Genomic DNA, 461,373 nt, shown 5'->3' with positions numbered 1-461,373 from the left:
ATTTGCGTGACATCAAGCGCGAAGTTGAACACTGGAACTTGCCTGGGTTACCAGTTAACTATAAAAAACAATATCAAAACGTGACCCGTGAAATTGATAAATTATATAACGACATGCAAGCCATTCGGATCAATATGACTGATGTCGCTAATCAATTGAACGTGATTAAGAGTGATTTGGATTCCTTGCATGAAGCAACGGCAAGTTTGAAGTTGAATGCTAATTTGACTGAACAATTAATGCAATATGCGAACCGCTACCGACTCCAAAATGACAAAGTCGCGACCGCATATGACCAAGCGATGGATGAATATCAACACACGTTTGATTATGATAAAGCCCAACAAATTCTCGGTGCCGCCGTGGATAGTGCAGAAGCAGGGGCCTACGAAAAAATTAAAGCGCAAATGTAGTTTAAGGTCTAATCACACAAGTTGTGGTTGGGCTTTTTTGTTGTCGTGCGATATACTTAGTTCATTAACTCAAAAGGGAGCACAAATATGGAATTTCATGGAAAAGTCCGCGAAATCAAACCGTACGACCATCGGCGACATACTGGTGGCTATGGCTTCATTCAAGCCGAAAATGATCAATCAATTTTTTTCCTGTTAGCATGGGCCAAATATGAGCCAGTAAAAGTTGGTGATAACGTTGAATTTGAAACTGAGCTTGATGAGGCAGGGCGCATACATGCCAACCCAGTCCAACGTGATGAAACACGTATGGCTGCAAATATAAAACAACTATTCCAAAAATATAACTATAAGTCATCACGAAAATTACTCCCAATCCCAGGTGTGACTGCCCAAAGCACTAACATGTCAGCAGCTTATGAATCTTTGAACACTATCCAGCAACAATTTGGTGAAGACAACGATGCGTTACCAGCCACAATGCTCTCAACAATCAACGAATGGATTTCTAATGTGCTCGAACTTGATACTTACTTTGATGAACACCCACAATTAAAAGAACTCCTAATCAAACGTAATGTCCTTCCTAAGCAAAAACAAATCGAGCCTTTAACCGAGTTACAAAAAGTCATCCGTAAAATGAATTATGAACAGCGCGGGCGTTATTTTGGGGTCAAAGGTGAGCAGACCGTTCAAAGTAAACTCGACCAGCACCACCTCCAGTATGTCCAAAATCCGACATTACCGGAATTTGATACGGACGGGAATGTTGTTGGGGCCACAGAAATCGATTTTATTGTCGTTTCGATGTTTGGAATTCACGTCATTGAAGTCAAAAATTACGGTGCCGGTAAAGGGCAGGAACAACGAATTACGATTTCGCGGGATGGCCAGTGGAGTCGGATTGGTTCGACCCAAGAAAATGTGACCGGCCAAAATGATTTGCACATTTCCGCAGTTGAAGGGGTCCTTTTTGATAGTGACGCCCTGCAAGATATTGAGCGCGTGAAATTATTAGCGGCGCCAGTTTTCGTGATTCCAAATGAAAATGTGACAATTAACAATCAATCATCAGAACAAGTCATCCGGACCGGTTTCTTATACGATACCTTGGTTAGAAACGTGCGTGAGAGCCGGCAAGCGGTCCTCAGCGAATCAGAAGTCACCCGCGTCCTAGAAGTGCTTAAACAAGCGCTGGAAGCCAATCGTGAATTCCAATACTTCTTACCAGATGAAAATTTCTTGGAAGATGCCTACCAACTACGTGAGCGCTACGAAATCGCCCAAAAAGTCTTTGATCATTTGACGGATATTTATGGGTAATTGGAGTCATTTTCACAGAGCGGATCTTACCGGATGTTAGTTATTTTACGATTTGTAAACTTTTCGCTATAAATTTCGCAGGGTTAGTAGTATATTAGCTATTGACGTAAATGTTTGGAAAGTGAGATAGGATTATGTTCGGGAAGAAACAGGCAAAAGAAGCGCAAGAAGTTGTTGGTAATAACGATGAATTACGTGATTTATATTTAGTTGAAGTACAACAAATAGTGACGGAAGCAATTGAAGATCGTTTTGGTAGTTCAGTTGTCGTATTTCCAGCATTTTCATGGGAATCAGGTACCTTATCAGCTGATTTTATCGCATATCGTAGTTTTGCTGCCCGAGTCCAAGTTTCATTTAAGACGAAGCAACACACTGAAAAAGGTATGTTGAACATCATGATTGGTGTTGGGCCTTTGTGGGAAGACGTACAAGGGTTGTTGGAATCTGATTTACGTAAAGAGTTGGAACCAGAATACACCAAAGAAAATTTGGTGAAAGCCCTTGAGTTGACGGACCATTATTTACAATGGCGGTTAACAGACACACAAAAAATTAAATTTGGTATTGAATAATAAATTCACTGTGCTATAATTAATAGCATAGTGATATGGAAGATTAGCTCAGTTGGGAGAGCGTCTGCCTTACAAGCAGAGGGTCACAGGTTCGAGCCCTGTATCTTCCATCATATCAAAAGGTCTGGCAGAGATGTCGGGCTTTTTTTGTGCAGTAGTGAGTTGAAAATAGTGGCCATTTATCGGCTCTATTTCGTCTGACGTGGAATTTATAAAAAGTGATGAGATTTATGATGTCACTGCGTGGAATTATTAATTACCGCTAAACTTGCAGCGACAAGGATTACGGCATATTACTAGTCTGAATGCCTACGCAAACTAACGAAGAGGCTGGAAACAGGCTGGACTTTAGCTCGCACCGTGATGGCATAATCAGTAACGGGTTTCGTTACTGATTATGGATTTGTGAAGATGGTTACCGCGTTAGCGAACCAAGCTTCGCAAACATTTGAAGACCGCACTGTGGCTTCAAATGCTTGTCTTCCATCACGGTGTCCAGACTGGTTCCAGCCTCGTAGTGGTCAAGTTTATTCAATTCCACGTCAGACGAAGTAGAACCGAAAATTAGCTTTGGCAGCTACTATTTAGCACTTCGACGCATGCACTACCGGAAAATCTGGTAAAATGTAGGCAGATGATTTATGAAAGTAGGTGGATGTGATGGAAAAGCAAACAATTGGGGTCGTGGGCTTAGGCGGAATCGCCCAAAAAGCGTATTTACCAGTCTATGCGACGCTGCAAGACCAATATTATTTTGTGCTAACAACCCGCGATCACAATAAGTTGACCGCCTTACAAGCTAAGTATAATTTTAAGGCGACAGTACCGGATTTGGCGGCATTGATTGCGCAACAGCCGGTTGCAGTCATGGTGCATACCGCTACGGCTAGTCACGCGATGATTGTGCGAACCTTGTTATTGCATGATATTAATGTGTTCGTTGATAAACCACTTTCAGAAAATTTAGCTGAAGTTGAAGCATTATACGCCTTAGCAGAGGAACGCCACTTGATGTTAACGGTTGGATTCAATCGACGGTTTGCACCGATGAATGCAAACTTACACGAACTTGGCGTGCCCAATCAACTAATTGTTGAAAAAAATCGCATCGGCACTTATCAACCATGGAAATTTGTCGTGTATGATTTGATGCTCCACATGTTTGATACCGCATTATTTTTAGCGCCAACGGCAGCGTACGCGTATGGCAATGTGCAAGTCGATGCTGATGGTAATTTATTGCGGGCGACGGCGACGTTAGCTTTACCACAAGGCTCGGCGTTTGTTACGATGAACATGGTGACTGGATATAATGATGAGCATGTGCGCTTTAATTACGATGCTGGCCTAGTCGATATTAATAATTTGACGAGTTCAACGTGGCAAGCAGGAACTAGTGTGCAAGTTGAACATTTTCCAGATTGGACACCAACTTTGGAAGTGCGGGGATTTGCACCAATGGTTAAAGCATTTTTAGTAGCGGTAACCGAGCATGGTAAAAATCCAGTGGACCCTACATCTGCGATTGCGACGCACCGGTTAGCTGACCAATTTATTACCGATATCCAAAATAAAGAATAGGAAGGCCAATAAAAATGGCAATTGATTTAATCCAAGCCTTTCCGGCAATTAAAGTATTAAAAGATGAACCTTTAAAAAATTATACACACACAAAAATTGGGGGACCTGCTGACTGGTTGGTCTTTCCTCATTCAATAGAAGAAACAAAACAAATCGTTGATTTTGCGCGCGAAAATGGGCTGGCACTAACTGTTTTAGGTAATTCATCAAACTTGCTGATTAAAGATGGTGGCTTACGTGGCATCGTCGTGATGATGACCGAATTGACCGGACTTAGTGTGGACGGTGAAACAGTGACTGCTTTGGCCGGTAGTTTAACGATTGATACGGCGGAATTTGCCTTCGTGCATGGCTTGACGGGTCTCGAATGGGCCGCGGGGATTCCGGGCTCAATCGGTGGGGCAGTATACATGAATGCTGGTGCCTATGGTGGTGAAACAAGTGACGTGTTAGCAACTGTCGACGTGTTATCGCGCGATGGGGAATTCAAGACCTACACATTAGCTGAAGCACAATTGGCGTACCGTGACAGCATTATGCAACACACGCATGATGTTATTCTCGCGGCGACATTCCAATTGCAAGTCGGCGATAAAGTCGTTATCCGGGAACAAATGGATGACTTTAATGCCCGCCGTGCTGCTAAACAGCCACTCGAATTGCCTTCTGCTGGCTCGACATTTAAACGACCAGAAGGGCACTTTGCTGGTAAGTTGATTATGGACGCTGGTTTACAAGGTTTTCGCGCTGGTGGTGCTGAAGTTTCACGGAAGCATGCTGGTTTCGTGGTCAACATTGATCACGCCACGGCCCAAGATTTCTTAGACGTCATCAAACACGTGCAGGAAGTTGTTGCGCAAAAAGATCACGTCTTGTTAGAACCAGAAGTACGCATTATGGGCGAAGATTAATTAGCTTAAGTTTGTGGAAAATCCGCTTGCTACTTGAACAAGGTAGTCGGCGGATTTTTGTGATTTGTAAATTTAGTGGCCAGTTTTAGTTAAAGCGCCAGTAATTAAATTTGTTTTTTGGTGACGGCTCCATTACACTTATAGTATATACGCGTAAAATAGCAAGCTGAATTACTAAGGCCATTCTACATGTTATTTGATAGCCATTTCGTTATGTTGATAGGATAAATGCAACGGAATGGCATTTATTATTTACAGTTAATGAAAATTAAAGGAGATGAAGACTTGCCAATACTTGAGTTAATTATTTTATTAATTACATTAGTGATTCTCGGAAATGTAATTTCGCATTTTATTCCGAAACTGCCGGTCAGTATTATCCAAATTGTATTAGGGTTTATCGCAGCCCTGTTTATGCATACGACGATTCACCTCGATACTGATTGGTTCTTACTATTATTTATTGCACCGTTATTGTTTAATGATGCCTATCGGTTTCCGAAACGTGAATTATGGGAACTGCGCGGCCCAATTTTTGGGAATGCAATTTTCTTAGTATTTATTACGACGTTTGTTGGTGGTTTGATGATTCACTGGATGATTCCGCCAATGCCGATGTCAGTCGCATTTGCATTAGCGGCGATTTTATCACCAACCGATCCAGTGGCGGTGCAAGCAATTGCCAAATCAGCGAATTTACCGGATAACATTATGCACTTAGTTGCCGGTGAAAGTCTGATTAATGATGCCAGTGGTTTGGTGGCGTTCAAATTTGCGTTAGCGGCGACGTTGACAGGAACGTTCCACATAATGACGGCGACGGGAACATTCTTCTATATGGCAGTTTTTGGGGTCGTCATCGGATTAGTCATGATGATGGCCATCAATTGGGTACGTGATTTATTACGGCGTAAAGGGATTGATGATGTCGTCTTCCACGTGGTGTTACAGTTACTAAGCCCATTTATTATTTTCTTTGTTGCTGAAGAATTACTCCACGCTTCAGGTGTAATTGCCGTGGTGGCTGCTGGGATTTTAGCAAATGTCCATACGGATAAAAACGTGGAAGATTCACCAGAACTAACGCTCGTCGGTTTTAGTACTTGGAGCATTGTTGCCTACATTTTGAATGGGATTTTGTTTGTGATTTTAGGGATTGAACTCCCGGTAGCAACACATATTGGTCACGGTAGTTCCGAAGTTAATATTTTGTCAGCAGTTGGTTATGCGGCAGCCGTGTGGTTGGTAATCTTTATCATTCGGGTGCTCTGGGCCTACTTAAGTCAAGTAACACACCGGATATTTACTAAGGACGAAAATAGCGAAAAGCCAACGTGGCGGGTCGCAATTTTATCAGGATTAACTGGGGTTCGTGGAGCTATTACGATGGCGGGGGTGCTTTCAGTACCAGCGTTCATGGATGATGGGACGCGCTTTCCAACGCACGATTTAATGTTGTCCATTGCCGCGATGACGATTTTAATTAGTTTAGTGGTGGCCGCGATTGCATTGCCAATCATGACTCGAGCCGATAAAGTGGTTAACCCCGATATCGCTAATTTGAAAAAATTATTTGCTGAAGGATTAGCACCAGCACCGCAATTCATGACCGAAGCGCGGGCCCGGATTTTTATTTTACAATTAGCCGTCCGAACGTTGGAAAACTTGCGGCGCGAGACTAATCAATCAGCAGCCTATGATTTAATCTTGGAGTATCAATTCTTGATTCGCCGTATTCAGCTAAAATATCAGTCAAACACAGCACTAACGCCCATTATTCGGGATGAAGTTGAGTTGCGGACGATTGGTTTGGAAATCGAACGGAATCGGTTGATGAAGTTGCTGGCGGATGAGGAAATCTCAATGCTTGTCTATCACTCTGAAACGCGTCGGATTGATCGGGCTGAGGCTGATCTTGAAAATTATATTCACCAACATCCAACATTTTCAAGCAAATGGATTGAATTGGCGATTCGTCGCTTCTTCCGGAATGCTAGAATTTGGCTTAGTGACGATCATACGACGGCGCTCCAAGCACAATACGATTTGGTTCGCCATGAAACGGCGAAGGCTGCCATTAAAGGTTTATCGGCGTATCTCGATAAGAAAGATAGCGATAAAGTTTATGATTATCACGCCGTTTATAATTTGATTATTCAATATCGAAATCGAATTGAAAAAGTTAAAGATAGTAAATTAGATAATCAAACGCAATATGACCATCAACGTGCCGAGCTTGAAGTAGCGGCTTTATCGACGCAGCGTGAAGGGGTACAACAGTTGTACGAACAACATCGGATCTCTCGTCAAACGGCGATTTCATTACGGCAATATATTAATTATGCCGAAAATGCAACTTTGGTTGATCCAACGGAAGAGTAATTAGAGTAAATAGAACCAAAAATTCGGATAACAGCAAAAAGCTCGATTTCTGTAAGAAGAAATCGAGCTTTTTAACGTGGAATTGAATAAAATTGGCCACTGCGTTAGTTAGTAATAATTCGCTAACTAGAAAAAACAATCGTAAGGTGTAGATTCAATCAAATCAGTTATCGCTGATTTTGTGATGTGCAAAAACGAGTGCTTAAGGTATATTCCGTGGGTACATGAATATCCTTAAACCAAAGTACAGAAATGAGAATCCTACGCTAGAATAAAAAATTCGTACAAGAGCAAAAAAGAAAGTGGGACAAAAGGCTGCAAACCGCCTTTTGTCCCACTTTCTTTTTTAGTTCAGATAACTTTGACCAGTTTTTTTAATTGGTCGGGGCCGAAATGTTCATCCTCGTAAATTAGAATATTGGCCGCTGCTAAACTATCGTCTAACGCATTGTGGTGATGTTCAAGATTAATGCCCAACTGTGCGGCAACAGTGTTTAACTTGTGATTGGGAAACTCTGGAAATAGTTTCCGACTTGTCCGCGCCGTGTCTAATGATAAATAATGTGGTGCTGGAATGCCATAGTATTCCAACGTGCTCTTCAACACACCATTGTCAAAGGGCGCATTATGCGCGATAACTAGTTTATCCGGTGTATAGAATTGTTGGATTGTTTGCCAGACTTCAGGAAACTTGGGAGCGTCGGCGACGTCTTTTTCATGAATGCCATGAATTTGAATGTTGCGCCAATGAAATGGGGTTTCGGGCTTAATTAGTGAGTAAAATTCATCGACAACTTGGTTATTGCGCACGACGACGAGGGCGAGCGAAACGGCACTATGACGTTCAGGGCCGGCAGTTTCAAAATCCATTGCAACGAAATTCATATGAGGTATCCTTTCAAATGTTGAGTTTTGGTAGTCTTGTGGGGTGTAGTCGGTTGCTTGCCATGTATGGTAGTTAGCGTTTTAGGTGATTATCAATACTCCCGTAAACTACGCCCCAATTATTAGCCAACCAACGGCGCCAATGTGTATTGCATGTCAAAGGCGGGAATTACTTCGCCATCCATATCCGCCACGCTTTTTGTTGAATCTGGAATAGGCGTGAAACCGAGCTTTTCATAGATGTGAATTGCTGCTGGATTCCGTTCTTGGACGGACAAGAAGAGTTTATCGAGGGTACTAAAAGTTTCAGCCCAATAAATGATTTCATCGACCAACGCTTGGGCAATCCCATTTCCTTGGAATGCACCAAGCACCGCCACCCCAACTTCACTCGTACCATGCTGGTCATGGAGTTCAGTGGCCGTGGCTAAGCCGACTAGTTGGCCAGCAAATTCAGCGACAAAAATAATGTTAGCTGTCGTTTGGTGGAGTGCGTCAATTTGTTGGGCTTCTTGTTCAGCTGTGACATGGCGTGATGCTTCGGAAACCGTAAAAGTATCGGATTCGGTTGCTAAAGTTGCCAGTAATGCTAATAACCCAGACGCATCGGTGCCCACGGCTGGGCGAATGTTGACTTCTGCTGTCATGATAATTGCTCCAAAACTTGGTTAAAGTGGTCGCCCACGGCGGTAATCGTAATGGTCCGCTTAGTTGAATCGAGGTCGGCATCATCGCGTTTAAATGATAGCTTCATGTAGTTTGCTGGCAATTCATCAGCAACAAATTGTGACCATTCGACCACGCTAACACCATCACCATTAAAATATTCTTCTAAACCTAATTCATCACCACTACCATCTTCGAGACGATAAACGTCCATATGGTAAAGCGGCAGGCGACCAGTTTGATATTCACGGATAATCGTGAAGGTGGGGCTTTTAATATTACGTTTGATACCTAAACCAAGGGCGAGGCCTTTAGTGAAGGTTGTTTTGCCGGCACCCAAATCGCCATCTAGTAAGATGACATCGCCGGCTGTGACGAGCGCACCGAGGCGTTCGCCAATTGCTTGTGTAGCTTCAGCTGTGTTGACTTCAAATTTTTTCATACGCCTATTATATATCAAAAACGGTCGTAGTTTGTAGTCGGAATGACTTCTCACGTAATTTAGTTTAAAGCACCTGCAATGTTATTGTTACTTGAGAGTGCTATTATGAAATTATTAGTAAAAATACTGGTTAAACAGTATACATAAATTTTCAAGGAGTGCACGATGAATAAAAAAACTTGTACGATTGCAATTTTAGCAGCGGCATTAATTGTCGGCAGCGTTCCTACTACTGGTACGATTAGCGCCAGCACCCGGGGAACCATTGTCAAAACGACAAACAAGAAAGCCACCAAGTACCGCATTAAAAATACTAAAGTTAAGCAAGTTAAACTTAGTACGACTAAAAAAGGTCGGCGGGTCACCATTAAAAATTTGCAAAGTTTGAAAAAATATAGCAAGCAAACAATCATGGTAAAGAAACAAGTCGTGGTACGACAAGGCAAGAAAAACGTTACGTATTACGCAGCGAAGTTTGGCAAGAAAAATGGTTATGTGAAAACGACTGATTTGAAGAAAGTCGCCGCCAAGAAAAAAGCTGTCCGCACAACTGGCAAGAATCAAGTTACTAAAACGAAAAAAATTAGTTCACGTAAATTAATCACCAAGGTTAAAAAAGGCCAATTATATAAATTTAGCGGTAAGAACGTAAAAAAGACTTTTAAATTTAAGAAATCTGGTAATTTAAAAAGCTATCAACATACCGTTTGGACGGTCAAGCAACTGATAACTGTCCGTAAAAGTAACGGGCAGAAGCAACAATATTACAAGTTGAGTGGCAATCGTTACGTTGCGATTAACCAGATGACTAAAGCCGTCAACAAGGTGACCAAAACCAAAAACATCAGTAACCGGAAAACTTTATTAGTAAGCAATGCGACGGTTAATAAGTTTAGTGGCTCAATTAAGAAGTCATTTACGATGAAAAAAGCTGGGAAAGCCACGCGTGGTGCCAAGCAACGTTTTACAATTCGTAAACAAGTGACGGTCAACCAAACTAACAAGAAAAACGCAACGTATTATGAAGTTAAGCAAGATGGGACGAGTTTAGTCGGATATGTGCCGACCAGTGCGCTTCAAGCACAATACACTAAGTCCGCTACCACGACGACAATGACGACGAACCCGCTCGCTAATTACGCCTTGAGTAAAGTTCCAACTGTGAATAACAGCAATGCGCCCGCTTTTGTGAAGGCACCCAACAACTTTAAAGATTATGCAACATCAGCTAATTATGGTGACAACGCGCACACTGAGTCGGTAGCGAATGTGTATACTTCAAAGAAAAATATTAACGCGAGCCGCATGACGTTAACGACAGAATTTTTCTTACCAATTGCGAGTGCCGAAAATGATAAATACAGCACCGGATCAACTGGTAATGGTGTCGGCAATTATAACGGTTTTGATAATGTCCAATCATTAGCCTATGATCAAAGCCGTTACCTTTACGCAATGGTGAGTTATGACGCTGGTAACAACCAAGGCCGGATTATGCGGTACGATTATTCAGCAATGAAGGCCGCTGGCTTAGATACGACGGCTAACTTTGCGAAGTTACGTCAAATTGCTTATAACTTATACTATATTGCGCGTTACGGCAATGATAAGAACGGAAAGTATGCCGTTTCTGATGCTGACCGCGCAAGCTACAACCAGTGGGTGAAAGTTGGTCCGTTGATTACGATTGGTCACGGTCAAGCGCTGGCTTATAATCCCAAGGACGGCCATTTATGGATGTATCTTGATAAGCAGAACAAGGATAAATCATATACCGAAACCAAATCAGTCCTCCAACGAATCAATATGACATCATTGAAGGCTGACTACACGATTAACTATACAACGAAGAATAGTAGTGGCACGGTCATTCCGCCATTGCACAATTTGGCATTCGATAACAGCGGTAACTTCTATTCATACAGTTATTCTGATTCCTCAATTAAGATTTATCGCGGACAAATCTTGGATGACAATGTTGTTCAATTGAGTTTGGCACAAGTAATTAAGAATAGTATTGGTACTTGCAAGCAAGGTTTGATGCTTGATTTGCAAAACCAAAAAATGTACATTGAATCTGATGACGCGTTGATGAGCATGCCACTGGGTAAAGTTGGTGGCTTAGCTAAGAAGGACTTGTCTTACTGGACGTTCAAGTCTGGGAGCGGGACGTATGGACGTGAATGGGAAGGTGGATTCTTCGCCAAAGGGCAAGGGCACTTCCTAATGAACAAAGGCGTTGAAATCTTACAAGCATCTTTTAATTAAATAATTTTTCGGAGCGAGATAGTTTAGCGGTTAAACTATCTCGCTCTTTTTACTATACTAACAATTAGGGTGATATAATAGTGGTACAAAGAGGGCTTTTCGTATTAGTTGGGAGTTCGATAATGATAAGTAATTATTTTTTGAGCAGTATCTGTGGAAAAAATTGACACAGGAACGTAATTTTTGTATCAAAAAACGGTATGGGAATTAGTTCCACATACCGCTGCTAATGTTAAGTATTGCTAATCGGCCAGGTTGTATTGACCGACTTTGATGTAATAAAAGTTTACGCCTGATTTGATTTCATTGTAAAGTTGCACGTTACCATCGTGTTCAGCCAAGAATACTTGGTAACCAGTTCGTGAGTAGGTGAATCCCTTAGGTAAGGTATCAATCTTAACCATGGCCGCATTTTTGAATACGTTAGAGCCTTGAATTTGATACGTAGGTGTTAATTTTTTCACAGTTTCCAAATGTGGATTGATGGCTTTTGCGTGTAAAACAACGGCTGTTTGTTGGGGGTTAATTCCGCGCTTAACGGCACTAACAGGGACAAACGTTTCGTGGTCAGTACCTTCAGGATCATTTTCAAGTAATAGGTTACGAACTTGGTAGAAAGCATGTGACTTGCCGTGATATTTAATCATGACACGCTTGTTCACGACAAAGGTACCAGCAGCGTAATACACTGATTTAATGTAACTTGAGGCTTGATAGAAATGTGTACCACTTTTGATAAGAGTGGCATTTTTGTAGCTTTTAGGAAAAACGTTGGTGGCAGGAATTTTCGTGGTCTTGATAACTTTAGCGGCAACGGCCTTGTGACTGTTTTCGCTGAGGTTAACCGCAGCATGCGAGGTAATTGGTACACATAATAATCCAAATGCAGCAACTAAGCTTAGAATTAATGGTAGTTTTTTGTTCATGAGATGTGTCTTCTTTCAATCAATAATATAATAGCTCCAAACGACTATCCTACTCGTTAGCGGAACGCTTTTCAATGGGAACAGCGGTATTTAAAAAGATTTAAGTTTTAATAGCTTAAATTGCTGCTTATCATTAGGTGTAGCTACTGCTATGACAACGTTGGCTTTTATTTCACAAGCCTTGTAAAGGGCTCATTTGTCAAAATAATGAGATAATTATAATGAGCGAAAAACTAAATGATGCGGGGTAAAAAATATGGTAGCAAAGGAAATAGATCAAGCAAACGTAGATTTTTTTAAGTCTGGAAAAGATCTTGGAAATCAAAATATGACCTACTTAACAATGGGTGGGACCTTGCGTTATTTAGTTGACGACGCGGCGGATTTTTTGGATGTGCCGAAGTTAGACGATGTTGCGCATATCCAAAAAGTCCGCGCATTTATCACGGGCTTATTGAGTCATTTGAATCAAAAAGCAGCCGAACGTAAGTTGAATAGTGACCCAGAAATCGTGGCACTATATCAACACGTGAAACAACAAATAAAGGCGCTCGAGCCTGGGGATGATATTGAAAAAATAAGTACGGATTTACGTACGTATCAAGATCTCATTTCATCGAAGACTCGCGACGTCAAAATTCAATCAATGGATGTTGCACTTGAACTTGCGAAAAATTTATTGGATGACTACGATGTGGCTCAAACCGATGAAACGATTAGCACCCAGTATCAAGCGCTACAATCAGCTTATCAAGTGGCGTTAACGACACCTGATGTCGTGATGGAAAATCACCAGTTATGCCAGGCGTTAGAGGATTTTACTGCGCTCTTACCAACGTTTAAGGAAGAATGCCGAGAATATGTTACTAGCTTGTTGATGCCGATTCATTACGGTGCTTATACTAATTTTGTTTCGACAGATTATAGTGTGGTCCAACAAATCCAAAAAGTTGACTTAATGATTGGCCAAGCGATTGTGCCCCGTGATTTTGTCGGTGTTGTTGAGGCAATCAATGACTTAAGCGAAGCGGTCATGCTTAGTACAGCACGGAAAATGACGGTTGATGACGCGAGGGCGCATTGTGAATCATTAATTGAGTTTATCCGAAACTATTATGCCAATCATAATCGGGTTATGCCGCATGACTTAGCGAATGCTCTAGATGAAGTAGAAACTAAGTTACAAAATGTGACTACCAAGCCCGAAATAGGGACATTATTCAAGCAAATCGACCAACTCCAACCAATATCGGGTTGAAGCTGAGCAAATAAAGGGTTTATTTCGTCTGAGACCGTAGTAGCACGAAAAAAACAACACCGACAATAGAAACTCGGTAATTCGATACTTGAAAAGTACGGAAACGACAATCCCACGCTAGAATAAATAGCAATTAAACAGATAATGAAATGCTGAGGAGCCATCTGGTCTACGAAATCGACTACGTGTCGATTTAAAGAATCAGTTCTGAGTTTATTGAAATTATGAGGAGCCATCTGGGCTATCCGAATACAATGAAATTATGAGGAGCCGTCCGGGCTATCCGAATTTAATGAAATTATGAGGAGAAAATACGAAAATGACAGTGAATGAAAAAGATTTGAAAATGCAAACAACTGAAGACACAGAAATAAAAAATGCTAAGAACTCAAAAAACACAAAAATTTGGTTAGGTGCTGGGGTTGCGGCTGCCTCAATGTTTATGATGAGTAATTCAAATATTGCTGGCGTTTCGGCTGATTCAACTAGCGGTAGTAACGATGGTAACACGCAAGATGATTCAGATGCCCAAGCTGCCGTAACTGCCCAAGGGGTTGATGAAGGTCAGACTGCCAACTACGAGAATGCAACTTCAACCCAAACCGGATATAAGACGGAACACAATACAGTTAACGTCAACTATTCAAATGCTGTATCAAAAGAAGATGCGGTTAAGCACTTTGATGGAGTTACCAAAGCAGCTGCCAAATATGGTGCCGGCACACGGGTCGGTAAGCAAACGATTGGTAAAGCCGCAGGGGTGAAGTTGAACGCTTCAACTGTCTATGATGAAGATGAACCAACATCAGTTGAAAAAACTGATGACCAAAATGCAACGGTTAGTCTCCCAGTTAAAGCTACAACTGGAGCTAAGAAAGATAAAATTAACATTAAGTTGCACGCAAACATTGCAGCTGATAAAGACGCCGATGACACTACGGCGACTGAAAAAATAGCAGATACAACTGCAGTTGCAACGACACAAGCCGCTACTCCAGCCGTTCAAGCTGAAGCAAGTACACCGGCAGTTCAGGCTGATACTGCAGCCACACCAGTAGTTCAAGCAGCAGTCGCAACACCGGTAGTTACTACTGCTAGCGTAACCGCATTGAAGACGGCAGCGCCGGCTGTAGCTGCAACAGATTCATTGGCTGATTTACAAGCTAAGACTGAGGCTAAGGCGATTGCTGATTACACCAATGCGAACCCTGATCAAGAAGACATTCAACTTGATGGCGCAACGACGATGGGAAATTCGACTAGTCTAGCTGATGTTCCTGCAGACTTACAAGCGGCCGGTCTGTTCAACGACCAAACAACCACAAGTGATCCTAAAACAAGTTACGTGGATCCAACTAAGGATGTGGCGGCCGATACCGATGTGACGGTAACTGGGCAACAAACATTTACCAATGTTGATATGGTGCCAGGATTACCAGCTGGTAGTTACACATCAACTACTTCAACGGTACCAGTTGATACCACGCCAGTCTTTAAAGATCAATTGACACCTGGCTCAAATGCGGTTGCAACTGGTAGTACTGCGGTTGTTAGTGGCGGATCTGGCTTGACGCAAGCTGCTGCTGATGCATTGAAGGGGACTTTTAATGATGCAAAAGTCGTGGCTTCATCAAGTACAACAACGGCGCCAATTAGTGTGCTTAATTCTGATTCACAACAATCTGTTAATACGGGTGATGGCACAACTAAGGGTACCTTCAACTCCAATATTACGGTGCAAATTACGCAAGATGCAGTTAACAGCGGTGCGTTTGATCAAGCGATTAATCCAGCGTCATCATCATATAACCCACAACTTGTGGCGCAAATCTTTAATGCGCTGAATATTCAATTTAACGGAATTCCAGCTCAAGGGACGTATAATGCCGGATCAATTAACATAAATGGTAAGGTATATACCGGCTACTACGATATTCCAGCAGTTGCTGGCGGTCGGCACGCAATTGTCGTGATTGATTGGAACAATTATAACGGTTCGTTCTACACTCACCACGCTAGCATGTTTGAACTTGCAGCTGGCTCTGATGATCAAGATTTTGCTACTGGCGCATCAAATTACGGGATGGATTTCCGCATGAGCGTGCAAGCACCAGCACAATTATTTGATGTTGTCCGGCCAACGTATACTTCAACCAAACAAGAAACAAAGGTAACGTATACGCAATACACTTACACGACAACTACTCACGATTACACTTGGTTTAACGCCAAGGCAACGGGTAAGGATAAGGTTCCTGATACACCAATAACACCGGAAGTACCGGCGGAACCTGACACACCAACGAATCCGGAAGTACCAGCAAAACCTGATACGCCAACGAATCCGGAAGTACCAGCGGAACCAGATACGCCAACAAATCCGGAGATACCAGGTGAACCTGTTACACCGGAAGCACCATTGACACCATTCCCTAATGAAGATATTACGCGGACACCGGGCGAAGATGTTCCTGTGCCACCAACAAGTAATATCCCTGAGGACATTAAAAAAGTTGCCCCAAGCACACCAAAAAAAGCACCATTAATTTCTGAAGTTGCGACAACACCGACTGCTACGGTAGGTGGGGGAACAACCATCACGACGGCAATGCCCACGAATTTGGCGACGAATGTTGAAACTAAGACAGCAACTACACCACTTTCATCAGCTACTGGAAGCAACCAAAATCGCTTGCCACAAACTGGTGAATCAAAGAGCGATAACTGGTTGGCTGCATTAGGTGTCACATTATTGGGATTCTTAGGCCTTGGTGCGGCAAAACGTCGTAAGAAGGGTGACAAATAGTCAGTTAATGTATTTGTATTGATTATGTGAAATAAAGTAGTTTGAAAATGAAAAATCGTCATGCCAACGCTGATTAAAGCGCAGGCATGACGATTTTTTGATGTTGTAGCAAGCTTAGCCATTCAGTCACTATCTCTGAAATCGGCGAAGTTCTAGTAAGGAGAATGAGGGATTCGAACCCTCGCGCCACTTTCATGACCTGATGGTTTTCTAGACCATTCCCTTCAGCCGGACTTGGGTAATTCTCCGTTAACAAAGGATATTTTAGCATTTTATTGGATTACTGCAAAGGGGAAATTTAAAAAATGGGTAATACAAACGGGGGACGACTCGGATATGAAAAATTGTTGCTTGAACTTCGAATTATGTGTATAATTAATATTGTTGTTAAAACGAATGCGCGTGTAGTGTAATGGATATCACACTGGATTCCGGTTCCAGAGATGAGAGTTCGATTCTCCCCATGCGCACTATTAGTATTTATAATACATCATTAGACGTCGTTAAACGCTGGTATATCAGTGTTTGCGGCGTTTTTTGTTTTATACTATTTTCTGCTTATCGGAACTAGTAAAACTTAAAATTTAGACTGGCAGTAGTCGAGATGCGGCATTCTTCCGGGGATGTCTTTTTTGTCGGAACGTATTCAAAATTAGGATATTATGTTGCTGAATTACATATCTAACTCGTATTTTTACTCCGCAATCGGTAGTTTGATAATAACTATACTCATAAGATGCTTTAGCTTGCTGTGTGGGTATTTTTTATGTACAAATAAGCTTAAATCGTCAATAATATAGCTACGTGCTACAATCACGTTAAAAGGCATTAGGAGATTCTTTAGGGATGAAGAAAACAACGGCTTTGCTAGTCACTTCCGCGTTAGCTTTAGGGATGTTTATTAACGTAGTTTCACCAACGACTACTCATGCAGCTGCGCGTAACGCAACTGTTATCGTGAAATACGTTGATGGTAAACGAGTTTTAAAAACAGCTAAAACTAAGGTTCAGTTGAAAAAGAAGTTTGTCGCAAAAAAGCTTAATATCAAGGGCTATCTTGCACCTAAGAAAATTAAAGCGGTTAAAATCACGAAGAACCAAACAATTAAAGTTGCGTACAAGATACGAACGTATACCGTTACAGTCAAATATATAACAAATTCAAAAGTACTAAAGCAAGTACCAACAAAAGTTGCCTTTAATACACAATTTTCACCAGTGAAATTATCATTCACTGGCTATATGGCCCCTAAAAACATTAGAACGATTACGATTAGACACGATCGAAACTTTATTGTAAAGTATCAACAAGATCATAGTAAATTGTTTACTGATGCAAAAAACGCAATTACGCAGGCGAAATATATCACTGACAGATATCCGAGTTCGGTCATCGGGGAAAATACTACTGATTCTTTAATAACCTTATCAGGATTTTTGCTTGATGATATTAATTCTGAAAGGCCGAATTCGCCAGAAAATCTAAAAGTCATCGGAATTATAACCCAATCACTACTCGATGACATCAGCAAAGCAAATAAGATGATTTCCGGTAATAATGATAGTTTATTCAAAAAAGAGTTTACAATATGTGACACCATAATATATAAAGACGTAGAATGTTTACGACCAGTTACTATCAAGACTGGCGCAACTGTTCTAACGTTCGATAATTTTGTCATCTATAATGGGCAAAAATTCTATTCAGAATCACTATTCAATGGCCGTAGCTTTGACCTATTTAATACTGACACATATCAAGAATATGGTCTCAGCGAGTATTATTCAAAAAAAGCACCTACCGAATTTTTGAATCAAATTCCACCATATCTAGGGCGAACGTGGATTCAGTATACGCCTTCAAACGGAAAAGATAACATAACTATTTGGAAAACGGGCTATAATTCCGAAACCGAGTCATATGCTTGGAAAGTCAATAATGCAAATAATTAACATCAACTAAACCACCCCTGTTGGTGGTTTTTTTATTGCACATAAATGAATGACCGTTCTGTTTTTTGGACTCAAAAGCGAAATCTATGCAAGAAAGTGGCAAGGATGTTCAGCGTGAAAGATTAGCAGTTTCGCTTCAATGGTAGGGAGAGCATAATTCGTGTGAATATTTAACGATGGGCATAATAAAAAAAAACACCGTTTATATTCGATGGTCTTAGACGTGCTTAGATTAGCTCTGGTAGAAGTTAGGATATTTCTTGATGGCCTTAAACCATTTAGTATCAGTATAAGGTTTATCAATCGCATAAGTATACTTAGTTGGCTTAACGACTCGGACCCAGTTATAACTTGCTGGTTGAGTTATCTTAATCTTAGTACCTTTTTTTAAGTAAAAAGTTTTAACAGCATATGAGTTTGCTAGTGGGTAAGTGTTGCGTATCTTGACCACCTTTACACGCTTAGTAAGCTTCACATAGTACACACCTTGTATCGGCATGTATTCCTTGGCTGATACGGCTGTACTCCCTAATGTAGTGAACGCTAGAACAGTTAACAATGTGACAATAATTTTCTTCATCCTTAATGCTCCAGTTCAATTAATAACCCACGTAGAATACCATGTTCCCCGTAAATAAAAAGAATGGCCATGTCTATTATGCTGATAACGTTTCGATTTCATGTTTCTTACTGGGGCGGTTCCAATAGAATTTATCACAAACAGATAAAATAAGATTGATTATTCAATTGCTATTTCAATAATTCTAAAGGTACTTGTCGTTCAAGAATAATTAGAGTTACGTCAACTGTTGCGTTTACGCCTGCTTGAATTCCGATACTGCCAAGGTTTAGAGGCACACTTCCGGAATTTTTACCCAATTCATTTGTTGAAACAGCAGACACACGCCACCCAAATGCTGCTTCAATATTTAATGCTTCATCAATTTGACTTGTATCAAGTGCGCCCCACCGAGAATCTTTAAACTTTAAAGTCTTATATTGAGTTTTTGTTGTTGCTTGTGACAAGAAGTATTGATTGATTTCATTCTCATTTTCAACCAATATGTCTTGATGTGCACGATATGCTTTGATGCGCTCAGCTGAATAAGCCGATTGACCTGCTTCCACGGTTTCCATGTTTGAAGTGTGTCGAGTGATAGCTTCAAGCATCGCTTCACGTTCTGCCGGATTATTAATAAGGAGCAAAATTTCTTCAGCACTCGCTTGGTTAACGATGTCCGAAGATAAATTAAATTCCTCCATACAAGGGCCACAAAGATAAATTTTATCCAAAGTTTTCGTTGCGTTAAGGTCTTTAAATTCGTTGATAGGTTTCTTACAATTCATACATAATGCTTTTGCCATGACAAAGTCCTTCTTTCTATATGAGTTGATTATACTTTAAAGTATATAATTGATATATGCCTATGAATTATATATAGCAATGTTGTAGACTATTAAAACTTGCCAGCTGAGTTACATTTAAAGGTGACAAGCTGACAATCAAGATTGGTAATGATTCTGAAACGGCAACTTTGTCTAAGGACAAGCAATCATTCACCGAATCTGGCATGAAGTTCACGAAACAGTAATGTGATAATTAATGGAGCGGTTCTAATACTTCAAATTCAAAGACAAGTGCTAGTTCAAATGAATTAGCACTTTTTAGCATGACCGTTCAAAAATTAATACGATTTTACAAAAAATAAAAAACACCCGCATAATTGCGAGCGCCTCGATTAATATTCGGAATGATAATGTTTCGTACCACAGTTAATCAAGCGGTTCAGTAAGTAAATCATAGGTTTCTGGGCGGCGGAAGGTTAAGAAGTGGAAGCTCTTGCGATAATCGTCGAGCATATCAAGGTCGATGTCTGCGATGAGGGGGGCTTCAGCCACTTCACCCATTGCAGCGGTATCGGTATCATTTTTGCCGGCGTAACGTGATACCAACTCACCTGATGGGTCAGCGACAAAACCATTCCCGAAAAATGGAATGAATTCACGGCCGTTTGCTGGGCCAGTTAAGTTAGTTGGCAAATCGGTAATATATTCGGTTCCCACGCGATTACTTGCACAGGTATAAATATTATTTTGCACGGCGTGTGAACGAATTGCGTTTTGCCACATGTGGGCTTTGCTCAAGTTGTCATTTTCAAAAGCGGCATCGGTGCCAATTGCTGATGGATAGAAAATGTAATCGGCACCCTTCATGGCGAGAATGCGGGAAGGTTCACTGAACCATTCATCCCAACAAATTAACAGGCCAATATTACCGTATTTGGTTGGCACGACAACATAGCCATCGTCTTGGGCATCGCCAGACGCTTCAAAATAATAATCTTCGAAATAGTTAGGGCCACGGGGGATGTGATGTTTTCGATAAGTCCCGATTTCGGCGCCTGTGTCATCAAATAATGACAAGGTGTTGTAGAAGTGTTCCGTACCAGCGCTGTCGATGTTTAATTCGTACCAAGATGAAACAATGAAGACTTCAAGCTTGGCAGCTAATTGAGCCATCTGCGCATTGGTGTGTCCTGCCGGATAAACTTTTTTACCACCAACATTGGCAGGTGATGGTTCCGCGTAAAGACGCAAGAACTCGGGATCTTCGACTTGGCAAAAGTATGGGCCATTAAAAAGCTCGGTGGTACAAATTACTTTAGCACCAGCTTGGGCAAGGGTTTCAATTTGCTTAGTGGCGGTTGCGATGTTTGCAGCCACGGTCTTTTCAATTGAATCAGGAAATGATTGCATGCTATGTTGTAGCATACCGATTTTGAATTTAGTAGCAGATTCAGGTAAACGTGAAACGCGGGCTTCTGCAATCGAGTTGCTCATAAAATACTCCTCAAGATATTTATTTGTTAATATAATGTTAGCTTAATTAAAAAGATTCACATACCAATAACCCTTGTGTTCACAGAAGTTTCAGCTTTTGTGGGACAAATATTCATTAACTAAGATTAATAGCATGCAATTTGTCGAAAAAAAGTCCATAATAGAGTAAGCAAATTGTGTGCACTATTAGAAACGGGGTAACAGCAAAATGGCAAGTAACAAAGACCAAGCAAAAATGGATGATCTTCCAGACTACTACGTGGACGATTTGATTAGTTTTAGTAAGAGCCTTCCTTATGAAGGTATTACGAAACCATTCACTGGGGTCATCACAAAAGTGAACAATTTTACTTTCCAAATTGATGTTAATGATTTTGATCCAATTGACGCCAAGGAAATGGAAAACTTGTTGTACCGGATGATTGTTAAGAAGGCTGATACTGAATTGCTCGAACGACGTGGGCACCCAGATATTGACCCCGAAGACGAAGAAGCAGAAGACGCTGAAAAGTAAGCATAAAAAAGACGTTGGCACATTAAGTGTCAGCGTCTTTTGCGTTCTGAATCAAAATATTTACTTAGGTACTAGTCATTGCATAAAGTTGTAACCCGTCGCTTTAGCTTTGGTGGCAGTGGTAAAGAATAAGATTGTCAGTGATTCGTCATCGACAGCTAACACCTTGTACTTTTTTCCTTTAAATTTTTTGGTCACTAATTTAAAGGTTAGGTTGCCATCTTTTTTGGAAACGATTGTGTACTTATTGTTAGAATGTTTCAAGATTTTTGCAATTTTGAAAGTCGTAGTTTCTTTGTTAGCGCCAACTTTGATGGAAAGCTTGAATGTTTTCTTGCTGAAACTAGTTGTCGCAGTGACTGGAATCCCACGGCTTTCACCAGACGTATACCAAGTTTTGGCAATTGATTTTGGTAATTTTTTGACGACTTTTAAACTAGCGTCGGCTGAAGTTGTCGGAATAACCGCACTACCGATACCTAAAACCAACGTGATTGTCAAAATGTATAAAATTAATTTTCTACATGTTTTCATGATGATTTCCTCCTTCATGGCTTTGTTGCATTCAGGAATGATTCGTTGTTTTTATAACCTAATTATACCAGAACAAGAATTGGGCATAAACAAATTAGCTTTGCCATGCGGACTAGGCCATGCAAAACAAAAAACTCACCACGAATGATGAGCTTATTTCTGTTTTAATTCGTTAAATTACACTACGTTCAACGGCTTTGTATTCGAGTGTGTTGAAATCGTAGTATTTGAGGTGGTCGACTTCCTCTTTCCAGAAGAATGCGGTGTACGCTTCGGCAGCCATCAAGTTGACGGGCGCTTCATTTGCATCGAATTGCACAATAATAATTGGCGTATTATGAGCAAATGCATACCCAAGTTCCATCATGGTGCCACTGTCAGGTTCCAAATTACCTTCTTCGAGCTTGTAATCAAGAATCAAGACCATCACGTCAGAATTATCAATTTGGCGAATGTCGTGTTGGAACGTGGCGCGTTTCCATTCAACAGAACCAAAAGCGTATTGTGAAGTAGGGTGATCCATTGGCACAAAAATGTTATCAACGTCGATTGTATCATTTGCTTTGAGGAGTGCTTCGACTTTCCGTACGCGATCAATTTGGGCATCGGAGAAAAATGGACCAGCTAAGTAGACTGTTTGTTTATGCATGAGGTAGATTCCTTCTGTTTTTGAATTAATACCTTAATAATAACAGATTTAAAAGCCAAAATGTATGCATAATACGAATTAAATGTAACGAAATTTGTATAAACGTACGTATGTAGTGGACAAGAAAAGCAAAATGTTAATTTAACCTGATAAATCACCGTTATGAATCAGTTTTCATGCGGCGATAACATGCGCATATGGTAGGAATGTTGGGAAAATTCGTGTACGCTGCACCTTAACCTTGAAGCTTTCATGAATGCATAGCATGAGGTTAGTAGCTTTTGTGAAGCTGGGGGTTATTGGTGGTAATGGGGACGACTATTCGGTTAAGATGGAAACAACATAACTTGACAATTCGTCACCACTACAGAGGAGATCTTAATGCAACACGTAAAATTATTCCGTTCAGAACGCCAAAACCCAAATGTTGATTCACGAATCAATGATTACCTTTCACAAAATTCAGAATATGAAATTGAAAAAGTAACATTCAACATTACTGAAAATAGCTACGATGCTTTAGCCGTTTTCCGTATTAAGCAAGTTTAAGCATGTAAGAAATATTTTTGAAACGCATCAAGTTTGACTGAGGTTGAAGTTGATGCGTTTCTGTCGTTTAGTATGGAAATTTTGATATGAGCGCCGCTTGCTTAATTCAAAGCCATACTAAATCCCATGAAAATCTTGAGGAGTATTAATACAGACATGTTGAAAGACTATGATCAAATCGAAGATATTTACTACATTTTGACACAAGCTGATGGTGAGCATGCAATGGAATTAATTGCGCAACCAGCTAAGTAATTTGCTGTCAGAACGGCTGCTGCTTAAATTTAGAATAGTTAATTTGGGGCTGGAAAACGGCTCCTTTTTGTTTGGCATTGTGGTATGGTTAATGCATATAAATTAACCGATGAAGCCATTTGTTAAGGCCGGAGCACGGAGGTTTCGGGTTGCTGCAAGATCTTGGGGAACTAAAGGATACTAGAATGTTCCATAGCAAATGATATTGAAGGGGGCAACAATGAACGAAAAAGAATTTATCGCCTACATCGAAGCCAATGCTAAGAGCGGGGTAGAGTCATGGTTTGAAAACGCTTATGCCGACGAAGAACGTAAGAATGCTGGTCGTGGAATGGCGAAAAAATGGAATGATGCGAAAATGACGCGGGCAGTTGAAAAGCTGTGGCAGCAAGTCGCTGGTGGCATGTTCACGACCATTGGGAATGCCCTTGGTGATAAGAACAAGGATAACGTGGACGCATGGATGGGGATGCTAAATGATGAGACCATTGAAAGCTTGAGCGAAAGTTTGGCTGAAGCCCAGTTTGGTCCCGACGCAGAATAACATGTTATTACAAGAAAAAAGCTTAACCGCAAGTTTGGTTAAGCTTTTTTCTCTATGTTAAATACCGTTAGAACTAGAAGTTTAGGCAAGACCGGGTTTTTCATTTTGCGTAATAATCAGCTGTGCCATTTTGATAGTATCGGCAAGCGTTTGCGCACCACCGATGAAGCCGGCTGTGTGCACAAATGAAGCCGTAGCAACACCAGTGACAGCTTGCAATTCAGCATCTTTGAGGCCACGCCAATTTTCGGGGGCGAGAATTTTTGCTTCAAATGAGTGGGGTTCCACGTTGGTGACTTTCCAGTTATAACCACCACGATTACTTGGGTAGACAACTACCAAAATAGTGTCATCCGCTAAATCAAAGAGGACACCTTGGTATGGTAAATAACGATTCAGTACGAGCAAACCATCCGTTGCGGTCGCCAAACTAGCTTTGACGATTACTTCAGCTTTCAGTGAGCCAAGGGCACGGTTAATTGTGTTCTCAAGAATCATTGCGGCAACGTGGACGGCTTCGTCAAAACGAGTATTAGCATCATCATTGCTATCCCAACCTGGGTTGAAGTTAGCAATGGCTGTACCAACAGTCATTGCAACCCCCGCATCTTGTAATTCGCCGGTATCTTGGAGGTCAAGTCCTTGAATTAAGCGTTTATCAACATTATCCACTACGCGTTGCAAATCAGTATCAGCGCTAGTTTGTGCAGTTGCGATAATCTCAGCGCCAAAATGTTGCCAAATCAAACCAGCCGATGCATACGAGACTTCATTTTCTCGCGCACCATTACCGCCCCGTTGGTGATGATCAAAGCGCCCACCGCCAATATCGTAGACAATCGCACCGTTGTCAGCAGCGGTGTCAATGTCTGCAGGCACCGCATTAACACGGTGCACAGCAGCGTTAGGTTGGAGGGTTAAAAGCATGGCCGTGGCAAACACTTCATCAGCGTGAAAGGTACCGGCGTGTGTCCATAAATCAGTGAATTGAGTTGACATTAGATATACCATCCTTGAGTTATTTAATAAAAGCATACCATTAACGCAATGGAACCGGATAGTCGATTTAGTTATTTGGGGGATATATTCAAAAATGTCCCTAAAATTGTTCACATTTAATTGGGATAATAAGGATAAGACAACTACGAAGGGAGCACAGCAAGTGATGGAAAAATTGACCAAATGGCAGAAAATTTACGATATCCTCAGTGCAGTGCTCGCTTCAGTTTCGGTGATAATTGTCTTGCTGGATTTGGCAGCGGTGATTACTATCAATGCCGAGCCGTACTATTTATTAGATAAAATTATTTTAGCAATATTTACCCTTGATTACGTCGTGCGTTTTGCAATCGCGAAGGACAAATGGAGATTTTTTAAAGGCAATATTTTTGATTTATTATCAATCATGCCATTTGATGTCATGTTTAGCGTCTTTCGAATTTCAAGATTGGCACGCTTATTCAAGCTTTTCCGGCTGTTTAGCTTCACTGGCCGGTTCATGACGCGTTGGAAAGCATTCTTATATAAAACAGGTTTCATTTATGTCGTATATGTCACGTCAACACTGATTGTGGTCAGTGGAATTGGTTTTGCCGCGATTGAGCACGATACACTAATCAATGCGTTTTGGTGGGCGATTTCAACGGTAACCACCGTGGGCTATGGCGACGTGGTGCCACATACGCCGGTTGGTAAGATGATTGGCGTCGTATTGATGTTCATGGGGATTGGCTTAATTAGTTCGTTAACAAGTGCGGTGACTAATTTTTTCGTTTCTGAGGAAGAAGATGACCGCTTCGATCAAATCCAAAACCAGCTGGATGAAATTCAAGCACTGCTGATTGCCCAACAATCAAAAGCTGATGATTAGCTACATTGGCAGGTCCGTAGATAAATTACATGACTACGCGCGTAAGACCGTGTATCATTAATAGGGTAGTTCACGTAAGTATCGTTTAGATTAACCGAGTCAAATGCATTGTGAAGGGAATCAATAATTATGAAAATGACAATCAATAACAAACCAGGTAAGGGCGATGTTAATGCCAAACCAGCTGACCGCTTGAAGCAAAAGCAAGCCGCCAAAGCCGAATTGCTGGCCAAGTTCCAGACAAAAAAGGCAGATAAAAAATAAATGTATTTGTGTGGCTCGTTTTTCTTTTGTTAAGGGGAAAGCGAGTTTTTTGTTGCAAAGGGATATTAAATGCTAGCACAAAGCGGAAGTGAGCGTCTCAACGAAATTTGGCGATTGGCTGAAACATGGCATGTGCCAACGCGCAGAGATGGTAATGGAACTTCATGCGGAGCGAAAGATTCAAAAAATGACACCTTTAAGGATGCCATTATGTAGTTAGATTGAAGTGACTCATTGGGGAATGGAGAACTGTGCTTTTTGATGCGAGGGTAAGGCAAACCTGAATAGGAATTAACGAAATGGCTCCATTTGTACAAAGCCAACCGTGTTAATCAAAACATGTGCAATTAATTAAGTTGTGATTACAATCTAGCAGATTTTTGGTCTTGATTTTAATCTATGCTAAAATAAGCATGGATGAATTTGCTGATGGTACGTAAATGCCTAGTCAACAGCAATACAATGGGAGAAAAACAGATGAAATTATCAATTATTGTGCCTTCTCATAATGAAGAAGAAACGGTAAGTATTTTTTATAATGCGATGGAAGATGTACATAAGACATTAACCGATATTGAATATGAATATTGGTTTGTTGATGATGGATCAAAAGACAACACGCTGGCCGAAATCAAGAAATTAAGTGCAATTGACGACAATGTGCACTATGTAACTTTTTCCCGGAATTTTGGTAAAGAAGCCGCCTTATACGCTGGCTTAGAACATGCAACGGGTGAGTTAGTGACAGTGATGGATATTGATTTGCAAGATCCACCAACATTATTGCCGGAAATGATTGCCGGTGTACGTTCTGGTGAATGGGATGCAGTCGGGACCCGGCGTGTAACACGTGACGGTGAGTCAAAAATCCGCTCATTCTTTGCCAAGATGTTCTATAAGTTCATCAACCGCATTTCATCAACTGAAATGGTCGATGGTGCCCGCGATTTTCGGGTCATGTCCCGCCAAATGGTTGACGCAGTTTTAGAAATGCCCGAATATAATCGTTTCTCAAAGGGGATTTTCAGTTGGGTAGGCTTCAAAACCAAATACCTCGAATATAAAAATATCGAACGAGTCGCCGGTACTACTTCATGGTCATTCTGGAGCTTGTTGAAGTACGCCATTGAAGGTATCGTAACCTTTTCAGAGGCACCTTTGTTAATCGCCTCAGGCCTCGGAGCAGTCATGGCTGCCATCTCAGGTGTTTCACTGATAGTTGTCGTCGTACGGGCGCTAGTCAACAATACCAGTGTCGGTGGCTGGCCATCAATGGTTTCAATCTTCTTATTTATTGGTGGCATCCAATTGCTTGTTTTAGGCATTATCGGACGTTACATCGGGAATATTTATCTTGAAGTTAAGCACCGCCCGATTTATTTGGCGCGGGAAGTGAAATGATTGGATATTGTGTGAGCATTTGAATAAACAAAATCAGCACAACATCTCAAGTTTGAGTTGTTGTGCTGATTTTATTTTAAGAATGCTTCACTACCAAAGTAATCGACCTTGAGCTTGCCATCTATGTAAGTGAGTTTGGTGACACTGTTATTTGGCAACATACGTACGGTATCAATTCTGATGTGTTGCGATTCGAGCCATTCCATGGTAACCATGCCAGAAGACACAACGAGTACGTTACCATGGGTGTGCTTGGCCGTAATTTTTTTTAATGCAGTGTTGAATCGTGAAACGGCTTTGCTAGATGCTTCAGCTTCATGTGATGTATCCAATTTAGCGTATGCATTTTGAATGTGTTGCCAGTAAGTAGATGAATATTTTTGTCGCAATTGTGTGTCAGAATTTAAATCATATACTTTTGGCAATTTGTTGGTATAGGTAGTTGTTTTATCACCTTCGAAGCTACCGTAATATCCTTCACGGAGATATTTTAACTTTTGAATTTTAACTGAATCATTAGCATTTTTGAGAATCAAGCGTGCTGTGTCATTAGTACGTTGATTGTCAGCAGAATACGCCGCAATAAAATTGAGTTTGTGCATATTTTTACCAACTGTTGATGCCTGAGCGATACCTGTAGCGGTTAAAGGTGAATCGCTCCAACCCTGAATTCGGCTATGCGTATTTAAAATGGTTTGCCCATGACGTACTAGATAGATGTTGAGTGGCTGATTAGAAACATGTGAGGCCGTTTGATGAACAATACATGTAGCTATCATTAAGGCAATGAGTGGAGATATAAATAATAAAAATATTTTTTTCATGAGTTCCCCCTAGTTGTGGTGATTCTATATTTACTCATTTTATATAAAATTTGGATATGCAGTATTAAAATGTTGTAACAACATGAGCTATTTACTTAAGTTGGAAGTGTATCTATGCTAAAATCAAAAAGGTTGTGCCATGCTTACATATAAAGTGCTAGTAGTTAGAAAATTAATTCATTAATTATCATATTGGTATACAAATACGAAGAAGTTGAGTAAGTTTATGGAAATTTAATGGTATTGGATGTAAGAAATGATTCGTTGATAATGGTTAAAATAATAACATAGTTAACGAAATGAAAACCTATGTGAACAAAATATAGTGCAATATATATTACACGTGAAATGAAAGAAGAGGAAAGAGCAGTGGTCGTAAAAAAATTAGTGATTGTCATTCCCGCATATAACGAAGAAGAAGTTTTTCCGGAAACAGTGAAAGAAATAACCGAAATACTTGAAGGAATGATTAGCAGTAATAAGGTGAGCGCGGATAGTAAAATATTATTTGTTAATGACGGTTCAAAGGATAACACTTGGAATTTAATAATTAATGAACAAAAAAATAATGAATTAGTAACCGGAATTAATTTCAGTCGTAATTTTGGGCACCAAAATGCTTTAGTAGCTGGATTAGTTACTGCGTCTAAAGATGCGGATATGATGATTACTATTGATGCAGATTTACAAGATGATGTTAATGCAATTGAAAAAATGGTTGATCAATATTACGCAGGCTTCGATGTGGTTTATGGAGTTCGTGATAATCGTGATACTGATACTGCATTCAAGCGGTCGACAGCGCTCACATTTTACGGCATCATGAAGAAATTAGGCGTTGATATGGTTCCTAATCATGCGGATTATCGTTTAATGAGCCAACGCGCAGTACTCGAGTTTTTGAAATTCAAAGAAGAAAATTTATTTATCCGAGGTATTGTTCCGTTAGTTGGTTTTCCAAGTACAAAGGTTTATTATGCCCGTAAAGAACGATTTGCTGGTGAATCAAAGTATCCATTAAAAAAGATGCTTAAATTTGCTTGGGATGGTATTTCATCATTTTCGGTTGTGCCAATTCGAGCAATTATGACGCTTGGAGTTGCGGTTGTTATCGTTGCAGTAGGTATTTTAGTCTATGCGGTCCTTGAACATGCACGTGGGAATACAGCTCAAGGATGGTCATCATTGATGATTTCTCTTTGGTTTCTTGGCGGTGTGCAGTTGATTGGTATATCAGTGATTGGAGAATATATTGGTAAAATATTTAATGAAGTTAAACACCGTCCACGATTCACGATTCAAGATGATACATACACCAAGGTAGATAAATAATGATGAAATTATTTTTGAAGTTTTTTGATTGGCTTACTGCGATATCTTTGGTAATTATTTTGTTCGGTGCTATTATATTTCCGCATGTCTTACAAAGTACGATTGTATTTCCACAAGGTTTACAAGTTAATTTACAGTCTAACTACCAATTATTATTCTATCCGTTAATATTAGCAGTTTTTATTTTCTTATTTGTTGTTTGGAAAACTAAAGGGAATGAGCTTATGCAACGAATATTGATGTGGGTGAAATTTCGTATTCGTCCAATCGTGTTGATTGCAGTAGCCGCAATGATAGTCTATCAGCTAATCATGCTGACTAATGGTGTATCCGTTTTAAAGGCTGATGTTGGCGGTGTTCATGATGCGGCGTTGATGTTACCGCATGGTGATTATTCGTATTATTTATCGAAATTTCCAAACAATTTGCCGCTTTTTTATTGGTTCTATTTTTTAAGCCATTGGTTAGTAGTGTTACCTACGTCAATTGCGAATGAGGGACAGTGGTACGTTGAAGTCGCATTTAATATACTATTTATTGATGGGACGCTCATGTTCTCGTCATTAGCCGCTCATAAGTTAATAGGTAAAAATGTTGGATATGTCGTGATGATAGTGGGTGTTTTATTTTATGGTATGTCTCCATTTGTCATTATTCCGTACACTGATACAATGGTTACTTTTTTCGTATCATTAGCATTCTTTATGTTGGTTTTAGTGATGAAAAAGTTTGAGATGTCATTAAAAAATATTGTGTTACTGTTAGTTTTTGCAGTAAGTGTGGGATTAGCCTTTATTATTAAACCATCAAGTGTAATTCCTTTTATGGCACTTGTTATTATTGGGGTTGCCTATCTAGTAATGTACTTTAGTAAAAGAAATCTAGTAAAATTATTGGTTGTGCTTTTTGTTATGGTTATGGGAATTGCTGGGCTACAAAAAGGGTTATCTGAATTTAATCAACACCAACAAATTGTCAGATTAGAAGTAAAAGATAAAATGCCATTTAATTTTTGGATTTACATTGGATTATATGATGAACCACTAAAAAAAGGAAATATAACTGATTTTCTTGGTGGTCATAATTCGCCAGACGATCGGGCGATGGTTGAAGTCCCGGAAAAAGATCGGGCACAGTTTGGATGGACAGAAATAAGGAATAGACTTCGCAAATTTGGTGTAGTTGGCTTTGTCAAATTTCTTGTTAAAAAGAATTTTGTGAACACTGCTGATGGAAGCTTTGCTTGGGGAATTTCAGGAACTGCAATTCCAAAGCAAGATAATTTAAATAAATTGACAAAGTATATTCAGATGTTTGTTTGGCCATATGGTGCGCAACAAAAGTATCGTCAGACGTATTTCCAAGTTATATGGGTGTTTGTATTACTAATGATGATTATGAGTTTTGCCGATGGGAGTTTTGCGATACGTGTTTTACGGTTAAGCTTTTTAGGTGGAATGATGTTCTTACTTATGTTTGAAGGTGGACGTTCTCGCTACTTAATTCAATTTATGCCATTGTATTTACCTCTTGTTGCGATCGGAATAAAAAATTTTTTGGCTCAGCAAAACAATAAAGTAATATATCACGGTAAAAGTGAGAGTAATAGGCATAACTAGTTAAAAAGGGGCCACAACCCCTAAAATATCAAAGATCCCGCCATTTACGTTTGTTAAAACGTAAATGGCGGGATCTTATTTTTATTTAACCGTTAATATGGGTCTACAATTAGACAATTGTACCAGTTCTTTTTAGCATAATTTTTGAACGAATTAATCCGAATCTGGTATTCCATTATCTGGATTAATTGACTTCATAATTTCCGCACCGTAGTTAAATAATTGATAGGCGTAACCATCGTCATCAAAAGACATGCCTTCTGATTCACGAACACCGCCAGTCATTGTTCCATACACCGCAGTTGTTATGTCATCTGTGGTCAAGGTATCATTCACAATTGCAGTAGCTGGAAGAGCAATATATGCCCCATCAGTTTGAACATACAAATTACCATTATGTTTATTAAAGGCAATTGCTTGAATATTGTTACCAGGAACTGAGTTAATAACTTGTGTATCTTGTTCCATCACCATCGTTGAAGTTTCATTATTGAAAGTTCCTTTGTAGAAGAAAAGATCGCCATTTTTACGATCATTACCATCTGCACCAGTATGCTTAAATGCAATGAAAAAATTGCCTTGATCATCAAATGCAAAATTTTTGGGGCCGTTTAGTTCAGTTCCCCAAGGGTTTGTTATGGTAAAACTATATTCTTTTTCTGGAGTTAACGAGTTTGCGTTAATTTTGTAAAGTCTGTTTTTGGTTACACCATCTGGATTGGCTAAGAACCACAGAGAATTATCTTGATAGTTTACTGCGAAACCTTGTCCATGACCTAGATTAAATTCGTTACCAATCAAAACATGCTGTTGCATCAAATCGTATTGTTTGTTTGTTACAAAGCGATTGTAACGGACGCTCGTTGCTATTTTTCGCAATACATCTGCATTATTGCCATTTGCGTCTAAACCGGCATTTTTCATTGTTTCCATGTCATAACGAACGATTCGTCCTTTGTTACCACTCGCAATCACTTCATATAGATAATTGCCAACAATCATCATATTTTGTGGTGCAGAAAATGGAAATCCCGGTATTGTTTCGTCAGGTAGGAAAAATGCCGTGCTAAAACTTCTTGCTAAATTGGTACTTGGAGAAATTGGTGTTAGTGTGTTCGCTGTAGTCTCATAAAAGTTGTTTGCGCTTGTATGATTTGTTGAATGGATGATATTTGGAGTATCTGTAAAACTTAGCCCAGTTGAAATAGTATTAATAGTGGTAGCGAGGGTTTTGACATTGTTCATAATGTCTGACAAATTCGTAACCGACCCTAATGTGGATGCGGCGGGCATATTCCAAGATGGCGTAGTGAATGTTTCAGAATTAACAACTGCTTCACTATCACGATCAATCGTTCGAATCAAAAAAGTGCTCCCTTTACTGATTGGCTGATTCAAACTCACATTATATGTTCCGTTGCTACCAACGTTAGCTGTTCCAATAATTTTGTTGTTCAAGAGAACTTCAACACGACCCTTACCTTGGTTTGCACTAATAATGCGGGTTCCTGTAATTGTATTCCCTGTCAGTTGCTTTGTGCCAAACTCTAACCTAGTTGGATTTACACTAATGGGTTCATATGTTACACCACCTATGTTTTTATATTGGTGAGTAATAGTTGTATCACGCTCAATTGTAGTAGTTATTTTTCCGTTTGTTGCTTCATATCCAGGAGCTTCTAGCGGAGTTCTGTCAATGGAATCTAGGTAATTTACATTGAATTCGTTTTTATACAGTTGTTTTCCATCTACTTTCCCAATTTCAGTTACCTTGTAGCGATTACGTGAATATTGAAAACGAATAACGTGATTTCCAGTAACCGTTTTTGATTTTGTGTTTTCCTGCGTAGTTCGGTTATAACCATAAAAATCTTTTTTATTTGTATAATTATATTTTGAACCATATTTTGCATTTGCATTAGTATAAATATCCCCTAATTTTTTGCCATTACTCCAGGCTTCATACTTAATTGAATAGGTCTTTGGGGTATATTTGATGGTGATTGTTTTTGCTTTTTTAACCTTTTTTATAGTATATATTTTTTTTGTAGTAATTAATTGATAGCCCTTAACACTTCGTGAGGGGACTTTTAGTTTATACGTTTTGCCATATTTTACCTTAACTGAATAATTTTGTGATAACTGCTCACCCTTATCGCTAATATATTTCACTGTGATAGTAACTTGTTTTGGTTTTATTTTTTTCTTTGCGTCTGCACCAATTGGTACGGCAACTAATGCTAAGAGAGCAAAACTTGTAACCATCACATTTCGGATTTTTTTTCTGTTCTTTATCATAATAATTCTCCTTCTATAAATATTTTTCTACTATACTAAGTATTTCAAATTTAAATGAAGAAAATATGAATTGCGCACAGATTCAATAAAAAAACATATTATCTAAACTTTATGAAGTATTTACATTTATGGACAAGATACCATGGCGTGACGTAGATTTAATGTGAACATAGTAGTATCAACGATATAGCACCGAAATTGAATTATCAGAATATCATCAGGATGAAAATCAGGATAAGAACTAACGAAGTAAAAATCACCGATATAAGTTTAAATATTTTTAAGGTTATATCAATATTGTAGTAAGATTAAAAAAGTTGAAATGAAATCGTAAATTGAATAATGACATGCGTAATGTCATAATTGATAAGGATAGGGTTAATAAAAGATTATCCTTATTCGTGTCAGTATTAAATGAGTTTATAAAACATCTTGTGCTACGTTACTTGATGGCCATATATCATTGCAGTACATAATGATTTATAGCAGTATTTGAGCTTTATTTGTAGTTAATTACGTTAAGGAGATTTAGGAATGAAGAATACGTGGATATTCGGTGCAAGTGATTTTATTGGTAATCCCAAGTGGCTATACCAATACATTAATCAATTCCGAAATGATATTGAAATATGGTGGATTGCTGATAATAAAAATCGCCTACAAGAAATTAAAAAAGCAAACCCAGAAATTAATATCGTATTACGTGATAGTACACAAGCTAGTCGTCTGTACAAAACTGCTTCAGTATACGTGGAGGATCAATTCCGCGAATATTACCCTGAAGAACTTAATGAAAACATAGTGTTTTTGAATTTATGGCATGGCGTTGGATTAAAGAAAATTGAAATGAACTCGCCATTTAACGGTACATTATCTACACGAATTATGAAGAAGTATATTAAGTATACTGACATTTTTTCACGGCGAACGTTATTCCTTAGTACATCGGAAGAAATGGACAAACATTTTGCGGACAATGTGATGGTGCCCGAGGAACGATTTATAAAAGGTGGATATCCTCGCGTTGAATTGAATAAAATTGTCAATTCAAATGCTGTTGATTTACGTCAAGCAGCTGGGGTGAGTTCAGATACTAAAGTTGTAATGTTTGCACCGACATATCGGGATGCTGGTATTACAGGTTCTTTTGATATGCTCATTCCAGATATGAACGCGGTTTACGATGCGTTAGAAGCAAGTAATTCAATGTTGATTATCAATTTGCATCCAAAGATGCGAACTGACGGAACCTATCAACAAATTTTAAAGGAGTTTGTTGATAAGCCACGAACTGTCTTTATTGAAAACGGACAAGATATTTATGAATTGTTTAATCAGATTGACTACACAATCATTGATTATTCATCAATTTTTTATGATTTAATGGCTAGTGGGCAAGATCATTTTGTTCGATACACACCTGATTTTGAAGAATATTTATCATATCAACCACTTATGGAACGTTATTACGATGAAACTTATGGTGAAGTGGTAAATGATTTTGAGACGCTATTACAAATACTTCGTAGTCCTAATATGGATGCCATGCTTGACACAGCGGCCCGTAATCGTATTCAAGAATATTTTTTCAGTCATGCCAATGGGCGTGATGGAATCGATGCGATGATTGATTTTGTTTTGCAATACAAATTGCCAGCGAACGAAGGACTACCAACTTTACATTCATACGATATTTTTGACACGTTAATTAAACGAACTGTTGGAGTTCCAGAGGGAATATTTTTTTACGTTCAAGAACAACTGCGAGAAAGTGGTCTGAATTTCCCAAGATATGTGATTGATAATTACCCTGAAGTTCGACATCAAGCGGAATTTGATGCGCGTGATTACAAACGTAAAACGCAATTTGAACGTGAATCAGATGTTATTGAAATTGAATTTATGGATATCTTTAATCGGATGGCTGAAATTCATTCTCTCAATCAAGAACAAGTGAATTTTCTAGCTGAAAAAGAAAAAGAAATTGAAATTAAGAACGCGGATCCTATTGATTGGCGAATTGAACAAATTGAAGAACAATTAGCAAATGGTGATGAGGTTGTACTAATCAGTGATATGTATTTGCCATATGAAACAGTCAAGGCAATGTTACATCATGCTGATGCACGACTCGATAAGCTTCCATTATATTTATCAACGGATGTTGGGTATCAAAAAACTACACTATTGCTGTTTAAGTACGTGTTTTTCAATATGCGTTATCACTTTGAGCATTGGGTTCATTACGGAGATAATCCAAGAGCGGATAAACGTGCACCTAAACGGTTGGGAATCGAAACAGTTAACCATAAATTAATGGGATTTAATGATTATGAACAATCTTTAGTAGAGAAAGTTCGTAGCTATGAGAGCTATTTGGTTGCCAATATTTTCCGTAAGGATCGTCGTAGTAAAACATATGTAGATGCTAACACACAAGTTCGAGCTGAACGCTATTTTGCTAAAGGCTACACTGGGTTGTATTTAGTTCCTTACGTTGATTGGGCAATTCGTCGAGCAATTAACGATAATGTTGATACGATGTACTTTATCTCTCGAGATGGGGTGTTTTTGAAAGAACTTGCAGATGCAATTATTGATGAGCAGGGATTATCAATGAAAACAAAGTTGATTTACGGTTCTCGTAAGGCATGGCGAATTCCAGGTTATGTCCACGAAGTTGATGACGCTGCATTTAGTGTCTTTGGATTGTTTCAGAGTAGTGTTAAAAAATACGAGGATATTCTTCGAACTGGGATTCTTACAGATGATGAATTTGATGAATTTTTCCCTATGCTTGGTGATTTGAAAGTTAAGCAAACACCATATACGGGACGTGATCGTGATCGTATTCGTAGCGCAGCCAAAAATTCAAAAGGGTATCGTGAACACTTAGTAAAAATCGGTGCAGAACGACGTGAATTAGTTCGAGACTATTTGAAAAGTGAAATTAACTTTGATGAAAAATTTGTCTTTGTAGAATTTTGGGGACGTGGATACACACAAGATAGTTTAACCAACTTACTTGAAGATGCAGCAGGGCGGGAAATTCCAACAGAATTTTATTATGCTCGAAGCATTTATGGTACAACGGGCCATTCCATAAGGACTCGATTTACGTCGGATGCTGCTAGTTTGACGTTTATTGAATCAATTTTTGCACGAGTGCCAATGAATTCTTTGACTGAATACGAACGAACTGCAGATGGTAAAGTCGTACCAGTTATTGAGGATCGGCCAAATAAATTTGCTCGTAAATTTTCTAAACATACGGTATCGTTTGCAAAACGGTATGCCCGGTTAGAGGTTAAAAATCGCATTTTATTGGATCGTGAATTATTTGATTTCGCAATTAATTATTTCCATGAAAATCCCGACGATGAAAATATTATTCGTGTATTTGCACCACTTGAAGACAACATTGCACTAGATGGTACACCGGAACAGTATGCACCATTAATCCGCGCCAAAAGTGCACTCTTTAAGCCAATTAAAGAATTGAAACGTGGAACTCGTTCATTTGATATGTCAGTGGCTCGTTCAAGTAAAAAAGTTCAATTTATTATTGAGCGAAAAATAGAATTTGCAGCATGGCAACGAAAACGTAAGCGTCTTAAGGATAAAAAGAATTAAACCTAATAATTAAGAAAAAACATGGCGGAAAACTTAATAATCCGCTGAGTCATCTTAATTTTAATAAATTAAAAACAGGTAATCCATATTCTTGCGGGATTATCTGTTTTTTTATAAAGAAGTTGGCTCAACTTGAGACTTAATTGAACGTATGCAAATCAATCGATTGTGAGCAATATAGATTTTGACTGAATTGAAATGCGCAATCTGATGAAATTGGCAAAAAGTAAGAGGTAATAATATAATTGTAGGAGTTCACTTGTTATTTGTACTCGTCTTTGCAAGCAGGCATTTATTTTCAAAGAGCAGAAGTAAACTTTGATATAATAGAGTTATTAAAATAATTAATCATAGAGGAGAATATAAAAATGATTTATGCAGAAATTTTAGCTGGTGGTAAAGGTACCCGAATGGGCAATGTTCCGATGCCAAAACAATTTTTAACATTAGGTACTAAGCCAATTGTGATTCACACATTGGAAAAATTTCTTTTAAATTCACGTTTTAATGTAATTGTAGTAGTAGTACCTATGGCATGGGTTAGCTATATGAAAAATCTCGTAAAAGAATTTTTAGATTCTGACGAACGGATTCGAGTGGTAGAGGGTGGTGCAGACCGTAATGCTACTTTAATGAATGGTATCAAGGCAATTGATAATGAATTTGGCTTGAACGATGATGACGTAATTATCACGCATGATTCAGTACGTCCATTTATCACACATCGAATCATTGAAGATAATATTGACGGTGTATTGGAATATGGTGCTGTGGATACCGTAATTCCAGCTATTGATACAATTGTGGAGGCACACGATAATATTTTAACTGATATTCCACAGCGGTCAGCCATGTATCAAGGTCAAACGCCACAATCATTTAACATCAAAAAACTAGTTACAGCATTTGCTTCACTAACTGATGATGAAAAAGAAACATTAACTGATGCGGCCAAAATTATGGTGCTTAAGGGAGATGGTGTTCATATCGTTACGGGGGATCAGTCAAACTTTAAGGTAACAACAAGTTTTGATTTAAACATGGCACAAGCCTTAGTTGGCAAACGGGAGGACTAGTAAATGTTAAACCACGTTTACCGATTGGTTTCAGCTAAACAATTTGAGGTTGCTCTGATTGAGGAGAATTTAAAAGAAGGACAGGTTGTTGTACGTCCAAAACTTTTGTCACTTTGCCATGCGGATCAACGGTACTATGCATTTCAACGTAGCCCAGAAGTTCTTGCAAAAAAAATACCAATGGCACTGATTCATGAAGGTATGGGGACTGTTGTTGAATCAAAAAGCCCTGAATTTAATCCAGGGGATGAAGTAATTATTGTACCAACAACCCCAGTTGAACATAGTGATACTATTGCCGAAAATTACTTACCTAGTTCAAAATTTCGTTCTTCAGGTTTTGATGGATTGATGCAAGAATATGTTATTTCAGATGCAGAACGAGTTGTTAAATTACCTACTGATTTTGATAGTGAAGTTGCAGCATTTACTGAAATGATTTCGGTTGGTTATCAAGCAGCTACTCGCTTGTTACGTGTGGCTGGTCCAGATCGAGAGAGTGTTGGAATCTGGGGTGATGGGAACGTTAGCTACATGACTGCAGCAATATTACATGTATTGCTTCCTGAAATGAAAATTTACGTATTTGGTCATCATGACTATAAATTGAGCTACTATTCATTTGCTACGAAAACTTATGTGACTGATGCAATCCCAGATGACTTAGAATTAAGCATGGCCGTTGAGGCGACTGGTGGAAATGGTTCACACGATGCAATTTCTCAAATTATTGACCACATTAAACCTGAAGGATCGGTAGTATTGATGGGGGTTTCTGAGAACGAAATCCCAGTTAATACCCGAATGATCTTAGAAAAAGGATTAACGCTCATTGGAAGCAGCCGTTCGACGAAACAAGATTTTGAAGATGTTGTTAAGTTGCTATCAGGAAAAGATGAATTACTGGAAGAAATGCGTTTGTTAGTTTCTCTTAAAGTTCCGGTAACTTCTGTTGAGGATGCTATTGCTGCATTCGAGGCGGATAATAGCAATGGATGGGGTAAAACAATTATGGAATGGAAGGTCTAGTTAGCATGGCTAAATTAGCGACCGTTATTATTGATAATCAAAATGATGGTGACGTTGCAAAGACACTGGCATCATTGAAGAAGCAAGGATTGTTTTTTAGCTACGATTATGTTCTGACGAATGGTTCATTGGAAGAACGAAATAATGCAATTACGAGCGCTACAACCAAGTATTTATTATTTTTACAAGCGGGGGATGAAGTGTTAGCAAAGACTTTGAAGACTTTGTTAAATGATTCCACTTGGGATAAAACGAAGGTTATGCAGTTAAGTGCATTTACTATCGATGATAATGGAACCAATGTCCTAACTGAGCAACGCGAGAAATTATATAAGCGTATTGCAAATAATGACGAGAAATTCACTCAGGAAACTGATGTATATGTGTTCACGAGTGAGTTACGAACATTTTATGTACCTGAACTACGCAGTGTTATTGTAGAAAATGATGGTTATTTGTTCGATGGGAGCATTAAGTATCAAGCTGTAGATGACTACTTTGCCCACTATATTGCAAAGTCTAAGTCAATTGGTTTGGCGTTTAAGGCCGGCGTTATGGAAAACGGACCAGCTATTGCCAGCAGTTACTTAAGCGAGCTTGGTGGTATTGATGGATTAGTGCCATATTTTGATAAATTAAAAGCTAACTATACTCGTAAGAATGGGTCATTAATGCGTTATGCCCAACAACTCTTGGTAAAGCAGGTTGCTGATCGTTTCGTGAATAGTTACTTAATTGATCAATCTTTAACCGGTGTTATGTTGGAAGAGTCAAAGAATAAGCTAGCGAATTACCTTGATTTAGTCGATGAAAAATCAATTATGCGTTTTCCAGGCGTTGATCGGTTACACAAATATGAACTAATTGGAATGCAAAGTACTCCAGTAACATATTTGTATGAAGAAGACGGAATTGTCTTTGAACATGATTTGACAAGAATTGGTAAAGAAAAGGGATTTGAGACAACAATAACTGACATTGTATTGCGTGATGGACTATTGAGCTTCTCTGGGTATGCTCGATTACCATATCAAGAGCGTTTTGATTTGAAGGTACAATTATTATTGAATGATGAAGTAATTGATTTACGATTGTACCATTCAGGTTTTGGAAATTTCCACTCACGAAATGAGACAAACTACTTTAACGGTTTTGATTATTCACTGAAGTTAGCGAATCTTAACGATACGGAATTGAAAATTCGTTATCTGATTAACGGACATGAGTATCTATCAACAGAGTTTATTTATGTTAACAACCGTGTGTGGTCTGACCCGCTGAATGTTCAAACAGTAGCATACGAAGGGTTATCATTTACGAAGACTAAGAATGCAATTAAAGTTGAGCAGGTTTCAGATGAGGAAGCCGCTAAACTTGATGATGCAAAAATGAAGGCGCTTGAGACGACCCATCCAGATTTAATTGAGGCGGTTGTTAACGCTAGTCAAATGAACACTGAAGTTTGGCTATATTCAGATGATTTAAATGTTACGGATAACGGGTTTATTCAATTTCAACATGATATTAATGTGGATGATGGTGTGAGTCGTTACTATGTATATACACCAGATACTGTTCAAGCAGAGCAAGTGGCAAATATTGATGAGGATAAATTAGTCGTTCGTGGGTCGGCGGCGCACAAAGCGTTATACGTGCATGCAAAATATGAATTTACTTCATTTACTGATTATAATCGCTTCTCACCATTTGATCGTTTAGAATACGGTATGCTGGGCTCAATGATTCAAACAAAAATTATCTACTTCGGTCACGGTGTGTTACATGCACATTTTACCCGTCTTTATTCGCGTGAGAAAACTATTTTTGATTACGTTGTTGCGTCTTCAGAATTTGAAAAACAAAATTTGATTGATAATTATCATTATGATGAAACACAAGTTGTGCTACTTGGTGCACCACGGTTTGATTCTCAATTAGCTGAAAATGTTACAAAATCTAATCACATATTGTATGGTCCCACATGGCGAGCCAAGCTTTCATCGGGTTATGTAGACGGAAAGTGGCAATTAAACGATGCATACTTACGAGAATCGGAATTTTATGCAGGCGTAATGGCATTGTTGAATAGTGCTAAGTTAGCTATTTTCCTTGAGTCAAATGATATGTACCTAGATGTGAAATTGCACCCCAATTTCCGTGATTATGAAAAGAATTTTAAGCTGTCTTCAGATCGGATTAAATTTGTGAGAGTTAATGGTCAACCGGCCAGTTATGCGGCTTATATTACAGATTATTCGTCATTTGTTTTTGATTTTGTGTATGGTCAAGTACCGATATTTTATTACTTGATGGATGAAAATGAATTTGCAAATGGAAATCACACATATAACCGCTTAGATTTACCGCTTGAGGATGGTTTTGGACCAATTAGTCATTCGGCTGATGAATTGATTGATACTCTTGAACAATTTCAACAGCATGGAGTTAGCGAGTTGTATCAACAACGTGAGGCAACATTTTTTAATGTGCCAACGAATAACCGAGAAGCACTACGTAAATATTTTATTAATTAAACATCTAAAAGAGACTATTGCACACATATCCCGCAATAGTCTCTTTCTCATATTATAATTCAATAAAAATACCTTAATAATTGAATTATCCCCCACTAAACAGTGTATACTGTGAACAGCAATTTCTTAAACAAACAAGGTACTGCTCTGTGTTAAGTAAGAATTCAATGCCTGAAGATAAGCACTTCTCCAAAGCCAAAGAGATTTTTAGCTGGATTAGTAGAATTCAGTTATTACTCACTACAGTGGCAATGGTTATCTTGAAGTTAAACAACAATCAATTTTTATTGCATGCGAAGCACAGTAACAGCGACCTTGTTATGGCAAATATATAAATAATATTAAAGGGTGAGGCACTCATGATTTCGTTTTCAAAGAAACAGTTTACGTGGAAACATTTACTGTTTTACAGCATTATGTTCATCGTACTAGTTGGTGGAATGGTTTTTGGTCAAATGAAACTCGGCTACACAATCGTTGGGATGGGAGATTCTGTTTGGCAGCATTTACCAATCATGGGATATTTGCAGCAGCGCCTACACAGTATTGGCTCAGCTGGCGCGCTGGCAACCTGGGATTGGCATTTAGGCCTAGGAACGGATGTCTTTCAGAATTTTTCATACTATGTTTTGGGTGATCCATTAGCATATCTGATTGGCTTCTTTTCAACCAACCATTTACTGATTGGTTATGAATTCATTCAAATTCTGCGTTTCTTTTTGGCTGGATTGTCCTTCATGTTCTTGGTGAGTCATTATCGTTTCTCACCGGTAAAAGCCGTGCTATCGACAATGGTTTACCTATTTGCGTCCTTTGGGATTTGGGCGTTTGAATTTCAGCCGTTCTTTTTAAATGCATTGATTTTACTGCCGTTGTTGATTTGGTCAGTTGAACGGGCATTGCAACTTAAGCGATTCGGCTGGTTTAGCATTATTATTGCCCTAACGCTAATTAATAATTTTTATTTGGCGCTAATAATGGGCTTGGGCACGGCGGTCTATACAGTAGTTGTGTATATTTTTAACTATCGTGTGGCTGGTAAAGAAGGCCTTAAACTGTGGTTGAAACTTATTGGTGCGGCCGTCGTCGGCTTGCTGATGTCAGCAGTGATGATGTTGCCAGTGGTCACATTCATGTTTGGCTCTGGTCGTGTTGGCTCTGGTATAACAGCGGCAGGTTTGTTATTTCCGCTTAAATACTATTTAAACTTAACCATGAATATGACAGGGTTAGCGAGTGAAGGAACATTGTTCTGGATGCCATACTATTGGATTCCAGTGGTTGGAATTGTCATTGCGTGGGTGTTTACGAATCCGAAAAAATATAAAGTCGCGTTTACTTTGTATTTAATTGCGTTTATTTCAGCATTATCACCAATTACGACGTCGATTTGGAACGGTACGGCCAATCCATCTGACCGTTGGATGTTTATGGTGAACGCATTGTCAGCGATCATGTTTATCTTCGTGATTGATGCGGTGCGCGATGCAACGAAACGACAACTTAAAAATTTCGTGCGCGTATATGTGATTCTATATGCTGTGGGTATTACGGCAGCGATGATTACCAGTCAAACACGCGCTACGACGTTAGTTCTCGTTAGTTTTGCCGCAATTATCCTCCTCATGATAATCGGTCAACGCTTCTTCGAAAAGCCACAAAATGTGGGGCGGTATCTTGGGATTGCGTTAGTCGGGCTTGTGATTCTGCAATTAGGCTTACACGTGTTTATTCCAGGGCAACGGATGTGGAACAATCGAATGACGGTTGCTACCAGTTTGAAAGCCCGGTTGAAGGACCCCACGGGATTTAACAAATTCTTCGCTAAGAATTTGACTGATGGCAAGCATGTGGCCTTTGCGAAAGGGTTTAAGTATGGCGGTGGCTCTAATACCGCACGGAATGATTTAATTGCCCGAAACAATACTGTAAATACGTACTTTTCGACCCAATTACCTGGCTTGACCGCAATTGGGCGCGACATGGGGATAACTGACTTTACGTATACTCGGCCACTCGGGAGTCTCGGTAACCGCCAAGTGTTATTTGATACATTAGGTGTTAAATACGTGGTAACTAATATTGGGCGACGTTCAGGATTGGCTGGTGATCATGATGTTGTCCGTAAGAATGCGCACAACCGAATTATCTTGAATCAAAATGCGATGCCAATGGCGTATGTCCAAAGCAACGTTGTTACTGAAAATGAGTTTAATCAACTAGATTCTTCTGGTAAAGAATTAGCATATTCACAAGCCGCAGCAATTAGTAATACTGATGGAACGACGACGCTTGATGCAGCGATGCAAGTTAAACCAATTGTGATTCCATTTAAGTTGACTAGTAAGGTCGCTAGCCAAGTTGGTGATGAAATTAATATTGATACGCTGGCTGGCAACGGTGGAATTGCTCTGAATTTGGACACGCACGGATTGGATAAAAAACAAAAATATGAATACCATATTGAGGTTACTAACCCGAAGTATGTGCCAGCAACGATTATGGAGAAACATAATTTACTAGTTAAAGGCATACCAGATGATTCTAAAAGTTTCAAACGGGGCATGGTGACTAATGTAGTTGGCCGCCAAAACTTAATGTTAAAATTGATGCTCGCAACAGATACTTCGTACTCGTTGTTTGCGAAGGGAGCACAGCTAAAACCAGTAAAAATGCGACAACCGGGTTTTGAGTCGCTGTCTGGTTATAGTAAGTTTGAATCATTTACTGGGAATTTTGGTTCGCCTAAAAACATGCCAAAAGTTATCAAACTCGGCTTAAAACAAATCGGTAAGTTTAGCGGTAATGTTCAAGTTGTGGCAGTGCCAGTTGGCAAACCGCTGACAAATATTGCCCACAAAAATGATGCCAATGCAATTCGCAATTTGAAATTAACGTCCAACCGCTTAGCCGGTACCATTTCGGCGCAAAAGGGCACAATTATGGTAACCACGATTCCGTATTCGGATGGTTGGACTGCCAAGATTAATGGGGCAAATGCCAAGGTTGTGAAGGTTAACAATGCGTTTATCGGTGTGAAGCTAAACACGACAGGTGATGCTGCAGTCACGATGCGTTATGCAAGCCCACGAGTTTTGTTAGGAGCGAAAATCTCACTTATCACAGCTGGCTTGTTTTTCATTTGGCAGATTGTGGTATTGGTTTTGAAACGCCGTCGCAAAACAACAAAATAATGTATACTAGATGATGTTAATAGCATCATCTTTTTTATTACATATGATGCAGATTGAATAAGGGGAAAATAAATAATGTTAAATACAAAAAATTACGACTACTTAATCGTTGGAGCTGGTCCATTTGGTTCAATCTTCGCGCACGAAGCAGCTAAGCTTGGCAAGCGGTCATTGATTATCGAAAAGCGCGACCACATCGGTGGGAACATGTACACGCACACTGAAGAGGGTATTCAAGTCCACGATTTCGGTGCGCACATCTTCCATACTGACAATAAAGAAGTCTGGAATTACATCAACAAGTTCGCCGAATTCAACGGCTTCACGAATCAAGTGATTGCCAACTACAAGGGTGACTTGTATAACTTGCCATTCAACATGAATACCTTCTATGAAATGTGGGGCACAAAGACGCCAGCAGAAGCTAAGGCCAAGATTGAAGAACAAAAGGCCGCTGCTGGTATCTCAGGGTCACCTAAGAACCTGGAAGAACAAGCAATCTCATTGATTGGGACAGACATCTACGAAAAGCTCATCAAAGGTTATACGGAAAAGCAATGGGGACGTAAGGCAACTGAATTGCCAGCGTTTATCATTAAGCGTTTGCCCGTCCGTTTCATTTACGACAACAACTACTTTAACCACCGTTACCAAGGAATTCCAACTGGTGGATATACTCAAATTTTCGACAAGTTATTGGATAATGACTTAATTGATGTGCAAACTGGTGTCGACTTCTTCGATAACAAGGACGCGTATTTGGCTGAATTCCCACGTGTGTTGTACACCGGGATGATTGATAAGTTCTACGACTACAAGTTTGGTGAGCTTGAATACCGGTCATTACGTTTTGAAACGGAAACAATTGATACCGATAATTATCAAGGTAATTCAGTAGTTAACTACACCGATGCTGAAACACCATACACACGTGTGATGGAATGGAAGCACTTTGATTACAAAGGTGCCAGTGAAGATAAGACGATTATCACCCGTGAATATCCACAGGATTGGGATCGTACGAAGGAAGCTTATTACCCAGTTAACGATGAAAAGAACACGGCGCTTTACAAGCAGTACGCTAAAGAAGCCCGGACTAACAAGCAAGTTTTATTCGGCGGTCGTTTAGGTGGTTACCGCTACTTCGACATGGATCAAGTCATTAATGCGACGTTCAATGCAATCCGCGAAGAATTTGATTTAGCAGATGATTATCGTTTTGATCAAAACTAATTTTTTTTTCAAACTAACGGAGTGGCTGGAAATTACGTGGTGTGCAAAGTGATTTGCAGGAAGGCAGTGACATTGGCGAGCACGGATGACTAATCAAACTTGCATTGACTTTTTGTAAGCAAACAAATACCATTCAGTAACTACTACTGATATAATGGAATGAGTATACTGATGAAAATAAGCTGTTTAGTGTGGAATGGTAATTGCGCGGGCAGCCTATGAATCCAGTGAAATAAAGGACAATAAAAATGAAGACAATTAATGAAATCCGCCTTGGCTTGACTGAATTTCGCGATGATGTACACCGCGGTCAATTGTACCAACGGTTAGGAATTGAACTTGGGCAGTTTGTGGCTGACATCAAATTAACACCAGCAACCGCAGTCGAATTACCCGATGATACAGATGGTATCAGTGACTTGCTAGCGGAACTTAACGAAGGGATGCAAGCAGGCGAGTTAGAAGATATCGCTGATGAGCAATTAGTTACGTTGCTGGAACATTTAGGTTCACCAGATTTACAAGTTCGCGACCGGGGAATTTTCTTTTTCTTCAACGATGCACTGCAACGGAAGATTTTCACGTCAGAACAATTACGTTTGGCCTTCAATTACTTAATTCAAGACCGTATCTTGTTTAACCACATCTTGGAAAATGAAAATGATGCGGTGTATGGGCGATCATTTGCGGTGATGATTCTGTCATTGCTCTTATATGCTGACCGGATTGGTTACAAATTCTTGGAACCAGAGATGGTTGAACGCTTGATTAGTCAAATGACGGTATACGTCGCGGCTGAACAAGATACCCGTGGTTGGATTGGGACAAATGGTTGGGCACACGCATTTACCCACATTGGTAATATTTTAGACGAATTGAATGAAAATGATTTATTGCCTCGGAGTGATAAAATTTTCTTCATGAGCTTACTATTTGCGCGGTACAAGCACCTCCAAACACCACTAGTTGCAGGTGAAACTGAACGGGTGGCTAGTTATTTCGTTGACATTATGGATAAAAATCCTTTGTATAGCGACTATTTCTTGATGGAATTGAAAGAATTACGTCGTGAAACGGTGATGGCACCAGCGCCAATTGATGAAGGTGCATGGAATAAAATTTTCAATCGTAATCGTTTAACGCAAGCATTTTTACTTCGAGATGATTTACCTGAAGAAATTGAAGAATTTTTGCGCTCAACACGTGATTACATGGGCTAAATTATGATATAATATTTCACATTGTGAATTAATTTAGATATAAAGGACGGACGATAATAAAATGGCAGCAAAGAAGACTCACGTTGCGTTACTTTTTGGTGGTAACTCATCTGAACACGACGTATCAAAGCGCTCTGCGCACAACGTATTTGACGCATTGAAGAAGGATTTATATGATGTTGACATCTTCATGTTCTCAAAAGCCGGAATTTTGATGGGCAAGGAAGCTTCATTACGCATCTGGAATGGTGAAAATGAAGATGCTGTTGTGGCTGAAGAAATGGCCAAGATGGACATGTCAAACGTATTGGCACCAATTGCCGCTTTGAGTGATATCAAGGATATTGATATTTTCTGGCCAGTTATCCACGGTAACTTGGGTGAAGATGGTACTATTCAAGGCCTCTTCAAGTTGTTGAACAAGCCATTTATCGGTGCACCACAAACGGCTTCAGGGATGGCTTTTGACAAGGAATTGACCAAGCGTATCATGAACCAAGCTGGTGTGCGCAACACTAACTATGTTTTGGTTACTCCTGAAAACAAGAGTGAAAACGACTACGCAACGGTTGCGGCAAAGTTGGGTGAAACTTTATTTGTTAAGCCAGCTAAGCAAGGTTCATCTGTAGGGATGGCAATGGTTAAGAACGCCGAAGAATATGACCGCGCGCTTGCCGATGCTTTGCAATATGACTTCAAAGTTATTATCGAAGAAACTATCTTGCACCCCCGTGAATTAGAAATCTCAATTCTTGGTAACGAAGCACCTAAGGCATCTAAGCTTGGTGAAGTTATTGTGCCAGAATCAGATGCTTTCTATGACTACAACAACAAGTTCGTCGATGCTTCTGGGGTGGTCTTTGACTTACCAGCCGTCGTTGAACCTGAATTGGAAGCTGAAATCACTGACATGGCGCTCCGTGCATACCAAGCCCTCGAACTTAAAGGCTTAACGCGGATTGACTTCTTGGTTGATGCTAACGGTGTCCCTTACTTGGGTGAACCCAACACATTGCCAGGGATGACTAACATCTCACTTTACCCACAAATGTGGGAAGTATCTGGGATTTCATATTCAGACTTGTTAGACAAGATTATCGAATATGGTTTTGCTGAATTTGAACGTAACACTAAAATTTCATACGACTTCGTATCACTTGGTGACGAACATGTTGGTGAAAAGCGTTACAACGCAGATAAAGCCTAACAATTTTACAATTAACAGAACCGCTATTTAATAAAGTGAGGGGCTGGCACAACTTATGTGTCAGTCCCTTTGCTTATGTAAGCAATAACTTGTAGAATATTAATAAACGTTTCATCTACTGCGCACGTTTAAATGGCTCTATTTCGTTTGACATGAAATTTATTAAATGTGATGAGATGTATGATGCCACTGCGTGCCAGAAAATCACATTGTGCACCGAGATGGAAGCACATGCCCAAGCCGCTTGCTTATGCCTGAGGTACGGCAACGCAAAACATTCCAGCAGTTTGTTTGCAACAAACAACTGAATCTAATCAAAACCCGATTAGATTAGCCTTCCAGGCTGAATGTCTGTCTTGGGCAATTCGGGATAGCTGGCAGTCTAATGGCTAAAGCCAAAAGACTGCTCACATTTGTAGCTACGCTGGACAAATAAGGCCGGTCGGCTCGCGACACGTGTCAAGTGTAAAGCCTGCCGGCCACAAAGTGATTTTCAGTCACTCCGCTAGATATGCGTGGAATTATTGATTACCGCTAAACTTGCAACGACAAGGATTACGGCATATTACTAGTCAGACAGCCTGCTCAAACTAACGAAGAGGCTGGAAACAGGCTGGACTTTAGCTCGCACCGTGATGGCATAATCAGTAACAGGTTTCGTTACTGATTATGGATTTGTGAAGATGGTTACCGCGTTAGCGAACCAAGCTTCGCAAACATTTGAAGACCGCACTGTGGCTTCAAATGCTTGTCTTCCATCACGGTGTCCAGACTGGTTCCAGCCTCGTAGTGGGAATCAATTTGAGACACATATCCAAATTCCACGCTAGAAAAATTTTAGCGTTTAAATAGAAAGGGAAATCGTATGTTGACAGCACAAATTATTATTGAAATTTTAGTTGGGGTTGTGATCTTAAATACCATCGGTGCTGTCGCAACCATTTTTCGGGAAAAACGTGACATTTCGGCGATTTGGGCCTGGTTATTGGTGCTACTCGTTTTCCCAGTTATCGGCTTTTTGTTCTATGCCATCTTTGGCCGCCGCTTAACTGATAAAAAGATTTTTAATATGCAAGGTCAAGCACGTATGGGGCTTGATCAAATGGTCAGAAACCAAAAGAAACGTCTAAAAAATGGTGAATTAGTTAAAACCCTTGATATTACTGCAGGGGCAAAAGAAATGATTAACATGTTTTTACGGACTGATAAAGCCGTGTTAACACACAAGAACAAAGTTGAAATTTTTACAGATGGTCGTAAAAAATTCGACCAATTATTTGCAGATATGCGTGAAGCCAAGCACCACATTAACATTGAATACTTCACAATTTATGATGATGGGATTGGCAATGAATTAGTCCGTGTACTTGAAGAACGGGCGGCGGCGGGGATTGAAGTTCGGGTGATTTATGATCAATTTGGTTCACATGGTCGTAAAACAAAACTATTTAAACACCTAGTTGAACTTGGCGGTGAAGTTGAACCATTCTTGACAGGACGTTTTCAGGCGCTAACATTTCGGGTGAACTTCCGAGATCACCGGAAACTTGTGATTATTGATGGGAAAGTCGGTTACATTGGGGGCTACAACGTCGGTGATCAATATCTTGGATTATCGAAGAAGTTTGGTCCCTGGCGCGATACACATCTCCGGATTCAAGGCGATGGTGTGCTAGCCCTGCAATCACGGTTCTTCATGGATTGGAACGCTACCCACAAAAACGCCAGTGTGAAGTTCAATGATAAATACTTTCCCGAAATTGGTACCGGCATCTCAGATGGTGATACCTCAATGCAAATTGTTTCTTCTGGACCAGACGGGGAGTTACAACAAGTTAAACGTGGCTACATGCAAATGTTCACCGCGGCGCGCAAGTCAATCGTAATTCAGACACCATACTTTATTCCAGATGAAGGCATGTTGGAAGTTTTGCAAAACGCCGCGTTGGCCGGAATTAAAGTTCACTTGATGATTCCACACATGCCCGATCACCCATTTGTCTACCAAGCAACGAAGTATTACGCACACGAAATTCTTGAAAATGGCGCCAAAGTATCAATCTATGATGGTGGCTTTTTACACACCAAGGTCGTCGTTGTCGATGATAAGATTGCATCAGTCGGCTCAGCTAACATGGATATTCGTTCGTTCCGCTTGAATTTTGAAGCCAATGCATTTATGTATGACCGTGACATTGCCGGTCGTTTGATTGGAAATTTCCATGACGACTTAGCAAAATCACATCCGTTGACGCTACAAGATTTCAAGAAACAATCAAAGTGGCAATCATTCAAGCAAAAATTCAGCCGCTTGCTCAGTCCAATTCTGTGAGCCTGCACGATTGGCTACACGGTATTGCGTTCTTGCAAAGCGTTTTATGCAAATCACAAAAACAACTAACTTAAGAGAAGAGGAATCCATACTTGGATTATCAATTACGCGAAGGGGTGGCACTCCATGTCATTCCGACTAAACAATTTAAAACTACGCAGGTGGTCATTAACCTCACTGCACCTCACGAACGAGCAACAGTCACCCAACGTTCATTACTAGCAAATTTAGTGGAACTGGGTTCAATGCGTTACCCTGATCAAAATATTGTCGCCCGTAAATTAGCCGAAATGTACGGCGCTAGTTTTGGGACTGATTTACACAAATACGGCACAGTTCACAGTTTCCGCTTCATCATTAGTATTCCGAACGAAAAATTCTTAACGAGTACGGATGATTTGATGGACACGGCACTGGATTTTGTTAAAACGATGATTTTTGAACCACTGGTCACTGATACTGGCTTTGACCAAGCTATTTTTGATCGGCAAAAAGCCAATATGGCGGCTGATTTTGCTAGTATCATTGATGATAAACAAAGCTATGCCGCCCAAAAGCTTGCGGATTTGTACTTTGGTGATGACCAAGCAATTCCGAGTTACGGGCAAGCGGCTGATTTAGATGAAATTACCCCAGCTTCATTGTTGGCGTATTATCAGGAAATGTTAGCCCAAGATCAAGTTGATATGTTTGTGCTGGGGGATGTTGAACCAGATGCAGTCGTGACTAAATTGAGTGCGCTCCCATTTGAAGCACGCCCAAAGTTGACGACTAACGTGAACTATCAACAAGCAAGTAAGCCAACAGTTCTGCGCGAAACGGATCATTTTGATGTTAGCCAAGCCAAATTGAACTTGGCATATCAATTTCCAGTTGATATAAAAACAGATGAACGCTTTGCGGCAACTGTATTTAATGCGTTGTTTGGCGCCTCACCATTGTCGAAGTTGTTTGTTAACGTCCGTGAAAAGGCGAGTCTGGCGTATTATGCGTCAAGTCAATTAAGCACAACTACTCAGTCATTAACAGTTCAGACGGGGATTGAAGGACAGAATCTAGAGCTTGTCTTGGCTATTATTGATGAACAAATCAAAGCAATTCAAACAGGTGATTTCACCGATGAAGATTTAAAAAATGTGATTGCCAACTTGGTTAATTCATATGAGTCATCACTGGATTCACCACGGATGATGATTGAACGGGCAGCGGTCCAATCAATCACTGGCCGCCAAACATCGGTTAACTCATGGCTGGATAAAATCGAAGCAGTGACGAAAGCCGAAGTGATGGCAGTTGCCCAACACCTTAACTTACAAGCAATCTATTTTTTGACGGGGGATGACAATGGAAAAGATTAAGTATACGAATCTCGATGAAACCCTCTACAAAACCACGTTACCTAATGGTCTCCAAATCAACCTGTTACCCAAACCGGGATTTCATAAAACTTATGCGGTGTTAACCACTGATTTTGGTGCCTTGGATTTGGCATTTGTGCCGCGTGGACAAAAAGAATTAGTGACGATGCCAGCTGGGATTGCCCACTTTTTAGAGCACAAAATGTTTGAAAAAGCCGACCATGATGCCTTTGAGCTATTTGGTGAATATGGTGCGAGCGCAAATGCTTATACGAGTTTTACCCGCACGAGTTATTTGTTTTCCACGACTCGCTATTTGAAGGAAAACTTGGATATCTTGCTTGATTTTGTGCAAGACCCTTATTTTAGTGCGAGCTCGGTTGCTAAAGAACAAGGTATTATTGGCCAAGAAATTCAAATGTACGCCGACGAGCCCAATTGGCGGGTCTACACCGCATTATTACAAGCGATGTACCCAAACCAAGCTTTGAGCAATGATATTGCGGGTACGATTGAATCAATCAGTGAAATTACCGCCGACATGTTGTATCAAAACTACGAAACATTTTACCACCCTAGCAATATGAACTTATTCGTAGTTGGGAACATTGAACCAGAGAATGTCTTGACGTGGATTGAAGAAAATCAAAATGCCAAGGAATTTTCTGCACCTGCTGCAATTGAACGCGGTGCGGTGACGCTAAATGAACCAGTGGTTGCACATACTGATTTAGCATTAACCGTACAACGACCAAAAGTTGCAATTGGTGTACGTGGATTTGATGCTGTGCCAGCAGGACAGGCTGGTTTGAAGTATAGTTTAGTCGCAAGTATGCTCTTGGATTTACTTTTAGGTGATACTGCCAAGCGTTACTTAGACTTATATAATGATGGAATTATCGACGATAGTTTTAGTTATGATTTTGAATTACAGCGCGGGTTCCATTTTGCTACCATTAGTGGTGAAACAAATGAAACTGAAGCGTTTGTGACGGCCGTGCATGATATTTTGAACAATGCTAAAGCCAATTTGCAAGAAAGTATGTCAGAATTTGAGTTAGTGAAAAAAGAAGCAATTGGCTCAACGTTATCAATGTTAAATTCGCTCGAAGCAACGGCCAACCAGTACGATGGGGAGCTGTTTGATGGGGCTAATTTACTCGATGAAGTCGCCTTGTTGGAAAGCGTAACCTTTGCAGATATTTTGGCAGTGGCAGATGAATTTATCGGCCAAGGTCAAATTGCAACGGTTGTTGTGAACCCACAAACAGTTTAATTGTTAAAGACTTATTAAAACTGTCGGCCTAACGTTCTTTTCGTTTGCTCGCTTATGGTATACTAGCTTAGATATAAAATGCCGAAGTTATGGAGATATGAAGATAAAATGAGCGAACAACAATATACTGAAATTGGGGAAAAGTTACGCGCTGCCCGCCAAGCGAAAGGTTTAACGCTTGATGACCTACAACAACAAACAAAAATTCAAAAACGTTATTTAAATGCCATTGAAAATGGTGAATTTGATCAACTACCTGGTGATTTCTACGTGAGAGCCTTTACGAAGCAATTTGCTACAGCAGTGGATATTAACGCAGATGAATTATTAGCAACTGCCCCACAAGAAGTTGCTGCGCCCCAAACAGACTTGAGCGAATCACGGACTGATTTAGATAACGTGACGCGAACAGGGATGAATAACCAAGTTACCAAGGCCGAAAAAGTTCAATCAATTGTGCCCAAGGTGATTATTGCTGTTCTAGTAGTTTTGGTCTTAGGTGGGATTTGGGCGGTGAGCCAACTTGGTTCATCATCACACACCGCACGTAAGGCAGATTCATCTAATGTTTCTGTTTCAAGTTCTAAGGTTGTTGACAAGCAAAAGGTTGAAGCCGATAAGAAGGCTGCCGAAGCTGATGCCGCTTCATCAAAGGCCGACGTCAAAGCATCTTCTAAAAAAGCCGCTGCTAAAAAGTTGACGATTGCTAAGCCAACAGTTGATGGTGCTTCAACAAGTTACAAGGTGAAAGCTGCCAAAGCAACTAAGCACACGCTGACAGTTGGTACAAAGTACAAGACATGGTTGACAATTAGCACTGATGATGGCAAGACCTTGGCAAGTGAAATGTTAGCACCTAACACATCTAAGAAGGTAACTTTGCCAGCGACAGTTGGGACAGTTACAATCCGTTCAGGTTATGCTTTGGGTACGACTTTGAAACTTGATAAAAAGAACGTCAAAGTGCCTGATAGCACTTTAACTACGCGTAACTTTGAATTTACTTTTAACGACACTAATGCATCGAAGAGTGGTAACTAATTATGAATTTACCTAATAAATTAACTGTATTCCGGATGATTTTAATTCCTGTATTCATCGTTTTGTTGGAGATTCCAAGTTTAGGAACCGTCAACGCCCTTGGAGCAGCGGGAACTTCATTGAACATGGTCTTGGCCGCAATTGTCTTTATTATTGCGTCATTGACAGATTTGCTTGATGGTAAGATTGCGCGGGCTAAACATTTGGTCACCAATTTCGGGAAATTTGCGGATCCACTAGCGGACAAGTTACTGGTGATGACAGCCTTGATTTTCTTGGTACAGTTTGGCAAGGCATCAGCGTGGGTTATCTCAATTATTGTCATTCGCGAATTAGCGGTGACTGGTTTGCGCTTGTTGATTGTTGAAAATGACGGTAAAGTTATGGCCGCAGCAATGCCTGGTAAGATTAAGACAACGTCACAAATGGTGGCAATCATCTTCTTCTACTTAAATAATGCCTTCTTTGCGCCAATCAACGTTCCATTTGCCCAAATTATGTTATGGGTAGCTTTATTCTTCACTATTTATAGTGGGATTGACTACTTCATCCAGAACCGTTCTGTTTTCGCAGATGGTTTTAAATAAACATTCATAGTAAAAATGATAAAGCGCCGAGAATCGCACGACATGTGTGGATTCTCGGCGCTTTTTTCGGCTGTATTCCGTCTGGCGTGGGATTGTGACCACTACGTGTCAGTAAATTACTTGGCGCACCGCGCTGGAAGCACATGTTCAAGCCAGTCTGTGCTTATGCCTGCGAACCGGCAACGCAAAACATCCCAGCATTTTGTTGCACAAAATACTGAATCTAATCCTAACGTGATTAGATTAGCCTTGCAGGCTGAATGTCTGTCTTGGGAGGTTCGGACAAGCTGGGACTCTAAGGAATAAATTCCTAAGATTCCTCATCTTATCCTCAGCGGAAATATGTGCTGCACACATAGTCCCCCAGTCGCGGTGTAAAGGCTACGCCCGCCAAGCAATTTCCAGCCACTCCGTTAGTTAGGAATAATGTTCAAACTAGCAAAAAAAGTCGCTGGGGCAGGTTCAATCAAATCAGTTAGGGCTGATTATGTGATGTGCTTAAACTAGTACAAGAGATATTCCGTGGTACGTGAGTATTCTTAAACAAACATACAGAAACAACAATCCTATGCTAGAATCTGTTATTCATAGGATTAATGCAGATAGCATATGCTAACTTTCAAACTACCAGAAAAAGATTTCACGTTGTTAATTGCGACTAGTGGATATGTTATAATTGTGTTATCTATTAATTCAGAATAAAAGGGGCAATGACATGACACTCACGGTTGGAATTATCGGAACAAGTTGGATTACGCAACAATTTATTGATGCCGTTCATGAAACAGGTAAGTACGAGCTAGCTGCAATTTATTCACGACACCAAGAGCGCGCTGACGAATTCAATGCGCAAAACAATAATCAGGCAACGACCTACACTGATTTGGCGACCTTTATGGCGGCCGACTTTGATGTTGTCTACATTGCCTCACCAAATGGTTTACACTTCGAACAAATCATGCTGGCGATTGAAAATGAAAAGCATGTAATCGTGGAAAAGCCTGCCGTTGCAAACCCTAAAGAATTTGAAAAAGTTTACTCAACGTTGCGCCAACATCCAAATGTGCGCTACTTTGAAGCGGCACGCCATATTCACCAAGCCAATTTCAAGGCAATTACCGCACAAATGGCAAAAATGGAACTTATCCAAGGAGCCACGTTAGTTTATAACAAATACTCATCACGCTATGATGCCTATTTACGTGGTGAAAATCCAAATGTGCTGAACCCAGCTTTTGCGGGTGGGGCCTTGGCTGATCTGGGTGTGTATCCTTTGTACGCCGCGATTGCTTGGTTTGGTTTGCCTAAGTCATCAACGTATTTTGCAACACCATTGAACAACGGCGGTGACGCCCGCGGAACCGCAATCTTACGTTATGCTGATTTTGATGTTACTTTGATTTTTGGTAAAAACTCAAACTCATATTTATCATCAGAAATTTACGGCTTGCAAGACACGATTGTGATGGATAACGTTGCCGAATTGAACACGGTGACGTATCACACCGATGGAAAACACGCCGAAAACATCGGTACACCGGCTCCTGCAAATCCAATGACAACTGAAGCTAATGTATTTGCTGATATCATTAATGATTTTGATAATCACCAAACCGAATACAATGACTTGTTGGTTTTGAGCCAACGCGTGAACTTAGTCTTATATGATTTACGGAAGTCAGCCGGTATCGTATTCCCCGCTGATAAGTAAACAAATTCTCGTCCATTTAGCATTGCTGAATGGACATTATTTTTAAAAGAAAAGAGCAAAATATGTTAGCAGTGTTACAAGAGCATTTTGAAAAATTAGGTTATACGGAACAAACCGCGATTCAAAAGGCAGTTTGGGAACCAATGACCCAAGGTGAATCAGTTTTAGGTTTGGCACCAACTGGTTCAGGTAAAACAGTGGCATTCACGTTGCCATTATTGAGCAAGATTGTGCCTGACGATGGCACGCAAGTCTTAGTAATCGCACCATCACAAGAACTCGCGATGCAAACGACGAACGTGATGCGCGAATGGGCAAGTTTAGTAGGTGTTAAGGTTGCTTCAATTACTGGTGGCGCCAATGTTAAACGTCAAATGGAAAAGCTTCGTGAAAATCCAGAAATCATTGTTGGGACACCCGGCCGTATCTTGAACATGGTCAATGACCGGAAACTTAAATTGCACCGTTTGTTAGCGGTCGTAATTGACGAAGCTGATGAACTTTTGGTTGATGAAACTTTAGTTGAAATCAAAGAAATTGTTAGCCAAGCTGATAACGAAGCACAATTTGGCTTCTTTTCAGCCACGACAACACCAGTGCTCGAAGACTTAGAATCAACCTTTGGCTTGCCAGTTGAAACTATTGATGTCCGTGCGATTGACCACTCTCAAGGTGAAGTTCGTCATGGAATGATGACAATTGCCGGTCCACAACGTGTCCAAATGTTGCGTCGTTTTAGCCACATTAAAAAGTTTAAGGCACTTGTGTTCTTCAACAAGCTCCAAGATATGGAACGCGCAGCTAGTTCATTACGCCACGAACACGTCAAAGTTGCGCCACTTGGTGGTAAGCAACGTGGGACTGACCGCGCTGATGCCTTGCGCAAGTTCCGTAAGGGTGAAATTCAATTCCTATTGACGACTGACGTGGCCGCCCGTGGGTTAGATATTGCTGATTTGCCAGCCGTAATTAATTACGACTTGCCACAAGATGGGGTTGTGTATACTCACCGGGTTGGGCGGACTGGTCGGATGGGACGCAAGGGGTTGGTTGTGAACTTCGGTAATGCTCATGATTTGCGGAACTTAAAGAAGGCAGTTCCAGCAACGATTGAATTAAAGCCAATGTACTTTGCGAATAACCAATTAGTTGATGTACGTCCTGAAGGCACGACCCCAGTTGCTGTTGCCGTAAAACAAGCAACTAAGACAGATGTTAAGGCTGCTACACCTGCAAAGGGTAGTGTGAAAGCTGGTACGGCCAAAGCTGCTAAGACCGGCGCTAAAGTTACGGTTGTTCCTGAAAAAGTGTTGTCAAAAAAGGAACAGATTGCTGCTAAGAAGAAAGCCGCTTCAAAAAAGGGTGCCTCTAAGAACAAGGGTATGCGGAAGAAGTGGGCTGACAAAGCCGCGCAAGCAGAAAAGGCAGCCAAGCATGACTGAGTTAATGACTCAGGCGACGGCTACCCAATTGCGGGTAACGACTGATGCCCCAATGTTTGGTCGCGAATACAGTCAACAAGTTGAAACCCAAGTGGCATATTTTGCCAATCAAGTTTCAATGACATTTGTGGCGTTAAATGATTTTGGCGACCACCAAGCTGCTATCCAAGATGTTTTGGCCCATTTCATTACGGACCAATATGCAATTTTTTGGCGCGAACCAAACGACTGGTCAGATACAACTGTCCGGTTTGTGGCGGCGCGTTTAGTCGATAATTCGGCATTTGCAGCGGGTGACGGCAAAGTTCAATTATTAGCATTTGTCCGCTTTTTAGTGGGGGATCACATTCAATTAGGAATAAATCCAGTCGAAATGCAATTAATTGTAAATGAGTTATGATAAAATAAAATAGTTAGTCCAATTGGGCTAGCTAACTGGCCTTATAGTTTAACAGGATAAAACGGGGACCTCCTAAGTCTTTGCTCCCAGTTCGAGTCTGGGTGGGGCCATAATAGTAGTGAGTATCCAGTATTAATAGAACCGAAGATTTGTACAAATTCGATTGTCGTCAGAAATGGCGACTTTTTTATTGTAAGGCATATTACTAGTCAGAATGCCTACGCAAACTAACGAAGAGGCTGGACTGTAGCTTGCACCGTGATGGCATAATCAGTAACGGGTTTCGTTACTGATTATGGATTTGTGAAGATGGTTACCGCGTTAGCGAGCCAAGCTTCGCAAACAATTGAAGACCGCACTTTGGCTTCAAATGCTTGTCTTCCATCACGGTGTCCAGACTGGTTCTAGCCTCGCAGTGGGAATCAATATGGGACACATATCCAAATTACACGCTAGAAAAAATTTAGCCAGATATTTCACATACCGGTGGAATATATTGCCAACGTTGCAGTCTTTATACTAATAATGTGGAAAATAAAAAGACGTGGAATGAAATTCCAACGTCTTAATAAATAGATTCGCTTAAATTGCGTCCATGACATCAATCAGACTAGGAAGTTCTTCATAAAACCCTTTGAGAGTAATATTATTTTCAATGATTTTTTGTAGTAATTCCGTGGCATCCGCGGGTGCATTTTTGACGCTAGTTTTTGAGGTTTGGTCATCAATCACTGTGATATATCCCAATTTGTTGAACAAAGCCACCAATTTCACCTGATCCTCGGGCAACGATACAAAAGTTAGAAGTTTTTTATCGGCTAGAAATTCTGAAATTTCGGCTAACGTGCCTTGGGAGTTAATATGTCCGTTGGCGATTAGAATAATCGAATCGCTTACTTTCTCGATTTCTTGCATATCGTGTGAAGTGATTAATACGGCTTTATCCTTTTCGGCTAACGTGCGGACACGGGCCATCATAACTTTTGCGGCAGCGTAATCCACACCAGAAGTCGGTTCATCGAAAATATAAGTGTCAAATTTACCAATATATGCTTGAATAAAGGCCACTTTCTTTTTCATACCGAACGAATAGTCTTTGATTTTTGTTTCGCGTGAATCCCAGATTCCTAGCTCACGAAGTAGTGCATCAGTTTGTGCCATTGACTTATTTTTCTTAATTGAATTCATCATTTTTAGGAAATGATAGCCTGTCATATCGCGGTACAAATTATCAGCATCTGGCATAACGCTCAATCGTTGTTTACTAATTTTGCCTGAGTAACGTGGTAAATATGATGACAGCACATTGATTACGGTTGATTTACCAGCGCCATTTTTTCCAACCAGTGAAGTGATTGCGCCATTCTTAACTGAAAATGATACGTCGTTAAGGGCAACTTTTGATCCAAAGTGAACGGAAACATTATCGACTGAAATCATAAAAATTATACCTCCTTGTTCTTAAACAGAATAGTTGCAGCTAGGAACACAATAATCGAAATTCCCATTAATATGAAAATTTGCCATGTTGCATCTGTATACCGAAAAGGTAATACCCAGCTAATTACTTTTAAGAAAAGATTGTGCGAAACGAGTCCCCAACTACCGATTACAGGTGCCACAATACCAAGAACGATACCGGTGAATGAGACTAACTTTTCTTTACTTAAAATCACGCTAGTTAGGGTAACAAGTGAACTAACGTATAAAAAGTACACGGTAAGGTTTAGTACATATTGATAAGGGAACACAGTTGAGCTTTGCATAAGCAGCGTCATTAATATCGATACCGCAATTACTAAAAGCCAAAATACAAACATGCTGAGGAATTTGGCAATCAATATTTTGGTTCGGCTAATGTAAGGCAGTAAATATCGAATACTTTGATCTTCGACTTCTTTAACAATCGTTCCCCCAAAAATGATAAACGAAAATAAAATTCCGAAGATTGAGAAAACAGAGAAGATAATTGACAGAATGGAAATACTACCATTACCGCTAATTACTGGCAAATTAGATCCATATTTATTGGTTAAAAACACAGTTCCGATGAACAGAATTAACACGATAATAGTACGAACCGATTTGACGCTTTTAAATAAATCGTCTTTAAATATTGTGATCATTCACTATACGCTTTCTTAATGCTAATTAGTTTTTGAATTTCTGTAAATTCAAATAGAAACAGGCGGCACGGTTTTGTTGGACGTTGCTTAATATTTAGCTTAAGGAACACATAGTTACTATATTTAATTATGATTTTTTGCATTCTCACTATCTTCATGCGCTTCAGAAGCAAGTGCCAACAACACGAGAACCCCACCTAGTGCTAAATATGCTGAAATGAATCCAAAGGCATGATACCTAAATAGTGCAACAAACCACAGAATTACTACTAACCCAGGAATAACGTAGGCGGACAGTGAGCTTGAAAGGCGAGCAAAGACGTATCGCTGTAAGACATACATAATAATAATTGATCCCCAGAGTGCAATAGTAATTTTCATGTTATGAAATCTCCTTATACTATAGAAATAATTTATGTGTTTCAACAGTATCTCTTGTAATTATGTATTGGGATTAACGAAAGAAAATTCCAGTTTATGTTTAAAGTTATTGCATTGGCAGCAAAGCATGGTGCAAAAATAATCAAGTGGATAACGGGACGCCACAGGCAAATCTCAAAGTGGGTAAATACCAGACAAACTGCTGAGTGAGTTATTTTAAAAGTTAAAACACACCCGGAATTAAGTAAACGTAAATACGTAATTCAAGACCGGATTGATTAGTTGAAGTTCACTTTTTTGTTTGGTAATATGCACACTCTACATCGTAGTATGAAGTCTTTGTGGGTAATGGCGCATAATTAATGCCACGAGTACGACATTGTATGGGAAAATAGCGATAATCAAAACTAGTTAAGTTGTTATGCATGTGTTCAATTAGGTTTTGAACACATTTGTCTCAAAAATCAGTTACTTATTCTTCCGAGCTGTTGGGAATAGGGTTGTTCATTTTCTAGCGTTGAAAAATATGATAATTTTTAACGTACTCAATAATGGGTTCGGTACGGTATAATAAAAAGTGATTAATGCTTTTCATTAGGGCATTCAGGGCTTTCAATAGTTAAGGAACATAAAAGTATTTCATATAGTTAGGGTATCCAAAACGTTGGTATCCTGCATGTTTGGCGAAATCCATTTCACGTAAAATAATACAGGTCAGGTGCCTTAATGGTACATTGTTAGTGACAGCGAGTTTTAACAGAATAATAGGGGGAAAACCATGTTAACTAAAATTATCGAAGATGTCGTCAATGGTAAAGGTTTAGAAAAAATTCTAGGGGAATTGTTGGCGGAAAATGGGGTGCCAACAACACCAGAGCAGCAACAAGCTGTGCAACGGAATACGTCCCAGGCCCAACAAACATCACGTAATGTGCGTAACCAAGTGCAACAACATAGTCGGAGCAAGCAAGTAACGGCGCCATCACAACAACGCTCAGTAAGTGGGCAACGTCAGCAGAATCGGCCGGTAAACAAGCGTAAAGCAACATATGGTTCACAACATGCCGAGGTCACGAACGTTGAAGTGCACACGGTGGAACTGAATCGGGAAGCACAGGCAATCATTGCTAACTATGAATACACCGCTGCGCGCAAAGCCAACATTCTGGCTTACCGCGGGATTAACAAGGCGACGGATTTACAAGCGATGATTGGCACGACGGCATTACGGCGTTTTGAAAATGTGCCATACAATAATATGAGCATCAAACTAGTTGAAAATGATAATGGGACAACGTCAATCGGGATGCCAGATGCCAATGGTAAATTTTGGAATATTGGCTGGATTCGCGCTCTTGATTTACCAGAGCAACAACCCCACGCGATTGATATTTCTGGCGGTACGTACTTAAATTACGATTTGACGACGAAGTTTGTGCCATATCAAGTTAAGATAACTTTCTAAAATCGGGATAAGAATCTCGATTTTTTCATTTAATAACGCCAAAATATGCTAGAATAAGCGGAGCAAAAAAGAGCGATAGGTCCCCTGAAAATCAGGGACACCGCGCAAATACTGAAATTACTTAGGAGCAAGTAAAAGCATAATGCAAAAATTGTTAGAGCTGTTCGATAAATATCGGGCACAAATTTTATATTTATTTTTTGGTGGTGTGACAACGATCATTAATATTGGGGTCTTTGCGGCGATTACGAAGGGGATTGGCTGGAATTATCAGTTAGCTAACTTCATTGCCTGGATTGCGGCGGTCTTAGTGGCATACCTAACCAACCGTGTGTGGGTATTTGGCTCACGCGTACATGGGTTTGCGGCGATTACTAAAGAACTAGGTTCGTTCTTCTTTTTCCGGATTTTGACGTACGTGATGGAAGTGGGAATTTTGTTTGTTGGGATTTCAATGCTACACGGTAACGAAATCGTCTGGAAAGTCATTGATAATATTTTTGTGATTTTAATTAACTATGTTTTCAGCAAGTTAATCATCTTCCGGGAAAAAATGTAAACTGAAACTTGCAAGACTCGCATGAGAGTACTAGAATATTTAGTGTAGTATTCTTCCGTGTTCGCCAAGGTGGTAAGGCAGTGGACTCTGAATCCATAATTCGCTGGTTCGAATCCAGCACACGGAATAGCAAATAAAGCCCTCTACACCGCGGTGTTGAGGGCTTTGGTGTCTATCTTCCTACCCTTCTTCCTACCCCGGCGAGACTAATAATCGATTTTGACGTGATTTGCGAACAGATTTGACGTCTCGCTGACCTGTTTTTCGGTGGTGTGTGTATAAATATTCATTGTGGTAGTTGAGGGGGTGCAAGTGGTCATCCTAGAGGATAAGTGATTTCATATTTGGTCTTATGCACTCTGTTTTTCAGCACCAGATATTTATAATAAGTTAAAGGGATGGTTCAAAATCGATTGTAGATTTTGAATCATTTTTTAGTTTCGGCAAGGTGAATATCAGTGTATTAGTGCTATAATCACTATTGATTTGCGTCGCTTTATTCTTATAAGGAAATAATGTACATTTTATTAGTAATCTAAAGAGGTAGTTAGTAATGAAGGAGATATGGATTTGTTGAAGTATGGGGAATTAAATAAATATACGAAACAGCATGGGGTATGGTTAACCATTATGCTAGTTGTAACAATGGGATTGACGTTTGGATTGCTGCTTCTAAGTGGCACGTCACTGGTTGCGCAAGGTGATTCATTCAATCAGCATATTAACGTCTATGCTCAATTCCATCAGTATCTAGTAGAGTTCTTACAGCATCCAAAAGCGTTCGGTACATGGGATTGGCGGATTGCTAATGGGAGTGATTGGTTCAATACGTTTTCATATTATATTGTGGGTGATCCGTTTGGCTATCTCATGTTGTTTTTTAATCGGGCACATACATTATTAGGCTATGAAATTATTGTGCTGTTACGTTTTGTAGCGGCAGCGTTTGCTTTCAATTACCTGGCAGCAAAGTTTAAATTCTCACCAAAGATTGCGGCGCTTGGGAGTACGTTGTATGTCTTTTCAGCGTTTGGTATTTACTCTACTTTAGTCCAACCGTTATTTATGAATGCAATGATTATTTTACCGTTGTTGCTGGTCTTAGTTGAACGTTATTTTACGACTAAGAAAGGACTATGGTTGAGCGTTGTCATTGCACTAGCGTTCACAAGTAATTTTTATTGGGCAATTATTCTAGCAATTATTGTTGGTATTTATGCCTTAACAACGTATCTAATAAATTACTGCAATACTAAATGGCTTTTCGACTGGGCACAATTGATTGGTTACATCGTACTAGGGGTTGGATTATCCGCGGTACTATTATGGCCAACGATGACAATGATGAGTCAATCATCACGTGTGGGAACTGGTTTTGAGAATCTGACAGTATTTTATCCATTACGTTATTATGTGCAACTATTATCAATGCCACTAGGTTTAAAAAATACAATTTCACCAAGTATCTACTGGATTCAAGGTAGTGTCAGTGGGTTATCATTAATCGGAACAATCTGGTTAATTGTCCAACGCAAACAACTGAAAGTTCAAGCCCGGATGATGTTCATCGTGTATGGGTTACTGCTCTTTCCAATAACCAGTGTGCTGATGTCATTGGGTAACTTGGCAACAAACCGCTGGATGTTCTTTGTGAATATGCTAACGTCATTTGGCGCCATGCATCTATTAACTAATCGAAAGTCTGTTACGGCGAGTGAGAAGGGTACCTTTGTCAAAATACTGGCTGGTTATTTGATTGTATTGGCAGTAAGTAATATATTCTTCCCGATTAACAATTATTCGGTATATACCCAACTAATTGGATTAGTGATTTTCACATTGCTGATTTTTAACCCAGGTAAAGGCAAATGGGTTAAGCATGAAACTTTGTTTGCCGGGTTCTTTGTTGGAATGCTGGTGCTAACGGTTGGGTCGCAACTATACGATCCACTGACATATAGTTCCGTGAGTCTATTACGCACACAGACCGTTAAACAACGAACTAGTAATCCGACGGGATATAATAAGTTCTTTGCGAATTTAGCCACACCAGCTCAGCATAAAACTGGAACTAATCAGTTAATCAAAGTTACACAAGCGGTCGGTTATCTCTTGCCACGCTCGCGTAACAGCATGTTGAACATTTTTCCTGGTGATATGTATCTGGTGAATGATTATTATTCAACGTTACCCGCCTCGATGGTTGATTTTGGGAAAAATCAACTACGATTACCGAATTATCGGGAAGTTGCACCAATTGGGAGCGCCGATAATCGGTTTGTAGTCGCAAGTTATTTAGGGGCAGATTATATTCTTGCCAATCGTAAAACTTCATTGAGTAAGATAAAGCAGTATGTTCAGGTTGATAAGAATATTGCAGGTAAGTCTATCTTATTGAAGAATACGATGGCGCAGCCAGTTGCGTACTGGATGGCTGCTAATAAAGCATATGACGCACCGGATGCCCTTAGTAAGTACTCGGATACATTATTACTGACTAACGTTGGTGTAAATGATAAGAGGGTAGCTAAGAACGCTACGCAAATGACTAAAATGGCGAATATAAGTATTGCCAAGCCAGTAGACTACAAAACGCAACGCCTAAATGGTACAAAAGTCATGGTAAAACCAATTAATATCGATACCGCACAAGTCATGATTAAGTATCGTAAGGGGATGAAAGTTCAATTACCGGCAACGCTTACTGCTGGTTTGGGTGAAACACACGTTTACGTTGATGAATTACATTTCAAAGCGCTATCAAATGTTGCGCAAGCTAAGTTAGATGCTAGACGTTTATCTGTCAAACATTGGCAAGGTAAATACATTGCTACCCGTCACGTGCTATTAGACTTTCATAAAACTTTTGGAATGCAAATTGAGGCAAATAACTCTAAGCGAGTTGCACACTTAGAGCAAGCAGAACCCTCCAAAGGAGCCATGTATGAAAAACGTGATAAAGCTACGTTTAACCTAGGTATCACTAATAAACCTTTAGACTATATTCGGTTCCTCTTCAACCGTGATGGGACGTATACGTTTAAATTACGAATTGCACGCTGCGATTTAAATCAGAATGTTCTACAAGGTATTAAGACAAATCAACAAAATGCAATGACAGTTACGCGCGCAGATTATTCGGGCATGACAGGAATGGTGAATAAATCAAAGGCAGGGTACCTAGTGACAAACATTCCATATTCAAATGGTTGGCGGGCAACTGTGAATGATCATGTAATAAAAATTGAACGAGTTAATAATGATTTTATTGGCTTAAAAGTTGCTTCTGGAGCAAATAAAATTAAGCTCAAATATCAAACACCAGGATTGAAACTGGGGATAATAACGAGCCTGCTTTCACTATTAGTAGTGCTTTTAATTGCAATAGTTGGAATTAAACGTCGGAAAAAGTGAAACATGATATTAATTAAGTAGTGTTATATCACTATACAATCTACTCAGGTTGGCACTTTCATAATTTGTTAGGACTGAATCGGATTACAACACTTGTCATTGGAATGGGAGGAAAAACCGGGGTTAATCTTTTTGTTATGATTATTGGGTATTTCATGATTAAGTCGCATGCGAAATGGCAGAGTCTGGTGAAGTTGTGGATTGAAGTAACGATTATGTCGCTAGTGATGTATTTAGGTGTGGTGGTCCATTCCATATTCGCGGTAGTGAATTCGATATTTTGAAATTTATCCTTTGGAAAAGGTGTAACGCATGGTTAGAATGCAAAATTGCGAAAAATTTGATATTCACAAAAACCAACATCGAAATTTATTGAAGTATGAACAGGATTTGTACGGTGTAAGCGCAGAAACACCATACGGATTATAAACATTGGTATCTCCTAGTAAACTGTATTCATACATAACTTAGGAGGTGTCATTTTGTATGTTACAAGATATTGTCGCCGTTAAGCTACGCATTGGCCGCAAAGAACGCACTATTTTCAATGATTCTAATCCCGCAGTCATCAAGCTTTTGATTGAGGTAATTAACGTGGTGCGTGAATATAAAGACGAGCAACACAAGTACTTCTTGAAGGAGTACTGGACGGGGCGGCGAACTTACAATATGAACCAATATATTGTTGAATTTTATTACAAGAAGATAATGGCTGAACAAGTTTTTTTATTGCTCAAGAACACAAAAGGTGCTTACCCAACCAAGGCTAAGCGCCGACAAATTGTTTGTCCGTATGAACATCTACAATGATTTAGTAGGTGTTCTTTTTTGTAACTAACCGCACAAAATATTTACTAGCTAAGATTATTTCTTGTTGAGCCACTCATCAATTTTTGAAGCATTTTTATCGGTGCTCATTTGGACTACTGATCTTTTAGGAAAAATCTTCTTTCTGAGTGACCCGCGCGAATCAGATTTAATGAATGCCGTAAAAGCATGCCCATTAATTACCAGCCCGTAGACGTAAATAATTGAACCTTTTTGTGCAACAACCAATCCTTGAGCATCGGTTGGCTCAATTTTTGTTGGTTTATTATTCATGAGAAAATCTTTTGTTTCTTTATCAAAAGCAATTTTATCAACCGCTGCCGCATTCCCCATGACTCGTCTCATCTGACCGGTAATATCCCGGTCTGGTGGATTAACATTATATAAATCAATGCCAATCCGTGTTCCGCCGATAACGACTAGGGCTACAATCACAGCCCAAATATACTTTTTGTTTCTTTCAAATATTGATTCCATAAATTATCCCCCAAATGCGATTGAAATATATACTTGTTCACAAATTCATGCTATTACGATGTAGTTTGGATAGCAAAGGCTACCTTTAATCGTTAGGGTTTCGTAAGAAGTAGGGTTATTTATTTCGGGAGCAAAATGCAAAATTTCGTAAATTATCTGTTTCGTTCTCGGATTGGTATTTGTGGTTTCATACTCTTGGATTTTTGCTGGTCTTACCGTAAATTGTGATACAACATTAACGGTTGAATCTAAGCTGATTAACGCAGTTAAAAAACATGTTATATAGCAAAACCAATAACCCCGCTCCCACCTTAAAATAAGTGGAATCGGGGCTATTACTTCGTTCATTAAACAAATTTATCAGATTAGTTGCTGGCGTTTCAGCCGTGACAATAACAAGGTAAATGGCTGATACAAAATGCCACAAAAAATACCATTACCAATCGCGTGGTTTAAATCAAATGGTAACCCCGCAAGATAGTAAGTCAGCCAAGCTTGCCATGTTAAGTGGACGAATAGAATTGGGGCTTGAAGGGCCGTGATGACAAAGCCGTATAAGAAGCCCGCAACCACAACCGCTGGTATCAACCAAGGTAAGGTCAGGTGCCAATTTGGTAAAAAGGTAACTAACCAAGCGAGGTAGATAATTACAAGATAACTAATAATCTGAAAGAAGGTTGTTGGTGACAGCCCAAGCAAGAGATTGGAGGTCAGAATTCCTAAGATGCCAACCCAAATGCCGTATTCCAAGCCGAGATACCAAGTACAAAAAAGAATCAAGCACGTAAATGGCTGCACGTTAGGGGCGGGGTGAATGACTAACCGGCCAACTGTTGCTACCGCTACTAACATAGCAATCAGCGCCATTTTTTTGATTGGCATGTTCATTATTTGGCCTTGTAACTGATGAGCTCTAATTTTACTTTATCACGTGAGTGGAGTTCCAGCTTTTGGGCGCTCACGGAAGTTTGTTTGTTGTTAACGGTGTAAACCCAAAATTGGCCCCGTTTCGGATTTTGTTTAATGCCAGCAACAGCAGTAATAAAACCGTCTTTGGTGAATTGGGCGTTAAATGGTTCCCTTTTTAGTAAAGTTAGTAACGTTTTAGAGCCCGTAAAAGTGATATTTTTACTGCGGTTGACTTGTTTAGTTTGATAACTGATGGTGACATGTTGCTTAGCTGTGTGATTTGCTAGCGATGGCGTGGCTGATTGATGGTAAAAATAACCACCAATGCCAAGCAAAAGTAAAACCGCCAGAATACTGAATAACCATTTTTTGTGCATATTTGCTACTCCTTTAAGATGTGTCGTATTTGACATTTACCGAATTGGGCAGGCACCAGATTCACAATCACTAGCGTCGACTAATTCAAGGGCACCGAGTTCGGTGTAATTAGCTAGCTGCTGAACATTACCGGTGATTTCATTTAGCCGATTATGGTAGACCGTCGCGCTGATAGGTTCTTTTGGCGCTTGTTCATACCCGTTGTCGCTATAAGGGAGCATCGAAGTTGATTTGATGCGGTCTTGATATTGATGCAACAAAGGGGCAATTTCAGCTTGCTCAGCATGATTAAAGGTCAATGTGCAACTCACGGAGTTATCTGACCAGTACGTTTGCAAGAAAGCTTGATTGGCCATTTGAACGGCGAGGGGCACATCGTTAGCCGCTAAGAATTGGGCATGATCAGCCATCGGTGCTTTAATTGGAAATTCCACACACATCGTATTAGCCGAGTAGACATCCGGTTCCATCCGGTAGCCACTAGCTGCTAGCGCTGGCAATAATGGATCAGAATCTTGAAAACGAATCCGCTGGATTAAGTAGGCGCTGTAAGGAAAATGCATGCCTTCTGAAGCACCAACTAGTTTAGAAACCGTGCCCGATGGCTTGACGGTAGTTCGTTTGACAGAAGGCGCACAATTCAATTCTTGTGAGTACGCAATATCAGCCGCAACAACTGCTTGGTAAGCTGCGGTTAACGCCTGTGCCATTGCTTGGTTATATATGGGTTCCTGCGTCCCATTTTCTACCTGCGTGAAACCAGTAACGATTGGTTCACTAAAATTACTCAAGGCCCAGTCTTGAATACCCGAAAGTGAAATCCCGATACGGCGATTTTGCGCGATGATGTTACGGGACACTTCCCAATCGTAGGGACTGAACGTGATCCGTTTAGCAAAGCGGACGGCGAGTTCACAAATATCATTGAGAGCAAAACCTTGTTCGATTGCGATGGCAGGAAAAATTTCAAATAAGTTACATGGTTCACCATTAGCAAGGGAAATTTCACCACATGGATTAGTTCCTTCAGCCAGAGCGTCAATCCCCGCTTGGTAACCATCGCTTAACCGACCATAGTTTTTTATCATGTCCAAGTTGATAATTCCCGGTTCACCGTTTTGAGCAATGGCCGCCGCTAATGGCTCAAAATCAGTCGTTGCTTGATCAATGATGACACTATTGTTGGAAGCCCAACGGTGGTGATAAAGTTGGGCTTTATCTTGCTTCATCGTCACAAAGGCCGTATCGTTTGGTGCACCTAAGGCGATTTCTGCGGAACGGCGGACATTCCCAGCAACAACAGTTTTACCAATCAAATTAGCGATATCAGTGCAGTCCACCGCAGAAAGTCGTTCACCAATGTGCTGGTTTAGCAAATCATTGATGGCAATCAATAATTCAACGAGGGGCATTGGTCCGGAAGCTGTCCCACCAAACCCATTAATCCGGGAATCTTTTGGCCGAATAGCTGAGATATCAAAAACTAGGTGATGCTTAATACGCGTCGCTGGTAAAAAATGAGCGTCGATGAGGTACGCGACCGCTTCAACCCAACCTTCGCGGGTATCAGGAATTTGAATTAATTCGGTGGTTGCGGGATCAATTGTGGGGAACGTTTCGCGCGATTTGGCACCCACGTTAAGTGAATCAGTAAATGACGTGGCAGTTGGCGCAATGATGACGTCGCTAGTCACAGCATTATTGACGATTGGCAGTTGCTTGAGATTCTCTGGTACGACTGAAAAACCAACCCCGCCGCCTTTCATCAATTGATCGAATAAAAAGGCGAAGGGCATTGAAACCATTTTTTCTGCTGGTTCTACGTATGGAGGAACGATATGGCTAGCTCCATAAGGTTGTGGCCGGATCCCGATGAACCAGCAATTATTTAAGGCATCTCCGTTCCGCTGTTGATAATCCGTCCCAGAAATCCACAAATTCCGTCCCGATGGCGTGGCTGCTAAACTATAAATAACCTTAAACACTTGTTCAGCTTCGGCTTGGAGTTCTGATTGGAGCGTTACGTCGGGTGTGGTAGCTGTTAATCGTGGGTCGAGATTGATATTGCCCTCAACCACGCGCCGGACGGTTTCGTGCCATTCTTCAGTCCGCTGCAGTTCTGGCAGCCACCGCGCATAAGTCCGCTTGTACGTAACCCAGCCTAACGAGCCCCAATGCGGCGTTAAAGTGGCGATGCAGTTTTCAATAAAAGTGTCTGATAAACGAATTTTCATGATGTATCCCTCCTAATTTACACCGCAATCACAATATGTAGTGGTTGCGATGTGATTAGATTACAACATGTAGTGTTGGATTTAAATTGACAAAAAGTAAGTTCCTGTCGTAAATCTAACAAAATGGTAGTCGCCACAAGCGTTTTCAGTGCAAAAACTTTTTTTATTTAAACAAAAAAATTCCGCCAACCTCTGTAAAAAGGTGTGAGCGGAATTTTTGCTAATTTCTAAAATACAGTACGCTTTGTCGGAACATATTCCAACGTGTTAAAATCATAGGTTGCAAGCTCGGCAACGTCTTCTTTCCAGAAGTAGGCGGTATATGCTTCGGCAACCATCAAGTTAAGTGGGGCATCATTTTCATCAAATTGGGCGATGATGATAGGAGTATTATGGGCGAAGGCATAGCCAAGTTCCATAATTGTACCTGAGTCTGGTTCGTAGCTACCTTCTTCGACTTTGTAATCCATGATCAAAACAACCACATCAGAATTATCAACTTGGCGCAAGTCGGCTTGGAAAGTTGCGCGCTTCCATTCCGTTGAGCCAAATTCAAATTGCTCGTTTTGGTGTTGCATTGGTTGGTAGATGTTGTCACTATCAATTGTTGGGTTGGCTTCTAATAATGCTTTGACTTTTTTGACGCGAGCGATTTGTTCGTCTGAGAAAAAAGGTGACGCTAAATAAACAGATTGTTTTAACATGATATTCTCCTATACGTTCAAATGTGTAGTTAGTTATTTAATATAAGCTAACTTTTAATTGTACACTTTTTTGACTTTTGTGAAATAAGAGAATCATTTCGCAAACCAGTTTCACCCGCAATTCGTGCTATACTATTAGTTGAATATTTAGGAGTGAATAATATGAAACCAGTCACGAAAATTATCAGTTTAATTATTGGCATTGCCGCACTGGGGACGGTGGGCTTTGTTTATGTGAATCAGCATAATGAACCATCATATGAAATTCGTAATCCCCAAACACCAGCGTCCATCGCGCAAGCCAAGCATGACCGAGCACATCCATTTTTTATCGGTAAAACGTGGGTTGGCAACGCTAAACAGGCTTACCGCGTTGATGGCAAAACCGTCATGAACACATGGACGGTTTCACTATCAATCAAGCCAAATGGAACATTCCGGCAGTATGCCGATAATGGCTTTGACACGAGCGAAGTAGTGGTTGGTAAGTGGCAGATTCACAACGATGAATTAGAGTTGCGTTATCATAAAGCCGGTTATGCGGCAGCCTACAATTATGGTGGGAAAGACTTACAACAAGCGAAGCCTTACCAAGGTTACGCAATCAAAATCAACGAGCATACTGGTGCCCGTTTAGATGCGCCTGGAGCCAAGCAAACAAAACTACCAGATTTTGATATTCGTGCTAATGTCTTAGATAAGCAAATGTACTTACAAGGTGCGAATAACGCTAAGCGGGAAGGTATGTCTGAAAGTGACGGACAGGCGGTTGCTTCATTAAGCTACTACAAAAAAGCAATAACCCGACAAATTAATAAGCAAGTAAAACAGACAATTAAAACGATGACCGACACGCAAGCATTGAGTGCGGCGCTGATTGGCTATCGTGATAACACTAAGGCTAACAAACACATCGTTGCCAAGTTAGAATCAGAAATTAATAGCAAACAAAAACTAGTTGTAACCAAAAAAGACGATACGTGGTTGATTGCTTTGGATGACAAAGACAAACACCCATTTTTGGCGGTAAAACGTGATGTTAACAATTTCGCTTATGCACCGGTACATGTCCAAAAGAAAAAGAAAAAAGTAGTGCTTAAAGTTGGTGAATTTAGTAATCAGGTGAAGTTTGACTTGGCTAAATTTATTCCGACGTATATCTTACAAGAATCAGATAATCAAGCGCACTTGGATGATTATCGCCAAGTTCAAAAACTAATCAAACTCAAATAAAGTAAGCTGATACTGTGCCTAATTTTTACCCATGGGCAGCTGACTTCAAAGAGGACTGAATAGTAAGTCTTCTGCTCCCAAACTCGATTTTGCCTTCTAACAAAGGTTGAAATCGAGTTTTTTGTCGTGGACAACTGCAATTTTGGGGACGGTTTGGAATTCTTGATATTAGGGGCTAAATTTTTTTCTAGCGTGGTGCGCCAAGTAATTTACTGGCATGTAGTGGTCAAGTTTATTCACTCCCACGTCAGCTGAAATTAATGGTTAATTTTACATGAAATATCGAACAATCCAGCGAGGTGTGTACTAGTATTTTCTGTTATACTAGATGTAATATTAAATTTAATTATTTGGTGTTTACAACTAAACCAAATTGGAAAAGTAGAAAGGTGATTGCCCAATGCAATGTCCTAATTGTCAGTATAACGATACCCGTGTGGTTGATAGTCGGCCCGCCGATGAAGGACGTTCAATTCGTCGTCGTCGTGAATGCCCAAAGTGTGGTACCCGCTTTACAACGTTTGAACGAACTGAAACAACGCCTTTATTTGTTATCAAAAATGACGGCTCACGCGAAGAATTCAAGGGGGAAAAACTCCTCCGCGGATTAGTGCGCGCCGCTGAAAAACGTCCAATCAAGAGTGATCGCCTGATGCAAGTTGTCGCTCAAGTTGAAAAAGATTTACGTAAACTCGGTGAAAGTGAAGTTACCAGCCAGATTATTGGTGAGTATGCGTTGAAATATTTAAAGGATATTGATGAAATTGCCTATATTCGTTTTTCAAGTGTATACAAGCACTTTGACAGTGTTGAAGTGTTCTTAAATGAGCTTCAAGAAATTGTTGGCAATGATAAAACTAAGAAAGATTGATTAGGTGAAAAATGAGTGGAGAAGCACGGCAATTGAATCCAATGAGTGGCTTTATTTTGTCGGAAGCCGCTTATTTAAGTGACTTTGATCGGCAAGTTTTGACGTATTTATATCAGCCAATTATTGGCCCAAATGCAATGGCGTTATTCAATACTTTTTGGACATTGTTGGATGAACAGCCACGATTAGCTAACCGTCGCCGGCACAGTGATTTAATGAACCTAGTTAGTTTGAGTCCGCAAGCAATCGTCGAAGCGCGAGGACGGTTAGAAGCAGTCGACTTAATTCACACATGGCATAATTCGGATGCGTTGGGTGAATTTTACGTTTACGAAATGCACGCCCCATTACTACCAGATCAGTTTTTCAGTGACGAATTGATGAGTGTGCTCTTGATTGATGCAGTTGGTAGCCAAGCATATAAAACGCTCCAAGCAAAGTTTCGCTTACGCCGACTATTAGATTTTAAGGGTGAGGATATTTCGCAAAGCATGCTCGATGTTTTTCATTTGAGTTCGGCAGCATTTAATCAAGCGGCTGATTTAATGGATGAAAACGTTTCCCGCCAAGTTAGCGCACAAACGAATCAAGCAATTTTTAGTGATACAACGGATAGTCATTTTGATTTTGAATTGCTACTAGATACGCTGCAAAGTACTGGCTTGACGGCCGCACAGCTCGCACCATATCGTAATTTAATTATTTCTGAAAACATGGTGTATGGTGTGAACGAATTAGCACTTGCCAACATTATCCGGCAAACGATGAACTTCGATACGCATGAAATCAATGAATTAGCGCTTAAGCAGGCGGTGTCAGATATGTATAAAACACAACGGCAAACTACCGCCAAAGCCGAAGTTGAACAAGTACCAGCTACACCAAGCGAAAAAACTGAAACGCCAACAACCACGGCATTACCAGCGACGGTGCAAAAAATTGTGCAAGAAGCCAAAGACCTCTCGCCAGTTGAATTTTTAAATAGTATCAAGACAGCCCGCCATGGATTTGTGACCGCTAATGAAGAAAAAACGATTACTGATTTAGTTGAGCATAATGTGTTACCAATGGAAGTGATTAACATTTTGACATATTATGTCTTGGTCGGAATGAAGAACGATAACTTAACGCGGACGTATTACAACTCGATTGCCAATAGTTTGGGACAACATAAAATTATGACTGCGGAAGCTGCGTTGGCCGATATTGCCAAGTTCAATGAAGAACGCGCAGCGAAGAGTAAAAGTCGTGCTAATAATGGTAATTACCGGCGGACACCACGGAAAGTGGAAACCACGCCAACTTATGAAAAAACAGCAGAACAACAAAAAACACCGGCTGAAATTGCCGCCCAAAAGGCTGCAGCTGAGGCGCGCATGGAGCGTTTACGTGCTTCACGGGCACAAAATAATGAAAATTAACGAACGAAATGAGGAAACCCGATGCAAAATTTAGGGGCAAGTATGCAAGCATACTTTAATAAACATGCAAATAATTTTGCTAAAGCCAACGAAGCAATCCAAGCGGCTTTTGCGGATGCCGATGTACAGAGCTTTTTAAATGAGCATCGTGATGAGTTGGCTGAGGATACTTTTGAACGTTCGGCAGCTAAAATTTTTGAGTTCGTTGATCAAAAACGCCGAATTGAAAAAGGCCAACCGACTGTGGCACCTGGTTATTATCCAGAATTAATTATGGAAGGGCACTACGTTGATGTTGCATATCGGCCAAGTGAACAAGCCATTCAAAAACAGAAACGCATTGCTCGACATGCGCGCATTCACGCAGTTGCCGTACCAAAAGCGGTGCGCGAAGCAACTTTTGATACGTTAGATGTTAGTGCAGATCGTGTTGCAATTGTGAATCAAGTCCTTGATTGGGTTGAAACATACTTGGCTAATCCTAAAAAATATCAACAAGGTTTGTATCTCTATGGTTCATACGGTATCGGGAAAACATATCTGATGGGTGCGATGGCTAATGAACTAGCTGACCATGGGGTGCAAGTTACGATGATGCATTTCCCTAGTTTTATCGTGGAAATGCGCAATTCAATCAAAGATAATAACGTTGATACGAAAGTTCAACAGATTGAGCAAGCACCAGTTTTGATTATTGATGATATCGGCGCGGATTCAATGACGCCATGGAGTCGTGATGATATCTTAGGGGTTATCCTCGAATATCGGATGCAAAATGAACTAGCAACATTTTTTACATCGAATTTCGGGATGACTCAGTTGGAACGTGAACATTTAGCAGAAACTAAGGATGGCACGGAACCGGTCAAAGCAGCCCGGTTAATGCAACGCTTCCGTTACTTAACTAAAGAAGTTTTGATGGACGGACAAAACCGGCGCCTTGGTTCTACCGAATAGCTCAATTAACGAAATGGTGGACTCAAGGAGGACACCATTTTTCGGTATATGGACGGTAATGGATTTAACGGCTCTATTCCGTCTGACGTGGAATTTATAAAATGCGATGAGATGTATGATGCCACTGCGTGCCTGAAAATCACATTGTGCACCGAGATGGAAGCACATGCCCAAGCCGCTTGCTTATGCCTGAGGTACGGCAACGCAAAACATTCCAGCAGTTTGTTTGCAACAAACAACTGAATCTAATCAAAACCCGATTAGATTAGCCTTCCAGGCTGAGTGTCTGTCTTGGGCAATTCGGGATAGCTGGCAGTCTAATGGCTAAAGCCAAAAGACTGCTCACATTTGTAGCTACGCTGGACAAATAAGGCCCGGTCGGCTCTACCCTCAGCGTCAGGTTTGTCCCATTTCGGTGTCCAGACTGGTTTCAGCCTCGTAGTGGGAATCAATCTGAGACGCATATCTAAATTCCACGCTAGAAAAAATTTAGCCGATTTAACCAGTTACTGTCCGCTCAATTATTGGAGAGCATACTATGCAAGTAAAATTAGCGCAACAAACGCGCACAATTCAATGGCGCAAACGGCTTATCTGGTTGTTAGTATTTTTAGGTGGTGTGGGTGTCATCTTGACGCACTTTGATGCCCCGTTGTACTCACAAACAGTTGGTCAAGTTAGCAGCGTTAAAACTGGTCAGCCCGTCAAAGAGACTGATCAATTCGCGAACGTTGATAGTAGTACCAAACAAGTTTTAAAAATTAAATTATTAAATGGTGCCAGACGTGGGCAAATTCTCAATGCGACTAACACCTTTACTAAAAGTGGCGCACTAGATCAACCTTATAAAAAAGGGCAGCAAGTCTTTATTCAACATCAGGGTAAACAGGGCGCTACCATAACTGGACAAAAGCGCGATACGCTAATTGCCTTTGTCGCTTGGATTGCAGTCAGCCTCTTAATTGTTTTGATGCAATTACCTGGTTTATTGACTTTATTGAGTGTCCTGATTAATGCAGGGCTATTGATTTTGGCAATTATACTAGATTTGGACATTAAGAATATTAACGTGGTGGTCTTATTTAGCGGACTAGGGATTTTGATGGCAACAATTACGTTAATACTGGCACTGGGGCAGAATCGGCAAATGCTCGTTACGTTGCTGGCATCACTATGTAGTGTGGGGCTGGCGTTGATTATTGCTTTAGTTGTGCTCGCACTTACCCATGAACGTGGTATGCACTATGAATTAATGGAATACATTACGCAATTGCCACAACCGTTATTCTTAGCGGAAGCCTTATTAGCAGCATTGGGCGCCGTGATGGATGAAGCGACGGATATTGTTGCAACCCAGTTTGAAGTTAAGGCGGCCAATCCGCAAATTACCCGTTGGCAACTATTTTTAGTTGGGCGTAATGTTGGGAAAACTATCATGGGCGCATTAACGAGCGTGCTATTCTTGATTTTTATTTCAAGTACTTTGACGATGTCGTTGTTATATCTACGCAACGGCAACAGCTGGGCCTATACCTTCCAAATGAATATGGCACTTGGTCTCGTGCAAACGATTATTGCGGGAATTGGGATTGTCTTAACCGTACCAGTTGCTAGTTGGTTAGCTGCATATCTAGGAACCCGGCAATCGGAGCAAGGAGGAATCAGTAAATGAGTTCATTAACTGGATTATTTCTCGTCTTTGCGGTTCTTATGTTAATTGTGGGTGGGAAACAAGGTGCCCAAGCGTTGTTTGGCCTACTATTCAATTTCTTCCTGCTGTTTCTTGCAATTACGCTGATTGCGTGGGGCTTTTCACCACTAGTTATTGTTGTAGTGGTCGGTATTGTGATGCTGGCAGTGACAATTTTCTTGAGTGATGATAATGACCAAGTTACTCGTGTAGCATTCTTAGCCTCGGTCTTAGTCATGCTTGTCTTAATGGGCTTGATTGTGCCAGTTGAGCATTGGGCACACGTGCAGGGCTTTGCGATGGAAGACTCTGAAGAACTTGAAGGCTTGTCTTTAACAATTGGTCTGAATTTCCTACAAATTGGTATTATGGCGGCCATCTTGAGTACACTTGGAGCCATTGCCGAAGCCGCGATGGCAATTGCTGCGGGGATGCAAGAAGTGCTCCAAGATAATCCTGCTATTAAGACCAAGCAATTATTCGGTCATGGGATGAATATTGGGCGGCAAATTATCGCCACGGCAATCAACACGCTATTCTTTGGTTTTATTGGTAGTTTTTTAGCTTTAAGTATCTGGTTTGTGAAATTAAATTATGGGTGGGGCGCCGTGATTAACTCAAAAATTTTTGGCGCTGAACTCCTGATGTTGCTATTTTCGATGATTGCAGTCATTTTAACAGTACCTGGAACAGCCTGGTTAATGCAACGCGATGTCGGGAAACAACGAGTTAATGAACAGATGAAAAAGCAGAAATTGTAATATTGTCGAAATACTTCGCGATTACTTCACAAAAAGGTCGTATTTGGCTTTAATTTTCAATTAACTTTCAAGTTATAGAATCGTATCAAGGTGTTAGATGTGGTATATTAATAGATGTCGAAATAATTAATTAGAAAAGAAGGATGTATATTTCAAATGAAGATGAAAAAAGCAGTTTTAGGTGTAGCAGCAGTATTTACAGCAATGTTATTGGCCGCATGTGGTGACAAGACCGTCGCTACTTTGAATGGTGGCAAAATTACCCAAGATCAATACTACTCAAGCTTGAAGAACTCAGATTCTGGTAAGCAAGTATTATCAACGATGATTATCAATGACGCTTTGCAAGACCAATATGGTAAGAAGGTTTCTGATAAGTCAGTTAACAAGCAATTCAATGACTTGAAGAAGCAATACGGTGACCAATTTAAAACACAATTGGCTCAATCAGGCCAAACTGAATCTGGCTTGAAGGAAAGCATCAAGACTCAAAAGTTGTTGGAAGTTGCTGTGAAGGATAACACTAAGATTTCACAAAAGCAATTGGACACACAATTTAAGGCTTACCAACCAAAGGTTACTGTTCGTTACATCTTGTTGAAGAATGACGACTCAGGTAAGAAGAATGCTGACACTGTTATCAAGGACTTGGAAAAGTCTAAGGACGTTAAGGCAGACTTCATCAAGTTAGCTAAGAAGTACTCACAAGATGCTTCTACTGCAAACAAGGGTGGTCTCTACACTCCATTTGATAACACTGACACTAACACTGATGCTGCATTTAAGGCAGCTGCATTTAAGTTGAACAACGGTGAATTCACTAAGACTGCCGTTCACTCAGACCAATTCGGTTACTTTGTTCTTTACATGGACAACAAGGGTGAAAAGCCAGCCAAGATTACTCCAGCAATCAAGAAGACTTTGGAAGACCAAATCATGTCAACTAACATGAACGATCAAACTAAGATTTCAGAAGTTATTGCGAAGGTCTTGAAGAAGGCTAAGGTATCAATCAAAGATAAGGACATGTCTAACATTCTTGACACTTACATGAACCCATCTAAGGCTCAAGCAGCTACTGGTGCTGAAGGTGCTACTACCGCTACTACTGGTAACTAATATATTCAATGAAAAGCATTCGCAAATTTTGCGAATGCTTTTTTGCTATCTGTTTGACGTGGGATTGAATAAAGGGCTCTATTCCGTCTGACGTGGAATTTATAAAATGTGATGAGAAGTATGATGCCACTGCGTGCCTGAAAATCACATTGTGCACCGAGATGGAAGCACATGCCCAAGCCGCTTGCTTATGCCTGCGAACCGGCAACGCAAAACATCCCAGCATTTTGTTGCACAAAATACTGAATCTAATCCTAACGCGATTAGATTAGCCTTGCAGGCTGGATGTCTGTCTTGGGCAATTCGGGATAGCTGGCAGTCTAATGGCTAAAGCCAAAAGACTGCTCACATTTGTAGCTATGCTGGACAAATAAGGCCCGGTCGGCTCTACCCTCAGCGACAAACTCGACACGTGGTGTCACGTCCCATTTCGGTGTAAAGCCTGCCGGCCACAAAGTGATTTTCAGTCACTCCGCTAGATAAGCATGGAATTAATGATTACCGCTAAACTTGCAGCGACAAGGATTACGGCATACTACTAGTCAGACTGCCCGCTCAAACTAACGAAGAGGCTGGAAACAGGCTGGACTTTAGCTCGCACCGTGATGGCATAATCAGTAACGGGGCTCGTTACTGATTATGGATTTGTGAAGATGGTTACCGCGTTAGCGAACCAAGCTTCGCAAACATTTGAAGACCGCACTGTGGCTTCAAATGCTTGTCTTCCATTACGGTGTCCAGACTGGTTCCAGCCTCGTAGTGGGAATCAATCTGAGACACATATCCAAATTCCGCGCTAGAAAAAATAGAAAAAAGGTTATCCACTGACGAGTATGTGAACTCATCGGTGGATAACCTTTTTTGAATATTTAAATTTTCTTTGTTACTTCAAATGCTTGAGTATCGTCAGTATCGTGTGGTTCTTTTTTTGCGTCTTTGGCGTAGAAAACAAAGAATTCTTCGTTTTTTGCGTTTTTGGCGATTACGAGTTCATCGTCGGTTTGTTGATGCTTTTCTTTGATAACTTGCGCTTTTGAGACGGCTTCGTTATGATCATGGAATTTACCGATTGAATCAGCTGGGTTGAAAAGAATTGGATCTGCCATGAGGAGGTCCTCCTTTATTATTTTTTAGTAGTCTTGTCTAGCACACTATTAATGTGGTCTAAGCGCTCATTAATACGCGCCAAACGTGGATTGATTTTGAATTCAAAACGGCGAACCGAGACTTGAATATCATCGCTGACTTTTTGCACGTTTTCAGCTTCAACTTGTAGTTGGGTTGCATTAGCTTGCAGTTTCTTGACGCTCGTCGTTAACGCTTGGATTTCAGTACTCAATTGTTTAAAGTAATCAACCATGTGATCAACATATCCAGTGACTGTTTCTTTGACGTTGTTGATGTAGCCTTTGGTTGCTTGCATGCAGTGACCTCCTTTGTAATTAGTTATTGAGCGTAATTAAGCTTTTAAATTGGCTTTAATAGCTTTTTGGACGTCTTCGTATTGAGTTTCACCGTACACGGCTGAGTTGTCGCCAAACTTCATTGAGAAGTCGTCTTCGGAGCTGTAGCGGGGAATTAAATGAATGTGTGAGTGGAAGACTGATTGGTAGGCGACTTGGCCGTTATTGTTGACGATGTTCATACCTTGAATATCACCATTGATGGCTTTGATGGCCTTGGCAATTTTTGGTAACTTGCTAAATACAGCTGCGGCGAGCGTTTCATCATATTCAAAGATATCAGCGACGTGCTTCTTAGGCACAAGTAGAGTGTGTCCAGGAGTTACTTGAGTGATGTCCAAAAATGCTTTAACATCATCATCTTCGTATACTGTGTAGCTAGGGATGTCGCCTTTAATAATTTTGCAGAAAATGCAGTCGTCCATGTCTATTTACCTCGTTTTATTTAATAGTAAATCGCTTACATATATATATTCCATTCTAAACCAATTAACTGCGAATTGTCACCTTTTGGCCATTATTATTGCCGGTGATGAATAATTTGCCGCAGGTAGCGTTATGGCTGATAAATGTTGGGTGCAATGACTCAGTTACAAGCAAGTGCAGCAACGAAGCCCCACGTAGAAATAACGGAGCCAATAACGTTCATTGTAAATAAAAAAAGCCATTTTCATAAAGTCCGCAGGGTGGTCCATATGTTATACTTAATCGGTATAACTTTATTATAAAGCAAATAAGTGAAAATATTATGAAAGGTCCACGATAATAACAATGACATTAACAGTAAATCACTTGGTCGGCGGGTACTCGCAGGTACCAGTTATCAAGGATATTAGTTTTGAAGTAAGCAACAACGAATTAGTCGCACTGATTGGTTTGAACGGGGCCGGAAAATCAACAACCATTAATCATATTATTGGTTTATTGACGCCCCAACACGGTGATATTACGATTGATGGTAATTCATTGATGGCTGATCCAACCGTCTATAAAGAAAAAATTGCATATGTACCAGAACAACCGGTCCTCTATGAGGAATTAACATTAAAAGAACATCTTGATTTAACCATCATGGCGTATCAATTAGATGAAAAAACGGCGTGGGCAAAAGCTGACCGCTTGCTAAAAATATTCCGTTTGGATAATAAATTAGAATGGTTCCCTGCTAACTTCTCAAAAGGGATGAAGCAAAAGGTGATGATTGTGAATGCCTTCATGACCGAAGCCGATGTGTTTATTATCGATGAACCATTTTTAGGACTCGATCCACTAGCAGTTCACGATTTGTTAGATTTAATTGATGAAGTTAAAGCTAATGGAGCCGCTGTGCTGATGTCAACGCACGTCTTAGATACGGCTGAAAAGCATGCAGATAAGTTTGTGTTGTTGCACAACGGGGTTATTCAAGCTCAAGGTACGTTAGCTGATTTACGGGCAGAATTTCCAGAAGCTGGTGAATCGCTAGATGAAATCTACTTAACCTTAGCGAAAGAAGGTTAAGCTATGAACGAATTATTTACGCAACGGCGCAAGGTTCACTTTGCACGTATGATGAAGTATCTACGTCTGGTTTTTAATGATCAATTCACAATCGCGATTATGTTTTTTGTCGGTGGTTTAGGCTTCTGGTATTCAGGCTTCTTGAAGTCATTGGAATTTGCTTGGTGGGAAAAATTCATCGGGATGGCGTTGATGATTGGGTTACTACAACTTGGTCGTCTCGCAACCTTATTGAAGCCCGCCGATAAAGTATTCTTGATGGCGCAAGAAGTGAATATGGAACGGTACTTGAAAAAAGGTTTCTGGCATAGCATGTGGTTAGCACAATTCATGCAAATTATTGGATTAATTATTATGTTGCCATTCTTACAAGTTGCGTTCCAAGCGAGCTTTATTCAAGCATTGTGGTTGTTCCCAACCTTTATTGTCTTTAAGGCCTTAATTTTGTATGACCAAATGCAAAGCTACTACAGTCAACACAATGTATTGTGGCTGAAGATAGTCTTGCCATTGATTACGTTTGCCTTGTTCGGGGTTCGCCTTGATATGGCGTGGGCGTTTATCTTTGTCTTACTAGCTGCGGGTGGTCGCATTATCGTCCGGGATAAATTCTGGAACGGGATGTTTAACTGGAATCAAGCGATTGAAGATGAAGCTAGTCGGCAATTGTCGATTTATCGCTTCTTCAATTTGTTCACGGATGTGCCTTTGATTCAAGGGAAGACTAAGCGTCGGGCTTGGCTTGATGGCTGGTTTAACCGCTTACCCAAAAACCAAGATAATGTCTATACCAATTTATATTGGCGTGGGTTATTACGGGGGGATGAATACTTTGGTTTACTAGTCCGTTTGACTGCTATTGGTGGCGTTGCCGCGTACTTTGTCCATGACAAGTTCGTGACACCACTGATTTTAGTTTTAATTGTCTACCTGATTGGTTTTCAATTATTACCATTATTTGATAATTACGATGAAATCGTCTTTACGCGTTTGTATCCTACCGATGCCAAAACGCGCCAAAAGAATTTCAACGGTGTGCTCGTAAGAATTTTGAGCATTGTCGGCTTTGTGATGATTGTGGCTAATTTAATTGGTCAATTTAACTTAATAACAATATTAATTAGCTTAGCGCTAGTAATTGCCGAAATTATGCTCTTTAGTTTCGTCTATGTACCAAGCCGGATAGCTAAAAAACAACAATAAGAAGATTGAGGATTTTTATATGCGTTTACGTCGGAAACCATGGGCTGTCGCTTGGCTCGCAGACCATGCTGATTTAGTTATTACCCAAGATAAGGCTGTGAGTTTGAAGGGTCAATGGCAAAGTATTTTTGCTAAAGAACAACCAATTCACGTTGAAATTGGTACGGGTAAAGGTCAATTTATTATTGGCATGGCAAAACAATATCCAGAAACTAATTTCATCGGAATGGAAATTCAAGAAGGCGCAGTGGCTGTTGCTGCCCGTAAAGCAGATGAAGATGAAGATGCTTTGCCAAACTTGAAGTTCATCTATGGTGATGGCGCCGGAGTTGATACGTATTTTGCCGCTGAAGAAATTAGCAAAGTATTCTTGAACTTCTCTGATCCATGGCCAAAGACTGGTCATGAAAAGCGTCGTTTAACGTATGCATCATTCTTAAAGAGTTACCAAGCTGTATTGCCAGAAGCCGGTGAACTTGAATTTAAGACTGATAATCGTGGCTTGTTTGAATATTCATTAGGTAGTTTCGCCAACTATGGTGAAGCTGGTGCACGGTTGAAGACTGATAAGTTGTGGTTAGATATGCACAATGAAGATCCGGCTAACCTTGAAACAAATGTTGAAACAGAATATGAACAAAAATTCAAAGTAAAAGGTCCAATCTACAAGTTCCTTGGGCACTTTGAAAATAAATAATATTTTGCAAAGGAGCTGGGACAAAACCTTAGCTCGTTATAAATAAATAGGCCTCAAGATTTCGTTTTTTGAAATCTTGAGGCCTATTTTTTATGTATATATTGTTTACTCACGAAAAGGCATCATTTGGTGGCCAATTTCTTCATGTTCATTGCCATCAAGGCGATTCCGACTTCACGTTTCACTCGCTCGATCCCTCTGACCGAGAAGCGAGTGAACCCAAAATAAGCTTTCAATCTGCCGAAAACCGATTCTACGTCAATCTTTCGTTGGGCGTAGATGGCTTGGTTTTCTTCTTTTGAAAACTCACTTCTAATTTTCGCTTTATGATATTCAAATGCCGGATTCACTGTATTTTTCTCGTATATCCTTTAGGCGTAACGGCAGCCCGGCAATATCTCTAAATTTTCCGTCTGAGCTTCAGCTTCATAAACTTTAAAGTCACGAACGAATCCGTATTTATCAGTTCGTTTACTTAGACGTTTAAAATTAAATCTAACGTTTCGTGGGTCCACATAATAGTCATCTTCCGCACAGTAATTCCAATTCATGACTTTCCGTTCATCGGTCTGCCACTTTTTGCTGGTTTCTTTTAACATCGTGCCGTATGGAATCAGCACTGTAGTAGCTGGGTATTCATCTTCGAGTTGCCGATAATTACTTTCCGAACCATATCCGGCATCTGCGACAATCGTTGAACCCAACGTTTCGTATTGTTTGAGTTGATCAACAAAAGGCATCAACGTACGCGTATCAGTTGGATTTTGGAAAATTCCATAGCCTAAGACAAATTGAGCGTTGGTAGCGATTTGTAAATTATAGGCTGGTTTCAATTGACCATTCTGCATGTAATCTTCTTTAACCCGCATGAAAGTAGCGTCAGTATCAGTCTTGGAATAGCTATTGCGTTCATTATAAAGTTTTCTATTTGGTGTGTTGATACGCTAGCTTTTGTCGAATATGTTCACCTTATTAAGGTGCTTTTTAGTATTCCGGCGCGCTTGTTTGGCGGGGTTAGGCGACACTTTCTGTGTAGCTACGACTTGTTGTTCTTGTTTTGCTAAGTACGATTCTAGGTGCGCAATCACATCGTCTAATTCTTCAACTGACAAATCAGTATATTCTGGTAACTGTAATGATTGTTGTTCTGCCATAATATCTTGAATTAATTGTTGAGCTTTGACGGTATTCATTTTATCGAAACGAATTGTGTTTTCTTCTCCACACAAAACTGAAACTTGTTTGGCATCCGCTAAAATTTTGGTAACCGTCAATATAGATTACATCATCAATATATCCTTTGTCGTGAAGTAATTTGGTGAAACGCGAAAACCGCCGAGCTAATCATGGCTTCTGACAAGTCTGACACTCGGAAACGATTTAATTTGTGCGATATGATGGCTGTGCTTCTTGAGTCAGCCACATCGCAATAATGTTTTCTTGGGCGAACTCGGCAATCCGCCGACCGCTACGCACGCCACGGGTATATGCGAATAAAACTAGTTTCATCATTAATCGTGGATCATACTCAAGTGGTCGACCAGTAGTATAGAAGATAGTTACGTCCATGTCCTCAACTAATTCGTTAATGTAGTGTGCCACATGATTTTTATCAGGTTCATAAGCCGTTGGAATATCCAACATGATTTGGTTCATGTTATAATTTTTCATAGGGAATACCTCACTGTGAATAAGGGACGACCGACTTGATAACGTTGCTGTTACAGCGTTATCTTTACATATAATTATACTAAAAAGAGCTTAACCGCACGCTTTTCAGCACTTGGTTAAGCTCTTTTTGGGTCTGGAGTTATGTCCCAGCCCCTTTTTGTTCTATTCAGTCTGACATGGGATTGAATAAAATTGACCACTACGCGCCGGTAAATTACTTGGCGCACCACGCTGGAAGCAGCCTCCCAAGCCAAAGTGCGGTCTTGGTCGGTTCGGATAAGCTGGGACCCTAAGGAATAAATTCCTAAGACTCCTCATCCCATCCTCAGCGGCGACATGTGTTGCACACATATCACCCCAGTCGCGGTGTAAAGGCTGCGCCCGCCAAGTAATTTACCGCCACTTCGTTAGTTCGGAATAATGCTCAAACTAGCGAAAAACAGTCGTTAGGGGCCGAAGTGTATGAAAAACCAACTGAGCCGTTGAAATAACGCACAAGTTCAATCGATTGGTAATTCGGTGGTTGTTCAGACTTTATTATATGTAAAATAACACTAATCAAAATTGGTTCGTGAAATCGATGTGTTATTGATATAGCATGTCTATTTTTTTGTAATCTGCGTTTTTATTGAGGTAAGGTGTCTGTGATGAAAATATTGCTTTCAGACAATTTTTTTTGGGGTGCAGATTTAATCAAATCAGTTATCGCTAATTTTGCGATGTGTTCAAAACTAGTACCCAAGGTATATTCCGTGATACGTGAGTGCTCTTAAACAAAAGTACAGAAAATAAAATCCAACGTCAGACGGGGCGAGACATGATTCATATAGCGCGAAGCGGCCCATAATGCTGATATAAATAATAGCAAGTAGTTAAGAATTCGTATTAACGTGGGGAGAACGAATTTGTTTCAGCCGAGAACACTGGGAATATGCTAAAATGGAATGGATATGGATTGCTGGGTATATGCTAGCAATATTTATGTGGTGTTGGTTCGTCGGCACAAATAGTTACTTATACGGTGTTGATTATTAGACACAAGTAGGATGGAGCATTTTAATATGACAGTACACGAAGATTATGTAAAATTAGTTAAAAAATTTGATAAATCGTGGAGAGTGGTCCATGAAAACCGCGTTCCATTTTTAAAAGAAGTTATTGGATGGCTCGATAATCCAGATGAACAACTCAAAATTATTCACATTGGTGGAACCAACGGTAAGGGTTCAACTGGTGAAATGATTAATGAAGTTTTATTAGCACAAGGTTATCATGTCGGACACTTTGCCAGTCCAGCGGTATACACCAGTCGTGAACAAATCTCATTTGATGATGAAATGATTACCGAAGCTGAATTTATTAAATATTTCAAGCAAATCTATAAAGTAGTCCAAGCACATGGCAAGGGCATCAAGGATATTTCATCGTTTGAATGGTGGACTTTGGTTGCATTAGTTAGTTTTGCGGAAAAAAACGCAGATTTTGTAGTTTTAGAAGTGGGTTTAGGTGGGGAACAAGATGCCACTAACTTGATTTCTAGTGCGATGCTAGATATTTTTACTAAGATTTCTTACGATCACCAAGCAATTTTAGGTGACAAGCTAGAAGGAATCGCCAAAATCAAGGCGGGGATTATTAAGCCGGGTGCGACTGTGATTTCGTATAATGGCCAAGATGTAGCCGTAAAGCGAATTTTGAAGGAAGCAACTGAAACTGCCGGGGCAAAGTGGTACGACGGTAAATCACCGGTAATCACAACATTTAAAGCTAGTCCAGAAGGTACAGTGCTTAAAGTTGATGGCAATACGGATGTGTTTTTGGGCTTAGCAGGTCAGTATCAAGTATTGAACTTGAACACCGCGATTCAAGCGGTACATGCTTTGCGCGATTTGGGTGTTGAAATCTCAAGTGATGCGGTGCGTAATGGGTTAAAAAATGCGAAACTCCCTGGGCGGATGGAATACAATGCAGCGCAGAATATTTTGCGCGATGCGGCGCATAATCCCGATGGCATTCGTGGGTTAGTTGCGTCACTTGCAGCTTGGAAATTACCATTCAAACCCACGGTAGTGCTTGGAATTTTACGCGATAAAAATTATTTATCAATGCTTGAGGATTTATTGCCACAAGTTTCACGCGTAATTGCTGTGACACCAGCTAATCCAGGTCGTGCGTTAACGGCGGATGAGTTGGCCGCACAAATTTTAGAATTAAATAATACTGTAGAAGTTGCGATTGCCGATGATCCAACTGCTGCCATCACATTAGCACGACAAATTCGGGAAAATAGCCAGACCATGATTGTGGTCACTGGTTCGTTCTATACATTGCGAGCCGTTAAGGGAATTAAGTTTTAATCAAGTTTATAAATTAGGGAAGTGAAATAAATGGCCATTAATTGGCAACAAGCAATTGAAATTTTAACTGCGCACAGTCTTTTACAAGATGTGCGTGGAAATGTTAACGGTGATTTTAGTGCGGTGAGTTACGATTCACGTAAAGTGACTCCTGGTACTTTGTTTTTTGCCAAAGGAAATTTTAAGCCGGCATTTTTGACAAGTGCGCGTGAATTAGGCGCCAGTGCTTACGTCACGGATGTTGAATATACTGAAGGTGAACAATTACCACGTTTATTAGTAACCAATGTGCAAAAAGCGATGGCAGTCTTAGGGGCGGCTTTTTATAATAATCCCGAAAAGGATTTATATATCATCGCGTTTACTGGAACCAAGGGAAAAACCACGGGCGCTTATTTTACCCACGAAATTTTACAAGCAAGTACTGGTGGCAAGACGGCCTTATTTTCGACAATTGATCGGATTTTAGGCCCAGATGATCACTTCAAGTCAGATCTTTCAACACCGGAATCGTTGGATTTATTCCATGATATGCGCAAAGCAGTTGATTACGGTATGACCCATTTAGTGATGGAGGTTTCTTCACAAGCCTACAAAAAAAGTCGAGTCTACGGCCTACAATTCGATGTGGGAATTTTCTTAAATATTTCACCAGATCACATCGGGCCAGCCGAGCACCCAACCTTTGCTGATTATTTAGAACACAAATTAATGCTCTTTGATAACAGCCGTAAAGTTATTATCAATGGCGAAACTGATTATTTAGCTGATGTTTATGCGGCGGCAATGCGTCACCACGACGAAGCCGATGTGTATGTTTACGCACGTGAAGCGGCCCAAGTTAAGGTACCTGTTGATGTTTTATTCACGGGTCAAGCTGATTTACATGATAGTAAAATGCATGTTACAACCAATACCAGCAAGGCTGACGCATTGGCAATTGCTGGTGACTACACGTTAAATGTGCCTGGGGATTACAATGAAAGTAACGCAGCTAGTGTGCTAATTGCGGCAGCATTAGCCGGGGCAACCCAACCGGCCATGATCCAAGGACTGAATGAAGTCACGGTACCTGGGCGGATGGAATCATTTCAAACGATGAGTCATGGTGTAGTTTATGTGGATTATGCCCACAACTATGTCTCGATGAAAGCGTTAATGAAGTTCCTACACACTCAACACCCACAGGGCCGTGTTATCGTCGTCTTAGGGGCACCAGGAAATAAGGCGGAATCTCGACGGGCTGGTTTTGGACAAGCGCTTACCGAGCAAGCTAACGTGGTCTGGTTAACTGCTGATGATCCACAATACGAAGATCCGCGAGCAATTGCCGATGAAATTGCAGCTGCAACGGATACTGAAAAAGTTGAAGTCCACTACGAAATGGATCGCCCAACAGCCATTAAACAAGCTATTTCAATGAGCACGGATAAGGATGTTGTTGCGATTGCCGGTAAAGGTTTAGATCCATACCAAAAAATCAACGGGGTCGACACACCATATATTGGTGATATGCAAGTTGCAAGAGACGTTGTTGCTGAGATTGAAGCTTAAAATAAAAAAACGAGAGCAGGCAGTTTGATGCTTTCTGTTGTATACAAAATGGCTCGGTTTTTCGGCTCTGTGTCAAATTCTGTTGGTAGGACTATTTTGGAACTAGAATCTTAATGGATTCTGGTTCCTTTTTTGTTTATTTTGCGAGGATGGAACGGAGTGACATATGAGCCAAATAAATGGAGATTGGGACATCTTAAAAAATCTGACGGATTCGCCAGAGTAAGTGAGCCATATTTTTGTAACCACACGAGTTACGTTTAAGCTGTTTGATTTTGTGGTTCATACCTTCAACGCGTCCATTTGAATAGTTCGAGGTGATGCTGTTTTGAATTCCCTTATAATTCTTGGCGAAAGTCGAAATTGCGCTGTCCATATCGTTTCCCATAATCGTGTAATGAGTGATGATGTCTTCGAAACCTGATAAATCTTTGTTATGCATTGCTTTCATAATTTCCTGATATGCAGTCCAAACCTGACCAAATTCAGGATATTCGTCGAAGACGATGCCAATCGCTTGTTCTTGTGTTAGATATTCATTAATTCCACGCATTGTAATAAGGTTTCGGTTTTTTTCGAGATCCTCATACATCATGTGGAAGATTTCCATTTGACTCTTCATGATTTTTATTAGGCTCGATTATTTTGTTTATCATCAATGCGTTTTTGAATGTTCTTACGAACACTATCCAAGGCGTTACCGATACGCTGAGCGATATGGAAGCCGTCGATAATGATTTCTGCGTTCGGAAATAAGAACTTAATGAAACTGGCGTATTGAGCGTTCATATCCATGACAACGTGCTTAACACGCTTCCGATTAGCTAGTGAAAATCCAAGAAAATATTGTTTGATTGTTTTGGTTAGTCGATTGGGCAGTACTTCAAATTGCTTGATTGAAGTGGCATCACACCAAATAAAGCTAAACTGATCATTGGCTGAGCGGAACTCATCCCATGGAAAATAGCTTCGGTAATTGTTGTTTTAAAATTGTATTGATACTTGTATTGTCCGCCTTCGTATATTGCGTCATATTCGATTCGTTGTACAGAATTAGGTGAGATATGAAGGTGCTTAGCTACAGTTTTTTCTGTCATCATATCTTCGTTTAGATTCTGTTTTACGATTACTTTCGTGTTTCGTGAAATTTGGCAGTTCTTTTCGAAGTCGGATGACGCTGCTGTAAATGTATTACCACAATTCTTACAGTGAAAACGTTGTTTACGCAGCGCTAAGCGCACATCCCACAAGCTCGTGCCAGTGAGTCGCATCTCGGTTGAAGTCCACCCCCAGTGCTCGACGCAATCACGAAAACCACAGTCACTGCATCGGCTAACGGAATAGGTTAAATTAGCGGTATAAATTAAGCATTTATGTCGCTTGTCTCCGCGACCACGATAATCAAAATAGTTCCATTCTCCTGCTTCATTGTCGGTAAAATGGATGTTTTTATCTTTTAAATTTAACTCACGTAAGATACAATTGTCTTGGGACATAATAAATAACCTCGCATACTTTTTGATTTTTGTCGGTTGGAACGTGGTGATGGACATTTAATATGTCCTTTTTGTTTTGTACATAATTATCTATTCTAGGCTCATCTGTCGCTTTGCTCCACCCTCGCGAAGAACATAAAAAACTGCTGACGGATTTCTCCACCAACAGTAAAAAGTATAGAGCCGGTTTTTCCTTTATATGGAAAAGCTGAGTCATTTTTTATTATGCCTTATAAAATAATAAACAAAAAATGCCACCGCGCATATGGGGGGAGCGTGGTGGCCATGCATTTCAACATGTGGGGGACAATAAAGATTAATTGGAAATCTTTATAGGCACATTATATGCTTGACCAATCAAAGTGTCCAACAATCAGCTTACGAAAAAAGCCGAGTATATTGGTTATCTGTATAGTACAAAGCAAATTTAATTCTGTCGTTGGGCGCATGTGATTTTATTTTGAAGAAGTTGAAAATACTGTGACTTCCCACCTATGGAACGTTAAGTTTGCTATGCTAGATATAATAAAGAAAATTATAAAGGAGCTTTCTGCCATGGCGAAATATCGAAAAATGTTACTCGGAACGATGGCAAGCGTCGTTGCGCTGGGATTACTCGCTAATCCCCAGCCTGTCGAAGCTAGTTCAAAGTTAAATATCAATGCCATCTATGCAGCGGACCGTTATGTACACGGAACCGTTGCTAAGCCAGGTCGATTAACAATTCGTCGTGGTAACGAAACTATCTTATCTAAGAAGGTTAAGCAAGGTAATTTCAAGTACGTGATTAAGACCGGTAAGCAATTGAAACCGGGTCAAAAATTAACAATTAAAGTTAAAGCTGGCCGGAAGGTTCAACAAAAGAAATTAACGGTTAAGCGGGCGCATTTGAAACAAGCAACAAGCTATCAAAAAGCTAAGACCGTGTATGGAACAACTGTTGCGTTTGGAAATCTTGAAGTTCGTTCCGAAAAAGGTAAGGTATTAGCTCGTGGTCGCGCTAATCGGTATGGCGAATACACGGTTAAATTAAAAAAACAATATCGAGTTGGTACCAAATTACGCGTTAAAGTCAGTCGCGGAGCATATACAAAGACTAAGCTAATAAAGATTAAAAAAACACCAAAAATCAAGAAATTAAAAGTTAACAGCATCCAAGGTAACAAAGACGGTATAGCCAAAGTTAGCGGAACTAGTAGTGTTAAAAATGGTAAAATTACCATTAAACGAAATGGAAAAGTTTTAAAAACTACTAAAACTAGCGTTAAGGGTAAGTACAGCGTTAAAGTTACTAAGCTTAAGGATAAGCAAAAATTAAATATCCAAGTTAAAAACATTAAAACTGGAGCCACTAAGCAAGTTAACAAAAAAGTGGTAATGTACCCAATTAATCATGGTGTTAAGGCCAATTATGCCAGTGCAAACACTGTTCAAGCATTGATTGCAACGTTGAAGGCCCAAAATAAAAATACTTGGAATTACTCATATACGCTGTTGAAAAAAGACGCACATATGAATCAAGCGTTTTTACAAGATTTGCAAAAAATTCAGAAAATTGATTTGATTTCAAACGATCAAGTTTACCATCAAAGTGTTTACTTGGGTGAAAATGACAAACTGACAAATATCCAAGATTTGAAATTTGTGCCCAATCTTAAATTCTTGAACCTAGTTAATCAGACTAAGTTGACTAACTTGACCAACGTTGCATTTCCTAAAACAATGACGACAATTGGTTTGAAAAACACCGGAATTACAAGTTTAGCCACCGCAACATTACCAGATACCATTACTAATTTAACGTTGGAAGATAATAAAAAATTAACAACGTTAAATGGTACTAAGTTGCCTCAGACAATTTGGCAAAATTTAACGATTAATAATAGCCCAATTACAACGATGAATAATGTTCGTTGGCCGAAGAAAGTTACCAATGTTTCGGTGATGAACTCACAAATTGACAATGCGAATGTTAAAGTTTTGGCGGCTAATTTAAAGCCAACACGTAGCTTGAACTTGAACCGTAACAATCGAATTACGTCAATTGCCGGAGTTCAGTTTCAAGGCACATTCCTATACTTCACGATGGCTGGTGCAGGGCAACAAGGAAAATTAACAGACATTACAGGATTGAAATTACCAAGTACGGTACGCGATGTTTCATTTTTTAATAATCAAATTCGGCAGTTGCCAAGTGATGATGCGTGGCCAAATGTCAAAATTCTAGAATTGACCCGCAATAAGTTAACGAGTTTACAACCTTTGGTGGGCTTGAAACAGCTTGAAAAGTTATTTGTGAATGAAAATAATTTAGCTAACCTCAATGGTTTGCCTACGACTAATTTGAAGACATTGGAAGCAAAGAACAATAAGCTTACAGGGTTAGCAAGTGGGGTACTTCCTGATACACTGTTTGATCTTAATTTATCAAATGACACCAAAGCAACCCTTGGCTTGAATTCGACTACGACTTTGAATAACAATCGGATTACTACGTTAGCTAATGTGCAGTTACCAGCTAAGTTAAAACACCTCTACCTTAATCGCAACAGCTTACAAAGCATTGCTAGTGTACAATTCCCAGCAAGTTTGCAAACATTGGTGGCAAAAAATAATAACTTAGACAAATTCCCACAATATTTACCTGGTGATTTGAAGCGATTGAACTTAGCCTCTAATCAATTACAAAATTTTGACGGGGTGCATCAATTACCCGCAGGCTTGATTTCGCTTGACTTGAGCCATAATCGCTACGCAAATGGATTCTTACCCAATGCAACGGTTAAAATGTTAGCAGTTAATGTATTGCGCCAACTTGAGTACCTATCATTTAGCAATCAGCTGAATAATCAAACTGGCAAATATAATAGCAAGGTCGTTGTTAATTCAATCAATGAATTCCAATTGATTGGTGGCATTTTCTCAGAACGTGTCGTTTACGGGGTCACATATAAAGGCGCCAAAGATGGAGATGAAAATAAGTCCTTGGAAGAAAATGAAGTAACAACCGCAGCAAAACCAATTAACAAACGTGAAACATTGAAAAAATAGTTAAAGCTAATATTGTTGGCCTCGATTCTATCCGTAACAGGAAATGGAATCGGGGCTATTTTGTCTGACGTGGGATTGAATAAAATTGGCCACTCCGTGCCAGTAAATTACTTGGCGCACCACACTGGAAGTACATTACCAAGCCAGTCTGTGCTTATGCCTGCGAACCGGCAACGCAAAACATCCCAGCATTTTGTTTCACAAAATACTGAATTTAATCCTAACGCGATTAGATTAGCCTTGCAGGCTGGATGTCTGTCTTGGCAAACTCAGGTAAGCTGGGACTTTAAGGAATAAATTCCTAAGAGTCCTCATCTTATCCCCAGCGGAAGTATGTGCTGCACACATATTCCCCCAGTCGCGGTGTACAGGCTACGCCCGCCAAGCAATTTACTGCCACTCCGTTAGTTTGGAATAATTCTCAAACTAGCGAAAACCAGTTACCAACAACAGGCCACGGTAGCATGGAAAAAATAACACTGACAATAGAATCTCAGAAATTCGATGACTGAAAAGTGCAGAAACGACAATTCCACGTTAGAAAAATATGGCCGCTATTTTGTATTAATCAAAATGCCAAATACGCGCAACGATAAAATTTTGGCTGCCAGCAGAAAATTCATTGGGCGATTTTGGATTGGAATGGCGGTTGATTTAATTTTGTAACGGATGCAATTGTTGTGTTTAGTTATCATTTATTCGCTAGATGAAATCAGATGATTGGTGGTTGGCAGCAGTTGGGCAATAAAATATTTTTGCATAATTGTATATTTCTCTTTTGCTGTAGGACAATGCGGTAAAAACATGAGTGTGACTTGTTATGTGCACTAGTTGAATAATGTTACGGAAATTGGTGGTTTTAGCCATCAAGTCACTGTTTTTTGTTATTTTAACCTCTTTATTGGTATATGCAATAAGGAGGTTAAAAAGGAACTTGTTATTACCAACAAGGGATTGCTGCAGTGTGGATATAATTGAACTTATTTGTGCGATGTTTTGGTATTGCAGTAGCTGGAAATGCAGCGTTTTACGACCGATTTTGAAAGGTGAGTATAGAAAATACGTAAAAACAGGTGCCGAATATTTCCCGAGAAGGACTTGCATATGCAATTTCTGATGGTGAATTGTGGGTACACTCTGGGCGTTTTACTAGTGCAATTGGTTAGGAAAATATCGAGGGATTAATGTTTCACGGTTAAAATTACGGCTAGCGGTCTAATTGTGACACCGCCGTCACAACGAGGATTAGTGAATTTCTGCAATGTAACGATTAGTAATATTAAAGCACCAGTATGAGTCGCAGATATCAAAGGTGCCGATTTGAGTGTGGATCCTAATTTGCATACTCCCGCCGAAATCGTATGAAGCGGATTGTGTTATATAGTAGATTGGAATTAGGTGCCATCGTGCTTGTTGTATTCGGTACAGAGGCAATACGTATAAAATGCAACCGAGAATAAACTAAGTGTTACGGCTAGTGACAGGGCAGCAACTGTGGTGTGAAAGGGAAGATAGAAGTTTGTGTTGAGAAAACTGGAACAGATAAGTTTTCAATTACTTCATATAATATTGAAAATAATTAATTTAAAGGGCAAATTGAACGGTTGTTACCAATCAAATTACGCAATACGAGAATAATGCAAGAAAGCAACAGGATGTAATGATAAGGTCGATTTCATACTGGATAATAAATGACTGCAAATAAGCGGTTTATTTTTGTCACGGATTAGTCACGGAAAACTCACAACAACATAACGAAATGATATGTGTATGATAAGTGTTGTGTGAAAGCGATGCCATTTGTAACACTCTTGCAATAATCGACGTGAGATTTCAATATTTGTCTAATAAGCCTGTTATGGAACCACGGTAATATTAAACACATGATAAATTTAAAGAAAAAACTAATGAAGATGATTATGATTACGTTGGCGGTGTTTGTTGTCGGCGGTGCAGTAGCAGTTATTAACGAAGGCCACGCTGAAGCGGCCGTAACAAGTAAGAAAATTAAGAAAGCTAAGAATACAAAGAAAGCTAAAGCGGCGAAGAAGGCCAAAGCAGCTAAAAAGGCCAAGGTGGCGAAAAAAGCTAAAGCGGCTAAGAAAGCCAAGACATCAAAGAAAGCTAAAACATCAAAGAAGGTGAGCAAGACAGCACCAAAGACAACCAAACAAATTGTTAACGACTACGCTCAAAGTCAATATGGTTGGGGTAAAACACAACAAAGTTACTTAAATAAGGTAATTAGTTATGAATCTGGCTGGAACTTAAATGCTGGCAACGGTCCATATCGTGGGCTGTTCCAAACGACTGGTGTTCGTGATATGTCTGCATTAGGCCAAGCGAAACATGGATTGAAATACATTAAATCACGCTACGGTACTCCACAGGGTGCTTGGAAGCATATCCAACGCACGGGCTGGTATTAAAGAGGCGAGTATCAAAAACATAGAACTTAAAAAAACGACTAAATTGGTCGTTTTTTATTTTGCATTTTGGAATGAAGTATGAAAGAGACCCCAAATTTCAGTAAAATTACCCGTTTAAACATGAAAAATGGAAGTTTTTAATATTATTTCAGCGCATAAGTAGCATTAAATCAACGTTTGTGCTAACATTTTATATACTGATAACTCAGTACAAAATATATATAGATTATCGAGGAGTTCACACATGGCTAACAAGCAAGATCTTATCGACCAAGTTGCATCTGCTACTGGTTTAACTAAAAAGGATTCATCAGCTGCTGTTGACGCAGTTTTCAACTCAATCCAAGATTCATTGGCAAAGGGTGAAAAAGTTCAATTGATCGGCTTTGGTAACTTTGAAGTTCGTGAACGCGCTGCTCGTAAGGGTCGCAACCCACAAACTGGTGCCGAAATCGAAATTGCTGCTTCAGTTGTTCCTGCATTCAAGCCTGGTAAGGCATTGAAGGACGCTGTTAAGTAATTTGCGTTTCCGGTTAGTGAAAATTGTCTGACTTCTGGTCGGGCTTTTTTTGTACATAAAATTTGGGCTCTATTCCGTCTGACGTGGAATTTATAAAATGTGATGAGATGTATGATGCCACTGCGTGCCTGAAAATCACATTGTGCACCGAAATGGAAGCACATGCCCAAGCCAAAGGGCGGTCTTGGGCAATTCGGGATAGCTGGCAGTCAAATGGCTAAAGCCAAAAGACTGCTCATCTACCCTCAGCGACAAACCTGACACATGGTGTCACGTCCCATTTCGGTGTCCAGACTGGTTCCAGCCTCGTAGTGGGAATCAACCTGAGACACATATCCAAATTCCACGTTAGAAAAAATTTAGCCAAAATTTGAAGAAAACAAATTGATGAGGAATTCAGATGGAAATTAATTATGATAAAACGCTGCTGGTAGTTATTGATATGCAAACAGTGACCATGAAATTAGCGAAAAAATTTGCAGTACATGACGCGCAAGCTGTTTTGGCTAATAATAATCGATTAATCGAAGCTAGTAATGGGCAGATGTCGGTAGCACTTTTACATGGATTGCCTAAATTTGTACCGGGAAGTTTGGCTAAGCGACTTACTGAATTAGCAACAGACTTGCAACTTCGGCAAGCGGATAATGTTGCAAGTTTTACGAAACATCAGCCATCCGCATATACGTCTGCAGAGTTTCGCGCGTATTTACAAGTACACGAGATTGAAACAATAATATTAACGGGAATTAGTACCGATGATGGCGTGTTGAAGACTGCACGAGAAATGCAATCTGCTGGCTATCACATCATTACGGTAACAGATGCAACAACCACGACTAATCTTAAAAAGTATCAAACTGCCTTAACAGAGCTGATGCAGATTGGCAAGGTTACAACCACTAGTGAGCTGATAAAGGCATTGGTAGTGGCCAAATGAAGTTGCAAAAGGGTGAGCGCTTGTTTGTAGCGATAATGAGTATGTTTGTGGCGGGGATGGCGAGTGTTAATGGCATTTTAACCATTGTTAATCCCACTGGAACTTCAATTGGAATGACGCCAGAAATGCTCCAAATTGGACCGTTCCATAGTTATCTTGTACCAGCGATAATTTTACTGATAATGATTGTGGGCGGGAATCTTGCAATTATTGTCAACCTGTTGCGGAAAACTGAACAATTTAGTTATTTACTAATGATTGTGGGCACGTTTCAGACGGAGTTTATTATTATTCAGTTACTGATGTTTGGCATGATAAATTGGTTGCACGTTATTTATCTGCTGTATGGCATTTACCAAGTTGGTGCGGGAATCCGCTATTTTGGGCTTTATTATGATAATTAAATGATTTGTTAGGTCGCTAAAATTCACACTAAAGTCACAAATTGTGATAAAATGTAGGGATGTAAAATACTTAGAAATAAGGTGGGAATTCATGGAAAACACTGAATTGACTCGCGAAGACGTCCGCCACGTGGCTGGCTTAGCGATGTTAGAGTTTAACGATGAACAATTAGATACATTTACAACACAATTAGATAACATTATGACTTTGATCGATACGCTCGAAGAAGTTGATACAGAAGGTGTACCAGCAACCTTTACTGTTACTGAAAACACGAATGTTTTACGTGAAGACGTAGCGGTGAACGCTAACCAAGCCGAGGCATTATTGGCAAACGCACCTGAAGAAGAAAACGGCTTAATCAAGGTGCCGGCAATTCTTGACGAAAGTGAAGGTGTTAATTAATGAATTACTTTGAAACTGATTTAACTAAGTTACACGAACAATTAGTTAACAAGGAAATTAGCGCGGAAGAATTGACTAAGGCAACTTTGGAAAATATTCATGCGACTGAACCTGATGTTGATGCTTTCATTTCAGTTAATGATGAAGGCGCTTTGGCACAAGCCAAGGCCGTTGATGCCAAGGGAATCGATGCTGATAACTTATTCAGTGGGATGCCAATTGCTATCAAGGACAACATCTTGACTAAGAATATCACCACTACTGCTGCGTCTAAAATGCTTGAAAACTTCAAACCAATCTTTGATGCGACTGTTATGGAAAAATTGAACGCTAAAGACATCGTGATGATTGGTAAGACCAACATGGATGAATTTGCGATGGGTTCTACGACCGAAACTTCATACTTTAAGAGTACGAAGAATGCTTGGGACCACACAAAGGTTCCCGGTGGTTCATCGGGTGGTTCAGCTGCCGCGGTTGCTTCTGGTGAAGTAATTGCTGCTTTGGGTTCTGATACTGGTGGTTCAATTCGCCAACCAGCATCATTTAACGGGATTGTTGGTTTGAAGCCAACATATGGTCGTGTTTCACGTTGGGGATTGATTGCCTTTGGTTCTTCATTGGATCAAATCGGTCAATTTACCCGCACTGTTAAAGACAACGCCGCTGTGTTATCTGCAATTGCAGGGCATGACGACCGCGACCAAACCTCATCAGCACGTGAAGTACCTGATTTCACAGCCGGTTTGACGGGTGATATCAAGGGAATGAAGATTGCCTTGCCTAAGGAATACCTTGAAGAAGGTGTTGACGAAGGCGTTAAAACAACCATTCTTGCTGCTGTTGAACAATTTAAAGCTCTTGGTGCAACTGTTGAAGAAGTAAGTTTGCCACACTCAAAATACGGTGTTGCTGCGTACTACATCATTGGTTCATCGGAAGCTTCATCTAATCTCCAACGATTTGATGGAATCCGTTACGGTTACCGTGCACAAGGTGCCAAAAACCTAGATGACTTGTACATCAAGTCACGTTCTGAAGGCTTTGGTGATGAAGTTAAACGGCGGATTATGCTGGGAACGTTCTCATTGTCAGCTGGTACTTACGATAAGTTCTTCAAAAAAGCGGCCCAAGTCCGGACACTAATCATTCAAGATTTTGAAAATGTCTTTAAGGATTATGATTTAATTATGGGACCTACTGCGCCAACTGTAGCTTTCACGTTGAATGATGAAACTAAAGATCCAAAGGCAATGTACATGAACGATGTCTTGACAATTCCGGTTAACTTCGCCGGCTTACCAGGGATGTCATTGAACGCCGGTTTCTCTGAAGGGATGCCAGTTGGTTTGCAATTGATCGCAAACAAGTTCGATGAAGCAACGATTTACAAGGCTGCTTATGCCTTTGAACAAGCAACCGAATTGTTCAAGCAAGTTCCAGGAGGTCAAAACTAATGAATTTTGAAACAACTATTGGACTTGAAGTCCACGTTGAAATGAAAACAAATTCTAAAGCCATGTCACCTTCACCAGTTGATTACGGTGCAGCAGCTAATGCTAATACCAATGTGATTGACTGGGGTTACCCAGGTGTTTTGCCACAAGCTAACAAAGGGGCCTTGGAATTTGGAATGCGCGCGGCTTTAGCGTTGCACGCTACGGTTGCTAAGGAATCACACTGGGATCGGAAGAACTATTTCTACCCAGATAATCCTAAGGCATACCAAATCACTGAAAAAGAACAACCAATCGGTACCAATGGTTACTTGGATATCGAAGTGGATGGTAAAACTAAGCGTATCGGAATTCGTGAAATGCACGTTGAAGAAGATGCTGGTAAAAATACCCACAATCCCAACGGTTATTCATATGTCGATTTGAACCGTCAAGGAACTCCTTTGATTGAAATCGTTTCAGAAGCTGATATTGCTTCGCCAGATGAAGCGTATGCTTACCTTGAAGCTTTACGCCAAACAATCCAATTTACTGGGATTTCTGACGTTAAGATGGAAGAAGGTTCAATGCGGGTTGATGCGAACTTATCCGTACGTCCAATTGGTCAAACTGAGTACGGTGTTAAAACCGAGTTGAAGAACTTGAACTCATTTAACTACGTGCGTAAGGGACTAGAATACGAAGCTAAGCGTCAAGTCCAAGTATTGATGGCTGGTGGTGAAATTCAACAAGAAACACGCCGTTATGATGAAACAACCGCCACAACATTCTTGATGCGGGTGAAGGAAGAAGCCGAAGATTACCGTTACTTCCCAGAACCAGATTTGGCTCCCGTGGCAATTTCTGATGAATGGGTTGCTAAAGTCCGCGCTGAATTACCTGAAGATGCTCGTGTACGTCGGGCCCGTTATGTCGATGAACTTGGTATCGAACAATATGATGCTGAAGTGATTACCCAAACGCTTGAAATGTCAGACTTCTTCAATGAAACTGTTGCAGAAGGTGCTGATGCTAAGCGTGCCGCTAATTACTTGATGGGTGACGTTAACGCGTACATGAACGACAAGAAAATGGAATTGCTTGATACTAAGTTAACTCCTGCAAACCTTGCCGGCATGATCAAGTTGATTGATGACGGTACAATTTCAACTAAGCAAGCCAAGAAGGTCTTCAAGGCCATCATGGAAGGTGAAGAACCAGTTGCCTACGTTGAAGCAAACGGTTTGAAACAATTGTCTGATCCAGCTATCTTGCAACCAATCATTGATGCTATCTTAGATGATAACCAACAATCAATCGATGACTTCAAGAATGGTAAAGACCGTGCTGTTGGTTTCTTGGTTGGTGCGATTATGAAGCAAACCAAGGGACAAGCTAACCCTAATGTTGTTAACGAACTTTTAATGGCTAGCCTTAACGCGCGTTAATTGGTATGATGTTCTATGCGGTTTGAAATGACTGCAATGATATTCCCGCTTGAAGCGATTACTAAATACAAAAATCACAGTTTAGTCCTGAAATAGGGCTAGCTGTGTATACATAAAATATTTATCCAAGATAGGAGTTTTGAAAGTATGAAACGTGCTCGAATAATTTATAATCCAACATCTGGTCGCGAACTTGTTAAGCGTCAATTGGTTGACATTTTGCAAGTTTATGAAGAAGCAGGCTATGAAACGAGTGCGTATGCTACGACTCCAGAACCCAATTCAGCACGTGATGAAGCACGCCGGGCTGCGCTAGATGGCTTTGATTTAGTCATTGCAGCTGGTGGTGATGGCACGATTAATGAAGTGCTGAATGGGATTGCTCCACTTGATAAGCGCCCTAAACTGGCCATTATTCCTGCGGGAACAACCAATGACTACGCACGGGCTTTAAGAATTCCGCGGGAAGATCCATTGGAAGCTGCTGAAGTTATCTTGAAACACAAGACGCTGCGGATGGATGTTGGTAAGGCTAATGATACTTATTTTGCTAACATTGCCGCCGGTGGTCTGTTAACGGAATTAACTTATTCAGTACCTTCTAAGTTAAAAACTTTGTACGGCTACTTTGCGTACTTGGCAAAGGGTGCTGAATTGATTCCGCGGATTCGCCCCGTTGATATGCGTATCGAATACGATGATGGTTTCTTTGAAGGGAAAGCATCAATGTTCTTCTTGGCATTGACTAACTCGGTTGGTGGCTTTGAACAAATCGTCCCTGATGCACAACTTGATGACGGTAAGTTTACCTTGCTGATTATCAAGGCGGGTGGTGTGGCTGACTTACTCCAAATTGGTGCCGAAATCCTCAATGGTGGTAAGCACGTGGATGATCATCGCGTTATCTACAAGAAAACCAGCAAGGTGAGCGCTATGCCTTTAACAAATGATCAGCTAATGATTAATTTGGATGGGGAATATGGTGGTGATGCACCAATGAGCTTTGAAAATTTGAAGCAACATATTGAAGTTATCGCGAATGTCGATGATATTCCTGATGAAGCCTTATCTTCACGTGACGAGAAAAAATTACGTGAATACGAAGCCAAGTTCATCGAAGAAGCTGATAAGTTGCACGACAAGAAATAATATATTACTATACGACTGGTTCCTTAATTGGGAGCAGTTGTTTTCCAGAAATCATTCCATATTTTATGTGGAATGTGGATTCGCTAAAGTTACATGGTATATCCCGACTGGAAATCACGCATTCGCAGTAAAAACTACGAATCACGCAGATATGCAGAAAGAAGATTTATGAGCAAGAAATACGCACCAGTAAAAAAGAACGACCAGTTTGAAGCCGATATTATCGACTTAACTTACCAAGGTATGGGTGTGGCTAAGATTGAAGACTTCCCAGTTTTCGTAGCCAATGCTATTCCTGGTGAAAAAGTCCGCGTTGGGGTAACTAAGGTTGCTAGTTCATACGCGTTCGGTCGTGTGGTTAAGTTATTGCAAGAATCTCCAGATCGTAACAACGATATTGATAATACGGTTATCACTACTGGGATTGCACCACTTGCTAACTTGAAGTACCCAGCTCAATTGAAGTACAAGCAAACACAAATCGAACAATTATTGAAGAAGCAACACATTGATGCAACAGTTGCTGAAACGCTTGGTATGGAAAACCCAGTTGGTTACCGTAACAAGGCGCAAGTTCCTGTTCGCGAAATCAAGGGTCAACTTGAAACTGGTTTCTACCGTCGTAACTCACACAACTTAGTGCCAATTGAAGATTACTTCATTCAAGATCCAGAAATCGACAAGGCCTTGGTTGTTATTCGTGATATTTTACGTAAGTATCACTTGTCAGCTTATGATGAAAATGAACACCGTGGTGTATTGCGGACAGTCATGGTTCGTCGTGGATACTACTCACACGAAATGATGGTTGTGTTGGTTACACGTTCTAAGAAGTTGCCAATGGATACAGTTGTTGTTGATGAAATCCGTAAGGCGTTGCCAGAAGTTAAGTCAATTGTGCAAAACGTTAACCCAGATAAGACAAATGTCATCATGGGTGAAACTAACAATGTTCTCTGGGGTAACAAAGTTATCTTTGATACATTGCTTGGTTTGAAGTTTGCTATCGGACCTAACTCATTCTATCAAGTTAACCCACAAACAACGGAAAAGCTTTATACTTTGGCCGCTGAAAAGGCTGACTTGAAGGGTGACGAAATCGTTATTGATGCCTACTCTGGTATCGGTACTATTTCATTGACGATTGCTAAGCACGTTAAGCAAGTTTATGGGGTCGAAATTGTCCCTGGTGCCGTTGACGATGCGAAGCGTAATGCCGACATGAATGGTATCAAGAACACTAAATTCGTGCTTGGTAAGGCTGAAGAACAAATGGTTAAGTGGGCTGCAGAAGGCTTGAAACCGGATGTTATCTTCGTTGATCCTCCACGTAAGGGTTTGACACCTGAATTGATTGAAGCAGCTACAACGATGCAACCTAAGAAGATTGTGTACGTAAGTTGTAACCCAGCAACGTTAGCCCGTGACTTGGATGAATTCATCCTTGCCGGCTACCACATTGATGGTCCCGTTCAACCAGTTGACCAATTCCCACAAACAACGCACATTGAATCAATCACTGTGTTGGTTAAAGATTAATCAATAAATATGAGAAGCAAATTGCCGGTTTGGTAGTTTGCTTTTTTTATTCAATTCTGGCTGACGTGGGATTTATAAAATGTGATGAGATGTATGATGCCACTGCGTGCCTGAAAATCACATTGTGCACCGAGATGGAAGCACATGCCCAAGCCACGTGCTTATGCCTGAGATACGGCAACGCAAAACATTCCAGCAGTTTGTTTTCAACAAACAACTGAATCTAGTCAAAACCCGATTAGATTAGCCTTCCAGGCTGAATGTCTGTCTTGGGCAATTCGGGATAGCTGGCAGTCTAATGGCTAAAGCCAAAAGACTGCTCACATTTGTAGCTACGCTGGACAAATAAGGCCCGGTCGGCTCTACCCCTCAGCGACAAACCCGACACGTGGTGTCAAGTTCATCCCATCACGGTGTAAAGCCTGCCGGCCACAAAGTGATTTTCAGTCACTCCGCTAGATAAGCGTGGAATTATTGATTACCACTAAACTTGAAGCCACAAGGATTACGGCATATTACTAGTCAGACTGCTTGCTCAAACTAACGAAGAGACTGGTTCCAGACATGTAGTGGGAATCAATCTGAGACACATATCCAAATTCCATGCCGGAAAAATGTTAGCCATTAAAACCAACTTAGCCACTGAAATAATGCGCAAGTTTGCTTGAAAAGTAATTCAGTGGTTGTTCAGAATTTATAATGTGGAAAATAGAACTAATCAAAATTGGTTGGTGAAATCGATATGTTATTGATATAGCAAGTCGATTTTTCTTGGTCAGCCGTGTTTTCATCACGGTAAATTGTCTGTGATTGAAATATTATTTTTCGGCAATTCGTTGGGGTAATGATTTTGTGACGTGCTCAAACTAGTGCATAAGTTATATTTTGTGATGTGTGAGTACCCTTAAACAAAAGTACAGAAATGAGAATCTCACGTCAGACGGAATAGAGTATAATTAATCAAGATTAATTGATGAAATTGGAGTTAGTTGGATGGACGAGTTTACAGGTGAATTGAAAATTATCGGTGTAAATCCTTATTTGGAAGTGCCCGTCGAAATTTTGGAAAATATCTTTACTGATGCGGGAACTAAGAGTGGACCGATTCCAGTCAAAGGACGATTAGGAGAGCGTGAATATTTACAGACATTAGTGAAGTATGCTGGTGAGTGGCGCTTTTACGTGAATACCACCATGCTGAAAAAATCACCGGAACATGTCGGTGAAATACTCACTGTAACGATTGGTTTTGATGATGTGCCACGGATTGTGGAGATGCGACCAGAATTGCAACGTGCGCTCGCAGAAAATCCAGCGGCTAAGGCAGTTTTGGACAACTTAGCACCATCGAAGCAGAAAGAAATTATTCGGTATATTGCTAATTTGAAAACGAAAGCTAGTGTTGAGCGGAATGTGTCTAAAGCAATTGCATTTTTACTCGGCAACGGGCGGTTTGTTGGGCGTGATAAACCTTAGAGAAATTTGAATATGTAGTAATGACGAGCATTGGCAAAATTATGAATCTTGCTAATGCTCGTTTTCGGTATGTAAATAAGATAAGTTTCAAGTATAATGAGATTACGATTAATAATAAAACATCTTGGGGAAACACGTGTGTGTCCTTGATATGATGAGGGAGCTGACATGGCAGAAGAATTTACACATTTTATTACCACGTTTGTACCAGAACATTATGCAATTGAACTGGATATTAACCGGGCGACGAAGACGTTTGGTGGGCATACCACGATTACCGGTGAAGCATTGCAAACAACTGTGCTGATTCACCAACGGGGTTTGAAAATCGGGAGTGTTTTGGTAAACGGACAGCCGGCAAAATATCACGTGGATAACACAATTGATGGGATAGTGATTGAAGTACCGACGACAGGTATTGTCACGTTCGATATAGATTACACGGCTACGTTGACAGATACGTTGATGGGAATTTATCCTTCATATTACGAGGTCGATGGTATTAAAAAGCAAGTTGTGCTTACGCAATTTGAATCAAGTGCTGCGCGTGAAGCATTCCCAAGTGTCGATGAACCTGAGGCAAAAGCAATTTTTGATATTGCCATCAAATTCGATGAACAACCGGGTGAAACAATTCTCGGCAACATGCCCGAAATAGACGTGATTGATGGTTATCACCGTTTCGCTACAACGGTGCGGATGTCGACTTATTTGATTGCGTTTGGCTTTGGGGAATTGCAAGGTAAGACTATAACAACGACATCTGGTGTGCAAGTCGGCGTATTTGCAACAAAAGCCCATGCACCAGCAGAGTTAGATTTTAGTTTAGACATTGCTAAGCGTTCAATTGAATTTTTTGAAGAATATTACCAAACCCCATATCCATTGCCACATTCATGGCAACTTGCTGTACCAGATTTTTCATTTGGTGCGATGGAAAACTGGGGCTTAGTAATTTATCGGGAATCAGCTTTATTACTAGATCCAGCGAATAGCTCGTTAGATACTAAGCACCGTGTTGCGACGGTGGTTGCGCACGAATTGGCACACCAATGGTTTGGTGATTTAGTGACAATGAAGTGGTGGGATGATTTGTGGTTGAACGAAAGCTTCGCCAACATGATGGAGTATGTCGCAATTGATAGTCTCCAACCAGATTGGAATATTTGGGAATCTTTCCAAATGGGTGAAGTACCAATGTCCCTTGCGCGTGATGCGACTGACGGTGTGCAATCAGTCCACGTGGAAGTTAAGCACCCCGATGAAGTGAACACGTTGTTTGATAGTGCGATTGTTTATGCCAAAGGTGCGCGGATGCTGGTGATGGCACGTGCGATGATTGGCGATGCCGCACTGCGGACTGGATTGAAGGCATATTTTGCCAAGCACAAATACGGTAACACGATTGGTGAGGATTTGTGGACGGAACTATCGGCTGCCTCGGGGCAAGATGTAAACGCTGTGATGCAGACGTACCTTGAGCAACCTGGTTATCCAGTGGTTGATGTTCAAGTTGAAGAGGGGCAATTAGTCCTTACACAACAGCAGTTCTTCATTGGTGCGCACAAGGATAGCAACCGACAATGGCAAATCCCCTTGAATGGTAACTATGTGGACGCTGCGGGTATTATGACGACCCAAAAATTAGTGGTTGGGGACTATGCAAAACTACGCAAAGCGGCCGGTGAACCATTCCGTTTGAATATTGGCAATAATTCACATTTTATCGTTAATTATGCTGACGACTTATTAGCTGATATTATTGAACATGCTGACGACCTTGATGACATTTCTAAATTACAACTTTTGGCCGATATGCGTTTACTTGCGGAAGGTCAACAAAGCTCATATGCCAAAATTGTGCCATTATTAAAGCGCTTTGCTGATAGTGAATCAATCTTAGTTCAGCAAGCAATTACGACAATTATTGGTAACTTAAAGAAGTTCGTGGAACCTGAATCAAGTGCTGAAAAACGATTACAAAAGCTAACTGGTGAACTTAGTGCAGGGCAAGTTACCCGACTTGGTTGGACAGCCAAAGCAGATGATACTAACGATGACACGCGGGTCCGGCCATTAGTATTAGGGGCCGCTTTGTATGCTGAAAATGAAGTTGCCGTGCAAAAATCCCACAACTTATTCGCCGCTAATCGTGAGAATTTGGTCAGCTTGCCAGCACATGCTCGGGCGTTGATTTTACGAAATGAAATTGTAAATTATGGTAGTTTTGAACTATTTGAACAGTTACTTGATATATACAAACATGCAACAGATCCGAGCTTTAAAACTGATTTAAGTATCGCGATTCCGTATATTAGTGATAACCAAGCAATCGAAAAAATTGTCGCGTTATTCCAAGATAATTCGGTCGTGAAACCACAAGATTTACCAACTTGGTATAATGCATTGTTGGGCAATGCCAAAGGCCAACAAGCGGCTTGGGACTGGGCACGTAAAGAGTGGGATTGGATTGATGAAAAACTTGGTGGCAGTATGAACTATACGGCTTTCGTTAAGTTACCAGCCAATGCTTTCCGCACTAAAGCTCGGTTGACAGAATTCAAGGCGTTCTTTGCGCCTAAACTCGCACAACCTAATTTAACGCGTGAAATTACAATGGGAACTGAAGTGATTGCTAGTCGCGTTGAATTGATTGCAAATCAAGCAGTTGAAGTTAACGCGGCGATTGCCAAAGCGATAACTGAGTAATTTAGGCTCTATTCCGTCTGACGTGGGATTTAAAAAATGTGATTAGAAGTATGATGCCACTGCGTGCCTGAAAAACACATTGTGCACCGAAATGGAAGCACATGCCCAAGCCAAAGGGCGGTCTTGGGCAATTCGGGATAGCTGGCAGTCTAATGGCTAAAGCCAAAAGACTGCTCACATTTGTAGCTACGCTGGACAAATAAGGCCCGGTCGGCTCTACCCTCAGCGACAAACCTGACACATGGTGTCACGTCCCATTTCGGTGTAAAGCCTGTCGGCCACAAAGTGATTTTCAGTCACTCCGCTAGATAAGCGTTGAACTATTGATTACCGCTAAATTTGCAGCGACAAGGATTACGGAATATTACTAGTCAGAATGCCTACGAAAACTAACGAAGAGGCTGGAACCAGGCTGGACTTTAGCTCGCACCGTGATGGCATAATCAGTAACGGGTTTGGTTACTGATTATGGATTTGTGAAGATGGTTACCGCGTTAGCGAACCAAGCTTCGCAAACATTTGAAGACCGCACTGTGGCTTCAAATGCTTGTCTTCCATCATGGTGTCCAGACTGGTTCCAGCCTCGCAGTGGGAATCGATCTGAGACACATATCCAAATTCCACGCTAGAAAAATTTTAGCCGTAATTTATATTATTAAAAATGCTTGTAAATACCTTATTGAGAAGGCCGTTTACAAGCATTTTTGTGTTATTTTAACTTTGCAATTAGTTTGTTGAGGGCCACCTGACGTTTCTTATCCGGAGCGTCGCCGTCAACTGCGTGCCACTTCAAACGACCTTTGAAGCCCATTTTTTTGAAGAGTCCCTTTAAAAGGGCGTTTGAGAGGGCATTTTTATAAAGTAACGTGTAGATAATCTTGGGGGTACCTTGCACACTAATTAGGTGCACTGCTTTTAAGTTGGTTAAACGATTACTATGGTTGCGGTTTTGGCTAGCATCGCCGAGCAGGAAGCGTTTTGTGAATACGCGGTCGATAAAGCCCTTCGTCATCGCCGGCATTAGTTCCCACCACATTGGCATAATGAAGAAAATTTCGTCAGCCTGAGTAATGCGTTGTTGATAGTCTTGAATTTGTGGATTGCTTTCCGCACGCGTACGCCAGTTTTGTAATTCTGCTTTCGACACGACGGGATTGAAGTGGTCAGCGTGTAAATCAATCAAGTCAACGTGATTGCCAAGTGACTCTTCGCGGAGGAATAGCTCGTGGTACACCTTGGCACTCCAGCTACGATTGTGGGGAATATCGTCATAGGAATCAGCGGTGTAGGGGTGGTCAAAAATAACTAAGATATTTTTCATGATTAATCGTCCTTTTTAGTTTTTATATAAGTGTTTAGTTCGAGTACCGTTCAATGCATTATATGTGCAACTTGCACTTAATATCATAAAGCGAACATGGTATAATTGCAAGCATGGAGAATGAAATATTTGAATCATTATTTAAAATTGTAAATTTTTTGAATGATCCCCGAAATGATGAGCAATTATTGAGAAAGGCCGGCTTGAAAAATGATCAGAATTTATTACCGATTATTGTTCGAGTGGGGATGCAGCCAAAAATAAATGTTGGGCAATTAGCTGATCAGTTGGGTAAAACGCACTCATCAACTAGTCGCCAAATTGATAAATTTGTAGCGCAAGGCTTAATTAACGCAAAGTATAACGAGACGGATAAAAGAATTCGTGAAGTTGAATTATCAGCTGAAGGCCAGCGGGTGGTTGCGTTGATTAATAATGCGCGTAGCACGATGATGCAACAGGTTTTGAATGAGTTTAGTCCAGCTGAAATGATTGAAATCGACGGTGTTTTAAAGAAAATTGCGCAAATGATGGCGCATGTCCATGACTAACAAGTTACTTACTGATAGGTAAGTGTTTCATTAACATAACAATCGCGGCGAAACACTTCACAAACCAACGTTTTTCGCTTATTATTAGTGAGTATATTGTTTATTTTTATAATCGTACGGAATCTACAAAGGAAAGAGGATGCAGATGATTTATTTTGATAACTCTGCGACGACACAAGCTGATCCAACAGCTGTCGAAACATATTCAAAGGTTTCAGCAAACATCTGGGGTAACCCAAGCTCGCTTCACAATTTTGGTGAACAAGCGTTTAATTTGTTGGAACAATCACGCAAGCAAATTGCTGATTTATTGGGAGTGTCATTGAGTGAAATTCTTTTCACCTCTGGTGGTACTGAAGGTGATAACTGGGTTATCAAGGGAACTGCGATTGAAAAGCGGGCCTTTGGGAAGCACTTGATTACGAGTCAAGTGGAACACCCAGCGGTTCAAAACTCGATGGAACAGCTGGAACAACTTGGCTTTGAGGTGACTTATTTGCCAGTTGATAGCGAAGGCCGTGTTTCAGCGGCTGATGTCAAAGCCGCAATTCGTCCTGATACCATCCTAGTTTCAATTATGGGCGTGAATAATGAAATTGGTGCTATTCAACCAATCGATGAAATCGGTGATGTGTTGATGGATTACCCAAAGATTCATTTTCACGTGGACGCGGTTCAAACCGTTGGGAAAGGATTGCATGATTTGGTATTCCACCCACGAGTTGATTTTGCGACGTTCTCTGGGCACAAATTCCATGCACCTCGCGGAATTGGATTTATGTATATGAAGCGTGGCAAGCGCATCGCTCCATTGATGACCGGTGGTGGCCAAGAACGTAACTTGCGTTCAGGGACAGAAAACTTACCCGCAATTGCTGCGATGGCCAAGGCGTTACGTTTAGTTCTTGATGACGAAGCGGATAAGGTTGAACGTGAACGCTCAATTCGTCAAGCAATCATGGACCACATTAAGGATTTGCCAAACGTGACTTTGTTCTCACAAGCCAATGACCACTTTGCGCCCCACATTTTGACATTCTCATTAGACGGTGTCCGTGGTGAAACAATTGTCCATGCTTTTGAAGAACACGGAATCTACATTTCAACGACTTCAGCCTGTTCAAGTAAAAAAGAACAAGCTTCAAGTACTTTGATGGCCATGCACACGCCTGAACACTTAGCAACTTCTGCCGTGCGAGTATCACTCGACGCCTCAAACACAATGGCGCAAGCTGAAGAATTTATTAAAGTGTTCGACGTTTTGTATGATGGATTTCAAAAAGTTTTCGCTAAGAACTTAGCCGACGCAAGATAAGATGAAATTTTTCGTGAGAAGGCAGGTAGTTTGAGTCGCTCTTACGACGTTAAAAGAAAAAGGAGCTTTCATGCAATACACTGAAATTATGGTGCGTTACGGTGAACTTTCTACAAAGGGTAAGAACATCAAAGACTTTATCAACCGCTTAGGTGGTAACACTGTTAAAGCTTTGCACGATTTCCCAGATGTACAAATTTATGCTAAACGTGACCGGATGCATATCGAATTGAATGGTACGGATCCAGAACCTGTCCTCGCGCGTGTGAAGATGATTTTTGGTATCCAAACATTCTCCCCTGTTGTTCGTGTTGACCAAGATATTGATGCCGTTTATGCAACAGCTATCGAAATGATCAAGGAACAATTTAAGCCTGGGATGACATTCAAGGTACAAACAAAGCGTTCAGATAAAAATTTCCCAATGGACACGAATGCCATTAACCGCGAAGTTGGTGGGATGGTCTTAGATGCCATTCCTGGTTTGGAAGTTGACGTTAAGAATCCTGACATCGAACTCTTAGTTGATGTGCGTTTGAACGGAATTTTCTTGTCATCACTCACAATCAAGGGTGCTGGTGGCTTCCCAGTTGGGACTGCCGGTAAGGGGATGATGATGCTTTCTGGTGGGATTGATTCGCCAGTCGCAGCCTATCTCGGTATGAAGCGCGGAGTTGACATGGAAATGGTGCACTTCTTTAGCCCTCCATATACAACCCAACAAGCACTTGCTAAAGCTAAGCAACTCACTGAAGTGCTCTCACAATCTGTTGGGGCAATTAAGTTTATCTCAATTCCATTCACGGAAATCCAAGAAACTATCAAGGAAACAGTTCCAGAAGGTTACTTGATGACGGTACAACGTCGGATGATGTTACGTTTGACATGTGCAATGGCTTTGAAGCGTGGCGGTATGGCGATTTTCAATGGTGAAGCTTTGGGTCAAGTTGCTTCACAAACAATGGAATCAATGATGGCGATTAATGATGTGACAACCATGCCAATCATCCGCCCAGTTGTTTCGATGGACAAAACTGAAATTATTGAAATCGCTAAGAATATCGATACTTATGCACTTTCAATTTTACCATTTGAAGACTGTTGTACAATTTTTGCGCCACCATCACCAAAGACGCGTCCTGATCTTGAAAAGGCACGCAAGTATGAACAATTACTTGATATTGATGGTTTGATGGAACGTGCCCTTGATGGTGTCGAAATTGATACTGTCCGTCCAGGTACGGATTACATGCACCCACAACAAGCAGTATTTGCTGAATTACTTTAATAAATATTAGCAAGTTACGTACAAAATTAAAGCCCCAGTTACGGATTAAAATCTGTAACTGGGGCTTTTTAAGGTAAGCGATAATTTTATTTTTCGCCCCCGAACACACGTTTGCTTATTGGGCTTGAATTAAGTATAATTGATATACACTCGGAAGGATTTTGGATAGTGGTAAGGCGTAGAGTGGAACGATTAGTACGCAATAAGTGGTAAATAGTTAATTAATTATTGCAATGAGTTGCAAAAAAATGTATTCTGGAGTTGTTTTTGGGAAGCAACTCCAAGATTGAAGTTATCATTATTCAATTTAGAATTGGGGGTGCATGAATGACTTTGTACAGAAAAAATAGCGATGGAAATTCATCATGGGAATTTTTGGAACTGGTTCTCGCCGATGAAAAAAGTGCCAAATATCAACGTCGCTGGCATCGAGGTTATTCTACGCGAGCAAAGGCTGTCACAGCAAGTAAACAGTACAGCGATGATATCAGAATACCACTCGAACAAGTAACCGTATTTTCGGATTTAGTTCAGCTATGGTTCGATAAATACGAAGCGGGAGTGAAAGGTAGTACTGCTCTACGGACACGAACGATTATTGAGAATCATTTGCTGCAATCGGCAATGTTAGGTGATTTATTAGTGACAGAGATAACGGTCGCAACAGTTCAAAATGTCGTGGACGTGCTCGCACAAAAACTACAAAAGCATAATCGTTGCGTATATTATCTTGCTGAAATTTTTAAGTTTGCAGTGCAAAATGGAATCATCGAGAGTAATCCAGTCCTAAACATTTCGATTCCACGTGAACAAAAAGTTCAGGCAAGCAAGGCTCAATATTGGGAACGTGAACAAATTGTCGAATTTTTAGGAATTGTATCACGTGAATATATTGGCAGAAATCATAAAATATATATTTTTTTCAGATTATTAATATTTACTGGAATGCGAAAAGGCGAACTTATGGCATTACGTTGGAGTGATATTGATTTTGATCGTCAAGAGGTAAAAATCAGTAAAACAGTATCACGCGATAGTAGTGGCATCCAGGTAATTACGAGTCCTAAAACGGAAAAAGCGAATCGTATTGTTGTTTTAGATCGTGAAACGTGTAGAATCTTGCGAGAATATCGTAAAGTAATTAAGCCAAGAGTGAATGATTTAATCGTGCCTAATACTGAGGGTAAGCCACTATGTATGACTAAAGGCGATAAGTGGTTGAAACATATTATCGCGAAATATGGCTTAATTCCGATGACAATGCATGGATTTAGACACACATTTGCCAGCTTAGCCAAAGACGCCGGCCTAGATGAATTACAAGTTCAATATCAATTAGGGCACGTCGATGTCAAAACAACGTTACAATACTACGTTCATTTGACTAACCGTTCCAAACGTGAAGGCATAAAAAAATTCAGCCATTATATCAATAGCTGAATTTGTCAGTATTTAATTTTTCAGATGATTTTAATCTTTTAGTTAGCTAAAGGGTTCGGGTTTATATAACCCGAACCCCTAAACATTCAAAATTAATTAATAAAAAAATTAATCTTTTTATAATAAGTAAAGCAGTATATAGCAAATAGTGTTCGGCGTATTTCATAATTTTATTTGTGCGTATTCAATTTATTATTATTTATATTGGTAAAAATGGAGTTGTGTATACAGTTTGCCAACGATTCAATTTCCAATCAATAATAATAGCTTTGATTATGAAAGTACATGACTACGATTTACATTCATTTTATCAACAAAGCTTTCAAAGAGTTCATAAACTGGGACGAATCATCATTCCAAAGTACAATGTAAATATTCCAATCGTCTACGGAATCGATAATTCATCGCTTCTTGTTGGCGCCAACTTTGAAGCTGATGAAAAAATGGGTGCGGAAATTTTGCATTACTGGTCACAATGTTCACGATGGAAAAACACTATTTGCGCGTTAGAAAAAGCAAAAAAAGTGCCAAAGTTTATGTTACTAACAACAAACTTTGTACACCTATCGAATTGATCACATTCAAACTATTAATCCAATGAATACGTCATTACAGATCAATTCACAAAACCAGTATTAATTTTTATGTAAATGACGACAACGAATTTATTACGCGGAACACTTATTTATAAAACATAATAATATCCAAGCGATAATACAAACTATATAAAAACGAATTATAACTTTTGTCTTGTTTTACTTTTTATAATGTTTAATTTTTTGAAATGTGTTTGAAAGGAGTTCGGGTTATATAAACCCGAACTCCTAAAAATACGCGAATTTCAATGAAAATTATGTTCAATGCCTTGAAATAAGGCATTATCACTAAACTGTCTAGAAAACATGGATTATTAGACGGTTTTGGAGTTGTTGGTTTTGGGTCATTTTTTCGCAAATATGGATGAAGGGGGTAATTAATTGAAACTGTTAACAAAGGTGGTTTCGGTAACATTATTGCTAGTTATGATTGGTAGCTTGGGTATTGGAATGACAACACATGCGAGTGCAGCCACAACAAAACTGTATGCAACAAAAGGGGTTATTGAATGGGTGTATGGACCAGATCAAAACGGCCCAGTTGCCTATCCACCAATGCCAGGAAATAATGGCGGTGACATTAGTCACACGGCAGGTACTAATGGGCCGGTGGGTCACAAAATATCATCTGGGTCGAACGGAACATTACCGACTAACGGGATTATTTCCGCAAATCAGCACCAAAATTCAGTGTTGCCACAAACTGGGATGGTAGTAGATTCATTGCAACGTAGCATCCAAGTTTTGGGATTAGGCCTTTTGCTAAGTGCTTTTTTGATAATTTTATATCGGAAAAACATTCACCATCGAGGCGTCGTAGTTCAGTAACACTAGATGTGGTATCGATATCAAGCGATAGCACAGTAGCATTTCAAGTAGTTCAGTAAAAATATTGTATTGGGATATACAAAACATATTTCGGGAGAAAATAAACATGAAAATTACTAAATTAGTAGCATCATCACTTTTAGCAACCGTTATTTTGGGCGCAGTTCCAGTTATTGCAAACGCAGATGACTCTGCCGCATATTCAACAACTGGTCAAGTAGCATTCGTTCCAAGTACTTCTACAACACCAACTACGCCAGTTAATCCAACTGATCCAGACACACCAGTTGTCCCAGTGGATCCAACTAATCCAGATACCCCAGTGACACCAGGTACGTCTGGACCTTTGTCAATTGATTACATTTCAAATTTTGATTTTGGTTCACAACAAATCACCACAGCTACCAAGACGTACGAAGCGACCGCACAATCATTTACTGATGCTAAACAAGCAGCTGCCCCATTGTATGCCCAAGTAACTGATAACCGGGGTTCTGACGCTGGGTGGAATTTGAGTGCCAAGGTATCTAAGTTTACAAGTGGTGCAAACGAATTGACTGGTGCGCAAATCAGTTTAGCTAATTCTGCTGCTGTGAAGGCAACAACAAATAATGCCGTTGCACCAACTGTTTCAAACGTTACCTTGGATCCTGCCAATGCAGCCACAGTTGCCTCAGCAGCTAAAGGTGCCGGTGCCGGTACATGGGTAGATAGTTTTGGTTCTAATAGTGATTTGGGATCTGCTACTGATACAGCCACTGATGGTACTACTAGTTCACGAGATACTGATAAGGCCGTTACGCTTGAAGTGCCTAATGGTGGTAACGCCAAGGCACAAAAGTATACCGCAACAATTGATTGGACTTTAGCAGATACACCAGCTAACTAATTAATTTGTGGGTTAATATTTGTCACTCAATTCATTTTTGAATTGGGTGGAGATGAGCGTTCTAAACAAGATAATTGGAGCGTTGATCTCTGGCCAATTTATTAATGCGAGAATTAAACGTATGGAAAGGGAAAGCAAATGGGTAGATATAAGCATAGTTATTGGAAAAAGCGGGTGGCAATCAGTGGAGCTGCATTACTGATGATTGCTAGTGTAGGCGTGATACCTGAATCGTTAATCAAGATGAATGTATCTCCCACTGTTGTGCACGCCGATACGAATACTGATGTAACTACGGTTTCAGATTTTGATAATACCCACACTTATACAAGTGCGAATTCAAAAGTTGGTGATTTGTTTAAAAGTAGCGGTTCGGCGAAAACACCGACAATTAGTGGTAATGTATTGACCGCCTCATTGACGTCTAGAAGCAGCACAGGTGAAGTTGGTGCGGTAGGATTCACTAATCAAATTAATTTTGGGCAAGATTTTAAAATAACGGGACAAATTGGTTTCTCTGATACAACAGGTGACGGAATTTCAGTCGTCTTTGCGCCAGTAAACCCAAACAAAATCGCATCGGGTGTCGCCGGTGCGGGGCTTGGACTCTGGGGATTACCGAACGCATTCGGACTAGTCTATGACATGTACGCCAATAATGGTGATACCCACTATATTGGTACTAATAACTTCAACATGGGGGATTTTAATAATAAAGATGCTAAAAATGCTGATACCATCACATCGTATATAAGTGCGGGACCGTTCACTGATGGTATGAGTGCAGTTCCTGGTAATAATCAAAGTGTGAAAGCGAATTCTGGTTCACCAGTGGGTGCTACTGAACAGGTTATTAATTGGCGATTCACTGATGGGAGCGGTAAATTAATTGCGGTTGATGGCGCGAATAAGAACGATAAATTGGATAATAATCCAGGTAATCAAGTTGCGTCGATTAACTCTAGCCTAACAAGCGGTTACGAAAACATCACAATTTCGTATTCAGCAAGTACGGGAAAATTAACCATTTCAATTCCTGATAATGCTAAAAAATTACCAGTTATCGGGACATTACTGAACCAAACGTATGGCTCGAACACCGATGCAAAAACGTGGACAATGACAATTCCGGCGTCGATGCAGAATCAAGGTTATGCGATGGGGGTTGTGGCATCAGATTCAAGTAACTCAGATAATAATTTTAACTTCAAACTAAATGATTACAGTATGCCAGTTAAAACCGCTAACGTAACGTTTGATGGTAAAGCAAACGCGTCAGTTGCTAATCCTAGTGATTTTAATTTTACGAAATCAACGGGCGCAATCGCAAATGTAGGGGACGTAATCACGGTAATCCCGGATGCAAGTTATCTGGCCGATGCTCAAAAATTAGCTAATTTCGACCCGGATTATGTCTATATTGCGCCGAAAGTTAAGGGCTATGCAATGACGGCACCACAACAATTTACGGTCGGCCAAAATGATAGCGATAATAATTTCGTCCTCGATTACAGCAAAGCTGGGTCAATGACAGTCCATTATCAGATTAAAGGTCAAGCAGCAGGATCATATATTGACGATGTGGTAGTTAAAAATGGGAGTAACACAACTAGTGGACTATCCAGTAAAAGTTATTCGATTGAGACACCACTATTACCGGGATATACTGCTGACAAAACGGTGGTTACTGGGGCTTTTGATGGTAGCGATGAAACAACAGTAGTCACGTATACACCAGTCACGGTTAGCCCGCTAGACCCAAGCAATCCGAATGTCAGTCAGCCGGTTAAGCCGGTTGATACAGTGACTGGCAACGCCGCCGCTAATCCAACTAGTGGATCATTAACATTAGACTATGCACCATCGTTTAATTTTGGCACGCAAACGATTAGTACTGGTGCACAAAAATACTATGCGACATCACAGAAATACAGTGATGGTACAAAAAATTCGGTACCATATGTTCAAGTGTCAGATCGTCGCCCTGATAAATCAGGTTGGAAGCTGAATGCAATGATTTCTAATTTCAAAGACAGTGATGGGGATGTCCTGCCAATCACGTCATTAGATTATCAAAATGGAGCGCTTAAGGTAGCGACTGATAATTCATTACCAACACCGAATGTCGTTGGTAATGGAATGAGTAGTTCATTTACTACAAATGAACTAGTGCCAAATGTGGCAACTACGATAATTTCGGCACCAGAGAACGAAGGCCATGGCACATTTCTTGGTAATTTTGGTTCAGCTAATGACTTGGCAACTATTACTGGTGAAGCCGGTGCTAAAACTAGTCGTGAAGTAGATAAAGACGTTGCATTGAATGTTGTAAATGGGCAAAATGCAAAATCAACAGCGTATCAAGCATCAATTACGTGGACGCTAAGTGATACACCTAGTAATTAATTTCAGCCACCGCTTGTTGGTGGCGTACATAATAACCAAGAATGGGGAGAATGAATATGTCAAAACTAACAAAAATTTTATTGGCCATTGCAGCAACAATTGCGATGTTTATTGGGGCGACGACGATTGGCCATGCCAGTGCACTTCCATTTTCAGTTAATCCTATCCTACCTAAGAATCAGGTGAATAGTCTGCACACATATTTTGACTTGAAAGTTAAGCCAGGATCGACACAAACATTGAAAGTTGTCCTGGTTAACGAGACCAAAAAAGCTGTTCAGGTCAAACCGATTATTAATGCGGCTAAAACTAACGTGAACGGGGTCGTTGATTACACTGCTCCAAGCTTGAAACTTGACGGTTCGGCGCCAGCTGACATGGCCAATATTTTAAAAACGACTCGGTCTGTAAAAATACCAGCAAAATCCAAGACTACCGTCACGTTTAAACTGCAAGTACCGCAAAAAAAATTTAAGGGCGTGCTTGCTGGTGGAATTACATTCAAACCGGTTGAAGGCAAGCAAACCAATGCTGCCAAAGGAATGTCAATTATTAACCGGTATGCATATGTCGTCGGGATTGTGCTCCGTGAAAGTAATCAACCAGTCAAACCAGTGATGAAGTTAACTAAGGTGCAGCCAGCACAAATTAATTATCGAAATGTAATTAGTAGTGCCTTAGTCAATAAAACAGCAACGTATTTGAATCAAGTCAAAGTCATTACTAAAGTTACAAAGCAAGGTAATCAGAAAGTGCTCTATTCGGCCAAGAAAGCGGGCATGCAGATTGCACCTAATTCTCAATTTAATTTCCCAACGCAATTAAATGGTAAAGATCTGGTCGCCGGTAAATACAGAATGGATTTGAAATTGATATCCGGCCTGAGCACTTGGCATTTTAAACGTGATTTTACTATTAACGGAGCCAAGGCCCGGGCGCTAAATCGAAAAGATGTCACAATCAAGCATAACTACACATGGTGGTTTATTGTAGCGGGAGTTGTATTACTACTACTAGTTATTTTCTTCATTTATTTACGAATGAAGAAAAAAGAAAAAGAATTGCGGGCCATCATTGCAGAACAAGGGGATAAATGATGATCAAAGAACAAATTAATAAGGTAGTGCCCGTACTAATAGTCATTGTCAGCATTGTTAGTGTTACTTGGATAATCGCTCAGAAAATGGCGGATCCAACATTAGTTACAACTAAATACGGTAAAATCTCACAAGCTGATTATTATCAAAAAATCAAAACAATGCCGGAAGCCAAAAACATATTAAGACAGGCCACGCTTGACCAAATTTTAGCGGCAAAATATGGTGATAAAGTTACCAACACAATGGTTAAGGGGAGCTATCAGACTAGTCGCGCAATGTATAGCGTGTCAGATTGGAGCAAAGCACTGAAACAAAGTGGGTATACTCCAGACACATATAAAGCACAAATCAAAAAGAATTTAATTGCCCGTGAAGCAATTAAAGCGAACGTTAAAATTACGAAAGCTGATTTACAGCAACAGTTCAAACAATACTATCCAAACGTGACGGTTGCTGACATTATGGTTGGAAATAAGGTAACTGCGCTCAAAGTTATTCAAGAATTAAAAGCTGGCAAGTCTTTTGAGAAAATACTGGCAACGCAGTCATTAGATACAACGACTAACGGCAATCAAGGTATTATGCCGGCGTTTAATTCAACATCAATTAATGTTGATCCAGCAATTAAAAAGGTGGCCTTTACTTTAGCGAATAATCAGATTAGTCCCGAACCCATTAAGGGGAGTAATGGATATTATGTCATCAAAATGCTCAAGAATCCTGGCAAAGGTTCTGTTGCTAAATATAAGGACATTTTGACCACACAAATTATTAATGATTATATGGCAGGGACTAACGGACGCTCTGCGCTGTCGATTTATCAGCGGTTATACAAGCAAAGTAACGTTGATGTTAGGGATAAAACGTTAGCTGCCGTTGGAAAATTTGCACAGTAACAGCATTAATATACTGATAGTGGGCGTAAACCTGTAGTGAGTTTAAAGGGGGCTTGATAAAATGGATGAGTTTACGAAAACAACAATCATCGGGTGGGTATTGTTGGTCGTAACACTGTGTAGTTGGTATTTAATGCATCGGTATTTGAAACGCCAAGATCAACAAACCAAAAATACCAATACGCACGGGTTATTAAGTGCTGAGAATCGAAAATTAATATTGAAATGGTGCATTGAAAAAGTGAAATTAGGCTAAATAGTTAATATTGACAAGTTAAAAATTTAGAAAGCGTGAAATATGAAAACATCTAAATTATATGTAGCTGTGAAGCAGGAAAAATTGATGGGATTTGACGGCAATGAAGCTGACATTGTCATTTTGGTGGATAATCCCGAAGCAAGTGGGAACTTTATTCGTTGTGGGCAGATGGCACTCTATAAAGATAACAACCATATTAAAAAGGCTGTTATATATGATGGTGTGGATGTGAATTGGGCGCGAAGCGACGACTTTTACCACAGAGATATTTTTGTTTTTACTAATGAAATTGCTAATACGGCAGAGCTGGCAATTTTAGCAGTTCAAGGCGGAAAATTAATGAATTCAGAACGTGTGAACATCAATATAGCAAAGCTAATTGCTGAAATCCGGCAAGATCAAGCAATGATAATGCGTAAACAGGCAGTGATTTATCAGAATATGGCACATTTTTTGAGTAAGTAGCACAGGTGGTGGCGTAGAAAAATTACTTTGGGAAGCGAATATTCAACGAGTGAGAAAAATAAAGGCATCGCTGTGGGATTGGCAGCGGTGTTTTTTAGTGCTTAGATGATGTGCATATTTAAATAAGGTAATGTTTTTAAGCATTCACAGCAAAAAATAAAAAGTTTCATCCATTTCGCTTCCATTTAGTAAGCGAAAGAGTTAAGATGTTCTTTGTAGAAAAATACTTTTAAAAAGTAAGAGGAATATTAAATAATGGCAAAATTAATGGCTGGCCAAGCTTTGGCACAAGTATTAGTAAATTGGGATATCGATCACATCTATGGTATTCCCGCCGATTCAATCAACAATACAGTCGAAGGGTTCTGGCGCGAACGTGAAAACTTGAAGTATATTCAAGTACGGCACGAAGAAGCTGGTGCATTGGCTGCGGCAGCTGATGCTAAGCTAACTGGTAAGATTGGGGCGGTCTTTGGTTCTGCTGGACCTGGTGCAACGCACTTGTTGAACGGTTTGTACGATGCCAAGATGGACCGCGTTCCATTGCTTGCAATTGTTGGTCAAACATCAACTGAATTGATGAACACTAACTATTTCCAAGAATTGAATGAAGACCCTATTTTTGCCGATGTGGCACTTTATCACAAGACAATCACTAACGCTGCTCAAATTCCTTACGTGATTGACCAAGCAATTCGGGCAGCTTACGAAGGTAAAGGGGTAGCCGTTGTTATCGTGCCTGATAATTTGAGCGCCCAAGAAATTGAATATACGCCGGCTAAGACTGCGGCTAAACACATTTACGATGAAAAGCTCACCGTTAATGCTGATAGCGTTGCTGAATTCAACAAGTTGGTAGCTGATGCCAAGCGCCCAGTATTGTGGATTGGTAAGGGCTTGATGAGTGCCCGCAAGGAAGTTATCGAATTTAGTGAAAAGTTCAGTATTCCAGTTGTGAATACTGTGCCTGCCGTGGGTATCATTCCTGATGATCACCCATCTGCAATGGGCGCGCGTGGTCGTTTGGGAACTAAGCCAGCATTTGAAGTTACTCAAGATGCTGACTTGATTATCCTTGCTGGTACTAACTACCCATTTAGCCGTTACTTGCCAGGTGATAAGACGCTTATTCAAATCAACAACAACATGGCTGACTTGGGCAAGCAATCAGATATTGATTACGCTTTCTTAGCCGATGCTCAACTATTTTTGCGTGCAGCTATTGCTGCTGGTGATAAGGTTGAAACGACTAACTGGTTGAAGGCTGCTCAAGCTGATATGGTTAACTGGAACACTTGGATGGATGCAATTGCTGATGACGAATCAAAGGGCTTGTCTGCTGAAGCAGTGCTCCGCGAAATGCGCAACCACGCAGGTGACGATGATGTCTTCACGCTTGATGTTGGTAACAACACTGCTTGGGGTGTCCGTGCTGCTAAGATGAACGCCAACCAAAAGTTGAGCTTGTCTGAATGGTTCGCTACGATGGGTTACAGCTTGCCAGCCGGAATTGCGGCTAAGTTGAGCTTCCCTGATAGCCAAGTTTGGTCAGTTTCCGGTGATGGTGGATTTGCAATGAACATGCAAGACTTGCTCACTGAAGTTAAGTACAGCTTGCCAGTTGTCAATATCGTACTTGAAAACAAGCAACTTGGTTTCATTTTGCACGAAAAGATTGCCTTGGGTCAAGAACCTTACGGAATCGATTTGATTGGTGCTGACTGGGCAAAGTACGCTGAATCAATGGGCGCACTTGGCTTCACGGTCACTTCAATCGCCGAAGCTAAGGATGTCTTCAATAAGGTTGCCGAACTTCAAGCTAACGGTAACACCAAGCCAGTTGTAATCGACGCTAAGATTAAGGATGAAAATCCAATCGACGTCGCATTTGTACCAGTTGATCCAGCGAAGTTTGACGCTGAAACAATTGCTAACTACAAGGCCGAATACAATGTCTTTGGCCAGCCAGCATTGAGCGAAATCCTTGCTGATTTGGAAAAGTAATATCAATTAATGAACGTCTAGCAACTGAAAATGTTGTTAGACGTTTTTTGTCGTTATGTTTAACATCGCGTCAAATTCACCGAAAATCCATAATTGTGAATTTTATCTGAAAATCCTGTGAAAAAACATGCTATTAATAGAATGAATTTACAATTCGTGAGAAAATGAACATATTGGGCACAGTATGTTGAAATTCATGCATCTAATTGCTAGATGTGGGATGCAAAATTTACACAAATAAATTATTGAGGGCGGTAGATAGCGTGAAAACACAGAAAATTATTAGTAAAGTACTATTGAGTGCAATGCTCGCAGGGGCATTTGTTGGTGCGCCATTGCAAAATGGGCGTATTTTGGGACAAGAAACGGCAGCGAGTGCTGCAACGAAAGACATCAAAGTTACCGATGGGGCTAAATTAACAGATGGAACTTACTTTGTATCGTTTTCAAATTACAAAAATGGTACAGATGATCCTTCAGCTTCAATGAACAAATATTTAATTTCACCGGCTAAAATTGAGATTAACGGACAAAGCACAAAAGTTACGATGTTGATGACTGATGATGCTAACAAGCTACTAACGCATTATACAATGGGCGAAACTAAGGAAACGCAAATTGAAGGCGTAAAAACGGCCGTGGGTTTTGAAATTACAATTCCAACTACATTGTTATCAAAGCGAATTGTGACATCAATGACTTACGAAATGAAACCAGGAACCACACATACACCGTTTGCCGATTTACAATTTGATAAATTTGCAACGTACTCAATGGCATTCTTAAAAGGTGTCAGTGGCGACGAACAATCAATGGCCTCATCATTTTTCGATAAAGGTGCTTTAGTGACACCCGCAACTGAAGGGGGCTACAATGTCAGTTTGACTACTGATATTGATAAAGGCTGGTTCGTGGATGATGAACCAATTAAGTTGGATATTCCAGGTGTTCCAGTGACATCAACTTTGAATGCTGATGGTCAACAAGTTTTAACTTGGCATGCTGATTCAATGGCTGATTTGTTAAAACTGCAACAAATGAAGATGACGATTAATATTGATTTTGGATCACCATACCACGAAACATATGATGTGCGGTTGGGTATGGATTACGCAAACGTGAACGTCATGATTAAAGGTACGGATGCCGATAAGACAGACAAATTGGTATACCCAAATGGCAAAATGATTACGGCACCAACCTACGCCCATTACAAGTTACAAGGAAATTCAACTTATACAGTTGCGGGATCTGGTGACGTTACATTCACTTATGTCCCAAACAATTACAAGCTAACCGTGAAGTATGTTGATGAGAAGGGGAAGACAATCAAGTCAGCGACAACTAGTACCCAACAATACAAGACAACGAAGAAGGTTTCTGCCCCAAGTATTAAGGGTTACGCAAAGCCAACTACAAGCAATACGGTAACGTTTGATGGTAATAAGACCGTGACGTTTGCTTACAAAGCCAAGTCATACAAGTTAACGGTTAAGCACGTTGATAAGAAGACGGGCAAAGTAATCAAAACTGAAAAGTTGACGAAAAAATTTGGTACTAAGGTTAACTTGGGCAAGAAGAATTTGAAGGGTTACAAGAAAACCACTAAGTCATACACGGTTACGGGTAAGCAGACGATTACCATCAAGTATGCGGCGAAGAAGTACAAAAAGGTCACCGTCAAATACGTTAATCAAAAGGGCAAGCAAATTGCTAAGAGCAAGAAAGTTACGGTAGCTAAGAACACCAAGGAAACTTTCAAGCCTAAGAAGATTAAAAAGTATAAGACACCTAAGAAAAAGGTTGTGACAATCAAGAATCACAAAACAATCATTTTCACATATAAGCACAAGTGATATTCGTGAAAAGGTGGCTGCACTAGTGGCCCCTTTTTGTGCATAGCAATAATGCAATAAAAATTGTTTTGAGGAGTTAGTTTTTAACGGCAGGCATAATTATGGGGGATTGGGCGTAACGAAATTATGAGGAGGGCGCAACATGCAAAAATGGCATAAATATTTATTAGTTATTTTGACGATTTTGTTTAGTGTGTTACTCGGGGTGTTCAATAGCGTAAAACACGGTGAGGCAGCAACCGATGAAAACCAATTAGTTGTCCTAAAAGAACGGGCAAGTTGTGCGACGGCGAATCCAGATGATGTTAATAATTTGGAAAATGTGTCCTATGCTAATCGGTACTACAAACCTAATGTGCAAATATATGGAACCGAAAAAACTGGCTATGATGTGGTAGTGACAACCGATACGCACGAAATTGTTGATCAACAACCGATTAAACTAGCTAGTGGGAACACCCACGCCGAGCGGATGCTTAGTGTAGAAGATGCTACTATGAGCTACACATTGCATGTTGCTAAGTGGAGTGAACTCAACCAACCAATTGTGGAGATGATTAAGGTTGATATTAGCCAACTTTATGGGAAAAACGGGTCAAAATTGCCGTTTGAATATCACCATGAATATGAAGTTCGCTTAGTAATTAATAATCCCAAAGTCACTGGCAAAGAAGCTCCGTTCACAGATACAACGGCACCCGTAACACCTTCAGTACCAGAATTAGTTGAAACAAAACCAACTGAAAAGGTGCCAACGAAGCCCAATAAAACTAAAACCGCAACGTTACAGGTTTTACATGCAACTAAAAATGAACTTTCGGTCGCCGATGAATACTATCAATCAGCAGTGGCCATTAAGCCGGCTAAAAGGGGTTATGAAGTAACTATCAAGACAAAAACGCCTAAGATGATGGGCAAACAACCAATTCGCTTAACAAAAAATAATAAACATGGTGAACGCATTATTAGTAATCAACAACATGGCAAGTTTAATGTGATGACCTACACGTTGAAAGTAAAGTCGCTAAATGCGTTAAAAAAGCCGCTTACAGAAGAAATTCACGTTAAATTTAATGCACCAATTATCTATAATGAGGTTTACACAATTCGTTTAGCGGTGGATGCCAAGCACTATAAAACAGTAGTATCATCGACTGTTAAGCAGCCCAAAACTGTTAAGTCAACGGCAATCGACAAATCAACTAACTTACCAAAGACAAGTTCGGTGATAGTGTCACAATCATCTTCTGAACAGAACCCTGCGTCAGTGGCAGTTACCGCAAAAAAAGAAAAACAAAGCAAATCGGGGAAATTAGCAAAGAATGTTAAGGCAAAAGCCAACGTTGCTGTCAGCCCGCAGTCACAAACAACGCAGACTGCGACACCAATAGTGGTAAAACCATATCAGATTATTGTGAAAGAACAAGGGAGCCCCATGATTGTTGCGGCCGTGGTGTTGTTAACGACACTCGTAACGTACTTAGTAACGGTATTTGGTATTAACAAATTGATTAAGGAGGGGCGTAATGATGCAACGAATTAAATGGCAATTGGGGCTCGCAATCACGACCTGTATTTTAGCTGCACTAACGGTATTGAGTTGTGTATCAGCAAATACGGCTGTGCAATATCAAGTATTAAAAGACGGTACGCAGGATGCATCATATGCGAGTGCGTATTTTGTCCAACCGGCTCACGTGAACGTCGTTGGGGATAAATACCAAGTCACAATGTTAATTAAAACGGAACCAGACCTTGGCAAGTATCCAGTTAAGATGCAAAGTGTTGGTGGTCAAAAAGTTTCAGCGGTGAAACGGTACCGCCAAAATAAAAGTTATATTTATCAATTTAGTTACCACACTAAAGATGTAAATCAACCGGTTGCGGCTAATATTAGAATTGACGCAAAGCCGATTAACTATCACCACACGTACAAAATCGGGCTAGTGTTGGCTGCTGATAATGTTGCACCGTTTGTGGAGTCAACGAAAGGGCAGACCGATTCAGTGAAAAAATCTAGGACTGCTGCATCACACGTAACACAAAAAGCTACCCCTAGTAAAAAAACGACAAAGAGTAGCAAATCGGCTTCTGTACAAGTCGCTAGAGCAGGTGATAAAGCAAATGATGTTCCAGTCAACGCAACGCAAGTAAGTTCAAGCAGTTCAAGCAGTTCAAGCAGTGTAAGTGGAACCCTAGGTGATTTGTCGAACCAAGATCAACCACAAGTAATTACACAACAGGTCAGCTACTGGCCATATGTCGCCATTGGAGTTGCGGCAGGTGGTGTGTTGGGTGGAGCGACGGTTTGGTTGCTGAATCGACGGAAAAAGGGGTGATGAGATGAAAAAACAAAAACGGATCATCACCATTTTAGTTAGTCTGATTGTAGTGTGCTTTGGTGGAGCCATTGGGACACACATCTATCAGCGTAATATTAAGGCTAATCAACCGCGGGTTATTGTAACAACGGTGGCGCTAGCTGAAGTGTTTGCCAAGTTGAAAATTCCGGTCGTTGGTGTACCGACAACTAACCAAAAACTGCCGAATGTTGATCAAAACCTCCCACGAGTCGGCAATCATATAGCACCCAATATTGAACGGATTGTTAGTTTGAAACCGAAAACGGTATTTGTTGATGACGCCTTAGTTGGTGACTATCAAGGTAAACTAAACGAAGAACACATTGATTTAAAACCGGTCAATTTTACGAAATTGGCGAACTTGCAGCAAGCAATTACACAGTTGGGTACGATGTATCACCGTGAGAAGGCTGCGGAAAAATTAAATGCAACACTGGTTTTACCTGCTGAAAAAGCCACCCGTCAGATAAAGGTTCTGGTGTTAATGGGAATGCCTGGTGGCTCTTATATGGTTGGTACTAACCAATCGTATATTGGTGACCTAGTTGAAAGAGCTGGTGGCAAAGTTGTAGGTGGCAATGGTAACTCGCCATTTGTCAGTCCTAATATGGAAATGATTAATCAGGAAAACCCTGAGATGATTATTGTCTTAGCGCACGCGATGCCACAAAATGTTAAAAAAGCGATGCAAGCACAACTACGTAAAGGTACTTGGAAAAATATCCAAGCGGTTAAGCAACAGCAAATTCATTACGGTGAATTGCCAACGTTTGCACCAACGGCAAATTTACATGCACCAGCAGCGTTTGCCCAACTACATACGTGGATGGGAGCAGCTAGCCGATGAGAAAATTATTGATGCCAATTTTAATTGGGCTATTAATCTGCAGTGCATTGGTGGCAATTGTCGTGGGGAGCACGCATGTCCGCCTAGATGATTTAATTACTGGTCAAACTATGGCATGGCAGATTGTCGGGCAACTCAGAATTCCACGAATTTTAACAGCAATTATTGCCGGGGTTATTTTGGGCGTAACGGGACTATTACTACAAATTGTTACACGCAATTCACTAGTGGATAGTTCGATTTTAGGACTGATGAATGGCACTCAATTTCTAAGTTTGTTAGCTGGGATTACCGTACCCAATTTTTTTGGTGGTAAAGTTCTAGCGGGTGCACTCTTGGGTGTGGTGGTGGTTGTCATGTGGCGGTTCATTGTTTGGGGGCGATTACAGAATTATGCCTTGATTTTAACAGGAATTGCCTTAGCGATGACGTTTGCTGCCCTGACAGAATTATTAGATAGTGGGTTCAATGTTAACGTCAGTAACTTGGCTGTCGTGACTTGGTCACAAGTTTGGGTGCTCGGCATAATCTTATTAGCCAGCCTAATTGTGTTGGTACTCTTGAGCAGTCATTTGAAATTTTACGCGGTATCAGCAGTGCAAGCGCGGCAGTTAGGTGAAGACGAAAATAGGACGACGTGGTTTATCTTGTTAGTCGTAGGTTTATTAATTGGTGGTGTAACAAGCGTTATCGGTGTGGTGTATTTTGTTGGGGTGATTTTGCCACAACTGGCGCAACTAATGTTACCGCGCCAGAGTCGTTTGAAACTATTTGTGCCAACTGCACTACTGGGGGCGTTGCTACTATTGAATGCAGACACGCTAGCCCGCACGATTTTAGCACCGCGTGAATTATCAGCAACGGCGATTTTACTAGTAATTTGTGGACCAGTTTTTATTGGGTTAGTGTTAAGGAAGGTGAAGCATGCTTGATTTTAAAAACGTTTCCCTGAAACATGGAACAAAAACGATATTAACAAATGTGAATTTGGTTGTCGCACCGCGCAAAATAACGACAATTATTGGCCCAAATGGTAGTGGTAAAACAACGATGCTTAAATTGCTAAGTCAAACGTTGCAACCAGATCAGGGGCGCATTGTATTTGCTGATGAAAAAGTGGCCTATCTGGAACAAAATAATGAGTTGTTTGAACCGCTGACGGTCACGGAATTACTAGAAATTGGGCTAACCAATGAAGTTCCTGATAGCGAATTTATGTACCGCATAATACAGCGCTTGGGACTGGTAGAGATGGCTGACCAATTAGTCGATGAATTATCAGGTGGTCAGCAACAGCGTGTCTGGCTGGCGTATGCACTTTGTCAACGCCCAGACGTGATTTTACTTGATGAACCAACTGCAGCATTGGATGTGCACTATCAAGTTGAGCTGTTGAACGTTTTACAAGAAATTCAAACTGAATATAATTTAACGGTGGTGATGGTGTTGCATGATTTGAATCAAGCATTACACTTTAGTGATTTTGTCTGGTTAGTTCGTGGAAATGGTTATGTCGATCGAAAAACAGCTCAACAATGTTATGATGCAGAATTGCTATCAAGTGTTTTTCAGACCCCAGTACAGATTATTGAGATTGCGGGTAAGCGCCAAGTAATAGTTGAATTGTCTTAAATATTATTAATGCATAGTTAATTGTGTTATTATGAAACCCATATTATGTTTCAGCTTGGCTATTTGCAAGCGTTGGAAAATGTCGTGCGATTAATTTGTAACAAGTTTGGTTATTTACCAAAATAGCTGAACTAAAAATTTAACGCAGTGACAATCTAACAACACTTATGATAACTAGGACTTATATTTTTGACTTTGGAGGAAAGAATTATGATTACAATGGGACAAGCATGGAAAAATTATTGGAAACAATATGTTGGTTTTAAAGGCCAAGCAACACGGGCAGAATACTGGTGGATGCAATTGATTAGTGGTTTGATTACAATTGTTATTTTCATTTTATTATTGGCTACAGGCGCATCGATTATCATTGGTTTGTTTGGCGGTGATAAGCCACATGTTGGCTCAATCGTACCATTTATCATTGTTGCGGTTTTGGCAGGGCTGTGGGGGTTGGCTAACGTGTTACCAACCTTTGCATTGATTGCACGTCGTTGGCAAGACGCCGGTTTTAAAATCTGGCACTGGTTAGTACTTGGGGTACTTGTACCAATTATTTTAAGCGCAATTTCTAATGTGTTAACAACTAATGGTAATCATGGTGGTTTGAGTAGTTTTGTTACCTTTCTCACGGTGATTGTTGGTATTTTTAGTTTCGTTGTTTCAGTATTACCAACAAAAGTAAATAATAATTAGCAATAAATATTTCATTAAACTCCAGGTGCGGATTAATTTCTGTGGCTGGAGTTTTTTCTGTACTTCGTCTGACGTGGAATTTATAAAATACGATGAGATGTATGATGCCACTGCGTGCCTGAAAATCACATTGTGCACCGAGATGGAAGCACATGCCCAAGCCGCTTGCTTATGCCTGCGAACCGGCAACGCAAAACATCCCAGCATTTTGTTGCACAAAATACTGAATCTAATCCTAACGCGATTAGATTAGCCTTGCAGGCTGGATGTCTGTCTTGGGTAATTCGGGATAGCTGGCAGTCTAATGGCTAAAGCCAAAAGACTGCTCATCTACCCTCAGCGACAAACCTGACACATGGTGTCAAGTTCGTCCCATTTCGGTGTAAAGCCTAGCGGCCACAATGTGATTTTCAGTCACTCCGCTAGATAAGCGTTGAACTATTGATTACCGCTAAATTTGCAGCGACAAGGATTACGGCATATTACTAGTCAGAATGCCTACGTAAACTAACGAAGAGGCTGGAACCAGTCTGGACTTTAGCTCGCACCGTGATGGCATAATCAGTAACGGGTTTGGTTACTGATTATGGATTTGTGAAGATGGTTACCGCGTTAGCGAACCAAGTTTCGCAAACATTTGAAGACCGCACTGTGGCTTCAAATGCTTGTCTTCCATCACGGTGTCCAGACTGGTTCCAGCCTCGTAGTGGGAATCAATCTGAGACACATATCCAAATTCCACGCTAGAAAAAATTTAGCCGTAAATATGACTAATAAATTCAAAAATAGATTACCGCGAAAACCAATAGTGTACATTTTCACAAATGAACTAATTATTTTGATAAAATAGAAAGATAAAGAATAAATTACTAACGGTTGTTAATGCTGATTATCACAACGGAGGTGAAGCATGAATCATTTCTCAATTGACGGCTTTATTGTTGCAAATTATTGGCGGCAAAAGAAGCAAAAATATTTTGACACGAAATTAAAATACGATGCTGCAAACCATGTCATCGCAGCGAATGGTAAAAATGGGAGTGGTAAGTCAGTAATTACGACAGCCATTATTTTACCTGTTTTTCCATATGCAGACGCTAAATTGCAAACCATGTCGAATACGCAAGCGCGCAAGTTTGGCTCAGCTAATACCCGGAAAGCGACTGAAGGGACGGGATATGGTTCCAAGCGAAATTCATACATCATCACTAATTTACGGATGAATGATGAAACGGTTGCTTTAGTTCTCGGGATGCATACCGAAGAAGATACGCATGGTAGTTTAATTCCAGAAAATACGCAACGATGGTATGCCTTTGCGCGTAATGTTGATTTAAGTAATGTGAATGTGATGAGTTCAGCCACACAAGGAATGGATTACGTTGAATTTAAAAATTATTGGCAGCAATTTGAAGCTGCTGAATTTACAAAATGTTTAAATGGTGAAAATAGTAGTCAAACAGTTCGGAATGGTGTTAATGGTTGGCGAAATTTAATTGCGAAACAAATTTTTGAAGCAGAACCGATGGACTTTGATACTGAAGCTCGTTATATGTGGTCACATGCGGATGATGTTGGTATTTCACACGACAGTTCAATTGCCGATATTATTAATCAAACTTATTTAGAATACACAATTAATCCGGATTTAAAAGTATCGTACGAAGATGATATTAATCGTATGATTGATAAAACCTTTGAATTTGCCGATACAAATCGGCGGTTTGAAAAAGCTAAGCGTACAGTTAGCGAAGTTGCCCAGTTCGCACGTAAGGCCAATGACAGCACAAAATCATATCTACTTTCATTGCACGCAAAAGAAAACAGTGCATTTAATGAATTAGAAGCTCATATTGCTGGAAATCGCGCATCGATTGTTCAAAACAAGCAGATTATTGTGGAAACAACTGCGCAATTAATGCAAGTGGATGATGAGCTACGGCGACTACGCGCAGAACAGATTGTGGTTCATGAACGCGATAGCAAATTAGAAAAAATAAAATCCGACTTAGAAAATGCGCGCGGCCGAATGAACATCGCGCGCGAAATATTGGCCGACCGCAAAGCAAAATTTAATACTAATCAAAAAGATAAGCAGGAGTATCAACAGCAACAAATCAACTTGCAAGCTGAGTATGACGTTGTTTATCAGGACTATGTTGATATGGTAGTACAGATTAAAGCGATTAGTCCGAACGTTGAGATTGAACCAAATTCAACTGAGCCCTTAAGTGAATTTCAAGATTTTATTGATGAAATCAAGTTGGTTCGTAGTTTAGATATGAAATCACAAGAGACTAGTAAGCAACTCAATCAGGAACAAAATTCAGCAAGCAATCTGGCAAATAATGTGCAAAAAGCGCGTACAAATCAGGAAGATTATGAACGACAAATTGCTAAGCTTAAAGCTGAAATTTTGGTGAAAAGTAAGACACAATTGGCTGAATTTGTGGAGGCACAAGCGATCCGGAGCTTCGATGAAATTGAATCAGTAATTAACACAATCGAAAAGTTGCTCCGCGACGAAGTGCTTAATACGCACGCACAATTTGAACCAGATTTAACTAAGTACAGTATGAGTTTACAAGAAACACAACAAGCAATTACCCAATTAGAACAACAGACAGATACTCAGCATGAACGCTACTCAGAGTATCGCAATTTGCTTAATGATAATTCTGCAGAAGCAGTCTATAACTTGATTGAATTTGAAGAATCAGTTCTACCCGCACAGCAAAAAGTATTGGAAGGGGCTTTGCATGATTTGGTTATTGCGTTTGTCGGTGAGCGCGTAATTGAACAACTCGATGTTCCAACATTGGTACCATACGAAAACGGCCATGGTAATGGGGCAGAATTCATCAAAATTAACACCCAACAAGCAAACCAACGTAAATTAATTGAGGGCTTTATCTCTGATATCACGATTCTTGAATAACTAATAGAAAGGATGCAATATGGCAATTACGATTGAATTAAAAAATCAGCGGATGATTGATGGTCCGGTAGCAACACCGGTTGAACCATCCAAAGAAAGCATGTTTATCATTGGGGCAGAGGCTCGCCGCCAGTCGCGCGTTAAACGTTTAAATGAACTGACACGCCAACACGATGAAATTGCGCATAAAATAAGTAACGTGGAACAAAAACGTGACCAAGCGATTAATTTACTTAATGCAGGTCAAAAAGATGTTAAGCGTGCAGTTGAATTATTAAATGATGAACAGTTAAGCAATGCAATTAAAGATTTGGATTATGCAGTGCGAAGCCGCAATGAAAATCAAAATAAACTAGAGATTTTGAAGCGTAAAATTGAAACAATTGAACGAGACCAAAAAACGGCTAATCACAAATATCAGCTGGCCCTTGATGAACGCGAATGGACAACGGAATTAGTGTCATTTTTAATGGATATTGACAATTTCAGTGCCAATGCACGGACAGTTCATAGTTATCAAGATATTCGAAATCAATTAGCAACGGTTAGTGAGAATCTCCAACAAGCCGAAGCGAAGACGCCCGACTTACAAGAAAACGTCGGAATGGCACAAGATGATCTAGTAGAGTGTGATGCTAAACTAAAAAAGTACGAGGAACAATTGACGACGTATGAGGTAGAGACTGCGAATATGCCGACCGCAGATGATATTGCCCGCGAAATTCAAAAATTAGAGAGTCGCAAAGAAATATTAACTGAATCTAAGGCGAAAGCTGGGGCAGATATTGGGAACCTTGAAGTAACGTTGCCAGATTTAGAAATTAATCGCGAACAGAGCCGTTATGAATTGGCAAAGCTTGAGAATCAAATTTTTGATGTGATTCGTTTGTATGACAATGATGCACAACTTGGCGACGTAATTGCAGCAAATGTTGAATATCAAAGAGACGATGCGAAGCGGGTTGCGACTAATAATTTACAACGATTGATGGATGCTTTAGACGGAACGGCCGGCCAAGATACGTTTGCTTACAATGGTGAAGAAGTTACGATTAGTATTACGGAACCAATTCAAAACAATGCGGAAATAGCCGATTTGACGACAATTGGTGCGGAATACGGGCAAGTTCAATTGGTGTCAATCAACGGTAAAAATGTTGCAAATGTCTTGGTTGCGGACCAAGAGTTTATTAGTGGGCAAGCGCAACAAGCTAACGAAACCAAAACCGATGCTGCTAAGCAAATTGCGCTCGAAAACATAAATCGTGCGTATGATGAAATTATTGAATTGTTCAATGATGCGACCGCTAAAACAGCGTTAACAAACCAACAACTTGAAGTTGTCGCCCAAAGCAATCAGCATATGGCAACAATGCGGGCGCAAGTTAAGTTTAATCCAGAATCACCATTGCTAAAAAATGGGCAATTGGCGATTTGGGAAGGCTGGCAAAATGCACACGAAGATTTTGGTAATAATAAAGATGTTATGAATGATTATGCCGAAGCGATTTTCAGTATTATTAATGAATATGCCGAAAAAGCCACCGGGTTAGATGAATTCAGAGCACAAGTTAATGACTGGTTCTTAGTGACTGATTATTATAAGTCAAATAAAAACGGGACGAAGAATAATGATTTCAAACCTGGTTTAATTACCTTTGCAGCAGAAACGCGAAAAAATAATGATTCAAGCTGGCAACCGGCATCAACTGAAAAATCTGATGGTTCGGGTGGCGAAGCAACTATTTTCCATACATTACCAAAGTTATTACACATTAATGCGGCAAAGGAAAAAATGGGCACTGCACCAATTCTATCGCTACATGATGAAGCATTCTCGGTCGTTGATGTTGATAACACTAATGCCCTTATGCAAGTCTTTGCAGCGTACGGAATTGATATGATTGCAAATTCATATGAGTTTGCAATGGCACAATATAGTGCCATTCAAGATGGTTTTGCGTTAACTACCACAACAATGCCCGGTAATCGTTTGAAAGTTGGTGAATCATACTTCCAAGAAGGAATTCAAATTTTACAAGGTGAGTAATGATGAGTAAAAAGCAAAATAATTTATTTAATTTGCAAGCATATGTCTCGCAAGTGTTTGTTACGAATAATTCACGGATACCAGCACGGTTACAAGTGCCGAGCAATTTTGAAAAAGTAGTTAACTTATTTTTGATTGAGCATCAAGTTGCACCAACATTTCGATTACGTAAACAAGATGAAATTACACATGATGAATGGGTGAAGATTTTTTTCCAAGCCGGGATAATTCAGGAAAAAAGTAAGAAACAATTAAAGGTTTACTTGTCGCGCGAGGCAACACAAAGTGGCTTGAAAGCGTTACCAAGTAATCGAATTCAGAATAAAGAACGACAGCTTGCATTTAGCAAATATATGCGTAGTTTAGCACCACTTGTTGCACGAAAAGTTAGTAGTTATACCAAATTCTCAGATTGGGAAAAAGGGTATATTCGGACCGGGCAGATTCCTGATGATTTAGCATTAGCGGTAAAAATATTCACGCAATTGAATCAATTGACACCGGCCACTAAATTATCGTTGAAGCATTTTTCAGTTATGGTGACCAATGATAGTCACGAATTGCCAGACAAGAAGGGCAGTTTTGTAAAAAAATTGTTAGTTGATTGGTATCAAGCAATGATAGATGATGACTTGACCACGATGACGAGTCAAGAAATAGACGAGGCAGCGTTTAGTTTCAATAATCTGATTGAACCAAATACCGATACTCAGTTTAATAATTTTATCGTTAATCAGCAATTGCAAAAATTTAGTATTTTTTCACGCTACAATTTACAACATGCAATGATTGCAACACCAAATAATCAAGCAATCTGGATTATTGAAAATAAGGCGTATGCAGAAGAATTAATGTATCAGTATCCAGAAAAATCAATTATCACTGCGAGTGGTTCGTTACCACATCTTGTGGGGCAAATGATTAATCGGTTAGCTAAGTTGCACGTAAAGGTTTACTATTCAGGTGATTTAGATGTAAATGGAATTAATCTCGCAATGATTGCAAAACAACAAGTGCCAACGCTGGAGTTTCTGGGGATGTCAGCCGCTGCATTTGAAGCCGCACCGATATACCTAGCGCAGAATAGTGATGTTAAATTGAAATACGATTTAGCTACTGAAACGAGTTTAAAAGGCTTATATGAGCAAATTATCAAAACTAAACAAATTGTGGAACAAGAAACGTTATCCGAAATTTATGAACTTCAATTAAACACGAATCACAATAAAACGAGAAAGGAGGAACAAAATGGTAGGACAGTTTAATCCGGATTTACTCAAAATTTTACATCTATTGTATAGCGATACAACACGGGCAATTATTGAGGTACTAAGTGATAGTGAGACTGAAACTGGCGGGCTGGGTATATCGCTTGATAGGATTGTCGAAAAAATTGGTGGCCGGCGTGATGATATTCGGGAGCGATTGAAGCACTTACGCGATGATGAATATGTCTTTGACCATACCCGCGGGACATTAGTAGAAGACGAAGATATGCGTTATCGGGATGATGTTGAAAGGGGATTGATTGATCCAATGAATCCGATCCACTTTATGTTGACTGAATTTGGCACGATTGTTATAAATCGGTTAATGGATATTCAACATATGGACGAAATTCCAAGTGTCACAATTGATGTGGCGGCAGTCGAAACAGTAACGTCCGCTGCTTTGAATTTTCTTTCAGAAAAACGGCAAGAAAATGAAAAAACAAAAAAGGATTCACTTACCAGTCCTGACTTGATTATTGAGAATGATAAAGCTTTGAAGGCTAATATGAGTAAATTTGTCCGTCAATCACATCGTGAATTGTCACAAATACAACGGAACGATTCTGAATTGAATTTTGATGAAACAATCGCACAATTGACGCTGTTATGGCATAATATCAAAAATTCATTTATGATTATTGCGGATGATGAGTATCGAACAGTGCAATCCAAAATTGCTCAACTGCGTGGTGACAAAGGCTTATTGAACCAAGTCCGCCAGCGCCATATTGAATATTCGCAAACGCAAAGTATGGCTGTACCAGAGAAGCTAGCGCGTGATTTCAATATTAATTTTCAGCAAATGACACAATTATTTGCTGGTACAAGTGGTCTACCTAAGCGGACGATGCGCCCGGTGGAAGGCCTGGTAGAACGGTTAATTATGTTGGTGACAATGTTTGAAACACGAGCATCAACCCGGGAAAGTCGGAAAAAACTGGCCGATTTAGCCAATCAAATTAATCAATTCACTGATGACTTACAGGTAATAAGATTCACGGCGAACACATTTGGCATTGATAATCCTGCTAACATTGAATTAAATACGGAAACAATGCGCGAAAATAGCTGCGAGATGGATGAAGTTATTGATAGTCTGATTTATGATGAACCGATTATTGGTAATTATAACCCAGAACAATACGTCACCGAATTATTGGCAAACGTAACGACCTTACCAACAAAAATTGCTCGAATTGCTAATGTAACTGAAGTGGGAGAAGACGTGGCAACAATCGAAAATGAAATTGATAATCAGCCGCGAATTGCGCAGACGATTGAGTTAATTCAAGCGGTGCAACACGATTTTGCAGCTGAAAACCCGGTGGTAATCTCGGAAATTTCGGCGGCAATTATTGATACCGCGATTATTTCAATGGGGGTAAAAAAGACAATTCAGTATGATCCAATTCCAAATGATTTAAATGACGTGAAGGATGCCGCCTATCGCGAATTAGGCTTAACCCGTGTGCTTGGAGTAGAAGTGCAAGTTGAAGATACACCAGCTAATGACCAAGTGTACTTTGTTGGTGGGACGCACACATTGACGTTTAAAAATAAGAAAATTACAACTAAATTAATTACACGATAGTTCCAAGTAGACGGGAGGGTATGATGCTAAAACAAGAGATGCGAGAAGCAATTATTTCTTTAATTAATAATCCTGTTGTTACGAACGTTACGCGGAATGGTTTTATGAAAGTGAAACGGAATTATAGTGAGATTAATGAATGGTTTTCACGCAATTATGGAATCACGGTAATTCATTGGAGTGTGCCGACAACCACAGTCGAAGCGTATCGTTTATCCAATCGACGAATTGATTCGCTAAATGTTACCGGACGCCAATATTTAACTACGAAAGCCGAAGTGCAAGCCTTCTTAACGTTTTTACAAGCCTTGATCGATAAACCGCTTAATGAAGTATTCGTTGTCAACGAGCGTTCAACTGGTGCCCAACAAAACATCGTTGAAGATACGATGTTGATGCGTAATGATGATATTTTTTTCAAGGAAAAGGATGTTGTAATAGCTGCCAAATATGCGGAAACTTTAGGCTTAATAGAAAAAGATTTTAGTGGAATTGGTTATCAATCGACTGGATTAGTAGCGAGGTATGCTGATTATCTATTGAAGCAAGTTAATGTTAATACGGTCGAACATGTAACTGCAAATACGCCATTTTATATTTCCGTGCCCCAAAATCTACGACAAGGTAAGTCGTCCTCAGATTTAAGTCGGTTACGTAGGCACTTGCTGTTTAATCGTTTTGAGGATACAACTACTAATGATGGTAAGTCGCATTTATTATATGAAAATGCCGCGGAGAAGGCTGTGAAAAGGTTTATTCTAACACCATTCACAAAAGATTTGGGCTTGCCAGTAACTGTTACTAGAGAAGCCGCATTTGTCGGTAATATTTTGGTACCAGATACGAATCGAGTCCCACAAATTCCAGCATTTCGAATATGGGTTTTTAATAAGTTAAAAGGTCAAGCAAATGGTGAGACCAAACATTTGCAAACGTATTACTTACTGGAAAATTTTGTGATGGAATTACAAGCCGTAATTAAGGATAACAAGGTGAATTTAAACAACGATAACCAACACGTTCGTAATTTAGTTAAAGAGCTCCAAAGGTCGAACATTATTCATATAGATGATGGCGCAGTGTTTATTCATCCGGAAGCATGGTTGCTGGCAGCAAAATTTCAAGATGAACATGATCGCATTGATTTTAATAATGAAGGCGTCGTAACGGAGCCTGAATAGGGTGAGTTATCATTGTTTGACTTGAATTAAAATTTGTACTTGTATTAAATATGGCAGCATGGTAATATATTACACATGCGATGAGTCGAGAAAAACCAGATACCTTCGGGTGTTCACGCAAGTGCTAGTGGTTATTCAAGGCCGGGACACGTTACCACCGTATGTGGGTGTTTGTAAGGGGCGTTGTGGAACAAACCTTTCCAGTCATGACTACCATTCTAGTAATAGAAATGGGACTGCCGGTAGACGGAGGCGGGTACGTTGCACTATTCCGCTTCCCCGGGTATGACCGGTCAATTCATACATGCCAAACTGAGCCGTTGCGAAAGCTTCGGCTCTTTTATTTTACAAAAAATTAGCGGCTATATTTCGTCTGACGTGGAATTTATCAAATGTGATGAGATGTATGATGCCACTGCGTGCCTGAAAATCACATTGTGCACCGAGATGGAAGCACATGCCCAAGCCGCTTGCTTATGCCTGCGAACCGGCAACGCAAAACATCCCAGCATTTTGTTTCACAAAATACTGAATCTAATCCTAACCCGATTAGATTAGCCTTGCAGGCTGGATGTCTGTCTTGGGCAATTCGGGATAGTTGGCAGTCTAATGGCTAAAGCCAAAAGACTGCTCATATTTGTAGCTACGCTGGACAAATAAGGCCCGGTCGGCTCTACCCTCAGCGACAAACTCGACACGTGGTGTCACGTCCCATTTCGGTGTAAAGCCTGCCGGCCACAAAGTGATTTTCAGTAACTCCGCTAGATAAGCGTGGAATTATTGATTACCGCTAAACTGGTAGCACCAAGGATTACGGCATAGTACTAGTCAGACTGCCTGCTCAAACTAACGAAGAGGTTGGAAACAGGCTGGACTTTAGCTCGCACCGTGATGGCATAATCAGCAACGGGTTTCGTTACTGATTATGGATTTGTGAAGATGGTTACCGCGTTAGCGAGCCAAGCTTCGCAAACATTTGAAGACTGTACTGTGGCTTCAAATGCTTGTCTTCCATTTCGGTGTCCAGACTGGTTCCAGCCTCGTAGTGGGAATCAATCTGGGACACATATCCAAATTCCACGCTAGAAAAATTTTAGCCAAAATTAGTTCGTTGGGAATTTTAGTAGGTCCGTTGAGTAACCTATTTTGGCGAAACACGTTATAATGAACTTTATGAAAAAACAAAAAGAGGTTATCTGATGAAGCAAGGTCATGCTGCCCAAGTTAAAAGTTTAAAGGCCCAAAAGAATCGCTTGGGTAAGCAAAAACAAGCGACACAATTGAAACCATTTGTAGCTGATAAATATATTTATTTTTTACGGGTTCGTTGGTATTTAACGCACCATCAAAAATTGAGCAAACTCGAATTAGCGGTTAGTGATGAATTTTTATTGAGTTTCACAGAAGTTTTGTTAGTTGATTATAAAACACAATTAACGGCTGGACCAACTACGATTAATGTTCTTGATGTCTTGACGAAAACGTTGAATAGTTCAGTTGAATTTACATGGCAGTACTTCACGGTATTGAACAAATTTCTGGGTGATTTCATTAACTTTTTCAAGAAAGAATCAAGTGTTAATCCGCGGACGCTGTTAATGGCCGTGCCAAAGCGTGATGAAATTGTACGATTAATGGCAAATAATTTAGGATTACAACTAAGTATGCGTCAAGGCCAAGAGGATAAATTAGCAGCCCAATACGCGGGGATGTTCTATGCGGATGGTAAGCTGGCTGAGGAACTTATTGCTGAGATGTTCCGCGGAACACAAGGCATGCAACCTAAGTTGATAAAAACACCATTAGTCGCACTGGGTGATGATATGGAAGTTGGGACCTTGATGGTGGCTGAATACACTGAGAAACCGGAAGTTGCGGCTTTCTTACAAGCCGTCCAAACTGGTATGATTCGTGAATATCATCAAAGTATGGATGATTGGAATGTTGAGGGGATTTTATCGTTTGTGCAAGAAAAATTATTTGACTACTGGACACCACAAGCTGATGTGATTGTTGGGCTTGGTAACGAACTAGGTGATTATGTTAAGTACTTGGCGGAGGCCGGTTACAAGCTCCCCGTCGCAAATGAAAACTTGAATTGGACAGCCCTTGATGAATACATCAGTGATATTGCCCTGAACTGGTTGTTAATTAATAACTAAAATTTGGCCGAGATATAATATAGCTTAAATACAAAATAGCTCGATTTCTCCTTACGAACAAAGGTAGAAATCGAGGCTCTATACTTTTTACTGTTGGTGGAGAAATCCGTCAGCAGTTTTTTATGTTCTTCGCGAGGGTGGAGCAAAGCGACAGATGAGCCTAGAATAGATAATTATGTACAAAACAAAAAGGACATATTAAATGTCCATCACCACGTTCCAACCGACAAAAATCAAAAAGTATGCGAGGTTATTTATTATGTCCCAAGACAATTGTATCTTACGTGAGTTAAATTTAAAAGATAAAAACATCCATTTTACCGACAATGAAGCAGGAGAATGGAACTATTTTGATTATCGTGGTCGCGGAGACAAGCGACATAAATGCTTAATTTATACCGCTAATTTAACCTATTCCGTTAGCCGATGCAGTGACTGTGGTTTTCGTGATTGCGTCGAGCACTGGGGGTGGACTTCAACCGAGATGCGACTCACTGGCACGAGCTTGTGGGATGTGCGCTTAGCGCTGCGTAAACAACGTTTTCACTGTAAGAATTGTGGTAATACATTTACAGCAGCGTCATCCGACTTCGAAAAGAACTGCCAAATTTCACGAAACACGAAAGTAATCGTAAAACAGAATCTAAACGAAGATATGATGACAGAAAAAACTGTAGCTAAGCACCTTCATATCTCACCTAATTCTGTACAACGAATCGAATATGACGCAATATACGAGGCGGAACAATACAAGTATCAATACAATTTTAAACAACAATTACCGAAGCTATTTTCCATGGATGAGTTCCGCCTCAGCCAATGATCAGTTTTAGCTTTATTTGGTGTGATGCCACTTCAATCAAGGCAATTTTTGAGTTACTGCCCAATCGACTAACAAACAATCAAACAATATTTTCTTGGATTTTCACTAGCTAATCGGAAGCGTGTTAAGCACGTTGTCATGGATATGAACGCTCAATACGCCAGTTTCATTAAGTTCTTATTTCCGAACGCAGAAATCATTATCGACGGCTTCCATATCGCTCAGCGTATCGGTAACGCCTTGGATAGTGTTCGTAAGAACATTCAAAAACGCATTGATGATAAACAAAATAATCGAGCCTATAAAATCATGAAGAGTCAATGGAAAATCTTCCACATGATGTATGAGGATCTCGAAAAAACGAAACCTTATTACATGCGTGGAATTAATGAATATCTAACACAAGAACAAGCGATTGGCATCGTCTTCGACGAATATCCTGAATTTGGTCAGGTTTGGACTGCATATCAGGAAATTATGAAAGCAATGCATAACAAAGATTTATCAGGTTTCGAAGACATCATCACTCATTACACGATTATGGGAAACGATATGGACAGCGCAATTTCGACTTTCGCCAAGAATTATAAGGGAATTCAAAACAGCATCACCTCGAACTATTCAAATGGACGTGTTGAAGGTATGAACCACAAAATCAAACAGCTTAAACGTAACTCGTGTGGTTACAAAAATATGGCTCACTTACTCTGGCGAATCCGTCAGATTTTTTAAGATGTCCCAATCTCCATTTATTTGGCTCATATGTCACTTCGTTCCATCCTCGCAAAATAAACAAAAAAGGAACCAGAATCCATTAAGATTCTAGTTCCAAAATAGTCCTACCAACAGAATTTGACACAGAGCCGAAATCGAGCTATTTGATGTGGGAGTGGGCCGTATAATACCTTGTTCCACGATTATTTTTAATCGGATTTACTTGTATGAGACAACCTTGGTGCCGTGAACTTGCTTGGCATTAAGTGCTGCGGCAACAGTTTCCATGTTGTCAGCGTTAATGCCACCACCAGGTAAAATCACAAGCCGACCAGCGGCATATTCCGTGTATTCCTTCAGACGATCAAAATTATCTTCGATAGGTGTATCGAGGGCGCCACCGTGAGTAAGAATTCGCGTAACATCGTGATCAGCTAACCAATCAATTGCTGAAAGCTGACTAGTTGGATTGAGGGCATCAAAAGCCATGTGCATTGTGATGTTCATACCACCAGTCGCAGCAATCAAAGCTTCCATGGTTTCTTCATCAAGTTCACCGTCGGCAGTGACTGCACCAAAAGCTACGCCATCAACCCCAAGCTGTTGGGCTTCAAAAATATCGGCTTCCATGATTTTAACTTCAGTATCGTTGTAGACGAAGTTACCACCGCGGGCCCGAATCATGACGGTTAATTCAACGTTTTGCTCCGTGAGATATTTGTTAGCTTCGGCAATTATACCCTTTGAAGGGGTTGTACCACCAACTGCCATGTTGTCAGTTAATTCGATACGGTAAGCACCGTTACGGACGGCGGCAGGAATATCAGTGAAATTTTCAACAACTGCTTCTTTTAATAAAGTCATGAATAGAGCTCCTTTAAGTACATTTATGATTAGTATATTCTAGCATACAAATAGCCGTAACACATCATGCTGTTACGGCTGTTTGTATGAAATATTAACCTTCAAAGTGGACGCGGACACCTTCAGGGATGGCAAAATCTTTTTGGAGTAATGTTAATTTACCAGTAGTTGCATCACGTTCAAATAATGAAACATTGTCAGTGTCTTGGTTAGCAACAACTAAGAATGCTTCAGTGGCATTCAAGGCAAAATCACGTGGGAATTCACCTTCAGTTGAGATTAATTGGATTTGTTCTGCTTTGGCACCATCTTCACTAACAGCGAAGACCACAATTGAGTTGTGTCCACGGTTAGAAGCGTAGATGAATTTACCGTCTTTGGTGATACGAATGGCAGCAGTTCCGTTGTGTTCAGTCCAGTCAGCTGGCTTCGTTGAAACTGTTTCAACGAGTTTAAATGAACCACTGGTTGCATCATATTCGAGGACTGACATCAATGATGAAAGTTCGCCGAGTAAGTAAGCGTGCTTGCCATCTGGGCTGAAACGGATGTGACGAGGACCAAAACCAGCTGCAGTAACGTAAGTTGATACCAAGCTTAATTTACCTTCAGCAGAAACGTCATAGACATCAACTTTATCAGATCCAAGATCAACAACGACAAGGCGATTGTCAGGTGTTAAGTTAGTGAAGTGAACGTGGGCTGAACCTTGTTCGGGACGAGGGCCTGAACCAACGTTAGTAACTGAGTCAGTCAAAGTTAATTTGTCGCCGTCAATTTTTAATACTTCCACAACGCCAGTGTGGTAGTAGCCAGCGTAGAGGAGTTGGCGATCTTCATCAACTGCTACATAAGCAGGGGCAGCATCAATGATGTGTTCGCTCAACTTAGTAGCAGGGCGCGTCGCGTTATCGAAAACCACAACACCACCTTCAGAACCGTGTTTATCAACTGAATAAAGTTTGTTGGCTTTAGAAGTTGTTAAATAGGTAGGGTTACCGATTTCAGCGACCAAAGTTGGTTCAATCAGTGCTTTCTTGTCAGTATCAAGAATTGCTTCGTAGATACCTTTTGAAGTCTTTTTTGTGTAAGTACCAAAGAGAATTTTTTCTTGCATGAGAGATGATGCCTCCAAATTTTTTGTTATGCTAAAGATGTAAATCCGCATTACTGATTTTGCTTACAATACGGGTATTTTTGTTTTTAATGAATATGTTACCGCTTACAATTATACCAAAAATAACAACAAATGTGACATTAATCACAGTGATATATGAAAATAATTGTCCGTACCAGTATCCATTTGCCCATCAAAGGTGCTCTCGTGCTAAAATAGTATTAAATAATGATGAGGTGGTCGAATGGTGAATCAAAAACAATCTTGGTTTTATAAATGGATTATCAATAATAAATTTATTAGTGTCCTTTCAGGAGCTTTGCTGCTACTCCTAATCATCTTCATGTTAGACAAGGTACACTTTATCTTTAAGCCACTCTCAGAATTGTTTGGGGCGGTGGGTGCGCCAGTAATTATTGCTGGCGTATTCTACTATCTATTGAATCCGCTAGTTGATAAATTGCAATTTAAGTATCATGTGAAGCGTTGGATTACGATTACAGTTGAATTTGTGATTTTGACGGGATTAGTTGTCTGGGGATTAGCGGTAGCGATTCCAGCTTTGTCCGAACAAGTTAATCAATTTTTGAAACATTGGCCTCAATATTGGAGCAATTTAAATACCGTTGCTGATGATGTTTTGCATGATCCACGGGTTGAGCCGATTCAAGATTGGCTAGTGCAACAAAACGACAACATCGCGAAATATTTACAAAAATTAACATCGGGATATGCAAGTGGTGCGGTCGGTTCAGTAACCGGATTAGTTGGGCACATTAGTGGGTTCTTTATCACACTGGTGACATTCCCATTTATTTTGTTCTATTTGTTAAAAGATGGTCACGATTTACCATTTTATATGGCCAAATTTTTCCCAAAAGCAACACAAAAATCATTCATCCATGTGTTGGGTGAAATCAATCAACAAGTTGCCAACTATATTCGTGGCCAACTAATTGTTGCCTTTGCGGTTGCCGTGATGTTTTCAATTGGTTACGCCGTGATTGGCTTGCCATTCGGTTGGGTGATTGGGATTGCCGCTGGATTCTTGAACTTGATTCCATTCTTGGGTTCATTCTTAGCCATGATTCCAGCAATTGTAGTTGCATTGTTTATTTCACCTTGGATGTTAGTCAAAGTCTTAATTATTTTCATGATTGAACAAACGCTTGAAGGTAAGGTGATTTCGCCTAAAGTATTGGGTGATAATTTAAAAATTCACCCAGTGACCGTGATTGTCGTGTTATTATCGGCTGGAAATATTTTCGGTATCATGGGAGTCATCTTTGGAATTCCCGGCTATGCTGTAGCTAAAGTGTTAATTTCCCACTTCTATACATGGTGGCAAAGTAATTCCGAATTTTTCTCACCGGAAGAACGCGATCAAATTCGTTCAGAACGGCAACTAAAAATGGATGAAAGTGCAATTGAAATTGACGGTATTAAAAATCCAGAAGTTACAGATAAATAATAAATTGGAAAAGTGCTGCGTCTTTGGACAAAGCACTTTTTTACGTGAAAACGATGTGGTATATCCAATTTGCAATAAGATGCGATATACTAAGTAAATAATAATTGAACGAAAAAGATGCTTCAACTGTGTTTTATGTTGCAGTAACACAAAGTTGAGAGCACGCTAATGAGGAATAATGATGAAAAAAATTGATCAAGGTATTCAGTTTATTGAACAACACTTGGCGTTGTTTCGCTGTCCCAGTTGTGGGCAACCATACGACCATATTGACGGGTATTCGCTAACTTGTGTGAATGGTCATAGTCTTGATGTTTCCAAAAAAGGAACGTTGTATTTCTTGAACCATGCGGTCAATACTGAATATGATGATGGTATGTTAGCAGCGCGCCGGCGTGTGCTGCAAGCTGGGCTATTCGATGGCATTGTTGATGCTGTTAGTGCCGCTTTGCCAAGTGAAGCCCAAACTATTTTGGATGTCGGTACTGGTGAAGGAACCCCGTTTGTCCGTTTATTAAATGGTCGTGATAACCGCGATACTGCGATTGGTTTTGATATTAGTAAGGCCGGTGTTAACTTGGCCACACAACTGGATACGGAGGCTTTTTTTGCAGTTGCTGATTTGGCTAATTTGCCATTTGCTGATGACGCATTTAGCAGTGTGATTGAATTCTTCTCGCCTAGTGCATATGCGGAATTTAACCGTGTTTTAGCTCCAGGGGGAACAATTGTAAAAGTTGTGCCCGGTCCGTTTTATTTGCGTGAATTACGCGAAATGCTATATCCTGAAGGCTCAAGCAAACACACGTATGATAATGGTCGCGTGGTCGAGCTGTTTAAGGAACACTACCCAGATGCTACGAGCACGGAAGTCAGTTATGAATGGACAATTCCTAGTGACTTATATGCTGACTTGCTGCATATGACACCACTTCACTGGGGGGCGCGTCCAGAAGCTCAACAGGCGGCGGAAAATACGCCACTGACTACAATTACAGTAAATGTTGTCGTTTTAACAACCAAAAACGACGTGAAAGGGAAGTAAGATGGCTCAAAAAAAAGACGAACCGACAATGTTAGCGGGGACGCAATCGCGTGCTGAGCGTGAAGCGGGACGGGTCGCACAGGCTAGCCAAAAACGTCGCCACCTAATTACGAAGATGATTATGACGATTATTGTGTTAGCAATTATTGGTGGTGGGATTGCTTGGTACTTTGCTAATCGCCAAGCCAATCATGTTGCTGATGAAAATGCCAAAAATAGTAAAGTAGTTAAATCCGCATCGTCAACACCGAAGAGTTCAAACAAAATTGCAACGCAATATGCAGTTGACTGGGCACCAAGTGTTAAAACTATTAGTCCCGAAGAGTACATCAACAACATTTACGGCAAAACACCAAAATTGTATTTAATTGTCGGGAGTAGTGCTGATGCCCGAATTGATCAGCTGGCCAAATTGACTAAATCGAATTCTGCTAATTTTGGGCTTAACATCCCAATCTATTTCTTAGATGCAAATCGTTATTATACCAATGGTAACAATACGGATCGGGCAGCCTTTGCCGAGATTTTGGGGAGTGTCCAATTAGCGAAAGTGGATGCTAACAAACTACCAAATACGGTTGATTTTGAAAGCTCACTGTTCGCTAATAAATTGACAAAAGTTGATGGCAAAGCCGCGTATGCCAAATATACAGCGCCCGCAAAAGCCTTTAACGATGGTAAAACATTGGATGCGTTTTTAAAAGGCGTCAATCAAGCAATGTCGAAAAAATAAATTAATACCAACGATGGGGGACAAAAGGTTGTATCCTTTTGACTCACGTTAATAAGCTCGCTTTCTTCTTACTACTACAAATAAGGAGAAAGCGGGCTTATTTTTTTGCTCTATTCCGTCTGACGTGGGAGTGAATAAACTAGCCAAAATAGTCATTATGGGCCGAGACGTATTGAAAACAAACTGAACCGCTGAAATGTTGCTTTCAGACAATTCATTGGGTACAAATTCAATCAAATTAGTTATCGCTGATTTTGTGATGTGCTCAAACTAGTGGCTAAGGTATATTACGTGGTACGTGAGTATTCTTAAATAAATGTACAGAAATAAGAGCCCCGCACTAGAATAAAGAGAGTCATTTTGTTGGCTGGACGAGTATTGATAGGTTATGCCCATTTTTACTCGGGGCTTCTACGACTGTACTAATTTTTGTCGTTGAACGGTTTTGTATCTAGGTAATCGAGGTCTGGTTCTGTGGTGCAGCATGGCAATTTGGCTTGAATTAGGCTTTCCGAGAGCAAAAGCTTGTACTAAGCACACAAAATTTGTAACATTTTCAACAAAATGCCAACAGCTAAATCATCGTAGTGGGCTTGGCTGTGATATAATGGGGAACATTGAATAACATTTGAAGGAAGTAATTAAACTTATGTCTAAAAATCATATTGTCTTATTTGAACCACTGATGCCAGCGAATACTGGAAATATTGCCCGAACGGCGGCTGGAACTGATACAGCGTTACACCTAATCGAACCATTGGGTTTCTCTACTGATGACAAGATGATGAAGCGGGCTGGTTTGGACTATTGGGACAAAGTTGATATTACTTACCACAAGAACTTACCTGCATTCATGGCAACCCTTGGTGAAAATGATGAATTGTTCTTAGTATCTAAGTTTGCCGAAAAGAGTTATCACCAAGTTGACTATACCAATCCGGATCATGATTACTATTTCTTGTTCGGTAAGGAAACCACTGGCTTGCCTGAAAATTTCATGCGGGCTAATCCTGGGAAAGCTATTCGAATTCCCCAAGACGATACGCACATTCGGAGCTTGAACTTAGCTAACACGGCAGCAATCGTGATTTATGAAACTTTACGGCAACAAGATTTTCCTAACCTTGAAACGACGCACTTGTACGACAATGACAAGGTTAAGGACTAAAAATAATAAATAAACGATAAGCATACGCGTCCGGGATACTAACGGACGCGTTTGCTTGTTACAATGAGGTTAATTGAGTTTAGTGGCTACATGTCACGGAAAGGATAAATATGGCAACTACAACAACAAAACGTAAACCGCGCACAACAACGAAAGCGAAGACGCCGCGTAAACCCGCACCACGTAAAACGGCTACCAAACGCGAGCCGTTTCAATATAAAAATAATTTAATTGGGATTGTGGTGTTATTCATTTTGGCATTAGCAATTTTTCAAACTGGTGTCGTAGGTGTATTCCTCGCTAACTGTTTGCGATACGGTCTGGGAGGTTCATATCAAGTTTTTGCGGCAATCCTGGCAGGCTTCTTTGTTTATTTTGCGGTATATGGTAAATGGTTAAAAATAAAGAATCGGTTTTACCTTGGTTTAGTGCTAACATATCTTGGCGCAATCTTGTGGTCATCGATGAATTTGTTTAACCGCATGAACACCCATAGCGAAATGGTTAAAGTGATTGGAAACATGGTTCGCTCGGATTTTGCTAATCAAGCGACGACCACACGAATTGGTGGCGGTGCACTGGGCGCGTTTATGTACAGTGTGACCTATCCACTCTTCTCAAATTGGGGAACAATATTAATTGCATTGGTTTTCATCATTGGCGGTATTATTGTATTCTTTAATTTACCGTTGCAAGCGATGCTGGGCGTTGTATTTAATGGCTTGGGATTAGCAGGGCAAAAAACAGCCAAAGCAACGCAAGCAATGGGCACTAAGATGCAAGAGCGTTCAGAACAAATGCGCGAAGAAATTGCGGCAACCCGTGAAGCCGAGCGTCAAGCCCGCATCAGTGGGGTGATGAATGATCCCAAACTTAACGATGCCGAATTGGTAGCACAAAAAAATCAAGCAAGTTTAGTCGCAAATACATCAAATGATTTTGATGAACCGTTTGATATTGATGCCCTAAATCAGCCACAAGCAAAATCAGCTGTCAAAGAAGAGCCAGTTGAACCGAATATTACCTGGCCTGGTGCTAAACCGGCGCCAAGTTTTGAACCAGAACCGCGTAGGCAACCAGCTGAACCAAAGCAAGCGATGCCAACGCCTAAGCCGGTATCAGCTCCGATGAGTGCGGCAGATACCAGTGATTCTGACCCAATTTTTCCGGAAGTTAGTTCCGCGGCAGATCGCTTGGCACCACAAGCAGAAATGGTTTCACACGTTGATGCAATTCGTGATAAAGAAGTTAAGGCGCCCGAGGCGGATGAAGCCGAGGGCAGTTTACAGCCTAAGATTGTTGATGACAGTGACTATGTCTTACCAACGACTGAGTTGCTCGCACATGTGCCAGCGACCGATCAGACGGGTGATTATGATGCCATCAAAGAAAAAGCTGTCTTATTACAACAAACATTGAAGTCGTTTGGGATTGATGTCACCGTTGAAAACGTGGCATTAGGACCAACAGTTACGCAGTATGAAATTAAACCAGCAATTGGAACGCGTTTGAATAAGATTACTGGTTTAGCACAAGATTTGGCGTTAGCTTTAGCCGCAACGAGTGTTCGGATTGAAGCGCCAATTCCGGGTAAATCATTGGTTGGGATTGAAGTACCGAACCAACAACAAGCAATGGTTGGTTTCCGTGACTTAATGGAAAGTGCACCCAAGCATGAAAAAGACCGTATGACCGTGCCACTTGGTCGCGGTTTGACGGGTGACGTCGTCATGGCGGATATCACGAAGATGCCGCACTTACTAATCGCCGGCCAAACCGGTTCTGGTAAATCAGTTTCGATTAACGGAATTATTGCTGGATTGTTAATGCAAAATAAACCCAGCGAATTAAAAATGGTGATGGTCGATCCAAAGCAAGTGGAATTATCAGTGTATAACGATATTCCGCACTTGCTGACACCAGTGGTTTCTGAACCACGTAAAGCCGCTCGAGCCTTACAAAAGGTTGCAAAAATCATGGATGATCGATACAAATTACTCGCAACCGTTGGGGTTCGTAAGATTGATGAATACAACAAGAAAATCGAAGAGTATAACGCCGAACACAGTGAAGGCAATCCGAAAATGCCACATATTGTCGTGATTGTTGATGAAATGGCGGATTTGATGATTCAAGTTAAGTCAGAAGTTGAACAACCAATCATCCGGATTGCACAACTTGGTCGGGCCGCCGGAATTCACATGATTCTAGCAACGCAACGTCCAACGGTCGACGTCATCACTGGTTTGATTAAAGCCAATGTGCCTTCACGGATTGCGTTTGCCGTTGCTTCGGGGATGGATTCACGGACAATTTTGGATAAAAATGGTGCCGAAAAATTACTTGGCCATGGGGATATGTTATTTGAACCTTCGGGTAAGTCATCACAACGTGTGCAAGGGGCATTCTTATCAGATCAAGATGTTGTTAACTTGGTTGATTTCATCAAGGCCCAAACGGAGGCGGAATATGACGATTCCCTAACTAAGGAAATCGAAACGGAAGCGGAAGATGCGGATGCTGATGAACCAAATAATAAACAACATGATTCACAATGGAATGAAGTAATTCAATTCATTATGAAAGAACAAAAAGCGTCAACATCATTACTCCAACGCCGTTTCGGATTTGGTTATAATCGTGCCGCCCGGATTGTGGATCAACTCGAAGAACAAGGTTTTGTCGGGCCACAAAATGGTTCAAAGCCACGTGAAGTATATGTAACAGATAATAGTTCGGGTGTTGAACACCGCAGTGAAGAAATGTAAATAAAAATCCAGCTCTGATTCAGGGCTGGATTTTTTGTATTTACCAAAGCAAAGCACACTATGTCCCAATGACTAGTTCAGCGAAGTGGTGGTATACCATTTTTGCACGGCTAAAGTATCAGCTAAATTCAGGTAACGTAAATCAATCGAATGACTTGAATTGGCTGCCCGAACATCAACGGATAGGTGGGCAATATCACTATTGATCAGCCAAAGCGATTGGTTAATGGCTAAGGATTGAATCTTGACGTGCTTAACTAAGGTCCAAGTCTTTTTGAAATTTCTAGCTTTTTGCAACAGCAATTGGTCAGCCATAATGGCTAAGCCAACATCGTGATTGGCAAACCACGCGAGACTTGTGAACCAAGCAATCAGTACGATTAATGTAATAATTGCGAGTAATTGATAGTGCCACAGCCACAGAGCCTCAATTCCCGGTACTAAAAGTAACCACCATAAGCGAATGCGCCAGAAATACCAGAAACGCTCGTTGGGTAAACTGGTGAATTGTTGCGGAATCCCGTAGTCAAAATCGGGTAATAAACTTGGCATAACCTTAGTTAGTGATTTCATGGGAATTACGGGAATCATCGTTAGTTCAGCTTCACTTTCATCATCGGCAGCGTTTGAGGCCAACAATACTTTGACGGTGACTAAATGAAATGCTCGGCGTAAAAGTGACTGTTCGAACTGGACGGCTTGAACTTTGCGGGTATCGAAATGCACCGTTGCGTGATTAATTAAACCACGTTGCAGCTCAACGGCATGGTCAGTTCGAGTGATGTTAAAGCCGTAGTACTTATTTACCGTTTTTACCAAATTAATTAAGGCCGCAAGGATGAAAATAAGCAAGATAACGGCTAATAGGACTTGCCAAGTGCCATGCTGGTAATTATTTACGAGCCAATGTGCATATCTTTTTGGTAGTAGGTCTCCAATTTGGTCATAGACAAACCAGACTCCAATCAGGATTGGTAAAATGCCTAAAGAGGTTAGTCCATAAATGAACAGATTCTTTGGCGAAATCGTATAGTTTGGTTGGCTTACTGGCACTGCTTTTATGTTTTGTGGCCATAGCACAACCGGTGTAACAGGTGCCTGATGATGTTGTGCACGTAGCAGCTCGAGTTCATCAGCAACGCTAAGTTTAACCCCAGGGAGAACCGCTTCAGCTTCACCGCTTGATTTGCCGGAAGTGTCGATAGTTACGCGTGCTAGCCGAAAAATTTGGTACAGCAGTGATTGCTTTCGCTGAATAGTTTGAATTCGTTCGTACGGAATATGCACGTCCTTTTTCCAAAATAAACCGGATTGCAGATGAACATCATTGGCCGTGAAAGTGTAGCGGTTTAGCATGTATTGCCAACTTGGTAATACCACGCCTAGAACAATGATTAGTAGTAACCAGAGCCAGCCAGATAAATGCGTGGTGAATTTGATGAGGATTAACAGCGCAATCAGAATGTTAAAAGTCGACCGCAGTATTGTGAGTACGAGCGTTAGAAAGTGTTGGTGTCTAGGCATTTTCGTCACGCGCCTTTCTAGCAGTTGCAATTAATTGATTACGTAATTGGTTTGCTTCAACTTCCGTGACCGCATCAATCGTAAAACTATTGGCGGCGGTGACAATTTCTAATTCTTTTAGGTGGGCCAAGCGTAAGAGCGGTCCTTGGTTCAAGTCAACATTTTGAACCCGATTCATCGGAATGGTTTGTTGGGTTCGAAAAAAGTAGCCCGATTGGATGAATACAAAATCATCGGTTATCAGATACCGCCAGAAACGGTAGTGATACGGAATTAATGCTAAATCCACTAGGGCACCGATGATGGCTAAGCCGCCAAGCAGAAACGCTAACCAAATGAAATTAGTGAGGTAAACGTGTACCAAAACAAGTAATACAGCAAGAAATGCAATGGCAAAAATTAGGACAAGACCGCGGGCTTGAAGCCAAACGCGTGTAATTAATTGTGGTAATGGTTGTGAATTTTCCATAATATATTCCCCCAGAAATGAATGTTTCAGCAATAATATTTTAATTTTAGCATGATAAGTCGGATGTTTCAGTACAGCTGAACGATGAATGTTCACAAGAAAACGCATTCATTTTCACATTCATTTAATGTAGAACGTGTTAAAATGAATGTATTGAAAATAAAAAGAGGTAAACAACATGAAAATTACATTAAACGGCGAATTCATTGAAACAGTTGGCGAACCAATTTCAGTTGGAATGGAATTGCCACACTTTAAGGTTCTTGATAAGGATGGTAACAAGGTTAAGACTGCTGATTTACTTGGTAAAGTTACGTTGATTAGTGTTGTGCCAGACATTAACACTAATACTTGCTCACTACAAACTAAGCATTTCAACGGCGTTGTTGATCAATACAAAGACATCAACTTCGTTACGATTTCAACTAACACAGTGGCTGAACAATCAGCTTGGTGTGCTGCTGAAGGTGTTGAAAACATGCGGATGCTTTCAGACGTCGAAGAATCATTTGGCTATGCGATGAACTTATTCGTGACAGCTACTGGTTTTGACGCTCGGGCAATTTACATTATCAATGCTGAAGGCGTTGTCGTTTACGGTCAAATCGTTTCAGAAATTGCTGACGAACCTAATTACAAGGATGCCCGGACGAAGTTAGACCAAATTTTGACAAAGTAATTTTTACTGGCACAAACTGGCATTTGATGTTAAGATACTTACATTCATGTAAGAGGATTAGAATGTGTCACTTGTCTAGAGAGAAAACGGTTGGTGCGAGTTTTCCAAGAGCATATTTGAAGGTAGCTTACTTATATTTTGACCTGAACTAATAGTAAGGTTAAACGGCGTGACGTGCCGATATCATCCGTCAAAGTGGGGTAGTTTAACTACTCAACTCAGGTGGTACCACGACTTTAAATGTAAAAGCCGTCCTGATTGTTTATGCAATCGGGGCGGCTTTTTTTTGCTCTATTACGTCTGACGTGGAATTTATAAAATGTGATGAGATGTATGATGCTACTGCGTGCCTGAAAATCACATTGTGCACCGAGATGGAAGCACATGCCCAAGCTGCTTGCTTATGCCTGAGGTACGGCAACGCAAAACATTCCAGCAGTTTGTTTGCAACAAACAACTGAATCTAATCAAAAACCGATTAGATTAGCCTTCCAGGCTGAATGTCTGTCTTGAGCAATTCGGGATAGCTGGCAATCTAATGGCTAAAGCCAAAAGACTACTCATCTACCCTCAGCGACAAACTCGACACGTGGTGTCACGTCCCATTTCGGTGTAAAGCCTGCCGGCCACAAAGTGATTTTCAGTCACTCCGCTAGATAAGCGTGGAATTATTGATTACCGCTAAACTTGCAGCGACAAGGATTAGGGCATATTACTAGTCAGACTGCCTACTCAAACTAACGAAGAGGCTGGAACCGGTCTGGACTTTAGCTCGCACCGTGATGGCATAATCAGTAACGGGTTTCGTTACTGATTATGGATTTGTGAAGATGGTTACCGCGTTAGCGAACCAAGCTTCGCAAACATTTGAAGACCGCACTGTGGCTTCAAATGCTTGTCTTCCATCACGGTGTCCAGACTGGTTCCGGCCTCGTAGTGGGAATCAATCTGAGACACATATCCAAATTCCACGCTAGAAAAATTTTAGCCTTTTTTTGTCGCTATCACATGCAAAAACTAAAAATTGTTAATTAACTTACAGTGTGGTACAAATCACCTGTGAATATAGAAAGGATTTATTCATGGCTAAAGATATTGAAATGTCAACCAAGTACGACCCAACTGCCGTTGAAACTGGCCGTTATGCTAAGTGGAACGATGCTGGTTTATTTAAGCCTTCTGGCGACAAAAAAGCAAAACCTTACTCAGTGGTTTTACCACCACCAAACGTTACTGGTAAGTTGCACTTAGGACATGCTTGGGATACGACCTTGCAAGATATGTTAGTTCGTCAAAAGCGGATGCAAGGCTTCGATACTTTATGGGTACCAGGTATGGATCACGCAGGTATTGCAACACAAGCCAAGGTTGAAGCTCGTTTACGTGACGAAGGTGTGACACGTTATGACTTGGGCCGTGAAAAGTTTATCGACCAAGTTTGGGAATGGAAGGACGAATATGCTTCTATTATCAAACAACAATGGGGTAAACTTGGTCTTTCAATGGATTACTCACGTGAACGTTTCACGCTTGATGATGGTCTTTCAGATGCTGTTAAGAAGGTCTTCGTTGAACTTTACAACAAGGGCTTAATTTACCGTGGTGAATACATCATTAACTGGGATCCACAAGCGCGCACTGCTTTGTCAGATATTGAAGTTATCCACCAAGACGATGAAGGTGCGTTCTACCACGTCAAGTATGCCTTTGCGGATGATGACGTAACTTATGATGGTAAACACTACATCGAAATCGCAACTACGCGTCCTGAAACGATGATGGGAGATGTAGCTGTTGCTGTGCACCCTTCAGATGAACGTTACAAGGATTTAGTTGGTAAGACAATTATCGTACCATTGGTTAACCGTGAAGTGCCAATTATTGCGGATGAATACGTTGATCCTGAATTTGGAACGGGGATGGTTAAGATTACACCAGCCCACGACCCTAACGACTTCTTAGTTGGGAACCGTCACAACTTGGAACGTATCAACACAATGAACGATGATGCGTCAATGAACGAACGTGCTGGCAAATACAACGGCATGGATCGTTTTGTCGCACGTAAAGCCATCGTGGCTGATCTTGAAGCCGGCGATTTCATGATTAACATCGAACCAATTGTGCACTCAGTCGGTCACTCTGAACGGACTGGTGTGCAAGTTGAATCACGTCTTTCAACCCAATGGTTTGTTAAGATGAAGCCACTTGCGCAACAAGCTTTGGATATGCAAAAGGGTGATGACCGCGTTGATTTTTACCCACCACGTTTTGAAAATACGTTCACTTCATGGATGGATGATATTCACGACTGGGTTATCTCACGTCAATTATGGTGGGGCCACCAAATTCCAGCTTGGTACAACAAGGAAACTGGCGAAACCTATGTTGGTACAGAAGCACCAACTGACATTGAAAACTGGGAACAAGACGCCGATGTCTTGGATACTTGGTTCTCAAGTGCCTTGTGGCCATTTTCAACAATGGGTTGGCCAGATGTTGACGCTGAAGATTTCAAGCGTTACTTCCCAACTTCAACCCTTGTCACAGGTTACGATATTATCTTCTTCTGGGTTGCCCGCATGATGTTCCAATCTAAGGAATTCACTGGTCGTCGCCCATTTGAAAATGTCTTGATTCACGGATTGATTCGTGATGAACAAGGCCGTAAGATGTCTAAGTCACTCGGTAACGGGATTGATCCAATGGACGTCATTGAAAAATACGGTGCCGATGCACTTCGTTGGTTCCTTTCAACGGGTTCAACACCAGGTCAAGATGTGCGTTTCTCATACACAAAGATGGACGCTGCATGGAACTTCATCAACAAGATTTGGAATGCGTCACGTTACGTAATCATGAACCTTGATGATGACACGAAGGCAGAATTGCCAGCAGTTGAGGATCGTTCATTGGCTGACAAGTGGATTCTTTCACGCTTGAACGCGACAATCGAACACGTTACTGAAATGTTTGATAAGTTTGAATTTGGTGAAGCTGGTCGTTCATTGTACAACTTTATCTGGAATGATTTTGCCGACTGGTACATTGAAATGACCAAGGAAACTTTGAATGGTGAAGATGCAACCGCTAAACACAACGTTCAAAACACTTTGGCCTACGTACTTGATCAAACATTACGGCTCTTGCACCCAATCATGCCATTCGTTACGGAAGAAATTTGGTTAACGATGCCACATGATGGTGAATCATTGATGATTGCAGCTTACCCTGAAGTGAAGGCTGAATTGAATAATCCAGCTGCTGAAAAGCAATTCCAAAGCCTCGTTGATTTAATTACGGCTGTCCGGAATATTCGTTCAGAAGCTAATGCGCCAATGTCAACACCAATTGATTTGTTGATTAAGACCGCTGATGTTGAGTTGCAAGCAATCTTCAACGAAAATACGGACTACATCAACCGTTTTGCGCACCCTAAGGCCATCGAAATTGGTGCCGATGTGGCAGCACCTAAGTTGGCAATGACTGCAATTATCACTGGTGCTGAAATTTATGTACCATTGGAAGAATTGATTAACATTGAAGACGAAATTGCGCGTCTTGAAGGTGAAGCTAAAAAATTCCAAGGTGAAGTGAAGCGTGGTGAAGGTAAGCTTGGTAACGAACGTTTCGTTGCTAATGCACCTGAAGCTGTGGTTGCTGAAGAACAAGCTAAGTTGGCTGACTGGAAAAACAAGTTAGCAGCAACTGAAGCACGTTTGAACGAACTTAAGAATGCTTAACATGAATTAGTTTGAAAGCTCCCACGATACATTTACAATGTATTTGTGGGGCTTTTTTTGTATTGACGTATGCTAAAATAAATATAAATAAACGGGCGCACTGAGCGACCAAAGTATGGAGTGTGGAAAATGGAAAATATGACCGATGAAGAAGTGTTTGCATTATTAACAAGTAAAATTGAAGAACTTAAACAAGCACAAATTTCAATTAATGATACAAAGGCTGAGTTAGATGCATTGCAAAAAGAATTAGCTAATAAACAAGTTGCCTATGATACGTTGGAAATTGAGCTGCAAAAATTCATGGAAAGTATCGCAACAAAGTAAGGTAGTTGCACTAGTACGCAATTCCAGAATTTAATGATTTTTTTGATTCACTCGATATTTCTTCAAAATTAGTCGGTATACTAGAAAATATTAAAAATAATGAAATTGAGGTGTCAGGATGGCAGAATATATCCACGAATTACGAGCTAAAGTTGGTAACATGCCAGTTATTCTTCCGGTTGCTGGTGGTGCTTTGCGCGACCAAGAAGGACGAATTTTATTACAACGGCGTGAAGAAGGCTTTAAGTGGGGCTTTCCTGGCGGTAATATGGAATATGGTGAATCAGCAGAAAATACGGCAATTCGAGAATACCAAGAAGAAACCGGTTTGAATGTGCGGATTAAACATTTAATTGGTGTCTTTACGGATTATTATGTAACTTATGAAAATGGCGACCAAGCGCAAACCCCAGCGTTTTTCTTTGAAATGGAATACATCAGTGGTGAGCTTAAGCCAAGTTCACATGAAACTGTTGATTTAGCTTGGTTTAGTCCCGATGATTTACCAGAAATTTATAACCAACAGCACGCCCAAATGTTACAATCAGTACTTAATAATGAATATGGTACTTACTTATAAAAAATGAGGAAACATAATGGATAATCGGAAACGGTGCGAATGGGTTGAGGTTGGTAATGAAGCTTATTATCGGTATCATGACGAAGAGTGGGGGCAGCCCCTGTATGATGATCATGAACTATTTGAATTATTATGCATGGAAACCTACCAAGCTGGATTGAGCTGGCAATTAGTCATTAATAAGCGCGACGCATTTCACCGGGCATTTCATGATTATGAGGTCACTAAGGTAGCGGCGATGACAAGTGATGACGTTGAGCTATTAATGGATGATGCTAGTATTATTCGTAATCGCATGAAATTACAGGCAACAATTACGAATGCCCAAGCATTTTTGGCGATTCAACAAGAGTATGGCAGCTTTGCTAAATTTTTCTGGAGTTTCGTTGCTGATAACCCGATTGATCACAAAATTACCGTGATGGGGGATATTCCGACTAAGAATGATTTATCTGAAAGCGTCGCAAAAGCCTTCAAGAAAAAAGGATTCAAGTTTTTAGGACCAGTGTCAATGTATTCATATTTACAAGGTGCTGGCCTGATTAATGACCATGAGCTGAGCTGTGAATGGCATTAATGCTAACAAAGCCTATTAATTCGGTATTTTTCATCAAATAGTCATAGCTTAGCGGCATAAATTATGATAAAGTATATAAATGAATTGTCATTAGACGAGAAAAAAGGAGGCCGCAAAGGTGTATAACGTTCTTTTAGCATTATTAATCGTGGTTAGTGTCTTAATTGTTGTCGCAGTTATGATGCAACCCTCTAAACAACAAGACGCAATGAACGCACTTACTGGTGGTGCCGGTGACTTGTTTGCGGAAAAGAAAGCCCGCGGCTTTGAAGCCGTAATGCAACGTGCAACGGCTGTCTTAGGTACATTATTCTTTGTAATTGCCTTAGCATTAGTTTACTTATCAGCACACAAATAATTGCGATTAAAGCCCTCAGTATTCATTTACTGGGGGTTTTATTGTATTCCGTATTCACACTACTGTTTTCGGGGCTCTGTGTCAAATTCTGTTGGTAGGACTATTTTGGAACTAGAATCTTAATGGATTCTAGTTCCTTTTTTGTTTATTTTGCGAGGATGGAACGAAGTGACATATGAGCCAAATAAATGGAGATTGGGACATCTTAAAAAATCTGACGGATTCGCCAGAGTAAGTGAGCCATATTTTTGTAACCACACGAGTTACGTTTAAGCTGTTTGATTTTGTGGTTCATACCTTCAACACGTCCATTTGAATAGTTCGAGGTGATGCTGTTTTGAATTCCCTTATAATTCTTGGCGAAAGTCGAAATTGCGCTGTCCATATCGTTTCCCATAATCGTGTAATGAGTGATGATGTCTTCGAAACCTGATAAATCTTTGTTATGCATTGCTTTCATAATTTCCTGATATGCAGTCCAAACCTGACCAAATTCAGGATATTCGTCGAAGACGATGCCAATCGCTTGTTCTTGTGTTAGATATTCATTAATTCCACGCATGTAATAAGGTTTCGTTTTTTCGAGATCCTCATACATCATGTGGAAGATTTTCCATTGACTCTTCATGATTTTATAGGCTCGATTATTTTGTTTATCATCAATGCGTTTTTGAATGTTCTTACGAACACTATCCAAGGCGTTACCGATACGCTGAGCGATATGGAAGCCGTCGATAATGATTTTTCTGCGTTTCGAAATAAGAACTTAATGAAAACTGGCGTATTGAGCGTTCATTATCCATGCAAACGTGCTTAACACGCTCCGATTAGCTAGTGAAATCCAAGAAAATATTGTTTGATTGTTTTGTTAGTCGATTGGGCAGTACTTCAAATTGCTTGATTGAAGTGGCATCACACCAAAAAGCTAAACTGATCATTGGCTGAGCGGGAACTCATCCATGGAAATAGCTTTCGGTAATGTTGTTTTTAAAATTGTATTGATACTTGTATTGTCCGCCTTCGTATATTGCGTCATATTCGATTCGTTGTACAGAATTAGGTGAGATATGAAGGTGCTTAGCTACAGTTTTTTCTGTCATCATATCTTCGTTTAGATTCTGTTTTACGATTACTTTCGTGTTTCGTGAAATTTGGCAGTTCTTTTCGAAGTCGGATGACACTGCTGTAAATGTATTACCACAATTCTTACAGTGAAAACGTTGTTTACGCAGCGCTAAGCGCACATCCCACAAGCTCGTGCCAGTGAGTCGCATCTCGGTTGAAGTCCACCCCCAGTGCTCGACGCAATCACGAAAACCACAGTCACTGCATTGGCTAACGGAATAGGTTAAATTAGCGGTATAAATTAAGCATTTATGTCGTTTGTCTCCGCGACCACGATAATCAAAATAGTTCCATTCTCCTGCTTCATTGTCGGTAAAATGGATGTTTTTATCTTTTAAATTTAACTCACGTAAGATACAATTGTCTTGGGACATAATAAATAACCTCGCATACTTTTTGATTTTTGTCGGTTGGAACGTGGTGCTGGACATTTAATATGTCCTTTTTGTTTTGTACATAATTATCTATTCTAGGCTCATCTGTCGCTTTGCTCCACCCTCGCGAAGAACATAAAAAACTGCTGACGGATTTCTCCACCAACAGTAAAAAGTATAGAGCCGTTTTCGGCTCTATTTCGTCTAACACGAAATTTATAAAATGCGATGAGATGTATGATGCCACTGCGTGGAATTATTGATTACCGCTAAACCCACAGCGACAAGGATTACAGCATATTACCAGTTTGGTTTTCTGCTCGAACTAACGAAGTGGCTGGAAACAGGCTGGACTTTAGCTCGCACCGTGATGGCATAATCAGTAACGGGTTTCGTTACTGATTATGGATTTGTGAAGATGGTTACCGCGTTAGCGAACCAAGCTTCGCAAACATTTGAAGACCGTACTGTGGCTTCAAATGCTTGTCTTCCATCACGGTGTCCAGACTGGTTCCAGACACGTAGTGGGAATCAACGTGGGGCGCAACCGAGTTTTGTCCCAGGTCCGAATTTGTTGTATAATGGGAGTGGCAGTAAATTACCGCTTGCCCTTGATACTTTTTATCAGCGCCTAACGCCTGTTGAGAATTGATAAAAGGTGTTGAGCAGTGGTAGTTTATTACCGGAGTAAGGGAAGAGATACGATTGTTAGGGATCTATTGGATATATTCAGACAATGAGGTATTTAGCATGTATCAAAAACCAAAAACATTTTTCTTTGAAGGAAAAAATGCCAATAAAGCAGTGGTGTTATTGCATGGTTATGCAGGCTCAGCCAACGATATGCGTTTACTTGGCCGTTTTTTAGAACGGCAAGGTTATGCTGTGTATTGTCGGAATTTGACGGGGCACGGAACCGGTGAACCACGGGATATCCTAACTGAAGGTGGCTTGGATCAATGGTTACAAGACACGCGGGATTCAGTCAGTTTTGTTCGGGATCGTGGCTATAAGGATATTGCGGTAATCGGTTTATCATTTGGCGGTATCTTAGCGACACGCGCAATGGAAGAGTGCGCTGAAATTCGTTGCGGTGGCACAATTGCGGCCCCCGTAATGTTTAGCGGGAACAATCATATGCCTGAAAAATTTGTTGAATATGCTAATTTGACATATCAAGCTGAAAATTTGTCCAAGACAACAATCGCGCAAAACGATGTTTTCTTGCAAACATACGTCGGCGGTCAACTAAAAGTGATGGAGACACTCGCTAATCAAACAGCCGCACGGGTTGAACGAATTACGAAGCCGTTCTTTATTGCCCAAGGAACTGCAGATGAAATGATTGATCCAAGTAGCGCTGAGATGTTAAAAGAAGCGTTACGGGTACCAGTGACTTTTCATCTGTACAGTGAAGCTGGTCATGTCTTAACCGTTAATAGTGCGCACCATGCGCTGGAAAATGATGTTTTAGCCTTCTTAGATGACAATCTCTAAAAACTTTAGATGAGAGAAAAAAGAGGATTTTCATGAACGAACAAAATTTACAAGAACAACTAGCTAGTTTTTTGAAGGCTAACCACACCCAAAGCTTTTCAGCACAGGTGTTAACTGATGGCTTACGTCTCGATGATGCTAATGCATTTACGAAGGTTGTCCAAGCACTAGCCCAATTGGAACGTGACCATAAAGTGACGGTTAATGAAGCTGGGGAATTTCAATTTGCGCCTGAAAATGTCGTAATTGGGATTTTCCATGGTAATGACAAGGGCTTTGGCTTTGTTAACTTTGATGCAGATGCTTTAGACATCTTTGTCAGCCCAGCCAATACGTTACACGCATTGAACGGCGATGAAGTACAAGCTGAAATTACCCGGAAGTCAAATGATCCCGCTAAGGGTCCTGAAGGTAAGGTTACCGAAATTATTACCCGCAAATATGAAAAAGTTGTGGGTGCTTTCTCAGCAGGTTCTGAAAAAGCCGGTTACATCGGTTCAATTCGCTTAACTGACAAAAAAATTATGTCATACGAATTCTTAGTTAAGGATTCAGGCTTACATCCTCAAGACGGGGAAGTTGTGACTGCTGATGTGGTGACTTACCCAACTGATGAAGCCCCAAAAATTATGGTTGGTGTAGTTACTGAAGTGATTGGTTTCAAGGATGAACCTGGTATTGATATTTTACAAATTGTCTACAATCACGATGTACCTCACGAATTCCCACAAGATGTGTTAGACCAAGCACAACAAATTCCTGATGAAGTGCAAGATTTTGAACGCGTGGGTCGTGAAGATATTACCGACCAACCATTGGTTACAATTGATGATATTTCATCAAAGGATTTGGATGATGCCGTGGTAGTTTGGAAACTTGATAATGGTAATTTCCACTTAGGAGTTCACATTGCCGATGTTTCAAACTATGTCGTTGAAGGAACTCCACTTGACCGCGAAGCATATAATCGTGGTACATCAGTTTACTTGACTGATCGCGTGATTCCAATGTTGCCACGTAATATTTCAAACGGGATTGCTTCATTGAACCCTGGTGTGGAACGTTTGGCAATGTCAGCTGAAATGGAAATCGACCATCATGGGATGATTGTTAACAGTCGTTTGCACACTTCAGTAATGAAGTCGCATGCACGTATGACGTACAAGGCTGTCAATGCAATTTTAACGGACCACGATGCCGAAACCATTGAAGAATACCAAGAATTAGTTCCAATGTTTGAAACCATGCAAGAATTACACGAAATCATGGTAGCAATGCGTAAACGTCGTGGTGCGATTGAATTTGACGCACCTGAAGCTAAAATTATTGTCGATGAAGATGGTAAACCAACTGATATCGAAATTCGAGAACGTGGTTTATCAGAACGGATGATTGAATCATTCATGTTAGCCGCAAATGAAACGGTTGCCGAAACCTTTGATAAGGCGCATGTACCATTCTTATACCGGATTCACGAAACTCCCGATGCTGAACGTGCGAAGAGTTTCTTTGAATTTGTGACTGCCTTAGGTCACCCAGTAAAGGGCGATGTTTCAAAACTGTCACCTAAACTATTCCAAAGCATTTTGAAGGAATTAGCTGGGACACCTGAAGAACAAATGGTATCAACGATGATGCTGCGTTCGATGAAACAAGCTAAATACTCAAATGAACCAGTTGGTCACTTTGGTTTGGGAGCAGAATACTACACCCACTTTACCTCACCAATTCGTCGTTACCCGGATTTGACGGTTCACCGTTTGATTAAGTGGTACGAACAAAACGGGATGGGTGAAGAAGCAACTGCGAAGTACCGTGACAAGTTGGCAACCATTGGTGAAGAAACATCACAAAAAGAACGTCGTGCGGTCGATACTGAACGTGATACAGTTGCTATGAAGAAGGCTGAATTCATGGAAGAACATGTCGGTGAAGAATTTGATGCGGTAATTAATTCAGTCTTGAAATTTGGGATGTTTGTGTCATTAGAAAACACGGTTGAAGGTTTAATCCACATTTCAAATATGACGGATGACTACTACCAATTTATCGAATCACACATGGCTTTAGTTGGTCGTCGTGGTCACCACATTTTCCAAATTGGTCAAACAGTTCGCGTTCGCTTAGTGCGGGTTGATAAAGAACAAAGCGCCCTGGATTTTGTCTTAGTTAATCCAAAGGCAGCACCTACAACCGCATTACGTGCACCTGAAGAAAACCGCGGCGCCTTTGGTAACCGTGGTGACAAGAAACCACATCGTAATGGCGATGGTCCTAAACGTGGCGATAACCGTCACAGTGGTGGTCGTTCATTTGGTTCACGTTCTGGTCAATCATCACACCGTGGCTTTGATAAGAACCGCGGCGGTGGCACTGACAAACGTGGTGGTAACGCAGGCAATAAGGGCGGCCAAAAATAAAAGTGGCGTTCAGCAAACGTGTGTTATGCAATCACAAGTAAGGGAGGTCTAGTAATGGCAAAAAAGCCCAAGCCAACCAATGATTACCTAGCTACAAACAAAAAAGCGCGCCATGATTATGCAATCCTTGATACGTTTGAGGCCGGCATGTCATTAACGGGAACTGAAATCAAATCAGTCCGCGCGGCCAAAATTACGATTGGGGATGGTTTTGTTACCATCCGTAATGGTCAAGCAACCTTAATGAATGTGAATATTGCGTCTTTTGCAGAAGGTAATCAATTTAATGTGGATCCAATGCGTCCGCGCAAGTTACTCCTCCACAAAAAAGAAATTACCCAATTGGCGAAAATCACTCAAGATAAAGGGATTACGATTGTGCCATTGAAAGTTTACTTAAAAAATGGTTTTGCCAAGGTATTAATTGGTACTGCCAAAGGTAAACGCGAATTTGATAAGCGCAATGATCTTAAGAAACGTGATCAAAATCGTGAAATTCAACGCGCTTTAAAAAATCGTTAACTAGTTTAATCAAATAAAATAAACCCTCGGTATTGGATTGAATCCAGTATCGGGGGTTTTCTTGATTCTGTAAATGTGGGCATGAAGTAGGTGCCTCCTTGATAAATAATGGCTGCAGTGACGAGAAAAATGTATCACTTGGAAGTTAGCTTGCGAAGACGATTCGATTAATGCTGTCCGTAATACAAGTTTGCAACGTAATTCGTTCGCCAGGTGTTTCTAAAATATCGTAGTCTTCGTTTTTATTGGTTCTAACATCGGCACCCCAATCGTACATGTTAATGACTTTAGTGACATGATACGTACGTTTGTGGCCTTTGCCATCAACGACTGTTATAGGGTTTCCCTTGTGTAATGACATCACAGGATGGAAGAGCCCAGGATTGTGGCCGATAAAGTGGGATGTTTTTTTATCAGTGGTTGAGCCTGTACCAAACCAAACCCCAGCGGCATTAGTTGGTGCTGCTTTGGCTTGATGATCGGCAACCCAAGGGATGCGATGACCCCTAATTGTAATGGTATTTCTTTTTTGTTTTTTAGTAACATGCGCTTCAAAACGTTCATCGCCATCCTTTGACCGTTGTAGAAGGTGCGACATGTATTTAACATTTTGATTACTCAAAACATGTGTACTTTCATTTTGGGTGAAGTAATTGCGCGCGCTCCCACGAGTGATGGGCATGTCTAATGTCGATTCTTCTTCAGCTGCTTCGACTTGGATAGCACCAAGTTCAGGAATGCTAATTGTTTTAGAATAGATGGTACCGTGATTGGCGGTTAAATGAGTTCCAGTAGTTTGGAAATAGCTGAAACTCATAAATAAACCAAAAGTGATGAGGGGTAGAAGCAAAATTTGCTTTTTCATGATTGGATCCTCCTTCATAGCTTTGTTGGGTTCAGGAGCCCGTATAGCGACCTGAAAGTGTAGCGTATGTGGGGCTCATTCATAAGTGGCTTAATTTAGGCGTCGATTTGGACAATCGTTTAGGTGACCCCTAAGTATCTACCTCTATTTTACCATCTTTGAAGAAAAAACTGTCGTTAGACGAAGTGTCCGTGAAGCGAAAGTGAACGTTTTGTGAATTAGGTACTAAAGCATCGGTAAACATGCGGTCGCAATTTGAATTAAAACACTAAAAAAGTAAATCATGTGCCATTACAACGCATTTTAAGTAAAATGGTTTCGCAAAATATTCACAGCAAACTGATATACTAAAATTAAAGAAGAAACTTTGGAGGAAAATTATGATGATTAGTCTTTCTGTTACCCAGGTGGATGATGACGGGCCGTCGTCATCCACAAATGCATTAACATTTGTGAAATTGCAACGTGAAAATGTCATCTTGGTGGCGCAATCAATTAAGCAAAATGGTGAAGTTGATCAAGAAAATGAAGTTGGTTTTCGGGCCGATTTTGAATGTAGTGAACTAGAAGATATTTTGAAACAAGGTCAAATCGCTGATTTGAGTGGTAAACCATATCAAGTTCAAAGTATTCGTTTTATGTTTAATAATAAGTGCCACGAATTTTTGACGGAAAATTTTGATGTGAAAGTGTCAGAGTACGCTGTGGCATAACTGCAGAAAAAAACGGGCGCTATCCCGTCTGACGTGGGATTGAATAAGATTTGCCACTTCGTGTCTGGAAATTACTTGGCGCACTGCGCTGGAAGCAACCTCACAAGCCAAAATGCGGTCTTGTGAGGTTCGGATAAGCTGGGACTCTAAGGAATAAATTCCTAAGAGCCCTCATCTTATTCCCCCAGTCGCTGTGTAAAGGCTGCGCCCGCCAAGCAATTTCCAGCCACTGCGTTAGTTAGTAATAATTCTCAAACTAGTAAAAAGTAGTCGTAGGATGTTGATTCAATCAAATCAGTTATCGCTGATTTTGTGATGCGCTCAATTGCCCAAGGTAGATTCCGTGGTACGTGAGTATTCTTAAACAAAAGTGCAGAAATGAGAATCCCACGCTAGAATAAATAGCACCAAAAAACGTATGTTACCGCAATTTTAGATTGGGTAGCATACGTTTTTTAGTTGATTATAATGAATTGTAGTAAGCTTGGACGATTGGCAAAAAGTCTTTCATCGTGTAGGTAGTGTTAAACCATGTTTTGGCTGAGGTTGCCCAATAGCCATCTGGATCGGTGTGATCAGTACCACCAAGCCAGTCGGAAACGTTGTGGTGTGACCAAACAGTACCAGTTTTACTTGAAGTTGCCAAGGAAGGCTTTAAGCCGTATTCCTTCAACAAGTAAGCTGTATAATAAGCGGCATTGTTGATTTCTTTAGCAAAGGCATCCTTTGAATGAACGCGAACTTCTTCAAATTGCACGAAGCGTTGATTACCATAGTAACCAGAACCCCAAGCCAAGTAGTTTGTGTTGGCGACATTGATAATATTGTTATCATCGACGAAACTGTGGACAAAGGCATTCGTATAGTGCGCCTTCATGTAAGAAATTTCGCCAGTAATTGTTGAAGTGGGGTTAGCTGTTTCATGAACAACAACTCCATTTGGTTTTGCGTTACTAGTCGTGTATTTGTTTTTTGGGAAACCAGACCAGATGCTTGATGTAATTTTAGCCGGTTGCTTGAAGTGGTTGGCTTGAATATACTTATTGATTTGGTTGCTTGAATCAATCGTAACTACGGCTGGTGCTGGGGGCGTTGTTACTGCAGCTGGGGCAGTAGCGACCGGCGCAGTTGTAGCAGGTGTTGAATCAGTAGTTGCGGGCGTTTGGACAGCACCGACAGTTGTCTTGCTACTAGTTACATAGCCACCTTTAATTTTGAGCCGTGGATAGCCATTTGAACTCCAAGCGATACCCTTGATGGTTATTTGCGTACCAGCTTTTAATTTGCTAACACGGTTAGTGGTGGCAAAAGTAGTTGAGTTGTATAAATATGTTTGCTTATTGAGTTGCATCGTGCCAGTTGCTGAATATAAGTAGTTAGCAATTTTTGGAGTTACTTTACCAAGGGTAGCTTTGTTTGCACGGATATAGCGACCATTTGAAAGTAAGAAAACGGGCACTCGTTTCTTAGCGGTTGCCGTCAACGCTTTAACAGCTAAAAGCGTGTTCTTCTTTTCTGTTTGTGGATTTTGGTTAATTGCCAAATTTGAGTAGCTTTTAGTATTCTTTTTTAAATAAATATTGGCAACTTTATCTTTTGCTTTGTAATATACAATGGCGGTTGTTGCCGCGGATGCTTGGTTATTATCGTGATTAGCTTGGCTGATAGTGATTGCACTTGAAAAGATTAAACCACTGGCCAAGCTAATTTTAATAAATTTTGATAATTTTGATTTCATAAAAGCCTACTCTTTCTGGTTCACCGTTAAAATAGGTGAACATCGTTAACTAATAATAATTATAAAGGAATATAAAACACAACCAAAATAATAACGCTTGAATTACAATAAATTCTAAATTAAGACGATTATGACACATGAATGTTACAAGGTAGCGACATTGTGCATGTATTAATGGCTTGGAAGATGACAATTTGTTTACAAAAAAAAGTAAGTCGCACAAAAGGTTTTAAAGTGCCTTTCATGCGACTTACTATTAACTTAATGTAACGGGATTGATTATAGTGAATTGTAGTAGGCTTGGACGACTGGTAAGAAATCACTCATGGTATAAGTGGTGCTATACCATGTTTTTGCTGATTGCTTCCAATAATCATCGGGATCGGTGTGGTCAGTACCACCCAACCACTTAGAAACGTCGTGGTGTGACCAAACTGTACCAGACCCCTTAGATGTTGCTAGTGATGGTTTTAATCCATATTGCTTCAAAATATAAGCCGTGTAATAGGCGGCATTATTGATTTCTTGGGCAAACGCATCTTTTGAGTGCACCCGAACTTGTTCAAATTGCACGAAGCGTTGGTTACCTTGATAACCGGAACCCCAAGCTAAATATTTTGTGTTAGCAATGTTAATAATATTATTGTTATCAACGAAAGTGTGAACAAAGGCATTTTGGTAGTGCGACTTCATATAACTAATTTCGTTGTTGATAGTCGAATTGGGATTAGCCGTTTCGTGAACCACCACACCTTCAGGCTTACCAGCACCTTTACGGTATTTATTTTTAGGGAATTTTGACCAAATTTTTGATGAAATTGGCGCATTCTTTTTGAAATAGTTTTGTTGGATATACTGGTTAATCGCATTAGTCGAGTTAATGACAACGGCCGGTTTTGGTGGTACAACCAATTTAACAGCTGTCTTGGCACTACTGATGTAGCCGCCTTTAACCTTTAAACGTGGGTAGCCAGAAGTTGTCCAATCAACAGCTGTAATCTTGAGTTGCGTATCGACAGGCAAGGGGCTCAAACGGGTTGCTTTGACAAACTTAACGTCAGGGTAGACATATAACTTTTTGGTTAGTTGCACCGTACTCCCTTTTTTATCAAATAAGTACTTGGCAATGTTTGTGGTGACTTTACCTAAAGTATTCTTTTTTGCTACCACATATTTACCATTTGATAAGCGGAAAACCATAGTGCCTTTTTTGTTTTTCTTGAGGGATTTTACTTTGTAGTAGCTGTTGATTTTGATTTTAGTTGGTTTTTTCTTCAAATTGACATCTTTATATGTCTTCGTGGCTGATTTAACGAAAACATACTTAACCTTATTTTTTGCCTTGAAGTATGTTACTTTGTTGGTTGTCGTAGCGGCATGAACATTAGTAGCAATACTACTAATGCCAAGCCCACTGATGATGACTACGCTGGCAAGGCTGGCTTTGATGATGTGTACTAATTTTATTTTCATTTTTGTGCTCTTTCTTGCGCAGTTTGATAACGTACGCATCTTGGAATTCTTAATATAAAACAATTAACTGCGCAATTTCTGCCTAGCTATGAATGTCTTAATATTGACCGCTATTATTATTACACATTAATGTTACAAAATAACAATGTGTTTGGTTGCATTACCGTTACCAAAAATGCTGATATAAACGGGGTTGTTAGTGCGTAAATGTGAATTTATTGCGATTATATTTCAATTTTTGTTAATTGATGTTTCAAAAACATTTCATTTAGGTTACAATAGATATATTAAGTAAGCAGGTAAATTAACTGCAGGGGATGGGAATTATTATGAAAATGACAAAAAAGATTACAACACTATTGATGGTTATTACAATGTTAGCAGCAGTATGTATTGGAAGCGTTTCAGCAACAATGAATGTTGAAGCAGCGCAAGCAACTGCTAGCAAAAAAGCACCGAAGAAAGTTAAAGCAATTCATAAAAGCCTTCGTGGGACATGGTATTTCTTTGATAAGAAAAATAAAAAACACACCATGAAGATTACTAAGAACACTTTAAAGATTGATAATAAAACTAATAAACTTGGTAAGGGTGGCTTTAACTACTATTCAAGTAAAATTGCTGGTAGCAATGTCCACCAATTGGGCATTAATTACTCAGATTACGGGTTCTCATTCCGCACTAAAAAAGTTAAAATTGGTGGCAAGAAAAAAGCTGCTTTGTTAATGATTAGTGCAGATTACACTGGAACACGAGTACTAACTAAGTCAAAAGCGCACAAAGTTAACTACGGTGATTTTTTCAAATAATAATACAATAGGGTGGGTTAAATAAATCAATCAGGGCGTTTGGCACCCTTTTAATCACACGTTAATAAGCTCGATTTCTACCTTTCAGCGGAAGGAGAAATCGGGCTTTTTTGCGTCGGATTTTTGATTCTATTTATTCGGCTCTATTTCGTCTGACGTGGAATTTATAAAATCCGATGAGATGTATGATGCCACTGCGTGCCTGAAAATCACATTGTGCACCGAGATGGAAGCACATGCCCAAGCCAAAGGGCGGTCTTGGGCAATTCGGGATAGCTGGCAGTCTAATGGCTAAAGCCAAAAGACTGCTCATCTACCCTCAGCGACTAACCTGACATATGATGTCAAGTTAGTCCCATTTCGGTGTAAAGCCTAGCGGCCACAATGTGATTTTCAGTCACTCCGCTAGATAAGCGTGGAATTATCGCTAAACTTGCAGCGACAAGGATTACGGCATATTACTAGTCAGAATATCTACGCAAACTAACGAAGAGGCTGGAACCAGGCTGGACTTTAGCTCGCACCGTGATGGCATAATCAGTAACGGGTTTCGTTACTGATTATGGATTTGTGAAGATGGTTGCCGCGTTAGCGAACCAAGCTTCGCAAACATTTGAAGACCGCACTGTGGCTTCAAATGCTTGTCTTCCATCACGGTGTCCAGACTGGTTCCAGCATCGTAGTGGGAATCAATCTGAGACACATATCCAAATTCTACGCTAGAAAAAATTTAGCCATTTATTCTAGCGTGGGATTGTCGGTTCCGTACTTTTCAATTATTAAATTATTGGGCTTCTATTGTCAGTTTTTTTCCATGCCATTGCGACCTATGGTGTGGTTAGCGTAAATGAAACTGTAGTATAAGCTGATGGATTTGGAGTGGGGTACTAAATGTGTAAAGTGTGTAAAGTATTGATAAAATCGTTCGCGATGCAGGTTTGGCAAAATGGCTGAACGTGGGTGTTTTTAGGGGGATTGTTGGATTGGTTTTAATCTAAAAACGAACATTAAAGAAAAGATAGCGAAAAAACGTACGTTAAAAGTATTGAAAATTACGAAAAACTACGTTAACATTGTCCGTGGATAGAAAAATACGGAATGAAACACGAACGTTAGAGAGCGGGGTTGAATTGATGGTTCAGGTTGCAGTAGTTATGGGATCAATTTCGGATTGGCCAACGATGCACATGGCGACAGACATATTATCTCAATTAGGTGTGACGTTTGAAAAAAGAATTATCTCAGCACATCGGATGCCAGCACAGTTACAAGAATTTGGACTAGCTGCTAATGAACGTGGCTTACAGGTGATTATTGCGGGTGCTGGTGGGGCGGCCCATTTGCCAGGCATGCTTGCGGCAAATACTACAGTGCCTGTTATTGGGGTACCAATTCAGAGTAAAGCAATGAATGGTCTTGACTCATTGTTATCAATCGTACAGATGCCAGCAGGCGTGCCTGTCGCAACGGTTGCGATTGGCAATGCTGGCGCAAAAAATGCGGGGATCTTAGCAAGCCAAATTATTGCTTTGCAAGATAATACCGTAGCCCAAGCATTAATGGACTTTCGGGCAGCCCAAACCCAAGCTTCAATTGAAAGCGAGGCACAGCTGGATGATTAAAACAATCTTACCACCAGCAACGATTGGTATTATTGGTGGCGGTCAGTTGGGGCAGATGTTAGCTCAAAGTGCTAAGGCAATGGGGTATAAAGTGGGTGTGTTAGATCCAACACCAGCTAGCCCGGCAGGACAAGTTAGTGATTTTGAAATCAATGCACCATACGATGACTTAGCCGCGTTAACTGACTTAGCCAAACGCAGTGATGTCCTAACTTATGAATTTGAAAATGTTGATTTGGCAGCGCTAACGCAAGTACTGCCATTCACCGAAATCCCACAAGGTACTGAATTATTACGTGTAACACGGAACCGGATTACGGAAAAGACGTTCCTGCACGAATTAGGCATTCCCACGGTTAACTTTCTGGTAATTGATGAGCATCTGCCAAGTGAAGCAGTAATCAAAGCAATTTTGCCAGGAATCTTAAAAACAACCACGGGTGGTTATGACGGACATGGGCAGCGTGATATTGCTAATGTTGATGATTTACAAGCTGCCAGTGATCTATACGCTGCGGTGCCCGCAATCTTGGAACAGCGAACAAGTTTTATCAAAGAAGTATCGGTGATGGTGACTCGCGATGGGAATGACGAAGTTCACATTTGGCCGGTTGTTGAAAATTTTCATGCCCAGCATGTGTTACAAAAAACACTAGCGCCCGCCTTAGTTGCCCCTAGTGTTCAAATGCAAATTGATACGATTGCAACGAAGCTCGCAAACAAGTTAGACCTTCGCGGTGTATTGGGAATTGAAATGTTTGTGACCGCCGACCAGCAAGTTTTAGTTAATGAATTAGCACCACGGCCCCATAATTCAGGTCACTATTCAATTGAAGCGATGAATGTTTCGCAATTTGAAGGTCATATTCGCAGTATTGTCGGCTTACCAATTCAACCACTTGAATTGATGAAGCCGGCATTGATGATTAACTTGTTAGGCACACAACTGACCCGAGCACGACTAGCATTACATGCGCACCCAGAATGGCATTTTCATGATTATGGGAAGGGTGAAATTCGACCAATGCGTAAACTTGGTCATTTCACAGTTTTAGGGGAAATCGCAATTAGTAAAAATATTGATTGGTTAACAGATAAGGGGGAATGATGGAAAAACGAACGCTCATCTATGAAGGTAAAGCAAAACAAGTTTTTACGACGGATAACGCCGATGTACTTTGGATTCATTATTTAGACCAAGCCACGGCTTTGAATGGGAAGCGTAAAGAACAAATTGCGGATAAAGGTCGGATTAACAGCGCAATTTCTGCCTTGCTGTTTAATTATTTAACTGCTCAAGGAATTACCAATCATCATCAGCAACAATTATCCCCAACCGACGAATTAGTCACCAAGGTTAAGATTACTCCGGTTGAAGTTGTTGTGCGGAATTTTGCGGCGGGACATTTTGTCACTAGATATGGTGTGGCACCAATGATGGAGCTACGGCCGGCGGTTCACGAATTTTATTACAAGAGTGATGAACTCGATGATCCCTTCATGAATGATGAGCAATTGGTCGCACTCAACATCGCGCCACAACGTGAATTAGATGAGTTACGAGTGATTGCGGATCAGGTGAATGTAATACTTACGGAAGCGTTTAGAGCCATCGATATTAAACTAATTGACTTTAAATTAGAATTTGGCTACACGGCTACGAATCAGCTGATTTTAGCAGATGAGTTATCCCCAGATAATATGCGCCTCGTTGATTTAAATACAGGTGCTTCACTGGATAAAGATATTTTTCGGCAACAAAGTGGGGATGTCTTGACTGGTTACAAAATTGTCTTAGAACGTTTAACTAACTATTTAACTGCCAATCAATTATAACGAGGAAGAAAACATGTATTTAGCAAAAATTTATGTGACTTACAAGCCTTCAATTCTTGACCCCAAAGGTGAAACCGTAAAAGATGCCTTACACCGGATGGAATATGCGGATGTCCAAGATGTCGTGATGGGCAAATATTTTGAAATCAAACTTGATAATAGTGATGTCAATCAAGTTGCTAAAGAAGTTGAAGCATTTAGTCAACAGTTACTAATTAACGTCAACATGGAAGTATTCCGCTACGAACTCGAAAAAATTGAAGGGTGAAATGTGTCTTACCTACGTCAGGCTTAATGGGTACAAACACAATCAAGAGGTAACTGAAAAATGAAAGCAGCCGTAATTACTTTTCCTGGTTCAAATTGTGATTATGATATGTACTATGCGCTCCATGATGAGTTTGGAATTGAGACAACAATCATTCCAGCAACCACGACAGATTTAAGTGCTTATGACGCGATTTTTTTACCAGGTGGCTTCTCGTATGGTGATTATTTACGAACGGGGGCAATTGCTCGATTTTCACCAGTTATGGATGCGTTAATCACGGCAAATCAGCAAGGTAAAATTATTGTTGGTATCTGTAATGGTTTCCAGATTTTAACGGAAGCAGGACTATTACCAGGTGCGTTACAAACTAATATTCAGCCGGGCTTTATCTGTGATGAAACTGGCTTAACGATTGCAAATGCTACGACAACTTTCACTAATGCATTTGAAACACCAACCATCAAGTTGCCAATCGCACATGGTGAAGGTAATTACTATGTGGACGAAGCGCAATTGGCAGAGTTACAAGGCAATAATCAGATTCTGTTCGCATATACTGATAATCCCAATGGTTCCGTGGCAAATATTGCTGGGGTGATGAATAAAGCCGGTAATGTCTTTGGAATGATGCCGCACCCCGAACGTGCAGTTGACGAGTTATTAGGAAATACTGATGGACGGGCATTTTTCCAATCAATTCTGGCTAGTTTAGCAACACACTTGGAGGTTAGCAACGTATGACTTTGACTTACACTGAACCAACACCAGTTCAAATTCGTGATGAAAAAATTTACTTGCCCTGGGGGCTAACAGAAGCTGAATATCAATTAGCAACTGATAAACTAGGGCGCTTGCCTAACTATACTGAAACGGGATTGTTTGCAGCAATGTGGAGCGAACACGTTTCGTATAAGAAATCAAAACCAGTCTTACGAAAATTTTGGTCGCAAAATGAACGTGTTTTGCAAGGGCCAGGTGAGGGTGCCGGGATATTAGATATCGGCGACAATCAGGCGGTGGTTTTCAAAGCCGAAAGTCATAACCACCCGTCGGCAGTGGAACCGTATGAAGGAGCAGCTACGGGTGTTGGTGGAATCTTGCGTGATATTTTTTCAATGGGTGCTCAACCAATTGCCGTCCTCGATAGCTTACGGTTCGGGGAAATTGATAACGAACATACAAAATATTTAATTAATGAAATTGTTGCCGGTATTGCGGGTTATGGGAATGCGATTGGGATTCCAACAGTCGGTGGTGAAATCGGTTTTGATAAGACTTATGCGGGGAACCCATTGGTGAATGTTATGGCAGTCGGGCTGCTTGATCAAGACGCGATGCAAGTTGGCCAAGCGCGTGGAGTTGATAACTCAATTTTATACGTTGGCGCCAAGACTGGACGTGACGGAATTCACGGGGCGACGTTTGCCTCGGCAGCATTTAGCGACGAAGCCGAAGCTGATCGTTCCGCCGTCCAAGTTGGTGATCCGTTTACAGAAAAGCTCGTAATGGATGCCACAATTGCGATTGTGCGTGACCATGCAGACATCGTGGTCGGCATTCAAGATATGGGAGCAGCTGGGTTAGTTTCTTCTTCAGCAGAAATGGCTTCTAAAGCCGGGATGGGAATTCAGTTGAACCTGGACCTTGTCCCTCAACGTGAAACAGGTATGACACCGTATGAGTTAATGCTTTCTGAATCACAAGAGCGGATGTTACTTGTCATTAAGCAAGGGCATGAGCAAGAAGCAATTGATGTGTTTGCGAACGCTGGTCTGGATGCCGTGGTGATTGGGAAAGTGACGGATGACGGCCAATATCGTTTAGATTTTAAAGGTGAAACGGTTGCCGATATCGATGCGCAAACTTTAACGAAAGCGCCTAAATACGAATTACCCGCAAAAAAGCCTGCCCGTATTAGCAATGCTAATCCAGCTCAATATCAACCGGTCATTACGGATTTACAAGCAACGTTCTTGCAAATGTTAGCGCAGCCAACCATTGCTTCCAAGGCTGATTTATTCCGGCACTTTGATTCGATGGTACGCACTAATACGGTGGTGAAGCCAGGAAGTGATGCGGCCGTCGTCCGGATTCGCGGGACGAAAAAAGCCCTCGCAATGACGACGGATGTCAATGGGCGCTACTTATATTTAGATCCATTTATCGGTGGGCAAATAGCGATGGCTGAAGCAGCGCGTAACATTATTGCTTCAGGGGCAGAACCCATTGGTATTACTGATTGCTTGAATTTTGGTAATCCCGATAAGCCAGAAGTTTATTACGAACTTGATCAAGCAGTTCAAGGAATTACTGACTTTGCGAAACGGTTGAATACACCGGTGATTTCGGGAAATGTTTCACTCTACAACGAGTACAACGGTGAGGATATTTACCCAACACCGATGATTGGCATGGTTGGGTTGCACACGGATGTCGTCCATATTACGACGCAAACCGTGAAAAATGCAGATGACTTAATTTATGTGATTGGTAACACGACCGATGCATATAATGGTACCGAAATTCAAAAGATGCTCGCCGGTGAAATCAGTGGCCGTTTGTTTGATTTTGATGCGGCAGCAGAACAACGCAATCAACAAATTGTTTTACAAGCGATTCGCGCTGGCTTAATCAACAGCGCCCACGATTTGGCGGAAGGCGGCTTAGCGGTTGGCCTCGCTGAAATTGTATTTGGCACAGAATTTGGCTTGGTCGCACGCTTCGATGGTTCAGCTGCCCAACTCTTCAGCGAAACACAAGGACGCTTTGTCGTATCTGTAAATCCGGCCAAACAAACTGAATTTGAAAAACTTGTTGGCTCACAAGCAACGTTATTAGGCCATGTTAGCGCAGAACAAAATATTGTAATTACAGCAAATGACGCACAGTTGAATGTCACAGCAAAACAAGCATACGCAACTTGGAAGGACGCAATTTCATGGCTATTAAAGTAATGGGCCAAGATACAAAAGGCTTAAATGAAGAATGTGGTATTTTTGGTGTTTGGGGTGTCAACGAAGCGGCTGACATGACGTATTATGGCCTACACGCATTACAACACCGCGGGCAAGAAGGTGCGGGAATTGTTGGCCGACAAAACGGAAAATTACGGCAAGAACGTGGCTTAGGTTTGTTAGCAGATGTCTTTGGTCGTGGGACCGCGCTCCAAAATTTAGCTGGTAGTGATGCTGCCGTTGGCCACGTACGGTACGCAACTTCAGGTTCAAACGGGATTGAAAATATTCAACCACTGTTGGCGCACTTTAGCGATAGTCAAATTGCTTTAGCACACAATGGTAACTTAACTAATCAATTCACGCTGCGCAAACAATTAGAAACCGATGGCGCGATTTTCCAATCAAGTTCAGATTCAGAAATTCTGTTACATCTGATTCGCCGGTCGCCTGCAGAAACGATGGGCGCAAAGATTAAGGACGCTTTGAATCAAGTTCATGGGGGCTTTGCTTTCCTATTATTAACACCCGATGCGTTGTATGCGGCCTTGGATCCGCACGGCTTTCGGCCATTTGTTATCGGGCAAGTTGATGGTGGTCAATATGTGGTCACTAGTGAAACAGCAGCGCTAAATGTTGTGGGTGCAAAATTTGTTCGCGATGTCCAACCGGGTGAATTAGTCACAATTGATGATGCCGGCATGCACATTGATCATTTTACAGAAAATACCGCGTTGCAAATTGATTCAATGGAATATATCTATTTTGCCCGCCCCGATTCAGATATATACGGAGTTAATGTGCATACGGCTCGCAAACGAATGGGGGCAACTTTGGCCGCAGAACATGCCGTGGATGCTGATATTGTCGTTGGTGTGCCTAACTCATCACTATCAGTCGCTTCTGGTTATGCCGAAGCAACTGGCTTGCCAAATGAAATGGGCTTGGTTAAGAATCAATACATTGCGCGGACTTTTATTGAACCAACCCAAGACCGCCGAGAACGGGCAGTCCGAATGAAGCTCTCGTCAGTTCGCGGAGTCGTTGCAGGTAAGCGGGTTGTTTTAGTGGATGATTCAATTGTGCGTGGGACGACGTCAATGTACATTGTGCGGATGCTCCGCGAGGCTGGTGCTAGTGAAGTGCACGTGCGGATTGGCTCACCACGTTTCCGGTTTCCATCATTTTATGGCATTGATATGCAAACCACTGAGGAATTGATGGCTGCTAACCATTCATTAGCCGAAATGACGGCGATGATTGGCGCCGATAGTTTAGAATTTTTAAGCGTGGATGGGTTGGTTGATGCGATTGGTTTAAAAACGGAACAAGGAACAGGGTTAACGACGGCTTACTTTGATGGCCACTATCCATCACCAATTTATGATTACGCACCAGCAATGCAACCATTTGTAGATGCTGGGGTAGTTGATTTTATGGAGGAACCTTAGATGACAGATGCATATGCCGCCGCAGGGGTGGATATTACCGCAGGAAACCGCGCTGTTGAGCTGATGAAAGTCGATGTAGAAGCAACGCATAATGATAATGTTCTAAGCGGACTGGGTGGCTTTGGCAGTCTGTTTAGGTTACCAACCGGCTATGAACAACCAGTTTTAGTTGCGGGCAGTGATGGTGTCGGTTCTAAATTATTGCTAGCGATTGAAGCTAATCAACATCACACCGTTGGCCAAGATTTGGTGGCGATGGTTGCAAATGATATTTTAGCGCAAGGTGCCAAACCATTGTTCATGCTGGATTATCTAGGTATCGACAAAGTCCGGCCGGAACATGTTAGCGAAGTTGTCCGTGGAATTGCTCAGGCGTGTCAAGCGACTGGGATGGCATTAATTGGGGGCGAAACGGCTGAACTACCAGCAATGTATGCACCCAAGCATTATGATTTAGCCGGTTTTGCCGTCGGTATCGCCGATCAAGCAAAACTCTTGAATCCAGCCAATGTGCAAGCGGGGGATGTTGTATTGGGAATTGCCTCAAATGGGCTCCATTCAAATGGGTTTTCATTGGTCCGCCAATTGTTACTGACGAACCAGCAACGTGATTTCAAAGATTTACCACAAGCGCAACAAGTGGCCTTGCTGAAACCAACCCGGTTGTATGTTAAGAATGTCCTACCCGTAATTGAGGCGGGCTTAGTAGTTGGGGCAGCACATATTACGGGTGGCGGCCTCGTTGAAAATTTACCGCGAACATTGCCAGCACATTTACAAGCTAACCTAGAATGTTCCAGTTGGCACATTCCTAAGATATTTGCCGAACTAGCCCAAGTAGGAAACGTGAGTGATGCTGATATGTTACGTACCTTTAATTTAGGTATCGGGTTTGTCCTAGTCGTCCATCCTGAAGATGTGGCCAAAGTAATTAACAAGTTGCAACATTCATTGGAACAAGTGACACGAATTGGTGTGATTGGTGAAAAAACTGGAACAGATGCAATTGTGATGGAAGGAAAGTTGAATTATGAATACTAAACTGGCCATCTTTGCTTCTGGAACCGGGACTAATTTTGTCGCCTTAGCTGATGCGATTACGGCCCAACAATTGCCTGCTCAAATTGTGTTGTTAGTGGTTGATCACCCCGATATTGCGGTGATTGAACGCGCCAAAGAACGCAATGTGCCAGCCTTTTATCTTAATTATAAAAGTTTTCCAAACAAACAAGCGGCCGAATTGGCGTTGGTCGCAAAGCTACAAGCTGCTAGTGTTGATTTGATTTTATTAGCAGGTTATATGCGAATTTTAACGCCAACGCTATTGGATATTTATCCTAAGCGTGTGATTAATATTCACCCCGCCTTACTACCAAATTTTCCTGGGCGTCACGGAATTTTAGATGCATTCAATGCCGGTGTCACAGAAACGGGTGTCACAGTCCATTATGTCGATGCCGGCATTGATACCGGTGAAATTATCCAACAAGCGGTTGTGCCAATTGAAGCCGGAAAAGGATTGGCAGCCCTTGAAACTCAGATCCATGCAGTTGAACATGAACTTTATCCCACAGTCCTAGCACAGTTAATCACAACGGAGGATTAATAAATTATGAAGCGTGCATTGTTGAGTGTTTCTGATAAAACAGGTTTGGTTGAATTAGCGCAAAGTTTACATGAATTAGATTATCAATTGGTTTCAACGGGGGGCACGTTAAAAGTTTTGGCGGCCGCTAATTTACCAGTGACGCCGATTGATGAAATTACTGGTTTCCCTGAAATGCTGGATGGTCGGGTTAAAACTTTACATCCGAATGTCCATGGTGGCTTGTTAGCTCGTCGGGATTTGCCAGAGCACATGGCGACAATCAAAGAACATGGGATTGAACCAATTGACGTGGTAGTCGTTAATTTGTACCCATTCAAAGAAACTATTGCTAAACCTGATGTAACATTTGCCCAAGCAATCGAACAAATCGATATTGGTGGACCATCAATGTTACGTTCAGCTGCTAAAAATCACGCTGCTGTGCTCCCAATCGTTGATCCAGCAGATTATCCCCAAGCGATTGAATTACTAAAAAATGATGGTTTAACACCAGCTGTTCGGCGTCAATTTGCCGCAAAGGTGTTCCAACATACGGCCGCTTATGATAGTTTGATTGCCAACTATCTAACAACGGAAACATATCCTGAAAACTTAACTTTGAGTTTTACAAAATACGATGCCTTACGTTATGGTGAAAATGCCCACCAAAGTGCGACCGCCTACGTTAGTGATCAACCTGAAAACTATTCAATTTTAGCAGCCGAAGTATTGCACGGTAAGAAATTATCATACAATAACCTCCGCGATGCAGATGCAGCATTACGTGTAATTGCTGATTTTAATAACAAACCAACAGTGGTGACGTTAAAGCACATGAATCCGGCGGGAATTGGTCAAGCTGATACGCTATTTGAAGCTTGGGATAAAGCCTTTAAGGCTGACGATATTTCAATCTTTGGTGGTGTGGTTGTTTTAAATCGTGAAGTTGATCTAGAAACTGCCCAAGCAATGCACAAGATATTTTTAGAAATTATCATTGCGCCTAGTTACACTGAAGAAGCGTTTACGGAATTGGCTAAAAAGAAAAACTTGCGCTTATTGCAATTACCAATTAATCAACCAATCGCCGCTAAGCAAGATGTGGTCTCAGTTCTAGGTGGGATTTTAGTTCAAGACCGTGATTTAGTAACCGAAGACTTAGCTGATTTTAAAGTTGTTTCAGAAGCACAGCCAACCAAAGTTCAACTTGAAGCGCTAGTCTTTGCGCAAAAGGCTGTAAAACACGTTAAATCTAACGCAATCATTGTGGCTGCTAATGGCCAAACGTTAGGCGTGGGGGCTGGGCAACCTAACCGGATTGACTCAGTTAAAATTGCCATTGATCACGCCCAAGTTAAACCAGCATTTGGCGAAGCAGTTTTAGCATCAGATGCGTTCTTCCCAATGAACGACTCAGTTGAATATGCTGCAACGCATGGAATTACAGCGATTGTCGAACCAGGTGGCTCAATTAAGGATCAAGATTCAATTGATAAAGCCAATGAACTGGGTATTGCGTTGGTATTTTCAAATAATCGCCACTTTAAACACTAAAAACACGAGGAGAATTTTTCATGGCGCAAGTTTTAGTGATTGGAACAGGGGCGCGTGAACATGCTTTTGCCCAAAAGTTAATTGCTAGTCCCCAAGTTGATAAAGTTTTTGTCGCCCCGGGGAATCCAGGTATTACTGGTGAAGGCATTGAAACAGTCGCCATTGCAGTTGATGATTTGGCGGGCTTAGTTACTTTTGCTCAGCAACAAGCGTTTGAATTAACGGTTGTTGGGATGGAAAATCCTTTGATTGATGGAATTGTTGATGAATTTCGGCAAGTTGGATTACCAATTTTTGGGCCAAGTGGAGCAGCGGCGGTGCTTGAAGGCTCAAAATCATTTACAAAAGACTTATTACAAAAATATGCAATTCCAACTGCCAAATATCAAGTCGTCAATGATTTTGTGAGTGCGCAAACATACATTGCGACCCAAACTTACCCCTTAGTATTCAAAGCCGATGGTTTGGCGCTTGGTAAAGGTGTCACGATTATTGAGAGCGCGGGAGCTGCGCAACAGTATCTAACGCAAGTGTACGCGCAGGCGCCCGATACAAAATTGGTGATTGAAGAGTATTTGGTTGGACAAGAATTTTCATTGTTTAGCCTCGTAGGTGAAAATCAAGTGATTCATACGCCGATTGCACAAGATCACAAACGGTTATTGAATGGTGATTTAGGACCAAATACAGGTGGAATGGGCGCATATAGTCCTGTGCCACAGTTTAGTCAAGCTATGGTTGATGCGGCAATTCAAACGATTGTTGAACCAACTTTAGCAGCGATGAAGGCAGAAGGTCGACCATTTACTGGTATTTTGTATACCGGCATAATGCAAACCGTAACTGGCCCTAAAACGATTGAATTTAATGTGCGTTTTGGTGACCCGGAAGCGCAAGTTGTTTTGCCGCAATTAGAAAGTGATTTATATGAAGTGTTGCTAGGGTTAGTTACGGGGAAACCAGTTTCGGCTAAGTGGCAAACAGCACAAACATACCTTGGCGTTGTGTTGGCATCGAGCAATTATCCAGTCAGCGCCACGAAAGGCCAAATCGTACCAACCAACGTGCCCAAGCCATTAGAAATTAATTATGCTAGTGTCGCACAGTCAACTAATGGCTTAGTGACGGCAGGTGGACGCGTCGCAACTGTAATTGCGCACGCGTCAGATATTGAGGAAGCGCAGCATTTAGTTTATGATTACTTAGAGCAACTCGACACACCCTTGCAATATCGTCGTGATATTGGTGCAAAGGCGCTTGTCAATTAGTTAATTGAAACTGATAATAATCCAGATAACTTAGGAGAAAATGAATGCTGACAGATATTGAAATTGCCCAAGCTGCAAAGCTACAACCAATCAACGAAATTGCTGATAAAATTGGTATCAAACCTGAAGAATTAGAACAATACGGTCACTACAAAGCGAAATTAAATTTGCAAAACCGTAAAAATGACCCAATGAAGGGGAAGTTAATTCTGGTAACTTCGATTAATCCAACCCCTGCTGGTGAAGGTAAGTCAACGGTAACTGTTGGTTTAGGTGATGGTTTATCACGCCTCGGGAAAAACGCCATGATCGCACTACGTGAACCATCACTTGGCCCCGTGATGGGTGTTAAGGGTGGTGCAACGGGTGGTGGTTATAGCCAAGTTGTCCCAATGGATGATATTAATCTTCACTTTACGGGTGATTTTCATGCTTTGACAAGTGCCCATAATACATTGGCAGCGGTGATTGATAATCATATTTATCAAGGGAACGCTCTGAATATTGATCCACGCCGGATGATTTGGAAACGCGTTTTAGATATTAATGATCGGGCTTTACGCCACACAATCATTGGGTTAGGTTCACCAACTAGTGGGGTTCCTCGTGAAGATGGGTTTGATATTACGGTGGCTTCAGAATTAATGGCAATTTTGACGCTTTCAAATGATTTGTCAGATTTAAAAGCCCGTATTAAGCGCATTGTGATTGGTTATACTTACGATCGTGAACCAGTGACAGTTGATCAGCTTGGTGTTGCGGGTGCTTTGACGGTGTTACTTAAAGATGCAATTAAGCCTAACTTAGTGCAAACGTTGGCGCACACACCAGTTGTGGTGCACGGTGGTCCATTTGCTAATATCGCCCAAGGTACCAATTCAGTTCAAGCCACGCGGGCAGCTTTGCAGTTGGCTGATTATGCCATTACTGAAGGTGGTTTTGGCGCCGATCTTGGTGGTGAAAAATTCTTGGATATCAAGACCCCAATTTTAGGTAAAACACCAGATACAATCGTGATTGTTGCGACAATTCGGGCGCTTAAACTCCACGGTGGTAAGCCATTAGCCGAATTAGATAACGAAGATGTCGCAGCTTTAGAAGCCGGTTTGGCTAACTTAGGTAAGCATATTCAAAGTATGCAACGCTACAACGTTCCAGTGGTCGTGGCAATTAACCAATTTACCGCTGATACGGATGTAGAAATTGCGACTGTCCAAGAATACACGAAGCAATTCGGCGTGGAAGCCGTGTTAGCTAACGTGTGGGCAAATGGTGGTGAAGGCGCCGAAGATTTAGCACGGGCAGTTGTAGCTAGTGTTGAAAACACGGGTGAATTTAAACCACTCTATGCCCCAGAAGATGAATTAATGACCAAGATGGAAAAAATTGTGACGGAAATTTATGGTGGTAAGGATGTTGAACTTGATGCCAAAGCAAAGACACAATTGAAGCGTTTCCAAAAGCTTGGTTGGGATAAATTACCAGTCGTGATGGCCAAAACACAATATTCATTGACGGATAATGCTAAGCAACTCGGCGCACCTAAAGATTTCACAATCCATGTCCGTGAATTCATTCCTAAGCTCGGGGCAGGCTTTATTGTCGCCATGACTGGGAACGTGCTTACAATGCCTGGTTTGCCGGCAGATCCAGCAGCAAACCATATCGATATTGATGAAAATGGAACAATTGTGGGCTTGTTCTAAAATTATTGATCCTATTACGTCTGGCGTGGGATTGAATAAACTAGTGAAAAATAGGTACCAACCACAGGCCGTAGTAGCATGGAAAAAACACTGATAATAGAACCACAGTAATTCGATGATTGAAAAGTGCAATCCGCAAGCTTAGATTGCACTTTTTTAGTTAATTTTACCTATTTTAACGAAATGGAATTCTCAAAGTTCGTGTTTTTGTTATTTTTAGAGAAAAAATAAATCGAAATGTACGCATTTTGTGTTTACAAGAGCTAGTTGGCTATGATTAAATAGGGTAGTAGTGAATTGCATTTTACAGCAGAGAAGAATGGGGTTTGAATGGAAAATAAATGGATGCGCGCAGCGTTACCTGCATTGTTAATTCATGGGAGTATCGGGACAGTCTACGCTTGGAGCGTTTTTAAACAATCCGTGGCAGACTATATTGGGGCTTCAGTGCCTAACGTCGAGTGGGCCTTTTCAATTGCGATTTTATTTTTAGGCTTATCAGCCGCAGTTCTTGGGCATTTTGTTGAACAAGATATTAAAAAGTCGGCTTTGCTATCAACCTTGTTTTTCGTAGTTGGAATGATTGGAACAGGCTTTAGCATCCAACATAAATCATTAATAGGGATTTATATTTTCTATGGGGTAATTATGGGCATTGGTTTAGGGATTGGCTATTTGACGCCAGTTAAGAATTTGATGCTCTGGTTCAAAGACAACAAGGGGTTGGGGACTGGACTTGCAGTTGCCGGATTTGGCTTAGCTAAGATGATTTTTTCACCAATTATGGTAGCTTTGACTAACTCATTTGGTTTATGGCAAATGTTTATCATTTTAGCAGTCGTATTTGCTATCATGATGTTGACTGGTACGGCACTGATTCGGAAACCGTTGAATTGGCATGAAGAACCATTAGTGAATAAGTTCAAGCCAACTGCTTTCTTGAAAAACTCAACGTTTATTGGTATCTGGATCATGTTTTATCTAAATATCACGGCGGGATTAGCGATTATTTCGCAAGAAAAAGATATCTTGGCTGATTTGACTAATGCGCAAGGAGCAGTTTTCTCGGTTGCAGCAATCACCCTAGTTGTTAGTATTGATGCGTTCTTCAATGCTGCGGGTCGGGTCGGGTTTGCAACCTTGTCAGATCACTTGAAAGATCGTAACTCGGTTTACAAATTAATTTTTGGTATTTCAATTATCATGTCACTGTTGGCGTACTTCCTACCGGATACAAGTGCGGCGATGCCAATCATCTTGGTTGCAACCTTCTTCTTAATTAATGCGGGGTATGGTGGCGGGTTCTCTGCGTTACCACCTTTACTTTCTGACCGTTTTGGTATGAAAGCCATCTCAAAGATTCACGGACTTGCGCTTACTGCGTGGGCGGTAGCTGGTTTGTCAGGTAATCAGTTGGCAAGTTACATCGTCCATGGGCTAGGGATGACCTATCAAACAGTGTTTATTGTCATCGCTGGTCTGTACCTTATCGCATTCCTAGTATCAGCACTAGTTGTTAAGCCCACGCAGATGCTAGTTGAATAATAATATTTTATCCTCATGCAGGAAAATCATTTTATGATTAGCTGCATGAGTTTTTTCTATTCTGACTAACGTGGGATTGAATAAAATTGGCCACTCCGTGCCAGTAAATTACTTGGCGCACCACGCTGGAAGCAACCTCCCAAGCCAAAGTGCGGTCTTGTGAGGTTTGGACAAGCTGGGAGTCTAAGGAATAAATTCCTAAGACTCCTCATCTTATCCTCAGCGGCGACATGTGTTTCACACATATCACCCCAGTCGCGATGTAAAGGCTACGCCCGCCAAGCAATTTACCGGCACTCCGTTAGTTAGGTATAATGCTCCAACTAGTCAGGCCACAGTAGCATGAAAAAACCAACACCAAGGACCAATAGAAATTCAGTAATTAGGTGATTGAAAAGTACAGAAACGGCGATTCTGCACTAGAATAAATAGAAACAGTTTTTTGTTCTGGTAGGTTGTTTCCAACGTGGTGCGTTAAGTGATTTCCAGGCACACAGTGGATTGAGGGACCCGATTCCGTCTGCCGTGGGATTCTCATTTCTGTACTGTTGTTTAAGAGTGCTCGCGTATCACGGAATATACCTTAGGCACTAGTTTTGAGCACATCACATAATCAGCGATAACTGATTTGATTGATTCTGTGTTCCAACGAATTGTCAGAAGTGATATTTTAATCACAGACAATTTACTGCGGTAAAAATGCGGATAGTCAAAGAGTAGACACGCTATATCAATAACATATCGATTTCACGAACCAATTTTGATTAATACTAATTTACGTATTATTAATTCTGAACGATCACTGAATTACAGATTGATTAAACTTGCGCGTTATTTCAGCGGCTTAATTGGTTTTCAATGATTTTCGGCCAACTACGACTTTTTCAATCCCACGCCAAACGGAATACATAATTATGCGTGGTATCCTCATTTTGATATCGTGGGTCAGCGTATAATACAATGGTATAATCACCCGTCTGAAATGATGGCAGACGACACAATTAATAAGAACTTACTAAGAATTGGAGTTCAAATACTGTCAAGTAATTTTCTGTATGGTATAATACACGGAGTTATGAACACAGTGACGAAAGGAAGTAGCAACGTGTTATCATTTGGACAACGAAACATTGGAATTGACTTGGGTACAGCAAATACCCTTGTCTATATTGAAGGTAAAGGAATTGTGTTGCGCGAACCATCAGTGGTAGCGCGTAATACTCAAACAAACGAAGTCGTCGCTGTTGGTGAAGCAGCGCGGGAAATGATTGGTCGGACACCTGGCAGTATTAAGGCGATTCGCCCAATGCGCGATGGTGTCATCGCTGATTATGACACAACAGTTGCCATGCTTAAGTATTACTTAACGAAGGCCCTTGGAGCGCGTGGTCAAAAACCATACGTAACCATTGGAGTACCATCAGGTGTGACTGCGGTTGAAAAGCGGGCAGTAATTGATGCTGCGCGTGTTGCCGGAGCGCGTGATGCGTATGTGATTGAAGAACCATTTGCTGCCGCTGTTGGTGCCGGATTGCCAGTAATGGAACCAACCGGCTCAATGGTTGTTGACATGGGTGGTGGTACGACCGATGTGGCCACGATTTCACTTGGTGGGATTGTGTCAAGTCGCTCAATCCGTAAAGCTGGGGATGCTTTAGATGAAGCAATCTCAACTTACATTCGTAAAAAATACAACGTGACAATTGGTGAACAAACGGCCGAACGTTTGAAGTTTGAAATCGGTTCAGCCGATGTTGAAGCAGCCAAGACAATGGACGGGGCACAAGCGCGCGGGCGTGATTTAGTTTCAGGTTTACCTAAGACTATCGAAGTGACCGCAGAAGATGTTGCCATGGCCATCAAGGACGTGATTGCTGAAATCATCATTGCCATTCGTGAAACATTAGAAGAAACTTCACCAGAAATTGCCGCTGACGTTATTGATCACGGGATTGTTTTAACTGGTGGTGGCGCTTTACTTAAGCACTTAGATGATGTCATTTCAGAATCAACTAAGGTACCAGTATTTATTGCACCTGAACCATTAGATGCAGTCGCAATTGGGACTGGTGAAGCTCTGAAGTCAATTGATGCTTTACGAAAGACTAAATAAAGTTAAGAATTCATAAATGGGCGCGCTTGGGAAACCTGTGCGCCTTTTAGTTGTTATACACTAGAGATAGTAAATAAATTTTAAGATGAAAGAGAGGATCAAGTTGATGAAGTTTTTTTCAAGTCGTCGACTAGTGTACTTTATCATTGGTGTCATTGTGACGATTGCTTTGTTAACTGGATCGGTTATGATTCGTGATCGCCGGGCGACACCACCATTTATTCAAAAAATTGGTAACGATGTTTCGGGATTAATAGCGCGAGTGATTAATTGGCCAGTTAGTGAAGCCCATCAAGGTTACGATTCCGTGGCACAACTCCTCTCAACTTATCAAGAAAACACAAAGCTTCGTTCCAAGGTTGATGATTTGGCCCAAGAAAAGGTGCGTGCCCAAGTTTTAGAAAACGAAAACAAAGCATTGAAAGCCCAATTGAAGTTGGGAACTACATTAACGGATTATTCATTAATGAATGCAGTTGTGATTAGTCGGGCACCATCATCATGGATGAGCCAACTAGTAATTAATGTTGGTCAAAATGCGGGTGTTCAAAAAAATATGCCAGTTGTGGCTGGTAAAGGTTTGATTGGGCGTATCAGTGAAGTCGATGGTACGACAGCTAAGGTTGAACTATTGTCGGATGATAATGAAGCGGCTAACCGCTTTGCCATTCAAGTGACGAACAAGGCCGGTGAAACGGTGCACGGTATTATTACGAGCTTCAATAAGGATACTAATCGGATTGTCATGGGTGAAGTGACTTCAAAGGTTAAAATCGAAAAGGGCGATAAGGTAATTACGAGTGGGCTTGGTGGTGTGACACCTGAAGGTTTGTATGTTGGTCAAGTTGATCAAGTTACAAATGGTGACACTGGCCTGTCTAAGTCGGTTATTATTGAACCAGCAACAGACTTTGGAAATATTCCAGTTGTTTCGATTGCAATGCACAAATAATTATTAAAAAGCGAAGTGTGAATCAACCGGCAGTTGAACACACTTAAAGGGGAAGGCGCATGTTTGGATTGTTTGGTGGTTATCATACAAAATTAAAATGGATTTTCCCCTTAGTGATGTTCTTTGCTTTGTTTTTGGACGGAGCACTGTTTAGCAACATGGCGGGGATTTTAACCCGTGGTGGGAATCATATTCTACCGATGTTTTTAGTCATCTGGCTAGTTTATGGCGTTGTTTATCAATTAGATGATGACGGTATCCCATTGTATGTTTGGGCCCTTGTGGCTGGGTTGATTTATGATATGTTCTATACAGGTATTATCGGTGGATTTACCGTAGGATTACCAGTAATGATTTGGTTAGCTAGAGAATTACGGTATTACTTGTCTGATTCGGTTTTGTCGGTTTTAATGGTTTTCATTTTATCGCTGACCGTTTTACAAGTGTTTAGTTATTTAGCTGCCAACGTGGCTGATTTAATGGTTGATACGCCATTGATGTATATTTTACACACGTTTACGCCAACTCTAGCTCTAAATGTGGTGTTGGCGGCGGTGCTGTATGTGCCACTTAATATGCTGTTTTCATACCTGAAAGAAAATTAATTTGGTTGACTTTTGTGAGCTTGGTGTTTATGCTTATTTTTAAGATAAAAACGAAGAACAGAAGAGTAGTTAATGGCAATGTACAGAGAGCCTTGGGGAGTGGAAACAAGGTCAGCGTCATTAATGAACCACGTCTGTGAGTTGATTAGCTGAATGTGACATATGTCAGTAGGCTAGTTCGGGTAGCATCGTTAACGTGCTAGGGTTAATTATTTAACCCTGTAAGGATAATTGTGTGAACAATTATCGAACATGAGGTGGAACCGTGCAGATAAGCACCCTCTTAGCTATTAATAGCTGAGAGGGTGCTTTTATGTTTTATGGAATACAACGTTTTACAATTGATAATACTAAAAATAATGAATATGTGAGGATTAGCGAATGCACTATATTGAAACCATTTTGCCATCATTGCTCTCCGGGGCGTGGATGACATTGAAAGTCTTCTTTTGGACGATTGTCGGCGCTGTACCTTTGGGAATTTTGGCCGGCTTGGGATTGAAATCAAATATCGCACCACTCCGGTGGGTGTTAAATGGCTATGTCTGGTTAATGCGTGGCACGCCATTGTTGCTCCAATTGATTTTTGTTTTTTATGGGCTACCAATTATTGGAATTGTGTTCCAACGTTATGACGCGGCCTTGTTTGCCTTTATTTTAAATTATGCAGCATACTTCGCAGAAATCTTTCGTGGTGGTATTCAAGCGGTTCCACAAGGACAATATGAAGCGGCTAAAGTATTACATTTATCACCAATGCAAACCCAGCGTAAAATTATCTTACCGCAAGTGTTTAAAAGTGTAGTACCACCAATTGGGAACGAAGTGATTAACTTGATTAAAGATTCGTCGTTGGTTTATGTTATTGGCCTGGGAGATCTTTTACGGGCGGGGAATATCGCGGCTGCACGCGATGTCACGTTAACACCGTTCATCATGGTTGGGATTATCTATTTACTCTTGACTGCGGTGACAACATTGGCCTTACGCGCCTTTGAAAAGCACTATTCTTATTATAAATAAATGCGCATAAGTTCAAACGAATTATGAAGGAGTAACTGTATGTTAGAGTTAAAAAATATAAAAAAAACATTTAACGGGCGAACAATTCTTGATGGTATTAATTTGTCAGTCGATGATGGTGAAATTCTTGCTATTGTTGGTCCTTCTGGTGCTGGTAAAACAACTTTGCTCCGCTCATTGACGGGGTTGCAAAGTGTGGATAGTGGTGAATTTTTACTGGATGGACAACCATTTGATCCACAAAGTCAAAAAGCAGAGGATAATATTATTGGGGTAGTTTTCCAAGATTTTAATTTATTTCCTAATTTATCCGTGTATGAAAATGTGACGCTTGCCCCTAAGCTGGTTTTGAAGCAGGCTAAGGCAACATATGATACTGTGGCACAGGAGTTACTGCAAAAGTTGCAGTTGAGCGATAAAGGACAATTGTATCCATTTGAACTTTCCGGTGGTATGAAGCAGCGCGTAGCAATTGCCCGGGCTTTGGCGATGCGACCACGCTTATTGGCATATGATGAACCAACGTCGGCCTTGGATCCATCAATGCGCGATGAAGTTGCTGATTTATTATTACATTTAAAAGCTGATGGAATTACGCAAATTGTCGTGACCCACGATATGGAATTTGCTAAAAAAGTTGCGGATAATATTTTTACAGTTAATGCACTTAGTTAATGCACCAAATGGGACAGTTATTCTGCCAATTCGTGGCTAGCACAAAATTAGCCGAAGCACGCAAAATAACCGGTTCCGGATAATAAAAAAGGAGGGAAAGCCATGAAACATCGCGGTGTGCTAATAATCGTTGGATTTGTGTTTGCCATTGCCTGGCTATTAGTAATAGTTGGCCCTGGCTTAACGGTTGGGCATAATTTTAATGAAAATAATAATTGGTCGCGTTATGAAAAAAACAAAAAAGTAATTATTGGACTGGATGATACATTTGTGCCGATGGGTTTTCGTAATAAACAAGGTCAAATTGTTGGTTATGACATTGATTTGGCTAAAGCGGTCTTTAAGCAATATGGCATCACGCCGGTTTTTCAACCAATTGATTGGTCAATGAAAGAAACTGAATTACGTAATGGGACGATTGACATGATTTGGAACGGTTACTCAATGACGCCGGCTCGAAAGAAAATTGTCGCATTTTCAGCACCATATCTTGCTAACGGCCAAGTATTAGTCACATTGAAAAAGAATCACATCAATAGTTTTACCGATATGCGGGGGAAAGTTCTAGGGGTACAGAGTTCATCATCTGGACAAAGTGCGTTAGACGAACACCCCAAGGTACTGAAAAATCTAATTGCTAACAAGCAACCAGTCATTTACGATACATTTATGAATGCGATTAATGATTTGAAGGCCGGCCGGATTCAAGGCGTGTTAATTGATCGCGTGTATGCAGGTTATTATGTTGCAAATGAGCCAAATCCTAACATGTATCATGTAGTAGCCGGCGATTTTCCCGGTGATCAGTTTGCAGTTGGTATGCGTAAATCTGATACCACTTTACAAACTAAGGTTAATCAAGCCTTTGCTAAGATGCAACAAGATGGGCAACTTGCGCAAATCACTAGGAAGTGGTTTGGGACAAATCCAACAACTAAATAGTCAGTCCATTTGGTACACATTAAATAAGCCTGCTTTCATTCTTACTACGGTAAGGAGAAAGCAGGCTTATTTTTTTTGCCGGACGAGTTATGCCAAAATCGTATTTTGCGTAGGTTGCGGCGGTTGAGTCCGGCGTGTTATTTGGTTGAAAACATAAAGATAAAGTAGCGGTGCTTATCAGTAGCTAACCCGGTTACTGCATGCTGTTGTAGGTTAAATGGTGCACCTTGCAAGCGTGCGGGGATAGCGTGATCAGTGTTATTAGTCAAACTGAGCGTGTATTTGCCGGGTTTGAAATGATAATCGAGTGATGTTGCACCATCACCATTGGGCGCCAGCATACTATCGGTTGTCATATTTGAGTTTTGATAAATGACCTTGTCATGGTAACTAATCGTTAAGGTGCCCAATTGGTTGGCTTTACGACGAATTGTTAGGTACTGTTGTGCCACAGGAACGTCAATGACTTGGCTGACGGTTGTATGCGCTGGAATCATCGTGTTAGGGTAGCCAAAATTAGTACCCCAGTTTGACATCTGACCATATGAACGGAACGGAACTGTTGCTTCTGTTTGCTTCATGACAGGTCCCGCGGTAAATGCGGCTATCGTAAAACTAACAATTGCGATAATACCTAACGCTAAGCCTTGGCGCAAACGCGGTTTAAAACTACCGGAGTTTAAACGCGTGCTATGCCAGCCTTTAATTGCCAAGTAGAATGTCGGGATAATCACCGCTTCTCCGTACCGATTATTAGATTCCCACATCAAAGCATGGAAGACTAACAAACCTGCTATTAAAAGGGCAGCCAGCAATCCATCAGCAGTTGGTTTTTTAAATTGACGCCATAAACCAATCAGCGCAAATATCAGTACAACCATCATACCAACGCGCATCCAAATCGAGATAAGTTCACTGATACGGCGTGGTTGAGCAAAGTAAAAATGCGGTGCGTCCCAAAATCCATCAGTATAACTTTTATTCAAAGCACCCTGATTTTGGAGGTTGCCTAGTTTGGTGACTACCAAGCTTAAGTAGCCAAGTGGTTTCATATCGGCTAAGCGGGTTTTAATAATCGCAGTGTCATTTGCTTTACGAGCGGCCAAAGTTGGTTGTCCAGCAGTTAAATCGACGTCAGTCTGCGAATAGGCGCCAAATGAAGCTGGGTTGACGCCCATCATAATCCAGTGTTGCATTGGAAATTCGTAGGTAGTGTCAACTTTAAAATTGGCTGCATTTTTAAGGGCAGTCGTCGCAGGAATTGCAATGACAGTGGCTAAAATAATTGTGATAACCGCCGCCCAGGTACGCTTACTAATTGCGGTTTTGCGCAACCATAAAATCAATACCCATAATAAGAGGGCAGGCACAACCACAATGAAATTAGGCTTAATTAATTCAGTAATGAAGGCAGCTAAGGCTCCGACTGTAATCACACTAATTTGGTAGGCGCGTTTATTACAATTTTTATGTTGAATTGTAAGTAAGGCCAATAGGACTAGACCAAACCCTAAGATACTAAAACTATCTGAATAAAAGATGTGTAAATTGTAGGTATAAAGGAATGGCGTAAATGTGAGCCAAGTTTGGATGGCCACTAATGTTGAAACTTTTTTCGTAGTTACATAGCCAGCAAGTAGTGTTACGATTGCAATCCCGTTGGCCATCAGGAAGGCGAAACCTTTAACTAAAGTAAGTTCGCCTAAACCGGTCCAACTAGTAATTTTAAGTAACCAACTTAAAATTACCGTAATTGGTACATTGTTGGTTGCTCGGTCAAAGTAAACGGGCCATTGTGGTAAATTGTGTTGGGCTAGTTGAATACCAGTGACAGTCGTACGAAATGGATCCCGTACCAGTGAGATTTCAAAATTTTTCAGGCTGAAAATTTGGGCGCCAAGCATAATTACGTAAAGTAACCCTAACAGCCACCACAGGGAGCGATTCGACCGGTGCCCAATCCAATCGTGTAGACTAGCGGCAAACCACACACATAGGAGCATTAAGGGGATTAACGCTAACCCGTAGAGCCATGAAAGGGTCGGGAAAAACGTTGAAAAGAAAGTGTTGGCGATTAGGCCGATTGTGATAATAAAAAGGACGGCACTAATCGTAAAGCGGTTTAAAAAATTCCCAATGCGTAACATTTGAGACCTCGTATTAATATTTTATGTCAGGAAATACCTAACAGAGTTACTTTAGCAGAAAACAGGGTTGCTTGTCAGATAATGGACTCATAATTAAAGACTTTTTAACATGCACAAAATTTTCACATTTGTATGATAAACTAGTATTAATAGAAATTATAAGTGGAGGCCTTTCTTTGGAACAAAAAATCAAATCAAATAACATTATGCAGATAGCTGCCATGATTGTGGCGTTAGAAATTATTGCGGTCAGTATTAATCTCTTTTATGCACCAGCTAAGGTCGCTGCGGGCGGTGCAACCGGGATTGCCATCTTATTATTTGAAACATTTGGCTTTAATCGGGCAGTTACCGTATTAGTCATTAATATCTTAATGATTATCCTTGCGGCGGTTTTTCTAAATCGTAAAATGGTGATGAAAATTATTCTTGGTAGTTTCATTTTGCCAGTCTGTTTGGCAATTACGCCAAGTTTCCAAGTTGTATCTAATCAATTACTTGGGGTAATTGTTGGTGGTGGAGTATTTGCCGTTGGGATTTCAATTCTTTACCGAATTGATTCATCAAGTGGTGGGACAACAGTACCGCCATTGATCTTGAAAAAGTACTTCCGGATGAACACAGCAACAACTTTATTAGCAATTGATACGATTGTCTGTGTCGGAAATATTTTTGTCGCCGGTTGGGAAGCGTTCATCTTGGCGGTGTTCTCATTAGTAATCACTTCAATTGTGATGAATTACATCGAAACTGGTCTTGATCGTAAGAAAGTTATCTATATTATGAGTAATGACAAACTTGAAGCGCTCAAGGAGATGGTTAATGAGTCGGATGATCAACATGGTTTAACAATTTTTGATGTCAAAGGTGGTTATACCGATGATAACAAGGAAATGTTGATGGTCGTAATTGATAATCAAGACTACGGTAGTTTGTTGCGACAAGTACACAAAATAGATGCGGAAGCGTTTATCTTGACATATAATATTTCGGAAGTACATGGCGGTCGTTTCAGTTACACGGATTAACAATGATAAATGGTTCTGTTTTGTCTGACGTAGGATTTAATAAAATTAGCCACTGCGTGCCAGTAAATTACCGGCACTTCGTTAGTTAGGAATATTGTTCAAACTAGCGAAAAATAGTTACGAACCATAAGCCACGGAAGCATAGAAAACAATGCTGACAATAGTACCTCAGTAATTCGATTATTGAAAAGTACAAAAACGATAATTCCGCGCTAGAATAAATCCTGATAAATTTGCATATTAGGCCAAGTAAAAAGGATTGAGACACAAAAGTGAAGGGCTCCAAGAAAGTTAGACAAAATCTAACTGACTTGGAGCCCTTTTATTATGGCAAAATATACAATCGAACAAAAAATTGAGATAGTGAAAGAATATCGAACTGGAAGTATTAGCCAGCGCGGATTGAGTAAGAAATATAACATTCCTGATTCAGTGATAAGGCGTTGGATCAGAAAAGCAGAACTTCATGGTTTTGATTCATTAAAGCGTAAGCAATCAAAGAGATTTTTTGATGGTAATGAAAAGCTATCTATATTAGACTACATGTTAACTAATGGCTTAAGCATTACAGAAACTGCGATTAAATTCGACATTGAACCGAGTATGGTGATTCACTGGCAAACGCGATTCGATGTAGGCGGAATTGATGCGCTAAAAGCCAAGCGAGGCAGGCCTAATAAGCATATGACAAATCCTAAACCACAACCTAAATCTGAAACTGACAAGTTAATTCAAGAAAATCTAGAGTTAAAACAGCGACTTTACCGTGCCGAATTGGAGCTAGCGGTCTCAAAAAAATTAGAAGCCTTGGCGATGGAAAAGCAACGAATAAAGAACTTACGCAAGTAGTTGAATCGTTAAGGCATCAATTCAAACTGGAAGATTTACTTGAGTTCGTAGGTTTAAATCGCAAGACATTTTACTACAATCGAGCACGTTTGAATTACGACAAATATAGTGAAGTCAAAGATCTTATTAAATGGCTTTACGCTGGTAGTGATGAAACTTATGGTTATCGCCGGATCCAAGATGAACTATTCTTATTTGGCTATGTCGATGATGAAACTGTCCGCCGCATTATGCGTTCAAGTTTTCATCTTACAAAGGAGAGCACGGAAAAGTCGCTGAGAACCTAGTTCGTCGTGACTACGTAGTTACAAGTGGGCGTAAGAGTAAGTTTGTGGTTACACAGCCGTACACCGTGTTAACCACTGATGTGACTCAAATAAATTTATTAGGTACCAAACTATATTTAGCTGCGATTATCGACATGTATAGCAAAGAAATATTGGCATATGATATTCGGACGTCACCAAATATGGCACAAGTAACCGCCTGTGTTGATCAATTACAAGTATACCTGATGGCGTCCAACCAATTCTGCATAGCGACCAGGGAACACTGTATCAACTTCCACGTTACCAAAACCGTCTAGATGAAGTAGGTTTAATTCAAAGTATGTCTCGTAAAGGAAACTGTTTGGATAATGCGCCAATGGAAAGTTTCTTTAGCTTGGCTAAACGTGAATTCATTTGGCGAAAAGAATTCGTATCAATTAATCAATTCAAAGAAAGCTTTTCGCGATATGTCTCACGGTTCAACAACGTTCGCATCTCACGAAAAAACAAGGGCTTGACCCCTGTTGAAATTCGGAATCAAGCCCTTGCGGCATAAATATTAAATTGTCTAAGTTTTTTGGAGCCCTTCAAAAGTCTCAATCCTTTTTTACTTACCTGCTTTAATCACATCGGGGCGGAAACCAAATGTAATTGCGGTGTTATTTTCAATAACGACATATTCTTCCAATAATTCATACAGTTCGGATTTACCAATTTTGGTAATGAGCTCGTTGATATACAGCGGTGCGAGTTCATATTCGGAAAAATCACTGGGGGCAATACCAATGACTGGGCTCTTTTGTTGATGGATATCGGCAAAAGGCTTTAACAGCGTTGCTAAAGTACCTTCAGCGATTACAACTGGATCGTGTTGCAAAATCGCATTGCCAAATTGGATGTTAGAAGAAGTGATTGTCCGTTGCCGAGCCATTTTACTGGCGGAACGGTGCTTGAAATTAGCTAAAATTCCCATAGTAATACCTCGCTTTTTCATTGTTTATTACTAGTATAACGGATAGTTGTGATAAGTTTATGAAAAGGCAGATTAAAATAAAATTAAAAAACATTTGACAATTATAATAATTGCCCGTAATATAAATAACATCATAAATTTACTTGGAAAAGATGAGTAGTTTTTAAGCGCGTACTATTAGCGAGCTGGAGAAGGTGAAAGCCAGCGTACAAGCACTAACGAAGATGGTCTTGGAGTATGTTATCAGCGAGCACTTGTGTAAGCTGGTAATGGGTTACGCCCATTATAGCGTAAAAGATTGGGATTGGGGAGTCGTGCCCCGATGCCAGTCTTGTTAAGCTAGGCTATTGCGAGATGCCTAGAAACTAAGGTGGTAACGCGTTTAATAACGTCCTTTGTCAGTTTAATGCTGGCGAAGGGCGTTTTTTTTGTTTCAATTTTGCTGATTACGTGATTTTTAACTGCTATGTTGAATTGAAGATGTGGTCAGGATAACACTATTTATTAAGCCGATTGGCGACTGGAGGAATTGAGCGATGAGTAAGTATTTGGTATTACAAACAGATTTTGGATTACAAGATGGGGCGGTTAGCTCAATGTACGGTGTCGCTTACGGCGTTTCAGACGAGATTACAGTTTCAGATTTAACTCATGGAATTACACCGTTTAATATTTTTGAAGGATCATTTCGATTGTCACAGACTGTAAAGTATTGGGAACCGGGCACGGTATTTGTCTCAGTGGTTGATCCAGGTGTCGGTTCAAAACGCTTGAGCATTGTGGCTAAATTGAAGAGTGGCCATTATGTTGTGACCCCAGATAATGGGACGTTAACACACTTAGCGGCTAATTACGGTATTGAAGCCGTCCGCGTTTTGGATGAAACAACACAACGGTTACCAGGTTCTGAAGAAAGTTCAACTTTCCATGGGCGTGACATTTATGCGTACAATGGGGCGCGGTTGGCGAGTGGTCAAGTGACGTTTGAAGAATTGGGTACAGCGCTTGATCCCAATGCAATTGTGCAATTACCATTGAATTTACCAGTCGTTGAAGATGGGGCAATTGAAGGTAATGTCGATATTACGGATGTTAATTTCGGCAGTCTCTGGTCTAACATTAGTTTGGAAGCGTTCAAAGAATTACAAGTACAATTGGGTGACTTGATTCATGTGGAAGTTTTGCATAAGGGTGAACAACGTTATAGTGGTTACTTGCCATATGTGCATACGTTTGACGACGTGAAACCAGGTGAACCACTTGTCTACATTGATTCGGTTTATACAGTTGCTTTCGGGGTACACACGGGGAGTTTTGCGCAACAATATAACGTTGGTGCTGGTGAAGACTGGTCAGTTAAAATTTCAAAAGTAAATTAAGTTAATGTAAAAGAAAGTAAGGTATTCTAAATGGCACAAAATTCTAACAGTCACAAAAATGGTCTGGCGGTTCGCACGGTCGTCGCAATCGGGATTGGTGCGGCGTTATTCTTCGTGTTGATGCGTTTCTTACCAATTCCAACGGGGATTCCTGATACAACTATCAATTTAGGTTCCGCAATTTTGGCACTATTCGCCGCAATTTTTGGTCCCATTGCCGGTCTGTTTATTGGGTTGATTGGTCACTCTTTGAACGATTTAACGTGGGGAAGTGTTTGGTGGTCATGGGTAATTGCCGATGGTGCCTTTGGCTTCTTACTCGGTTTAATTAAGAAACGTTTAGATTTAGAAAATGGTAACTTAACGCGCCGCAAATTAATCTACTTCAATGTGTGGCAAGCTGTTGCCGGTTTAATCGCTTGGGTTGTGATTGCACCATTAGGAGATATTTTTATTTATTCAGAACCTGCCAATAAAGTCTTTGTTCAAGGCATCGTTGCTTGGATTACAACGTTTATTGCTGTGGCAGTAGTTGGTTCAATTTTGGTAGTGGCATATGCTAAATCACGTACGCAAAGTGGGTCATTAACGAAGGAAGATTAATATTGCAATTAAAAGTCAGGATAAATTTTTGCCTGGCTTTGTACATAGTAGGTATATTTTTTAATTTGTTAAATACCACTGCGTGTCTGTAAATCGCTTGGCGCACTACATTGGGGGCACATTTGCCAAGTTGATTGAGCCACGTAAAGTAACAGAGCTTTCAACAGAACAAGCTTGTTTTTGAATGAAAGTAAATAAAATGAGTTTGGCTTTGAAAGGATATTAAAAGGGTGAGCAAGATGACAGAACCAATAATTGAATTTAACGACTTAACGTTTCAATATCGGACGCAAGCTGAACCAACACTGCATGAAATTAACTTAAAAATTATGCCGGGTGAAAAAGTTTTGATAGCGGGAGCATCTGGTTCAGGTAAGTCGACATTAAGCAGATTAATCAATGGCTTGATTCCAGAAAGTTATGCCGGTACGATTACGGGCATGGCTAAGGTAAATGGGCATGACGTGAATTCGGGGAGTATTTTTGCACGTTCGTTTGACGTGGGAACTGTGTTGCAAGATCCGGATGAACAGTTTGTGGCATTGACGGTTGGTGAAGACTTAGCATTTGCGTTGGAGAATGATCAAATAGCACATGCCGAAATGTTAACGCGGGTTAACCAATGGGCCCAGCAATTGAATGTTACGGCCTTGTTAAAGCAGGCACCACAAGCTATTTCTGGTGGGCAAAAGCAACGGGTTGCAATGGGTGGTGTGTTAATTGATGAAAGCCCAATTTTATTATTTGATGAACCGCTAGCAAGTTTAGATCCGGCCGCTGGTAAAGCCGCGATTGAAATGATTGATGATATCGCACGCGCACATGCGTTAACGACGATTATTATTGAACATCGACTCGAAGACGTGCTCCATCGGCCAATTGATCGGCTAATTGTATTGGACAATGGTCGGATTGTTGCTGATGACACGCCCGCAAACGTATTGCGGGCCGGCAAATTACCAAGTTTGGGGCTGCGGGAACCACTATATCTAGCCGCTTTAGCGCATGCTGGTGTTGATTTTAACTCATTGACGAATATTGATAATGTTCAAACTGTGAACGGATCAGATATTCAGGATAAACTTAGTGGATGGTTGGCACAACAACCTACCACTGCATCTCAGTCAGCACAGCAATCTTTACTGGAGATTGAGCATTTAGCATTTGCGTATCCGCGTGGTAAACAAATTTTTACTGATTTAAATATCACAGTGAATACCGGTGAGTTGATTAGTATTGTTGGCAAAAACGGTTCGGGTAAGTCGACGTTAAGTAACTTAATTACTGGATTTTTGAAGCCAACGGCCGGTCAAATTAAACTAAATGGGCAAGATTTAACGGAACTTTCTATTAAAGAACGCGCGGACCAGATTGGCTATGTCCTCCAAAATCCTAACCAAATGATTTCAAAAAATACGGTTTACGAAGAAGTGGCGTTAGGTCTTGAATTACGTGGTATTGAACTGGCACAAGTCACAGCGCAAGTTGCTGAAATTTTACGGCTAACTGATTTGTATACAATGCGCAATTGGCCAATTAGTGCATTAAGCTTTGGCCAAAAAAAGCGCGTGACAATTGCGTCGATTCTCGTGTTAAAGCCTAAAGTGTTAATTTTGGATGAACCAACCGCCGGCCAAGATTTGGCTCATTATACAGCGATGATGAATTTCTTGGCAAACTTACGTGTTACGAATGGCATCACTATTATCATAATTACACACGATATGCATCTGATGCTTGAGTACGCTGACCGCACGATTGTAATCAGCGATGGACAATTGTTGTTAGACGCAACACCGAGTGAAGTATTAAATAATGCACCAGTAGTTAAAGCGGCGTCATTAGCACTAACTAGTTTATATTATTTAGCTCAGCGCTTTGAACTTGGGAATCCTGAAGTATTAACGACAAAAGTAATTGCAGCAGAACAACAAGCAAAGAAAGGGGTGGCGAATGTTTAATGTCTTAGGTTATATTGATCGCCAGTCACCAATCCATCAGCTGAGTGGTGCTACCAAATTGCTAGGTTTTCTGGGATTTACGATTATCGGCATGGTGAGTTATGATACACGTTTTCTGATCTTATTAAGTGTAGTGGCATTGATTATCTTAAAAGTGTCTCAAATTAAGTGGTCAGAGATTAGTTTCCTAGTGAAATTTATTGGCGCATTTACCATTTTTAATTTACTGATGGTTTATGTTTTTGCACCACATTATGGGGTACAGCTATATCATAGTAGTCATGTGTTGCTCGGTAGTGGGCGTTATTCTTTAACCGCCGAGCAAATGTTTTATGAGCTTAATATGCTAATCAAGTATTTTCTGACAGTGCCACTGGCATTGACCTTTTTGTTAACTACAAATCCCAGTGAATTTGCAGCGGGATTGAATCGAATTGGGGTCTCATACAAAGTCGCATATGCTGTGGCGTTAACGCTGCGGTATATTCCAGATGTGCAAAATGATTTTCAACGCATTAGCTTTGCGCAACAAGCCCGCGGTTATGAGATTTCAAAAAAAGGTAAATTAATAACGCGAATCAAGGGGGCAACGCAGATCTTGATTCCGCTGATTTTTTCGAGTTTGGAACGCATTGAATCAATTTCTAAGGCAATGGAATTACGACGTTTTGGCGCTAATAAAAAACGAACATGGTACATGCGCCAAGTATTTCAGCGAGCGGATATAATTGCCTTGATTGGAGTTGCTGCCATGTTTATCATTGGAATCGTGTTAGTTGTGATAAATCATAGCCGCTTTTGGAATCCATTTATGTGAGTTGGGTATAACAATAAGCCTTTATGACGTGTGCGTATCTCTAAATTGAATATGGTCAACAAATAGTCTTTCAGTTTGAGCTGAAGGGCTATTTTCGTATGTTGAGGTTAATTATTATGGGGAGAAATGGCTAATCACAAATATGTGGCAGAATTAAGCGTTTTTAGTTATACTAAATATAACGAACAAACGTTCAAAAATCAAAGGAAAAGAGGGAACCTCATGAAGTTTATCCACGCAGCTGATGTCCATCTGGGTAATCCGTTCAATGGATTACAAAATATGCCAATTGAATTACTCAATCGGGTTCAAGAAGCGACTACAACTGCATTCGAACGGATGATTGATGATGCGCTTAGTCAACGGGTTGATTTTGTGCTCTTACCTGGGGATCTGTTTGATTCAGCTAATCAAAGTGTTACAACTTTAGACTTTTTAGGTGAGCAATTTGAAAGGTTGTATACCGCAAAAATCCCAGTTTACTTGAGTTATGGTAATCATGATTTTATGGCTGATTCATTGGCTAAGTTGCCCTGGCCGGCAAATGTGCATGTATTTGGAACTGCAATTACGACCGAAAAATTAGTCTTGGCTGATGGAACGACCGTCGCTATCACCGGTTTCAGCTATCCACAACGTCATCTGGCTACCGATATGGCAATTGAATTTCCGTTAAAACAAACTGAGGATTTTCAGATTGGTATGTATCACGGAACAGTTGGCGGCAATGACGCCAGTTATGCGGCGACCTCGGTAACAGAACTGCTTGCTAAGCATTATGACTATTGGGCGTTGGGACATATCCATAAGCGACAGGTACTCCATGAACACCCGACTATTAGTTATTCAGGTAATATCCAAGGACACAACGAAAAAGAAACCGGCGCTAAAGGTTATTTGCTAGTGAAATCTGAAAATGGAGAGTTATTGCCGGTGTTTATTCCAGTTGCGCCAATAATATGGGAGCAGTTGACCGTGGATGTAGTGGGAATCAAAAATCAAGGTGATTTGGTTGCTACAATAAGCGCTAAATTAGTCACGTTAATCCGACCAGAATTACAAATATTCACAGTTACACTGATTGGAATTGAATCTTTAAGTGACGTAATGCGGGTACGAATTGATGATGGGACAACCACTTATCAAGTTAATCAGCAGTTGATTACCAAGCAGGATGTGGTGTGGGTTAATGGAATTATTGCGGTAGCCGACGTGGTACAACCACAGATTATGAGTTTAGATAATAGTTATTGGGAAAAAGCGGCTAGCGAAGTTTTTAATGCTAGCAACATTCATCAAATTGGTCTGAAGAATTTGCCAGATACATTTATCACCAGCCATTTTGATGATCCTGCGGTGCTTAGCCAATTACAACAGCGTGCACGTCAATTAATGAATGCCACAATTCATGGGGAGGTTACCGATGAAGATTAAGCACGTAAAAATCTATGGCTTCGGAAAGTGGTCAAATCAAGAATTTGATTTCAACCAACAACTGCAGGTCATCTATGGTTTGAATGAAGCGGGAAAATCAACGTTGCTGCAGTTCATTGTTGGCATGTTGTTTGGTTTTGCCGCTAATAAGGGTAAACACGTTAATACGTATGAGCCGCAAAGTAAGGCAGAATATGGTGGGGAATTAATTTTTGTTGACAATGACTTAGAGTATCGCCTAACTCGTGTCGGTCGGACAGCGACTGTCACAAAAATGTATTATACAAAAAGTAATTTAGAAGTGCCAAACCCCGAAGCGAAAATGGCTGATATTTTGGCGCCGTTAACACGAGAAACGTTTCAGCAAGTCTATTCTTTTGGCCAAATTGATTTAAATGAAATTGTGGAACTGAATCCAAGCGAATTAACAGAACGGTTATTACGGATTGGTGCAGCTGGCTCAGATCAATGGCTACAAGTTGCGCAGCAATTTGAAAAAACGGCCAAGAATAAATTTGCTGCAGGGTCGAAAGCCGGAAAACGCCCAATTAACGAAGCTATTAATGCCTATCATGCGCTAGAAACAAAGCTTAATGCGGCTAGCGCGACTTTACCCGCTTATCAAGCACTTACTAAACAAATTAGCAATATCACTGAGCAATTGGGAGCATATTCAGCTGGTACTAAGAGTAAACAAAAGCGTTTATTAGAACTACAAACGTTACAGCGAGTGGCGCCCATTTATCGAGAATGGCGCCAATTGAATGCTGAAGTAAAACAGTCCTCACCAGCCGTTGAGATTAGTGATGCTGTTCAAAATAAGATTGCCCAGTTACAAGTGCAAGTCAACAGCGCTCGAGCTGATATAAATCGGATTGCGCATGGCGAACGTGATGCAACAGTGCAATCACCTGAGTTGAGTGGGTACTTGCAAAATAAGGTGGCAATGGATCAACTAGAACTAAACTTACCGCGCTACGAACAAGTGGGGGGGAGTTATCAACGGTTAACAAATGAAAGCCGACTAGTACAAAATCAAATGGCACAATTAGCAAGTCAAATTGCTTTGAACCCTGTGCCGCAACCAATGACGGGGGCCGAATTACAAACAATTCAAAATAACCGACCACGAACTAAGATGGACGCCATTGCACCAGTATTAGCGGTGGTGATTGGCTTGTTGCTGACAGTGTTAACGCCTGGTTTTGGTAAGCTTGTTGGTGGAACCTTTGTTGTTGCTGGTATCGTTTTTGGTATTTACAAATTCAAAGAATCACAAGCTTCGAACGATGTTTCACAGCCAATTGGGAAATATTTTGCAGAGAAAAGTGCTGCGGAAATTTATGCCTTACAGCCGTTGTTGATTGAGTACGCAAATCAAGTCCAAAAAGTGGCAAATTTGCAAACACAAATTAACCAGATTCAAGAAATAGCACAGTCAGCAGTAAACGACTTGAAATTGATTGATCAATTCACGATGCAAGCATCATCAATTGATAGTTTGGCGATTGACGTTCTACGTGCTCGTCAATTCTTCCAACTGATTAATCAACAACGCAATGGTGAATCGATGGCAAGTGCGAAGGTAGAATTGAATTTGAGTAATCAAGACGAAATGCGTCAACGCTACCAAGAGCTACAAACAGCACTACAAACAATTTATCTGAGCTTAAACATTGAATCTGATGAAGCGTATCAGGCACAATTGACGTTGCAAGTGGAACAACAACAACGCTTGGCACGGATCACGTTATTGGCTGATCAATTGACACCACAACAAATGCAACAATTAGAACACTTAAAAGATGAGCTGCCAGAGCAAGTCATTTTGGCGGAGCAAGCCGTTAATGATGCGGAAAATATGCAGCAGAGTTACTTAGCGCAACTGGCTGATTTAAAAGCGCACCAACAGCAAATGGCAGCAGATGGCACGTACATCCAGGTCCAACAACAAATCGCAAACGCTCAAACTGATTTATTGCGCCAACTGGACAATTACTATGTTGAAGCACTAGCTGCTCAATGGATTAATAAAGCGCTTGCTAAAGCATCCAACGAACGGTTGCCACAAATCCTTGCGTTGGCTACTAATTATTTTAAAATTCTGACATTATCAGGGTATAATGAAATTAGATTTGTGGGTGATGAAATCAAACTCGTTGCAGCGGATGGTGCGGTATTTACAGTTGAACAATTATCAAAAGGAACTAGCGAGCAATTGTACGTGGCGTTGCGGTTTGCGTTTGCGATTGTTTTACAAGACATCGTGGAATTGCCGTTGTTGATTGATGATGGGTTTGTTAATTTTGATTACCAACGCCGCCAGCAGGTACTTGAGTTATTGCAACAATTAGGTCAGTCACATCAAGTGTTGTATTTTACGGCTGACACAACGGTTCAAGATACTGTGTCAGCGGAAATATTGATTAAACTTTAAAAGGAAGAAGGTGGTTGTGAATGGATACACGCAAGTTATATGAATTTAATGTTGATGAACGGATGGAAATTTATGCGTTGATCAAAAGTGCAGATGTACGGGTTGCTAAAAACGGGAATCAATATCTTGCATTAGTTATGACCGATACGTCTGGTGAAATGCCAGGTATGGTTTGGGAAGCGACGCCAGAAATGGTAGCAACTTTTAAAGCTGGCGAAGTTGTTGTGATGCAAGCAGTCCGTCAAGTTTATCAAGGTAAGCCACAATTAAAAATTTTGCACATCGGATTACCTGATTTAGCAGCTGATGTTGATCCAGATGATTTTGTGGCGAGTGCACCAATGCGAAAAAAAGAAATGGAAGAAGAAGTCACCCAGCTTTTATTCCAAATTACGAATCCAAACTGGAATCGGATTGTTCGTTACTTGCTACAAAAACATGCGGATACTTTTTATGCATACCCAGCTGCTAAAAAAAATCACCATGCATTTAATGGTGGCTTGGCGTATCACACAATCTCAATTGCCCGGTTAGCGACTAGTGTGGCAGCACAATACGAACAAGTTGACCGTTCACTGTTGTACGCGGGGGCATTACTACATGACTTAGGTAAAACGGTCGAATTATCTGGCCCGGTGGGAACTACTTATACCACATCTGGAAATTTGATTGGTCACATTGTCTTGATTGATGAAGAAATTGTTTTAGCGGCTCACGAACTTAATATTGATCTCCATGCTGAAGACATGCTGTTATTGCGCCATGTTGTATTAGCGCACCACGGTTTGTTAGAATATGGCTCACCAGTGCGGCCAATGGTGTTGGAGGCTAATATATTGCATCAACTTGATGAACTTGATGCGTCAATCCAGATGATTGATACTGTATTAGAACACACTGAACCAGGTCAGTTCTCAGAGCGCGTCTTTGGTTTGGATGGGCGAATGATGTATCGGAAAAACGCAGAAAACAAGTGACAAAAAGCTATAATCAAACCACTATGTGAAAAAATGTAGTAATTTACGTAATCAACATGACTCGAATATTGCGACTGATACAAGTCGGTTACAAACAACATTTTCGGTATATTTTTAAGCGTGATAGTGCTAAATTAATGTGTGAAGAGAAATGCGATCGTGTAAAGCTAGCGCAAGTGGGAGAAACTAGAAAAATGAACAAAAAAGGTTTTGGGATTATTGCCGGAATTCTCGGGAGTCTTGGTTTAGCAGCAGTTGTTGGGAAACAAGCACAACAAAAATCAGCCGACAAAGTTCATGCGACGATTATTGCAAAGATTCATGATGAATTTGCGCAACGCGGAAACATTGAAGGTACTTGGCTTAGCAAGGATATTGATGTGCTAGTTACAGATGATGCTGAATTTGCGGTTTACCACGGTGGCGTGTCATTACGACGAAATGGCGAACTTGAACAGTATGAACTAGTGATTGATGCACAAACGCTTGAAATCGTCAGCGAAAACAAAATTTTATAATTTGATTAATCCTGTCACTTTGTGATGGGATTTTTTATTGCAGTAAATAAATAATCCAATTTGTTTAGTAAAGTGCAGCGAAAGGACTATAATGGTGGGTATATACCAATAAGTTGAGAAAATGAGGTCGGGATGATTATGGATGAACAAGGATTTGCACGAATCAAGAAGTATACGGAAGCGCAAGGAACTAGTGGAAATGAAAGTAACGTCCGCGCGTTGTTTAAAGCTGACTTAACGCCGTTGGTTGATGAGATTCATCAAGATGGTCTAGGTGGTGTTTTTGGGGTTAAACAAAATGCAGATATTAATGCCCCACGGATTATGTTTGCTGCCCACATGGATGAAGTTGGGTTTGTCGTTACAAACATCACGCCAATGGGGTTGTTCAACGTGGCAGCTGTCGGTGGCTGGAATCCTTACGTTGTTTTATCACAACGTTTCACTTTGTTTACACGTGATAATGCGTATCCTGTTGTGTCATCATCGGTATCACCACACTTATTGCGTGGTAATAGTGGTGCGAATGGGACACCAAAAATCGAAGATATCTTATTCGACGCGGGATTTGAATCAGCGCAAGAAGCTGAAGCATTTGGCGTGCGACCTGGCGATTTTATCGTACCGAAGGTTGAAACTGTAATAACCGCTAACAAGAAACGCGTGATGTCAAAGTCATGGGATAATCGTTTCGGCGTGGTGACGGTCTTGGATACGTTAGAAGCGTTGAAGGATACACCAACGCCTAATACGCTTATCATGGGTGCCGATGTTCAAGAAGAAGTCGGCTTGCGCGGTGCACATGGTGCCGTAAACATGATGAAACCAGATGTTTTCTTTGCAGTTGATTCGTCTGCGGCTGATGATATTAATGGTAAGACAAACCACCAAGGACACCTTGATGAAGGCACTTTACTACGAGTCTTTGATCCATCAGTTGTAATGCCTCCGCTATTGAAGGAATTTGTATTGGATATTGCCGAATCAAATAACATTCCATACCAATACTTTGTTTCCAAAGGTGGAACAGACGCGGCTGCGGCTCAAACAGAACTGAACGGTGTGCCTGCCGTTGCGTTGGGGGTTGCTTCTCGCTATATTCACACGCATCAAACGGTCTGGTCAATTAAAGACTTTGAAGCCGCCAAAGAACTAGTTAAACAATTAGCGCTACATCTTGATAAGAGCGCCGTTGATACCATTTGGGGACGGAATTAAATATTCTAATACTGAGACATTACCTTTGACAAAAGAGTGATGTCTTTTTTTCGCTATGCAGGAGTACATGTCTGGCAAAAAGTAAAAATTTTTTATACTAATATGGTATAATCAATTACAATAAATAAGTAAAAGGGAGATACACATGCAAACTTTACCTAAAACAGATAAGCAAGGCTTATTGGATCTGATTGGTGACAAGAAAACCATTCTGTTCTTTTCAGCTGATTGGTGTCCTGATTGCCGGTTTATTAAGCCGGTTATGCCACAAATTGAAACGGAAAATGCGGAATATACATTTTTAGCAGTTGATCGTGATGAAAATCTTGATTTGTGTGTTGAACTAGACGTCTTTGGTATTCCGAGTTTTATGGCTTTTGAAAATGGTGTCGAAACTGGGCGCTTCGTAAACAAAGACCGTAAAACCAAAGTTGAAGTAGAAAAATTCATTAATAGTTTGGTAGTTGCGTAATTATTTTTGCTAAATCTGCCAATATGGTTGAAAACCGACGAGTCACCCTCTAAACTAAGAGAGTGACTTTTATAATAGATAGGAAATAAATAATTATGTTAATTGCAAGTTATAACCCTACGCATGTTGGGGATACTTTAATTGTCTTGACTGCACCCGATGCAGTAAACCAAGCGCACGAAGCAAAAACCAATATTACTCGTATTTTTGATACCGCAACCGGTACAACGACGGGCTACAATTTCTTGAAGATTAGTGAACTGCTTGATTTAGCAGGAGTGAACGGTTCAGTTGAATTGTCTGACGAACAAGTTGCGAAGCTGAATGCGGCGTTGGTGGCTGCTGGATTTGAAGGCGAATTAGTCGCTGATCATGATCCAAAGTTTGTTGTTGCATACGTAGAAAGTACTGAACCACATGCCGATTCTGATCACTTACAAGTGACGAAAACGCAAATTGGTGAAGGTGACTATCTACAAATCGTTTCTGGTTCACCTAATATGAAAGCTGGTATCAAGGTTGTTGTCGCTAAAGTGGGCGCAATGATGCCAAGCGGCTTGATTATTTGGCCGGGAGCGTTGCGTGGCGTTGAATCAAACGGCATGATTGTTTCTGGTCGCGAACTCCGCTTACCAAATGCACCACAAGTACCTGGCGCAATGATCTTGCCTGACGATTTCCAAGCAGTTGGTGCAGCGTTTGATTTTGAAAAAGCGCAAGGATTATTCGCCTAAGGTGCCTACTTTCACATAATTGTGCTAATATAAAAGGAGTAGCCTTAGGGTTGCTCTTTTTTGACGCGGAGATAAAAACGTCAACGTGAATTGAAAATAATATAAAAAGAAAAGATGGCAGATTATGGCAGACGATTATAAAACACCTGCTTATTATCAGGAGCATAAAAACGACCCTAGCATCCCGGATTTGCGCAATTCGATTAATTCGCAAGTCACAAATCCGATTCGCAAAGAGTGGCACCCAGCTTTCACTGAAAAGTATGAGCGACCAATTCGTTATATGCGTAAAAATCCAGCAGGCGAAGATTACGGGCAACAAATAGCTGAACTACGCAAGTCAGTTGATAGTTACTTCATTTTTACGTATACAGATGAGGCGGCTGACGAATTGTTTGAAAAGCGCGACGCTCAAGTGCATACGACATTGTTACAACCACAATCAACCACGTCCGGAATCAAACCAGAAGTGTTGGCACCAAAAAAAGACAAGCAACCAAGTTTGTTTGATGCCGATTTTGCGGTCAATAATAAAGTTGACGAAAAAGATAAACGCAAGGGTGGACTTGGACACTCGCTTTCGTCGATTATCGATGAAGAAAAATCTGCAATTAAGCCCGTGCGTTATTTTGAAGACGATAAATAATTGTCTTGTGTAATGCGTGTCGTGCAATTATGAATTGTGATACAGTGAAATAATAGTAAGCGCTTGGGTATGAAACTACTACCATGTTTGTATCTGGCGAATAAGTGAATACAGGGAAAATACGAAGGAGATTTTTAGGAATTATGGCAGAAACAAAGTACTATTTCATCGGAATTAAAGGTTCGGGGATGGCATCATTAGCACTAATCTTGCATGATCAAGGGTATGAGGTTGCGGGATCAGATATTACCCAATATACGTTTACCCAAACGCCACTTGAAGCTGCGGGCATTAAGATGTACCCATTTGACGCGGCCAATTTGCACGAAGGTTGGACGATTGTGCGCGGTAACTCATTTGAAGATGACCAAGTTGAAGTTGCACAAGCAATTGCGATGGGTTTGGATATTAAGACATACCCAGAAGTTGTGGAACAACTTGTTAATGAAACAACTTCAATTGGGGTTGCTGGTGCGCACGGGAAGACGTCAACAACTGGTCTTTTGGCCCACGTGTTGGGTGGTGTTGAACCAACAGCTTATTTAATTGGTGATGGTACTGGTAAGGGAATTAAGGATGCGCGATTCTTTACGTTTGAAATGGACGAATACCGTCGTCACTTTGAAGACTATACCCCAGATTATGCCATTATGACGAATATTGATTTTGATCACCCTGATTATTTTACTGGGATTGATGATGTTCGCTCTGCATTCCAAGATGTGGCGAACAAGGTGAAAAAGGGAATCTTTGCATGGGGGGATGATGCCCAACTCCGGATGTTGAAGACTGATGTACCAATGTACTTCTATGGCACAAGTACCGATGATGACTTCCGAGCAACTAATATTGAGCGTTCACCAGAAGGCGCGAAGTTTGATGTTTACTATCATGATGAATTTCTTGGCAATTTTGCAACGCCATTATTTGGTGAACACGGTGTCTTGAACTCATTGGCAGTAATTGCAGTCAGTTACTTTGAGAAACTTGATTTGGACTTGGTAAAGCAGGAATTACTTTCATTTACAGGGGTGAAGCGCCGTTTCGCCGAAACTAAGCTAAGTGATGATATTGTGTTGGTTGACGATTATGCGCACCACCCAACTGAAATCAAGGCAACGATTGATGCTGCACGTCAAAAGTATCCAAACCGTGAAGTTGTCGCTATTTTCCAACCACACACATTCTCGCGGACACAAGCATACCAAGATGATTATGTCGATATTTTGGACAAAGCGGACAAAGTCTATTTGACTGAAATCTTTACTTCAGCGCGTGAAACAACTGGTGCAATTAGCTCTGCTGATTTAGGCGCGCGCATGAATAAATTCCAAGGAATTTTACATGAAGACAGCATGGATCAACTGCTCGATTTACACAATGCTGTTTTGGTGTTCATGGGTGCTGGTGATTTACAAAAATACGAAGAAAAATATAAACAATTGTTGAATGCCTAACTGAAGGTAATCAACAATCGGGAGTGGAAGGTAATGTGTTCACCCCACAGTAGGCTCGATTTTATCTTCTAGGTAGAATCGGGTCTTTTGCTGTATTCAGCACTTTTTTATTGGCGTTGAAATTTGAAAAAAATGTGAACTTCGGTTAAAATGTTGAGATTGATGTTATAATCAACATTGGTCAGAGGAAAGACTAACGAAATTAGTTTGAGGAGGAAATTTTACAAAATGAATAATAATGATAATGTAAGCTACTATGAAGGTAGTGGACAGCAAAATGTGGTTAGCGAGGTCGGCTTGGCTAAGTTTTTCGCAAAAATGTACCGTTATATGTCGATGGCGTTGCTAGTATCAGCAATAACTGCTTGGTCAACGGCCAATGTGTTTACTGGGTTGATGCAAGCAATTAGCACAAATCGTTTGTTCTTCTACGGTTTGATTATCGTTGAATTTGCTTTGGTATTAGCTGTGAACTCAAAAGGAATCCGTGGTGTGGCTTCGGCATTACCAATGTTAATTTTGTTCTCAATTGTTAATGGTGTGTTGTTGTCATCCATCTTTGTTATCTATTCTGGTGCATCAATCATTGGTGCTTTCGTCGGAACGGCTGCAATCTTTATCAGCATGTCCGTTTGGGGGATGGTTACTAAGAAGAGCATGACAAAATTAGGGAGCCACTTATTTGGTGCCTTGATTGGTCTGATTGTAGCTTCAGTTGTAAATATGTTTCTTGGCAATGGTGCTGTAGGCTTGTTCTTGTCATGGGCTTCAGTAATTATCTTCACGTTGTTGTCAGCGTATGATACAAACAAGATGAAGCAAATTTACATGCAAAATGGTAACTCAGCCAACATGACCGGGTTAGCAGTGTTCGGTGCCTTGAGTTTATACCTTGATTTTATTAACATCTTCTTAAGCCTGTTACGAATCTTTGGTGGCGGACGCGATTAAATGGAAGTATGTAACTAATATGTAGAAGAATCGTTCAAACGAGCGGTTCTTTTTTTGTGCGCTAGATTGAAAACTATGAAGTAACCATGCTAAGTATTGCGGACAGAAGTATAGGGGGGATAATCTCAGCAAAAGGGCGCGGGGAAAAGCGTGTTTTTGTGCAAAGTACCTGGATTCGCTTGTCCCAACCGGAAATGTTTCAAAGTGCGTTAATAAGCCTGAATTCTACCTTTTGATAAATTAAAGGGGAAATCAGGCTTGTTAACGGGAGTTGTGTTCTATTTTTTAGTGGGTTATTTATCGCGTAATCGATGAATTAAGAGTGTTACACCGACAACTACAAGAATTAGTAAAGCAAACCATCCGGCCGAAAGTTCGAGACCGATTGCGGGAATTTCAAGAAACATCTTAATGGCAATGATTGCAATCAAGATATATGCCATAGGTTCAAGTTCGGGCACAAAAACCATGACTTTCATGATGACTTCGGCAATGAAGCGGACGGCCAGGATCCCAACAATTCCACCAATTAGTACGATGACAGGGTTAGGTGAAATTGCAACGCTTGCTAAAACTGAATCAACAGAAAAAAGTAGATTAATTACTTCTAGTTCTAACGCCACGCGCCAAACTTTTGGTGATGCATTTTGCTTAGAATGTGGAATATCAGCGCTAGTTATGTCATCTTTAGTGCCTTGAGCATGATTGGATTTCCAAAAGTATTCCAGGCTTAAATAAATCAAGTAAATTGCACCAGCTACTTTAATTTGCCAGAAGCCAACGATGTAAGCTGCAATGATTACCACAAGCATTCGAAAAATAAAAGCACTCCAGATGCCGGCAAATAATGCTTTTTCACGGTCTTTTTCGTTAGTGAGGACCGACGTTTTAGCAGCGAGTACCACAGCATTATCTACTGATAGTAAACATTCTAAGATTACGATTGAAATAATTACTAGCCAGCCGTTACCAGTTAGGATGGCTTGGTGCCAGTTAGCCCCATCAAAGAATGGGGCAATTAGTTGATGTAACCAAGTTAGCATAGTTCCTCCTGTTATTTCACGAAAAAGGATACCCGGGTGGATCCTTATGATAGTGTTATTAGTTGCTTTTATGATAGCACATATCCCGGAATGACCGTTCCAAGATGTGTACTACCATAGGAAACCAAGTCAGATAATCACTTGTAAGAATAAGTAGAAAGCGATTCGAACAAAATGACAAATTCATATAATGTAAGATTGTGTCCGTAGAATGTTTTACATATTAGAAGCTGTTGAGGTGAACACAACTAGAAAGGGTTAATAGACAGTGGTAATTTACTATTACCGAAAAGTAGCGCACATGTTTATTGAACCCTGCGAAACGCAAGCATAACAATCTGCTTGATTAGTTATAGTGTAAGCAGAGCTGTTGTAGGATGAAGATGGTATGAAAAACAATAATAATTAATGCTTGCATTTTAAAAATGAATTAGGTAATATTAAATAGTTGTCAAAAGGACAACAACTTATATTAGTTCAACAATTTAAAAAAGTTGTTGACGTGCAAACGATAAATTGCTAATATATAAAAGTTGTCAATTTGGTACGAGATGTATCTGATAACAAACAAATTAATTTAAATTAGTTGTTGACTTTCATAAGTCAAACGAGTAATATAAATAAACGTTGCTGCTACTTATGCAGCACGGTAGATCTTTGAAAACTGAATAAAGTTTTGACAATCAAATGATGTAAGGGTCTTAGATTTTGAATCTAAGATGTACAGATTTGCAAAAGTCAATTTCGCAAATAAATTGAATCAATTACCTCCCCGGTAATTGATTCAGGATAACAAAAGAGTCATCAAGACTCAATTTTAAATTGAGAGTTTGATCCTGGCTCAGGATGAACGCTGGCGGCGTGCCTAATACATGCAAGTCGAACGGACTGTGGTGATTATGATTGAAGAGCTTGCTCGGAGAGATTAATCACAATGCAGTCAGTGGCGAACGGGTGAGTAACACGTGGGAAACCTACCTCTTAGCAGGGGATAACATTTGGAAACAGATGCTAATACCGTATAACAATTAGAACCGCATGGTTCAAGTTTAAAAGATGGTTCTGCTATCACTAAGAGATGAATACGTAGCCGAGTGAGAGACTGATCGGCCACATTGGGACTGAGACACGGCCCAAACTCCTACGGGAGGCCAGCAGTAGGAATCTTCCACAATGGGACGAAGTCTGATGGAGCAACGCCGCGTGTTGTGATGAAGGCTTTCGGGTCGTAAAACACTGTTATAAGAGAAGAACGTCAGTGAGAGTAACTGTTCATTGAGTGACGGTATCTTATCAGAAAGGGACGGCTAAATACGTGCCAGCAGCCGCGGTAATACGTATGTCCCAAGCGTTATCCGGATTTATTGGGCGTAAAGCGAGCGCAGGCGGTTATTTAAGTCTGATGTGAAAGCCTACGGCTCAACCGTAGAATTGCATCGGAAACTGGATAACTTGAGTGCAGTAGAGGAGAGTGGAACTCCATGTGTAGCGGTGAAATGCGTAGATATATGGAAGAACACCAGTGGCGAAGGCGGCTCTCTGGACTGTAACTGACGCTGAGGCTCGAAAGTGTGGGTAGCAAACGGGATTAGATACCCCGGTAGTCCACACCGTAAACGATGAATGCTAGTTGTTAGAGGGTTTCCGCCCTTTAGTGACGCAGCTAACGCATTAAGCATTCCGCCTGGGGAGTACGACCGCAAGGTTGAAACTCAAAGGAATTGACGGGGGCCCGCACAAGCGGTGGAGCATGTGGTTTAATTCGAAGCAACGCGAAGAACCTTACCAGGTCTTGACATCCCTTGACACTCCTAGAGATAGGACGTTCCCTTCGGGGACAAGGTGACAGGTGGTGCATGGTTGTCGTCAGCTCGTGTCGTGAGATGTTGGGTTAAGTCCCGCAACGAGCGCAACCCTTATTACTAGTTGCCAGCATTAAGTTGGGCACTCTAGTGAGACTGCCGGTGACAAACCGGAGGAAGGTGGGGATTGACGTTCAAATCATCATGCCCCTTATGACCTGGGCTACACACGTGCTACATGGATGGTACAACGAGTCGCAAAGTCGCGAGGCTAAGCTAATCTCTTAAAGCCATTCTCAGTTCGGATTGTAGTCTGCAACTCGACTACATGAAGTCGGAATCGCTAGTAATCGCGGATCAGCACGCCGCGGTGAATACGTTCCCGGGCCTTGTACACACCGCCCGTCACACCATGAGAGTTTGTAACACCCAAAGTCGGTGGGGTAACCTTCGGGAGCCAGCCGCCTAAGGTGGGATAGATGATTAGGGTGAAGTCGTAACAAGGTAGCCGTAGGAGAACCTGCGGCTGGATCACCTCCTTTCTAAGGATAATACGGAAACTTACACATTTGTCAAAACTTTATTTAGTTTTGAGAGGTTTACTTCTCAATATTAATTGGATTTACCCAATTCCATGGGCCTATAGCTCAGCTGGTTAGAGCGCACGCCTGATAAGCGTGAGGTCGATGGTTCGAGTCCATTTAGGCCCATATCATGGGGAATTAGCTCAGATGGGAGAGCACCTGCTTTGCAAGCAGGGGGTCAGCGGTTCGATCCCGCTATTCTCCATTGCAACCTTCGGGTTGTAGTGTAAAACTTGTTCTTTGAAAACTGAATATTATCATTTAAATTAATTAATCAATTCAATTTTTAATATTTATATTATTAAATTGAGCCGAGAACATCGCGTTTTTTTGAGTTTTAAAACAATAGTTTTATCTCGCTTTAAAGGTCAACTAACAAGTTGACCGCTCAAAAATTAACCGTATCGAAAGATACTAGGTTAAGTTAATAAGGGCGCATGGTGGATGCCTTGGCACTAGGAGCCGATGAGGACGGGACTAACACCGATATGCTTCGGGGAGCTGTAAGTAAGCTTTGATCCGGAGATTTCCGAATGGGGAAACCCAATTACGTGAGTAATTATCACCTGCTGAATATATAGGCAGGATGAAGGTAGACGTTGTGAACTGAAACATCTCATTAGCAACAGGAATAGAAAGAAAAATCGATTCCGGTAGTAGCGGCGAGCGAAATCGGAAGAGCCCAAACCTAGAAGCTTGCTTTTAGGGGTTGTAGGACAGAACATTGGAGTTACCAAGTTATAACATAGATGAATCAACTGGGAAGTTGAGCTAGAGAGGGTGATAGCCCCGTAATCGAAATGTTATAGCCTCCGTTCTGGATCCTGAGTACGGCGGAGCACGTGAAATTCCGTCGGAATCCGCGGGGACCATCCCGCAAGGCTAAATACTCCCTAGTGACCGATAGTGAACCAGTACCGTGAGGGAAAGGTGAAAAGCACCCCGGAAGGGGAGTGAAATAGTTCCTGAAACCATGTGCTTACAATAAGTTAGAGCCGTTTAATGGGTGATAGCGTGCCTTTGTTAGATGACCGGCGAGTTACGATAACATGCAAGGTTAAGTGGAAAGACCGGAGCCGTAGCGAAAGCGAGTCTGAAATGGGGCGAATATAGTATGTTGTTTGTAGACCCGAAACCAGGTGACCTACCATGTGCAGGATGAAGGTGCGGTAAAACGCACTGGAAGGTCCGAACCCGTGTCTGTTGAAAAAGGCTGGGGATGACGTGTGGTAGCGGTGAAATTCCAAACGAACTTGGAGATAGCTGGTTCTCTCCGAAATAGCTTTAGGGCTAGCCTCGGAATTAGAATCACGGAGGTAGAGCACTGTTTGGACTAGGGGCCCATCTCGGGTTACCAAATTCAGATAAACTCCGAATGCCGTTGATTTATGTCCGGGAGTCAGACGATGAGTGATAAGATCCACCGTCGAAAAAGGGGAACAGCCCAGACCGCCAGTTAAGGTCCCTAAATATATGTTTAAAGTGGAAAAAGGATGTGGAGTTGCATAGGAACAACTAAGGATGTTGGCTCAGAAGCAGCCACATTTAAAAGAGTGCGTAAATAGCTCACTAGTCGAGTGATTCTGCGCCGAAAATGTACCGGGGCTAAACATATTACCGAAACTGCGGTGCCACGTAAGTGGCGCGATAGGAGAGCGTTCTAAGGGCAATGAGCTAGACCGTGAGGACTGGTGGAGCGGCTTAGAAGTGAGATGCCGGTATGAGTTAGCGAAAGACCAGGTGAAGAATCCTGTCCACCGAATGACTAAGGTTTCCTGGGAAGGCTCGTCCTCCAGGGTTTAGTCGGGACCTAAGGCGAGGCCGAGAGGCGTAGTCGATGGATAACAGGTTGATATTCCTGTACCAGGTGTATTTGTTTGAACAATGGAGGGACGCAGAAGGATAATGATGCGCACTGTGGAATATGTGCGTAAATCGTAAGTCTTGATAAGAGTCAAATGCTTTATCTTCAAGGAACAAGCGATGATGAGGACGAAATTTAGTAGGGAAGTTCATTGATTTCACGCTGCCGAGAAAGCTTCTAGTTAGAATAACATTTGCCCGTACCGCAACGACCACAGGTAGTCGAGGAGAGAATCCTAAGGTGTGCGAGAGAACTCTCGTTAAGGAACTCGGCAAATGACCCCGTAACTTCGGGGAGAAGGTGCTGACCGCAAAGGTCAGCCGCAGTGAATAGGCCCAGGCGACTGTTTATCAAAACACAGGTTTCTGCAAATCGTAGATGACGTATATGACGCCTGCCGGAGGTAAAGGAATGGCTAGCTTCGGCGAAGGTTCAGATTGAAGCCCCAGTAAACGGCGGCCGTAACTATACGGTCCTAAGGTAGCGAAATTCTTGTCGGTAAGTCCGACCCGCACGAAAGGCGTAACGATCTGGGCACTGTCTTCAACGAGAGACTTGTGAAGATGCGGTTTTACCCGCGACAGGACGGAAAGACCCCATGGAGCTTTACTGTAGCTTGATATTGAGTGTTTGTGCAGCTTGTACAGGATAGGTAGGAGCCGTAGAAATCGGGACGCTAGTTTCGATTGAGGCGTTGGTGGGATACTACCCTCGCTGTATGACCACTCTAAACTCACAACCACTATCGTGGTGAAGACAGTGTCTGGCAGGCAGTTTGACTGGGCGGTCGCCTCCTAAAAAGGTAACGGAGGCGCCCAAAAGGTTCCCTCAGAATGTTGGAAAATCATTCGTAGAGTTGTAAAGGCATAAGGGAGCTTGGACTGTGAGACTGACTAGTCGAGCAGGTACGAAAGTAGGGCTTAGTGATCCGGTGGTTCCGCATGGAAGGGCCATCGCTCAACGGATAAAAGCTACCCTGGGGATAACAGGCTTATCTCCCCCAAGAGTCCACATCGACGGGGAGGTTTGGCACCTCGATGTCGGCTCATCGCATCCTGGGGCTGTAGTCGGTCCCAAGGGTTGGGCTGTTCGCCCATTAAAGCGGTACGCGAGCTGGGTTCAGAACGTCGTGAGACAGTTCGGTCCCTATCCGTCGCGGGCGCAGGAAATTTGAGAGGAGCTGTCCTTAGTACGAGAGGACGGGATGGACATACCTCTGGTGTACCAGTTGTTCCGCCAGAGCATCCGCTGGGTAGCTATGTATGATGAGATAAACGCTGAAAGCATCTAAGTGTGAAACTCGCCTCGAGATGAGAATTCCCCATTTCTTTATGAAAGTAAGACCTCCAAGATGATGAGGTAGATAGGTTAGAAGTGGAAGGTGCAGTGATGCATGGAGCGGACTAATACTAATCCGGTCGAGGACTTAACCACGAAGTGGGTGTCCGTAAGGTTAATTAATAAATGATAGTATCAGTTTTTGAGAGACGAAGTTATTAATTTCTCAGATATAATTCAAAAAGTGTGGTGGCGATAGCGCAGAAGATACACCTGTTCCCATGCCGAACACAGAAGTTAAGCTCTGTAGCGCCAAAAGTAGTTGGGGGATCGCTCCCTGCGAGGATAGGACGTCGCCATGCTTTGAATTATGTCCCGTTGGTCAAGTGGTTAAGACACCGCCCTTTCACGGCGGTAACATGGGTTCGAATCCCGTACGGGACACTTTCGGAAGATTAGCTCAGTTGGGAGAGCGTCTGCCTTACAAGCAGAGGGTCACAGGTTCGAGCCCTGTATCTTCCATTATCATTGGTCGCATGGTATAGTTGGTTATTACGCCCGCCTGTCACGCGGGAGATCACGGGTTCGAGTCCCGTTGTGACCGTTGCAACATTTATTAAGCAGTATGGCTCTGTAGCTCAGTTGGTAGAGCAATGGATTGAAGCTCCATGTGTCGGCGGTTCGATTCCGTCCAGCGCCATTGGGTGAGCTGTAATGCTCAAGTGGTTTTGCAAAGCTATAGGGATATAGTTTAATGGTAGAACTATGGTCTCCAAAACCATCAGTGGGGGTTCGACTCCCTCTATCCCTGTTTATATTATGGCGGTATTGGTGAAGTGGTTAACACACTGGTTTGTGGTACCAGCACGCATGGGTTCGATTCCCATATACCGCCCTTGTTATTGGGCTATAGCCAAGCGGTAAGGCAATGGTTTTTGGTACCATCATGCGCTGGTTCGAATCCAGCTAGCCCAGTTATTAATCTAGCCTAGGTTAGTAAAACATATAAATATGCCGTTGTGGCGGAATTGGCAGACGCGCTGGACTCAAAATCCAGTTCCTTCACGGGAGTGTGGGTTCGACCCCCACCGACGGCACTAATTAGAAATACCGAATCTCTTAATTGAGATTCGGTATTTTTTTGAACCTCAATGCAGACTGCCTGCTCAAACTAACGAAGAGGCTGGACTTTAGCTCGCACCGTGATGGCATAATCAGTAACGGGTTTCGTTACTGATTATGGATTTGTGAAGATGGTTACCACGTTAGCGAACCAAGCTTCAAGTGCTTGTCTTCCATCACGGTGTCCAGACTGGTTCCAGACACGTAGTGGGAATCAATCTGAGACACATATCCAAATTCCGCGCTAGAAAAATTTTAGACAATTATTCGGCACTATTCCGTCTGACGTGGGTTGGACGGAATTAGGATTGTGAAATAACCCTGGAACCTTAACGAATTTCGGAGTTTTATTATGTCATCAATTTAGTGAATTGTGATGTTAAAACGGGTTTATTTAATAATTAGAAATGAATTCGATGAAACAAGTTTAGCGGCCTTAACGTAACCATAGGCAGTCCGCTGTATTTGGTTGATGCGCCGGTTAACACCTTCAACGCGCCCGTTACTGGCTGTCACCCAAAACGATTCAATGATGCCACGGCTATATTTTTAGAAGGTTTGATGAACCGCATCAATAGTCGTTAGCGGGAGGCAATCCATGCCCCCGAATAACTCCGTGGAATGGCGGTACAAGCTTAGATGCGCGCAGTAAGGGTAACATTCAAGCATAACATCAAGTGTAGCAGCGTAATCGAGAGCTGCGCAATCTTGTTTTTTATTCTGACCAAGATGATTGAACGTACTATCATCAATAATTTGAAATTTGAATACTAAAAAGGGTAGTGGGGCAAAAGGCGATATGCAACCTTGAGATAATGAAACTTAATGTGTCAGTAAAGCGAGCGTGGTGATGAATTAAGTGAGTTATATCAACGGTTGTAGCCTTTTGCTGCATGTTAACAAGCCTGATTTTTACTTTACTAAGATAAGGCGAAATCAGGCTTGTTTCGTTGGCTGGGACATAGTTCTGCTATTTAACTCAAGTTGATGCTGGTGTTGTATATGTATGGAAACCTTCCTTTGTAACGAAGATTTGGCTTTGGGCAATCACTGCTATGGTTGCCTTAACCTTAGCGGCGTCAACGGGTTCTTTGAATTTCACTAAAGTGAGTAAACTTGATTTGCCGTGGTCATTTTCAAAAGTTAAGACTAATTTTTTAGCTTCGGTCATAATATTTCCTCGTTTCATTTTGTGGCTGTCGACAGGGAAGTCGGGGCTTGAGATTGTTGGATTGGTGCCGACAATTGAAGTCCCAAAACAGTCCACGCCATATTGTCAGTTAAGAATATAAAATAACCCTTGATGCCCAGGAATACTGGTATCAAGGGTTATTACTGGTGATGACGAAAACTACCTGGATTTAGCAAGTAATGGGTGCAGAATTTCTTAATTTCGGATGGAAGTATATTTTCGTTCTGGACATCATCATGCCTAACTTTCGCTGATTTCGTCTTAGCATCACCATTCGACATCTTTGGAGGTGCGCTTGGTGTTTCAGATTAGCCCATTTACGCATGTATTATTGATCAACCCCTCAGCAGCTACTCAATTTGTAACCTCCGAGTGAATTGGTGCGACTGAATCGGCATATTGTTGGTTAACTTCGTGATTAAAATATCGATACTGGCGATACGCAAAATGCAAAAAAGTGGGTTTCGTAGTCCGTTGGACAGCTCTATAAATGAGTGCCCGTGCAATGTGGTAATTGATGGTATCATTTTTGGTGTAGTCTACATTTTGCCAAGTTAGGACGTTTTCTTGCTGTTTGCACCATTTACTTGAAATGGTATCACGCGCTGAAATAACCTCTGAGGTTTGTTTGACCATGTTAGTATTGTCAGAATGTGGCGTAATGTTAATCGTAGGTGCTAAGGGCATTGTTTTTGCATGTCTTCTAGCGGCGTCAATAAAAACTGCTTTATCACCAATGAGTTTGTAATATTTACCCGCATGATTCACTAATTTTGGGGCAGGTTTATCGTATATCATGGCTTGTGTAATCACTATTTTCGCAGTGCCTTCACTAGTGTGGAAGGCTTGGGTCGTGTTGTTAATAGTTAACAACAAAAATAGGGTCGTTAACACGGCTAAAATCAGCAGAATCATTTTTTTCATGATTATCTCCAGGTTTACTGAATTATGTATTGGTACTACATATAATGCGGTTATGAAAGTACATCAAATATAGCACAAGTAATATTATAAAATCAATTAAATTATATTGTATTTATAATATTAGATAAACAATTAAAATTTTTTTGAATACTAAAAACCCCCAGCATTGGGTTTTAGTGGCTCTATACTTTTTACTGTTGGTGGAGAAATCCGTCAGCAGTTTTTTATGTTCTTCGCGAGGGTGGAGTAAAGCGACAGATGAGCCTAGAATAGATAATTATGTACAAAACAAAAAGGACATATTAAATGTCCATCACCACGTTCCAACCGACAAAAATCAAAAAGTATGCGAGGTTATTTATTATGTCCCAAGACAATTGTATCTTACGTGAGTTAAATTTAAAAGATAAAAACATCCATTTTACCGACAATGAAGCAGGAGAATGGAACTATTTTGATTATCGTGGTCGCGGAGACAAGCGACATAAATGCTTAATTTATACCGCTAATTTAACCTATTCCGTTAGCCGATGCAGTGACTGTGGTTTTCGTGATTGCGTCGAGCACTGGGGGTGGACTTCAACCGAGATGCGACTCACTGGCACGAGCTTGTGGGATGTGCGCTTAGCGCTGCGTAAACAACGTTTTCACTGTAAGAATTGTGGTAATACATTTACAGCAGCGTCATCCGACTTCAAAAAGAACTGCCAAATTTCACGAAACACGAAAGTAATCGTAAAACAGAATCTAAACGAAGATATGATGACAGAAAAACTGTAGCTAAGCAACCTCATTATCTCACCTAAATTCTGTACAACGAATCGAATATGACGCAATATACGAAGGCGGACAATACAAGTATCAAATACAATTTTAAACAACAATTACCCGAAGCTATTTCCATGGATGAGTCCGCTCAGCCAATGATCAGTTTAGCTTTATTTGGTGTGATGCCACTTTCAATCAAGCAATTTGAAGTACTGGCCCAATTCGACTACCAAAACATCAAAACAATATTTTCTTGATTTTCACTAGCTAATCGGAAGCGTGTAAGCACGTTGTCATGGATATGAACGCTCAATACGCCAGTTTCCATTAAAGTCTTATTTCCGAACGCAGAAATCAATTATCGACGGCTTCCATATCGCTCAGCGTTATCGGTAACGCCTTGATAGTGTTCGTAAGAACATTCAAAAAACGCATTGATGATAAACAAATAATCGAGCCTATAAAATCATGAAAGAGTCAATGAAAATCTTCCACATGATGTATGAGGAATCTTCGAAAAAACGAAACCTTATTACATGCGTGGAATTTAATGAAATATCTAAACACAAGAACAAGCGATTGGCATCGTCTTCGACGAATATCCTGAATTTGGTCAGGTTTGGACTGCATATCAGGAAATTATGAAAGCAATGCATAACAAAGATTTATCAGGTTTCGAAGACATCATCACCCATTACACGATTATGGGAAACGATATGGACAGCGCAATTTCGACTTTCGCCAAGAATTATAAGGGAATTCAAAACAGCATCACCTCGAACTATTCAAATGGACGTTGAAGGGTAATGAACCACAAAATCAAACAGCTTAAACGTAACTCGTGTGGTTACAAAAATATGGCTCACTTACTCTGGCGAATCCGTCAGATTTTTTAAGATGTCCCAATCTCCATTTATTTGGCTCATATGTCACTCCGTTCCATCCTCGCAAAATAAACAAAAAAGGAACCAGAATCCATTAAGATTCTAGTTCCAAAATAGTCCTACCAACAGAATTTGACACAGAGCCGTTTTAGTCCAATGCTGAGGGTACAAGTAAATTGTTTATTTAACATCCGGAAGAAATTTTTTGTGTTCGACAAAGTAAGAACTATGTTCGACCATATAATCATTTTTTAAATGCTCGGCCATGCTAACAGCAATCTTAGCGTAGTAGATTGCTTGCTCAAGGTTGTTAGGATCTTCTTGTATTAAATCATATGCTAACAAGTGATAGAAGTAGTCAAGGGAGTTAATTGATCCGAATTCGCGATTGAGCTGAATTCCGTATTCGAGGACGGTTTTACTCAGCTCAAATTCTTTGATTTTTGAATAGTAGTTACCAATATTAGTCAAAGCGAATTGGACACGTGATAAATTATTTTGTAAATTGAGATCACCAGTCATGATATCGTGAAACGCTTTGTCTAAGTAATATTTTGCTTTTTGTGAATCGTCTTTGCGGAAGTAACTAATGCCAATCGAAGTTTCCGCTAAAATCACATAAATTGAAGGGTTGTTCTTGTCCTGGGCATTCAAGACAAGATTGTAATAAAATTGGGCATCATCAAAATCCTGGTCAATAATTAAAGCAATATTTCCCTTTAAAAAATAATAAAAGGCGGTTGCTTCATCAGTTGATAAGTCTTTGGTGTCGATACTATCGATTACTTCCTTAACTTTATCAGGCTTTAATGAGCGACTATATTTTTCGGCTAAGTTAAGCTTTTGGATGACATCATCCGCACGGTGGACGTTGAAATCAGACACGACGTCATTTAACGTCAAATTAAGCCGCTTACAAATAGCGACTAGGATTTTGATGGTTGGGGCAGAATTCTTGTTTTCAAGCTCACTAATCGTGGCTTGAGTGGTAATTCCGCTACTCAATTGAGTTTGGGTAAGATGTAATTCTTCTCGTCTTTGTTTAATAACGCTACCTAGAAACATCTGTCTACTCCCTAATTAGTTATTTATATAAAAGTATATTGGTAGTTATGGTTAAAAGCAATATTGACGTGTCGATATTGCTAGTTTTCTTGCAAATATAGCTCAATGTTTGGGACGGGGTCAAAGTTTTAAACAATGGTAGCCCTGATATTTTAGTTAGGAAAATATTTGAGCAACTAAGAGTGAATCGTTATAATGAAGTAATTAATTACAGAAAAAATCAGAAAGGTTGGGGGAACATGTTAAAAAACGTGGCGCTAATTACAGAATACAATCCCTTTCATAATGGGCACTTATACCATTTGCAACTGGCTAAACGGTTAACTAATGCAGATGTGGTTATCGTAATGATGAGTGGTAACTATGTTCAACGCGGTGAGCCAGCACTTTTTGATAAATGGACACGTACGAATGAAGCGCTACAAAATGGGGCCGATTTAGTCTTTGAATTGCCATTCAGTGCTGCTGTTCAACCAGCGCATTTATTTGCCCGCGGAGCGGTGGAGCAGCTTATGGCATTAGGGGTGAGTGAGATTGTTTTTGGCGTTGAACATGCCGAATATAATTTTTTAGACTTAGCCCGCAAAATGCCAACACAAGCCGCCGAATTTCAACGTTATAATCAAACTTTTGCCTCAGCGTTTAATACAGAACTTGCGCAAGCTACCGGTGTCCGTCTGGATGATCCTAATGATATATTAGCATTTGGATATGCACGGGCAATTATTGAATTAAATGCCGACATTAAATTAACCCCAATTCAACGGGTTCAGGCGGGGTATCATGATGATAATTTACCGGAAGCTGGTCATATTGCAAGTGCTACAGCAATCCGTATGAGTACGGCCGACGTTGCGCAATACGTGCCACAACAAACGGCACAAGATTTAGCCCTTGGAGCCGATGTAACACCTTTTTCGGTCGGTTGGTGGCCGTTATTACGTTATCGACTCCAAACGACGTCAGCGCAAGATTTAGCGCACATTTATCAAATGAACGAGGGGCTAGAGCATCGGATAAAGGAAGCAAGCTATCGATACACTGATTTTGCGAGCTTTATGGACCAAGTCAAAACAAAACGCTTTACGTATGCACGGATTCAACGGGTATTATTGTATACGCTATTAAACGTGACAGACGATGACATGCACAATGCCATGGCACATCCCATGCTACATTTATTGGGTTATTCTAATAGCGGTCAAACTTGGTTACGAACTAATAAAAAAGATTTCACATTACCACTAATTAGTAAAGTTAATCGCGAATTAAGGCAGGGTGAGTATGAGCTGCAATATCGGGTTGATAGTATTTATGGGCAATTAAAAGGTGATAAACGGGACCAAAATATTGGCCGGGTACCACTTAGAAGCCTTGATATAGCTGATTAAATTAACATTTTAAAAAAGCAATCATAAAAAATGTGAAAAAACTTTGACGTAATTAGGTGTATCGGGTATACTTGATAAGTTGCAAAAGGAGGAACCACTATGAAATGGTCATTGCTTGAACTACGTAAGTACAAAGAGGAAGCTCTTCAAATTACGGAAACATTAGATCTCAAGGAAGATGTTTTAAAGCGATTCCCTGAATTCATCTTAGATGTCACGCCCGTTGAAGTGCAAGGTTTCCTTGAATACCGAAACGAAGACGTCTACATTCATGCCCATGTGACGGGTCAGATGGTTGTGCCTTCATCACGTTCATTGAAGCCGGTGGATTTGCCACTTGATTTCGATATTGATGAAACATATACTTCTGATGAAAGTCATTTGGATCGTTATGAGATTACCGATTCAGTAATCTTATTAGATAACGATGTATTGAATTTTGATGAAGCGGTGGAGGAGTATTTATTACTTCAAATTCCTTTGCAAATCTTGGCTGAGGACGAAGACGAGGATGACATTAAGTTGCCATCTGGTCATGATTGGGAAGTTGTTACTGAACAACAACTCGAAGCCCAAAAAGCCGAAACTACTACTATTGATCCACGTCTCGCTAAACTCAAAGACTTATTCCCTGATCAGGATTAGGGAGTGTAGCAGACATTAAATTTGTAACACGCGTGGATATAAATTTTATAAGGAGGACTATTACTATGGCAGTTCCATCACACAAGACTTCAAAGTCTAACAAGCGTGCCCGTCGCGGTCACATCAAGCTTGTTGCCGCAGGTATGAGCGCTTGCCCAAACTGTGGAGAATTACGTAAGTCACACTATGTTTGTGCATCATGTGGCTTCTACAACGGTCAAGAAGTTGTTAAGTCAGCTAAGTAAGACCAAAAATTATACTGATTGCTATTTTTTAATAGTAATCGGTATTTTTTTTGCGCTTTTTAAAAATTCCACGGTAAAATTTCGTATGTTATTTATGATAGGGATTTGGCTGCGCAGTGTCTGATACCTATTCATGTTCATATTATTTTGATTTTAGGAAATGTGAGGAATAGCATAATGGAAATGATTGCACAGATTGCCCCGCTATTAATGAATTTATCGGTGGAGGACTTATTAGAGGGTTTGACTGGATTCAGCGTTAAACCAGTAGATACAGATTTAGCTAAAGGGGAATTAGTTTGTCGCTTAGTAGATTTGTATTGTAACAGTGAGGCTTTACAAGACGAGTTGTTAGAATGGGCAAGCACAAGACAAACGCTACGGCCATTTGAAGTTGAAGACATTTTGGGTATCGACAAGGATATGCGTAAAGCGTTAACAAGCACGGGAATTCTACCGGTTGCACGTAAAGTACCCATGCGCTTGTATGGACGTGAAATCATGGTACCACAATTCGATTATGCGGAAATTTTTAAATTAAAAAATGATGCCGAATTTCAGGCAACGTTGTTAGCTGAAAAGAATGCCGAGGAATCGGTGGCAGGTACTGAGTGAATTTTGATAGCGTAGCACTGGAGAAGCGTGCATAATAATCCACCTTTTTTATTGACTTAGTGACATAATAACCATAGAATGGAGTATGTGTATGAATCAAATATTACAACTTTGAAAAATAAATTGCATAACACAATTTGCAAAACTGCACGCATGGAGGCATTATGTCAGGATCTTTGGCAGCAATAGTCGCCGTGTTAGGATTAGTAATTGGTGCTGGTGTTGGTTATTTCGTGCGTAAGAACACTTACGAAAAGACATTAATCAAGGCCCACCAAACTGCTGAAGACTTCCTTGCCCAAGCTAAGAAAGAAGCTAAGACGCTCGAAAAAGAAGCGTTAACTTTGAAAAAAGAAGCTGAAATCGAAGCTAAGGATGCTAGTCACAAGTACCGAACGCAAGTTGAAAATGAACTGAAGGACCGTCGTGTCGAAGTTCAAAAGCAAGAAGACCGTTTGTTACAACGTGAATCATCATTGGATCGTAAGGATGTTGCATTGGAAAAGCGTGAAGCCACTATTACAACTAAGGAAGATAAACTTAGTCGTGATAATGACAATGTACAAAAACTCCAAGCAAAAGCTTTAGCTCTCGTTGAGGAACGCGATGCTGAATTACAACGAGTTGCTGGTTTGGAAACCAGTGAAGCTCGTGACCTGATTTTGAGTGAAACAAAGCAAAACTTGTCGCATGAACGTGGCATGTTAATTAAGGAAAGTGAAGACGAAGCAAACGCTGAAGCTGAAAAGCGGGCGAAGAACATTGTTGTTCAAGCTATTCAACGTTCTGCAGCTGATATGGTTTCTGAAACAACCGTCTCAGTCGTTAACTTGCCAAGTGATGACATGAAGGGCCGAATTATTGGTCGTGAAGGTCGCAATATTCGTACAATTGAAACCTTAACTGGGATTGATTTGATTATTGATGATACACCAGAAGCTGTTGTGCTTTCTGGTTTTGATCCAATTCGTCGCGAAATTGCTAAGCTTGCCTTAGAAAAATTAATTCAAGATGGTCGGATTCATCCCGCTCGAATCGAAGAAATGGTTGAAAAGGCTCGCAAAGAAATGGATGAAAAAATCCGTGAAACTGGTGAACAAGCTGTCTTTGATTTGGGAATTCATGGGATTCACCCCGATTTAATCAAGATTATCGGTCGGATGAACTACCGGACTTCTTATGGTCAAAATGTTCTCACTCACTCAATCGAAGTTGCAAAACTATCAGGTATTTTAGCCGCTGAACTTGGCGAAGATGTTACTCTTGCCAAACGCGCCGGATTATTACACGATATTGGTAAAGCCGTCGACCACGAAGTCGAAGGCTCGCACGTGGAACTTGGGATTGAAATCACTTCCAAGTATCACGAAAAGCCTGTTGTTATTAACACAATTGCATCACACCACGGGGATGAAGAACCTCAATCTGTGATTGCTGTGTTGGTAGCATCAGCAGATGCGATTTCAGCTGCTCGTCCAGGAGCACGTTCTGAATCGCTCGAAAATTACGTTCAACGTTTGAAACAATTGGAAACAATTGCGAATGGCTTTGACGGAGTTGAAAAATCATTCGCTATTCAAGCAGGTCGTGAGATCCGCGTGATGGTGCAACCGGAAGCGGTTGGCGATTTGGAAGCTGCAATTGTTGCACGTGACGTGAAGAACCAAATTGAACATGACTTGGATTACCCAGGTCATATCAAGGTTACGGTAATTCGTGAAACACGCAATGTTGCGATTGCACAATAATTAAAATGAAGTAGGCTAGTTGTCATTTAATTGATAACTAGCCTTTTTCTTTGTGCTTTGGGCTCTTAGACCATCTGACGTGGGCTGAAGTACATTGAAAGCCAACTGAGTCGCTAAAATAATGCGCAAGTCTAAATGAGCAGTAATTTGGTGGTTGTTTAGAATTTATAATATGTAAAATAACACTAATCAAAATTAGTTCGTGGGGTATGGGTTCAATTAAATCAGTTATCGTTGATTTTGTAATGTGCTCAAAACTAGTACCTATATTCCGTGGTACGTGAGTGTTCATAAATAAAAGTACACAAATGATGCGAATCCCGCGCTAGAACAAATGGACCTTGTTCTTTGCTTTTGCAGCCGAAAAAAGGTGATTACACATAATAAGTGCGATCACCTTTAACAAATAAATATTAAATTTCGGGTTACTTTGCTACTAGATTAAGCCTAAACCACCAGCGGCGCCAAGTACGACCCCGAGAATAGTGACAATAATCATTAGCCATACCATGACCATTGTAAATTTTTGGAAACCTGTTTTTTTCTTCTTAGATCCATCTTCTTCATACATAATTTAATATCACACTCTTTCTAAATCTCTTTCCAAAAATTGTACATGGAAAATTTGTCCCTTGCAAGATAATCCTACGTTATTGTATGCTTATTTTATTGTTTCTTTAAATAGTGCTCGCAAAAATTAATAATATATAAAGGAGAAGATGAATAATGGCTGTTTTGATGCCTTGGTCAGTGATGCTGTTAATTACAGTAGTTGTGTTTACGGCACTTTTCGTTGCACGGCGGACATTTTATCGTTACGTTCCCCGAAATCTTCAAATCGCAGATATTTTAGCGCCATTTGTCCTTTTGAATATTCATATGTTAAGTTATCAAATATTTGGTTGGTCATTTGTTCCTTATTTGCTGATTGCGTGGCTGTTGTTAGCCATTGCCTATGTGATTTTTCGCGGTTTTTGGCAACAAAATTTCACATACCAAAGCTACTTGGTTGCATATTGGCGGATGTCAGATATCTTCTTTCCCGTAGTTTATGTAATTTTGTTGGTTTTTGGCTTAATTTTGGGATAATCCCCCACTTAGGCACCACTTTGTCCCACAATTCTTAAACGTTGATATAACAGCACTTTGCGTATTTGCAAAGTGCTGTTTTTTTGCGAACTTAATAATTTTTTTAGAAGTTGGTGGGGAGTGGTGGTAGATAGTGGGGGAATGTGGTAAATTATATATATGCTTTAATTTAACTAAAAATCGCACAATCTAACGGAAGGGTAGGAACGACTAATATGTTCATGGGTGAATACTCACATACAGTTGATACAAAAGGTCGACTAATCATTCCTGCCAAATTTCGTAACCAATTGGGCGATCAATTTATTTTGATTAAGTGGCTTGAACATTCACTTTATGGTTTTCCATTAGATGAATGGGATAAGTTTGAAAGCAAACTAAACGAGCTTCCTATGACTAACAAAGAAGCACGAGCATTTAAGCGTTTTGTTTTTTCAAGTGCAACGGAAGCTGAATTTGATAAGCAAGGACGTGTAACAATTCCCCAAACATTACGTGAATACGCCCAAATTGCTAAAGATACCATCGTCACCGGTTCAGGGAACGGTTTTGAAATCTGGGATGCGCAGAGTTGGCAAGATTACACAGCAGATACAGCAGAAAATTTTGATGATATCGCTGATGGTTTGGTAGATTTTAACTTTTAACAAAAAAAGAAAAAGAAGAGGTTGGTTTGATGGCAGAGTTCAATCACATCACAGTTTTATTAAATGAAGCAGTTGACGGGTTGAACATCCAACCGGACGGCATTTACGCTGATGGAACACTTGGTGGTGGCGGCCACTCCGGTTTAATTGCTTCAAAATTAACTACCGGAACGTTGTATGCGTTTGACCAAGATGATACGGCGTTAAATTATAACCAAGAAAATTTGGCTAGTGAAATCGCTGATGGGCGTGTGGTATTGGTTAAGAGCAATTTCCGTAATTTACGGGAAGCTTTAGCTGAACTTGGTGTAACCGGTTTCGATGGAATGGTTTACGACTTAGGTGTTTCTTCTCCCCAATTTGATGATGGACAACGTGGTTTCTCATATAACTACGACGCACCACTTGATATGCGGATGGATCAAAACCAAGAGCTAAATGCCCGCACCATTGTTAATGACTGGTCATTCAATGATTTGATGCGAATTTTGAGCCGTTATGGTGATGAAAAGTTTGCTAAACAAATTGCCCGTTCAATTGAACGACATCGTGACCAACAACCAATTGAAACGACCTTTGAATTGGTGGATATCATTAAAGAAGCAATCCCAATGGGCGCGCGTCGTCATGGTGGACACCCAGCTAAGAAAAGTTTCCAAGCAATCCGCATTGCTGTGAACGATGAATTAGGTGCATTAGAAACATCGCTAGAACAAGCACTAGATTTACTTAACGTGGGTGGTCGCATTTCTGTGATTACTTTCCAATCATTGGAAGATCGCATTGTGAAGGCGATGTTTAAAGAAAAAACGGAGATTCCTGATTTGCCACAAGGTTTACCAGTTATTCCCGATGAAATGCAACCTGATTACCGGTTAGTATCGCGCAAACCGATTTTACCAAGTGAAGCTGAATTGGAAGCAAATCACCGTTCACACTCAGCTAAATTACGAATTATTGAACGGATAAAATAAAAGAAAGAAAATATTGATATGGCACAAAATAACGCACGAGCATTGCCCTTAGAACAACCCCAACCTAACAAACAGCCAAATTTGCGCGTTTTGCCTGATCAGTCTGGACAAATGAGTCGTGCCCGCTGGACGCATAAAGAATTTATTTTGTGCGGTGCATGCGGTTTAGTGGTATCATTGCTTTTGGTATTTGTCGTGGCGTCATCAGTTGCTGTGAACAATGCCAACCGTAACTTGGCTACTTCACAAACACGTATCGACAAGATTGGTAGCCAAAATTCTAACTTAAAGCAAGAAATCAATGAATTGTCTAGCCATAGTCGATTACAAAAAGTGGCTAACAAATACGGTTTGAGTCTTGCGAACCAAAGTATAAGGAATGTTAGCAAGTAATGAATACGAAAAAAAAACGATTGCACAGTGAACGGGTCCGTAATAACAGTCGCGTAGCGGGGATAATTTTCTTTGTTGCCGTGATTGCTATTTTCCTAGTACTAGGCGGTCGTTTTTTATATGTCGCCGGTGGAAAAGAAGTTAAGGGACATAATTTATCAACGGCTGCCCGTAAAATATATATGCAAACTCAAGTTGTAAATGCAAAACGGGGCGATATTTTTGATCAAAGCGGCGGTTTGTTAGCTGAAAATACTAACATTTACTCGATTTATGCCGTGTTAAATAAACAACAACGGGGTATTGATGGTAAACCAATGTATGTCGTGGATAAGGATAAGACGGCGACCGTATTATCAAAGTATCTTAAACTGTCGAAGAAACAAATTTTAAAAGCATTAAATCCTGTTAATCATAATGCCTTTCAAGTGGAATTTGGGAACGCTGGTTCAAACTTATCAATTGAAACACATGATAAAATTCTAGCGGAAAAATTACCAGGAATTGCGTTTACGAAGCAACCTGCACGTTTGTATCCGAATGGGATATTTGCCTCACACTTGATTGGGATTGCGCAACCAACGCTTAATGAAAAAACGGGCGCGATTTCGCTAATTGGGACGATGGGGATTGAAAAAGAATATAATACTGATTTAGCCGGCCACAATGGGATTAAAGAAATCAAAGCCGCACCGGGCTATTCAGTTGATGATTCAACTAAAGGTAAACCAGTCAAAAACGGGGACGATGTGTATACCACGCTTGATAGTAAGCTCCAAACGTTGCTCGAATCAGAAATGACCCGCTTACAAAGTCAGTCAAATCCCGTCGATGCTACGGCAATGGTGATGGATGCCCGAACTGGGGCAATTGTCGCCGCCACGCAACGGCCAACATTTGATGCGACAACGCGGGTTGGGATTGATAAACTATGGCAAAACTTGCTAGTTGAAAGTGCCTATGAACCAGGTTCGACAATGAAGGTCTTAACGTTATCGGCGGCAATTGATAGTGGAAACTGGCATCCTAAAGCTTTGTATCAATCAGGAACATACTTGATTGACGGCCAAAAGGTAACCGATTGGGATCCTAAAGGTTGGGGAATGATTCCTTACAAACAAGGATTTGCCCGCTCATCTAACGTTGCTATGGCGCACGTTGAACAACAAATGGGACCAACAACATGGAAAAAGTACCTCGAAGCTTTCCATATGAATAAATCAACTGATAGTGGCCTGGCTAACGAAACGGCCGGTGGCATGCAGTTCCAATATCCGATTGAGCAAGCTAATACGGCTTTTGGTCAAGGTATTCGAGTGACCCCGATGCAAATGATGCAAGCCTTTAGTGCTGTTGCTGGGAATGGTCAAGAATTGAAACCATATTTCATTGATAAAGTGGTTGATCCAGCGACGAAAAAAGTTATTTACAGTGGTAAGCGGACGGTAATTGGCGAACCAATTAAGGCCACAACTGCTAAAAAAGTCCGTAAAGTAATGCAAGATGTAGTCTACAAATCATACGGTACTGGGATAAGTTATAAAATTCCAGGATTTAAAGTTGCTGGTAAGACTGGGACTGCACAAATTTCAACGGCAAAAGGTTACACTGTGGGGGATGAAAATGTGATTCACTCATGGGTTGGGATGGTACCAGCTAATAAACCACGTTATGTGATGTATATTACGCTGAACCAACCACACCGCATTGCTGAACCAATTAGTAAATCAATTGCCAACGTCTTCCGGCCGGTAATGGAACAAGCATTGAAGATGGACGAGTCACATCAAACGGAAACTTCAATTGCAATTGTGCCAGATGTCCGAGATAAAACAGTGGAAAATGCGAATAAACTATTAACAAAAGCCAAGTTCTTACCAGTTGTTATTGGTAATGGTAAAAAAGTTACGCGCCAATTTCCAGATGCTTTAACCGAACAACTTGAAGCACAACGTATCTTTATGGATACTGGTGGTTCTGTAACCATGCCTAATATGATGGGATGGACTAAGAATGATGCTTTGACGTTTGCTTCGCTCGCCAAGATTCAAATGGTGACAGATGGCGCTGGTTTCATTACTAAACAAAGTATTAAATCGGGAACGGTTTTGCAGCCCAAACAGGAAATTCAAGTAAAATTAAACTAAAATAGAGTAAAAAGGAGTGAGCAGATGAATGAAACGGGAATGATTGTCTGGTCGTCAGTTTTGGCTTTTGCAATCACATTTATCTTCATGCCGTTTTTAATCGCATACTTCCGTGCGAAAAAAGAGGGTCAAATGATTCGGACGGCTGGTCCGAAGTGGCACAATAGTAAATCAGGGACACCAACAATGGGAGGAATATTATTCATCCTCGCTGGTATTATCAGTAGCTTGGTTATTGGCTTAATTAGCCACCAATTAACGGTGCAAGTAATTGTGGCGATGGCCGTATTCTTAGGTTATGGTTTGATTGGTTCCTTTGATGATAGTATTAAGATTTTTAAGCACCAAAATGAAGGTTTTAAAGCTTGGCAAAAAGCCTTATTACAAACTTTGGGTGCGATTATTATCTTTGTTGTCTTGCTTAATGTGCCGGCCTTTCCAATGTATATCGCATCGATATTTGGGATTTGGCACCTTGGTTGGTGGTACTTACTCTTTATCATCATCTGGATGGTTGGTTGGTCAAACGCGGTCAACTTAACCGATGGTCTGGATGGGTTAGTTTCCGGGATTTCAATTATCGGTTACCTAGCATTTGGGATTGTTGCGGTTAACAGCAAAAATTTCGATGTTGCGATTTTTAACTTTTCAATCGTTGGGGCATTGATTGCGTTCCTCTGGTTTAATAAGAAACCAGCTAAGATTTTTATGGGTGATACAGGATCATTAGCACTTGGGGCTGGATTGGCAATGGATTCAATTCTGTTACACATGGAATTTGGTTTGTTAGCCATCGGGATTATTCCAATTATTGAAACTTTGTCAGTTATCTTACAAGTTGGTAGTTGGAAATTGTTCCACCGCCGGATTTTCAAAATGTCACCAATTCACCACCACTTTGAAATGAGTGGTTGGTCAGAATGGAAAATTGATATTGTCTTTTGGATTATTACTTTACTAGGAAGTGCACTTGCTGTGTACATGTACATCTAACTACCTAGTCAGATTAAAAAAATAAGTACTACTTGGTCAGCATTGCTGGCCGTACATAAAATAACGACGGTTTACCGTCATACATAGCTCAGAAGCCGTGAAATATTAAGTATTGGAAGAGGATGAACAGATGCGTAAGATTGCAAACTATGTTGATAAAAATGTCTTCGTGCTAGGTTTTGCACGATCAGGAGCCGCAGCTGCGCAGCTGTTAACTACTTTAGGAGCGCATGTTACAGTTTCAGATAATAATGATTTAACTGAAAATCCAACCGCACAAAAATTAATGGCAGCTGGTGTGCAATTTACGCAAGATCAAAGTGCACAAGCGATTGATGGGTTTGATGTTTTGGTTAAAAATCCCGGCATTAACTACCGCAATGCAGTAGTTGTTGCGGCTGTGGCACAAGGAATCCCTGTGATTACTGAAATTGAATTGGGTAGTCAAGTATTTGAAGGCGAACTAGTTGCGATTACTGGTTCAAATGGTAAAACGACGACCACGACGCTAATTACTAAGATGTTAGCGCAAGAACGAACGGCCGGAGTTGCTGTTTATGCTGGTAATATTGGCATTCCAGTTAGTGAAGTTGCACCAACATTAAGTGCAACTGACACGTTGGTTGCTGAAAATTCATCATTTCAACTAATGGGTACGAAGACATATCATCCACATTATGCAGTTTTAAACAATATTTTTAGTTCACACTTGGATTATCATGAAACACGTGAAAATTATATTGCGGCGAAGATGCAAATTACGGCTAACCAAACTGAGGCTGATTACTTTATCGTCAATTGGGATACCGCAGAATTACAAAATTTAGCACAACAATCACACGCGCAAATCATTCCGTTTTCACGCCTAGGTCAATCAACAGAAGGTTCATATGAACAAGACGGTAAGTTGTATTGGCGTGATGAGTTCATTATGAACGCAGATGAAATGGGTGTCCCCGGTGACCATAATGTTGAAAATGCCCTAGCAGCAATTGCCGTTGCCAAATTACATGGTCGCTCAACAGCAATGATTGCTGAAATTTTAAAAACTTTCAGCGGCGTACGTCACCGGACACAGTTTGTATTGGAAGCGGAAGGGCGTAAGTTCTATAATGATTCAAAAGCCACGGACATTGAAGCGACTGAAATGGCGCTAAATGGGTTTTCTGCGCCGGTTGTCTTACTGGCTGGCGGATTAGACCGTGGAGACACTTATGAGCGTTTAGAAGCGAATTTAAAGGCTCACGTCAAGGCAGTAGTCTTGAGCGGGGAGACAAAAGATAAATTCGCGACGAGTGTGCGCGAAGCAGGGGTTGAAAATATCCAATTTGCGGATACGGTTGTTGATGGCGTACCACTAGCTTGGCAAGTATCTGAACCTGGGGATATTATCTTGTTAAGCCCTGCTGCAGCAAGTTGGGATCAATACCCAGACTTTGAAACTCGTGGCGAAATGTATATTGATGCAATTGAAAAGCTTACTGGAAAAAAGGAGGTTTAACTTATGCGATTAATGGTTAGTGCCGGTGGAACTGGGGGACATATTTACCCAGCCTTAGCAGCGGTAGATGCAGTCAGACGTCAAGAACCAGATACAGAAGTGCTCTATATTGGTAGTGAACGCGGGTTGGAAAAATCAATTGTGCCGCAACGCGGAATTGAATTTAAAGCATTAGAAATCCAAGGTTTCCGGCGTAAGCTTTCGTTCGATAACGTTAAAACGATGTATTTGTTTTTGAAATCAGTTGGTGAAGCTAAAAAAATCATCAAAGAATTTAACCCAGATGTTGTGGTAGGTTTCGGTGGCTATGTTAGTGGTGCGGTAGTGTATGCTGCTCACCGGATGGGAATACCAACGGTTATCCACGAGCAAAATTCAGTTGTCGGAATGACAAATAAATTCTTGAGCCACGGGGTTGATGAAATCGGGATTGCCTTTGAAGCAGCTCGTAGTCAATTTCCAACTGATAAAGTTACGATGGTTGGGAATCCGCGCGCACAAGAAGTTGCCCACATGCATTCGCATTTTGAATGGCGTGAGTATGGGTTACGCAATGACAAACCAACGTTGTTAATTTTTGGTGGTTCACAAGGGGCCTTGAAAATTAACAAAGCAACGATTGAAGCAATTCCGGCTTTTAACGAGCGGGACTATCAAGTGGTGTTTGTTACTGGACAAAAACGCTACGATGATGTCTTGTCTGAATTAAGTGAAGCACATATCTTGGTTAGCGAAAATATCGTAATTAAGCCATACATCAGTAACATGCCCGAAGTAATGCCACGCGTAGCGGTTATTCTCGGCCGGGCTGGTGCCACTAGTATTGCCGAAATTACGGCCTTGGGTGTACCTTCAATTTTAGTACCAAGTCCATATGTTACTGCTGATCACCAAACGAAGAATGCCCAAAGCCTCGTGAATGCCGGTGCTGCGGAAATGATTGTTGAAGCAGATTTGACTGGTGAAAAATTGGTCGCCGTAGTGGATGATTTAATGAATGATGATGTTAAACGGTTGGAAATGGAACAAGCGTCTAAGAAACTAGGTGTTCTTGACGCCGCCGACCAATTAGTTGCCTTGATGCGTAAAGCAATGGCTGACCGAAATACCAAATAAGTGAATGAAAGAAGGGGGTTCCCGATGGCTAAACATGAATCAAAAAACAAGAAAAATACACCACCGTCGCCATGGGATGTCCTCCAACTATCAGATAAACAATCAAGCCGGTTAGATATCGAGACCGAAGCGAAAAAGGCGCAAAGTGCTGCGAATGCTTTTTTTGTTAAGAAAGATAAAGATGACAAAAAAGAAAAAGCAGCACCCAAAGTTGATGAACCACAACCAACATCAGTAGATGAAGAGCCGATTGTGCTGTTTACTAAAAAACATCGTCATGTTGATGAGCAAACTGAAACAAACATTGACGAAAAAGAAGCCGAAATCGAGGAGGGTATCGCGTTACCCACTGACGATGAACGTAATTTTAAATTTCGTGATTACGCCGCACGGTTGTTTGCGAAACGTGAAAAGCTACAACCAGTTTTTACGTTGCAACGGCAAACACGCCAAGCAAGCGCAATGCTTGTTTTATTAACGGTTTTGACACTGGGGATGTGCTGGTTTATTAGTCCAGCTAGTATGGTGCACACGATAAACGTCACTGGTAACGAAGATTTAACGCCTAAAGAAATCATTTCTGCAACTGACATTAAGAAAAATCGGTCAGTTTTTGGTGTGTTTGGTCATGAACAAAGCATCATGAAAACGGCCCGCCGCAATAATGACCAAATTGCCGAATTGAATGTACGAGTTATGAATCCGACGACGGTTGATTTAGTGGTGCAAGAATCGATTAAAGCCGGTTATATTTTAGTTAATGGCAAGTTTCATTTGGTATTAGGTGACTCGAAAATATTGGATAAAACAATGAATAATCCAGAACCGGGTTTTCCATTGTATGATAATTTTCAAAAAGGAGCTAACTTCGAGAAGGTTATTCGAGGGTTTGCGACGCTAGATGAACCAATTCGGACGGCAGTCTCAGAAATTAAATATGCACCAACTAAGCAAAATCCACAGCGAATCATTATATATATGAATGATGGTAACGAGGTGTTTGCGAAGATTACGACGTTCGCCGATAAAATGGCTTACTATCCTTCAATTGCTGCTCAAATGAAGGAACGTGGAATTGTTGATCTGCAAGTTGGGGCATATTCATATCCGTATTCTAAGATTCCTAAAAAAACTTCAGCTAAAGCAAGCAGCGCTACTAGTAGTTCAAGCGCATCGAGTGCAAGCAGTAGCTCAAGTACGCAACAAAGTAATTAATATCAATAAAAAAGGAACCCACAACAGCAAAGAGTTTGCTGATGTGGATTCCTTTTTTTATGCGATACTTTTTAACGGTGATTGCTACTTAAAATTAACGTTCATGAAATTTGATGAATCACTTACCATATCGCCATCAGCGGTGTAAGCACCACTAAATTCTAAACGGAAAGTTTTTAAATTTTTAGCAGTTTTCTCGGGTAGTAAGAAGACGGCAAAGGAACGTGTTTTTTTATTGGCGGGTAGGCCTTTAGTGCCGAGCTGAGCGTCATTATCGAGACCGCTAGCGCCGTTGACACCATAGCCGGTATTAGTTGTAAACGTCGAAACACCATCAGTCCCTAAACGGTTGGCACTATGATTGGTGATGTCGTAGTGGAGCATTAGTGTGTAGTATTTACCCTTGATATCGGTTGTGTTTAACGCGGAGTTCGCCATCGTGATAGCTTGCTTGGTTTTAGGATTGTTTTGGATAATTTGGGCATCAACTAACCGATATGCCAATGGGCCGTTTTTTAACGTTGTTTTAAGTTTTTTTAGCGCATATAGAGTATTAACTGTACCAGCTTGGTCAACGCTGAACTCACCTTTTTTATTCAAGTTACCGTCAGCTTTATAATTTTTATTTTGCTTATCCTTGGTAGGTACTTGATATGTGCGCTTATTTTGCATTGAACCGCTACCGTTTTTCCCGGTTGCTGAACTTGCAATGGCACTACTTTGGGATTTGCTGGTTGCTTTTTTGCTTGAACTTGTTGTGGAACTGCTTGCAGCACTACTTGAACTTGCAGGAGCCTTAGATATCGTTTTACTTGATTCGTGCATGCTCGAACTCGTTGCTTTTGTGGTGCTATTATCGGTGTGCCCACATGCTACGAGGATGAGGGTGGTGCTAAGTGCGAGGATGAGGGTGATAGTTTTTTTCATAGTTATTTTTTGACCTTCCATTATTTCAAAGCAATACTGTGGTTTTCGGGTAAGACACGATAACCCCAGAGCTCGGTGATACTATCGGTATTTTGTGTCGTAATTCGCATACTCCGTGAAAGATTTTGAGTACGCATAAAAAATTGCGTAAGGGTTAAGGCTTTACGGTTAGGCGTATTAATGAGAATTAGGTTTTGGTTATCAATTTGAATGTCGGTGACGTTGATAAATTGGTGATTACGATTTAATTGAATTTGTGTCGCGGTATCAAGGTCTGCTACCGACAAAGAAAAATCAGCTAGACGCATTTTTTTAATTTGCTCCATCCCATTATGATAGTATCTATGTTACTATTTTATAGGTCTCTTTGAAAGTCGCTAGGTGCAATCTTATGGATTGTGAAACTAATGACACGACTTCGCAAAGAATTGTCATTAATGGAATATTCCTGATATTTCCCTCCTTGATTGGTTTAAACTGGTTTGGGGGCGTAATTTCGATAGTAAATATTATTAACAAGAATCGAGTAATCAATATGCAATTAGAATTTTTAGGTACTGGAGCGGGACAACCCGCAAAATCGCGCAATGTTACCGCAATTGCTTTACGCTTATTAGATGAGCGGAATGCAGTTTGGTTGTTTGATGTTGGTGAAGGTACACAACATCAAATTTTACGTTCAAACATTCGTCCACGTAAAGTTGAAAAAATTTTTATCACACATTTGCATGGTGACCATATTTTTGGTTTACCAGGTTTTTTAAGTTCACGTTCATTTCAAGGTAGTGATGAACACGAGCCAATTACAATTTATGGTCCCAAAGGTATTAAGCGTTTTATCGAAACTTCACTCAGTGTGTCGGAATCACACCTGACATATCCAATTGAATATGTCGAATTGACGAATGAAGGGACTGTCTTTGAAGACAAAACATTTGCCGTTGAAGCAATGAAACTTGACCATGGAATTACATCATATGGGTATCGAATTGTCGAAAAAGATCACGCTGGTGAACTACAAGTTGATAAATTAAAGACCATGCAAATACCTTCAGGTCCTGTTTACGGTAAACTTAAGCGCGGAGAAACCGTCACATTACCAGATGGTCGGGTAGTTAATGGTGCGGACTTTATTGGGCAACCACAAAAAGGGCGGATTGTGACAATTCTCGGCGATACGCGTAAGACGCAAAACTCAGTAATTTTGGGGAAAAACGCTGATGTCTTAGTGCATGAAAGTACTTATGGTAAAGGCGAGGGTAAGTTAGCGCGCAGTCATCATCACTCCACAAACTTACAAGCCGTTGAAGTTGCTAAGCAAGCAGGAGCTAAAAAATTGCTATTGACGCATATTTCGGCGCGTTATGTTGGTAAACTAGCCATGGAACTTGAAAAACAAGCGAGAGAAGAATTTGAAAATGTCCACGTTGTCCATGATTTTGAAGTGATTGAAATTCCATTTGAACACGTAGAAGAAACGAAGGTAAGCGATGATAGAGGCACGTTATAAGTGGGAGCGTCCGGTAGTTGCGGATGAAGCTGCCGCCCAAATTTTAACAACGGAACTCCAACTAGAACCAGTGATTGCTAAAGTCCTTGTTAATCGGGGATATGACACACTGGCGAAAGCAAACGAATTCTTGAATCCAAGTCCGGAACAAATCAATGATCCATGGTTGTTACATGACATGGATAAGGCAGTTGCACGGATTAACGAAGCAATCATGAACGGTGAACGAATCACAGTTTATGGTGATTATGATACCGATGGATTGACGAGTACGGCGTTGATGTATGAAACGCTGGAAATGGTTGGTGCGGACGTTAATTATTATGTGCCTAACCGATTTAATGATGGATACGGGCCAAATGTTGAAGCATATGAACGTTTAATTGGTGAAGGCACGCAATTGATCGTTACGGTTGATAATGGGGTCGCGGGACATGCGGCCATCGCTCGAGCTAAAGAACTTGGGGTAGATGTCGTAGTTACTGATCACCACGAATTGCCTGAAACATTACCCGATGCGTATGCGATTGTGCATCCACGGCATCCTGAAGGTACGTATCCATTTGGTGAACTATCGGGTGTCGGGGTTGCTTTTAAGGTGGCGACAGCTTTACTAGAAGAAATCCCCCAAGAAATGTTAGACCTGGTGGCGCTTGGTGAAATTGCTGACTTGGTTGATTTAGTTGGTGAAAATCGGACATTGGTTACTTATGGTCTAAAGATGATTGAACAGACCCAACGACCAGGGCTGTTAGCCTTGATGGACGTGGCGGGTGTACAAAAAGATGCAGTTACAGCGACAACTGTGGGCTTTAGTTTAGCACCACGGTTGAACGCTTTAGGACGACTTGGTGATGCTGGTACTGGGGTCGAACTTTTAACGACCCAAGACGAAGAAGTTGCGACAGAATTAGCTAAAAAAATTGACACATTAAATATTGAACGACAAGCACTAGTTGCAAGTATTGGTGATGCCGCGATGGCTCAGGCGATGCAACCAGAGAACTTAGAGCGCCAGACATTGGTAATTACCGGTGCGGGTTGGCATGAAGGTGTATTGGGAATTGTGGCCAGCCGAGTGGTTGAAGAAACCGGTAAGCCTACGTTGGTTTTGCGCGAAGAAGATGGTATCTTGAAGGGCTCTGGCCGTTCAGTGCCAGCCTTTAATTTATTTACGGCGCTTGATGCCCATCGTGAGCTGTTTGTGGCCTTTGGTGGGCATGCAGCCGCAGCTGGGATGTCTGTTGCCGTTGAGCAGTTGTCGGCCTTACAAACGGCTTTTGAAGCTGAAGCACTGCAACAAGATTTAGCTGATGCAGAAAAGCCAGCTTTAAAAATTGCAACCTTGATGACACCAAGTGATGTCACACCAACATTATATCGACAACTGCAAAGTTTAGGACCATTTGGTAATGGTAATACGGAGCCTTTGTTCGTGTTTGAACCTGCCACTTTAAGTAACGTCAAGGCAATTGGAGCTGAAGGAAAACATCTCAAATTTGCCTTGAGCGGTGAGAATCAACCAAACTTAAACGCAATTGCCTTTGGCCGAGGAAGTTTAGCAAACGATTTAGTTGCAAATGATCAAGGCGTGCAAGTTGTCGGCTCGATTGAAGAAAATGTCTGGAAGGGGAATACCTCGTTTCAGTTAATGGTTAAAGACATCTTGCAAGAAGGTTTAACCATTGTTGATGGCCGGACAAATAAGCTCCAACCTCAACTTTTTACAGAGGTTGCGCAGTATGTATTTTTTAATCCAAAAGTAAAAACACAATTACTAGCTTATTTACCAGAAGGTAGTCATGTAGTTGATGTGACTGCTGGGGATGTGTTAACGGATGGGCAATTAACTGTATTGGTTGATTTACCTAAGCAACTTGATGATTTAAGTGTCTTGCAAGGACACACTTTTAGTCGCTTGACGGCAATATTTTATGCTGCTCACCAAGTTTATTTAGAAAAAAATCCTAGTAAAGAAGAATTTGGGAAGTTGTATAAGTATGCGTTAACGCACACAGATTTACCAATTCGTGCGCAAACGGAGACAATTGCCAAATATCTAAATATTGATAAAAACCGGCTATATTTTATGATTACCGTGTTTTTTGAACTGGGATTTGTTACAATTGACGATGGTAATTTAAATGGAGTAGCTAATCCACCACATGCCGAACTTACAACCGCGCCGAGTTATCAAGCGCGAATTCAAAAACAAGCAGTCGAAAAAGCGTTAATCTATAGTAAAACTACTGAACTTAAAACGCTTCTACACCAGTGGATTGATCAAGCATAATTGCAAGTGAGGCCCGTTGGTTCCCCGGCTGTACACACTCGAGGTAGAAAAATGTCATTTGATTTTCACAAATATGTTGCTTCAATGCCTGACTTTCCAGAACCAGGTGTTACGTTCCGTGATATTACTCCATTAATTGGTGACGGTGAAGCATATGCGGCCGCAACCGATGCGATTGTGGAATATGCTAAGTCACGCGGCGGTGTTGATGCCATCGTGGGACCTGAATCACGTGGATTCATCGTTGGTGGTCCAGTAGCATTCAAGTTAGGCGTGGGTTTAATTCCTGCACGTAAGGCGGGTAAATTGCCACGTAAGACTGTTAAGCAAGATTATGAATTAGAATACGGTGGTACTAACACCCTTGAAATTCATGCAGATGCTATCAAACCTGGTGATCGCGTGCTAATCACGGATGACTTGTTAGCAACTGGTGGTACGATTGCTGCAACAATCAAGTTGGTTGAACAACTTGGTGGTATTGTAGTCGGAACGGCCTTCTTAATTGATTTGAAAGATCTCAAAGGTCGTGAGAAAATCGCAGACTATGATGTTTTCTCATTAATGGAATACTAAAATAAGATACACAAAAAGGAAGTTGAACGATGGCAGGGGCCATTTGTTCTACTTCCTTTTTATTGTGCGTAGCTTTATTTTGATGCAATCACGAACCCTTGTGGTGCTAACAGGGTGTTGTCGTAACCAGACTGCAGCTGGACGGTGTAACCTGGCATCGATGGTACTAGATGCGCAGTGCTAGTAGTATTAAAAATGCCAATTAAAGAATGATTACCATCTGAATATTGAAATTCAAGTAATGGTTCAGGTAAAGCGAGGCTAGTTAACCAACGTAAATTAACTTGTTGGATGAGTAAACCATATGTTTTGCGCAAGCTAATTAATTGTTTAATGAACGTTTGTAGGTCGGTATCCCAATTGGTGGTATCCCAATCCATGCATTTACGGCAATCTGGATCGTTTTTACCAGTCATCCCAATTTCGTCACCATAGTAAAGACATGGTGTGCCCAGTTGGAGGTAAGTGAAGGCTAAAATTTGTTTTTCAAGTGCAACGTTTTCATGACAAGCAGTCAAAAGACGGGTCGTATCATGGGAGTCCAAAATATTGAACATGCACTCATTAACCTGCGAACGATATAACATATATTGTTCGTTAATCAATGTAATCAAATCTTGTTGTGAATACTTATTTTCAATGAAATGGCCTTTGATAATGTCCGTTAAGGGATAATTCATAACCCCATTAAACTGATCGCCGGCGAGCACTGATTGCGCATTTTTCCAACTTTCACCCACGATGTAGCAGTCAGATTTAATATCACGGCATTGCTGGCAAAATTCACGCCAGAAGCGATGGTCAACTTCGTCAGATACATCAAGTCGCCAACCGTCGATATCGAACTCAGCGAGCCAATAGCGCCCAATTTCGTAGAGATAATTTTGGACAGCGGGCAGTTGCGTATTGAGTTTAGGCATATTTTTTTCGTAACTAAACATCTCATATGGCAATTTTTCGCCGACATTAATTTGTTTTGCGCCTGTGGCATAAGCTAAAAAATCTGGATTGTTAATCAAGAACCAGTCATAATACGGCGATTGCTGGCCGTTTCGTAATACATCTTGCCATTGGGTAGATTCAAAACCAATATGGTTAAAAACTGCATCAAATAAGATATGCATACCGAGCTGATGAGCTTTGTTGATTAATTTGGATAAGGTTGCGGCATCACCAAAATGGGGGTCAAGCTGAAAATAATCAGCGGTATCGTATTTGTGATTGGAAGGGGCTTTAAAAATTGGGCACAGATAAATACCATTAATTCCTAAATTGGCTAGGTAATTTAGCTGGTCATAAATACCTTGTAAATCGCCACCATAAAAAGCGGTTCTCGTCGGATGAGCCTGAGGATTCCATGCTAACACATCACTGGGATCATTATTTTTATTCCCATTGTTAAATCGTTCTGGGAAAATTTGATACCACACAGTTTCGGCAAGCCAAGCAGGTTTGACCGCTGCGTCAGTGAGTTGCATGTAGGGAAATTTAAAGTAGTTGGTAGGGTCATTGCGATTTGTGGCAGTGTCACTAACTTGACGACGTTCCCCCCAGAGAAGCGTATCACAAAAATTATCGGTTACTAAAAAAGCATACTGTAAACGATTATTAACGGGTTGAATTGTTAATTCCCAGTAATCAAAAATTTGTGAACATAGTGTGGGTACCAATGAAGCAGCTTGGTAAAGCCATGTCGCTTCGTTCGTACTATCAGTAGCATTCGTTACAAAGGTATCTTCGTAATCATATGGGTCACCGTAGATGCAGGTAACCTGGTTAATATCACCATGTTTAGCGCGTAGACGCAAATGTAATTGCCCATCTGGAGTAATAAACGCATCTTCACTATCAGGACGGTGTTTAATTGTAAGTAAATCCATGGCAAAACCTCCACAAAGTAATTTGCATTTAGCATAGCAAAAAAATGTGAATAATTTTCTGCAAACTGCTGACTTTAGTCAGGAGTAGTTGATAAATATTAGCCATTAGCGTCAAAAAAACGTGCCGGAAAGTTCGACACGTTTTTTTAAAATTATTTTTTTGAAGTAGTATCTTTAGACTTGCTACTATCGGTATCTGTTTGTGCAGGTGCTTTACTTGAACTAGCAGCCGGTTTAGATGAAGATGCGGCTGGTTTATCGCTATGCTCACTGCTTTCCTTAGCAGTAGAAGACGAATCTTTAGAATCAGCTTTAGCACTAGAACTATATGAAGATTTGTAACTGGTGTAATATTTTTTGCTTGACCATTTTTTGGGTGCAACATAAGTAGATTGCTTAGTACCACCGTTTGAGTTGGCGTTTGGCAAGTTACCATTACTCCATGTTTTACCAGTTAATTCTAATTCACGTACTCCACCACGTTGGACAGCAGTAACACCTGCAGGCATCTTCCAATCTTTGGAAGTCTTACCAGTCATTGCGTATTCCATAATGGCTTTATAAATGTATAAAGGAATTTGTGAATTATAACCAGGGGCAATATAATTACCCGGTTTGTTAGGTTGATCATAACCAGTCCATACTGAGAGGACATAGTTTTGATTGTAACCTGTAAACCAACGGTCAGAAACAGCTCCGGATGGCATACCAACCTTAGCATCGTAACCAACTGTACCAGTCTTACCGGCTTCAAAGGTATTTGGAACGCGACCATCTTTACCTGTCCCATTACTATCAGTCATGACACTCTTCAGCATATCGGTTAAGAGATATGCGGTAGTGGCCTTCATGACACGCTTTGACTTATCTTTAAAAGTTGTGGTTTTACCATCTTGGGTCACAATTTTATTGATGAGTTGAGGGTCATTGTAAATTCCACCATTACTAAATGCACCATATGCGGCGGCTTCTTGTGCTGATGAAAGATCAATTCCAATTGCAGATGCTGCGTAGAGCTGTGACTTAATACCAAAGCGCTTGAGGAATTGAGCAGATTTAGTCAAACCGACAGTTTGTAGCGTTTCGACGGCAGGTACATTACGAGATGTAGCAATCGCATCACGCATAGTCATTGGTCCGACATACCCGTTTTCAAAGTCATAGACTTGAGTATCTGTACCAGGGTAGACGTATTTTTCATCCATAATCGTGCGGAAGGTTGGCCAGTTGAGATATTCAATGGCGGGACCATAATCAACTAATGGTTTAACGGTTGAACCAGCAGAACGATTAGTTTGAGTTGCGCGGTTGATTCCAAGGGCGGTACTAATTTTACGACCACCGATTTGAGCGATGACGTGGCCGTTTTTTGGATCCGTCATGGTTAAACCAACTTGGAATTTGTTGCTAGGGAAGTTAACGAATTCGCTTGAGTTAACAACCTTGTAGGCGCGTTTTTGAACCTTCATATTCAAGTTAGTGTAAACTTTGATACCATCAGTTTCAGGTTTGTAACCAAGTTTACGTAATTGAGAAATGACTGATTGCGCATAAGCATCAACAATTTTTTGAGTCTTATTAGCCTTGGCGTCGGCAACGTTTTTGTTACCAGTTTTAAGTAGGCCGTGTGTGATTGGTACGGCTTGGTAATGCGTTGCTTCAGCTTGAGTCAACTTTTTATTAGCAACCATTGCAGCAAGCACGGTATTACGACGTTCCTTGGCATATTCTGGGTTAATGTAAGGGTCATACACACTTGGTGATTGTGGAAGGCCCGCCAATAAAGCGAATTGATCAACGGATAACTTGGTTAATGGTTTGCCATAGTAGTATTCAGAGGCCGTCTTCATTCCGTAGACACCTTCGCCCATGTAAACCTTGTTAATATAGAAAGTTAATACTTGATCTTTTGAAAATTTCTTAGAAACTTGCATTGCTAGCCAAGCTTCTTGCGCCTTACGTTTAATTGTTTGATCAGATTTGGCCGTTGAGAAAACGGATAGCTTAACTAATTGTTGCGTTAAAGTTGAGCCACCTTGTAGTCCAAGTGATGAGCCAGTGACATTTGCAAAGGCCGCACCAATAATCCGCCGAGGGTCAACCCCACCGTGTTGGTAAAAACGGCGATCTTCAATTGAAACAACAGATTCTTTTAGTTGATCTGGAATTTCTTTGGAGCTGGCATAATCACGTTTTTGTGTACCCATTTCCCAGATGACATTACCTTTGTCATCAAATAATTCAGTGGAATTCGTTGAGGCTAATTTTTGTTCGGTAATCGTGGGGGCTGAACTTGCATAGGAGAAGAAAACGATGACTCCTGAAACAATCACTACTACGAATAAGCCGATAATGCCTAAAACAATTTTTTTCCAAAGTTTAAGTTTCTTTTTAGTGCCTTTTTGTTTTGGCTTTTTAGAATTACGTTCATAAAGATCTTTATTACGCTCGACCCGTGAACGAGGTTGATTACTTGACATCTGTATGCTCCTGTTCCATAAAAATGATTTAAAAAAGATAAATCTTGAATAATTGCGCTATGTGGTAATTGGACTCAGTTATTACTGGGCTCTAGGGTAGTTGGGCAATTAATTGATCAACAGCTGCCAAATATGGGACTGTTGGGTTTAATTGCGTTGGTACACGAAAGCCATGGTCATGAATTTCCGCATAGGGAATTGATTTACGACCACCAGTCGCTTTATTTTGCCAATAAGCAATGAGTCGGTTTGCTGGGTAGACAAAAACTTCATCTTGAACGACAAAACGAATCACTACAAAACCAATCCCACCTTGCTCCGTGATTGCTTTTAAATGAGCAATTTGGTGTTCATGGAAATTATCCAGTGGGATCGAAGTTTTGTTTTTTGTTTCTTTGGCGTCAAAGTCCACATAATGGCCGCGATAGATGCCATTATAATCGGTAGTTGAAGCCTGACTAAAATAAGCCTCAGTAATTTTAGCTGCTGAGCGAGCCGGGTAATTTACATTCACGATTTTAACCGGTGTGGGTTTTTTATGAATGACGGCGAGTCCCTTAGTCTGATAATATTGATTTGCTTGGTTCAATTCTTCTTCCAAGGTCATCCCACGTTTACCATAGTTAGTCACCGGTTTAACAGCGCCTTTTTTGGTTGCGAGCTTACCTTGTTGGAAAGAACTACCATTCGGATAATGAATCATTTTTTGTCCTCTTTTGCGTACTTGACGTAAAGTATACATGAGCCATTATAGCAAATTTACTGAAAGCATGTTCAAATGAATGTGGTCGTAATAAAATGTTAATAAGAATGGAAGCAATTTAGTACATAAAATTTCGAAGATTAAGAGGAACAAAAGATGAGTCGTTTATGGGTAACAGGGTATCGAAGTTATGAACTTGGCGTGTTTGGAGATTCTGATCCAAAGCTTGCGGTGTTAAAATATGCAATTCGGCAAGCACTGATTCAAGCAATTGAAAATGGGGTTGATTGGATTATCACAGGACCACAGATGGGTGTTGAACAGTGGACGGCGGAAGTTGCAGTGGAATTAAAACCCGACTATCCCGAAATCCAAGTTGCTATGATGGTACCGTTTATGGATTTTGGTAAACAGTGGAATGAAGCAAATCGTGGTAAATTACAATCATTATATGCACAGGTTGATTTTCATGATAGCGTCAGTGAAAAGCCCTACGAAAGTCCACGCCAATTACAAGCATATCAATCGTTTATGTTGACGCACACTGATACGGCCTTGCTAGTTTATGATGTTGATCATGAAGGTAAGTCGTTGTTTGACTACAATTTAATTATGAATTGGCAAGAGCAACACCCATATCCATTGACGCTAATTACGATGGATGATTTACAAGAATCCGCGATTGATTACGGAGAATTACAAGAAAGTGATAAGTTCGAATAATCTGCATAGCTATTTGACTAAAAATTTGCTAAGATTTAATAGGACTTTTAAACGAAGAGGTAATGATAAAACATGGAAAACTTACGGTTTACTCCACAAGATATTTTGCAAAAAGAATTTAAAGAGAAACGAATGGGCGTTGGCTTTGATCCTGCTGACGTGGATGCATTTTTAGACGATATCATGAAAGACTATGATATTTTCAACAAGAATACAGTTGAGCTTCAAGAAGAAAACCGCCGTTTGAAGGCACAAGTTGAAGAATTGAACCGTCAATTGGCAGCAGCAAGCACTCAAAAAACGGCAACACCAACTACTGGCGCTACTAACATGGATATTTTGAAGCGTTTGAGCAATCTCGAACGCCGGGTGTTTGGCTCACAACTTGAAGGAAATCAAGATAATGGGTCACACTTGCTCTAAGATTGTGCTATAATATGTACTTGTGTGAATTACTGGTAATCGCGCGTAACCTTGAGTTACGTGAGGAAAGTCCTTGCTCGCACAGGCTGCGATGCCTGTAGTGTTTGTGCTCGGCGAAAAAATAAACCGGGGCATCGATTTATCGGTGACGGCGGAAGAACCGGCTAAGGTTTCGGCTATGCTCTAGTATTTCTGAAAGTGCCACAGTGACGAGCTGACTCGGAAACGGGTCAGATGGAACGCGGTAAACCCCTCAAGCGGGAAACCCAAACTTATGGTAGGGGAGCTCGGCCTAGTGAATTGAAACGATGGTCGTGGTCACGATGCACAGGATGTATCGTGTGAAGATAGATGATTACTGCTCTGATAACTTGCATGACGTTACCAGAGAACATAACGAGGCTTATAGGGATTCACACACATGCAAAGCTCGCTTCGGCGGGCTTTTTATTTTGCCCTTGGTAATCTAAAATAACACATAGCGTGGCTTACGTGACGGTGACGTTCAGCAGCTAATATGTTTGGGTTAGTGAACAATGCGCAATAATTTTATTAGAATTTGGTCTACTTTGTGCATACAAGGTGCTTGGTATGATACGATAACAACAGTAAATTAAAGAAATGAAGAGATAAGATAAATGGCAGAAAAAACATTTAAGTTAATGGCAACGGCGGCGGCTGGAATTGAAGCGCTTGTTGGTCAAGAATTAAAGGACCTCGGTTACAGTGTTGAAGTTGAAAATGGGCGTGTTCGCTTTGAAGGGACTGTTCGCGATATTATCAAAACCAACCTTTGGCTCCGAACAGCTGACCGAATTAAGATTGTCGTGGCTGAATTTGATGCTTTCACTTTCGACCAATTATTTGAAAACACCAAAGCAATTAAATGGGACGAACTTTTACCTTATGATGCAGAATTTCCGGTACAAGGTCGTTCACGTAATTCTAAAATTCACTCAGTACCATCAGCACAAGCAATTGTGAAAAAGGCAATTGTTAATTCATTGTCAGAAACTTACCACACACGGGCGAACTTACCTGAAACTGGTAACTTATTCCCACTTGAAGTGATGATTAACAAAGATCACGTCATTTTAACGTTGGATACCACGGGTTCTTCACTATTTAAGCGTGGTTACCGGGTTGAAAAGGGTGGTGCACCGCTAAAAGAAAACATGGCAGCAGCATTGGTAATGTTATCACACTGGTATCCAGATATGCCGTTTGTTGACCCCGTGACTGGTTCTGGTACCATTCCAATTGAAGCGGCATTAATTGCGCGTAATATCGCACCAGGGTTTAATCGTGATTTCGTTATTGAAAAATGGGATTGGATTGATCCAAAAATTAGCGAAGATTTACGTGCAGAAGCCGATGCTATGGCTGATTACGATATCGAATTAGATATTACTGGTTATGATATTGATGGCGACATGATTGAAATTGCTAAGGCCAATGCACTGGAAGCGGGCTTAGGCGATGACATTACATTTAAACAATTAGCTGCTAAAGATTGGGAACCAACAAAGAAAAACGGTGTTATCGTCGCTAACCCACCATATGGTGAACGTTTAGGTGACGAAGAAACGGTCCACCAATTGTATAAAGAAATGGGTCAAGTATATCGGCCAATGAAAACTTGGAGTAAATATATTTTGACGAGCGATTTAGAATTTGAACAATTTTATGGTGAACGGGCTACTAAAAAACGTAAACTGTACAATGGTGCATTGCGGACGGACTTGTTCCAATTCTGGGGTAAAAAAGAGAGAACTCCTAAAGCTTGATTTAACAGGCTTTCTAGCCTGTCTTGGTCCCTTTTGGTCCCTTTTGTTCACGATGTTCGAGCACTTCGAGAGCAATTGTTTGTTCACTGGTTTCTTGAGCTTTCAAGAAATGAGCGTATACTTCACGAGTAACCGTGCTGTCAGCATGTCCTAAACGCTTTGACACATACTCCATGCTCAAACCTTTGTATAATAGATATGAGACATGGGAGTGACGGAGACCATGAATTGAAATCCGTTTAATACCCAATTGGCGAGTTAACGTTTTTAGTCGAGAGTTAACGTTTTGCTGATTAATCATTTGATGACCGTCCGGTTTAGTGAAAAGATATTCACTAGATGGGGCGGTTTTTTTGTATTCTCGGAGATAATCAGAAAGACTTTGACTAATGCCGATATGCCGGATTGATGCCTTAGTTTTTGGTTCAGTGATTTCATCGGAAATTTGTGAGTATGACTTCGTGATTGAAATTGACTTAAACATTAAGTTCAAATCATTCCACGTCAACGCTGCCATTTCACCTTTACGCATTCCAGTTTCCAAGCCAACTAACAAAAATGCATGGAACATGTCTGGAGTATGGTCATAGAGATAGTCTTGGAGCCTTTCGAATTCATCAGCTTCAAGATATTTTAACTCGGCCGACTTAGATGCTTTACCGTGAGCAACTAAACGTTGGGTAACATCTTTGGTAATCAATTCGTCAACGAGAGCGTCTTTGAGACTCGAAATAAGGTAAGACTTAAACTGGCTCACGTAAGCCTTAGTATGGCTTTCAGCGAACGAATCAAGCCCATTTTGGAGCATTGTTTTCGTAACATCTTTCAACATCACGTCTGGGAACAAACGTTGAACATGCTTAGTTGCAATTACATACGATTGTTGAGTGGACTTACGAATATTATCTTTGCGATAATTCTTCCACCATTTATCGAAATAGTCTGAATAAAGCATCGTTGAACCAATAACGTTCACACCGATACCTTTCTTAACTTCGAGTTGGTCAGCCCACAATTGAGCATCTGATTTCTTGATGAAACCACCTTTGGTAAGTTGAGTGCGCTTACCTGCTTTGGTAACTGATACTTTGGCGTACCAGGTTTTACCACGTTTTTTAATTGAAGCCATTGTTACCTTCCTTCTACCAGGCAGGACAGATTAGGAAGGGCAGTTTATTTAGGGGACATGTCTAGGTCCCCATATTATGTACGCCACCTTACGGGGTGGCTTTTTTTCGTGCGATTAAGCAGCAGTTATTTTATTTGTAAGAGTCAACAACAGCCTTAATTTGTTTCAGATTTGTCATTGAAGCACTCGTCAGTTTATCAGTCCACTTGTCGTAATCTGAACCAGTACCGTTTTCGGCCATTTTACTCATGCCGTCAGTAACTAAAGTTGTCAGCGGAATGGATTCCGTTGTTGCTAACTGAGTTAACTCATCACCTGAATATGATCCAGACTTCACTTTAGATTTGATATTGCCGATGATTGTTTTAGTTGCATCATCAAATTTTGCAACATAATCGTTGTAAATTTCTTCGTTTGACTGCTCACTTGTTGAATCACTAGAAGAACTAGATGTATCGTCAGCGGTGATGTCTTGAACTGTAACACCGTCTTTGGCTTCGTAGTAAACAGTACCGTCGTTATCTGGTCCCATCAGGCTTAATGAAACACCAGGGAAGCCACTGGCAATTGTCTTTGAGTCATCATCTACGCTTTTCTTAAGGTCTGTCCACTCAGATTCATCCATGTCACCAGCTTTAAGACGCTTCATAGCTGACGACGTATTGTCACTAACCGCAAGCATGATAATTGAATGAGTATTTCCATCGTACGTGTATGAGTAATTAGAGTCGGCGCTATTTAATTTCATAACATAACTTGCCATTGCAGTTTTATCAACTTTAGGTTCACTGGTAGTTTTAGATGAAGATACTTTGTCAGAACTTGATGATTTTGAATCAGATTTAGTAGTGCCACAGCCAGCTAATACTAGAGCAGTTGACAGCGTTGCAATTGCGATAATAATTTTTTTCATGGTCTTATACCATTCCTTTAAATATTATCCCTAATAATTAAGAATTATTTTTCTGTGTATATTACTGCTAACTTTTAGCGGAATGACCATCTTGACAAATATTAATAAATTGACATTTGAATATTAGTTTAACGACGTCACGGTCATATGTACGCGCATTCTCTGTTATCAGGGATGCGCTTGTTTTAGTTGATACATTTCCAGTGCTTATCCGCATCGTAATATGTGGCATAGAAATAATTATTTGTGCCTTTATGACCTTTCCACTCAATGACATAGCCATAACTCGCAGACATTTGCGCTTTAGTTAAGTATGTGCCACGTCTGATATAGAATGGTTTAGGTTCATGGTCATTTCGAACCTTGTAAATGTAGAAATCCGAAGTGACAATGTATTTGTATTTTGCTGAGGGCTGCTTAGGTGTTCTGATGTTTTTCGTCATTTGACCGCCAATAACGGTATCTTTCGCAATTATTTGCAACTTCCATTTTGATCCGAGTGTTTTTTTTAACTTAATCGAGAACTTGCACACGTTTTTTACGGTAGTCGACCCAAGAACTGTTGAACCATGTTTAACAGTAATTTTCGTGCTGGTATCAAACGATGGGTCAAAAGTTCCGCCAATGCCACTAATTTTTTGATCTCCGTAAGTTATCTTATTCAATTTTATTTTGGGCTTAGGCACATTACGAACTTTTACGGTATCCGAGTCGACTAGTTCACCATCTGAATAGACAGACAGCTTAAGCACTGTACCAACTTTGAATGGTTTTACTTTAATTCTTACCTCATCATTAACAAAAGTGCCTGAAGCAATTTTGTTGTTGTTGGCAGTTAATACATATGAACTGCCAACAGGGTTAGCCATTAACCAGATTGACTTCGAGTTTGTGTAAAATCCATCTGCTATCCAACCGTAGTAATCACTTCTAGTTGTAGCACTAGAATAGTTAATGGGCGTAGCTATTGAAAAGAGTATGACAAAAATAAAAGTGAGACATAATTTTTTCATGGTAACACCAATCCTTAAATTTATTATCCCTAAAAGATAGGATTCCCTAATTCCAGTTTATCTAAGTCAATATAATTATTGAAACGATAAGGCTTGCCAAATTAGTCGATTTGATTTTTCTGTGAAGTTCAGGGTTATAATTTGCGTAGAACTATGTTATATAGCTATACTAAAGTATAGGAATAAGATATTGGGGATAAATATCTTATAAGGACGGTGTAACAGAATGGAAATTCAAGAATTAAAAACAAAACTTGGTCAGTTAGCTGTAAAAGTTCGTGATCAGCAAGAAAAAAAGATTGCAGAAGAAACAACTAAAACTTCTTTAATTATGCCTTTCTTCTCAATGTTGGGTTACGATGTTTTCGATCCAGATGAATTTGCCCCCGAAATCAAAGCGGGACGAGGAATTAAAAGAAGTGAGCGTGTTGATTACGCAATTTACATTGATGGTCAGGTGAAAATGCTGGTCGAAGCCAAAGGATTATCCGAAGATCTTGAAAAACATGATTCACAACTATTTAGGTATTACACATCGACTGAAGCGAAGTTTGGTATCTTAACGAATGGCCGATTTTACAAATTCTATACTGACTTAGATGAAACGAATAAAATGGACGAAACGCCATTTCTAACAATTGACGTTACTAATATTTCGGATATTCAATTAACTGAATTAATTAAATTTTCTAAGATGGCATTTGATGTTGACCAGATTGTCAGTACTGCTTCAGATTTAAAGTATTTAGATTTAACGAAACGCTATCTTGAAAAACAGTTTGATAGTCCTTCAGACGAGTTTATCAAATTTATCATCAATGATTACTATCATGGTGTCAAGACTCAGGGCGTGATTGAACAATTTAAGCCAATTGTTCAAAGAGCGTTCAAACAACTAATTACAGGTTCGGTCAGCCAAAAATTGGAATCGGCATTGCAAAGTACAAAAGATGAAGCTACAGAGCATGAAAAACCAACTATTGAAACGACTGTTGATGAACTGGAGGCATATGCAATTGTTAAATTGATGTTAAATGACGTGCTAGAAGCAAGTCGAGTTTTTTATCGAGATAACAATTCTTACTTTAATGTGTTGATTGACGATAGTAACCGCAACTGGCTTTTAAGAGTTTACTTCCGTAAAAATGGAAACTTTATTAGAATCAATGATGGATCAGCTCCAGAAGGTGGTGCTAAGTTGCCATTTAAACGCCCGTTCGATTTGCACATGTATACAGATGATGTTGTAGCAGCAGCTCAAAAATATGTTTAATGCTAAGCTACCTTAATGGGTGGCTTTTTTTGATTCTCCAACTAGAACCTTTTCACGGTGGAGCCAAATTAGAAAAATTTGAAAATTACTTTGTAGCACACCATAAAATTAAATATTTTTGTTTAAAAAAAGAGAAATGCGGTTGGATTACGTATATTACTTACATAGGCCTAAATAAATGTCGCTGACGAGTGACGAGGAAACAAACAGATGGAAATTCAACAATATTTTGAAAGGCTCATTGAAGAGGCAATTGCTGTACAAGCTAGTGATATTTATGTCTTACCTACGGATGAAACACACTATGCTGCTGATTTCAAGACGGCAGGTGGGTTAATCAAACGCGCCCCAATCGTAAATAGCTTGGCAAAACAACTGATTCTTTACGCTAAATTCAAAGGCGATATGGATATTGCGGAAACACGGCGCCCGCAAGTTGGACAAATTAAATTTGATACAAAACAATCGGTTTACTTGCGATTATCAACAGTTGGTGATTATCAGCAACGTGAATCATTAGTTTGCCGTTTGATTTATGACAATCGGCATGCCCGGCCACGTTTTGTTTTGCCAGAACAGTTCGATCAATTACTGCAAGAAACCAAGTTGTCTGGGCTAATTGTTTTTGCTGGTCCGATGGGGTCAGGTAAAACTTCAACGATTTACGCGTTAGCGCGCCAGTTGGCAGATCAGCAAAAATTAGTGCTAGCAATTGAAGATCCTATTGAAATTCACGAACCTAATTTTTTGCAGTTACAGGTCAATGGTCAAGCAGAAATGCCATATGCGGACCTGATTAAAGTTGGCTTACGGCATCGGCCAGATGTTTTTATCATTGGTGAAATTCGCGATCAAGTAACTGCCAAGGCGGCAATTAATGCAGCGCTAAGTGGTCATTTGGTGTTAACGACGATTCATGCGCGGTCGGCTTATGGCGTCTTGGCACGCCTGCTAGATTTAGGCATTGAAGAACACTTTTTGCGTGCGACATTAAATACGATTGTGTATCAAAGATTATTATCGCTGAAAGATGGGGAACAAGGTGCCCTCCAACATCAAGTAAGCGGTCAGCAGATCTGGGAAACTGATGTTGATGTTAATCGAAAGTGGGGTGAATTGGTTGAAAAAGCTTTGGAAACCGGACAAATTTCAACTGCGACACAAGCACAATACGAAAAAATTATCAGCTAAGCAACAAGTCACGTTTTTTGAATTACTTGCAGACTTGTTAGTGGCGGGTTTTCAATTGCAGGCAGCTTTAAATTTTATGCAACAAATCTTGTCAGGGCAGCAAGAAAAAATCCAAGAGATGATAGGTTGTATTGAAAGCGGCCAAGCATTTGGTGAGGCGATTATGCACTATGTTGATGATGATATTAGCTTGCAGTTACAACTAGCGGAAGCACACGGGTCGCTGAGTGACGCAATCATCGCAGTTGCAAATACTTTGCGATTACACGTACAACAAGTTGGGCAATTAAAACGATTATTACAATACCCACTATGCTTATTGGTCATGCTTGGTGGCATGACGATTGCGATTCGGGTTTATTTACTCCCCGAATTAGCGTCGTGGCAAAACAATTTACAAGCGACTAACGGACACCCATGGAGCTTTTATTGTGCGTGTGGTGTAGGGGCAGTTACGTTGGCGACGATGTTTTGGGGAAGTATGAAGTGGTATCGCAAGCGCTCGCCCGTACAACGATTAGAGTGGTCAATGAAGATTCCGATTATCCGTGACTTAATTCGGCAACATCAAGGGTATCGATTCAGTCAAAATTTAAGCTTACTAATGCGAAGCGGTCATTCAATTCAACAAGTAAGTCAACTATACGCTAATCTACCAAGCAAATCATTCTTAGCGGAGTTTGGCCAATTAATGCAAAATCATTTAGCTCAAGGTTACGATGTACCGAGTTTTATTCAAAAGGTACCATTTTTACCAGCGGAATTGGCGTTATTCTTTGTGCGTGGCAAAACGAATTTACAGATTGCTGAAGACTTACGAGCATATAGTCAAATTGCTTTTCAACGTCTCACTACGTCATATAATCGGTTGTTAAGTATTGTGCAACCACTACTGTTCACACTGATTGCAGTAGCCATTGTCGCAATTTATGCGTCGATGTTACTGCCAATGTACAAATTAATGGGGAATATATCATGAAAAAATTAAAACAGATGCTGAAAAAGAAAAAGGCGGGGTTTACTTTATTAGAAATGGCGATTTCCTAGAATGTCGGTTTATTATAGTGCTACTTATTGTTCTGTGAAACGCCACCGAATAATTAGCTCAGTCGCACTGACTTCTACCTTTTCGATGAGAGCACGCACTAACGCTTTTTTTTGGTCATAAGTCCCGTTCTCTAAAATTTCGGGGATTGATGAGAAAACGTTTTTGAAGTTTTCGGTGCCTTGCTCATCACCCTTTTCTTCCTCTTTTGCAATTTTTTTGAGAAGTGAATTATGTTGACGGTCAACAACCTCAATTCGTTCTGAAAATTCACTGGCGGTAATTGCATCTAATTGATACATGTCGAGCAGGCGTGAACGTTGCGCATCCAAGTTAGTTAATTCTAGCTTGTACGTTTCAACACGACGATCTATTTTTTTTACCGCACTTGGAACCGTACCAATTAAGCCAGCGATTTCAAATAGTACAAGAGCCTCATATTCCTCGATTTTATGCGGGCGGATTTGCTTATCCAATTCACGAAGTTCAGATGTGTAATTTCTCGTATATGAAGATGCACCTTGTGGACGTGGACGTACATAGTATTTGTCGCGTTCAGTCGCGTTTTTACGTAATGCTCGTTGGTCTAACGTTAATGGTGCTTTGGAGTATGCGGAAATTAGCAACCCACTAAGCATATATTTTGCTTGAAAAGGGCGCGAGTTCCCAGACGCTTCATATGCTCTTTTTTGCCGAACTAAAATGCTTTTTTGAACATTATCATATTGCTCTTTTGAAATTAATGCTTCATGGCGACCTTCGTATATTACACCTTTCCATTTTATTAAACCGGCGTAAATGGGGCGTATGATAACTTGCCGTAGCGTGGTGAATGACCAATCGCGCGATTTGCCAATGTGGCCAGCTTCGTTTAATTCATCGCGCAACTTGGTGAGTGAAATACCGGCTTCGTAACGATTGAAGATGTCACGTACAACGGTAGCTTCTAATTCATTAACGATTAGTTCACCATCAATGTAATCGTAGCCGAAAGGCGTGCGACTACCACCACCCCAGTAGCCGGCTTGAGCGCGTGCTGCGCGTCCTGTTTGCATTCGCAAAGTGATATTTGAAAGTTCATATTGAGCAAATGAAGCCATGATCCCGATCATCATTTGGCCGGCTGCAGATTCAGTATCAAGTTTTTCCGTGAATGAAATCAATGGAATGTTTAAGCGTGAAATATACTTGTCAATGAATGACAGCGTATCGAGCTGTGAACGGCTCAAACGGTCTAACTTGTAAATTAGTACCCGAGCGATTTCTCCGTGCTCCATATCGGCGATTAAGCGCTGAATTGCAGGGCGATTGAACGATGAACCAGAGTGCGCAGCATCGTTGTAAATTTCGATATTTTTCCAGTCATTCATTTCCGCGTACATCGTTAATTTCTCGATTTGGGTATCAATCGAAGTCCCATCTTCCGCTTGGCTTTCGGTTGAAACGCGTACATATATAGCGGTTTTCATTTCAGATTCCTCTTTTATCATAAAGTTCTTTTCTTGCGTGCAATGTATTCAAATCAATTTCTAAATCATTGGCTGCCTCCCAATCATTGTCATAATAGCTCGTTAAAGTGCGTCTGAACGTGTTGAACGGTATTGCTATCTCTAATCCGAAATCACGCGCAGTACGTTCCTCCTTCCATTCTTGCGGGGTAAGTTGCCTCGTGATGTCATGGCAAGAAGTTGTTTCGCCGTGTCCGATTTCTTCGGCGATAATTGTCCAAATAGTATTAAACGGCACGTTCGGATTCCAGTATACTTTATCGTTAACGTTTAATGCGGGTAAACCGATTGGCATGCTTGAATCTGCTATGAATTTGTAATCAGGCCAATTAGATTCTAACTGTTCAATTTTATTCACATTTCTTCACATCCTTTTCGAATTGTGTTCTTTATGTACGAAACTTTGTTCTTTTACGTTTTTTATAAAAGGGGTCGGAAATGACCCCTTGAAATTAAACGATATTAAATTGCTTAGGCTTCGTGAGCCAGCCGGTGCCTTTATATTCGATGGTAACTTGCGAACGGTTGGTGCTTGCTGGAACTTCGTAAACAACCGTGCCATCTAAAGACAGGTTTGGATTTATGCCGTAAAGAATAAAGAAATCGTCGCTTAAAATTGTTTCGGGAGCATATTCTTTATTGCCAATTTTTGCTACAAAATCGCTGTTAGGGATAGTTTGCGTGGTATCGCCGGCATTAAATAAATTGAATTTTAATACAAGATATTTAACGCCTGTTTTAGGATGTAAATCTAATGTTCCTGATTCGCCCACTTTAACGGAATCTTCAAGTGATGAACTAGTGATTTTCAATTTCATATCACCAAGTTTCGCAGTTTTACCAAATTTAATACCACCGTCTTTTGTTGCGGTAGTTTTCTTCTTTGGCGCTACCTTCTTTTTTTCCGGTTGATCTAAATCTTCTGCTTTCGCAGATTTTGTTGTTTGTTCTGATTTTGGGGACGCTTCTTTATTTGAAGAAGTATCAGAGCTGCCATTAGCAAAATTGCCGATTAAACCAAGACCGACAATTCCAGCAATGCCGTAACCTATAACTTTTTTCTTTGAAACACTCATATTTCTGTCCTCTTTCTATTAATATACATTAATTGTATCTAATAGTTTTAAAAAGAAATAATCATAAGTGTTGGTTTCTAAAAGTTTCAATGTTTTGACATAAAACATTCATGATTTTGCGACGGATTTTTTATTTAGGCATAAAACGACCATTTTTGTCTCGCTTACGAAACTCGATATAATGTGCAACATCTTCGATTTGGTTAAAGTCCATATCATCGGTGATGAGCGCAGCAATACGAAGTTGCGTTCTAGATAGCGCGCCAGTTATTTTTGGGTCGGCAACTCTAGGAATATGGCCTGAAAGCATTAATGCTCTATCAACATCCAGATTTAAAGCTTCTGCAAATTTTATAACCATTTCTTTTCGAGGCGCATAGTCAGAAGCGCCTCGTTCTAGTTTTGAAATACCGCTTGCAGAATATCCAATCTGTGCGGAAAGTTGAGCCATTGTCATTTTTTTATACGTACGTGCATTTTTTAACCAATATCCGAATTCGGCAGAGTAAAAGTAACCAACCATTTCAATTTCCTTTCTATTTGTACATATTTTTTTCTGAATGACGACGAATTTAATCTTGTTTGCGCGATTCGATATAACGTTCGATTTCTTCAAGTTTTTCAGGCGTCAAATTAGCATCGATGTGTGCTGCAATACGAAGTTGCGCAGGGGATAGGTTTTTGGCTACATCGTTTAAATCTTTCATTTCATCTGCGCCTCCAATTTTTTTAGCTTGATTGTTATCTGTCATTTTAAATTCTCCTTCTAAGTAAGTTGTGGGTTCGTTATCACCCTTGCGATTTGCGAAATTCAATATAGCGTGTGATGTCCTCGAGTTGAGCAGGTGTCACGTCATCGTTGATGTGTGCTGCAACACGAAGTTGCGCAGGTGATAACGTTTTTGCCGTATCGTTCAAATCTTTTATTTCATCTGAACCTAATCGACCTGCGATTGCTAACGCTTCATCAACGTTTTGTTTTAAAGCTTCCGCAAGCTTGATAATTGTATCTTTTTTGGGCACAGAACTGGCCAATCCTTTCTCTAAGCGTGAAATGTTACCTTTAGAGTAGCCAGTCTGCAATTCAAGCTGACCTAATGTCATGCCCTGCGAACTACGCGCGCTTTTTATCCAAACACCAAATTTTTTAGCTTGATCGTTATCTGCCATGCCGAATCCTCCTTTCGATTAATTGATAATATTAGTATATATGTAATTGGTGGTATTTGTACAATAAAGTTGTAAAAAATAGTATATTTTCGTTGTAATAATTAGCACTTTGTTGTATTATATAAGTGTAGAGAAGGAGTAAGAAATACCAAAAAGGCCGGTTAATATCACGGCAGCAATATTCTAAGGAGGTGAACCTAATGACTAAACAGCAAAGACTTCATACAATTATCGTAGCAAAGGGAGGCATCGCAAGGAGGCGACCGAACACATAGCTCTAACGCCCTTCGGGGCATACATAAATTAGCCTTGCGAAATGGCGCTAAACTTTCAGCAACAAAATTAGGAGGATAGGATAATGGACACAACAGGATATGGAATTCGTTCGCTGAATCATACGATTGATTTGGTTAAGATCGATTTAGAAAGTGCATACTACAACAGAGCTTGGGCAGTTGAAGATTTAACGCGCTATGGTGACAATGTAGACAGAGTGTCAATCGAACGTCTCGACAAAGCAAGGATAGACATTGCTAAGCTTGAAAGAGTGCTTCATGATCTTGAATCAGCTAAAGAATTGCTTAATAAGTATATGTCTGAGCAGGTGACGGCATGAAGGCAGCGATTGTAAATGGCGAAAGCGTCAGTTCATTAACTGGCGTTCTTGAAGTAATTGAGTTAAGGCTTGAAGCTGGTGAAGATGTAAACGAGATTCTTGATGAAGAACGCATTCATTTTGGATTGCGAGACAATGAAGTCAAGTTGATTAGTCGCATGTTCTAAATTATTTTAAATATGTAGTTGCAAAGTGTTTCAAAAGGTTGTAAAAAATAGTACAATGTACTAAAGAAGAAGCGGAGGTGTTTCATGGCTTATAAACTAGTAATGAAAAATCGAGATTTAGTGTTAAGGCAAATGCCGTTACACGGTTACAACAGTGTAGATTTTGCCGAAAAGTATCTCGGAATAAATAGAGCGCATTGGACTAATATCCAAACTGGGAAAATTCATCCCAGGCCAGCGCTTGCGAAAAAAATTGCAAGCGGATTGGATTTAGAAATTAAAGATATTTTTGATTTGGTTCAATAGTTGTAAAAATTAGTATTTTATTCTAAAGTTTCAAGGAGGTGGCGATATGCCAAATGTAATTCAGTTTCAAAAAAACAGTTTGAATTTAAAAGTTCGACACATCATGTCGGATGGGCACGAACGCAAAAGTGTGAAAGGTCTTGTGATTCCAAAAGAAGCGACTGATTTCTATAACTTCTTTGAAAGTTTGCAACACGAAAATCAGGAGGCAAGCTAATGATTGAAATCGTAATTTGGAGCGTGGTGTTAGGTATCTCATTAGCATTCACGACGACCATGTTTTATATGGCAAGCAAAACAAAAAACTCACTCGAAAATGAGTGAGCTAGTAAAACTAAACTGCTTGAATGAACTTCAAGCCACAATGTGATTCGCTGATACTGTAATTTTCCCAGTTCTTGGACGGAGTAGAGAAAATAACGGTATCACCATCATCACTGACGGTGAAACTCGTAACGTTTCGAGCGAAAAACAATTCACCCTCAGCGTTGCTGAACTTCAAAGTAACCAAATACATCACCACCTTTCAGTCAGTGACGTATTTAGATTATACAACGAGAGGAGGTGAGGAAATTGATTTGGCAACCGCTAATTGAAGCCGGCATGTTCATGTTCACGCTGGCGTTAGTAATTTCAACTGCGTATCTGATTCGCTGGGCTATCTGGCTGTTGAAAGATACCAGAAGGCACAAGCAACGTGTGCAAGCGATGGAAGATTCAAATGCTTTCTTCGGCACAGAAAAAGGCTCTAACCCACCAGTTTGACGACAAGGGTTAGAACCTGAATTGATTAAGCTACGAAAGCTTTATTTACATGTATTTTAACACATTTTAGGAGGCGTGCAAATGCTAGAAAACGGAATGGTACTTGGGCACCCCATTTCAACCGGAATCGCTACGATGGTCATGCCTGAACGTCCCTCAATCAACATTTGGGGAAACGACAGGGTAGCGTATCGCGATGAAATTGATTTAAGCGAGTTCGTCGTAGATACCGAAGAAACGGGGCAATTGATTGAACGTGATGATTTAACAGCGTATTTAGCCGATTTAGTAAGGTTTGACGTAGTTAAGCCAGAAGAAGTAGTGAATATGCCAGATTGGATTAAAAGCGCTGAGACGGCAAAAGAAACGTTAATTTGGAGGTAGTCGAAAGATGAAAGAATTAGCTCAAATTCAACAAAATGTAAAAGTTCCAAAAGCTCAAAATAATACTTTCGGAAAGTATAAGTATCGTAATGCGGAAGATATTTTAAGAGCCGTAAAGCCAGCATTGGCAGAAGCAAAAGCAGTAATTAATTTAAGCGATGATGTGGTGTTGATTGGTGAGCGTTATTACATCAAAGCAACCGCAACAATTACCAATTCAGAAGGTGAAACGGCAAGTTCGACAGCATTTGCTCGTGAGCCTTTGGCTAAAAAAGGTATGGATGAATCGCAAATTACTGGTAGCGCGTCATCATACGCTCGCAAATATGCGCTAAGCGGGTTGCTAGGTATTGATGATACGGACGATCCAGATTCGATGGATAACCGGCAAAATAACGCGGTGAATAAGGTTGATCCGCTGGCGCAAGCGTTAATGGACAATAAGCAGCGTTACACCAAGATTAGCCAAATTACCGGAATGGGTATCAACGATGTTGGTAAGCAAGCGATGCTGGACTATGAGCAGGAAACAGGTAAGAAGTTCAACAAGCATGCGCTAGGCGATGTGAAAACGATGGGCTTGTTGCTTGATAAAAAGATTCGGGCTAGGCAACAAGAATCTAATCCAGTGCCAATAGCATAAGGAGGCATCATGAAAATTGAACAACCAAATTATTATGCTGTCATTCCGGCAAACATTCGGTATGACAATCGCTTAAAAGCCAATGAAAAATTGTTGTATGCGGAGATTTCCGCGCTTGTTGGTAAACAAGGTTTTGCGTGGCCAAGCAACACGTATTTATCCGAATTGTATGGCGTTTCGACTCGGAGTGTTACTAGCTGGCTTGGACATCTCGAAAAACTGGGATATATCAAAATTAAATTGATATACAAAAGTGGCACTAAAGAGGTTGAACGGCGATTGATTTATTTAGCCGAAACCGTTCAAGAACCCTATGGAAATTCTTTTCAGGGGGTGGTGAAGAAATCTTCGGGGGGTGGTGAAGAAATCTTCCAAACCCCCCCTGAAGAAATCTTCCAGGAGAACAATCTTATTAAAAGCAATACTCCTAATTACCAAGAAGAACCATTGTCAGGCAAGCCCGACGCCCCCTCCCAACAATCAGCGACGAAGCCAGAGGTTTTAGAGATTGTGAATTATTTGAACGAGGTCGTTGGCGCTAACTACAAGGCTAACAGCAAGGCAACAACTAAGCATATTAACGCTAGGATTGCAGAAGGCTTTACAGTCGATGATTTTAAACGAGTGATTGATGTGAAGTATGCAAGCTGGGGACATGATTCTAAGATGGCCAATTACTTGCGACCGGTAACGTTATTCGGAACCAAGTTTGAGGCTTATCTAAACGAGCAGATGCCGAAGAAGCGAGAGGAGCTGGATTGGCTATGAATAAATTCAGTAATGCGTTAGTCGATACGGTAAAGCATATTGCTAGCACTTCTAATTTCTCAAAGCCGGCTCTGCCGAACATGACACCGGAAGAATTGAGCGTATGGCGTGCCGAACGTGATTCGATGGCAACTCAATTAGGCGAAGAAAGTCTAAGAGCTAAGAAAGCTAAAGCGTATCAACGCGATTCGCTCTATCCGGCTAATATCCCGCTTACGTTTAAATTTGCCGATTGGAAGCCGTCTAAGCAAGTTAACGAGGATAGTGCTAAAGCACTAGGCAATCAAGCGTGGACGCTTGCACACGAGCTGTTAGGTACCAATTACAACGTTGTATTGATGGGGACGGCAGGCGTCGGTAAAACATCGCTAGGATTAGCAATGCTGGATGTAATCGGCAAGAAGAAATCAACGATGTTCGTTAACACGGCAGACCTCAAACGATTATTGCAAGCCTCATGGCGTGATAGCTCGGCAGCTGCCAAGTTAGACAACGTAGAACGGTCAATGCAAGAAGTAGATGTGCTATTGCTTGATGATTTAGGCACGGAGGTTGATATGTCAGAAAGCGCTGATTTAGGCGATTTAAAGCAAGGTTCTCAAACGTGGCAGGAATTGATATATCGGATATTCACGCCACGCACGATTCAACCGAATCAAGACGAAATGCAAAAAACGACGATCATCACGACGAATAACAAATATGCCGAATTACAGAAAATGTATAACGACAAGCTTGTTAGCCGTCTGATACCGAAAAGAGATTCGGGGCACATGTTGGTATTCTCGGAAATGGAAGATTTACGGAAGGTTTGAGTATGTGGAAAATTAAAAAAGATATTGGTGATTCATGGGAAATCGTAGAAGGCATTTCATTTCGTGATGCCGAACAAGCAGGTGCGACGGCGATTGATTGGACATTGAATCAAGGCGTCACATATCTGATTGCGAAAGTTTAGGAGGACGAACGTATGAATGAATTAACGACGATTCCAACGTTCAACGTTGAGTTCACTCAATCAAACATTGCTATCGAAAACGAAGAACAATTCGGCGACAGGGTTAACGCATACGCCGATAAGTATCGCGATTTGGTGGTAACGGCTGAAAGTAAGGATTCCGACAAGAAGTTAAAGCAAGAAATTAATAAAGTCGCTAAAAGCATTGATGACCAGCGCAAGGCGATTAAAACCGAATACAACAAGCCGTTAGCAGAGTTTGAAGCTAAGGTGAACGGCTGGAGCAAAGCCTTGAAGGATGTCGCTAAGGACATCGATAATGGCGTGAAAGTGTTTGAGGAGCTTGAAAAAGAGCAGCGCTTGGAAAGCGTGAAAGCGTTGATTACCGAAATGGCACCTGAGTATCACGTTGAAGCCGATGAAATCGAAATCCAGCCTTCATGGACGAATAAATCAACGACGAAAAAAGCGATTCTAGATGGTATTGCGGGCGAGATGATTCATCTCAAACTTGAACAAGAAACTAGGCTTGCGAACATCGAGGTAGTAACCAAGTACGCGAAGCGGATGGGCGAAGAACCCGAAGCGTGGATTGGCTTGGTAGATACATTTGATACAGTCCTAATCATGCAACGAATTGACGATGCTGTTACGGCAAAGGAAAAGCGTATTGAAGCCGAAAAGGCTCGTGAGATAGCGGATATTGAGGCAAAAAAGGCTGCGTTAGTTGAAACGGATAACGGCATGAAAGTTGATGTTGATACCGGCGAAGTAATCGAGGAACAGCAACAAGTAACGTTCACGCTTCAAGGTAACAAGGAACAACTCGATGCAGTTGCTCGGGCGATTATTAAAGCTGGCGCAACAGTATTAATGAGTTCCGACCGAAAAACAGTGCTAGTAAACAAGGCGGGCTGATGTGATGAAAGAATCATTTACGAAATTCATTGATGGTTTTGTTGGCAAAAAGGTGCTTGTTACACCGCCGGATTTTGAGCCGATTTACGCAAAGGTTGATTCAGCCGGCAACAACGAAATGTTGCGCATGGTGAATGTGATAACGGCAGATGGCAAGAAGGTGAAAGTTAGCGTCGATTGGATCCGTAATCCAAAAACGTGGGCGCCAATAATCTGACAGGAGGCAAATCATGCAGGGCTATTCAGCAAAATTAGACAAGTTTAATTCAAAGCAAGTGTTGCTAAACGGCTTTGATAGCGCTGAATTCGCACATGATTTAGCGCTGTGGAATGTCAGGCACAACGAAGTAATGCTTCTCGTAGATGATAGGCGAGGGCATACACCAGAACAGCATCGCAAAATATTCGCTATTGTTGGCGACTTCGCAAAATGGAGCGGTGAGGATTTGGAAACCGAAAGGTTCTTCCTGACAATTGATTTCTTACAAGAATCAGGCATTGAGCCGTTTTCGCTAAGTTACAAGAGCGAGGAGCAAGCTAGCGTGACAGTTGCAAAGCAATTCATCAATTGGTTGCTAGATAGAGCTATCGCTTGGAATGTACCACTTCACGAACGGCCTAGCGAGCTAACAGACGATATTTATTCAGCGATGCTGATGGGCTTGAAGCACAGGTCATGTGTGATATGCGGTGAACATGCTGATATACATCACGTTGACGTTGTTGGTTTGACCGGTCGAGATAACACCGACCACAGAAGGAATCGGCTTATGGCGTTGTGCAGAACGCACCATAGCGAGATTGAACAAATAGGCTTTGAGAAATTCGATTCATTACACCACGTCGAAGGAATCAAGCTGCAAGAAGATTTATTGATTGCAACTGGAGTTATGACGCGAACGCAGATGAACGAGTTTGACGCTAAGTATTATCGAGAATCGTTAAGAAAAAATATTGGTGATTGATGGAGCCAACACGAAAAGAAAGAGGAAACTAACATGACTAAAAATAAACAAAGCACGTTCAAATTTAAGATTCAACAAGATGAAAACGAATATTTCGGTGATCCGAAAATTACGACGAATATGGATATTCCGGCTCAAATTTTTGCGGTTGCAAAGATGCCATTGGATTTGATGCAAAAATTTGATGAAGAAAAAATGTCGAGCGACGAAATCGATAAAGCGCTCAAATTGATGATTGAAGCGTTGGAAGAAACAACTATTCTCGGTTTAAAAGCATTACGGGCAGCGAATTCAGGTGATGGCGCAGCTATGGCTGAAATGTTATTCAGTATTTTTGACGCCGGTTTAACGGGTGATGAGGGTGAGGTAACAAGAGACATGGTGAAAGATGGAGCAGTTATCCACATGTCTGATTTAAGCGAAGAACAGCAAGAAGGAATTTTGGGAAAGTTGTTTGGGGGTAAGACGAATGATTAATCGAGTAGTCCTTACGGGACGCTTAACGAAAGATGTTGAGCTCCGTTACACCCAAAGCGGTACAGCAGTAGGTTCGTTTAACTTAGCAGTTAATCGCCAATTTACTAACAACGATGGTGAGCGTGAAGCTGATTTCATTAGCGCTGTTATCTGGCGCAAGTCAGCTGAAAACCTCGCTAACTTTACCCACAAGGGTTCATTGATTGGGATTGAAGGTCGGCTCCAAACGCGGAACTATGAAAACCAACAAGGCACCCGCGTTTATGTAACCGAAGTCGTAGTTGAAAACTTCTCGCTATTAGAATCACGTTCTGATTCAGATGGGCGCAAGAATGATTCCGGTAATCAAAGCAACGGTAATTCATTTGGTAACAACGCGCGACCTAAGGATCCATTCGCTCCTAATGGTCAAGAAATTGATATTACCGATGATGACCTCCCTTTTGATTTTGGGGGCTGATTAATGATTAAAGAAATTTGGAAATCAGTCCCCGATTTTGAAGGGTTATACGAAGTAAGTAATTTAGGACGAATAAAAAGTCCGGAAGGCAAAATAACCGAATCAAGATTTCATGGTGAAAGGCGCTGGAAAGAGCGCATTATCAAGCAAAAGACTGATAAAAAAGGTTATAAACGGGTTTCTCTTTACAAAGATAAAACCCAGCACACCTTTTTAGTGCATAGGATAGTGGCCAAAACATTCTTAGGAACATCACCAAAAGGGAAAGAAATTATCAACCATATTGATGGCAACCCTAGCAACAATGTAGTTGATAATTTGGAATGGATTGATTATGTAGGGAATCTGCGTCATGCGTTTGAGAATGGCTTAAACAAATCCGAAAAACAAATAGTATTGGTAAATGTACAAACAAACATCGCAACCGTATTTCGGAATATGCGACTCGCTAGTGAATTTTTGGGTAAAAATCATGGATATATTTCGGCAGCTTTGAATAGGAAGCAGGCAGAAATTGAAGGATATATGGTGTTTGTAAAGCCATTCTAATGAGGAATACAGATGGTTGCAGAATATGAACATGCCGTTTATTACGGTGAAAAATTCCAATTCATCGACACATTGATAAATGTATCTTCACGATTAGGGCAAAAGTTGAAAACTACAAAATGGTTCGCTAGCTCGAGCGGAAACAGACGAGCGCTTGAACGTGGCGGTAAGAGCCTGTTGATTATGAAAATTGAAGATAAAAACAGTGACGTAGCCACTAAGCTACCGAACGGGGTTAGAAGCCCGCTAGGAGGAAAAATGAAACCAGCAAAGAAACCTGTAAAAATTTACGAAATGTATCATGGCATGGATTTACTTGGATCCGGCACGTTGAAAGAACTGGGAGCAAGTCAAAATATCCCGATGTCTAAAATTTACGGTATGCCAAAAGTTGAAACCCCAAGCGACCGCGAACGAAATTATTTAATTGAAGTCGGTCAGCGGATAGCTTCAAAGCCCCAAGTGATTGAAGTAGACCAACACACGGAAGAACAGCTTAACAAGTTCCGTAAGCGGTATATTTTGCGATACGAGTATTACGATGATGACCGAAAATTGGTCAGGCGCTATCTATTCAACGCGTATGGCAAAAATGTTTTCAAGTTCATCAAAAACAAAGAAAACGCTGCGGTGTTCTACGATGCGCGAAACGCACAAGCGGTAGCAGACCGATTGAAAACTAGCACGATGAAATTGAAGGTTGAGGTTCTGTAATGTGGCAAATCGTGAATGTGCATCGGTTAAAATACCGTTTGCAAACAATTAGAGCTATTTTTAATAACGAGCAGATGGTGTTATTTACCGAAAAAAAAGAACAACCGGATTACGTTTTTGATTTTAGGGTCGCGCATACAGCAATGCATGCTCTTTCTGAATATGGATTGAGCTATGAAGAAGCCGTTCGTCAGTTTAACGAGCTGGAGAGTGAAAATGACGACTAAAACGGAGAAAGTGCTATTAAGCAAAGTTAAGTCGCAAGCGGAGTATATCGAAGTTTTAAAAGAGCAAATTCGTGGATTGCAGACTGGCGGTAAAATTATTTACAAAAAAGACACTGCAAAAATCAATATTGCGAATAAACGGATTGATGAGTTAAGCCACAAGATTGAATTGCTTGAAGCAATCATCGCAAATGGTGAGAAGCAAAATGCAAAGCTGCTTGAGAAGATTGCAGAAATGGAGAGTGAAAATGACAATGAGTAAACGTTTAGGCCGTCTTCATAAGATTATCAACGAGCCTGAAATAGGCGATAAATTTTATGTGGCCGATTCATGGGGAACGCCATATACGCCAATTGGAGCCATTATTACAATTACCAAAAAGGTATATGATTCATACGAACCTCGTGTGAGATATGATACCGAATATTTTTGGGAAACTGACACAGGCGAAACTGGTTCGTTTTTGGAAGCTTTTGACATGATTCGATATGGAGTACTTGACCCAATAAAACCTGACGGTTCACGGTTTCATGCTCCAGATGTTAAGTGATGTTGATTTTTGAAGGATATGGAAAATGGTAAACAAGGTTAAAGAACTTAGAAAAGAAAAAGGCTTAACCCTTAAAGAGTTAAGCGATGGGATAAATATGCCGGTTCCCACGTTAAGTAAATATGAGAACGGAGATCGTGAGCCGAAACTTGAAACGTGGCAGGAATTGGCAGATTACTTCGAAGTTTCAGTTAGTTACATTATGGGTATTTCAGATGAATCGGTGCCACAAACTGAACGTGCGGAGCAGGATGACAAGACGAGTGATACATTAGCGTCGCTCGTTTCAATGGCTAAGGAAACGAACGCTGACGTTGAGATGAGCTTTGAAATTCCAGCGGGCTTCAAGGTAACTATTAATGTCATGAAAGTGGAGGATATGGAAAATGGCAAAGAAAACAATTGAATTAACAGCAGAAGGTACGATCAAAGGCGACACATATTATTCAGATGGAACTCGTTTTGACGGAGAGTTTAGTATTGGTAAAAAACAGATTGAATTACTACGCTTAGACAAACTAGCAACAATCACGCTTGAAGTTGAACAAGATTTGGTTGAAGTGCCAACGTGGTTTGACGACTGGTATAAAAAAGTAGCGGAGCTTGCCGAGTCACCATCAATTAATGGTGAGCACCATAAAACTATTGCGCTATACCTCTTAAACCGTACAGGTTTTGATGGGGCATTGACTGCTGACAGATTCAATCCCGCCCATTATCTTGTAAATGGAGAACGGTACATTCCAGACGGCGAGGAAACAATCTTATTCACCAAAGCAATTCTGGATGGTTACAAGATTAAAGAAGAACCTAAATACCTAATTAAGATTTCAACGGATAGCGAAGGTGACGCTTGGTATTTGGGGAAGGATGGTCAAGTGGAATTTGAGAATGAGGAATATCCTACTGCGGATCCGTCATTCCATTTCACACAATCAGAAATTAAGCCCGAGTACGAACCATTCAAAGTGGAGGTGAAGAAAAATGGCAAAGATTAAAGTAACAGCGAAACAATTGGCGACAGCAGTGATTACTAAAGATAGTAATTTGAAGGGTAAATCTTTAGCTGGTTCGAAATACAGTTTCGGATATTGGCTCAAGCCTCTTGGTGCAGATGCTGAAATCGAATTAGATATTCCAGATGAGCAATTACCAAAGACTGAGCGAGTTGAGTTTGATGAAGAAAAACTATTTGATTTATGGGAAACTTACGATAATACGTTTTGGAAAGAAAAAGAAGACGGTAGTGCGTTTAAACCAATAGTTGATTACGTCAAGTCACTAACGCAGGTTGACCAATCGACGGCTATTGGGTTTGATTTAAACAATCAAATTACTGAACTGGTTGACCAATTATCAGAAATGACAGTTGCTCGCGACAAAGCAGTCAAAGACCTGTCCGACGCTCGTTCACAATTTGAAGAAAGTCATTTGAAAAGTATTATTGAACAACTTCAAACAGCTAATAAGCAGCATAAGGCTGACAAGAAGGCGCTTAAAGCTGAAATCGAAGCACGCGAGGTTCGTGAAACTGAATTGGTACATGAGCTTGAGGAGTGGAAATCTAAATATTCTACGGCAAGCCTACGGGCAGGAGAGCTTAATGCGTCTTTGGGAAAAGAATTGGCAGAACTCAAAACTAAGTATGCGCCAGTAAAGCTACCAAAAGTCGCGTTTGAATGGTTTGAAACATTGGATACAGATGAATTTGGTCATTTAAGAGCCGTCGGTTTTGCAAATGCTTTGATTGGAACGCTGCCAAAAATGGATTATCCAGATGGATTTATTGAATGGATTAAGGGAAGTGGTGAGTATGAGCAAAGTCTTAATCAGCTGCTGATGCTTCACGCAATCGGTCGTGGTTACACACTCAAGAAAGAGAAGAAGTATCACGTGGTGTTTACTGATAATGACGGATACAGTGAAGTATTGGCTGGTACAGTATACGGCGTAACGTATATCGAGAAGATCAATAAAGCAGGCGATTATAAAAGTGATGCAATTGAATTTACTGAATCCGAAATAAATTCAATTAATCCAAAGTACATGGCATTCGCTGTGGAGGTGGAAGAATGATATATAAAGTTATGAATAAAGATAGCAAACATTTAGGGTTTGCAGAATTGTTTTATGATTCCTATGAAATGATTTCACAATACCAATTAACTGAGAGCGTTGGAAATAATAGTTGGCATTTTAAGGATGGCCAACGTGTTTACCGAGGCGACTGGATCATCACTTATATTACCGGTCTTAACGGCGTAAAAGTTGCAAACTCTTATGAATTTAGTGAATATTGGCAACCCCTAAATAGTGAGTATTGGCAACCTCTAAAAAACCCGTACCCTAACCCCGAACCAAAAACACCGCTATATCGTATCTATGCGCCAGACGGAGTCATAGAAACTCATAGCTTAGACATTGAGGTGAATGGTAAGTTTGATCGGTACACAACGACCGATGGTAACGATGTGCTGCTACGTCGTGGTACCATCACCCGAATTGACGAGGTGCAAGAGTAATGGATTTAAACAAACGTAAAACAGTGATGATTATTGAAAGTGTACTCGAACCGGATGAGTTAATGGAAGTGCTCAACGATGGAATGGCGAACGTGAATTGGTCAGATTACACGAATGAAGGCATCGCGGTTGAAACCAGCACCTTAAACGAAGAAGGTGCACGCAACGTCGATACACTGATTTTTGAACGGTAACGGAAAGCGAGGCAGGAAAATGAATAAAAGTGAAGTTGGAAAGTACGCAAAATTGTTAGTAAGTGTTCTCTTTGAATGGAACTCAAATCAGAATGATTTATATGATTTCGTCGATAATTATTCAGATGGAGAGCTTGATGATGATTAAAAAAGTAGGGGTAATTGGGCATCCAGATGGCGCAGATTGGATTGTTGGACGCGATAACGTTGCGCGAATCAAAAAGGTAACTAACAGCCCTTACTTCTGGTCAATCGAAGTTTACTTTGAAACTGGCGAAAAGTTAACGATTCCATATAATTCAGCTATTTTTTTGGAGGTAAATGATGAGCGATAACGGTTTAGGAGCTGTGTTCATCATTTGCGGAACTGCAATCATTATCACGATGATTGTTGCGGTGATTAAAGGTTTAGGCGATTAGATGACAACGTTAGAGCAAATCCAGAGAAGTATCCTCGCTGGTGCCAAGCGAACCATGCAAGCGAAGTCAGCGTTTAGACATGATCTATATGAGAATGGTCGCCAAACAGTCGCTTGGAACGATAACTATGACCAACGATTAATGGTATATCGCGAGATGGCAGAGTTACACGGTATCGTCGATAGATATGACAGATTAGAAATGCGCATGGGTAGCAAAGTATTTACTCAAACATTTGGAGCAAATGGCGCTATCAAGTATGAGGAAGTGAAAAATGACAAAGTATCGTAAAACGGCATTGATTGAAGCCGAGCAGTTTGATGGTTCAGGTGCGATGATTGAAAAATATGGGATTGTCAGTATTTTTCCAGAAGGCCAAGCAATTCCAACATTAGAAGGTGCAATGATGTTGAAGGTGAATGATTGGATTGCAACTGGCGTCAATGGTGAACATTGGGCTATTGCAGATGATATTTTCAGAAGGACGTATGAGGTGGCTAAATGAAAGAAACCTTAGCTATGTGCGCGCAAACTTGTTTGATGATTCTAGGAATCGGAACGTTAATAATGCTAACAATCAAAGCATTGTCAGAAATTGCGGGGTGGATATTTCTATGAGTTTAGCAGCAACGTTCTTGATTGGTTGTGTAATGGGCGCATTGCTCGTAATAAGTTTTACAGATAAATAAGCAGGAGGATATCGCATGGAAGATTTAACAGGGTTCAACTATCTGGCCACTAAGGCAAATGTTATGAAAATCGTTAAGGAGTATCGACGAAGTAAACGCGCGCTGGCTTCGTTTAGCTATGGACTGAAATCGCCAGTGATGTCCGACATGCCAAAAGGTACAGCGTTCGGTAATTCATCGGAGGATATGCTAACTAAGCAGCTTCATTCGCAACAAGTGGTAAATCAGTTTGAGGGAGCCGTTAACGCGCTTTTCGATACAATGCTAATCGATTGCATGGATGCATTCTTCACGGCTGAACATGCGCTCTCGATTGAGGAATTCGCATATAAGTTTCATGTCTCGCAAAAGTCGGTTAACAGGATTAAGAAACGTACATTGGCTAGGTTCTGTGAAACCTATGTGTACAGCGACTTATTGGTGCTAGATGATGAGTATGAAAGCGTTTCCTAGAAAAGTGCGATATTTGACACTTTCGTGACACTTTTCTGACACTTTTAATCTCGAAAACCCTGTAATATAGGTATTGTTGAAAGGTTTCGCGATATCCCTTTCAACCTCCATTTTTTAACAGGTTTTCTCTTCTTATATTTTTTAGTTCTGAAGCGTGAATGGCTATCATTTATGAACGCGTGCACTTTGCCGGTGACCGTTCAATCGGCGAAAGATCGAGCCGACCTAGAATGAGGAGTGGCGAAATGGTGCGACTGCTAGCTTGCTGCTAAGTCGCGTGTGGTTCGATTCCACACCGTCACATAGGAGCTGGACGTTCTCCGAAAAGAGTCCAGAAGCCTACTTGATGACATTACAGAGCGTTAATAGCGTACGTGCGGTGAGATTCCGTATACATAACTCCTTGGATTGAGTCTAAAAGCAGCAGGAAACTTTATTTTATTTTTGTAGACGCTGGGTAAGCGACAGGTCGTTGAAATTGCGACCATTTGGTTAATTAGCTTATTTGGTAGAGCGCTCGGGGTCTAGTCGAGATAACAAGGTTCAATTCCTTGATTGACCATAGACCATGATAGCTAAATGGCAAGAGCAATTCGCGAAAGCGGGTGTACGGCGGTTCGATTCCGTCTCACGATCATATGTCCTCGGATTGACGTTAAAAGCAACGAGAACTCGTTTTTGAAAACGGGGTTCAAATATAATTGGCTGTTCATGTAGCTCAACAGTAGAGCATATTACTTTTAGTGATAGGGTGCAGGTTCAAATCCTGCTGTGAACATAGGTCAAGGCAAAGACCGAAAAATGAGCCGCTGCTTTCTGGGTTTGCAGTATGAGTGGATATCTCCTTTCTTGAATAGAAGTTTAATATTAGGTGGTCAAATGCTTGGTAGCAGGTTTGATGGTGGCCGATGGTTCGATTCCATCAATTTGACATAGAATTCAGAGCAAGACGAAACAGGCACGCAGCCGAACGAACTACACACTGGGTGGTGGCGTGCGAAGCAAAACTGTAATGAGTTCGATTGGCTTTCGAGAGTAGTTGGTTCCTCCTCTTGAATAGTCTTGAATTGTTTTTAATAAATGAGTTTAATACAAATTGCATTGGCTGAGTTATCAGTAGACGAACCAATGCTGGACATGGCTTGCGGATTGTTAACGTGAAGCAGAGGGGTCGTACTCTCGCATGTTCGTAGTCTTGCCGTGATAAGCGCTGATGGCTTTTAAGATGGCCGAAGTTTTAGCGAGATATGAAACACCTTTCTGATTACGTGAGGTGTCTCTCTATGAAGATTGATACACAAGAGGCAAGCCGTAATTTGGTATCGTGCGACCATGATTCCGATAGCTTGTCCGTACATAATTAATTAACGTTCGTTTTAGCTGACAACTCCAAAGTGCTATTCCTGCACAGGGTGGAGACAACAGATTAAAGACAAACGTTATTTTTTTGTCTAATAACATAAAAAGTAGAAAGCACGGTGAAATGATGCAAATTATAGATAAGTTGATTGATGAATTGATTCCATACGCTAATAATGCCCGATTCAATGACCAAGCGGTTGATGCGGTGGCACGTTCTATTGATGAGTTCGGCTTTAAAGTGCCGGTAATTGTTGATGGTAACGGTGAAATCATCGCTGGCCACACACGAGTTAAGGCAGCTAAAAAGTTGGGACTAGAAACAGTGCCGACTATCGTTGCCGATGATTTAAGTCCGGAGCAAGTAAAAGCATTCCGTCTCGCTGATAACAAGGTTGGCGAAATTGCGGAATGGGATATGGATGCCTTAGCAATTGAATTACAAGAACTTGAATTGACTGATATTGATATGAGCGGTTTTGGTTTCGCAGATGTTACCACGCTTGATGATTTAGATGACGATGAGTTTGAAGATGATGATATTGAAACTGGAGGCGATAACTTCGACAAGGTAGTTGCTGCGCTCTCAAAGTTAAGCTCAGCTGATTTAATTACCATGCCAGAGTTTGAAGGCAATCGGGTGGTATTCCATGTTAAAAATTAAATCATCAAAACTTGGCATGCCTTATCAAGGTAGCAAACGCGCTCTGTCTGGACAGATACTCTCAAAGATTGTTAATAAGGTCGGTACGCGAGACTTCGTGTTATACGACTTGTTTGGCGGTGGAGGTGCGATGACTGCTGCCGTAGTTGAAAACGGGATTCCGGTTCATTACAACGAGCTGGATCCTAAAACATATGAGCTATTCGAATATGTTATGACGCATGAAGAATTTCCAGATGAGTTTTACAAGTGGTACAGCCACGAAGAAGCAGATGAACTAGTCAAGCAAGACGGTGTTTTAAGCAGCTTCATTCGTATCGTCTGGTCATTTGGTAATGGAGTCTCAAAGTTTTCATACTTATACGGAACCGACATCGAACCATTCAAAAAATTAGGTCACTATGCGGTAGTGTTTGGCGATAAGCAATCAATTGATAAGTTGAATAGACAATTCAGCACAGATGCCTTTAGTGTATTTGATACCGGAGAAAATACTTATAAAGGCCGAGATTTAAAGGTGCGTCGATTAAGTTTCGGTCAAATTACTAAAAAGCTTAATTTGGAATTGAACGAAACGGTATTACAACATTTGCAAGGGCTCGAACAACTCAATCGCCTCGAACATTTGCAAAGACTTGAGCAACTTAATCGACGCAAGCAACTCACTTTTTCAAATGGAGATTATCGTACAATTGAAATTCCGGATAATGCAGTTATCTATGTTGACCCACCGTATAGAGGGACAGCAGGTTATGCACAAGAGTTTGATACTAAAGCGTTCGATAAGTGGGTAAGCGAGCAAACGGTGCCTGTATTCATTAGCGAGTACAATGCTCCGTTTGAAGTTATCTGGGGCAAGGTTAAAGCCGAAACGTTTAGTCATACAGCTAAGCGTACTAAGAACGTAGAGAAGTTATTTTGGAATGGAATTTCAAAGATAGACAATTAACCGCTGACAATATGCCGGCGGTTTTTACTTGCCGAAAGGAGGCACGACATGGCATTAGATGAATTCGGCTTAACGCTCAAACAACGGATATTCGCTGACGAGTACATTATTAATCATGGTAATGCCTCCGAGGCGTATCGAAAGGCTGGTTATTCAGCAAAGGTCACGGCTGCCGGCGCGTCTGAAATCTTGAGAAATCCAAAGGTTCAGGCTTATATCGCTATGCGGACGGCTGAAGCTAAATCTAAGCGTACTATGGACGTCACAGAGGCGCTTGAACGTCTCGCTAGTATTGCTAGAGGGGAAAAGCAGAGAGGCGTCTCAAACAGCGTGGAAAAGGTCGAAAACGGGAACGGCAAATCTTCGACAAAAAAGCGTGCTAAAACATATGAGTACACACCGGACAGTCACGACCAATTAAGCGCTATTGATACGATACTTAAAGTTAATGGTGCGTTTAACGAAAGCCTCAACGTTAAGTTGGAACTGCCGACGTTCGTTGACGATGTTCCAGAAGATGATTGAGGTGTTGCATGAGCGAAACAGTATCAATTAGTAAATTAATTGGCAAAGGTTATAACCGATATTGGAATGACCGACACTTCTACAAGGTAGTCAAAGGCTCGCGTGGTAGCAAGAAATCAAAGACTACTGCACTGTGGTATATCTATCACATTATGAAATACGATTGGGCTAACATCTTGGTAGTTCGTCGATATTCACATACTAATAAGCAATCTACATTTACAGATTTGCAATGGGCTGTCCACAAGTTAAAAGTGGATAGCCTTTTTAAGTTCAATAGTTCGTTGCCTGAAATCGAATACCTGCCAACTGGCCAGAAGATTATTTTTCGTGGATTAGATGATCCGTTGAAAATCACATCTATTTCTGTCGCGGTTGGCTTTTTGACTTGGGTATGGTTTGAGGAAAGCTACCAGCTTGAATCTTGGGACGCTGTTCAAACTGTCATTGAATCTATTCGTGGTGGTGACGATGATAACCCCGAGTTCTTTAAGCAAGCAACCTTCACGTTTAACCCTTGGAGTGAGCGCCACTGGCTTAAGTCCACGTTTTTTGATGAAGATACGAAGGTCAAAGATGTATTCGCGTATACGACGACTTACAAGTCTAACGAGTGGCTTACCAAAGAAGATATAGCCCGATATGAAGATGTACGCAGAACTAATCCCAGACGTGCGCGCATCACGTTAGACGGTGAGTGGGGTGTGGCAGAAGGATTAGTGTATGAAAACTTCGTGGTTGAGGACTTTAGTATTCACGACAAGGTAAAGAACGCCGACGCCGTAACGCAAGGAATGGATTTCGGTTTCAAGAATGACCCAACGACGTATATCAACGCAGCTATTAACTTTGACGATAAGGACATCTGGCTGACAGAAGAACTGTATCAAAAAGGAATGCTGACAGATGAAATATTCGCGTGGCTAAAAGCGCATGACCATTTGAAAGAAGAAATCAAAGGCGATGAAGCTGAGCAACGTTTGATTGCTGAATTGAAGTTGAAGGGCGTCCGCCGGATTATCCCAAGCGCCAAAGGTAAGGATTCAATTCGACAAGGTATTCAGTACCTACAAGGATTCACGATTCATATTCACCCGTCTTTAAATCATACGATTGATGAAATAAACACATATGCGTATGACCAAGACAGAGAAGGTAAGTGGCTCAACAAGCCGATTGATGCCAACAACCACATCATGGACGCATTGCGCTATGCCGTCAGCACTTGGAGCTTGAAGCCAACTAAACGTGATGTGAATAAAACTATTAGGAAAGTGAAGGGATTGATTAAATGACAGACGAAGTGTTGATACCAGTAGCGAATGAGTTTGAGAATGACATTAATGTTAATCGATTTAATCAGACGCAAAGATATGATGCGCAATCGAATATTCGATATACGTATAACGGTGAAGCAGCTGATTTGCTATCTAACCTATCAGAATTGATGAAATTCATTCAACACCATAAAGAGCACCAAGCGCCACGATTAAAGTATTTAAAATCATATGCCGACGGTAATAACGTTGGTATTTTGACTGGTGATAGGCGTATCGGTAAAGAGAAAGCTGATAACCGTGCAACTCATTCGTTTGGCGAGTATATCGCTAACTTCTTTACTGCATATGATACTGGTGTACCTCTTAAAATTGCTATTCCAAACGATGATAAGGGTACTGCGCAAATCAATGAGATTAACGATTACAACAAAATCGACGCGCTTAATACCGAAGTCTATTTAGACGCTGCAGTGTTTGGTCGCGGATATGAACTGTGGTACCGCTCGGAAGATGATAAGGATGTTGTCGTTCGTCTGGATCCATTAAACACATTCGTAATCTATAACTTCGACATCAAGCCTAAGCCAATCATGGCAGTTAGCTATCGCCCTGTTGCGTTAGACGAGAACAAGTATTTGATTACCGTTTACACAAACAATAAGGCAGTAGTGTTCAACGAGACGGCTATCGAATCTGGACAGCTAGTATTGAATAGCGAAGAAGCGCATGCGTTTGAGCGTGTGCCGATTGTTGAGTGGCAACTCGACCGCGAACGCAAGAGTACGTTTGAGAAGGTCATTCCGCTAATCAATCTCTATGATGGTAGCGAATCAGATACAGCAAACTACATGCAAGATTTAGTCGACGCAATGTTAGTTATTACTGGTGATATTGATGGTGCTGGCTTAAGCGCAGATGACATGATTGGAATGGCACGTGCTAATATTTTGGCATTGCAATCCGGCGTTGATTCAAGTGGTAAGCAAACGCAAATGGGCGCTAACTATATTTACAAGCAATATGATGTCGCAGGAATTGAAGCATACAAGAAACGTCTTACGAACGATATTCATAAGTTCTCATATACGATTGATTTAACTGATAGCGAGTTCATGGGAAACATCTCCGGTGAGGCAATGAAGTATAAATTACTCGGCATGCAAAACAAGGCTTCTACACACCAGAACTGGTTCATTAAGGGGTTGATTGAACGGTATCATCTCGTTGCTAACATCGAAAGTAGCGTTAACGAGTGGGAAGGTGAGGAGTATTCAAGCGTTGCTGTGGACTTCACACCTAACCTTCCTAAGAACGTTAAGGAAGCTGTCGAGACGTTTAGTGGCTTAGGCTTGCAAGTATCACAGAAAACAATGCTTAGCCAACAGCCTTATATCGACAACCCAGATGATGAAATTAAGCAGATTCAAGAAGAAGCAGATGAACGTGAAGCTATGATGCCGACTGAACCAGCGTTGCCGATTGATGACGCTGGCAACTTGCAAGGCGGTGATGTGAATGCGAAGCTTGCATGATTTATCCGAACTTGAAAATTACATCAAAGAGTTTCCTAGCGCTAAAGTAATTACAGATACGCCTAAAGCGCTTACCGCCGATGCAAAAGAAGCCACGTTTAGAAATCGCCTCTATTGGATTAGACGCGAAAACGAATTAGAAAACTTTCGGAATAAGTCTGATAGCCTGTTTAACGCCAAATTAGCCGATGAATATCAATCGATGGCAGATGATTTGTGGAAAGAACAAACAGAGTGGCTATTAAAGAATAACGAAGGCGGAATGGTGACGCTTGGTAACGTAACTAAGCAAATACCCTTGCAAGATTACAAGCGCGCGCAGAAGGACTTACAGGCGTTTCTAAACGAGTCTTGGCAAACTGGTAAATCTAAAGAGTTCATGGCAGCGTATGATTTAGCTCATCGAAACACCGAGCTAGAACTTATGAATATTCAACTTGGCAAAGTCATGGCAAAACATGGCGTGAATCTGGATAGCATGATTCAAGAAAAGATGATCCAGAACTACGCTAACGAAGTTGCTATGCATGCGAAAACGATGGGCATTAAGATTCCTAAAATCGATGAGGGAATGATTAAGTCGTTGGTTCAAAATAAGTTCGTCGGGCAAACGTTTAGCGACAGGTTGTGGAATCATCAAGCCGAACTAGGGAATCGTTTGAATGCTGCTATGCGTGATACTCTAATGCGAGGCTTGAATATTACACAAGCGCGTGCAAGGTTAGTGCCGTTGCTTGATAAGTCGGTTAAGAATAAGCTTGCTGCGGTTGATAGATTGTACAACACCGAAATGCAACGTGTTCGAGCCAGAGCTGCAGTGAACAATGCTAAGGATGCCGGATTTAAGAACATGATGTGGCATGCTGAAAGCGGTGCGTGTGAGATGTGTATGCCGTATGATGAGCATACGTTTGCAATCAAAACTGTGGAAACGATAGATGTTAGTTCACCAATTATTCCGCAACACCCGAACTGCAGGTGTAGTTGGTTTGGGACAAATGAAGATAACCCAATGGATTATTCGCTTGCTGAAGATGTTGTCGATTCAATCGACCCCAAAAGTCGCAATTCGAAAGGCCCCAAAAGCAATTCTGGTGCGTCGAAGGGGTATAATGGTAGTCGGGGTAAGACACCCAAGTATCGAAATGACCGTCGGGAATTACGAACAAAATTCGCAGCTGATAAAGCTTATGAGGCAAAATTTAAATTCCTGCGCAACCGATTTGAAAATGGGATTGGCGACGGGATTGAAACGAAAATTAAGATGATTAAATTTAATTCAAAATCATTTGAACATATTTTTAATCGCCACGAAATAGCGGCAAATTCTCCGAAAAAAATTACGAATATTATTGAAACAATTAAGAAGCCTGATTTCATCATGGATTCTTATGACGTGGAAAATCGAATGAATAAGGCGTTTGTTAAAAAAATTGATGGTGAGTACAGACTTGTCTTGATTGATAAAAAAAGCAATGTGCTTACTTCGTATACAAAAACACTTCGACAAATGGAAACACAATTCAAAAATAAAAAAGGGGTGGTTACTCATGGCACTAAAGATTTCTAATATCTCGTATGAAGAAGCGGAAGATATATTATTCGTGAATTACGTCGGGGATAGCGCTTCGGTTATCGAATACGTGGAATTGAGTAACGGGGTTAATCTTGACAACGTACCAGCCGACAGTGATGCGGGCTCAGTTGAAGTAACTCCGTGGGTTTCTGGACCCGATGATTGGGACCTAGCAAAAGAATTGCTAGCTTTCGGTTTTGATAAAGATGATGTGATAATTAACTTAGAGCAATTCATGCAACTGTGAGTTGCTTTTTATTTTGTCCGAAACGACGTTAAACTAATTAAAAATGTATGTGGGATTTAATAGCGGTATATCGTGTCTGGGCTTAATTGCGTGGATGGGGTATAGCGCTATTTTTGACTGGATAGGAGAACAAAATGTTATTGAAAAGTATGATTCGTTTACATGAGGCCGATACCGGAACAGAAGGTGGCAACGCAGGCGTTGAACCTGAAAAGACATATACGCAGGCGGAAGTTGATTCGCTTACTGATAAGAAGGTTGATAAGGCTATTCAAACTGCTCTAGCTAAGCAGCAAGAAGAATTCGCATCTAAGCTTGAAACTGAAAAAGAAGAAGCTGCGAAGTATGCCAAGATGACCGCCGAGCAAAAGAAGTCAGCTGAAATGGAAAAGCGCGAACAAGAAATTGCAGAACGTGAAACCAAGATTGCACTTCAAGAATTGCATGGTGAAGTTGTCGCTGATTTAAACGAACAAGGATTGCCGATTGAATTAGCAGATGTATTTACCGTTAACGGCGTTGATACCGAAACAATTAAAGGCGCAATCGAAAAAGTTTCCGAAACTATCAAGACGCAAATTGCCGAAGGGATTAAGGCTGGCGCACGTCAGTCAGCTCCTAAGAGTGGTGTAAATCTTGGTAGCAAGGAAAATAACACGTCACTTGCAGAGCGTGCTTCTAAAGCTCGCATTATTTAAAACAGGAGGTCATATATATGACAGTGGAACAACAAACATTCAATCCAGCTACGGTATTAATGCATGATGCCAAGAACGGCTATATTCCAAATGTGTATTCTGATTTGGTGTTAGACGATTTCTTGCACGAATCAGTCGTGACTAAGCTCGGTAAGTTCATCGATATGGGTAGCGATACTGAAAAGGAATTTCAACACCAATTGAACGGGCCTGGTGCTTACTGGGTTGCTGAAGGTCAACGCATTAACACTACTACCTCTGAATGGGCAACTATCAAGATGACATCGCATAAGTTGGCTACCATCGTGCCTATCACTAATGAATATGGCAAGATGAACCAAGCGGACTTCTTTGATATGATGCGCCCACAAATTGCAGCAGCATTTTATGAAAAGTTCGATAAGGCTGTATTGTTGGGTATTGATAACCCATTCACACAATCAATCGAATCAATCGTGACTGATGAAGATAACGATGCCGTTGTTACAACTCGATACGCTAACAAGATTGATGAAGAAGATGTCTTGGCGCTTGAGGATTTGCTTACTGATAAGGAAATTGACCCTAACGCGTTCATCTCTACTAGCAAGAACCGCTCTATGCTTCGTAAGGCTCGCAACAATAACGGTGTTGATAGCTCAGAAGTCTATGACCGCACATCTAAGAATATTGATGGTGTGGCCACAGCAGAACTTAGCGGTGTAGAACGCGGTGAGTTGTATCTTGGTGATTGGAACAACTTGTTCTATGGTGTGCCAGCTGGTATCGAATACAAGATTTCAGAAGAAGGCTCATTATCAACAGTCGTTGGTTCTGATGGTCAAGTAATCAACTTGTTTGAACGTGATATGGTTGCAATGCGTGTGACTATGTATGTTTCAATGATGGTTCTTAAGGAAGATGGCTTCGCTAAGTTGGAACAAGGCACCGAAGTTGCTGGTGATGATTACGGCAAGCAAGTTGTTGTTAACGTAAATACTGGAGCGGAAGAAATTCCAGCAGGTTAAGGAGAATATTAATTATGGCAGAAAAGCAAAAGTACACCGTATTACGAGTATTTGAAGATATTCATTTAGGCGTTATTTATAACATCGGCGATGTTGTCCCTTTTGGCGTAAAACGAGCAGAAGAAATTATTGCTAACTTAGATGACACATTTATTGAAAAATATGAAACTCCAGAAGATGATGCTCAAGTGGAAGATACAGAAGGCGAGAACGCCGACGTTTAAGGAGGTGATCCATTGTCTGTTTCAGATGATTTAGATAGCCTGTTGCATGGCACGTTAGACGATAAGTTAGAGGTTTTGGAAGCTCAAACGCGAGCTGAATTGAAAGCCAAAATATTAGCTGAAGATGTGCCAAAAGCGCTTGAATTTACAATCTTGCCAGTGACCATGAAGAAACTAAACCGATTAAATAGTCAGGGCGTTAGCTCGTTCACCAGTGATGATGAATCATATGCATTTGAAGCTGATGATTGGGCAGAGTTTGACAAGGTTATTAATACTTGGATTGAGCTTAATGGCGAAGTTCATGATGGTTCGCGACGTGGCAAGATTTCATTTTATTAAGGAGGTATGACCAGATGGTTGAGAAAGCAAAGTTAACACCAGCAGAATATGAAGTAGTATTCGTATTCCGCGACATGTTCGATGACTTGCACCAGTATGGATTAGGCGCAGATTATCCGCGTCGAGGTGCTCCAGAAGCGACAAACGAGCCTAATCGAATTACTGAATTAGTTGAGCGTGGACTAATCGCCAAGATTTAGGAGGTGGGTATTATGGCTATTCCTCCCGATTGGGGCTTTGCCGGAAACCTAGCATTGCTGCAAAACGAAAGCGCGTCTGAGGTGTTTCTACATGAGAGAGGACACGTTCAAGACGATGAAGGCAACTTCATTAGTGGCTATTCCGATGAAGCGATACCAGTTCAAATGACAATCTCGGCTATGAATGAAAATACCGACGTTCAAACGTATGGTGACAAGGTGATGAATATGAAAGTGGGTAAGACCATTAGCAATTCAATCAACGAGTTTGCTAACGAGAACGATGGTATAAGTTTAGACGGTGAGAATGTCGTGTATCGTATCGTTTCAATCAGAACGCTACGAACCCATAAGCGAGTTATCCTCGAAAGGAAGTGAGTTTATGGGAACTATTAAATTAAAGCTAGATGTTGCTAAGCTGAAAAATGGTGCTGCTAAGCATACAGATATGTATCGAAAAGCCAGTATGCGAGCCTCTCGGCGCATGGGCGAAGATATGAAGAAGTTAGCCACGTCCAACCTTGAATCATCTGTGAGGTATGGAACCGGCGGTCTAGCGAGCTCTATTCGGTATCGGTACAAGGAACAAAAGGGTGGACGCGTAACGGTATCGCTTTACAGTAATTCGGATCATTCCGATTATCGCGAATTAGGTACTGGTCGCGTAGGTGCTCAATCTGTCCGCATGGAAGTTAAGCATGCGTATGGCTCTGTTGCATATACTAGCAAGGATGTGTGGGTCTTTCCGACTGACATGGATTTTGGCGTGCTCTACGGTATGGTGAGCTGGCAAAGCAAAGACGGTCAGTGGTTTGCTCGAACGCATGGGCAGAAGTCACGACCATATTTGTTTCCGGCGTATAAGCAGGTATCGCAGAAGGCTAAGCAATATCTTAGTGACGAATTTAGAAATGTGAAAGGGTGACGGCATGATTAAACGAATTAATGTTAAGAAGGCGGTGGCAACAACGCTGAGTGGCATTGAAGGATTAACGTTGCAATCTACCGTTTATCCGCAAACTTGGACAGACGAATATCCGTCCGCAATATTCTATACATCTCATGAGCCAGCAAAAGGCTATGAAGTTAACGAAGAACTTTTAACGCATTGGACTATCACAATTGAATTGTATGGTGAAAGAAGCCTCACTGATTTAGAAGATAAATTAGACGAGGCTTTTTCTGTACTCGGATTTAGAAATTTAAGCTCGGAGGATGCCAATACAGCAATTTTGAAAAGGATCGTTGTGGCGTATGAGGGCATTGTTAATAACGAAACTGGATTAGTTTTCCAGTCATAAATAAGGAGGCATTACATGACTATTGAATCAGGATTATTGTCGGCGCAAACATTGCTCCAATACTCAACAACAGAATCAGGTACTTATTCCGACTTGGGCGGTGTTCAATCCGTTCCAGAAATCGGTGGGGCACCTGAAAAGGTGGATGTAACCACACTTGCCGATACGCAAAAGAAATACATCAAGGGGCTTCAAGATACTGACAACATGGAATTTAAAGTTGTATATCGTGGCTCAAACTTCACGACCGCTAAGGCTATGGAAACCGCAGCGTCTAAGTTCTGGAAGGTGCTCTATCCAGACGGCTCATTCGTATCATTTAAGGCTGGTGTCACTGTTAAGCGTGACGCTACCGAAGTTAATGGTGCATTGACATTTACTGTCATTTTGACCCCAGAAACAGACTTCACTTATGGAACTACTGCTTAAGTGATTCCGAGAGGCAATCTCTCGGGTACATATTAAATTGTTGATATGTCGGCATAGCCGTAATCAAACAAAACATATACGAGGTAATTTACACATGAAACCTATTGAATTTAAATTTGGCTCTAAGACACTCTCATTGAAGTTAGATACTGCAACTGCCGTGCGTATTGAAACGCGTTTAGGCAAAGCATTTGTCGGCATTTTCTTTGACGGTGAAAACTTCCGATTGCCAATGACGCAAGAATTATTAATCGTACTTCAAGAAGCTAACACGATTCACGGTGTTGCTATCGCTGATATGTATGCGTTAAATGATGAGTTCATGGCAGCAGGCGGTAACTACATGGAATTGATTCCGGCCATTCAAAATTTGATGAGTGAAGCGGGTTTTTTACCAAAGACAGACAAACCGGAAGCTATCAAAGCGCCTTCAGCGCCAGCAATGGTAGCAGTACCGGAAGTTCAAGTGCCAACGGAAACTCCAGCACAACCAACGGTGTAAAGAGTTATAGCAACGTCAGCGAATTGCTTGAGGATCTATATCCAATTGCTGTTGAATCTGGAATTCCAGTTGATAAGTTTTGGGAGCTGACTTATGGCGAGTTGATGGTACAGCTTGAAGCTAACCGGAATCGCGAAATGCGTAAACTTCAAATGCAGGCGATGATGGATTACAAGCAAGCTCAACTGAATATGTATACTAACGCGCCTAATGAAATGCCTAAGATACATGAGCATTATCCGTTCGTCGAGCAACCCGAAGAACCGAAATCGGTTGAGGGGCTCGAAGGCTGGCAACTCATGAAGCAACAGATTGAGGCGCGGGCAAAACAGATTTCAAACAAATAATAATTAGATTTGAAAGGAGGTTAAGACATGAGTGCAGAATCAATGAAGATGTCGATTGAAGCGGATTTAGCTCCGTTTATCGAAAGTATGAAAAAGATGGTTTCTGAAGCAGAAAAAAGCGCTAAGCAAGCGTCGGCTGCGATGGGAAAAGTATCTGGTAAAAGTCCATTCGGTTCTATCGGTAACGGCTTAGGCGGTCTCAAAGAAAAGCTTAGTGGTGCCTTTTCTGGATTGAAGATTCCAAACTTTGCTTCAAAAATTGGTACCGGATTTAAAGAAATTGCTAGCAGTGGCGGTTTCCAAAAGTTCACAGGCATCATGAGAAACATGTCTAACCAAGTAGCACATGGCGTCGGTTCGGCGTTCAAAGTTGCGGGGAGCGCTATTTCTAAAGTGGGTAGTGGTATTGGCTCTGCGGTTAGCGGAGTTAAGAATTTCGTTACCAGTGGATTAAAGATTGCTGGTATCGGTTCGGCTATTGGATTAGTAGCAGGTGCCGTTGGTATGCTTAAAGGTTCAATCGGGCCCGCAATTCAACGTATGGACACGTTGGCTAACGCTACACGAACGTTTGCGAACATGGGGCAAGGCGATGCCACCGGTATGATGGAACAGCTTAAGAAGGATATTGACGGCTTGCCAACATCACTCGATTCAGCGGTTCAAGGAATTCAATTGCTTACTGGTGCAACTCAAAATATGGGTGCATCTGAAAAGATTTTTAAAGCAATGAATGACGGAATACTTGGTTTCGGTGGTAGCTCTGAACAAGTTTCTAATGCGGTTACTCAACTTTCGCAAGATTTGGGTAACGGTAAAATCACAGGGCAAACTTGGCTGTCACTTATTAATAGTGGTATGGGGCCCGCCTTGAATGCGTTAGCTAAGAAAATGGGCATGACCACCGGCGCGCTTCGTGAAGGATTATCGTCTGGATCCATTTCAGTTCAAGACTTTTCAAATCAGTTGATTGCGCTTGACCAAAATGGTGGCGGTGGCTTAGTTGCGTTATCGAAGTTAGCGCAAGATTCAACGCAAGGGATTGCGACTAGTTTTGCTAATGCTAAGACAGCAATTGTTCGTGGTGTGACTGAAATCATCACTTCGTTTGGTCATATCACTGAAGCGCTAGGACTTGGCACGCTATCTCAAATGATTATGAATTTCGGTAAGAATGCCGAAGGCGCATTGAAAAGTGTCGCAATCATGATGGACGGTATTGCCGATATGCTCGATGGTGGTAAAGGTCGGGCTAAGCGTGCGAAGGATATGGAAGATTTGCGGAAACGTGCAGAGGCTTCTAAATCAGCGATGAACGGAATGTCCAAGCCAATGCAGGAAACTGCTGAGCCGGCTAAAAAAGTTCAAAATAACATGGCTAAAACGGCTGATAAGGCTAAGGCTAGTGCTAAGTCCGTTAAGGCTATCAAGAAAGATTTACAAGCAATGATGGGGTTCGATGAAATCAACCTTATTTCGCAGCAAGATACCGATAACGGCTTGAATACTACGCCTGACGCTAGCACGCCAGTAGCAGATGCCGGTGGAGCTGGTGCGGGTTCGTTTGATTCCGGTAGCTTCGATGGCGCTAACAGCAAGCTTGATGGAATGAAGAATAAGCTTAAAGGCATTTACGATAGCTTGAAAGATTTCTTTAAACCATTTAAAGATGCGTGGGATAGTGCCGGTGGCTATGTAATGCGGACGCTTGGCGATACTATCAAAGCGATTAAGCAAGGTTGGGCAGATTTCGGGCGTGATTTTGCAAGCGTTTGGGAAAACGGAACGGGTACCAAGTATCTGACTGGACTGTTAAATCTGTTCGCGGAACTAGTCGGCTTCATTGGTGACATGCAGCGTTCTTGGAACAAGGCTTGGAATGATAATGGAGCCGGCAAAAAGCTGATTCAACAAATATTTGATTCGCTGATTGCAATTAATGATTTGCTTATTACAATCACTCGAACATTCCGGCAAGTTTGGAACGAGGGTGTCGGCGATCGTATTATGGCAGCTTACATTAAATCGTTAACTCAAATGTTTGGTATGGTCGAAAACGTTGCTAAGGCGTTTAAAAAAGCGTGGGATCAAGATGGTGCAGGATATACCGCAGTAAGTAAACTTTTCAATGCCGTTGAAAAAATTTACAAATTAGTCGGAGATGTTGCTGAATCATTCGGTAAGGCGTTTAACAGTAATGTTGGCGTAAAAGTTCTTCGAGAAATAATTGATATTGCTGGGAACCTTGTTGATGATATTGGTAGCTTAGTTGGCTCATTCGATAGAGCTTGGAAAAAGGGCGATAACGGAACGAAGCTATTTAAGTCCATTCTCGGCTCGGTTGAGCCCATTTTAAAAGAGACGGATAAGATTACTGATAGCTTCGCTAAATGGGGCTCACACCTCGATTTTGAGCCTCTAATCAAATCATTATCAACTGCGTTCAAAGGTCTAGGTGATATTTTGAAGCCTGTCATGGATGTAATCGATGAACTCTATAAGGTCTATCTTGAACCGATTGCTTCATTCTTGATGGAAGGTGTTATTCCGGGAGCATTAGATATTATCGGCGGTACTTTCAGCGCGGTAGGTGCGATACTTGATATTTTCATAACCGCATTAAAACCTGTTTGGGATTTGATAGTTGCTCCAGCAGTCAAAATGGAATTAACTATTTTAACCGCTGCGTTTAGAGGTTTGGGCATAATGTTCAAGTTCGTAGGCGACTTATTGCAAGGCTTTAAAGATGTTCTGGTATCGTTGTTTAACGGCGACTGGAACGGTGTAAAAAAAGGCTTTGATAAAATGGGTAAAGCTGTCATGGATGCTATTAAAGGCATTAAAGATAATTTGCTTAAAACACTCGGCAAACTTGGCAGCGAGATTGGTGAAGCGTTTGGGAACTTGTGGAATTTCCTTAAAAAGAGATTCATGATTCCGATTGATGCAGTTATCAGTGTTGTCTCGGCTCTGTGGTCTTGGAGCGCTAACGTTCGTGGCTGGATTGTTGAAAAAATAGGCAATCTATGGGATAGCATTAAAGAAAAGTTTAGCATTGGCTGGGGAGCTGTTAAAAAGGGGGTTTCAGTTCTTTGGGATTGGGCTTCTAGCGTGGCTGGTTGGATTAAGGACAAGCTAGGCGATTTGTGGGACAACATTAAATCGAAGTTCGGAATTGATACTAGCAAAGTTACGAACTCTGTATCTGCACTTTGGGATTGGGCAAAGGGTGTCGGTAAGCTGATTAAAGAAGGCATCGGGCTTGTTTGGGATATTATTAAAGGCTTCTTTACTTTAGATAGCTCAAAAGTTATTCATTCTGTATCTGCACTTTGGGCATGGTCTGACAAGGTTGATGATTACATCAAAAAAGGTATCGGACTTCTTTGGGACACGATTAAATCATTGTTCGCAGTGCCAGGCGAGTTCGTTCAAAATGCTGTGAAGGTTTTGTGGGAATGGGCACAAACTCTTCCAGAACGATTCGTAAAAGGTATCGGTAATATTTGGGATGCAATTAAATCGCTGTATTCAATTGCAAGTGATGTTGTTGTAAATGCCGTTTCAGCTCTTTGGGATTGGGCGCAAGGCGTACCTCAAAAGCTGCTCGATGCAATTGGTAGCGTTTGGGAAACCATTAAAAGTTCATTCGCAATCGCAGCCGAAGTCGTGGTAACAGCGGTTTCAGCTCTTTGGGATTGGGCAAAGGATGTTGGTAAAAAAATCTTGGGTGCAATTGGTAATATTTGGGATTTCATTAAGAAGTTGTTTACATTTGAAACTAAGTTAGTTCTTGCGTTAGTATCCGTTCTTTGGAATTGGGCGTCTGGTGTTGGAAAAAATATTTTTGACAAAATTGGTGGCATTTGGGACAAGATTAAATCATTGTTCGATATTAAAGGCAAAAGTGTTAATAACTATGTTGAGGCTCTTTGGAAATGGGCATCGGGTGTTATTGCATCAATTAAAAAGCCAATTGATGTTGTGTGGGACAAGATTAAATCATTATTTTCAATTGATGGCGCTACAGTTTCCAAAAAGGTGTCCGCTCTTTGGGATTGGGCATCGGGTGTTATTAATTCGATTAAAAAGCCAATCGATATGGTTTGGGGAAAAATTAAATCGCTGTTTGCAATTGACGGCACCACAGTTTCTAACAAGGTATCTGCACTTTGGGACTGGGCTGGTAATGTTATTACAAAAGCCAGAAAAGGTTTAGGCGATATTTGGGGTGGCATTAAAGACAAATTCAAGAGCATTATGGATTTGAAGATTAGCATACCAATTTCGGCAAAGTTCCTTGAAAATGGTGTGAAAAATATTGTTAATACTTTCATTCAAGGACTTAATGATGTTATTGGCACATTAAATAGCATTCCTGGAATTAAGATTCCATATATTAAATACTGGTATCACAATGGTACTCGCCGACATAAAGGTGGGTTAGCAGTGGTCAATGATGGACTTGGTACTAACTGGCGCGAATCATATCGTGGCAACGATGGACAAGTTCGCATGTTCCCAGCAAAGCGTAATTTAACGGTTCCACTTGAAGCAGGCGCAACAGTTTACACTGGTAACGAAACGAAGGATTTATTCCCGCACTACGCAAATGGGGTGGGTAATATGGACATCAATTCGTTCAAGTCAGGTATTAATATGCCAACCGTTGCAACTTCTCAAATGGGTATGAGTGCAACTTCAATTCATATTGATAGTGAACAAATTGGTCGAGAAATCGCTAATGCTGTTAGCGAAGCGTTGCGGAATCAAGGTGCTGGAAGCAATCAACAAACTGGTGATATTACAGTCGAGTTGAAAGTGGATAGTTCTAAGCTTGGTGAGGCAACCGTAAAAGGTTTAAACAAATATCATAATGAACAAGGGCGTATCGAATTGATTCTTTAAGAATTGAGGGCATACGCCCTTTATTTTGAAAGGAGAAATTAATGGCCGACAGATATTTACAAATAAATGGTGTAAACGTCGCGACACCAACTGAGATGAAAGTTACGTTAAACGATATTGATGCGAAGTCTGGTCGTACGGCTAGCGGAAAGATGAAACGTGATCGTATTACTACGAAACGAAAGCTTGAAATTAAATGGGGTAATTTGAGCGAAAGCCAAATGTCAGCAATTATGACCGCGAGTTCAGGACAGTATTTCAATGTGACCTATTTAGATCCGGCGATAGCTGGAATGGCCACACGTTCATTTTATGCCGGTGATATGGGCGGAGATATTTTCTCATTTGTTGATAAGTTTAATAATGTGCGTTGGTCTGGGCTTTCAATCAACTACATTGAAATGTAGAGGTGGAATATGTTAACGATTTCGCAAAATATACAAGATGAATGGTTAAGCTTGTCGCGAGCTATTAAATTTAAAGTGTTAATCGGCTCAGTTCAATATACTGGCGATGATGTTGTTAGCTTTGATTATTCAGGCTCGAGTATGGGTGGCACCACGCTTAACGTCGGTGCAACACCAATTAATACGATTAGCATGAAGTTTAATTCGATTGTGCCGAGCTTGTTCGTCGGCATGGTAGTTCAGCCGTCAATTGGAATCGTGCTGCCTGATACGACGATTTCATATATTCCGCTTGGGAAGTTTACCATTACTAAGTTCAACCGGAATGTGAATGATGTTGAGACGACGCTTGAAGCTAGTGATTTCATGTTACAGCTAAGCAAGAATTATTCATCATCAATCACTTATCCGGCATCGCTAAAAAATATTGCAATTGAAGTTGCGATAAATGCCGGTGTTGATTACAACGTGAATAATCTCAATGATTTGCCTGATGTTTGGCTACCTAAAAAATATACAGGTGGAACATTGCGTGATGTTGCTGGTTATATCGCACAGTTTGATGCAGGATTTGCAACGTTTAATAGACAGGGACAATTAGAATTCAGGCGTATTTCTGGCGTTGAACTCGAACTTGGTTTAGACAATTACGATGAAAGTGGATTTGATAAGAACGAAGCTCTGTCATCGGTTGGAAAGTTAACTTCTTCGGTTACGGTTGGTGATACCCAACAAGCAATTAGCGCTGGTTCAGGTAGCAACGCAATTGAGCTTACGAATCCGCAAATGACGCAATCATTATTAAATGATATTAGCGGTCGCTTGTCTGGCATTAGTTTTAGTCCATATACATTAAATTGGAGCGGTTTTCCTGCAATTGAGCTAGGTGATTCGATTTCAATCGTTGACAGGTCTGGCTCGGCTGTTACGGTACCGGTTTTAAGCATGTCATTTTCATATGATGGCGGTTTATCATCAACGATATCAGCTGATACTTCGGGCAGCGGTACGGCCGTATTAACAGGATCATTAACGCAGAAATTGCAAAGCTATCAAGAAGCAACTCAACTCGCAATTGGTGAGGTTCAACAATCGGCTGACGGTAAAAGCAAGATTTTCTATGGAACGCAAGCGCCAACAAAAGCGTCGGTAGATGATACTTGGTTTAAGTTTTCAGACGATGGCGTTCCGCAAGCATTTCGTTATAACGGAACTTCGTGGGAGGTCGTATTTGAAAGTTTAAGCGGTACAGATGGCGTCGGTATTGCAGGTGTTTCGGTTACGTATGTAGCTACAACTGACGGTTCAACAACGCCGACAACTGGTTGGACAACTGCGATACCAACGGTTACACAAGGTAAGTGGCTTTGGTCAAAAACGCTAACGATCTTTAGTGATGGAAATCAGACAACAACGTATTCAAAAACGTATGTTGGCGTTGATGGCTTACAAGGCGTTGCAGGGCCGGCTGGCTATATCGTTTCAAATACGGCACCAGCCAATCCCTCAATTGGTACTGTTTGGCAAAATACATCGGTATCACCTAAGCAATTTAAGCGGTGGACAGGTACTGACTGGGTAGACCATTATATCTATTCAGATAATATGGTCATGTCAAACGGATTCATTACCAATGCTATGATTTCGGACGCAACAATAACGAGCGCTAAGATTGCTGCTTTAGACGCCGGAAAAATTACGACTGGATATCTAAGTGCTAGTCGTATTCAAGCGTCATCTATTACATCTGATAAGTTGAGTATTACTAACGGATTCATCACTAACGCGATGATTTCAGATGCGACGATAACGAGTGCTAAGATTGCGAGTTTGAGTGCTGATAAAATTAGCGCGGGTACTATCTCGGGTGTTACAGTTCGAGGGATTTCAGGTGGTAATTATGTTCAGTTAAACGGTGGTGCTGCTACCCTTCAATTTGTTGGAACTTACAATAACGGTTCAATTAACACGACGATTGAGCCATTAGCCGATGCGCCTACTGGACGAACTATTTTAGGAACAACAGCGGATTGGTATGCTGGAAGAACTATTAGAGCGGTAGATAATATTTCGACAGATGCGCTGTATAAAAGTGGCAGTGCATATATGAACCTCCAAATTAACACTCTCGATGGAACTAATCGTAATTTCATCGGTTCAAGTGATGGAAAATATGGCGTTATTTTTTGGTCAGGGGGTCTATATTTACTGTATAACGGAAGTGCGTATAATGTGAAAAGTATTTTAGGAGGTTCGACATGGACGATGTAGGTGAACCTAAAACATTAGTTAACATTCAAAAACAGGTGTTAGAACTGCAAAGTGTAGAACCGGATATGAATCATGCAGAAATAAACGCTGCTCAAAATAGCGTTATTGATTTTTTGGCGATTCAAGTAGGACAATTGCTGGCACAAGCTGAAGATAATAGTTAATGAGGAATTAAAATGGAAAACGAACAAGTACAAGATAATGGTGTGAAGTATTTGCAAGTAATTTATGCTAACGATATTATTGGCAAAAATGCAGAGATTGCAAATTTACAAATGCAAAGTGAAGAATTGATGAAACAAAATTCTGAATTGCAAAAACGTAATATAGAACTTGAACTTCAAATTGGTGAGTTAAGTCCTAAAGAATAATAAGGTGGCTATAAAATAGCTGCCTTTTTTAATACGCTGAATTAGCCGTCGGGGGAAGTGCCCGAGAAAGGAGGTTTTGCATGACACAAACGTTAACGATTGATTTGGATAAGCGAAATGTAACTAGTGATCGTGTTTTAGTTCGGCAAGATGAAACCGGCAATAAAGTCGCGGTAAACATTGTTGAGGGCGGTAAGGCATATTCGCTAGAGGGCAAAACAGTATCGTTTAAAGGTAACGATGCAAATGGTCAGTTGCAACTTGGCACAGCTGTTGTTTCAGATGATGGAACGCAAGCTATTTACACGTTTACCGCTGAAAATGTGGCTGTAATTGGAACTTATGGATTGGCATATTTCTATATTGTCGATGCAGATGGTGAAACAATTACGTCAGGGACGTTCAAGTTAAAAGTGCTTCCACAAAGCGAGTTAAATCCAACTCAAGCAACGTTCTATGTTTCGAAGCTTGATGAATTAATAACCGCGTTTGAAACGGCAATTGCAAACGGTGCACAAGTTCCACAAGCCCCAACTATTGATTTAACCGAAACTCTTGCTGGCTATGCACCAATTTCATATGTTAACGAGGCTGTCGCTGGGTTAGTAGACGCTGAATACATGAATATTGCGATTGATTCAGCGATTGATTTAGCAGTAGATTCTGTTAACGAAAGCGTAGATGAAAAGCTTACCGCAAAAGCTGATTCGGAAGATGTATTTACGAAAGATGAAATATATGTCTTGCTCGAAAATACAGCGGATAATCTTTCGGAAGATTTTCTTGAAATGACAGGCAACATCGAAACTGCTTTAGCTGCGATTTTGGAGGCGTGAAATGACAATTGAAGAAAAACTCATGCAAATTAATTCCGTAAAAACGGATATAAAAAATGCGTTGATTGAAAAAAATATGGATATGGATAGTGTTGCGTTTGATGGATATGCGGACAAGGTGCGTGATATTCCGGCTGCAGAGACACCGCAACCGTTGCCAATGGTAGATCATGGTTTTGGATTAATCACATTAAACGATGAAGATAGGACGCAAATTGAAGTGCTTACTGCAGAGGATTTCAACGTGTTGTGTGCAAGCAGTAGTACTAAAGCGGTTCCGACAAGTCCAATAACGATTAATAATGTCGTGCTATGGCTCTCCGAAATCTTAACATTTCAATTCGGAGCCGATTTTAATTTGACTACTATTAACTCATATTTTTTAGGCGGGGCTACTACATTAAACAAAATAAGCGCTATTCCAAATTGCGTAACGTATATCGCAAGTAATTTTCTATACAGTTGTTACTGGTTCAACGGATCAATCGTATTGCCAAATAAACTAGATCATATCGAAACTGGTTTTTTAAATAATTGTTATTCGTTTAATCAACAATTGAACATTCCAGCTTCGATGACTACAGGACTTGGCGGTAGCTTCATGAAGAATTGCGTTTCTTTTAATAAACCGATTATTTTGCCAAGTTCAGTAACAGTGATCCCCAGTGAGTTTCTCATGGGATGTTATAACTTTAATCAGGAATTGAATCTGCCGCCCAAACTAACAGTGATTAACATGAATTTCATGCAAAACTGCTATGCTTTTAGCCGGACAATTAAAGTTCCTGACACAGCGACAGCTATTACAGCTAGTTTCATGAGTAATTGTCACAATTTCACTTCTTTGGATATTGGTGCAGTAAATCCCGCAAAATTTACAGTAAGCGATAATACATTATCAACAACGGTTGTTGGCAAAATGAATTATGTTGGCGTTACTGTTATTGGCGATAACAGTGCTGCGTTTGTAGCAAGATTTCCTGCCAAAACAACATCACCATATCGTAATGTGATTGCTGGCTAGAAAGGTGAAAAATGATTAAACGAATTCTTAACTTGTTGCTTAAGAATATCCTTCATACCGCAATCGGTATGTGGGCTATTTTTGTTGCAATCTATGTATTCATTCACAACGATTATTTGAGTATTGTTGCGATTGATAATTTATCTAAAAATAAAAATGTAATTCTGTATACCGGCTTCGTCGATGAGTGGCAATTCGGCGTTGTGGTTCTAGTTGGTGGCTTGCTCATGTTAGCTGGAGTATTGAAGAATAACGAAGCTTTAATGACGGCTTCAACGTTCTATTTAATCGCGATTAATGGCGCATTATTAACGGTATTCTCCTTACGCGCGTTTATGAATGGATATTTTAATATCACGTGGGCTTATGCATTTTTAGCAACAGTAACTATGATTGGACTTCTATTTAAAGGGGGTAATCATGATCGGTTTGATTAGCGGTGTCATCGGAGCGTTAGTTACGCTAATTCCGGCAACGTTTGCGTATTTAAATAACCGAAGCAAACGTAATGACAACATACGAGAAATAGCAACTGCAACGGTGATTTCACAGAATGAACGAAATGCCGAGCGGATTGCAAAACTAGAAAGTGATATTGAAGCGCTAAAAAAACGTCTGGATCATCGAGAACGAGAAACGATAAATCTCGAAACCACAGCGCGAAAGTTACGGTTGATAATCTATCAGCTTAATCCAGATGTGAACATTGATGTTGAACTTAAAAAACTAGATTGATGAAATGAAAGGAAGTGAATGTTATGAATGAAAATATGAAATTATCAGCAAAAGGGCGCGCTCTTATTAAGGCGTGGGAAGGTTGCCGATTGAATGCTTATCGCGATTCAGTCGGAGTGCCAACGATTGGATATGGACATACAGCAGGCGTTAAAATGGGGACGACTATCACGCAGGCACAAGCAGATAAGTTGCTCGATGATGATTTACGAGTGCACGTAATTGGCTTGTATAAACTTAACCGTCAACTTACTCAAAATCAGTTCGATGCGTTGGCTAGTTTTCACTTTAATATTGGGCCTTATGTTTTGGATAACGATTCAGTTTTGCGCACGGCCATCAATGCAAATAACACTTCTGAAGTTGTCCGAATTATGAAGAAATATAACAAGGCTGGTGGCCAATTCTTGCAAGGCTTGGCTAATCGTCGGGCTGGTGAAACTGCACTCTATGCAACTGGAATCCAAACGGCTAATACCGTACTATCGGCGCCTGCAAAATTTACGGCATTGTTAGTTGATGGTGTTAAAGGCTTGGCAACTGATAAGGCGCTTCAAATGTGGCTTAACGTTACAGTTGACGGCTTGGTTGGTCGCGGTACCGTTACCGCATTGCAAAAGAAAATCGGCGTTGTTGTTGATGGCGTTTGGGGTATCGCGACAACTCGCGCGCTTCAAGTGTTCTTGAATAAAAACGGAGCAAACCTTATCGTTGATGGCTCGCTTGGTGCATTAACGATTAAGGCGCTTCAAACCTATTTAAACAAGGTTTTAAAATAGTAAATTGAATATAAATAAGGTCTAGTCTATTCTCTTTTTGAGTTTAGATTAGGCCTTTTTATTTTGAATTAAATTCGGAAAACCGAGCCTTATTAGTTGTCGCATTCGGAAAACAGAGTTATACTATGTATGAAGATAAGGAAGAGGGATATAACAAGAAAGGTAGAGTGAACATCATGATTAAGAAAGTATTCGTAACGAAGGATGACAACGCCAAAGGAACCAGCTGGCACATTCAACTTCGACAACGCGGTTTAGATAAGGATTTAGCAGCACGGCAAGACAACTTCATCTTAGTACAAGGCACCCCAGATAATTACATCGTAATCGACGGAAACCGGTACTACATCAATTACAAAAACGCCATCTCATTTAGCGGAACGCACTTAATCGATATTGATGAATTGCTTACCGGAACTGCATATCCTTTCAACGAACAATACAAGAAAGACGGCACTATCATCTTCGCAGATGAAGCCGAAGCAAGAGAAACTGCGCAAGAACAATTCGACGTACGACAAGCATTACCAATGTTCAGCGTAACCCGAGAATGGGATCCCGAAAACGGAATCGACGGCTTCAACGTAAAAATTAGCTAGGGAAGCCTAGCGATACATAAACTAAAAATAGAAAGTGATGGTGAATATCATGATGACCGAATGGATTTTAAAAGCAGATTTAACGCCTGAACAAGTTGAGGCTTCGAGTTTTCCAAGTAATTATACTTGGGAGGACATCAAGGCTATGCGATTCCAAATGCGGAAAGATGGCACGATTGCACACGCTATGTATGAATTAACGGAAGAAGCCGTTCAACGCAGCGATGATAAAATGGCGGAAATGAAGCTCTCACCATTTTGGAACGCGATGATGTCAGGTAACAAGCGTAGAGCAAATTCAGTTATGAAAAAGCTTGAAAAAATTCAAAACCGCCAAAACGGATAAAGGAGATAAAATGAAATTAGATGATTATTTAAAAGAGCACGGTGTCACGAGAGCGAAGGTTACTCGTATAGCCGGTATACCAACGGCAACAATGGATGCTGCGCAGAAACGTGATTACCGACTTTGGAAAGCAAATATATTCGAAGGTATCGGATTAACGATTGGAAAAACTGGCGCTATGGTTTTAGATGATTTTGAAACGGCAAGCAATCCAATCTTTGAATTCTTAAAAAAATATGATGTTAAGGATCCAGCGATATTACTTCGTATCAGAAGCTTGCTTAACTATTTCGATGAAAATAATATTGACGTTAGCAAAATCAGTTTCAATCGCTTCGAGAACGAACCGCATGAAGATTTGCAAGCGGATGTGCTCGTAGCTATCGGCAACTTAATTACATCATTAGCAACGATGAAAGCTAATCATGAGGCTGGCAATCCGCCAAGCCCAGAAGAATAAAATGAAGCCCCGATTCATTCTCGAAAGTTGAGTTTGAATCGGGGCTTTTTAAAATTCATAAAAACTAACATTGTTAGTGATTACCATTGAAATGGCGATTGTCATGTTGATTGTGGGATTACTGATGTTGATTGTTTTACCAAATTTATCTAATGCGCGTGAGGATGCTAATACCCGACAAGCGGGTGCGATGGTATCAGTCGTGCAAACGCAAGTCGATTTATTTGTTGATCATGAAACGGCGCAGGGAAACACCATGCCAACAGTGACTTATAAAATGCTGGAAGATAAAGGCTACTTAACTAAGACACAAGTTAAACGGGCGGCCGAAGTGGGGATCAAAATTAATGAAAAAAATGTTGTCGAAAAAAGCTGAGTCTGCATTCACATTACTTGAAAGCCTGATTGTGCTAGGGGTGGTGGCAACATGCCTTATTATCGGTTATTTAAAAGTTAACTATGACAATGAGCAAAGCGAACTCCGTTTTTGGCAAGAACTTGATGTCACTTGGCGACAAGCGCAAACTAGTGTCCGCGATACAAAGATAGTCTTTGATTTTAGGTTTACCAATAACTATGTCGATATTTATCGCGAGACAAAAAAAGTGAAACGGCTGAATTACCCTAATACGTTAAAGTTTTCAGGTGTAATGGTACACGTTCCGGTTTCAGCAGAGGGGCACATTAATCCGACAACTGTTTCATTGTTTCGTGCAAATGGTAGTTACTACAGTATCAAATGGGGATTTGGATGGGGGGTGTATCGAATTGAGCCAGAACCAAAAGGCCTATATCGTGGCTGAAGGGTTAGTTGCTTTGACGCTAACGGTGTTAGTTATTACGTGGTTTGCGGTCAATCAACACCAGCTTCATGTGCAACTATCGACGCAAGAAGCACGGATTAATAAAATTCGTCAACAAAAAGAGCGGAGCGATGAAGAGGTGGCCGATGCAATTGAAGAAAAAGCCAGCATTCACACTGATTGAGGTGTTTATTGCGTTATTGATATTTGGTTGTGTGGTTAGTGCTTTGTATTTTGGCACGAGCTTTATGCGCGAGAAAACATTGGTGAATCGGCCAAGTAATTACACATGGCAACAATTTTTGCATACGATAGAAACCACCGAGTACCCATTTTATTGGGTGAAAACACTCAATGCCGAGACAGAATTAAGAGTTTGGCGTGTGAGTAAAGACAGTGGTGACGGTGATGCTAAAGTTAAAGAATATATACTTAAAAACACAAAAAATAGCCATACGTTACATTTAACCGGCAGCAACGGTGGCTTTATGCCGTTAGTTTATGGGGTTGAGACAATTAAATTTAAACCAGTTGGGCGCCGGATTAAAGTAATCATCAAATTTGAATCAGGAGACATTCGTGAAGCTAATCTTGGAATTACGCAAAAAAAGGTCCCTAACGACTAATGCTGGTTTTGCTTTGGCATCGACACTAATTTTGCTGAGTGTATTGGCAGGTATGCAATTATGGCAGTTGCACATTTATCACGACCAAATGCAGACTTATACGACGATTGAGCGCAGTTATCGGCTTGATATGCTAACTAATCAAGTTAGATTGCAGTTAATTGATCATCCAGAGCAGACCGAATATAAAATCGGCGAGATTCAGGTTCTTCTCAAAGATCAACAAATATTTATTAAATATCCAAATGGAGATAAATTTCAACGACAATTTTCACAAAGTCAGTAATTCATGATAGTTAATAGTGAATTCTGCTTGTGAAATATGGTAAACTATCATTTGTAATAATTAAAGCAACTATAACCTATATACAAATGATGAAATGGAGGCTGGTATTCTGACACAAGCACAGACTGAATCACTTTACCAAGTGCTCGACCAAGCCACCTTGGTTTTAGCCGAAGAGTTGGAAACGACTTATCTCGATGCATTAATTGAAATTAGCGAGGATTTGTTTGCAAAACAAATCCAAGTCGAAGCCGGACGTCCAAGTGAACGCGTTCAAGCGCGGCTTGAACAATTATTTGGTGGGATTAATGTCGACACAATGGATGGCGAAACAATTCGTCAAGCAATTCAATTGGCTTTATTAAGAGCCATGAAAACGGATAAAATTCAAGCAAATCACCAATTAACACCTGATACAATCGGTTTTTTGGTTGCGTATTTACTTGAAAGTTTAACGAGTAAGGTAAGTGAATTGACAATCCTAGACCCAGTTGTGGGTACCGGGAATCTATTGGCGACAGTTCTACATCGCTTAAACGCGCGCCCAGAATTGGACGTGAAGGCAGTTGGGGTCGATGTTGATGACACAATGCTCGCAATGGCCGGCGTTAGTTTCGATTTACAACATACAGATGTGGCGTTAATCGAAGCGGATGCAACGAGTACTGCATTACCAAAGGCAGACGCAGTAATTGCCGATTTACCACTAATGCATGACAATCGCAGCGAAACGGTCGATAACGAGTTGATTTACCACAGTCTTCAAGCTTTAAACGAATGCGGTTATGGAATCTATATCGTGCCAAGCAGTTTGCTGGATACGGCTGAGGCAGTTAAGCTGATTAAGGAATTAACCACTACTGCATATTTACAAGGATTCTTGAAATTACCAACGGAGTTGTTTAAAGATGTGCGGGCACAAAAAGCATTGCTAATCGTGCAACGACACGGTGGCAGTGCCAAGCAAGCGGATCAAGTACTATTGGGAACTTTCCCATCCTTCAAGGACGTGCAGGCTTTCCAAGCTTTCTTGGGTAATATTAATGCATGGGTTAGTCAATTAGGATAGTTAATAAAATATTTTTGATTTAAGAAAAGGAGCCACAAAATAATGGCAAAAACAATGGCAGTTAACGCAGGATCATCATCATTGAAGTTTCAACTTCTTGAAATGCCTGCAGAAACAGTAATCGCAAAGGGTGTTATCGAACGAATCGGTTTAGGTGATTCAATCTTTACCATTAAGTACGGCGATGGAGAAAAGTACGAAGTCGTTGAAGATATCGATAACCATGAACAAGGGATTGAAAAGTTGTTGCAAGCTTTACTTGACCTTGAAATCGTCGCAAACTTCGATGAAATCACAGGTGTTGGTCACCGGGTTGTTGCTGGTGGGGAATGGTTTAACCATTCAGTTGTCGTAACTGAAGAAGTCTTGGAAAAGATTGACCGTTTGGCAGCTTATGCACCATTACACAACCCAGCTAACGCAATGGGAATTCGTGTTTTCCAAAAGTTGTTACCTAATGCGATTTCTGTTGCCGTTTTTGATACAGCATTCCACCAAACAATGCCTAACGTTAACTATCTTTACAGCTTGCCATACCAATACTACACACGTTATGGTGCCCGTAAATATGGTGCCCACGGTACATCACACCGTTATGTAGCTAACCGTGCTGCTGACTTGCTTGGCAAGCCATTAGTTGACTTGAAGTTGATCACTTTGCACTTGGGTGCTGGTGCATCAATTACCGCCATTAAGGATGGTAAGTCATTCGATACTTCAATGGGCTTCACACCATTGGCTGGGATTACGATGGCAACTCGTTCAGGAGATGTTGATCCTTCATTGATTTACTACATTCAAGAACATGAAAACCTTTCAAATGATGAAATGTTGGCAATCTTGAACGGTAAGTCTGGTTTACTTGGAGTCTCAACACTTTCAGCAGATATGCGTGACTTGCTTGATGTGCAAGAAACTAACGAACACGCCAAGTTAGCAATTGATATCTTTGTTAACCGTGTTGTGAAGTACATCGGTCAATACGTGGCTGAAATGGGCGGTGTGGATGCACTGGTATTCACAGCTGGTATCGGTGAAAACTCAGTACCATTGCGTAAGATGATTCTCGATAAGCTTGGTTACTTTGGTATCAAACTTAACGAAGAAAACAATAACAAGCGCGGTAATGAAATTGAAATTTCAACTGCTGATTCAACAGTTAAAGCATTCATGATTCCTACAAATGAAGAATTGATGATTGCGCGTGACGTTGAAGCAGCCAAAAACGAAAATAACTAATTTAATAATGTAAATTGGGACTGTCATTTATTTGGCAGTCTTTTTTGTTTCGTCCTAGTTATCTCCGCATTTAATTTTGTGGATGTTGCAAGTGCGCTGACTTTTTTCGTTCTGCCATGCCGAAAATGAAGGTGTCTTGATTAAATAAATAACGCTGGAATCGTAAGTGTTTTAGTATCACTTATCGAAGTGTCAAATGTGTGCTTTAAATGCAATCTAACAAACAAAACAAGCTTAATTGCAAATTAAAATTAGTCGATTTGAGAGCACATATGGGCAATTTATTTTCGCTAAAATTAAATACAAACAATATTAATATTTTAGATGGAGGCGAATTTGATGAAAGATAAAAAACATAACAAAGGGAAGCAAGTTGGATACGCTTCGCTAGCGACCGCAGCTTTGGTCAGCGGGATGGGCACCGCGCCAATTATGTTGGCTAAAAAATTGGACGATGATGATCGGACGGAGCAAGTCACTAGTAACCCTGAAGCAGTAGTGGATAAGCAACAAGCCGCTAAATCTGAGGCAGTAGTGGAAACCGCAAAATCAGAGAGTACTACTGCAGTGGATGTGACCGAGAAGAATACAGATGTTAACGAACCGGTAACTGAAAAAAATGAAACGAGCACGGATGTTTCCAAAGATTCAGCAAAAAATGAAACCGAGACGCCTAAAACGGAAGAAAAGGTTGCAACTTCAAGTTCAGCTAAGAATGAAATGAATGCTAAAACAACTGACCAACCAGATACCATAAAGTCAGCTAGTCAAGCGCCGCGGAAGAAATCAGCGCGGGAGGCTGATGGCCCGTCGATGACTACTGATGTCGTCCGCGCAGCGATTGGTGATACGGTAACATTTACCATAGCGAATACCAAACCGGGTAGTGAAGTGGTTGTAACATTGCATCAAGGGGCTAGCATGCTTGGGACTAGTAGTACTAATGTTGATGAAAATGGAAACGGTACATGTTCGTTCATAATACCAGAGAATGCTGTTATTGGTGCGGTTTCGTTCACACTTAGTATTGATGCTGACGACATTATGGCAGTTGTGCCGCTTGATTTCACTATCTATGCTCCGATTGTTTATGCTCCTAAAATAGTACCTGATATTACTCAAGGCCCGAGGGGTGGCGTAGTGACAGTAACACTGACGAATGCAGCACCAGGAAATGTATATTGGCTTCGCTTTGCTGACCCTGACACGAATCGTTGGGATACAATAAGTGAGCAATCTACTACGGTTTCGCTTGACGGTGAAGGAACATTACAAATAACGATTCCGGAAGATGCAACGTTAGGAGATGGAGAGCTTATTCTTGTAGACAACGATCAAAATTATGTTAAATCAGTTGACCCAATTCCGTTCAACGTCACAGAAGCAATATACAGAGTAGTTGATCCATGCACGCCATTCGTTATTGAGGTAAATGGATTTCTGTATAATAATGAGGTGGTGCTGTCTGGAGCAGATATCGGTCAAGTGGCAACGGGAATACCAAACGGATCGACTGGAATTGTAACCTTCAATGTGGTATTACCTGCGACTACTACCCCAGGGAAGTTAGTACTCACGGCGACTCAAAACTATTACCACGAAATAATGGGTAATATGATAAACGTGGAAAAGGTTACTGTATTAGTTAGCTCCGATTGTTCAGCATGTAGCCTAGACAGCGGAGATGGTGGCACTAACCCTACCGACAACAACCAAAACGGCAATGGTTCGGATGACAACAATTCATCACAAAATAACAACCAAAACGACAATAACACAGGTGACAACGGCAATAGCGGCCAAACGCCAGCTGATAACTCGCCCTCAGATGGGTTGAACCCAACTGACACAAGCAAACCAACCGATGATGATAAGTTGCCAAGTGATGAGATACCAAATCAGCCCGGTACGAACAAGCCTAGTACAAATCAGCCTGGAAATGGTGGTACACAAACGCCGACTAAAGGGCCAGCGATAACGGATTTACCGGGTTCGGGTGGCACACCAACATTAAATCCCAAGCCAACGGTATATAATCCAAGTAAGCAGCCTACAGGCACAGGAACTGTCTATAACCAAACAACTAGTCAAAACAGCGATACTACACAAAGCAAATTACCACAAAGCGGGTTTTCACTCGATACCAACCGAGTGTTGCTGGTCGCAGGTGTCGGATTACTTATCTTAGCTGGCGCGTTCGGATTGAAGCACCGGAAACGACGTTAGAAGTTTGTATCGTTATTATTACGGCACGGAAAAATCAATACAATAAGTAAGCTCAATTAAAATAAAATTCCCGCGGATATTTAGTGCTTACTTCGGCAATTTGGCGTGTAAATTATGTGGTGGCTTTTTACGAGTCCTGACCGGATAGCTTTTATTGCGCGTTAACTGCCTGATTTCTACGATTACTGAACTGCATCATTGAGTTTGTACCAAATTTATTCATTGTATAATGCTTAGAATAATGGTACTTTTACGTATAAATATACACGAGTCAGGGGGAAACTTATCTATAATGGGTGACACAATATTTATTGTCATTACAATCCTAGTATTAATTATGATAATCACGGCATTATATTTTGGTATCAAAGCGCACATGCATTCAAAATAATTGATGTAGTTAATCCAAATGGCATTCAGTTAGGATAACTAACGTAAAAGACTTATCGAAATAAAAATCGATAGGTTTTTTTTGCACTTTTCAGTTGACTCATTCGATATTCGTTAGCAACTCCGCCACCCACAAATTTCCTCCGGGTGCACTTTTTTATTTTGCTAAATTTTGTGGTAAACTAGGTAGATTAATTTATAGATGGCTTTGTTAGTCAGAGGGGGTTAATTTACAATTATTCTTTGTATTTTAGCGTTAAGCACCAACGTATTTGACTAACACCTTATAGAAAAGGGATGAAAATAGTGAGCTTAGACAAACGAGAATTATTTAAAAAATTACTTGAACAGATTCGTTTAGCTGACCGACCTGAAGCGAAGTTTTTTGATGGTGCGACGGTTGAAGAAGTTGTCGTGCATGAAATTTCCAAGCAATGGCAGTTTAAGTTACACTTCGCAAATGTCTTACCATTTGAAGTTTTTTCGACATTTGTTAATCAGTTGGAAAATGCTTTTAGTGCGATTGCGACGGTGCGGTGTGATATTCAAACGGATGCCACGGTCATTGATGCGAACTTAGCGCGTGATTACTGGACGTATGTTGTGCAAAATGCCGGTTTGAATGGCTTGACGCAGCTAATTGCGAATTCATTGCCAGCGGTTAACGGGGATACACTCACAATTACGGTGCAAAATCGGATTTCGGAAGAACATTTTTTGCAGAGTGGAATTGAACCAATTCAACATGCTTACCAACAAGTCGGCTTTCCCTTAATGAAGGTGGCGGTGGACGTTGATGAAGCCGCTAACCAAGAAGCAATTGCGCGGGTTCGTGAAGAACAAGCGCAAAAGGCTCGCAAGATTGCCGAACAGGCGCAAGCTAAGCTCAAAGAAATTAACGACCAAAAGCCTGCCTCGGGACCATTTGCGTTAGGACGGCGGATTGCCAGTGATGCAGAAATCACCCGGATGATTGACGTGGATCAAGAAGAACGGGCCGTAATTTTTGAAGGTTATATCTTCGACAAAGAAGTCCGCGTCTTGCGTTCAGAACGGCAATTATTAACGTTGAAAGTTACCGATTATTCAAGTTCATACATTACCAAAAAATTCTCGCGTGATGATAGTGATGAAGAATTTTTTGAAGCAATTCAACCAGGCATGTGGGTCAAAATGCGGGGCTCGGTTCAAGAAGATACGTTCCAACACGATTTGGTCATGAATATTTATGATATCCAAGTGGTTGAGCACACCAGCCGGCAAGACACCGCGCCAGAAGGTGAAAAGCGCGTTGAGTTGCATATGCACTCAAACATGTCGACGATGGATGCGACTAATGAAATCGGCGACTTAGTCAAGCAAGCTGGTAAGTGGAGACATCCCGCCGTTGCAGTTACTGATACCACTGGGGTGCAAGCTTTCCCAGGAGCATTTGCGGCCGCTGAAAAAGCTGGTGTGAAGATGTTGTATGGGGTGGAAGCTAACCTCGTTAATGACGGTGAAGAAATCGGGATTAACCCTAAACACGTGCCGTTGCATGACAACGAATCTGAATATGTCGTGTTTGACGTGGAAACTACGGGGTTGTCGGCGATTTACGATAAAGTCATTGAACTTTCCGCTGTGAAAATGGTCAAAGGGAACGTTGTCGCTGAATTTGAAGAATTCATTGATCCCGGTTTTCCGTTGTCTGAAATCACGACGAATTTGACGTCAATTACGACGGACATGGTGCGCGGTTCTAAGTCCGAAGAAGAAGTTTTCAAAATGTTCCGGGAGTTTTACGGTGATGCAATTCTTGTCGGGCATAACGTAACGTTTGACTTGGGCTTCATGAACACTGGTTATGAACGCCATGATATGCCAACCATTACGAACCCTGTGATTGATACGATGACGCTTGCCCGGTGGTTGTACCCTGAATTGAAGAGTTACCGTTTGAACACGTTGGCCAAGAAGTTTGGTGTGTTACTTGAACACCACCACCGGGCCATCTTTGATGCGGAAACGACGGGGAACTTGAACATGATTTTCCTGAAGGCAGCCAAAGAACGTTACGATGTTGAGTACCACGATCAATTGAATGAGCACATGATGGACGGGGATTCATGGAAACATGCGCGCCCAAATCACATGGTGTTAATGGCGCAAACGCAAGACGGGTTGAAGAACTTGTTCAAGGTGATTTCCGCTGCCAATATCAATTATTATTATAAAACACCCCGAATTCCGCGTTCCGTGTTAAACGAGTACCGCGAAGGTATCCTTGTTGGAACGGGTGATAACACTGGGGATGTCTTTGAAGCAATTATGCAAAAAGGGAAACCTTTAGCCAAGGAACGAGCGAAATTCTACGATTATATCGAAATTCAACCCAAGGCCGCCTATGCGCCATTGATTGAAAACCAAATGATTGCCGATGAAGCTAAGCTGGAAGAAATTTTGCGTAATTTGATTGAAATTGGGCATGAATTAGATATTCCGGTTGTGGCAACTGGGGATGTGCACTATTTGAATGCTGAGGATGCGATTTATCGGAAAGTCCTCGTGAAGTCGCAAGGTGGGGCCAACCCATTGAACCGGACGACTTTGCCAGACTTGCATTTCCGGACAACCGACGAAATGTTGGATCAATTTAGCTTCTTAGGGCCAGAATTGGCGCATGAAGTGGTGATTGATAAACCAAATGAAATTGCTGATTCAATCGACGTGATTCATCCATTGAAGGACAAATTATATACGCCAAATATGGATGGTGCCGAACAAGAAGTTGAACGGCGGACTTACGACACGGCGGAAGGACTCTACGGGAGTCCATTGCCTGAAGTGGTACAAAAGCGGATTGAAAAAGAACTCAAGTCAATCATCGGTAATGGGTTCTCAGTTATCTACTTGATTTCCCAACGGATGGTTGCGAAGTCCAATAAAGATGGATATTTGGTTGGTTCCCGTGGATCAGTTGGGTCATCTGTCGTGGCGACCTTTATCGGTATTACCGAAGTTAATCCATTGCCACCACATTATCGCTGTCCAGATTGTCAATACAGTGAATTCTTTACAAAGGGTGAATATGAATCTGGTTATGATTTACCTGATAAGGCGTGCCCAAATTGTGGTACGTTGCTTGTTGGTGACGGTCACAACATTCCCTTTGAAACTTTCTTGGGCTTCAAGGGTAACAAGGTTCCCGATATTGATTTGAATTTCTCGGGTGACTATCAACCAATCGCCCACAACTACACGAAAGTGCTGTTTGGTGAAAATAACGTTTTCCGGGCAGGAACGATTGGTACGGTCGCTGATAAAACAGCCTTTGGGTATGTCAAAGCGTATGAACGCGAAACGGAAACGGAAATTCGTTCCGCCGAAGTTGAACGTCTGGCCAAAGGGGCGACTGGGGTTAAACGAACTACTGGGCAACACCCGGCCGGGATTTTGATTGTGCCAGATTACATGGACATTTATGACTTCACGCCAATTCAGTATCCGGCCGATGATGTCACAGCGACATGGAAAACCACGCACTTTGATTTCCACTCAATCCACGATAATATTCTGAAAATGGATATCCTGGGGCACGATGATCCAACGATGATTCGGACCTTGCAAGATATGTCAGGGATTGATCCGAAGACGATTCCGATGGATGATCCAGGTGTGATGAGTCTTTTCTCTGGGACAGATGCCTTAGGAGTAACGCAAGAATCTATCTATTCAAAAACAGGAACCTTGGGTGTGCCGGAATTTGGGACACGTTTTGTACGGGGGATGTTAGAACAAACGCACCCCAAGAACTACTCCGAATTACTCCAAATTTCTGGTTTATCTCACGGGACTGATGTGTGGTTAGGCAATGCCGATGAATTAATTAAAGACGGTACTGCCACCATCGCCAATGTTATTGGTACCCGTGACAAAATCATGACCGACTTGATTAACTATGGTTTGGAAGCTGAATCGGCTTTCCAAATCATGGAAAAAGTTCGTAAGGGTAAAGGGATTTCCGATGAATACCAAAAGGAAATGCGCGATGTTGGCGTCCCAGAATGGTATATTGAATCATGTTTGAAGATTAAGTATATGTTCCCTCGGGCGCACGCGGCTGCCTATGTCTTGATGGCGTTGCGGATTGCTTACTTCAAAGTTTATTTCCCAATGTTGTATTATTGTGCATACTTCTCCGTGCGGGCTGATAGCTTCGACGTGGTCGCGATGTCACATGGTAAAGATGCCGTGAAAGCCTCAATTAACGACATTAATAAACAGGGGAATGACGCTTCAAACAAGGACAAGGATCTTGTGACGGTGCTCGAATTGGCCAATGAAGCGCTTGAACGTGGGATTACTTTTGGCATGGTTGACATTGAAAAGTCCGAAGCAATGACTTGGTTAATTGAAGACAATAAATTAATCGCGCCATTCAATGCGTTAGCCGGCTTAGGTGATAACGTCGCCAAGCAAATCGTGGCCGCTCGTGCCGACCAAGAATTTATTTCAAAAGAAGATTTGAAAAAACGTGGTAAGGTGTCGAACACACTGATCGAATTCATGGATCAACAACATGTGCTCGATCACTTACCTGATGAAAATCAATTATCATTGTTTGATTTTTAATATTAATTAAACAGACTATCGTTCAGTTGAACGGTGGTCTGTTTTTGTTCGCTCCATTTCGTCTGACGTGGGATTGAATAAACTTGGCCACTGCGTGCCGGTAAATTACTTGGCGCACCACGCTGGAAGCAACCTCACAAGCCAAAATGCGGTCTTGTGAGGTTCAGATAAGCTGGGACTCTAAGGAATAAATTCCTAAGATTCCTCATCTTATCCTCAGCGGCGACATGTGTTGTACACATCTCACCCCAGTCGCGGTGTAAAGGCTGCGCCCGCCAAGTAATTTACCGGCACTCCGTTAGTTAGGAATAAGACTCAAACTAGAAAAAACAGTTACCGACTACAAGCCACAGTGGCATGGAAAAAATAACGGAGGACCAATAGAACCTTAGCAATTCGATGATTGAAAAGTACCTAAACGACAATTCCGCGTTAGAATAAATAGAACCGTTTGAGCAAGGCAGCCACTCCGTTAAGTTACGTTGCAAATGAAAAATAATTGACAGTACCGGAGTTACCATTCATTATTGTAGTTATGAAAATTAAAGATGATAATAAAAAACAATTAATATTGGATACAGCTGCTGGCTTGATATTAGCAGAAGGATTATTTGGCTTATCTATTTCTAAAATTGCGAAGAAAGTTAATATTAGTCAATCAAACATTTACATTTATTTTGAGAATAAGAATGATTTATTAAAGCAAGTCTATCGTTCAAGAAAACTTCGGGTATTTTCCGTAATCAGTAATGCCACGACAAATAACCCAGACTTTGTTGCGAATATGATTCGGGCAATTTACGAAGATGGGAAAGAACATGCTAACGACTATTTAATTATTCAACAATTTAACAATTCGCCAATCATGCAAACTTTACGGATCGAAGATGAATCGCTTGCGGAAATGAGCGGGGTAGATAATCCTATTTCAAAACCGTTTGTTGATGCTGTTGCTCGCGGTGAAATTCGCCAAACAAATCCCCATTTACTCGCTGCATTAGCTTGGCAAATGGCAGTTTCTTACATGCTAGCTAATCACCTCAATTATAATTTGCAAGATACCGCTATCGAGGACGTTATTGCAATTGTTGAAGCGGCGCTAAAGCCTTGACAAAAGAATGAGTGTTCCTTTATAATAAAAAATCGCTTCGGCGGTTTTTTTTTATGCCATTTAAAAGAATGAATATTCCTTAAAAGAAAGAAGAGATTTTATGTTAGCAAAAGTTATCTTAATTACTGGTGCTTCAACAGGTATTGGTTATGCAACAGCACAACGTTTGGCAAAAGCTGGACATATTGTATATGGCGGCGCACGGCGTATTGAAAAAATGAATTCACTCAAATCCTTGAATATGACACCGCTACAATTAGATGTTACAAATGACGAATCTGTCCGGAATGCAGTTAAAACAGTTATCGACGAACAAGGTCGCATCGATGTCTTAATTAACAACGCCGGCTATGGTTCGTACGGTTCACTTGAAGATACGGACCTTGCAGAAGCGCAACGACAATTAGATGTAAATTTAATTGGTGTTGCTCGAATGATGAAAGCTGTACTACCGTTTATGCGGCAAGCTAATCAAGGACAGATTTTAAACGTTAGTTCCATGGGTGGTCTGGGATACGGTTGGATGGGTGCCTGGTATCATGCTTCAAAACATGGGTTAGAAGCATTAACTGATACAGTCCGGTTAGAATTAACCGAATTCAATATTCAATTATCGACCATTGAACCAAGTGCTACTGAGTCTGAATGGATAGAAATCGCCATTGATAATTTGAATAATGTTGCTGCAAGTGGAACTGGCGCATACGAAAAACAAACCCAACGGGCAATAACCATGATGCGCGAAGGGTTCAAAGACGTCGTTCCAGCTGACCACGTTGCCATCGATATGGAGAAGGCCATCAAGTCAAAAAATCCTAAGCACCGATACCCAACAGGGCGGTCAAGTCGCTTTATGAAATTTGCGATGCGGTTCATTTCTGATCGGATGATATACAAATTGACGTATAATGCGTATGCCGGAAAATGATGTGCCAAATAAGTTTTGATGTAGTGGCTACCGCTTACCTCAAAATGTCGTTATATGTGCCTCATAGTCCAACCAACTAAGTGGCGAACGCCCGTTGAAAGCTTGGAAACAGATACCAACCCAGTGCCAATAACGCCGATTGTGAACGACTGAACAAGTGGCACTTTACACATTTTTACTTATCTGTTATAATAACTATTAGTAAGTAGTGACTTGTGCTAAATACATAGCACACGGATTAACGGAGGAAATCTTTATGAAGAAACTCGCTAGTTTTGTTGTCGCCCACTTGTCATTTATTGGTTCATTACCATTAGTTATGTTGGGATCATAGACAATCTTAAAGCACGGCACACATTGGGGGCTGTGGGATTAAAAATTCTAGAATAGTAAAAAGCGCATGGAATTAATTTTCCATGCGCTTTTTACGATATATTCTTATTTCATAACCTGAAATTACTTACGTTGCCGGAACCAAAACAACCAAAATAATAACAGTGATGTCACAGCAGTTATCATGACGCCCAAGGTGAAATAGGGCGGTGTATAGCTGAAGGTAACGTGATGCTTCCCAGGTGCCATCAACACGGCCAAGAACGTTTTGCCAACCGTGTTTGTTTCTGCGGCATGGCCATCAACGGTAACATGCCAACCTTGACCTTGTGGAATTGTGGTCATTAATAAATCCTTGTCGGCTGGTATTGTCACGGTACCGCTAATTTTACGCTGGCTGAAGCTGTGAATGTGCAGATTATTAGCCGCGAGTGCTTGGGCTTGATAATGAATTTGCGCATTATCTTGCTCGTATAACGAAACATTTTGCAGCCATAAATTAGGCTTTTTCAAAATGAAAGTTAGCTTCTGCGTTTTGCCCTTAATGTGATCACCAACATTTAAAATAATCGTATGCCGAAATGAATCGTTGGTATGCATGATTTGATCATTTAATTTGATGGTCACGTCATCGGGAATCATCGACGCCCCTAAAGTTAAATAATATGAATTATTTGTTTTGGGGGTGAAATACAGATTCAATGAGGTGGCTTCGAGTGGCTTTTTGCGTGTAATGAAGGCCCCAGTCACAGTTTGTGGTACATCCGCATTTTTGGTGGTTACTTTGTCAAAGTTTTGGACGTTGAAAATCGGATTCGCGGTATTGCCAGTAATTCCATTCCACAGGCGTTCTTGATTTGTCAAAGGATCATCGCGCTTAAATTGCACGCTCAGAGCGGCTGAATTAGCAGCAAAGGCCAGACCCAGCGCATCGTTGTTTTGGTACAGCGACACATCCGGCGTTTCCGTCAAAGCTTGCATTGAGCTTAAATCGGGGCGTTGAGAAATTAACATATTCGCCGGTGCACCATCATCGGGTGACACGTGTCCTGCGGCATCTAAGTAGTAACGCATGCCGAGTAAGTTATCCGAAAGCAGGGTACCGTTGGCGTAGACGGCATAGTTGTCACCATCGGGATTACCGAAGTTGCCCATAAAATCAGACATTTGCTTTGAAAATGAAGAGCTAAAGGCCGCGCCACCGAAGTAATCTTGCATGAAGGCATCGTCTTTGGTGCGTTCATAGGTTTGACCAACTCGGTAAAATGCCGGCTTGTCATTTGGAATTTCTTGTAAAGCGCTTTGAGTTGCTTGGACGTTGCGCCGATACTCGGTTTGCGTTAAAAAACTGAAATTATTCAAATCCCAAGCGGCATTAGTCGCAGTTTCTGCAGTGACTAATAATAGTAGTAGCCATGACCAATACTTAAAGCGGGGTAACAAGATGAGGCTCAATGTGAGCAAGAAGAACGCCGCTCCCACGAGCACTTGTGGCCACGTCATAAAATTGGTTTTGCGCATCGTGCTTAACACAATTGCGAGCACCACGACTAAAGTACTACAGATAATAATGATTTGTTTGCGGTTAATGTAATAGCCCGGACGGAAGGTCGAAGCTGCTAACCAAATTAACCAGAATGACCAGAGAAAACTGAAACGGTATGGATACCACACTGGAAACTGCATCCCATGCCAAAATAAATCTAACGGCGCTAGAAACATTGATACGAATAAGAAAAGGGTCACCAGACTCGCACCAATTTTTGTACTCAAGCGAACCCGACCATCGGTAAAGAAAATCAGGGCGCCAATCAAAGCGATGCTAGCAACGAAAATGTTAGGCTGACCGGTAGGCATTTGTTCAAAATTAAAGGAACCCGTGAACATTTTACTAAAGAAGAACAGTGGATTATATTCCACAATCTTGGTGATGTGCTCGGTCATATATTGACCTTTACCTTGGGTTAACGCATAGGCTGTTGGTAGTAATGTCACCGCCGCTAACCCCGCACTAGCCAGTGAGGCAAGTGTGAAACGTTTCACTTTTTCCAAGCGTTCGGGCCAAGTGAAGGCTTCCCAAGTCAAGCGCCATACAAAGTACAACACTAAGAAAATGGCAATCATATAAGCTAAATAATAATTGATGATCAAAATTGCGGTCAGCCAAAAAATATAGCTGCGATAGGTGCCTTGATCGATGAGGTGTTCTAAACCAACAATCAATAACGGCAAAATAATGACAGCATCGAGCCACAAGAGGTTTAGTTCATAGGCGACCATCCAACCCATTAAGGCATATGCAACGCCGAAGACGGTTAGGAGCCAGCCTTGCTGCCACTGCATCTTGTGTAATGCATATGCCATGCTGAAGCCAGCTAAGCCGTATTTTAGTAGCGTTAACAACAGGATGCCTGAAGCTAGGTGAACGGGGGTAAAGAACAGGAGAACGAGGTTTAAGGGGCTCATTAAGTAATAAGTCCAAACCCCTAACATGTCACCACCAAGTGCATTGCTAAATGAGTAAAAGAAAGTACTTGGGTGATGCAAAATCGCGTCACGGTAGGCCGAGAACATGTCGACGTACTGTTGACCTAAATCAACCGTCAAAATTGACGAATGCCCAAACGGACTCATTTGGCGGATGGCGTAATACGTGCCCATAATGATTATTGGTAATAAAAAAGCTAACCAACAGGGGGCGGTCTTTTTATTAAATAATTTTTTCATGTAATTCACTTCCAAATATATGTTTAAAAAAGTGCAATGACTCTTGATTACTTTATCACATTTCGTTATAACAAAGTAGATGACTCTTAGTGATGAAGTTGTGATGTGGTACAATAATGCACTGGGGAACTCCCACAATAATATAATATAAAAAATAAATATGTATGGCACTAAAGGAGACTTATGGAAAATCGTTTTACACGGCGTGCTACGAAAAAGAAAGCTTACCGGTCAGATTTACCGTTTCGATTAAATTTGATTATCGTAATTGTTTTCTTATTGTTTGCAGCGTTAGTTGGACAATTATTTTACTTACAAATCAAAAAAGGCGCGTATTTTGTGGCGGACGTCAATCGGACGGATAACCTGGTTGAAACGTCGAATGTGCAACGTGGGATGATTTATGACTCAACTGGACAAGTCTTAGTTGGTAACAGTTCCACCCAAGCGATTTCATATACAAAAGGGGTCAACGTATTAAGCAGCCAAATGTTTGTGACGGCAAATGAATTGGGCTCATATTTAAAGGTTGATACGAAAACGTTAGCCAAACGTTCAGTCGCTGATTACTGGTTAGCTAGTGAAGTGCAACGTAAGGCAGTTGATAAGGTGATTCCTAACTTCGCTAATTTGACACCAGATGCGCAATATCAAGCGGAATTAAGCCAGATTATGGATAATCCCCAACAGTATAAGTTGAATAGGAAGCAAAAGAACGCCGCCATGATTTTTCAAAAAATGGCCGGCGCCTACTCATTATCGACAACGTACATTAAAGAGAGCGGTGTTACCAGCAAGGAAGTTGCCCAAATTGGTGAACACTTAAGCCAAATGCCAGGCGTGAAAATTTCAACTGCTTGGAGCCGTGATTATCCGCAAGGTAAATCAGTGCAAGCCATCATTGGTTCGGTCACATCTGAAAAGATTGGCTTGCCCGAAGATCGTTTAAACAGTTTGTTAGCATCCGGTTATTCACGAAATGATTCAGTTGGTCAGAGTTACTTGGAACAACAATATGAACCTGTGTTGAAGGGTTCCAAAGAACAAACCCAAGTGGTCATGGGGGCCAACAACAAGATTGTTAAAGCGGTTGAACAATACAGCGGGCGCAAGGGTGATAACCTAGTCTTAACGATTAATTCTAAGTTCCAAGCTGCAATGGAAAAAGCGTTGCGTGACCACATGTCAGGTTCATTAACGACCGGTGCTTATGCCGTCGCGATGAATCCTTATACAGGTGGTATTTACGGGATTGCTGGGGTTGATCGTAACAATAAGACCGGTAAATTGAGCAGTAATGCCTTGGGTGCCATGAACCAAGCGATTGTTATGGGTTCGGCGGTTAAGCCAGCGATGGTCACGGGTGCTTTGAAGCGTGGTGTGATTACACCAACCAACAGTACTTTGAATGACCAACCAATCAAAATTGCCGGCACCCCAGTCATGAGTACCGACTGGAACAAGAGTGGTTCTGTACCATTGAACGCCTCAACTGCGATTGAAGTTTCTTCTAACTCGTACATGATGCAACTAGCCATGCTTGAAGGTGGCGTCCACTATGCGCCAAATATCGGTTTAGGCAAAATGAATCCGGATATCTTTAACATTATGCGCAATAACTTTAATTTGTTTGGGCTTGGTGTGAAGACGGGGATTGACTTGCCAGGGGAAACTGCCGGGATTAAGGGGTCTTCAGGCCCAGGTGATGCCGGTAAGGCCCTCATGGAAGCCTATGGACAATATGACGCTTATACGGTCTTACAGTTAGCACAATACGTCTCAACGATTGCTAACGGTGGTTATCGGGTACAACCACACGTTGTTGGCGCAGTTGAATCATCAAACAACGATGGCCAATTGGATCAAATCCAAACAACAATTCCAACGAAGATTTTAAATTCCGTTGGTTGGACACCCGCGCAACGCCAAGTCATCTATAAAGGGATGCACGATGTTGTTAATGGGACGAATGCGCACCGGACGGGGATGCAAATGCAAAAATACAAACCCGCCCCATATGCTAAAACAGGGACGGCGGAAACATTTACAAATGGTAAATCAACGTTGACCTTGAGTTTGGTTACTTACATTCCTGGTTCAAACATTGCGATTGCCTTAGCGATGCCAAGTGGTCCACAATCAAACTTTGGTTCCGGCTTGAATTTGAAAATGGCCATGGACATGTATAATGCATACTTCAAGTACATTGATAACAAATCAACCATCATTAAAAACCCCGCAAATGGGATTACAAAAACAGGATATTCAGGGAATTAACATTTACCCCTAGCATTTATCGGAGATTTCTGATAATATAGTTTGAGTTGAGGGCGCATGTGCTACTAGTTAGCCGGCCCGAAGATTTAAGACAAAAAATTTATTCCATTGGAGGGCTTTGACATGCGCGTACACATCACATTAGAATGTACTGAATGCGGCGAACGCAACTACTTGTCAACTAAGAACCGTCGTAACAACCCCGACCGTATCGAAGTAAACAAGTATTGCCCACGTGATCGTAAGGTCACTTTGCACCGCGAAACTAAGTAATTAATTTCGATTAAATAACGTTGAATCCTTCGCGATTCAACGTTATTTTTTTGTTTTTTTCGGTGATAGTTTGTTTGAGTATGGTTGTTGCCACTGTGTGCCTGGAAATCACGTGGTGCACTACACTGGAAGCACATGTTCAAGCCAGTCAGTGCTTATGCCTGCGAACCGGCAACGCAAAACATCCCAGCATTTTGTTGCACAAAATACTGAATCTAATCCTAACGCGATTAGATCAGCCTTGCAGGCTGGATGTCTGTCTTGAACAACTCGGCTAAGCTGGGAGTCTAAGAAATAAATTTCTAAGACTCCTCATCTCATCCTCGGCGCTGATACATGCTCCGCATATATCAGCCCAGTTGCAGTATAAAGGCTTCGCCCACCACGTGATTTCCAGACACTCCGTTAGTTTGCAGAATACCGCAATCGCAAAACCGCAAACCGAAAAAACTAACGGATTAAACATTAATAACGGTTTGCTTGGGATTTAGCTAATGTAAGGTAAGAAGTCAGTATTTTGTGCAACAAAATGCTGGGATGTTTTGCGTTGCCGGTTCGCAGGCATAAGCACAGACTGGCTTGGGAGGCTGCTTCCAGCGTGGTGCGCCAAGTAATTCCCAGACATGTAGTGGGTATCTCTTCAGAATGACACCGCCAAATTCCCCGTGGAGGACGGTGATTCGCTTTTTAGGGTAAAAACGTGTATGATTATAGGTAAGTCAAAAAAAGAAGCTGGTAAGGTAATGAAAGCAAGATTTATGAATGAATCATATGCGAACTTCAAGTATGGAGTTGCTTATGACGCGTTACGTCGAGTTAAACAGGGCTCACATGAATTAGTTGTTGTTGTCGATGAACAGGGTGAGGAATATTTGTATATTGCTTCAGCATTTCGCTTCATCGGCGATTATTATGAATTACCAGTTGAAGAGGGTAAAGATCGGCCAGAAAAAGAAAAATAAATTTCCGGTGGGTTAATATCATGTTTACTGGGGTAACCACAAGCTATTTAGTGCGAAGGAGTCACATCTGATATTTGAGATGCGACTTTTTATTTTGTTGCGTCACGACATATTTTCACGCCAAGGCAATTGCGCGCTTAACGCAAAAAACGTTGGCCTGAGTTGTTTGTTTTTACTGCATTAATTTTGTAACTCTCGCTTTTTTTCACCGTTGCCTACATGCTATAATGTTTATTACAATATTTTAAAATTTTAAATACGAAAAGAGGTTTACCGCTTTGGAATCTGGTCCGTCCTATATCACGCAAATTATCGTAATTGTTGTGATTTTACTTTTAGCTGTTTTATTTACTTTAACTGAATATTCACTTGTCCGAGTTCGGGTTAGTGCTTTGAAAGCAATGAAGGCTGATAAACACGGTTCAACAAAGAATATCGATGCAGCCATTCATATGACTGAACACCTAACGGAATATCTTTCCACTGCACAAGTGGGGATTACGTTAACGAGTTTGATCTTAGGGTGGCTTGGTGAAGATACAATTGCGTCTGCGATCATCAACAGTCATTTATTGCCTGCTGAGATTGCGCACGGGGTAGCTTCAATAGCAGCCATTTTGATTTTTACAGTAATTCACGCGGTTTTCACTGATTTGGTGCCAAAGAATATCGCGATTGCTGAACCAGTTAAGATGATGCTGTTCATTGTACGACCAGTGCGGTTCTTCCACATTGTGTTGTACCCATTGATTTTCATTCTTGATCGGTTTGCAAATGGGATTACGCACATGTTGGGTTACCAAACGGCGACAGAAGATGACATTTATTCACAAACTGAAATTTTGTCATTGTCAAAGAGCGCAGCTAAAGCAGGTGAACTTGATGAAGAAGATTTAACATTCATGGAACGTGCTTTTGACATGAATGATAAAGTGGCGGTTGATATCATGATTGACCGGACTTCAATGGTCGTGGTCGACGTTGACACGACAACTCGGGAAGCTTTGGATTTGTATTTACAAGAACGGTATTCCCGTTTCCCAGTTACCGCGGATGGTGACAAGGATAAGGTGATTGGCTACGTCTACTCATATGACTTGTTGCGCCAAGCCCGCATTAACGATGAAGCGCCAGTTGTGCGTGTAATGCGTGATATTCCAGCGGTACCTGAGAACATGGACGTCCACGATGTCTTGAAATTAATGGTCGCCAAACGGACACCCATCACTTTAGTGGTTGACGAATATGGTGGTACGTCTGGTTTAATTACCGACAAAGACATCTACGAAGAATTATTTGGTTCAATGCGTGATGAAATTGATGACGTGGCCGATGACTACGTGGAAAAACTTGGTAACAATAAATACAAAGTCAGCGGTAAGATTACGCTGTATGATTTTGAACGCCACTTCGATGTCAGCATTAAGGAATTGGAAGAAGACGAAGCTGTTACTTTAACGGGTTATGTCTTGAACCAAGAACCAGAATTCCGCACGGGTGATGTGATGCGAGTTGCAAACTTTGAGATTAAAGCGTTGGATTATGAAAATGCTTATATCAATGAGTTTGAAATAACGGAATTCCCCGCACAACAAGTGGAACCTGACGAAGATTAATATAATAAGTAAACGAGGATGATTTTCTTTTTGAGAATCATCCTTTTTTTGACGTTGAAATTATTTTAGGGCAGGGAGAAATTATGCCCTAACCGCAAGATTTTATGGTTGGCTTTCATTTCGTAGTTAGCGCGGCATTTTTTTCAGTTAAAACTTTAATAATGTTTATTTCCACGTATTTAGAAATTTCACAAAGCCCGACAAATACAAGGTGCGACTTTGTAAAAGTGTTGGGATTTATCCCGTTATGTGTTTGGTGTTGTTATTTTTGCATATCAGTGAAGTGGGGCGGTGTTGCAAGGCGACCAGAAAGTATTTGGTGTTGTTATTTTGTGGTTTTTGCAAACTAACGGAGTGTCTGGAAATCACGTGGTGGGCGGAGCCTTTACACTGCAACTGGGCTGATATATGCGAAGCATGTATCAGCGCCGAGGATGAGATGAGGAGTCTTAGAAATTTATTTCTTAGACTCCCAGCTTAGCCGAGTTGTTCAAGACCGCCCTTTGGCTTGAACATGTGCTTCCAGTGTAGTGCACCACGTGATTTCTAGGCATGCAGTGGCAACAACACTCAACCAACCCACAACTAATTAATTTTCCACTAGCTCTTTGAAAGCGCTTACGTTAAAATGAGAATTGGCGCTAATAATTATGATAAGTAACGGGAGATAGAAATGAAAAAAATCATTGCGGTGAACGCTGGGTCATCATCATTAAAAATTCAGTTGGTAGCCATGCCAGCCGAAGAGGTTATTTGTAAAGGGCAAGTTGAACGGATTGGTCTAACGGATTCAATTTTCACATTAAAGTACGGCGACGGGCAAAAGGTTGAAAAGGTGTTGGATATTGAAGACCATCACGCAGCCATCGATTTGCTACTGCAGGCTTTGTTAGAATATAAAATCATTGCTGATTATGCGGAAATTAAGGGGATTGGTCATCGGGTTGTGCATGGTGGTGATTTCTTTGACCAGTCAGTCGTGATTGATGACGAAGTGTTACATAAGATTGAAGCGTTGATTGATTTAGCGCCATTGCATAATCCGTCAGCGGCCATGGGGATCCGGGCAATGCACAAATTGTTGCCAGATGTACCGTCCGTGGCGGTGTTTGATACGGCGTTCTATCAGACGTTGCCAGAAGTTAATTATCGCTACAGCTTGCCATATGATTTTTACGACAAGTATAAAGCGCGCAAATATGGGGCTCACGGTACTTCACACAACTATGTGAGTCATCGGGCTGCAGCCGTTATTGACAAGCCTTACGCCGACTTAAAAATCATTACCTTACACTTAGGTGCGGGTTGTTCGATTACGGCGACCAAGGATGGGCAAGCATTTGATACCTCAATGGGCTTTACGCCATTAGCTGGGCTAACAATGGCGACACGTGCTGGTGACATCGATGTGTCATTAGTTTCATATTTGGAAAAACAAATGGGTAAAACGACGGATGAAATGATTGAAATTCTGAACAAGGAATCTGGTTTGTTAGGGATTTCGGGTATTTCATCAGATTCGCGCGAAATTGAAGACGCGATGGCAACTAATCCGCGTGCGCAATTAGCAATGGATATTTTTGTGGACCGGATTGTCGGCTTTGTCGGTTCATATGTGGCGAAGATGGGCGGAGTTGATGCCTTGGTATTTACCGCCGGAGTCGGTGAAAATTCAGCTATTCTACGTCAAATGATTATTGATCGGTTGGCATTTATGAACATTCACCTGGATGCCCAAGCGAACAGCCAACGTGGTAAAGAGCTAGTTTTATCGACACCAGATTCAGCGGTTAAGGTTTTGTTAATTCCAACAAATGAGGAATTGATGATTGTCCGTGATGTATATCGATTAACTACGAAAAACGGCTGATTGTTCATGTTTTACCGCTATGTTTATGTAAGAAGGTCGAAAAACACAAGCTTATGCGAATGTTTTTCGACCTTTTTATGAAAAACAAATGAAAAACCGAACATTAAACTTGCGAATTAGTAGAGGATGCGTTATTCTTATAAAGGTTTATTTTGAATATCGGAGGAAAACAAACAAATTATGGCAGGAATCGTAGTAGTAGGTAGTCAATGGGGCGACGAAGGTAAGGGAAAGATTACAAACTTTCTCGCGCAAGATGCAGATGTTATCGTGCGGTACCAGGGTGGTGATAACGCTGGTCACACAATTGTCTTTAATGGCAAGAAATTCGAATTACGTTCAATTCCATCTGGGATTTTTGATGCTCACAAACTCGCCGTTATTGGTAACGGGACAGTTTTGAATCCTAAGTCAGTCTTGGAAGAATTAGCATACTTGCGTTCACAAGGTGTGCCAACAGAAAATTTACGGATTTCTGACCGAGCACAAGTGCTGTTCTCATACCATAAATTGTTTGATGTTTTACAAGAAGAAGCTAAACAAGGTGATAAGATTGGGACAACTGGTAACGGTATTGGCCCAGCCTACACTGATAAAATGGCGCGGACAGGAATTCGGGTGACGGATTTATTAGATGCGGAAACTTTGCGGAAACGCTTAAACACCGTAGTCGCTGAAAAGAATGTCTTGCTGACAAAAATTTATAATCACGAACCACTTGATGCCGATGCCTTGTTTGAAGAATATTATGCATACGGTCAAGAATTGAAGCAATATGTGACTGACACGGCTTATGTTGTCGATGAAGCATTTAAGGCTGGTAAAAAGGTGCTGTTTGAAGGCGCGCAAGGGGTGATGTTGGATATTGATCATGGAACTTATCCATTTGTAACCTCATCAAACCCAATCGCCGGTGGTGTTACAACCGGTGTTGGGGTTGGCCCAACGATGATTACTGAAGTTGTGGGTGTGGCTAAGGCCTATACTTCACGAGTTGGTGAAGGTCCTTTCCCAACCGAATTGTTAAATGAAATTGGTGATCACATTCGTGAAGTTGGTCATGAATACGGTGTTAACACTCACCGTCCTCGCCGGATTGGTTGGTTTGACTCAGTTGTTATGCGTCACTCTGCCCGCGTATCTGGTTTGACTAAGTTAGCTTTGAACAGTATTGATGTCTTAACGGGCATTGAAACTTTGAAGATTGCGACCGCTTATGAATTAGATGGGGAAATTATTAAGTATTACCCAGCTAGTTTTAAGGACTTGGAACGCGTTCAGCCAGTTTACGAAGAATTACCTGGTTGGACAGAAGATATTACCGCAGTAACGAAACGTGAAGACTTACCAGTTAACGCGCAAAATTACTTGAAACGGATTGAAGAACTTGTTGGTGTTGACTTAGCAACCTTTGCAGTAGGTCCAGATCGTGACCAAACCAATGTGTTGTTGGACGTATGGACAGGAGAAACTAAATAATGTTGGAACGGTATTCACGCCCAGAAATGGCGCACATTTGGTCTTTAGATAATCAATACGCAAGCTGGTTAAAAGTTGAAATCGCAGCGACAGCGGCATGGTCAAAACAAGGCCACGTCCCTGCTGAAGATGTTACAGCAATTCGTGAAAAGGCAACTTACAATGTTGAGCGCATTGCGGAAATCGAAGCGCAAACGAAGCACGATATTGTGGCTTTTACCCGGAATGTTTCTGAATCATTAGGCGACGAACGTAAGTGGATTCACTACGGCTTGACGAGTACTGATGTGGTGGATACAGCCCAAGGCTATCGTTTGAAGGAAGCTAACGAAATCATTCGTGAAGATCTTGAAGAATACAAAAACGTTGTTGCTGAAATGGCTTTGAAATACAAAGACACAGTAATGATGGGGCGGACACATGGTGTGCATGCCGAACCAACGACTTTTGGTTTAAAAGTCGCCCGTTTCTACTCTGAAGCCCTCCGCAATATCGAACGCTTTGAACGTGTTGCCAAAGCCGTTGAAACTGGTAAGCTTTCAGGCGCCGTGGGAACATTTGCCAATGTGCCAATGGAAGTTGAAGAAGACGTGATGGCTGAACTTGGCTTGACACCACAACCCGTTGGTTCACAAGTATTGCCACGTGATTTACACGCCGACTACTTGAACACATTGGGCTTGATTGCCACTGGCTTGGAAAACTTTGCCACGGAAATTCGGTCATTACAACGTTCTGAAATTCATGAAGTTGAAGAAGGTTTTGGCAAAGGCCAAAAGGGTTCTTCAGCAATGCCGCACAAACGTAACCCAATCGGTTCTGAAAATATTACTGGTTTGGCGCGGGTCGTGCGTGGTCACATGATTACGGGGATGGAAGATATTACTTTATGGCATGAACGTGATATTTCACACTCCAGTGCCGAACGGATGATCTTGCCAGATACGACGAGTTTGATTGATTACATGTTGCACCGTTTCACGGGTATCTTGAAGAATCTCCAAGTTTTCCCTGACACGATGCTCAAAAACATGGATCGCACGTACGGCTTGATTTACAGCCAACGCTTATTGCTTAAGTTAGTTGATGCTGGCTTGAGTCGTGAAGCGGCCTACGACACCGTGCAACCATTGACGGCCCGCTCATGGGACGAACAAATTCAATTCCGCCCATTGGTCGAAGCAAACGACACAGTGACACAATACTTGTCAGCAGCCGACATCGATGATGCATTTGATTATCATTACCACTTGCAAAACGTGGATGGCATTTTCAAGCGTTTGGGTTTACTTAAATAATAGATAAAAGGTGTTTAATTATGGATGAACGGATTGATCGCGTTGTGATGACGCAAGCCGAAATCGCGGCAGCCGTGAAGGTTGTTGCTGACAAAATTCGACACGATTATGCAGGAATTACACCAATTATGGTACCAATCATGAAGGGCGCAATTGTGTTCACGGCTGATTTATTACGTGAACTCGGCGATATGCCATTTGAATTTGACTATGTTGATGTTTCAAGTTACGCCCACGGTGCCTCAACTGGTGATTTAAAAGTTGAAGTGAATGTGCGCAAGGACATCATTAATCGCGACATTATTTTGATTGATGAAATCATCGATACCGGTTTGACGCTGGATTTCTTGGTAAAGGAATTTACTAAGCTGGGTGCCAAATCAGTTAAATCAGTCGTTGCCGTCGATAAGAAGGCTGGTCGTTCCGTCGACATTGAAGCTGACTACGTTGGTGCGGAAGTCCCTAACGATTATTTAGTTGGGTACGGCATGGATTTAGATGGCGAAATGCGCTTCTTGTCAGATATTGTGGCGCTTAAGCACTAAAAACCAAGCAAGCCTGAAGAAATGTGTGATTTGGCTGGGTAATCAGACAAATTCCCGCAAATTAAATAGGAATTCACAAAAAGTTCGCTGTTTTAGCGAGCTTTTTTAGTTATAATAAAAAGTATAATAAATTGGTTTGTTAGTCATATGTATTGATGTATTATGCCCCGTTAGCTATGGTATTTCTTGAAAAATGTTTGTATTGTGGCCGTTTGTAGTCACAAGCAAATGTTTGAAGCGAACACCTAACTAACGGAGTGTCTGGAAATTGGTTGGCGGGCGGCAGCCTTTATACCGCGACTGGGGGAATATGTGTGAAACACATATTCCCGCTGAGGATAAGATGAGGAGTCTAGGGAATTTATTCCCGTAGAGTCCCAGCTTATCCGAGTTGTTCAAGACCGCACTTTGGCTTGAACATGTGCTTCCAGCGTGGTGCGCCAAACAATTTCCAGGCACGTAGTGGCTTATAACGCTAGCATCACACTAACCACTACACTGGCATCCGGCACCACTCAAGGCGAACAAAACTAATAAATTTTAAATTAAAGCGACGATAAGGAGTTAAGCAATTATGGCTTTTGATAAACAAGTTCAATTATTGGGTGACACAGATACATACTCAGTCCACCCAAGTATTAAGAAGTATTCACTAATGGATACTGGTTTCATTCAACAAAATTCAGGGGCATACCAATTGATGCGTCAATTGGAACCAAACAAAGCATTTAACGCCTCGTTCAAGTTAAAGATTGTCTTTGCCCAAGATTTATCTGGTTTTAAGATGAAAACGGTGAATGCCCTTGGCAACACGGTGATCAACATTTTCACGCACAAGAACAGTGAAGTGTTGACGCAACAATTCCATTTTTACATTCAAGAATTGGTTGATCGCGAAATCTTGGTTAAAGATTAATCACGTAGCATTAAGCGGTGAATAAAATACTTTAATTTTCAGCAAAAAATGTTATTATATTAGACAGTGAATATGTTGGTGTCAAAGGATTTTCAGAAACGTTTCGGTTGCTGTGAGAAACGAATTCAACACATCGATGCTCTCACTTGTTATGTATCAGCAATGGTACCGTTTCTCAGCGTTAACGAGCTTAAGAGGTATACGATCAAGATCGTTGCAAGCAGAGTGGTACCACGTGGGTCGCGTCTCTGTAGGCAGGGGTCTTTTTTTACGTTCTTTGCGGTATTTAGTGTTAAACTAGGCGCCGAGAAGGGTGTGATACGATTAATTTATTTTTGGAAAGTAGGATATTTATCGATGAAAGAATTATCATCAGCAGAAATTCGTTCAATGTTTTTAAAGTTCTTTGAATCAAAGGGCCACAGCATTGAACCATCACAATCATTAATTCCAAAGGATGATCCAACATTGTTATGGATTAACTCAGGGGTCGCAACGTTGAAGAAATATTTCGACGGTTCAGTTGTGCCTGAAAACAAGCGGATTACCAACGCCCAAAAGTCAATTCGGACTAACGATATTGAAAACGTGGGGCACACAGCGCGTCACCACACCTTGTTTGAAATGATGGGGAACTTTTCAATTGGCGATTACTTCAAACCAGAAGTGATTCCTTGGGCATGGGAACTGTTGACATCACCTGAATGGTATGGCATGGATCCTGAAAAGCTGTATGCGACAGTTTACCCCGAAGATCAAGATGCCAAGCGGATTTGGATTGAAACTGGGATGCCAGCGGACCACATCTACGAAGTTGAAGATAATTTCTGGGATATTGGTCAAGGTCCTTCAGGTCCCGATACGGAAATTTTCTATGATCGTGGGCAAGAATTCCAAGATCTCCCTGATGAAGATCCTGAAATGTACCCCGGTGGTGAAAATGAACGTTACCTCGAAATCTGGAACATTGTGTTCTCACAATTCAACCACACCCCAGAAAACACGTATGAAGAACTGCCCCACAAGAACATTGATACGGGGATGGGACTTGAACGGGTTGTTTCAGTTTTCCAACACGCCCGTACTAACTTTGAAACTGATTTATTCCTCCCAATTATTCACAAAGCCGAAGAAATGGGAAACGGCGTGAAATATGGTGACGATGCCTTGACTGACGTGTCATTTAAGGTTATCGCTGACCACGCCCGGGCGGTTACATTTGCCATTTCAGATGGTGCTTTACCATCAAATGAAGGTCGCGGCTATGTTATCCGTCGTTTGCTCCGTCGTGCAGTCTTGCATGGTCGTAAACTAGGCATTAACGGCGAATTTTTGACGCAACTTGTGCCAGTTGTGGGTCACATCATGGAATCATATTACCCAGAAGTTTTGGCAAATGCTGAATACATCGAAAGCGTCGTTGCGGCAGAAGAAAAGCGTTTTAACGCGACTTTGAGTGACGGCTTGAAGATGTTGAATGGGGTGATTGCGGATGTCAAAGAAAAAGATGCAGGCACGATTCCTGGTGAAGTTGCCTTTAAGCTTTCTGACACATACGGCTTCCCATATGAATTGACTGAAGAATACGCGCAAGATGAAGGCTTGAACGTTGATCGCGTCGGCTTTGATGCCCAAATGCAAGCGCAACGTGATCGTGCGCGGGCTGCCCGGGCTGACATGAAGTCAATGGGTGTCCAAAACGTCTTGTTGACTGATTTGCACACCGAATCTAAGTACGTCGGTTGGACTGATTTGACGGTTGATGCCGCCATCTTGAAAGACGTAATTGTTGATGGCGAATTAGCTGATCATGCCACTGCCGGTATGATGGCTCAAGTTGTCTTCGATCAGACTCCATTCTATGCTGAAATGGGTGGTCAAATTGCTGACCGCGGGGCTGTTATTAATGCTGATGGTGAAGTTGTGGCCGAAGTTGAAGATGTCCAAACGGCACCAAATGGCCAACATTTGCACACTGTGAAGGTCTTAAAAGAAATCAAGGCTGGGGACACCTACAAGTTAGATGTTAACCGCGAGTTCCACTTGAAAGTTTCTAAAAACCACACGGCTACGCACATGTTGGATCAATCATTGCGGAACATTTTAGGTGACCACACAACCCAAGCTGGTTCATTGGTGACACCGGAATACTTGCGTTATGACTTTACGTACAATGGTGCTGTGCCAGCTGAAAAGCTTGATGAAATCGAAGCATTGATCAACGATAAAATCGGAGAAGCCTTGAAAGTTTCATGGGTCGAAACTGATATTGAATCCGCTAAAAAGCTTGGTGCCGTGGCCGTCTTTACCGAAAAATATGGCGAAAAAGTCCGGGTCGTTTCAATCGGTGACTTTAATGCTGAATTTGATGGTGGAACCCACGTTGATAACACCAGTGAACTTGGTTTATTCAAGATTGTTGGTGAATCAGGAATCGGTGCCGGTGTTCGCCGGATTGAAGCCGTCACTTCAACTGCAGCATTTAACTTGATGAAGCAACACGAAAATGAATTACAACAAATTGCGGATGCTGTTAAAGCGCCACAACTAAAAGACGCACCAGTCAAAGTGGCCGCCTTGCAAGACCAATTGAAGGAATTGCAACGCCAAGTTAACAGCTTAGAAGCTAAGTTGGCTAACCAAGCAGCGGCAAGTATCTTTGATAATCCTGAAGACGTCAATGGTCACAGCTTAATTGCTGCACAACTGGAAGTTTCTGGTATGGATCAATTGCGTTCAATGGCTGATTCATGGAAAGAAAATAATTCTTCAGATGTGTTGGTCTTAATTGCCGCCACTGGTGAAGATAAGGTCAACTTGATTGTTGCGATGAGTCCAGCCGCAATTAAAGCGGGGATGAAGTCTGGTGATTTGATTAAGACCGTTGCGCCACTTGTTGGTGGTAACGGTGGTGGTCGCCCTGATTTGGCCCAAGCCGGTGGTAAGAACCCATCTGGGATTCAAGCTGCGTTGACGGCTGCTCACGATTGGTTGGCAGAACACTAAATCTTCAATCTTTTGTAATCAAAATGAAAGGTAATCCTAAGCGATTGGGCTATACTTTACTTATGATTACGTTTACAATTACAAATATCAAAGTTTTTTGTCTGGAGGTAGCCAAATGAGTTCGTTAGACAAGACAGCCTTATTCAATTTTGGCAATGAACAACCCAAAGACGTGCATGAAACATTACAAACGGTATACAAGGCACTCGAAGAAAAGGGTTATAACCCAATTAACCAAATTGTTGGTTACTTAATTTCTGGTGATCCTGCTTACATCCCACGTTTGAATGATGCACGTAATTTAATTCGTAAGCACGAGCGCGATGAAATCATCGAAGAGCTTGTGAAGAGTTACTTGAGTAAGTGAGTCGTTTACTAGGATTAGACATCGGCTCACGCACGGTCGGAATTGCGGTTAGTGATATCATGGGATGGACCGCACAGGGCGTGGAAATCATCCGCATTAATGAGGATGAAAAAGAATTCGGAATTGACCGAATGAAAGAATTGGTTGCTGAATACAAGCCATCTGGTTTTGTGTTGGGTTTACCAAAGAACATGAACAACAGCTTGGGACCTCGTGCTGAGGCATCCAAGGCTTATGGTGATTTATTAGTCGAAACTTTTGGCTTGCCCGTCGATTTTATCGATGAACGCTTAACAACGGTTGAAGCGGAACGCATGTTAATTGAAGAAGCTGATACTTCGCGTAAGAAACGCAAGCAAGTTATTGATAAACTCGCCGCTAGCTTAATTCTCCAAAATTATTTGGATGCTAACGGTAAATTAACGAAATAGTGAGGAAGAAACCCCATGGCTCAAGAACCAGAAGAACAACAAATCACCTTAGTTGATGAAGATGGTGCGGAACAACTCTTTAACGTGTTGTTTACATTTACTGCTGATGAAGACGATACTGACAACAAGTTTGCCGGTAAGTCATACATCTTGCTTTATCCAGAAGGTACTCAAGAAGACGAAGAAGTTGATATCCAAGCCTTTGCATTTAACCCTGATGAAGACGGCGAAGCAACTGAAGGCGACTTGCAACCAATCGAAGACGACGAAGAATGGGCAATGGTTGAAGAGGTGTTGAACACTTTCCTCGACGATGATGACAACTTCGAAGCTTAATTAACAGTGAATCAGGATTTGCAGTGATGCGAATCCTTTTTCTTTGCACACTTTGTTAGCAAAGTGTGGGCCCCATTTCGTCTGACGTGGGATTGAATAAAATTGGCCACTGGCCACTGCGTGCCAGTAAATTACTTGGCGCACCACGCTGGAAGCAACCTCCCAAGCCAGTATGTGCTTATGCCTGCGAACCGGCAACGCAAAACATCCCAGCATTTTGTTGCACAAAATACTGAATCTAATCCTAACGCGATTAGATTAGCCTTGCAGGCTGGATGTCTGTCTTGGGCAATTCGGGATAGCTGGCAGTCTAATGGCTAAAGCCAAAAGACTGCTCACATTTGTAGCTACGCTGGACAAATAAGGCCCGGTCGGCTCTACCCTCAGCGACAAACCCGACACGTGGTGTCACGTCCCATTTCGGTGTAAAGCCTGCCGGCCACAAAGTGATTTTCAGTCACTCCGCTAGATAAGTGTGGAATTATTGATTACTGCTAAACTTGCAGCGACAAGGATTAGGGCATATTACTAGTCAGACTGCCTACTCAAATTAACGAAGAGGCTGGACTTTAGCTCGCACCGTGATGGCATAATCAGTAACGGGTTTGGTTACTGATTATGGATTTGTGAAGATGGTTACCGCGTTAGCGAACCAAGCTTCGCAAACATTTGAAGACCGCACTGTGGCTTCAAATGCTTGTCTTCCATCACGGTGTCCAGACTGGTTCCAGCCTCGTAGTGGGAATCGAACTGAGACACATATCCAAATCCCGCGCTAGAATAAATAGTAAATCACTTAGCGCACCACGCTGGAAACTATAGAAGCAACATTTAAAAAGAAGAGGAAAAATTTATGAGTACACACGCAGTTACGATTGTGACGCAATCGATGGTTGGCAATGAACCAGAACCGTTTTTTGATGTCATTACTTTTTTGGCAGATTTAGATGAAACACAGGCTGAAGACGTGGCTTACTTGCGGGAATTAGCCGAAAAGACACAACTTAGTCCAGCGTATGAAGAAGACGGGCAAAAAGTGTATGATGTTGTTGGCAAAGTGATTGATGTTTATGAATTAATTGATGAAATTACCTTTACGGGGAACCCAGAAGTTAATAGTCGCCAAATTTTGCCAGCTAAGCCAATGAACCTCGAACAATTTATCGAGACTTACTACAGCGATTACGTACTTGAGGACGCTGAAAGCTAACGTGTTCGTAATTTTAGAACGAGTATTAGCTGTTTATGCAAAAAATATCGAACAAATAACGAACGTTCGTTTGAAATGTTCTTCACTATTCGGTATACTATAAATAATAGATGAACTGAAAACAGTGAAAGAGGTGATCGCATGGTACGCGGCGAAAGCAAACAAATGGAAGTGCTTCGATTTATTTATGAGAAGCAATCACAAAAAGGTTATCCGCCAACAGTCCGTGAAATTGGTGAAGCGGTCGGCTTATCATCAACATCAACGGTCCATGGCCATATTGACCGCCTACAAAAAAAGGGTTACTTAAAAAAGGATCCAACAAAACCCCGGGCGATTGAAATCACACCACCAGGCCTTGAAATGCTTGGGGTTTCAGCAACGCCAGGTAAGATTCCGGTCTTAGGGGTCGTTACGGCAGGGGAACCAATCTTGGCCGTTGAAGAACGGACGAATGAGTTCTTTCCATTGCCTAGTGATTTAGAAGCGTATGATGGCGATTTATTCATGCTCAACGTGCGGGGAACATCAATGATTAATATTGGTATTCTCGATGGTGATAAGGTCATCGTCCGTAAGCAAGATCATGCTGATAATGGTGATATTGTGGTCGCAATGACCGACACGGATGAAGCAACTGTTAAGCGCTTCTTCAAGGAAAGTGATCACTTCCGCTTACAACCGGAAAACGACACGATGGCGCCAATTATTTTGACGGATGTCACGGTTTTAGGTAAAGTGGTTGGCTTATACCGGAATTCAGTCTATTAATAACAATAGGAGGTCCTGACTTTGGAAGCAGAAAAGTTACGCCAACGAATTAACGAATTAGGTGCAAAACGTAAAAAAGAAGGCTTAACTGAAGGTGAAGAACTGGAACGGCAAGCATTGCGTGAAGAGTTTTTGGAAAACTTTCGGAAGTCTTTCCGTTCACAAGTTGAAATGATGCAAGTCTTCGACGATAACGGCAAAGAAGTTACCCCTGAAAAAGTACGTGAAATTCAACGAAAGAAAGGGCTACGGGACGATTAGCCCTTTTTTTCTGTGTTAGAATAAAGTAAACTAGAATATGAACTTTAAAATGTAGGAGAAAAGACATGAATACAGCGCTCGCAATCGTATTAATTGTCGTTGCTTTGATTGTCGGTTTAGTTGCTGGCTTCTTCATTGCTCGTAAGTATATGGAAACTTACTTGAAGAAGAACCCACCAATTTCCGAAGACATGATTCGCTCAATGATGATTTCAATGGGTCAAACACCTTCACAAAAGCGTTTGAACCAAGTTATGGCATCTATGCGTAACAACAAGTAAGATAAATAAAAAAGCCACGACGCTAAGTCATGGCTTTTTATTTATAATATGCGTGTGGTTAACATGGTACGTAACCAGTTATTCTTCGGGGATTTTCGCTTTTTCGGGGTGTTGGTCAACGTAAACGAAATCCGGATTCAGCTCTTTATCCAAGGCGTCAAAGGCGGTTTGCATTTGAGCTCCGATTTCTTCGACGCGCGCTTCCGTTAATTTGTCACGGCGATCGATGTAAATGGGATCACCAAAGTTCAACTCAACGTTGTTACGCTTGAACAGGCCGCCAAATGTCAAAGGTCCTTGATAGACAATGGGCACGATTGGTTTGCCAGATAATTTCGCAATCATCATGGCACCAGACTTGATGTCGTTACTGTGACGCGAACCACTAGGGAAGATAATCAAGCCGAGATCGCCGCTTTTCAAGTTCTTGACGGGAGTTTTAATCACTGATGGACCAGGATTAGCTCGGTCAACGGGGAAGGCATTAGCGCCAACGAGAATCCATTTTAGGATGGGGTTCTTGAATAATTCGATTTTAGCCATGAAACTAAATTTCAATGGAGCCGCGGCTAACGCAAAGTAAATTGGATCCCACCAAGTCCGGTGTGGACCGGCTAAGATATAAGTACCTTCGGGTAATTTATCGTAGTTGCGAATTTGAGGTTTTCCATTGATAATATATAACAGGGCGCGAGCAAAACCGCGCAAAAATGAATAAAGCATATTCACACTCCTTTTTAAAAGTAATTCATATTTAACGTTAAGTATGCAAAATTTCAGGTAGTAAAGCAAGTAAGGAATAATATCAGATGGCAGAAATTAAATTAAATGCGGACGAACGGATTGATCAATTATATAGTAAAGATGTCAAAATAATTCAAAGTGATGCGGTGTTTTCTTTTTCATTGGATGCCGTCTTACTGTCCGAATTTGCCAAAGCGCCCAAAGGTGGTCATGGTTTGACAGTGGATTTATGTGCGGGCAATGGGGCAGTGGGACTGTTTTTTGCCAAGAAAGCCGCCGGCACAATTACCGAAGTGGAAATTCAGCCCCGTTTGGCGGACATGGCCCAACGGTCAATTGTCTTGAATGATTTAGATGGGCGCATGAACGTATTGAATATTGATTTAGCCGATACGCTCGAGCATATTAAGCCGAGTGCCGCTGAAACAGTGCTCTGTAATCCACCATATTTTGTGGATGAACCTCAATCGACAAAAAATCCGAATGAACACTTGGCCATCGCACGCCACGAAATCAAAACCAATTTAGCAACAATCACGGATGTGGCCAGTCGATTACTCAAGACGAATGGTAAGGTTTATTTTGTCCACCGGCCCGATCGCTTCTTAGATTTGATTGATGAGTTGCGCGCGCACCGCTTGGCACCTAAGCGTATTCAGATGGTGCATTCCAAAATTGACCGCGAAGCTAACATGGTGTTAGTCGAAGCAATCAAAGATGGCCGCCCAGGTGGTGTCCGTTACCTCGAACCATTGATTGTGTACAATGCTGACGGATCATACACGAAACACGTCCATGAGGCTTTATATGGCGAATAAACCATATTATTTTTACGTCATCCTCGCTGCCGACAAAACTTTGTACGGGGGCTTTACCGATGACGTCGGCAAACGTTTTGCAGCCCACCAAGCATTTAAGGGGGCTAAATTCACTAAAATAAAAAGTAAACACCCCCTCGAATTGATTTATGCGGAAGCGTTTGATAATAAACATGATGCGTTATCGGCTGAGTGGCACTTTAAACACCAACTCCGGGAAAAGAAAGTGGGCTACCTCGCTGAGCATGGCGTGGATGTGCAACGCTTCGCGCACCGCAAATAAGAAAAAAGACTTGCGCAGGCGGTAAATATTTGATAAACTATTTTTCGGTGTTAAAAAGCCAATTCACACCTTAGCTAATGTTGACTGGGTTGCGAGCGATCGTCCAGCGACAAGTGCGGCTAGGGGAGGAATAAACAAATTTCTGGAGGAAATTACTCATGGCAGTAATCTCAATGAAGCAATTGCTTGAAGCCGGTGTCCACTTTGGTCACAAAACCCGTCGCTGGAACCCAAAGATGAAGGAATTCATCTTTACTGAACGTAACGGTATCTACATCATCGACTTACAAAAGACTGTTAAGCTTGTTGACCAAGCTTACAACTACGTTCGCGATGCAGCCAAGGATGGCGCAATTGTGCTTTTCGTTGGTACTAAGAAGCAAGCTCAAGACGCGATTGCTGAAGAAGCAACTCGTGCCGGTCAATACTTCGTCAACCACCGTTGGTTGGGTGGTACTTTGACTAACTGGAAGACTATTCAATTGCGTATTGCACGTTTGAAGGAACTCAAGGCTATGGCCGAAGACGGTACTTTCGATCGCTTGCCTAAGAAGGAAGTTTCATTACTTCTTAAGCAAACTGCTAAGCTTGAAAAGTTCCTTGGTGGTATCGCTGATATGCCTAAGGTTCCAGACTTGCTCTTCATCGTTGACCCACGTAAGGAACAACTTGCTGTTCAAGAAGCACACAAGTTGAACATTCCTATCGTAGCTATGGTTGATACTAACGCAGATCCAGATGACATCGACGTTAAGATTCCATCAAACGATGATGCTATCCGTGCCGTTCGTTTGATCACTGCTAAGATGGCAGATGCAATCATCGAAGGTAACCAAGGTGAAGACAAGGTTGACGAAAACTCATTTGGTGCAGACCAATCAGTTGAATCAATCGAAGAAATTGCTGCTGTTGTTGAAGGTAACAACTCAGCTAAGTAATCATTAATTATGAAGTAGGCTACCACATTTGTTGCTGAACCTTTAGGGGTTTAACCGCGTGGCGGCCTATTTTTATGAAAAAAGCACGACAGAATTAAACTTTAGACTGCTATTTTGGCCTAAAGTAAGGTACAATAGATACGATATAAATTATAAACTTAAGGAGATTTAACTACTCATGGCTATTACTGCTGCTCAAGTTAAAGAATTACGTGAAAAGACTGGTGTCGGAATGATGGACGCCAAGAAGGCCCTTGTTCAAGTTGAAGGCGATATGCAAGCTGCTATCGACTTCTTGCGCGAAAAAGGTATGGCTAAGGCTGCCAAGAAGGGTGATCGTATCGCCGCTGAAGGTATGACTTACGTTGCATCTAAGGGTAACACTGCTGCAATCGTTGAATTGAACTCAGAAACTGACTTCGTTGCCGGTAACAAAGAATTTAACGACTTGTTGCACGCTGTTGCAAACGCTATCGTTGAACTCAAGCCAGCTGACGTTGATGCTGCGCTTGCATTGCAAGTTAGCGAAGATGAAACTTTGAACGAAATGATCATCCACACTACTCAAATCACTGGTGAAAAGATTTCACTCCGTCGTTTTGAACTTGTTGAAAAGACTGATGACCAAAACTTCGGTGCATACTCACACATGGGTGGCCGTATTTCATCACTTGTATTGCTTGACGGTGCCGATGCAGAAACTGCTAAGGACGTTGCAATGCACGTTGCAGCCATCAACCCACAATACGTTTCTCGTGAAGAAGTACCTGCTGATGTAGTTGCTCACGAAAAAGAAGTTCAAATGAACGCTGAAGACATGGCCGGCAAGCCAGATAACATTAAGGAAAAGATCGTTGAAGGTCGTTTGAACAAGTTCCTTGCTGAAATCTCATTAGCTGACCAACCATTCGTTAAGGATGGCGACCAAACTGTTGCTAAGTTCGTAGCATCTAAGAACGGCTCATTGAAGTCATTCACACGTTACGAAGTTGGTGAAGGTATGGAAAAGAAGGTTACTGACTTCGCTGCTGAAGTTGCTAGCCAAATCAACTAATTTACCGATTTTTAGAAAGAGGCGCGCAAACAGGCGCACCTCTTTTTTTAAGAAAAGAAGGTAGCTTGATTTAACTAGTAGAGTGAATTATCAAAGGAGCAGATAATCAAATGGCAGACATTAAGTATAAACGTGTTTTGATGAAGTTGAGTGGTGAAGCCCTCGCCGGCGATCAAGTCCGTGGGATTAACCCAATTTTCGTGAAGCAAGTTGCTGAAGAAATTAAAGAAGTGCACGACCTCGGTGTTGAAATTGCTATCGTTGTCGGTGGTGGTAATATGTGGCGTGGTGAAGCGGGTGCCGAACTTGGTATGGAACGCTCACAAGCCGATTACATTGGAATGCTTGGTACGGTTATGAACGCCTTAGCCTTGCAAGATAGCTTGGAAAATGTTGGTGTCCCAACTCGTGTCCAAACTTCAATCGAAATGCGCCAAATTGCGGAACCATATATCCGTCGTAAGGCAGTTCGTCACTTGGAAAAGAACCGCATTGTGATTTTTGCTGCTGGGACTGGTTCACCATACTTCTCAACTGATACGACGGCCGCATTGCGTGCAGCTGAAATCAACGCCGATGCTATTTTGATGGCTAAGAACGGGGTTGACGGTATTTATTCAGCTGATCCACGCACTAACCCAGACGCCGAAAAGTTTGATACTTTGACGCACTTGGAAATTTTAAGCAAGGGTCTGCAAGTTATGGATTCTACTGCTAGTTCATTATCAATGGATACTGATATGCCATTGATCGTGTTTAACTTCAACGAAACAGGTAACATCAAGCGTGTTGTTGAAGGTGAAAATATCGGAACAACTGTTAAAGGAGAAAAATAATAATGGCTAACCCAATTATTACTGATGCGAAAGAACGCATGACTAAAGCCGGTGACGCTTTGCAACGTGATTTGCAAAACATCCGTGCCGGTCGTGCCAATGCTGGTATCTTGAACCGTGTTCAAGCTGACTACTATGGTGCAATGACACCAATTAGCCAAATGGCCTCAATCACAGTCCCAGAAGCCCGTGTGCTTTTGATTACGCCATATGATAAAACATCTTTGGACGCAATCGAAAAAGCCATTTACGCTTCTGACTTAGGCTTGACGCCATCAAATGATGGTTCTTCAATCCGTTTGGTAATTCCTCAATTGACGGAAGAACGTCGTAAGGAATTAGCTAAGGACGTGAAGGGTGAAGCTGAAAATGCTAAAGTTTCCGTGCGTAACGTTCGTCGTGACGCCATGGATACTTTGAAGAAGCAACAAAAAGCTAGCGAAATCACTGAAGATGATTTACATGATTTAGAAGATCAAGTGCAAAAGGCAACTGATGCCGGCATTAAGAATATTGATGCCATTGCTAAGGATAAAGAAGAAGAATTGTTGAACATATAATTGTTTTTGAAATTAAGCGGTGTCTTTGACGGAAACGTCGAGGCGCCGTTTTTTGCGTTTTAAATGCTGATTTTGGCGGCTCTATTCCGGCTGACGTGGGATTGAATAAACTTGGCCACTGCGTGCATGGAAATTACTTGGCGCACCACGCTGGAAGCAACCTCCCAAGCCAGTCTGTGCTTATGCCTGCGAACCGGCAACGCAAAACATCCCAGCATTTTGTTGCACAAAATACTGAATCTAATCCTAACGCGATTAGATTAGCCTTGTAGGCTGGATGTCTGTCTTGGTTGGTTCAGATAAGCTGGGAGTCTAGGGGATAAATCCCCAAGACTCCTCATCTTATCTTCAGCGAGAATCCCCAGTCGTGGTGTAAAGGATGCGCCCGCCAAGTAATTTCCAGACACTCCGTTAATATGCAGAATGGGTACTTAATCGCAAACCCGCAAAATCACTAGGGCGTTTGTAAAACTGCATTTGGCATTTTTTGAATTTATTTGGCATTATTGAATTTTCATTAATACCAAATAAAATGCGGAATATTCGTGGTTAATTTCCAAGTTTAATACTTTACTTTCTTAATCTATAAATGTAAACTAAAAGTATAGATTACACTTGTAGATTAGAAAGGGGTGCGCTGATGACGAAGAATATTGCTGAAAGCGAATGGGCGGTGATGCGGGTCTTATGGACGCTCGGAGCGGCCAATAGTAACGAATTGGTCCAAATCATGGCTGAAAAAAAGCATTGGAGTAGTTCGACAACGAAGACAATTATTACGCGCTTACATAATAAAGCATTAATTGTGGATGATGGTGAGGTGCGTAATCGTCAATATCGGCCAGTGATTCAGGAGGCGGACACGATGACTAGCCAGTTGACTGCCTTGATGCATGATATGTGTGCGATGAAGGTGGGAACTAGTTTGAATGAGGCCCTCGACGATGTGGAACTGTCACAAGACGATATTAGCCAACTAATCACAAAACTGAATGCCAAATTGGTAACGGCGCCACAGGAAGTTATCTGTGATTGTTTACCAGCTGGATGTAATGAAAAGCACCAACATAATAAAACAACTGGTCATGTAGCGACCAATAATTCTAACAAGGAGCAAGCAAATGAAAAAGCATAAACCAACAGATGAAGAAATGAAAAAAATGATTGCGGATTTGGCCGCACATCCGCAAAGTACTGAAAATGAGGATCATAGTCACATGCATCACGACATGGATTCGATGCACCACGACGAGATGGGTGATATGCCAAATATGCACCATGATATGGCCGACATGGGGGGCATGAATCACGAGCATATGAATATGGGTGACATGGACATGGCCGGGATGGATATGGACCACGATATGATGAATCATGGTGGCCATATGATGCATATGGGGAACATGAAACGTAAGCTGATTGTTTCGGTAATTTTAACGATTCCCTTGCTGTTACTTTCACCTATGATGGGTTTAAACATGCCATTTACCTTGCATGATATTCCGGCACAGCAGTGGATTGTCTTAGCGCTTGGTTCCGTGATTTTCTTTTATGGCGGGACGCCGTTCTTTTCAGGGGCAAAAGGTGAGTTACAAGCGCGCAAGCCAGCTATGATGATGTTGATTACTTTAGGAATCACCGTCGCGTACTGTTATAGCGTTTACGCGACTGTGATGAATGCGATGGCACCTCACGCCATGGTGATGGACTTTTTCTGGGAACTAGCAACCTTGGTTGATATTATGTTGCTGGGGCACCTAGTGGAAATGAATGCTGTCACACGGGCCGGTTCAGCCGTCTCAAGTTTGGCACAATTAATTCCAAAGCAAGCCCATATGGTACACAGCGATGGTAGCACGATGGACATGCCGGTCAGTCAGTTGCACGTTGGTGACCACGTCCTCGTTAAGGCGACTGAAAGTATTCCGGCCGATGGTTTGGTCGTTAGCGGGCAAACAACGGTCGATGAAGCCATGCTGACTGGGGAAGCAACCCAAGTCATCAAGCAAACGAAAAATACCGTCTTGGGTGGCTCAATCAACGGCTCAGGGGTCATCGAAGTCGAAATTACGAGTATTGGTACGGATAGTTTCATTGCCCGTGTGCAAAAGCTGGTGGAAACGGCACAATCACACCAAAGTAAGAGTGAAACGTTGGCGAACAAAGTTGCCGGGTGGTTATTCTACGCGGCCACGGGTATCGGTATTGCCGCAATGCTTGTGTGGACTCTCGTAAATGGATTTGCCTACGCGTTGCCAATTGCTGTGACGGTGTTTATCATTGCCTGTCCCCACGCGTTGGGGCTAGCAGTACCACTAGTAACTGCCCGCTTTACGGCGATTGCCGCGCAAAATGGTTTGTTGATTCAAAATCGGGAACCATTGGAACAAATTGATGATATCAAATATGCTTTGATGGATAAGACGGGGACGTTAACGGAAGGTAATTTCAAGGTTCGTTCCGTCAAATCAGTGACAACTGAATACAGCGATGCCGATATTTTAGCAATTATGGCAACATTGGAAAGTGGCTCAACGCACCCACTGGCTCAAGGGATACTGAATGCGGCGAAAGCCCAGCACGTGGCCTTGATGGCGAGTTCAGAACTGGAAAATATTCCCGGAACTGGGATTACCGGGGTGCTCAATAACGACCGCTTTGCGATTGTGGCGGTTGATTATCTGACAAGTCACAAAATCGCCTATGACCAAAATTATTTTAACAAGCTAGCCGCCGCTGGTAACTCAGTGAGCTACTTAGTAACTATGGACAAAGTTGTTGGAATCGTTGCCCAAGGGGATGAAATTAAGGCGACCGCGGTTAAATTTATTCGTGATTTGCAAGCCCAAAATATTACGCCGGTGATGTTAACGGGTGATAATGAACAAACGGCCAAACGGGTTGCAGATGTCTTGGGCATTACGGAAGTGCAAGCGCACCTGAAGCCCGCAGATAAAGCTGAATTGGTGAAAGAATACCAACAAAAAGGCCACGTAATGATGATTGGTGATGGGGTTAATGATAGTCCAGCCCTAGCGCAAGCTGATTTAGGAATTGCGATTGGTTCAGGGACGGACGTTGCGATTGATGCTGCTGATGTGGTGTTGATTAAATCTGATCCAGCGGATGTGACAAGCTTGATTAAATTAGCGAAAGCAACCAACCGCAAAATGAAGCAAAACTTGTGGTGGGGAGCTGGTTATAACGTGATTGCGATTCCGTTAGCCGCCGGTATTTTAATTCCGCTTGGTTTCCGCCTTGATCCGATGGTCGGTGCGATCTTGATGTCGTTATCAACCGTAATCGTGGCAATTAATGCAATGCGCTTAAAATTATAGTTATGATAGAAAAGTGTTTGGGGAAGAATGCTCCGAATGCTTTTTTCTTATGAATTAGCAAAGTTAGTTGTGGAAACCAACATATCTTGCCCGTAAAAGCGCACAAAAAGAAAACGATTACAAAAAGTTGTGAAAAGGGCTTGCAAAAGCGCTTACATTCATGCAAAATATAATTATTGATGCTCCATCAGAGGAGACATTTTCGAAAACGAAAGGGAATTATTTAATCATGGCAAAAGACAAACTTATTGGAGTTGACTTGGGCGGTACGACAATCAAGTTCGCTATTTTAACTGCAGAAGGTGAAATCCAACAAAAGTGGAGTGTGCAAACGAACATCTTGCAAGATGGTTCACACATTGTTCCAGACATTATCGATTCAATTAATCACCACCTTAACTTGTACCAATTGGATAAGGATCGTATCATCGGAATTGGGATGGGAACTCCTGGTACAGTTGATCGTGAAAACGGTACGGTTGAAGGTGCCTTTAACTTGAACTGGGATGCTGATCACAAGCAAAACGTTAAAGCTGATATTGAAGCTGGTACTGGTTTGACATTATCAATTGATAATGATGCCAACGTGGCTGGTTTAGGTGAACAATGGCGTGGTGCTGGTAACAATGCTGATGACGTTGCATTCATCACACTTGGAACTGGTGTTGGTGGTGGTTTGATTGCCAATGGTAAATTGATTCACGGTGTGGCCGGTGCCGGTGGTGAAGTAGGGCATATTTGCGTTGAACCAGGTGGCTACCTTTGCACGTGTGGCAACCGCGGTTGTTTAGAACAATACACGTCAGCAACTGGTGTCGTGCACTTGGCTCACGATTTTGCTGAAGAATACGCTGGTGACTCAAAGCTTAAGTCATTGGTTGATAACGGTGAAGAAGTTACGTCAAAGATCGTCTTTGACTTAGCTGCTTCAGGCGATTTCTTGGCTAACGAAGTTGTTAACAAGGTTGCCTACTACCTTGGTTTTGCATCAGCTAACCTCTCAGCTATCTTGAACCCATCAGCCGTTGTTATCGGTGGTGGTGTGTCAGCTGCTGGTGAATTTTTACGCTCACGGGTTGAACAAAGCTTTGAAAACTTTGCTTTCCCAACAGTTCGGACTTCAACTAAGATCAAGTTGGCTGAGCTTGGAAACGATGCTGGGGTTGTTGGTGCAGCCTCATTAGCTCGCGGATAATCATTTAATTAGTTAAAAAAGGGCAATCGAACTGGATTAGCCCTTTTTTGCTTGTTATAATAGATTGAGAAGTTATTTAGAAAGAGGACGTTACTGTGATTAATTACATTTTGTACTTCATTATTTTGGTCTTTGCCATTTACATGCTATACTGGTTCATTCAAGGACGTCGTTCAGCGAAGTTTGTAAAACAAGAAGAATACGCTGAAATGATTCGGGGCGGTCAATTAGTTGATTTACGTGAAAAAGACGACTACAAAGCTGGTCACATTATGGGTGCCCGTAACTTGCCATACTCAGTTTTTTGGCAAAGTTATAATGCATTGCGTACGGATAAGCCTGTCTTATTGTATGATACAACAACCCGTTTTTCAACGCGGGCAGCCAACCGTTTACGGACAAAGGGCTATAAAGAAATTTATATCTTAAAGGGTGGTTACACTCGTTGGGATGGTAAGAAATCTAGTAAGTAAGCAAAAGGACTTGGCGTCGTAACCGGGTCCTTTTTGTGCAAATGAAAGGGGCTGTGTATGGTTGAAAAACTACTAGTTACTGCGGATGGGTCACAAATTCACTACGATTTATACCCTAAAGCTGCGCCAACGGTGGTATTACTCCATGGGAATGGCGGTAATCGCCATTATTTCGATCGCCAGCTGCCGATATATCAGCAGATGTTTCAAGTAATCGTGGTCGATAGTCGGGGGCAGGGGCTATCAACTAATCACGCCGCGACGTTAAGCTTTGATTTGATGGCGCATGATTTGTATGAATTATTACAACAAGAACAACTGAAAACTGTGTCAATTGTGGGCTTTAGTGATGGAGCCAATTACGCCATGGTATTTGCAGTCCGCTTTGCGAAGCTCGTTGATAAATTGGTGTTAAATGCGGGGAACGTCAGTCTTTCGGGCATCGGGGCACTCACACATGCCTTCGACGTCACTAGGTGGTATGGGAATCAGCTAGTTGGGAAAGTTGTACCAGTGTTTAAACAACGTGCTGCCGTGCAAAGTCTCTTAGTTAAACCAGTTCCGCTAGCGTGGGACGAACTCCAAAAAATCCAGGCCAAAACCTTAGTGATTGCGGGGGAACGGGATGCCATTAAAGTCACGGAAACCGCCCAGATTGCTGAAGCGATTCCAGACAGTGAATTCATGTTGATTCCCACGGCGCGGCATTCTTTTGGCCGGCAACATCCGCAGCTATTTGCCCAAATGGCGACAAATTTTATAGAAATGCAGGATACTAAATGATTGCGAAGATCGAAGCAATATTTCATAAATACTCCAAGTGGATTGAATCAATCTTTTTGATTGCAGTTTCAGTAGCAGTCTTAGTTGAAATTGTATCAATCAGTAAAACCATTTCCCCAAGTCAATTAGCGGTTCAATTTGGTGATATTCCAGTTTGGAAAATCGGTGCGATTATCATTGCGGGGCTTGTAGCGGTTTCGCCAATGATTGGGTACGATGTGTTACTAAACAAGTCATTGGGGAATAAAATGACGAAGGCTTACTTGTTTGAAAGTAGTTGGATTATTAATTCAATTAATAATTTGGCTGGTTTCGGGGGGCTCGTCAGTGTTGGCTTGCGGACGGAATTTTATGGTAAAAAGGTTGAAAGTAAGAACTTTGCGGCAACCTTAACCCGCTTATTCATGTTCATTATGTCCGGCTTGTCATTATTCAGTATCGTGGCACTAATCATGGTGTGGACAGGGTATGCAAATGCCTACGTTAGTCAGTACTGGATTTGGTTGTTAGGTGGGAGTTTGTATATTCCATTTGTTTGGGTAACCTCAACGATTAACAAAACGGTAATTACAACCAGGTTCAAAATGCAGGTAACCGGGATTTCAATCTTGGAATGGACGGGTGTCATCGGTCTGTTCTTGTTCATTGGTTGGATGATTGGGATGCCGTTACCGATGGATCAAGTAATGCCAATCTTTGTCGCTGCGATGATTATCGGGATTGTATCAATGATTCCCGGTTCCATTGGGAGTTTTGACGTGATTATGATTATCGGCTTAAGTGACTTAGGCTTACCGCGTGAAGCAGCCGTCGCGTGGCTGCTGTTATACCGTATTGCCTACTATTTTGTGCCATTTGCTTTTGGCTTGATTTTGCTGATTAAGAATTTTGGCGCGTCATTTAATGAACGTTATAACGAAGTCCCTAATCAAATTGTGATGACGGTCGGGCATCGCATTGTCAGCGCACTGCTCTATTTTTCCGGCGTGATGATGATTTTGTATGCGACAATTCCGGATGCGTTTGATCGCTGGCATTGGTTGCACTTGTTAAATCCGTGGTCGGCTAATTTGATTTCGGAATTTCCAAGTATCATCTTGGGATTCCTGTTACTACTTGTAGCGCGTGGGATTGCTTCACAAGTTAAACGGGCGCTGTACCCGGCGTTGATTGTGTTGTTCTTAACGAGTTGCTACATGTACACCCGCGAAGTTTCATTATGGTCAGTGGCGTTTACGTTACTGTTAATGATTCTGGTCTGGTTGATTCGGGCGCGTTTGTTCCGTGAGCAATTCATTTACTCGTGGGAAGCGCGGACGATTGATGGTGTCATTTGGGCAACTTTGGTCGTCATTTACGTGGTGTTAGGGGTTTATAGCCTACCGGGGTTCAAGCATCATCACCATCACCACAACTTGGATTTCGTGTTGTTCCCATCGTCTAAGATTTGGTTGGGCGGATTGTTGGCAATTGTCGTGGTCGCCATATTTGTGTTAATTTTGGAACGTTACTTAGAAGGGCGTCGCCTCATTCTTGGTGATGAACTAGATGCCGACCGTTTGCAAAATGTATTAACCAATTTTGGTGGTAATGCGAATAGTCAGTTGGCGTTTCTCGGGGATAAGTATTTGTTCTATTACCAAAACGCAGCCGGCGAAGATACAGTCGTCCTGCAATATCGCCCGAGAAACAATAAACTAATTGTGATGGGTGATCCATTTGGAAAAAGTGACGATATGGAAGCAGCAATTGAAAAATTTATTCACGATAGCGACCAGCTTGGCTACACGCCCGTCTTTTATGAAGTTTCGGAAAACGTGGCCATGTACGTCCACGAATATGGTTATAATTTCATCAAAATGGGTGAGGAAGCGCACGTTGACTTGCCAGATTTTAGCTTGGTCGGTAAGCGGCATAAAGCTGAACGGACGATTATTAACCGTTTTGAGCGTGACGAACACCATTTTGAAGTTGTTGAACCACCATTTTCGACGGAATTTATTAATCAATTACAGGTTGTTTCTGATGAGTGGTTGCACAGTCGCAAGGAAAAAGGCTTCTCATTAGGATTCTTCGATGAAAGCTACTTGCAGCGTGCGCCAATTGCGGTCGTGAGTGATGGCGCTGGCGAAGTTTATGCGTTTACCAACTTTATGCCAACTAACAACCGGGTTGAAACTTCGATTGATTTGATGCGTTTCCGAGATGATGCCCCCACGGGAGTCATGGATTTCTTGTTCGTGAAGTTGTTTGAATATTCAAACGCCGCAGGTTATCAAGATTTCAATCTCGGGATGGCACCACTAGCTAATGTCGGCATGTACTATCGCAGTTTCACGGAAGAACGGGTTGCCAATTTGGTTTATCAATTTGGTTCAAATTTTTATTCGTTCCAGGGGTTACGGGACTTTAAGAGTAAGTATGCCGATGATTGGCGTCCACGCTACACATCGTATGCCAAATCAAGTAACATTTTGTTTGTGATGATTGCGTTATTGATCGTTGATAATCAAACCATTCAACCACATACACTTAAGAAGTTACGCAGTCGCGATAAATAGATTGCGCTAGTGGGATTGAATAAACTTGACCACTCCGTGCCAGTAAATTACTTGGCGCACAGTGGCATATATACCACTACCAATAAAATACTTGAAGAAGTAACTAACGCGAATTAACGCTTAGTTGCTTTTTTCGTATTAAGTGTCGTTAGCCCATATGATATACTTAGTAGGATATATTCATGCAGGAACCGGCGGGTAGCCGAGTTTATGAGATACGAGGTAAAAAACTGTGACTAAGCTCTATTTTGTGCGACATGGTAAAACTGAATGGAATCTTGAAGGGCGCTATCAAGGTGCAAACGGGAACTCAGAGTTATTGCCTGAGAGTTTTGAACAAATTAAACAATTAGGTCAATATTTAAAAGGTGAAAAAATTCGTTTTGCGCATTTATATGCCAGTCCAATTAAACGGGCCCGGCAAACTGCTTTAGGAATTTGGCCATATTTGTTAAGTCGACCAACTATTTCGCTAAAAAGTGGCTTGAAAGAATTTGCGCTAGGTGACTGGGAAGGCATGGAGTTTGAAGTGGTTGCCGAGCGTTATCCAGTGCTGTTTCAAGGTTTTCGTAATAATCCTGAATTATGGGATGGTCCACAAATCGGCGCTGAGTCGTTTGAAGGCGTGATGGTGCGCTTCGGTGAAGTGGTTAAAGAAGCCGTGGCTAGTCATGATGATGACGCTAACTTGATTTTCGTGTCACATGGGGCGGCGATTACCGCAGGAACAGGAGCACTCCTTGGGACACCGTTGGCTGAACTGCGCGCGCGTGGCGGCATCAGTAACACATCGTTAACGATTTTGGAAACACATGATAATGTGCATTTTACCGAAGTAATCCGGAATCAAACGGACTACTTGGCCGCAAGCCAAAGTGCAACCGATATGATTTAGAGAGGTAAGATAATGAGCGGTGAACGTGAAAAACGAGAAACTGAATTAAACCAAGCAATTAAGCAATTAGTTGCGAAAATTGATCAGCAACCAGATGATTGGCGTTTGTACAATGACCTCGCAATTCATTTAACGGAATTACGGGATTATTTACAGGCTGAAGAACTGGCGATGAAGTCGTTGGGACGCTTTGAACACGATAAACAAGCCCAACAAACGCTGTTGTATACGTTGGGAAATATCTACTATTCAGCTGAAGAATATGAAAAGGCGGTGACGTACTTCAGTCAAATTGCCGACCAAAAGTTGAAACGCGATGCATTGGTAATGATTGCGCAAAGTTTGATGCAACAGCAAGATTACCAACATGCGCTGGTGTATGCATTGACGGCTCATGACCAGATGAAACAAGATCCTGAAGTCAACACGTTGTTGGCGGATATCTTACTGGCATTGGGTGAATTCCAACAAGCGAGTGATTTTTACGATGATGCCTTGCAAAGTGATGCAAAATTTGTGCGCGCATTGTTTGGGCGGGGCTTAATTGCCGTGGTTAATGACCAAGATGCGACCGCGTATTTTGCGGCAGTTAAAGAATTAGATGCTGCATTTTACCAAGCAAATCAACAACGCGTTGACGAAATTGCGACGGTGATTGCGCAAAAAAATGCGGCAGATACTGATAAGTAAAAGGACCTAGGTGCAATTCCTAGGAATACATATTTTTGTGAAAGAAGAGTCGGCATGGATGAAGAAATGACCTTGTTTGAAGAAGAAACTACGACACCTTATGTCCTAGGCAAAGTGTCGGCCGTTTTTTTTGCGGCTAGCGATAGTTTTTATAAAGTGGTTGCTTTGCGCGTATTGGAAAATAACTTTGGTTGGAAAGAAAAAGAAATTGTTGCCACGGGTTCTTTTGGCGAATTGCAAGAGGATGGGACATACCGCTTTTTTGGTAAACTGGTGAATCATGCTAAGTATGGGCAACAGCTACAAGTCACAAACTACAAGAGTGAAGGTACGAACACGGAGCATGGGTTAATTACCTATTTGTCGGGCGAACTTTTTACGGGGATTGGCGAAAAGACCGCCGAGCGGATTGTTGATCTGTTAGGCATGGACGCGATTAATACCATTATTTCGGATCCTGATAGTTTAGCTTCATTAGGCTTGAAAAACGATGTAGTTGAGAATTTGGTTGAAACATTGCGGTTAAATAATGGGATGGAACAAGTCGTAATTGGTTTGAATGAATACGGCTTTGGTTCGACGTTAGCGACGGCTATTTATCAAAAATACAAGACCGATACCTTGGAAATAATTCGCAACAATCCGTACCAGTTGGCCGAAGATATTGAAGGCATTAGTTTTAAACGGGCGGATCAATTGGCTGCAGTGGTTGGCATTGAACCCGACGCACCAGTCCGCGTGCAAGCAGGGTTACTAGCTACTTTAGACCAACAGAGTTTTAATTCTGGGGACGTCTACATGCAAGTACCCCAATTGTTGGAGCAAGCGCGTCATTTGTTAGAAACGGCCCGCAATATTGCCATTGACCGTGATATTTTACAACAGGCGTTACTAGACTTGGCTCAAGCAAATAAAGTGGTGGCCGAAGATACGCGCATTTATTTAGCGAGTTTGTACGAAGCGGAATGGCGTAGTGCAGAATGGCTTGATCGCTTGGATGCGCAAACCGATGCCATCCAATATGCGGACGAAAAAATTGAAAAAGTCCTCAAAAAAGTTGAAAAACGGCTGAAAATTAAATATGATGACCGCCAAAAAGCCGCGATTGTCGAAGCGATTAAGAGTCCAGTCTTTCTTTTAACGGGTGGACCGGGGACTGGTAAGACGACTATTATTAATGGATTAGTCGCAACCTTTGCCGAGCTGCGTGAGATTGATTTGGACGTGAACGCCTATAAAGACGACACCTTTCCAATTCTATTGGCTGCACCAACTGGGCGTGCGGCCAAGCGGATGAGTGAAACAACTGGTTTACCAGCTAGCACAATTCACCGGTTGCTGGGGATGACTGGGCGCGAAAAGAACACCGTCCCTGATATTGAAGATTTAAAAGGGGCGCTTTTAATTGTCGATGAAATGTCGATGGTTGATATTTTACTTTTCCGGACGCTGCTACAAGCCATTCCATTAAAAATGCACGTGGTCTTCGTGGGTGATAAGGATCAATTACCATCAGTTGGCCCTGGGCAAGTATTCAGCGATTTATTAGCGAGTCAGCATTTCAATCAAGTTGAATTAACCCAGATTTACCGGCAAGAAAATGCAAGTTCGATTATTCCGTTAGCCCACGATATTAAAGACGGCCAATTGCCGGCTGATTTGACCGTGAACCAACCAGATCGGACGTTTATTTTCGCTCACGCCCAACAAGTGCCTAAAGTCGTGGAGCAAGTCGTCAAAAAAGCTCAAGATGCGGGCTTTGCGTATAATGATGTGCAAGTCCTCGCACCAATGTATCGTGGCACGGCAGGAATTAATAACCTAAATGTAGTTGCGCAGAACGTTTTGAACCCCTTGAAAACGGCAAAATCACGCGAAGTTGAGTTCAACGGGCAAAAATTTCGCGTGGGTGATAAGATTCTGCAACTCGTGAATAGTCCTGAAAGCAACATTTTCAATGGTGACATCGGGAAAATAACCGGCATCATGCTCGCCAAAGATAAAGGCAACGTCGAAAAAGTCGATCAACTCACAATTGCATTTGATGCGGGTGAAGTCACGTATCCGCGTTCAGAGTGGAATCGCTTAACGCTCGCTTATGCAACTTCGATTCATAAAGCCCAAGGTAGTGAATTCAAATTAGTGATTATGCCTTTGGTTGGAGCGTTTTCGATTATGCTCCAACGTAATTTACTCTACACAGGGATTACGCGGGCAAGTGAAATGCTAATTATGATTGGGGAACCGGATGCGTTTGTCCGCAGTGTCAACAATCTAGGCGCTAACCGTTTAACAACCTTGCAAGCACGGATTAATACGATTTCTGATGGGGGCACGACGCCAGAACTAAAAAAACCTGAAACACCAAGCGTGGCTGTTGCCGATGATGTGCTGGACACTCCTACTAACGTGGCTGAGCCAGTAGCTAAACCAGCACTAGCGTCTAAGCGCTTGACCCCAGACGTAGTTGAAAACGGCTCCTTGGCGGATAATATGTCATTTGATATCTTTGAAACAAGTGTCGCCACGCCTGAAACGTCGGTGGTAGAACCTGTTACTAAGGCTACTAGGGATGATTCCTCAGCGATGGGGACGACATTAACGCTAGCGATGGTAACAGATGGGTTAGTTGATCCGATGGTGGGGATGGCTGAAATTTCGCCCTATGATTTTATGCCTAACAAATAAAATCGATATTGAGGCGCCATTTTGTGGGATTAAGTAATATTTACGACTAACAAAAAGCGTGGATTTCACTTTGCACTGATTTGTTAGTTGCAAGAATTGATGATGATTGCGATAATAATAGATAGTTAATAAAGTAAATGAGGTAGGAAGATGTCAGAAGATAAACACGTTAAACTTTTTGCGCTTAATTCAAATCTCCCATTAGCAAAATCAATTGCTAATGAGTTAAACATGCCTTTGAGTGAAGCGGAAGTTAAGCACTTTGCTGATGGTGAAATTCAAATTGCGATTGGTGAATCAGTCCGTGGGGCTGAAGTGTATGTGATTCAAGGGGTCGCTGATCCAGTTAACACTTCCTTCATGGAACTAATGATTATGGTTGATGCGCTCCGGCGTGCCAGTGCGGCAACCATTAATGTGGTGATGCCATACTATGGTTATGCCCGCCAAGATCGCAAGGCACGTTCACGCGAACCAATTTCAGCTAAGCTATTAGCTTCATTGTTAGAAATGAATGGTGTTAATCGCGTTGTGACGATTGATTTGCACGCTGATCAAGTCCAAGGTTTCTTCAATATTCCAATTGATCATTTATTAGGGGCACCATTGTTGGCTAATTATTTCTTCAGCCGCAATTTAGTCGACGATGACTTAGTCGTGGTTTCACCTTCACACTCAGGCGTAAGCCGCGCGCGTAAGTTCGCTGAATTGTTGAAAGCCCCAATTGCGATTATTGATAATCGTGACGACGCCAAAGACAACAGTGTCCCTTCATCAATTATTGGTGAAGTCGCCGGCAAACGCGCAATTATTGTTGATGATATTATTGATACCGGTTTATCAATGTCACTTTCAGCTGCTGCTTTGAACTTTGCGGGGGCCACTGAGGTTTACGGTGTTGCAACGCACGCTGTGTTCTCTGGTGATTCAGTTGAGCTCTTGAAGCAAGCACCATTGAAGGAAGTTATTGTGACGGACACGGTTTTGGTACCAGAAGCCAAACAATTTACTAAATTAGTGCAATTGTCAGTAGGACCATTGTTTGCCGCCGCCATCCAACGGATTCACACTAACCAACCAATTGAAAACTTGTTGCGCTCAGAAGATAACGAAGACGTGCAACTCTAAGCCAAAGTACCTAGCAATTTTTGCAGTTGGTGAATCAATGCAGTATTAATTTGAAAATTCTTAACCAAATCAGGCGAATGTTATTGACTGGTTTGGTTATTTTTGTTATTATTTACTACGTTGTGTTTCGCGTCTACGGACGTGAGCTACAACCGCTCGGAGTACGTATTAAGCGTAGCGCGTACGATGGCGAGTCTTATCAAAAAACACAAGGAGGTGCACAAACATGGCTGTGTACGCAATTATTGAAACAGGCGGTAAGCAATACAAGGTAGAAAAGGGTGATGCCATCTACGTTGAAAAGCTTAATGCCGAAGCAGGTGAAAAAGTAACTTTTGACAAGGTTGTTCTTTACAAGAACCGTGCCGCAAAGATTGGTGAACCATTCGTTGCAGGAGTTAAAGTTGAAGGTACTGTGGAAAAGCAAGGCAAGCAAAAGAAAGTTGTTACTTTCAAATACAAGCCTAAGAAGCACATGCACACTAAGCAAGGTCACCGTCAACCATACACTAAGGTTGTTATCGACGACATCATTGCTGACTAATTCAATCTAAACTACTAATACTAACCAATTTATGGAGGTGCTCAATATGTTATTGAACATGGAAACCCTTACAATGTTTGCCCACCACAAGGGGGGCGGTTCATCTGCCAATGGACGTGACTCAGCTGGTCGTCGTCTTGGTACTAAAGTTGCTGACGGTCAAGATTTGACTGCTGGTTCAATCATCTACCGTCAACGCGGTACTCACATCTACCCAGGTGTGAACGTACGTCGTGGTAACGATGATACTTTGTACTCAGTTGCTGATGGTGTTGTTAAGTTCGAACGTAAAGGCCGTGACAAGCGTCAAGTGTCTGTTTACACTCGCGAACAATACAACGCAATCGTAGAAGCAAACCGTGCGACTAAGCCACGCGCTTAATTCACAATATTGTGTTTAAAAGAGCCAATCGATATTCGTATCGGTTGGCTCTTTTTGTATGTGTATGTATGAGAGAAAAGGTTAGTCGATTTTGGGCCTGACGTGTCGCTAATGATTTTATTTGATTATATTCGCCAAACGAATCCTGGTTAGCCAATAAACAAGAAATGTTATTCATTTCCAGACACGTTACTTTGGAATTGAGTTGGCGGAGATTATAATTACTAGTAGGAACTAGTTTGTATACATTATCGAAACAAAACAACATGGTCAGTGGCAATATTTCGTTACGTGTTTACGAATTAATGGTTGGTAACACAATTAGAAGAATGTAATAACGAAGTTTACAAGTCAAAATCGCAAGCAAAGAAACTGGAGTAATTTAATTAAATTTGTTGCAGCGACGTTAATTGCTTTAACCCTTGGGCTTGGGGCAATAGTTGTGCCAAGTGTATCGGCAAGTTCGGTTGGGCTTGAATCAACACCAAAGTCAATGCGTGGCACGTGGTATCACTGGCACCCAAAGACTGCTTACAGTAAGGGAACAGTGTACAAGAATGTTGTTTTCAAAAAAATGTGGTCAACGGATGAGCAAGGCTATTCGCAGATTAACGTTTGGCGAACTAAATATAAGGGCAAAATTGGCTTCAGGATTGGTGGTGCCGCATCGGAGATTCAAGAACAAAACGTACTTACAAAGGTTAAGATAAAGGATAAGTATCACAAAGTTATGGTTAGTTACCTAACGGATCAAAGGGGCGATTACGGTGAAATTCACTATAACTTTAGGAGTAAGTCACTTGCCAAGCAGTATGATAAAAAGCATCAATTGAGCTATGACGACTACGACACAGGGCAAAACACTCCGAAAGTTAAGAAACAAATGAAGAAAGTTATCGTTAAATACTTCGGCGAGAAATGGTTGCTTTTCATGAACGAACATTGAGCTGTGAATGAGGCGAAGATACCAATCAACTCAAAGCTGGAAGATGTGCAATGCTACCAAGCCGTCTAAATTGTACTTCAACTTTTGTTATGAGATAATTTAACTATGGATTTTAGAAGAATATTCAACGACGTCAACGGGAAGATGTTACCGCAATTGGTAATGTTTTCTGTTGGCGTTTTTTTGACGAAATTGATAATGACAAGTTATTAACGCTAAATAAATGGAGGAAAGTCTGATGAAAAAATTCATGAAAATATTAATGGTATCCACAATGCTGATGGGTAGTATCGTGCCATTGGCAGAAATTAATTCAATCGAAGCAAGCCAGACACAGCAGATTCGCAGCGATAAAATTGGACACAAATATAAAACGTTTCCTAAATCAATGCGGGGAACTTGGTATGCAACTAGTAATGGTGAAACGCAAAAAATGAAAATTACAGCAAAAACGATGATCCGTTATAACTGGTTGGGTAAAGGTAAGCACGAAGTTTCAAAAATTAGTGTTAAACAAACATATGGCAAGTTTGGAGTTACAAAGGCTGACAAATGCATGGTATTAGCGGGGTATTATGCCACCGAGGGTGTGTGGTATGTACCCGCAACAATCAAGGTGAAGACGAAGCACGGTTCTAAAAAAGTGCGTGCGTTATTGTCACCATACATGGGACCAGCCACGGTCTACGTGCACTCCAAAAAAACTAGTAAAAAGGCGCCGCATATTTCTTCAGATAAAGCATTTAATATTGGGAAAAGGGCTAATAAACATCTACTAAAGTAATTGATTACAAAATGTCACCAAGTGAAAAGAATTTACCGCAAGTATATAAACACTACTAAATGGAGGAAAAGCTGATGAAAAAAATCATGAATTTTATTATATTGATGACAGTTGTAGTGCTGACATTCGGGCTTGGCACCGCGTCAGTTAGTGCTGCAACGCAAACGGGCACGCCAGTAGGGCAGCAAAGTAAGCTCCCCAAAAAATGGAGCCGAACAGTTCCTAAAAAATTACGTGGCGATTGGTACGTGAATATTGCAGGTACCAAGAAATATGCTAAGTTTAAGATTAGGAAAAACACGATGCATTTAAAAATGGTTTTTGGAACTAAGTCGTATAAGGCGATGAAACTATCGAAGAAAAATTTGGGCATTTCTAAAGAGGGCAAAAACACATATTCATTTTTTGTAGTAAATAGCGCTGGTCAACAACTCAGCGAAGGGATAAGAGTTCAATACACCACTAAAAAAATTAATGGTAAAAAGTACAGGGCATTAGCTGTACGTGCTGATATCAGAGCCTCAGACTATTATACGAAAAAGAAAATCAGACCAAAAATTAGTAAGAAGGTGCCTAATAGTATGAAAGGCATCTGGCATAATGAGGATGGCTATGTTGATATGAAATTGAAGGGAAACACGGTTACGTTTGGAACTTCGAGCTATAAAGCCTACTTCACATGGGGAAATTTTGGGACAATCTACATGCACATTGGCAAAATTGGTAGTGTGAAAAACGCATATACAATAACAAAATTTGAAAACCATTTAATGCTCGATATTCCTGAAAACTCAGGATCAGAAACGTATAACTATTCACGGTAGTTAATAGCAATAACAATAGGAAATGAGAGTGAGCAGACATGCGTTCACTCTCTTTTTTTGCACGGCGATGGGGGAAAGGATTATCAACAAATTTAACTCCACTAACTTCCAACGCACGAAAACACATACTCAGTTAGTCAAAGCCGAGTGTGCGTCCTGTCAACATTGTGTTAGTCATCTCAATACATCTAGCCAACTAACTACTTTTCAGATTCTTCTTTTAAATACCACGTAATTAGGATTATTGTCACCAGCAAAAATACAATTGGAAAACCGACTTCCCAGGTATGGAAATAGTTGGTTGTGATATTCCCAGCTACTAATGTGGAAGATTGCATAATTTCAGAAAAATTACCCATTAATGCCAAGCCAAATGCTGACAAAATGGCTAGAATAAATGAAACGAAAGCCAAAATTAGTTTATTCATAAGCGGTATCCTACTTTATTTGTTTTAAATTATTTTCTACGTTACCCGTTAAAATAAGCCTCATTCCATTTGAAATAAGGCAACAGTAAAAGACACAGGTATTAAATTTTAGTGCGTGCTCTTAAATGGCGCCAACAGCTCATCAGTGCTTACACCATACAACTCTGACAGCTTAACTAAAATTGGCAATGGCACATCATAAATCTCATGCTCCCAAGCTGAAATTCGTTGATGCTGAACGTGCAAAATGTCTCCTAACACTTCTTGTGTGTAGCCATGTTCAATGCGTAATTTTTTTAATAATTCCCCCATAGCAAGTGGCATACCCTTCATTAGATTTTAATTATAATAGCACGTTTGCGTCGTAAAGGGCATATAAATTAGTCATTTGCACGTTATTCGTGCACAAAATCACAATTGGATAACTTATAATGAACATTAATAAAGCATGCTGTAGCATCGCAATGGTCAGCTGAATTTGATTGTATTTGTTCTAATTTGGAAACATTACGATTATGCAATTTGTAGACCTAATATGACTTTAGCTACAGTATTATCTTTTGACGGGTGTTCACTAATTTCAGGAGGTTTTGTAATGACCAAATTGCTAAAATATAATCTTGATATTTTGCTTTATTTTGTATTTCTTAGTGTTGTTTGGGGCGTTAAATCGGTCAATGATTGGATTAACCAGCATGGTGGGCAAAACACTTATTTGTTCATTGGATTGAGCATAATGCTAGTTTTGGGCAGAGTTATGAAGTACTTGGGGAGGGACAAGTAGGGGGCAAGTGTAATCACAGTGATGTGGCGTGCCACAAAAATCAACAAATAGTTCGTCTGTTAGCATTAATCAAAATAAATATGGGGTATATTAGATTGAATACACAAAACGAAGTCAACTTGCTTGAATTACTAAATGTTACAGAATCATCTGATCAATTACTGCACAGTTTTTTGAAAATTCACGATTACGAATACAATTTCCAAAAAGACTCTGAACAAATTGATATTGACGAATTAAAGAGTTATGCCAAATTATTGGCACATTTGGCGCCGGTATTATCATTAGAACAAATGTCTGGTTTCGTATTAGGCTTTAAGTTGAAGGATCAAGCTAACACACAGTTTGATTTGTTAAAAGGAAGCAACGATACAATTATTAACTTTGAATTCAAATCTGAGACACCGTCAAAGCCGATTTCCAAACAGGCTTCTGAGCACTATCGTTTTTTAAAAATGCAATATTCGCGCGTAATAGTTATTGAATATTTGGCAGATTCAGACGAAATTTGGGAATATCAATCACAAACAAAGCAAATGGAACCCCTCAATTTTGATGATTTAATAAATCGGATTCCCAACGCAAGTACCGGAATTGATCGTCTCGAAAAATTAACGAGATCCGATTTTCTAGTGGCACCATATAATAAGCCAAAAGACTTCTTGGGTTCATTGTATGAATTAACGAGTAATCAAAAAAATATAAAAACTGCAATCGTAAAAAAAGCGCGGGGGGCATCAGCTATTACGGGTGGACCAGGTAGTGGTAAAACGTTGCTACTACTAGACATCGTACGTGCACTGTCCGAAACGGGTAAGTCAGTGGGGATGGTCATGGGTGCGAAAGTCGGTGCCGGGCAACAAGAAGTAGCCGATGCCCTTAATATTGATATACGTTGGTATTATGACTTGTCTAGTCTAGAAATTTTTAAGGATAAGGATAAGGATATTTTAATATTTGATGAAAGTCAGCGTATTCCTAAAAAATTTATTGAAGAAGCACTTGAAATTGATGATAGCGTAATTAAAATTTTTAGCGTCGACGAAGGTCAAGTTGTGCACCCAAATGAACAACAGGAAGCAATCCAACAATATTTGGAGGATTCACCTATGGTCACTGTTTTCCCATTAAAGCATTCAGTGCGAATAAATCCTGGCCTTGTAGATTTCCAAAAGAAATTATTTGATAAGCGGGTTAAAAACGCAGAGTATCATGAATTTGAAAATGTTAGCTTACGTTATTTCAAAAGTGAAAAAGCGGCTCAATTATTTATCGAAATGCGGAACCTGGAAAAGGTTGCAATTATCGAGCCGGATGAATTTGTCACACAACAATCAGCTACAACAAAGCACCCCAAGAAATTTCCCGGCTCTAAAAATGCCAAAGATGTCATCGGACAAGAGTTTGAAAATGTTCTACTAATTTTCGATCAATACGTGAACTACGATGAGGGAAAGCTCGTTTTCGGAAAAAGTGAGTACTACCCATATATTGATGAAAAGATGATCTATCAAGCTATTACAAGGGCATCCAATTCAGTAGAAATTATCGTTATTAATAACCAACCGTTATTTATCGAAATTCAAAAGTTATTAACGCGAAGCAGGGACGACTTTAAGAAAAAAGGTGACAAAATCGCCACGTTACAATCCGATATTCATGATTTGAAGCAACAACTTCATGAGGCGGAAACAACAGTAAACGAATTGAAAGTACAATTGCTTGAGGTAAAAAGTTAAAAGTAACGTGTTAAATGTAAACGCTACTTATCTATTCTGGAAAAGGGGATAGGATAATGTGGTAGCAGATACTAAAACAGAGCTTGCGGATTCTAAAATCTGCAAGCTCTGTTTTAGTATCTGCTACCGCCCAATAATTCACGAAACCACAATAACTTGTCCAACTCGAATCAAATTAGGATTCTTGATACCATTCAACCGCACAAGTCGCGCCACCGTCGTCCCTAGCAATCTGAGAGAGTCTAATCGTGTTGATGGAGCGGGGACGTTACTTACCAAGAACTCCGGAGTGCGAATTTTTAAAGAATCATGCAATGGCCGTGTTAATTAGTATTGTAGCCACTGCCTGTCAGGAAGTTACGTTGCAAATGAAAAACAATTGACAGTACCGGAGTTTATTCTGATGCAAGTCGTTTTGTTTACAACAAAATGATTGTGATTAATCACGAACTTCATCAGTCGACTTTAATTAGGAGTGTGTAATAAAAAAATCGCACAACCCTAGTTGGGTGTACGATTTCATTGAATGTGTGGGTTTGAGAACAGCTTAATTAATCAGCAAAGACTAGTTGCTTGAGGGATTCTAGTTGCCGGTTGTTCGTAATCGTGTAGATTAAGATTACTTGAATTGGCGCCATAATTAGTTGCTTGAGTGCTCGAACTTCAAGTAATTTCAGCGCTGCGCTATCGTGGAGGCCACTTAATTGGGCAATCCAGAGCGTGTTCATAAAAGTGTTCACAATTAAGAGCACTAAAACCGTGGCGATGATGATGCGTCCCCAACTAAGGCGTTCGTGATTATAGAAGAACAAGCCATAAATCACGACACCAGCAATTGCTGAGAGGGTGAAGCCAAAGTAATAAGCATCGCCATTCAACAAATTACCGATGTAATCCGAAAAAATCGCCATGGTACCACCCCAGAGTGGACCATACCACTTTGCGATTAAGGCAACAATGATGAATGTTACCCCAAATTTTAAGTAGCTTGGGCCAAAAGTGAAACGGCCGAGAATAATTTGCATGGCGATTAAGATCCCTAATAATGCCATCCGCTTGGTGGATAATTTTGCATACCCTAATGATAATGTTTTCATTTCGAAAACCTCCTTATATTTGGAGGGTTTCACTTTTCAGTGAATGTGATTTTAGCACCGCAAGCAATTAAGCTTTTCGTTTGTGGCCCACATTCCGTTTCCACAACACTTAACGCGCCAAAATCTACCCTGAGTTCTTGTTGCCAAATGACAACGTAATTATTGTAGTTCATTCCACGCAAAAAAGATATAGCCAGTCTGGTATAATGAATCTTAATGACTACGATTGGGAAGGGGTAAAGCAAAGATGACAACTGAAAGTATTCTGACAATTATGCATACAAATGATATCCACTCGCATTTAGAAAATTGGCCACGCATTCGCCGTTCTTTGTTAGATCAACAAAGAAACTTAAAAACGGGCGTTAACGATGTCCTAACGTTTGACATCGGGGATGCACTAGATCGGGTGCACCCGTTAACTGAAGCGACGCTAGGAACTGCTAACGTTGCCTTGTTGAACCAAGCTAATTATGATGCGGTAACTATTGGTAATAATGAAGGCTTAAGTTTACATGCCGAGCAGCTCAATCATCTCTATGATGAAGCCAATTTTCCAGTCTTGGTTGCTAATTTTTTAGATGCTAAAACGCACCAACGAGCAGATTGGAATCAAGGTGTTCATTACCAGCAAACCGCTGATGGTACCAGAATTGGTGTTATCGGGTTAACGGCGCAGTTTGATGATTCTTATCCGCTACTAGGCTGGGATGTTACGGATATTGGGACGACTTTGGATAAAATCTTGCCGACAGTCCGTGCCAATAGTGATGTCGTTATCTTGCTTTCGCATTTGGGGATTAATGTTGATCGGCGCATTGCGCAACGATTTAGCGATATTGACATTATCTTAGGTGCCCATACCCACCACTTACTTGAACATGGGGAAATGGTTAACGGAACCCTGTTAGCAGCGGCAGGCAAGTGGGGGTGCTGGATTGGTAAAGTAAGTGTCCGGTTGCAGGAGCATAAAATTATCGCAAAAACGGCTCGGGTCATTCAAACTGACGAACTCCCACAATTGCCAGCTGATGAATTAGAAATTGCCGGTTACGAGCAAGCGGGGCGGCAACAATTACGCGCAGATAAAGTGGCTGATTTACCACAAGCATTGCTACGTAGTGATCACTCATTGATGCAAGATGCACTGAAAATGGTCCAAGAAAAAACTGGGGCGCCAGCAGCAATGCTATCATCAGGCTTGTTTTTACGTGATTTGCCAGCGGGGATTGTTAACCGCGATGATTTATTAGAACTCTTACCCCACCAAATGCACGTGATGACAACTAGCTTAAGTGGAACTGAATTGAAGCGCTTAATGCAAGAAGTGCATAAGAATAGTGGCTTTTTACGAGGATTTTCGTTAGTTGGCGTTGGTTTTCGTGGTAAGATATTTGGAGAGTTAGTTTTTGCTGGTTTAGCATATGATGAACGGCTTGATCAGGTTTATTACGCTGATGAGCCCATCGTACCAACTGGTGAATATGTAATCGCTAGTCTTGATTACTACAAGTTTTTACCATTTTTACCAACAATCGAAATTGCTGGCATTAATGAAATCATGATGAATAATAATTTGCGTGAGGATTATGCGCTGTATTTAGCAAAGCATTACCGACTCGCAGTGAATGTGAAGGAATAATAATGGATCGCGAAACAATGAAAGCAATGGCCGAAGCGCAGTTTGCAGAACGTGCAGCTGTCGTTGAGTTACACCATTTAGAAGGTGATAACTTATCGATTAATGGTCATCCATACCAATTAGTAACTAACTATCGTGAAGCGTTTGACGATACGAAATTAAAAGCCCGTTTTAGTAGTATTTTAACCAAATATAATTATATTGTTGGGGATATTTCAGCCGATCAATTACGGCTGAAGGGTTTTTACGAAGCTAGTCGGCCGAATACACCGCGCGCCCAGACGATTGATGCGTTAGAGGATTATTTATATGAATATGTGAACTTTGGCGCACCGTACTTTGTCTTGTACAGCCCAGAGCCATTTACAAGTAAAGATGACCGTACCGAAGATCGCCCAGTCCGGCCAGCACGTCAACGTGTAACAAACCGGCCAAATAAGAATGATAAGAAGACTAGCCAAGGTGACCGTCCAAAACGTTCGACGCGTAAGCCTGAAACTAGCCCCAAACGTGGGAATAGTGCTAAGCCAAACGAAGCTGGTAAAAATACTAAGCCCCGGACAGCAGATCAAAATAAGCGCCCCAAGAGCCGTAACAATGGCGGAAACCACGAACATCGTGAAGCAAAACCAGCGACACCAGGTGCACCAAAAACCCAAAATCGCCAACAACGCCCACGCCCAGATGAAAAGAGTAGTCAAGGACAAGGACGGACACAAAATAACAGCCAATCACGGAATAGTAAAAATAATAATCGTAATCCCAAGGCGAAACGCCCTGAAATTACCGAACGTCGTAAACCAGTAACAGGCGACAATATTAAGAGCCGTGAGAATCAAACGGCAGTAAGTAATAATAAGCCTAACCGGCGGAAGCGCAGTTTTACTATTCGCCAAAAAGAAGATTAATTAATACGAGTGGGACATAAGGTTTCCAAGCAGAGTACTTGAATTCGTCGGGCTTCCCCGGCCGGAAGCCTTTTTGTTAATAAGCCTGATTTCAACTTTACTATAATAAGGAGAAATCAGGCTTATCTTATGTCCCCAGTGGCTTTTAGGGCGCTATTTTGTCTGACGTGGGATTGAATAAAATCGGCCACTGCGTGCCAGTAAATTACTTGGCGCACCGCGCTGGAAGCACATGTTCAAGCCAAAGTGCGGTCTTGAACAACTCGGATAAGCTGGGACTCTATGGGAATAAATTCCCTAGACTCCTCATCTCATCCTCAGCGGCGACATGTGTTGCACACATATCACCCCAGTCGCGGTGTAAAGGCTGCGCCCGCCAAGTAATTTACCGGCACTCCGTTAGTAGGAATAATGTAACTAGCGAAAAACAGTTACCACCATAGGCCGTAGTAGTATGGAAAAAACACTGACAACAGAGCCTCAGTAATTTGCTGATTGAAAAAGTACAGAAACAACAATTCCACGCTAGAAAAAAATATAACCGTTTTTAGAAGCCGATTAGTTATAAGCAATATCATTTAGGAGTAAAGAGAATGACGAAATATAAGGGATATTTTATTGATTTGGATGGGACCATCTATGAAGGCAAAAATCAAATGCCTACGGGACGGCGCTTTATTGAACGTTTACAGGCGGCGGGAATTCCGTACTTGTTTGTGACTAATAATTCGACACGGACACCAGAATATGTGGCCGCAAACTTGACGAACAATCACGATATCAAAACTACACCGGAGCAAGTATATTCTTCTGCGCTCGCAACTGCTGATTATTTGGATTCGATTACGCCAGTAGATGGTAACCGACGGGTCTACGCGATTGGTGAATCAGGTTTGAAGACGGCACTAGTCGATGCTGGTTTTGAATTGAGTGAAGTTGATCCAGCGTATGTGGTGGTGGGGATGGACATGCAAGCCACTTATGCGATGTTTGAAACGGCAACCCTCGCAATTCGGAATGGGGCAAAATACATTGCGACTAACATGGATACGAATATCCCGAATGAACGTGGATTAGTGCCAGGGGCGGGATCATTGAACGCTTTAGTTCGTTACGCGACGGGGGTTGAACCGTTTGAAATTGGTAAACCGCGAGCGACAATTATTGAGTATGCACTCAAAAAAATTGGCCTGCAAGCTGACGAAGTCGTGATGGTTGGTGACAATTACAACACAGATATTCAAGCCGGGATTAATGCAGGTATGGCAACCTTGCTGACGTATACCGGAATTTCGACGCATGCAGATATTGCGCAAGTCACTAACAAGCCAACACACGAGGTTGAAACTCTTGACGATTGGGAAGTTTAAAAATTTTTGGCAGTGGGTGGCATTGATTTTATTTGGAATCACCTTGAGTGTGGCTATCACGATTAATAGTACGTGGCTATACCAATTGAATATTCAAGACGGTAAGCTGTTGCATTTGGCAAATATTACTCTCAAGCAAATGATGCTTAATTATCACCAGTTACTTGCGTACTTGAATTATCCTTGGGTCACTGAATTGAAAATGAGCGACTTCAAGGATTCGGTGGATGGATTACATCATTTTCGCGATGTGAAGCATTTATTTTTAGCTAACTACGTAATCTTAATTGTGTCGGCTTGGCCGGCTTGGCGCTTGGTACGGTCTTTACATCAACGCGAGCAACAGTGGCGGTTGATTCGACCAATGCAAATTATTTTGGCAGTAATCATTTTTTTAGTTGCGATGATGCTAATGAATTTTCAAGCATTTTTCATTAAGTTTCATGAAATTCTTTTTCGGAATAACGATTGGGAATTCTATCCAGCGCAAGATCCAATTATTAATGTGTTGCCAGAAAATTTCTTTGCCCAAGCATTTTTATTATTTTTTATCCTAGTCGTAATTTATTTTATTGCGCTATATTGGGATGGGAAACGATATTTCAAAAAAGACAAAGTTAAGTAGTCCATAAATGGTGAGCCCATTATGTTTAGAATCTACTTGACTTCCAGTAACAATGCAGTTAATGTTGTTAACATATTATTTGAACCATCAGCGTGTTCTCAATAGTGAGGACAAACTGAGTCGTTAACGTGTTTCGCCACAGACTCAGATTCCATTTGTGTATTTTAGTGTGGACTCTGAGTGATTTTGTAGCTAATACAAAATCATTCGGGGTCTTTTTATTTAAATTTATGAATGGTGACACGGCTTTGACGAGCACGAGCTAACTTACATTGATTTAGCGCCAGGCGGTAGCTAAATTGAAATGCAATTATTTTGGAGGCCTCTCGTGTTAGAAAATTTCTTTAAACTCAGTGCAAACAAAACAACAGTCCGGACTGAAGTTGTTGCTGGGATTACTACTTTTGTTGCCATGGCTTATATTATTTTCTTGAATCCAGCCATTCTTTCATTAACCGGCATGCCCAATCAAGGGGTATTCCTGGCCACAATCATTACGGCGGTGGTCGGTACGTTAATCATGGGATTGTTTGCAAACTTGCCATACGCACTCGCGCCTTCAATTGGGATGCAAGCGTTCTTCACTTATACGATTGTGTTTGCTTTTGGCTATACGTGGAAGCAAGCGCTTGGCGTGGTGTTCTTAGTGGGTTTGATTGACGTGATTATCACTTTATCAAAGGTGCGTTCAATCATTGTCAAGAGTATTCCTGATCAATTGAAACACGCAATTGCGGCCGGGATTGGTGTTTTCATTGCTTATATCGGTTTGAAAAATGCGGGCTTTTTAAACTTCATTGTCGACGGTGGCAACATTGTGACTTTGAATGACAAAGCCTACCATGCAGGACAAGCAGTGAGTGCACCACATGGAATTAACTCGATTTTGGGGAATGGCTCGGTCACCCCTGAAATTGCAACTTTCAATAATCCAACGGTACTTTTAGCCCTAATTGGTTTCGTACTATTGTTAATCTTAGTAGTTGCTAAAATAAAAGGAGCCTTTTTAATTTCCGTTATTGCAACGACAATTATTGGGATTCCAATGGGTGTGACAAACACACACATTGCTAAGTCTGACTCATTGTTCCATGCATTTGGTGAACTAGGTAAGGTTTTTGGCGCCGGCGTTGGACCAGATGGATTATGGAGCATGTTTACCTCGGTTCACAGTGTTGTTGTGGTAATCTTGGTCGTACTTTCAATGGGACTGAGTGGATTGTTTGATGCCGTGGGAACATTTATTGGTACCGGGATTCAATCTGGTATCTTCAGTGAAGCCGACATCAAGGAGTTTTATGAAGGTGAAGGCTTTAAGTCGAAGATGGATCGTGGTTTAGTTGCGGATACATTTGGGACGATGGTTGCTGGCTTGACTGGGACCACAAATGTTACTACATTCATTGAATCAGCGACCGGTATTCAAGCTGGTGGTCGGACTGGTTTGACTTCAGTTGTGGTCGCAATTGGCTTTTTACTTTCATCATTTGCGGCACCATTGATTAATGTTGTGCCCGGCGTTGCAACCGCACCAATCTTAGTAATGGTGGGGATTATGATGATGAATGAATTCCGCCAAATTGACTGGGATGATGTTGAAATTGCAATTCCAGCGTTCTTTACCTCAATCTTCATGGCCTTTTCTTACTCAATTTCATACGGGATTGCAGCGGGCTTTATTTTCTACATTGTTGTGAAATTAGCATCACGCAAGTGGAATGAAATCAGTCCAGTTATTTGGATTATTACGTTCTTCTTTTTAATGAATTTCGTTATGTTAGCAATTCTTTAATAATAAAACATCGCAATTGCTCAGTTTTGAGTAATTGCGATGTTTTGGCTCTCTGCAATATAAAATGCTCAAAATGGGCAACTCCGTGCCGGCAAATTACTTGGCGCACCGCGCTGGAAGCAACCTTCCAAGCCAGTCTGTGCTTATGCCTACGAACCGGCAACGCAAAACATCCCAGCATTTTGTTTCACAAAATACTGAATCTAATCCTAACGCGATTAGATTAGCCTTGCAGGCTGGATGTCTGTCTTGGTCGGTTCGGACAAGCTGGGACTCTAAGGAATAAATTCCTAAGACTCCTCATCTTATCCTCAGCGGAAATATGTGCTGCACACATATTCCCCCCAGTCGCGGTGTAAAGGCTGCGCCCGCCAAGTAATTTGCCGGCACTCCGTTAGTTCGTAATAATGCTCAAACTAGTAAAAAATAGTCGTTGTGGGGCAGATTCAAGCAAACTAGCTATTGCTGGTTTCGTGATGGAATCAAACTAGTGCTTAAGGTATATTCCGTGGTATGTGAGTATTCTTAAGCAAAAGTCCAGAAATGACAGTTCCACATCAATAAGCCAGATTTCTACCTTACAGGAGAAATCCGGCTTATTTTGTGGCTGGACAAGTTACGTCCTAGCCTCGATTTTTTTTGAATGTGCTAGCTGTTTGCTGCCACATATTCTGTTTTTGTTTTTAGCGGCCGACGACGCGTAATATGTTCGGCCGGGCAATTTTTTCGCGAGGTTGTAAGCTATGTTCATTGAAAAACTCAGCTAGGCGCACTTCATCAAAATCATCAATGATTAGGCCATAGTCGAAGCGGTCGTAATCAAATAAAATTGCGCTTGGTGTTGAAGCGACACCCATTTCAGTTGCTAATTGTTGATTAGCGCGAACAATCTGGGCAGTTGCCGGTGCGCTACGATCTTCTTGAAACATTGCAACGTCGGTATTTAAGTCATCGGCAATCCCAATTACTAATGCTGATGAGTAAGGTTGTTGATTAACTAGCAAAGCAGTTTGTAATGCCAATAAAAATTGGCGTGCTTTACGTTGACCTTGGAAGGCCATGGCTTCGTAATCGGTACTAATTTGATAGAGCAATTGGGCTATCTTATTACGATTAGCAAGTGATGCTTCTTGATCACTTGTTGCAAAATAACTATTGACGACTTGTAAATTATTCATTGGAATGAATTTATAGTTTGTTTTCGTTTTTAAGGCTGCGGTTTTGGTTAGTAAATGCTTTTCAGCAGTCATGCTTTCCATTTGCAGTGGGTTAATGAAGTGAAAAATTTCTAACACTACTGGACTTCCTCCTTTGGATATATTCCCTAATATATTGGCTGGTAGCAGCAAGTAACGCGTTAAAAATGTGCGTACTTTTGTTGACCCAAAGACTAGTTTAGCACTCGAATAATCAAACGAACAGTATTTTGCTTGCTAAGAAAATTCTCATTAAAATTTGTAACAATTTTTTTGAAATAATTAACGCTGTAGCCGGTTTAGGACAAGCATTTTGCTTATTCAAAGTGGTATAATTTATAGGTGATGTTTATGCCAAAAATGATAAAGTGAGGAGCCGATGAGGCGTGCTCGCTGGAATAAAATTAGTGAGGAACCGACGGGGTATTGGTATTTATGCTAACCCCAAACCGTGCGGGCATCCGAATCCATCGAATAAGAGGAGGGGTAACATGATTGAAGATTGGAATAGTTTTTTACTACCATACGAACAGGCAGTTGATGAATTAAAAGTTAAATTTCGGGGTTTACGGCCACAATTTGCAATTGATAATGACCAAACCCCAATTGAGTTTGTGACTGGCCGAGTTAAGCCGGTTGAAAGTATTCAAGAAAAATTAGTGCGCCGGCATATTGCCGAGGACCGAATTGAACAAGATTTGCAAGATATTGCGGGTGTGCGGATTATGACGCAATTTGTTGACGATATTTATCAAGTTGTTGATATTTTGCGTAAACGCACCGACATGACGATTTTAGAAGAACGCGACTATGTGACGAATGCCAAACCATCAGGGTATCGGTCATATCATATTGTGATTGAATACCCAGTTCAAATGGTGACCGGTGAAAAGAAAATATTGGCCGAAATTCAAGTGCGCACCATGGCGATGAATTTTTGGGCGACAATTGAACACTCTTTAAATTATAAATATGATGGTGTTTTCACGCCTGAACTGAGTGAACGGTTGGAACGAGCTGCGGATGCGGCCTTTAAATTAGACCAAGAGATGTCTGAAATCCGGGCGGAAATTCACGACGCAGCAGCGCAGCGAGATAAGGAAGCGTGAAATAGATGAAAGTCGGCTTACACGGTAATTCAAGTCAAGAATCGATTCGAGTACGTAACCGGTTGGAAAAATTACTGCTGGATCAGCATATAACAATTGATAATTTGGAACCAGATATTGTCATCAGTGTTGGTGGGGACGGCTCATTACTGGGAGCTTTTCAAAAATATCGATTTCAATTGGATCGTGTCCGGTTTGTCGGGTTACACACGGGGCACCTAGGATTTTATACCGACTGGCGTGAATACGAAATCAACGAGTTAGTGGATTCACTGGTACATGATACGGCACAAAAGGTTGAATACCCATTATTAGCTGGTAAAATTCACTTTGCGGATGATGACTCAGTGGCCGATATATTAGCCTTGAACGAAAGCACAGTGAAGAAGGTATCGGGGACGATGGTCGCTGACGTTTATTTGGGCGGCGAATTATTTGAGCGTTTCCGAGGCGATGGGCTATCAGTTAGTACCCCAACTGGTTCAACTGCCTATAATAAGGCGATTGGTGGGGCGGTGTTACATCCACGGTTGGAAGCACTCCAGTTAGCTGAAATGGCCTCAATCAATAATCAGGTGTTTCGGACGTTAGGTTCGCCACTAGTGATTGCTTCAGACGAAACCATCCGGATTGTCCCTGAAGATTCGGTTAATTTGATGGTCATGTATGATCAACAAGTCGTTGCTGAACGACCGGTTAAGGAAATTGAGTACCATGTGGCCAAAGAAAAAATCGCGTTTGCCGAATATCGCCACAATGAATTTTGGCACCGCGTCAATGAATCCTTTATTGGGCGCATTGAAGATTAGATGATAATATTGCGAAATGATTGCCAGCTGGCTTTCTGAACTTAAGACAATTATGAAGGTAAAATATGGAATTTACTTGGCGTAAAGATAATGATCAAGAACAAAAGGTCAAATCATTTTTAGGCACGCATGGGGTTAGTCACCGAATGTTTACGCAAATTAAACATAATGGTGGCGATATCTTAGTGAATGGCGTGCATGGACGAACGGTTGATTGGTTACAAGAAAATGATGAAGTAACAGTTATTATGCCACCTGAACTGGATAATGATTTAGTAGCAACTAGTTATGGTGAGTTGGATATTATTTACGAAGATGCTAATTTTATCGTCGTTAATAAACCGGCTGGCTTGACTACTGTGCCAGGACATGCGGATCGTGAAGACACGCTCGTTAACCGCGTAAAAGGGCACTTGAAGCAAGCTGGAGCGACGGATTTAGTACCACATATTGTGACGCGTTTGGATCGGTTTACGTCGGGATTGGTGTTAGTCGCTAAACACCGTTTCGCGCATGCGATGATGGATAAGCAGCTACAAACGCATAGCATTGATAAACGGTATTATGCAATTGTCAGTGGAATCGTTGAGCAAGATCATGGCATGATTGATTTACCAATTGGGCGTAAAGATGACGATTTTATTCGTCGGGAAGTTCGTGAAGATGGTCGGGAATCACAAACCGAGTACTGGGTTAAAGAACGGGGCACGCATGCAACGTGGGTGCAAATTCAATTGCATACTGGTCGGACGCACCAAATTCGCGTGCACTTTAGTCATTTGAACCATCCATTGTTGGGTGACGATATTTATGGTGGAACACTTGAGTTGGGAATCACCCGCCAAGCGTTACACGCATATTATTTTAGCTTTGATGATCCATTCACGGGTGAAAAGCACGAATTTACGTCACCATTACCAGAGGATATGCGCGTACTATTGGAATAAGTAAGATGGGGGCATCAGGAATGGATGAAATTCGCGAAGAAATTGAAAATCAAACGACGCAATTAGCGGATTTAGTTGCTAATCAACGTTTGGTAGAATTTAAGGAAGCCTTCCTAGAACTACACTCGTATGAGCAAGCCCAAATATACTATGATTTGGCACCTGAGACGCGTCACGTCGTTATTGGTATTTTAACGGATGATGAGTTAGCAGAAGTTTTCGATGCCTTAGAGGAAGAACCAGCCGCTATCAGCGAACTGCTGGAAGAAATGTCACCACGGCATGCCACGCATATCTTGAATAAAATGTTTACGGATAACGTGGCCGATATCTTAGGTGAGATGGACGCCGATGAGGTAGCGACATATCTGAGTTTAATGCCCAAAGACGATGCCAACGAATTAAGACAGCTGATTGAGTATGATGATGAGACTGCCGGGGCGTTGTTGGCGACTGAGTATTTGGCAATTGATCCCAACTACACGGTTGGTGAAGCGATGCAGTATGTCAAAAAAGAAGCCAATGAAGCCGAAACAATCTTTTATCTATACGTGGTAGATGAGGCCGAGCAGTTAGTCGGTGTCGTATCATTGCGAGATTTATTAACGCATCCAGATGCGTTGCCGATTACCGAAATTACCAATACACGGGTGATTGCGGCCCATCCTGCTGATGATCAAGAAGACGTTGCCATGACCATGCGGGATTATGATTTTATGGCGCTGCCAGTTACCGATCATGCGAATCATATGATTGGGATTATTACCATTGATGATATTGTGGACGTTATTGATGAAGAAGCCGCTAGTGATTACTCTGGTTTGGCCGGGGTTGACGTGGAGATTGTCGATATTAGCCCGCTTGCCGCTGCTAAAAAACGCTTGCCGTGGTTGATTGCGCTGTTATTTTTAGGAATGTCGACAGCTTCACTAATTTCACACTATGAAGCATTAGTTTCACAAGCTGCAATTTTAGCAGTGTTCATTTCACTAATTACTGGGACGGCTGGGAATGCTGGGACGCAATCACTGGCCGTCGCGGTAAGAAAGATTGCCTTAAACGAGGAAAATCCGCTGTGGAAGGTCATCTTGACTGAAATCACGATTGGATTACTGATTGGGGTGATTACTGGTGTGACGATTTTCTTGATTGTCGGATTCTGGAAAGCTAATTGGTTTTTGGGATTAGCAATCGGGATTTCGATGATGGCAGCTATCACCGTCGCGAATTTAGCTGGCTCATTGATTCCGATGGGGATGAATAAAATTGGTGTCGATCCCGCAGTTGCCTCGGGACCATTTATCTCAACCTTATCTGATTTGACGTCAGTATTAATTTATTTTTCAATTGCACAGATATTTCTTTCAAATTTCGTCAATCAACATTAAAATAGAGACATAAACAAAAAAGGGGAATAAGCAAATTGGTCGTAACACGTGAAAAATATAAAGTTAGACTATATCTGTCTGAGCTTTTTGGGCAGGAGATTGAAGTTACCGGAGTTTACCGCGTAATTGATAAGCAAAAGCGAATTTTGGTTGAAGATGTGCATGATCAAAATGGTCACTTCATCTCGACACATTTATGGTTAAAAACGAATCCCGAATTTTATCACCTATTAGTGGGGATGAAGTTACAACGGGGGTCAAAAATCCGCTTAAAGGGTTATGTCGGTACGTATAAGCGTAAGTTTAAAGATGATCATGGGCGCATGCGCACGACTAACTCAGATGAATACACATTAAAAAAGATAACATTATTAGCAAGTACCATCGATGAAAGTAATGAAACATTTGTAAAACCAGAAGAATTGTACTTCTACTCAGTAATCGCAGTTAATAATGGTGATGAATTTGAATTGGGTAAATTACAAAAATACGCAGATGCTAAAGGCTATGCCAAGCAAGCTAGCAAAAAAGGTAAAGTTAAGGTTCGTCCAAGTAATGGCGAATCGCGAATTAAATCATTAATTGGTCGTTTGACTAAAAAACACGGATAAAATTAGTAAAATTTTGCAATTATTAAAAATAAGTGATTTGAATAACCGCCGTAGCTAGTGCCGATATTGGTTAGCTGCGAGTAGAATTCAGTTGCTTTACACAAATGGCCCGGTTCCTACCTTAGTAAAGGAGAAACCGGGCCATTTTGGCTCTAATTCGTCTGACGTGGAATTGAATAAAACTTGGTCACTACGTGCCAGCAAATTACTTGACGCACCACGCTGGAAGCAACCTCCCAAGCCAGTCTGTGCTTATGCCTGCGAACCGGCAACGCAAAACATCCCAGCATTTTGTTTCACAAAATACTGAATCTAATCCTAACGCGATTAGATTAGCCTTGCAGGCTGGATGTCTGTCTTGTGAGGTTCAGATAAGCTGGGACTCTAGGGGATAAATCCCCAAGACTCCTCATCTCATCTTCAGCGGAAATATGTGCTTCACACATATTCCCCCAGTCGCGGTGTAAAGGCTGCGCCCGCCAAGCAATTTGCCGGCACTCCGTTAGTTAGTAGTAATTCTCAGACTAAAAAAACAGTCGTTGATTTTGTGATGTGCTCAAATAGTGCCTAAGGTATATTACGTGGTACATGAGTATTCTTAAAGCAATGTAGATATAAAAAATGAGAATTCCACGTCAGACGGAATTCTCATTTTTGGGAGTGTGACAAAAGGCGGAAAAGCACCTTTGATTGCACTCTTTTTTAAGCAATTATTTATCTTCAGTTAAAATGTCACGACGACGGCGATATTCGGCTTCATCGATTTTGCCTTTAGCAAACTGACGACGGAGGGTCGTTAAGGCTTCATCGGCGTCTGTTGCATCAGTGCTAGATTCGTCTTGACGTTGGTCGAGTTGGGTCCGCATTTCTTCAATGTGTTCAACGAGTGATTCACGTTGCGTCTGCATGTCAGCTAAGGCGACTTCATGCTCAGCGATTTCATCGTCAAGGGCTTCAAGATCGTCGTATAAACCTGATAAATCCTCATGCAATTCAGAAGTCGTTGAATTTTCATAGTTAGCAGCGGTTTCAGGGTCTTGGTTCGTCATATTGAATGGGAAACCAGGGATATTGATATCCTTAAGGGTATTCTTCAAATCGTCCTTAACGCCTGAGAGGGCATCTTGCAACTGCGTCTTGGTGTAGGTTGCGACTGCTGAACCAACAAAGCGACGCAAAGTTGGAAATTCAGTAATATCAGCAATTGTGTCGTCATATAAGTGGTTTTCAGCGTTAACCGCTTGGACAAAATCTTCTTGTGATAAATTCATGAAATCCAACAAAGCATCAAAATTTTCAAAGCGGGTTTTAGATTGGACGAAATCGTCATTCATGATTGAATCGCGTAAGTTGCCCTCGGGGTCAATGTGGATGCTACCGTGAGGGTTGAGGCCGTTTAAATTAAAAAGTGTCATATTAGTAAAATTTCCTTTCTTACTTGAGATTACTTGTATTATAACATTTACATTTGAAATTGATGTGAATGTATCATATTTATTCTAGCGTGGAATTTGGATATGTGTCTCAGATTGATTCCCACTACGAGGCCGGAACCAGTCTGGACACCGTGATGGAAGACAAGCATTTGAAGCCACAGTGCGGTCTTCAAATGTTTGCGAAGCTTGGTTCGCTAACGCGGTAACCATCTTCACAAATCCATAATCAGTAACGAAACCCGTTACTGATTATGCCATCACGGTGCGAGCTAAAGTCCAGACTGGTTCCAGCCTCTTCGTTAGTTTGCGTAGCATTCTGACTAGTAATATGCCGTAATCTTTGTCGCCGCAAGAAGTTTAGTGGCATCATGTATCTCATCGCATTTTATAAATCCCACGTCAGACGGAATAAAGCTCAAATATGTCGAGCCACTAAAAAAGGGATTGAATACATAATTGTACTCAATCCCGACCTGGTATTATTCACGTTAGACAACAAAATCACTTTCCTTTCTGGCACGAATATGTTTTGCCACTTCTTCGATTTCAATGTGTTCAATATGCATGGTAGCTGGCAATGGTGAAATTTTAATCACCGGTAAGCCGTATTGATCAATTAATGATAAATGAACGGAGTGAAAGTGCGTTTCACCAAGTTGGACGGCATTGGCAACTGCTGGGAATGCTTTGACGGCGACACTATCTGTCGTCGGTGGGTCCTCGGTCTGCGTCGGCAATGCCCAAAGAACAAAACCAAGGAAAAGCAAAGAAAGTGTGGCTACGATTGGCTGTTTCATGATAATCACCATCCTTTATTTGTGTGCGGGAATCATGACGGCTGTTAGCCAGTAGGTTGAACCAAAGACTTACAATTTGTAAATCTTTTTATGAAGTATAGATGGTCACATATCAAAATACTAGTAAAATTTACTCGTAAGTTAAAAGAGTTGTACTCCAAGGAAATTTTGAGTAATATTAATCCAAATGAGTCAAAAAAATAGGAGGTTTTGGAATTTGAAAGCAAAAGTTATCTTTGCCACAATTACTGGTAATAATGAAGATGTTGCCGATATTATTGTGGAAGGTTTTGAGGATCACGATGTTGAAGTTGATAAGGAAGAAATTTCGATTAGCGAAGTGGATGAACTAAGTGATTACGATATCGTCGTTCTCGTACCATACACTTATGATAAGGGTTCATTGCCTGAAGAAGGGATGGATTTCTTTGATGATCTAGAAACCGCTGATTTGAGTGGGGTGGTCTACGGTGTTGCGGGTTCTGGTGACACTTATTACGGCGATGATTTTGGCGTAGCCGTTGATAAATTCGATGCCACACTAGCTAAGACTAAGGCAACCAAAGGCGCTGAAAACGTAAAAATAAACCTGAGCCCAAATGCTAAAGATGTTGAAAAGTTAGATGCTTTTGTAATGGCGCTACTTGCAAAAGTTAATGGCTAAGTTTGGATTAAAGTAAAAACAAGGGCTAAATTTTTTCTAGCGTGGAATTTGGATATGTGTCTCAGATTGATTCCCACTACGAGGCTGGAACCAGTCTGGACACCGTGATGGAAGACAAGCATTTGAAGCCACAGTACGGTCTTCAAATGTTTGCGAAGCTTGGTTCGCTAACGCGGTAACCATCTTCACAAATCCATAGTCAGTAACGAAACCCGTTGCTGATTATGCCATCACGGTGCAAGCTAAAGTCCAGCCTGTTTCCAGCCTCTTCGTTAGTTTGCGTAGGCATTATGACTAGTAATATGCCGTAATCCTTGTCGCTGCAAGAAGTTTAGTGGCATCATACATCTCATCTCATATAAATTCCACGTCAGACGGAATAGAGCAAAAAAAAGTTTGGAATTATGTTCCAGTCGCAAAAAAATAACCCCGCTGCTAATTATCTCAATGATATGGCAGCGGGGCTATTTGGTGTGTGTTAAAAGCATACTACATTCGTTGACGCGCAAAGCTTTCGAGTTCAGCACTCATGACATAATCAACGTCAGCAAGTTCGTTTTCGTTAGCAGCGCCAACTAAGGCATATAATTCATGCAATTGTTTTTGCCAGATGATGATTTCATTGAGTAAGCCGTCTTGTTTATCGTTTAGGAGGGTGTGTAAGAAATGACCAGCCACGCCGACCATTTTAGCACCTAACACTTGTGCTTTCAAAATATCAAGCGGGTTTTGGATGCCACCAGTGGCTAAAATGTTGAGTGGCGTGTCGGCGAGCCGCGCTTCCAAGAGGGATTCAGTCGTTGTCTGACCCCAATCCAATAAATAGCTGTAGTCTTCATTATGGTTACGTTGATTTTCAATCGCCGCAAAATTAGTCCCGCCACGGCCACCAACGTTAACATATTTAACGCCAATTTCATTTAGCATCTGCAAAGTGGTTTGGCTCATGCCAAAGCCGACTTCTTTAACAATCACTGGGACGTTAACATTTGCGACGATATCAGCGATACTTTCTAGCCAATGAAAATTACGATCGCCTTCTGGCATAACGATTTCTTGAGCGGTATTGATGTGGACTTCTAAGGCGTTTGCGCCAATAAGGTCGATTACTTGTTGTGCATGTTGTGCGGGGTGACCAGCACCAATATTGGCAAGGATGAAGCCATCCGGATTTTCTTGGCGGACAACTTCAAACGATGCGCGCGCTGCTGGATCTTTTAGCGCAATTGATTCTGAGCCAACCGCCATCGCAATGCCCGTTTCTTTAGCCACTTGCGCGAGCTGTTGATTAATTTTGCCGGTTTTTTCTGAACCACCAGTCATTGCTTCAATGTAGAAAGGGGTATCAAGCTTAAAGTCTGGTAGCGTGGTAGCGATACTAACCTCATTGACTGCCAATTCAGGTAAGCCATTATGAATTAAACGAATATCATTAAAGTTTTCAACTAAACCGTTTTTACGCATTTGGACTTCAGCAATTGTTAAATGTTCATCTTTACGATGGGCATGGGCAGATTCCATTAGGCTTCCTCACTTTCTGGTGTTTCAGTAGTAATTGTGGTGGGCTCAGTGTAAGGGTGTAAATTAAGGGGAATAATACCAGCACTTTGCCATTGGGCTAAAATCTGGTCGCCATCAATATCACTATTAATAAGCGCAATCCCATTATCACCAAAGCCGGCACCGGAAGTTTTTGCTGCGCCACCAGCCGCTACGGTTATCTCAACCAATTGTTTCAACAGGTCAGTTTCAATCGTCATGTGGGCTTGTTCGCTTAAGCCAAGCAAGAACTCACGATTGAGGGCAATCCCCCGTTTGATTGCATCAAAGTCATTTGCCAGTAAACCATTCACTAGCATCGCGACTGAAGCTTGCGATGCCATGATGAAGTCGCGATAGGTATCTTTGCCGGCGACTTTGGCAACTTGATCGACTAATTTATCCGTTTTGGCAGGGGTACCAGTCCAGCCGACTAATAATTGAACGTTATTTGGGGTTGGTAAGGCTTGAATGTTTAATTCGGGCCAGTCTTGATCAACAAGAGTGGCGTCCAATAAATCATCGGTTTGGGCCATCAACCAATTACGGTCAGGTGAATTGTACGATAACCAACCAGTGTAGACACTAGTGGCAACATCCCCCAGGGAGCCATTTTTTTGGACGGCGTAATGAGCAAGTGCCGCTAACTTAAATTGGGCCATCGGTGGTAAGACAATCTGGTGAAAAGCCAAAATTGCTTTAACAATTGCGACCGAAACAGCTGCTGAGCTACCAAGACCAAATTTGTTACCGTTGTCGGCGGTTAACTGACTATCAATTACAAGGTGGAACGGTTGAAATTGCCAGTTGTGGATTTTGAAGTAATTGTAGGTGACTTTCAAAGCGGCCGCAATAAATTCCATGTCAGAATCAACGTGGATCATAATTTGGTCGTTCATGAAAGTCCAGTTGACGACGTGTTCAGGTAACTGGGTTGACATAATTTCGCCAAATTGGCTTTCTTGAATGTCCGCAAACACAAACCGGTCAACAGCCACAAGGACGGCTAACTGACCGGGTTCGACGACGGCATATTCACCACCAATATAGAGTTTTCCTGGTATTTTAATTTGCATAGAATATTCCTTAATTTAAAAAGCTGATGCCAGGACCGGGTTTAGCAACTTCGAGGGTGACAGTTGGGAAGACCGACTTGATTGCATTACTAATCGTTTCAGTGTCAGTACTTTGTGAAATGATTTTGACATTTGGTCCCGCATCCATGGTTGCGTAAGCGGGGATCCCTTGTTGTCGCAATTCCTGGACAATATTTAAAAGTTGAATGGTTGCGCCATTAAAGTATGTAAAACCTGGCTTTGCGCTCAAGTTAATCGCATGCATTTGGAGGGCGTTGTTTTCGGCGATTTCGCCAATCGTGGCAAAATCAGCGCGTTTAATGGCTTCTTTAATTGTTACGAGATCCTTAGCAGATTCAGTAACCCACGTTTTAAAAAATGGTGAAGTGCTTAGGGCATGTTGCATACCAGCACGGCTGCCAATTTTTTTCTCAGTGGCGTCAACGACAACCGTCAGCATCTGAATGTCCATAGTAACATTTTCTTGAAATGGTTGCGCGTACGAGTTGGCATCACTATCACCAGCAATCCATTCCGCAAAGCCCCCAAAAATTGAGCGAGTTGCGGATCCTGAACCACGGCGGGCTAAACGCGAAAGCTCAGTCCGCGATAATGCTAAACCAGCCGCATCACTTCCCGCAGCAGCCAGGGCAGCAAATGCGCTAGCCGATGAAGCTAAACCAGCCGCCGTTGGGACATGGTTGATACTAGTGATTTTTGCTGGGGTGTCAATGCTAGCCATGTTGCGAATAAGATCTAAAAATGCCGAAGTTTTCGTAGCCATTTTACCAGTAATCAGTTGGTTATTGAGTACTAATTGGTCACCGTTTAAATTGGCATCAAATTCGACCGTTGTATCCGTATAAAATTGGTCAAGGGTCAATGAGAGGCTATCATTAGTTGGGATAATCAATTCTTGGTTGGCTTTCCCCCAATATTTAATCAAAGCAATATTGGTGTGGGCCCGAGCGGTACTTTTATTTGTCATTGGTTAAATTACCTCGTATTTCATGCATCTGGATGACTAATTGGTTCCGCGAGATTATAAACTTGAATACTCAGTAGCTTCCGCTTGTGAGTCGGCGCTTAATGGGCTAATCCAGTATTCCTTGGCACCAGCTGCGATGAGGGCTTTAGCAATGCGCTTGGCATCATGCAAGTCTTTAGCTAAAGCAATGATGCTACCACCAATTCCTGAGCCAGTTAGTTTTGCACCCAAAGCCCCGTTTTTTAAAGCAGTTTTCACAAGCGTTTCCAAGTGAGGATGCGAGACCCCTAGGGCGTGCAAGTATCCATGGGCTTTATTCATAAGATCACCAAGTTGCTCAACATCGCCATCTTGGAGGGCTTGTTTAGCTTCGATGGCCGCTTGCCCCAGATTTGAGATCAAGCGCCGCGTGCTTGAAGGTTCTTCGTCAAAAAGGCGCCGCACTGAACTGACAGCAAGACCGGTTTGACCCATCACGCCGGTATCCGCAATTACAAGGTAACCGGGAATATCAATTTTAAAGGGCGTGAGTTCTTTATTTTTAATGAAAAAAATTGGATCTGATGAGCTTGTTGTCGCCGCATCAATCCCACTTGGCGAGCCGTGGGTAATTGATTCTTCGATATTGGCTAAATGCCGTAAAGTTTTAGTGTCTAATTTAGTTTCAAAGAGTTGGTAAAACGCACGAATAATCGCAATTGAAGTGGCCGCCGATGAGCCCATGCCACGTTCTTGTGGAATTTTACTGGCAAAGCGCAAGTCGAAGCCTAAGTCATTAGCGTTAAATTGCGTTAACAAACGCATGATTAATTGGCGGATACCTTCATAACTACCTGCTAAATCACGTAAAGTGCCTTCATAGTACTTACTATGAATCAATTGTTGTTGATCACTGCGCACGGTGATTGTCACGGTCATATCGATATTTTTTAAGGGTAGGGCAATGGCGGGTTCACCATAAACAACTGAATGTTCACCCATTAATATTGCTTTTGCATGGCTATGACCGATACCTTCATTTAACATAGAAATTTTCCTTCATCCTTGAACTAACGTTGTTACTGAGTCGTTCCAGCACGTAATTTAATAGTTCTTTTTATAAATAGCTAACCATTATCATACAGCATCTAGCAGGGACTGACCACATTTCGCACCGGTTTACCTGAACTTTTAACGAATATTTGATAAAATAGAAGACAGTAAGATAAAAATTGTACATATATTATAGAGCTGAGAGGAAAGTACGTGTTTGCAAAAGACCAAATATTTGCCGTTGTTGACATTGAAACAACCGGTACCAATAGCAAAGAAGGCGATCGCATTATGCAAATTGGTGCGGTATTTGTGCAGAACAATAAAATTGTGAACACATTTGCAACCAATATTAATCCAGAGCATCCGATTCCTGAAGCGGTGCAACGATTAACGGCGCTAACACCAGCAATGTTAGCAAGTGCGCCGGTTTTTGATGATGTGGCACTAACGCTTTGGCACCAATTACAAAATACGGTGTTTGTGGCGCATAATATTAATTTTGATTTGCCATTTTTGAATAGTGAATTTGAACGGATTGGTTTGGATCCATTAAACATTGCGGGGGTAGATACGGTCCCATTGGCGCAAATTTTGCTACCAAGCGCACCAGGGTATCGGTTAGCTGATTTGACGCAGTTGTTAGGGATTGAACACATTCATCCCCATCGAGCAGATTCGGATGCCCGCGCCACCGGAGAGCTGTTTATTAAGCTATTTAACTTAGCTAAACAATTACCGTTAGTGACTTTATTAGCGTTAAAGCAATTGCCAATTGAGCTACCCCGGCAAACGGCCGAAGTCATCGTGACGGCTTTAGATATCGTCGAACGGCATAATCCCGCTTTAGCGAGTGATTTGGTGATTGTTGATGGCTTGGCCTTACAAAAATTGCGCGATGATTTAGGCAAAAATGAAACACAGGTAAAGTTCCCAAGTACGAAAAAAGAAAAAACAAAACTTTATGGGAATCAATTAAGTTACCGGGGTGAACAAGCGAAGTTCATGAACGTAATTTATAACAATTTTACGCACGAAAATGCTAAGCCACTGTTGTTAGAAGCGCCAACTGGACTAGGTAAAAGCTTGGGGTATTTGTTACCGATGGCATATTTAGCGGGTGGTGAAGAACAAGTGGTAATTTCAACTGCGACGAAATTATTACAAAATCAGTTGGCTAATGTAATCACCGAGCAACTTGATGCGTTATTAACTTTTACACCAAGTGTGGTTGTGGTCAAAGGCCAACACCATTATCTTGATTTAGTGCGGTTTAAGCGCAGTTTAATGACTGATGATCAAAACTTTGCTTTACAATTCACGAAAATGCGGCTCTTAGTATGGTTAACGCAGACGACGACTGGGGATTTAGATGAACTCCAAATTGGCTCATTAAGTCCGGCTTTTCGTGATCAAATTACCCACCATTCAACGCGGGTTAATCAACAGTTTGGCGCCTATGATTTTTATTCACGGCTACAACATGCGCGTAAACACGCCCAATTTGTAATTGTAAACCATGCTTATTTAGCTAAACACGCAAATGAGTTTAAGAATGAACCGTATTTGGTGGTGGATGAAGCCCAACACTTACCTAGTGATGTGTTGCATGTTTCCCGAAAGCAATTGCGTTTCCGGTGGGTTTTAGGACAAGTCCACAACCTCGAAGTCTTAATTCAAAATAGCCATGGTCGTGATTTAACTGAGTTGTTTGATAATATCGCCGCAGGGCGTCGCGAATTGAATAGTTTGCGCGATAACCTCCGTCAGTTAAGCGATGGCATCAATCGGCTGCAAACGTTGTTATATCGTAGTTTCTTATTGAATGTGAAGCTCGCGCCAGTGCACGGTGTCTATGAACGGCGACTGACAAATGAGTCATTAGTGACTTTTTTGAGCCATCATGGTGAATTAATCAATGCATTAATCGCCAGCACAAATGAAATTCACCAACATTTTGGCAATTTACAACAAATTTTCAATGATGAAAGTGGGCGTTGGCTAGCAAATGACCGCGTTTTGCTGGCGGAATTTATTCGGGCGATGGTTGCTCTAGATGAAGGGATGGCGACGTTGATTGATTTACGTGGTCAATTAGCAGATTATCCGGAATCGTCAGTTTTTTGGTTATCCGAAGCAGTGCAAAACGATACCAGTAATTTGATTTTGAGCGGTGCCTTAATTACGACGAAGGATTATTTTACCCGCAATCTGTATCCGTACTTCAAGGTACCAGTTTTCGTAGGGGCAACTTTGTTTAGTTCAGCCCGGTCACAATATATCTATGATCAATTGAATTTAGATAAAAACATGGTCGCCACGAAGCGCTTTAAGGAAGTCTTTGATTATGCAAACCATGCCCAGTTATTAATTGCAAAGGATGCACCTAATCCAAGTGAAACCAATCACTTTTTGTACACGGATTATTTAGCGCGTCAGATTAGTGGTCTCTTGTTAGGAACACATAAAAAGGCGCTAATTCTGTTTAACTCGTTGCAAACAATTGAACAGGTCACCCACTTATTACAAGCGGACGAACGGTTGAATGAGTTCAATATTTTAGCACAAGGGGTCACTGGTACCCGGACAAAAGTCTTGCGGCGCTTTAAAGATGAAAATAATTCGGTATTACTTGGAACGAGCAGTTTCTGGGAAGGAATTGATTTGCCAGCCGAACAACTCGAATTGCTCGTGATAACCCGGTTGCCATTTGAGTCACCAGATTCGATTGTCGTGCGCGCCCAAAATGAATGGATGGAGCAACAAAAGCGTAATCCGTTCTTTAGCTTGGCGCTACCAAAAGCCATTTTACAATTGCGGCAGGGGATTGGACGGTTACTGCGATCACCAGACGATATTGGACTGGCAGTTATCTTAGATGCCCGAATTGTGACCAAGCAATATGGAAAAACGATGCAAAACGCATTGCCTAATGAGTTACCAGTTAGCGAAATTGCTAGTAGCGAGCTTGCCAAAAGCGCACGGAAATTCTTTGATGCTAATAAACCAACAGAATAGCAGTGGTTCAGTATTTAGAATGGCGCTATTCTGTCTGACGTGGGGTTGAACAAAATTGGTCACTACGTGCCGATAAATTACTTGGCGCACCACGCTGGAAGCAACCTCCCAAGCCAAAGTGCGGTCTTGGGAGGTTCGGATAAGCTGGGAGCCTAAGGAATAAATTCCTAAGACTCCTCATCTCATCCTCAGCGGTGACATGTGTTTCACACATATCACCCCAGTTGTGGTGTAAAGGCTGCGCCCGCCAAGCAATTTACCGCCACTCCGTTAGTTCGGAATAATGCTCAAACTAGTGAAAAGCAGGTCACAGTAGCATGAAAAAACCAACCCTGATAATAAAATCTCAGTAATTGGGTGATTGAAAAGTACAGAAACGACAAGCCCACAATAACGGCGCTATTTCGTCCGACGTGTAATTTATAAAATGTGATGAGATGTATGATTACCGCTAAACTTGCAGCGACCAGGATTACGGCATATTACTAGTCAGACTGCCTACTCGAACTAACGAAGAGGCTGGACTTTAGCTTGCGCCGTGATGGCATAATCATTAACGGGTTTCGTTATTGATTATGGATTTGTGAAGATGGTTACCGCGTTAGCGAACCAAGCTTCGCAAACATTTGAAGACCGCACTGTGGCTTCAAATGCTTGTCTTCCATCACGGTGTCCAGACTGTTTCCAGCCTCGTAGTGGGAATCAAGCTGAGACACATATCCAAATTCCATGCTAGAAAAAATTTAGCCATATATAATCGTATGTGAACTGTTTGTGAACATACGATTTTTTTAATGGGTATGCCTACCTGAAATAGGGTAAAATGATACAGACAGATGAATTGATGAAGTGTACGACAGCAATCGGTCAGAAGATGTTGTAAGTACGATAAGGGGTAAATAAATGGTAAAAAAACAACTTTTATTAATTGACGGGAATAGCTTGGCGTTCAGAGCATTTTTTGCAATGCATAACCAGCTCGATCGCATGATTAGCCATGATGGGCTCCATACTAATGCATTAGTCGCATTTAATAATTTTTTAGATACGATCGTTGATCCAATGCAACCAGATTATGCGCTCGTCGCTTGGGATGCTGGTAAGCGGACATTACGGACGGATAAGTATGATGATTATAAAGGTGGCCGTTCAAAGACGCCGCCTGAATTGTCAGAACAATTCCCATATTTACGGGAAATGGTTGAGTTACATGGGATTAAGTCGTATGAATTAGTCGATTATGAAGCTGATGATATTATTGGAACGTTGGCGCGCCAAGGTGAAGCTGACGGCATGCAAGTTACCATTATTACCGGTGATAAGGATTTAACGCAACTTGCAACCGAAAACACAACGGTGGTGGTCACAATCAAAGGCGTCACCGAAGTTGAGAATTACACGCCCGCACACGTGGCTGAGAAGTATGATGGGTTAACACCACACCAAATTATTGATATGAAGGCGTTAACCGGCGATACCGCGGATAACTATCCTGGGGTAACTAAAATTGGTCCAGTAACAGCAATTAAGTTATTGAATGAATGGGGTACCTTGGAAAATTTGTATGACCACGTTGACGAATTGAAGAAATCAAAAATGAAGGAAAATTTGATTAACGACAAGGAAAATGCCTTCATGTCGCAAGACTTGGCCACGATTCGGACGGAAGCACCGCTTGAAGTTGGAATTGATGATATCGCGTACAAAGGTCCGGATTATGAAGCGATTATTCCGTTTTATCAAAATTTAGACTTCAAGCAACAATTAGCCAAATTAAAATCCCAAGGTCATATGGAAACGACCAAAGAACCACAAAAAGTGCTTAAGTATACGGAAGTGACTGCCGATAATTTGGCAGAAATTAGCCAATTAAGCGGGGATGTGGCGGTTTATATTGAAACCCCAGCTGAAAATTATCATATTTCTGAGATGGTTGGTTTTGTAGTTGGTAATGCGGAACAAGGTTATTATGTTAGTCGTTCAGTTGAATTACTATTAATGCCCGCTTTCCGTGATTTGCTGGAAGATAACTTAATCAAAAAGAACGTCTTCAATGCCAAAGCAACTTATGTATTGTTGAATCGCTTAGGTATTACGTTGGCCGGCACGGATTTTGATTTACTATTGGCATCATATTTAGTCGATACTAATGAAAATAATAATGACCTTGGGGCACTAGCCCACGAGCATGAATTTTACGATGTAGAAACTGATGAAGAAGTTTATGGTAAAGGTGCCAAATACGCCATTCCCGCAGATGATAATATTTATTTTGAACACTTAGTTCACAAAGCCAATGCGATTGATTTATTACGTGAAAAAATCTTTAATCGCTTAAATGAGCATGAACAATTACCACTCTATAATGAAATTGAGTTACCATTAACGTTTGTTTTGGCAAAAATGGAAATTGCCGGAATTACGGTCGATACGCAACGCCTGCAAGAACAGGGCAGTAAGTTAGTTGAGCGCTTAAGCGAATTAGAGCAATCGATTTATCGCCAAGCCGGTGAAGAATTTAACATTCAATCACCAAAACAACTAGGTGAAGTGCTCTTTGAAAAAATGGGCTTACCAGTTATAAAAAAGACCAAAACAGGTTACTCTACCGCAGTCGATGTGTTAGAACAATTAGCCGCGCAAGCTCCGATTGTCGAAGCAATTCTTGAATATCGGCAAGTCGCTAAGCTCCAACAAACATATATTGATGGCTTGTTAAAGGTCGTGCATAGTACCGATTCAAAGGTGCACACCCGTTACCTGCAAACATTGACGCAAACTGGCCGGCTCTCATCAGTTGATCCTAACTTGCAAAATATTCCAGTTCGTTTAGAAGAAGGTCGCAAAATTCGGCAAGCCTTCGTGCCTAGCCATCCAGATTGGGAAATCTTTGGGGCTGACTACTCACAAATTGAACTGCGCGTGTTAGCACACATTACTGGGGATGAACATTTGCAAGCCGCCTTTCGTGATGATGAAGATATCCACGCGGCGACTGCCCGTCGTATTTTTGGCTTAACACCAGAACAAGAAGTCGATGGTTTGATGCGTCGTAAGGCGAAGGCGGTTAACTTTGGGATTGTCTATGGAATTTCTGATTATGGCTTAAGCCAGAGTATCGGGGTTTCGCGTAAAGAAGCTAAAGGCATTATTGATCGGTACTTTGAAGAATATCCTGGAGTAAAGGCGTGGACAGAAAACGTGATTACGGAAGCCAAAGCGAATGGCTATGTTGAAACGTTATCAAATCGGCGCCGTTACTTGCCAGAAATTAACTCGCGCAACTTTAATTTACGCGGATTTGCCGAACGAACGGCGATGAACACGCCAATTCAAGGATCAGCCGCAGATATTATTAAGATTGCCATGATCAAAATGGAAGCAGTTTTAGAAGCAGAGGGGCTAGAGACCACGATGCTATTACAAGTACACGATGAATTGATATTTGAAGCGCCTAAGGCTGAAATCGAAAAATTAACTACCTTGATTCCCAAAGTGATGGACTCAGCGGTTCAATTAGATGTACCATTGAAAGTCGAAAGTCACCATGGTTTAACATGGTACGATGCTAAGTAATTAGCGCATTTGTTAAGCTTGTTTAAGGCAAATAGTGGCAGCTAAATAAAAATATGTGTGAAGGGATGTGATGAGATGCCCGAATTACCTGAAGTTGAAACGGTGCGACGCGGCTTGCTCCGATTAGTAAAAGGAAAAACAATCCAAAGTGTTGATATTATTTGGCCAAAAACGATTGAAGGCGACAACGAAGCGGCTAAGTTAATCTTACGCGGGCGCACAATTGAAGATATTGAGCGGCGGGGAAAATTTTTGCTGTTTCGCTTGAGTGATAATCTGACGTTGGTTAGTCATTTACGCATGGAAGGCAAATACTACACAGTACCAGTTGATGAACCACTGGAAAAACACGTTTGTGTCGTCTTTCATTTAGATGAACAAATTGATTTATGGTATATGGACACCCGCAAATTTGGGCGGATGCAGTTAGTTAAAACCGGAACGGAAACGGAATTAGTACCGGGAATTCGTAAGATGGGGCCAGAACCAACGGATGCTGATTTAACAGTTGCCTACTTACAACAAATTATGGCTAAAAGTCGTAAAATCATTAAACCATTTTTGTTGGATCAAAGTAATCTGGCGGGTTTGGGGAATATTTACGTCGATGAAGTATTGTGGCAAACAAAAATTCATCCGGAGCAACCCGTTGATACGGTGACATTGGCGGAAATTACGGCTCTACGACGTAACATTATTGATGAATTAGCGCGCGCGACAGAACACCATGGAACGACGGTCCACTCATATACAAATGCTTTTGGCGAGGCGGGTTCATTTCAAAATGAATTACAAGCGTATGGCCGTGCTGGCGAACCGTGCATGCGATGTGGCACGCCGTTGGTGAAAATCAAGGTCGCCCAGCGTGGCACAACGTATTGTCCAAAGTGCCAAGTCATTCACGAATAATGGCATAGGTGGATGTTAACGTCCTTTTTACATGTAATAAAGGGAGCAGATATGATAATCATTGGATTAACCGGCGGAATTGCTAGTGGTAAATCGACAGTTAGTAATTATTTACGTGAAAAAGGTTTAACCATTATTGATGCGGATATTGTCGCACGTGAAGTGGTTGAACCTGGGCAACCGGCCTTAGCTGAAATTGTCACCACGTTTGGTCCGGCGGTATTGCATGCGGATAATACATTAAATCGGCAGGCATTGGGAGCCATTGTTTTTGGCCACCAAACTGATTTGGATAAATTAAATGCAATAATTCAGCCATTTATCCATCAAAGAATTGAAAAGTTAGAAGCTCAATATCGCGCGGCAGGTGCGAAGGTAATTGTGCTTGATGCACCAGTCTTGATTGAAGCGGGCTACCGCGATAATGTTGATTTGTTAGTCGTAGTTAACGTGACGAGCGAGTTACAACTGCAAAGGCTAATGCAGCGAGATGCTTTGGATAGCGCGGCCGCCAAACAACGAATTCAATCGCAATTGGCGCTAGCGGAAAAAGTTAAGTTGGCGGATGTGGTGATTGATAATTCACAGTCAATTGCGGCGACTAAACGTCAAATTGATGAATTATTAACCCGTTTGGATACTTTGGCATAGTCAGTATAGGTGGATTGTGCTAAGATAGTAGAATATATTTGAAGTAAAAATGGAGGATTTGCGTCATGGCGAAACGCGGCATGCTCATCGTGCTCTCCGGCCCTTCTGGGGTTGGTAAAGGAACAGTACGTAAGGCAATTTTTGATCAAGGTGGCAACGATTTTGTATATTCAGTCTCAATGACTACGCGCTCACCACGGGTAGGCGAAGAAAATGGGGTTGATTACCATTTTGTTACCAAGACTGAATTTGAAGAAGAAATTGCGAATGGCGGTATGCTTGAATACGCCCAATACGTTGATAACTACTATGGCACACCTATTAAGTACATCAACAAAACATTGGACGAAGGTCATGATGTGTTCTTGGAAATTGAAGTCCAAGGAGCCATGCAAGTTCGCGAAAAGATGCCAACCGGTGTGTACATCTTTTTGACGCCCCCAGATTTAAAAGAATTAAAGAACCGACTTGTTGGTCGGGGAACTGATTCTGCGGAAGTTATCGAAAAACGGATCGAAACGGCCATCTCTGAAATCAAGATGATGGAAAATTACGATTACGCAGTCGTTAACGATGAAGTAGAATTGGCAGTTGAACGAATTAAAGATATTATTCGCGCTGAACGCTTACGGGTTGTGCGCGTAATGCCAGAATACAACGAAATGATTGGAGACTTAGGAAAATGATTTTATACCCATCAGTAGACAAATTACTTGAAAACGTGGATTCACGTTACAAATTGATTTCATTAGCATCAAAGCGCGCTCACGAACTTGAAGCAGGTGCCGCACCTACCCAAGAACATTTCGATTCAGTGAAGACGATTGGTCAAGCACTTGAAGAAATTGAAGCTGGCGATGTAATCATCGAACCTGGTACTGATGCAATTGCAGAAGCTGCCAAGGCAAGCAAAGCTAAGTAAGAATAGCAAAAGCAAAAAGGAGCTAGGACAAAAAATCGTCTTAGCTCCTTTTACTTTGAATAATGACTCTATTTATTTTAGCGTGGAATAAAATTGACCACTCCGTTAGTTGGGAATAATGCTCAGACTAGCGAAAACAGTTATCAACCACAGGCTGCAGTAGTATGAACAAACATTGACAATAGAACCTCAGTAATTCGATGGTTGAAAAGGCCAGAAACGACAATTCCACGTTAGAAAAACTATAGCCATTGTCGTTGGCAATAGTAGCGATTAGATAACTAAAGCTAATTTTTCACTTGCGCGGGCAGTAATAGCAACGAGCGGTTGATATGTAATCATTGATAAGTTTGCGAGCGCTGTGTCCACGTATTCAGCAGCCAATCGTGAAATGATGTGATTTGGTTGTTCGTATGTGGAAAATTTGCCAACTTGGGTGCCTCGCATGATTTGTGTGCCATCTGAACTTGTGAGGGCCAAACCGGTCATAGTGGGCACTTCATTGTTGTGGCTTTGTTGCCAGACCGTGATGCTTTCAAGGTAAGTACCAGCTTCAAGTAGCATGATTGAGCTAGATGGCGTTTCGACACCAAAATGTTCAATCTGGTTATTTTCGTAATTAATTGTTAAGCCAACAATGGCATCGGTTGTAAAAATTTCGATGCTTTTGATTGGTGAGATGATATCGTTAGAATTTTGCATAATGCTAATCACTCCTTGTGTCTTAAAGTTTAATCAGGATGAAAATTAAGGCATAGATTAAGTATCGCATACTTATTGGTGTAAATAAGGGGTGATTTATGAGCAATATGTGAATAAATTACGAATATCACATTTAGAATCTTAAGAAGTGTTAAACCACTAAGTCTTAGGTACGATTTCTTGGTATTATAAAAGATAAGAATATAAAACATGGGGAGCAAATTATGGCTACTGAAGAATACTTGGCAACAGAACAACCAACAGTCCATCCCGAACTGGTTGGAAAATTAGATGCAAAAATTAGTTACCTGGAAACTTTAAAAGAGGCGCTACAAAATCATGATGATCGCCTAGTTTATGAATTACTAAAGAGCGCCCACTACAACAAATTAATCCGTGGCATTCATGCTGATGGCAACGCCGATTTAGCAGAAATGGTTTACAATATCCATCCTGAATTGAGCCATTTCTTAGCCCAAAAATTAATCGATTATCTGTCAGTTGAATTTCCGTTCTTTTACTACAAAGAAAATGAAAAAGGTGTGTTTGAAATCTTCTTTGGTAACTGGTGGGATCGGCGGAAGTTTGGCTTGCTTGATGCATTGGATTTGCAATTCATTTTTGATGAAGTTGAATATGGTAAGCTCAGCAAGTCAGTTACCTTAGCAGCAGAAGGGCTACGTTATAATTCAAGTAATATTGAAGATGTTACCCGAGCTAACGAAGCCTTGCAAAAATTAATTGATAACCAAAATGTCCGAGATAATGAAAAAGCGCGTTTACGAACTGAAATTGATGAAGCCAACAATACCCGTGGTGGCTTGTTTAATGGCGGTAAGGCCAAAGAACAACGTGAAGAATTAGTTAAGAAATTAACTAAATTACAAGATGAAGATGAAAAAGCGAACCGCGCGCACGACATCATTTCACAAAATAATGACGAAATCCTCTTCTACTCAAAAGAAGATACAATTTTGATGTATGAACAAAAGAGTATTAATGATCAGTTTGGTAGTTTTGCTAACTTTGAAGAACGGACGCGGACATTGTATCAAGATTACATTCAATACTTGATCAATGCACAAGCAGAGGGGGAAGCATACAATGGCTAATGAAAAAGAAAATTTGCCAGGCGGCATTTCACCAAGCTTGAGTTTGGTTGGATACAACGAAGAAATTAAGCAAGGCTTGCAAAATGGGATTATTTTCACGCAATGGGTTGACCAATTACTTGTAACGCAAAGTCCTGTTGAATTGTTGCAAGCGGCTAATACGTTGTTTACATTTAAGCTAGACACGAACATGATCACATTTCCACACCAGTACAACATGAGTGACTGGTACCTCTTGTTCATGACACGTTTATTGGAAATTCACAATATTGATAAGTTCAGCCTTGCTAGCGCGCAAGATCACGAAGAACTTGGTTTGTTCCTTGAAGGGGCTGACACGTTGGCGCGTTTCCAATTTACAATTGTCAACGACGGTAACGGGGGTGCTTTCTTTACGGAAGTTGATTCTGGTAACCGTTTGTTCTACTTGAACTTAGAACGCAAGCAATTGTTCTTTAATAGCCGTGATATTACTAATTTGTTTATTGTGAAACTACGTAAGCAAGCGAGTGCGGCTAAATTGATGACCGCCGTGCATACCTTAATGGAGTTTGCCCAATTCCTTGAATCAGACTTTGGATTCATGGTGGACTACAATATTCTGGAAATCACTAACGGCTATCACTATGAGGTTACGGCACCTGAACTCGCAGCTGGCGTCTTGGATAAGTTGTTTGTGCTTTCAGCTGAGTCTGATTACATCATGCAAAATGCCAAGCGCGGTATCGGCGCTCACATGGCCTTACATGATGGGACGATGATTGATATTATGCAAACTCATGCAGCGACCGGTCGTGATGAATGGCATCTTGAAGTTACCGATGACAACAATTTACTTTCATGGTTAGATATCTTAATGGACTATGACTTCATTCGGGCATGGTATTTACGTGATCGTAAACAATTGGAAATTATGTCTAATCCGTTAATTTTTGGAATGGATAATTTGGCACCAGATCAACCAACTGAAGTTGAGGATGAAGGAATTGCCACGGTTGAAACGACAAAGCCAACAACGGCTGCCGCGACAGTGAATGTTGAAGTTCTTATGCCTAGTGTAGGGAGTGATGACAATGCTTGATTTAACAGAATTACTCCGCTTATCACGCAAGCTTAACCAAGATATTGCATATGTTAAGCAGATTCATCAAAAGCCAGCTGATTTACGTAATACTGTCTATGTTGCGCTTGATGTTGAATTAGCTGAAATTGCCAATACAGCTGAATGGTTCAAAACGTGGAAAACACATAAAGGTAAAGCACAAGCAGACATGACGCTCGCGGAAACTTTACTGGAAGAATATGTTGACGCGATGGACATGTTTTTATGGTTGGCGTTGACGGAGCAATGGACACATTTGGTTGTTCTCGAAGAAGATGAATTGCAAAAGATCGCCCGGATGCCAAAGCGTGATTTGAACGCGCATTATATTGGTATCAAGACGATGTTGTGGAGCGCATATCATCGTAAGAACCAACAAGATTACGCACATGCGTGGCATTCATTCATAAAATTAGGTCTTGTCGAATTAGGGTTCACTGAAGATGAGATTCAAACTGCTTTTGTGAAGAAAAACGAAAAAAACGAAGCGCGTTTAGCAGCAGACTATTAAAAAATAGTGTAATTTCTTTGCAATGGATTAAGGCTGAAACAACGGTATTTTGCAACATGCAATTAATTTGTTTTGCTGTGGTTTGGTATATACAAAATTCCAGCCAGATAAACATTTAATGCGAATCATGCCGTGCTTTTTTCTTAAAGGGAATTCTGTTGCCACAAATTAATAAGCCTGATTTCGACCTTATGATAAGGAGAAATCAGGCTTATTTTGGCTATTTTTTTCTATCGTGGGATTTGGATACGTGTCTCAGATTGAATCCCACTACGAGGCTGGAACCAGTCTGGACACCGTGATGGAAGACAAGCATTTGAAGCCACAGTGCGGTCTTCAAATGTTTGCGAAGCTTGGTTCGCTAACGCGGTAACCATCTTCACAAATCCATAATCAGTAACGAAACCCGTTACTGATTATGCCATCACGGTGCGAGCTAAAGTCCAGCCTGTTTCCAGCCTCTTCGTTAGTTTGAGTAGGCAGTCTGACTAGTAATATGCCATAATCCTTGTCGCTGCAAGTTTAGCGGTAATCAATAATTTCACGCTTATCTAGCGGAGTGACTGAAAATCACATTGTGCTTCCATTTCGGTGCACAATGTGATTTTCAGTCACGCAGTGGCATCATACATCACATCACATCACATCTTATTCAATTCCATGTCAAACGGAATAGGGCCAAATTATTTTGCAAAGACGACGCGATTAATTGTTTCTGTGATACATGTTTGTAAGGTGATGCGTTCACCGGGGGCTTCGAGAATTTGGTAGTCTTCATTCTTTTTAGTTCTAACATCAAGACCCCAATCATACATGTCAATGACTTTGGTAACGTGATACACGCGCTTGTGATCTTTTTTATCGACGACCGTAATGGCATCGCCTTTCTTCAAGTGCATAACCGGACTAAAGACCCCAGGGTTGTGCCCAATAAAGTGAGTGGTCTTGCCATCAGTTGTTGAGCCAGAACCAAACCATGCACCAACTTCATCAGCGGGGGCCGCTTTGGCACTGTGGTCAAGTTTCCATGGGATTACGTGACCTTTGATGGTGATTGTATCTTTGCGTTTTTTTGTTACGGCGCGGGCACTACGTTCTTCATCGTTTGTCCGTGCACGGGAAACTACGTGGGCCATGTATTTATTGTTGTATGATGCGCTAACGTGTTTTCCCTTAGGTTTTTGGTAGTGATTGCGAGCCGCTGTGCGTGTGATTGGTACATCAATCTCTTCTGTTTGGGTCGAAGTAGCTTGCTTTGTTACAGGGGTGCTAGAAGACTGCGCAGCAACTTGGGAACTTGAAGAACTGGGAGCAGTTTTTTTAATTGACGAACTTGATTGTGAGGTTGCTTGTTTTTGTTCAGGTTGTTTGTTAGTGGCTTGCGATTGACCGCAGCTAATTAGGAGACCAACTGCGATTATTGGTACTAGCAATAGTCGTTTTTTCATGACAAATCCCTCCATGTTTTTATTAATTAGCGATAACTGTCTCATATTTCCCCAAATATTATATGTAAGCGCTTACTATGTATTTTAATTATATCGTATTTTTTGTGAAAAAGCTGTGAATATATCTTGTGAAGGGCGCTATATCGGTAATTTTTCATGAAAAAGCCATGTTATTCAGTCTGAAAATAACAACGATCGGTAAAATTATGGTAAGCTTATTAATAAATTTAGTGCACGAAAAGTGCGGATAAGAAGGAGTCAGATTTATGACACGTAAAGTTACAGTTCTGGGCAGTTTGAATGCAGATGCAATTTTGCATATTCCCCGTTTACCAAAGCAAGGCGAAACGATGGCGATGCACGACGCTACAACCGCTCCTGGTGGTAAGGGTGCCAACCAAGCCGTTGCAGCCGCACGAATGGGCGCATTGACCCAATTTGTCGGTGCAATTGGTGAAGACCAAAATGGTATTATGATGTTTGAAGCAATGGCCGATAACAAAGTTAACACAACCCATATCAAAAAGATGACCGAAACTGGTACCGGTGCTGCTTACATCATGCTCGAAGACGATGGTAGTAACACTATCTTAATTCACGGTGGTGCTAATCAAGCGTTGACTGTTGCAGATATTGAAACTGCCAGTGAAGCCATCACATCAGCAGACGTATTAGTTGCTCAATTTGAAACACCACTTGATGTTACAGCTAAAGCATTTGAATTAGCTAAACAAAATGGGGTCTTTACAATTTTGAATCCTGCACCAGCGCACAAGGGAATTCCAGCTGAATTATTAGGTTTGACTGATTTGATTATTCCTAATGAAACTGAAGCCGAAATTATTACGGGAATTGAAGTGACTGACGATGCTTCAATGGAAGCCAACGCCCGTAAGTTCCGCGAACTTGGTGTACCTAACTTGATTATCACAGTTGGTGCTCGTGGAGCTTACTACAGTACTGTTAATGGTGCTGGCTTCGTTGACGCTTTCAAAGTTAATGCGGTTGATACAACGGCTGCTGGTGATACCTTCATTGGTACGTTGTCATCACAACTTGAACTTGATTTGAGTAACATTGTTGAAGCAATCCGTTTCTCAAACCGCGCTTCATCAATTACGGTTCAAGGTGCAGGTGCATTACCATCAATTCCAAATTACGATCAAGTTAAAGCAGCTTTTGAAAATTAATTTGTAAATAACAAAAAGCACTTATTCTGCCATTGTCGGCGTGAATAAGTGCTTTTTTACTGTGCTCGAGATAGCCGCAATTTCCGCGATACGTGTCATCTTTGGCGGTTACATTGAAAAATAGAATTCAATAATGGTGACGTAGGTATCAATCATTTTTTCAAATTGTTCCAAGTCGACATATTCATCGACCATATGTGCTTGACTCCAAGGCCCAGGTCCCATGACAACGACGTCGAATTTATGGGGGCTTAAGACGAATTCAGAGGCATCAGTGGCACCATGAATTACTGAAAGGGTAGCTGGTTCATTGAAAATGTGACCGTAAGCTTGTTGGGCCACTTGAACTAATTTGGCATCGGTAGCAGTGGCCACGGGCCAAAAACTATGATCAACCGTGAATTCTAAATGGACACCAGGTTCCTGATTAAGCGCTGCAATTGCTGCGGTAATGCGTTCAGTTACTTGATCATTGTTGAAAGTTGGTACCGGCCGAATATTGCCACGCAATGTCGCTTGGGCGGGAATGTTATTGATTTGTTCACCGCTGTGGAGCATCGTCACTGAATGAACTACTGGTCCTAAATCAGGGTGAGGTAGGGCAGCAGTAAAAAGTTGGGGTTCAATATTGAGATATTTAACGACATTGGTCAACGCATTGATACCGAGTTCCGGCATTGAAGAGTGCACTTGTTTACCGACGGATTCGATAGTGTAATTATATGAACCATTATGCGCATAGACGATTTGACCATCAGTTGGTTCACCAACAATCATTGCGTCGATGTCATCAACATATCCCAGTTCAGTTAGTTGATGTGAACCTTGGGCACCATTTTCTTCGCCAATCGTGAAAATTAACCGAACACGCCCACTTAATGAGGCCGCATTTTCGTGTAATTTGATAAAGGCAAAGAGCATCGCCACTAAACCGGATTTCATGTCGGCAGTCCCACGACCATACATTTTGTTAGCTACAATTTCGCCACCAAACGGATTATGTTCCCAAGTAGTAATATCACCGGTCAAGACTGTATCCATATGACCAGTGAGGGCGATAACGGGTTGGCTATTTTGGGAGCCAATTTCTGCGATTAAGTTACTTCGACCAGGGGCGTATTCGATTATTTGGCTTTCGATGTGATGCTCGGCCAATTTATCTGCAATTGCCTGGGCAATCAGTGCCTCATGATCATTGGCAGTATTAATGCGAATTAATTCTTGTAAGAAACTAGTTGCTGCATCCATTTTAGATACTTCCTTTACGTGTATTTTGTTTTAAGTATACGCCACCTCAGGGTGAACAGTGCCAATAGTTTACTTTTGGTAGTAATGAGGAAAGAAATAAAAAAGCCCGATTTCACCTTTTTTCAATAAGGTAGAAATCGAGCCGTTAATGAATTTTTTCAAACAGTTAGCCCACTATAGACTAAGATACTTTTCGATATAGTCAGCCATACCATCTTCATCGTTGGTTTTTGCGGTGACATCTTTGGCCAGTGAGCGGGCAATTTCAGTCCCGTTTTTCATTGCAACACCCCAACCTGCATATGACAACATCGTGTAATCATTTGATTCATCGCCGAAAGCTAAAATATCGTTACGGCGGATACCATAAAGGTACGATAAGAAATCAACTCCGACTGCCTTTTCAATTCCGCGTGGTGAAACTTCCAAAATGGGATCAGGACCACCCCAAACATTGACGGTGATTTCGCTACCGTAACGTTCAAGTAAGCGCGCCTTAACTGCATCACGGTTTTGGTGAGCACTTAAGAACAGGATAACTGAGTTGGGGTTAACCTGCATACTTGTGCGATTAAGTGGTGTTGCTTTTGGGAAAAAGGCGGTCAAGTTTGCGGGGACAACGTGGTCACTCGCATTGACCCAACTGTGCAATTTATCTTCAGCAACAACATTTTCGATGCCAAAATCAGCGTGGTTTTCCATCAAATCAAAGGTAATATCTTTGCGGACCGTGTAACCATATTCTTTATCCCATTCTTGATTTGGCATATGGCCCAACGCACCATTGAAATTAATCATCGGGGTTTTCAAACCGAGTTCTTCATAGTAGTTACCAGAAATGCGATAGGGACGACCAGTTACAATTGAGATAATATGGCCGGCGTTTTGCGCTTTCTGTAAGACTTCTTTGGTACGTAGTGAAATTTTGCTGTTGTCATTTAATGTTGTACCATCCAAGTCGATGGCGATTAATTTGCGATCCATGTTTATTTGCCTCTTCCCGTCGTATGTACATATGTTGAATAAATAATTCATCACATTTTACCATAAGTCGTCAGATAGCAGTGTTAAATTACGAGACTTTTCGCTATAATATTTTTTAGAAAAAAGTTAACCGACTTTTTAAGGACGCTGTCTGAGTTGTTAAATTCATGAAATACAAAGGCCGTTCGGGTTACCGAATTCATGAAATACGAAGGCCATCCGGGTTACCAAGTTTATGAAATGCGAAGGGAAGTTACAATGCAATTACCAACAGGTTTTATTGAGAAATATACGAGATTACTCGGTGAGCAAGCACCGGCTTTTTTTGCGTCTTTTGATGCCCCTGTCCAAAAAGGATATCGTGTTAATCCTTTGAAGGAAAATAATAAGCCAGCTACGACGCCTGATGACGGAAGCGTTACATACACTGAGTTTGGTCATTACGGCCAAGTTAATGGACATTCGATTGATCATGCAAGTGGGATGGTCTATTCACAAGAACCAAGTGCGATGTTTGTTGGCGAAGTGGCGCACCCACATCCTGGTGAAATAGTTTTGGATCTTTCAGCTGCTCCAGGTGGTAAGACGACACATTTGGCTAGTTTTATGCGGCAGGAAGGTCTTTTAGTGTCCAATGAAATATTCAAAAAGCGGGCGCAGGTTTTAACAGAAAATGTTGAGCGCTTTGGGATTTCAAATGCGGTTGTAACTAATGAAAGCCCAGAACGGTTGGCCCAACAGTTACCAGGCTTTTTTGATCGGATTGTAGTTGATGCACCATGTTCTGGTGAAGGGATGTTTCGCAAAGATCCGGCTGCGATGCAATATTGGGATGAAGATTATCCTGCCAAGTGCGCGGCGTTACAGCGAACGATTCTGGCCGAAGCGGTTAAAATGCTAAAACCAGATGCCGAGTTAATCTATTCAACGTGTACGTTTGCGCCAGAAGAAGATGAACAAATGATTGCATGGTTGTTAGCAACTTATCCGCAACTTGAACTGTTACCAATTGAAAAGCCGGTCGGAATGGATGACGGTCGACCAGAATGGGCTGATGGTAATCCGGAATTGACGAAGACAGCACGGCTATTTCCACATCATATGAATGGTGAAGGCCACTTTGTTGCCAAAATGCGTTGGCATGATGAGACAGCAACTGAGCAAAAATTAAAACCAGTTAAAACGAATTTGACTAAAGAACAAATTGTACTATGGCAAGATTTTGCTAATGACAATTTATTAGTTCCAATGGTTGGTACATTGTTAACTTTTGGCGACCAATTGTATTGTGTGCCATCGCAAATGGCGGATTTTGGCCACTTGTCAATTATGCGACCTGGTTTGCATCTTGGTACATACAAGAAGAAACGTTTTGAACCGAGTTTGGCTCTAGGACTTGCATTGCAACCAAGTCAGGTTAAGAAAACGGTCGTCATCGATGATCAACAATGGGCGAATTATGTCCATGGTGATACGGTTAGTTTAGCTACCGCACCTGTAGATGGTAATGGCTGGTATGAAGTTGTTATCAATGATAACGGCTTTGGTTTTGCGAAGGTGGTCGGAGCAACGCTCAAGAATTTTTATCCAAAAGGCTTGCGGTTTTTAGCTGCGACGACACAAAATTCAAATGATGAATGAGTTATTCAGCATGTAAAAAAAGGTTGAGAATATTTCTCAACCTTTTTTTATGATAATTTGTTAACCAATAGGGTTTATTTTCCCTTGGTATTCTTATGCACGGCGTGGGTCATCAAGCTACCGTAAAATTTACGGGCATTTTTGTCAGCCAATTGAGTTACGGCATTTTTTCCGTTGAATTTAGGTGCCGCGGGTTCTTGATTAGCAACTTGGCCACGAAGTTGGTGTTTAACACCTTTAACTTTTTCATCGACATCTTTGAAGTTGTTTTTGTTAGAATCTGAAACAATCAAGATTTCACGTGAGCCTTCTTGAAAGGTATCAAAAGCGGCCTTGTTTTGGATTTGCGCGTAATAACGAGCAATTCGTTCGGCAGCATTTTGAGCCAGTGCTTCGTATTCAAGTGGGGCAGGATTGTACAATGCAATTGTTTCAAGCGGGTTGGCATCGTTTACTAAGACGTAGTAATATACGCCGTCCTTACTAAAGAAATCGGCATGCCAACTGATGACTGGCGTTGTACCAGCTGGAACTGCAGCTGCTTTGGGTACTTTAACGTGCGCTGATAAAATTTTTGAAGCATTAATTACGAGCATGGATAATACCTGAACTTTTCTGTATTTTGATTGAGTTAATTATAGCGATAAATCACAGTATTATCAAAGGAGAAATTCTATTTGACAATGATAGACAGAATCGTTAAGTTTAGGATGTTCAGGTATTAACGGATTTCCTATAGCAATTGACTAAATCTTCACACTTTCTTCAGTTCTTTCTAATTGAAACGCTTACATTAGAATGTTAAACTTTTCTTAACAATAAAATTAATTGGAGGAAACAACATGACCTTTACAGGTGGCCAAATTGCTGGCTTGATTGCAGCAATTGCATTTTTACTTTTGGTATTATTTATTGGAACTTTCTTGTTACGTATGACAAAAAGCTTAGGTGTGATTACCAAGGACGTGGATCAAATTTCACGTGAAGCTGAAGAAATTATGGCAAGCGCCAACGAATTACTTTTAGACGTTAATGGTAAAGTAAAAACTATTGACCCAGCATTCACGGCAATTGCCGATTTAGGTACTTCAGTATCAGATTTAAACACAGCAACACGTAACTTGACTGCCCGTGTTGGTAACGGTGCAAAGAAAGCACCCGGTGTCTCATTGGCAGCTAAGGTTTCAAAGTCAGCCATGGATCGCTACAAGAGTCGCAAGGCTGACAAAGCTGACAAAGAATAAAATGGCGAGCCATTGTAAGTCAAAGTTACAATTGTAGATTCGATAAGTAAATGATAACCGTTAAACATTAGGAGGAATCAAAATATGTCAAAAACACTTGGATTTTTAGCTGGATTAGCCGTTGGTGGTGCTGCCGCATTTGTAGCATTTAAGTCACTCACCCCTGAAAAGCAAGAAGAATTAATCAATAAGGCTCGTGATAAGGCTGAAGATATGCGCGATAAGGCAATTGACTACGCTTACTACGCAACTGATGCAGTTGAAGATGCCCGTGACACTGTTAAGGAACACAAGAGTGAAGCATCTGATAAGTATGCTGACTTAGCCGAAAAAGCGCGTGACCTTGCTGAAAAGGCCCAAACAATGGCTAATGACTACACTGAAAAAGCCCGTGGCGCAGTTGATGACGTGAAAGACAAGCTTGGTAAACAAGAAGGCAGTTCATTAGCAGATGGTTTTGCGGATTTGCAAGACGATTTTTCAGACGATATTGATTTAGATATTAGTGATGCTGATTTACCATTGGATGATATTGATGACGCAGTAGAAACAGCTACTGATGGTGTCACTGATAAGGTTGAAGCTGTACAAGACAGCCTTGAAGATGCTAAGGAAGTTGTTGATGAGAACAAAGCTGGCTTTTGGGATAAGTTGAAAAACTTGAACAAAAAAGACGGTGATGATCAATTAGCTGAAACCGTTGCTGACAAAGCTAGTGATGCTGTGACCGATAAAGTTGCTGATGCACAAGCGGTAGTTGAAGAAAAAGCTGAAACTATCAAAGAAACAGTTGACGATAAGCGTGATGAACTTTAATCTTTAATTAATATAGATAAATTACTTTTAAACCGTTACTTAGCGATGAGTGATGGTTTTTATGTTTTTTTTATGAAATTTTCAACGAAATGACAATGCTTGCACCTTTTTAGGGTAAAATACAATTTGTAACGCTTATTCAAGGGAGTAAAGTGAATGAAAGTAGCATTTCAATCAGATATCGGCACGATTCGTGAAACCAATCAAGATTTTGTCGGTACTTTTAAAAATCAAAAAGGTTATAAATTTGCAGTGGTTGCCGATGGTGTTGGTGGTCAAGCGGCTGGGGATGTTGCCTCAACGATGGCGGTCTTACATCTTGGTAATCAATGGGAGTTAACTGAAATTGCATCATCAGCCGAAGCAAAGACTTGGTTGATGGATCAAGTCCTAGCGGAAAATGCGGCAATTCTTGAAGCGTCACAACGTTTTCGTGACTTACAAGGGATGGCAACGACACTAGTATCAGCCATGATTTTTGAGGATGAAGTTTTGATGGCAAATATTGGTGATTCACGGGGCTATCTTTTGCATGACGGCACTTTTCGTCAATTAACAACTGACCATTCGTTGGTTAATCAGTTAGTTCAAGAGGGGAAGATTGCGCCAGAAGATGCACGGTTACATCCTGATAAAAATGTCATCACACGATGGCTAGGGGTCAACGATGAAGCGGTCTTGGATACGAGTACGTATGCAACATATCCAGGCGATATAATTTTATTAGCGACAGATGGGCTGACAAACTTAGTGACAGATGCTCAAATTTCGGTAATTTTGATGTCGCAAATGACACTTGAAGAAAAAGTTGAAGAATTAATTTTAAAAGCAAATCAAGCTGGGGGGCGCGATAACATAACAGTTCTATTAATGGAACGTGGAGAAGAGGTAAGAGCACAATGATGCCCAATCAATTAGTAGGCGGTCGTTATCAAATAGTTCGTGCACTGGGTGAAGGTGGCATGGCCAACGTTTATTTGGCCCACGATTTAATTTTGGACCGCGATGTATCACTAAAAACTTTACGGCTTGATTTAGCCACTGACGATAACACAATTCGCCGTTTCCAACGTGAAGCGATGGCAGCGACGGAATTAGTGCACCCCAATATCGTTTCAATGTATGACTTCGGTGAAGATCAAGGCATTCAATATTTGGTGATGGAATATGTCGACGGCATGGATTTGAAGACATATATACAAACTAATTTCCCAATATCACATCAACGCGTGATAGATATGATGGAACAGGTCCTGTCGGCAGTTAGTGCTGCTCACGCTGGTGGGATCATTCACCGTGACCTAAAGCCCCAAAATATCTTAATTGATAAACAAGGGAATGCGAAGATTTCTGATTTTGGGATTGCAACCTCACGTTCTGAAAAAGCAATGACCCAAACCAATACAATTTTGGGTTCAGTACACTATTTATCACCAGAACAAGCACGCGGTGGAATGGCTACTGACAAATCAGATGTATATTCATTAGGGATTATTTTGTATGAAATGCTGACGGGACGCGTGCCATTTGAAGGTGAAAATGCCGTAGCCGTGGCATTAAAGCATTCACAAGATGAAATGCCATCTGTCCGTGCGTATGATTCACGCATTCCCCAAGCGATGGAAAATGTTGTCTTAAAGGCAACTGCCAAGGATCCAGCTGATCGCTATAATTCAGTTGATGAGATGGGTGATGATTTGCGGACGTCTCTGTTACCAACCCGAGCTGACGAACCAGTCTTTGTACCAACGAGTCAAAATGATACAGCCACTAAGATTATTCCGGTTGGCGATATTCAAGATGCAACTAGCATTCCTAAGCCAATTAGCCCAATTGAATCAGCCGAGCCTAAAACGGTTGATGACGTGATGCAAGATAAAAAGAAAAGCCATAAAGGATTGTGGATTTTTTCAATTATTTTGGTAATATTACTTGCCGGTGGGTTAACAAGTTACTTTGTTATCAAGGGGATGAACGCTTCAGTACCAAACTTAGTTGGTAAGACACAAGAGAATGCCGTCGCTTTGATTCAAGATAACGGACTTAAAGTTGGAACGATTACTAAGACGACTTCCCAAACGGTTGAGTCTGGTAGAGTTATTTCCTCTGACCCTAAATTTAATAGTGAATTAAAAAAGGGTGCGACGGTAAATATTCTGGTATCTGCGGGTCGTAAATTGCTGCGTTTTGGTGATTATTCAAACGAAAAATACAGCAGTGTCGCTAGCACTTTGAAGAAAAAAGGCTTCAAAGTCAAAGAAAAGCAACAAGATTCTGATTCTGTTCCTGAAGGGGTAATTCTTAGTCAAGATGTGAACGCTGAGAAGCGGGTGGATCCTGAACGAACGACCGTAACCTTTACTGTTAGCTCAGGACCAAAGAAAATTACCGTGCCAGACTTTAAGGGCAAAACGACGGCTGATTTTTATAATTGGGCAAACGAAAATAATATCAAAATTTTACAACCTGATTCAGAATCTTCAGAATCAGTCGCAGAAGGCAAAATTATCAAGCAAAGCATCACGGCTGGTAAGACAGCAATTGCCGGTGATACGATGCAAGTAACTACTTCGACAGGGCCAAAGAAGATTCCTGTGACTAGTTTGAAGGGTATGTCTTTGACAAATGCGAAAAAATGGGCAAAAAACAACAAATTGACTTTAATTGTTAAATATGAAAAGTCAGAAGATGTTGCTAAAAACCACGTAATTGACCAATCACCAGTGTCAGGACATCAAGTTATTCAGGGTGATTCAGTGAGTGTGATAGTCTCAAGTGGCGCACCAAAGAAAGAAGAACCAGCTAGTTCCAATGATGACGAGGACAGTAGCAGTAGTACACCAGCAGCTGATAGCACTAGTGTTACCGAATCAAGTCAAACTAAAGACGGCAATGAATAATGTAAATACAAAAAAGTTGGAATTTAATTATTCCGGCTTTTTTTGTCTATTCCGTTTGACGTCGGATTCTCATTTCTGTACTTTTGTTTGGCTCTATTCCGTCTGACGTGGAATTTATAAAATGTGATGAGATGTATGATGCCACTGCGTGCCTGGAAATCACATTGTGCACCGAGATGGAAGCACATGCCCAAGCCGCTTGCTTATGCCTGAGGTACGGCAACGCAAAACATTCCAGCAGTTTGTTTGCAACAAACAACTGAATCTAATCAAAACCCGATTAGATTAGCCTTCCAGGCTGAATGTCTGTCTTGGGCAATTCGGGATAGCTGGCAGTCTAATGGCTAAAGCCAAAAGACTGCTCACATTTGTAGCTACGCTGGACAAATAAGGCCGGTCGGCTCTACCCTCAGCGACAAACCCGACACGTGGTGTCACGTTTGTCCCATTTCGGTGTAAAGCCTGGCGGCCACAATGTGATTTTCAGTCACTCCGCTAGATGAGCGTTGAACTATTGATTACCGCTAAATCCACAGCGACAAGGATTACGGCATATTACCAGTTTGGTTGTCTGCTCAAATTAACGAAGAGGCTGGAACCGGGCTGGACTTTAGCTCGCACCGTGATGGCATAATCAGTAACGGGCTTTGTTACTGATTATGGATTTGTGAAGATGGTTAGCGCGTTAGCGAACCAAGCTTCGCAAACATTTGAAGACCGCACTGTGGCTTCAAATGCTTGTCTCCCATCACGGTGTCCAGACTGGTTCCAGCCTCGTAGTGGGAATCAATCTGAGACACATATCCAAATTCCACGCTAGAAAAAATTTAGCCTTTTTTTAGCGGCTCAATTGGTTTTCAACGAACTTCAGCTCACAACGATTGCTTTTTGCTAGTTTGAAAATTATTACTAACTAACGGAGTGCCGGCAAATTGCTTGGCGGTCGCAGACTTTACACCGCGACTGGGGCGATACGTGTGTAACACATATCGTCGCTGAGGATAAGATGAGGAGTCTTAGGAATTTATTCCTTAGACTCCCAACTTGTCCGAACCGACCAAGACCGCACTTTGGCTTGGGAGGCTGCTTCCAGCGTGGTGCGCCAAGTAATTTGCCGGCGCGTAGTGGCCAATTTTATTCAATCCCACGTCAGACGGAATAGAACTCTTTTTCCAATTATCAAATGGTGGTGGACAATCTGTTGGAACTGGGATTAGCAATAATAACCACTTTTTTCGATTGCATTTATATAATATTTACGCTCAAATGTGCTAAATGGGTAGCAATTATGGTAAAATTTAGAGCTGAGTAACATACGGAGGTGTATTGTGTTTTCATTTAAAAAGAAGAATCAAAATCAAGTAGTTTCAGATGATTTAGATATGACGCGGATTCCTAAGCATGTCGCTATTATTATGGATGGGAACGGGCGCTGGGCCCAAAAGCGTCACCTACCACGAGTGGCTGGACACAAAGAGGGCATGAATACGGTTAAGAAGATTACGATGGTTGCCAGTGACTTGGGAATTAAAGTCTTAACTTTATATGCATTTTCAACGGAGAATTGGAAACGCCCAGAAGATGAAGTTAATTATTTGATGGATTTGCCGGCGGCCTTTTTTGATAGTTTCGTGCCAGATTTAATTAAGAATAATATTCGTGTGGAAGTGATGGGCTATACCGATCAGTTGCCAAAGAGTACCCAAAAAGCGGTGTTCGATGCAATGGAACAGACCAAAACTAATACAGGAATGGTCTTGAACTTTGCTTTGAATTACGGCAGTCGTGCTGAAATTGTTACCGGGATGCAAGAACTTGCCAATCAAGTGAAGCGTGGGGAACTTGAACCAGCGCAAATCGATGAAGCGACAATCAGTCAGGCGATGATGACGGCGCCATTGGGCGAATATGCTGATCCAGAATTGTTAATTCGGACAAGTGGCGAACAGCGAATTAGTAATTTTTTGCTCTGGCAAATCGCATATAGCGAATTTGTATTTGTAGATCAACACTGGCCAGAGTTTGACGTGCAAGTGTTCAAATCAGCCTTAAAAACCTTCCAAAATCGTGATCGGCGATTTGGTGGCTTAACTAAATAATATTAATTGGAGAAAAATTATCATGAAAACTCGTGTTATTACAGCGGTGGTTGCCTTAGCTGTCTTCATTCCGCTTTTGATTATCGGACATTTACCATTACAAATTTTGGTAGCACTGATGGCGGTGGTTGCGCTTGATGAAATTTTGATTATGCGCAAGAAATTGTTGATTTCATTTGAAACCATTATCAGTAATATTGGGGTAGTTGTAATGGTATTGCCACGTAGCTTGTGGGATAACGAACACTTACCAATGTTTTTACACCAATCATCATTGTTGTACATCTTTGTCCTCTTGATGCTGTTCCACACAGTTCTGAGTCGGAATCATTTTACTTTTGATGACGCAGGGGTGATTACTTTATCAATGCTCTACATTGGTTTAGGTTTCCAATTCTTCATGGCCGCCCGGACAATGAGCTTAGCTACGTTGTTCTTCGCTTTGTTGATCGTTTGGATTACAGATTCAGGTGCATACATGATTGGGCGTGCGTTAGGGAAGCACAAGCTTGCTCCACGTATTAGTCCAAACAAGACATGGGAAGGTTCAATTGGGGGGACCGTAGTTTCAGTAATTGTTTCGGCAATTTACTTATTAGTTTTCCCAGCTGTCCAAGTTTACAGTTTCCCAGTGATGCTTGTCATTGCGTTGTTTGCATCAATCGCTGGGCAATTTGGTGATTTGATTGAATCTGCTTTGAAGCGTTACTATAACGTTAAGGACTCAGGTAAAATTTTACCAGGTCACGGTGGTATCTTAGATCGTTTTGATAGTCTTTTAATTGTCTTACCAGTTCTTTTCTTGTTGGGCGTTATTCACTAAAAAGTTTGGGAGGACAAGTTATTGCATAATACATTATTAACAATTATCACATTTATCGTTGTATTTGGGATTTTAGTAATTGTCCATGAATTTGGGCATTTCTATTTTGCCAAAAAATCAGGCATCTTAGTTCGCGAATTTTCAATTGGAATGGGACCTAAGCTGATTGCATTTCGGAAGAACCATACGAGCTACACATTGCGGTTATTGCCTGTTGGTGGGTATGTTCGGATGGCAGGTGCCCAAGAAGATGATGGGGACGCGCTACAAGCCGGTGTCATGGTTAACATTCAGTTGAATGAAAATCTAGTTACGCGGATTAACGCATCACAAAAACAAACCTTATTTCAAGGTGTGCCATTTCAAATCGTCAATTTTGATTTAACGGATGGGCTCTGGCTTGAAGGTTATGAAAATGGTGACGAATCAGCACTTAAACGGTTGAACGTCGACCATGATGCGACAATTATTGAGCATGATGGAACTGAAGTGCAGATTGCACCACGCGATGTCCAATTTCAATCAGCCAAGTTATGGCAACGCGCATTAGTTAATTTTGCGGGACCAATGAATAACTTCATCCTAGCCATTGTGGTCTTTGCCATTATAGGTTTGATGCAAACTGGTGGGATTCCATCAAACAGCACAAAAATTGGTACCGTGATGGAAAACTCAGTTGCGCAAAAAGCTGGTTTGCAAAAGGGTGATGAAATCACAAAAATTAATGGCAAGGTTGTGAAAGACTGGTCAGCATTGTCAACAACATTACAAAGTGATCCAGGTAAGCAAGTTACCTTGACTTATAAGCACGGCACGACAACCAACACAATTAAAGTGACCCCTAAAGTAATAACAACCCAAGGCCAAAAAGTTGGTCAAATTGGGATTACCGCAGCGGTTGATAAGAGTATTGGTGGTCGATTGATGTATGGTTTAACTGGCACGTGGACCATGGTTACCAACATTTGGCATGCATTAGCTAATCTGTTTACGGGTGGCTTTAACCTAAACAAACTTGGCGGACCAGTCGCAATCTTTGCTAATACGGAACAAGCTGCTAAAATGGGCTTAGCTTCAACGCTTTTCTTTATGGCATTCTTGAGTGTTAACTTGGGAATTGTTAATCTCTTACCGATTCCTGCACTTGATGGTGGTAAGCTGTTGTTGAACGTTCTTGAAGCAATTCGTCGGAAACCATTGCCAGAAAGTGCTGAAAATGCCGTTCAAATTGCCGGCTTTTTATTCTTAATTTTATTAATGATTGCTGTGACGTTTAACGACGTTTATCGCTACTTTATTAAGTAATTCCAAAAAGGGGTTCTACAAAAATGAAACAATCAAAATTATTTATTCCAACTGTGAAAGAAACACCAGCCGATGCTGAAGTTATTTCACACCAAATGATGTTGCGCGCGGGTTACATTCGTCAAGTAACCGCTGGTATGTATGCTTACTTACCACTTGCCCAACGTGTAATTAACAAGATTGATGGTATTATCCGTGTTGAAATGGAAAAAATTGACGCCGCTGAAATGCTCACGCCAGCTGTTTTGCCAGCTGACTTGTGGCGTGAATCAGGTCGTTATGAATCTTATGGTCCAGACCTTTACAAGTTACAAGATCGGCATGATCGTGATTTGATTTTAGGACCAACACACGAAGAAACGATGACGCAATTAATTCGTGATGATATTAAGTCATACAAACGTTTGCCATTGACGGTCTACCAAATCCAACCAAAATATCGTGATGAACGTCGCCCACGTTCAGGCTTGCTCCGTGGTCGTGAATTCATTATGAAGGATGCTTACTCATTCTCAAGCGATGAAGCTGGTCTCGATCAAGCATACCGTGCGATGGAAAAAGCATACATCAATATTTTTGATCAAGTTGGTCTTGATTACCGGGTGATTGTTGGTGACGGTGGTGCGATGGGCGGGAAAGATTCTAAGGAATTTTCTGCTGTGGCGGCCGCTGGGGAAGATATCATTGCTTACTCAGACACAACGGATTACGCTGCTAACTTGGAAATGGCAAAAGATTATTACACGCCTAACAAGTCTTTGGATGTCCAAAATGAGCTTACTAAGATTGAAACGCCACACGTTGGAACAATCGAGGAACTCGCTGAATTCTTGAAGGTTGATGCAACTAAGTTAATTAAGTCAGTTGTCTTCATTGCCGACGAAAAGCCAGTTTTAGCTTTGGTTCGTGGTGACTACGAAGTTAACGATGTTAAGTTGAAGAACTTCTTAGACGTTGATTCACTTGAATTAGCGACCGAAGAAGATACGATGAAGTACTTGGGTGCCAAATTCGGTTCACTTGGACCAGTCGGTGTCAGCGAAGATGTTCGTATTGTTGCGGATGAATTTATTCAAGACATGGTTAATGTAACCGTTGGGGCCAACGAAGATGGTTTCCACTTTACTAACGTTAACCAAAACCGTGATTTCCGCATTGATGACGTCTTAGATATTCGCGTTGCTAAAGAAGGTAGCTTAGCACCTGATGGTCAAGGTCGCTTGGTCTTCACTAAGGGAATTGAAATTGGCCACATTTTCAAGCTTGGAACGCGCTATTCAAAAGCATTGGGTGCACAAGTACTTGATGAAAATGGTCGCCAAAAAGATATCATTATGGGATCATACGGTATCGGAGTTTCACGTTTGCTATCAGCAATTGCGGAACAACAAGCCGATGAAAATGGTTTAGTTTGGCCACGGGCAATCGCACCATACGATATTCATGTTGTACCATTGAATTTGAATGATGCTGATCAAGCACGTGTAGCAAATGACGTTGAAGATACATTAACTGCAGTGGGTTTTGAAGTCTTAGTTGATGATCGTAAAGAACGTCCAGGTGTTAAGTTTGCTGATTCTGACTTGATTGGTTTGCCAATCCGAATTACGGTCGGTAAGAAAGCAAATGAAAATATTGTTGAAGTTAAGTTGCGTAAAACTGGTGAAATGATTGAAGTTCGCGTTGAAGAACTTCAACAATCAGTTGCAATCTTACTTGGCTCACATGCTGAATAAAATAAAAAAAGGATTCGCGTCATCATGCGAATCCTTTTTGCTTTATTTGATGAATTCTTGTTGGAATTCATAATTAGTTTCATGTAAGTTAATGTATGCTTCGTTAGCATATGGTTTAAAGAAATAATTATCTGAAGACTTCCAACGACGCCATTGTTGTGGCATTTGCCAGGTTGTTAAGACAACATAGTCATTAGATGCGTCACCGTGTTTGCGGAGGACAAGGGCAGCAATCATGCCTTCTGGTTTATCTTGGTTAAACCATTGTTCAATCAATTTATCAAAGACTGGTTTCCGATCAGGATTAATCGTAATGAAAGTGTAGTTGAAGAAACCACGCCAATTAGGAGTACCATGGTAATTAACGATGTCATAGCTGACACCAGAACTGAAAATGTTTTCTTCACCAGAAACGTCAAGCATTTGCAAGTTATCAAGTGAAGAGGTACTTGGTGAAAGTACTAATAAATGACGTTCTGGATAGTTAGCCCGAATTTGATTTAAAATTTGTTTTGAACCATATGTTACATGTAATTGTCGAATCATGTTTGTTTCCTCCCAATATTGCGTGTTTTTGGCAGCCCAGACGGCCCCAAATAATTCAAATCCTTGGATGATTGAATTACGTCTAAGGATTTGTCTTTAGGGCTAGTATAGACTAAAATTATGAAAAAAGATGGAAAGTGAGTACAAAAAATGAAAATTACTGTGTTAGGATACTATGGTGGTTATCCAGCTAACGGAATTGGCACCAGCGGTTTTTTAATTGAGAGTGGTGATTATCATCTATTATTGGATGCCGGTAGTGGCACATTACTGGTATTGGAAGAAATAATGAGCCCGCTCCAACTTGATGCGGTGCTCTTGACACATTATCACGCCGACCACATTGCGGATGTCGGGGTCCTAAAGCATTATTGGCAATTAGCCCCCGGTGAAAAGAAACAACCGTTGTTACCAATATATGGTAATCCAGCGGATAGTGTTAATTTCAATAGTCTTGATTGGCCTAATTCAACGCAAAAAATGCCTTATGATGCTACGTCACACTTGCAACTTGGGCCATTGAAACTGACCTTTTTACAAACTAAGCACCCAGTAACCACATTTGCAGTCCGAATTCAGGAGGCGAATAATCCGAATGAATTGGTTTACACAGCAGATACGGCGGTGATTCCAGAATTAGCGGAATTTAGTAAGGGTGCAGAAGTATTATTGGCGGATACCAATTTTTTTGCCGATAAAACGGGTGAACGCTGGCATCTAACTTCAACTGAGGCAGGGGCATTAGCCAAAGAAGCCCAGGTTAAACGCTTGTATTTAACGCATCTGCCACAAACCGGTAGTTTGGCTCAATTAGTTAATGAAGCCCAAATTAGTGCGGGCTCAGAGGTAAAAGTGATGAATGTGCAACGGAAGTTAGAAATTTTGCTGTAGAAAAAATGAGGGGTGCTTTCACACATGTGAAGTTTTTGCGCAATTTACAAGGAGTAATATTGCAAATGCGTTACAAACACAATACCTATTTTACGAAAACGGTCTAATTGTCTTTCGTTAATTGACACATAATCAGAAAGCGCACGATTTAAAATTAAAAAAGTATAATGTTCACAATTTGGAAGGGGTTACATTTTTAGTATTAACTGTATATAATAGGTTTAGTAAGATAAAACTAAAAAATATGCAAGCAATTAATATTAAAAATTGTAAATGCTTAGGAGGCAACCTTTTATGACAGTAACATTATATAGTTCACCAAGTTGCACTTCGTGTCGTAAAGCACGAATTTGGCTCGAAGAACACGATATTCCCTTTTCAGAACGAAATATTTTTAAAAACCCCTTAACAAAAGAAGAAATCAAAAATGTATTACGCATGACAGAAGATGGTACGGAAGAAATTATTTCAACGCGTTCAAAAGTGTTTACTGATATGCACGTACAACTTGATGATTTACCATTAGGTCGTTTAATCGAAATGATCCAAAAGAACCCAGCTTTGTTAAAGCGCCCAATTATGTTGGACGACAAACGATTACAAGTTGGATACAATGAGGATGAAATTCGTCGCTTCTTGCCACGCGAAGTTCGAAAAAACGAACTCAAACACGCCCAATTGTTTCAAGATTTTGCCTAACAAAAGCTAAATAATGGTGCAAATAGGTTGGTAGATGTAATTTCGACAACCTTTTTTGTTGGAAACGATAATTCAAAATGATGGCAATAAGTCGGTATATAAAAATAAATTGCAACTGAAATGAATTAATTTTGTTGTTTAAGCTTGGATTGCTTGATTATTAATTAAAAGTTAGTAAAATGTAAGGGTAGTAGGTATTTTGATTCACCATGTTGCGTGGTGTAGAAAGGATGTGGCTCGGTTATGGAAAAAGAACGCATTAATGAAAATACAATTCGCGTTAGCCTGGGCCGTGAAGATCTCGAGGAACGTGGAATTTCAATTATTGACTTAATCAGCAAGCAAGACAATATTGAAGCGTTTTTCTATGATATTCTTGAAGAGGTTGATACAGACCATGATTTTGAAGAGAATGAACAAGTTACTTTTCAAGTGATGCCTAATCGTGGCGGCTTGGAATTGTTTATTTCTAAAAATGTGAACACTGACAGTTTTGAAGAGATGTTCCAAATGGGTGAACAAGCGAACCATGATGAAGTTGCTGATGATGTTCCCGCTGATTTACTGGCGCAACTACAAGCAACGGATAGTGATGAATCCGCAGTTTATCCAGATTCAACGAAGCAGGTTGAACAGTTTACTGATCAACGGCGCACAAAAATTGCTGATGATGAGGATGAAGTTTCAGCTGCATTAGCAAATGGCGAAACCGCTAAACGTCGCTTAGTGTTTAAGTTAGCTGATTTTGAAGATTTCTTGGCAATTGCGAAGGAATTACGTTTGGAAAGTGGTATTAGTAATTTGTTCCAATACAATGGTGCTTATTACCTTGAATTGGTGTTCTTCGCAGATGAAATCACTGACGAACAAATGAAAAATGATACTGCAGTTGTCCTTGAATTTGCTGAAGTTTCTGAAGTTTCAGCAGATGTCTTGGCTGAACACGGAACACGTATCATGGAAAATACGGCGCTAGAATTAGCACGGTATTACTTTAAGTAGTATAGAAAGGGGCTGGGACAAAACCTTAGCTCGTTATAAAAAAATAGGCCTCAAGATTTCGTTTTTTGAAATCTTGAGGCCTATTTTTTATGTATATATTGTTTACTCACGAAAAGTCCTCATATAGTGGCCAATTTCTTCATGTTCATTGCCATCAAGGCGATTCCAACTTCACGTTTCACGCGCTCGATCCCTCTGACCGAGAAGCGAGTGAACCCAAAATAAGCTTTCAATCTGCCGAAAACCGATTCTACGTCAATCTTTCGTTGGGCGTAGATGGCTTGGTTTTCTTCTTTTGAAAACTCACTTCTAATTTTCGCTTTATGATATTCAAATGCCGGATTCACTGTAATTTTTCTCCGTAATATCCTTTTAGGGCGTTAACGCAGCCGCAATATCTTCTAAATTTTCCGTCTGAGCTTCAGCTTCATAAACTTTAAAGTCACGAACGAATCCGTATTTATCAGTTCGTTTACTTAGATGTTTAAAATTAAATCTAACGTTTCGTGGGTCCACATAATAGTCATCTTCCGCACAGTAATTCCAATTCATGACTTTCCGTTCATCGGTCTGCCACTTTTTGCTGGTTTCTTTTAACATTGTGCCGTATGGAATCAGCACTGTAGTAGCTGGGTATTCATCTTCGAGTTGCCGATAATTACTTTCCGAACCATATCCGGCATCTGCGACAATCGTTGAACCCAACGTTTCGTATTGTTTAAGTTGATCAACAAAAGGCATCAACGTACGCGTATCAGTTGGATTTTGGAAAATTCCATAGCCTAAGACAAATTGAGCGTTGGTGGCGATTTGTAAATTATAGGCTGGTTTCAATTGACCATTCTGCATGTAATCTTCTTTAACCCGCATGAAAGTAGCGTCAGTATCAGTCTTGGAATAGCTATTGCGTTCATTATAAGTTTCCATTTGGTGTTGATACGCTAGCTTTTTGTCACGAATATGTTCAGCCTTATTAAGGTGCTTTTTAGTATTACGGCGCGCTTGTTTTGCGGGGTTAGGCGACACTTTCTGTGTAGCTACGACTTGTTGTTCTTGTTTTGCTAAGTACGATTCTAGGTGCGCAATCACATCGTCTAATTCTTCAACTGACAAATCAGTATATTCTGGTAACTGTAATGATTGTTGTTCTGCCATAATATCTTGAATTAATTGTTGAGCTTTGACGGTATTCATTTTATCGAAACGAATTGTGTTTTTCTTCCACACAAAACTGAACTTGTTGGCATCCGCTAAAATTTTGGTACCGTCAATATAGATTACATCATCAATATATCCTTGTTCGTGAAGTTAATTTGGTGAAACGCGAAAACGCCGAGCTAATCATGGCTTCCTGACAAGTCTGACACTCGGAAACGATTTAATTTGTGCGATATGATGGCTTGTGCTTCTTGAGTCAGCCACATCGCAATAATGTTTCTTGGGCGAAACTCGGCAATCCGCCGACCGCTACGCACGCCACGGGTATATTGCGAATAAAAACTAGTTTCATTCATTATCGGTGGATCATACTCAAGTGGTCGACCAGTAGTATAGAAGATAGTTACGTCCATGTCCTCAACTAATTCGTTAATGTAGTGTGCCACATGATTTTTATCAGGTTCATAAGCCGTTGGAATATCCAACATGATTTGGTTCATGTTATAATTTTTCATAGGGAATACCTCACTGTGAATAAGGGACGACCGACTTGATAACGTTGCTGTTACAGCGTTATCTTTACATATAATTATACTAAAAAGAGCTTAACCGCACGCTTTTCAGCGCTTGGATAAGCTCTTTTTTTGTCTGGAGTTATGTCCCAGCCCCTTTTTTGCATTTTTTTCGCAAGACCCGTAAAAAAATACGTAGTTTATTCTTGAGGACCTATGAGTAGGTTACCCAAAAATAAATCTAGGGAGTTAGCTTATGTATATTGCGAAAATGGATAATCAATTAATTGAAGCAAATTTTGCCGTAGCAGAAAATAAATATTTTTGTCCGGGGTGTAAGTGTACGGTAATGTTGAAACGCGGGGTAATTAAAGCGCCGCATTTTGCTCATTTAAGTGGTGCACGCTGTGAAACTTTTAGTGAAGGTGAGACAAATGAGCATTTACAAGGAAAAATTCAACTACGTGATTTCTTTGCAGCGGAATATGAAGTGCAGCTTGAAGCAACTTTACCAGCTATCAGCCAACGACCAGATTTATTAGTTAAGAAACCTAATGGCAAATTATTAGCAATTGAATACCAATGCAGTGCAATTAGTTTGGCAAAATTAAGACAGCGGACAGCAGGGTACCGACAACAGGGAATCCAAGTATTGTGGATCTTGGGCAGTACGTATGTAAATCGTAAAATGACTAATCCAACCTTGGCAAAATTTATGACAGTGCCATTGCATGGGCAGCCATTTGTATTATTTTGGGAAAACACGCACCGTCGCTTTTGCTTATGGGGGAATATCGCACAACCGGATTTTCAAAAACGCGAAAAGAATATTACGTATGCCACGAATTTAACAGAATATCGTGAGTTAATGGTGGCAATCTATCAAAAACAGGAGACCGTGACAATTGGCACGAGTTTACGGTTAAAAGCAGCCTTAAAATTACAGCAACTAGTCAGTCAAAATCGTGGTTTCACTAAATATTTACAACAGGTAGCGTATCAGCAACATTGCCATTTGGGTGGCGTTACTTGGTTAGCGCATCCCAAAGTACAATTACCAATTGGGTTGAAAATGCCACATAGTTTGTGGCGCGCCAAGTTTCTACTTGAATTGCAAAAATATCGGCCCGGGGAGCGCATTGCGAATGCACAATTATTGAATAAATTACTACAACCAAGTGATTGGTATCCGGATGGCCAGAGTAGTTTGTTGCCGACCAAACAGCTGATTGTGCGCAACTTTTGGCAAGCGTTGATTCAACAAAATATTATTGAACCAATTTCAGCGACGCATATTCGTTTAAATCGACATCCTGTGTGGTACCCAGATTACCAATTAAAAATAGCGGGATTAAAGAAAAGTGAATAAATTTGCCATGCTTTTCTCATTTTTGTGTTACTATATTATCATTAACGAGATAAATGGAGGCAACACATGTCAGAAGTAAAGCAATTACCACTCCGAGAAGAACTTCCTGAATCACAAACCTGGGATTTGGCAAAAATTTATAGTACCGATGAAGCTTGGGAAGCTGAATACCAAGCTGTCGAAGCAACGTTTAGCGATGTTGCCAAATACGCTGGTACATTAGCTAACTCTGCAGCAACATTGTTAGACGCAACGAAGGCGCTATTGGAATTAACGCGTAAGATTGAAAAAATTTACGTGTATGCGTCAATGAAATCTGACCAAGATACGGCTAACTCAAAGTATCAAGGTTATAATGCTCAAGCTGGGGCTTTGTGGGCTAAGGTGAGTGGCGCGATTGCTTTCTTTGAACCCGAAGTGATTGGTATCGAACCTACAACCTTAGCGGGATTCCTTGCAGAAAATGCCGAATTAGCTAAATATACGCACTTCTTTGACCAAATTACACAAGCACGTGGACATGTGTTAAGCCCTAGCGAAGAAAAATTATTAGCGGGCGCGACCGATATTTTTGACGCATCACAAAATACATTCGGAGTTTTAGATAATGCTGACTTAAAGTTTGGGATTGTTCAAGATGAGGATGGCAATGATGTTGAGTTATCAAACGGGGTTTATTCAAAGCACTTAGAATCAACTGATCGTAAGGTTCGTAAGCAAGCGTTTGATACGTTGTATGCCACATATGACCAATTCCAACACACGTTTGCTTCAACGTTGTCACAACACACGCATGGGCACAATTATTTAGCTTCAGTGCATAACTATGATTCAGCACGCCAATCTGCTTTGGCTGCGACAACTATTCCAGAAACGGTTTTTGAAACTCTAGTTGCCCAAGTTAATGATCATTTACCACTGTTACACCGTTATGTGGCTTTGCGTAAAAAGGTCTTACAACTTGATGAATTACACACATATGATTTATACACGCCAATCACTGGTGAAGCTTCATTATCATATGATTACGAAGCAGCCAAAGCTGAAGCCCTTCAAGCGCTTAAGCCATTGGGTGACGATTACTTGGCGATTGTCCAAGAAGCGTTCGACAACCGCTGGATTGATGTAGTTGAAAACAAGGGTAAGCGTTCTGGTGCATATTCTGGTGGTGCATATGATACTGACCCATACATTTTATTGAACTGGCAAGATAATTTAGATAACTTGTTCACGTTAGTTCACGAAATGGGACACTCAGTGCACTCATATTACACACGTCACAATCAACCAGTACAATATGGTGATTACACAATCTTCTTGGCTGAAATTGCGTCAACATCAAATGAAAATATTTTGACTGATTATTTGTTGAAGACCCAAACTGATCCTAAGGTTCGGGCGTATGTTTTGAACCACTACCTTGATGGATTTAAGGGCACGGTCTTCCGTCAAACTCAATTTGCGGAATTTGAACACTGGATTCACGCAGAAGATGCTGCTGGTGCGCCATTGACGGCGGACACAATGAGTGCTTTCTATGCGGACTTGAACAAGCGTTACTACGGTCCAGCGCTTGAATTTGATGATGCAATTGCCTTAGAATGGGCACGGATTCCCCACTTCTACTACAATTACTACGTGTTCCAATATGCAACGGGGATGTCAGCAGCCACAACATTGGCGCATAATATCACAACAGGTGTTGATGGGGCAGTTGATGCTTATAAGACATACTTGAAGGCTGGTAACTCAGACTTCCCAATCGAAGTTATGAAGCAGGCCGGTGTGGATATGACTAAACCTGATTACCTTGAAGAAGCATTTAAGGTTTTTGAAGAACGCCTAAATGAATTAGAAGCATTAATTGGGTAATTTTTGCTTATTAGTGCTAAAGAATATAAATAATCGCAAGCTTTTCAATCGGTTTTCATCGATTGGAAGGCTTTTTTTGATAGAATAGAGATAACGAACAACACTGAGAGGGAGAATGAGATGGACTTACAAGAATTTGCTAAACAATTTGGGGAAGAGGCAGCTGTTACATATCGCTATAAAGATGCAGAATTCAACTTGATGTTTTCACGTTATGCAAACGGAAATTGGAAAGTTAACTTAGTAGATCCTAGTGTGCCAGCTGGTAAAGACATTAGTGAAGATGTTGAATTGCAAAATGAATTATCGGTACCAGTAAAAGCATTGCTAGCTGATGAGTTTATTGCGTTATCATCAAACAATCAAGATGTAATGCGTTTCTTGTTGAATGCGAATATGATTGTGAAACACGCATTTTATATGGAAAAGGGCGGTGAATCTGCGAATGGGCGACCAGTAACTAAAGATGCTTATCAGTTCAGCCCAGATTTTATTGACTACGTCCGGTTGGAACTTGGCATTGAGTTAAATAAAAAGCGTCAAGCTAATACATTAGCTGGTTTTGTTTTAAATCGCCCAACTGGTGGGTATTCACGTTTTAATTTTGACCGTGATAAGCAATTGCGGGATAATCCAGACCTTGGTAAAAACTCACCTGATACAAGTAAGGCCCCCGGCGTAAAATTACCTAGTTTCCCGGCTGAACTTAAAGCCCAAGCCGATGAATTGGTTGAAGGTTTGGAATATGAAGTCGATGGTGAAATGGTTGGCGTGAACTTGAGCGTCAAACGCTATGCAACAAATGCCAACTGGTACGTTGATATTCGTACGAGTGAAGGCAACGTCCAAATTGTGGTATTGTCAAATCACGGTTCAGCCAAGCAAAACCAACATATTGTTGATTTAAACCTAGTGACTGAAGAAGCAATTGGGGATCAAGTGACGCTGGCATGGTTGCAGGCTTCGGAATTATTTGAAAGTATTGATACCGAAACAAAAACCGGTAAATTGAGTCAAGTGGGGCTGATTGCTCTGAAACAACAACTTACAGGAGCAACGAAATAATGAGTTATCCATTATATGACACCGATGAATTCGCTAAGTGGGCGCAAGCACATGATTTGCACCTAGTTGATGAAATGGCCCAAGCCATCTGGTTGACGATTGATGGAAAGCTGTATGGCAGCGATTTAGCTGTTGAACCGCATGAACTACAAAGTCAAGTTGCGTCCTATCTTGAAAGTTGGCCAGCTTACAATGCGGTACCAGTGACGAAAACTAATTTTTGGAGTGTCGTCCACGAAGCAACTGGATTAATTCGGGTGGTTTCAGATACCGAAATTGTCCGGACGATGATTGGTCAATTTTTTACACCTGAACAAAATCACTGGCTAGAAACTTCGCAGTATGAAATTGAACCATACACGAAAAACCGGCATTATTTTGAGTAGACGAGTATCAAAAGGCAAACATTTTCATTACTAGTCTTGGTAGTGGTTGGCTACCGATTGAAAAATATTTTGCGCCACGTTAAATGGTTCGCGAGTTACCTTGCTTGTAAAGATGAGGTAGCTTGCGAACCGTTTTTTTGTTGGAGAAAGGATTCCAGCTACCGTTAATTTGTGATTTTTTCATGAATAATGCGAAGTTGACCTATACATGTTAATAATTGAACGATAAAATTAAATGTGTAAATAATTTATTATGATGGGGAAAATGGATATGAAGAAAATTTTGGGTGGAGTTGTAGTTGCTTTAGCTGCAACCTTGGTATTAGCTGGTTGTGGTAACACCAATTCAAAGGATACAAAATCAGGTGATAATAAACTACAAACGGTGAAGTTAGGGGTCATGCCGTCAACTGATAATTTACCTTTGCTAGTTGCGGCTAACGAAGGGCTCGATAAGCAAAATGGGGTCAAAATTGAGATTGAGCCGTTTAAGTCAGCCAAGGATCGCGATGCGGCATTTCAAGCTGGTAAAGTAGATGGTGTGATTTCTGACGTGATTGCGTTGGCAATTTACGAGCAAGGCGGAATGGATGTGAAAGTCACGTCAACAACGCACGACCAATTTGATTTAGTAGCTGATGGTGGCACAAGCATCAGCGATAAAAACGGGAAGATGGTCGATCGGATTGGGGGCGTCAATTCAATCAAGGATTTGAAAGGCAAATCTGTCATTATCGCTAAAAATGGTGGGATTGAATACGCGACTGTAAAAATGTTAGCCGCGGCTGGCATGAAAGAAAGTGATGTTAAAATGTTGGACGTGCCTCCAGTGCCAGCACGGCTGGAATTGTTGAATTCCGGTAAAGCGAGTGCTGCTGTCTTACCCGAACCATTCATCACGATGGGCGAAGCTGATGGGCAACATGTGATTGACTCAACGACAAAAATTGGCTTGAATCCATTTATCATTGGTTTTCCAGCTAAGACAATTAGCGCTAAGAAAGCGGCGATTCAAGGATTTTACAAAGCCTATGATCAAGCGGTTAACCAAATCAACAATAACCGCAACGACCCCAAGCAGGTGGCGAAGTATCGCGCAATGTTAGTTAAAAATGTCGGCTTCCCGGCAAAATTAACCAACAAAATTAAGATTGATAAGTTCCCTAAAGCTAGTCAAATTAGTGCTAAAGACATTGATGATGCGTTTAGCTGGGCCAAGAGTAAGGGTTTATTGAAGAAAAATCTGAAAGCAAAAGATGTGTTAAGCGATGTCTACTTTAAATAATGCAAACTTACAATTAAATAATATTACCGTAAATTCCGACAAGAAAAAAATCTTGGCGGATTTTTCGGTTACATTTCCAGTGGGACAAATCACAACGATTATCGGTGCATCCGGCGTGGGTAAAACAACACTTTTGAATGTCGTGGCCGGGCTACGTGATTTCGCAAGTGGCACGATGACTTTAAATGGTCAGCCATTTATCCCAAAAGAACACGTCATGGCACTCGTACCACAAGATTACGGCTTGTTGCCCTGGGAAACAGCTACGCAAGCAGTTATAAATGCTTTAAAAATCACCAAACAGCCAATCAATCAAACAGTAATTACGCAGCTGTTTGAAAAATTGTCGATTATGGACTTAAAAACGAAGTATCCCCATGAAATGAGTGGCGGACAACAACAGCGGGTAAGTTTGGCCCGTGGGTTTGCGGTGGCTGCTGATGTCCTATTGATGGATGAACCATTTTCAGCATTGGATACAAATACACGCGAACAAATTCAAACATTGTTCATGGATACGTGGCAAATGAAGCCCGGCACGACGTTGTTCATTACACATGATATTCAGGAAGCAATCTTGCTCGGACAGCAAATTCTCGTGCTGACACCAACTGGAGCCGAAATGATTACACATCCTGAGCAAGAAGCAGATTTAGTGGCACGGTTGAAGGCGGTGATTGGCAATGGTTAAACGCTTCGGTAATAAAATGGTGAGTCTATTATTTGCTACAATTGTACTTGTCGTTTTGTGGACAGTTGCCGCGCAAATATTTAACAAAGTGATGCTGCCAACACCGTTAGCCGTGGTGCAGGCATTTCCGACGCTGTTTGGGGAAGACCAAGTATTAAAGCATGTTGGCGTTAGTCTGTTACGAGTTATTAGCGGGCTAGTTATTTCGCTAATACTAGGGTTTGGACTTGGTGTTTGGATGGGGCGGAATAAATGGGCGAATCGTTTATTTGATCCAATTATCTACCTAACATACCCGATTCCTAAATTAGCGCTCTTACCGATTTTGATGGTATTATTTGGATTAGGGGAAAGCTCTAAAATATTATTAATAATTTTAATTATTTTTCCGCAAGTCGTCTTAGCGGTCCGTGACGCCGTCAAAAACATTCCCGATAATCTATATAATATTTACGGCGTCTTGCGCGCTAATCAATGGCAACAATTTAAACACATTACGCTGCCAGCGAGTGCCTATGCTTTATTATCGGCAAGCCGGGTGTCACTCGGGATTGCAATCAGCGTGCTGTTTTTCGCGGAAACGTACGGAACACAGTGGGGGATGGGCTACTTTATCATGGATGCTTGGCAACGAATGGACTACCCAACGATGTATGGGGCGGTCGTTGTCTTAAGCTTATTAGGTTTAACGTTGTTTTTATTGATTGATGCGGTGGGTTATCTTGCACTAAAATGGGAACGAAAATAACGGCAATAAGTTAATGTGGGAAGTTTTTAGATTAATTCAATAATTATGCTTACATTTTGTAAGGAGTGTGTTATACTAAATCTTGTTAAATTGACTAAGCAAATAATAAAGCACCACTAAATAAATCGTCCTGTTAGGACACAAATAAATTCATTTTAGAAACTGGAGTATACAATGCGCGTAAATATCGTTTTAGAAGCAGCCGAAACCGGCGAACGTCTCTACCTCACTTCAAAGAACCGTCGTAACAATCCCGACCGTTTGGAATTAAAGAAGTATTCACCAAAGTTGCGTAAGGTTACTATTTTCAAGGAGGTTAAGTAAAAATGGCTAAGAAATCAAAGATTGCTAAAGCAAAGAAGATTGAAGCAACTGTTGCAAAGTATGCTGCTAAGCGCGCTGAATTGAAGGCTGCTGGCGACTACGTTGGCTTGTCAAAGCTTCCACGTAACGCTTCACCAGTACGTGTGCACAACCGTGACTGGCTCGACGGCCGTCCTCACGCCTACATGCGTAAGTTCGGTATGAGCCGTTTGAACTTCCGCCAATTGGCTCACAAGGGTCAAATTCCTGGTGTTCAAAAAGCTTCTTGGTAAGCTAACTCAATACAATTTAGAAGCACCGACCAGTTTGTTAAATTGGTTGGTGTTTTTGTGTTGTCGGGATTATTGAAAAAGAACGGTTCTATTTTGGACTCTATTCCGTCTGACGTGGGATTGAATAAACTTGGCCACTGCGTGCCAGTAAATTACTTGGCGCACCACGCTGGAAGCAACCTCCCAAGCCAAAGTGCGGTCTTGGGAGGTTCGGACAAGCTGGGAGTCTAAGGAATAAATTCCTAAGACTCCTCATCTCATCCTCAGCGGCGACATGTATTTCATACATATCACCCCAGTCGCGGTGTAAAGGCTGCGCCCGCCAAGCAATTTACTGGCACTCCGTTAGTTAGGAATAATGCTCAAACTAGTGAAAAGCGGTTTTCAATCACAGACCGCAGTGCATGGAAAAATAACACTAACAATAGAACCGCGGTAATTAGATAATTGAAAAGGACAGAAACGGCAATTCCGCGCTAGAATAAATATAGCCAAAAGAACTGATGGATTTGATAAACGAAAAAATAGTTAATATTAGTATATTTAAGCGAGTAGTTCATAACTTTTCATTATTTAAAAAATGCGGACTGAAATAGTAAGTCATGTAGTAGTAAATTAATAGGACTAATCAAAAGGTATTCAAGACATATTTGGTAAAATACAGTTAGGGATAAATTAAATAGTAAGTTATACGTCAACGGGAAGATGTTGCCATTAGTGGTGATAGCTTTTTGGTTGGCGTTTTTTAGTAGTTTTGACGTATACAATATTTTTCGGTTACTAAATATGTACAAGTAGCTTTTAAGTAAGGAGATGAATCGTATGAAAATCAATATAGTAGTTAAAGTTATTATGACAACGTTACTTACGATTACGCTAAGCTCAATCGCAGTAACTAGTGTGTCAGCTAATTCAGATGGGCATGATTCAACACCAAAATCCATGCGTGGTACTTGGTACTCATGGGTTCCTAAATCTGAAGATGATAACGGCGGTTTATACAAAGACGAAGTGCCGGCAAAATTATGGTTTATCAATGAGCAGGGGTACAATGTTGTTTCGTGTTGGAGGGAGAAATTTCATGGTAAAACTGGTTATAGTATTGGTGGTGGTGCATCGACACACCAAGGTATGAATGTGTTAACTAAGGTTAAAGTTAGTGGTAAATATTATAAGGTTGTCGTGAGTTATACAACTTACCAACTTGGTGATAATGGAAATGGAAGTATTCAGTACAATTTTAGAAACAAATCGATTGCGAAAAAGTACGGTAAAAAGCATGCATTTGGCTACGGTAATGATTATGGCAACAAGAACGCTCAAACTAAGAAGAAAATGAAAAAGGTTATTATTAAGTATTTTGGGAAAAAACAATATGTAGATTGGTTACAATAACTATTGGTAAATAATCTAACTTTGGAACAATAAACTAAATTCAGCCCCACAACAAATGACCCGCGTTCTACCTTAAAAGGAGAATGCGGGTCATTTTCGTATTCATATTAAAACTTACGCTCAGTTAACCTAAGCACTAACAAAACAATGACTTATGATTGACGGCGTTTAATAAAAGCAAACCAACCAAGAATTGTAGTGAGTAACAGCAACCCAAGTGTCCGCGGTGCCGAATTTTCACGACTACCGGCTTTTGGCAAAGTCCCAGTCGTTGGTTGTGCGTTGTTATTTGCCGCAGTAGGGGCGCTTAAGTCAGTTGTGCGGTTAGTACCAGTAGTGTTGCCGCCAGAACCGGGTAGGTGATTTGGTCGTTTATTGGAAGCACTCGGATTTTTACTAGGTACCTTACTAACATTTGGTTGCGCAGTCGGTTCATCGGTACTATCACCGGAACTTGGCAATTTGCCGGGATTTAAGTCAGTCTCGGGCGTAGTATTGTCCGGTGTCGGCGTTGGTTTGCCGTCTGGGGTCGAGGTATCCGTGTTGTCGCCAGGAATGATGTTCGGGCCAGTACCAGGGGTAGTATCGCCGCCAGTTGACTTGGCTGTGTAGACAAATTTGTAACTGCGACCGTTGTTAGCGCCAAGCTTGAGCGTTGTATTTGCTAACTCATCAGCACGGAGCCAGTTTAAATCGGGAACAAGGCGTGCGCTGGTACCGGGCAAATCACTGCCATACAGTTCTGTGAAATCATAGTTGTCATAGCCTTTGGGAGTTAAGTCGAGGTCATCATCAACAGTTCCATCAATAGTTTCGGGATCCTCAATTTCAACACCGTTAGTGTCAACCCGATAAATCGTAACGGTTTGAGCAGCGAGCGGTAAAGCTTGGTAACGGTAGATAATTTCTTGGGGGCCACCAGTCATGGCGCCATTTAGCGTACCAGATTCTAACACAGGTTCACCATATCCAGCAATCAGCGGTGCACTTGGGGCGTCGTATTGATCATTAATTAACCCCCATTGAGTCCATGGTGTAATGGGCTCGTTATTAATATCTACTGTGATTTCATGGTCAAATTGATCGAGATATTTGTGCGACACGGTACCGGCAATTTTCCAAGTACTATCATTTTGATAGTAGCCATTCCAACTGTTGATAGAATCGACGAATTTTTGCGCAGTGATTAAAGCATTACCGATATTTGTTGGCCGTACAATCCCGTTATTTTTAACTGAATCGAATGCAGTTGAATTAATATTCAAACTAGCATTAAGGTCATCGACGTTAATCTGTGTTAAAGCATGGAAGTTATAAAATGCGTGATTCCCAATACTTAATAAAGCCGGCATGTTGGTCAGTGTCAAGCTTTCCGCACTAGTACAACCATAGAAAACATCATTTGGAATTGAAGTTAATAATGGGAGGTTATCGACTTCAATTGATTTTACATTCGGATTATTATTAAAAGCTTGTGCCGCCAGCGTTGTTAGTTTAGGTAAATCAATAATCTGGATACTTTCCATACTAGTACAAGAAGCAAATGCATTAATTCCGATACTAGTTAGGCTTTGAAGGTGTTCTAGTTTAATTGTTTTGAACGCATTACATTGATTAAAGGCCTCTTTACCAATCGAGACTAAGGCTTGTAAATTATCAAAATTTGGCGTGTTAAGTTTTTTACATTGAAAAAAAGCATTATCACTAATTGTTGTTAAAGTATCCAAATTATCAAATTTAAAAGTTTCTAAATTAATACACTGAGAAAAGGCTTGGAGCCCAATCGATGTAAGTGCAGGCAAATCGTCAAAAATAACGGATTGTAGGTTTGTACAGTTGAAAAAGGCTGATCTGCCAATTTGTTGCAAGCTAATGAGAGAACTAAAATCAATGGTGGTCAGATTTGTGGCATTATAAAATGCGTTGTTACCAATCGAAGTTAAGTTTGGATTATCAAATAAAACATTGGTCAAATTAGTAATAACAAAGGCACCATCACCAATAGTCTGTAGATTACGTAATGGTCGTAAATTAAGAGTCTCGATGCTAGTTCCAGCAAAAGCGGAATCACCCATTTTTTGTAATTCAGTTAGATTGGAAAAATCAACCGAGTCGATAGCTTTTGAGGCAAAGGCACTCGCACCAATTCCGATAACGTCTGATAATTCCGGTGCGAATGTTAATACACCATCCCAGTTTTTATAATCACCGCTGGTAAATGTTGAACTGAAACCAGTAATCGTTGTCCCAGCACTATCAAAGGTAAAGTCAGCTTTGGTGAAAGCGCCATGATGGACATCACCGCTACCGTTTCGAGGGCCTTTTTCTTTTACTGGTGATGCAGCTTTGGTGGTATTTTCTTGTTGTGTCTTTGTGCTGTCGAGTGAAGTAACTTCTGGTGCGTTATTTACTTGAACTTCAGACGGTAGGTTATTTTCAGTAGTCACTTTCACGTCTGACGAGTATTCAACTGTCGTAGGTTCAGGACTCAACTCAGGGGCTGGTAGTGGTAAAGTAGGGTCGGTCACATTCGGGGTTGGTTCTGCATCTGGTTCACTTTGCTTAGAGACTTCAGTGCGTTCGGTGGCCAGTTCTTCAGCGAGAACAACTGGTGTTGCACCGAACCCGCTAAGCAGGGTAACGGTCGTCAAACTAGCGTAAACCCATTGTTTGCCGTGTTTGTACATTTTGTAGTGTGGTGTCATTTCAGTTTTCATATAATTCACTCCAATATTTTATTTAGACAATCAATATATCTATTGTATGGATAAAATACGAAGGAACTATGTGCTCGATTAGAGAATGATGTGAAACATGAATAAGGTTGCGGTGCTGTAACTAAGATATTGGGCGCATAAAACAAAGGATTTGAGATTAAGGATGTCGCTATGGCAGATAGGCTATAATTAGGTGTGGCGCGTAAAAATTACGACACAGAAATTAAGCAGATAACCGCAAGCGACTGCTGTGCGAATAGATAAAAACAGCAAATGAGAACATGAAGGGAAAATCCAAATGCTAATTGATGCTCATTTTCACAATAGTGTAGGTTTATTGCCATTACAGCACCTAAACCACATTCAAGGAATTGTGAACAGTGATTCCTTAGAAGAATTAGAGTATAATCGTGCCAATAATCAAAATTACATTAGTTTTGGTATTCACCCATGGAAAGCAGAGCAAGTTCCAGCTGATTTGGCAGCGCTATTAGCCTCGGTCGCAATTATCGGTGAAATTGGTATGGATAGTGTCTGGACACAGGTCGATTTAGCGGTGCAACAGGATGTCTTTGAACAGCAACTGGCAATTGCGGTTAAACAACACAAGCCAGTTGTGCTCCATACCAAAGGCCAAGAACGGGAAATCCTTGCGTTAATCCGTAATTATCCTAATCGCTACTTAATTCATTGGTATGCCACTCCAGATTATTTAGCAGAATATCTAGCATTAGATACGTATTTTACCGCCGGGCCTGATGTTTTCACGGATAAAGCAGTTCAGAAAGTTGCCCAACAAGTGCCACTGCAACGTGTCTTGGTAGAATCTGATGGCATCGACGCAATCGCTTGGGCGCAAAATATAGCCGTTGAAAATGTTGATTACGTTGCGACCTTGCAAGCCAGCTATCAATATCTTGCCGCGCTACACGGTATTGGGGTAAATGAATTAGAGTTGATTCTGGCTGATAATTTTCAGCGGTTTGTGCACGGGGATTCTTAGAATGCCGTAAATAACCTTTCACAGGTCAGAATGTCCCACACAATTTGAGTGATTTGTTACAATAAGCATAGGGAATAAATATTAAAATGTTTAACGTCAACGGGAGGATGTTGCCAAATTGGTAATGCTTTCAGTTGGCGTTTTTTGCAATTTTTAATGGGCAATAACGACTAACTTATTGGTGGAAGTTGAGAAAGGGAAGTGAGTCTTATGTTTAAAAAAGTTAGAATTTACGTGGTGGCTTTCCTAATGTTGGCGATGCTGTTTGCCGACGTTGGTAATTCGGTTAGTGCCGCCACGACGACCAAGTATGTCACTGCCCAAGTCATAAAAACGAAGGCAACCAAATATCATTTGTGGCTTCACGGTTCAAATATTCATAAATACAAAATTGTTAAATCACGGGTCGGTAAAAAACATCATAAGCATAACGTGTACCAGTATAAACCAGTTGGTAAGCGGGTGAATGGTGCCTGGGGAAAACGGACAATCACGACGCGCAAACAAGTGATTTTGCGCAATAAGAAGGGCCAACAAGTTAAGCTGTATTATTTCAGTGGAATGAAAGGGTATGTGTTAGCTAAAAATCTAAAAAGTGGTGGCTACGTTGCACCACCCAAGAAACCGACAGTGCAGCCCACCCCGGTTGACCCGCCCGTAATCATTAGTGATGCTGCGCAGACGGCGATGAACGTGATTAATGCGGCTCCAATTAAAACGGCCGCACAATTGCAAGCCCAGATGACGCAGATGAATAGCGAAGGATTTTCAATGGATACAAAATCATTGGCAAAGCTCGATATCAAGTTACTGGGGTTAAATTTACAACATTTGGAGACGCTAGTTAAGCAAGAAGCATTGGCGCAAAAATTCATTGCTGATGGTGGCACCATCAGAGTTGAAGCGCCCGATAGTAGCACATTTGAGTCGAATGATACTGAGGCGCAAACCATCACGAATTTTGGCGCCGCTAATAAAACAATTACGATACAGCTTAATCCGGACTCATTTATTTCTGATAATGTAGCTAGCGAAATGGACACAATGGCAGCTGAGAGCAACACATACCGTACGTTTAAATTTTCAGATGGTGTGTCGCTGTACACAACTTATAGTGTTCATGTGTCCGCGAAGATGTTACCGATTTATGTAACAACACATGAGTTTGGCCACTTACTGCAATTTATTTATATGACCGCAACAGGGGATTACAATTTTACGAAAGTAATTACTTCGATGAGAAATAAATATATTGCCGCTACTAGTAAAACGGCAGCTGATTATGCGGCTGGAATTAGCGCATATGGATATACAAGTGATGCGGACGAGTTTGCTGAATCTTATGCAAGTTACCGTCTCGGCGCAGTTACGCCACAAAATAAATATGTGGCTGAAGAAATTGCCAATTGGGTGAAACTAGCATATGGTAATTGATAAATAATTGGGATCTTGGTAGTAATTACAGGGGAAGCAATGTAGCAATGGGATTATACTAATGAAAATAAAGACCACTTGAAATCCTATTAGTACAAGGAATTTCAAGTGGTCTTTTTGTAGTGATTGGCCTATATTATTTGAGTTCGTTACGAATTTATGACTTACGTTTCTTATTAAACCAAGCCATCCCGAATGCGCCAACGAGTACCAGCATACCGAGGACCGTAATTACATAATTAGTAATTTTCCCAGATTTAGGAAGCGTGGTGTGTTTCTCCGCAGTTTTGGGAGCACTGGTGGTGCTAGTGGTGTTCGGGTTGCTGTTATTGCCACCAGAAGCTGGCAGCGCTGATGGTGTCGGCTTCTTTGATGGCTTACCGGTTTGAGCAGTAGCCGTGCTACCGCCACCATCACTAACTGGTGGTGGGGTCGTGCCATTATTATCATTTGGTGTTTCTGTTTTAGCAGGTGGCGTGATATCACCAGTATTTGTTTTATCACTGTTATTGCCAGGCGTATTCTTGGCGTACACTAACTTGTAACTGTGACCAGCGTTAGTGCCAAGTGAAAATGTCGTGTCGGCTAACGCGTCGTTCCGTTGCCAATTGAGGGTTGGAACTTTCCGCGATTTAGTAGTGGCAGCAGTGTCACCGAAGTAGAGTTCTTTGAGAGTATAACCATCGACGGCGGACCGCAATGTCAAGGAATCGGTAATATGTCCGGCAATCGGTTCGGGATCCGCAATTTCTTGACCGTTGGTATCAACGCGATAAATCATGCCGGGCTTAGCAATCGTCTTGTACTGATAAATGACAATTTTTTGCTCAGTGTAAACAATGTTACCAGTTACTGGTGCTGAATTTGCCGTAAGCTCTGGTTCATCGTAGCCAGTTAATTTAGGGGCACCGTTAGCATAAAAATCATCGGTATCTGCGGCAAATGTGTAATCATACGCCGTGCCGTTTTCATCACGAATTGTGCGGTGGTCGCTGTCCACTTGAATTTGGTTACCAGCTTCATCGAGATACATTTGCGTCACGGTACTTAATTCAGAATACACAAAGCGATAGTTGTGACCATCGTTTTCGGCATACGTCGCTGGTAAATTAGCAGGCATAATCGATTCCCAGCCACCATCATCCGTGCTACGTTGTAATTCTTTGTACACGTAATTTGCTAAGTCTGGATCATCGGTGATTGTTTCTTGTGGTAAATCAAATGCGTCGCTAATGTACGGATCAGCAACGGTAATGTCGTCAATGACACCGCTAGTGGTCAGTGGATTTGAAATCGTTTGACCGTGGATATCGACATAACTAATCGTAAACGGTTTGGTTTTGGTTTGATATTGGTAAGTTGTTTCTTGTGGTCCGCCAGTTAGATTGCCAGTTGCTGATGAACCAGCTGCCAGTTGGGGATTACCATAGCCTGGTACAGATGGTGTAGCAGGGGCAGTATAAGAATCGCCAAGGAGTCCATCTTCAGTAACCGCCGTGGCAATTTCAGTATTGTTTTCATCCACATATTTATAAGTCATTGAACCGCTGATGTTCCACCGATTGACACCAGTGAAGTTATTACCATTGTTGATGTTATCAACAAACAATTGTGCGGTTGCGACGGCATCAGCTGTTTTTGGTGTGACGATTCCACCCGGTGCAACGTCTATGAAAGCACCGGCATAAATACTAGCAGCGGTTAGATTGGGCAATTTAGGGACCGTAATATGGTTAAGTGATGAAGGATGATCCCCAAATACGTTGGGACTGAAGTAACTCAAACCAACTAAAGTACTGAAGTCAACGCTGGTTATTCTGTTTTGAGGACGACCCTTAGTCCCATCCCATGCACCTGAATTTACGTGACCAACAGTTTCTAAGCCCACTCCGGCAGGAAAATTAAGCGCACCATCCCAAGTTGGGTAGTAGTTATTTATGAAATTATCGGAAAATCCTTGGAATGCGTTATAACCAGGTTGAAATGGAAGTGTAGCCATATTTAAATCACCTATTGTAAAAGTATGGGCAACCCCATCACGTGGTGCTTTAGCCTTTGTAGTAGATACTTTTTTTTCTTCAGGCACAACGGTTTGTTTAGCATCTGTTTTGGAGTTGGTAACTTTTGCGGTCGACGTATTCGTTGAAGCGGCAACTTTTTTCGTTGGTGCCTGATTTGGCGCTTTAGCTGTAACTTTGTCTGGCACTGTCACAGCATGTAGGTCAACCGCTGGTAACGCATCTGGTGCAGTAATGACTGGAAGTTCGGGTGCAGCATCCTCATTTGAAGGCACCTGACTATCTGTATCTAGCACGCTAGTCGAGGGCTCCGTTGTCGAATCCGTTACCTCTGCGGCCAAAATACTGGGTGTTGCACCCAAACCACTCAGTAAGGTAACTGTGGCCAAGCTGGCATAAATCCACTGTTTACCCCGTTTGTACATTTTATAATGGTGTTTCGTTTCTTGATTCAATAATCTAATCTCCATTTCATGTAAATATTAACAATTTTTACTTTAACGAACTATGTTGAAGAATTTGTGAAATGACACTTGGTTTTGTAGACTGGAAGCTGTTTGGTGAATATAAATCGCTTGGCATTATAAAATAATTAGTTACTTCAGGGACGAAATTAAGGCAAGTAGTATCTGCGCATCGCACCAGAAAAATAAATTAGAAATAATCGTATGATAATTGCAAATGTGTTACAATAAATGACAATAGCGTTACGGCATAGTAAGATTAGTACAAGTAATGAGGTGATGGCGTTGAGTGACAATTTTGATAAACGATTAGTTGGCGAAGAGTTTGTAATAACTGCAAACGAACTGGCAAATGATCAAGTTCGTTTTAACGGAATTTATTATCGGTTTGTAAATATTGACGACACACCGTTGCTGCCAGATACTAAGGTCGTGATTGCCAACGTTGCTGGTAATGTATTGCAATTAATAAATATTGATGGGGGAATTTAAAGTATGGTTATTTTAGTTATCGTTTTAGTTATTATTATCGCTCTGGTATTGATTGGATTATTTACAGGAATCCGGATTATCCCACAAAATCAAGTGGGAATGGTTTCGGTTTTAGGTAAGTATTCTCGTAAGATTCCTGCGGGGATGAACTTTGTCATTCCATTTATTTCGACCGTTGATCGGGTTGATTTGGCGCAAATGCCAATCAAGTTGAAAGAACAATCAGTTATTTCAAAAGATAACGCCGAAGTTATTGTGTCATTGTCATTGAACTACCATGTGACTGACGAATACAAATTTGTTTTTGAGAATGCGGATTCAGTTGAGTCAATGATTCAACAATCACGGGCACACTTGCGTGGTATTATCGGAACAATGGATTTGAATGATGTTTTGAACGGGACAGAAAGTATCAATGCCCAATTATCAAAGGAACTTGATTCAATTACTGATGCTTATGGGGTTAATGTTGATCGTATTAATATCGACACAATTCAACCAACACCAGCAATTCAAGAATCAATGAACAAGCAAATCAACGCAACGCGGGAACGTGAAGCAGCGATTGCAAAGGCCGAAGGGGAAGCCCGTTCAATCGAGTTGACGACTAAGGCTAAGAATGATGCCTTGGTCGCTACTGCGGAAGCCCAAGCTAATGCGACCCGGGCCAAAGCAGATGCCGAAGCCTACCGTGTGCAAAAGGAAAACAATGCCTTGGTTGGTGTTGATGAAAAATACTTGGCTGCCCAAAATATTGAAGCCTTCCGTGAATTAGCCAATTCAATGACTAATACGGTGGTCTTACCAAGTACGTCAATCGATTCGCTTGGCTCATTACCAGCCGTTGGTGAATTGTTAAAGAGTAAAAAAGATTAGTAATTAAATAGTAAGTAGAAGCCATCCAGATGTAGTTAGTTACATTAGGATGGCTTTTTTGGTGTATCACTAGGTCCACCATAGCTACTAACCGATGTATCGGCATGCAGGGGAGGTTCATATTACCCCAATTTGTTTTAGAAATAATCCTGTTACCAAACCGTAACTGTGCTGTTGCCCTGTTGTTGTATTGGTTTGTCATACTAGATATATTAAAAACACATAGGAGTAGACATGAAAAAAAATCATAAATTAAGTGCGTTAATCGCAACAGTCGTAATTGCAATAGGTAGCTTGGCGCCAATTGTTGCTAGTGCAGCAACGACAACACCAAGCACAACCGCCGAACCAATGGCTTTTTCAGCACAATTTCTAACTGGTGCAAAATGGAACAATAACCTTAAAGTTGATGGTAAAGTGTACAACTTTGCGATTCCAAAGCAAGCTAAGCGTGATAGCTACGTGCATGATTTTTCAGCCGTGGGTTGTACTGAAAATGCTTTAGCCAACGCAATGCGGTTGAGTGGCGTGATTCAAACGCAACAAGATGCTCAAAACTATGCAGTTGCTTTATGGCAAGTACAAACGGGTAAAGGCCCACGTAAAAACGTTAGCAACAACCAGCAATCACTAGGTTATAACGGCTACACGCGGGCTATCTCAATGCCAAAGATTAAGTCAGTGATGAAGAAAGCTAATAAAAACGTTGATGTGCTTGAAGGCAAAGAATCATTTACACCAGTTGCGTCTAAGTACTTTGGTTACAGTAAGTCAGCTAAAAAAGGTAAAAAAGTCGCTAAGCAATTAAGTGCTTGGCGCAAAAAAGGCTACTTCATTGTAATCATGACTCGTGCCACTGGTAATTCGGATGCTGCCAATCATGCGACGACGCTTTTGAGCATGAAGGGGACTAGCAAGAACACATTCAAGTATGGTCAAGCAATTCACGTGGTTGATTCATACCAAAAACAAAATGGTAAGTTTTTGACAGAAGGTTTGTCAAATAAAAAGAAGGTCGCTTGGACGTACAAGGCAGTTGCTTATAAAGCAGTTGATGCTAACGGCAAGATGATTAAATCAAATTACTAAAATAAAAAGGAAGTGAGATAAAAGGCAACTGCCCTTTGTTTCACTTCCTTTTTGATAGTAATACCGTTAAAATACTAACGTTTCGGGCATTTTGTCACGTCGTCCATTTTTGGACTAACTTAACAATTTTGTTTCGCCCAACGCTTGCAGTACCACCTGTACCCCAAGTTACTTGGGTTTTGCTATCCTTAACACCGTTAACAGTCCATTCCATTGTGTATGTCGATCCCCAAAATGAGGTCTTGACGTTACCAACTAGAAAACTAGTGCCAATTTTGGCGTCTTGAACGTCCTTGTCCTTGTACTTTTTTTCAACTTTTTTAATTACTAATGTTTTAGCTTCAGCAACGCTAATTGTGCTATGCAGGTTGGCTACGTTAATCGCGCGTCCGATACTACATAAAGCTAAAATAATTATGATAATTGTGATTACTTTACGCATGATACTCACCGCCTTAATTTGCGTGATTTAGGTGTGGTTCGTAATTGTGAATTATTGATAAACAATTTTATTTCGCGAATTGTCAAATCAACTGCACCACTTTTCTAATACTTAAAGTTGTGGGGCGAGGGTGGAACGAAGTGACACACAAGCCCCGCCTGCCGAAAATTTTTACAGTATGACTAGGCTGTCTTCAAAAATTTCTTCTGCTGAGGTATATCCTAAAAGTTTACGATGTTTACTGCTCAGTGCCTCTTCAAACGATTGAATATCGTCATCAGAGTAGTTCGCTAACGAATGTCCTTTAGGAATGTACTCCCGCAGGAGCTTGTTCTGATTCTCGTTTGATCCACGTTCCCATGAACTATATGCGTGACAGAAGTAAACCTTTAAATCGTTGTGCTCAAGGGCTGACATCGTACTGAATTCAGCACCATTATCGAATGATATACTTTTGAAGCAGTCATAACCAACCCGATGAATCAAATCCGTAATGCCACCGATACAAGTGTCAGCTAGGAAATTTGGTAACTTTAAAAGTAATTCGAACCTAGTCTTACGTTCGGTCATCACTAATAAGGCTGGTTGATCAGCGGTTTTCTTACCCTTAACTAAATCAGCTTCCCAATGACCAAATTCTTCACGATTAAGAATGGATTCTGGGCGTGTGGAAATGCTGCGACCAAGATTTTTGGTGTTGGTGCCTTTAGGCTTTGAAACTTCTTTTTTAGTACGCGGCTTGATTTATGCGGTAAATCAATATTCTTCACTTCGAGTACACCTAAGTCGATGTAGCGGTAAACGGTCTCCCTACAAGGCGCCTTTAAAGTTGGGTGTTGGGTCTTGAAGAAATGAACGAATGAATCCACACTCTCAACGCGTGGTTTAGCCTTCAACGCGACCGTTAACTCCTGCCAGAAGAGCTGTGAATAACTATCTAAGCCATATGATACTGATTGTGCCCGGTTATCTTCATAAGCAGCTTGACCCGTCTCAGGAAAATACTGCACGGTGTAAACCGTATGTTGATTCACAATTTTCTTTTGTGTAGTCATTCCACGGTAAAGTTCGCGACCGATAGTTGTGTGATTGATGCCAATTTTTAACGCAATTTGCCGATTGGACATTCCTTGAGATTTGAACACGTAAATTTCACCTCGTTGAATTTGAGTGAGATGTTTACCGTGATTAGGATTTGAATTCGTGGTACTCTTGGCTTGGGTCATGGATTCTCCTTATACTTTTGTTGTTGTGAACTTTAAGTATAGGTCTTCCATGGCCTTTTTGTTGGTCAGGCTTTACAGGTGGTGCAGTTCATTATAAAATTCGCGAACAATTTTATTTTGGTTATTTATGTTTTAAATGCTATTAGGATTGTATGTACCTAATAAGGCATTCGCTTTAACGCTTTCCTTACTCTCATTATACTTGTGAACTAAAAGTATGTGTAAAATGAAGGCTTCTGCAGCTCTTTTGAATAATTCAGTTCATCAGAAGGGGAATAATCTTATTGTGGATACTCACAATTGTGTTCAGCAGGAATGTACGGAAATGACGCATTTTATTACTTTCATAATTTTGCGAGCGCAATATTTGTTTGATTGCAGGTAATAATTTACTGTATCAGTAATAAGAAGTTTACAAAACCATGCTAGTATTTGCAGGGTTCATGGGTAGTGTAACTATATAAAAGCAAGTTTAATGGAAATTGTATGTTACAAGATATGGTATAATATTAAGAAATATTGGTTAATGAGGATAAGTGAATGAGCGTAATGAGAATTGAAACTGAATTTTGTCCGGTGTGGGTGGCTGGTGTTGACGATACGATTACGCAGATTTCGTTCACAGAGTTAACTGGTGGGCAAGCACACTTTCCTGGTGGTGACGCGTTTGCCATGCAGGTGACAGAATATTTGGCTGGTGCACGTGACCATTTCGAATTGAACACCGAATTTCCGTATGGGACGGCATTTCAGAAGCAAGTTTGGCAAGCAATGCAGACAATCCCATATGGCGAAACCCGGACGTATAAAGAAATTGCCACGCTAATTGGCTCACCCAAAGCTCAACAAGCGGTCGGGCAAGCCGCCAAACGTAATCCGTTGCCGTTCGTTTATCCGTGCCACCGGATTATGGGCGCTAATGGCAAGTTAACTGGTTTTTTTGGTAACAGTGAATATGGCTTGGACATCAAAAAACGGTTAGCATTACATGAACAAAAATCACGACAATTAAGTTTGTTCGCCTAATTTCATGGCGCCGGCAAACTCTGGGGTACTCACAAAAACTCGATTTCTACCTGATGGAAAAAGGTGAAATCGAGTTTTTGAGTTTTGCATGAAGCTAATAAATGCTGTTTAGTGTACAATGTATAGATTATGGATATAGAAGAGGGTTTGAATAATGAACGAAAATAAGACGACAGCGAAGTTAGCGTTACTTTCAATTTCGCTGCTATTAACGAGCGCTAATGCCGTTAATGGAGCATTGCCAATGATGAAAAAGGCAATGCATTTATCAGCCACGCAAAGTGAGCTAATTACGACAATCTCATCAATTGCCGTGGTAATCATGGTACTACTGAGTGCAACGATTGCGCGGGTTATCGGTACCAAACGCACAGTTGCACTAGGTCTGTTGTTAGTTGGGGTGGCTGGGATTGTACCGATGTTTGTTAGCAACTATGAGTTAATACTAGTTTCCCGGGTTGCGTTAGGAGCTGGTTTTGGGATTTTTAATTCATTAGCGGTGTCGATGATTCAAGTTTTGTATTCAGGTAACACACGGGCGTCGATGTTAGGTTTCCGTAGTTCAGCAGAACCAGTTGGTCAAGCGGTGATGACAATTATTGCTGGGCTCCTGATGATGATCAGTTGGCATATGAGTTTTGCGGTGTATCTAATCGCTTTTCCAATCTTGTTCTTGTTCTGGAAGAAAGCTCCCGACGTTGATCATTTTCAAAAAGAAGATCCAAAAGACATCATGCAAGGTGCACCCGTGGATACGCACCACTATCCAGCTAAGACGAGTCCACTAGTTTGGCTGTTTGTTGCGTTTTGTATTATTTTGATGAGTAACATTGTGGCGATGAATGTTCGTTTCCCTCAGATTACCGCAGGAATTATGGGAACCCAGTTTAACTCATCGAATATTTTAGCCGTGATGCCAATCTTAGGAATTATTGCCGGCATGTTGTTTGGCTGGGTGAATAAACATCTGGGTAAAGGAACTTTTTACCTAGGAATTATTATTTTTGTGCTGGCTGATTTACTGGTAGCGTTTTCTGCAGGAAATTTCGGGATGCTCACCATCGGATTCTTCTTGTCAGGAATTCCAGGTTCATTAATCATTCCATTTATTTTCAATTCATTACCAAAATACGCACCAAAAAAAGCCCAAGCATTTGCGGCTTCAATGATGATTGTCGGCTTTAATATCGGTTCATTTCTCACTCCATTTTTCTTACGTGGAATTGAAATCGTCTTAGGTTCAACTGTGTTAACGGCACCATTTAGTTTCTTAGCGGGGCTGATGTTAGTAATCGGCTTAGGTAGTGTGATTGGCGCACGTATGGTAAAGTAGGCATAGAGGAAAAATTACGATGACTGATAGTGAACAACGCGCCGCACGAACGGCTGAAATTAATGCCAAATTGACTGAAATGCATCAAGTTGAACCCGCAAAATTAGGTTTTTCTGGAATTATGATGGAAGCTGGCCTAAAACGCGAACTCCAACAACTTGAATTGGCCGAACGCAAAGCCAATGGTAAAGAAATTCAATAATATTAGTGGTTAGGAAATAATTGTTCCCAACCCAGACACAGCTCACTTTTGCCTTATCCAAATAAGGTAGGAAGTGAGCTGTTTTACTGTAGGTTCCACTATTCCGTTAGTATTTAACATTATATCTAAAGAGATTATTAATTGGGGCTTAAGTATTGGCGCATGATACGCTACAATAAGTTAAATAGGTATACATATTGTGAGGGAATCGGGAAAACAATGAATAAGAATAAAATTACAGCTAAATTGGCAATCCTGTCGATTTCATTGCTGTTAACAAGTGTTAATGCGATGAATGGAACACTACCACTGATGAAAGAATCCATGCATTTAACTGTCGCCCAAGGAGAATCACTATTAACCGTATCTTCCTTGTCGGTAGTGATTATGGTCTTAGCTAGTACGACAATCGCTAAATTACTGGGCACGAAGCGGACAATCGTTTTAGGGCTAATTTTGACGGGGATAGCAGGTTCATTACCAATATTTCTGAATACCTATGTCCCATTTATGCTCTCGCGAATTGCGTTGGGAGCGGGGTTGGGATTGTTCAACTCAATTGCGGTTGCGATTATTCAAGAAATGTATGCAGGTAATACGCGCGCATCGATGCTCGGATTTCGGAATGCCGCTGAGCCACTTGGACAGGCAATGATGACGGTTGTCGCCGGTTTGTTGATGGCGATTAGCTGGCATTTATCATATGCGGTTTACTTGATTGCTTTTCCTATATTAATTTTCTTCTTACTGAGTTCACCTGATCTTGATCATGCGGGTGAACCAACGGTAACTGAAGTGATGCAGGGGGCGACTGTTGACACGACGCCATACCCGCAAAAAATGTCCCCACTTATTTGGTTATTTGCAATCTTTAGCTTGTTGTTAATTGGTAATGTGGTTTCATTGAACATCCGGTTCCCGCAATTGGCTGCTCAAATCATGGGTGAAAACTTTAATGCCTCGAATTTATTGGCAATTATGCCATTATTTGGAATCGTGTTTGGGGTGCTCTTTGGCTGGTTGAATCGTAAATTGGGGAAAATGACCTTTTACCTGGGATTAGGACTACTAATCCTATCAAACTTTATGATGGCATTTTCCGGCCATAATTTTATCGTATTAGTGCTCGCGTACTTCATCAATGGAGTACCACCATCATTAGTGATTCCATATATGTTCAATGCATTACCTAGGCTTGCACCGAAAAAATCGCAAGCATTCGCATCTTCAATGATGATTGTCGGTTTGAATGGTGGCTCGTTTGTGACACCATTTTTACTCAAAGGAATTGGTATTCTTGAAGGTACAACGGCATTAGCAGCACCGTTTGAAGTGCTAGGAGCATTGATGGCATTAATTGCATTTGGTACTTTGATTTATGACTTGGTCAATAAACAATATAAAAAAATCACAGTAGAACGGTAGTCAGTTGGCTACCGTTTTTTTGCGACACTTAGTTCCATACTCTTATTAGAATATGCTAAAATAAACAATAATTAAATTATGTAAAGGGCGTACGGACATGGGAAAAATTAAGTTAAATAATATGCAGTTTCATACGTATAATGGCGTGCTAGTTGAGGAAAAAAAGATTGGCCAACGGATTCAAATTGACGTTGAAATCCAATACCCAATTGAAACGCAAGTGCACGATGATGATTTAACAACGACGATTAGTTATGCCGATGTGTATGATGATGTGGCCAATTTTGTGAACGAATTTAACTTTAATTTGATTGAATCTGTCGCCAACGGCTTATTACAATTGTTATTGGCAAAGTATCCAATGGCCGAAGCAATGACGGTCCGTATTCGAAAAGTTGGCGTCCCAATTGCCGGTATTTTTGACAATATGGAAATTGAGGTTAGCGGAGTAAATCAACATGACACAAAATAAGGTATCGCGAGCTTACTTAAGTATTGGCGCTAACATGGGCAATCCGCGCGAACAGCTCGAAGCAGCTATGAATCTATTGCGCCAAGCGGCCGGCATCATTGAAGTGCGCGTGTCGAGTTTTTATGCCTCTGAACCAGTGGGTGGGGTCGTACAGGATGATTTTTTAAACCAAGGTGTCTTGGTGATTACTACACTAACGCCCGTTGAGTTACTGCATACACTACAAGCTATCGAACAACAACTTCATCGCGAACGCTTAATTCATTGGGGACCACGGACGATTGACTTGGACATTGTGGATATTCCTGGGTTCATCAGTGATACGGCCGAATTAAAAGTACCGCATCCTGAAATGGCTAACCGCCGATTTGTGCTAGTACCGTTGTTGGAAGTTAGTGCTGATGATACGGAGTTTCACGCTAAAGTTACAAAACTGCTTGAACAGACGACTGACCAAAATTGGGTAAAAAAGGAAGCATAAATAACCACGTTTTGGCAATATGAGTTAATTTGCCTAATGCCTTAGTTAAGGTGAATTACCACATCATGTCGGGAGTTGAGAATACGTAAAGGTAGGCTGAGATGAAAGAATTTAATGAAGAACAATTAACTACGCTAGCGCACGGAACGACGGATTTATTGCAAGTGATTGGCGATGATGTTAACCGCAGTGGTGTCATTGAAACACCGGGACGGGTAGCCCAAGCATATGCTGAAATTTTTGCACACACTGGTGAGACGGAATTTACGAATTATAAGTTATTTCCGGCCGAAAAAAATGCTGATATGGTTGTGATTCGCGATATTCCGTTTTATTCAATGTGCGAACATCATTTATTACCATTTTTTGGTACAGTTGATGTGGCATACATTCCGACTGGAGAAATTATTGGCTTGAGCAAGGTGCCCCGATTAGTTGATTGGGTAGCACGCCGTCCGCAAGTTCAAGAAAATATAACCACGATGATTGGTGATGAGTTACAACGAATCTTAAACCCCGCGGGGATTGCAATTTACGTGAAAGCCCGCCACATGTGCATGGAAATGCGGGGCATTAATCAACCGGGTGATCAAACGGTGACAAACTACTACCTCGGCAAATTCAAAGACGACGCAAATAGTCGCCTTGAATTTCTCTTGAATAGTGGTGTGTTAGCGCAATTGGACAAATAAGTGAGGTAGCGACATGCGTATTATTTTAGCATCGAATAACACTGCGAAAACGACGGAAATTGCCGCATTTTTTGCTCAATTAGGAATTACGGTGCTTAACTATCGTGATGTATTACCGCAACAAGTTTTTCCAGACGAAACAACTGATGATATGGCGGCCAATGCGTTACAAAAAGCAGCGTTTATCGCCAAAATGTTACCGGACGAATATGTATTAGGCGATGATTCTGGAATGTTTATTACAGCGCTGCCTGAGCATTTTGGGGCAGTGACAATGCGCGAATTTATTGCTCACGACGCGTATGATGATGATGCAGTGAACAATTACGTATTGGGATTACTAGCGCAGCACAGCAATCGACGGGGCTATTTGCAAGCTGATTTTGCGTTGGTGACGCCCAATGGTTATTTGCAAAGCGTTGGGCGCGGCGGTGTCCAAGTTGCATCTGCACCACGTGGGAGCTATTCGCATGGACTTGATGATATTTTTGAAACTGAAACTGGTAAAACGTTAGCTGAACTACCAATTAAGCAGCGGTTACCGTATGCACATCGCGGTCGAGCAGCCCAAGACTTAGTGGCTCAATTAAATGGACGATGAGGGGAACAAGATGCAAATAAAGAATATTTCGGCAGAATTTATCAATGCCAATGACTTTGCTCAAAAAGCAGTTGGCCAACAAATTGTTAAAAATGATTATGTCGCACTGGAAATTAGTCCCGTGAATCGCCAATTAATTACATTGTTAGCCAAATTTGATGCGACAATTGTGCAACAAGCTGATAATGTTCAAGTACTGTTAACGCGAGCGGCGTTACCATTATTACAAGAACAGGTGGCAAAAATCGATTCAAGCGCGGCGAAGAGTGTCCAAGCAATCATCGACGAGTACGCTCAAATTTGGCAAGCTGGGCGATTTACATTTGATACGAATAAACAAGCAATTATTTATGGTATTTTGAACACGAGTCCGGATTCATTTTACGATGGTGACCGGTATACGAATACGTTGGCAGATGTTGTTAGTCGGGCACAAGCGATGGTCGCAGCCGGAGCCAATGTGATTGAAATTGGCGGGCAAACAACGCGTCCTGGTTTTACGGCGATTGATCCCAGCGTTGAAATTGAGCGGGTGGTGCCGTTTATTGAAGCTGTAAAAGCGGCCGTTCCAAATGCCGCCATTGCGATTGACACATACAAGTATCCCGTCATGCAAGCAGTCATAGCGGCTGGAGTTGATATCATCAATGATGTGAATGGGTTCACCGACGATTCGCGTAAATTGGCGTTATTGGCTAATGCAAACGTTGGCTTGCTGACAATGCATAGTGCTCGTGAAAAGGAGTATCGAAATTTAACGACAAGCATGGTTGAATTTTTCACTGAAAATCTTGCAGACCTCGAAGCAGCAGGTATAGCGCGTGAACGGATTGCTCTTGACCAAGGAATTGGTTATAACAAGGCCGCCGATGCCTTGGAAGATTTCGCAATGATGCGCAATATTAATGAACTAAAGCAATTCGGGCGCCCAATCATGACGGCGATTTCTAACAAGGGTTTCGCCAAAACGTTATTTAACTTACCGCGTGAAGAACGACTACCAGCAACATTGATTGCCGAAACAATAATGTATTTGCGTGGCGGTAAAATTTTACGAGTGCACGAAGTTACAGAAACCCAACAGTTAGTGAAATTGGTAGATACAATTGAGGCGGGATATTGGTTGCCAGAAAACTAATTTAGGTTGCTAGTACCTAGGAATTTGTTTTATAAAATTCTAGCTTAGCCAGACTGCATAAGGCGTTTTTGTTTGATAAATATTCACGAAAAAATGGTAGCCCAGAATTTCTAGGCTACCATTTTTAAGTTATTAATCATTAAAATCATCAAGATTATCGTTGTAAGTTTCAACGGATTCTTTATTAGCCGTGAATAAGTGTTGCATCAGCGTTTGGAATTCACCATCATCGACTAAACCTTTTTCAGGATCAAATTCACTATGAACAGGGACCAAAACCGTTACTTGTTTGAAAGTTGTATCATCGAGTACTTCGATCTCGAGAAAATCGGGTTGGCTTTTTGAAGGCACAACTTGTTCATAATAGACGTCTTCTGGTTCTAAACCAAGTTTTTTGAATTCAGCTTGAACGAAAGGTGCACTCATTGTAGTTACGTAGTTGAAAACGTTAGTATCGTCCATTGAATTAGTCACAGTGCCAGCAACTTCGTTCAATTCGTGTGTATCTAAACGCAACCAGTTGTAACGGTCTTTAACCAATTGGAAGGTTTTATTTTGTTGTTCAACACTCTTTTTTGCATTATCAAACATGTCTGTTACCCCATCTACTTATATTGTCTGGTATGATTATACTACATACTGAACACAAATGAGGTGCAACAAATGAAAGAATCATATGACTCAACTAAAATTATTGATGAATTGGATGCAGATTTGAAAGAATTTGGTGATGAAGCAGTTTGGGCGATTTACGGCAAAGATGAAAATCAGCAATTTATTGTTGATTATGTGCCAGTTAAATTGGATGATCCCGACGTTGAATTGGATGTCGTTATCAAGCATAAGTACTATGTTAGTCAGTTACAAAAAAATGAAAAATTGGAACAAATGATGGCGTCAGATTTACTGCAAAAATTAGTGCGCCAAGATGAAGGACAATAAAATGGTAGTGACATTAAAAGCAATCACAACTGAACAGCAAGCTGAGGTATTGCAATTAGCACAAGCATCCGCAGATTTTTTTGCTGAATTTGGGGGTGGACCGGTGACGGCAGCAAATGTTGGCGAGTTTTTCACAAAATTACCTGCTGGCAAAGAAAATACTGATAAGCATACTTTCTTTATTATGGCTGATGATGAACCAGTTGGCTTTATTGATTTGATTAGTGGGTATCCACGTCCGCACACCTGGTACATTGGATTGTTTTTTATCACACCTGAAGAACGTGGTGCAGGTATCGGACGGCAGGCCTTTGCGATGTTATCGAACTTTGCACGTAAGCAAGGTGCTAATAAATTACGCTTAGCTGCAGCCAAGGAAAATGAAAACGGCTTAAAGTTCTGGCAAAAAAATGCCTTTGTAATTACCCAGTATTTGGAAGATTTTAAAATCGACGGGGTGGCAGTTCCAACCTATGTGTTAGAAAAAGAAGTTTGGGTCGATGTATTTGTTGGCTAGTTCAACTAGGTACGGTACAATGATTTAAGTTAATGACAACAGCGGCAATTGGTCACGAAAATAGAATAGCTAGTCTCATGATTTTTATGCTGAATTTAAGTAGGATAACGAATGAAGTAGGCACGTTTTAAAGCGCTACAAAGTCGACAACTTCTGAGTTCTAAGGGAGTTAAGTGTGTCCGGAGCGCATTTATTTTATGATAAGGGTTATCTGAATATAGTCAAAACAAAGAAGGAGCAACAATATGTATCAAATTGATGATCGTCAAAAGCACAATAATGTTAAGTTTGCACAACGTAAACTCGACGAAGATGTACGGGAAACTGGCAAGCGGGCCACAAAGAAGTTTATCCGTGAATATGCCAATACTGAAGAAGTGTTAGCGTTAATTGCGACATTCAACGCACGTGAAGATGTTGAAGCAATTAAGGTAACTAACACGATTATCGCATCTGCAAGTAACGAAACTGTAGAAGGGGAATAAACCATGGCAAAAAAACCAATCACTAAGAAGAAGGCCTTGAAAGCATTTAAAGATGCGCAAAAGCCATTAGAAGAAGACGCGCCAACGAAATTATTCCGCCAATCAAAGGAATACGTTGAAAGTTTGGCATCGCGTGAACAAATGTTGACGTTTATCGAATTATTCAACAGTGTTCAAGAAGATAAAATCGAAGTTGAAAAGTAACATTTATTATTAATAGTCGGAGTAAAGTGACAGTTAACTTTGCTTCGGCTATTTTTGCTTAATATGGAGGATGAAATGTCATTAGTTGAAGAACAACTTGCAATTGATTTAGGGTGTTCGATTGGTGATATTCGCTCAACGGCCAATGTATTTATTACGGGGCAAGCAGGGTGGAGAGCACGAAACTATGCCAAAAAGCCAGTAACAATTATTTGCATTAATAATAAGGTGATTGTACGCTCGGAAAATGAAGCGCTAACTAATGCGCTACGTGCAGTTTGGCAAGACTTAGCTGGTGAATGGCTTGGTGAAGTGCGTTACATGAATCAGTTAATCAAAATTTTGACGGAATACGGGTATGAGATTAATGAGTATTACCCGAATTTTATTCCGCGAACGGATCTTGATAATACAGTCGCAGTGGTAGATGAACATTTGCAATGGTATGACCCAATTGAAATTAAACAATTCCGGGGTGATTCGCGTTTCAGTCAGTCGTTTGCATTTTCGCAGGCGGATCCAGACAAAATTGGAGTCGCATATATTGAGGATGGCGAAATCCTAGCGATGGCCGGAGCTAATCCGAATGGTAAGTATTTGTGGGAAATCGGTATCGAAATTGTTCAAGCTAACAAGCACCAAGGCTTGGCCACAAAATTGGTAGATGCGTTGAAGCAACGAATTATTGCTGATACTGATGGGCAAATCGTGCCGTATTATACGACTGCCTTTACACATACCAAATCAATCAACGTTGCGATTCGCGCTGGCTTTCAAATTGGTTGGACGGAAATTGCGATTATTGAAAAATAAGCTCGCAAAGTTAATTCAGATATTTGGCTCTATTCCGTCTGACGTGGAATTTATAAAATGTGATGAGATGTATGATGCCACTGCGTGCCTGAAAATCACATTGTGCACCGAGATGGAAGCACATGCCCAAGCTGCTTGCTTATGCCTGTGAACCGGCAACGCAAAACATCCCAGCATTTTGTTTCACAAAATACTGAATCTAATCCTAACGCGATTAGATTAGCCTTGCAGGCTGGATGTCTGTCTTGGGCAATTCGGGATAGCTGGCAGTCTAATGGCTAAAGCCAAAAGACTGCTCATCTACCCTCAGCGACAAACCCGACACGTGGTGTCACGTTTGTCCCATTTCGGTGTAAAGCCTGGCGGCCACAATGTGATTTTCAGTCACTCCGCTAGATGAGCGTTGAACTATTGATTACCGCTAAACCCACAGCGACAAGGATTACGGCATATTACTAGTCAGAATGCCTACGCAAACTAACGAAGAGGCCGGAACCAGGCTGGACTTTAGCTCGCACCGTGATGGCATAATCAGTAACGGGTTTGGTTACTGATTATGGATTTGTGAAGATGGTTACCGCGTTAGCGAACCAAGCTTCGCAAACATTTGAAGACCGCACTGTGGCTTCAAATGCTTGTCTCCCATCACGGTGTCCAGACTGGTTCCAGCCTCGTAGTGGGAATCAATCTGAGACACATATCCAAATTCCACGCTAGAAAAAATTTAGCCAGATATTTGCCGCACGTTAATAAGCCTGATTTCTGCAATAAAGAGAAATCGGGCTTATTTTATTGTTCTGAATGGGGTATATAAACGTATTTGTATATAACAAAAAGTAGTGACAAGTCAAAGGGTGCTTACGTAGCATCCAATTTATTTATGAGACTTGTCAACTGAATACTTAGTGAACCGGATAAAGAAATTGCGCTACTAGTTTATCGACAGCGACGTTTTCGTGCAACGTACTATGGAACGCTTTGAGTGGGCCACCTTTAATGATGACCAACTGATAAGCGGTTTTACGTGGCAAATAATCACGTAAGATGGTGACTTCTTTTAATTTGACAAGGCCATCGGAAGATAGGTGCCACAACTTACCGCCAACGTTTAGTACCTGCAATGATGGTGAAATATTGTTAACTTTGGCACGAGCCGCTTGCGTGACATGTACTGGGAAATCACCAGCGAGGCTAACAAATTTTTGTACTCTAGGTATCGTCGAATCGTTTGGGTGGGCGACAAGCATGTCATAGCCCATCGTCGCACCACTGGAATGACCAACTAGATAAACGGTTTTCACACCGCGTTTTGCTTTCAAGTATTGTAAATATTTGTATAGTTGGCGCGCTTCAATTTTTGGTTGAGCATTTTGTGCGAAAATCATTTGAATGGCTGGGTTATCGTGCATACCGGCAACTTTTTTTTCAGTAAATTGCCCATTTTTGGCGACGTTGACGACGTATCCAAGTTTGCTTTGACCAAATTCTTGGTAACGTTGAATAAAGCCACCCCAAGTCATATCTGTGCCATACAATCCAGGTAGGTAAATAGTTGGAATTTCGTTCTGGTAACTGACTTTGAAATTTTTAAGCTGTTGTTTTTGCGCGAAAAAATATATTTGTATCGCCAAAAAGCCGGCTAAAGCAAGGATGATAACCCCCAGGCCGATTTTAATCCATTTTTTCTTTAGCATGGTGATGCTCCTATCTTGTGTAAAATGTCATTTTGAGATTAGCAAAACTAGCACATTTCACACATTATGTATGAGTCCATTCTACACGTATTTTGCGATAATTTCGCAAAAATCGTAAGTATCTGCATTGGCAACTTACCGGGCAAAATGGGATAATTAAAATAATAATTGACGTTGAAGGTGGGAAACGTTGCGCAAGTGATTACTGCCCACCTGATTGATAGGAAGCAGGAAGATGGCATGGCTAATTCAAAACAAACAGTGCAAGAGTTGTTCGACAAAATTGCGCCCAATTATGATCAAATGAATAATGTAATCAGTTTGGGGACGCACTGGCAATGGCGGCGCAAAATTCAAGCGACAGAACCGATTCCAGTGGGCAGCCGGGTGCTTGATTTATGTTGTGGTACCGGCGATTGGACGATTATGCATGCGCAAAGTGTGGGTAAAACTGGGCATGTGATTGGTTTAGACTTTAGTGCGAACATGTTAGAACTGGCTGATAAAAAAGTCATTGCAGCCGGCGTTGCCAAGGAAGTTACTTTGGTACAAGGGGATGCAATGCACACGCCTTATCCTGACAATAGTTTTGATTTCGTGACGATTGGCTTTGGTTTGCGGAACTTGCCAGATAAGCTAGCAGGACTTCAAGAGATGTACCGAGTTTTAAAACCTGGTGGGCATGTGATTATTCTAGAAACATCACAACCAGATAGTAAGCTCATTGTGCCGGCGTGGAAATGGTACTTTACTAACGTGATGCCATGGCTAGGCAAAGTTGTCGCTCAACAAAAACAAGAATATGAATATCTTGAAGAAACCACGCAAGCATTCATGACTTATGATGAATTAATTACCGCAATGAAAACAGTTGGATTTAGAGCTGTGTACTTCCAACGGTTTAACCTAGGAGCTGCAGCGGCGCACTATGGTACAAAATAGACGCACATGCCGTGAGAAAATGGCTATTTCAAGCTGAAAAATAACGGTGCAAGTTTTGAAAGTATTTTTGTGCGACGTCTTTTTTCTAATATTATGCTAAGAATTGAGCTAATCTAGTTGCTTTAAGTGGCAGATTGGCATAATATACTATTTTGTGAAATATTAATGGAGATAGGGATATCATGAAAAAAGACAACGCAAAATTATTTAGTACGCTCGAAGTGGCATTAGCCATTGTTATTATCTTATTTGCAGGGTATAAAGCTCTCAAACCAGAATTGAAAATCGATAAAGCCTTTTATACCGCCCACACGTACATTCATGGGAAAACTGATAAGGGTGCCACAATCATCGTCAAAGATGCGGCTGGTAAAAAATTAGTAAGCGGCAAAGCAAATGCTAAAAATCATGACTTCTCAGTTAAAGTACCTACTGACCAAAATTCAAAAGTTTTGACAGTAACGGCTAAGAAGCATGGCTTCGCAACAACTGAAAAGTTTACGTTGACGAAACCACTCTATAACGTAGTCCCAAGCACAATTCGTGGTGATTGGTGGACACAAACGGCTGACGGTGCTTGGTACAAGCAAACCATCGACAAGGACGGCCTTTCATTTAACGAAAAAGGCAATAACTTCCTTGGTCAAAAGGGTGGCAAAAACGTCATCACGCGTGCCGGTAACGTTGAAAAAGGTGTGTACGTCATTAGCGATGGTCAACGGATTGACAACATTCAATACGTCCACCGCGTTCCAATTACAGTTAACAAAGTTAAACATTTTGCCTTGTTAGTTGCGACTAAGAAGGGCAACTTAATGACGTTCAAGTACTACACGTCATTCCCACAAACTTACGATTTAAAAAATGCTGATAAGTTATACCAAAAATATTTCAGCACTGTTGAACCAAAATAATAATTTAAATGTTGAACCACCAGTCGTTTTAGATTGGTGGTTTTTTGTCTCTATTCCGTCTGACGTGGGATTGAATACACTTGCCACTACGTGCCGGCAAATTACTTGACGCACCACGCTGGAAGCACATTGCCAAGCCAAAGTGCGGTCTTGGCAAACTCGGATAAGCTGGGGGTCTAAGGAATAAATTCCTAAGACTCCTCATCTTATCCTCAGCGGAAATATGTGCTACACACATATTCCCCCAGTCGCGGTGTAAAGGCTACGCCCGCCAAGTAATTTACCGGCACTCCGTTAGTTAGTAATAATTCTCAAACTGGCAAAAAACAGTCGCTGGGGGTAGATTCAATCAAATCAGCTACCACTGATTTTGTGATGGACTCAAACTAGTACCTAAGATATATTCTGTGGTGCGTGAGTATTCTTAAACAAAAGTCCAGAAATGCGAATCCTACGCTAGAATAAATGGAATCGTAAAATTTAACGCATGGGGCGGACATTTCGGTATAATAAGGCTAATGAAGATTAACGGAGGAAAAAACAATGAAAATTACGACACCATTTGACCCAACTAAAATGCCTGATAAATACGGTAAGTATGCCGATGAACAGGACCGCTATCAAGGTGAACCTGTTGTATCATTTCCATTTAATATCAGTGACGTGCCCGCCGAGGCCAAGAGTTTGGCATTCACACTGATTGATCACGATGCGATTCCAGTTGCTGGTTTTTCCTGGATTCACTGGGTAGTTGCTAATGTGCCGGTAACGATGACGACAATCCCCGCAGATTTTAGCCGGCAGGCAGTTGCACCAGTCGTTCAAGGTGCCAATAGTAATATGTCAAAATTCGTGGGCGGGATTGATCCAGCCCTTACGATTGGTTATTCTGGTCCGGTTCCGCCAGACCAAGATCACGACTACACGCTGACGGTTTATGCTTTGGACGCGGAATTGGATTTGCCGGATGGTTATTATTTGAATGCGCTTTACCATGCAATGGCGGGGAAAGTTTTAGCTGAAACCAATATCGCGATTACTTCACGTGCCTAAACAAACAAAACTAACAAGGAATAATATGACAGAATTAATCTTACCAACGCATCCAGAAAACATTGCCGCAATGGAAGCGTACATGAAGCACCTATTTAAGTATCAGGGCGTTAAGAAACCAGAGTTACGCCAATTGGAGCGCGAGCTTTTTAAGGAAAGTAGACAATGGGACGAACCTGAATTGCTGAAACAAGTTAAATATTATTGGGAAAAGCCAACCCGTGAGTATCAATATGTTGCCATGGATTTACTCGAAAAAAACTATAAACGTAGTGGGGCGGCAACGCTGTTATATATGAGTGAATTAGTTGAAAATCACCCATGGTGGGATTCAGTGGATACTTTGCGCAAGACAATTGGTTTGATTTTACGCAATAAGCCCGAATTATGGGCAGAATGGTCGCAGTATTATTTAAAGCATGCATCATTTTGGAGTCGCCGGGTCGCAATTACTTTACAGCTCCAATTTCACGAAGCGACTAATCTCGACTATTTAGTTACGGCAATTGAAAATGATTTGCACACGGATGAATTTTTCGTTCAAAAGGCGATTGGGTGGGCACTGCGTGAGGTGTTCAAAGACAATCCTGACTGGGTAACGACATTTATCGCTAATCATCCAAGTATGTCTAATTTGGCGGTACGTGAAGCGCTGAAGAATGCGAATAAGTAATGCAACTTAGCTTGATATGACGTATAATCATTATACTTATATATGAGGCAGAATGTGAAAAATGAATAATGTTGAAAAATTAGTCGGGCGGTTAATGCATAAACGTCGGGCGGACTTTAATTTGGCGCTAGTTAATCGCCGAGAACTTATAACTACCGGAAAAATGCGGTTTGCGAGTGACTCGTTTAAGGATGGCGGAATTATCCCGTTTACTAACCGGGCTGAGAAGGAAAATCCGAACTTGTCACCAGAACTTCACTGGAGTCGCGTGCCGGTTGGAAGCGAACAATTATTGATTGTGGTTGAAGATGTTGATGCCCCGTTCGCGGAACCAACTATTCACATGGCAGCGATGCTTGATCCAATCATGACAAAGATTCCCGTTGGTGGCATGATTGCCAAGAATCCTGAACTTGATTTTATTGCTGGGCGTAAGGGGCGAATTGGTTATTTCGGACCACGGCCGTTAGCTGGACATGGTGAACATCGCTATTATTTCTGGTTAATTGCATTAGACAAAGAGTATCAGGCCGGTGAGTATGACTCGTTCAGTGCGTTACTTCCAGATTTGCAAGGACACGTATTGGCCAAGAATCACTTTATTGGGACCGCCGAAACAAAGTAGAATTGATGAGGTTGAGACATACTTCATTCCACCTATAAAAAGCCCCGTTTCCATTAGTTTATGGAAATGGGGCTTTTTAGGTGCATTAGTTTTTAAACTCAGTTCTTTTTCGTGAGCTCATTTAAGGCTGGGGACACTAGTTGCCAAACTTGTTCAAACTCTGTCGGTAAATCTTGATTTGCCCAGGCAAATGATAATGCTGGGTTATGGAAGCTATCGAATGCTGTGATTAATGCGTGTCCGACTTGATGATTAGGACTGTCGACACCTAGGACTTCTTCGGCTTTCGCCCAGAGACGATTGAACAACCATGTGGACAAGGGCGCCGATTTGGCAACGTTTGTAGTATACAACATGAACATTTTTGGATCCCGTTTAAAATTGGCTTGCTTCGTTTTTGCGAGTAGGAACAGCCAATCATGAGCGGCGATTACATTGGGTTCAGCAGTATGATACTCGA

Annotated in this window: 436 protein-coding genes, 16 tRNA genes, 3 rRNA genes, 1 other RNA gene, 1 pseudogene, 1 riboswitch and 3 other annotated features (2 of these 461 cut by a window edge); of the genes and pseudogenes, 368 read left to right on the top strand and 89 right to left on the bottom strand. The window is 41.1% G+C overall.

The window, feature by feature from the left end:
* From ezrA to EQG49_RS03705, 7 genes are all read left to right on the top strand, one after another.
* Window positions 1–413, top strand: the final stretch of a protein-coding gene (gene ezrA, locus EQG49_RS03735) for a septation ring formation regulator EzrA (RefSeq protein WP_133362709.1). 1,300 nt of this gene lie to the left of the window's left edge; 413 of the gene's 1,713 nt are visible here — the last part of the coding sequence; the start codon falls outside the window, past its left edge; its stop codon occupies window positions 411–413.
* Window positions 414–500: 87 nt separating this feature from the next.
* Complete coding sequence (locus EQG49_RS03730) at window positions 501–1,736, top strand: nuclease-related domain-containing protein (protein ID WP_133362708.1); 1,236 nt, start codon at window positions 501–503, stop codon at window positions 1,734–1,736.
* A 134-nt stretch (window positions 1,737–1,870) separates the two neighbouring features.
* Window positions 1,871–2,311, top strand: a complete 441-nt coding sequence (locus tag EQG49_RS03725; protein WP_133362707.1) for a hypothetical protein — start codon at window positions 1,871–1,873, stop codon at window positions 2,309–2,311.
* A gap of 37 nt (window positions 2,312–2,348) precedes the next feature.
* Window positions 2,349–2,421 (top strand) — tRNA-Val (locus tag EQG49_RS03720).
* Between the two features lie 550 nt (window positions 2,422–2,971).
* The gene (locus EQG49_RS03715) at window positions 2,972–3,892 is read left to right on the top strand and encodes a Gfo/Idh/MocA family protein (protein WP_133362706.1); all 921 of its coding nucleotides are present in this window, start codon (window positions 2,972–2,974) and stop codon (window positions 3,890–3,892) included.
* Window positions 3,893–3,906: 14 nt separating this feature from the next.
* Window positions 3,907–4,803, top strand: a complete 897-nt coding sequence (murB, locus tag EQG49_RS03710) for a UDP-N-acetylmuramate dehydrogenase (RefSeq protein ID WP_133362705.1) — start codon at window positions 3,907–3,909, stop codon at window positions 4,801–4,803.
* 261 nt (window positions 4,804–5,064) lie between these two features.
* Entirely contained in the window at window positions 5,065–7,185 is a 2,121-nt protein-coding gene (locus EQG49_RS03705) for a Na+/H+ antiporter (protein WP_243115747.1), read from the top strand.
* A 351-nt stretch (window positions 7,186–7,536) separates the two neighbouring features.
* Here EQG49_RS03705 and EQG49_RS03700 read toward each other — a convergent pair whose 3' ends face one another.
* From EQG49_RS03700 to tsaE, 3 genes are all read right to left on the bottom strand, one after another.
* On the bottom strand, window positions 7,537–8,070 hold the full coding sequence (locus tag EQG49_RS03700; protein ID WP_133362704.1) for a 3'-5' exonuclease: 534 nt from the start codon (window positions 8,068–8,070) through the stop codon (window positions 7,537–7,539).
* 122 nt (window positions 8,071–8,192) lie between these two features.
* Window positions 8,193–8,717 carry a GNAT family N-acetyltransferase gene (locus EQG49_RS03695; RefSeq protein WP_133362703.1) on the bottom strand — a complete coding sequence of 175 codons (525 nt, stop codon included), beginning with the start codon at window positions 8,715–8,717 and terminating at the stop codon, window positions 8,193–8,195.
* A complete protein-coding gene (tsaE, locus tag EQG49_RS03690; RefSeq protein ID WP_133362702.1) occupies window positions 8,714–9,178 on the bottom strand; it encodes a tRNA (adenosine(37)-N6)-threonylcarbamoyltransferase complex ATPase subunit type 1 TsaE in 465 nt (154 codons plus the stop codon). The genes EQG49_RS03695 and tsaE overlap by 4 nt, the downstream gene beginning before the upstream one ends.
* A gap of 165 nt (window positions 9,179–9,343) precedes the next feature.
* On the opposite strand from tsaE, the gene EQG49_RS03685 reads away from it, so the two are divergent.
* On the top strand, window positions 9,344–11,446 hold the full coding sequence (locus tag EQG49_RS03685) for a hypothetical protein (RefSeq protein ID WP_133362701.1): 2,103 nt from the start codon (window positions 9,344–9,346) through the stop codon (window positions 11,444–11,446).
* Window positions 11,447–11,688: 242 nt separating this feature from the next.
* Here the strand turns inward: EQG49_RS03685 and EQG49_RS03680 are convergent, their stop codons facing one another.
* Window positions 11,689–12,372, bottom strand: coding sequence for a hypothetical protein (locus EQG49_RS03680; RefSeq protein ID WP_133362700.1), 684 nt, complete (start codon window positions 12,370–12,372; stop codon window positions 11,689–11,691).
* A gap of 256 nt (window positions 12,373–12,628) precedes the next feature.
* Between EQG49_RS03680 and EQG49_RS03675 the strand changes: the two genes are divergently transcribed.
* Both EQG49_RS03675 and EQG49_RS03670 read left to right on the top strand, forming a co-directional pair.
* Window positions 12,629–13,630: a hypothetical protein gene (locus EQG49_RS03675; RefSeq protein WP_133362699.1), complete on the top strand. Its 1,002-nt coding sequence runs from the start codon at window positions 12,629–12,631 to the stop codon at window positions 13,628–13,630.
* A gap of 319 nt (window positions 13,631–13,949) precedes the next feature.
* The gene (locus EQG49_RS03670; RefSeq protein WP_133362698.1) at window positions 13,950–16,436 is read left to right on the top strand and encodes an LPXTG cell wall anchor domain-containing protein; all 2,487 of its coding nucleotides are present in this window, start codon (window positions 13,950–13,952) and stop codon (window positions 16,434–16,436) included.
* 158 nt (window positions 16,437–16,594) lie between these two features.
* Here the strand turns inward: EQG49_RS03670 and EQG49_RS03665 are convergent.
* Window positions 16,595–16,684 (bottom strand) — tRNA-Ser (locus tag EQG49_RS03665).
* A gap of 150 nt (window positions 16,685–16,834) precedes the next feature.
* Here EQG49_RS03665 and EQG49_RS03660 point away from each other — a divergent pair.
* Together EQG49_RS03660 and EQG49_RS03655 are read left to right on the top strand one after the other, a co-directional pair.
* Window positions 16,835–16,906, top strand: a tRNA-Arg gene (locus EQG49_RS03660).
* Between the two features lie 376 nt (window positions 16,907–17,282).
* On the top strand, window positions 17,283–18,389 hold the full coding sequence (locus EQG49_RS03655; protein WP_133362697.1) for a hypothetical protein: 1,107 nt from the start codon (window positions 17,283–17,285) through the stop codon (window positions 18,387–18,389).
* Between the two features lie 232 nt (window positions 18,390–18,621).
* Here EQG49_RS03655 and EQG49_RS03650 read toward each other — a convergent pair whose 3' ends face one another.
* The 3 genes from EQG49_RS03650 to EQG49_RS03640 all read right to left on the bottom strand — a co-directional run bounded on the left by EQG49_RS03650 (window position 18,622) and on the right by EQG49_RS03640 (window position 21,230).
* Window positions 18,622–18,969, bottom strand: a complete 348-nt coding sequence (locus tag EQG49_RS03650) for a hypothetical protein (RefSeq protein WP_133362696.1) — start codon at window positions 18,967–18,969, stop codon at window positions 18,622–18,624.
* Between the two features lie 170 nt (window positions 18,970–19,139).
* Complete coding sequence (locus EQG49_RS03645) at window positions 19,140–19,754, bottom strand: hypothetical protein (RefSeq protein ID WP_133362695.1); 615 nt, start codon at window positions 19,752–19,754, stop codon at window positions 19,140–19,142.
* 408 nt (window positions 19,755–20,162) lie between these two features.
* The gene (locus tag EQG49_RS03640; RefSeq protein WP_133362694.1) at window positions 20,163–21,230 is read right to left on the bottom strand and encodes a nitrilase-related carbon-nitrogen hydrolase; all 1,068 of its coding nucleotides are present in this window, start codon (window positions 21,228–21,230) and stop codon (window positions 20,163–20,165) included.
* 208 nt (window positions 21,231–21,438) lie between these two features.
* Between EQG49_RS03640 and EQG49_RS03635 the strand changes: the two genes are divergently transcribed.
* Window positions 21,439–21,744, top strand: coding sequence for a hypothetical protein (locus EQG49_RS03635; protein WP_133362693.1), 306 nt, complete (start codon window positions 21,439–21,441; stop codon window positions 21,742–21,744).
* 75 nt (window positions 21,745–21,819) lie between these two features.
* Here the strand turns inward: EQG49_RS03635 and EQG49_RS03630 are convergent, their stop codons facing one another.
* Window positions 21,820–22,278, bottom strand: a complete 459-nt coding sequence (locus EQG49_RS03630; RefSeq protein ID WP_133362692.1) for a hypothetical protein — start codon at window positions 22,276–22,278, stop codon at window positions 21,820–21,822.
* Window positions 22,279–22,450: 172 nt separating this feature from the next.
* The gene (locus EQG49_RS03625) at window positions 22,451–22,927 is read right to left on the bottom strand and encodes a nucleoside 2-deoxyribosyltransferase (protein WP_133362691.1); all 477 of its coding nucleotides are present in this window, start codon (window positions 22,925–22,927) and stop codon (window positions 22,451–22,453) included.
* Window positions 22,928–23,308: 381 nt separating this feature from the next.
* Here EQG49_RS03625 and EQG49_RS13630 point away from each other — a divergent pair, with 381 nt between their 5' ends.
* The 3 genes from EQG49_RS13630 to EQG49_RS03620 all read left to right on the top strand — a co-directional run bounded on the left by EQG49_RS13630 (window position 23,309) and on the right by EQG49_RS03620 (window position 24,275).
* Window positions 23,309–23,476 (top strand): hypothetical protein, encoded by a 168-nt coding sequence (locus EQG49_RS13630; protein ID WP_165964758.1) that lies wholly within the window; start codon window positions 23,309–23,311, stop codon window positions 23,474–23,476.
* A 126-nt stretch (window positions 23,477–23,602) separates the two neighbouring features.
* Window positions 23,603–23,731: a hypothetical protein gene (locus tag EQG49_RS14045; protein ID WP_279232820.1), complete on the top strand. Its 129-nt coding sequence runs from the start codon at window positions 23,603–23,605 to the stop codon at window positions 23,729–23,731.
* Between the two features lie 220 nt (window positions 23,732–23,951).
* On the top strand, window positions 23,952–24,275 hold the full coding sequence (locus EQG49_RS03620; RefSeq protein WP_133362690.1) for a hypothetical protein: 324 nt from the start codon (window positions 23,952–23,954) through the stop codon (window positions 24,273–24,275).
* 81 nt (window positions 24,276–24,356) lie between these two features.
* On the opposite strand, the gene EQG49_RS03615 is transcribed toward EQG49_RS03620, so the two are convergent.
* On the bottom strand, window positions 24,357–25,274 hold the full coding sequence (locus EQG49_RS03615; RefSeq protein WP_165964757.1) for an MYG1 family protein: 918 nt from the start codon (window positions 25,272–25,274) through the stop codon (window positions 24,357–24,359).
* Between the two features lie 94 nt (window positions 25,275–25,368).
* Between EQG49_RS03615 and EQG49_RS03610 the strand changes: the two genes are divergently transcribed.
* The 3 genes from EQG49_RS03610 to EQG49_RS03605 all read left to right on the top strand — a co-directional run bounded on the left by EQG49_RS03610 (window position 25,369) and on the right by EQG49_RS03605 (window position 27,810).
* A complete protein-coding gene (locus EQG49_RS03610) occupies window positions 25,369–26,145 on the top strand; it encodes an ion transporter (protein ID WP_133362688.1) in 777 nt (258 codons plus the stop codon).
* Window positions 26,146–26,274: 129 nt separating this feature from the next.
* Window positions 26,275–26,409 (top strand): hypothetical protein, encoded by a 135-nt coding sequence (locus EQG49_RS14040; protein WP_279232819.1) that lies wholly within the window; start codon window positions 26,275–26,277, stop codon window positions 26,407–26,409.
* A gap of 477 nt (window positions 26,410–26,886) precedes the next feature.
* The gene (locus tag EQG49_RS03605) at window positions 26,887–27,810 is read left to right on the top strand and encodes a glycosyltransferase family 2 protein (RefSeq protein WP_133362687.1); all 924 of its coding nucleotides are present in this window, start codon (window positions 26,887–26,889) and stop codon (window positions 27,808–27,810) included.
* A 71-nt stretch (window positions 27,811–27,881) separates the two neighbouring features.
* On the opposite strand, the gene EQG49_RS03600 is transcribed toward EQG49_RS03605, so the two are convergent.
* Complete coding sequence (locus EQG49_RS03600; protein ID WP_133362686.1) at window positions 27,882–28,634, bottom strand: histidine phosphatase family protein; 753 nt, start codon at window positions 28,632–28,634, stop codon at window positions 27,882–27,884.
* 348 nt (window positions 28,635–28,982) lie between these two features.
* On the opposite strand from EQG49_RS03600, the gene EQG49_RS03595 reads away from it, so the two are divergent.
* Both EQG49_RS03595 and EQG49_RS03590 read left to right on the top strand, forming a co-directional pair.
* Window positions 28,983–29,966: a glycosyltransferase family 2 protein gene (locus EQG49_RS03595; protein ID WP_133362685.1), complete on the top strand. Its 984-nt coding sequence runs from the start codon at window positions 28,983–28,985 to the stop codon at window positions 29,964–29,966.
* Window positions 29,966–31,585, top strand: a complete 1,620-nt coding sequence (locus EQG49_RS03590; protein WP_133362684.1) for a glycosyltransferase family protein — start codon at window positions 29,966–29,968, stop codon at window positions 31,583–31,585. Before EQG49_RS03595 ends, EQG49_RS03590 begins: the two co-directional genes overlap by 1 nt.
* 153 nt (window positions 31,586–31,738) lie before the next feature.
* Here the strand turns inward: EQG49_RS03590 and EQG49_RS03585 are convergent, their stop codons facing one another.
* Window positions 31,739–33,883 (bottom strand): hypothetical protein, encoded by a 2,145-nt coding sequence (locus EQG49_RS03585; protein WP_133362683.1) that lies wholly within the window; start codon window positions 33,881–33,883, stop codon window positions 31,739–31,741.
* Window positions 33,884–34,417: 534 nt separating this feature from the next.
* Between EQG49_RS03585 and EQG49_RS03580 the strand changes: the two genes are divergently transcribed.
* The 17 genes from EQG49_RS03580 (at window position 34,418) to EQG49_RS03500 (ending at window position 59,266) form a co-directional block, all read left to right on the top strand.
* On the top strand, window positions 34,418–37,516 hold the full coding sequence (locus EQG49_RS03580; RefSeq protein ID WP_133362682.1) for a CDP-glycerol glycerophosphotransferase family protein: 3,099 nt from the start codon (window positions 34,418–34,420) through the stop codon (window positions 37,514–37,516).
* A gap of 368 nt (window positions 37,517–37,884) precedes the next feature.
* Window positions 37,885–38,592: an IspD/TarI family cytidylyltransferase gene (locus tag EQG49_RS03575; RefSeq protein WP_133362681.1), complete on the top strand. Its 708-nt coding sequence runs from the start codon at window positions 37,885–37,887 to the stop codon at window positions 38,590–38,592.
* A gap of 3 nt (window positions 38,593–38,595) precedes the next feature.
* A complete protein-coding gene (locus tag EQG49_RS03570) occupies window positions 38,596–39,621 on the top strand; it encodes an alcohol dehydrogenase catalytic domain-containing protein (protein WP_133362680.1) in 1,026 nt (341 codons plus the stop codon).
* A 5-nt stretch (window positions 39,622–39,626) separates the two neighbouring features.
* Window positions 39,627–42,155: a CDP-glycerol glycerophosphotransferase family protein gene (locus tag EQG49_RS03565; protein ID WP_165964756.1), complete on the top strand. Its 2,529-nt coding sequence runs from the start codon at window positions 39,627–39,629 to the stop codon at window positions 42,153–42,155.
* A gap of 359 nt (window positions 42,156–42,514) precedes the next feature.
* On the top strand, window positions 42,515–45,349 hold the full coding sequence (locus EQG49_RS03560; protein WP_133362678.1) for a YfhO family protein: 2,835 nt from the start codon (window positions 42,515–42,517) through the stop codon (window positions 45,347–45,349).
* A gap of 75 nt (window positions 45,350–45,424) precedes the next feature.
* Window positions 45,425–46,582: a UDP-galactopyranose mutase gene (gene glf, locus EQG49_RS03555; protein WP_175577944.1), complete on the top strand. Its 1,158-nt coding sequence runs from the start codon at window positions 45,425–45,427 to the stop codon at window positions 46,580–46,582.
* 248 nt (window positions 46,583–46,830) lie between these two features.
* Window positions 46,831–47,802, top strand: a complete 972-nt coding sequence (locus EQG49_RS03550) for a DUF2785 domain-containing protein (RefSeq protein ID WP_133362676.1) — start codon at window positions 46,831–46,833, stop codon at window positions 47,800–47,802.
* Window positions 47,803–47,863: 61 nt separating this feature from the next.
* On the top strand, window positions 47,864–49,009 hold the full coding sequence (locus tag EQG49_RS03545; protein WP_133362675.1) for a D-alanine--D-alanine ligase family protein: 1,146 nt from the start codon (window positions 47,864–47,866) through the stop codon (window positions 49,007–49,009).
* A gap of 865 nt (window positions 49,010–49,874) precedes the next feature.
* Window positions 49,875–51,341 (top strand): cardiolipin synthase, encoded by a 1,467-nt coding sequence (gene cls, locus EQG49_RS03540; protein ID WP_133362674.1) that lies wholly within the window; start codon window positions 49,875–49,877, stop codon window positions 51,339–51,341.
* A 92-nt stretch (window positions 51,342–51,433) separates the two neighbouring features.
* On the top strand, window positions 51,434–52,699 hold the full coding sequence (yfmF, locus tag EQG49_RS03535; RefSeq protein WP_133362673.1) for an EF-P 5-aminopentanol modification-associated protein YfmF: 1,266 nt from the start codon (window positions 51,434–51,436) through the stop codon (window positions 52,697–52,699).
* A complete protein-coding gene (gene yfmH, locus EQG49_RS03530; protein ID WP_133362672.1) occupies window positions 52,686–53,975 on the top strand; it encodes an EF-P 5-aminopentanol modification-associated protein YfmH in 1,290 nt (429 codons plus the stop codon). Before yfmF ends, yfmH begins: the two co-directional genes overlap by 14 nt.
* 108 nt (window positions 53,976–54,083) lie before the next feature.
* Window positions 54,084–55,016, top strand: a complete 933-nt coding sequence (locus tag EQG49_RS03525) for a helix-turn-helix domain-containing protein (protein ID WP_165964755.1) — start codon at window positions 54,084–54,086, stop codon at window positions 55,014–55,016.
* Window positions 55,017–55,018: 2 nt separating this feature from the next.
* Complete coding sequence (gene pgsA / locus EQG49_RS03520) at window positions 55,019–55,603, top strand: CDP-diacylglycerol--glycerol-3-phosphate 3-phosphatidyltransferase (protein ID WP_133362670.1); 585 nt, start codon at window positions 55,019–55,021, stop codon at window positions 55,601–55,603.
* A gap of 715 nt (window positions 55,604–56,318) precedes the next feature.
* Window positions 56,319–57,314 (top strand): Gfo/Idh/MocA family protein, encoded by a 996-nt coding sequence (locus EQG49_RS03515; RefSeq protein WP_133362669.1) that lies wholly within the window; start codon window positions 56,319–56,321, stop codon window positions 57,312–57,314.
* 29 nt (window positions 57,315–57,343) lie between these two features.
* Window positions 57,344–58,756 (top strand): DEAD/DEAH box helicase, encoded by a 1,413-nt coding sequence (locus tag EQG49_RS03510; protein ID WP_243115746.1) that lies wholly within the window; start codon window positions 57,344–57,346, stop codon window positions 58,754–58,756.
* Window positions 58,749–59,156, top strand: a complete 408-nt coding sequence (locus EQG49_RS03505) for a hypothetical protein (RefSeq protein WP_133362667.1) — start codon at window positions 58,749–58,751, stop codon at window positions 59,154–59,156. The genes EQG49_RS03510 and EQG49_RS03505 overlap by 8 nt, the downstream gene beginning before the upstream one ends.
* A 37-nt stretch (window positions 59,157–59,193) precedes the next feature.
* Window positions 59,194–59,266: transfer RNA gene (locus EQG49_RS03500), tRNA-Arg, on the top strand.
* Between the two features lie 472 nt (window positions 59,267–59,738).
* Here EQG49_RS03500 and EQG49_RS03495 read toward each other — a convergent pair.
* The 3 genes from EQG49_RS03495 to EQG49_RS03485 form a co-directional block, all read right to left on the bottom strand.
* Window positions 59,739–60,596, bottom strand: a complete 858-nt coding sequence (locus EQG49_RS03495) for an ABC transporter ATP-binding protein (protein ID WP_133362666.1) — start codon at window positions 60,594–60,596, stop codon at window positions 59,739–59,741.
* Window positions 60,597–60,601: 5 nt separating this feature from the next.
* Window positions 60,602–61,282, bottom strand: a complete 681-nt coding sequence (locus EQG49_RS03490; protein WP_133362665.1) for a hypothetical protein — start codon at window positions 61,280–61,282, stop codon at window positions 60,602–60,604.
* A gap of 123 nt (window positions 61,283–61,405) precedes the next feature.
* Window positions 61,406–61,663: a hypothetical protein gene (locus EQG49_RS03485; protein WP_133362664.1), complete on the bottom strand. Its 258-nt coding sequence runs from the start codon at window positions 61,661–61,663 to the stop codon at window positions 61,406–61,408.
* Window positions 61,664–62,441: 778 nt separating this feature from the next.
* Between EQG49_RS03485 and EQG49_RS03480 the strand changes: the two genes are divergently transcribed.
* The 5 genes from EQG49_RS03480 (at window position 62,442) to EQG49_RS03460 (ending at window position 67,911) form a co-directional block, all read left to right on the top strand.
* Entirely contained in the window at window positions 62,442–63,128 is a 687-nt protein-coding gene (locus EQG49_RS03480; RefSeq protein ID WP_133362663.1) for a hypothetical protein, read from the top strand.
* A gap of 142 nt (window positions 63,129–63,270) precedes the next feature.
* A complete protein-coding gene (locus EQG49_RS03475) occupies window positions 63,271–63,687 on the top strand; it encodes a GtrA family protein (RefSeq protein ID WP_133362662.1) in 417 nt (138 codons plus the stop codon).
* A 54-nt stretch (window positions 63,688–63,741) separates the two neighbouring features.
* Window positions 63,742–63,814 (top strand) — tRNA-Gln (locus EQG49_RS03470).
* Between the two features lie 443 nt (window positions 63,815–64,257).
* Window positions 64,258–67,101, top strand: a complete 2,844-nt coding sequence (locus tag EQG49_RS03465) for a YfhO family protein (protein ID WP_165964754.1) — start codon at window positions 64,258–64,260, stop codon at window positions 67,099–67,101.
* Window positions 67,102–67,587: 486 nt separating this feature from the next.
* Window positions 67,588–67,911 (top strand): hypothetical protein, encoded by a 324-nt coding sequence (locus tag EQG49_RS03460; RefSeq protein ID WP_133362660.1) that lies wholly within the window; start codon window positions 67,588–67,590, stop codon window positions 67,909–67,911.
* A 54-nt stretch (window positions 67,912–67,965) separates the two neighbouring features.
* On the opposite strand, the gene EQG49_RS03455 is transcribed toward EQG49_RS03460, so the two are convergent.
* The 5 genes from EQG49_RS03455 to EQG49_RS03435 form a co-directional block, all read right to left on the bottom strand.
* Entirely contained in the window at window positions 67,966–68,406 is a 441-nt protein-coding gene (locus EQG49_RS03455; protein ID WP_133362659.1) for a hypothetical protein, read from the bottom strand.
* Between the two features lie 360 nt (window positions 68,407–68,766).
* Window positions 68,767–69,288, bottom strand: coding sequence for an ECF transporter S component (locus EQG49_RS03450; RefSeq protein WP_165964753.1), 522 nt, complete (start codon window positions 69,286–69,288; stop codon window positions 68,767–68,769).
* Window positions 69,289–69,293: 5 nt separating this feature from the next.
* Window positions 69,294–69,728 carry a DUF4430 domain-containing protein gene (locus tag EQG49_RS03445; protein ID WP_133362657.1) on the bottom strand — a complete coding sequence of 145 codons (435 nt, stop codon included), beginning with the start codon at window positions 69,726–69,728 and terminating at the stop codon, window positions 69,294–69,296.
* Window positions 69,729–71,927: a ribonucleoside-triphosphate reductase, adenosylcobalamin-dependent gene (gene nrdJ / locus EQG49_RS03440; protein WP_133362656.1), complete on the bottom strand. Its 2,199-nt coding sequence runs from the start codon at window positions 71,925–71,927 to the stop codon at window positions 69,729–69,731.
* A 227-nt stretch (window positions 71,928–72,154) separates the two neighbouring features.
* Complete coding sequence (locus EQG49_RS03435; protein ID WP_133362655.1) at window positions 72,155–72,631, bottom strand: nucleoside 2-deoxyribosyltransferase; 477 nt, start codon at window positions 72,629–72,631, stop codon at window positions 72,155–72,157.
* A gap of 162 nt (window positions 72,632–72,793) precedes the next feature.
* Here EQG49_RS03435 and EQG49_RS03430 point away from each other — a divergent pair, with 162 nt between their 5' ends.
* The 7 genes from EQG49_RS03430 to EQG49_RS03400 all read left to right on the top strand — a co-directional run bounded on the left by EQG49_RS03430 (window position 72,794) and on the right by EQG49_RS03400 (window position 80,683).
* On the top strand, window positions 72,794–73,864 hold the full coding sequence (locus EQG49_RS03430) for a hypothetical protein (RefSeq protein WP_133362654.1): 1,071 nt from the start codon (window positions 72,794–72,796) through the stop codon (window positions 73,862–73,864).
* 400 nt (window positions 73,865–74,264) lie between these two features.
* Window positions 74,265–74,735: a transcriptional regulator NrdR gene (gene nrdR, locus EQG49_RS03425; RefSeq protein ID WP_133362653.1), complete on the top strand. Its 471-nt coding sequence runs from the start codon at window positions 74,265–74,267 to the stop codon at window positions 74,733–74,735.
* Between the two features lie 11 nt (window positions 74,736–74,746).
* The gene (locus EQG49_RS03420; protein ID WP_133362652.1) at window positions 74,747–76,156 is read left to right on the top strand and encodes a DnaD domain protein; all 1,410 of its coding nucleotides are present in this window, start codon (window positions 74,747–74,749) and stop codon (window positions 76,154–76,156) included.
* A 21-nt stretch (window positions 76,157–76,177) separates the two neighbouring features.
* Window positions 76,178–77,113: a primosomal protein DnaI gene (gene dnaI, locus EQG49_RS03415; protein ID WP_133362651.1), complete on the top strand. Its 936-nt coding sequence runs from the start codon at window positions 76,178–76,180 to the stop codon at window positions 77,111–77,113.
* Between the two features lie 538 nt (window positions 77,114–77,651).
* Window positions 77,652–78,785 (top strand): YibE/F family protein, encoded by a 1,134-nt coding sequence (locus EQG49_RS03410; protein ID WP_133362650.1) that lies wholly within the window; start codon window positions 77,652–77,654, stop codon window positions 78,783–78,785.
* Window positions 78,782–79,564 (top strand): YibE/F family protein, encoded by a 783-nt coding sequence (locus tag EQG49_RS03405; protein WP_133362649.1) that lies wholly within the window; start codon window positions 78,782–78,784, stop codon window positions 79,562–79,564. Before EQG49_RS03410 ends, EQG49_RS03405 begins: the two co-directional genes overlap by 4 nt.
* Before the next feature lie 162 nt (window positions 79,565–79,726).
* Window positions 79,727–80,683, top strand: coding sequence for a peptidylprolyl isomerase (locus tag EQG49_RS03400; protein WP_133364519.1), 957 nt, complete (start codon window positions 79,727–79,729; stop codon window positions 80,681–80,683).
* Window positions 80,684–81,552: 869 nt separating this feature from the next.
* On the opposite strand, the gene EQG49_RS03395 is transcribed toward EQG49_RS03400, so the two are convergent.
* Genes EQG49_RS03395 through EQG49_RS03385 form a run of 3 tightly spaced genes read right to left on the bottom strand, consistent with a single transcriptional unit; the run spans window position 81,553 to window position 82,571 of the window.
* The gene (locus EQG49_RS03395; protein WP_133362648.1) at window positions 81,553–81,789 is read right to left on the bottom strand and encodes a hypothetical protein; all 237 of its coding nucleotides are present in this window, start codon (window positions 81,787–81,789) and stop codon (window positions 81,553–81,555) included.
* 17 nt (window positions 81,790–81,806) lie between these two features.
* Window positions 81,807–82,106: a hypothetical protein gene (locus tag EQG49_RS03390; RefSeq protein WP_133362647.1), complete on the bottom strand. Its 300-nt coding sequence runs from the start codon at window positions 82,104–82,106 to the stop codon at window positions 81,807–81,809.
* Window positions 82,107–82,142: 36 nt separating this feature from the next.
* Window positions 82,143–82,571, bottom strand: coding sequence for an HIT family protein (locus EQG49_RS03385; RefSeq protein WP_133362646.1), 429 nt, complete (start codon window positions 82,569–82,571; stop codon window positions 82,143–82,145).
* A 346-nt stretch (window positions 82,572–82,917) separates the two neighbouring features.
* Here EQG49_RS03385 and EQG49_RS03380 point away from each other — a divergent pair, with 346 nt between their 5' ends.
* The 3 genes from EQG49_RS03380 to trmB are packed head-to-tail and all read left to right on the top strand — an operon-like array spanning window position 82,918 to window position 85,546.
* Window positions 82,918–83,646 (top strand): ABC transporter ATP-binding protein, encoded by a 729-nt coding sequence (locus tag EQG49_RS03380; protein ID WP_133362645.1) that lies wholly within the window; start codon window positions 82,918–82,920, stop codon window positions 83,644–83,646.
* 3 nt (window positions 83,647–83,649) lie between these two features.
* Window positions 83,650–84,849 carry an ABC transporter permease gene (locus EQG49_RS03375; RefSeq protein WP_133362644.1) on the top strand — a complete coding sequence of 400 codons (1,200 nt, stop codon included), beginning with the start codon at window positions 83,650–83,652 and terminating at the stop codon, window positions 84,847–84,849.
* Between the two features lie 19 nt (window positions 84,850–84,868).
* On the top strand, window positions 84,869–85,546 hold the full coding sequence (gene trmB / locus EQG49_RS03370; protein ID WP_133362643.1) for a tRNA (guanosine(46)-N7)-methyltransferase TrmB: 678 nt from the start codon (window positions 84,869–84,871) through the stop codon (window positions 85,544–85,546).
* A gap of 122 nt (window positions 85,547–85,668) precedes the next feature.
* Here the strand turns inward: trmB and EQG49_RS14150 are convergent.
* Window positions 85,669–87,217: pseudogene (locus EQG49_RS14150) on the bottom strand (IS1182 family transposase).
* 1,061 nt (window positions 87,218–88,278) lie between these two features.
* Here EQG49_RS14150 and EQG49_RS03360 point away from each other — a divergent pair.
* Together EQG49_RS03360 and EQG49_RS03355 are read left to right on the top strand one after the other, a co-directional pair.
* Entirely contained in the window at window positions 88,279–89,574 is a 1,296-nt protein-coding gene (locus EQG49_RS03360; RefSeq protein ID WP_133362642.1) for a bifunctional folylpolyglutamate synthase/dihydrofolate synthase, read from the top strand.
* Between the two features lie 30 nt (window positions 89,575–89,604).
* Window positions 89,605–91,128 (top strand): UDP-N-acetylmuramoyl-L-alanyl-D-glutamate--2,6-diaminopimelate ligase, encoded by a 1,524-nt coding sequence (locus EQG49_RS03355; protein WP_133362641.1) that lies wholly within the window; start codon window positions 89,605–89,607, stop codon window positions 91,126–91,128.
* Window positions 91,129–91,324: 196 nt separating this feature from the next.
* On the opposite strand, the gene EQG49_RS14035 is transcribed toward EQG49_RS03355, so the two are convergent.
* Genes EQG49_RS14035 through EQG49_RS03340 form a run of 3 tightly spaced genes read right to left on the bottom strand, consistent with a single transcriptional unit; the run spans window position 91,325 to window position 92,624 of the window.
* Window positions 91,325–91,750 (bottom strand): transposase, encoded by a 426-nt coding sequence (locus EQG49_RS14035; protein ID WP_133362640.1) that lies wholly within the window; start codon window positions 91,748–91,750, stop codon window positions 91,325–91,327.
* Window positions 91,751–91,758: 8 nt separating this feature from the next.
* Window positions 91,759–92,025, bottom strand: a complete 267-nt coding sequence (locus EQG49_RS14030; RefSeq protein ID WP_279232833.1) for a transposase — start codon at window positions 92,023–92,025, stop codon at window positions 91,759–91,761.
* On the bottom strand, window positions 91,992–92,624 hold the full coding sequence (locus EQG49_RS03340) for a transposase (RefSeq protein ID WP_133362638.1): 633 nt from the start codon (window positions 92,622–92,624) through the stop codon (window positions 91,992–91,994). Before EQG49_RS03340 ends, EQG49_RS14030 begins: the two co-directional genes overlap by 34 nt.
* Window positions 92,625–93,179: 555 nt before the next feature.
* Here EQG49_RS03340 and EQG49_RS03335 point away from each other — a divergent pair.
* The 12 genes from EQG49_RS03335 to EQG49_RS03280 all read left to right on the top strand — a co-directional run bounded on the left by EQG49_RS03335 (window position 93,180) and on the right by EQG49_RS03280 (window position 110,131).
* The gene (locus EQG49_RS03335; protein ID WP_133362637.1) at window positions 93,180–95,675 is read left to right on the top strand and encodes an Ig-like domain-containing protein; all 2,496 of its coding nucleotides are present in this window, start codon (window positions 93,180–93,182) and stop codon (window positions 95,673–95,675) included.
* A gap of 1,883 nt (window positions 95,676–97,558) precedes the next feature.
* Window positions 97,559–98,104, top strand: a complete 546-nt coding sequence (locus EQG49_RS03330; protein WP_165964752.1) for an aggregation-promoting factor C-terminal-like domain-containing protein — start codon at window positions 97,559–97,561, stop codon at window positions 98,102–98,104.
* A 217-nt stretch (window positions 98,105–98,321) separates the two neighbouring features.
* On the top strand, window positions 98,322–98,624 hold the full coding sequence (locus EQG49_RS03325; protein WP_423245976.1) for an HU family DNA-binding protein: 303 nt from the start codon (window positions 98,322–98,324) through the stop codon (window positions 98,622–98,624).
* Between the two features lie 400 nt (window positions 98,625–99,024).
* Window positions 99,025–99,564 carry a cysteine hydrolase family protein gene (locus EQG49_RS03320; protein WP_133362634.1) on the top strand — a complete coding sequence of 180 codons (540 nt, stop codon included), beginning with the start codon at window positions 99,025–99,027 and terminating at the stop codon, window positions 99,562–99,564.
* A 35-nt stretch (window positions 99,565–99,599) separates the two neighbouring features.
* Complete coding sequence (locus tag EQG49_RS03315; protein ID WP_165964751.1) at window positions 99,600–99,968, top strand: hypothetical protein; 369 nt, start codon at window positions 99,600–99,602, stop codon at window positions 99,966–99,968.
* A gap of 91 nt (window positions 99,969–100,059) precedes the next feature.
* A complete protein-coding gene (gene gatC / locus EQG49_RS03310) occupies window positions 100,060–100,374 on the top strand; it encodes an Asp-tRNA(Asn)/Glu-tRNA(Gln) amidotransferase subunit GatC (RefSeq protein ID WP_133362632.1) in 315 nt (104 codons plus the stop codon).
* Window positions 100,374–101,831, top strand: coding sequence for an Asp-tRNA(Asn)/Glu-tRNA(Gln) amidotransferase subunit GatA (gene gatA / locus EQG49_RS03305; RefSeq protein WP_133362631.1), 1,458 nt, complete (start codon window positions 100,374–100,376; stop codon window positions 101,829–101,831). Before gatC ends, gatA begins: the two co-directional genes overlap by 1 nt.
* Window positions 101,831–103,258 carry an Asp-tRNA(Asn)/Glu-tRNA(Gln) amidotransferase subunit GatB gene (gene gatB / locus EQG49_RS03300; protein WP_133362630.1) on the top strand — a complete coding sequence of 476 codons (1,428 nt, stop codon included), beginning with the start codon at window positions 101,831–101,833 and terminating at the stop codon, window positions 103,256–103,258. The genes gatA and gatB overlap by 1 nt, the downstream gene beginning before the upstream one ends.
* Before the next feature lie 147 nt (window positions 103,259–103,405).
* Window positions 103,406–104,407 (top strand): diacylglycerol kinase, encoded by a 1,002-nt coding sequence (locus EQG49_RS03295; protein ID WP_133362629.1) that lies wholly within the window; start codon window positions 103,406–103,408, stop codon window positions 104,405–104,407.
* 168 nt (window positions 104,408–104,575) lie between these two features.
* Entirely contained in the window at window positions 104,576–105,946 is a 1,371-nt protein-coding gene (rlmD, locus tag EQG49_RS03290; protein WP_133362628.1) for a 23S rRNA (uracil(1939)-C(5))-methyltransferase RlmD, read from the top strand.
* A gap of 993 nt (window positions 105,947–106,939) precedes the next feature.
* Window positions 106,940–107,422, top strand: coding sequence for a YdeI/OmpD-associated family protein (locus tag EQG49_RS03285; RefSeq protein WP_133362627.1), 483 nt, complete (start codon window positions 106,940–106,942; stop codon window positions 107,420–107,422).
* 168 nt (window positions 107,423–107,590) lie between these two features.
* A complete protein-coding gene (locus tag EQG49_RS03280; RefSeq protein ID WP_133362626.1) occupies window positions 107,591–110,131 on the top strand; it encodes a M1 family metallopeptidase in 2,541 nt (846 codons plus the stop codon).
* Window positions 110,132–110,840: 709 nt separating this feature from the next.
* On the opposite strand, the gene EQG49_RS03275 is transcribed toward EQG49_RS03280, so the two are convergent.
* Window positions 110,841–111,452, bottom strand: a complete 612-nt coding sequence (locus EQG49_RS03275; RefSeq protein WP_133362625.1) for an NAD(P)H-dependent oxidoreductase — start codon at window positions 111,450–111,452, stop codon at window positions 110,841–110,843.
* A gap of 113 nt (window positions 111,453–111,565) precedes the next feature.
* Between EQG49_RS03275 and EQG49_RS03270 the strand changes: the two genes are divergently transcribed.
* From EQG49_RS03270 to EQG49_RS03140, 28 genes are all read left to right on the top strand, one after another.
* A complete protein-coding gene (locus EQG49_RS03270) occupies window positions 111,566–112,003 on the top strand; it encodes a MarR family winged helix-turn-helix transcriptional regulator (protein ID WP_133362624.1) in 438 nt (145 codons plus the stop codon).
* Between the two features lie 145 nt (window positions 112,004–112,148).
* Window positions 112,149–113,318, top strand: a complete 1,170-nt coding sequence (locus EQG49_RS03265) for a cysteine desulfurase family protein (protein ID WP_133362623.1) — start codon at window positions 112,149–112,151, stop codon at window positions 113,316–113,318.
* A gap of 70 nt (window positions 113,319–113,388) precedes the next feature.
* Window positions 113,389–114,606, top strand: coding sequence for a tRNA uracil 4-sulfurtransferase ThiI (gene thiI / locus EQG49_RS03260; RefSeq protein ID WP_133362622.1), 1,218 nt, complete (start codon window positions 113,389–113,391; stop codon window positions 114,604–114,606).
* A gap of 327 nt (window positions 114,607–114,933) precedes the next feature.
* Complete coding sequence (locus tag EQG49_RS03255; RefSeq protein ID WP_133362621.1) at window positions 114,934–116,046, top strand: tyrosine-type recombinase/integrase; 1,113 nt, start codon at window positions 114,934–114,936, stop codon at window positions 116,044–116,046.
* A gap of 176 nt (window positions 116,047–116,222) precedes the next feature.
* Window positions 116,223–116,621, top strand: coding sequence for a sortase family protein (locus tag EQG49_RS13625; protein WP_165964750.1), 399 nt, complete (start codon window positions 116,223–116,225; stop codon window positions 116,619–116,621).
* Between the two features lie 402 nt (window positions 116,622–117,023).
* Window positions 117,024–117,470 (top strand): hypothetical protein, encoded by a 447-nt coding sequence (locus EQG49_RS13620; RefSeq protein ID WP_165964749.1) that lies wholly within the window; start codon window positions 117,024–117,026, stop codon window positions 117,468–117,470.
* A 106-nt stretch (window positions 117,471–117,576) separates the two neighbouring features.
* Window positions 117,577–118,359 (top strand): WxL domain-containing protein, encoded by a 783-nt coding sequence (locus EQG49_RS03245; protein WP_133362620.1) that lies wholly within the window; start codon window positions 117,577–117,579, stop codon window positions 118,357–118,359.
* A gap of 138 nt (window positions 118,360–118,497) precedes the next feature.
* Window positions 118,498–120,765: a WxL domain-containing protein gene (locus EQG49_RS03240; RefSeq protein ID WP_133362619.1), complete on the top strand. Its 2,268-nt coding sequence runs from the start codon at window positions 118,498–118,500 to the stop codon at window positions 120,763–120,765.
* A 56-nt stretch (window positions 120,766–120,821) separates the two neighbouring features.
* The gene (locus EQG49_RS03235) at window positions 120,822–121,862 is read left to right on the top strand and encodes a WxLIP family cell surface protein (protein WP_165964748.1); all 1,041 of its coding nucleotides are present in this window, start codon (window positions 120,822–120,824) and stop codon (window positions 121,860–121,862) included.
* Entirely contained in the window at window positions 121,859–122,761 is a 903-nt protein-coding gene (locus EQG49_RS03230; RefSeq protein WP_133362617.1) for a peptidylprolyl isomerase, read from the top strand. The genes EQG49_RS03235 and EQG49_RS03230 overlap by 4 nt, the downstream gene beginning before the upstream one ends.
* Before the next feature lie 61 nt (window positions 122,762–122,822).
* Complete coding sequence (locus EQG49_RS03225) at window positions 122,823–123,017, top strand: hypothetical protein (protein ID WP_133362616.1); 195 nt, start codon at window positions 122,823–122,825, stop codon at window positions 123,015–123,017.
* Window positions 123,018–123,059: 42 nt separating this feature from the next.
* Window positions 123,060–123,485, top strand: coding sequence for a hypothetical protein (locus tag EQG49_RS03220; protein WP_133362615.1), 426 nt, complete (start codon window positions 123,060–123,062; stop codon window positions 123,483–123,485).
* Between the two features lie 255 nt (window positions 123,486–123,740).
* Window positions 123,741–125,489: a thiamine pyrophosphate-dependent enzyme gene (locus EQG49_RS03215; protein WP_133362614.1), complete on the top strand. Its 1,749-nt coding sequence runs from the start codon at window positions 123,741–123,743 to the stop codon at window positions 125,487–125,489.
* A 263-nt stretch (window positions 125,490–125,752) separates the two neighbouring features.
* Window positions 125,753–127,345 (top strand): MucBP domain-containing protein, encoded by a 1,593-nt coding sequence (locus tag EQG49_RS03210; RefSeq protein ID WP_133362613.1) that lies wholly within the window; start codon window positions 125,753–125,755, stop codon window positions 127,343–127,345.
* Window positions 127,346–127,487: 142 nt separating this feature from the next.
* On the top strand, window positions 127,488–128,888 hold the full coding sequence (locus EQG49_RS03205; protein ID WP_133362612.1) for a hypothetical protein: 1,401 nt from the start codon (window positions 127,488–127,490) through the stop codon (window positions 128,886–128,888).
* Window positions 128,872–129,684, top strand: coding sequence for an NEAT domain-containing protein (locus EQG49_RS03200; RefSeq protein WP_133362611.1), 813 nt, complete (start codon window positions 128,872–128,874; stop codon window positions 129,682–129,684). Before EQG49_RS03205 ends, EQG49_RS03200 begins: the two co-directional genes overlap by 17 nt.
* Window positions 129,685–129,688: 4 nt before the next feature.
* Window positions 129,689–130,555, top strand: coding sequence for an ABC transporter substrate-binding protein (locus tag EQG49_RS03195; RefSeq protein WP_133362610.1), 867 nt, complete (start codon window positions 129,689–129,691; stop codon window positions 130,553–130,555).
* Window positions 130,552–131,487 (top strand): iron ABC transporter permease, encoded by a 936-nt coding sequence (locus EQG49_RS03190; RefSeq protein WP_133362609.1) that lies wholly within the window; start codon window positions 130,552–130,554, stop codon window positions 131,485–131,487. Before EQG49_RS03195 ends, EQG49_RS03190 begins: the two co-directional genes overlap by 4 nt.
* The gene (locus EQG49_RS03185; RefSeq protein ID WP_133362608.1) at window positions 131,480–132,187 is read left to right on the top strand and encodes an ABC transporter ATP-binding protein; all 708 of its coding nucleotides are present in this window, start codon (window positions 131,480–131,482) and stop codon (window positions 132,185–132,187) included. Before EQG49_RS03190 ends, EQG49_RS03185 begins: the two co-directional genes overlap by 8 nt.
* A 210-nt stretch (window positions 132,188–132,397) precedes the next feature.
* Window positions 132,398–132,883, top strand: a complete 486-nt coding sequence (locus EQG49_RS03180; protein ID WP_133362607.1) for a DUF805 domain-containing protein — start codon at window positions 132,398–132,400, stop codon at window positions 132,881–132,883.
* 910 nt (window positions 132,884–133,793) lie between these two features.
* Window positions 133,794–135,821 carry a coiled-coil domain-containing protein gene (locus tag EQG49_RS03175; RefSeq protein ID WP_133362606.1) on the top strand — a complete coding sequence of 676 codons (2,028 nt, stop codon included), beginning with the start codon at window positions 133,794–133,796 and terminating at the stop codon, window positions 135,819–135,821.
* Between the two features lie 19 nt (window positions 135,822–135,840).
* Window positions 135,841–137,871 (top strand): hypothetical protein, encoded by a 2,031-nt coding sequence (locus EQG49_RS03170; protein ID WP_133362605.1) that lies wholly within the window; start codon window positions 135,841–135,843, stop codon window positions 137,869–137,871.
* The gene (locus tag EQG49_RS03165) at window positions 137,871–139,136 is read left to right on the top strand and encodes a DUF2399 domain-containing protein (protein ID WP_133362604.1); all 1,266 of its coding nucleotides are present in this window, start codon (window positions 137,871–137,873) and stop codon (window positions 139,134–139,136) included. Before EQG49_RS03170 ends, EQG49_RS03165 begins: the two co-directional genes overlap by 1 nt.
* Window positions 139,120–140,733 (top strand): hypothetical protein, encoded by a 1,614-nt coding sequence (locus EQG49_RS03160; RefSeq protein WP_133362603.1) that lies wholly within the window; start codon window positions 139,120–139,122, stop codon window positions 140,731–140,733. The genes EQG49_RS03165 and EQG49_RS03160 overlap by 17 nt, the downstream gene beginning before the upstream one ends.
* Window positions 140,734–140,756: 23 nt before the next feature.
* Window positions 140,757–141,914: a hypothetical protein gene (locus tag EQG49_RS03155; RefSeq protein ID WP_165964747.1), complete on the top strand. Its 1,158-nt coding sequence runs from the start codon at window positions 140,757–140,759 to the stop codon at window positions 141,912–141,914.
* A 1,199-nt stretch (window positions 141,915–143,113) separates the two neighbouring features.
* Window positions 143,114–144,076: a hypothetical protein gene (locus EQG49_RS03150; protein WP_133362601.1), complete on the top strand. Its 963-nt coding sequence runs from the start codon at window positions 143,114–143,116 to the stop codon at window positions 144,074–144,076.
* 259 nt (window positions 144,077–144,335) lie between these two features.
* A complete protein-coding gene (locus EQG49_RS03145; RefSeq protein ID WP_133362600.1) occupies window positions 144,336–144,899 on the top strand; it encodes a transposase in 564 nt (187 codons plus the stop codon).
* Between the two features lie 78 nt (window positions 144,900–144,977).
* The gene (locus EQG49_RS03140) at window positions 144,978–145,631 is read left to right on the top strand and encodes a transposase (protein ID WP_133362599.1); all 654 of its coding nucleotides are present in this window, start codon (window positions 144,978–144,980) and stop codon (window positions 145,629–145,631) included.
* Window positions 145,632–145,832: 201 nt separating this feature from the next.
* On the opposite strand, the gene EQG49_RS03135 is transcribed toward EQG49_RS03140, so the two are convergent.
* Together EQG49_RS03135 and EQG49_RS03130 are read right to left on the bottom strand one after the other, a co-directional pair.
* Window positions 145,833–146,477, bottom strand: coding sequence for a copper homeostasis protein CutC (locus tag EQG49_RS03135; RefSeq protein WP_133362598.1), 645 nt, complete (start codon window positions 146,475–146,477; stop codon window positions 145,833–145,835).
* Between the two features lie 94 nt (window positions 146,478–146,571).
* Entirely contained in the window at window positions 146,572–147,594 is a 1,023-nt protein-coding gene (locus tag EQG49_RS03130) for a lactonase family protein (RefSeq protein WP_243115741.1), read from the bottom strand.
* Window positions 147,595–147,838: 244 nt separating this feature from the next.
* Between EQG49_RS03130 and EQG49_RS03125 the strand changes: the two genes are divergently transcribed.
* The 5 genes from EQG49_RS03125 to EQG49_RS03105 all read left to right on the top strand — a co-directional run bounded on the left by EQG49_RS03125 (window position 147,839) and on the right by EQG49_RS03105 (window position 154,779).
* A complete protein-coding gene (locus EQG49_RS03125) occupies window positions 147,839–149,065 on the top strand; it encodes an AI-2E family transporter (RefSeq protein WP_133362596.1) in 1,227 nt (408 codons plus the stop codon).
* 181 nt (window positions 149,066–149,246) lie between these two features.
* Entirely contained in the window at window positions 149,247–150,110 is an 864-nt protein-coding gene (locus tag EQG49_RS03120) for a methyltransferase domain-containing protein (protein ID WP_133364518.1), read from the top strand.
* A 1-nt stretch (window position 150,111) separates the two neighbouring features.
* Window positions 150,112–150,843: a hypothetical protein gene (locus EQG49_RS03115; protein WP_133362595.1), complete on the top strand. Its 732-nt coding sequence runs from the start codon at window positions 150,112–150,114 to the stop codon at window positions 150,841–150,843.
* A 649-nt stretch (window positions 150,844–151,492) separates the two neighbouring features.
* The gene (locus EQG49_RS03110; protein ID WP_133362594.1) at window positions 151,493–152,011 is read left to right on the top strand and encodes a tRNA (cytidine(34)-2'-O)-methyltransferase; all 519 of its coding nucleotides are present in this window, start codon (window positions 151,493–151,495) and stop codon (window positions 152,009–152,011) included.
* Between the two features lie 110 nt (window positions 152,012–152,121).
* Entirely contained in the window at window positions 152,122–154,779 is a 2,658-nt protein-coding gene (locus tag EQG49_RS03105; protein ID WP_133362593.1) for a DNA translocase FtsK, read from the top strand.
* A gap of 72 nt (window positions 154,780–154,851) precedes the next feature.
* On the opposite strand, the gene EQG49_RS03100 is transcribed toward EQG49_RS03105, so the two are convergent.
* Window positions 154,852–156,303, bottom strand: a complete 1,452-nt coding sequence (locus EQG49_RS03100; protein ID WP_133362592.1) for a PH domain-containing protein — start codon at window positions 156,301–156,303, stop codon at window positions 154,852–154,854.
* Window positions 156,296–156,772, bottom strand: a complete 477-nt coding sequence (locus EQG49_RS03095; protein ID WP_165964746.1) for a PH domain-containing protein — start codon at window positions 156,770–156,772, stop codon at window positions 156,296–156,298. The genes EQG49_RS03100 and EQG49_RS03095 overlap by 8 nt, the downstream gene beginning before the upstream one ends.
* Before the next feature lie 178 nt (window positions 156,773–156,950).
* On the opposite strand from EQG49_RS03095, the gene EQG49_RS03090 reads away from it, so the two are divergent.
* From EQG49_RS03090 to secG, 6 genes are all read left to right on the top strand, one after another.
* Entirely contained in the window at window positions 156,951–157,451 is a 501-nt protein-coding gene (locus EQG49_RS03090; protein ID WP_133362590.1) for a thiol peroxidase, read from the top strand.
* 34 nt (window positions 157,452–157,485) lie between these two features.
* Window positions 157,486–157,711, top strand: a binding site (T-box leader).
* Window positions 157,712–158,533: 822 nt separating this feature from the next.
* Window positions 158,534–161,194 (top strand): valine--tRNA ligase, encoded by a 2,661-nt coding sequence (locus EQG49_RS03085; protein WP_133362589.1) that lies wholly within the window; start codon window positions 158,534–158,536, stop codon window positions 161,192–161,194.
* A gap of 129 nt (window positions 161,195–161,323) precedes the next feature.
* Window positions 161,324–161,521, top strand: a complete 198-nt coding sequence (locus tag EQG49_RS03080) for a hypothetical protein (protein WP_133362588.1) — start codon at window positions 161,324–161,326, stop codon at window positions 161,519–161,521.
* Window positions 161,522–161,639: 118 nt separating this feature from the next.
* Entirely contained in the window at window positions 161,640–162,101 is a 462-nt protein-coding gene (locus EQG49_RS03075; RefSeq protein WP_133362587.1) for an NUDIX hydrolase, read from the top strand.
* 16 nt (window positions 162,102–162,117) lie between these two features.
* On the top strand, window positions 162,118–162,678 hold the full coding sequence (locus tag EQG49_RS03070; protein WP_133362586.1) for a DNA-3-methyladenine glycosylase I: 561 nt from the start codon (window positions 162,118–162,120) through the stop codon (window positions 162,676–162,678).
* 118 nt (window positions 162,679–162,796) lie between these two features.
* On the top strand, window positions 162,797–163,036 hold the full coding sequence (gene secG / locus EQG49_RS03065) for a preprotein translocase subunit SecG (protein ID WP_133362585.1): 240 nt from the start codon (window positions 162,797–162,799) through the stop codon (window positions 163,034–163,036).
* A gap of 205 nt (window positions 163,037–163,241) precedes the next feature.
* On the opposite strand, the gene EQG49_RS03060 is transcribed toward secG, so the two are convergent.
* Complete coding sequence (locus EQG49_RS03060; RefSeq protein WP_279232832.1) at window positions 163,242–163,772, bottom strand: transposase; 531 nt, start codon at window positions 163,770–163,772, stop codon at window positions 163,242–163,244.
* A 217-nt stretch (window positions 163,773–163,989) separates the two neighbouring features.
* Window positions 163,990–164,535 (bottom strand): hypothetical protein, encoded by a 546-nt coding sequence (locus EQG49_RS03055; protein ID WP_133362583.1) that lies wholly within the window; start codon window positions 164,533–164,535, stop codon window positions 163,990–163,992.
* Window positions 164,536–165,285: 750 nt separating this feature from the next.
* Between EQG49_RS03055 and EQG49_RS03050 the strand changes: the two genes are divergently transcribed.
* Genes EQG49_RS03050 through smpB form a run of 3 tightly spaced genes read left to right on the top strand, consistent with a single transcriptional unit; the run spans window position 165,286 to window position 168,974 of the window.
* Entirely contained in the window at window positions 165,286–166,032 is a 747-nt protein-coding gene (locus EQG49_RS03050) for an alpha/beta hydrolase (RefSeq protein WP_133362582.1), read from the top strand.
* 32 nt (window positions 166,033–166,064) lie between these two features.
* Window positions 166,065–168,452: a ribonuclease R gene (gene rnr / locus EQG49_RS03045; protein WP_133362581.1), complete on the top strand. Its 2,388-nt coding sequence runs from the start codon at window positions 166,065–166,067 to the stop codon at window positions 168,450–168,452.
* A gap of 54 nt (window positions 168,453–168,506) precedes the next feature.
* Window positions 168,507–168,974: an SsrA-binding protein SmpB gene (gene smpB / locus EQG49_RS03040; RefSeq protein ID WP_133362580.1), complete on the top strand. Its 468-nt coding sequence runs from the start codon at window positions 168,507–168,509 to the stop codon at window positions 168,972–168,974.
* A gap of 145 nt (window positions 168,975–169,119) precedes the next feature.
* On the opposite strand, the gene EQG49_RS03035 is transcribed toward smpB, so the two are convergent.
* A complete protein-coding gene (locus EQG49_RS03035) occupies window positions 169,120–169,839 on the bottom strand; it encodes a sortase domain-containing protein (protein ID WP_165964745.1) in 720 nt (239 codons plus the stop codon).
* A 380-nt stretch (window positions 169,840–170,219) separates the two neighbouring features.
* Here EQG49_RS03035 and EQG49_RS03030 point away from each other — a divergent pair, with 380 nt between their 5' ends.
* Complete coding sequence (locus EQG49_RS03030; RefSeq protein ID WP_133362578.1) at window positions 170,220–170,552, top strand: hypothetical protein; 333 nt, start codon at window positions 170,220–170,222, stop codon at window positions 170,550–170,552.
* Window positions 170,553–171,015: 463 nt separating this feature from the next.
* On the opposite strand, the gene EQG49_RS14110 is transcribed toward EQG49_RS03030, so the two are convergent.
* Window positions 171,016–172,290, bottom strand: a complete 1,275-nt coding sequence (locus EQG49_RS14110; RefSeq protein WP_341472811.1) for a DUF5776 domain-containing protein — start codon at window positions 172,288–172,290, stop codon at window positions 171,016–171,018.
* A 279-nt stretch (window positions 172,291–172,569) separates the two neighbouring features.
* Window positions 172,570–173,763, bottom strand: coding sequence for a DUF5776 domain-containing protein (locus EQG49_RS14145; protein ID WP_243115739.1), 1,194 nt, complete (start codon window positions 173,761–173,763; stop codon window positions 172,570–172,572).
* A gap of 329 nt (window positions 173,764–174,092) precedes the next feature.
* On the opposite strand from EQG49_RS14145, the gene EQG49_RS03015 reads away from it, so the two are divergent.
* From EQG49_RS03015 to EQG49_RS02920, 20 genes are all read left to right on the top strand, one after another.
* A complete protein-coding gene (locus EQG49_RS03015) occupies window positions 174,093–174,572 on the top strand; it encodes a hypothetical protein (protein ID WP_133362577.1) in 480 nt (159 codons plus the stop codon).
* Between the two features lie 1,133 nt (window positions 174,573–175,705).
* Window positions 175,706–176,194: a 5-(carboxyamino)imidazole ribonucleotide mutase gene (gene purE / locus EQG49_RS03010; RefSeq protein WP_133362576.1), complete on the top strand. Its 489-nt coding sequence runs from the start codon at window positions 175,706–175,708 to the stop codon at window positions 176,192–176,194.
* Window positions 176,187–177,302: a 5-(carboxyamino)imidazole ribonucleotide synthase gene (gene purK, locus EQG49_RS03005; protein WP_133362575.1), complete on the top strand. Its 1,116-nt coding sequence runs from the start codon at window positions 176,187–176,189 to the stop codon at window positions 177,300–177,302. Before purE ends, purK begins: the two co-directional genes overlap by 8 nt.
* On the top strand, window positions 177,302–178,030 hold the full coding sequence (locus tag EQG49_RS03000; RefSeq protein WP_133362574.1) for a phosphoribosylaminoimidazolesuccinocarboxamide synthase: 729 nt from the start codon (window positions 177,302–177,304) through the stop codon (window positions 178,028–178,030). The genes purK and EQG49_RS03000 overlap by 1 nt, the downstream gene beginning before the upstream one ends.
* A 13-nt stretch (window positions 178,031–178,043) precedes the next feature.
* Window positions 178,044–178,298 carry a phosphoribosylformylglycinamidine synthase subunit PurS gene (gene purS, locus EQG49_RS02995; RefSeq protein ID WP_133362573.1) on the top strand — a complete coding sequence of 85 codons (255 nt, stop codon included), beginning with the start codon at window positions 178,044–178,046 and terminating at the stop codon, window positions 178,296–178,298.
* A gap of 60 nt (window positions 178,299–178,358) precedes the next feature.
* Entirely contained in the window at window positions 178,359–179,042 is a 684-nt protein-coding gene (gene purQ, locus EQG49_RS02990) for a phosphoribosylformylglycinamidine synthase subunit PurQ (RefSeq protein ID WP_133362572.1), read from the top strand.
* A complete protein-coding gene (purL, locus tag EQG49_RS02985) occupies window positions 179,039–181,255 on the top strand; it encodes a phosphoribosylformylglycinamidine synthase subunit PurL (protein ID WP_133362571.1) in 2,217 nt (738 codons plus the stop codon). Before purQ ends, purL begins: the two co-directional genes overlap by 4 nt.
* Window positions 181,240–182,706 carry an amidophosphoribosyltransferase gene (gene purF, locus EQG49_RS02980; protein WP_133362570.1) on the top strand — a complete coding sequence of 489 codons (1,467 nt, stop codon included), beginning with the start codon at window positions 181,240–181,242 and terminating at the stop codon, window positions 182,704–182,706. Before purL ends, purF begins: the two co-directional genes overlap by 16 nt.
* Window positions 182,707–183,747 carry a phosphoribosylformylglycinamidine cyclo-ligase gene (gene purM, locus EQG49_RS02975; RefSeq protein ID WP_133362569.1) on the top strand — a complete coding sequence of 347 codons (1,041 nt, stop codon included), beginning with the start codon at window positions 182,707–182,709 and terminating at the stop codon, window positions 183,745–183,747. It abuts the gene before it with no gap.
* Window positions 183,737–184,312 carry a phosphoribosylglycinamide formyltransferase gene (purN, locus tag EQG49_RS02970; RefSeq protein ID WP_133362568.1) on the top strand — a complete coding sequence of 192 codons (576 nt, stop codon included), beginning with the start codon at window positions 183,737–183,739 and terminating at the stop codon, window positions 184,310–184,312. The genes purM and purN overlap by 11 nt, the downstream gene beginning before the upstream one ends.
* Window positions 184,313–184,318: 6 nt before the next feature.
* Complete coding sequence (purH, locus tag EQG49_RS02965) at window positions 184,319–185,848, top strand: bifunctional phosphoribosylaminoimidazolecarboxamide formyltransferase/IMP cyclohydrolase (protein WP_133362567.1); 1,530 nt, start codon at window positions 184,319–184,321, stop codon at window positions 185,846–185,848.
* Window positions 185,849–185,868: 20 nt separating this feature from the next.
* Entirely contained in the window at window positions 185,869–187,116 is a 1,248-nt protein-coding gene (gene purD / locus EQG49_RS02960; protein ID WP_133362566.1) for a phosphoribosylamine--glycine ligase, read from the top strand.
* 44 nt (window positions 187,117–187,160) lie between these two features.
* Window positions 187,161–188,822 carry a formate--tetrahydrofolate ligase gene (locus EQG49_RS02955; RefSeq protein ID WP_133362565.1) on the top strand — a complete coding sequence of 554 codons (1,662 nt, stop codon included), beginning with the start codon at window positions 187,161–187,163 and terminating at the stop codon, window positions 188,820–188,822.
* A gap of 330 nt (window positions 188,823–189,152) precedes the next feature.
* A complete protein-coding gene (locus tag EQG49_RS02950) occupies window positions 189,153–190,367 on the top strand; it encodes an OFA family MFS transporter (protein ID WP_133362564.1) in 1,215 nt (404 codons plus the stop codon).
* Between the two features lie 1,105 nt (window positions 190,368–191,472).
* A complete protein-coding gene (locus tag EQG49_RS02945) occupies window positions 191,473–192,480 on the top strand; it encodes a rod shape-determining protein (RefSeq protein ID WP_243115771.1) in 1,008 nt (335 codons plus the stop codon).
* A 103-nt stretch (window positions 192,481–192,583) separates the two neighbouring features.
* A complete protein-coding gene (mreC, locus tag EQG49_RS02940; RefSeq protein ID WP_133362562.1) occupies window positions 192,584–193,432 on the top strand; it encodes a rod shape-determining protein MreC in 849 nt (282 codons plus the stop codon).
* A 59-nt stretch (window positions 193,433–193,491) separates the two neighbouring features.
* The gene (gene mreD, locus EQG49_RS02935; RefSeq protein WP_133362561.1) at window positions 193,492–194,037 is read left to right on the top strand and encodes a rod shape-determining protein MreD; all 546 of its coding nucleotides are present in this window, start codon (window positions 193,492–193,494) and stop codon (window positions 194,035–194,037) included.
* Window positions 194,038–194,081: 44 nt separating this feature from the next.
* Window positions 194,082–194,323, top strand: a binding site (T-box leader).
* Between the two features lie 95 nt (window positions 194,324–194,418).
* A complete protein-coding gene (locus EQG49_RS02930) occupies window positions 194,419–195,060 on the top strand; it encodes an amino acid ABC transporter permease (protein ID WP_133362560.1) in 642 nt (213 codons plus the stop codon).
* Between the two features lie 39 nt (window positions 195,061–195,099).
* The gene (locus tag EQG49_RS02925; RefSeq protein WP_133362559.1) at window positions 195,100–195,735 is read left to right on the top strand and encodes an amino acid ABC transporter ATP-binding protein; all 636 of its coding nucleotides are present in this window, start codon (window positions 195,100–195,102) and stop codon (window positions 195,733–195,735) included.
* A 102-nt stretch (window positions 195,736–195,837) separates the two neighbouring features.
* Window positions 195,838–196,677, top strand: coding sequence for an amino acid ABC transporter substrate-binding protein (locus EQG49_RS02920; protein ID WP_133362558.1), 840 nt, complete (start codon window positions 195,838–195,840; stop codon window positions 196,675–196,677).
* 137 nt (window positions 196,678–196,814) lie between these two features.
* Here EQG49_RS02920 and EQG49_RS02915 read toward each other — a convergent pair whose 3' ends face one another.
* Window positions 196,815–198,824, bottom strand: coding sequence for a glycosyltransferase family protein (locus EQG49_RS02915; protein ID WP_133362557.1), 2,010 nt, complete (start codon window positions 198,822–198,824; stop codon window positions 196,815–196,817).
* Between the two features lie 206 nt (window positions 198,825–199,030).
* Here EQG49_RS02915 and EQG49_RS02910 point away from each other — a divergent pair, with 206 nt between their 5' ends.
* From EQG49_RS02910 to EQG49_RS02895, 5 genes are all read left to right on the top strand, one after another.
* Window positions 199,031–199,852 (top strand): YitT family protein, encoded by an 822-nt coding sequence (locus EQG49_RS02910; RefSeq protein WP_133364515.1) that lies wholly within the window; start codon window positions 199,031–199,033, stop codon window positions 199,850–199,852.
* Window positions 199,853–200,179: 327 nt separating this feature from the next.
* The gene (locus tag EQG49_RS02905) at window positions 200,180–200,701 is read left to right on the top strand and encodes a helix-turn-helix domain-containing protein (protein ID WP_133362254.1); all 522 of its coding nucleotides are present in this window, start codon (window positions 200,180–200,182) and stop codon (window positions 200,699–200,701) included.
* Window positions 200,702–200,790: 89 nt separating this feature from the next.
* The gene (locus EQG49_RS14140) at window positions 200,791–200,988 is read left to right on the top strand and encodes a helix-turn-helix domain-containing protein (protein WP_165964742.1); all 198 of its coding nucleotides are present in this window, start codon (window positions 200,791–200,793) and stop codon (window positions 200,986–200,988) included.
* A 44-nt stretch (window positions 200,989–201,032) separates the two neighbouring features.
* Window positions 201,033–201,287, top strand: a complete 255-nt coding sequence (locus tag EQG49_RS14135) for a DDE-type integrase/transposase/recombinase (RefSeq protein ID WP_423245969.1) — start codon at window positions 201,033–201,035, stop codon at window positions 201,285–201,287.
* A gap of 23 nt (window positions 201,288–201,310) precedes the next feature.
* A complete protein-coding gene (locus EQG49_RS02895; protein ID WP_165964741.1) occupies window positions 201,311–201,526 on the top strand; it encodes an IS3 family transposase in 216 nt (71 codons plus the stop codon).
* Between the two features lie 51 nt (window positions 201,527–201,577).
* Here the strand turns inward: EQG49_RS02895 and EQG49_RS02890 are convergent, their stop codons facing one another.
* Window positions 201,578–201,943 carry a hypothetical protein gene (locus tag EQG49_RS02890; RefSeq protein WP_133362555.1) on the bottom strand — a complete coding sequence of 122 codons (366 nt, stop codon included), beginning with the start codon at window positions 201,941–201,943 and terminating at the stop codon, window positions 201,578–201,580.
* A 536-nt stretch (window positions 201,944–202,479) separates the two neighbouring features.
* Here EQG49_RS02890 and EQG49_RS02885 point away from each other — a divergent pair.
* The 14 genes from EQG49_RS02885 to EQG49_RS02820 all read left to right on the top strand — a co-directional run bounded on the left by EQG49_RS02885 (window position 202,480) and on the right by EQG49_RS02820 (window position 217,547).
* The gene (locus EQG49_RS02885) at window positions 202,480–203,322 is read left to right on the top strand and encodes an SAM hydrolase/SAM-dependent halogenase family protein (RefSeq protein WP_133362554.1); all 843 of its coding nucleotides are present in this window, start codon (window positions 202,480–202,482) and stop codon (window positions 203,320–203,322) included.
* 30 nt (window positions 203,323–203,352) lie between these two features.
* Window positions 203,353–203,925 (top strand): ECF-type riboflavin transporter substrate-binding protein, encoded by a 573-nt coding sequence (locus tag EQG49_RS02880; RefSeq protein WP_133362553.1) that lies wholly within the window; start codon window positions 203,353–203,355, stop codon window positions 203,923–203,925.
* 239 nt (window positions 203,926–204,164) lie between these two features.
* A complete protein-coding gene (locus tag EQG49_RS02875) occupies window positions 204,165–205,886 on the top strand; it encodes an ABC transporter ATP-binding protein (protein WP_133362552.1) in 1,722 nt (573 codons plus the stop codon).
* Entirely contained in the window at window positions 205,879–206,703 is an 825-nt protein-coding gene (locus EQG49_RS02870) for an energy-coupling factor transporter transmembrane component T family protein (protein ID WP_133362551.1), read from the top strand. Before EQG49_RS02875 ends, EQG49_RS02870 begins: the two co-directional genes overlap by 8 nt.
* A 222-nt stretch (window positions 206,704–206,925) precedes the next feature.
* The gene (locus tag EQG49_RS02865; protein ID WP_165964740.1) at window positions 206,926–208,137 is read left to right on the top strand and encodes a metallophosphoesterase family protein; all 1,212 of its coding nucleotides are present in this window, start codon (window positions 206,926–206,928) and stop codon (window positions 208,135–208,137) included.
* Complete coding sequence (locus EQG49_RS02860; protein WP_165964739.1) at window positions 208,127–210,574, top strand: ATP-binding protein; 2,448 nt, start codon at window positions 208,127–208,129, stop codon at window positions 210,572–210,574. The genes EQG49_RS02865 and EQG49_RS02860 overlap by 11 nt, the downstream gene beginning before the upstream one ends.
* Before the next feature lie 20 nt (window positions 210,575–210,594).
* Window positions 210,595–211,551 (top strand): 3'-5' exoribonuclease YhaM family protein, encoded by a 957-nt coding sequence (locus EQG49_RS02855; protein WP_133362548.1) that lies wholly within the window; start codon window positions 210,595–210,597, stop codon window positions 211,549–211,551.
* A 194-nt stretch (window positions 211,552–211,745) separates the two neighbouring features.
* Window positions 211,746–212,069 (top strand): hypothetical protein, encoded by a 324-nt coding sequence (locus EQG49_RS02850; protein WP_133362547.1) that lies wholly within the window; start codon window positions 211,746–211,748, stop codon window positions 212,067–212,069.
* A gap of 138 nt (window positions 212,070–212,207) precedes the next feature.
* Window positions 212,208–213,287, top strand: a complete 1,080-nt coding sequence (pepA, locus tag EQG49_RS02845) for a glutamyl aminopeptidase (protein ID WP_133362546.1) — start codon at window positions 212,208–212,210, stop codon at window positions 213,285–213,287.
* A 145-nt stretch (window positions 213,288–213,432) separates the two neighbouring features.
* Complete coding sequence (locus EQG49_RS02840; protein ID WP_133362545.1) at window positions 213,433–213,759, top strand: thioredoxin family protein; 327 nt, start codon at window positions 213,433–213,435, stop codon at window positions 213,757–213,759.
* A 95-nt stretch (window positions 213,760–213,854) separates the two neighbouring features.
* Window positions 213,855–214,493, top strand: a complete 639-nt coding sequence (gene ytpR / locus EQG49_RS02835; protein WP_133362544.1) for a YtpR family tRNA-binding protein — start codon at window positions 213,855–213,857, stop codon at window positions 214,491–214,493.
* Between the two features lie 124 nt (window positions 214,494–214,617).
* A complete protein-coding gene (locus EQG49_RS02830) occupies window positions 214,618–215,139 on the top strand; it encodes a hypothetical protein (protein ID WP_133362543.1) in 522 nt (173 codons plus the stop codon).
* Window positions 215,140–215,279: 140 nt separating this feature from the next.
* Window positions 215,280–216,596 (top strand): UDP-N-acetylmuramate--L-alanine ligase, encoded by a 1,317-nt coding sequence (gene murC / locus EQG49_RS02825; RefSeq protein WP_279232831.1) that lies wholly within the window; start codon window positions 215,280–215,282, stop codon window positions 216,594–216,596.
* 228 nt (window positions 216,597–216,824) lie between these two features.
* The gene (locus EQG49_RS02820) at window positions 216,825–217,547 is read left to right on the top strand and encodes a Bax inhibitor-1/YccA family protein (RefSeq protein ID WP_133362541.1); all 723 of its coding nucleotides are present in this window, start codon (window positions 216,825–216,827) and stop codon (window positions 217,545–217,547) included.
* A 293-nt stretch (window positions 217,548–217,840) separates the two neighbouring features.
* Here the strand turns inward: EQG49_RS02820 and EQG49_RS02815 are convergent, their stop codons facing one another.
* Window positions 217,841–218,590, bottom strand: coding sequence for a TerC family protein (locus EQG49_RS02815; RefSeq protein ID WP_133362540.1), 750 nt, complete (start codon window positions 218,588–218,590; stop codon window positions 217,841–217,843).
* 818 nt (window positions 218,591–219,408) lie between these two features.
* On the opposite strand from EQG49_RS02815, the gene EQG49_RS02810 reads away from it, so the two are divergent.
* The 13 genes from EQG49_RS02810 (at window position 219,409) to EQG49_RS02750 (ending at window position 225,215) form a co-directional block, all read left to right on the top strand.
* Window positions 219,409–220,934 (top strand): 16S ribosomal RNA (locus tag EQG49_RS02810).
* Between the two features lie 94 nt (window positions 220,935–221,028).
* Window positions 221,029–221,102: transfer RNA gene (locus EQG49_RS02805), tRNA-Ile, on the top strand.
* A 6-nt stretch (window positions 221,103–221,108) separates the two neighbouring features.
* Window positions 221,109–221,181 (top strand) — tRNA-Ala (locus EQG49_RS02800).
* Window positions 221,182–221,393: 212 nt separating this feature from the next.
* Window positions 221,394–224,274 (top strand): 23S ribosomal RNA (locus EQG49_RS02795).
* An 89-nt stretch (window positions 224,275–224,363) separates the two neighbouring features.
* Window positions 224,364–224,480: ribosomal RNA gene (gene rrf / locus EQG49_RS02790) — 5S ribosomal RNA — on the top strand.
* Together the 16S, 23S and 5S rRNA genes with 10 tRNA genes alongside form the textbook arrangement of a ribosomal RNA operon.
* A 10-nt stretch (window positions 224,481–224,490) precedes the next feature.
* A tRNA-Glu gene (locus tag EQG49_RS02785) sits at window positions 224,491–224,562 on the top strand.
* A 5-nt stretch (window positions 224,563–224,567) separates the two neighbouring features.
* A tRNA-Val gene (locus EQG49_RS02780) sits at window positions 224,568–224,640 on the top strand.
* An 8-nt stretch (window positions 224,641–224,648) separates the two neighbouring features.
* Window positions 224,649–224,722: transfer RNA gene (locus tag EQG49_RS02775), tRNA-Asp, on the top strand.
* 23 nt (window positions 224,723–224,745) lie between these two features.
* Window positions 224,746–224,818 (top strand) — tRNA-Phe (locus EQG49_RS02770).
* Between the two features lie 40 nt (window positions 224,819–224,858).
* Window positions 224,859–224,929 (top strand) — tRNA-Trp (locus tag EQG49_RS02765).
* 11 nt (window positions 224,930–224,940) lie between these two features.
* Window positions 224,941–225,013, top strand: a tRNA-His gene (locus EQG49_RS02760).
* Between the two features lie 8 nt (window positions 225,014–225,021).
* Window positions 225,022–225,093 (top strand) — tRNA-Gln (locus EQG49_RS02755).
* Between the two features lie 38 nt (window positions 225,094–225,131).
* Window positions 225,132–225,215: transfer RNA gene (locus EQG49_RS02750), tRNA-Leu, on the top strand.
* A 415-nt stretch (window positions 225,216–225,630) separates the two neighbouring features.
* Here EQG49_RS02750 and EQG49_RS14130 read toward each other — a convergent pair.
* The 3 genes from EQG49_RS14130 to EQG49_RS02735 form a co-directional block, all read right to left on the bottom strand.
* Window positions 225,631–225,774, bottom strand: coding sequence for a transposase (locus tag EQG49_RS14130; RefSeq protein ID WP_133364513.1), 144 nt, complete (start codon window positions 225,772–225,774; stop codon window positions 225,631–225,633).
* Window positions 225,775–226,219: 445 nt separating this feature from the next.
* Window positions 226,220–226,411 (bottom strand): DUF2922 family protein, encoded by a 192-nt coding sequence (locus EQG49_RS02740; protein ID WP_165964737.1) that lies wholly within the window; start codon window positions 226,409–226,411, stop codon window positions 226,220–226,222.
* 375 nt (window positions 226,412–226,786) lie between these two features.
* Window positions 226,787–227,356: a hypothetical protein gene (locus tag EQG49_RS02735; protein WP_133362538.1), complete on the bottom strand. Its 570-nt coding sequence runs from the start codon at window positions 227,354–227,356 to the stop codon at window positions 226,787–226,789.
* 363 nt (window positions 227,357–227,719) lie between these two features.
* Between EQG49_RS02735 and EQG49_RS02730 the strand changes: the two genes are divergently transcribed.
* From EQG49_RS02730 to EQG49_RS02720, 3 genes are all read left to right on the top strand, one after another.
* Window positions 227,720–228,136 carry a transposase gene (locus EQG49_RS02730; protein WP_133362537.1) on the top strand — a complete coding sequence of 139 codons (417 nt, stop codon included), beginning with the start codon at window positions 227,720–227,722 and terminating at the stop codon, window positions 228,134–228,136.
* Between the two features lie 47 nt (window positions 228,137–228,183).
* Window positions 228,184–228,381: a hypothetical protein gene (locus EQG49_RS02725; RefSeq protein ID WP_133362536.1), complete on the top strand. Its 198-nt coding sequence runs from the start codon at window positions 228,184–228,186 to the stop codon at window positions 228,379–228,381.
* A gap of 393 nt (window positions 228,382–228,774) precedes the next feature.
* The gene (locus EQG49_RS02720; protein WP_243115738.1) at window positions 228,775–228,924 is read left to right on the top strand and encodes a hypothetical protein; all 150 of its coding nucleotides are present in this window, start codon (window positions 228,775–228,777) and stop codon (window positions 228,922–228,924) included.
* 264 nt (window positions 228,925–229,188) lie between these two features.
* Here the strand turns inward: EQG49_RS02720 and EQG49_RS02715 are convergent, their stop codons facing one another.
* Window positions 229,189–230,073, bottom strand: a complete 885-nt coding sequence (locus EQG49_RS02715) for a helix-turn-helix domain-containing protein (protein WP_133362534.1) — start codon at window positions 230,071–230,073, stop codon at window positions 229,189–229,191.
* A gap of 239 nt (window positions 230,074–230,312) precedes the next feature.
* Between EQG49_RS02715 and EQG49_RS02710 the strand changes: the two genes are divergently transcribed.
* The 5 genes from EQG49_RS02710 (at window position 230,313) to rny (ending at window position 234,717) form a co-directional block, all read left to right on the top strand.
* Window positions 230,313–231,464, top strand: coding sequence for a nucleotidyltransferase (locus EQG49_RS02710; protein ID WP_133362533.1), 1,152 nt, complete (start codon window positions 230,313–230,315; stop codon window positions 231,462–231,464).
* 99 nt (window positions 231,465–231,563) lie between these two features.
* On the top strand, window positions 231,564–232,109 hold the full coding sequence (locus tag EQG49_RS02705) for a YceD family protein (RefSeq protein ID WP_133362532.1): 546 nt from the start codon (window positions 231,564–231,566) through the stop codon (window positions 232,107–232,109).
* A gap of 65 nt (window positions 232,110–232,174) precedes the next feature.
* Window positions 232,175–232,354: a 50S ribosomal protein L32 gene (gene rpmF, locus EQG49_RS02700; protein WP_133362531.1), complete on the top strand. Its 180-nt coding sequence runs from the start codon at window positions 232,175–232,177 to the stop codon at window positions 232,352–232,354.
* Window positions 232,355–232,531: 177 nt separating this feature from the next.
* On the top strand, window positions 232,532–232,969 hold the full coding sequence (locus EQG49_RS02695) for a hypothetical protein (protein ID WP_133362530.1): 438 nt from the start codon (window positions 232,532–232,534) through the stop codon (window positions 232,967–232,969).
* 164 nt (window positions 232,970–233,133) lie between these two features.
* Entirely contained in the window at window positions 233,134–234,717 is a 1,584-nt protein-coding gene (gene rny / locus EQG49_RS02690) for a ribonuclease Y (RefSeq protein ID WP_133362529.1), read from the top strand.
* Between the two features lie 436 nt (window positions 234,718–235,153).
* Here rny and EQG49_RS02685 read toward each other — a convergent pair whose 3' ends face one another.
* Complete coding sequence (locus tag EQG49_RS02685; protein ID WP_133362528.1) at window positions 235,154–235,288, bottom strand: DUF4044 domain-containing protein; 135 nt, start codon at window positions 235,286–235,288, stop codon at window positions 235,154–235,156.
* A gap of 155 nt (window positions 235,289–235,443) precedes the next feature.
* Between EQG49_RS02685 and EQG49_RS02680 the strand changes: the two genes are divergently transcribed.
* The 9 genes from EQG49_RS02680 (at window position 235,444) to EQG49_RS02640 (ending at window position 244,792) form a co-directional block, all read left to right on the top strand.
* Entirely contained in the window at window positions 235,444–235,806 is a 363-nt protein-coding gene (locus tag EQG49_RS02680; RefSeq protein ID WP_133362527.1) for a DUF3397 family protein, read from the top strand.
* Between the two features lie 215 nt (window positions 235,807–236,021).
* Window positions 236,022–236,453 carry a division/cell wall cluster transcriptional repressor MraZ gene (gene mraZ / locus EQG49_RS02675; protein WP_133362526.1) on the top strand — a complete coding sequence of 144 codons (432 nt, stop codon included), beginning with the start codon at window positions 236,022–236,024 and terminating at the stop codon, window positions 236,451–236,453.
* A 29-nt stretch (window positions 236,454–236,482) separates the two neighbouring features.
* The gene (rsmH, locus tag EQG49_RS02670; RefSeq protein WP_133362525.1) at window positions 236,483–237,427 is read left to right on the top strand and encodes a 16S rRNA (cytosine(1402)-N(4))-methyltransferase RsmH; all 945 of its coding nucleotides are present in this window, start codon (window positions 236,483–236,485) and stop codon (window positions 237,425–237,427) included.
* Window positions 237,428–237,445: 18 nt separating this feature from the next.
* Complete coding sequence (ftsL, locus tag EQG49_RS02665) at window positions 237,446–237,820, top strand: cell division protein FtsL (RefSeq protein ID WP_133362524.1); 375 nt, start codon at window positions 237,446–237,448, stop codon at window positions 237,818–237,820.
* Window positions 237,820–239,967 (top strand): penicillin-binding transpeptidase domain-containing protein, encoded by a 2,148-nt coding sequence (locus EQG49_RS02660; RefSeq protein WP_133362523.1) that lies wholly within the window; start codon window positions 237,820–237,822, stop codon window positions 239,965–239,967. The genes ftsL and EQG49_RS02660 overlap by 1 nt, the downstream gene beginning before the upstream one ends.
* Window positions 239,968–239,991: 24 nt before the next feature.
* Window positions 239,992–240,960, top strand: a complete 969-nt coding sequence (gene mraY / locus EQG49_RS02655; protein ID WP_243115737.1) for a phospho-N-acetylmuramoyl-pentapeptide-transferase — start codon at window positions 239,992–239,994, stop codon at window positions 240,958–240,960.
* 130 nt (window positions 240,961–241,090) lie between these two features.
* Window positions 241,091–242,461: a UDP-N-acetylmuramoyl-L-alanine--D-glutamate ligase gene (gene murD, locus EQG49_RS02650; RefSeq protein WP_133362522.1), complete on the top strand. Its 1,371-nt coding sequence runs from the start codon at window positions 241,091–241,093 to the stop codon at window positions 242,459–242,461.
* Window positions 242,462–242,464: 3 nt separating this feature from the next.
* Window positions 242,465–243,577, top strand: a complete 1,113-nt coding sequence (gene murG / locus EQG49_RS02645; RefSeq protein WP_133362521.1) for an undecaprenyldiphospho-muramoylpentapeptide beta-N-acetylglucosaminyltransferase — start codon at window positions 242,465–242,467, stop codon at window positions 243,575–243,577.
* 24 nt (window positions 243,578–243,601) lie between these two features.
* Complete coding sequence (locus EQG49_RS02640; protein WP_133362520.1) at window positions 243,602–244,792, top strand: cell division protein FtsQ/DivIB; 1,191 nt, start codon at window positions 243,602–243,604, stop codon at window positions 244,790–244,792.
* Between the two features lie 84 nt (window positions 244,793–244,876).
* Here the strand turns inward: EQG49_RS02640 and EQG49_RS02635 are convergent, their stop codons facing one another.
* Both EQG49_RS02635 and EQG49_RS02630 read right to left on the bottom strand, forming a co-directional pair.
* Window positions 244,877–245,719: a hypothetical protein gene (locus EQG49_RS02635; protein WP_133362519.1), complete on the bottom strand. Its 843-nt coding sequence runs from the start codon at window positions 245,717–245,719 to the stop codon at window positions 244,877–244,879.
* 20 nt (window positions 245,720–245,739) lie between these two features.
* Window positions 245,740–246,045: a hypothetical protein gene (locus EQG49_RS02630; protein WP_165964736.1), complete on the bottom strand. Its 306-nt coding sequence runs from the start codon at window positions 246,043–246,045 to the stop codon at window positions 245,740–245,742.
* Window positions 246,046–246,254: 209 nt separating this feature from the next.
* On the opposite strand from EQG49_RS02630, the gene rnz reads away from it, so the two are divergent.
* Genes rnz through EQG49_RS02615 form a run of 3 tightly spaced genes read left to right on the top strand, consistent with a single transcriptional unit; the run spans window position 246,255 to window position 250,098 of the window.
* Window positions 246,255–247,229, top strand: coding sequence for a ribonuclease Z (gene rnz, locus EQG49_RS02625; protein WP_133362517.1), 975 nt, complete (start codon window positions 246,255–246,257; stop codon window positions 247,227–247,229).
* Entirely contained in the window at window positions 247,210–249,522 is a 2,313-nt protein-coding gene (gene recJ, locus EQG49_RS02620; protein ID WP_133362516.1) for a single-stranded-DNA-specific exonuclease RecJ, read from the top strand. The genes rnz and recJ overlap by 20 nt, the downstream gene beginning before the upstream one ends.
* Window positions 249,523–249,573: 51 nt before the next feature.
* Entirely contained in the window at window positions 249,574–250,098 is a 525-nt protein-coding gene (locus EQG49_RS02615) for an adenine phosphoribosyltransferase (protein WP_133362515.1), read from the top strand.
* Window positions 250,099–250,172: 74 nt separating this feature from the next.
* Here the strand turns inward: EQG49_RS02615 and EQG49_RS02610 are convergent, their stop codons facing one another.
* The 3 genes from EQG49_RS02610 to recU form a co-directional block, all read right to left on the bottom strand.
* A complete protein-coding gene (locus tag EQG49_RS02610) occupies window positions 250,173–251,978 on the bottom strand; it encodes a glycoside hydrolase family 13 protein (RefSeq protein ID WP_133362514.1) in 1,806 nt (601 codons plus the stop codon).
* A gap of 152 nt (window positions 251,979–252,130) precedes the next feature.
* Window positions 252,131–254,458, bottom strand: a complete 2,328-nt coding sequence (locus EQG49_RS02605; RefSeq protein ID WP_133362513.1) for a PBP1A family penicillin-binding protein — start codon at window positions 254,456–254,458, stop codon at window positions 252,131–252,133.
* Between the two features lie 91 nt (window positions 254,459–254,549).
* A complete protein-coding gene (gene recU / locus EQG49_RS02600) occupies window positions 254,550–255,161 on the bottom strand; it encodes a Holliday junction resolvase RecU (protein WP_133362512.1) in 612 nt (203 codons plus the stop codon).
* A 156-nt stretch (window positions 255,162–255,317) separates the two neighbouring features.
* Between recU and EQG49_RS02595 the strand changes: the two genes are divergently transcribed.
* The 4 genes from EQG49_RS02595 (at window position 255,318) to EQG49_RS02580 (ending at window position 258,094) form a co-directional block, all read left to right on the top strand.
* Window positions 255,318–255,884 carry an SLOG family protein gene (locus EQG49_RS02595; RefSeq protein ID WP_133362511.1) on the top strand — a complete coding sequence of 189 codons (567 nt, stop codon included), beginning with the start codon at window positions 255,318–255,320 and terminating at the stop codon, window positions 255,882–255,884.
* Window positions 255,885–255,956: 72 nt separating this feature from the next.
* Complete coding sequence (gene gpsB, locus EQG49_RS02590; RefSeq protein ID WP_133362510.1) at window positions 255,957–256,307, top strand: cell division regulator GpsB; 351 nt, start codon at window positions 255,957–255,959, stop codon at window positions 256,305–256,307.
* 27 nt (window positions 256,308–256,334) lie between these two features.
* An RNA gene (gene rnpB, locus EQG49_RS02585) (RNase P RNA component class B) lies at window positions 256,335–256,718 on the top strand.
* 227 nt (window positions 256,719–256,945) lie between these two features.
* Window positions 256,946–258,094: a THUMP domain-containing class I SAM-dependent RNA methyltransferase gene (locus EQG49_RS02580; RefSeq protein ID WP_133362509.1), complete on the top strand. Its 1,149-nt coding sequence runs from the start codon at window positions 256,946–256,948 to the stop codon at window positions 258,092–258,094.
* Window positions 258,095–258,107: 13 nt separating this feature from the next.
* Here EQG49_RS02580 and EQG49_RS02575 read toward each other — a convergent pair whose 3' ends face one another.
* The 3 genes from EQG49_RS02575 to EQG49_RS02565 form a co-directional block, all read right to left on the bottom strand.
* On the bottom strand, window positions 258,108–259,223 hold the full coding sequence (locus EQG49_RS02575) for a site-specific integrase (protein ID WP_133362508.1): 1,116 nt from the start codon (window positions 259,221–259,223) through the stop codon (window positions 258,108–258,110).
* Between the two features lie 130 nt (window positions 259,224–259,353).
* Window positions 259,354–260,136, bottom strand: a complete 783-nt coding sequence (locus EQG49_RS02570; protein ID WP_133362507.1) for an LptM family lipoprotein — start codon at window positions 260,134–260,136, stop codon at window positions 259,354–259,356.
* Window positions 260,137–260,321: 185 nt separating this feature from the next.
* Window positions 260,322–261,005 (bottom strand): hypothetical protein, encoded by a 684-nt coding sequence (locus EQG49_RS02565; protein WP_133362506.1) that lies wholly within the window; start codon window positions 261,003–261,005, stop codon window positions 260,322–260,324.
* A gap of 370 nt (window positions 261,006–261,375) precedes the next feature.
* On the opposite strand from EQG49_RS02565, the gene EQG49_RS02560 reads away from it, so the two are divergent.
* The 3 genes from EQG49_RS02560 (at window position 261,376) to comGB (ending at window position 264,592) form a co-directional block, all read left to right on the top strand.
* The gene (locus EQG49_RS02560; protein WP_133362505.1) at window positions 261,376–262,422 is read left to right on the top strand and encodes a type I restriction endonuclease; all 1,047 of its coding nucleotides are present in this window, start codon (window positions 261,376–261,378) and stop codon (window positions 262,420–262,422) included.
* Window positions 262,423–262,632: 210 nt separating this feature from the next.
* Complete coding sequence (gene comGA, locus EQG49_RS02555; protein ID WP_133362504.1) at window positions 262,633–263,613, top strand: competence type IV pilus ATPase ComGA; 981 nt, start codon at window positions 262,633–262,635, stop codon at window positions 263,611–263,613.
* Window positions 263,543–264,592, top strand: a complete 1,050-nt coding sequence (gene comGB / locus EQG49_RS02550; protein WP_165964735.1) for a competence type IV pilus assembly protein ComGB — start codon at window positions 263,543–263,545, stop codon at window positions 264,590–264,592. Before comGA ends, comGB begins: the two co-directional genes overlap by 71 nt.
* A gap of 92 nt (window positions 264,593–264,684) precedes the next feature.
* On the opposite strand, the gene EQG49_RS02545 is transcribed toward comGB, so the two are convergent.
* The 6 genes from EQG49_RS02545 to EQG49_RS02520 form a co-directional block, all read right to left on the bottom strand.
* Window positions 264,685–266,127 (bottom strand): recombinase family protein, encoded by a 1,443-nt coding sequence (locus EQG49_RS02545; protein WP_165964734.1) that lies wholly within the window; start codon window positions 266,125–266,127, stop codon window positions 264,685–264,687.
* A 1-nt stretch (window position 266,128) separates the two neighbouring features.
* A complete protein-coding gene (locus tag EQG49_RS02540; RefSeq protein ID WP_133362501.1) occupies window positions 266,129–266,524 on the bottom strand; it encodes a hypothetical protein in 396 nt (131 codons plus the stop codon).
* 94 nt (window positions 266,525–266,618) lie between these two features.
* Window positions 266,619–267,242, bottom strand: coding sequence for a DUF4352 domain-containing protein (locus EQG49_RS02535; RefSeq protein WP_133362500.1), 624 nt, complete (start codon window positions 267,240–267,242; stop codon window positions 266,619–266,621).
* Window positions 267,243–267,372: 130 nt separating this feature from the next.
* Complete coding sequence (locus tag EQG49_RS02530) at window positions 267,373–267,765, bottom strand: helix-turn-helix domain-containing protein (RefSeq protein WP_133362499.1); 393 nt, start codon at window positions 267,763–267,765, stop codon at window positions 267,373–267,375.
* Between the two features lie 49 nt (window positions 267,766–267,814).
* The gene (locus tag EQG49_RS02525; protein ID WP_133362498.1) at window positions 267,815–267,994 is read right to left on the bottom strand and encodes a hypothetical protein; all 180 of its coding nucleotides are present in this window, start codon (window positions 267,992–267,994) and stop codon (window positions 267,815–267,817) included.
* Between the two features lie 37 nt (window positions 267,995–268,031).
* A complete protein-coding gene (locus tag EQG49_RS02520; RefSeq protein WP_133362497.1) occupies window positions 268,032–268,412 on the bottom strand; it encodes a helix-turn-helix domain-containing protein in 381 nt (126 codons plus the stop codon).
* A gap of 358 nt (window positions 268,413–268,770) precedes the next feature.
* On the opposite strand from EQG49_RS02520, the gene EQG49_RS02515 reads away from it, so the two are divergent.
* The 73 genes from EQG49_RS02515 to EQG49_RS02175 all read left to right on the top strand — a co-directional run bounded on the left by EQG49_RS02515 (window position 268,771) and on the right by EQG49_RS02175 (window position 321,368).
* The gene (locus tag EQG49_RS02515; RefSeq protein ID WP_133362496.1) at window positions 268,771–269,028 is read left to right on the top strand and encodes a hypothetical protein; all 258 of its coding nucleotides are present in this window, start codon (window positions 268,771–268,773) and stop codon (window positions 269,026–269,028) included.
* On the top strand, window positions 269,025–269,195 hold the full coding sequence (locus EQG49_RS13610; RefSeq protein WP_165964733.1) for a hypothetical protein: 171 nt from the start codon (window positions 269,025–269,027) through the stop codon (window positions 269,193–269,195). Before EQG49_RS02515 ends, EQG49_RS13610 begins: the two co-directional genes overlap by 4 nt.
* An 84-nt stretch (window positions 269,196–269,279) precedes the next feature.
* Complete coding sequence (locus tag EQG49_RS02510) at window positions 269,280–269,501, top strand: helix-turn-helix transcriptional regulator (protein ID WP_133362495.1); 222 nt, start codon at window positions 269,280–269,282, stop codon at window positions 269,499–269,501.
* A 46-nt stretch (window positions 269,502–269,547) separates the two neighbouring features.
* Entirely contained in the window at window positions 269,548–269,718 is a 171-nt protein-coding gene (locus EQG49_RS13605; protein ID WP_165964732.1) for a BOW99_gp33 family protein, read from the top strand.
* A 356-nt stretch (window positions 269,719–270,074) separates the two neighbouring features.
* A complete protein-coding gene (locus EQG49_RS02505; RefSeq protein ID WP_133362494.1) occupies window positions 270,075–270,266 on the top strand; it encodes a hypothetical protein in 192 nt (63 codons plus the stop codon).
* A gap of 81 nt (window positions 270,267–270,347) precedes the next feature.
* On the top strand, window positions 270,348–270,650 hold the full coding sequence (locus EQG49_RS02500; RefSeq protein ID WP_133362493.1) for a hypothetical protein: 303 nt from the start codon (window positions 270,348–270,350) through the stop codon (window positions 270,648–270,650).
* A gap of 7 nt (window positions 270,651–270,657) precedes the next feature.
* On the top strand, window positions 270,658–271,293 hold the full coding sequence (locus tag EQG49_RS02495; RefSeq protein ID WP_133362492.1) for an ERF family protein: 636 nt from the start codon (window positions 270,658–270,660) through the stop codon (window positions 271,291–271,293).
* Between the two features lie 9 nt (window positions 271,294–271,302).
* Entirely contained in the window at window positions 271,303–272,061 is a 759-nt protein-coding gene (locus tag EQG49_RS02490; RefSeq protein WP_133362491.1) for a conserved phage C-terminal domain-containing protein, read from the top strand.
* Complete coding sequence (locus tag EQG49_RS02485; RefSeq protein ID WP_133362490.1) at window positions 272,058–272,876, top strand: ATP-binding protein; 819 nt, start codon at window positions 272,058–272,060, stop codon at window positions 272,874–272,876. The genes EQG49_RS02490 and EQG49_RS02485 overlap by 4 nt, the downstream gene beginning before the upstream one ends.
* Before the next feature lie 2 nt (window positions 272,877–272,878).
* The gene (locus tag EQG49_RS13600; protein WP_165964731.1) at window positions 272,879–273,019 is read left to right on the top strand and encodes a hypothetical protein; all 141 of its coding nucleotides are present in this window, start codon (window positions 272,879–272,881) and stop codon (window positions 273,017–273,019) included.
* Window positions 273,020–273,031: 12 nt separating this feature from the next.
* Entirely contained in the window at window positions 273,032–273,937 is a 906-nt protein-coding gene (locus tag EQG49_RS02480) for a DUF1351 domain-containing protein (RefSeq protein ID WP_133362489.1), read from the top strand.
* Between the two features lie 4 nt (window positions 273,938–273,941).
* Window positions 273,942–274,154, top strand: coding sequence for a hypothetical protein (locus EQG49_RS02475; RefSeq protein ID WP_133362488.1), 213 nt, complete (start codon window positions 273,942–273,944; stop codon window positions 274,152–274,154).
* Window positions 274,155–274,167: 13 nt separating this feature from the next.
* A complete protein-coding gene (locus tag EQG49_RS02470) occupies window positions 274,168–274,902 on the top strand; it encodes a putative HNHc nuclease (protein ID WP_133362487.1) in 735 nt (244 codons plus the stop codon).
* A gap of 33 nt (window positions 274,903–274,935) precedes the next feature.
* Complete coding sequence (locus EQG49_RS02465) at window positions 274,936–275,379, top strand: hypothetical protein (protein ID WP_133362486.1); 444 nt, start codon at window positions 274,936–274,938, stop codon at window positions 275,377–275,379.
* Window positions 275,372–275,839 (top strand): single-stranded DNA-binding protein, encoded by a 468-nt coding sequence (ssb, locus tag EQG49_RS02460; protein ID WP_133362485.1) that lies wholly within the window; start codon window positions 275,372–275,374, stop codon window positions 275,837–275,839. Before EQG49_RS02465 ends, ssb begins: the two co-directional genes overlap by 8 nt.
* Window positions 275,840–275,842: 3 nt before the next feature.
* A complete protein-coding gene (locus EQG49_RS02455; RefSeq protein ID WP_243115735.1) occupies window positions 275,843–276,388 on the top strand; it encodes an NUMOD4 motif-containing HNH endonuclease in 546 nt (181 codons plus the stop codon).
* A gap of 12 nt (window positions 276,389–276,400) precedes the next feature.
* The gene (locus tag EQG49_RS13905) at window positions 276,401–277,102 is read left to right on the top strand and encodes a hypothetical protein (RefSeq protein WP_243115734.1); all 702 of its coding nucleotides are present in this window, start codon (window positions 276,401–276,403) and stop codon (window positions 277,100–277,102) included.
* Window positions 277,102–277,329, top strand: a complete 228-nt coding sequence (locus tag EQG49_RS02445; RefSeq protein ID WP_133362484.1) for a hypothetical protein — start codon at window positions 277,102–277,104, stop codon at window positions 277,327–277,329. Before EQG49_RS13905 ends, EQG49_RS02445 begins: the two co-directional genes overlap by 1 nt.
* A complete protein-coding gene (locus tag EQG49_RS02440) occupies window positions 277,319–277,591 on the top strand; it encodes a hypothetical protein (RefSeq protein ID WP_133362483.1) in 273 nt (90 codons plus the stop codon). Before EQG49_RS02445 ends, EQG49_RS02440 begins: the two co-directional genes overlap by 11 nt.
* On the top strand, window positions 277,578–277,880 hold the full coding sequence (locus EQG49_RS02435; protein ID WP_133362482.1) for a hypothetical protein: 303 nt from the start codon (window positions 277,578–277,580) through the stop codon (window positions 277,878–277,880). Before EQG49_RS02440 ends, EQG49_RS02435 begins: the two co-directional genes overlap by 14 nt.
* 25 nt (window positions 277,881–277,905) lie before the next feature.
* Window positions 277,906–278,286 (top strand): helix-turn-helix domain-containing protein, encoded by a 381-nt coding sequence (locus EQG49_RS02430; protein WP_133362481.1) that lies wholly within the window; start codon window positions 277,906–277,908, stop codon window positions 278,284–278,286.
* Window positions 278,267–278,878, top strand: coding sequence for a DUF1642 domain-containing protein (locus EQG49_RS02425; RefSeq protein WP_133362480.1), 612 nt, complete (start codon window positions 278,267–278,269; stop codon window positions 278,876–278,878). The genes EQG49_RS02430 and EQG49_RS02425 overlap by 20 nt, the downstream gene beginning before the upstream one ends.
* Window positions 278,865–279,956, top strand: coding sequence for a DUF1642 domain-containing protein (locus tag EQG49_RS02420; protein ID WP_133362479.1), 1,092 nt, complete (start codon window positions 278,865–278,867; stop codon window positions 279,954–279,956). The genes EQG49_RS02425 and EQG49_RS02420 overlap by 14 nt, the downstream gene beginning before the upstream one ends.
* On the top strand, window positions 279,953–280,402 hold the full coding sequence (locus tag EQG49_RS02415) for a hypothetical protein (RefSeq protein WP_133362478.1): 450 nt from the start codon (window positions 279,953–279,955) through the stop codon (window positions 280,400–280,402). Before EQG49_RS02420 ends, EQG49_RS02415 begins: the two co-directional genes overlap by 4 nt.
* On the top strand, window positions 280,402–280,596 hold the full coding sequence (locus tag EQG49_RS02410; RefSeq protein WP_133362477.1) for a hypothetical protein: 195 nt from the start codon (window positions 280,402–280,404) through the stop codon (window positions 280,594–280,596). Before EQG49_RS02415 ends, EQG49_RS02410 begins: the two co-directional genes overlap by 1 nt.
* Window positions 280,597–280,615: 19 nt before the next feature.
* On the top strand, window positions 280,616–280,744 hold the full coding sequence (locus EQG49_RS14025) for a hypothetical protein (protein WP_279232818.1): 129 nt from the start codon (window positions 280,616–280,618) through the stop codon (window positions 280,742–280,744).
* On the top strand, window positions 280,734–280,931 hold the full coding sequence (locus EQG49_RS02405; RefSeq protein ID WP_133362476.1) for a hypothetical protein: 198 nt from the start codon (window positions 280,734–280,736) through the stop codon (window positions 280,929–280,931). The genes EQG49_RS14025 and EQG49_RS02405 overlap by 11 nt, the downstream gene beginning before the upstream one ends.
* 85 nt (window positions 280,932–281,016) lie before the next feature.
* Complete coding sequence (locus tag EQG49_RS02400; RefSeq protein WP_133362475.1) at window positions 281,017–281,307, top strand: hypothetical protein; 291 nt, start codon at window positions 281,017–281,019, stop codon at window positions 281,305–281,307.
* Window positions 281,291–281,521, top strand: coding sequence for a hypothetical protein (locus EQG49_RS02395; RefSeq protein ID WP_133362474.1), 231 nt, complete (start codon window positions 281,291–281,293; stop codon window positions 281,519–281,521). The genes EQG49_RS02400 and EQG49_RS02395 overlap by 17 nt, the downstream gene beginning before the upstream one ends.
* Window positions 281,522–281,720: 199 nt before the next feature.
* Window positions 281,721–282,158 (top strand): ArpU family phage packaging/lysis transcriptional regulator, encoded by a 438-nt coding sequence (locus EQG49_RS02390; RefSeq protein WP_133362473.1) that lies wholly within the window; start codon window positions 281,721–281,723, stop codon window positions 282,156–282,158.
* 707 nt (window positions 282,159–282,865) lie between these two features.
* A tRNA-Lys gene (locus EQG49_RS02380) sits at window positions 282,866–282,936 on the top strand.
* Window positions 282,937–283,641: 705 nt separating this feature from the next.
* Entirely contained in the window at window positions 283,642–284,181 is a 540-nt protein-coding gene (locus tag EQG49_RS02375) for a ParB N-terminal domain-containing protein (RefSeq protein WP_243115733.1), read from the top strand.
* Window positions 284,168–285,130, top strand: coding sequence for a DNA adenine methylase (locus EQG49_RS02370; RefSeq protein WP_133362472.1), 963 nt, complete (start codon window positions 284,168–284,170; stop codon window positions 285,128–285,130). The genes EQG49_RS02375 and EQG49_RS02370 overlap by 14 nt, the downstream gene beginning before the upstream one ends.
* Before the next feature lie 48 nt (window positions 285,131–285,178).
* Entirely contained in the window at window positions 285,179–285,655 is a 477-nt protein-coding gene (locus tag EQG49_RS02365; RefSeq protein ID WP_133362471.1) for a terminase small subunit, read from the top strand.
* Between the two features lie 8 nt (window positions 285,656–285,663).
* The gene (locus tag EQG49_RS02360) at window positions 285,664–286,950 is read left to right on the top strand and encodes a PBSX family phage terminase large subunit (protein ID WP_133362470.1); all 1,287 of its coding nucleotides are present in this window, start codon (window positions 285,664–285,666) and stop codon (window positions 286,948–286,950) included.
* Window positions 286,947–288,467 carry a phage portal protein gene (locus tag EQG49_RS02355; protein ID WP_133362469.1) on the top strand — a complete coding sequence of 507 codons (1,521 nt, stop codon included), beginning with the start codon at window positions 286,947–286,949 and terminating at the stop codon, window positions 288,465–288,467. The genes EQG49_RS02360 and EQG49_RS02355 overlap by 4 nt, the downstream gene beginning before the upstream one ends.
* Window positions 288,451–290,037 (top strand): hypothetical protein, encoded by a 1,587-nt coding sequence (locus EQG49_RS02350; RefSeq protein ID WP_133362468.1) that lies wholly within the window; start codon window positions 288,451–288,453, stop codon window positions 290,035–290,037. The genes EQG49_RS02355 and EQG49_RS02350 overlap by 17 nt, the downstream gene beginning before the upstream one ends.
* Window positions 290,018–290,290: a hypothetical protein gene (locus EQG49_RS02345; protein ID WP_133362467.1), complete on the top strand. Its 273-nt coding sequence runs from the start codon at window positions 290,018–290,020 to the stop codon at window positions 290,288–290,290. Before EQG49_RS02350 ends, EQG49_RS02345 begins: the two co-directional genes overlap by 20 nt.
* Before the next feature lie 134 nt (window positions 290,291–290,424).
* The gene (locus tag EQG49_RS02340) at window positions 290,425–290,988 is read left to right on the top strand and encodes a DUF4355 domain-containing protein (protein ID WP_133362466.1); all 564 of its coding nucleotides are present in this window, start codon (window positions 290,425–290,427) and stop codon (window positions 290,986–290,988) included.
* 17 nt (window positions 290,989–291,005) lie between these two features.
* On the top strand, window positions 291,006–291,995 hold the full coding sequence (locus EQG49_RS02335; RefSeq protein ID WP_133362465.1) for a phage major capsid protein: 990 nt from the start codon (window positions 291,006–291,008) through the stop codon (window positions 291,993–291,995).
* A gap of 14 nt (window positions 291,996–292,009) precedes the next feature.
* A complete protein-coding gene (locus tag EQG49_RS02330) occupies window positions 292,010–292,219 on the top strand; it encodes a hypothetical protein (RefSeq protein ID WP_133362464.1) in 210 nt (69 codons plus the stop codon).
* Between the two features lie 12 nt (window positions 292,220–292,231).
* A complete protein-coding gene (locus tag EQG49_RS02325) occupies window positions 292,232–292,561 on the top strand; it encodes a hypothetical protein (RefSeq protein ID WP_133362463.1) in 330 nt (109 codons plus the stop codon).
* Between the two features lie 14 nt (window positions 292,562–292,575).
* A complete protein-coding gene (locus EQG49_RS02320) occupies window positions 292,576–292,761 on the top strand; it encodes a hypothetical protein (RefSeq protein WP_133362462.1) in 186 nt (61 codons plus the stop codon).
* Window positions 292,762–292,773: 12 nt separating this feature from the next.
* A complete protein-coding gene (locus tag EQG49_RS02315; protein ID WP_133362461.1) occupies window positions 292,774–293,139 on the top strand; it encodes a hypothetical protein in 366 nt (121 codons plus the stop codon).
* A 4-nt stretch (window positions 293,140–293,143) separates the two neighbouring features.
* Window positions 293,144–293,686 carry an HK97 gp10 family phage protein gene (locus EQG49_RS02310; protein WP_165964730.1) on the top strand — a complete coding sequence of 181 codons (543 nt, stop codon included), beginning with the start codon at window positions 293,144–293,146 and terminating at the stop codon, window positions 293,684–293,686.
* Between the two features lie 4 nt (window positions 293,687–293,690).
* A complete protein-coding gene (locus tag EQG49_RS02305) occupies window positions 293,691–294,062 on the top strand; it encodes a hypothetical protein (protein ID WP_133362459.1) in 372 nt (123 codons plus the stop codon).
* Window positions 294,063–294,077: 15 nt separating this feature from the next.
* Window positions 294,078–294,491 carry a phage tail tube protein gene (locus tag EQG49_RS02300; protein WP_133362458.1) on the top strand — a complete coding sequence of 138 codons (414 nt, stop codon included), beginning with the start codon at window positions 294,078–294,080 and terminating at the stop codon, window positions 294,489–294,491.
* Between the two features lie 94 nt (window positions 294,492–294,585).
* Window positions 294,586–294,993: a DUF6096 family protein gene (locus EQG49_RS02295; protein ID WP_133362457.1), complete on the top strand. Its 408-nt coding sequence runs from the start codon at window positions 294,586–294,588 to the stop codon at window positions 294,991–294,993.
* A gap of 23 nt (window positions 294,994–295,016) precedes the next feature.
* Complete coding sequence (locus EQG49_RS02290; RefSeq protein WP_133362456.1) at window positions 295,017–295,340, top strand: hypothetical protein; 324 nt, start codon at window positions 295,017–295,019, stop codon at window positions 295,338–295,340.
* 27 nt (window positions 295,341–295,367) lie between these two features.
* Window positions 295,368–300,248 carry a tape measure protein gene (locus EQG49_RS02285; RefSeq protein WP_133362455.1) on the top strand — a complete coding sequence of 1,627 codons (4,881 nt, stop codon included), beginning with the start codon at window positions 295,368–295,370 and terminating at the stop codon, window positions 300,246–300,248.
* A gap of 41 nt (window positions 300,249–300,289) precedes the next feature.
* A complete protein-coding gene (locus EQG49_RS02280) occupies window positions 300,290–300,655 on the top strand; it encodes a DUF6711 family protein (RefSeq protein WP_133362454.1) in 366 nt (121 codons plus the stop codon).
* A gap of 9 nt (window positions 300,656–300,664) precedes the next feature.
* Complete coding sequence (locus EQG49_RS02275; protein ID WP_133362453.1) at window positions 300,665–302,926, top strand: hypothetical protein; 2,262 nt, start codon at window positions 300,665–300,667, stop codon at window positions 302,924–302,926.
* Window positions 302,914–303,090 carry a hypothetical protein gene (locus tag EQG49_RS13595; protein ID WP_165964729.1) on the top strand — a complete coding sequence of 59 codons (177 nt, stop codon included), beginning with the start codon at window positions 302,914–302,916 and terminating at the stop codon, window positions 303,088–303,090. The genes EQG49_RS02275 and EQG49_RS13595 overlap by 13 nt, the downstream gene beginning before the upstream one ends.
* 12 nt (window positions 303,091–303,102) lie before the next feature.
* Window positions 303,103–303,297 carry a hypothetical protein gene (locus EQG49_RS02270; protein WP_133362452.1) on the top strand — a complete coding sequence of 65 codons (195 nt, stop codon included), beginning with the start codon at window positions 303,103–303,105 and terminating at the stop codon, window positions 303,295–303,297.
* Window positions 303,298–303,377: 80 nt separating this feature from the next.
* Window positions 303,378–304,133 (top strand): BppU family phage baseplate upper protein, encoded by a 756-nt coding sequence (locus EQG49_RS02265; RefSeq protein ID WP_133362451.1) that lies wholly within the window; start codon window positions 303,378–303,380, stop codon window positions 304,131–304,133.
* 1 nt (window position 304,134) lies between these two features.
* The gene (locus tag EQG49_RS02260) at window positions 304,135–305,157 is read left to right on the top strand and encodes a leucine-rich repeat protein (protein ID WP_133362450.1); all 1,023 of its coding nucleotides are present in this window, start codon (window positions 304,135–304,137) and stop codon (window positions 305,155–305,157) included.
* A gap of 11 nt (window positions 305,158–305,168) precedes the next feature.
* Window positions 305,169–305,594: a hypothetical protein gene (locus tag EQG49_RS02255; protein ID WP_133362449.1), complete on the top strand. Its 426-nt coding sequence runs from the start codon at window positions 305,169–305,171 to the stop codon at window positions 305,592–305,594.
* Window positions 305,578–305,892 (top strand): hypothetical protein, encoded by a 315-nt coding sequence (locus EQG49_RS02250; RefSeq protein ID WP_133362448.1) that lies wholly within the window; start codon window positions 305,578–305,580, stop codon window positions 305,890–305,892. Before EQG49_RS02255 ends, EQG49_RS02250 begins: the two co-directional genes overlap by 17 nt.
* A 23-nt stretch (window positions 305,893–305,915) precedes the next feature.
* Window positions 305,916–306,671: a lysozyme gene (locus EQG49_RS02245; RefSeq protein ID WP_133362447.1), complete on the top strand. Its 756-nt coding sequence runs from the start codon at window positions 305,916–305,918 to the stop codon at window positions 306,669–306,671.
* Window positions 306,672–306,796: 125 nt separating this feature from the next.
* Window positions 306,797–307,270: a hypothetical protein gene (locus EQG49_RS02240; RefSeq protein WP_165964728.1), complete on the top strand. Its 474-nt coding sequence runs from the start codon at window positions 306,797–306,799 to the stop codon at window positions 307,268–307,270.
* Window positions 307,271–307,319: 49 nt separating this feature from the next.
* Window positions 307,320–307,616, top strand: a complete 297-nt coding sequence (locus EQG49_RS02235; protein WP_133362445.1) for a hypothetical protein — start codon at window positions 307,320–307,322, stop codon at window positions 307,614–307,616.
* Between the two features lie 10 nt (window positions 307,617–307,626).
* The gene (locus EQG49_RS13900) at window positions 307,627–308,076 is read left to right on the top strand and encodes a hypothetical protein (RefSeq protein WP_243115732.1); all 450 of its coding nucleotides are present in this window, start codon (window positions 307,627–307,629) and stop codon (window positions 308,074–308,076) included.
* Between the two features lie 76 nt (window positions 308,077–308,152).
* Complete coding sequence (locus tag EQG49_RS02225) at window positions 308,153–308,452, top strand: competence type IV pilus major pilin ComGC (RefSeq protein WP_243115731.1); 300 nt, start codon at window positions 308,153–308,155, stop codon at window positions 308,450–308,452.
* A complete protein-coding gene (locus tag EQG49_RS02220) occupies window positions 308,424–308,879 on the top strand; it encodes a type II secretion system protein (RefSeq protein ID WP_133362443.1) in 456 nt (151 codons plus the stop codon). Before EQG49_RS02225 ends, EQG49_RS02220 begins: the two co-directional genes overlap by 29 nt.
* Window positions 308,845–309,063 (top strand): hypothetical protein, encoded by a 219-nt coding sequence (locus EQG49_RS02215; RefSeq protein WP_133362442.1) that lies wholly within the window; start codon window positions 308,845–308,847, stop codon window positions 309,061–309,063. The genes EQG49_RS02220 and EQG49_RS02215 overlap by 35 nt, the downstream gene beginning before the upstream one ends.
* Window positions 309,026–309,505, top strand: a complete 480-nt coding sequence (locus tag EQG49_RS02210) for a prepilin-type N-terminal cleavage/methylation domain-containing protein (RefSeq protein ID WP_133362441.1) — start codon at window positions 309,026–309,028, stop codon at window positions 309,503–309,505. Before EQG49_RS02215 ends, EQG49_RS02210 begins: the two co-directional genes overlap by 38 nt.
* Window positions 309,459–309,791, top strand: coding sequence for a hypothetical protein (locus EQG49_RS02205; protein WP_133362440.1), 333 nt, complete (start codon window positions 309,459–309,461; stop codon window positions 309,789–309,791). Before EQG49_RS02210 ends, EQG49_RS02205 begins: the two co-directional genes overlap by 47 nt.
* A 94-nt stretch (window positions 309,792–309,885) precedes the next feature.
* Window positions 309,886–310,860 carry a class I SAM-dependent methyltransferase gene (locus EQG49_RS02200; protein ID WP_133362439.1) on the top strand — a complete coding sequence of 325 codons (975 nt, stop codon included), beginning with the start codon at window positions 309,886–309,888 and terminating at the stop codon, window positions 310,858–310,860.
* Between the two features lie 42 nt (window positions 310,861–310,902).
* Complete coding sequence (locus tag EQG49_RS02195; RefSeq protein WP_133362438.1) at window positions 310,903–312,099, top strand: acetate/propionate family kinase; 1,197 nt, start codon at window positions 310,903–310,905, stop codon at window positions 312,097–312,099.
* A 339-nt stretch (window positions 312,100–312,438) separates the two neighbouring features.
* On the top strand, window positions 312,439–314,325 hold the full coding sequence (locus EQG49_RS02190) for a hypothetical protein (protein ID WP_133362437.1): 1,887 nt from the start codon (window positions 312,439–312,441) through the stop codon (window positions 314,323–314,325).
* 696 nt (window positions 314,326–315,021) lie between these two features.
* Window positions 315,022–319,329: a PolC-type DNA polymerase III gene (locus tag EQG49_RS02185; RefSeq protein ID WP_133362436.1), complete on the top strand. Its 4,308-nt coding sequence runs from the start codon at window positions 315,022–315,024 to the stop codon at window positions 319,327–319,329.
* Window positions 319,330–319,864: 535 nt separating this feature from the next.
* The gene (locus EQG49_RS02180; protein WP_133362435.1) at window positions 319,865–320,440 is read left to right on the top strand and encodes a TetR/AcrR family transcriptional regulator; all 576 of its coding nucleotides are present in this window, start codon (window positions 319,865–319,867) and stop codon (window positions 320,438–320,440) included.
* Between the two features lie 100 nt (window positions 320,441–320,540).
* A complete protein-coding gene (locus EQG49_RS02175; protein WP_133362434.1) occupies window positions 320,541–321,368 on the top strand; it encodes an oxidoreductase in 828 nt (275 codons plus the stop codon).
* 456 nt (window positions 321,369–321,824) lie between these two features.
* Here the strand turns inward: EQG49_RS02175 and EQG49_RS02170 are convergent, their stop codons facing one another.
* On the bottom strand, window positions 321,825–324,428 hold the full coding sequence (locus EQG49_RS02170) for a YfhO family protein (protein WP_133362433.1): 2,604 nt from the start codon (window positions 324,426–324,428) through the stop codon (window positions 321,825–321,827).
* Between the two features lie 183 nt (window positions 324,429–324,611).
* On the opposite strand from EQG49_RS02170, the gene EQG49_RS02165 reads away from it, so the two are divergent.
* From EQG49_RS02165 to EQG49_RS02085, 17 genes are all read left to right on the top strand, one after another.
* A complete protein-coding gene (locus EQG49_RS02165; protein WP_133362432.1) occupies window positions 324,612–326,705 on the top strand; it encodes a peptidoglycan D,D-transpeptidase FtsI family protein in 2,094 nt (697 codons plus the stop codon).
* Window positions 326,706–326,828: 123 nt separating this feature from the next.
* Entirely contained in the window at window positions 326,829–326,978 is a 150-nt protein-coding gene (rpmG, locus tag EQG49_RS02160; protein ID WP_133362431.1) for a 50S ribosomal protein L33, read from the top strand.
* A 704-nt stretch (window positions 326,979–327,682) separates the two neighbouring features.
* A complete protein-coding gene (locus EQG49_RS02155; RefSeq protein ID WP_133362430.1) occupies window positions 327,683–327,940 on the top strand; it encodes a hypothetical protein in 258 nt (85 codons plus the stop codon).
* 278 nt (window positions 327,941–328,218) lie between these two features.
* Window positions 328,219–329,556 (top strand): hemolysin family protein, encoded by a 1,338-nt coding sequence (locus tag EQG49_RS02150; RefSeq protein WP_133362429.1) that lies wholly within the window; start codon window positions 328,219–328,221, stop codon window positions 329,554–329,556.
* Window positions 329,557–330,229: 673 nt separating this feature from the next.
* Window positions 330,230–331,426 carry an acetate/propionate family kinase gene (locus tag EQG49_RS02145; RefSeq protein WP_133362428.1) on the top strand — a complete coding sequence of 399 codons (1,197 nt, stop codon included), beginning with the start codon at window positions 330,230–330,232 and terminating at the stop codon, window positions 331,424–331,426.
* Window positions 331,427–331,606: 180 nt separating this feature from the next.
* Window positions 331,607–332,905, top strand: coding sequence for an adenylosuccinate synthase (locus EQG49_RS02140; RefSeq protein WP_133362427.1), 1,299 nt, complete (start codon window positions 331,607–331,609; stop codon window positions 332,903–332,905).
* Window positions 332,905–334,203 (top strand): adenylosuccinate lyase, encoded by a 1,299-nt coding sequence (purB, locus tag EQG49_RS02135; RefSeq protein ID WP_133362426.1) that lies wholly within the window; start codon window positions 332,905–332,907, stop codon window positions 334,201–334,203. The genes EQG49_RS02140 and purB overlap by 1 nt, the downstream gene beginning before the upstream one ends.
* A gap of 20 nt (window positions 334,204–334,223) precedes the next feature.
* The gene (locus EQG49_RS02130; RefSeq protein ID WP_133362425.1) at window positions 334,224–334,748 is read left to right on the top strand and encodes a phosphoribosyltransferase; all 525 of its coding nucleotides are present in this window, start codon (window positions 334,224–334,226) and stop codon (window positions 334,746–334,748) included.
* A gap of 574 nt (window positions 334,749–335,322) precedes the next feature.
* A complete protein-coding gene (locus EQG49_RS02125) occupies window positions 335,323–335,664 on the top strand; it encodes a DUF1831 domain-containing protein (protein WP_133362424.1) in 342 nt (113 codons plus the stop codon).
* A 357-nt stretch (window positions 335,665–336,021) separates the two neighbouring features.
* Window positions 336,022–338,670, top strand: coding sequence for an alanine--tRNA ligase (gene alaS, locus EQG49_RS02120; protein WP_133362423.1), 2,649 nt, complete (start codon window positions 336,022–336,024; stop codon window positions 338,668–338,670).
* A 115-nt stretch (window positions 338,671–338,785) separates the two neighbouring features.
* On the top strand, window positions 338,786–339,037 hold the full coding sequence (locus EQG49_RS02115; protein ID WP_133362422.1) for an IreB family regulatory phosphoprotein: 252 nt from the start codon (window positions 338,786–338,788) through the stop codon (window positions 339,035–339,037).
* Window positions 339,034–339,468, top strand: coding sequence for a Holliday junction resolvase RuvX (gene ruvX / locus EQG49_RS02110; RefSeq protein WP_133362421.1), 435 nt, complete (start codon window positions 339,034–339,036; stop codon window positions 339,466–339,468). Before EQG49_RS02115 ends, ruvX begins: the two co-directional genes overlap by 4 nt.
* 15 nt (window positions 339,469–339,483) lie before the next feature.
* Window positions 339,484–339,804: a DUF1292 domain-containing protein gene (locus EQG49_RS02105; RefSeq protein ID WP_133362420.1), complete on the top strand. Its 321-nt coding sequence runs from the start codon at window positions 339,484–339,486 to the stop codon at window positions 339,802–339,804.
* A gap of 853 nt (window positions 339,805–340,657) precedes the next feature.
* Window positions 340,658–341,014: a hypothetical protein gene (locus EQG49_RS02100; RefSeq protein WP_133362419.1), complete on the top strand. Its 357-nt coding sequence runs from the start codon at window positions 340,658–340,660 to the stop codon at window positions 341,012–341,014.
* Window positions 341,015–341,155: 141 nt separating this feature from the next.
* Window positions 341,156–341,785, top strand: a complete 630-nt coding sequence (lexA, locus tag EQG49_RS02095; protein ID WP_133362418.1) for a transcriptional repressor LexA — start codon at window positions 341,156–341,158, stop codon at window positions 341,783–341,785.
* 21 nt (window positions 341,786–341,806) lie between these two features.
* The gene (locus EQG49_RS02090) at window positions 341,807–342,046 is read left to right on the top strand and encodes a DUF896 domain-containing protein (RefSeq protein ID WP_133362417.1); all 240 of its coding nucleotides are present in this window, start codon (window positions 341,807–341,809) and stop codon (window positions 342,044–342,046) included.
* A gap of 65 nt (window positions 342,047–342,111) precedes the next feature.
* Window positions 342,112–342,327: a YneF family protein gene (locus EQG49_RS02085; RefSeq protein WP_133362416.1), complete on the top strand. Its 216-nt coding sequence runs from the start codon at window positions 342,112–342,114 to the stop codon at window positions 342,325–342,327.
* 78 nt (window positions 342,328–342,405) lie between these two features.
* Here EQG49_RS02085 and EQG49_RS02080 read toward each other — a convergent pair whose 3' ends face one another.
* Complete coding sequence (locus EQG49_RS02080; RefSeq protein WP_133362415.1) at window positions 342,406–343,050, bottom strand: lysophospholipid acyltransferase family protein; 645 nt, start codon at window positions 343,048–343,050, stop codon at window positions 342,406–342,408.
* An 86-nt stretch (window positions 343,051–343,136) separates the two neighbouring features.
* Here EQG49_RS02080 and EQG49_RS02075 point away from each other — a divergent pair, with 86 nt between their 5' ends.
* The 21 genes from EQG49_RS02075 to EQG49_RS01975 all read left to right on the top strand — a co-directional run bounded on the left by EQG49_RS02075 (window position 343,137) and on the right by EQG49_RS01975 (window position 364,791).
* On the top strand, window positions 343,137–343,889 hold the full coding sequence (locus EQG49_RS02075; protein ID WP_133362414.1) for a tRNA1(Val) (adenine(37)-N6)-methyltransferase: 753 nt from the start codon (window positions 343,137–343,139) through the stop codon (window positions 343,887–343,889).
* On the top strand, window positions 343,879–344,172 hold the full coding sequence (locus EQG49_RS02070; RefSeq protein WP_133362413.1) for a GIY-YIG nuclease family protein: 294 nt from the start codon (window positions 343,879–343,881) through the stop codon (window positions 344,170–344,172). The genes EQG49_RS02075 and EQG49_RS02070 overlap by 11 nt, the downstream gene beginning before the upstream one ends.
* A gap of 158 nt (window positions 344,173–344,330) precedes the next feature.
* Window positions 344,331–345,110, top strand: coding sequence for a 30S ribosomal protein S2 (gene rpsB, locus EQG49_RS02065; protein ID WP_133362412.1), 780 nt, complete (start codon window positions 344,331–344,333; stop codon window positions 345,108–345,110).
* A 178-nt stretch (window positions 345,111–345,288) separates the two neighbouring features.
* On the top strand, window positions 345,289–346,164 hold the full coding sequence (gene tsf, locus EQG49_RS02060) for a translation elongation factor Ts (RefSeq protein WP_133362411.1): 876 nt from the start codon (window positions 345,289–345,291) through the stop codon (window positions 346,162–346,164).
* A gap of 110 nt (window positions 346,165–346,274) precedes the next feature.
* Window positions 346,275–347,000, top strand: coding sequence for a UMP kinase (gene pyrH / locus EQG49_RS02055; protein WP_133362410.1), 726 nt, complete (start codon window positions 346,275–346,277; stop codon window positions 346,998–347,000).
* Between the two features lie 2 nt (window positions 347,001–347,002).
* Window positions 347,003–347,560 carry a ribosome recycling factor gene (gene frr, locus EQG49_RS02050; protein WP_133362409.1) on the top strand — a complete coding sequence of 186 codons (558 nt, stop codon included), beginning with the start codon at window positions 347,003–347,005 and terminating at the stop codon, window positions 347,558–347,560.
* A 640-nt stretch (window positions 347,561–348,200) separates the two neighbouring features.
* Window positions 348,201–348,695, top strand: coding sequence for a BlaI/MecI/CopY family transcriptional regulator (locus EQG49_RS02045; RefSeq protein WP_133362408.1), 495 nt, complete (start codon window positions 348,201–348,203; stop codon window positions 348,693–348,695).
* On the top strand, window positions 348,682–350,898 hold the full coding sequence (locus EQG49_RS02040; RefSeq protein WP_243115730.1) for a copper-translocating P-type ATPase: 2,217 nt from the start codon (window positions 348,682–348,684) through the stop codon (window positions 350,896–350,898). Before EQG49_RS02045 ends, EQG49_RS02040 begins: the two co-directional genes overlap by 14 nt.
* Before the next feature lie 229 nt (window positions 350,899–351,127).
* Complete coding sequence (locus EQG49_RS02035; protein WP_133362407.1) at window positions 351,128–352,093, top strand: ROK family glucokinase; 966 nt, start codon at window positions 351,128–351,130, stop codon at window positions 352,091–352,093.
* 95 nt (window positions 352,094–352,188) lie between these two features.
* A complete protein-coding gene (locus EQG49_RS02030; RefSeq protein ID WP_243115729.1) occupies window positions 352,189–352,566 on the top strand; it encodes a rhodanese-like domain-containing protein in 378 nt (125 codons plus the stop codon).
* A 57-nt stretch (window positions 352,567–352,623) separates the two neighbouring features.
* A complete protein-coding gene (locus EQG49_RS02025) occupies window positions 352,624–353,349 on the top strand; it encodes an alpha/beta fold hydrolase (RefSeq protein ID WP_133362406.1) in 726 nt (241 codons plus the stop codon).
* On the top strand, window positions 353,346–355,910 hold the full coding sequence (mprF, locus tag EQG49_RS02020) for a bifunctional lysylphosphatidylglycerol flippase/synthetase MprF (RefSeq protein WP_133362405.1): 2,565 nt from the start codon (window positions 353,346–353,348) through the stop codon (window positions 355,908–355,910). Before EQG49_RS02025 ends, mprF begins: the two co-directional genes overlap by 4 nt.
* Before the next feature lie 232 nt (window positions 355,911–356,142).
* Window positions 356,143–356,805 (top strand): histidine phosphatase family protein, encoded by a 663-nt coding sequence (locus EQG49_RS02015; protein WP_133362404.1) that lies wholly within the window; start codon window positions 356,143–356,145, stop codon window positions 356,803–356,805.
* A gap of 12 nt (window positions 356,806–356,817) precedes the next feature.
* Complete coding sequence (locus tag EQG49_RS02010) at window positions 356,818–357,495, top strand: tetratricopeptide repeat protein (protein WP_133362403.1); 678 nt, start codon at window positions 356,818–356,820, stop codon at window positions 357,493–357,495.
* Between the two features lie 54 nt (window positions 357,496–357,549).
* Window positions 357,550–360,183 carry an SF1B family DNA helicase RecD2 gene (gene recD2, locus EQG49_RS02005; RefSeq protein WP_133362402.1) on the top strand — a complete coding sequence of 878 codons (2,634 nt, stop codon included), beginning with the start codon at window positions 357,550–357,552 and terminating at the stop codon, window positions 360,181–360,183.
* Between the two features lie 150 nt (window positions 360,184–360,333).
* Window positions 360,334–361,311 (top strand): ribose-phosphate diphosphokinase, encoded by a 978-nt coding sequence (locus tag EQG49_RS02000; protein ID WP_133362401.1) that lies wholly within the window; start codon window positions 360,334–360,336, stop codon window positions 361,309–361,311.
* A 140-nt stretch (window positions 361,312–361,451) separates the two neighbouring features.
* Window positions 361,452–361,518: a sequence feature (ribosomal protein L21 leader region), on the top strand.
* 25 nt (window positions 361,519–361,543) lie between these two features.
* Complete coding sequence (gene rplU, locus EQG49_RS01995; RefSeq protein WP_133364506.1) at window positions 361,544–361,855, top strand: 50S ribosomal protein L21; 312 nt, start codon at window positions 361,544–361,546, stop codon at window positions 361,853–361,855.
* A 46-nt stretch (window positions 361,856–361,901) separates the two neighbouring features.
* Window positions 361,902–362,237, top strand: a complete 336-nt coding sequence (gene rpmA, locus EQG49_RS01990; RefSeq protein ID WP_133362400.1) for a 50S ribosomal protein L27 — start codon at window positions 361,902–361,904, stop codon at window positions 362,235–362,237.
* A gap of 442 nt (window positions 362,238–362,679) precedes the next feature.
* On the top strand, window positions 362,680–363,183 hold the full coding sequence (locus EQG49_RS01985) for a hypothetical protein (protein WP_133362399.1): 504 nt from the start codon (window positions 362,680–362,682) through the stop codon (window positions 363,181–363,183).
* Window positions 363,184–363,421: 238 nt separating this feature from the next.
* Window positions 363,422–363,967 (top strand): hypothetical protein, encoded by a 546-nt coding sequence (locus EQG49_RS01980; RefSeq protein ID WP_133362398.1) that lies wholly within the window; start codon window positions 363,422–363,424, stop codon window positions 363,965–363,967.
* Between the two features lie 74 nt (window positions 363,968–364,041).
* Window positions 364,042–364,791, top strand: coding sequence for a cupin domain-containing protein (locus EQG49_RS01975; protein WP_133362397.1), 750 nt, complete (start codon window positions 364,042–364,044; stop codon window positions 364,789–364,791).
* Between the two features lie 200 nt (window positions 364,792–364,991).
* On the opposite strand, the gene EQG49_RS01970 is transcribed toward EQG49_RS01975, so the two are convergent.
* The gene (locus EQG49_RS01970) at window positions 364,992–365,219 is read right to left on the bottom strand and encodes a hypothetical protein (protein ID WP_133362396.1); all 228 of its coding nucleotides are present in this window, start codon (window positions 365,217–365,219) and stop codon (window positions 364,992–364,994) included.
* Window positions 365,220–365,327: 108 nt separating this feature from the next.
* Complete coding sequence (locus EQG49_RS01965) at window positions 365,328–365,531, bottom strand: helix-turn-helix transcriptional regulator (protein ID WP_165964727.1); 204 nt, start codon at window positions 365,529–365,531, stop codon at window positions 365,328–365,330.
* 567 nt (window positions 365,532–366,098) lie between these two features.
* On the opposite strand from EQG49_RS01965, the gene EQG49_RS01960 reads away from it, so the two are divergent.
* Complete coding sequence (locus tag EQG49_RS01960) at window positions 366,099–367,742, top strand: DNA/RNA helicase domain-containing protein (protein WP_165964726.1); 1,644 nt, start codon at window positions 366,099–366,101, stop codon at window positions 367,740–367,742.
* A gap of 551 nt (window positions 367,743–368,293) precedes the next feature.
* On the opposite strand, the gene EQG49_RS01950 is transcribed toward EQG49_RS01960, so the two are convergent.
* Window positions 368,294–368,839, bottom strand: a complete 546-nt coding sequence (locus tag EQG49_RS01950; RefSeq protein WP_133362392.1) for a folate family ECF transporter S component — start codon at window positions 368,837–368,839, stop codon at window positions 368,294–368,296.
* 35 nt (window positions 368,840–368,874) lie between these two features.
* A riboswitch (THF riboswitch) is annotated at window positions 368,875–368,973 on the bottom strand.
* A gap of 113 nt (window positions 368,974–369,086) precedes the next feature.
* On the opposite strand from EQG49_RS01950, the gene EQG49_RS01945 reads away from it, so the two are divergent.
* The 5 genes from EQG49_RS01945 (at window position 369,087) to EQG49_RS01925 (ending at window position 375,176) form a co-directional block, all read left to right on the top strand.
* Window positions 369,087–370,481, top strand: a complete 1,395-nt coding sequence (locus EQG49_RS01945; RefSeq protein WP_133362391.1) for a bifunctional metallophosphatase/5'-nucleotidase — start codon at window positions 369,087–369,089, stop codon at window positions 370,479–370,481.
* Window positions 370,482–370,483: 2 nt separating this feature from the next.
* Window positions 370,484–371,389: a YutD family protein gene (locus EQG49_RS01940; protein ID WP_133362390.1), complete on the top strand. Its 906-nt coding sequence runs from the start codon at window positions 370,484–370,486 to the stop codon at window positions 371,387–371,389.
* A 593-nt stretch (window positions 371,390–371,982) separates the two neighbouring features.
* Window positions 371,983–372,759 carry a TIGR01457 family HAD-type hydrolase gene (locus EQG49_RS01935; protein ID WP_133362389.1) on the top strand — a complete coding sequence of 259 codons (777 nt, stop codon included), beginning with the start codon at window positions 371,983–371,985 and terminating at the stop codon, window positions 372,757–372,759.
* On the top strand, window positions 372,740–373,384 hold the full coding sequence (locus EQG49_RS01930) for a TIGR01906 family membrane protein (protein WP_243115728.1): 645 nt from the start codon (window positions 372,740–372,742) through the stop codon (window positions 373,382–373,384). The genes EQG49_RS01935 and EQG49_RS01930 overlap by 20 nt, the downstream gene beginning before the upstream one ends.
* Before the next feature lie 328 nt (window positions 373,385–373,712).
* Complete coding sequence (locus EQG49_RS01925; RefSeq protein WP_243115727.1) at window positions 373,713–375,176, top strand: NCS2 family permease; 1,464 nt, start codon at window positions 373,713–373,715, stop codon at window positions 375,174–375,176.
* 683 nt (window positions 375,177–375,859) lie between these two features.
* Here EQG49_RS01925 and EQG49_RS01920 read toward each other — a convergent pair.
* A complete protein-coding gene (locus EQG49_RS01920; protein WP_133362386.1) occupies window positions 375,860–376,471 on the bottom strand; it encodes a DsbA family protein in 612 nt (203 codons plus the stop codon).
* A 392-nt stretch (window positions 376,472–376,863) separates the two neighbouring features.
* Here EQG49_RS01920 and yjbM point away from each other — a divergent pair, with 392 nt between their 5' ends.
* The 5 genes from yjbM to EQG49_RS01895 all read left to right on the top strand — a co-directional run bounded on the left by yjbM (window position 376,864) and on the right by EQG49_RS01895 (window position 381,236).
* A complete protein-coding gene (yjbM, locus tag EQG49_RS01915; RefSeq protein ID WP_165964725.1) occupies window positions 376,864–377,481 on the top strand; it encodes a GTP diphosphokinase in 618 nt (205 codons plus the stop codon).
* A gap of 5 nt (window positions 377,482–377,486) precedes the next feature.
* On the top strand, window positions 377,487–378,290 hold the full coding sequence (locus EQG49_RS01910) for an NAD kinase (protein ID WP_133362385.1): 804 nt from the start codon (window positions 377,487–377,489) through the stop codon (window positions 378,288–378,290).
* Window positions 378,291–378,355: 65 nt separating this feature from the next.
* Window positions 378,356–379,237: an RluA family pseudouridine synthase gene (locus EQG49_RS01905; RefSeq protein ID WP_133362384.1), complete on the top strand. Its 882-nt coding sequence runs from the start codon at window positions 378,356–378,358 to the stop codon at window positions 379,235–379,237.
* 20 nt (window positions 379,238–379,257) lie between these two features.
* Window positions 379,258–380,625, top strand: a complete 1,368-nt coding sequence (mgtE, locus tag EQG49_RS01900; protein ID WP_133362383.1) for a magnesium transporter — start codon at window positions 379,258–379,260, stop codon at window positions 380,623–380,625.
* Between the two features lie 35 nt (window positions 380,626–380,660).
* Window positions 380,661–381,236, top strand: a complete 576-nt coding sequence (locus EQG49_RS01895) for a hypothetical protein (protein ID WP_133362382.1) — start codon at window positions 380,661–380,663, stop codon at window positions 381,234–381,236.
* Window positions 381,237–381,946: 710 nt separating this feature from the next.
* On the opposite strand, the gene EQG49_RS01890 is transcribed toward EQG49_RS01895, so the two are convergent.
* Window positions 381,947–382,651 (bottom strand): hypothetical protein, encoded by a 705-nt coding sequence (locus tag EQG49_RS01890; protein WP_133362381.1) that lies wholly within the window; start codon window positions 382,649–382,651, stop codon window positions 381,947–381,949.
* Between the two features lie 509 nt (window positions 382,652–383,160).
* Complete coding sequence (locus tag EQG49_RS01885; protein ID WP_133362380.1) at window positions 383,161–383,469, bottom strand: hypothetical protein; 309 nt, start codon at window positions 383,467–383,469, stop codon at window positions 383,161–383,163.
* A 217-nt stretch (window positions 383,470–383,686) separates the two neighbouring features.
* Between EQG49_RS01885 and EQG49_RS01880 the strand changes: the two genes are divergently transcribed.
* Window positions 383,687–384,133: a flavodoxin gene (locus EQG49_RS01880; RefSeq protein WP_133362379.1), complete on the top strand. Its 447-nt coding sequence runs from the start codon at window positions 383,687–383,689 to the stop codon at window positions 384,131–384,133.
* Window positions 384,134–384,622: 489 nt separating this feature from the next.
* Here EQG49_RS01880 and fni read toward each other — a convergent pair whose 3' ends face one another.
* The 4 genes from fni to mvk are packed head-to-tail and all read right to left on the bottom strand — an operon-like array spanning window position 384,623 to window position 388,762.
* On the bottom strand, window positions 384,623–385,654 hold the full coding sequence (gene fni, locus EQG49_RS01875) for a type 2 isopentenyl-diphosphate Delta-isomerase (RefSeq protein WP_133362378.1): 1,032 nt from the start codon (window positions 385,652–385,654) through the stop codon (window positions 384,623–384,625).
* The gene (locus EQG49_RS01870) at window positions 385,654–386,748 is read right to left on the bottom strand and encodes a phosphomevalonate kinase (RefSeq protein ID WP_133362377.1); all 1,095 of its coding nucleotides are present in this window, start codon (window positions 386,746–386,748) and stop codon (window positions 385,654–385,656) included. Before EQG49_RS01870 ends, fni begins: the two co-directional genes overlap by 1 nt.
* Window positions 386,749–386,758: 10 nt before the next feature.
* The gene (gene mvaD, locus EQG49_RS01865) at window positions 386,759–387,736 is read right to left on the bottom strand and encodes a diphosphomevalonate decarboxylase (protein ID WP_133362376.1); all 978 of its coding nucleotides are present in this window, start codon (window positions 387,734–387,736) and stop codon (window positions 386,759–386,761) included.
* 54 nt (window positions 387,737–387,790) lie between these two features.
* A complete protein-coding gene (gene mvk / locus EQG49_RS01860; protein ID WP_133362375.1) occupies window positions 387,791–388,762 on the bottom strand; it encodes a mevalonate kinase in 972 nt (323 codons plus the stop codon).
* A 219-nt stretch (window positions 388,763–388,981) separates the two neighbouring features.
* On the opposite strand from mvk, the gene EQG49_RS01855 reads away from it, so the two are divergent.
* The 6 genes from EQG49_RS01855 to rpoZ all read left to right on the top strand — a co-directional run bounded on the left by EQG49_RS01855 (window position 388,982) and on the right by rpoZ (window position 397,844).
* Window positions 388,982–391,786 carry a helicase C-terminal domain-containing protein gene (locus EQG49_RS01855; RefSeq protein ID WP_165964723.1) on the top strand — a complete coding sequence of 935 codons (2,805 nt, stop codon included), beginning with the start codon at window positions 388,982–388,984 and terminating at the stop codon, window positions 391,784–391,786.
* 903 nt (window positions 391,787–392,689) lie between these two features.
* On the top strand, window positions 392,690–395,362 hold the full coding sequence (gene polA, locus EQG49_RS01850) for a DNA polymerase I (protein ID WP_133362373.1): 2,673 nt from the start codon (window positions 392,690–392,692) through the stop codon (window positions 395,360–395,362).
* A 75-nt stretch (window positions 395,363–395,437) separates the two neighbouring features.
* On the top strand, window positions 395,438–396,271 hold the full coding sequence (gene mutM, locus EQG49_RS01845; RefSeq protein WP_133362372.1) for a DNA-formamidopyrimidine glycosylase: 834 nt from the start codon (window positions 395,438–395,440) through the stop codon (window positions 396,269–396,271).
* A gap of 51 nt (window positions 396,272–396,322) precedes the next feature.
* On the top strand, window positions 396,323–396,922 hold the full coding sequence (gene coaE / locus EQG49_RS01840; protein ID WP_133362371.1) for a dephospho-CoA kinase: 600 nt from the start codon (window positions 396,323–396,325) through the stop codon (window positions 396,920–396,922).
* A 65-nt stretch (window positions 396,923–396,987) separates the two neighbouring features.
* Complete coding sequence (gene gmk, locus EQG49_RS01835; protein WP_133362370.1) at window positions 396,988–397,608, top strand: guanylate kinase; 621 nt, start codon at window positions 396,988–396,990, stop codon at window positions 397,606–397,608.
* Complete coding sequence (gene rpoZ, locus EQG49_RS01830; RefSeq protein ID WP_133362369.1) at window positions 397,605–397,844, top strand: DNA-directed RNA polymerase subunit omega; 240 nt, start codon at window positions 397,605–397,607, stop codon at window positions 397,842–397,844. The genes gmk and rpoZ overlap by 4 nt, the downstream gene beginning before the upstream one ends.
* Before the next feature lie 273 nt (window positions 397,845–398,117).
* On the opposite strand, the gene EQG49_RS01825 is transcribed toward rpoZ, so the two are convergent.
* Complete coding sequence (locus EQG49_RS01825; protein ID WP_133362368.1) at window positions 398,118–398,546, bottom strand: hypothetical protein; 429 nt, start codon at window positions 398,544–398,546, stop codon at window positions 398,118–398,120.
* Window positions 398,547–398,770: 224 nt separating this feature from the next.
* Here EQG49_RS01825 and EQG49_RS01820 point away from each other — a divergent pair, with 224 nt between their 5' ends.
* Genes EQG49_RS01820 through EQG49_RS01810 form a run of 3 tightly spaced genes read left to right on the top strand, consistent with a single transcriptional unit; the run spans window position 398,771 to window position 401,271 of the window.
* Window positions 398,771–399,658, top strand: coding sequence for a hypothetical protein (locus EQG49_RS01820; RefSeq protein WP_133362367.1), 888 nt, complete (start codon window positions 398,771–398,773; stop codon window positions 399,656–399,658).
* Entirely contained in the window at window positions 399,651–400,739 is a 1,089-nt protein-coding gene (locus EQG49_RS01815) for a hypothetical protein (protein WP_133362366.1), read from the top strand. The genes EQG49_RS01820 and EQG49_RS01815 overlap by 8 nt, the downstream gene beginning before the upstream one ends.
* Complete coding sequence (locus EQG49_RS01810; protein WP_133362365.1) at window positions 400,732–401,271, top strand: dUTP diphosphatase; 540 nt, start codon at window positions 400,732–400,734, stop codon at window positions 401,269–401,271. The genes EQG49_RS01815 and EQG49_RS01810 overlap by 8 nt, the downstream gene beginning before the upstream one ends.
* Before the next feature lie 683 nt (window positions 401,272–401,954).
* On the opposite strand, the gene EQG49_RS01805 is transcribed toward EQG49_RS01810, so the two are convergent.
* Window positions 401,955–402,719, bottom strand: coding sequence for a sortase domain-containing protein (locus tag EQG49_RS01805; protein ID WP_165964722.1), 765 nt, complete (start codon window positions 402,717–402,719; stop codon window positions 401,955–401,957).
* A 266-nt stretch (window positions 402,720–402,985) separates the two neighbouring features.
* Between EQG49_RS01805 and rbsK the strand changes: the two genes are divergently transcribed.
* On the top strand, window positions 402,986–403,909 hold the full coding sequence (gene rbsK / locus EQG49_RS01800) for a ribokinase (protein WP_133362363.1): 924 nt from the start codon (window positions 402,986–402,988) through the stop codon (window positions 403,907–403,909).
* A 108-nt stretch (window positions 403,910–404,017) separates the two neighbouring features.
* Here rbsK and EQG49_RS01795 read toward each other — a convergent pair whose 3' ends face one another.
* Together EQG49_RS01795 and EQG49_RS01790 are read right to left on the bottom strand one after the other, a co-directional pair.
* A complete protein-coding gene (locus tag EQG49_RS01795) occupies window positions 404,018–405,157 on the bottom strand; it encodes an ArgE/DapE family deacylase (RefSeq protein ID WP_133362362.1) in 1,140 nt (379 codons plus the stop codon).
* Between the two features lie 174 nt (window positions 405,158–405,331).
* Window positions 405,332–406,141, bottom strand: a complete 810-nt coding sequence (locus EQG49_RS01790; RefSeq protein WP_133362361.1) for a Cof-type HAD-IIB family hydrolase — start codon at window positions 406,139–406,141, stop codon at window positions 405,332–405,334.
* A 258-nt stretch (window positions 406,142–406,399) separates the two neighbouring features.
* On the opposite strand from EQG49_RS01790, the gene EQG49_RS01785 reads away from it, so the two are divergent.
* A complete protein-coding gene (locus EQG49_RS01785; RefSeq protein WP_133362360.1) occupies window positions 406,400–407,782 on the top strand; it encodes an RsmF rRNA methyltransferase first C-terminal domain-containing protein in 1,383 nt (460 codons plus the stop codon).
* 74 nt (window positions 407,783–407,856) lie between these two features.
* On the opposite strand, the gene EQG49_RS01780 is transcribed toward EQG49_RS01785, so the two are convergent.
* Complete coding sequence (locus EQG49_RS01780; RefSeq protein WP_133362359.1) at window positions 407,857–408,378, bottom strand: hypothetical protein; 522 nt, start codon at window positions 408,376–408,378, stop codon at window positions 407,857–407,859.
* Between the two features lie 246 nt (window positions 408,379–408,624).
* On the opposite strand from EQG49_RS01780, the gene EQG49_RS01775 reads away from it, so the two are divergent.
* From EQG49_RS01775 to EQG49_RS01740, 8 genes are all read left to right on the top strand, one after another.
* The gene (locus EQG49_RS01775; RefSeq protein ID WP_133362358.1) at window positions 408,625–409,026 is read left to right on the top strand and encodes a DUF948 domain-containing protein; all 402 of its coding nucleotides are present in this window, start codon (window positions 408,625–408,627) and stop codon (window positions 409,024–409,026) included.
* A gap of 84 nt (window positions 409,027–409,110) precedes the next feature.
* Complete coding sequence (locus EQG49_RS01770) at window positions 409,111–409,842, top strand: YtxH domain-containing protein (protein WP_133362357.1); 732 nt, start codon at window positions 409,111–409,113, stop codon at window positions 409,840–409,842.
* A 156-nt stretch (window positions 409,843–409,998) separates the two neighbouring features.
* Window positions 409,999–410,745, top strand: coding sequence for a Stp1/IreP family PP2C-type Ser/Thr phosphatase (locus EQG49_RS01765; RefSeq protein WP_133362356.1), 747 nt, complete (start codon window positions 409,999–410,001; stop codon window positions 410,743–410,745).
* Entirely contained in the window at window positions 410,742–412,742 is a 2,001-nt protein-coding gene (pknB, locus tag EQG49_RS01760; protein WP_133362355.1) for a Stk1 family PASTA domain-containing Ser/Thr kinase, read from the top strand. Before EQG49_RS01765 ends, pknB begins: the two co-directional genes overlap by 4 nt.
* A gap of 1,328 nt (window positions 412,743–414,070) precedes the next feature.
* Window positions 414,071–414,841, top strand: a complete 771-nt coding sequence (locus EQG49_RS01755) for an isoprenyl transferase (RefSeq protein WP_133362354.1) — start codon at window positions 414,071–414,073, stop codon at window positions 414,839–414,841.
* 22 nt (window positions 414,842–414,863) lie between these two features.
* On the top strand, window positions 414,864–415,664 hold the full coding sequence (locus tag EQG49_RS01750) for a phosphatidate cytidylyltransferase (protein WP_133362353.1): 801 nt from the start codon (window positions 414,864–414,866) through the stop codon (window positions 415,662–415,664).
* A 21-nt stretch (window positions 415,665–415,685) separates the two neighbouring features.
* Window positions 415,686–416,969 (top strand): RIP metalloprotease RseP, encoded by a 1,284-nt coding sequence (rseP, locus tag EQG49_RS01745; protein ID WP_133362352.1) that lies wholly within the window; start codon window positions 415,686–415,688, stop codon window positions 416,967–416,969.
* A 23-nt stretch (window positions 416,970–416,992) separates the two neighbouring features.
* Entirely contained in the window at window positions 416,993–418,705 is a 1,713-nt protein-coding gene (locus tag EQG49_RS01740; RefSeq protein WP_133362351.1) for a proline--tRNA ligase, read from the top strand.
* 42 nt (window positions 418,706–418,747) lie between these two features.
* Here EQG49_RS01740 and EQG49_RS01735 read toward each other — a convergent pair whose 3' ends face one another.
* Complete coding sequence (locus EQG49_RS01735) at window positions 418,748–419,251, bottom strand: hypothetical protein (protein WP_133362350.1); 504 nt, start codon at window positions 419,249–419,251, stop codon at window positions 418,748–418,750.
* A gap of 150 nt (window positions 419,252–419,401) precedes the next feature.
* Between EQG49_RS01735 and EQG49_RS01730 the strand changes: the two genes are divergently transcribed.
* The 3 genes from EQG49_RS01730 (at window position 419,402) to EQG49_RS01720 (ending at window position 421,843) form a co-directional block, all read left to right on the top strand.
* The gene (locus EQG49_RS01730) at window positions 419,402–420,142 is read left to right on the top strand and encodes an MBL fold metallo-hydrolase (RefSeq protein WP_133362349.1); all 741 of its coding nucleotides are present in this window, start codon (window positions 419,402–419,404) and stop codon (window positions 420,140–420,142) included.
* A gap of 294 nt (window positions 420,143–420,436) precedes the next feature.
* The gene (spx, locus tag EQG49_RS01725) at window positions 420,437–420,841 is read left to right on the top strand and encodes a transcriptional regulator Spx (RefSeq protein WP_133362348.1); all 405 of its coding nucleotides are present in this window, start codon (window positions 420,437–420,439) and stop codon (window positions 420,839–420,841) included.
* 243 nt (window positions 420,842–421,084) lie between these two features.
* Window positions 421,085–421,843, top strand: a complete 759-nt coding sequence (locus tag EQG49_RS01720) for an adaptor protein MecA (RefSeq protein ID WP_133362347.1) — start codon at window positions 421,085–421,087, stop codon at window positions 421,841–421,843.
* 119 nt (window positions 421,844–421,962) lie between these two features.
* On the opposite strand, the gene EQG49_RS13895 is transcribed toward EQG49_RS01720, so the two are convergent.
* The 3 genes from EQG49_RS13895 to EQG49_RS13885 form a co-directional block, all read right to left on the bottom strand.
* Complete coding sequence (locus EQG49_RS13895; RefSeq protein WP_243115726.1) at window positions 421,963–422,190, bottom strand: transposase; 228 nt, start codon at window positions 422,188–422,190, stop codon at window positions 421,963–421,965.
* A 25-nt stretch (window positions 422,191–422,215) separates the two neighbouring features.
* Window positions 422,216–423,070, bottom strand: a complete 855-nt coding sequence (locus EQG49_RS13890; RefSeq protein ID WP_243115725.1) for a transposase — start codon at window positions 423,068–423,070, stop codon at window positions 422,216–422,218.
* A 110-nt stretch (window positions 423,071–423,180) separates the two neighbouring features.
* Window positions 423,181–423,516, bottom strand: coding sequence for a transposase (locus EQG49_RS13885; RefSeq protein WP_243115724.1), 336 nt, complete (start codon window positions 423,514–423,516; stop codon window positions 423,181–423,183).
* Window positions 423,517–423,769: 253 nt separating this feature from the next.
* Between EQG49_RS13885 and EQG49_RS01710 the strand changes: the two genes are divergently transcribed.
* The 10 genes from EQG49_RS01710 to EQG49_RS01665 all read left to right on the top strand — a co-directional run bounded on the left by EQG49_RS01710 (window position 423,770) and on the right by EQG49_RS01665 (window position 432,920).
* A complete protein-coding gene (locus EQG49_RS01710; RefSeq protein WP_133362346.1) occupies window positions 423,770–424,882 on the top strand; it encodes a competence protein CoiA in 1,113 nt (370 codons plus the stop codon).
* A 66-nt stretch (window positions 424,883–424,948) separates the two neighbouring features.
* A complete protein-coding gene (gene pepF, locus EQG49_RS01705) occupies window positions 424,949–426,754 on the top strand; it encodes an oligoendopeptidase F (protein ID WP_133362345.1) in 1,806 nt (601 codons plus the stop codon).
* A gap of 120 nt (window positions 426,755–426,874) precedes the next feature.
* The gene (locus EQG49_RS01700) at window positions 426,875–427,819 is read left to right on the top strand and encodes a hypothetical protein (RefSeq protein ID WP_133362344.1); all 945 of its coding nucleotides are present in this window, start codon (window positions 426,875–426,877) and stop codon (window positions 427,817–427,819) included.
* Complete coding sequence (locus tag EQG49_RS01695; RefSeq protein ID WP_133362343.1) at window positions 427,819–428,205, top strand: hypothetical protein; 387 nt, start codon at window positions 427,819–427,821, stop codon at window positions 428,203–428,205. The genes EQG49_RS01700 and EQG49_RS01695 overlap by 1 nt, the downstream gene beginning before the upstream one ends.
* Before the next feature lie 271 nt (window positions 428,206–428,476).
* Window positions 428,477–429,490 carry an ABC transporter substrate-binding protein gene (locus EQG49_RS01690; protein WP_133362342.1) on the top strand — a complete coding sequence of 338 codons (1,014 nt, stop codon included), beginning with the start codon at window positions 428,477–428,479 and terminating at the stop codon, window positions 429,488–429,490.
* The gene (locus tag EQG49_RS01685) at window positions 429,474–430,181 is read left to right on the top strand and encodes an ABC transporter ATP-binding protein (protein WP_133362341.1); all 708 of its coding nucleotides are present in this window, start codon (window positions 429,474–429,476) and stop codon (window positions 430,179–430,181) included. The genes EQG49_RS01690 and EQG49_RS01685 overlap by 17 nt, the downstream gene beginning before the upstream one ends.
* Window positions 430,174–430,929 (top strand): ABC transporter permease, encoded by a 756-nt coding sequence (locus tag EQG49_RS01680; protein WP_133362340.1) that lies wholly within the window; start codon window positions 430,174–430,176, stop codon window positions 430,927–430,929. Before EQG49_RS01685 ends, EQG49_RS01680 begins: the two co-directional genes overlap by 8 nt.
* 174 nt (window positions 430,930–431,103) lie before the next feature.
* Window positions 431,104–431,253, top strand: a complete 150-nt coding sequence (gene rpmG / locus EQG49_RS01675; protein ID WP_133362339.1) for a 50S ribosomal protein L33 — start codon at window positions 431,104–431,106, stop codon at window positions 431,251–431,253.
* Between the two features lie 2 nt (window positions 431,254–431,255).
* Window positions 431,256–431,525, top strand: a complete 270-nt coding sequence (gene rpsN / locus EQG49_RS01670) for a 30S ribosomal protein S14 (protein ID WP_133362338.1) — start codon at window positions 431,256–431,258, stop codon at window positions 431,523–431,525.
* Between the two features lie 822 nt (window positions 431,526–432,347).
* Complete coding sequence (locus tag EQG49_RS01665) at window positions 432,348–432,920, top strand: hypothetical protein (RefSeq protein WP_133362337.1); 573 nt, start codon at window positions 432,348–432,350, stop codon at window positions 432,918–432,920.
* A 152-nt stretch (window positions 432,921–433,072) separates the two neighbouring features.
* Here EQG49_RS01665 and EQG49_RS13830 read toward each other — a convergent pair whose 3' ends face one another.
* Window positions 433,073–435,637 carry a leucine-rich repeat protein gene (locus EQG49_RS13830; protein WP_133362336.1) on the bottom strand — a complete coding sequence of 855 codons (2,565 nt, stop codon included), beginning with the start codon at window positions 435,635–435,637 and terminating at the stop codon, window positions 433,073–433,075.
* A gap of 298 nt (window positions 435,638–435,935) precedes the next feature.
* Between EQG49_RS13830 and EQG49_RS01655 the strand changes: the two genes are divergently transcribed.
* Together EQG49_RS01655 and EQG49_RS01650 are read left to right on the top strand one after the other, a co-directional pair.
* On the top strand, window positions 435,936–436,640 hold the full coding sequence (locus EQG49_RS01655; RefSeq protein WP_133362335.1) for a TatD family hydrolase: 705 nt from the start codon (window positions 435,936–435,938) through the stop codon (window positions 436,638–436,640).
* Between the two features lie 210 nt (window positions 436,641–436,850).
* Window positions 436,851–438,074 carry a hypothetical protein gene (locus EQG49_RS01650; protein ID WP_133362334.1) on the top strand — a complete coding sequence of 408 codons (1,224 nt, stop codon included), beginning with the start codon at window positions 436,851–436,853 and terminating at the stop codon, window positions 438,072–438,074.
* Window positions 438,075–438,231: 157 nt separating this feature from the next.
* Here EQG49_RS01650 and EQG49_RS01645 read toward each other — a convergent pair whose 3' ends face one another.
* The gene (locus EQG49_RS01645; protein WP_133362333.1) at window positions 438,232–440,562 is read right to left on the bottom strand and encodes a MucBP domain-containing protein; all 2,331 of its coding nucleotides are present in this window, start codon (window positions 440,560–440,562) and stop codon (window positions 438,232–438,234) included.
* Between the two features lie 225 nt (window positions 440,563–440,787).
* Between EQG49_RS01645 and EQG49_RS01640 the strand changes: the two genes are divergently transcribed.
* The 3 genes from EQG49_RS01640 (at window position 440,788) to EQG49_RS01630 (ending at window position 443,013) form a co-directional block, all read left to right on the top strand.
* Window positions 440,788–441,048, top strand: a complete 261-nt coding sequence (locus EQG49_RS01640; RefSeq protein WP_133362332.1) for an NfeD family protein — start codon at window positions 440,788–440,790, stop codon at window positions 441,046–441,048.
* A 3-nt stretch (window positions 441,049–441,051) separates the two neighbouring features.
* Complete coding sequence (locus tag EQG49_RS01635; RefSeq protein ID WP_133362331.1) at window positions 441,052–441,924, top strand: SPFH domain-containing protein; 873 nt, start codon at window positions 441,052–441,054, stop codon at window positions 441,922–441,924.
* Window positions 441,925–442,158: 234 nt separating this feature from the next.
* Window positions 442,159–443,013 carry a hypothetical protein gene (locus tag EQG49_RS01630; protein ID WP_133362330.1) on the top strand — a complete coding sequence of 285 codons (855 nt, stop codon included), beginning with the start codon at window positions 442,159–442,161 and terminating at the stop codon, window positions 443,011–443,013.
* Between the two features lie 94 nt (window positions 443,014–443,107).
* On the opposite strand, the gene EQG49_RS01625 is transcribed toward EQG49_RS01630, so the two are convergent.
* The 3 genes from EQG49_RS01625 to EQG49_RS01615 form a co-directional block, all read right to left on the bottom strand.
* Window positions 443,108–443,455 (bottom strand): hypothetical protein, encoded by a 348-nt coding sequence (locus EQG49_RS01625; protein WP_133362329.1) that lies wholly within the window; start codon window positions 443,453–443,455, stop codon window positions 443,108–443,110.
* Window positions 443,456–443,626: 171 nt separating this feature from the next.
* Window positions 443,627–444,130 carry an IS30 family transposase gene (locus tag EQG49_RS01620; protein ID WP_243115768.1) on the bottom strand — a complete coding sequence of 168 codons (504 nt, stop codon included), beginning with the start codon at window positions 444,128–444,130 and terminating at the stop codon, window positions 443,627–443,629.
* Window positions 444,067–444,681 carry a helix-turn-helix domain-containing protein gene (locus EQG49_RS01615; protein WP_133362327.1) on the bottom strand — a complete coding sequence of 205 codons (615 nt, stop codon included), beginning with the start codon at window positions 444,679–444,681 and terminating at the stop codon, window positions 444,067–444,069. Before EQG49_RS01615 ends, EQG49_RS01620 begins: the two co-directional genes overlap by 64 nt.
* 540 nt (window positions 444,682–445,221) lie before the next feature.
* Between EQG49_RS01615 and EQG49_RS01610 the strand changes: the two genes are divergently transcribed.
* From EQG49_RS01610 to folP, 9 genes are all read left to right on the top strand, one after another.
* Complete coding sequence (locus EQG49_RS01610) at window positions 445,222–445,707, top strand: methylated-DNA--[protein]-cysteine S-methyltransferase (RefSeq protein WP_243115722.1); 486 nt, start codon at window positions 445,222–445,224, stop codon at window positions 445,705–445,707.
* Window positions 445,708–445,861: 154 nt separating this feature from the next.
* Window positions 445,862–447,040 carry an MFS transporter gene (locus tag EQG49_RS01605; protein WP_133362326.1) on the top strand — a complete coding sequence of 393 codons (1,179 nt, stop codon included), beginning with the start codon at window positions 445,862–445,864 and terminating at the stop codon, window positions 447,038–447,040.
* Between the two features lie 19 nt (window positions 447,041–447,059).
* Entirely contained in the window at window positions 447,060–447,242 is a 183-nt protein-coding gene (locus tag EQG49_RS01600; protein WP_133362325.1) for a hypothetical protein, read from the top strand.
* Between the two features lie 219 nt (window positions 447,243–447,461).
* Window positions 447,462–448,667 carry an MFS transporter gene (locus EQG49_RS01595; protein WP_165964720.1) on the top strand — a complete coding sequence of 402 codons (1,206 nt, stop codon included), beginning with the start codon at window positions 447,462–447,464 and terminating at the stop codon, window positions 448,665–448,667.
* A gap of 97 nt (window positions 448,668–448,764) precedes the next feature.
* The gene (gene folB, locus EQG49_RS01590) at window positions 448,765–449,139 is read left to right on the top strand and encodes a dihydroneopterin aldolase (RefSeq protein ID WP_133362323.1); all 375 of its coding nucleotides are present in this window, start codon (window positions 448,765–448,767) and stop codon (window positions 449,137–449,139) included.
* Window positions 449,126–449,620, top strand: coding sequence for a 2-amino-4-hydroxy-6-hydroxymethyldihydropteridine diphosphokinase (gene folK / locus EQG49_RS01585; RefSeq protein WP_133362322.1), 495 nt, complete (start codon window positions 449,126–449,128; stop codon window positions 449,618–449,620). Before folB ends, folK begins: the two co-directional genes overlap by 14 nt.
* A gap of 101 nt (window positions 449,621–449,721) precedes the next feature.
* Complete coding sequence (gene folE, locus EQG49_RS01580; protein WP_133362321.1) at window positions 449,722–450,312, top strand: GTP cyclohydrolase I FolE; 591 nt, start codon at window positions 449,722–449,724, stop codon at window positions 450,310–450,312.
* Window positions 450,313–450,325: 13 nt separating this feature from the next.
* On the top strand, window positions 450,326–450,913 hold the full coding sequence (locus tag EQG49_RS01575; RefSeq protein WP_133362320.1) for a non-canonical purine NTP pyrophosphatase: 588 nt from the start codon (window positions 450,326–450,328) through the stop codon (window positions 450,911–450,913).
* A gap of 10 nt (window positions 450,914–450,923) precedes the next feature.
* Window positions 450,924–452,051, top strand: a complete 1,128-nt coding sequence (gene folP / locus EQG49_RS01570; protein WP_165964719.1) for a dihydropteroate synthase — start codon at window positions 450,924–450,926, stop codon at window positions 452,049–452,051.
* A 132-nt stretch (window positions 452,052–452,183) separates the two neighbouring features.
* On the opposite strand, the gene EQG49_RS01565 is transcribed toward folP, so the two are convergent.
* A complete protein-coding gene (locus EQG49_RS01565) occupies window positions 452,184–452,642 on the bottom strand; it encodes a hypothetical protein (RefSeq protein ID WP_133362318.1) in 459 nt (152 codons plus the stop codon).
* Between the two features lie 72 nt (window positions 452,643–452,714).
* Between EQG49_RS01565 and EQG49_RS01560 the strand changes: the two genes are divergently transcribed.
* The 5 genes from EQG49_RS01560 to EQG49_RS01540 all read left to right on the top strand — a co-directional run bounded on the left by EQG49_RS01560 (window position 452,715) and on the right by EQG49_RS01540 (window position 455,012).
* Complete coding sequence (locus EQG49_RS01560; protein ID WP_133362317.1) at window positions 452,715–452,993, top strand: hypothetical protein; 279 nt, start codon at window positions 452,715–452,717, stop codon at window positions 452,991–452,993.
* Window position 452,994: 1 nt separating this feature from the next.
* Window positions 452,995–453,510 carry a GNAT family N-acetyltransferase gene (locus EQG49_RS01555; RefSeq protein WP_165964718.1) on the top strand — a complete coding sequence of 172 codons (516 nt, stop codon included), beginning with the start codon at window positions 452,995–452,997 and terminating at the stop codon, window positions 453,508–453,510.
* A gap of 245 nt (window positions 453,511–453,755) precedes the next feature.
* A complete protein-coding gene (locus EQG49_RS01550; RefSeq protein WP_133362315.1) occupies window positions 453,756–453,995 on the top strand; it encodes a hypothetical protein in 240 nt (79 codons plus the stop codon).
* 3 nt (window positions 453,996–453,998) lie between these two features.
* Window positions 453,999–454,199, top strand: coding sequence for a hypothetical protein (locus EQG49_RS01545; RefSeq protein WP_133362314.1), 201 nt, complete (start codon window positions 453,999–454,001; stop codon window positions 454,197–454,199).
* A gap of 75 nt (window positions 454,200–454,274) precedes the next feature.
* The gene (locus EQG49_RS01540) at window positions 454,275–455,012 is read left to right on the top strand and encodes a GNAT family N-acetyltransferase (protein WP_165964717.1); all 738 of its coding nucleotides are present in this window, start codon (window positions 454,275–454,277) and stop codon (window positions 455,010–455,012) included.
* A 902-nt stretch (window positions 455,013–455,914) separates the two neighbouring features.
* On the opposite strand, the gene EQG49_RS01535 is transcribed toward EQG49_RS01540, so the two are convergent.
* Entirely contained in the window at window positions 455,915–456,706 is a 792-nt protein-coding gene (locus EQG49_RS01535; protein WP_133362312.1) for an alpha/beta hydrolase, read from the bottom strand.
* Window positions 456,707–456,946: 240 nt separating this feature from the next.
* Between EQG49_RS01535 and ubiE the strand changes: the two genes are divergently transcribed.
* The 5 genes from ubiE to EQG49_RS01510 all read left to right on the top strand — a co-directional run bounded on the left by ubiE (window position 456,947) and on the right by EQG49_RS01510 (window position 460,913).
* Entirely contained in the window at window positions 456,947–457,648 is a 702-nt protein-coding gene (ubiE, locus tag EQG49_RS01530; protein WP_133362311.1) for a bifunctional demethylmenaquinone methyltransferase/2-methoxy-6-polyprenyl-1,4-benzoquinol methylase UbiE, read from the top strand.
* A gap of 182 nt (window positions 457,649–457,830) precedes the next feature.
* Entirely contained in the window at window positions 457,831–458,562 is a 732-nt protein-coding gene (locus EQG49_RS01525) for an Ig-like domain-containing protein (RefSeq protein WP_133362310.1), read from the top strand.
* 543 nt (window positions 458,563–459,105) lie between these two features.
* The gene (locus EQG49_RS01520) at window positions 459,106–459,615 is read left to right on the top strand and encodes a YbhB/YbcL family Raf kinase inhibitor-like protein (protein WP_133362309.1); all 510 of its coding nucleotides are present in this window, start codon (window positions 459,106–459,108) and stop codon (window positions 459,613–459,615) included.
* Between the two features lie 25 nt (window positions 459,616–459,640).
* Complete coding sequence (locus EQG49_RS01515) at window positions 459,641–460,288, top strand: DNA alkylation repair protein (protein ID WP_133362308.1); 648 nt, start codon at window positions 459,641–459,643, stop codon at window positions 460,286–460,288.
* A gap of 61 nt (window positions 460,289–460,349) precedes the next feature.
* Window positions 460,350–460,913 carry a YbhB/YbcL family Raf kinase inhibitor-like protein gene (locus tag EQG49_RS01510; RefSeq protein ID WP_133362307.1) on the top strand — a complete coding sequence of 188 codons (564 nt, stop codon included), beginning with the start codon at window positions 460,350–460,352 and terminating at the stop codon, window positions 460,911–460,913.
* 98 nt (window positions 460,914–461,011) lie between these two features.
* On the opposite strand, the gene EQG49_RS01505 is transcribed toward EQG49_RS01510, so the two are convergent.
* Window positions 461,012–461,373 carry the 3' portion of a TetR/AcrR family transcriptional regulator gene (locus EQG49_RS01505; RefSeq protein ID WP_133362306.1) on the bottom strand. It continues 202 nt past the right edge of the window, so only the last 362 of its 564 coding nucleotides appear in the window; its start codon lies beyond the right edge, outside the window — the gene reads right to left on this strand; it ends in the stop codon at window positions 461,012–461,014.

Origin of the sequence: Periweissella cryptocerci (genome assembly GCF_004358325.1) — a bacterium.
GTDB lineage: Bacteria > Bacillota > Bacilli > Lactobacillales > Lactobacillaceae > Periweissella > Periweissella cryptocerci.
This window is presented reverse-complemented; position numbering and strand designations above follow the sequence as displayed.

Bases quoted from the DNA above. Each gene is read 5' to 3' on its own strand.
- EQG49_RS03730 (WP_133362708.1), top strand. From the start codon at position 501: ATGGAATTTCATGGAAAAGTCCGCGAAATCAAACCGTACGACCATCGG.
- EQG49_RS03725 (WP_133362707.1), top strand. From the start codon at position 1,871: ATGTTCGGGAAGAAACAGGCAAAAGAAGCGCAAGAAGTTGTTGGTAAT.
- EQG49_RS03715 (WP_133362706.1), top strand. From the start codon at position 2,972: ATGGAAAAGCAAACAATTGGGGTCGTGGGCTTAGGCGGAATCGCCCAA.
- murB (WP_133362705.1), top strand. From the start codon at position 3,907: ATGGCAATTGATTTAATCCAAGCCTTTCCGGCAATTAAAGTATTAAAA.
- EQG49_RS03705 (WP_243115747.1), top strand. From the start codon at position 5,065: ATGAAAATTAAAGGAGATGAAGACTTGCCAATACTTGAGTTAATTATT.
- EQG49_RS03700 (WP_133362704.1), bottom strand. From the start codon at position 8,070: ATGAATTTCGTTGCAATGGATTTTGAAACTGCCGGCCCTGAACGTCAT.
- EQG49_RS03695 (WP_133362703.1), bottom strand. From the start codon at position 8,717: ATGACAGCAGAAGTCAACATTCGCCCAGCCGTGGGCACCGATGCGTCT.
- tsaE (WP_133362702.1), bottom strand. From the start codon at position 9,178: ATGAAAAAATTTGAAGTCAACACAGCTGAAGCTACACAAGCAATTGGC.
- EQG49_RS03685 (WP_133362701.1), top strand. From the start codon at position 9,344: ATGAATAAAAAAACTTGTACGATTGCAATTTTAGCAGCGGCATTAATT.
- EQG49_RS03680 (WP_133362700.1), bottom strand. From the start codon at position 12,372: ATGAACAAAAAACTACCATTAATTCTAAGCTTAGTTGCTGCATTTGGA.
- EQG49_RS03675 (WP_133362699.1), top strand. From the start codon at position 12,629: ATGGTAGCAAAGGAAATAGATCAAGCAAACGTAGATTTTTTTAAGTCT.
- EQG49_RS03670 (WP_133362698.1), top strand. From the start codon at position 13,950: ATGACAGTGAATGAAAAAGATTTGAAAATGCAAACAACTGAAGACACA.
- EQG49_RS03655 (WP_133362697.1), top strand. From the start codon at position 17,283: ATGAAGAAAACAACGGCTTTGCTAGTCACTTCCGCGTTAGCTTTAGGG.
- EQG49_RS03650 (WP_133362696.1), bottom strand. From the start codon at position 18,969: ATGAAGAAAATTATTGTCACATTGTTAACTGTTCTAGCGTTCACTACA.
- EQG49_RS03645 (WP_133362695.1), bottom strand. From the start codon at position 19,754: ATGGCAAAAGCATTATGTATGAATTGTAAGAAACCTATCAACGAATTT.
- EQG49_RS03640 (WP_133362694.1), bottom strand. From the start codon at position 21,230: ATGAGCAACTCGATTGCAGAAGCCCGCGTTTCACGTTTACCTGAATCT.
- EQG49_RS03635 (WP_133362693.1), top strand. From the start codon at position 21,439: ATGGCAAGTAACAAAGACCAAGCAAAAATGGATGATCTTCCAGACTAC.
- EQG49_RS03630 (WP_133362692.1), bottom strand. From the start codon at position 22,278: ATGAAAACATGTAGAAAATTAATTTTATACATTTTGACAATCACGTTG.
- EQG49_RS03625 (WP_133362691.1), bottom strand. From the start codon at position 22,927: ATGCATAAACAAACAGTCTACTTAGCTGGTCCATTTTTCTCCGATGCC.
- EQG49_RS13630 (WP_165964758.1), top strand. From the start codon at position 23,309: ATGCAACACGTAAAATTATTCCGTTCAGAACGCCAAAACCCAAATGTT.
- EQG49_RS14045 (WP_279232820.1), top strand. From the start codon at position 23,603: ATGAAAATCTTGAGGAGTATTAATACAGACATGTTGAAAGACTATGAT.
- EQG49_RS03620 (WP_133362690.1), top strand. From the start codon at position 23,952: ATGAACGAAAAAGAATTTATCGCCTACATCGAAGCCAATGCTAAGAGC.
- EQG49_RS03615 (WP_165964757.1), bottom strand. From the start codon at position 25,274: ATGTCAACTCAATTCACTGATTTATGGACACACGCCGGTACCTTTCAC.
- EQG49_RS03610 (WP_133362688.1), top strand. From the start codon at position 25,369: ATGTCCCTAAAATTGTTCACATTTAATTGGGATAATAAGGATAAGACA.
- EQG49_RS14040 (WP_279232819.1), top strand. From the start codon at position 26,275: ATGAAAATGACAATCAATAACAAACCAGGTAAGGGCGATGTTAATGCC.
- EQG49_RS03605 (WP_133362687.1), top strand. From the start codon at position 26,887: ATGAAATTATCAATTATTGTGCCTTCTCATAATGAAGAAGAAACGGTA.
- EQG49_RS03600 (WP_133362686.1), bottom strand. From the start codon at position 28,634: ATGAAAAAAATATTTTTATTATTTATATCTCCACTCATTGCCTTAATG.
- EQG49_RS03595 (WP_133362685.1), top strand. From the start codon at position 28,983: ATGAAAGAAGAGGAAAGAGCAGTGGTCGTAAAAAAATTAGTGATTGTC.
- EQG49_RS03590 (WP_133362684.1), top strand. From the start codon at position 29,966: ATGATGAAATTATTTTTGAAGTTTTTTGATTGGCTTACTGCGATATCT.
- EQG49_RS03585 (WP_133362683.1), bottom strand. From the start codon at position 33,883: ATGATAAAGAACAGAAAAAAAATCCGAAATGTGATGGTTACAAGTTTT.
- EQG49_RS03580 (WP_133362682.1), top strand. From the start codon at position 34,418: ATGAAGAATACGTGGATATTCGGTGCAAGTGATTTTATTGGTAATCCC.
- EQG49_RS03575 (WP_133362681.1), top strand. From the start codon at position 37,885: ATGATTTATGCAGAAATTTTAGCTGGTGGTAAAGGTACCCGAATGGGC.
- EQG49_RS03570 (WP_133362680.1), top strand. From the start codon at position 38,596: ATGTTAAACCACGTTTACCGATTGGTTTCAGCTAAACAATTTGAGGTT.
- EQG49_RS03565 (WP_165964756.1), top strand. From the start codon at position 39,627: ATGGCTAAATTAGCGACCGTTATTATTGATAATCAAAATGATGGTGAC.
- EQG49_RS03560 (WP_133362678.1), top strand. From the start codon at position 42,515: ATGATTTCGTTTTCAAAGAAACAGTTTACGTGGAAACATTTACTGTTT.
- glf (WP_175577944.1), top strand. From the start codon at position 45,425: ATGTTAAATACAAAAAATTACGACTACTTAATCGTTGGAGCTGGTCCA.
- EQG49_RS03550 (WP_133362676.1), top strand. From the start codon at position 46,831: ATGAAGACAATTAATGAAATCCGCCTTGGCTTGACTGAATTTCGCGAT.
- EQG49_RS03545 (WP_133362675.1), top strand. From the start codon at position 47,864: ATGGCAGCAAAGAAGACTCACGTTGCGTTACTTTTTGGTGGTAACTCA.
- cls (WP_133362674.1), top strand. From the start codon at position 49,875: ATGTTGACAGCACAAATTATTATTGAAATTTTAGTTGGGGTTGTGATC.
- yfmH (WP_133362672.1), top strand. From the start codon at position 52,686: ATGGAAAAGATTAAGTATACGAATCTCGATGAAACCCTCTACAAAACC.
- EQG49_RS03525 (WP_165964755.1), top strand. From the start codon at position 54,084: ATGAGCGAACAACAATATACTGAAATTGGGGAAAAGTTACGCGCTGCC.
- pgsA (WP_133362670.1), top strand. From the start codon at position 55,019: ATGAATTTACCTAATAAATTAACTGTATTCCGGATGATTTTAATTCCT.
- EQG49_RS03515 (WP_133362669.1), top strand. From the start codon at position 56,319: ATGACACTCACGGTTGGAATTATCGGAACAAGTTGGATTACGCAACAA.
- EQG49_RS03510 (WP_243115746.1), top strand. From the start codon at position 57,344: ATGGACATTATTTTTAAAAGAAAAGAGCAAAATATGTTAGCAGTGTTA.
- EQG49_RS03505 (WP_133362667.1), top strand. From the start codon at position 58,749: ATGACTGAGTTAATGACTCAGGCGACGGCTACCCAATTGCGGGTAACG.
- EQG49_RS03495 (WP_133362666.1), bottom strand. From the start codon at position 60,596: ATGATTTCAGTCGATAATGTTTCCGTTCACTTTGGATCAAAAGTTGCC.
- EQG49_RS03490 (WP_133362665.1), bottom strand. From the start codon at position 61,282: ATGATCACAATATTTAAAGACGATTTATTTAAAAGCGTCAAATCGGTT.
- EQG49_RS03485 (WP_133362664.1), bottom strand. From the start codon at position 61,663: ATGAAAATTACTATTGCACTCTGGGGATCAATTATTATTATGTATGTC.
- EQG49_RS03480 (WP_133362663.1), top strand. From the start codon at position 62,442: ATGTTAACTAAAATTATCGAAGATGTCGTCAATGGTAAAGGTTTAGAA.
- EQG49_RS03475 (WP_133362662.1), top strand. From the start codon at position 63,271: ATGCAAAAATTGTTAGAGCTGTTCGATAAATATCGGGCACAAATTTTA.
- EQG49_RS03460 (WP_133362660.1), top strand. From the start codon at position 67,588: ATGTTACAAGATATTGTCGCCGTTAAGCTACGCATTGGCCGCAAAGAA.
- EQG49_RS03455 (WP_133362659.1), bottom strand. From the start codon at position 68,406: ATGGAATCAATATTTGAAAGAAACAAAAAGTATATTTGGGCTGTGATT.
- EQG49_RS03450 (WP_165964753.1), bottom strand. From the start codon at position 69,288: ATGCCAATCAAAAAAATGGCGCTGATTGCTATGTTAGTAGCGGTAGCA.
- EQG49_RS03445 (WP_133362657.1), bottom strand. From the start codon at position 69,728: ATGTCAAATACGACACATCTTAAAGGAGTAGCAAATATGCACAAAAAA.
- nrdJ (WP_133362656.1), bottom strand. From the start codon at position 71,927: ATGAAAATTCGTTTATCAGACACTTTTATTGAAAACTGCATCGCCACT.
- EQG49_RS03435 (WP_133362655.1), bottom strand. From the start codon at position 72,631: ATGTTAAAACAATCTGTTTATTTAGCGTCACCTTTTTTCTCAGACGAA.
- EQG49_RS03430 (WP_133362654.1), top strand. From the start codon at position 72,794: ATGAAACCAGTCACGAAAATTATCAGTTTAATTATTGGCATTGCCGCA.
- nrdR (WP_133362653.1), top strand. From the start codon at position 74,265: ATGCAATGTCCTAATTGTCAGTATAACGATACCCGTGTGGTTGATAGT.
- EQG49_RS03420 (WP_133362652.1), top strand. From the start codon at position 74,747: ATGAGTGGAGAAGCACGGCAATTGAATCCAATGAGTGGCTTTATTTTG.
- dnaI (WP_133362651.1), top strand. From the start codon at position 76,178: ATGCAAAATTTAGGGGCAAGTATGCAAGCATACTTTAATAAACATGCA.
- EQG49_RS03410 (WP_133362650.1), top strand. From the start codon at position 77,652: ATGCAAGTAAAATTAGCGCAACAAACGCGCACAATTCAATGGCGCAAA.
- EQG49_RS03405 (WP_133362649.1), top strand. From the start codon at position 78,782: ATGAGTTCATTAACTGGATTATTTCTCGTCTTTGCGGTTCTTATGTTA.
- EQG49_RS03400 (WP_133364519.1), top strand. From the start codon at position 79,727: ATGAAAAAAGCAGTTTTAGGTGTAGCAGCAGTATTTACAGCAATGTTA.
- EQG49_RS03395 (WP_133362648.1), bottom strand. From the start codon at position 81,789: ATGGCAGATCCAATTCTTTTCAACCCAGCTGATTCAATCGGTAAATTC.
- EQG49_RS03390 (WP_133362647.1), bottom strand. From the start codon at position 82,106: ATGCAAGCAACCAAAGGCTACATCAACAACGTCAAAGAAACAGTCACT.
- EQG49_RS03385 (WP_133362646.1), bottom strand. From the start codon at position 82,571: ATGGACGACTGCATTTTCTGCAAAATTATTAAAGGCGACATCCCTAGC.
- EQG49_RS03380 (WP_133362645.1), top strand. From the start codon at position 82,918: ATGACATTAACAGTAAATCACTTGGTCGGCGGGTACTCGCAGGTACCA.
- EQG49_RS03375 (WP_133362644.1), top strand. From the start codon at position 83,650: ATGAACGAATTATTTACGCAACGGCGCAAGGTTCACTTTGCACGTATG.
- trmB (WP_133362643.1), top strand. From the start codon at position 84,869: ATGCGTTTACGTCGGAAACCATGGGCTGTCGCTTGGCTCGCAGACCAT.
- EQG49_RS03360 (WP_133362642.1), top strand. From the start codon at position 88,279: ATGACAGTACACGAAGATTATGTAAAATTAGTTAAAAAATTTGATAAA.
- EQG49_RS03355 (WP_133362641.1), top strand. From the start codon at position 89,605: ATGGCCATTAATTGGCAACAAGCAATTGAAATTTTAACTGCGCACAGT.
- EQG49_RS14035 (WP_133362640.1), bottom strand. From the start codon at position 91,750: ATGAAGAGTCAAATGGAAATCTTCCACATGATGTATGAGGATCTCGAA.
- EQG49_RS03340 (WP_133362638.1), bottom strand. From the start codon at position 92,624: ATGTCCCAAGACAATTGTATCTTACGTGAGTTAAATTTAAAAGATAAA.
- EQG49_RS03335 (WP_133362637.1), top strand. From the start codon at position 93,180: ATGGCGAAATATCGAAAAATGTTACTCGGAACGATGGCAAGCGTCGTT.
- EQG49_RS03330 (WP_165964752.1), top strand. From the start codon at position 97,559: ATGATAAATTTAAAGAAAAAACTAATGAAGATGATTATGATTACGTTG.
- EQG49_RS03320 (WP_133362634.1), top strand. From the start codon at position 99,025: ATGGAAATTAATTATGATAAAACGCTGCTGGTAGTTATTGATATGCAA.
- EQG49_RS03315 (WP_165964751.1), top strand. From the start codon at position 99,600: ATGAGTATGTTTGTGGCGGGGATGGCGAGTGTTAATGGCATTTTAACC.
- gatC (WP_133362632.1), top strand. From the start codon at position 100,060: ATGGAAAACACTGAATTGACTCGCGAAGACGTCCGCCACGTGGCTGGC.
- gatA (WP_133362631.1), top strand. From the start codon at position 100,374: ATGAATTACTTTGAAACTGATTTAACTAAGTTACACGAACAATTAGTT.
- gatB (WP_133362630.1), top strand. From the start codon at position 101,831: ATGAATTTTGAAACAACTATTGGACTTGAAGTCCACGTTGAAATGAAA.
- EQG49_RS03295 (WP_133362629.1), top strand. From the start codon at position 103,406: ATGAAACGTGCTCGAATAATTTATAATCCAACATCTGGTCGCGAACTT.
- rlmD (WP_133362628.1), top strand. From the start codon at position 104,576: ATGAGCAAGAAATACGCACCAGTAAAAAAGAACGACCAGTTTGAAGCC.
- EQG49_RS03285 (WP_133362627.1), top strand. From the start codon at position 106,940: ATGGACGAGTTTACAGGTGAATTGAAAATTATCGGTGTAAATCCTTAT.
- EQG49_RS03280 (WP_133362626.1), top strand. From the start codon at position 107,591: ATGGCAGAAGAATTTACACATTTTATTACCACGTTTGTACCAGAACAT.
- EQG49_RS03275 (WP_133362625.1), bottom strand. From the start codon at position 111,452: ATGAAAAATATCTTAGTTATTTTTGACCACCCCTACACCGCTGATTCC.
- EQG49_RS03270 (WP_133362624.1), top strand. From the start codon at position 111,566: ATGGAGAATGAAATATTTGAATCATTATTTAAAATTGTAAATTTTTTG.
- EQG49_RS03265 (WP_133362623.1), top strand. From the start codon at position 112,149: ATGATTTATTTTGATAACTCTGCGACGACACAAGCTGATCCAACAGCT.
- thiI (WP_133362622.1), top strand. From the start codon at position 113,389: ATGCAATACACTGAAATTATGGTGCGTTACGGTGAACTTTCTACAAAG.
- EQG49_RS03255 (WP_133362621.1), top strand. From the start codon at position 114,934: ATGACTTTGTACAGAAAAAATAGCGATGGAAATTCATCATGGGAATTT.
- EQG49_RS03245 (WP_133362620.1), top strand. From the start codon at position 117,577: ATGAAAATTACTAAATTAGTAGCATCATCACTTTTAGCAACCGTTATT.
- EQG49_RS03240 (WP_133362619.1), top strand. From the start codon at position 118,498: ATGGGTAGATATAAGCATAGTTATTGGAAAAAGCGGGTGGCAATCAGT.
- EQG49_RS03235 (WP_165964748.1), top strand. From the start codon at position 120,822: ATGTCAAAACTAACAAAAATTTTATTGGCCATTGCAGCAACAATTGCG.
- EQG49_RS03230 (WP_133362617.1), top strand. From the start codon at position 121,859: ATGATGATCAAAGAACAAATTAATAAGGTAGTGCCCGTACTAATAGTC.
- EQG49_RS03225 (WP_133362616.1), top strand. From the start codon at position 122,823: ATGGATGAGTTTACGAAAACAACAATCATCGGGTGGGTATTGTTGGTC.
- EQG49_RS03220 (WP_133362615.1), top strand. From the start codon at position 123,060: ATGAAAACATCTAAATTATATGTAGCTGTGAAGCAGGAAAAATTGATG.
- EQG49_RS03215 (WP_133362614.1), top strand. From the start codon at position 123,741: ATGGCAAAATTAATGGCTGGCCAAGCTTTGGCACAAGTATTAGTAAAT.
- EQG49_RS03205 (WP_133362612.1), top strand. From the start codon at position 127,488: ATGCAAAAATGGCATAAATATTTATTAGTTATTTTGACGATTTTGTTT.
- EQG49_RS03200 (WP_133362611.1), top strand. From the start codon at position 128,872: ATGATGCAACGAATTAAATGGCAATTGGGGCTCGCAATCACGACCTGT.
- EQG49_RS03195 (WP_133362610.1), top strand. From the start codon at position 129,689: ATGAAAAAACAAAAACGGATCATCACCATTTTAGTTAGTCTGATTGTA.
- EQG49_RS03190 (WP_133362609.1), top strand. From the start codon at position 130,552: ATGAGAAAATTATTGATGCCAATTTTAATTGGGCTATTAATCTGCAGT.
- EQG49_RS03185 (WP_133362608.1), top strand. From the start codon at position 131,480: ATGCTTGATTTTAAAAACGTTTCCCTGAAACATGGAACAAAAACGATA.
- EQG49_RS03180 (WP_133362607.1), top strand. From the start codon at position 132,398: ATGATTACAATGGGACAAGCATGGAAAAATTATTGGAAACAATATGTT.
- EQG49_RS03175 (WP_133362606.1), top strand. From the start codon at position 133,794: ATGAATCATTTCTCAATTGACGGCTTTATTGTTGCAAATTATTGGCGG.
- EQG49_RS03170 (WP_133362605.1), top strand. From the start codon at position 135,841: ATGGCAATTACGATTGAATTAAAAAATCAGCGGATGATTGATGGTCCG.
- EQG49_RS03165 (WP_133362604.1), top strand. From the start codon at position 137,871: ATGATGAGTAAAAAGCAAAATAATTTATTTAATTTGCAAGCATATGTC.
- EQG49_RS03160 (WP_133362603.1), top strand. From the start codon at position 139,120: ATGGTAGGACAGTTTAATCCGGATTTACTCAAAATTTTACATCTATTG.
- EQG49_RS03155 (WP_165964747.1), top strand. From the start codon at position 140,757: ATGCTAAAACAAGAGATGCGAGAAGCAATTATTTCTTTAATTAATAAT.
- EQG49_RS03150 (WP_133362601.1), top strand. From the start codon at position 143,114: ATGAAGCAAGGTCATGCTGCCCAAGTTAAAAGTTTAAAGGCCCAAAAG.
- EQG49_RS03145 (WP_133362600.1), top strand. From the start codon at position 144,336: ATGTCCCAAGACAATTGTATCTTACGTGAGTTAAATTTAAAAGATAAA.
- EQG49_RS03135 (WP_133362598.1), bottom strand. From the start codon at position 146,477: ATGACTTTATTAAAAGAAGCAGTTGTTGAAAATTTCACTGATATTCCT.
- EQG49_RS03130 (WP_243115741.1), bottom strand. From the start codon at position 147,594: ATGCAAGAAAAAATTCTCTTTGGTACTTACACAAAAAAGACTTCAAAA.
- EQG49_RS03125 (WP_133362596.1), top strand. From the start codon at position 147,839: ATGGTGAATCAAAAACAATCTTGGTTTTATAAATGGATTATCAATAAT.
- EQG49_RS03120 (WP_133364518.1), top strand. From the start codon at position 149,247: ATGAAAAAAATTGATCAAGGTATTCAGTTTATTGAACAACACTTGGCG.
- EQG49_RS03115 (WP_133362595.1), top strand. From the start codon at position 150,112: ATGGCTCAAAAAAAAGACGAACCGACAATGTTAGCGGGGACGCAATCG.
- EQG49_RS03110 (WP_133362594.1), top strand. From the start codon at position 151,493: ATGTCTAAAAATCATATTGTCTTATTTGAACCACTGATGCCAGCGAAT.
- EQG49_RS03105 (WP_133362593.1), top strand. From the start codon at position 152,122: ATGGCAACTACAACAACAAAACGTAAACCGCGCACAACAACGAAAGCG.
- EQG49_RS03100 (WP_133362592.1), bottom strand. From the start codon at position 156,303: ATGCCTAGACACCAACACTTTCTAACGCTCGTACTCACAATACTGCGG.
- EQG49_RS03095 (WP_165964746.1), bottom strand. From the start codon at position 156,772: ATGGAAAATTCACAACCATTACCACAATTAATTACACGCGTTTGGCTT.
- EQG49_RS03090 (WP_133362590.1), top strand. From the start codon at position 156,951: ATGAAAATTACATTAAACGGCGAATTCATTGAAACAGTTGGCGAACCA.
- EQG49_RS03085 (WP_133362589.1), top strand. From the start codon at position 158,534: ATGGCTAAAGATATTGAAATGTCAACCAAGTACGACCCAACTGCCGTT.
- EQG49_RS03080 (WP_133362588.1), top strand. From the start codon at position 161,324: ATGGAAAATATGACCGATGAAGAAGTGTTTGCATTATTAACAAGTAAA.
- EQG49_RS03075 (WP_133362587.1), top strand. From the start codon at position 161,640: ATGGCAGAATATATCCACGAATTACGAGCTAAAGTTGGTAACATGCCA.
- EQG49_RS03070 (WP_133362586.1), top strand. From the start codon at position 162,118: ATGGATAATCGGAAACGGTGCGAATGGGTTGAGGTTGGTAATGAAGCT.
- EQG49_RS03055 (WP_133362583.1), bottom strand. From the start codon at position 164,535: ATGTCCCAAGACAATTGTATCTTACGTGAGTTAAATTTAAAAGATAAA.
- EQG49_RS03050 (WP_133362582.1), top strand. From the start codon at position 165,286: ATGTATCAAAAACCAAAAACATTTTTCTTTGAAGGAAAAAATGCCAAT.
- rnr (WP_133362581.1), top strand. From the start codon at position 166,065: ATGAACGAACAAAATTTACAAGAACAACTAGCTAGTTTTTTGAAGGCT.
- smpB (WP_133362580.1), top strand. From the start codon at position 168,507: ATGGCAAAAAAGCCCAAGCCAACCAATGATTACCTAGCTACAAACAAA.
- EQG49_RS03035 (WP_165964745.1), bottom strand. From the start codon at position 169,839: ATGAAAAAGCAAATTTTGCTTCTACCCCTCATCACTTTTGGTTTATTT.
- EQG49_RS03030 (WP_133362578.1), top strand. From the start codon at position 170,220: ATGATGATTAGTCTTTCTGTTACCCAGGTGGATGATGACGGGCCGTCG.
- EQG49_RS14110 (WP_341472811.1), bottom strand. From the start codon at position 172,290: ATGAAATCAAAATTATCAAAATTTATTAAAATTAGCTTGGCCAGTGGT.
- EQG49_RS14145 (WP_243115739.1), bottom strand. From the start codon at position 173,763: ATGAAAATAAAATTAGTACACATCATCAAAGCCAGCCTTGCCAGCGTA.
- EQG49_RS03015 (WP_133362577.1), top strand. From the start codon at position 174,093: ATGAAAATGACAAAAAAGATTACAACACTATTGATGGTTATTACAATG.
- purE (WP_133362576.1), top strand. From the start codon at position 175,706: ATGGTTCAGGTTGCAGTAGTTATGGGATCAATTTCGGATTGGCCAACG.
- purK (WP_133362575.1), top strand. From the start codon at position 176,187: ATGATTAAAACAATCTTACCACCAGCAACGATTGGTATTATTGGTGGC.
- EQG49_RS03000 (WP_133362574.1), top strand. From the start codon at position 177,302: ATGGAAAAACGAACGCTCATCTATGAAGGTAAAGCAAAACAAGTTTTT.
- purS (WP_133362573.1), top strand. From the start codon at position 178,044: ATGTATTTAGCAAAAATTTATGTGACTTACAAGCCTTCAATTCTTGAC.
- purQ (WP_133362572.1), top strand. From the start codon at position 178,359: ATGAAAGCAGCCGTAATTACTTTTCCTGGTTCAAATTGTGATTATGAT.
- purL (WP_133362571.1), top strand. From the start codon at position 179,039: ATGACTTTGACTTACACTGAACCAACACCAGTTCAAATTCGTGATGAA.
- purF (WP_133362570.1), top strand. From the start codon at position 181,240: ATGGCTATTAAAGTAATGGGCCAAGATACAAAAGGCTTAAATGAAGAA.
- purM (WP_133362569.1), top strand. From the start codon at position 182,707: ATGACAGATGCATATGCCGCCGCAGGGGTGGATATTACCGCAGGAAAC.
- purN (WP_133362568.1), top strand. From the start codon at position 183,737: ATGAATACTAAACTGGCCATCTTTGCTTCTGGAACCGGGACTAATTTT.
- purH (WP_133362567.1), top strand. From the start codon at position 184,319: ATGAAGCGTGCATTGTTGAGTGTTTCTGATAAAACAGGTTTGGTTGAA.
- purD (WP_133362566.1), top strand. From the start codon at position 185,869: ATGGCGCAAGTTTTAGTGATTGGAACAGGGGCGCGTGAACATGCTTTT.
- EQG49_RS02955 (WP_133362565.1), top strand. From the start codon at position 187,161: ATGCTGACAGATATTGAAATTGCCCAAGCTGCAAAGCTACAACCAATC.
- EQG49_RS02950 (WP_133362564.1), top strand. From the start codon at position 189,153: ATGGAAAATAAATGGATGCGCGCAGCGTTACCTGCATTGTTAATTCAT.
- mreD (WP_133362561.1), top strand. From the start codon at position 193,492: ATGTTTGGATTGTTTGGTGGTTATCATACAAAATTAAAATGGATTTTC.
- EQG49_RS02930 (WP_133362560.1), top strand. From the start codon at position 194,419: ATGCACTATATTGAAACCATTTTGCCATCATTGCTCTCCGGGGCGTGG.
- EQG49_RS02925 (WP_133362559.1), top strand. From the start codon at position 195,100: ATGTTAGAGTTAAAAAATATAAAAAAAACATTTAACGGGCGAACAATT.
- EQG49_RS02920 (WP_133362558.1), top strand. From the start codon at position 195,838: ATGAAACATCGCGGTGTGCTAATAATCGTTGGATTTGTGTTTGCCATT.
- EQG49_RS02915 (WP_133362557.1), bottom strand. From the start codon at position 198,824: ATGTTACGCATTGGGAATTTTTTAAACCGCTTTACGATTAGTGCCGTC.
- EQG49_RS02910 (WP_133364515.1), top strand. From the start codon at position 199,031: ATGCAGATAGCTGCCATGATTGTGGCGTTAGAAATTATTGCGGTCAGT.
- EQG49_RS02905 (WP_133362254.1), top strand. From the start codon at position 200,180: ATGGCAAAATATACAATCGAACAAAAAATTGAGATAGTGAAAGAATAT.
- EQG49_RS02895 (WP_165964741.1), top strand. From the start codon at position 201,311: ATGTCTCGTAAAGGAAACTGTTTGGATAATGCGCCAATGGAAAGTTTC.
- EQG49_RS02890 (WP_133362555.1), bottom strand. From the start codon at position 201,943: ATGGGAATTTTAGCTAATTTCAAGCACCGTTCCGCCAGTAAAATGGCT.
- EQG49_RS02885 (WP_133362554.1), top strand. From the start codon at position 202,480: ATGAGTAAGTATTTGGTATTACAAACAGATTTTGGATTACAAGATGGG.
- EQG49_RS02880 (WP_133362553.1), top strand. From the start codon at position 203,353: ATGGCACAAAATTCTAACAGTCACAAAAATGGTCTGGCGGTTCGCACG.
- EQG49_RS02875 (WP_133362552.1), top strand. From the start codon at position 204,165: ATGACAGAACCAATAATTGAATTTAACGACTTAACGTTTCAATATCGG.
- EQG49_RS02870 (WP_133362551.1), top strand. From the start codon at position 205,879: ATGTTTAATGTCTTAGGTTATATTGATCGCCAGTCACCAATCCATCAG.
- EQG49_RS02865 (WP_165964740.1), top strand. From the start codon at position 206,926: ATGAAGTTTATCCACGCAGCTGATGTCCATCTGGGTAATCCGTTCAAT.
- EQG49_RS02860 (WP_165964739.1), top strand. From the start codon at position 208,127: ATGAAGATTAAGCACGTAAAAATCTATGGCTTCGGAAAGTGGTCAAAT.
- EQG49_RS02855 (WP_133362548.1), top strand. From the start codon at position 210,595: ATGGATACACGCAAGTTATATGAATTTAATGTTGATGAACGGATGGAA.
- EQG49_RS02850 (WP_133362547.1), top strand. From the start codon at position 211,746: ATGAACAAAAAAGGTTTTGGGATTATTGCCGGAATTCTCGGGAGTCTT.
- pepA (WP_133362546.1), top strand. From the start codon at position 212,208: ATGGATGAACAAGGATTTGCACGAATCAAGAAGTATACGGAAGCGCAA.
- EQG49_RS02840 (WP_133362545.1), top strand. From the start codon at position 213,433: ATGCAAACTTTACCTAAAACAGATAAGCAAGGCTTATTGGATCTGATT.
- ytpR (WP_133362544.1), top strand. From the start codon at position 213,855: ATGTTAATTGCAAGTTATAACCCTACGCATGTTGGGGATACTTTAATT.
- EQG49_RS02830 (WP_133362543.1), top strand. From the start codon at position 214,618: ATGGCAGACGATTATAAAACACCTGCTTATTATCAGGAGCATAAAAAC.
- EQG49_RS02820 (WP_133362541.1), top strand. From the start codon at position 216,825: ATGAATAATAATGATAATGTAAGCTACTATGAAGGTAGTGGACAGCAA.
- EQG49_RS02815 (WP_133362540.1), bottom strand. From the start codon at position 218,590: ATGCTAACTTGGTTACATCAACTAATTGCCCCATTCTTTGATGGGGCT.
- EQG49_RS02740 (WP_165964737.1), bottom strand. From the start codon at position 226,411: ATGACCGAAGCTAAAAAATTAGTCTTAACTTTTGAAAATGACCACGGC.
- EQG49_RS02735 (WP_133362538.1), bottom strand. From the start codon at position 227,356: ATGAAAAAAATGATTCTGCTGATTTTAGCCGTGTTAACGACCCTATTT.
- EQG49_RS02730 (WP_133362537.1), top strand. From the start codon at position 227,720: ATGTCCCAAGACAATTGTATCTTACGTGAGTTAAATTTAAAAGATAAA.
- EQG49_RS02725 (WP_133362536.1), top strand. From the start codon at position 228,184: ATGACGCAATATACGAAGGCGGACAATACAAGTATCAAATACAATTTT.
- EQG49_RS02720 (WP_243115738.1), top strand. From the start codon at position 228,775: ATGCATAACAAAGATTTATCAGGTTTCGAAGACATCATCACCCATTAC.
- EQG49_RS02715 (WP_133362534.1), bottom strand. From the start codon at position 230,073: ATGTTTCTAGGTAGCGTTATTAAACAAAGACGAGAAGAATTACATCTT.
- EQG49_RS02710 (WP_133362533.1), top strand. From the start codon at position 230,313: ATGTTAAAAAACGTGGCGCTAATTACAGAATACAATCCCTTTCATAAT.
- EQG49_RS02705 (WP_133362532.1), top strand. From the start codon at position 231,564: ATGAAATGGTCATTGCTTGAACTACGTAAGTACAAAGAGGAAGCTCTT.
- rpmF (WP_133362531.1), top strand. From the start codon at position 232,175: ATGGCAGTTCCATCACACAAGACTTCAAAGTCTAACAAGCGTGCCCGT.
- EQG49_RS02695 (WP_133362530.1), top strand. From the start codon at position 232,532: ATGGAAATGATTGCACAGATTGCCCCGCTATTAATGAATTTATCGGTG.
- rny (WP_133362529.1), top strand. From the start codon at position 233,134: ATGTCAGGATCTTTGGCAGCAATAGTCGCCGTGTTAGGATTAGTAATT.
- EQG49_RS02685 (WP_133362528.1), bottom strand. From the start codon at position 235,288: ATGTATGAAGAAGATGGATCTAAGAAGAAAAAAACAGGTTTCCAAAAA.
- EQG49_RS02680 (WP_133362527.1), top strand. From the start codon at position 235,444: ATGGCTGTTTTGATGCCTTGGTCAGTGATGCTGTTAATTACAGTAGTT.
- mraZ (WP_133362526.1), top strand. From the start codon at position 236,022: ATGTTCATGGGTGAATACTCACATACAGTTGATACAAAAGGTCGACTA.
- rsmH (WP_133362525.1), top strand. From the start codon at position 236,483: ATGGCAGAGTTCAATCACATCACAGTTTTATTAAATGAAGCAGTTGAC.
- ftsL (WP_133362524.1), top strand. From the start codon at position 237,446: ATGGCACAAAATAACGCACGAGCATTGCCCTTAGAACAACCCCAACCT.
- EQG49_RS02660 (WP_133362523.1), top strand. From the start codon at position 237,820: ATGAATACGAAAAAAAAACGATTGCACAGTGAACGGGTCCGTAATAAC.
- mraY (WP_243115737.1), top strand. From the start codon at position 239,992: ATGAATGAAACGGGAATGATTGTCTGGTCGTCAGTTTTGGCTTTTGCA.
- murD (WP_133362522.1), top strand. From the start codon at position 241,091: ATGCGTAAGATTGCAAACTATGTTGATAAAAATGTCTTCGTGCTAGGT.
- murG (WP_133362521.1), top strand. From the start codon at position 242,465: ATGCGATTAATGGTTAGTGCCGGTGGAACTGGGGGACATATTTACCCA.
- EQG49_RS02640 (WP_133362520.1), top strand. From the start codon at position 243,602: ATGGCTAAACATGAATCAAAAAACAAGAAAAATACACCACCGTCGCCA.
- EQG49_RS02635 (WP_133362519.1), bottom strand. From the start codon at position 245,719: ATGAAAAAAACTATCACCCTCATCCTCGCACTTAGCACCACCCTCATC.
- EQG49_RS02630 (WP_165964736.1), bottom strand. From the start codon at position 246,045: ATGGAGCAAATTAAAAAAATGCGTCTAGCTGATTTTTCTTTGTCGGTA.
- rnz (WP_133362517.1), top strand. From the start codon at position 246,255: ATGCAATTAGAATTTTTAGGTACTGGAGCGGGACAACCCGCAAAATCG.
- recJ (WP_133362516.1), top strand. From the start codon at position 247,210: ATGATAGAGGCACGTTATAAGTGGGAGCGTCCGGTAGTTGCGGATGAA.
- EQG49_RS02615 (WP_133362515.1), top strand. From the start codon at position 249,574: ATGTCATTTGATTTTCACAAATATGTTGCTTCAATGCCTGACTTTCCA.
- EQG49_RS02610 (WP_133362514.1), bottom strand. From the start codon at position 251,978: ATGGATTTACTTACAATTAAACACCGTCCTGATAGTGAAGATGCGTTT.
- EQG49_RS02605 (WP_133362513.1), bottom strand. From the start codon at position 254,458: ATGTCAAGTAATCAACCTCGTTCACGGGTCGAGCGTAATAAAGATCTT.
- recU (WP_133362512.1), bottom strand. From the start codon at position 255,161: ATGATTCATTATCCGAATGGTAGTTCTTTCCAACAAGGTAAGCTCGCA.
- EQG49_RS02595 (WP_133362511.1), top strand. From the start codon at position 255,318: ATGAGTCGTTTATGGGTAACAGGGTATCGAAGTTATGAACTTGGCGTG.
- gpsB (WP_133362510.1), top strand. From the start codon at position 255,957: ATGGAAAACTTACGGTTTACTCCACAAGATATTTTGCAAAAAGAATTT.
- EQG49_RS02580 (WP_133362509.1), top strand. From the start codon at position 256,946: ATGGCAGAAAAAACATTTAAGTTAATGGCAACGGCGGCGGCTGGAATT.
- EQG49_RS02575 (WP_133362508.1), bottom strand. From the start codon at position 259,223: ATGGCTTCAATTAAAAAACGTGGTAAAACCTGGTACGCCAAAGTATCA.
- EQG49_RS02570 (WP_133362507.1), bottom strand. From the start codon at position 260,136: ATGAAAAAAATTATTATCGCAATTGCAACGCTGTCAACTGCTCTAGTA.
- EQG49_RS02565 (WP_133362506.1), bottom strand. From the start codon at position 261,005: ATGGCTAACCCTGTTGGCAGTTCATATGTATTAACTGCCAACAACAAC.
- EQG49_RS02560 (WP_133362505.1), top strand. From the start codon at position 261,376: ATGGAAATTCAAGAATTAAAAACAAAACTTGGTCAGTTAGCTGTAAAA.
- comGA (WP_133362504.1), top strand. From the start codon at position 262,633: ATGGAAATTCAACAATATTTTGAAAGGCTCATTGAAGAGGCAATTGCT.
- EQG49_RS02545 (WP_165964734.1), bottom strand. From the start codon at position 266,127: ATGAAAACCGCTATATATGTACGCGTTTCAACCGAAAGCCAAGCGGAA.
- EQG49_RS02535 (WP_133362500.1), bottom strand. From the start codon at position 267,242: ATGAGTGTTTCAAAGAAAAAAGTTATAGGTTACGGCATTGCTGGAATT.
- EQG49_RS02530 (WP_133362499.1), bottom strand. From the start codon at position 267,765: ATGGTTGGTTACTTTTACTCTGCCGAATTCGGATATTGGTTAAAAAAT.
- EQG49_RS02525 (WP_133362498.1), bottom strand. From the start codon at position 267,994: ATGACAGATAACAATCAAGCTAAAAAAATTGGAGGCGCAGATGAAATG.
- EQG49_RS02520 (WP_133362497.1), bottom strand. From the start codon at position 268,412: ATGGCAGATAACGATCAAGCTAAAAAATTTGGTGTTTGGATAAAAAGC.
- EQG49_RS02515 (WP_133362496.1), top strand. From the start codon at position 268,771: ATGGACACAACAGGATATGGAATTCGTTCGCTGAATCATACGATTGAT.
- EQG49_RS13610 (WP_165964733.1), top strand. From the start codon at position 269,025: ATGAAGGCAGCGATTGTAAATGGCGAAAGCGTCAGTTCATTAACTGGC.
- EQG49_RS02510 (WP_133362495.1), top strand. From the start codon at position 269,280: ATGGCTTATAAACTAGTAATGAAAAATCGAGATTTAGTGTTAAGGCAA.
- EQG49_RS13605 (WP_165964732.1), top strand. From the start codon at position 269,548: ATGCCAAATGTAATTCAGTTTCAAAAAAACAGTTTGAATTTAAAAGTT.
- EQG49_RS02500 (WP_133362493.1), top strand. From the start codon at position 270,348: ATGCTAGAAAACGGAATGGTACTTGGGCACCCCATTTCAACCGGAATC.
- EQG49_RS02495 (WP_133362492.1), top strand. From the start codon at position 270,658: ATGAAAGAATTAGCTCAAATTCAACAAAATGTAAAAGTTCCAAAAGCT.
- EQG49_RS02490 (WP_133362491.1), top strand. From the start codon at position 271,303: ATGAAAATTGAACAACCAAATTATTATGCTGTCATTCCGGCAAACATT.
- EQG49_RS02485 (WP_133362490.1), top strand. From the start codon at position 272,058: ATGAATAAATTCAGTAATGCGTTAGTCGATACGGTAAAGCATATTGCT.
- EQG49_RS13600 (WP_165964731.1), top strand. From the start codon at position 272,879: ATGTGGAAAATTAAAAAAGATATTGGTGATTCATGGGAAATCGTAGAA.
- EQG49_RS02480 (WP_133362489.1), top strand. From the start codon at position 273,032: ATGAATGAATTAACGACGATTCCAACGTTCAACGTTGAGTTCACTCAA.
- EQG49_RS02475 (WP_133362488.1), top strand. From the start codon at position 273,942: ATGAAAGAATCATTTACGAAATTCATTGATGGTTTTGTTGGCAAAAAG.
- EQG49_RS02470 (WP_133362487.1), top strand. From the start codon at position 274,168: ATGCAGGGCTATTCAGCAAAATTAGACAAGTTTAATTCAAAGCAAGTG.
- EQG49_RS02465 (WP_133362486.1), top strand. From the start codon at position 274,936: ATGACTAAAAATAAACAAAGCACGTTCAAATTTAAGATTCAACAAGAT.
- ssb (WP_133362485.1), top strand. From the start codon at position 275,372: ATGATTAATCGAGTAGTCCTTACGGGACGCTTAACGAAAGATGTTGAG.
- EQG49_RS02455 (WP_243115735.1), top strand. From the start codon at position 275,843: ATGATTAAAGAAATTTGGAAATCAGTCCCCGATTTTGAAGGGTTATAC.
- EQG49_RS13905 (WP_243115734.1), top strand. From the start codon at position 276,401: ATGGTTGCAGAATATGAACATGCCGTTTATTACGGTGAAAAATTCCAA.
- EQG49_RS02445 (WP_133362484.1), top strand. From the start codon at position 277,102: ATGTGGCAAATCGTGAATGTGCATCGGTTAAAATACCGTTTGCAAACA.
- EQG49_RS02440 (WP_133362483.1), top strand. From the start codon at position 277,319: ATGACGACTAAAACGGAGAAAGTGCTATTAAGCAAAGTTAAGTCGCAA.
- EQG49_RS02435 (WP_133362482.1), top strand. From the start codon at position 277,578: ATGACAATGAGTAAACGTTTAGGCCGTCTTCATAAGATTATCAACGAG.
- EQG49_RS02430 (WP_133362481.1), top strand. From the start codon at position 277,906: ATGGTAAACAAGGTTAAAGAACTTAGAAAAGAAAAAGGCTTAACCCTT.
- EQG49_RS02425 (WP_133362480.1), top strand. From the start codon at position 278,267: ATGGCAAAGAAAACAATTGAATTAACAGCAGAAGGTACGATCAAAGGC.
- EQG49_RS02420 (WP_133362479.1), top strand. From the start codon at position 278,865: ATGGCAAAGATTAAAGTAACAGCGAAACAATTGGCGACAGCAGTGATT.
- EQG49_RS02415 (WP_133362478.1), top strand. From the start codon at position 279,953: ATGATATATAAAGTTATGAATAAAGATAGCAAACATTTAGGGTTTGCA.
- EQG49_RS02410 (WP_133362477.1), top strand. From the start codon at position 280,402: ATGGATTTAAACAAACGTAAAACAGTGATGATTATTGAAAGTGTACTC.
- EQG49_RS14025 (WP_279232818.1), top strand. From the start codon at position 280,616: ATGAATAAAAGTGAAGTTGGAAAGTACGCAAAATTGTTAGTAAGTGTT.
- EQG49_RS02405 (WP_133362476.1), top strand. From the start codon at position 280,734: ATGATGATTAAAAAAGTAGGGGTAATTGGGCATCCAGATGGCGCAGAT.
- EQG49_RS02400 (WP_133362475.1), top strand. From the start codon at position 281,017: ATGACAACGTTAGAGCAAATCCAGAGAAGTATCCTCGCTGGTGCCAAG.
- EQG49_RS02395 (WP_133362474.1), top strand. From the start codon at position 281,291: ATGACAAAGTATCGTAAAACGGCATTGATTGAAGCCGAGCAGTTTGAT.
- EQG49_RS02390 (WP_133362473.1), top strand. From the start codon at position 281,721: ATGGAAGATTTAACAGGGTTCAACTATCTGGCCACTAAGGCAAATGTT.
- EQG49_RS02375 (WP_243115733.1), top strand. From the start codon at position 283,642: ATGATGCAAATTATAGATAAGTTGATTGATGAATTGATTCCATACGCT.
- EQG49_RS02370 (WP_133362472.1), top strand. From the start codon at position 284,168: ATGTTAAAAATTAAATCATCAAAACTTGGCATGCCTTATCAAGGTAGC.
- EQG49_RS02365 (WP_133362471.1), top strand. From the start codon at position 285,179: ATGGCATTAGATGAATTCGGCTTAACGCTCAAACAACGGATATTCGCT.
- EQG49_RS02360 (WP_133362470.1), top strand. From the start codon at position 285,664: ATGAGCGAAACAGTATCAATTAGTAAATTAATTGGCAAAGGTTATAAC.
- EQG49_RS02355 (WP_133362469.1), top strand. From the start codon at position 286,947: ATGACAGACGAAGTGTTGATACCAGTAGCGAATGAGTTTGAGAATGAC.
- EQG49_RS02350 (WP_133362468.1), top strand. From the start codon at position 288,451: ATGCGAAGCTTGCATGATTTATCCGAACTTGAAAATTACATCAAAGAG.
- EQG49_RS02345 (WP_133362467.1), top strand. From the start codon at position 290,018: ATGGCACTAAAGATTTCTAATATCTCGTATGAAGAAGCGGAAGATATA.
- EQG49_RS02340 (WP_133362466.1), top strand. From the start codon at position 290,425: ATGTTATTGAAAAGTATGATTCGTTTACATGAGGCCGATACCGGAACA.
- EQG49_RS02335 (WP_133362465.1), top strand. From the start codon at position 291,006: ATGACAGTGGAACAACAAACATTCAATCCAGCTACGGTATTAATGCAT.
- EQG49_RS02330 (WP_133362464.1), top strand. From the start codon at position 292,010: ATGGCAGAAAAGCAAAAGTACACCGTATTACGAGTATTTGAAGATATT.
- EQG49_RS02320 (WP_133362462.1), top strand. From the start codon at position 292,576: ATGGTTGAGAAAGCAAAGTTAACACCAGCAGAATATGAAGTAGTATTC.
- EQG49_RS02315 (WP_133362461.1), top strand. From the start codon at position 292,774: ATGGCTATTCCTCCCGATTGGGGCTTTGCCGGAAACCTAGCATTGCTG.
- EQG49_RS02310 (WP_165964730.1), top strand. From the start codon at position 293,144: ATGGGAACTATTAAATTAAAGCTAGATGTTGCTAAGCTGAAAAATGGT.
- EQG49_RS02305 (WP_133362459.1), top strand. From the start codon at position 293,691: ATGATTAAACGAATTAATGTTAAGAAGGCGGTGGCAACAACGCTGAGT.
- EQG49_RS02300 (WP_133362458.1), top strand. From the start codon at position 294,078: ATGACTATTGAATCAGGATTATTGTCGGCGCAAACATTGCTCCAATAC.
- EQG49_RS02295 (WP_133362457.1), top strand. From the start codon at position 294,586: ATGAAACCTATTGAATTTAAATTTGGCTCTAAGACACTCTCATTGAAG.
- EQG49_RS02285 (WP_133362455.1), top strand. From the start codon at position 295,368: ATGAGTGCAGAATCAATGAAGATGTCGATTGAAGCGGATTTAGCTCCG.
- EQG49_RS02280 (WP_133362454.1), top strand. From the start codon at position 300,290: ATGGCCGACAGATATTTACAAATAAATGGTGTAAACGTCGCGACACCA.
- EQG49_RS02275 (WP_133362453.1), top strand. From the start codon at position 300,665: ATGTTAACGATTTCGCAAAATATACAAGATGAATGGTTAAGCTTGTCG.
- EQG49_RS13595 (WP_165964729.1), top strand. From the start codon at position 302,914: ATGGACGATGTAGGTGAACCTAAAACATTAGTTAACATTCAAAAACAG.
- EQG49_RS02270 (WP_133362452.1), top strand. From the start codon at position 303,103: ATGGAAAACGAACAAGTACAAGATAATGGTGTGAAGTATTTGCAAGTA.
- EQG49_RS02265 (WP_133362451.1), top strand. From the start codon at position 303,378: ATGACACAAACGTTAACGATTGATTTGGATAAGCGAAATGTAACTAGT.
- EQG49_RS02260 (WP_133362450.1), top strand. From the start codon at position 304,135: ATGACAATTGAAGAAAAACTCATGCAAATTAATTCCGTAAAAACGGAT.
- EQG49_RS02255 (WP_133362449.1), top strand. From the start codon at position 305,169: ATGATTAAACGAATTCTTAACTTGTTGCTTAAGAATATCCTTCATACC.
- EQG49_RS02250 (WP_133362448.1), top strand. From the start codon at position 305,578: ATGATCGGTTTGATTAGCGGTGTCATCGGAGCGTTAGTTACGCTAATT.
- EQG49_RS02245 (WP_133362447.1), top strand. From the start codon at position 305,916: ATGAATGAAAATATGAAATTATCAGCAAAAGGGCGCGCTCTTATTAAG.
- EQG49_RS02240 (WP_165964728.1), top strand. From the start codon at position 306,797: ATGTATGAAGATAAGGAAGAGGGATATAACAAGAAAGGTAGAGTGAAC.
- EQG49_RS02235 (WP_133362445.1), top strand. From the start codon at position 307,320: ATGATGACCGAATGGATTTTAAAAGCAGATTTAACGCCTGAACAAGTT.
- EQG49_RS13900 (WP_243115732.1), top strand. From the start codon at position 307,627: ATGAAATTAGATGATTATTTAAAAGAGCACGGTGTCACGAGAGCGAAG.
- EQG49_RS02220 (WP_133362443.1), top strand. From the start codon at position 308,424: ATGAAAAAAATGTTGTCGAAAAAAGCTGAGTCTGCATTCACATTACTT.
- EQG49_RS02210 (WP_133362441.1), top strand. From the start codon at position 309,026: ATGCAATTGAAGAAAAAGCCAGCATTCACACTGATTGAGGTGTTTATT.
- EQG49_RS02200 (WP_133362439.1), top strand. From the start codon at position 309,886: ATGGAGGCTGGTATTCTGACACAAGCACAGACTGAATCACTTTACCAA.
- EQG49_RS02195 (WP_133362438.1), top strand. From the start codon at position 310,903: ATGGCAAAAACAATGGCAGTTAACGCAGGATCATCATCATTGAAGTTT.
- EQG49_RS02190 (WP_133362437.1), top strand. From the start codon at position 312,439: ATGAAAGATAAAAAACATAACAAAGGGAAGCAAGTTGGATACGCTTCG.
- EQG49_RS02180 (WP_133362435.1), top strand. From the start codon at position 319,865: ATGAAAATTAAAGATGATAATAAAAAACAATTAATATTGGATACAGCT.
- EQG49_RS02175 (WP_133362434.1), top strand. From the start codon at position 320,541: ATGTTAGCAAAAGTTATCTTAATTACTGGTGCTTCAACAGGTATTGGT.
- EQG49_RS02170 (WP_133362433.1), bottom strand. From the start codon at position 324,428: ATGAAAAAATTATTTAATAAAAAGACCGCCCCCTGTTGGTTAGCTTTT.
- EQG49_RS02165 (WP_133362432.1), top strand. From the start codon at position 324,612: ATGGAAAATCGTTTTACACGGCGTGCTACGAAAAAGAAAGCTTACCGG.
- rpmG (WP_133362431.1), top strand. From the start codon at position 326,829: ATGCGCGTACACATCACATTAGAATGTACTGAATGCGGCGAACGCAAC.
- EQG49_RS02155 (WP_133362430.1), top strand. From the start codon at position 327,683: ATGATTATAGGTAAGTCAAAAAAAGAAGCTGGTAAGGTAATGAAAGCA.
- EQG49_RS02145 (WP_133362428.1), top strand. From the start codon at position 330,230: ATGAAAAAAATCATTGCGGTGAACGCTGGGTCATCATCATTAAAAATT.
- EQG49_RS02140 (WP_133362427.1), top strand. From the start codon at position 331,607: ATGGCAGGAATCGTAGTAGTAGGTAGTCAATGGGGCGACGAAGGTAAG.
- purB (WP_133362426.1), top strand. From the start codon at position 332,905: ATGTTGGAACGGTATTCACGCCCAGAAATGGCGCACATTTGGTCTTTA.
- EQG49_RS02130 (WP_133362425.1), top strand. From the start codon at position 334,224: ATGGATGAACGGATTGATCGCGTTGTGATGACGCAAGCCGAAATCGCG.
- EQG49_RS02125 (WP_133362424.1), top strand. From the start codon at position 335,323: ATGGCTTTTGATAAACAAGTTCAATTATTGGGTGACACAGATACATAC.
- alaS (WP_133362423.1), top strand. From the start codon at position 336,022: ATGAAAGAATTATCATCAGCAGAAATTCGTTCAATGTTTTTAAAGTTC.
- EQG49_RS02115 (WP_133362422.1), top strand. From the start codon at position 338,786: ATGAGTTCGTTAGACAAGACAGCCTTATTCAATTTTGGCAATGAACAA.
- EQG49_RS02105 (WP_133362420.1), top strand. From the start codon at position 339,484: ATGGCTCAAGAACCAGAAGAACAACAAATCACCTTAGTTGATGAAGAT.
- EQG49_RS02100 (WP_133362419.1), top strand. From the start codon at position 340,658: ATGAGTACACACGCAGTTACGATTGTGACGCAATCGATGGTTGGCAAT.
- lexA (WP_133362418.1), top strand. From the start codon at position 341,156: ATGGTACGCGGCGAAAGCAAACAAATGGAAGTGCTTCGATTTATTTAT.
- EQG49_RS02085 (WP_133362416.1), top strand. From the start codon at position 342,112: ATGAATACAGCGCTCGCAATCGTATTAATTGTCGTTGCTTTGATTGTC.
- EQG49_RS02080 (WP_133362415.1), bottom strand. From the start codon at position 343,050: ATGCTTTATTCATTTTTGCGCGGTTTTGCTCGCGCCCTGTTATATATT.
- EQG49_RS02075 (WP_133362414.1), top strand. From the start codon at position 343,137: ATGGCAGAAATTAAATTAAATGCGGACGAACGGATTGATCAATTATAT.
- EQG49_RS02070 (WP_133362413.1), top strand. From the start codon at position 343,879: ATGGCGAATAAACCATATTATTTTTACGTCATCCTCGCTGCCGACAAA.
- rpsB (WP_133362412.1), top strand. From the start codon at position 344,331: ATGGCAGTAATCTCAATGAAGCAATTGCTTGAAGCCGGTGTCCACTTT.
- tsf (WP_133362411.1), top strand. From the start codon at position 345,289: ATGGCTATTACTGCTGCTCAAGTTAAAGAATTACGTGAAAAGACTGGT.
- pyrH (WP_133362410.1), top strand. From the start codon at position 346,275: ATGGCAGACATTAAGTATAAACGTGTTTTGATGAAGTTGAGTGGTGAA.
- frr (WP_133362409.1), top strand. From the start codon at position 347,003: ATGGCTAACCCAATTATTACTGATGCGAAAGAACGCATGACTAAAGCC.
- EQG49_RS02045 (WP_133362408.1), top strand. From the start codon at position 348,201: ATGACGAAGAATATTGCTGAAAGCGAATGGGCGGTGATGCGGGTCTTA.
- EQG49_RS02040 (WP_243115730.1), top strand. From the start codon at position 348,682: ATGAAAAAGCATAAACCAACAGATGAAGAAATGAAAAAAATGATTGCG.
- EQG49_RS02035 (WP_133362407.1), top strand. From the start codon at position 351,128: ATGGCAAAAGACAAACTTATTGGAGTTGACTTGGGCGGTACGACAATC.
- EQG49_RS02025 (WP_133362406.1), top strand. From the start codon at position 352,624: ATGGTTGAAAAACTACTAGTTACTGCGGATGGGTCACAAATTCACTAC.
- mprF (WP_133362405.1), top strand. From the start codon at position 353,346: ATGATTGCGAAGATCGAAGCAATATTTCATAAATACTCCAAGTGGATT.
- EQG49_RS02010 (WP_133362403.1), top strand. From the start codon at position 356,818: ATGAGCGGTGAACGTGAAAAACGAGAAACTGAATTAAACCAAGCAATT.
- recD2 (WP_133362402.1), top strand. From the start codon at position 357,550: ATGGATGAAGAAATGACCTTGTTTGAAGAAGAAACTACGACACCTTAT.
- EQG49_RS02000 (WP_133362401.1), top strand. From the start codon at position 360,334: ATGTCAGAAGATAAACACGTTAAACTTTTTGCGCTTAATTCAAATCTC.
- rpmA (WP_133362400.1), top strand. From the start codon at position 361,902: ATGTTATTGAACATGGAAACCCTTACAATGTTTGCCCACCACAAGGGG.
- EQG49_RS01980 (WP_133362398.1), top strand. From the start codon at position 363,422: ATGAAAAAATTCATGAAAATATTAATGGTATCCACAATGCTGATGGGT.
- EQG49_RS01975 (WP_133362397.1), top strand. From the start codon at position 364,042: ATGAAAAAAATCATGAATTTTATTATATTGATGACAGTTGTAGTGCTG.
- EQG49_RS01970 (WP_133362396.1), bottom strand. From the start codon at position 365,219: ATGAATAAACTAATTTTGGCTTTCGTTTCATTTATTCTAGCCATTTTG.
- EQG49_RS01965 (WP_165964727.1), bottom strand. From the start codon at position 365,531: ATGGGGGAATTATTAAAAAAATTACGCATTGAACATGGCTACACACAA.
- EQG49_RS01950 (WP_133362392.1), bottom strand. From the start codon at position 368,839: ATGAAAACATTATCATTAGGGTATGCAAAATTATCCACCAAGCGGATG.
- EQG49_RS01945 (WP_133362391.1), top strand. From the start codon at position 369,087: ATGACAACTGAAAGTATTCTGACAATTATGCATACAAATGATATCCAC.
- EQG49_RS01940 (WP_133362390.1), top strand. From the start codon at position 370,484: ATGGATCGCGAAACAATGAAAGCAATGGCCGAAGCGCAGTTTGCAGAA.
- EQG49_RS01935 (WP_133362389.1), top strand. From the start codon at position 371,983: ATGACGAAATATAAGGGATATTTTATTGATTTGGATGGGACCATCTAT.
- yjbM (WP_165964725.1), top strand. From the start codon at position 376,864: ATGATTGAAGATTGGAATAGTTTTTTACTACCATACGAACAGGCAGTT.
- EQG49_RS01910 (WP_133362385.1), top strand. From the start codon at position 377,487: ATGAAAGTCGGCTTACACGGTAATTCAAGTCAAGAATCGATTCGAGTA.
- EQG49_RS01905 (WP_133362384.1), top strand. From the start codon at position 378,356: ATGGAATTTACTTGGCGTAAAGATAATGATCAAGAACAAAAGGTCAAA.
- mgtE (WP_133362383.1), top strand. From the start codon at position 379,258: ATGGATGAAATTCGCGAAGAAATTGAAAATCAAACGACGCAATTAGCG.
- EQG49_RS01890 (WP_133362381.1), bottom strand. From the start codon at position 382,651: ATGACACTTTTTAATTTAAACGGCCTCAACCCTCACGGTAGCATCCAC.
- EQG49_RS01885 (WP_133362380.1), bottom strand. From the start codon at position 383,469: ATGAAACAGCCAATCGTAGCCACACTTTCTTTGCTTTTCCTTGGTTTT.
- fni (WP_133362378.1), bottom strand. From the start codon at position 385,654: ATGGAATCTGCCCATGCCCATCGTAAAGATGAACATTTAACAATTGCT.
- EQG49_RS01870 (WP_133362377.1), bottom strand. From the start codon at position 386,748: ATGCAAATTAAAATACCAGGAAAACTCTATATTGGTGGTGAATATGCC.
- mvaD (WP_133362376.1), bottom strand. From the start codon at position 387,736: ATGACAAATAAAAGTACCGCTCGGGCCCACACCAATATTGCTTTGATT.
- mvk (WP_133362375.1), bottom strand. From the start codon at position 388,762: ATGTTAAATGAAGGTATCGGTCATAGCCATGCAAAAGCAATATTAATG.
- polA (WP_133362373.1), top strand. From the start codon at position 392,690: ATGGTAAAAAAACAACTTTTATTAATTGACGGGAATAGCTTGGCGTTC.
- mutM (WP_133362372.1), top strand. From the start codon at position 395,438: ATGCCCGAATTACCTGAAGTTGAAACGGTGCGACGCGGCTTGCTCCGA.
- coaE (WP_133362371.1), top strand. From the start codon at position 396,323: ATGATAATCATTGGATTAACCGGCGGAATTGCTAGTGGTAAATCGACA.
- gmk (WP_133362370.1), top strand. From the start codon at position 396,988: ATGGCGAAACGCGGCATGCTCATCGTGCTCTCCGGCCCTTCTGGGGTT.
- rpoZ (WP_133362369.1), top strand. From the start codon at position 397,605: ATGATTTTATACCCATCAGTAGACAAATTACTTGAAAACGTGGATTCA.
- EQG49_RS01825 (WP_133362368.1), bottom strand. From the start codon at position 398,546: ATGCAAAATTCTAACGATATCATCTCACCAATCAAAAGCATCGAAATT.
- EQG49_RS01820 (WP_133362367.1), top strand. From the start codon at position 398,771: ATGGCTACTGAAGAATACTTGGCAACAGAACAACCAACAGTCCATCCC.
- EQG49_RS01815 (WP_133362366.1), top strand. From the start codon at position 399,651: ATGGCTAATGAAAAAGAAAATTTGCCAGGCGGCATTTCACCAAGCTTG.
- EQG49_RS01810 (WP_133362365.1), top strand. From the start codon at position 400,732: ATGCTTGATTTAACAGAATTACTCCGCTTATCACGCAAGCTTAACCAA.
- EQG49_RS01805 (WP_165964722.1), bottom strand. From the start codon at position 402,719: ATGAAAAAACGACTATTGCTAGTACCAATAATCGCAGTTGGTCTCCTA.
- rbsK (WP_133362363.1), top strand. From the start codon at position 402,986: ATGACACGTAAAGTTACAGTTCTGGGCAGTTTGAATGCAGATGCAATT.
- EQG49_RS01795 (WP_133362362.1), bottom strand. From the start codon at position 405,157: ATGGATGCAGCAACTAGTTTCTTACAAGAATTAATTCGCATTAATACT.
- EQG49_RS01790 (WP_133362361.1), bottom strand. From the start codon at position 406,141: ATGGATCGCAAATTAATCGCCATCGACTTGGATGGTACAACATTAAAT.
- EQG49_RS01785 (WP_133362360.1), top strand. From the start codon at position 406,400: ATGCAATTACCAACAGGTTTTATTGAGAAATATACGAGATTACTCGGT.
- EQG49_RS01780 (WP_133362359.1), bottom strand. From the start codon at position 408,378: ATGCTCGTAATTAATGCTTCAAAAATTTTATCAGCGCACGTTAAAGTA.
- EQG49_RS01775 (WP_133362358.1), top strand. From the start codon at position 408,625: ATGACCTTTACAGGTGGCCAAATTGCTGGCTTGATTGCAGCAATTGCA.
- EQG49_RS01770 (WP_133362357.1), top strand. From the start codon at position 409,111: ATGTCAAAAACACTTGGATTTTTAGCTGGATTAGCCGTTGGTGGTGCT.
- EQG49_RS01765 (WP_133362356.1), top strand. From the start codon at position 409,999: ATGAAAGTAGCATTTCAATCAGATATCGGCACGATTCGTGAAACCAAT.
- pknB (WP_133362355.1), top strand. From the start codon at position 410,742: ATGATGCCCAATCAATTAGTAGGCGGTCGTTATCAAATAGTTCGTGCA.
- EQG49_RS01750 (WP_133362353.1), top strand. From the start codon at position 414,864: ATGAAAACTCGTGTTATTACAGCGGTGGTTGCCTTAGCTGTCTTCATT.
- EQG49_RS01740 (WP_133362351.1), top strand. From the start codon at position 416,993: ATGAAACAATCAAAATTATTTATTCCAACTGTGAAAGAAACACCAGCC.
- EQG49_RS01735 (WP_133362350.1), bottom strand. From the start codon at position 419,251: ATGATTCGACAATTACATGTAACATATGGTTCAAAACAAATTTTAAAT.
- EQG49_RS01730 (WP_133362349.1), top strand. From the start codon at position 419,402: ATGAAAATTACTGTGTTAGGATACTATGGTGGTTATCCAGCTAACGGA.
- spx (WP_133362348.1), top strand. From the start codon at position 420,437: ATGACAGTAACATTATATAGTTCACCAAGTTGCACTTCGTGTCGTAAA.
- EQG49_RS01720 (WP_133362347.1), top strand. From the start codon at position 421,085: ATGGAAAAAGAACGCATTAATGAAAATACAATTCGCGTTAGCCTGGGC.
- EQG49_RS13885 (WP_243115724.1), bottom strand. From the start codon at position 423,516: ATGAAAAATTATAACATGAACCAAATCATGTTGGATATTCCAACGGCT.
- EQG49_RS01710 (WP_133362346.1), top strand. From the start codon at position 423,770: ATGTATATTGCGAAAATGGATAATCAATTAATTGAAGCAAATTTTGCC.
- pepF (WP_133362345.1), top strand. From the start codon at position 424,949: ATGTCAGAAGTAAAGCAATTACCACTCCGAGAAGAACTTCCTGAATCA.
- EQG49_RS01700 (WP_133362344.1), top strand. From the start codon at position 426,875: ATGGACTTACAAGAATTTGCTAAACAATTTGGGGAAGAGGCAGCTGTT.
- EQG49_RS01695 (WP_133362343.1), top strand. From the start codon at position 427,819: ATGAGTTATCCATTATATGACACCGATGAATTCGCTAAGTGGGCGCAA.
- EQG49_RS01690 (WP_133362342.1), top strand. From the start codon at position 428,477: ATGAAGAAAATTTTGGGTGGAGTTGTAGTTGCTTTAGCTGCAACCTTG.
- EQG49_RS01685 (WP_133362341.1), top strand. From the start codon at position 429,474: ATGTCTACTTTAAATAATGCAAACTTACAATTAAATAATATTACCGTA.
- EQG49_RS01680 (WP_133362340.1), top strand. From the start codon at position 430,174: ATGGTTAAACGCTTCGGTAATAAAATGGTGAGTCTATTATTTGCTACA.
- rpmG (WP_133362339.1), top strand. From the start codon at position 431,104: ATGCGCGTAAATATCGTTTTAGAAGCAGCCGAAACCGGCGAACGTCTC.
- rpsN (WP_133362338.1), top strand. From the start codon at position 431,256: ATGGCTAAGAAATCAAAGATTGCTAAAGCAAAGAAGATTGAAGCAACT.
- EQG49_RS01665 (WP_133362337.1), top strand. From the start codon at position 432,348: ATGAAAATCAATATAGTAGTTAAAGTTATTATGACAACGTTACTTACG.
- EQG49_RS13830 (WP_133362336.1), bottom strand. From the start codon at position 435,637: ATGAAAACTGAAATGACACCACACTACAAAATGTACAAACACGGCAAA.
- EQG49_RS01655 (WP_133362335.1), top strand. From the start codon at position 435,936: ATGCTAATTGATGCTCATTTTCACAATAGTGTAGGTTTATTGCCATTA.
- EQG49_RS01650 (WP_133362334.1), top strand. From the start codon at position 436,851: ATGTTTAAAAAAGTTAGAATTTACGTGGTGGCTTTCCTAATGTTGGCG.
- EQG49_RS01645 (WP_133362333.1), bottom strand. From the start codon at position 440,562: ATGGAGATTAGATTATTGAATCAAGAAACGAAACACCATTATAAAATG.
- EQG49_RS01640 (WP_133362332.1), top strand. From the start codon at position 440,788: ATGACAATAGCGTTACGGCATAGTAAGATTAGTACAAGTAATGAGGTG.
- EQG49_RS01635 (WP_133362331.1), top strand. From the start codon at position 441,052: ATGGTTATTTTAGTTATCGTTTTAGTTATTATTATCGCTCTGGTATTG.
- EQG49_RS01630 (WP_133362330.1), top strand. From the start codon at position 442,159: ATGAAAAAAAATCATAAATTAAGTGCGTTAATCGCAACAGTCGTAATT.
- EQG49_RS01625 (WP_133362329.1), bottom strand. From the start codon at position 443,455: ATGCGTAAAGTAATCACAATTATCATAATTATTTTAGCTTTATGTAGT.
- EQG49_RS01615 (WP_133362327.1), bottom strand. From the start codon at position 444,681: ATGACCCAAGCCAAGAGTACCACGAATTCAAATCCTAATCACGGTAAA.
- EQG49_RS01610 (WP_243115722.1), top strand. From the start codon at position 445,222: ATGAGCGTAATGAGAATTGAAACTGAATTTTGTCCGGTGTGGGTGGCT.
- EQG49_RS01605 (WP_133362326.1), top strand. From the start codon at position 445,862: ATGAACGAAAATAAGACGACAGCGAAGTTAGCGTTACTTTCAATTTCG.
- EQG49_RS01600 (WP_133362325.1), top strand. From the start codon at position 447,060: ATGACTGATAGTGAACAACGCGCCGCACGAACGGCTGAAATTAATGCC.
- EQG49_RS01595 (WP_165964720.1), top strand. From the start codon at position 447,462: ATGAATAAGAATAAAATTACAGCTAAATTGGCAATCCTGTCGATTTCA.
- folB (WP_133362323.1), top strand. From the start codon at position 448,765: ATGGGAAAAATTAAGTTAAATAATATGCAGTTTCATACGTATAATGGC.
- folK (WP_133362322.1), top strand. From the start codon at position 449,126: ATGACACAAAATAAGGTATCGCGAGCTTACTTAAGTATTGGCGCTAAC.
- folE (WP_133362321.1), top strand. From the start codon at position 449,722: ATGAAAGAATTTAATGAAGAACAATTAACTACGCTAGCGCACGGAACG.
- EQG49_RS01575 (WP_133362320.1), top strand. From the start codon at position 450,326: ATGCGTATTATTTTAGCATCGAATAACACTGCGAAAACGACGGAAATT.
- folP (WP_165964719.1), top strand. From the start codon at position 450,924: ATGCAAATAAAGAATATTTCGGCAGAATTTATCAATGCCAATGACTTT.
- EQG49_RS01565 (WP_133362318.1), bottom strand. From the start codon at position 452,642: ATGTTTGATAATGCAAAAAAGAGTGTTGAACAACAAAATAAAACCTTC.
- EQG49_RS01560 (WP_133362317.1), top strand. From the start codon at position 452,715: ATGAAAGAATCATATGACTCAACTAAAATTATTGATGAATTGGATGCA.
- EQG49_RS01555 (WP_165964718.1), top strand. From the start codon at position 452,995: ATGGTAGTGACATTAAAAGCAATCACAACTGAACAGCAAGCTGAGGTA.
- EQG49_RS01550 (WP_133362315.1), top strand. From the start codon at position 453,756: ATGTATCAAATTGATGATCGTCAAAAGCACAATAATGTTAAGTTTGCA.
- EQG49_RS01545 (WP_133362314.1), top strand. From the start codon at position 453,999: ATGGCAAAAAAACCAATCACTAAGAAGAAGGCCTTGAAAGCATTTAAA.
- EQG49_RS01540 (WP_165964717.1), top strand. From the start codon at position 454,275: ATGTCATTAGTTGAAGAACAACTTGCAATTGATTTAGGGTGTTCGATT.
- EQG49_RS01535 (WP_133362312.1), bottom strand. From the start codon at position 456,706: ATGCTAAAGAAAAAATGGATTAAAATCGGCCTGGGGGTTATCATCCTT.
- ubiE (WP_133362311.1), top strand. From the start codon at position 456,947: ATGGCTAATTCAAAACAAACAGTGCAAGAGTTGTTCGACAAAATTGCG.
- EQG49_RS01525 (WP_133362310.1), top strand. From the start codon at position 457,831: ATGAAAAAAGACAACGCAAAATTATTTAGTACGCTCGAAGTGGCATTA.
- EQG49_RS01520 (WP_133362309.1), top strand. From the start codon at position 459,106: ATGAAAATTACGACACCATTTGACCCAACTAAAATGCCTGATAAATAC.
- EQG49_RS01515 (WP_133362308.1), top strand. From the start codon at position 459,641: ATGACAGAATTAATCTTACCAACGCATCCAGAAAACATTGCCGCAATG.
- EQG49_RS01510 (WP_133362307.1), top strand. From the start codon at position 460,350: ATGAATAATGTTGAAAAATTAGTCGGGCGGTTAATGCATAAACGTCGG.